This is a genomic window from Arthrobacter sp. SLBN-122 (genome assembly GCF_006715165.1).
Lineage (GTDB): Bacteria > Actinomycetota > Actinomycetes > Actinomycetales > Micrococcaceae > Arthrobacter.
Window position 1 is genome coordinate 4,106,912 of record NZ_VFMS01000001.1, and the last position, 360,033, is coordinate 4,466,944.

At 64.7% G+C, this 360,033-nt stretch carries 330 protein-coding genes, 5 tRNA genes, 3 pseudogenes and 2 riboswitches (1 of these 340 running past the window's edge); of the genes and pseudogenes, 131 read left to right on the forward strand and 207 right to left on the reverse strand.

Going from position 1 to position 360,033, the window contains the following annotated elements; all coding sequences use genetic code 11:
- From FBY36_RS18850 to FBY36_RS18865, 4 genes are all read left to right on the forward strand, one after another.
- Nucleotides 1-1,293, forward strand: the 3' portion of a protein-coding gene (locus tag FBY36_RS18850; protein ID WP_142121890.1) for a bifunctional polysaccharide deacetylase/glycosyltransferase family 2 protein. The gene continues 1,035 nt to the left of window position 1, outside the view; the window shows 1,293 of its 2,328 coding nt (coding positions 1,036-2,328); the start codon falls outside the window, past its left edge; it ends in the stop codon at nt 1,291-1,293.
- Between the two features lie 187 nt (nt 1,294-1,480).
- Nucleotides 1,481-2,074 carry a hypothetical protein gene (locus FBY36_RS18855; protein ID WP_142121892.1) on the forward strand — a complete coding sequence of 198 codons (594 nt, stop codon included), beginning with the start codon at nt 1,481-1,483 and terminating at the stop codon, nt 2,072-2,074.
- 57 nt (nt 2,075-2,131) lie between these two features.
- Nucleotides 2,132-2,533, forward strand: coding sequence for a DUF3054 domain-containing protein (locus FBY36_RS18860; protein WP_142121894.1), 402 nt, complete (start codon nt 2,132-2,134; stop codon nt 2,531-2,533).
- 117 nt (nt 2,534-2,650) lie between these two features.
- On the forward strand, nt 2,651-2,932 hold the full coding sequence (locus FBY36_RS18865) for an Lrp/AsnC family transcriptional regulator (RefSeq protein ID WP_043456257.1): 282 nt from the start codon (nt 2,651-2,653) through the stop codon (nt 2,930-2,932).
- Between the two features lie 14 nt (nt 2,933-2,946).
- Here the strand turns inward: FBY36_RS18865 and trpD are convergent, their stop codons facing one another.
- A complete protein-coding gene (trpD, locus tag FBY36_RS18870; protein ID WP_142121896.1) occupies nt 2,947-4,002 on the reverse strand; it encodes an anthranilate phosphoribosyltransferase in 1,056 nt (351 codons plus the stop codon).
- A 148-nt stretch (nt 4,003-4,150) separates the two neighbouring features.
- Here trpD and ctaE point away from each other — a divergent pair, with 148 nt between their 5' ends.
- The 4 genes from ctaE (at nt 4,151) to qcrB (ending at nt 8,483) form a co-directional block, all read left to right on the forward strand.
- On the forward strand, nt 4,151-4,789 hold the full coding sequence (ctaE, locus tag FBY36_RS18875) for an aa3-type cytochrome oxidase subunit III (protein ID WP_200830533.1): 639 nt from the start codon (nt 4,151-4,153) through the stop codon (nt 4,787-4,789).
- Nucleotides 4,790-4,875: 86 nt separating this feature from the next.
- Nucleotides 4,876-5,664, forward strand: a complete 789-nt coding sequence (gene qcrC, locus FBY36_RS18880; protein ID WP_142121898.1) for a cytochrome bc1 complex diheme cytochrome c subunit — start codon at nt 4,876-4,878, stop codon at nt 5,662-5,664.
- A gap of 100 nt (nt 5,665-5,764) precedes the next feature.
- On the forward strand, nt 5,765-6,835 hold the full coding sequence (gene qcrA / locus FBY36_RS18885) for a cytochrome bc1 complex Rieske iron-sulfur subunit (protein ID WP_142121900.1): 1,071 nt from the start codon (nt 5,765-5,767) through the stop codon (nt 6,833-6,835).
- The gene (gene qcrB, locus FBY36_RS18890) at nt 6,813-8,483 is read left to right on the forward strand and encodes a cytochrome bc1 complex cytochrome b subunit (RefSeq protein ID WP_142121903.1); all 1,671 of its coding nucleotides are present in this window, start codon (nt 6,813-6,815) and stop codon (nt 8,481-8,483) included. Before qcrA ends, qcrB begins: the two co-directional genes overlap by 23 nt.
- 138 nt (nt 8,484-8,621) lie before the next feature.
- Here the strand turns inward: qcrB and FBY36_RS18895 are convergent, their stop codons facing one another.
- Nucleotides 8,622-9,392: a GntR family transcriptional regulator gene (locus FBY36_RS18895; RefSeq protein ID WP_142121905.1), complete on the reverse strand. Its 771-nt coding sequence runs from the start codon at nt 9,390-9,392 to the stop codon at nt 8,622-8,624.
- A gap of 158 nt (nt 9,393-9,550) precedes the next feature.
- Between FBY36_RS18895 and FBY36_RS18900 the strand changes: the two genes are divergently transcribed.
- A complete protein-coding gene (locus FBY36_RS18900) occupies nt 9,551-9,844 on the forward strand; it encodes an HPr family phosphocarrier protein (RefSeq protein WP_142121907.1) in 294 nt (97 codons plus the stop codon).
- A gap of 76 nt (nt 9,845-9,920) precedes the next feature.
- Here the strand turns inward: FBY36_RS18900 and FBY36_RS18905 are convergent, their stop codons facing one another.
- The 5 genes from FBY36_RS18905 to FBY36_RS18925 all read right to left on the reverse strand — a co-directional run bounded on the left by FBY36_RS18905 (nt 9,921) and on the right by FBY36_RS18925 (nt 15,143).
- Nucleotides 9,921-10,322: a cytochrome c oxidase subunit 4 gene (locus tag FBY36_RS18905; protein WP_142031296.1), complete on the reverse strand. Its 402-nt coding sequence runs from the start codon at nt 10,320-10,322 to the stop codon at nt 9,921-9,923.
- Nucleotides 10,319-12,046 carry an aa3-type cytochrome oxidase subunit I gene (gene ctaD, locus FBY36_RS18910; RefSeq protein WP_142121909.1) on the reverse strand — a complete coding sequence of 576 codons (1,728 nt, stop codon included), beginning with the start codon at nt 12,044-12,046 and terminating at the stop codon, nt 10,319-10,321. The genes FBY36_RS18905 and ctaD overlap by 4 nt, the downstream gene beginning before the upstream one ends.
- A gap of 10 nt (nt 12,047-12,056) precedes the next feature.
- On the reverse strand, nt 12,057-12,929 hold the full coding sequence (ctaC, locus tag FBY36_RS18915; RefSeq protein WP_142121911.1) for an aa3-type cytochrome oxidase subunit II: 873 nt from the start codon (nt 12,927-12,929) through the stop codon (nt 12,057-12,059).
- A 185-nt stretch (nt 12,930-13,114) separates the two neighbouring features.
- Nucleotides 13,115-13,504 carry a HesB/IscA family protein gene (locus tag FBY36_RS18920; RefSeq protein ID WP_056336786.1) on the reverse strand — a complete coding sequence of 130 codons (390 nt, stop codon included), beginning with the start codon at nt 13,502-13,504 and terminating at the stop codon, nt 13,115-13,117.
- Nucleotides 13,505-13,688: 184 nt separating this feature from the next.
- Nucleotides 13,689-15,143 carry a dipeptidase gene (locus FBY36_RS18925; RefSeq protein WP_142121913.1) on the reverse strand — a complete coding sequence of 485 codons (1,455 nt, stop codon included), beginning with the start codon at nt 15,141-15,143 and terminating at the stop codon, nt 13,689-13,691.
- Nucleotides 15,144-15,235: 92 nt separating this feature from the next.
- Here FBY36_RS18925 and FBY36_RS18930 point away from each other — a divergent pair, with 92 nt between their 5' ends.
- On the forward strand, nt 15,236-15,838 hold the full coding sequence (locus FBY36_RS18930; protein WP_142121915.1) for a DUF3043 domain-containing protein: 603 nt from the start codon (nt 15,236-15,238) through the stop codon (nt 15,836-15,838).
- 68 nt (nt 15,839-15,906) lie between these two features.
- Here the strand turns inward: FBY36_RS18930 and FBY36_RS18935 are convergent, their stop codons facing one another.
- Nucleotides 15,907-16,977, reverse strand: coding sequence for a quinone-dependent dihydroorotate dehydrogenase (locus tag FBY36_RS18935; protein ID WP_142121917.1), 1,071 nt, complete (start codon nt 16,975-16,977; stop codon nt 15,907-15,909).
- 93 nt (nt 16,978-17,070) lie between these two features.
- On the opposite strand from FBY36_RS18935, the gene FBY36_RS18940 reads away from it, so the two are divergent.
- Nucleotides 17,071-18,030 (forward strand): alpha/beta hydrolase, encoded by a 960-nt coding sequence (locus FBY36_RS18940; RefSeq protein WP_142121919.1) that lies wholly within the window; start codon nt 17,071-17,073, stop codon nt 18,028-18,030.
- Nucleotides 18,031-18,042: 12 nt separating this feature from the next.
- Here FBY36_RS18940 and FBY36_RS18945 read toward each other — a convergent pair whose 3' ends face one another.
- The 3 genes from FBY36_RS18945 to leuA form a co-directional block, all read right to left on the reverse strand.
- Nucleotides 18,043-18,903 carry an isoprenyl transferase gene (locus FBY36_RS18945; RefSeq protein ID WP_142121921.1) on the reverse strand — a complete coding sequence of 287 codons (861 nt, stop codon included), beginning with the start codon at nt 18,901-18,903 and terminating at the stop codon, nt 18,043-18,045.
- Between the two features lie 2 nt (nt 18,904-18,905).
- Nucleotides 18,906-19,658, reverse strand: a complete 753-nt coding sequence (gene recO / locus FBY36_RS18950; RefSeq protein ID WP_142121923.1) for a DNA repair protein RecO — start codon at nt 19,656-19,658, stop codon at nt 18,906-18,908.
- Between the two features lie 85 nt (nt 19,659-19,743).
- Entirely contained in the window at nt 19,744-21,483 is a 1,740-nt protein-coding gene (gene leuA, locus FBY36_RS18955) for a 2-isopropylmalate synthase (protein WP_142121925.1), read from the reverse strand.
- A gap of 253 nt (nt 21,484-21,736) precedes the next feature.
- Between leuA and FBY36_RS18960 the strand changes: the two genes are divergently transcribed.
- A complete protein-coding gene (locus FBY36_RS18960; RefSeq protein ID WP_142121926.1) occupies nt 21,737-23,689 on the forward strand; it encodes a M13 family metallopeptidase in 1,953 nt (650 codons plus the stop codon).
- Between the two features lie 86 nt (nt 23,690-23,775).
- Here the strand turns inward: FBY36_RS18960 and FBY36_RS18965 are convergent, their stop codons facing one another.
- From FBY36_RS18965 to FBY36_RS18985, 5 genes are all read right to left on the reverse strand, one after another.
- A complete protein-coding gene (locus FBY36_RS18965) occupies nt 23,776-25,365 on the reverse strand; it encodes an LCP family protein (protein WP_142121928.1) in 1,590 nt (529 codons plus the stop codon).
- Between the two features lie 97 nt (nt 25,366-25,462).
- Nucleotides 25,463-26,422 (reverse strand): GTPase Era, encoded by a 960-nt coding sequence (gene era / locus FBY36_RS18970; protein WP_142121930.1) that lies wholly within the window; start codon nt 26,420-26,422, stop codon nt 25,463-25,465.
- Entirely contained in the window at nt 26,406-27,737 is a 1,332-nt protein-coding gene (locus FBY36_RS18975) for a hemolysin family protein (RefSeq protein WP_142121932.1), read from the reverse strand. The genes era and FBY36_RS18975 overlap by 17 nt, the downstream gene beginning before the upstream one ends.
- Nucleotides 27,734-28,207 (reverse strand): rRNA maturation RNase YbeY, encoded by a 474-nt coding sequence (ybeY, locus tag FBY36_RS18980; protein ID WP_142121934.1) that lies wholly within the window; start codon nt 28,205-28,207, stop codon nt 27,734-27,736. The genes FBY36_RS18975 and ybeY overlap by 4 nt, the downstream gene beginning before the upstream one ends.
- Nucleotides 28,204-29,292, reverse strand: a complete 1,089-nt coding sequence (locus FBY36_RS18985) for a PhoH family protein (protein ID WP_142121936.1) — start codon at nt 29,290-29,292, stop codon at nt 28,204-28,206. The genes ybeY and FBY36_RS18985 overlap by 4 nt, the downstream gene beginning before the upstream one ends.
- Nucleotides 29,293-29,710: 418 nt before the next feature.
- Here FBY36_RS18985 and FBY36_RS18990 point away from each other — a divergent pair, with 418 nt between their 5' ends.
- Nucleotides 29,711-30,628, forward strand: a complete 918-nt coding sequence (locus tag FBY36_RS18990; RefSeq protein ID WP_142121938.1) for a GerMN domain-containing protein — start codon at nt 29,711-29,713, stop codon at nt 30,626-30,628.
- Here the strand turns inward: FBY36_RS18990 and FBY36_RS18995 are convergent.
- The 3 genes from FBY36_RS18995 to hrcA form a co-directional block, all read right to left on the reverse strand.
- Entirely contained in the window at nt 30,615-31,394 is a 780-nt protein-coding gene (locus FBY36_RS18995; protein WP_142121939.1) for a 16S rRNA (uracil(1498)-N(3))-methyltransferase, read from the reverse strand. The two genes, FBY36_RS18990 and FBY36_RS18995, sit on opposite strands and share 14 nt — an antisense overlap.
- A 2-nt stretch (nt 31,395-31,396) precedes the next feature.
- Nucleotides 31,397-32,524 carry a molecular chaperone DnaJ gene (gene dnaJ / locus FBY36_RS19000; protein ID WP_142121941.1) on the reverse strand — a complete coding sequence of 376 codons (1,128 nt, stop codon included), beginning with the start codon at nt 32,522-32,524 and terminating at the stop codon, nt 31,397-31,399.
- Nucleotides 32,525-32,612: 88 nt separating this feature from the next.
- A complete protein-coding gene (hrcA, locus tag FBY36_RS19005) occupies nt 32,613-33,626 on the reverse strand; it encodes a heat-inducible transcriptional repressor HrcA (RefSeq protein ID WP_142121943.1) in 1,014 nt (337 codons plus the stop codon).
- 173 nt (nt 33,627-33,799) lie between these two features.
- Between hrcA and FBY36_RS19010 the strand changes: the two genes are divergently transcribed.
- Together FBY36_RS19010 and FBY36_RS19015 are read left to right on the forward strand one after the other, a co-directional pair.
- Nucleotides 33,800-34,648, forward strand: coding sequence for a DUF3097 domain-containing protein (locus tag FBY36_RS19010; protein WP_142121945.1), 849 nt, complete (start codon nt 33,800-33,802; stop codon nt 34,646-34,648).
- 152 nt (nt 34,649-34,800) lie between these two features.
- Nucleotides 34,801-35,211, forward strand: coding sequence for a DUF4870 domain-containing protein (locus tag FBY36_RS19015; protein ID WP_142121947.1), 411 nt, complete (start codon nt 34,801-34,803; stop codon nt 35,209-35,211).
- Nucleotides 35,212-35,333: 122 nt separating this feature from the next.
- On the opposite strand, the gene hemW is transcribed toward FBY36_RS19015, so the two are convergent.
- Nucleotides 35,334-36,563, reverse strand: coding sequence for a radical SAM family heme chaperone HemW (hemW, locus tag FBY36_RS19020; protein WP_142121949.1), 1,230 nt, complete (start codon nt 36,561-36,563; stop codon nt 35,334-35,336).
- Nucleotides 36,564-36,588: 25 nt separating this feature from the next.
- Nucleotides 36,589-38,445: a translation elongation factor 4 gene (gene lepA, locus FBY36_RS19025; RefSeq protein ID WP_200830534.1), complete on the reverse strand. Its 1,857-nt coding sequence runs from the start codon at nt 38,443-38,445 to the stop codon at nt 36,589-36,591.
- A gap of 173 nt (nt 38,446-38,618) precedes the next feature.
- Between lepA and FBY36_RS19030 the strand changes: the two genes are divergently transcribed.
- Both FBY36_RS19030 and rpsT read left to right on the forward strand, forming a co-directional pair.
- Complete coding sequence (locus tag FBY36_RS19030; protein WP_142121951.1) at nt 38,619-39,167, forward strand: type II toxin-antitoxin system PemK/MazF family toxin; 549 nt, start codon at nt 38,619-38,621, stop codon at nt 39,165-39,167.
- 169 nt (nt 39,168-39,336) lie between these two features.
- Complete coding sequence (gene rpsT, locus FBY36_RS19035) at nt 39,337-39,597, forward strand: 30S ribosomal protein S20 (RefSeq protein WP_043454339.1); 261 nt, start codon at nt 39,337-39,339, stop codon at nt 39,595-39,597.
- Between the two features lie 88 nt (nt 39,598-39,685).
- Here rpsT and holA read toward each other — a convergent pair whose 3' ends face one another.
- From holA to leuS, 5 genes are all read right to left on the reverse strand, one after another.
- Nucleotides 39,686-40,702 carry a DNA polymerase III subunit delta gene (gene holA / locus FBY36_RS19040; protein ID WP_142121953.1) on the reverse strand — a complete coding sequence of 339 codons (1,017 nt, stop codon included), beginning with the start codon at nt 40,700-40,702 and terminating at the stop codon, nt 39,686-39,688.
- A complete protein-coding gene (locus tag FBY36_RS19045) occupies nt 40,636-42,471 on the reverse strand; it encodes a ComEC/Rec2 family competence protein (protein WP_235008895.1) in 1,836 nt (611 codons plus the stop codon). The genes holA and FBY36_RS19045 overlap by 67 nt, the downstream gene beginning before the upstream one ends.
- Nucleotides 42,472-42,764: 293 nt before the next feature.
- Nucleotides 42,765-43,694 (reverse strand): ComEA family DNA-binding protein, encoded by a 930-nt coding sequence (locus tag FBY36_RS19050; protein WP_200830535.1) that lies wholly within the window; start codon nt 43,692-43,694, stop codon nt 42,765-42,767.
- A 48-nt stretch (nt 43,695-43,742) separates the two neighbouring features.
- Complete coding sequence (locus FBY36_RS19055) at nt 43,743-44,744, reverse strand: DegV family protein (RefSeq protein WP_142121957.1); 1,002 nt, start codon at nt 44,742-44,744, stop codon at nt 43,743-43,745.
- An 86-nt stretch (nt 44,745-44,830) separates the two neighbouring features.
- Nucleotides 44,831-47,356: a leucine--tRNA ligase gene (gene leuS, locus FBY36_RS19060; RefSeq protein ID WP_142121959.1), complete on the reverse strand. Its 2,526-nt coding sequence runs from the start codon at nt 47,354-47,356 to the stop codon at nt 44,831-44,833.
- A gap of 288 nt (nt 47,357-47,644) precedes the next feature.
- Between leuS and FBY36_RS19065 the strand changes: the two genes are divergently transcribed.
- Entirely contained in the window at nt 47,645-49,183 is a 1,539-nt protein-coding gene (locus FBY36_RS19065; RefSeq protein ID WP_142121961.1) for an FAD-dependent oxidoreductase, read from the forward strand.
- Between the two features lie 123 nt (nt 49,184-49,306).
- On the opposite strand, the gene glpK is transcribed toward FBY36_RS19065, so the two are convergent.
- The 3 genes from glpK to FBY36_RS19080 form a co-directional block, all read right to left on the reverse strand.
- Entirely contained in the window at nt 49,307-50,821 is a 1,515-nt protein-coding gene (gene glpK / locus FBY36_RS19070) for a glycerol kinase GlpK (protein WP_142121963.1), read from the reverse strand.
- 41 nt (nt 50,822-50,862) lie between these two features.
- The gene (locus FBY36_RS19075) at nt 50,863-51,612 is read right to left on the reverse strand and encodes an MIP/aquaporin family protein (RefSeq protein ID WP_142031324.1); all 750 of its coding nucleotides are present in this window, start codon (nt 51,610-51,612) and stop codon (nt 50,863-50,865) included.
- A gap of 93 nt (nt 51,613-51,705) precedes the next feature.
- Nucleotides 51,706-53,529 carry a glycerol-3-phosphate dehydrogenase/oxidase gene (locus tag FBY36_RS19080; RefSeq protein WP_142121965.1) on the reverse strand — a complete coding sequence of 608 codons (1,824 nt, stop codon included), beginning with the start codon at nt 53,527-53,529 and terminating at the stop codon, nt 51,706-51,708.
- Nucleotides 53,530-53,654: 125 nt separating this feature from the next.
- Here FBY36_RS19080 and FBY36_RS19085 point away from each other — a divergent pair, with 125 nt between their 5' ends.
- From FBY36_RS19085 to FBY36_RS19100, 4 genes are read left to right on the forward strand one after another with little or no spacing between them, the layout of a single operon-like run.
- Nucleotides 53,655-54,620 carry a sugar-binding transcriptional regulator gene (locus tag FBY36_RS19085; protein ID WP_142121967.1) on the forward strand — a complete coding sequence of 322 codons (966 nt, stop codon included), beginning with the start codon at nt 53,655-53,657 and terminating at the stop codon, nt 54,618-54,620.
- A gap of 19 nt (nt 54,621-54,639) precedes the next feature.
- Nucleotides 54,640-55,509, forward strand: coding sequence for an aldo/keto reductase (locus tag FBY36_RS19090; protein WP_142121969.1), 870 nt, complete (start codon nt 54,640-54,642; stop codon nt 55,507-55,509).
- Between the two features lie 8 nt (nt 55,510-55,517).
- Complete coding sequence (locus tag FBY36_RS19095; RefSeq protein ID WP_142121971.1) at nt 55,518-56,447, forward strand: alpha/beta fold hydrolase; 930 nt, start codon at nt 55,518-55,520, stop codon at nt 56,445-56,447.
- Nucleotides 56,444-57,520, forward strand: coding sequence for a glycosyltransferase family 4 protein (locus tag FBY36_RS19100; protein WP_142121973.1), 1,077 nt, complete (start codon nt 56,444-56,446; stop codon nt 57,518-57,520). The genes FBY36_RS19095 and FBY36_RS19100 overlap by 4 nt, the downstream gene beginning before the upstream one ends.
- Before the next feature lie 29 nt (nt 57,521-57,549).
- Here the strand turns inward: FBY36_RS19100 and FBY36_RS19105 are convergent, their stop codons facing one another.
- The 13 genes from FBY36_RS19105 to pyrR form a co-directional block, all read right to left on the reverse strand.
- Nucleotides 57,550-59,634: a primosomal protein N' gene (locus FBY36_RS19105; protein WP_142121974.1), complete on the reverse strand. Its 2,085-nt coding sequence runs from the start codon at nt 59,632-59,634 to the stop codon at nt 57,550-57,552.
- A gap of 110 nt (nt 59,635-59,744) precedes the next feature.
- Nucleotides 59,745-60,980: a methionine adenosyltransferase gene (metK, locus tag FBY36_RS19110; RefSeq protein WP_142031330.1), complete on the reverse strand. Its 1,236-nt coding sequence runs from the start codon at nt 60,978-60,980 to the stop codon at nt 59,745-59,747.
- A gap of 135 nt (nt 60,981-61,115) precedes the next feature.
- A complete protein-coding gene (gene coaBC, locus FBY36_RS19115; protein WP_142121977.1) occupies nt 61,116-62,348 on the reverse strand; it encodes a bifunctional phosphopantothenoylcysteine decarboxylase/phosphopantothenate--cysteine ligase CoaBC in 1,233 nt (410 codons plus the stop codon).
- A gap of 38 nt (nt 62,349-62,386) precedes the next feature.
- A complete protein-coding gene (rpoZ, locus tag FBY36_RS19120; protein WP_003800778.1) occupies nt 62,387-62,647 on the reverse strand; it encodes a DNA-directed RNA polymerase subunit omega in 261 nt (86 codons plus the stop codon).
- 15 nt (nt 62,648-62,662) lie between these two features.
- The gene (gene gmk / locus FBY36_RS19125; RefSeq protein ID WP_142121979.1) at nt 62,663-63,256 is read right to left on the reverse strand and encodes a guanylate kinase; all 594 of its coding nucleotides are present in this window, start codon (nt 63,254-63,256) and stop codon (nt 62,663-62,665) included.
- A gap of 45 nt (nt 63,257-63,301) precedes the next feature.
- Nucleotides 63,302-63,619, reverse strand: coding sequence for an integration host factor, actinobacterial type (mihF, locus tag FBY36_RS19130; protein ID WP_026265771.1), 318 nt, complete (start codon nt 63,617-63,619; stop codon nt 63,302-63,304).
- Nucleotides 63,620-63,729: 110 nt separating this feature from the next.
- Nucleotides 63,730-64,608, reverse strand: a complete 879-nt coding sequence (gene pyrF, locus FBY36_RS19135) for an orotidine-5'-phosphate decarboxylase (protein ID WP_142121981.1) — start codon at nt 64,606-64,608, stop codon at nt 63,730-63,732.
- Nucleotides 64,601-67,915 carry a carbamoyl-phosphate synthase large subunit gene (gene carB, locus FBY36_RS19140; protein WP_142121983.1) on the reverse strand — a complete coding sequence of 1,105 codons (3,315 nt, stop codon included), beginning with the start codon at nt 67,913-67,915 and terminating at the stop codon, nt 64,601-64,603. The genes pyrF and carB overlap by 8 nt, the downstream gene beginning before the upstream one ends.
- A complete protein-coding gene (carA, locus tag FBY36_RS19145) occupies nt 67,915-69,204 on the reverse strand; it encodes a glutamine-hydrolyzing carbamoyl-phosphate synthase small subunit (RefSeq protein WP_442858253.1) in 1,290 nt (429 codons plus the stop codon). Before carA ends, carB begins: the two co-directional genes overlap by 1 nt.
- Complete coding sequence (locus FBY36_RS19150; RefSeq protein WP_142121987.1) at nt 69,185-69,703, reverse strand: PH-like domain-containing protein; 519 nt, start codon at nt 69,701-69,703, stop codon at nt 69,185-69,187. The genes carA and FBY36_RS19150 overlap by 20 nt, the downstream gene beginning before the upstream one ends.
- Nucleotides 69,703-71,043: a dihydroorotase gene (locus FBY36_RS19155; protein WP_142121990.1), complete on the reverse strand. Its 1,341-nt coding sequence runs from the start codon at nt 71,041-71,043 to the stop codon at nt 69,703-69,705. The genes FBY36_RS19150 and FBY36_RS19155 overlap by 1 nt, the downstream gene beginning before the upstream one ends.
- Nucleotides 71,043-72,071 (reverse strand): aspartate carbamoyltransferase catalytic subunit, encoded by a 1,029-nt coding sequence (locus tag FBY36_RS19160; protein WP_142121992.1) that lies wholly within the window; start codon nt 72,069-72,071, stop codon nt 71,043-71,045. Before FBY36_RS19160 ends, FBY36_RS19155 begins: the two co-directional genes overlap by 1 nt.
- Entirely contained in the window at nt 72,068-72,655 is a 588-nt protein-coding gene (pyrR, locus tag FBY36_RS19165) for a bifunctional pyr operon transcriptional regulator/uracil phosphoribosyltransferase PyrR (RefSeq protein ID WP_056336647.1), read from the reverse strand. Before pyrR ends, FBY36_RS19160 begins: the two co-directional genes overlap by 4 nt.
- 179 nt (nt 72,656-72,834) lie before the next feature.
- Between pyrR and FBY36_RS19170 the strand changes: the two genes are divergently transcribed.
- Nucleotides 72,835-74,112: a PrsW family intramembrane metalloprotease gene (locus tag FBY36_RS19170; RefSeq protein WP_142121994.1), complete on the forward strand. Its 1,278-nt coding sequence runs from the start codon at nt 72,835-72,837 to the stop codon at nt 74,110-74,112.
- A gap of 67 nt (nt 74,113-74,179) precedes the next feature.
- Here the strand turns inward: FBY36_RS19170 and nusB are convergent, their stop codons facing one another.
- The 14 genes from nusB to FBY36_RS19240 form a co-directional block, all read right to left on the reverse strand.
- A complete protein-coding gene (nusB, locus tag FBY36_RS19175) occupies nt 74,180-74,590 on the reverse strand; it encodes a transcription antitermination factor NusB (protein ID WP_018761427.1) in 411 nt (136 codons plus the stop codon).
- Nucleotides 74,590-75,153, reverse strand: coding sequence for an elongation factor P (efp, locus tag FBY36_RS19180; protein ID WP_018769313.1), 564 nt, complete (start codon nt 75,151-75,153; stop codon nt 74,590-74,592). The genes nusB and efp overlap by 1 nt, the downstream gene beginning before the upstream one ends.
- Before the next feature lie 171 nt (nt 75,154-75,324).
- Nucleotides 75,325-75,843 carry a tetratricopeptide repeat protein gene (locus FBY36_RS19185; protein WP_142121995.1) on the reverse strand — a complete coding sequence of 173 codons (519 nt, stop codon included), beginning with the start codon at nt 75,841-75,843 and terminating at the stop codon, nt 75,325-75,327.
- A complete protein-coding gene (gene aroB / locus FBY36_RS19190) occupies nt 75,843-76,934 on the reverse strand; it encodes a 3-dehydroquinate synthase (RefSeq protein WP_142121997.1) in 1,092 nt (363 codons plus the stop codon). Before aroB ends, FBY36_RS19185 begins: the two co-directional genes overlap by 1 nt.
- Complete coding sequence (locus FBY36_RS19195; RefSeq protein ID WP_142121999.1) at nt 76,931-77,500, reverse strand: shikimate kinase; 570 nt, start codon at nt 77,498-77,500, stop codon at nt 76,931-76,933. Before FBY36_RS19195 ends, aroB begins: the two co-directional genes overlap by 4 nt.
- Nucleotides 77,500-78,699: a chorismate synthase gene (gene aroC, locus FBY36_RS19200; RefSeq protein WP_142122717.1), complete on the reverse strand. Its 1,200-nt coding sequence runs from the start codon at nt 78,697-78,699 to the stop codon at nt 77,500-77,502. The genes FBY36_RS19195 and aroC overlap by 1 nt, the downstream gene beginning before the upstream one ends.
- A 23-nt stretch (nt 78,700-78,722) precedes the next feature.
- The gene (locus FBY36_RS19205) at nt 78,723-79,583 is read right to left on the reverse strand and encodes a shikimate dehydrogenase (protein ID WP_142122001.1); all 861 of its coding nucleotides are present in this window, start codon (nt 79,581-79,583) and stop codon (nt 78,723-78,725) included.
- Nucleotides 79,580-81,283 carry an endolytic transglycosylase MltG gene (mltG, locus tag FBY36_RS19210; protein WP_142122002.1) on the reverse strand — a complete coding sequence of 568 codons (1,704 nt, stop codon included), beginning with the start codon at nt 81,281-81,283 and terminating at the stop codon, nt 79,580-79,582. The genes FBY36_RS19205 and mltG overlap by 4 nt, the downstream gene beginning before the upstream one ends.
- Nucleotides 81,280-81,879, reverse strand: a complete 600-nt coding sequence (gene ruvX / locus FBY36_RS19215) for a Holliday junction resolvase RuvX (RefSeq protein ID WP_142122004.1) — start codon at nt 81,877-81,879, stop codon at nt 81,280-81,282. Before ruvX ends, mltG begins: the two co-directional genes overlap by 4 nt.
- 7 nt (nt 81,880-81,886) lie before the next feature.
- Nucleotides 81,887-84,565: an alanine--tRNA ligase gene (alaS, locus tag FBY36_RS19220; RefSeq protein WP_142122006.1), complete on the reverse strand. Its 2,679-nt coding sequence runs from the start codon at nt 84,563-84,565 to the stop codon at nt 81,887-81,889.
- A 126-nt stretch (nt 84,566-84,691) separates the two neighbouring features.
- Nucleotides 84,692-84,922 (reverse strand): DUF6167 family protein, encoded by a 231-nt coding sequence (locus tag FBY36_RS19225; RefSeq protein ID WP_235008897.1) that lies wholly within the window; start codon nt 84,920-84,922, stop codon nt 84,692-84,694.
- Between the two features lie 17 nt (nt 84,923-84,939).
- Nucleotides 84,940-85,314 (reverse strand): DUF948 domain-containing protein, encoded by a 375-nt coding sequence (locus tag FBY36_RS19230; RefSeq protein ID WP_056336614.1) that lies wholly within the window; start codon nt 85,312-85,314, stop codon nt 84,940-84,942.
- Nucleotides 85,315-85,459: 145 nt separating this feature from the next.
- Nucleotides 85,460-86,086, reverse strand: coding sequence for a 30S ribosomal protein S4 (gene rpsD / locus FBY36_RS19235; protein WP_043454433.1), 627 nt, complete (start codon nt 86,084-86,086; stop codon nt 85,460-85,462).
- A 169-nt stretch (nt 86,087-86,255) separates the two neighbouring features.
- Nucleotides 86,256-87,710: a replication-associated recombination protein A gene (locus FBY36_RS19240; protein WP_142122008.1), complete on the reverse strand. Its 1,455-nt coding sequence runs from the start codon at nt 87,708-87,710 to the stop codon at nt 86,256-86,258.
- Between the two features lie 64 nt (nt 87,711-87,774).
- Here FBY36_RS19240 and FBY36_RS19245 point away from each other — a divergent pair, with 64 nt between their 5' ends.
- Entirely contained in the window at nt 87,775-88,443 is a 669-nt protein-coding gene (locus FBY36_RS19245; protein ID WP_142122010.1) for an acVLRF1 family peptidyl-tRNA hydrolase, read from the forward strand.
- Between the two features lie 16 nt (nt 88,444-88,459).
- On the opposite strand, the gene FBY36_RS19250 is transcribed toward FBY36_RS19245, so the two are convergent.
- Together FBY36_RS19250 and aspS are read right to left on the reverse strand one after the other, a co-directional pair.
- Nucleotides 88,460-89,239 carry a GNAT family N-acetyltransferase gene (locus tag FBY36_RS19250; protein WP_142122719.1) on the reverse strand — a complete coding sequence of 260 codons (780 nt, stop codon included), beginning with the start codon at nt 89,237-89,239 and terminating at the stop codon, nt 88,460-88,462.
- Nucleotides 89,240-89,372: 133 nt separating this feature from the next.
- Entirely contained in the window at nt 89,373-91,169 is a 1,797-nt protein-coding gene (gene aspS / locus FBY36_RS19255) for an aspartate--tRNA ligase (protein WP_142122012.1), read from the reverse strand.
- Nucleotides 91,170-91,265: 96 nt separating this feature from the next.
- Here aspS and FBY36_RS19260 point away from each other — a divergent pair, with 96 nt between their 5' ends.
- Nucleotides 91,266-92,519, forward strand: a complete 1,254-nt coding sequence (locus FBY36_RS19260) for an APC family permease (RefSeq protein ID WP_142122014.1) — start codon at nt 91,266-91,268, stop codon at nt 92,517-92,519.
- A gap of 11 nt (nt 92,520-92,530) precedes the next feature.
- Here FBY36_RS19260 and hisS read toward each other — a convergent pair whose 3' ends face one another.
- The gene (gene hisS, locus FBY36_RS19265) at nt 92,531-93,898 is read right to left on the reverse strand and encodes a histidine--tRNA ligase (RefSeq protein ID WP_142122016.1); all 1,368 of its coding nucleotides are present in this window, start codon (nt 93,896-93,898) and stop codon (nt 92,531-92,533) included.
- 230 nt (nt 93,899-94,128) lie between these two features.
- On the opposite strand from hisS, the gene FBY36_RS19270 reads away from it, so the two are divergent.
- The 3 genes from FBY36_RS19270 (at nt 94,129) to FBY36_RS19280 (ending at nt 97,514) form a co-directional block, all read left to right on the forward strand.
- The gene (locus FBY36_RS19270) at nt 94,129-94,947 is read left to right on the forward strand and encodes a peptidylprolyl isomerase (protein WP_142122018.1); all 819 of its coding nucleotides are present in this window, start codon (nt 94,129-94,131) and stop codon (nt 94,945-94,947) included.
- A gap of 67 nt (nt 94,948-95,014) precedes the next feature.
- A complete protein-coding gene (locus FBY36_RS19275) occupies nt 95,015-96,640 on the forward strand; it encodes a DUF349 domain-containing protein (protein WP_142122020.1) in 1,626 nt (541 codons plus the stop codon).
- A 100-nt stretch (nt 96,641-96,740) separates the two neighbouring features.
- On the forward strand, nt 96,741-97,514 hold the full coding sequence (locus FBY36_RS19280; RefSeq protein WP_142122022.1) for a type IV toxin-antitoxin system AbiEi family antitoxin: 774 nt from the start codon (nt 96,741-96,743) through the stop codon (nt 97,512-97,514).
- Here the strand turns inward: FBY36_RS19280 and FBY36_RS19285 are convergent.
- From FBY36_RS19285 to pdxT, 9 genes are all read right to left on the reverse strand, one after another.
- Nucleotides 97,395-99,785, reverse strand: a complete 2,391-nt coding sequence (locus tag FBY36_RS19285) for a RelA/SpoT family protein (protein WP_142122024.1) — start codon at nt 99,783-99,785, stop codon at nt 97,395-97,397. The genes FBY36_RS19280 and FBY36_RS19285 overlap by 120 nt on opposite strands.
- A gap of 150 nt (nt 99,786-99,935) precedes the next feature.
- Nucleotides 99,936-100,952 (reverse strand): protein translocase subunit SecF, encoded by a 1,017-nt coding sequence (secF, locus tag FBY36_RS19290; RefSeq protein WP_142122026.1) that lies wholly within the window; start codon nt 100,950-100,952, stop codon nt 99,936-99,938.
- On the reverse strand, nt 100,952-102,709 hold the full coding sequence (gene secD / locus FBY36_RS19295; RefSeq protein WP_142122028.1) for a protein translocase subunit SecD: 1,758 nt from the start codon (nt 102,707-102,709) through the stop codon (nt 100,952-100,954). The genes secF and secD overlap by 1 nt, the downstream gene beginning before the upstream one ends.
- A 99-nt stretch (nt 102,710-102,808) precedes the next feature.
- Nucleotides 102,809-103,216, reverse strand: coding sequence for a preprotein translocase subunit YajC (yajC, locus tag FBY36_RS19300; RefSeq protein WP_142122030.1), 408 nt, complete (start codon nt 103,214-103,216; stop codon nt 102,809-102,811).
- Between the two features lie 212 nt (nt 103,217-103,428).
- Nucleotides 103,429-104,514, reverse strand: a complete 1,086-nt coding sequence (ruvB, locus tag FBY36_RS19305; protein WP_142122032.1) for a Holliday junction branch migration DNA helicase RuvB — start codon at nt 104,512-104,514, stop codon at nt 103,429-103,431.
- Nucleotides 104,507-105,151 carry a Holliday junction branch migration protein RuvA gene (gene ruvA / locus FBY36_RS19310; RefSeq protein WP_142122034.1) on the reverse strand — a complete coding sequence of 215 codons (645 nt, stop codon included), beginning with the start codon at nt 105,149-105,151 and terminating at the stop codon, nt 104,507-104,509. The genes ruvB and ruvA overlap by 8 nt, the downstream gene beginning before the upstream one ends.
- Before the next feature lie 89 nt (nt 105,152-105,240).
- The gene (ruvC, locus tag FBY36_RS19315) at nt 105,241-105,819 is read right to left on the reverse strand and encodes a crossover junction endodeoxyribonuclease RuvC (protein WP_142122036.1); all 579 of its coding nucleotides are present in this window, start codon (nt 105,817-105,819) and stop codon (nt 105,241-105,243) included.
- Between the two features lie 32 nt (nt 105,820-105,851).
- Entirely contained in the window at nt 105,852-106,607 is a 756-nt protein-coding gene (locus FBY36_RS19320) for a YebC/PmpR family DNA-binding transcriptional regulator (protein ID WP_142122038.1), read from the reverse strand.
- Nucleotides 106,608-106,610: 3 nt separating this feature from the next.
- On the reverse strand, nt 106,611-107,321 hold the full coding sequence (gene pdxT / locus FBY36_RS19325) for a pyridoxal 5'-phosphate synthase glutaminase subunit PdxT (protein ID WP_142122040.1): 711 nt from the start codon (nt 107,319-107,321) through the stop codon (nt 106,611-106,613).
- 91 nt (nt 107,322-107,412) lie between these two features.
- On the opposite strand from pdxT, the gene FBY36_RS19330 reads away from it, so the two are divergent.
- Together FBY36_RS19330 and FBY36_RS19335 are read left to right on the forward strand one after the other, a co-directional pair.
- Nucleotides 107,413-108,705, forward strand: a complete 1,293-nt coding sequence (locus tag FBY36_RS19330) for a Mur ligase family protein (protein ID WP_200830536.1) — start codon at nt 107,413-107,415, stop codon at nt 108,703-108,705.
- Complete coding sequence (locus FBY36_RS19335) at nt 108,702-109,457, forward strand: type 1 glutamine amidotransferase (protein WP_142122045.1); 756 nt, start codon at nt 108,702-108,704, stop codon at nt 109,455-109,457. Before FBY36_RS19330 ends, FBY36_RS19335 begins: the two co-directional genes overlap by 4 nt.
- 64 nt (nt 109,458-109,521) lie before the next feature.
- On the opposite strand, the gene FBY36_RS19340 is transcribed toward FBY36_RS19335, so the two are convergent.
- The gene (locus FBY36_RS19340; RefSeq protein ID WP_142122047.1) at nt 109,522-110,883 is read right to left on the reverse strand and encodes a ferredoxin reductase family protein; all 1,362 of its coding nucleotides are present in this window, start codon (nt 110,881-110,883) and stop codon (nt 109,522-109,524) included.
- A gap of 164 nt (nt 110,884-111,047) precedes the next feature.
- Between FBY36_RS19340 and FBY36_RS19345 the strand changes: the two genes are divergently transcribed.
- The gene (locus FBY36_RS19345) at nt 111,048-113,060 is read left to right on the forward strand and encodes a M3 family metallopeptidase (RefSeq protein ID WP_142122049.1); all 2,013 of its coding nucleotides are present in this window, start codon (nt 111,048-111,050) and stop codon (nt 113,058-113,060) included.
- Between the two features lie 276 nt (nt 113,061-113,336).
- Here the strand turns inward: FBY36_RS19345 and pdxS are convergent, their stop codons facing one another.
- From pdxS to FBY36_RS19375, 6 genes are all read right to left on the reverse strand, one after another.
- Complete coding sequence (gene pdxS / locus FBY36_RS19350) at nt 113,337-114,263, reverse strand: pyridoxal 5'-phosphate synthase lyase subunit PdxS (RefSeq protein WP_142122051.1); 927 nt, start codon at nt 114,261-114,263, stop codon at nt 113,337-113,339.
- Between the two features lie 138 nt (nt 114,264-114,401).
- Nucleotides 114,402-115,025, reverse strand: coding sequence for a phosphatidylinositol phosphate synthase (gene pgsA, locus FBY36_RS19355; protein WP_142122053.1), 624 nt, complete (start codon nt 115,023-115,025; stop codon nt 114,402-114,404).
- Complete coding sequence (locus FBY36_RS19360) at nt 115,015-115,602, reverse strand: HIT family protein (RefSeq protein WP_056336549.1); 588 nt, start codon at nt 115,600-115,602, stop codon at nt 115,015-115,017. The genes pgsA and FBY36_RS19360 overlap by 11 nt, the downstream gene beginning before the upstream one ends.
- A gap of 18 nt (nt 115,603-115,620) precedes the next feature.
- Nucleotides 115,621-117,630 (reverse strand): threonine--tRNA ligase, encoded by a 2,010-nt coding sequence (gene thrS / locus FBY36_RS19365; RefSeq protein ID WP_142122055.1) that lies wholly within the window; start codon nt 117,628-117,630, stop codon nt 115,621-115,623.
- A gap of 116 nt (nt 117,631-117,746) precedes the next feature.
- Nucleotides 117,747-121,238, reverse strand: a complete 3,492-nt coding sequence (locus FBY36_RS19370; protein WP_142122057.1) for a DNA polymerase III subunit alpha — start codon at nt 121,236-121,238, stop codon at nt 117,747-117,749.
- A gap of 12 nt (nt 121,239-121,250) precedes the next feature.
- On the reverse strand, nt 121,251-121,607 hold the full coding sequence (locus tag FBY36_RS19375; protein ID WP_142122059.1) for a DUF6504 family protein: 357 nt from the start codon (nt 121,605-121,607) through the stop codon (nt 121,251-121,253).
- A gap of 130 nt (nt 121,608-121,737) precedes the next feature.
- Between FBY36_RS19375 and FBY36_RS19380 the strand changes: the two genes are divergently transcribed.
- Nucleotides 121,738-122,127: a hypothetical protein gene (locus FBY36_RS19380; RefSeq protein WP_056336538.1), complete on the forward strand. Its 390-nt coding sequence runs from the start codon at nt 121,738-121,740 to the stop codon at nt 122,125-122,127.
- A gap of 24 nt (nt 122,128-122,151) precedes the next feature.
- Here FBY36_RS19380 and FBY36_RS19385 read toward each other — a convergent pair whose 3' ends face one another.
- Complete coding sequence (locus FBY36_RS19385) at nt 122,152-122,475, reverse strand: chorismate mutase (protein WP_082566821.1); 324 nt, start codon at nt 122,473-122,475, stop codon at nt 122,152-122,154.
- A gap of 16 nt (nt 122,476-122,491) precedes the next feature.
- On the opposite strand from FBY36_RS19385, the gene FBY36_RS19390 reads away from it, so the two are divergent.
- Nucleotides 122,492-122,914, forward strand: a complete 423-nt coding sequence (locus tag FBY36_RS19390; RefSeq protein WP_142122060.1) for a VOC family protein — start codon at nt 122,492-122,494, stop codon at nt 122,912-122,914.
- A gap of 27 nt (nt 122,915-122,941) precedes the next feature.
- Here the strand turns inward: FBY36_RS19390 and FBY36_RS19395 are convergent, their stop codons facing one another.
- A complete protein-coding gene (locus FBY36_RS19395) occupies nt 122,942-123,703 on the reverse strand; it encodes an SOS response-associated peptidase (protein ID WP_142122062.1) in 762 nt (253 codons plus the stop codon).
- A gap of 133 nt (nt 123,704-123,836) precedes the next feature.
- Between FBY36_RS19395 and FBY36_RS19400 the strand changes: the two genes are divergently transcribed.
- Nucleotides 123,837-124,094 carry a mycoredoxin gene (locus FBY36_RS19400; RefSeq protein ID WP_056336530.1) on the forward strand — a complete coding sequence of 86 codons (258 nt, stop codon included), beginning with the start codon at nt 123,837-123,839 and terminating at the stop codon, nt 124,092-124,094.
- Between the two features lie 40 nt (nt 124,095-124,134).
- On the opposite strand, the gene FBY36_RS19405 is transcribed toward FBY36_RS19400, so the two are convergent.
- From FBY36_RS19405 to FBY36_RS19420, 4 genes are all read right to left on the reverse strand, one after another.
- Complete coding sequence (locus FBY36_RS19405; protein ID WP_142122064.1) at nt 124,135-124,884, reverse strand: lipoate--protein ligase family protein; 750 nt, start codon at nt 124,882-124,884, stop codon at nt 124,135-124,137.
- A gap of 68 nt (nt 124,885-124,952) precedes the next feature.
- Nucleotides 124,953-126,665, reverse strand: coding sequence for an ABC1 kinase family protein (locus tag FBY36_RS19410; RefSeq protein ID WP_142122066.1), 1,713 nt, complete (start codon nt 126,663-126,665; stop codon nt 124,953-124,955).
- A 4-nt stretch (nt 126,666-126,669) separates the two neighbouring features.
- Entirely contained in the window at nt 126,670-127,212 is a 543-nt protein-coding gene (locus FBY36_RS19415; RefSeq protein WP_142122068.1) for a PadR family transcriptional regulator, read from the reverse strand.
- Between the two features lie 128 nt (nt 127,213-127,340).
- The gene (locus tag FBY36_RS19420; protein WP_142122070.1) at nt 127,341-128,144 is read right to left on the reverse strand and encodes a thioesterase family protein; all 804 of its coding nucleotides are present in this window, start codon (nt 128,142-128,144) and stop codon (nt 127,341-127,343) included.
- Between the two features lie 159 nt (nt 128,145-128,303).
- On the opposite strand from FBY36_RS19420, the gene FBY36_RS19425 reads away from it, so the two are divergent.
- A complete protein-coding gene (locus tag FBY36_RS19425) occupies nt 128,304-128,981 on the forward strand; it encodes an endonuclease/exonuclease/phosphatase family protein (protein WP_056336513.1) in 678 nt (225 codons plus the stop codon).
- A gap of 45 nt (nt 128,982-129,026) precedes the next feature.
- Here FBY36_RS19425 and FBY36_RS19430 read toward each other — a convergent pair whose 3' ends face one another.
- From FBY36_RS19430 to FBY36_RS19440, 3 genes are all read right to left on the reverse strand, one after another.
- Nucleotides 129,027-130,766: a glycosyltransferase gene (locus FBY36_RS19430; protein ID WP_235008899.1), complete on the reverse strand. Its 1,740-nt coding sequence runs from the start codon at nt 130,764-130,766 to the stop codon at nt 129,027-129,029.
- Between the two features lie 494 nt (nt 130,767-131,260).
- Nucleotides 131,261-131,776, reverse strand: a complete 516-nt coding sequence (locus FBY36_RS19435) for an NUDIX domain-containing protein (RefSeq protein WP_142122072.1) — start codon at nt 131,774-131,776, stop codon at nt 131,261-131,263.
- A gap of 66 nt (nt 131,777-131,842) precedes the next feature.
- On the reverse strand, nt 131,843-132,034 hold the full coding sequence (locus tag FBY36_RS19440; protein ID WP_142122074.1) for a DUF1918 domain-containing protein: 192 nt from the start codon (nt 132,032-132,034) through the stop codon (nt 131,843-131,845).
- Nucleotides 132,035-132,107: 73 nt separating this feature from the next.
- On the opposite strand from FBY36_RS19440, the gene FBY36_RS19445 reads away from it, so the two are divergent.
- Nucleotides 132,108-132,614: a metallophosphoesterase family protein gene (locus FBY36_RS19445; protein ID WP_142122076.1), complete on the forward strand. Its 507-nt coding sequence runs from the start codon at nt 132,108-132,110 to the stop codon at nt 132,612-132,614.
- A 153-nt stretch (nt 132,615-132,767) separates the two neighbouring features.
- Nucleotides 132,768-133,661 carry a glucose 1-dehydrogenase gene (locus tag FBY36_RS19450; RefSeq protein WP_142122078.1) on the forward strand — a complete coding sequence of 298 codons (894 nt, stop codon included), beginning with the start codon at nt 132,768-132,770 and terminating at the stop codon, nt 133,659-133,661.
- Nucleotides 133,662-133,688: 27 nt separating this feature from the next.
- Here FBY36_RS19450 and FBY36_RS19455 read toward each other — a convergent pair whose 3' ends face one another.
- The 5 genes from FBY36_RS19455 to FBY36_RS20945 form a co-directional block, all read right to left on the reverse strand.
- Nucleotides 133,689-134,135 carry a DUF1810 domain-containing protein gene (locus tag FBY36_RS19455; RefSeq protein WP_142122080.1) on the reverse strand — a complete coding sequence of 149 codons (447 nt, stop codon included), beginning with the start codon at nt 134,133-134,135 and terminating at the stop codon, nt 133,689-133,691.
- Between the two features lie 31 nt (nt 134,136-134,166).
- Complete coding sequence (locus tag FBY36_RS19460) at nt 134,167-134,694, reverse strand: DNA alkylation repair protein (protein WP_442858254.1); 528 nt, start codon at nt 134,692-134,694, stop codon at nt 134,167-134,169.
- A 5-nt stretch (nt 134,695-134,699) separates the two neighbouring features.
- Nucleotides 134,700-135,059: a TraR/DksA family transcriptional regulator gene (locus tag FBY36_RS19465; protein ID WP_142122084.1), complete on the reverse strand. Its 360-nt coding sequence runs from the start codon at nt 135,057-135,059 to the stop codon at nt 134,700-134,702.
- Nucleotides 135,060-135,080: 21 nt separating this feature from the next.
- Nucleotides 135,081-135,572 carry a hypothetical protein gene (locus FBY36_RS20940; RefSeq protein WP_235008900.1) on the reverse strand — a complete coding sequence of 164 codons (492 nt, stop codon included), beginning with the start codon at nt 135,570-135,572 and terminating at the stop codon, nt 135,081-135,083.
- Nucleotides 135,573-135,950: 378 nt separating this feature from the next.
- Nucleotides 135,951-136,361, reverse strand: a complete 411-nt coding sequence (locus tag FBY36_RS20945) for a hypothetical protein (RefSeq protein ID WP_235008901.1) — start codon at nt 136,359-136,361, stop codon at nt 135,951-135,953.
- A 258-nt stretch (nt 136,362-136,619) separates the two neighbouring features.
- A riboswitch (cyclic di-AMP (ydaO/yuaA leader) is annotated at nt 136,620-136,787 on the forward strand.
- Nucleotides 136,788-136,790: 3 nt separating this feature from the next.
- Here FBY36_RS20945 and FBY36_RS19475 point away from each other — a divergent pair.
- Nucleotides 136,791-137,630, forward strand: coding sequence for a C40 family peptidase (locus tag FBY36_RS19475; RefSeq protein ID WP_142122086.1), 840 nt, complete (start codon nt 136,791-136,793; stop codon nt 137,628-137,630).
- 103 nt (nt 137,631-137,733) lie between these two features.
- Here FBY36_RS19475 and FBY36_RS19480 read toward each other — a convergent pair whose 3' ends face one another.
- The 4 genes from FBY36_RS19480 to FBY36_RS19495 are packed head-to-tail and all read right to left on the reverse strand — an operon-like array spanning nt 137,734 to nt 141,122.
- Nucleotides 137,734-139,200 carry a protein adenylyltransferase SelO gene (locus FBY36_RS19480; RefSeq protein WP_142122088.1) on the reverse strand — a complete coding sequence of 489 codons (1,467 nt, stop codon included), beginning with the start codon at nt 139,198-139,200 and terminating at the stop codon, nt 137,734-137,736.
- The gene (locus FBY36_RS19485) at nt 139,184-140,131 is read right to left on the reverse strand and encodes a ribonuclease Z (RefSeq protein WP_142122090.1); all 948 of its coding nucleotides are present in this window, start codon (nt 140,129-140,131) and stop codon (nt 139,184-139,186) included. The genes FBY36_RS19480 and FBY36_RS19485 overlap by 17 nt, the downstream gene beginning before the upstream one ends.
- Complete coding sequence (locus FBY36_RS19490; RefSeq protein ID WP_142122721.1) at nt 140,124-140,648, reverse strand: mycothiol transferase; 525 nt, start codon at nt 140,646-140,648, stop codon at nt 140,124-140,126. The genes FBY36_RS19485 and FBY36_RS19490 overlap by 8 nt, the downstream gene beginning before the upstream one ends.
- Before the next feature lie 42 nt (nt 140,649-140,690).
- Nucleotides 140,691-141,122 carry a hypothetical protein gene (locus tag FBY36_RS19495; protein WP_142122092.1) on the reverse strand — a complete coding sequence of 144 codons (432 nt, stop codon included), beginning with the start codon at nt 141,120-141,122 and terminating at the stop codon, nt 140,691-140,693.
- Nucleotides 141,123-141,423: 301 nt separating this feature from the next.
- On the opposite strand from FBY36_RS19495, the gene FBY36_RS19500 reads away from it, so the two are divergent.
- The 8 genes from FBY36_RS19500 to FBY36_RS19535 all read left to right on the forward strand — a co-directional run bounded on the left by FBY36_RS19500 (nt 141,424) and on the right by FBY36_RS19535 (nt 149,754).
- On the forward strand, nt 141,424-142,290 hold the full coding sequence (locus tag FBY36_RS19500; RefSeq protein ID WP_142122094.1) for a universal stress protein: 867 nt from the start codon (nt 141,424-141,426) through the stop codon (nt 142,288-142,290).
- Between the two features lie 61 nt (nt 142,291-142,351).
- Nucleotides 142,352-144,040 carry a DUF4389 domain-containing protein gene (locus tag FBY36_RS19505; protein ID WP_142122096.1) on the forward strand — a complete coding sequence of 563 codons (1,689 nt, stop codon included), beginning with the start codon at nt 142,352-142,354 and terminating at the stop codon, nt 144,038-144,040.
- Nucleotides 144,041-144,136: 96 nt separating this feature from the next.
- Complete coding sequence (locus FBY36_RS19510) at nt 144,137-144,604, forward strand: universal stress protein (RefSeq protein WP_142122098.1); 468 nt, start codon at nt 144,137-144,139, stop codon at nt 144,602-144,604.
- 42 nt (nt 144,605-144,646) lie between these two features.
- Nucleotides 144,647-145,669, forward strand: coding sequence for a polysaccharide deacetylase family protein (locus FBY36_RS19515; protein ID WP_142122100.1), 1,023 nt, complete (start codon nt 144,647-144,649; stop codon nt 145,667-145,669).
- Between the two features lie 12 nt (nt 145,670-145,681).
- A complete protein-coding gene (locus FBY36_RS19520) occupies nt 145,682-148,498 on the forward strand; it encodes an HAD-IC family P-type ATPase (protein WP_235008902.1) in 2,817 nt (938 codons plus the stop codon).
- Nucleotides 148,499-148,639: 141 nt separating this feature from the next.
- Nucleotides 148,640-148,876 (forward strand): SHOCT domain-containing protein, encoded by a 237-nt coding sequence (locus FBY36_RS19525; protein WP_235008903.1) that lies wholly within the window; start codon nt 148,640-148,642, stop codon nt 148,874-148,876.
- Between the two features lie 27 nt (nt 148,877-148,903).
- The gene (locus FBY36_RS19530) at nt 148,904-149,233 is read left to right on the forward strand and encodes a DUF3040 domain-containing protein (RefSeq protein ID WP_235008904.1); all 330 of its coding nucleotides are present in this window, start codon (nt 148,904-148,906) and stop codon (nt 149,231-149,233) included.
- Entirely contained in the window at nt 149,230-149,754 is a 525-nt protein-coding gene (locus FBY36_RS19535) for a hemerythrin domain-containing protein (protein ID WP_142122106.1), read from the forward strand. The genes FBY36_RS19530 and FBY36_RS19535 overlap by 4 nt, the downstream gene beginning before the upstream one ends.
- Nucleotides 149,755-149,815: 61 nt before the next feature.
- On the opposite strand, the gene FBY36_RS19540 is transcribed toward FBY36_RS19535, so the two are convergent.
- Complete coding sequence (locus FBY36_RS19540) at nt 149,816-150,295, reverse strand: universal stress protein (protein ID WP_142122108.1); 480 nt, start codon at nt 150,293-150,295, stop codon at nt 149,816-149,818.
- A 277-nt stretch (nt 150,296-150,572) separates the two neighbouring features.
- Between FBY36_RS19540 and FBY36_RS19545 the strand changes: the two genes are divergently transcribed.
- Nucleotides 150,573-151,247, forward strand: coding sequence for a response regulator (locus FBY36_RS19545; RefSeq protein ID WP_142122110.1), 675 nt, complete (start codon nt 150,573-150,575; stop codon nt 151,245-151,247).
- Between the two features lie 26 nt (nt 151,248-151,273).
- Here the strand turns inward: FBY36_RS19545 and FBY36_RS19550 are convergent, their stop codons facing one another.
- Nucleotides 151,274-152,956 (reverse strand): GAF domain-containing sensor histidine kinase, encoded by a 1,683-nt coding sequence (locus FBY36_RS19550; protein ID WP_142122112.1) that lies wholly within the window; start codon nt 152,954-152,956, stop codon nt 151,274-151,276.
- Between the two features lie 207 nt (nt 152,957-153,163).
- On the opposite strand from FBY36_RS19550, the gene FBY36_RS19555 reads away from it, so the two are divergent.
- The 4 genes from FBY36_RS19555 to FBY36_RS19570 all read left to right on the forward strand — a co-directional run bounded on the left by FBY36_RS19555 (nt 153,164) and on the right by FBY36_RS19570 (nt 157,536).
- On the forward strand, nt 153,164-153,622 hold the full coding sequence (locus FBY36_RS19555) for a pyridoxamine 5'-phosphate oxidase family protein (protein WP_142122114.1): 459 nt from the start codon (nt 153,164-153,166) through the stop codon (nt 153,620-153,622).
- Between the two features lie 69 nt (nt 153,623-153,691).
- Nucleotides 153,692-154,558 carry a universal stress protein gene (locus FBY36_RS19560; protein WP_142122116.1) on the forward strand — a complete coding sequence of 289 codons (867 nt, stop codon included), beginning with the start codon at nt 153,692-153,694 and terminating at the stop codon, nt 154,556-154,558.
- A gap of 22 nt (nt 154,559-154,580) precedes the next feature.
- Nucleotides 154,581-157,100 carry an HAD-IC family P-type ATPase gene (locus FBY36_RS19565; RefSeq protein WP_142122118.1) on the forward strand — a complete coding sequence of 840 codons (2,520 nt, stop codon included), beginning with the start codon at nt 154,581-154,583 and terminating at the stop codon, nt 157,098-157,100.
- A 13-nt stretch (nt 157,101-157,113) separates the two neighbouring features.
- Nucleotides 157,114-157,536, forward strand: coding sequence for an Hsp20/alpha crystallin family protein (locus FBY36_RS19570; RefSeq protein WP_142122121.1), 423 nt, complete (start codon nt 157,114-157,116; stop codon nt 157,534-157,536).
- Between the two features lie 50 nt (nt 157,537-157,586).
- Here FBY36_RS19570 and ppsA read toward each other — a convergent pair whose 3' ends face one another.
- The 4 genes from ppsA to FBY36_RS19590 all read right to left on the reverse strand — a co-directional run bounded on the left by ppsA (nt 157,587) and on the right by FBY36_RS19590 (nt 165,113).
- Nucleotides 157,587-160,016 carry a phosphoenolpyruvate synthase gene (gene ppsA / locus FBY36_RS19575; protein WP_142122123.1) on the reverse strand — a complete coding sequence of 810 codons (2,430 nt, stop codon included), beginning with the start codon at nt 160,014-160,016 and terminating at the stop codon, nt 157,587-157,589.
- A 47-nt stretch (nt 160,017-160,063) separates the two neighbouring features.
- Nucleotides 160,064-162,619 carry a cation-translocating P-type ATPase gene (locus FBY36_RS19580; RefSeq protein WP_142122125.1) on the reverse strand — a complete coding sequence of 852 codons (2,556 nt, stop codon included), beginning with the start codon at nt 162,617-162,619 and terminating at the stop codon, nt 160,064-160,066.
- The gene (locus tag FBY36_RS19585) at nt 162,616-163,077 is read right to left on the reverse strand and encodes a universal stress protein (RefSeq protein ID WP_142122127.1); all 462 of its coding nucleotides are present in this window, start codon (nt 163,075-163,077) and stop codon (nt 162,616-162,618) included. Before FBY36_RS19585 ends, FBY36_RS19580 begins: the two co-directional genes overlap by 4 nt.
- Before the next feature lie 62 nt (nt 163,078-163,139).
- Entirely contained in the window at nt 163,140-165,113 is a 1,974-nt protein-coding gene (locus FBY36_RS19590; protein WP_142122129.1) for a heavy metal translocating P-type ATPase, read from the reverse strand.
- Between the two features lie 214 nt (nt 165,114-165,327).
- Here FBY36_RS19590 and FBY36_RS19595 point away from each other — a divergent pair, with 214 nt between their 5' ends.
- From FBY36_RS19595 to FBY36_RS19605, 3 genes are all read left to right on the forward strand, one after another.
- Nucleotides 165,328-165,780, forward strand: a complete 453-nt coding sequence (locus FBY36_RS19595) for a flavodoxin family protein (RefSeq protein ID WP_142122131.1) — start codon at nt 165,328-165,330, stop codon at nt 165,778-165,780.
- Between the two features lie 15 nt (nt 165,781-165,795).
- The gene (locus FBY36_RS19600) at nt 165,796-166,158 is read left to right on the forward strand and encodes a DUF5655 domain-containing protein (protein ID WP_142122133.1); all 363 of its coding nucleotides are present in this window, start codon (nt 165,796-165,798) and stop codon (nt 166,156-166,158) included.
- A gap of 65 nt (nt 166,159-166,223) precedes the next feature.
- Complete coding sequence (locus FBY36_RS19605; RefSeq protein ID WP_142122135.1) at nt 166,224-166,694, forward strand: GyrI-like domain-containing protein; 471 nt, start codon at nt 166,224-166,226, stop codon at nt 166,692-166,694.
- Between the two features lie 36 nt (nt 166,695-166,730).
- Here FBY36_RS19605 and FBY36_RS19610 read toward each other — a convergent pair whose 3' ends face one another.
- Nucleotides 166,731-167,117: a hypothetical protein gene (locus FBY36_RS19610; protein ID WP_142122138.1), complete on the reverse strand. Its 387-nt coding sequence runs from the start codon at nt 167,115-167,117 to the stop codon at nt 166,731-166,733.
- 107 nt (nt 167,118-167,224) lie between these two features.
- On the opposite strand from FBY36_RS19610, the gene FBY36_RS19615 reads away from it, so the two are divergent.
- From FBY36_RS19615 to FBY36_RS19635, 5 genes are all read left to right on the forward strand, one after another.
- Entirely contained in the window at nt 167,225-168,049 is an 825-nt protein-coding gene (locus FBY36_RS19615) for a DUF4386 family protein (RefSeq protein WP_142122139.1), read from the forward strand.
- A gap of 172 nt (nt 168,050-168,221) precedes the next feature.
- Complete coding sequence (locus tag FBY36_RS19620; protein WP_142122141.1) at nt 168,222-168,494, forward strand: YegP family protein; 273 nt, start codon at nt 168,222-168,224, stop codon at nt 168,492-168,494.
- 11 nt (nt 168,495-168,505) lie between these two features.
- A complete protein-coding gene (locus FBY36_RS19625; protein WP_142122143.1) occupies nt 168,506-169,468 on the forward strand; it encodes an ABC transporter ATP-binding protein in 963 nt (320 codons plus the stop codon).
- Between the two features lies 1 nt (nt 169,469).
- Nucleotides 169,470-170,642 (forward strand): ABC transporter permease, encoded by a 1,173-nt coding sequence (locus FBY36_RS19630; protein ID WP_235008905.1) that lies wholly within the window; start codon nt 169,470-169,472, stop codon nt 170,640-170,642.
- A complete protein-coding gene (locus tag FBY36_RS19635; protein WP_142122145.1) occupies nt 170,639-171,805 on the forward strand; it encodes an ABC transporter permease in 1,167 nt (388 codons plus the stop codon). Before FBY36_RS19630 ends, FBY36_RS19635 begins: the two co-directional genes overlap by 4 nt.
- A gap of 70 nt (nt 171,806-171,875) precedes the next feature.
- On the opposite strand, the gene FBY36_RS19640 is transcribed toward FBY36_RS19635, so the two are convergent.
- The gene (locus tag FBY36_RS19640; protein ID WP_142122147.1) at nt 171,876-173,333 is read right to left on the reverse strand and encodes a DUF5129 domain-containing protein; all 1,458 of its coding nucleotides are present in this window, start codon (nt 173,331-173,333) and stop codon (nt 171,876-171,878) included.
- A 121-nt stretch (nt 173,334-173,454) separates the two neighbouring features.
- Here FBY36_RS19640 and FBY36_RS19645 point away from each other — a divergent pair, with 121 nt between their 5' ends.
- From FBY36_RS19645 to FBY36_RS19695, 13 genes are all read left to right on the forward strand, one after another.
- Nucleotides 173,455-174,306 carry a universal stress protein gene (locus FBY36_RS19645; RefSeq protein WP_142122149.1) on the forward strand — a complete coding sequence of 284 codons (852 nt, stop codon included), beginning with the start codon at nt 173,455-173,457 and terminating at the stop codon, nt 174,304-174,306.
- A 59-nt stretch (nt 174,307-174,365) separates the two neighbouring features.
- Nucleotides 174,366-174,659: a hypothetical protein gene (locus tag FBY36_RS20950; RefSeq protein ID WP_235008906.1), complete on the forward strand. Its 294-nt coding sequence runs from the start codon at nt 174,366-174,368 to the stop codon at nt 174,657-174,659.
- Complete coding sequence (locus FBY36_RS20955) at nt 174,646-174,897, forward strand: hypothetical protein (protein WP_235008907.1); 252 nt, start codon at nt 174,646-174,648, stop codon at nt 174,895-174,897. Before FBY36_RS20950 ends, FBY36_RS20955 begins: the two co-directional genes overlap by 14 nt.
- Nucleotides 174,894-175,088, forward strand: coding sequence for a hypothetical protein (locus tag FBY36_RS19655; RefSeq protein ID WP_142031419.1), 195 nt, complete (start codon nt 174,894-174,896; stop codon nt 175,086-175,088). The genes FBY36_RS20955 and FBY36_RS19655 overlap by 4 nt, the downstream gene beginning before the upstream one ends.
- A gap of 53 nt (nt 175,089-175,141) precedes the next feature.
- Nucleotides 175,142-176,008 carry an HNH endonuclease gene (locus tag FBY36_RS19660; RefSeq protein WP_142122151.1) on the forward strand — a complete coding sequence of 289 codons (867 nt, stop codon included), beginning with the start codon at nt 175,142-175,144 and terminating at the stop codon, nt 176,006-176,008.
- 24 nt (nt 176,009-176,032) lie between these two features.
- Nucleotides 176,033-176,980: an alpha/beta fold hydrolase gene (locus FBY36_RS19665; protein WP_142122153.1), complete on the forward strand. Its 948-nt coding sequence runs from the start codon at nt 176,033-176,035 to the stop codon at nt 176,978-176,980.
- A 107-nt stretch (nt 176,981-177,087) separates the two neighbouring features.
- Nucleotides 177,088-178,110: a LacI family DNA-binding transcriptional regulator gene (locus FBY36_RS19670; RefSeq protein WP_142122155.1), complete on the forward strand. Its 1,023-nt coding sequence runs from the start codon at nt 177,088-177,090 to the stop codon at nt 178,108-178,110.
- Between the two features lie 142 nt (nt 178,111-178,252).
- The gene (locus tag FBY36_RS21190) at nt 178,253-178,705 is read left to right on the forward strand and encodes an extracellular solute-binding protein (protein ID WP_268815567.1); all 453 of its coding nucleotides are present in this window, start codon (nt 178,253-178,255) and stop codon (nt 178,703-178,705) included.
- Nucleotides 178,702-179,496, forward strand: coding sequence for an extracellular solute-binding protein (locus FBY36_RS21195; RefSeq protein WP_268815568.1), 795 nt, complete (start codon nt 178,702-178,704; stop codon nt 179,494-179,496). The genes FBY36_RS21190 and FBY36_RS21195 overlap by 4 nt, the downstream gene beginning before the upstream one ends.
- Before the next feature lie 112 nt (nt 179,497-179,608).
- A complete protein-coding gene (locus FBY36_RS19680; RefSeq protein WP_142122157.1) occupies nt 179,609-180,580 on the forward strand; it encodes a carbohydrate ABC transporter permease in 972 nt (323 codons plus the stop codon).
- A 1-nt stretch (nt 180,581) separates the two neighbouring features.
- Nucleotides 180,582-181,460, forward strand: a complete 879-nt coding sequence (locus tag FBY36_RS19685) for a carbohydrate ABC transporter permease (protein ID WP_142122159.1) — start codon at nt 180,582-180,584, stop codon at nt 181,458-181,460.
- Between the two features lie 2 nt (nt 181,461-181,462).
- Complete coding sequence (locus tag FBY36_RS19690) at nt 181,463-182,980, forward strand: glycoside hydrolase family 32 protein (RefSeq protein ID WP_142122161.1); 1,518 nt, start codon at nt 181,463-181,465, stop codon at nt 182,978-182,980.
- Nucleotides 182,981-183,213: 233 nt separating this feature from the next.
- A complete protein-coding gene (locus tag FBY36_RS19695) occupies nt 183,214-185,073 on the forward strand; it encodes a vWA domain-containing protein (RefSeq protein WP_142122163.1) in 1,860 nt (619 codons plus the stop codon).
- Between the two features lie 232 nt (nt 185,074-185,305).
- On the opposite strand, the gene FBY36_RS19700 is transcribed toward FBY36_RS19695, so the two are convergent.
- A complete protein-coding gene (locus FBY36_RS19700; protein ID WP_142122165.1) occupies nt 185,306-186,118 on the reverse strand; it encodes a nuclease-related domain-containing protein in 813 nt (270 codons plus the stop codon).
- A 307-nt stretch (nt 186,119-186,425) separates the two neighbouring features.
- Between FBY36_RS19700 and FBY36_RS19705 the strand changes: the two genes are divergently transcribed.
- A complete protein-coding gene (locus FBY36_RS19705) occupies nt 186,426-186,926 on the forward strand; it encodes a DUF2087 domain-containing protein (RefSeq protein ID WP_142122167.1) in 501 nt (166 codons plus the stop codon).
- 61 nt (nt 186,927-186,987) lie between these two features.
- On the opposite strand, the gene FBY36_RS19710 is transcribed toward FBY36_RS19705, so the two are convergent.
- From FBY36_RS19710 to FBY36_RS19720, 3 genes are all read right to left on the reverse strand, one after another.
- Nucleotides 186,988-187,839, reverse strand: coding sequence for a phosphotransferase (locus tag FBY36_RS19710; RefSeq protein WP_142122169.1), 852 nt, complete (start codon nt 187,837-187,839; stop codon nt 186,988-186,990).
- Between the two features lie 70 nt (nt 187,840-187,909).
- Complete coding sequence (locus tag FBY36_RS19715) at nt 187,910-188,782, reverse strand: hypothetical protein (protein WP_142122171.1); 873 nt, start codon at nt 188,780-188,782, stop codon at nt 187,910-187,912.
- On the reverse strand, nt 188,782-190,530 hold the full coding sequence (locus tag FBY36_RS19720; protein ID WP_142122173.1) for an FAD-dependent oxidoreductase: 1,749 nt from the start codon (nt 190,528-190,530) through the stop codon (nt 188,782-188,784). Before FBY36_RS19720 ends, FBY36_RS19715 begins: the two co-directional genes overlap by 1 nt.
- Nucleotides 190,531-190,782: 252 nt before the next feature.
- On the opposite strand from FBY36_RS19720, the gene FBY36_RS19725 reads away from it, so the two are divergent.
- The 6 genes from FBY36_RS19725 to FBY36_RS20605 all read left to right on the forward strand — a co-directional run bounded on the left by FBY36_RS19725 (nt 190,783) and on the right by FBY36_RS20605 (nt 195,537).
- Nucleotides 190,783-191,145: a UBP-type zinc finger domain-containing protein gene (locus tag FBY36_RS19725; RefSeq protein ID WP_142122724.1), complete on the forward strand. Its 363-nt coding sequence runs from the start codon at nt 190,783-190,785 to the stop codon at nt 191,143-191,145.
- Between the two features lie 64 nt (nt 191,146-191,209).
- Complete coding sequence (locus tag FBY36_RS19730; protein WP_142122175.1) at nt 191,210-191,917, forward strand: MSMEG_4193 family putative phosphomutase; 708 nt, start codon at nt 191,210-191,212, stop codon at nt 191,915-191,917.
- A gap of 9 nt (nt 191,918-191,926) precedes the next feature.
- Nucleotides 191,927-192,481 (forward strand): DUF3090 domain-containing protein, encoded by a 555-nt coding sequence (locus FBY36_RS19735; RefSeq protein WP_142122177.1) that lies wholly within the window; start codon nt 191,927-191,929, stop codon nt 192,479-192,481.
- Nucleotides 192,481-193,248, forward strand: coding sequence for an SCO1664 family protein (locus FBY36_RS19740; protein ID WP_142122179.1), 768 nt, complete (start codon nt 192,481-192,483; stop codon nt 193,246-193,248). The genes FBY36_RS19735 and FBY36_RS19740 overlap by 1 nt, the downstream gene beginning before the upstream one ends.
- Before the next feature lie 743 nt (nt 193,249-193,991).
- Entirely contained in the window at nt 193,992-195,167 is a 1,176-nt protein-coding gene (locus tag FBY36_RS19750; protein ID WP_200830537.1) for a serine hydrolase domain-containing protein, read from the forward strand.
- Between the two features lie 115 nt (nt 195,168-195,282).
- Nucleotides 195,283-195,537, forward strand: coding sequence for a hypothetical protein (locus FBY36_RS20605; protein WP_160141911.1), 255 nt, complete (start codon nt 195,283-195,285; stop codon nt 195,535-195,537).
- Between the two features lie 31 nt (nt 195,538-195,568).
- Here FBY36_RS20605 and FBY36_RS19755 read toward each other — a convergent pair whose 3' ends face one another.
- Nucleotides 195,569-195,751 carry a DUF4259 domain-containing protein gene (locus tag FBY36_RS19755; protein ID WP_235008908.1) on the reverse strand — a complete coding sequence of 61 codons (183 nt, stop codon included), beginning with the start codon at nt 195,749-195,751 and terminating at the stop codon, nt 195,569-195,571.
- 263 nt (nt 195,752-196,014) lie between these two features.
- Here FBY36_RS19755 and FBY36_RS21200 point away from each other — a divergent pair, with 263 nt between their 5' ends.
- Nucleotides 196,015-196,356 carry an EthD family reductase gene (locus FBY36_RS21200; protein ID WP_142122183.1) on the forward strand — a complete coding sequence of 114 codons (342 nt, stop codon included), beginning with the start codon at nt 196,015-196,017 and terminating at the stop codon, nt 196,354-196,356.
- Between the two features lie 630 nt (nt 196,357-196,986).
- On the opposite strand, the gene FBY36_RS19765 is transcribed toward FBY36_RS21200, so the two are convergent.
- Complete coding sequence (locus FBY36_RS19765; RefSeq protein WP_235008909.1) at nt 196,987-197,592, reverse strand: hypothetical protein; 606 nt, start codon at nt 197,590-197,592, stop codon at nt 196,987-196,989.
- Between the two features lie 1,238 nt (nt 197,593-198,830).
- Complete coding sequence (locus FBY36_RS19770; protein ID WP_142122187.1) at nt 198,831-199,175, reverse strand: helix-turn-helix transcriptional regulator; 345 nt, start codon at nt 199,173-199,175, stop codon at nt 198,831-198,833.
- 198 nt (nt 199,176-199,373) lie between these two features.
- On the opposite strand from FBY36_RS19770, the gene FBY36_RS19775 reads away from it, so the two are divergent.
- Together FBY36_RS19775 and FBY36_RS19780 are read left to right on the forward strand one after the other, a co-directional pair.
- The gene (locus tag FBY36_RS19775; protein ID WP_142122189.1) at nt 199,374-200,093 is read left to right on the forward strand and encodes a DUF4389 domain-containing protein; all 720 of its coding nucleotides are present in this window, start codon (nt 199,374-199,376) and stop codon (nt 200,091-200,093) included.
- A 105-nt stretch (nt 200,094-200,198) separates the two neighbouring features.
- Complete coding sequence (locus FBY36_RS19780; protein ID WP_142122191.1) at nt 200,199-200,948, forward strand: DUF4386 domain-containing protein; 750 nt, start codon at nt 200,199-200,201, stop codon at nt 200,946-200,948.
- 67 nt (nt 200,949-201,015) lie between these two features.
- Here FBY36_RS19780 and FBY36_RS19785 read toward each other — a convergent pair whose 3' ends face one another.
- On the reverse strand, nt 201,016-201,300 hold the full coding sequence (locus FBY36_RS19785) for a hypothetical protein (protein ID WP_142122726.1): 285 nt from the start codon (nt 201,298-201,300) through the stop codon (nt 201,016-201,018).
- A 91-nt stretch (nt 201,301-201,391) separates the two neighbouring features.
- On the opposite strand from FBY36_RS19785, the gene FBY36_RS19790 reads away from it, so the two are divergent.
- From FBY36_RS19790 to FBY36_RS19800, 4 genes are all read left to right on the forward strand, one after another.
- The gene (locus tag FBY36_RS19790; protein ID WP_235008910.1) at nt 201,392-201,964 is read left to right on the forward strand and encodes a hypothetical protein; all 573 of its coding nucleotides are present in this window, start codon (nt 201,392-201,394) and stop codon (nt 201,962-201,964) included.
- A 159-nt stretch (nt 201,965-202,123) separates the two neighbouring features.
- Nucleotides 202,124-202,681: a hypothetical protein gene (locus FBY36_RS19795; protein ID WP_235008911.1), complete on the forward strand. Its 558-nt coding sequence runs from the start codon at nt 202,124-202,126 to the stop codon at nt 202,679-202,681.
- Complete coding sequence (locus FBY36_RS20610; protein WP_160141912.1) at nt 202,678-202,851, forward strand: hypothetical protein; 174 nt, start codon at nt 202,678-202,680, stop codon at nt 202,849-202,851. The genes FBY36_RS19795 and FBY36_RS20610 overlap by 4 nt, the downstream gene beginning before the upstream one ends.
- A 298-nt stretch (nt 202,852-203,149) precedes the next feature.
- Nucleotides 203,150-203,350 (forward strand): hypothetical protein, encoded by a 201-nt coding sequence (locus FBY36_RS19800; protein WP_142122197.1) that lies wholly within the window; start codon nt 203,150-203,152, stop codon nt 203,348-203,350.
- A 1,393-nt stretch (nt 203,351-204,743) separates the two neighbouring features.
- Here the strand turns inward: FBY36_RS19800 and FBY36_RS19805 are convergent.
- The 12 genes from FBY36_RS19805 to FBY36_RS19860 all read right to left on the reverse strand — a co-directional run bounded on the left by FBY36_RS19805 (nt 204,744) and on the right by FBY36_RS19860 (nt 222,415).
- Entirely contained in the window at nt 204,744-205,070 is a 327-nt protein-coding gene (locus FBY36_RS19805; protein ID WP_142122199.1) for a hypothetical protein, read from the reverse strand.
- A 63-nt stretch (nt 205,071-205,133) separates the two neighbouring features.
- Nucleotides 205,134-205,376, reverse strand: a complete 243-nt coding sequence (locus tag FBY36_RS19810) for a DUF2188 domain-containing protein (RefSeq protein WP_235008912.1) — start codon at nt 205,374-205,376, stop codon at nt 205,134-205,136.
- A 216-nt stretch (nt 205,377-205,592) separates the two neighbouring features.
- Complete coding sequence (locus FBY36_RS19815) at nt 205,593-207,431, reverse strand: choice-of-anchor L domain-containing protein (protein ID WP_142122203.1); 1,839 nt, start codon at nt 207,429-207,431, stop codon at nt 205,593-205,595.
- Between the two features lie 825 nt (nt 207,432-208,256).
- Nucleotides 208,257-213,071 carry a sacsin N-terminal ATP-binding-like domain-containing protein gene (locus FBY36_RS19820; protein WP_160141913.1) on the reverse strand — a complete coding sequence of 1,605 codons (4,815 nt, stop codon included), beginning with the start codon at nt 213,069-213,071 and terminating at the stop codon, nt 208,257-208,259.
- A 355-nt stretch (nt 213,072-213,426) separates the two neighbouring features.
- On the reverse strand, nt 213,427-213,738 hold the full coding sequence (locus FBY36_RS19825; protein WP_142122207.1) for a hypothetical protein: 312 nt from the start codon (nt 213,736-213,738) through the stop codon (nt 213,427-213,429).
- Nucleotides 213,735-215,009: a hypothetical protein gene (locus FBY36_RS19830; RefSeq protein ID WP_142122209.1), complete on the reverse strand. Its 1,275-nt coding sequence runs from the start codon at nt 215,007-215,009 to the stop codon at nt 213,735-213,737. The genes FBY36_RS19825 and FBY36_RS19830 overlap by 4 nt, the downstream gene beginning before the upstream one ends.
- Nucleotides 215,010-215,210: 201 nt before the next feature.
- Complete coding sequence (locus tag FBY36_RS19835) at nt 215,211-216,554, reverse strand: hypothetical protein (protein ID WP_142122211.1); 1,344 nt, start codon at nt 216,552-216,554, stop codon at nt 215,211-215,213.
- 1 nt (nt 216,555) lies between these two features.
- Nucleotides 216,556-218,322: an Hsp70 family protein gene (locus FBY36_RS19840; RefSeq protein WP_142122213.1), complete on the reverse strand. Its 1,767-nt coding sequence runs from the start codon at nt 218,320-218,322 to the stop codon at nt 216,556-216,558.
- Complete coding sequence (locus FBY36_RS19845; protein ID WP_142122215.1) at nt 218,319-219,464, reverse strand: hypothetical protein; 1,146 nt, start codon at nt 219,462-219,464, stop codon at nt 218,319-218,321. The genes FBY36_RS19840 and FBY36_RS19845 overlap by 4 nt, the downstream gene beginning before the upstream one ends.
- Nucleotides 219,461-220,327, reverse strand: coding sequence for a hypothetical protein (locus FBY36_RS19850; protein ID WP_142122216.1), 867 nt, complete (start codon nt 220,325-220,327; stop codon nt 219,461-219,463). The genes FBY36_RS19845 and FBY36_RS19850 overlap by 4 nt, the downstream gene beginning before the upstream one ends.
- 717 nt (nt 220,328-221,044) lie before the next feature.
- Nucleotides 221,045-221,701, reverse strand: a complete 657-nt coding sequence (locus FBY36_RS19855; RefSeq protein WP_142122218.1) for a DUF4352 domain-containing protein — start codon at nt 221,699-221,701, stop codon at nt 221,045-221,047.
- A 51-nt stretch (nt 221,702-221,752) separates the two neighbouring features.
- Complete coding sequence (locus FBY36_RS19860) at nt 221,753-222,415, reverse strand: hypothetical protein (RefSeq protein ID WP_142122727.1); 663 nt, start codon at nt 222,413-222,415, stop codon at nt 221,753-221,755.
- Between the two features lie 259 nt (nt 222,416-222,674).
- On the opposite strand from FBY36_RS19860, the gene FBY36_RS19865 reads away from it, so the two are divergent.
- The 6 genes from FBY36_RS19865 (at nt 222,675) to FBY36_RS19890 (ending at nt 231,936) form a co-directional block, all read left to right on the forward strand.
- Nucleotides 222,675-224,705, forward strand: coding sequence for a hypothetical protein (locus tag FBY36_RS19865; RefSeq protein ID WP_142122220.1), 2,031 nt, complete (start codon nt 222,675-222,677; stop codon nt 224,703-224,705).
- On the forward strand, nt 224,705-226,333 hold the full coding sequence (locus FBY36_RS19870) for a class I SAM-dependent DNA methyltransferase (RefSeq protein ID WP_142122222.1): 1,629 nt from the start codon (nt 224,705-224,707) through the stop codon (nt 226,331-226,333). Before FBY36_RS19865 ends, FBY36_RS19870 begins: the two co-directional genes overlap by 1 nt.
- The gene (locus FBY36_RS19875; RefSeq protein ID WP_160141914.1) at nt 226,330-227,487 is read left to right on the forward strand and encodes a restriction endonuclease subunit S; all 1,158 of its coding nucleotides are present in this window, start codon (nt 226,330-226,332) and stop codon (nt 227,485-227,487) included. Before FBY36_RS19870 ends, FBY36_RS19875 begins: the two co-directional genes overlap by 4 nt.
- Before the next feature lie 67 nt (nt 227,488-227,554).
- Nucleotides 227,555-230,764 (forward strand): type I restriction endonuclease subunit R, encoded by a 3,210-nt coding sequence (locus FBY36_RS19880; protein WP_142122226.1) that lies wholly within the window; start codon nt 227,555-227,557, stop codon nt 230,762-230,764.
- A 207-nt stretch (nt 230,765-230,971) separates the two neighbouring features.
- On the forward strand, nt 230,972-231,337 hold the full coding sequence (locus tag FBY36_RS19885) for a hypothetical protein (RefSeq protein ID WP_142122228.1): 366 nt from the start codon (nt 230,972-230,974) through the stop codon (nt 231,335-231,337).
- Entirely contained in the window at nt 231,334-231,936 is a 603-nt protein-coding gene (locus FBY36_RS19890; protein ID WP_142122230.1) for a DUF4230 domain-containing protein, read from the forward strand. Before FBY36_RS19885 ends, FBY36_RS19890 begins: the two co-directional genes overlap by 4 nt.
- A 107-nt stretch (nt 231,937-232,043) precedes the next feature.
- Here FBY36_RS19890 and FBY36_RS21205 read toward each other — a convergent pair whose 3' ends face one another.
- The 4 genes from FBY36_RS21205 to FBY36_RS19910 form a co-directional block, all read right to left on the reverse strand.
- Complete coding sequence (locus FBY36_RS21205; RefSeq protein ID WP_442858266.1) at nt 232,044-233,981, reverse strand: zinc-ribbon domain-containing protein; 1,938 nt, start codon at nt 233,979-233,981, stop codon at nt 232,044-232,046.
- A gap of 25 nt (nt 233,982-234,006) precedes the next feature.
- Nucleotides 234,007-234,957 carry a TniB family NTP-binding protein gene (locus FBY36_RS19900; protein ID WP_160141916.1) on the reverse strand — a complete coding sequence of 317 codons (951 nt, stop codon included), beginning with the start codon at nt 234,955-234,957 and terminating at the stop codon, nt 234,007-234,009.
- Nucleotides 234,958-235,052: 95 nt separating this feature from the next.
- Complete coding sequence (locus FBY36_RS19905; protein ID WP_142122237.1) at nt 235,053-237,143, reverse strand: Mu transposase C-terminal domain-containing protein; 2,091 nt, start codon at nt 237,141-237,143, stop codon at nt 235,053-235,055.
- A complete protein-coding gene (locus tag FBY36_RS19910; RefSeq protein ID WP_142122239.1) occupies nt 237,140-237,913 on the reverse strand; it encodes a hypothetical protein in 774 nt (257 codons plus the stop codon). The genes FBY36_RS19905 and FBY36_RS19910 overlap by 4 nt, the downstream gene beginning before the upstream one ends.
- A gap of 397 nt (nt 237,914-238,310) precedes the next feature.
- Between FBY36_RS19910 and FBY36_RS19915 the strand changes: the two genes are divergently transcribed.
- The 8 genes from FBY36_RS19915 to FBY36_RS19940 all read left to right on the forward strand — a co-directional run bounded on the left by FBY36_RS19915 (nt 238,311) and on the right by FBY36_RS19940 (nt 246,450).
- On the forward strand, nt 238,311-239,105 hold the full coding sequence (locus FBY36_RS19915; protein ID WP_142122241.1) for a metallophosphoesterase family protein: 795 nt from the start codon (nt 238,311-238,313) through the stop codon (nt 239,103-239,105).
- 1,204 nt (nt 239,106-240,309) lie between these two features.
- Nucleotides 240,310-240,447, forward strand: coding sequence for a hypothetical protein (locus FBY36_RS20620; RefSeq protein WP_160141917.1), 138 nt, complete (start codon nt 240,310-240,312; stop codon nt 240,445-240,447).
- Between the two features lie 1,239 nt (nt 240,448-241,686).
- Nucleotides 241,687-242,850 carry a cutinase family protein gene (locus FBY36_RS19920; RefSeq protein WP_160141918.1) on the forward strand — a complete coding sequence of 388 codons (1,164 nt, stop codon included), beginning with the start codon at nt 241,687-241,689 and terminating at the stop codon, nt 242,848-242,850.
- A gap of 126 nt (nt 242,851-242,976) precedes the next feature.
- The gene (locus FBY36_RS19925) at nt 242,977-243,279 is read left to right on the forward strand and encodes a hypothetical protein (protein ID WP_142122245.1); all 303 of its coding nucleotides are present in this window, start codon (nt 242,977-242,979) and stop codon (nt 243,277-243,279) included.
- Between the two features lie 174 nt (nt 243,280-243,453).
- Nucleotides 243,454-243,618 (forward strand): hypothetical protein, encoded by a 165-nt coding sequence (locus tag FBY36_RS20750; protein ID WP_200830538.1) that lies wholly within the window; start codon nt 243,454-243,456, stop codon nt 243,616-243,618.
- Nucleotides 243,619-243,634: 16 nt separating this feature from the next.
- Nucleotides 243,635-244,294: a helicase associated domain-containing protein gene (locus tag FBY36_RS19930; RefSeq protein ID WP_142122247.1), complete on the forward strand. Its 660-nt coding sequence runs from the start codon at nt 243,635-243,637 to the stop codon at nt 244,292-244,294.
- A 367-nt stretch (nt 244,295-244,661) separates the two neighbouring features.
- Complete coding sequence (locus FBY36_RS19935) at nt 244,662-244,862, forward strand: hypothetical protein (RefSeq protein WP_142122249.1); 201 nt, start codon at nt 244,662-244,664, stop codon at nt 244,860-244,862.
- 844 nt (nt 244,863-245,706) lie between these two features.
- Nucleotides 245,707-246,450, forward strand: a complete 744-nt coding sequence (locus FBY36_RS19940) for a hypothetical protein (RefSeq protein ID WP_142122251.1) — start codon at nt 245,707-245,709, stop codon at nt 246,448-246,450.
- Nucleotides 246,451-246,486: 36 nt separating this feature from the next.
- Here the strand turns inward: FBY36_RS19940 and FBY36_RS19945 are convergent, their stop codons facing one another.
- The 3 genes from FBY36_RS19945 to FBY36_RS20625 all read right to left on the reverse strand — a co-directional run bounded on the left by FBY36_RS19945 (nt 246,487) and on the right by FBY36_RS20625 (nt 247,435).
- Complete coding sequence (locus FBY36_RS19945) at nt 246,487-246,651, reverse strand: hypothetical protein (protein ID WP_200830539.1); 165 nt, start codon at nt 246,649-246,651, stop codon at nt 246,487-246,489.
- Between the two features lie 344 nt (nt 246,652-246,995).
- Nucleotides 246,996-247,268, reverse strand: coding sequence for a hypothetical protein (locus tag FBY36_RS19950; protein ID WP_142122253.1), 273 nt, complete (start codon nt 247,266-247,268; stop codon nt 246,996-246,998).
- Nucleotides 247,269-247,294: 26 nt separating this feature from the next.
- A complete protein-coding gene (locus FBY36_RS20625) occupies nt 247,295-247,435 on the reverse strand; it encodes a hypothetical protein (protein WP_160141919.1) in 141 nt (46 codons plus the stop codon).
- A 681-nt stretch (nt 247,436-248,116) separates the two neighbouring features.
- On the opposite strand from FBY36_RS20625, the gene FBY36_RS19955 reads away from it, so the two are divergent.
- The 4 genes from FBY36_RS19955 to FBY36_RS19970 all read left to right on the forward strand — a co-directional run bounded on the left by FBY36_RS19955 (nt 248,117) and on the right by FBY36_RS19970 (nt 250,184).
- Nucleotides 248,117-248,584 carry a DUF2199 domain-containing protein gene (locus FBY36_RS19955; RefSeq protein ID WP_160141920.1) on the forward strand — a complete coding sequence of 156 codons (468 nt, stop codon included), beginning with the start codon at nt 248,117-248,119 and terminating at the stop codon, nt 248,582-248,584.
- A gap of 22 nt (nt 248,585-248,606) precedes the next feature.
- Nucleotides 248,607-249,086, forward strand: coding sequence for a hypothetical protein (locus FBY36_RS19960; RefSeq protein ID WP_142122257.1), 480 nt, complete (start codon nt 248,607-248,609; stop codon nt 249,084-249,086).
- A gap of 259 nt (nt 249,087-249,345) precedes the next feature.
- A complete protein-coding gene (locus FBY36_RS19965; RefSeq protein WP_142122259.1) occupies nt 249,346-249,756 on the forward strand; it encodes a hypothetical protein in 411 nt (136 codons plus the stop codon).
- 212 nt (nt 249,757-249,968) lie between these two features.
- Nucleotides 249,969-250,184, forward strand: a complete 216-nt coding sequence (locus tag FBY36_RS19970) for a hypothetical protein (RefSeq protein WP_235008913.1) — start codon at nt 249,969-249,971, stop codon at nt 250,182-250,184.
- A gap of 9 nt (nt 250,185-250,193) precedes the next feature.
- Here the strand turns inward: FBY36_RS19970 and FBY36_RS19975 are convergent, their stop codons facing one another.
- Nucleotides 250,194-251,132 carry an endonuclease/exonuclease/phosphatase family protein gene (locus FBY36_RS19975; RefSeq protein ID WP_142122261.1) on the reverse strand — a complete coding sequence of 313 codons (939 nt, stop codon included), beginning with the start codon at nt 251,130-251,132 and terminating at the stop codon, nt 250,194-250,196.
- Nucleotides 251,133-251,398: 266 nt separating this feature from the next.
- On the opposite strand from FBY36_RS19975, the gene FBY36_RS20630 reads away from it, so the two are divergent.
- From FBY36_RS20630 to FBY36_RS20010, 8 genes are all read left to right on the forward strand, one after another.
- The gene (locus tag FBY36_RS20630) at nt 251,399-251,542 is read left to right on the forward strand and encodes a hypothetical protein (RefSeq protein ID WP_160141921.1); all 144 of its coding nucleotides are present in this window, start codon (nt 251,399-251,401) and stop codon (nt 251,540-251,542) included.
- 142 nt (nt 251,543-251,684) lie between these two features.
- Entirely contained in the window at nt 251,685-251,855 is a 171-nt protein-coding gene (locus FBY36_RS20755; protein WP_200830540.1) for a hypothetical protein, read from the forward strand.
- Nucleotides 251,856-251,871: 16 nt separating this feature from the next.
- Nucleotides 251,872-252,573, forward strand: coding sequence for a helicase associated domain-containing protein (locus FBY36_RS19980; protein WP_142122263.1), 702 nt, complete (start codon nt 251,872-251,874; stop codon nt 252,571-252,573).
- A gap of 31 nt (nt 252,574-252,604) precedes the next feature.
- On the forward strand, nt 252,605-252,838 hold the full coding sequence (locus FBY36_RS19985) for a hypothetical protein (RefSeq protein ID WP_142122265.1): 234 nt from the start codon (nt 252,605-252,607) through the stop codon (nt 252,836-252,838).
- A 94-nt stretch (nt 252,839-252,932) separates the two neighbouring features.
- Nucleotides 252,933-253,508, forward strand: a complete 576-nt coding sequence (locus FBY36_RS19990) for a hypothetical protein (RefSeq protein ID WP_142122267.1) — start codon at nt 252,933-252,935, stop codon at nt 253,506-253,508.
- Nucleotides 253,505-253,705: a hypothetical protein gene (locus FBY36_RS19995; RefSeq protein ID WP_142122269.1), complete on the forward strand. Its 201-nt coding sequence runs from the start codon at nt 253,505-253,507 to the stop codon at nt 253,703-253,705. The genes FBY36_RS19990 and FBY36_RS19995 overlap by 4 nt, the downstream gene beginning before the upstream one ends.
- A gap of 438 nt (nt 253,706-254,143) precedes the next feature.
- The gene (locus FBY36_RS20000; RefSeq protein WP_142122271.1) at nt 254,144-255,319 is read left to right on the forward strand and encodes a serine hydrolase domain-containing protein; all 1,176 of its coding nucleotides are present in this window, start codon (nt 254,144-254,146) and stop codon (nt 255,317-255,319) included.
- 926 nt (nt 255,320-256,245) lie between these two features.
- Nucleotides 256,246-256,503: a hypothetical protein gene (locus FBY36_RS20010; protein WP_142122273.1), complete on the forward strand. Its 258-nt coding sequence runs from the start codon at nt 256,246-256,248 to the stop codon at nt 256,501-256,503.
- Nucleotides 256,504-256,914: 411 nt separating this feature from the next.
- On the opposite strand, the gene FBY36_RS20015 is transcribed toward FBY36_RS20010, so the two are convergent.
- A complete protein-coding gene (locus FBY36_RS20015; RefSeq protein ID WP_142122275.1) occupies nt 256,915-257,316 on the reverse strand; it encodes a DUF4259 domain-containing protein in 402 nt (133 codons plus the stop codon).
- A gap of 79 nt (nt 257,317-257,395) precedes the next feature.
- Entirely contained in the window at nt 257,396-257,680 is a 285-nt protein-coding gene (locus FBY36_RS20020; protein ID WP_142122277.1) for a hypothetical protein, read from the reverse strand.
- A gap of 673 nt (nt 257,681-258,353) precedes the next feature.
- Between FBY36_RS20020 and FBY36_RS20025 the strand changes: the two genes are divergently transcribed.
- Entirely contained in the window at nt 258,354-258,806 is a 453-nt protein-coding gene (locus FBY36_RS20025) for a hypothetical protein (protein ID WP_142122279.1), read from the forward strand.
- Between the two features lie 761 nt (nt 258,807-259,567).
- Here FBY36_RS20025 and FBY36_RS20035 read toward each other — a convergent pair.
- From FBY36_RS20035 to FBY36_RS20055, 5 genes are all read right to left on the reverse strand, one after another.
- The gene (locus FBY36_RS20035) at nt 259,568-259,903 is read right to left on the reverse strand and encodes a hypothetical protein (RefSeq protein WP_142122281.1); all 336 of its coding nucleotides are present in this window, start codon (nt 259,901-259,903) and stop codon (nt 259,568-259,570) included.
- A 695-nt stretch (nt 259,904-260,598) separates the two neighbouring features.
- Nucleotides 260,599-260,850: a helix-turn-helix domain-containing protein gene (locus tag FBY36_RS20040; RefSeq protein ID WP_142122283.1), complete on the reverse strand. Its 252-nt coding sequence runs from the start codon at nt 260,848-260,850 to the stop codon at nt 260,599-260,601.
- 128 nt (nt 260,851-260,978) lie between these two features.
- Nucleotides 260,979-261,131, reverse strand: a complete 153-nt coding sequence (locus tag FBY36_RS20045) for a helix-turn-helix domain-containing protein (RefSeq protein ID WP_235008914.1) — start codon at nt 261,129-261,131, stop codon at nt 260,979-260,981.
- 9 nt (nt 261,132-261,140) lie between these two features.
- A complete protein-coding gene (locus FBY36_RS20050) occupies nt 261,141-261,713 on the reverse strand; it encodes a suppressor of fused domain protein (RefSeq protein ID WP_142122285.1) in 573 nt (190 codons plus the stop codon).
- A gap of 21 nt (nt 261,714-261,734) precedes the next feature.
- Entirely contained in the window at nt 261,735-262,463 is a 729-nt protein-coding gene (locus FBY36_RS20055) for a PspA/IM30 family protein (protein WP_142122287.1), read from the reverse strand.
- Between the two features lie 115 nt (nt 262,464-262,578).
- Between FBY36_RS20055 and FBY36_RS20060 the strand changes: the two genes are divergently transcribed.
- On the forward strand, nt 262,579-263,328 hold the full coding sequence (locus tag FBY36_RS20060; protein ID WP_142122289.1) for a DUF4241 domain-containing protein: 750 nt from the start codon (nt 262,579-262,581) through the stop codon (nt 263,326-263,328).
- 39 nt (nt 263,329-263,367) lie between these two features.
- Here FBY36_RS20060 and FBY36_RS20065 read toward each other — a convergent pair whose 3' ends face one another.
- The 17 genes from FBY36_RS20065 to FBY36_RS20145 form a co-directional block, all read right to left on the reverse strand.
- Nucleotides 263,368-263,796, reverse strand: coding sequence for a hypothetical protein (locus FBY36_RS20065; RefSeq protein ID WP_235008915.1), 429 nt, complete (start codon nt 263,794-263,796; stop codon nt 263,368-263,370).
- Complete coding sequence (locus FBY36_RS20070; protein ID WP_235008916.1) at nt 263,793-264,443, reverse strand: hypothetical protein; 651 nt, start codon at nt 264,441-264,443, stop codon at nt 263,793-263,795. The genes FBY36_RS20065 and FBY36_RS20070 overlap by 4 nt, the downstream gene beginning before the upstream one ends.
- The gene (locus FBY36_RS20075) at nt 264,440-265,672 is read right to left on the reverse strand and encodes an ABC transporter permease (protein ID WP_142122291.1); all 1,233 of its coding nucleotides are present in this window, start codon (nt 265,670-265,672) and stop codon (nt 264,440-264,442) included. Before FBY36_RS20075 ends, FBY36_RS20070 begins: the two co-directional genes overlap by 4 nt.
- A gap of 2 nt (nt 265,673-265,674) precedes the next feature.
- Nucleotides 265,675-266,598, reverse strand: coding sequence for an ABC transporter ATP-binding protein (locus FBY36_RS20080; RefSeq protein ID WP_142122293.1), 924 nt, complete (start codon nt 266,596-266,598; stop codon nt 265,675-265,677).
- 405 nt (nt 266,599-267,003) lie between these two features.
- Nucleotides 267,004-267,384 carry a hypothetical protein gene (locus FBY36_RS20635; RefSeq protein ID WP_160141922.1) on the reverse strand — a complete coding sequence of 127 codons (381 nt, stop codon included), beginning with the start codon at nt 267,382-267,384 and terminating at the stop codon, nt 267,004-267,006.
- A 293-nt stretch (nt 267,385-267,677) separates the two neighbouring features.
- Nucleotides 267,678-268,610 (reverse strand): endonuclease NucS domain-containing protein, encoded by a 933-nt coding sequence (locus tag FBY36_RS20085; protein WP_142122295.1) that lies wholly within the window; start codon nt 268,608-268,610, stop codon nt 267,678-267,680.
- Between the two features lie 123 nt (nt 268,611-268,733).
- Nucleotides 268,734-269,060 carry a histone-like nucleoid-structuring protein Lsr2 gene (locus FBY36_RS20090; RefSeq protein ID WP_142122297.1) on the reverse strand — a complete coding sequence of 109 codons (327 nt, stop codon included), beginning with the start codon at nt 269,058-269,060 and terminating at the stop codon, nt 268,734-268,736.
- A 722-nt stretch (nt 269,061-269,782) separates the two neighbouring features.
- Nucleotides 269,783-270,778 (reverse strand): hypothetical protein, encoded by a 996-nt coding sequence (locus FBY36_RS20095; RefSeq protein WP_142122299.1) that lies wholly within the window; start codon nt 270,776-270,778, stop codon nt 269,783-269,785.
- A gap of 1,162 nt (nt 270,779-271,940) precedes the next feature.
- Entirely contained in the window at nt 271,941-275,585 is a 3,645-nt protein-coding gene (locus tag FBY36_RS20100) for a YobI family P-loop NTPase (RefSeq protein WP_142122301.1), read from the reverse strand.
- Between the two features lie 984 nt (nt 275,586-276,569).
- Nucleotides 276,570-277,544 carry a class 1b ribonucleoside-diphosphate reductase subunit beta gene (gene nrdF / locus FBY36_RS20110; protein ID WP_142122302.1) on the reverse strand — a complete coding sequence of 325 codons (975 nt, stop codon included), beginning with the start codon at nt 277,542-277,544 and terminating at the stop codon, nt 276,570-276,572.
- Nucleotides 277,545-277,642: 98 nt separating this feature from the next.
- Complete coding sequence (gene nrdE, locus FBY36_RS20115) at nt 277,643-279,763, reverse strand: class 1b ribonucleoside-diphosphate reductase subunit alpha (protein ID WP_142122733.1); 2,121 nt, start codon at nt 279,761-279,763, stop codon at nt 277,643-277,645.
- Between the two features lie 20 nt (nt 279,764-279,783).
- Entirely contained in the window at nt 279,784-280,254 is a 471-nt protein-coding gene (nrdI, locus tag FBY36_RS20120) for a class Ib ribonucleoside-diphosphate reductase assembly flavoprotein NrdI (protein ID WP_142122734.1), read from the reverse strand.
- A gap of 127 nt (nt 280,255-280,381) precedes the next feature.
- On the reverse strand, nt 280,382-280,627 hold the full coding sequence (nrdH, locus tag FBY36_RS20125; protein ID WP_013601222.1) for a glutaredoxin-like protein NrdH: 246 nt from the start codon (nt 280,625-280,627) through the stop codon (nt 280,382-280,384).
- A gap of 368 nt (nt 280,628-280,995) precedes the next feature.
- The gene (locus FBY36_RS20130; protein ID WP_142122304.1) at nt 280,996-281,517 is read right to left on the reverse strand and encodes a TspO/MBR family protein; all 522 of its coding nucleotides are present in this window, start codon (nt 281,515-281,517) and stop codon (nt 280,996-280,998) included.
- 32 nt (nt 281,518-281,549) lie between these two features.
- A complete protein-coding gene (locus tag FBY36_RS20135) occupies nt 281,550-282,926 on the reverse strand; it encodes a class I SAM-dependent methyltransferase (protein WP_200830541.1) in 1,377 nt (458 codons plus the stop codon).
- Complete coding sequence (locus tag FBY36_RS20140) at nt 282,923-283,654, reverse strand: DUF1365 domain-containing protein (protein WP_142122306.1); 732 nt, start codon at nt 283,652-283,654, stop codon at nt 282,923-282,925. The genes FBY36_RS20135 and FBY36_RS20140 overlap by 4 nt, the downstream gene beginning before the upstream one ends.
- Complete coding sequence (locus FBY36_RS20145; RefSeq protein ID WP_142122308.1) at nt 283,651-285,048, reverse strand: NAD(P)/FAD-dependent oxidoreductase; 1,398 nt, start codon at nt 285,046-285,048, stop codon at nt 283,651-283,653. The genes FBY36_RS20140 and FBY36_RS20145 overlap by 4 nt, the downstream gene beginning before the upstream one ends.
- A gap of 96 nt (nt 285,049-285,144) precedes the next feature.
- On the opposite strand from FBY36_RS20145, the gene FBY36_RS20150 reads away from it, so the two are divergent.
- Genes FBY36_RS20150 through FBY36_RS20160 form a run of 3 tightly spaced genes read left to right on the forward strand, consistent with a single transcriptional unit; the run spans nt 285,145 to nt 287,422 of the window.
- On the forward strand, nt 285,145-286,062 hold the full coding sequence (locus tag FBY36_RS20150; protein WP_056336315.1) for a LysR family transcriptional regulator: 918 nt from the start codon (nt 285,145-285,147) through the stop codon (nt 286,060-286,062).
- Nucleotides 286,063-286,107: 45 nt separating this feature from the next.
- The gene (locus tag FBY36_RS20155; RefSeq protein WP_142122310.1) at nt 286,108-286,614 is read left to right on the forward strand and encodes a DUF2004 domain-containing protein; all 507 of its coding nucleotides are present in this window, start codon (nt 286,108-286,110) and stop codon (nt 286,612-286,614) included.
- A 52-nt stretch (nt 286,615-286,666) separates the two neighbouring features.
- Nucleotides 286,667-287,422, forward strand: coding sequence for a hypothetical protein (locus FBY36_RS20160; RefSeq protein WP_142122312.1), 756 nt, complete (start codon nt 286,667-286,669; stop codon nt 287,420-287,422).
- 118 nt (nt 287,423-287,540) lie between these two features.
- On the opposite strand, the gene metE is transcribed toward FBY36_RS20160, so the two are convergent.
- From metE to FBY36_RS20195, 7 genes are all read right to left on the reverse strand, one after another.
- A complete protein-coding gene (gene metE / locus FBY36_RS20165; RefSeq protein ID WP_142122314.1) occupies nt 287,541-289,880 on the reverse strand; it encodes a 5-methyltetrahydropteroyltriglutamate--homocysteine S-methyltransferase in 2,340 nt (779 codons plus the stop codon).
- 148 nt (nt 289,881-290,028) lie between these two features.
- Nucleotides 290,029-290,994: a methylenetetrahydrofolate reductase gene (locus FBY36_RS20170; protein WP_142122316.1), complete on the reverse strand. Its 966-nt coding sequence runs from the start codon at nt 290,992-290,994 to the stop codon at nt 290,029-290,031.
- 331 nt (nt 290,995-291,325) lie between these two features.
- Nucleotides 291,326-292,039, reverse strand: a complete 714-nt coding sequence (locus FBY36_RS20175) for a hypothetical protein (protein ID WP_142122318.1) — start codon at nt 292,037-292,039, stop codon at nt 291,326-291,328.
- Complete coding sequence (locus tag FBY36_RS20180; protein ID WP_142122736.1) at nt 292,036-294,009, reverse strand: vWA domain-containing protein; 1,974 nt, start codon at nt 294,007-294,009, stop codon at nt 292,036-292,038. Before FBY36_RS20180 ends, FBY36_RS20175 begins: the two co-directional genes overlap by 4 nt.
- Nucleotides 294,009-294,425 carry a hypothetical protein gene (locus tag FBY36_RS20185; protein ID WP_235008917.1) on the reverse strand — a complete coding sequence of 139 codons (417 nt, stop codon included), beginning with the start codon at nt 294,423-294,425 and terminating at the stop codon, nt 294,009-294,011. The genes FBY36_RS20180 and FBY36_RS20185 overlap by 1 nt, the downstream gene beginning before the upstream one ends.
- A 52-nt stretch (nt 294,426-294,477) precedes the next feature.
- Nucleotides 294,478-295,398 carry a DUF58 domain-containing protein gene (locus tag FBY36_RS20190; protein WP_142122322.1) on the reverse strand — a complete coding sequence of 307 codons (921 nt, stop codon included), beginning with the start codon at nt 295,396-295,398 and terminating at the stop codon, nt 294,478-294,480.
- A gap of 6 nt (nt 295,399-295,404) precedes the next feature.
- Complete coding sequence (locus FBY36_RS20195) at nt 295,405-296,412, reverse strand: AAA family ATPase (RefSeq protein WP_142122324.1); 1,008 nt, start codon at nt 296,410-296,412, stop codon at nt 295,405-295,407.
- A 139-nt stretch (nt 296,413-296,551) separates the two neighbouring features.
- Here FBY36_RS20195 and FBY36_RS20200 point away from each other — a divergent pair, with 139 nt between their 5' ends.
- A complete protein-coding gene (locus FBY36_RS20200) occupies nt 296,552-296,749 on the forward strand; it encodes a hypothetical protein (RefSeq protein ID WP_307089705.1) in 198 nt (65 codons plus the stop codon).
- On the opposite strand, the gene FBY36_RS20205 is transcribed toward FBY36_RS20200, so the two are convergent.
- The 6 genes from FBY36_RS20205 to FBY36_RS20230 all read right to left on the reverse strand — a co-directional run bounded on the left by FBY36_RS20205 (nt 296,746) and on the right by FBY36_RS20230 (nt 303,546).
- Nucleotides 296,746-297,528 carry a carbohydrate ABC transporter permease gene (locus FBY36_RS20205; protein WP_142122737.1) on the reverse strand — a complete coding sequence of 261 codons (783 nt, stop codon included), beginning with the start codon at nt 297,526-297,528 and terminating at the stop codon, nt 296,746-296,748. The genes FBY36_RS20200 and FBY36_RS20205 overlap by 4 nt on opposite strands.
- A 98-nt stretch (nt 297,529-297,626) precedes the next feature.
- Nucleotides 297,627-298,508 carry a carbohydrate ABC transporter permease gene (locus tag FBY36_RS20210; protein WP_142122328.1) on the reverse strand — a complete coding sequence of 294 codons (882 nt, stop codon included), beginning with the start codon at nt 298,506-298,508 and terminating at the stop codon, nt 297,627-297,629.
- 2 nt (nt 298,509-298,510) lie between these two features.
- Entirely contained in the window at nt 298,511-299,863 is a 1,353-nt protein-coding gene (locus FBY36_RS20215; protein ID WP_142122330.1) for an extracellular solute-binding protein, read from the reverse strand.
- A 6-nt stretch (nt 299,864-299,869) separates the two neighbouring features.
- Nucleotides 299,870-301,072 (reverse strand): ROK family transcriptional regulator, encoded by a 1,203-nt coding sequence (locus tag FBY36_RS20220; RefSeq protein WP_142122332.1) that lies wholly within the window; start codon nt 301,070-301,072, stop codon nt 299,870-299,872.
- Between the two features lie 204 nt (nt 301,073-301,276).
- Nucleotides 301,277-302,413, reverse strand: a complete 1,137-nt coding sequence (locus tag FBY36_RS20225; protein WP_142122334.1) for a class I SAM-dependent methyltransferase — start codon at nt 302,411-302,413, stop codon at nt 301,277-301,279.
- A gap of 50 nt (nt 302,414-302,463) precedes the next feature.
- Nucleotides 302,464-303,546, reverse strand: a complete 1,083-nt coding sequence (locus FBY36_RS20230; RefSeq protein ID WP_142122336.1) for an FAD-dependent oxidoreductase — start codon at nt 303,544-303,546, stop codon at nt 302,464-302,466.
- Nucleotides 303,547-303,592: 46 nt separating this feature from the next.
- On the opposite strand from FBY36_RS20230, the gene FBY36_RS20235 reads away from it, so the two are divergent.
- Nucleotides 303,593-304,954 carry a class I SAM-dependent methyltransferase gene (locus FBY36_RS20235; protein ID WP_142122338.1) on the forward strand — a complete coding sequence of 454 codons (1,362 nt, stop codon included), beginning with the start codon at nt 303,593-303,595 and terminating at the stop codon, nt 304,952-304,954.
- Between the two features lie 13 nt (nt 304,955-304,967).
- Here the strand turns inward: FBY36_RS20235 and mctP are convergent, their stop codons facing one another.
- From mctP to FBY36_RS20310, 15 genes are all read right to left on the reverse strand, one after another.
- Nucleotides 304,968-306,644: a monocarboxylate uptake permease MctP gene (mctP, locus tag FBY36_RS20240; protein ID WP_142122339.1), complete on the reverse strand. Its 1,677-nt coding sequence runs from the start codon at nt 306,642-306,644 to the stop codon at nt 304,968-304,970.
- Nucleotides 306,641-307,018 (reverse strand): DUF3311 domain-containing protein, encoded by a 378-nt coding sequence (locus FBY36_RS20245; protein ID WP_142122341.1) that lies wholly within the window; start codon nt 307,016-307,018, stop codon nt 306,641-306,643. Before FBY36_RS20245 ends, mctP begins: the two co-directional genes overlap by 4 nt.
- Nucleotides 307,019-307,246: 228 nt before the next feature.
- Nucleotides 307,247-307,319, reverse strand: a tRNA-Ala gene (locus FBY36_RS20250).
- A 210-nt stretch (nt 307,320-307,529) separates the two neighbouring features.
- Nucleotides 307,530-307,602 (reverse strand) — tRNA-Ala (locus tag FBY36_RS20255).
- Between the two features lie 128 nt (nt 307,603-307,730).
- Nucleotides 307,731-308,132 carry a ribosome silencing factor gene (gene rsfS / locus FBY36_RS20260; RefSeq protein ID WP_056336274.1) on the reverse strand — a complete coding sequence of 134 codons (402 nt, stop codon included), beginning with the start codon at nt 308,130-308,132 and terminating at the stop codon, nt 307,731-307,733.
- A 38-nt stretch (nt 308,133-308,170) separates the two neighbouring features.
- On the reverse strand, nt 308,171-309,556 hold the full coding sequence (locus FBY36_RS20265; RefSeq protein WP_142122343.1) for a hypothetical protein: 1,386 nt from the start codon (nt 309,554-309,556) through the stop codon (nt 308,171-308,173).
- A gap of 7 nt (nt 309,557-309,563) precedes the next feature.
- The gene (nadD, locus tag FBY36_RS20270) at nt 309,564-310,178 is read right to left on the reverse strand and encodes a nicotinate-nucleotide adenylyltransferase (protein WP_200830595.1); all 615 of its coding nucleotides are present in this window, start codon (nt 310,176-310,178) and stop codon (nt 309,564-309,566) included.
- A gap of 55 nt (nt 310,179-310,233) precedes the next feature.
- Nucleotides 310,234-310,473, reverse strand: coding sequence for a hypothetical protein (locus FBY36_RS20275; RefSeq protein WP_142031474.1), 240 nt, complete (start codon nt 310,471-310,473; stop codon nt 310,234-310,236).
- Between the two features lie 79 nt (nt 310,474-310,552).
- Nucleotides 310,553-311,917 carry a glutamate-5-semialdehyde dehydrogenase gene (locus tag FBY36_RS20280; protein ID WP_142122345.1) on the reverse strand — a complete coding sequence of 455 codons (1,365 nt, stop codon included), beginning with the start codon at nt 311,915-311,917 and terminating at the stop codon, nt 310,553-310,555.
- Nucleotides 311,918-311,943: 26 nt separating this feature from the next.
- Complete coding sequence (gene proB / locus FBY36_RS20285; protein WP_142122347.1) at nt 311,944-313,095, reverse strand: glutamate 5-kinase; 1,152 nt, start codon at nt 313,093-313,095, stop codon at nt 311,944-311,946.
- Nucleotides 313,085-314,674, reverse strand: coding sequence for a GTPase ObgE (gene obgE, locus FBY36_RS20290; RefSeq protein ID WP_142122349.1), 1,590 nt, complete (start codon nt 314,672-314,674; stop codon nt 313,085-313,087). Before obgE ends, proB begins: the two co-directional genes overlap by 11 nt.
- Nucleotides 314,675-314,791: 117 nt before the next feature.
- Nucleotides 314,792-315,055, reverse strand: coding sequence for a 50S ribosomal protein L27 (gene rpmA / locus FBY36_RS20295; RefSeq protein WP_009372867.1), 264 nt, complete (start codon nt 315,053-315,055; stop codon nt 314,792-314,794).
- 61 nt (nt 315,056-315,116) lie between these two features.
- Entirely contained in the window at nt 315,117-315,425 is a 309-nt protein-coding gene (gene rplU / locus FBY36_RS20300; RefSeq protein ID WP_056336264.1) for a 50S ribosomal protein L21, read from the reverse strand.
- Between the two features lie 263 nt (nt 315,426-315,688).
- Nucleotides 315,689-317,209 carry a bifunctional hydroxymethylpyrimidine kinase/phosphomethylpyrimidine kinase gene (thiD, locus tag FBY36_RS20305; RefSeq protein ID WP_142122351.1) on the reverse strand — a complete coding sequence of 507 codons (1,521 nt, stop codon included), beginning with the start codon at nt 317,207-317,209 and terminating at the stop codon, nt 315,689-315,691.
- A gap of 7 nt (nt 317,210-317,216) precedes the next feature.
- A riboswitch (TPP riboswitch) is annotated at nt 317,217-317,314 on the reverse strand.
- A 151-nt stretch (nt 317,315-317,465) separates the two neighbouring features.
- On the reverse strand, nt 317,466-320,903 hold the full coding sequence (locus FBY36_RS20310; RefSeq protein WP_142122353.1) for an Rne/Rng family ribonuclease: 3,438 nt from the start codon (nt 320,901-320,903) through the stop codon (nt 317,466-317,468).
- 438 nt (nt 320,904-321,341) lie between these two features.
- On the opposite strand from FBY36_RS20310, the gene FBY36_RS20315 reads away from it, so the two are divergent.
- Complete coding sequence (locus tag FBY36_RS20315) at nt 321,342-322,010, forward strand: vitamin K epoxide reductase family protein (protein WP_142122354.1); 669 nt, start codon at nt 321,342-321,344, stop codon at nt 322,008-322,010.
- 72 nt (nt 322,011-322,082) lie between these two features.
- On the opposite strand, the gene ndk is transcribed toward FBY36_RS20315, so the two are convergent.
- The 4 genes from ndk to ileS are packed head-to-tail and all read right to left on the reverse strand — an operon-like array spanning nt 322,083 to nt 327,703.
- A complete protein-coding gene (gene ndk, locus FBY36_RS20320; protein WP_142122356.1) occupies nt 322,083-322,502 on the reverse strand; it encodes a nucleoside-diphosphate kinase in 420 nt (139 codons plus the stop codon).
- A gap of 51 nt (nt 322,503-322,553) precedes the next feature.
- Nucleotides 322,554-323,018: a DUF4233 domain-containing protein gene (locus tag FBY36_RS20325; RefSeq protein ID WP_142122738.1), complete on the reverse strand. Its 465-nt coding sequence runs from the start codon at nt 323,016-323,018 to the stop codon at nt 322,554-322,556.
- A 2-nt stretch (nt 323,019-323,020) separates the two neighbouring features.
- Nucleotides 323,021-324,379, reverse strand: coding sequence for a bifunctional folylpolyglutamate synthase/dihydrofolate synthase (locus FBY36_RS20330; RefSeq protein WP_142122358.1), 1,359 nt, complete (start codon nt 324,377-324,379; stop codon nt 323,021-323,023).
- 3 nt (nt 324,380-324,382) lie between these two features.
- On the reverse strand, nt 324,383-327,703 hold the full coding sequence (gene ileS, locus FBY36_RS20335; protein WP_142122360.1) for an isoleucine--tRNA ligase: 3,321 nt from the start codon (nt 327,701-327,703) through the stop codon (nt 324,383-324,385).
- Nucleotides 327,704-328,099: 396 nt separating this feature from the next.
- Here ileS and FBY36_RS20340 point away from each other — a divergent pair, with 396 nt between their 5' ends.
- Nucleotides 328,100-329,107, forward strand: coding sequence for an endonuclease/exonuclease/phosphatase family protein (locus tag FBY36_RS20340; RefSeq protein ID WP_142122362.1), 1,008 nt, complete (start codon nt 328,100-328,102; stop codon nt 329,105-329,107).
- Between the two features lie 15 nt (nt 329,108-329,122).
- Here the strand turns inward: FBY36_RS20340 and FBY36_RS20345 are convergent, their stop codons facing one another.
- Together FBY36_RS20345 and FBY36_RS20350 are read right to left on the reverse strand one after the other, a co-directional pair.
- Complete coding sequence (locus FBY36_RS20345) at nt 329,123-329,881, reverse strand: SDR family oxidoreductase (RefSeq protein ID WP_142122364.1); 759 nt, start codon at nt 329,879-329,881, stop codon at nt 329,123-329,125.
- A gap of 18 nt (nt 329,882-329,899) precedes the next feature.
- Complete coding sequence (locus tag FBY36_RS20350; protein ID WP_142122366.1) at nt 329,900-330,280, reverse strand: DUF488 domain-containing protein; 381 nt, start codon at nt 330,278-330,280, stop codon at nt 329,900-329,902.
- Nucleotides 330,281-330,352: 72 nt separating this feature from the next.
- Between FBY36_RS20350 and valS the strand changes: the two genes are divergently transcribed.
- Nucleotides 330,353-332,974 carry a valine--tRNA ligase gene (gene valS / locus FBY36_RS20355; protein WP_142122368.1) on the forward strand — a complete coding sequence of 874 codons (2,622 nt, stop codon included), beginning with the start codon at nt 330,353-330,355 and terminating at the stop codon, nt 332,972-332,974.
- A 358-nt stretch (nt 332,975-333,332) separates the two neighbouring features.
- Here valS and FBY36_RS20360 read toward each other — a convergent pair whose 3' ends face one another.
- The 6 genes from FBY36_RS20360 to FBY36_RS20385 all read right to left on the reverse strand — a co-directional run bounded on the left by FBY36_RS20360 (nt 333,333) and on the right by FBY36_RS20385 (nt 338,523).
- Complete coding sequence (locus FBY36_RS20360) at nt 333,333-333,947, reverse strand: mycothiol-dependent nitroreductase Rv2466c family protein (RefSeq protein WP_142122370.1); 615 nt, start codon at nt 333,945-333,947, stop codon at nt 333,333-333,335.
- 14 nt (nt 333,948-333,961) lie between these two features.
- Nucleotides 333,962-335,242, reverse strand: a complete 1,281-nt coding sequence (gene clpX / locus FBY36_RS20365) for an ATP-dependent Clp protease ATP-binding subunit ClpX (RefSeq protein ID WP_142122372.1) — start codon at nt 335,240-335,242, stop codon at nt 333,962-333,964.
- Nucleotides 335,243-335,419: 177 nt separating this feature from the next.
- A complete protein-coding gene (locus FBY36_RS20370) occupies nt 335,420-336,079 on the reverse strand; it encodes an ATP-dependent Clp protease proteolytic subunit (protein WP_018769476.1) in 660 nt (219 codons plus the stop codon).
- Between the two features lie 36 nt (nt 336,080-336,115).
- Nucleotides 336,116-336,739, reverse strand: coding sequence for an ATP-dependent Clp protease proteolytic subunit (locus tag FBY36_RS20375; RefSeq protein WP_142122739.1), 624 nt, complete (start codon nt 336,737-336,739; stop codon nt 336,116-336,118).
- Between the two features lie 233 nt (nt 336,740-336,972).
- On the reverse strand, nt 336,973-338,367 hold the full coding sequence (gene tig / locus FBY36_RS20380) for a trigger factor (protein WP_142122374.1): 1,395 nt from the start codon (nt 338,365-338,367) through the stop codon (nt 336,973-336,975).
- An 81-nt stretch (nt 338,368-338,448) separates the two neighbouring features.
- Nucleotides 338,449-338,523, reverse strand: a tRNA-Pro gene (locus tag FBY36_RS20385).
- A 130-nt stretch (nt 338,524-338,653) separates the two neighbouring features.
- Between FBY36_RS20385 and FBY36_RS20390 the strand changes: the two genes are divergently transcribed.
- A tRNA-Gly gene (locus FBY36_RS20390) sits at nt 338,654-338,727 on the forward strand.
- Nucleotides 338,728-338,887: 160 nt separating this feature from the next.
- Here the strand turns inward: FBY36_RS20390 and FBY36_RS20395 are convergent.
- The 4 genes from FBY36_RS20395 to FBY36_RS20410 form a co-directional block, all read right to left on the reverse strand.
- Complete coding sequence (locus FBY36_RS20395; RefSeq protein ID WP_160141923.1) at nt 338,888-340,018, reverse strand: IS1249 family transposase; 1,131 nt, start codon at nt 340,016-340,018, stop codon at nt 338,888-338,890.
- A 169-nt stretch (nt 340,019-340,187) separates the two neighbouring features.
- Nucleotides 340,188-341,147: an Fpg/Nei family DNA glycosylase gene (locus tag FBY36_RS20400; RefSeq protein ID WP_142122379.1), complete on the reverse strand. Its 960-nt coding sequence runs from the start codon at nt 341,145-341,147 to the stop codon at nt 340,188-340,190.
- Complete coding sequence (locus tag FBY36_RS20405) at nt 341,147-341,641, reverse strand: ribose-5-phosphate isomerase (RefSeq protein ID WP_142122381.1); 495 nt, start codon at nt 341,639-341,641, stop codon at nt 341,147-341,149. Before FBY36_RS20405 ends, FBY36_RS20400 begins: the two co-directional genes overlap by 1 nt.
- A gap of 87 nt (nt 341,642-341,728) precedes the next feature.
- Entirely contained in the window at nt 341,729-342,748 is a 1,020-nt protein-coding gene (locus tag FBY36_RS20410) for a hypothetical protein (RefSeq protein WP_142122383.1), read from the reverse strand.
- Between the two features lie 172 nt (nt 342,749-342,920).
- On the opposite strand from FBY36_RS20410, the gene pepN reads away from it, so the two are divergent.
- Nucleotides 342,921-345,494 (forward strand): aminopeptidase N, encoded by a 2,574-nt coding sequence (gene pepN, locus FBY36_RS20415; RefSeq protein ID WP_142122385.1) that lies wholly within the window; start codon nt 342,921-342,923, stop codon nt 345,492-345,494.
- Nucleotides 345,491-345,964 carry an OsmC family protein gene (locus FBY36_RS20420; RefSeq protein WP_142122387.1) on the forward strand — a complete coding sequence of 158 codons (474 nt, stop codon included), beginning with the start codon at nt 345,491-345,493 and terminating at the stop codon, nt 345,962-345,964. Before pepN ends, FBY36_RS20420 begins: the two co-directional genes overlap by 4 nt.
- Here FBY36_RS20420 and FBY36_RS20425 read toward each other — a convergent pair.
- Nucleotides 345,961-346,960, reverse strand: a pseudogene (locus FBY36_RS20425) (NAD-dependent epimerase/dehydratase family protein). The gene FBY36_RS20420 and the pseudogene FBY36_RS20425 overlap by 4 nt on opposite strands.
- Nucleotides 346,961-347,027: 67 nt before the next feature.
- Here FBY36_RS20425 and FBY36_RS20430 point away from each other — a divergent pair.
- Nucleotides 347,028-347,711, forward strand: a complete 684-nt coding sequence (locus FBY36_RS20430) for a mechanosensitive ion channel family protein (RefSeq protein ID WP_142122389.1) — start codon at nt 347,028-347,030, stop codon at nt 347,709-347,711.
- Between the two features lies 1 nt (nt 347,712).
- Nucleotides 347,713-348,171, forward strand: coding sequence for a globin (locus FBY36_RS20435; RefSeq protein ID WP_142122391.1), 459 nt, complete (start codon nt 347,713-347,715; stop codon nt 348,169-348,171).
- A 44-nt stretch (nt 348,172-348,215) separates the two neighbouring features.
- On the opposite strand, the gene FBY36_RS20440 is transcribed toward FBY36_RS20435, so the two are convergent.
- The gene (locus FBY36_RS20440; RefSeq protein ID WP_142122393.1) at nt 348,216-348,875 is read right to left on the reverse strand and encodes a hypothetical protein; all 660 of its coding nucleotides are present in this window, start codon (nt 348,873-348,875) and stop codon (nt 348,216-348,218) included.
- Nucleotides 348,876-348,938: 63 nt separating this feature from the next.
- Between FBY36_RS20440 and FBY36_RS20445 the strand changes: the two genes are divergently transcribed.
- The gene (locus FBY36_RS20445) at nt 348,939-349,859 is read left to right on the forward strand and encodes an acyl-CoA thioesterase (RefSeq protein WP_142122395.1); all 921 of its coding nucleotides are present in this window, start codon (nt 348,939-348,941) and stop codon (nt 349,857-349,859) included.
- Nucleotides 349,860-349,982: 123 nt separating this feature from the next.
- On the opposite strand, the gene ettA is transcribed toward FBY36_RS20445, so the two are convergent.
- From ettA to FBY36_RS20460, 3 genes are all read right to left on the reverse strand, one after another.
- A complete protein-coding gene (gene ettA / locus FBY36_RS20450) occupies nt 349,983-351,665 on the reverse strand; it encodes an energy-dependent translational throttle protein EttA (protein WP_142122397.1) in 1,683 nt (560 codons plus the stop codon).
- Nucleotides 351,666-351,726: 61 nt separating this feature from the next.
- A complete protein-coding gene (locus FBY36_RS20455; protein WP_142122399.1) occupies nt 351,727-352,293 on the reverse strand; it encodes a DUF6993 domain-containing protein in 567 nt (188 codons plus the stop codon).
- Nucleotides 352,294-352,543: 250 nt separating this feature from the next.
- Nucleotides 352,544-353,095, reverse strand: a complete 552-nt coding sequence (locus FBY36_RS20460; RefSeq protein WP_142122401.1) for a single-stranded DNA-binding protein — start codon at nt 353,093-353,095, stop codon at nt 352,544-352,546.
- A gap of 206 nt (nt 353,096-353,301) precedes the next feature.
- Between FBY36_RS20460 and FBY36_RS20465 the strand changes: the two genes are divergently transcribed.
- Nucleotides 353,302-353,374: transfer RNA gene (locus FBY36_RS20465), tRNA-Arg, on the forward strand.
- 280 nt (nt 353,375-353,654) lie between these two features.
- Here the strand turns inward: FBY36_RS20465 and FBY36_RS20965 are convergent.
- The 4 genes and pseudogenes from FBY36_RS20965 to FBY36_RS20480 form a co-directional block, all read right to left on the reverse strand.
- Nucleotides 353,655-353,823: pseudogene (locus FBY36_RS20965) on the reverse strand (IS481 family transposase); the annotation flags it as partial.
- 85 nt (nt 353,824-353,908) lie between these two features.
- On the reverse strand, nt 353,909-354,109 hold the full coding sequence (locus FBY36_RS21210; protein WP_235008918.1) for a helix-turn-helix domain-containing protein: 201 nt from the start codon (nt 354,107-354,109) through the stop codon (nt 353,909-353,911).
- A gap of 110 nt (nt 354,110-354,219) precedes the next feature.
- Entirely contained in the window at nt 354,220-355,311 is a 1,092-nt protein-coding gene (locus FBY36_RS20475; protein WP_142122403.1) for an acyltransferase family protein, read from the reverse strand.
- Between the two features lie 503 nt (nt 355,312-355,814).
- On the reverse strand, nt 355,815-357,041 hold the full coding sequence (locus tag FBY36_RS20480) for an ROK family protein (protein WP_142122405.1): 1,227 nt from the start codon (nt 357,039-357,041) through the stop codon (nt 355,815-355,817).
- Between the two features lie 147 nt (nt 357,042-357,188).
- Here FBY36_RS20480 and xylA point away from each other — a divergent pair, with 147 nt between their 5' ends.
- Both xylA and xylB read left to right on the forward strand, forming a co-directional pair.
- Nucleotides 357,189-358,376, forward strand: a complete 1,188-nt coding sequence (gene xylA / locus FBY36_RS20485) for a xylose isomerase (RefSeq protein WP_142122407.1) — start codon at nt 357,189-357,191, stop codon at nt 358,374-358,376.
- 3 nt (nt 358,377-358,379) lie between these two features.
- Nucleotides 358,380-359,813 (forward strand): xylulokinase, encoded by a 1,434-nt coding sequence (xylB, locus tag FBY36_RS20490; RefSeq protein WP_142122409.1) that lies wholly within the window; start codon nt 358,380-358,382, stop codon nt 359,811-359,813.
- A gap of 115 nt (nt 359,814-359,928) precedes the next feature.
- Here the strand turns inward: xylB and FBY36_RS20495 are convergent.
- Nucleotides 359,929-360,033 (reverse strand): annotated as a pseudogene (locus FBY36_RS20495) (sugar phosphate isomerase/epimerase); the annotation flags it as partial.

Genomic DNA, 360,033 nt, shown 5'->3' on the forward strand with positions numbered 1-360,033 from the left:
TTCGGAGCCCTGACCGCCTATTTGGTAACCCCCAGTGTGGTGATGAACTGGCTGTTCTGGTTTGGCATCGGGTCACTCACCATCCTGACTTTCCTGTTCGTTGTCCTCGCCCTGGTCAACAACGCCCGGCAGAGGAAAAGGAAATGGGACCCGCCTGGCAGCAGGGGCTGGCCCTTTGTCAGCGTGGTACTCCCGGTCTACAACGAGGAACCGGTGGTTACCAAGACACTGGATGCCCTTAAAGCCAGCGAGTACCCGCACTTTGAGGTGGTGGCGGTCAATGACGGCTCCACGGACGCCACCCTTGATGTCCTTAGAAACTATGCCGCCGGCTGGCCGCAGCTTAGAGTCCACACCCAGCCCAACAGCGGCAAGCCAGCGGCAAGCAACAACGGCATTGCGCAGTCGCGTGGGGAGATTGTCGTGACTTTGGACGGCGACACCTTGTTCGAACCCCAGACCATCCGCATGCTTGCCCGCCATTTTGTGGCTCCCTCCGGTGCCAAGGAAGTCGGCGCCGTCGCGGGACACGTGAAGGTAGGCAATCGGCGCAATCTCGTTGCCCGTTGGCAAAGCCTGGAGTATCTGTCCGGCATCTGCGTCACCCGGATGGCAGAAGGCCTCATGGGAGCGATCTCGATAGTTCCGGGCGCCTGCGCGGCGTGGCGCAGGGATGCACTGGTGAAAGCCGGCGGATACTCCGATGCCACACTTGCCGAGGACGCTGATCTGACCCTGTCCCTGCAGCAGTTGGGGTACAGCATCGTGCAGGAAAACCGGGCGGTGGCATGGACCGAGGCGCCGCTCACGCTGTCAGGGTTGTTCAAGCAGCGGCTGAGATGGACTTACGGCAACATCCAGACCCTCTACAAACACCGGTCCATGTTGTTCAATCCGAAGTTCGGCGCATTGGGCATGCTCACCATGCCCTACGCGCTGGTCTCCGTGGTGGTCCCGCTGATCTTCATGCCCTTGGCAGTGGCGGTGGCCGTGCTTAGCCTCACCCGCGGTGAATGGCAGGCCATCGCGTTGTTCTCCGCCTTCGTCACGGCGACCCACACAGTGGTCTCCCTCGTGGCCGTGGTCATGGTGCGCGAGAGTCCATGGCATCTGCTGATCGTGCCGATCTACCGGCTCATCTACGAACCGCTTCGTGCGTACGTCGTATTTGGCGCGGCCATTCGGGCGTTGAGAGGATCTGCCGTCGGCTGGTACAAACCCCAGCGAACCAACAGCGCCGAACTGCCGCCTTCCGCCGCAGACCACCGTCCACTCTCCCCCACCGTCCCGTGACCCGCCGGTCGTGACAACCTTGCTGCCCTTCAAGTGCCGGCCTCCCGAGCGCCATCACAACGGACGGCAGGACGCGGGGACTTTGCCAGCGAACTCACCCGTGGCCTCAGGACAGCAGTTGACCATCGTGCAATCCGGGACTTTTAATCTTGCCAGTGAGATTGCCGGCAAAACCGGGAGGCGGCGAATGGGCGGACGTGCCCTGACTGCGGCAGCTACTTTCTGCGTTGCGCTGGCAGCCAGCGCATGCACCGGGATTGCGCCCAGCGGCCCGGAGGAGTCGATAAAGACGGACGTGTATGTCACGGCCTATACCTGGTTCGACAACACGCCTCCCGGGTCGACCATGATCAGCCATCCCGTCCTGCACGAAGCAGCCGGCGGCGCGGGGACCTATGCTGATCCGGTGACCATCGCCGTCGGGCATTCCCGCGCAACCGGGCAGGACGTCCTTGACATTCCTGCGGGGACACGCATCTACCTCCCGCACGTCCGCCGCTACTTTATCGTGGAGGATACCTGCGGGGACGGGCCGGAACCCGAGGAAGGCCCCTGCCATACAGGGGCGGAGAAATACGGCAAGGCAACACAATGGATCGATATCTGGATTGATGGCAGGGATGAGTCCCGGTCCTTCGTGCGCAGGTGCGCGCGCAAAGCGACAGGCATCAGTACAGCCATCTTCAACCCCAAGGACCACTACCCGGTAGCTCCAGGCCAAGGCGTCATCCACGACGGCAAATGCGATGCCAGCTACGGTAACAGCGTGCCTGGGCAATGAAAGGTCGCGGCGAACAGGGACCGTGGACACACAGAATGGACGGCTAAGCTCGAAACCATGAGTTCCTTGAAAACGAAGGTGGCGGCAACGTCGTCCGGAAAGACGGTACAGGCAGCGGCTGTGGCCGATGTCGTGCTGATTCTTGCCTTCGCCGCCATAGGCCGCGATGCGCACCACCGGGAGGAGCCGATCCTGGGTGTGCTGCTGACTGCCTGGCCCTTCCTCGCCGGTGCCGCCGCCGGATGGGTCGCTTCCCGGGCCTGGCGCAGACCTTTATCTGTCCTCCATGCCGGGGTTCCCGTATGGCTTGGCAGCCTGGTCGTCGGCATGCTCCTGCGGGCGCTGACCGCCCAGACGGTAGTGCTTCCCTTCGTCATCGTGGCCACACTGGCCCTGGCCGTGTTCCTTGTGGGGTACCGGCTCCTGCTGGCCGCCGCCGTCCGGCTCCGCAGCCGGTAACGAAGGGCCAGCCGGCACCAGGTGGCTGCCGGGAAAGGAACCCCAGTGTAATAGGCTGGCAGGAGAGACAAACCTGCCGTGCCTTGCTGCGGCGGAATTGATTGAAGGGGTACAAACGTGGTTACCGCATTTGTTCTGATCAAGACTGACGCCGCCCGCATTCCCGAGACCGCGGAGGAAATCTCCGCCATCGAGGGCATCAGTGAGGTCTACTCCGTCACCGGGGAATGGGATCTGATTGCGGTAGCGCGGGTACACCGGCACGAGGACCTGGCGGACGTCATCGCCGACCGGCTCTCCAAAGTTCCCGCCGTGGTCCACACCACCACCCACATCGCATTCCGTGCGTACTCACAGCACGACCTGGACGCTGCCTTTTCCCTGGGTTTCGAGCAGTAACGCGGCGCCCGACCCTAGGCGCGGGACAGGGAAACCCAACGGTCCAGGACGGCAGCAGCAGCGCCGGAGTCGATTGATTGCGCCGCCCGTGCGAAAGCCCTTTGCATCCGCGCCAGGAACGGTCCCTCGGCTTCACGGTCAAACGCCACCAGACCGGCCGCTGCATTGACCAGGACCGCGTCGCGCGCAGGGCCCTCTTTGCCGGCCAGCACGTCGCGGACTACGCCTGCGTTCGCCGCTGCATCACCGCCGCGAAGCTGTTCGACCGTGGCCAGGCTGATGCCAAGGTCCTGCGGGGAGAACAGCAACTCATTAACGGCACCGTCACGGACCTCCCAAACGGTGGAAGGACCAGTGGTGGTCAGTTCATCCAGGCCGTCATTGCCACGGAAGACCAATCCCCTGCTCCCCCGCCGCGCCAGGACTCCTGCAACGAGCGGCGCCATCCGCGCATTGGCGACGCCCACAGCAGAAGCCTGCACGTTGGCAGGGTTGGTGAGCGGACCCAGGAAATTGAATGCCGTGGGTATGGCAAGTTCGCGGCGGGGCACGGCGGTGTGGCGGAATGACGGGTGGAACACCTGGGCAAAACAGAAGGTGATGCCCGCCTGCTCGGCGTTACGGGCCACCTGCCCGATGGACAGGTCAAGACGGACTCCCAGCGCTTCGAGCACGTCCGCGGACCCGGACGACGACGACGCGGCCCGGTTGCCATGCTTCACCACCTTGGCACCGGCGCCGGCAGCGACAAGGGCGGCCATGGTGGAGATGTTGACAGTGTTAAGTTGGTCACCTCCGGTGCCAACGATGTCCAGTTTCTCCCCGGAAATTTCCACTGGATTGGCATGGGCAAGCATTGCTTCGACCAGGCCGGAAAGCTCATCCACGGTTTCACCCTTGGCGCTGAGCGCCACCAGGAATCCTGCGATCTGGGCGGGCGTGGCTTCGCCGGACATGATGGTGTCCATGGCCCAGGACGTGTTCTCCGCCGTGAGGTCATTGCCTTTAATCAGTGCCGAAATCAGCCGGGGCCAGGTGTTGCCGGACGCTGCAGTTGCCTGTGAAGTCACCTGCTGATGCTATCGAGCGATGGCGGGCACTGACCAATGTGAACGGCGGCGGGAACTTTTCCGGGCAATTTCGCGTCTTTGTAGAAAAAGTCCTTCGAAAAGGCGGTTTGCGTTGGGCAGCACGGACTTTTACAGACATAATGTCTATGTGACATCTGCGACCCATGCCCCCAGTACCCCGGCGCACCCCACGCTGAACCGCCCCAACATGGTTTCTGTCGGAACCGTTGTGTGGCTGTCCAGCGAGTTGATGTTCTTCGCCGGTCTTTTCGCCATGTACTTCACGCTCCGCTCCACGAGTGGTGAAATGTGGGCTGAAGAGACAGCCAAGCTCAACTTCCCCTTTGCGCTCGTCAACACGATTGTCCTTGTGGCCAGTTCCTTTACTTGCCAGATGGGCGTCTTCGCTGCTGAGCGCCTGCAGCCCCGGCGTACCGGAGGTGCCCTTCAGTTCGCCCGTTGGGGAATGAATGAATGGTTCACCCTGACGTTCATCATGGGTGCGTTCTTCGTTGCCGGCCAGACCACCGAATACGCGATGCTGGTTTCCGAGCACGTCTCGCTCTCCTCCAACGCCTACGGCTCTGCCTTCTACATGACCACCGGCTTCCACGGCCTCCACGTCATCGGCGGCCTGATCGCCTTCCTGCTCATCATGGGGCGGTCCTTCGCGGCGAAGAAGTTTGGACACTTCGAAGCAACGTCCGCGATCGTCACCTCTTACTACTGGCACTTCGTTGACGTCGTTTGGATCGGCCTCTTCCTGGTCATCTACGTACTCAAGTAGCCAGCTTTGATTCTTTTTCTACAAGAGGCAGAATTTCAGGTAGCGGCTCCCGGAGCCGGCGCAGGATCGAATAAAGGAACCACCACGTGAAGGCACTCTCACAAAAGCGGCGTCACCCACTTGCAGCAATAGCGCTGCTTCTGATGGGGCTCCTCATCACTGGTGGGCTGTACGCCGTGGCAACCACCGTCAACGAGGCCAAGGCTTCCACCACCACTTTCAGTGCGAATGACGCGGAAGAGGGCGGCAAGCTCTTCGCGGCCAACTGCGCCACCTGCCACGGCATGGGTGCCAGTGGGTCCAAGGATGGCCCCTCGCTGGTGGGTGTCGGTGCCGCAGCTGTCGACTTCCAGGTGGGCACCGGCCGCATGCCGATGCAGATGAACGGACCCCAGGCCCTCAAGAAGCCGGTCCAGTTTAACGATGAACAGACCCACCAGCTTGCAGCCTACGTCGCTTCCCTTGGAGCCGGCCCGGCTATTCCTGAAGAGGACCTGACAAACGGTGGCGGCGACGCCGCTGCCGGTGGCGAACTCTTCCGCACCAACTGCGCCATGTGCCACAACGCCGCTGCTGCCGGTGGCGCGCTGACCAGGGGCAAGTTTGCACCGGCGCTGGCGGATGTATCCGGCAAGCACATCTACGAAGCCATGGCCACGGGCCCGCAGAACATGCCGGTGTTCAATGACGCCAACATCACCCCCGAGGGCAAGAAAGACATCATCACCTTCCTGAAGCAGATCGAAACCACCGGCTCTCCGGGCGGCGCCGATCTCGGCTCCCTCGGCCCCGTTGCTGAAGGCCTGTTCGTATGGGTTGCCGGCCTCGGCGTCATCATCGCCTTCACCATCTGGCTGACCTCCAGGACGTCCTGACTTTCCCTGGGGACACACACAACTTCTGCTGCCCAGTCAGCAGCTTGAAATTAGAAACTAACCCGGCACAGGCCGGGACGAGAGAAGGATGAGGCGAATTATGGGCAACCATAGTGACGGCAGTCCGAACCACTCGGGCACCGTAGCTACGGCTGGTCAGAATGAGGTGGAGAAGTTCCAGGATCCTGGAATTCCCCCGCATCGTTTGCGCCTGGCTGACACGGACCCGAAGGCCGCAAAGCGGGCAGAACGGCAGGTCGCCTTACTATTTGGCATTTCTGTTGTTGGAACCCTGATCTTCCTGGTGGCGTACTTCGCCATTGATCTGGGTGATGACTCCAGCATCGCCACCATCCGGCTCCAGAACGCCCTGCTCGGCGTAGGCACTGCCTTCGCCATGCTGGGTATCGGTATCGGCATCGTGCACTGGGCCAAGGCCCTGATGCCCGATCACGAAGTCTCCGAAGAACGCCACGCGATCCGCTACGAAGAAGACCGCCAGGCCGCTGTCCGCATCGTCGACGACATCGTGGAAGAGACCGGCATCAAGCGCCGCCCGCTGATCCGCAACACCCTGCTCGGTGCTGTGGCGCTTGCCCCGCTCCCCGCCGTCGCCATCTTCGGTGACCTCGGACCCCGTCCGGACGACAAGCTCGCACACACCATGTGGGCTCCCCAGGACGGAAAGCGCAAGCGCCTGACCCGTGACCCTGACGGAACTCCCATCAAGGCGTCGGACGTCACCATCGGTTCTGCCTTCCACGTCATCCCGGAAGGCCTGAACGAACTCGAAGAAGGCAAGCTCAACGAAAAGGCAAAGGCCGTTGTGCTGCTCATGCGCCTTGATCCCGCATCGCTGAACCCGTCCGCGGGCCGCGAAGAGTGGGGCTACAACGGCATCGTTGCCTACTCGAAGATCTGCACCCACGTTGGTTGCCCCGTTGCTCTGTACGAGCAGCAGACGCACCACCTGCTGTGCCCGTGCCACCAGTCCACCTTTGACCTCACTCAAGAGTGCAAGGTGATCTTCGGCCCCGCCAGCCGTCCTCTCCCCCAGCTGCCCATCGCAGTTGACGACGAGGGCTACCTGGTCGCTACCAGCGACTTCCATGAACCCGTTGGACCTAGCTACTGGGAGCGTGCTGAGCATGAGCGCAACATCAACAGCTGAGCCGGCTTTCGTCGCCAAAACCACGACAGGCCGGATCACCGACTTCGTCGACTCACGTGTTGGCGGCTCCGGAATCCTTCGCGAGTTCGGCCGCAAAGTCTTCCCCGACCACTGGTCATTCATGTTCGGCGAAGTTGCGCTCTACTCGTTCGTTATCCTGCTGCTGTCCGGAACGTTCCTGACGTTCTTCTTTGATCCCTCCATGGCGGAAACCCACTACGACGGTGGCTACATTCCGCTCAAGGGAGTGGAAATGTCGGTGGCGTACAGCTCCTCGCTGAACATCTCCTTCGACATCCGCGGCGGACTCTTCATGCGCCAGGTGCACCACTGGGCGGCGCTGCTGTTCGTGGCATCGATCGCAGTCCACATGCTGAGGGTGTTCTTCACCGGTGCATTCCGCCGCCCGCGTGAAATGAACTGGGTCGTGGGCAGCGTCCTGCTGATCCTGGCCATGGCTGCCGGCTTCACCGGCTACTCGCTCCCCGATGACCTCCTGTCGGGCAACGGCCTGCGCATCATCGACGGTGTCATCAAGTCCATCCCGGTCATCGGAACGTACATCTCGTTCTTCCTGTTCGGCGGGGAGTTCCCCGGCACCGCCATCATCAGCCGCCTCTACATGCTGCACATCCTGCTGGTGCCGGCGCTGATCCTGCTGATGATCGTGGTTCACCTGTTCATGGTTGTCGTCCACAAGCACACGCAGTACCCCGGGCCGGGCCGCAACGACAACAACGTTGTTGGCTACCCCCTTGGTCCTGTCTACGCTGCCAAGGCCGGTGGGTTCTTCTTCATCGTCTTCGGCGTGATTGCGTTGATGGCGGCATTCTTCACCATCAACCCGATCTGGAACTACGGTCCGTATGACCCCTCCCCCGTTTCCGCAGGTACCCAGCCTGACTGGTACATCGGCTTTGTTGACGGCGCCCTGCGATTGATGCCGGGAACCCTTGGCGACTGGCACGTGGAGCAGGTCTTCTTCGGACACGTATTCACGTTCAACGTCCTGCTGCCGGCCCTGGTACCGGCCGGCATCCTGTTCACCATCATGTTCATGTACCCGTGGATCGAGCGCTGGGTGACCAAGGACGACCGTGAACACCACGTCCTGGACCGTCCCAGGAACGCCCCCACCCGTACCGCCATCGGCATGGCAGGCTTCGTCTGGTACTGCGTCATGTGGGCCGCTGCCGGTTCCGACCTCATCGCCACCCACTTCGGCGTCTCACTGAACGACGTCACCTACTGGCTGCGGGCCCTGTTCTTCATCGGACCGGTCATCGCATTCATCGTTACCAAGCGCGTGGCCCTTGCCCTGCAGCGCAAGGACCGGGAGATCGCACTGCACGGCCGCGAAACCGGCCGCATCGTCCGGCTCCCGCATGGCGAGTTCATCGAGGTGCACGCTCCGCTGGACGAGTACAAGCGCTACAAGCTGGTTGGTTTTGAGTCGCCTCAGGTCCTCCCGGCGGTCCCCAACGAGCACGGTGTCGTCACCCGCAAGGAAAAGCGTCGCGCGTTCCTCTCCCGCTGGTTCTTTGAGGACCGCGTAGCTCCCGCTACGCCTGCTGAGCTTGAGGCTGCACACGGCCACGGCCACGAGGCTGTCGAAGCGGCAGAAGGCAGCAGGAGCCTGACGCACTAGGCTCCAGCTCGCAACAGGAAAGGCCCGATCCACTGTGGATCGGGCCTTTCCTGCGTTTCCGCCAAGGACGCCTGGAAGCATCCAGCGCGGCTGCACCCGCTGCTGGCCAGTGGAGGCGCAGCCAGCGGACAGACCGGCTTAGTGGTTGCGCGCCCGCCTGGCTCCCGGGCGCTGCAATGGCACCCACAGCTTGTACCGGTCGGCCCTGTAGTAGGACACCGAGTAGTCGACCATTGCCCTGGCGACAAACGCGTGCCGCTGGATCTTCAGCAACGGCGCCCCCACTTCGACGTTGAGCAGGCGGGCCGTGGAGGGCGAGGCCGCGGTCGCCTCGATCATGTCCTCGCCCCACTCCATAACCAGCCCGTACTGCTCGCTGAGGACGTTGTAGAGCGACGTGGGCGGTTCGCCGTCGAGCAGGCCCGGGACGCGATGCGCCGGGATGAAGTTCTCGTCCACGCTCATGGGCTCCCCGTCGGCAAGGAGCAGACGGCGGAAGCGGACCAGGGGTGTACCCTCATCCAGCTGCAGCTCGCGGGCCAGGAAGGCGCTGGCGCCAATCTGTTCGAAACTGAGCACCTTTGCGGCCGGAACCATGCCGCGCCGCTGCATCTCTTCACTGTAGGACGTGAGCTTGACCTGCAGGTCGAGTTTTGGCCGGCGGACGAATGTCCCCAGGCCCACCACCCGTTCGATGACCTCCTCCCCCACCAGGGCATCGATCGCCTGCCGTACGGTCATTCGTGCAAGCCCAAAGCGCTCCGCCAGGTCCCGTTCCGATGGCAGGGCAGAGCCCGGCGGACATGACTGTGCGATGTAGGCACGAAGGATTTCGCGAAGCTGGACGTAAATGGCCGTTCCGCTGGTGCGGTCTATGTCCCCCGTGATTGCGGCGGCGCCGGCTGCCATGATCGTTCTCCTGCCGTTGGGTGTCCTCCCAATTTTAGTTCGGTCTAGACCAGTTGCCGGACCGCTTGGCGTTTTCGCCCCTGAGCCGTTGGGACAGCTATATTTGGTCTGGAAATTTGCCAATGACGGAGGGGGCCGTCTTTTGAAAAGGAGTCCCTTTGCCAACAATGAAAGCCGTGGTGGCAGCGCCGGTGGGCCTGCATGCACGACCTGCCGCGGTATTCGTCCGGGCCGTCACCGACACGGGCCTCCCGGTCACCATCAGCAAGGCCGGCGCCTGCAGGGTGGATGCCCGTTCGCTGCTTCAGGTGATGACCGCTGACTTCCCACAGGGATGCGAAGTGGAGTTGTCCATCATTGAGAGCGGGCTGGAAGGCGCCCTGGGGCGGGAGAAGGCTGAGGAGGCCCTCCTGCAGCTTCGTGAACTCCTGGAGTCACAGGGCGCCGCTTAGAAGGCCTGGGACGGCATACAACGACGTCGGGCCCCACCAATCTGGTGGGGCCCGACGTCGTTATTCTTTTGCTTGCCTAGTGTGCGTGGTCGCCGCGGCTGTACTCGTACACCCAGCCCACGAGGGCCACGAGGGCGAGGCCGCCTGCGATGAAGATGATCCAGGCACCTACTGCCAGGCCCAGGAAGCCGGTGGCGCAGGCGATGCCCAGAACCAGCGGCCACCAGCTCCAGGGGCTGAAGTGCCCCTGTTCGCCGGCGCCCTCGTGGATTTCTGCGTCACTGCGGTCCTCGGGACGGAGGCCTACGCGCTTGCCGGTGAAACCGAGGTATGCCCCGATCATGCCGGCGAGGCCGCCGACGAGCAGGATGCCCAGGATGCCCACCCACTCACCCCAGTTGGTCAGGAAACCGTAGACCAGAGCGACGGGGACGAAGAAGAAGACTCCAGAGCCAAAGATCCAGGATTCGATTTTCACTGTGCGGTGTCCTTCTGGTCGGCGTTGCCGAGAACCGATGCTGCGGGTGCCGGCGACTCAACGGTGTGGACCTGGCGCAGTTCCGGGTGGTGCAGGTCCAGGGCGGGACGCTCCGAACGGATCCGGGGCAGGGACGTGAAGTTGTGGCGCGGCGGCGGGCAGGACGTGGCCCACTCGAGCGAGGCACCAAAGCCCCACGGATCATCAACCTGGACCTTCTCAGCATTGCGCCAGGTGATGTAGACGTTCCAGAAGAACGGGATCAGGGACGCACCGAGGACGAATGAGGCCACGGTGGAGAACTGGTTCATCCAGGTGAAGTTGTCCTCCACCAGGTAGTCGGCGTAGCGGCGGGGCATGCCCTCGACGCCGAGCCAGTGCTGGATCAGGAAGGTGCCGTGGAAGCCAAGGAACAGAAGCCAGAAGTGGATTTTGCCCAGGCGCTCATTGAGCATCTTGCCGGTCCATTTGGGCCACCAGAAGTAGAACCCGGCGAACATGGCGAACACCACAGTGCCGAACACCACATAGTGGAAGTGGGCCACCACGAAGTAGGAGTCCGAGACGTGGAAGTCCAGCGGCGGGGAGGCCAGGATGATGCCGGTCAGGCCGCCGAAGAGGAAGGTGATCATGAAGCCGATGCTCCACAGCATGGGTGTCTCGAAGGTCAGCGAGCCACGCCACATGGTGCCGATCCAGTTGAAGAACTTCACGCCGGTGGGCACTGCGATGAGCATGGTCATGAACGAGAAGAACGGCAGCAGGACGGCGCCCGTGACGTACATGTGGTGTGCCCACACCGTCACAGAGAGGGCCGCAATGGCGATGGTGGCGTAGACCAGGCCCTTGTAGCCGAAGATCGGCTTGCGGCTGAAGACCGGGAAGATCTCGGACACGATGCCGAAGAACGGCAGCGCAATGATGTACACCTCCGGGTGGCCGAAGAACCAGAACAGGTGCTGCCAGAGGACGGCGCCGCCGTTCTCCGGATCGAAGATGTGGGCACCGAACTTGCGGTCCGCGCCCAGCGCGAACAGGGCGGCGGCCAGCGGCGGGAACGCCATGAGCACCAGGATGGCGGTGATTAGCGTGTTCCACGTGAAGATCGGCATCCGCCACATGGTCATGCCCGGAGCGCGCATGCAGATGATGGTGGTGATGAAGTTGACCGCACCGAGGATGGTGCCGAAGCCGGACAGCGCCAGGCCGAAGACCCACAGGTCACCGCCGATGCCCGGGGTGAAGGTGGTGTTGGACAGCGGTGCGTAGGCGAACCAACCGAACGAGGCAGCACCCTGCGGCGTGATGAACCCGGACACCGCAATGGTGGAACCGAACAGGAAGAACCAGAACGCCAGCGCGTTCAGGCGGGGAAACGCCACGTCAGGGGCGCCGATCTGCAGCGGCATGATGACGTTGGCGAACCCGGCGAACAGCGGGGTGGCGAACATCAGCAGCATAACGGTGCCGTGCATGGTGAACAGCTGGTTGTACTGTTCCTTGGTCTGCAGGATCTGCATGCCGGGTTCGAACAGCTCGGCGCGGATCAGCAGCGCCATCACGCCGCCCAGGCAGAAGAACACGAAGGACGCGATCAGGTACATGTACCCGATGGTCTTGTGGTCGGTGGAGGTGATCCAGTTGACGACGATGCGCCCCTTGGACTTGGGTACCACGGGAGCCGACAGGACTCCCGTGGGTGCGGATTGGGTGTACGTAGCCACGTCGCTCCCCTTACTTATTTTCGTTCAGGTTCGGGTTGCGGTCGTACTCCACGCCGAGCAGGCCGGTGTTGCCTTCAGCCTTGAGCTGGTCCATGTGGGTTTGGAATTCGGATTCCGACACCACCTTGACGCGGAACAGCATTTCGGAGTGGTACTCGCCGCAGAGTTCGGCACACTTGCCGTCGTAGGTGCCCTCTTTAGTGGGGGTGAACCGGATGTAGTTGGTCTTGCCGGGAATCATGTCGCGCTTCTGCAGGAAGGCGGGAACCCAGAAGGAGTGGATGACATCGCGGGCGTTGAGCTCGAGGTCAACAGACTTGTTGACCGGCAGGTACAGGGTGGGGAGCTGTTCCTTGTCGATGGTGTTGCCGGTGAGGTGGGCCTGGACCCCGGCCTCGTGCACGTCTTCCTGGATCACGTCGCCGGACTTGTAGTTGAAGTCCCACGCCCACTGCTTGCCGCGGACGTCCACTACGACGTCGGCCGGCTGCGATCGGTCATCGATCGCCTGCTGGTCGCGGTCGGTGAAGTAGAAGAACACCAGGACCATAAAGATCGGGATGGTGAGGTAGAAGACTTCCAGCGGAAGGTTGAAGCTGGTCTGGCGGGGGAAGCCAACCGTGCCCTTGCGGCGGCGGTAGGCGATCAGGCACCAGATGATCAGACCCCACGTAATGGTGCCCACCACGAGCGCAGCAATCCATGAGTTGACCCAGAGGTCCATGATGCGGTCGGTGTTGCTGGTGGTGCCACGTTCAGTGGGCATCCACCCCTTCTCTACCTCTGGCGAACATCCGGTCAAAACCAACGCGCCGGCAATAGCCAAGCTTGAGATCGTGGTGATCGTTTTGCGTCGGCTGCCGGTTCGGTTCTGCGAACTCACAGACGGCCCTTCCTACTTGTTGCTGTTGTCCGGGCAACCATCGGCGCTCCGGGCACAAAAAAGTTTTACTACTCGGTGTAGAGCTTACCGCTCCCCCGGGCGTTTCGCCCACATGTCGGCGCCGAGCCCCCGTGCCGTTTTGGACGGCAGGAAGCCCGGCGCGGACATCAGGCGAAATAACCGGCTTAGTGGAATGAATCGCCGCAGGCGCAGGACCCGCCGGCGTTCGGATTGTCGATGGTGAAGCCCTGCTTCGAGATGGTGTCTTCGAAGTCGATGCTGGCGCCGCTCAGGTACGGCACGCTCATCTTGTCGACGACAACCTCGACGCCGTCGTAGTCGCGGACAGCGTCACCATCAAGGAGCCGTTCGTCGAAGTAGAGCTGGTAAATCAGCCCCGAGCATCCGCCGGGCTGCACAGCCACGCGCAGGCGCAGGTCGGTGCGGCCTTCCTGCTCCAGGAGGCTGCGGACCTTGCCTGCAGCGACGTCGGTCAGGTTGACCTCGTGAACGGGCAGTTCGTCGCTGGCCACACTGGTGGCGGCGGTGCTGTTTTCGTTGGTTGCGGTGCTCATTGGCCTACCTTCTTAGGACGGTCTGGCGGCGTCGCCGTAACGGCGCCTGCCCCTACAAATACGGTATGGGCTATAGCTACATGCTACGCGCGGCAGTCCTGTAGCTCTAACTCCTGGCGTAACCGTCAAAGCACGCCGGTTGTTCCCTGGCTTTCCGCTGCGCGGACTTCACCATGCAGGACCCCTACCCGCCGGCCGTAAGGCCTTCACTGTTCAGCCGCGTGAGCATGAGGGCCTCGGCCAGGATGGCGTTGCGGAAGTCACCGATGTGCAGGGATTCGTTGGCGCTGTGCGCCCGCGAATCGGGGTCCTCCACGCCGGTCACCAGGATCTGCGCACCTGGGTACACGTCCGTCAGGTCGGCAATGAAGGGAATGGAACCCCCGATCCCCGTTTCAACGGCAGGAACTCCCCACGCCTCGCCCAGGGCCCACATGGCAACCGTTGCCGCCGTGGAGGAGGTGTCGGTCCGGAAGGGGTTCCCCGCCTCCCCTGGCGTGAAGAGGACCTTTGCGCCGAATGGGGCGTTGGCCTCCACGTGCCGGCGGACCGCCTCCATGGCCTCGGCGGGGACCTGCCCCGGGGCCAGCCGCAGACTGAACTTTGCCCGCGCGCGCGGGATGAGGGTGTTGGAGGCGACGTCCACGGCGGGTGCGTCGAAGCCGATGATCGACAAGGCCGGCTTGGTCCACAGCCGCGATGCGATGCTTCCCGTTCCTGCCAGCCGGACGCCGTCGAGCACGGATGCATCCGCACGGTAATCCGCCTCCGGCATGTCGACCGTTACCGTGTCACTGGCCACCAGGCCCTCGATCGCCACGTTGCCGTCGGCATCGTGGAGGGTGGCAATCAGGCGGGACAAGAGGGTGGGTGCATCCAGGACCGGGCCCCCGTACATCCCGGAATGCACCGCATGGTCAAGGACCTGCACCTCAATCGTTCCGTCCACCAGCCCGCGCAGGCTTGTGGTCAGGGCAGGCACGCCGACTTTCCAGTTGCTGGAATCGGCCACCACAATAACGTCCGCCCGCAGGAGCTCGCGGTTGGCCTCCAGGAATGTCCGGAACGTGGGCGACCCCGCTTCTTCCTCCCCTTCGATGAAGAAGGTGATTCCCAGTCCCAGTGAGTCGGCAAGGACCTCCGAAAGAGCCGTGTAGGCGGCAACGTGGGCCATGATGCCGGCTTTGTCGTCAGCGGCGCCGCGCCCGTAGAGGCGTCCGTCTTTCTCGACGGCGGTAAAGGGCTCTGTTTCCCACAGCGCCTCGTCGCCCACCGGCTGGACGTCATGGTGCGCATACAGGAGGACGGTGGGTTGTCCTTCAGCGGCAGGACGGCGGGCGACGACGGCTGGGCCGCCGGGCGTACCGTCAGCCTTGTTGACGGACAGCACCTGCACTTCTTCGATCCCGGCGTTCCGGAGGAGCTCCGCGACCGCCTGGGCGCTGCGCTCCAGGGGCGTGCGGTCGAAGCTGGGCCATGCGATGCCCGGAATGGCGACGAGTTCTTTGAGCCGTGCCAGTGTCTGGTCGAAGGAGCGGTCTACTGCCGAACGGAGATCTTCCGTCCTGCCGGTAACCTCAGGGGCCGGTCCTGTTGTGCCGGCGGTGCTGTGCGGGGTGCCCGCGGGTGATGAAGTCATGGCCAAAACATTACCCCCGTCACATTCCGCTGCCCGTCAGGGCAGACGCGGAAGCAGGCATCGCTCCGGCTGCTGCAAGGTATTCTGTTCAGGTGTTCGGACGTAGAAAAGAAGCGCCCACGGCGCAGGAAACAGTAGACCAGCAGGCAGCGGAAGCGGCAGCGCGGCAGAACAGTGCGATGGGCAAGGGTGCGCCTACCCCCACCCGGAAGGCCCAGGAAGCTGCCCGCAAGCGCCCGCTGGTGCCTGAGGACCGCAAGGCGTCCAAGGCGGCCGAGCGCCAGGCCGTCCAGGAACAGCGGCTGAAGATGCGGCGTGCCCTGGATACCGGCGACGAGAAATTCCTGCCGCTGCGCGACAAGGGCCCGCAGAAGCGGTTTGCCCGCGACTTTGTGGATGCCCGTTTCAACCTTGGCGAGTACCTGATGTTCGGTGCCCTGGTCTTCGTGCTGGTCTCCTTGGTGGTTCCGGCCTCCAGCGACATGATGATCTACGTCCTGGGAGCTTTCTGGGTCATGTTCCTCGCAGTCTTCGTCGACGTCTTCATCCTTTCCCGCAAGCTCCGCAAGCGTCTGGCGGAGAAGTTCGGTGAGGTGGAGCGGGGCACCGTTTGGTACGGCTCCATGCGCTCCCTGCAGTTCCGGAAACTGCGGCTGCCGAAGCCCCAGGTCCAGCGCGGACAGTACCCTGGCTGAACCTGGCAACGACTTCAAGCAGGCAAGCCCCGGCGGTATCCGCCGGGGCTTGCGTACTTAACAGGTTTTCAGGGGCGGCGGTTCTTTGCCAACTGCTTGTTGATCCGCGCCGCCCAGAACGGTCCTTCATAGAGGAACGCGGTATACCCCTGTACCAGGGTCGCACCGGCGTCGAGCCTCGCCTGGACGTCCTGTGCCGACTCCACGCCACCAACCGAGACCAGGGCCAGGGCGCCGTCGGTGGCGCTCCTCAGCCTCTCCAGCACCTCAAGGGAACGCTCCTTCAGAGGAGCGCCGGAGAGCCCGCCGGCCCCGCATTTCGCCACCTCTTCCGCCGGCGAGGACAGTCCCGTACGGGCAATGGTGGTGTTGGTGGCGATGATGCCGTCAAGTTTCAGGTCCAGGGCAAGGCGCGCGACGTCGTCGATATCCTCATCGCTGAGGTCCGGGGCAATTTTGACCAGCAGCGGCACATGCCGTCCGGCGGCCCGGTCGGCTTCCTGCCCCACCGCGGTCAGGAGCGGGCGGAGCGTTTCCACGTCCTGCAGCAGCCGCAGCCCCGGAGTGTTGGGGGAACTGACGTTGACCACCAGATAATCGGCGGCGGGCGCCAGGCTGCGGGCGCTCACCAGGTAGTCATCCACGGCGTCGGCCAGCTCCACTACTTTGGTCTTGCCGATGTTGACCCCGATGACAGGCCTGACGGCCGGGTACCGGCGCTGAAGCGCGGCCCGCGCTGCCTTGAGCCGGGGCGCAACGGCCGATGCGCCGTCGTTGTTGAATCCCATCCGGTTGATGACGGCACGGTCCTGGACCAGGCGGAACAGCCGCGGCTTTTCGTTGCCGGGCTGGGCCTGGCCGGTGATGGTGCCCACTTCAATGTGCCCGAAGCCAAGCTCGGTGAGGGCCTCGATGCCGTGCCCTTCCTTGTCGAATCCGGCGGCAAGCCCGAACGGCGACGGAAAGGTGACGCCGAAGGCGGTGGTCTGGAGCGACGGCGCCGGCGCCGTCAGTTTCCGCAGGACCTTCCCCGCGCCGGAAGCATGCGCGAGCCTGATCCCTTTGAATCCGATCTTGTGGGCGCGCTCGGCGTCCATCCATGAAAAGGCCAGCCTGAAGAAAGTGGGATAAACGCGCATGCCTCCAGTTTCCCGTCTCATGGCGCGCCTTACCAAAACGAAGAAGGCCGCACCGGAACGGCGTGTGCTCCCGTGCCGGTTTAGCATGAGCACATGCAGTGGCAACAGGACATCCTGGGCGGCGACTTCGAGTCGCACTCCTTCGCGGCCGCGGGACCTGACGGGGTTGACCGGACGGCAACCCTGGTGCGGCTCCGGCCATCCCCGGGCAGGGACGCTGCCGGCGGCGGCCGGCGGGCCGTTCTCTTCCTGCACGGCTGGAGCGATTACTTCTTCAACGTTGACCTGGCGCTGTTCTGGGCTTCGGCAGGCTACGACTTCTACGCGCTGGACATGCACAACCATGGACGGAGCCTGCGGCCGGAATCGCCGGGCGGCTATGTGGCCGACCTGGCCGCCTATGATGCTGAAATCGAAGAAGCGTTCCGCATTATCCGGGAGGCCGGCGCCCCGGGGCCCCTGGCCCTGATGGGCCATTCCACCGGCGGGCTGGTGGCGGCACTGTGGACCACCCGCCATCCGGAGGCGGTTTCGCTGCTGGTCCTCAACAGTCCGTGGCTGGAAATGCACGGCAGTTCGCTGGTGCGGCGGGCCGCATCCAGCATGGTGCGCCCGGTGGCCCGATTCCGCCCCCAGGCAGTCCTCCGGCTGCCGGAGCGCGGCCATTATTGGCGGACCATCAGCAGTGCGGCCGACGGCGAGTGGCCGCTTGATGAGCGCTACCGCCCCCGCCTGGCCTTTCCGGTACGCGCCGGATGGCTGAAGGCGGTCCTGGCTGGGCAGGCCAAGGTGGCCCGTGGCCTGGAGATTGAGGCGCCGGTTCTGGTCCTGCTCTCCAAGGGCAGCGCGAACGGGCTCCTCTGGTCAGAGGAAATGCGGCGCACCGACGCGGTCCTGGACGTCAATACCATCAGTGCCCGGGCACTGACCCTGGGCCGCACCGTCACCGTCGAACGGATCGACGGGGCCCTGCACGACGTCTTCCTCTCGCCCCAACCCATCCGGGCCGATGCATACCGGCGCCTGGGGCGCTGGTTGCGCGCTTACGGATGAGGCCGAGGCAGCCTACGGATGAGGCTGAGCCGCCTGGGCAGTTGCCGAAGGGGCCGGAGCAGCGGCGGCATCCACCGCGCCACCGTACCGGCGGTCCCGCCTGGCATATTCCTCGACGGCGGCCCAAAGGGTCCGCCTGTCCACATCCGGCCACAGCGTGTCCATGAAAACGAACTCCGCGTAGGCCGACTGCCAGAGCAGGAAGTTGGACAGCCGCTGCTCCCCTGAGCTGCGGAGGAAGAGGTCAACATCAGGCAGGTCGGGCTCGTCAAGGTACTTCTGTATGGTCCGCTCGGTAATGGCGCCGGGCTTCAACTTGCCGGCGGCCACATCGGCCGCAATCGCGGAGACCGCGTCCGTGATCTCGGCCCGGCCGCCGTAATTAACACACATGGTCAAATTACAGGTGGTGTTGGCTGCCGTGAACTCTTCGGCCTCCTCCAGTTCCCTAATGACCGAACCCCACAGCCGTGGCCGGCGCCCAGCCCAGCGCACCCGGACTCCCCAGTCATCCAGCTGGTTCCGCTGCCTTCGCAGCACATCCTTGTTAAATCCCATCAGGAAGCGGACTTCCTCAGGCGACCTGCGCCAGTTCTCGGTGGAGAACGCGTAGACGCTGACGTACTCGATGCCCAGTTCGATGGCGCCGGCCATGACATCGAGCAGGGCAGGCTCCCCCGCCTTGTGCCCCTCGATCCTCGGCAGGCCCCGCTGGTTGGCCCACCGGCCGTTGCCGTCCATGACGATGGCCACGTGCCGCGGAATGAATTCAGCCGGAATGGATGGCGCCACCGCGCCGGAGGGATGGGGGTACGGCACCAGCACGGGATGCGTGCGCCGTCGCGGTGCATTGTTCTTTTTTCCCAGGGCCACAGTCAGCTACGCTCCACATGTTTGAGGGATTTCAGTACTCGTTCCAGATGCCATTGCAGGTACGCGGCCACCAGTCCCGCTGCTTCCTTGCGGTGCTGGGGCAAGGAAGCGTCCGCCGTCAACCAGTCCCCGGTCAGCAGTGCTGCCAGCAGCGTAACGGTCTCCGCGGCAGGGGCGGGCGACCCGGGCGGGCGGCACTGTGCACAGACCATGCCGCCAAGGGGCGCGGAGAAGGCCGTATGCGGGCCCGGCATGCCGCAGCGGGAGCAGTCAGTGAAACTGGGCGCCCACCCGCCCGTGGCAAGGGCGCGCAGAAGATAGGAATCCAGGATGAGGCCCGCAGAATGTTCGTCACGGCTCAGTGCGGCGAGGGCCCCCACCAGCAGGTTGTACTGTGCAGTGCCGGCCTCGCCATCGACGTCCGTGAGTTTCTCCGCCGTTTCGGTCATCGCGGCGGCCACCGTGTACCTGCCGTAGTCCGCGGCGATGCTGCCGCCGTATGCCCCTTTTGCGACGGCCTGCGTGACGATGTCCAGCGTCCGGCCGGACACCAACTGGAGGTCGGCCACCATGAAAGGTTCGAGTCTGGCACCGAAACGGCTACTGGTGCGGCGCACCCCCTTGGCCACGGCGCGGACCTGCCCGTGGTGTTTGGTCAGGAGGGTGATGATGCGGTCCGCCTCGCCCAGCTTGTGGGTACGGAGCACCACGGCGTCGTCCCGGTACGCCCGGGAGGCAAAAGACTGTTGGACCACGCTCTATCTTCCCATCCTGCCCGGCACTGCGCTGCCAGGCGGCGGTGTTGCCGCCGGCTGCAACCGGCGGCACCACCGGCAGGTATCAGGCCTGGGCGTCCCGAATGGCGCGGTTGACTGCTGAAATCACGGCCTTGAGGGACGACATGCTGGTGTTGGCGTCGATGCCCACACCCCACAGCACCCGCTCCCCCACTGCGCATTCAACGTAGGCCGCAGCCATGGCGTTGCCGCCTTCGGACAGCGCGTGCTCGCTGTAGTCCAGGACGCGGACGTCCACGCCGTCCTCATGCAGGATATTCAGCAGCGCCGCGATGGGACCGTTGCCGGTGCCTGTCCGGCTGACCTGGGCGCCGTCGATGGTGAGCGACGCGTGCAGCGTCATGCCGCCGTCGTCATCCGTTTCAGTCTTGACCCCGCCCAGGGAGTAGCGCCCCCACTGCCCGTCAGACTTGCCCGAGGGCAGGTATTCGTCCTGGAAGATCTGCCAGAGCTGCGCGCCGCTGACTTCCCCGCCTACGGTGTCGGTGCGGCGCTGGATGACGCCCGAGAATTCGATCTGGGCGCGGCGCGGCAGGTCAAGGCTGTGCTCGTTCTTCAGCAGGTAGGCCACGCCGCCCTTGCCGGACTGGGAGTTGACCCGGATCACGGCCTCGTAGCTGCGGCCCAGGTCCTTGGGGTCGACGGGGAGGTACGGAACCTGCCAGGTGAAGTCGTCCACAGGCTTGCCGGCTGCGGCGGCGTCGCGCTCCAGCGCCTCGAAGCCCTTCTTGATGGCATCCTGGTGGGAGCCCGAGAAGGCGGTGAACACCAGGTCGCCACCGTACGGCGAACGTTCCGGGACCGGCAGCTGGTTGCAGTATTCAACAGTGCGGCGGACGTCGTCGATGTTGGAGAAGTCGATCATGGGGTCGATGCCCTGGACGAACAGGTTCAGACCCAGGGTCACCAGGTCCACGTTGCCGGTGCGTTCACCGTTGCCGAAGAGGCAGCCCTCAATACGGTCCGCGCCGGCCATGTAGCCCAGCTCGGCGGCTGCGACGCCCGTTCCCCGGTCATTGTGGGGGTGCAGGGACAGGATGATGCCCTCGCGCGGGTGCAGGTGCCGGCTCATCCACTCGATGGAATCGGCGTAGACGTTGGGGGTGGCCATTTCCACGGTTGCGGGCAGGTTGATGATGACCTGGCGGTCGGCGGAAGCCTCAAATACATCGGCGACCGCATTGCAGACCCGGACCGCGTACTCGAGCTCGGTGCCTGTGAAGGACTCCGGGGAGTACTCGTAGGTCACGTGCGTGTCGGCGAGGGTTTCCTCGTACTTCCTGCACAGCCGGGCACCCTGGAGGGCGATGTCCAGGATGCCGTCCTCGTCCTGGTTGAAGACCACGCGCCGCTGCAGCACGGACGTGGAGTTGTAGAGGTGCACGATGGCCTGCTTGGCACCCACCAGGGACTCGTAGGTCCGTTCGATCAGGTGTTCCCGGGCCTGAGTCAGGACCTGGATGGTGACGTCGTCCGGGATGTGGTTGCCTTCGATGAGCTGGCGGACGAAGTCGAAGTCCGTCTGCGAAGCGGACGGGAAACCGACCTCGATCTCCTTGTAACCCATGCGGACCAGCAGGTCGAACATCTTCATCTTGCGGGCCGGGCTCATGGGGTCGATGAGGGCCTGGTTGCCGTCGCGCAGGTCAACGGCGCACCAGCGCGGGGCCTTGGTGATGACCTTGTCAGGCCAGGTGCGGTCCGGCAGCTCGACCTTGATCTGGTCTTGGAACGGCGTATAACGGTGGGCAGGCATTCCTGAGGGCTTTTGTGCGTTTCGCATGATGTTCGTGGCCTTTTCTATGGATCTTCAGTGAAAGGGTGGCCGGGCAACACAAACTCCGCAGCGAGGGTGGGCCGTGCGCTAGATAGCGTCTGTGGCCTCGCCGCGGCAGCTAAGGAGAAGGAGTTCTGCACGCACTCTTTGAGGGTAACACGGGTGCGTAAGATGAAAGGGCACTACCGTCCGTGAAGTCCAGCATGCAGACGCCTCCGGTGTACAGCCGGACGCAGGCGTCCCAGCAAAAGGAGTTGCAGTGCCCATATCGGGGATCGATTTGTCCACCATTGATCACACAGTCCGGCCGCAGGATGACCTCTACCAGCACGTCAACGGCGCCTGGTTGAAAGCCACGGAGATTCCCGACGACCGGCCACTGGAGGGAACCTTTACCGCGCTTCGCGACGGGTCTGAGATCGCTGTCCGGGACATTATCGAGGAAGCGGCGGCCAAGGAGGCCGACGCCAGCGGGATCGAACGGAAGATCGGCGGCCTCTACAACAGCTTCATGGACGAAGCGACCGTCGAAGGCAAGGGCATGGAGCCAATCCGCGGGCGGCTCGGCGACGTGTTCGCCACCGGCTCGGTTTCGGAGCTCATCGCACTGGTGGGCCGGCTGTTCCGGGCGGACGTAGGCGGCCTCTTCTACATCTACCCCGCCCCCGATGCGGGAAACCCAGACCGGGTCCTGTTGTACACCGGGCAGGGCGGCCTGGGCCTTCCCGACGAGTCCTACTACCGGGAAGAGAAGTTTGCCTCCATCGTGTCCGCCTACACAGCACACGTGGAGAAGATGTTCGAATTGGCAGGGGTAGCCGATCCCCATGGTGCAGCCGGGCGGGTTGTTGGACTGGAGACGAAGCTCGCGTCCCACCACTGGGACAACGTCACCCTCAGGGATCCACAGAAGACCTACAACCTTAAGACGGCGGATGAAGCCGCCACCCTGTTCCCCCTCCTGCCCACGTGGTTCGAGGCTGCGGGAATCGACGGGGACAAGCGTACGGAAATCGTGGTGAGCACCCCTGACTTCTTCACGGGCGCAGCCCGGCTCCTGGACGAAGTTCCGGTGGCAACCTGGCAGGAGTGGCTGGCCATGCGTGTCATCAGCGCCGCGGCGCCCTACCTGTCATCTGCGTTCGTGGACGCCAATTTTGCCTTCTACGGCACCACCATCAGCGGCACGCCCCGCAACAAGGACCGGTGGAAGCGCGGTGTGGCCGTCGTCGAATCCGCACTGGGTGAAGCCGTCGGCCAGATCTACGTGGCACGCCATTTCCCCGAATCCCACAAGGCACGGATGCAGACCCTGGTGGACAACCTCATTGAGGCCTACCGCCGCAGCATCAACGACGTGGGCTGGATGGGCGGGGACACCAAAGCCGAAGCCCTCCGGAAGCTGGAGGCCTTCCGGGCCAAGATCGGCTACCCGGACGAGTGGATCGATTATTCAGCCGTGGAGATCGATCCCGAGGATCTCCTGGGGAACGTGGAACGTGCACACAATGCCGACGTCGACCGGCACCTGGACGAGGTGGGCAAGCCGGTGGACCGGAACAAGTGGCTGATGACTCCACAGACGGTCAACGCGTACTACCACCCGATGATGAACGAAATTGTCTTCCCTGCCGCCATTTTGCAGCCCCCGTTCTTTACCGCCGACGCCGACGACGCCGTCAACTACGGCGGCATCGGTGCCGTGATTGGCCACGAGATCGGCCACGGCTTTGATGACCAGGGCTCACAGTTCGACGGCGGCGGGACCCTCCGCAACTGGTGGACGGACCAGGACCGCCAGGCCTTTGAGGCGCTGACGGCGCAGCTCGTGGCCCAGTTCGATGCGCTCTCCCCCACCGCCGCCCCCGGTCACCATGTCAATGGCCGACTGACGCTTGGCGAGAACATCGGCGACCTGGCAGGCCTGACCATCGCCTACAAGGCCTACCGGATCAGCCTGGACGGCAAGGAACCGGAGGTCCTGGACGGGCTGACCGGTGAGCAGCGCTTCTTTGCTTCCTGGGCGGCAGGCTGGCGGCAGGTCATCCGCCAGGAAGAGGCCATCCGGCGCCTTGCCACCGATCCCCACTCCCCCAACGAGTTCCGCACCAATGCCATCGCCCGGAACCTGGACCCGTTCCACGAAGCGTTCGAGGTTACCGCCGAGGACGGCATGTGGATGCCGCCGGCCGAGCGGGTCAGCATCTGGTAACACCACAACAGAAATGGGGCCCCGCCATTGCTGGCGGGGCCCCGTTTGCGTTGCCTGCGGTTGCGCCTGGTGCAGCGCTGGACGCGCTACTTCCGAACGATCAGTTCGGGGTTGGCCTGCTGGCAGACCTTGTCCCCCGCGGTCTGGTTGACAATGTCCTGGGGCAAGGCGGCTGCAGGACTGCCGCCTGCTTCGTAGGCGGTGCCGGAAGGGAAGTCGCTGCCAACATATACCTGCACGCCCGACACAGCCGGAGCCGGAATCATGAGGGTGGCAGGAATTCCCAGCAAGGCGGCGACATCGGCTGCCACGTCCTCGAAGCCATTGCCGTAATACACCGCTGTCTTGGCCACGGGCTGCGCAAGGAACTGGCCTGTCTGGGTGAAGCCGCCTGCCACCAACGCCTGCACGATTTCCTGGGACCGGCCGTTCACGCCGCTTCCGTTGGCAACGGTTACAGGCTGGATGGCCTTGTTGTAGGGCGGCACCGGCGGGGCTGTTTCGGTGGGGGCGGGAGAGGGTGTTGCCGTCTCCGTGGGTGACGGCGTGGTGGGGGCCGTGGGGTCGGTCAGGTCCACGTTCTTCCGCATTGCCGAGAACAGCTGTGCGCCCGCAGGCTCGGCGATGACCAACCGGTTGGGATCGATGGGCGCCGGCGTGGTGGGTACGGCCACGAACGCCACCTTGCCGATATCGATGTCCTTGAGGCGGTTGCCGATCGTCAGCAGCGTGGGGACTGAGGCCAGCCCGTCATCCACTGTCAGGTTCTGGGTGACGACGTCCGCGATCTTCAGCATCTTTGCGGGGTCGGACAGTGTTCCATCGTCCTTGATCTTGCGGGTCAGCGATGAGAGGAAACCCTGCTGCGCCTTGATGCGGCCGAGGTCGCCGCCGTCGGCAAAAGCATGGCGGGTGCGGAGGAAGGCAAGCGCCATCTCACCCTGGACGGATGATGTTCCGGCGGGCAGGCGCAGCCGGGAATCAGGGTCGTAGACGGCGTCGCTGATGCAGACTTCCACTCCACCCACCGCATTGGAGAGCTCCTTCACGGCGTTGAAGTCGGCCATCATGAAGTGGTCCACCTGCATGCCGGTGAGCTTGTTGACGGTGTCCACGGCACACCCGATGCCGGCCTCACTCATGGCCTCATTGATCATCACGCCGGTGCGTGCGGGGTAGTCCTTGCCGGTCTTCTTGTCCTTGCAATCGGGAAGGTCCACCAGCAGGTCACGGGGAAAGCTGATGACGTTGACGCGCTTGTTGTCCTCGGAGATGTCCATCAGCATCATCACATCGGACTTGCCGTAGCCGGTGGAATCATCGGCGGAGCCGTATCCGGAGTTCTTCCCGTCCCGAGTGTCCGAGCCAAGAATCAGGATCTGCAGTCTGCCCGTGGCATCGTTCCCCGGAGACTCCGTGCTCTCGCCGCCGGCATTCAGCGGCGCCCTGGAGATGTTGCTCTGGAGCCGGAAGAACCAGAACCCGGCAAAGACGATCCCGGCCACGAGGACCAGCGCCACCACGCCTGTCACGGCTTTCAGCCAGAGCGGCATTCCGCGCAGCGGGCCAAGGTGCCGCGCGGCACCCACATCATGGCTGTCCGCGTGGCGGGACAGCGGTCCCGGTCCGGCTGACAGGTCAGCCTCGTTGTCGCGTCTGTCGCGGCCTCGACCCACGTGGTGAACCTTCCTCTAAATACGAAATCCGGTCCATTTTAGTGGTCCAGTCTGGAAATCTTGCCTGCCGCGCTCCTGTGAACGTTCTTTTCGTGGGTCAGAAGCCCAGTTTGACCAGCTGTTTCGGGTCGCGTTGCCAGTCCTTGGCCACCTTGACGTGGAGGTCCAAGTAGATTCGCGTGCCCAGGAGTGCTTCGATGCCTTTCCGGGCGTTGGTCCCCACTTCACGCAACCGGCTGCCGCCCTTGCCGATGATGATGGCCTTCTGCGACGGCCGCTCGACGTAGAGGTTGACGCGGACATCCAGCAGGGGGCTGTCGTCCGGCCGGTCCTCCCGGGGGACGATTTCCTCCACCACCACGGCCAGGGAGTGCGGAAGCTCGTCCCGGACGCCCTCAAGGGCTGCTTCGCGGATCAGTTCCGCCACCATGACTGCCTCGGGCTCATCCGTCAATTCGCCGTCGGGGTACAGGGGAGGCGACGGCGGCATGTGGCTGATCAGCACGTCGGCAACAGTTTCCACCTGGAAGCCATCCGTGGCGGACACCGGAACAATGTCCTTCCAGCCGTCCTCTCCCAGCACCTCACGCCCCAGTGCCGCCACGGCGAGGAGCTGTTCCGTCAACGCCTGCTTGTCCACGAGGTCAGCCTTGGTGACAATGGCGATCACCGGTTTGCGGCCGACGGCGGCAAGCTGCGCGGCGATGAACTTGTCGCCGGGGCCGATCTTCTCATTGGCCGGCAGGCAAAACCCGATGGCATCCACCTCCGCCAGGGTATCCGCGACGAGGTCATTCAGGCGCTTGCCGAGCAGGGTGCGGGGACGGTGCAGGCCCGGCGTGTCCACCAGGATCAGCTGGGCGTCCTCCCGGTGGACGATGCCGCGGATGGTGTGCCGTGTGGTCTGCGGTTTGGCGGAGGTGATGGCCACCTTCCTGCCCACCAGCGCGTTGGTCAGGGTGGACTTGCCCGCGTTGGGCCTGCCGACAAGGACTGAGAACCCGGCGCGGAATCCGCCGAAGTCGTCCGGAGCCGCAGCCTTACTTTTCTTGCTCACGTGGAACTCCCTGCTGGGTTGCTTCGGCCTCTTCCAGGAGGCCTTCAAGGTCAGTCTCTACTCTTGGTACCGGCGCCGCAATGATATGGCTGACCCGGTTCCGCCGGCCTTCAAGCCGGTCCGCGCGCAGCGATACGCCCTGCACCTCCACGCTGCTGCCAACAATGGGGACGCGGCCAAGAGCCTTGGCCAGGAGGCCGCCTACGGTGTCCACCTCGTCGTCGTCGATTTCCAGGTTGAAGAGTTCACCGAGATCATCGATGCCCATCCGGGCACTGACCCGGTAGGACCCGTCCCCCAGCGCAACAGCTTCCGCGCTCTCGGTGTCGTACTCGTCCACGATCTCGCCGACAATTTCCTCGATCAGGTCCTCGAGGGTTACCAGTCCGGCGGTGCCGCCGTATTCGTCGATCACGATGGCCACGTGGGTGGACTCCTTCTGCAGTTCACGCAGGAGGTCGCTGACGGGTTTGGACTCCGGCACGTAGCGCACCTCGCGGGCCAGCGACTCCACCAGCGGTGGTTCCTGGTCCGTGCCCAGCTGGTGGATGACCGCGGCGACATCCTTGAGGTAGATGATCCCAATGATGTGGTCCGTGTTTTCGTTGATGACCGGGATCCGCGAGTATCCGGACCGCAGGAACAGGGACATCGCCTGGTGCAGGCTGGAGCCGGCGTCGATGCTGACAATGTCCGTCCTGGGAACCATGACGGCCCGCACCAGGGTGTCGCCGAAGTCGAAGACGGACTGGATCATCTCCGCTTCGGTGTCCTCGATCATGTCGGATTCGCTGGCCCGGTCCACGAGTTCGCGGAACTCCTGCTCACTGAAGAACGCGTCATCACCGCCGGGAGCCCCGGGGGCCGCCGAACTTCCCAAGGCCACAAGCCAGCCCGGAACCGGCCCCAGCACGCTGGTGAGGAACCGGACCATCGGGGCGGTGAAGCGGACCACGGCAGTGGAGTGCAGCCTGCCGAGCTGGCGGGGTGAAACACCCACGATCACGAAGCCCAGGAGGGCCATGATGCCCGTGGCCACGAGGCCGGCGAGCCAGACGTTGTCCAGCAGGCTGGCGATCAGGACGGCCACAGCCACCGCGGAAGCCATTTCGAACCACACACGCCAGAACCGCAGCGCCCTGGTGTGGGCTACCGGCTCGGCCAGGATCCGCCGCATGGCGGTCCCGCGGCTCTTGTGCAGCGCTTCTTCGGCGTCGTGACGGGGAAGAAAACTGAAGGCGGCTTCGGCCGCCGTCAGCAGGGCCGCGACGGCAAGGAAGACCAATGCCACCGCCACCAGGAGCAGTTGCGTCACTGGGTGGTCTCGGCAGGTGCTTCTTTGCCGGTGAAGCCGGACAGTAGTTCCCGCTGGAGCCCGAACATCTCGGCCTTTTCCTCCGGTTCGGCATGGTCGTATCCGAGCAGGTGCAGGATGCCGTGCGTGGTCAGCAGCAGCATCTCGTCCTGCAGGGAGTGGCCGGCGTTCCGGGCCTGGACCTTCGCCACCTGCGGGCAAATGGCGATATCGCCGAGCATGCCCTGGGGCGTGGGCCGGTCGGGCGTCCCAGGAGTCAGTTCGTCCATGGGTACCGAGAGCACGTCCGTGGCGCCCGGTTCATCCATCAGTTCAATGTGCAGCTTCTCCATGGCCGGCTCGTCCACCAGGAGGATGGACAGTTCGGCCTGCGGATGGATGTAGAGCTGCTCAAAAATGTACCGCGACAGGGCCACGAGCCCGGACTCTTCCACCTGGACGCCGGACTCGTTGTTCACCTCGATACTCACGCGTGTTCCCCCCGTTTTTCCCGGCCGGCTGAATGCTTGACCCGGTTCCGCTGGGTTTCATCCCAGATGCTGTAAGCGTTGACAATGTCCCCGACAAGACGGTGCCGAACGACGTCGGCGGCGTCCAGGACAGAGAAGCTCACGCCCTCAATGCCCTGCAGGATCTCCTCGACGATCCGCAACCCGGAACGCGTCCCAAACGGCAGGTCCACCTGGGTGACGTCACCGGTAACCACCATCCTGGATCCGAAGCCGAGCCGGGTGAGGAACATCTTCATTTGTTCCGGCGTGGTGTTCTGCGCCTCGTCGAGGATGATGAAGGCGTCGTTAAGGGTCCGGCCGCGCATGTAGGCCAGGGGCGCCACTTCGATGGTGCCGGCTGCCATCAGGCGCGGGATGGACTCGGGGTCCATCATGTCGTGCAGGGCGTCGTACAGCGGCCGGAGGTAGGGATCGATCTTGTCGCTCAGCGTGCCGGGGAGGAAGCCAAGCCGCTCCCCCGCTTCCACGGCGGGTCGGGTAAGGATGATCCGGCTGACCTCTTTTTGCTGCAGCGCCTGGACCGCTTTGGCCATGGCCAGGTAGGTCTTGCCGGTGCCGGCGGGGCCGATGCCGAAGATCACCGTGTTGGCGTCAATGGCGTCAACGTAGTTCTTCTGGTTCAGCGTCTTGGGCCGGATGGTCCTGCCGCGGCTGGAGAGAATGTCATGGGTGAGCACGTCCACAGGATTCTGCAGCGACTGGGTGCGCAGGAGGGACACCAGCTGCTGCAGCACCGCAGGCGTGATGACTGTGCCGCGGGCCACCAGGCCGCGGACTTCCTGGAGGAGCCGCATGATGCGGGGCACATCGCCTGAAGGGCCGCTGATGGACAGTTCGTTGCCGCGGGCATGGAAGTTGACGTCCGGGAACTGCTCTTCGATAAACCTCAGGGCCTCATCATGGCTGCCAAGTGATTGAACCATCTGGTCGGAGTTCTCAAAGAGGACCACTTCCGTCCGGGTGCCGGGCAGGGAGTGCGGGAATTCCCCCGGACCGCCGTCGCCCGTGTTGAGCCGGCGCTTACCATTTGCTGATTCAGTCATGGTGCTGGCCCGCAGGCCTGTGGTCCCCTCGAAGATCGACATCACTTGTTTGCTTTGGCTGATGCCGGCGCCCGTTGCCCGGTGCTCCTTGCCCCAGCGATCCCTCCATCTTACGCCAGCACCGGACCAGGCCGGATATCCGGCCGCAGTGGAACCTCGAACATGGAACATGGGCAAGGAGCCTCACGGGGGCTCTGGGGCGGCCTTAGGTATCAACTTCATATCGGCCTCATATCGTTCCCGTTGCAGTTGCGGTGGAGAAGGCAAAGAGCGCCGGAGCGGCAGCGCCATTGTGTAATGCTGGAAATCCAGCATCTGCTGGAACACCAGGCCGCCAGGGGGATCGGCCCGCCACCCAGGAAAGGACAAGGGCAGGACAGTGCCGGAAACCTCTGCGCCCGAAAGGGCTGGACGACCCATGGGCCGCCTGCGCCCCGCCGTCCTGGCAGGAGTCCTGGTTCTGGTTCCGGTCCTGGCGGCATGCACGGCCGAGGGCGGTCCCACCCCCACCGGCACCATCGCCTCGGTTCCGGCCACGGGCGGCACCATGCCAAATACGCTTTCCACCAGCGCCCCGCTGGAAACCACGCAGTCCTCCAACAAGGCCCCGGTCTACTGGATCGGCCGCAGCGGCGGGAACATCTTCCTTTACCGCGAATTCCGCGATGTCCCGGAGCAGGAGAACCCTGTCACCCGCGCCCTCCGGGCCATGATGTCGGAGAAGCCGCTGGACCCTGACTTCTTCACGCCCTGGCAGAACCCGGACAAACTGGCCACCTCGATTTCCGGCAAGGACGTCATCACGGTGGATGTTTCAGCCGACGCTTTCAACAGCAATCTCGACGCGGACATGGCTGCCCGCGCCATCCAGCAACTGATCTACACGGCAACCGCCGCGGCCGCCAGTTCCGGCCTGATCGACACGGGCCAGCAGATCCGGGTCCGGATACTTGTGGACGGCCACACCGACTACGTGGCGTTTGGCAGCGTCCAGCTGGGCGCGCTGATGACCCGCGCCGCCGGCCTGGTGGCCCCGGTCTGGATCATTGACCCGCAGGAGAGCGCCGAGGTTGCGGGGGGCAGCGTCAAGATCACTGGCCGCAGCACGTCCCCGGGGGCCAAGCTCCGCTGGCAGATCCTGCAGTCACCGGATGGAGGCAGCAAGGCACCTTTCCTCACCGGAGAAACCACGGCGGGGGCGGAACAGGGGCAGGCCGGGGTCTTCACGCTGGCCCTGAACCTTCCGCCCGGCGACTACGTGCTGCGGGTGGCCCAGGCCGGTTCCGGCGGGGAACCGGACCGGAACGAGGACACCAGGTCCTTTAGGGTCCGGTAGCCGTCCAGCGGCCAAGGACGTCACTGGCAAGCACGACGGCGGCGGGCCCGGCGGTGGAGGACCGCAGGACATGGTGCCCCAAGAGGGCGGTCACGGCGCCTTTATCGCAGAGTTTGGTTACTTCGCGCGGGCTGATGCCGCCCTCCGGGCCGACGACCAGCAGAATTTCACGGGGTCCCGCGCCAGCAGTCGACTGCCATCCCTCAAGGACCGTGCGCAGCGGCCGTACGGCGTCTTCGTGCAGGATGACGGCAAGGTCCGCCGCTTCCACGGCAGCTGAAAGCCCTGCAGTGTCGACGGCAGGCCGCACCTCGGGAATCCGGGCACGTCTGGCCTGTTTGGCGGCCGCGGATACGGTGGACTCCCATTTGGCGTGCGCCCGGGCGGCACGGTCACCCTTCCAGCGGACGATGGAACGTTCGGACTGCCAGGGTACGACCGCGTCGATGCCCAGTTCGGTGGCCGTCTCGATGGCAAGTTCGTCGCGGTCGCCCTTGGCCAGGGCCTGTACCAGCACCAGCCGGATGTCCGGCCTGTCTTCCACGGTAAGGGTCCCGCACTCCACCTCGAGACCGGAGGGGGCGGCAGAGACGACTTTCCCGGTCATCCGGGTGCCGGCCCCGTCGACAATGTCCACCGCTTCGCCCGGGGACAGCCGTTTGACGGTGACGGCATGGCGCGCCTCCGTCCCCTCGAGGACGAAGAGTTGACCGGCAGCCATGCCGTCCAGCGAACCGGCGGCTGTGAAGAAGACGGGGTTGCTCACCGCTACAGGTTACCGAGCCGGTCCCGGAGCTTGGCGAACATGCCGCCGCTGGCGGCAAGCTTGCCCTCGGTGATCTGTTCGCCACGGACCTTGGCCAGCTGGCGCAGCAGGTCCTCCTGTGCGGGGTCGAGCCTGCCCGGAGTGTCCACCTGGAGGTGGACCTTCAGGTCGCCGCGGCCGTATCCCCTGAGGTGTGTGACACCGAGGCCGCGCAGGGTGATGATTTCCCCCGACTGGGTTCCTGGCTTGACGTCGATCTCCTGGGTGCCGTCAAAGGTTTCCAGGCTGACGTCCGTGCCCAGGGCAGCCGCCGTCATGGGGATGTGCAGAGTGGCGTGCAGGTCGTCGCCTTCCCGCACGTAGGTGGCATCGTTGTTGACGCGGATCTCCACGTAGAGGTCACCGGCCGGACCGCCCGCGGGGCCGGCTTCGCCCTGTCCGGAGAGCTGGATCCGGGTTCCAGTGGCCACGCCGGCGGGAACCTTGATGGTCAGTGAGCGGCGGCTGCGGATACGGCCCTGGCCGCTGCACTCGTTGCAGGGGTCCTTGATGACCGTGCCGAAACCTTCACAGGTGCCGCAGGGGGCGGCCGTCATGACCTGGCCGAGGATGGAGCGGACGGCCCGCTGGACCTGGCCGCTGCCGCCGCAGATGTCGCAGCGTTCAGGATGGGTGCCGGGGCGGCAGCAGGACCCGTCGCAGGTGGGGCAGACCACGGCGGTGTCCACTTCGAGTTTCTTGTTGACGCCGAACACGGCGTCCCGGAGGTCGATCCGAACGCTGATGAGGGCGTCCTGGCCGCGCCGGACACGCGAGGCCGGACCGGACGTGCCGCCGGCGCCGAAGAAGGTGTCGAAGATGTCCTGGAACGCGAACCCCTGGCCCGCATAGCCTGCTCCGCCGAAGCCGTTGTCGGTGCCGTTCTCGTTGCCCGTGGTGTCATAGATCCGGCGCTTCTGGGGATCCGAAAGCACCTCGTAGGCGTGGGTTACGGCCTTGAACCGCTCTGACGCGTCTGCGCCGGGGTTTACGTCAGGGTGAAGGGTGCGGGCCAGCTTGCGGTAGGCCTTTTTGATTTCTTCGCCCGTAGCTTCGGGTGAGACTCCAAGGACGTCATAGTGGCTGCTCAAAATACGTATCTCTTCCTTGTTGTACTGCAATTCAATTCGGCGGCCCGGCTCTTGCTTCCCGGCCGGAGCAGGCTCCGGCGGCTAAGAGTCAGGGCCCCAAAATCCTGGAAAGGTAGCGCGCCACTGCCCTGACGGCGGCCATGGTGGTGGGATAGTCCATCCGGGTGGGCCCCAGGATCCCTACTTTCGCGGCACTGTCCGGACCGTAACCGGTGGCAACGACGGAGGCTTCGGCAAGGCCGTCGTACGGGTTCTCCCTTCCGATGCTGACAGCGACGCCGCGGTGGTCCTGGGCCATTTCGCTCAACAACCGCAGCATCACCACCTGCTCCTCAAGCGCCTCGAGCACAGGGCCGATACTGAGGGGGAAGTCCACGTTGGATCTGGCAAGGTTGGCGGTGCCTGCCATGACCATCCGCTCTTCCCGGCTGTTTTGTGCCAGGCCCTCCAGCCCGAGCGCCAGTGCGTGTGCCGCCTGCCGCTGCTGGTGCGGGGCTGCGGCCACGACGGCGGGCAGCGCCTGGGCCAGTTGGCTCAGCGGTGTTCCCCCCAGCGCACCAAGGAACCGGGTACGCAGTTCAGCCAGCGCGTCGTCGCCGAGGTCCTGCCCGACGTCGATCACCCGCTGCTCCACCTTGCCGCTGTTGGCAATCAGGACCACAAGGACCTTGCGGGGGGCGAGCAGGACGAATTCGATATGGCGGACAAGTGCCCTGCTCAGGTGCGGATACTGCACCACGGCAACCTGGTTGGTCAGCTGGGACAGCAGCCGGACCGTACGCTCCAGCACGTCGTCGAGATCGTCCGCGCCTTCGAGCAGGGACTGGATGGCGCGGCGTTCAGCGGCGGAGAGCGGCTTGACAGCGGAGATCTGGTCGACGAAAAGCCGGTAGCCCTTGTCGGTGGGAATCCGGCCGGCGCTGGTATGCGGGGCGGTGATCAGCCCCTCATCCTCCAGGGCAGCCATGTCGTTGCGGATGGTGGCGCTGGAAACACCAAGATGATGCCGCTCCACCAGGGCCTTTGACCCAACCGGCTCGCGGGAGTGGACGTAGTCCTCCACGATGGCCCGCAGTACTTCCAGCTTGCGTGGCTCGCTCACTCTCCACCTCCATCCCATGGTTCGGGGCGCATGCCCCTCCCGATGCAACCCACTGTTAGCACTCGACATGCCCAAGTGCTAACAGTCTATTATGCCTCGGCCCGTTGTTAGCATTGGTACCGCTCCGGGCGAAATTCCGGGGCTGAGGACCTAGCGCTAGGCGGATCGAATCCATGGATTACCAGAACTGGGGCCCACGGGGCATATCGGCTCCCGCGCGGACGGAACTGCCCGAGGTTCCCGTGGAGCGCGGAATGGTGCTCGAGGAAGTGCAGTCCGGCTGGGTGGGTGCCGTGACCCGTGTGGAGAAATCCGGCGGGATGCATGTGGTGGCGCTGGAGGACAGGCGGGGAAAGTCCCGTTCCTTCCGTCTTGGGTTCGGTTTCCTCCTTGAAGGCCAGCCCATCCGGCTGATGCCGCCGGCGCCGCGGACCGCGGCGGGTCCGGCAGCGGGCAGGACGGCGTCGGGATCGGTACGGGTGGCCGGACAGCGGGCCCAGGTAGCCAAAGCCAGCCGGATCTGGGTGGAAGGCAAGCACGACGCCGAACTGGTCGAAAAAGTCTGGGGAGACGACCTCCGGGTGGAAGGCATCGTCGTCGAGCCCCTGCACGGCATTGACGACCTCGCCGCAGCCGTGGCGGACTTCAGCCCCGGGCCCGGCCGGCGGCTCGGCGTCCTGGTGGACCACCTGGTTCCCGATTCCAAGGAGTCCCGCATCGCGGAAGCCGTCATGGCCTCCCCGGGTGCCGCCGGGAACGTCCTGATTGTTGGACACCCGTACGTGGACGTATGGCAGGCGATCCGGCCCGCTGTCCTTGGGATCGACAAATGGCCTGCCGTCCCCCGCGGGCAGGACTGGAAAACCGGGATCCTGAAGGCGTTCGGCTGGCCCCACGCGACCAAGGAAGATATCGGCCTTGGGTGGCAGAAACTGCTGGGCGCCGTGCGCACGTATGCAGACCTCGAAGCATCCCTGCTGGGCAGGGTTGAAGAAGTGATCGATTTCCTGACCGTGCCCTGAAGGGCGGCGGGCCGCCCGCGACCCAGTATTCTTGGTAGTGCGGTTCCTTATTTGAGGCACTGCAGCATTTTTCCGGCACTGCACGCGTTTTCACGCTCTGCATGCGCCGGAATCCGTACCCAGCACCACTTGCACCTTCGAAGGAACAGACTGTGGCAGAAAACGCACGTGATCACAGGGATGGCCAGGGCCGTTCCGAGTACCATGGCGTCCCCGCCAATGCCCTGCCGCTTACGGCCAGCGAAGACCGCCAGTGGGCAACACTCGCGCACTTCGGCGGGATCCTGGGCTGCATCCCCGCGCTGCTGATCTATTTGATCTTCCGGGACCGCGGCCCGTTCACCGCCCAGGAGTCCAAGGAAGCGCTGAACTTCAGCCTGCCGCCCACCATTGCCGCCGTGCTGGCCAACATCCTGGTGTTCATCCCTTACGTCGGGAACATTTTCGCGGTCATTGCCACACTGATCTGGGTGGCGCTCACGTGCTTCTCCGTCGCCGCCGGGATCCACGTCAACCGGGGCCAGCCGCACCGCTACCAGTACAACCTGCGCTGGATCAAGTAATCCCCACCGGCTCCCAGCCCTCGCAAGCTCGGGCCCTCGCCGCAGTGGGCCCACCCAGCGGCATCCTAGCCTCGCTTCGCTTCGGCCAGGGAACCCTGCCGGCGTGGGCCCGGCCCTTGGGGTCAGTCCGGCAGGACCCGGCGGACTACTGCGTCTGCCAGCAGCCTGCCCTTCAAGGTCAGGACCAGTCGGCCGCGGAACGCAGCGGCAGGATCCACGAGGCCGTCGGCGATAAGCCCGGCCACCTCGTGCCGTCCACCGGCGCTAAGCGTAGAGAGGTCAAGGCCGGACTGCAGGCGCGCTTCCAGCATGACCCGCTCCAGGTTCCTGGTTTCCGCGTCCAGGGTTTCCCGGCCGGCGGCGGGCGAGAGCCCCTGGGACAGCCTGTTCGCATAGGCCGACGGGTGCTTGACGTTCCACCAGCGGACCCCGCCCACGTGCGAGTGCGCGCCGGGCCCGATTCCCCACCAGTCGTCACCCCGCCAGTAGGCCAGGTTGTGGCGGCAGGCCTGTTCCGGAGTCCGGGCCCAGTTGCTGACCTCGTACCAACCAAGTCCGGCCTCGGTGATCAGCTGGTCGGCGAGCTCGTACTTATCGGCGTGGTCGTCGTCGTCAATTCCGGGAACCTCGCCCCGGCGCATCTGCGCGGCCAGCTTGGTGCCCTCCTCGACGATCAGCGCGTACGCGCTGATGTGGTCCGGCCCGTAGGAGAGCGCGGTCTCCAGGGAGTGGCGCCAGTCGGCCAGCGACTCCCCCGGCGTCCCGTAGATCAGGTCCAGGCTGACAGCCAGTCCTGCCTCGCGCGCCCACTGCACCACCTGCGGCACCCGGCTCGGGGTGTGGGTGCGGTCCAGGACCTTCAGGACATGTGGAACTGCGGACTGCATGCCGAAGGAGACCCTAGTGAAGCCGGCTTCCTTCAGGACGGCAAGGGATTCGGGTGTGACGGAATCCGGATTCGCCTCCGTGGTGACCTCGGCGCCGTCCTCAATGCCCCACTGGTCGATGGCAGCCCGAAGGATCATGGCCAAATCGTCCGCGGGCAGCAGCGTGGGTGTGCCGCCGCCAAAAAAGACGGTGCCCAGCTTCCGGGCAGGAACGCCCGACGCCGAGAGGACCTTCGCTGCCATCGCCACCTCTGCCGCTGCCGTGCCGGCATACGCATCCTGGGAGGCCCCGCCGCCGAGTTCCGTGGCGGTGTAGGTGTTGAAGTCGCAGTAGCCGCAGCGCACAGCGCAAAACGGGATGTGGACGTACAAGCCGAACGCCCGGTCCGCCGCACCCTCCGCTGCCTGGGGAGGCAGCAGACCGTCCGACGGCGCCGGGTCACCGAGGGGAAGAACGCTGGGCATCAGCGGGCCCCCCGCTGCGCGGTGATCACTTCTTCTTGGCCTTGTCCTTTGATTCGTCGGTGGTCAGGGCGGCGATGAACGCCTCCTGCGGCACCTCCACCGTCCCCACCATCTTCATGCGCTTCTTGCCTTCTTTTTGCTTCTCCAGCAGCTTGCGCTTACGCGAGATGTCACCGCCGTAGCATTTCGCCAACACATCCTTGCGGATGGCACGGATGCTTTCGCGGGCGATGATCCTGGAGCCGATGGCTGCCTGGATGGGCACCTCGAACTGCTGCCGCGGGATGAGTTCACGGAGCTTGCCGGTCATCATCACGCCGTAGGCGTACGCCTTGTCCCGGTGGGTGATGGCGCTGAAGGCATCCACCTGTTCGCCCTGGAGCATGATGTCGACCTTCACCAGATCGGCAACCTGCTCGCCGTCGGCTTTCCAGTCCAGGGAGCCGTAGCCCCGGGTCTTCGACTTCAGGATGTCGAAGAAGTCGAACACAATCTCAGCCAGCGGCAGGCGGTAACGGATTTCCACCCGGTCCTCCGAGAGGTAGTCCATGCCGCCCAGGACGCCGCGGCGGGCCTGGCAGAGTTCCATGATGGCACCGACGAATTCGCTGGGCGCCAGGATGGTGGCGGACACCATGGGCTCGCGGACCTCGGCAATCTTACCGGAGGGGTACTCGCTGGGGTTGGTCACCCGGACTACCTTCTTGTCCTCAAGGGTTACCTCGTACTCCACGTTCGGCGCCGTGGAGATGAGGTCGAGGTTGTATTCGCGCTCCAGGCGTTCGCGGGTGATCTCAAGGTGCAGGAGGCCCAGGAAGCCCACGCGGAAGCCGAAGCCGAGCGCAGCGGAGGTCTCCGGTTCGTACACCAGCGCGGCATCGTTGAGCATGAGCTTTTCGAGGGCGTCACGGAGCACAGGGTAATCGGCCCCGTCCAGCGGGTACAGGCCGGAGAACACCATCGGCTTGGCATCGGCGTAACCGGGGAGCGACTGGGCTGCCGGCTTGGCCAGGTTGGTGACGGTGTCGCCCACCTTGGACTGCCGGACGTCCTTCACGCCGGTGATGAGGTAGCCCACTTCACCGACGCCCAGGCCCTTGGAGGGTGTGGGTTCCGGCGAGCTCACGCCGATTTCCAGCAACTCGTGGGAGGCCCTGGTGGACATCATCTGGATGCGCTCGCGGGGGTGGAGCATGCCGTCCATGACGCGGACATAGGTCACCACGCCGCGGTAGGTGTCGTAGACCGAGTCGAAGATCATGGCACGAGCCGGCGCATCGGGGTCGCCCTTCGGCGCAGGCAGGTCGCGGACAATCTTGTCCAGGAGGGCTTCCACACCGACGCCGGTCTTACCGGAGACGCGCAGGACGTCCTCCGGATCCCCGCCGATCAGGCTTGCCAGCTCGGCTGCGTACTTTTCGGGCTGCGCCGCAGGCAGGTCGATCTTGTTCAGCACCGGGATGATGGTGAGGTTGTTTTCCATGGCCAGGTACAGGTTTGCGAGCGTTTGGGCCTCGATGCCCTGCGCTGCGTCCACCAGCAGGATTGCGCCCTCGCAGGCCGCCAGGGACCTGGACACCTCGTAGGTGAAGTCCACGTGGCCGGGAGTGTCGATCATGTTCAGCGCATAGCTGACGCCGTCCACCTCCCACGGCATGCGGACGGCCTGGGACTTGATGGTGATGCCGCGTTCACGCTCGATGTCCATCCGGTCCAGGTACTGGGCCTTCATGTCCCGGGCCTGGACCACTCCGGTGGACTGCAGCATCCGGTCAGCCAGTGTGGACTTGCCGTGGTCAATATGCGCGATGATGCAAAAGTTCCGAATAATGGCCGGATCTGTCGCGGCGGGCACCGGTGCGGTGCGGGCCATGGGAGACACGCAGGGTCCTTACTGTTGGCATTTCTGCAGCCACCGGCAGGCACGCGAAAAGGCGCCAGCGGTCCAGCCACACATCTTGAACATCCAGTGTCCCACGTCCCGGACCCCCGCACCGCATCCTGACAGGGCCGTACAGCGTATGTCGGCGGAGCCCCCGCCGATAGGCTTACGCGATGGCCATCGATCTCCGCTCCCTTGGAAACGCCGTCCGCCGCGGCCTGCGCATACTGCAGAAACGGCGCTCCACTCCGCCGGTACCCGGCCGGGACCAAGGTCCGGGCGGCAGGCGCCCCGCATCCGGCGGCGCTCCCGCAATTAGTGCCCGCTATCCCGGTGACTACCGCGGCCGTGCCGCCGTCCGCTACGCACCCCAACCGGACGGCGACCCGGATCCGGGCGAAGTGGTGTGGGCCTGGATCCCCTACGAAGAGGACCATGGCAAGGGGAAGGACCGGCCCGTGCTCCTGGTGGGGCATAACGGCCCGTTTCTCCTGGGGCTGATGCTGACCAGCCGGGACAGGGTTCCCGCCGGCTCGGCGTCCACCGAGTACATTGACCTTGGTGCCGGGGGTTGGGACAAGCAGGGCAGAGCCAGTGAAGTGCGGCTGGACCGCATCCTGCAGATCCGCCCGGACAGCATCCGGCGGGAGGGCGCAGTGCTGGACAGGGCGCTGTTTGAAAAAGTGGCGTCTGGGCTGCGCCGGCGACACGGCTGGACCTGAACGCCCCAAATGGCCAGTGCCGCCGCTGACCTGCTATTCTTTATTGCTGTGTGTCCGTGCAGGTCGACGGTCACTGATGGCTGGCCGCCATAGGTATCCCCACGCCGCTCAGTCAAGGCCAGCCTGAAAGCCCTCTAGACCATTTCCGCATTACAAAGAGAGTTCACACGTGGCGAATATCAAGTCCCAGAAGAAGCGCATCCTGACCAACGAGAAGGCACGCCTGCGCAACAACGCAGTCAAGTCTGAGCTGAAGACGGCCATCCGCGCCGTCAACACCGCCGTTGAGTCCGCTGACAAGGAAGCTGCTACTACTGCGCTCGTTACTGCCAGCCGTAAGCTGGACAAGGCTGTCAGCAAGGGTGTTCTGCACAAGAACAACGCAGCGAACCGCAAGTCGGCGATCTCCAAGAAGGTCAACGCACTCTAAGGTTTCCAGTTCCCACGAACTGATGGTGTGGCCGGTACCGGAAGGTACCGGCCACACGCTTTTAAGCCTGGACCTGCCTGCGCGTGTGCTATCTGCCCTGTACTGACATGGCGATGACGGTCACGGCGTGCTCGACGGCGTAGACAGGGTCCCGGGACAGGCCCTTGACCTGCGCGTCGGCCTCCGCCGTGGCCTGGATGGAGCGCACCAGGCCTTCGGGGGTCCAGCGCCGGACGTCGCGCTGTGCCTGTTCCACCAGCCAGGGCTGCATGCCCAGTTCGGCCGCGATCTGGGCGGAGGATCCCGAGGCGCCGGCCACCCGCGCAACTGTCCTCAGCTTGGACGCGAGGGCTGCCACCAGGGGCACAGGGTCGGCACCGGTGGCAAGGGCATGGCGCAGCGTCGACAGGGCCACGGGGGCGTTCCCTGCCATTGCGGCGTCGGCAACCTTGAATGCTGTGGCCTCGATCCGTCCGCCGTAGTACTTGTCCACAGTGTCAGTGGTGACAGTGCTCCCGGCGTCGGCGATCAGTTGCGAGCAGGCGGCGGCGAGTTCTGAGAGGTCCGCGCCCACGGCATTGACCAGCGCCTGGACGGCGTCCTGGTTGATGCGGCGTCCGGCCGCCTTGAACTCCGCCATGACGAACGCGACCTTGTCGGCGTCCTTCTTCAACGGCTGGCAGTCAACAACCGGCCAGCCGCCTTTCCTGACGGCATCGAGGAGCTTCTTGCCGCGCGCCCCGCCGGCGTGCCGAAGCACCACGACGGCGTCCTCTTCCGGGTGCTTCAGGTACGCCAAGGCATCGGCAAGGAAGGCGTCGTTCATCCCTTCCACGGCTTCCACTTCAATCAGCTTGCTTTCACCGAACAGGGAAGGGCTCACCTGCATGGTCAGTGTGCCGGCCTCATACCCTGCGGCGTTGATGCGGCTCAGCTCGACGTCCGGCGCAGCCGCCCGGACCTGGGACCGGATCCTGTCCATGGCCCTGATTCCAAGGTAATCTTCCGGCCCGCTCACTAGTACGATGGCGGCCGGGGCTACGTCCCGCCAGGAGGCTGTGTTCGACGCCGGGGAGCGGCTTGCCCGCTTTTGCGCAACGGCCATCGAAGGTCCCTTCCGGAGGTGATATTGCAGTATCCCAGCCTGCCACGTCTGCGGCCGGGGTCCAAGCTGCGACGACGGGGGAAGCGCTGCGGCCCCGTCTCCATCAGCCCGATCAACGCCATGGTAACGCCGTGCGCTTCCCGGATTTTCCGGAGAAGCCTAAGCGGCCGAACCACTGCCCATACGGCGGCAAGGGTCACGGCTGACAACAGCACCATGGACAGCAGCCCGGGCAGGCCCTCCGGCCAGGGAAGGGCGGAGCCGGGCAGCTGAGCCGCGAACCTGGCAACGGCGGCGACGCCGGCACAGAACATTCCGGCCATGGCTATCAAGACCGTCCCAGCCCACGGCAGCACGACCACCAGGGGTACCGCGGCCGTTCCCAGCAGGGTCACCGGAGCCACCAGGGGCGATGCGAGGACGTTCGCCACCAGTGAGTAGGTTGCAAACTGCGGCTGCAGGAGGACGATGACGGGCCCGCATAACAGCTGTGCGGACAGCGGAACCGCGACGGCCGCGGCGGCCCATCGGGGCACCGCCACGGGGATCCAGCCGATGATCGGCCGGCCCAGCAGAATGATTCCCAGCGTGGCCAGCACCGACAGTAGGAAGCCGAAGCTGGTTCCCAGTACAGGGTCGGTCAGCAGGAGCCCGATGACGGCCAGGCAAAGGAAGCTCAGTCCCCGCCCTGACCGTCCGCCGGCCAGGGAAGCCACGCCGATGGCACCCATGAGCGCTGCGCGCAGGACGCTGGCGTCCGGGCCCACCAGGACCACGAAGAGGGCCAGGCCGGAAAGGGCGGCGGCTGCGGCAGGAGCACGGGACAACCTGAACCGCCGGCACAGCAGCAGCAAAGACCCCAACACGAGGCTGCAGTTTGCCCCGCTGACCGCTGTCAGGTGAGTCATCCCCACAGCCTTCATGGCGTTGTCCAGTCCCTCGTCCAGCGCGCTGGTGTCACCGGTGACCATCCCGGGCAGGAGTCCGCGTGCATCGGGGTCCAGGAAAGCGGAGGCGGAAACAAAGCGTCCGCGAAGTTCCCTGGCTGATCCCTCCAATGCCGAGCCGCCCGTGGCCTTGAGGGGAGCCGTTGAAGCGGCCAGCGTTCCTGCCTCCTGCTCCCCTGGCTCCACGGGACGCAGCTTGCCCGATGCACGCAGCGTTTGCCCCGGCAACACCCCGCCCCATCCATGCCCGCCCATGACAGTGAGGCGCGCCCGTGTCCGCACCAGCACGCCGCCGGTAGTCAGTTCCTGCGTCCACACCGGCACGGACCACCGTCCCGACGACCCGCCCTGGCCCGCCATGGCCCGCGGGTTTCCCGCCACCTCAACGACGACGACCGCTGACTTGCCGGCGTTGACCGCCTCGGCCAACGGCCCGTCAAACCGTTGGCTGGAGGACGTAGCGGAGTGCGCTGCGGCGGCAGCGGCCAGCATCAGGGCGACGCCCAGCGCGGCGGGGAAGCTCCGTCCCCTGGCTTTGCGGCGCCAGGTCCCTTCCTCGCGGCCGACGGCGGGACAGAGCTTGCGAGCCCGTCCGCCTTTGGCTGCATGGACAAGGAGGAAGCCGCCCAGTGCCACCAGTGCGGAGCACAGGACAGCCAGCCCCACGGGCGGCAGCCAGAGCCCGGCCACTGATGCGCTCCATACCAACACTGCCGGAAGGGCGAGGCGGAGGTCTGTGCGGCGGCGTCGTCCCGCAAGGCTGGAATCATCTTCTTCCCCGGCCTTGCCATCGTTGGCCAGCCGCTTGCGGACATGGACCACAGCACGCGCCCAATACCCGCGGAGCGGGGGTTGCTCTTGCAGGCACCCGCGCTGTTTTGCCGGCACCCCCGGTGTAAACGGGACTGCCCCAGGGGATAGTGGAGAGGGTGTTTCCGAACGCTCCGTTGCACCCGGGGGCGGCAGGGCCCGCGGATCCATTCCCGCACCCTGCACGGCAGACTCAATAAACCGGTTCCAGGGACTGGGCCGCGGACTTGTGCCGCTGGAGGCGGGGCCACCCCTCCCCTGCCCTGCACCCGTGCGGCGCGCGTCCGGTTTCGCTCCCATGGCGGTCAGACCGTCACCAGTGGCAGCAGGGCTTCAAGCATTTTGGGCCCGACTCCATCCACGGCATCCAGCTCTTCGACACTCTTGAAGGAGCCATGTTCCTTCCGCCAGTCGACGATCCGCTGGGCCAGCACCGGCCCTACCTTTGGCAGTGTGTCCAGCGTGGCAGCGTCCGCCGTATTGAGGTTGACCTTTCCACCAACAGATCCAGTGCCGGAGGCCCCCGTTCCAGCTCCGTCCGTGCTGTCCGGCCCTGCAGCGTCCGGTGCGGCGGACAGCGGCTCCCCGTGTTGCGGAACGTAGATCTTCTGCCCGTCCTCCACGACGAGTGCAAGGTTAAGCCTGTTCACGTCGGCCTCCTGTGCCGCACCGCCCGCGGCAGCGATGGCGTCGTCAACGCGGCTGCCCTGTTGGAGCCGGATGACACCGGGTTTAGCCACGGCGCCGGCAACATGAACCACTACTGCCCCGGCCGACGCAGCGCCGCCCTGCCCGCTGCCGGCCTCGGGTGAGGTTGCCGTCCCGCCCGGGGCGGCCCCACTGTCCCCATCAGCCAAGCCGGCACGGGGAGGCCCACTGGAACTGGCAGCGCTCAAGGGAAGTACCTCCGGAGCGGCCGCCCCGGCCTGCCACCAAAACCAGGCCGCCGCCGCCACGGCCAGGGCAGCAAGCAGCACGGCGACACGGAGCCCCACCCGCCATCGAAGCGAAGGCGCCCCGCTGGAACCGGCCCCGGAGCCACGGCTGGGTTCAGTTCCGCCCGCGCCGCCTGTTTCTCCAGTTCCGCCCTGGTCGCCGGAGCCGCGGTACACAAAACCGTCAAGGCCCGGTCCGTCCTCCAGGAGCCCGGGAGCGCCGGCCCCCAGGGTTGCCCGGAGCCGGGCTCTCACATGGCGCGCCTGCTGACCTGCTGCTCCAGCATCCCGGCGTGACATAGCTCCACCCTAGGAACACGGGCGGTTGCCCGGCAGCAGCCAAAGGCGCTATGTGGAAAGATGCACTCCGGCCCCCGGCCCATCCGCCGTCCTGCCCACGATGACCGCAAGCACACCCAGCCCCGCATGGGCAGCCAAAACCGCCGGAAGGGAGCTGATCTGGGCAGGAGGACAGTCGGGAAGCGCCGCTTCCAGCCTCGCGGCCAGGCTCTCCGCCTCTTCCGGGTTACCGAAATGATGGACGGCCAGGCGCACGGACCCGGCCGGATGCGCTGCCGCCTCGGCCACCACGATTTCCTCCAGGCGCGCCACTGCCCTGGCGCCAGAGCGCACCTTCTCCAACGGGACGATCCTGCCGCCGTCGACCGCCAGGATGGGTTTGATGGCAAACACGGTGCCCAGAAGCGAGGCCGCCGCGCCGATGCGTCCGCCGCGCCGCAGCTGTTCCAGACTGGGGACGTAGAAGAAAACCTTGGTCCGGGCTGCCTGCGCCCCTGCCGCCGCAGCCACCCCGGCACAGTCGGAACCCGCTGCGGCTGTCTCCACCGCGGCCTGCACTGCCATCCCCTGCGCCATGCCGACGGTTCGGGTGTCCACCACTTCCACCGGGATCCCCACCCTGGCCGCAGCCAGCCGGGCAGCATCCGCGGTGCCGGAAAGTTCCCCCGAGATATGGACGGAAACGACTGCCTCGAATCCCCGGCGTTCGGCAGCGCGGTACGCCTGTTCAAATTGCCCTGGTGATGGCCTGGAGGTCTTGACCTGGGTTCCGGCGGCCAGCGCCACGGCGATGGTCTCCAGGATGTCGTCTTCACCCTCGCCATAGATTTCCGGGCCCACCATGACGGGCATGGGTGTCACGGTCAGGATGCCGTCCTGCGGAAGGCTGCCTGAATAGTCCGCAGGCAGGGCTGCTGCGGAGTCGGTGACGACGGCGGTGCGCACCCCGGCGCGGGCGCCGTCATGTCTGGTCCCCGGCCTGGCTCCGGGACGGAGGCCGGACAGCCGTGAACGGACCCATGGCCAGGCGGCGGCATTACTGTCAGGCAAGGGGCCTCCTGGAGACAGTGTCCGGCTCAGTTGGCACCGGCCGCCGGAAAAGCTCCGACGGCCGGTGGGTGCTGCGGGTGCAGCAGTTATGCCGGAACGATGTTGACCAGCTTAGGGGCACGGACAATGACTGTCCTGATGCCCCGGCCGTCCAAGGCACGCTGGACGTTTTCCGAGGCCAGGGCCAGCTCGCGGAGCTGATCCTCGGAGACGTCCGGAGACACCTCAAGCCGGTCGCGGACCTTGCCCTGTACCTGCACCACGGCGGTGACCGCGTCCTGGACCAGGAGCGCAGGGTCGTGCGCGGGCCAGCCTGCGTTGGCTACCGATGCCGGGTGGCCCAGCAGGTTCCACATGTCCTCCGCGGTGTACGGCGCGAAGAGGCTGAGGATCACGGCGACCGCCTCGGCAGCTTCGCGGACTGCCGGGTCCGCTGCGCCCGCGCCGGAGTCGATCGCTTTGCGGGTGGCGTTAACCAGTTCCATCAGCTTTGCCACCACGACGTTGAACTTGTTGGCGTCCAGGAGCTCGGCGGCGTCGGCGATGGTGCGGTGCGTTACCGAACGCAGGGCGCGGTCTCCGCTGGTGGCGTCCACGCCGGGCCCGCTGGTTACGTCCTGGGCCAGGCGCCAGGCGCGGGCCAGGAACTTCGCAGAGCCCGACGGCGAAACGTCGGCCCAGTCGACGTCGTCCTCCGGCGGAGAGGCGAAGACCATGGTCAGCCGGACCGCGTCCACGCCGAACTTGTCCAGCTGCTCACCGAGGTCAACACCGTTGCCGAGCGACTTACTCATGGCCTTGCCGCCGTTGAGCACCTGGCCCTGGTTCAGGAGGGCACTGAACGGTTCGTCGGCCTCAATCATGCCCAGGTCGTGGATGACCTTGGTGAAGAAACGGGCGTACAGCAGGTGCAGGATGGCGTGCTCCACACCGCCGACGTACTGGCCCACAGGCATCCAGTCGTTGATCTTCTCCGGATCGAAGGGGCCTTCGGTGTAGTGCGGGGAGACGAACCGCAGGAAGTACCAGGAGGAGTCGACGAAGGTGTCCATGGTGTCAGTGTCCCGTTTGGCCGGGCCGTGGCAGGACGGGCATTCCACGTTGACCCATGCTTCGGCAGCCGCCAGGGGCGAGGTGCCCTTGGGGGCGAGGTCCTCGCCACGCAGGTCTGAAGGCAGCGTGACCGGCAGCTGCTCGTCCGGTACCGGAACCTCGCCGCAGGACGGGCAGTGGATGATCGGGATGGGAGTGCCCCAGAACCGCTGCCGGCTCAGCAGCCAGTCGCGGAGCCGGAAGTTCACGAACTTCTCGCCGGTGCCCTGCCGCTCCAGCATGGCGATGGCGGCCGGGATGGCCTCGGCCTTGGGCAGGCCGTCGAGCCCACCGGAGTTGATCAGGGTTCCCTCCCCCGCGGTGGCCGTGCCGGTGACGGCGGGATCCTCCTCGCCGGTGTCCAGGACAGCGCGGACCGGCAGGCCGAAGGCGCGGGCGAAGTCCAGGTCACGCTGGTCGTGAGCGGGCACGGCCATGATGGCGCCGGTGCCGTAGTCCGCCAGGACATAGTCCGCAGCCCAGACCGGCAGCTTTTCCCCGTTCAGCGGATTGATGGCGTAGCGGCCGGTGAAGACGCCGGTCTTTTCGCGCTCGGTGGACTGGCGTTCAATCTCCGAAAGCGCCTTGACCCGTTCGCGGTATTCGTCCAGGGCGGCCGCGTGCTCGTCCGTGACAAGGTCGACGGCGATCGGCGCGTCGGCGGCCACCACGAAGAAGGTTGCACCGTACAGGGTGTCCGGGCGGGTGGTGAAGACCGTGACCTCCTTGGCGGGCTTGCCGCCGTCGGCCTCGATCACGAAGTTGACGTGCGCGCCTTCAGAACGGCCGATCCAGTTCTTCTGCATGGCCAGCACGCGCTCCGGCCAGTGGCCGCGCAGTTCATCCATGTCGTCCAGCAGGCGGTCGGCGTAGTCGGTGATCTTGAAGTACCACTGGTTGAGCGACTTCTTGGTCACGGTGGTGCCGCAGCGCTCGCAAGCGCCATTGACCACCTGCTCGTTGGCCAGCACGGTCTGGTCCTTGGGGCACCAGTTGACCGGGGAGTTCTTCCGGTAGGCCAGGCCGCGCTCGTAGAAGCGTTTGAACAGCCACTGGGTCCAGCGGTAGTACTCGGGGTCTGAGGTGTGCAGGCGGCGCGACCAGTCAGCGGAAATGGCATACCGCTTGAAGGACGCGGCCTGGGTGTCGATGTTGGCGTAGGTCCACTCGCTGGGGTGGGCGTTGCGCTTGATGGCGGCGTTCTCCGCGGGCAGGCCAAAGGAGTCCCAGCCGATTGGGTGCAGGACGTCGTACCCCTTCTGGCGCAGGTAGCGGGCCACCACGTCACCCATGGCGAACGCTTCGGCGTGGCCCATGTGCAGGTCACCGGAGGGGTACGGGAACATGTCAAGCACGTAGCGGCGCTCCCGGGACCCGTCGTCCACCGGGGTGAAGACCTTGAGGTCTTCCCACACCTGGGGCCATTTGGCCTCCATGGCGGTGAAACTGTAGGTGCCCTCTTCAGGCTCCGCCGATACTGTTGTTGCTGTTCCGGTCTCTGTCTCCGGCTGAACGCCCACTGCTGCCCTCTTCTGTTCTGTTACGGCATCTGTGCTGCCATAACGGCCTGATCCTCCTGCTGCCGGTCCGGTGCAATGCCCCGGACACACAAAAGCCCCTCGCCAAGGGAGGGGCTGCCGCTCAGCTGTCCTATATTCGGAGCCGGCGGCTAACTAAGCAGAAGGATCGCACGCATGGATCTACTTTAGCGCACCGGCACGCGGCCCGCCGCAGCCAGGGGGCGTCCCCGTTGCATTACCCGGGGGAAGCGCGCATGATCATCCCACAATGCAGGGAGGCGGCACACGATGTCAGAGGCAAGCACCGCCGGCTTCGCGGAAGGGGTACCCCTCTCCTTGTGGCTGGCGACCGCCGGCGGCACCGACTTTCCCAAGCTGCGCGGTACGGTCGAAGTAGACGTGGCAGTCATCGGGGGCGGCATTGCCGGCCTGACGGCAGCGCTGGCCCTGAAGCGCTCGGGACGCTCGGTGGCAGTTCTCGAAGCGGGCCGGATCGGCACCGGCGTCACAGGCCACACCACCGGCAAGGTGACCTCCCTGCACCGCCTGGCGTACACGGAGCTGGACCGGACCCATGGAAGGAGCGCCGCCCGAATCTACGGACTCGCCAACCAGGCCGCCGTGGAGCACGTCGCCGGGGTGGTGGCGACGGAAGGCATCTCCTGTGGTTTCCGCCGGGTTGCCAACTACACCTTCGCCGCCGGTGGGGACGCCCTGCCGGCGGTCCGCGCGGAAGCCGGCCTCGCCGCCGGCCTCGGCCTTCCAGCTGCGTTCACAGCCGAGGTGCCCCTCCCGTTCCCTGTGGCGGGCGCCGTCCGGTTTGACGGGCAGGCTCAGATCCACTCCGTGCAGTACCTCCAGGGGCTCGCCGCCAGGGTGGACGGGGAGGGCAGCTTCGTCTTTGAGGGGACCCGCGCGAACGACCTTCAGGAGGGAACCCGGGTGAGGATCGCTGCCGAAGGCGGCACGGTGCTGGCGGCTGATGCAATCGTTGCCACCAATGTCCCCTTCGGGGACCATGGCCGATTCGAAGCGCTCTGCCCGCCGCACCGCTCCTATATCGTTGCCGCGCCACTGGACACCCCCGCCCTGGACGCCACCTTCATCAGCGCCGATGAACCCATGCGCTCGTTGCTGACCGTCCACCTGAACGGGATGACCTATCTGTTGACCGGCGGCGAGGGCCACCCCGCCGCCGAACCGGTCGATCCGGCGTCGCGCCATGCCAGCCTGGCAGCCTTCGCGCGCAGCCAATTCGGCGCCGGACCCGTTGCCTACCGCTGGTCCACCCAAGACGCGATGCCCCTGGATGGACTGCCCTATGCCGGTCCCCTGAATCCCGACAGCCGCCATGCCTTCGTCATTACGGGCCTGCGCAAATGGGGACTGACGAACGGTACCGCCGCCGCCCTGATGCTCGCAGACCTGCTCAACGGCACACCCAACGACTGGGCGCCTTTGTTTGACAGCAGCCGCGCGCCGTCACCGACCGTGACACGGCCGGAAGTGTCAACGGCACCAACGCCGGCCGGTACCGGGAACATTGACGGGACCCGCCCGGACGACGCCGCACGGCAGATAGCGGACCTGGCTCCGAACGACGGCACGGTCATTGAAACCGCCGGGGCAAGCAGCGCGTATTTCCGGGACGAAGCGGGACGCATCCACGCCGTATCCGCCATCTGCACCCATCTGGGCTGCACCGTGGGGTTCAACCGGGGAGAACGCACCTGGGATTGCCCCTGCCACGGTTCCAGGTTCGACGTGGACGGGAAGGTCATCCAGGGACCCGCCACCGAGGACCTGCCGCAGCAGCCTGCGCCGTGACACGCTGCACGTGCGACGCCTTGCGACGCCTTGCACTGGGACACCCTGCACCTGGCCGGGCCTGGCGGAAAACGCCAGGGCCGCCCTGCCGGATCGGCAGGGCGGCCCCGTGAAGGGTCGAGGCTAGCGCACGTCCTCGTCGACCCACTCCATGGACTTGGTGACGGCCTTCTTCCAAAGCCGCATCTGGCGGTCCTGTTCAGCCTTGTCCATCTGCGGTTCCCAGCGCTTGTCCTCGGACCAGTTGGCGGAGCATTCCCCGAGGTCCTTCCAGAAACCCACGGCCAGTCCTGCCGCGTAGGCAGCCCCCAGTGCCGTGGTTTCAATGACCTTGGGGCGGATGACCGGGACGCCCAGGATGTCGGCCTGGAACTGCATGAGCGCGTCATTGGCCACCATGCCGCCGTCGACCTTCAACTCACTCAGCGGCACGCCTGAGTCGGCGTTGACCGCGTCCAGCACCTCGCGGGTCTGGAACGCGGTGGCCTCCAGAGCGGCCCGGGCGATGTGGTTCTTGTTGACGAACCGGGTGAGGCCCACGATCGCGCCGCGGGCGTCGGAGCGCCAGTACGGGGCGAACAGGCCGGAGAACGCGGGGACGATGTACACGCCGCCGTTGTCCTTGACCGACGCGGCAAGGGTTTCCACCTCCGGTGCGCTGCTGATCATGCCCAGGTTGTCGCGGAGCCACTGGATCAGCGAGCCGGTGACGGCGATGGATCCTTCGAGGGCGTAGTGCGGCTTGGCGTCGCCCAGCTTGTACCCCACCGTGGTGAGGAGCCCGTTCTTCGAGTGGACGATTTCCTCGCCCGTGTTGAAGATCAGGAAGCAGCCCGTACCGTAGGTGTTCTTCGCTTCGCCGGCGTCGAAGGCGGCCTGCCCGAAGGTTGCGGCCTGCTGGTCGCCAAGGATGCCGGCCACCGGCGTCTCGCGGAGCAGCTGGGAGCTGTGGACGGTGCCGTACACCTCGGAGGAGGACTTGATCTCCGGCATCATGCTGCGGGGCACGCCGAAAATGCGCAGGATTTCGTCGTCCCACTGCAGCGTCTCGAGGTCCATGAACAGGGTCCGGGAGGCGTTGGTGACGTCGGTGACATGGACGCCGCCGTCCACTCCGCCGGTCAGGTTCCACAGGACCCAGGCGTCGGTGTTGCCAAAGACCAGGTCCCCGGCCTCTGCCTTTTTCCGCGCGCCGTCAACGTTGTCCAGGATCCATTTGATCTTGGTGCCGGAGAAGTAGGTGGCCAGCGGCAGGCCCACTTTCTGTTTGAAGCGGTCCGCACCGCCGTCCCTGCCCAGTTCGTCCACGATGTCCTGGGTACGGGTGTCCTGCCACACGATGGCGTTGTACACCGGTTTGCCGGTGGTCTTGTCCCAGACCACCGCGGTTTCGCGCTGGTTGGTGATGCCCACGGCGGCAATGTCGTGCCGCGTCAGGTTCGCCTTTGAGAGGGCTGAGCCGATGACCTCACGGGTGTTGTTCCAGATTTCCGTGGCGTCGTGCTCCACCCACCCTGCCTGCGGGAAGATCTGCTCGTGTTCCATCTGGCCGGAGGAGACAATGGCGCCGCTGTGGTCGAAGATGATGGCGCGGGTGCTGGTGGTGCCCTGGTCGATGGCGATTACGTACTGGTTCATGATGACGTCCTTGTCTTGTTAATGGCTGAGGTGAGTACGGGTCAGGAAGCGGCCGTGATGATGATCGGGACAATCCGGGCGACGAGTCCGCCCAGGGCTCCGCCTACAAGCGGGCCAACCACAGGAATCCATGAATAACTCCAGTCACTGGAGCCTTTGCCCCTGATGGGAAGCACTGCGTGGGCGATGCGGGGTCCCAGGTCGCGGGCGGGGTTAATGGCGTAGCCGGTGGGGCCGCCGAGGGAAACACCGATACCGACGACGAGCAGCGCCACTGCCAGCGGGCCGAGCCCCGAGGGGGTACCGCCGAGGGTGAGGATGACGAAGACCAGCACAAAAGTACCGATGATTTCGGTGATCAGGTTCCATGGGGTGGACCGGATGGCAGGGCCGGTGGAAAAGGTCCCGAGCTTGCCTGCAGGCTCCGGCTCGTCGTCGAAGTGCTGCTTGTAGGCCAGCCAGCAGACCACGGCGCCAAGGAATGCACCCACCATCTCGCCCCCGAAGTAGGTGAGGGTGGAAGCGAAGTCTACGGTGACTCCCGGCGCATACTCAGCCTTGCCGTTGAGCAGCAGGCCGAGCGTGACGGCAGGGTTCAGGTGCGCGCCCGACTTGGCGGCGACGAAGACACCACAGAAGACGGCAATGCCCCATCCCCAAGTGACCATCAGGAAGCCGCCACTGTTGCCTTTTGTCCCCCGCAAAGCCACATTGGCAACGACGCCGCAACCCAACAGGGTCAGCATGCCCGTGCCAAAGACTTCGGAGAGGAAGACTATTCCTAGAGACATCTTTGACTCCATTTCTTTGTTTAGTTGTCGGTCCTCCGCGGGTGAAGGACCGTGTGGCCGGGACGCTGTAACGCCCCGGCCGGAAACCTGGCCTTAGGCGACCAGGCTGTGCGTTTCCACACGGTGGAAACGCTGCAGCACGTCCTGTGCGTGCTTGATCTCCGCAGCGCGCGCCGCCGCGTCCCACTTGAGCGGGACGGACAGAACTTCCGCCACTTCGTTGAGGAGTTCACCGGTAACCAGCCCGCGGAAGGCCAGGGAGGTACGCCGGATAAGGACATCCACCAGGTGCCCCACCTGCTCGTTGGCCGCCATGAATTCCAGTTCGCGGACACTGAGTTCGCGGGTGGAGCGCAGCGCGTGGTCAGGCTCGGCATCGAGGTAGGCGATCACCTCTTCGGCCCGGGTCCCATAACGGGTCAGCAGCCCGGCCGTGCGGTCTGCATCGCGCCCGGACGCCATGTGCGCCTTGATCCACTTCTGCACGCCGGCTTCGTCGGCAGGGAAGCCGGCGCCACCGCCGATGGGCAGTTGGGCGGTGGACACTTTGCGCTGCACGCCCAGTTCGCTGAGGACATCGTTGGTGAGGTGCTCCGCGAGGGCACGGAAGGTGGTCCACTTGCCGCCCACCAGGCTCAGCACGACGGCGCCGCTTCCGTCGGGTGCGGAGGTGCGGCGTTCGATGCGGTAGTCACGGGAGACGAAGCCGGGCTGGGTGGCGTCATGGCTGGGCAGGGGGCGGACGCCCGAGAACGTGTAGACGATGTCGTCAGGGGTGACGTCGATTGAGGGGAAGACGTGGCCGATCAGGTCGAAGAAGTACTGGATCTCCTCGTCGGTGCACACAGCGTCCTCCGACATGTCCGCGTCAACGTCCGTGGTGCCTACAAGCACGCGGTCCCCCATCGGGTAGATGAGGACGATCCGGCCGTCGGTGTGCTCAAAGAAGATTTCCCGGCCGCGGCAGGCGGCGAGGAGGCCGGGGTGGTCCAGTACGATGTGGGAGCCCTTGGTGCCTCCCATGAAGGATGAGGCCGCGCCCATTGCACCGTTGGTGAGGTCAACCCACGCCCCGGTGGTGTTGATGATGATGTCCGCCGTGAAGTCGAATTCCTCGCCGGTGAGTTCGTCGCGAAGGCGGACAGTACTTCCCCGCCCGGTCCCCGGATTGGGAACCGGCGACATGGACTGCAGCGAGAGGTAGTTGCTGGCGCGGGCCGTATCGCCCTGGGCACTGGTGCTCTCCGGGGTCCCCGGACGGCCGGCCTTTTCGCCATCCTGCAGGACGTCCAGGGTCAGCCGCTCGGGATTGTGGACCGAAGCATCGAAATAGGTGGCGGTGTACTTGACGTCCGGCCGCAGGGCAGGCAGTTCCTGCAGGGCCGCCTTATGGGTCCGGAACTGGTGCCGCGGCACCGTCCCGCCGTCCCTGGAGAAAGAATCATAGAGGCTGAGGCCGAGCTTGATGAGGAACGCCCCGCGCTCCTTCGGCTTGCCCTGCTGCTTGTGGGTCAGGAAGCGCAGCGGCGCCGAGAGGACGCCGGAGAATGTGCTGAAGATCGGGATGGTTGTTTGCAGGGGCTTGACGTAGTGCGGGGCAATCCTGAGCAGGCGGTTGCGTTCCACCACCGACTCGCGGACCAGGCGGAACTCGCCGTTTTCGAGGTACCGGATGCCGCCATGGATCATGTGCGAGGAAGCGCCGCTTGCTCCCTGGCAGTAGTCACCGCGCTCCACCAGGGCTACATCCACGCCCTGCAGCGCCAGGTCACGGAATGTCCCCACTCCGTTGATGCCACCACCTACCACCAGCACTTTCGCATGGGGGCGCCGCCGCAGGTTGTGGACCGACGCGCGTTCGGCTCCGGGGCGGGGCGCTGAAACAGGGGGTTGAACAGTTGAATCCTTGGGTCCCAAAACGACTCCCTTGGGGCTTTGTGTGATGCGGTCACCGCTGGATGGCGCCGCCGTTCTGCTCTATTGTTCGGAGAAATGGAAAATGGAGTCAAGGACTATGCACGAATGTGCAGTTGGGAACTGAGATGGGACTTTCACGCGACGCAGATGCCCTCCGAGCTGCACAAATGTATTACCTGCAGGACCTGACCATGGACGCGATTGCCCGGGAACTGCACACCTCCCGCTCCACGGTTTCCCGCCTGTTGTCCTCGGCAAGGGAATCGGGTTTGGTGCAAATCCAGATCCGCAACCCGCTGGACACGGGTCCCGAGCTGGAGGGGATGATCCGGCGCCGGTACAACCTGGACGTCCACGTGGTCCCCATCCTTGGGACGCTCAACGAAGCCGAAACCCTGGACCGCGTAGCCATGCAGGCGGCACGCACCATTGGACCCCTGGTGGACTCGAACGCCATCATTGGCGTGGCCTGGGGATCGACGCTCAGTGCCGTCAGCCGGCATCTCACCAGGAAGATCACGCACGACAGCGTCATCGTCCAGCTCAATGGTGCCGGAAACATGCACACCACGGGCATCACCTACGCAAGCGACATCATGCGCAGGTTCGGCAGCGCCTACGGGGCACGGGTGGAGCAGTTCCCCGTTCCGGCCTTCTTCGACCATGCGGCCACCAAGACGGCCATGTGGAATGAACGCAGCGTGCAGCGGGTCCTGGAACTGCAGGCCAAAATGAGCATCGCCATTTTCGGCGTGGGTTCGGTCCACGCCGACTATCCGAGCCACGTCTACGCGGGCGGGTACCTGGATGAGGACGACCTGAACGCACTGGCCAAATCGGACGTGGTGGGCGACGTTGCCACCGTCTTTTTCCGGGCCGACGGTTCCTCCGACGGCATTGTCCTGAACGAAAGGTCCACCGGGCCGGCACTTGCCCAACTCCGCCAGGTCCGCCGCAGGATCTGCGTGGTGTCCGGGGTTTCCAAGATCAACGGGCTCCGAGGAGCCCTGGCAGCCAGGCTGGCCACCGACCTGATCCTGGACGAAGCCACCGCACGGCGCCTGATCGATTACGAGGGACTGACCAGCTGAAGTGGGTAGAGTCGTTGCCATGAGAACCTCACCCCGGCTCAGCCTGAACAACGGCGTGCTGATAGACCAGCTCGGCTTTGGGCTCTACAAGGTGCCGGCAGCAGACGCTGAAGGGCTGGTGGCCACCGCGCTCGCCGCCGGTTACCGCCATTTCGACACCGCCGCCATGTACGGGAACGAAACCGGCGTTGCCCGCGGCATCAGTTCCCAGCTGGGCGACGGGACCGGGAGCGGCGGGTCCGGGGAGCTGTCCCCGTCCCTGGCCCGGGAGGACATCTTCATCACCACGAAAGTGTGGAACGACCACCACGGCTACGACGCGGCGCTGCGCGCCTTCGATGATTCCATGGTCAACCTGGGCCTGGACTATGTGGATATGTACCTGATCCACTGGCCCTGCCCCCGGCGGGGACTGTTCCCCGAAACTTACCGGGCCCTGGAAACGCTGTACCGGGAAGGCCGGGTCCGTGCCATCGGCGTTAGCAACTTCCAGCCGGCGCATCTTGACCGCCTGCTCCAAAGCGCCGAAGTGGTCCCGGCCGTCAACCAGGTCGAACTGCACCCGTGGCTGCAGCAGGAGGAACTGCGCAGCAGGCACGCGGAACTCGGCATCCGCACGGAAGCGTGGAGCCCGCTGGGCCGCGGCCAGGTGCTGGCCGACCCCGTCATCCAAGCCTGCGCGGCCGAGCACCGGCGGACGCCTGCGCAGGTGATCCTTCGCTGGCACATGCAACTGGGAAACATCGCCATTCCCAAGGCCAGCTCCGAAGCAAGGATCCGGGAGAACCTCAACGTTTTCAATTTCGAGCTCTCCGAACGTGATCTGTTGGCCATCAAAGCGCTGGACCGCGGGCAGCGGACCGGGTCGCACCCGGACAACGTCAACTAGGCCCGCGCATGGACACCGTAAACCCGGGGGCCTCCCCCGCGCCTGCCTACCTGAGCCCGGAACTTTCCGCCCGCACCTCCACGTCCACCGTGACCATCGACGGCGCCACGGTGGCCTCCTGGACGTATGAGCCACTGCAGGAGACACCGGAGACCCGCACGATTTTGGTGGTCCATGGGTTCCGCGGCGACCACCACGGGCTCCTGCGCGTCGCGGACCAGCTGCCGGAGATGCGCCTCATCATGCCTGACCTGCCCGGCTTTGGCAGGTCCGACGCCTTTGCCCGTGGCCCGCACTCGGTGGAGCGCTACGGGGCATTTCTCAGTGACTTCATGGCTTCCCAGGGCCTGGGGCCGGACACCGTGCTGCTGGGGCACTCGTTCGGATCCATCGTGGCGGCGCACTTCGTAGCGAACAACCCCACGGCCGTGCGTCCCTTGATCCTCATCAACCCCATCGCCGCTCCGGCGCTGGAAGGGCCAAAGGGCGTCATGACGCGGCTGGCGGTGCTGTACTACCGGCTGGCGGCACGGCTCCCGCAAGGGCCGGGGCTGGCCCTGCTGCGCAACCGGCTGATTGTGCGGGTGATGAGCGAGGCCATGGCCAAGACCCGTGACAGCGACCTGAGGGCCTTCATCCATGGCCAGCACCACGCGTACTTCAGTTCCTTCGCGGACCGGGACAGCCTGCTGGAGTCGTTCACTGCCTCCGTCAGCCACCATGTGGCAGAGGTGGCCGGAGAACTTGAACTGCCCGTACTGCTGATCGCGGGTGAAAAGGATGAGATCGCCACCCTTCCCAGCCAGCACAGCCTCCTGTCACGGCTGCCGGACGGGGAGCTGAAGGTGATTCCCGGCGTCGGGCACCTGATCCACTACGAAACGCCGGAGCCGGCCGCCCGCTACATCCGCAGCTTCCTGAAGGACCATCCCGCGTGAAGATCGTCATTGATGCACGTTTCACCCGTACCGACCATCACGACGGCATCAGCCGCTACGGAGCCAGCCTGATCGCTGCCACGGCGAAGATCGCTGACGTCTCCATGCTGGTTTCCGACGTCCGGCAGCTTGCACTCCTCCCGGACGTGCCGTACACGCTCATCAGCAGCCCGCTGTCACCGCTGGAACTCTTCGTTGCCCGGAAGGTCAACGCCATCGGGGCGGACGTGGTGGTGTGCCCCATGCAGACCATGGGCACCTGGGGGCGGAAGTACGGGCTGATCCTGACCCTGCACGACCTCATCTACTATGAGCACCCTGCTCCCCCGGGGTTCCTGCCGGCCCCCGTCAGGGTGCTCTGGCGCCTCTACCACAAGGCGTTCTGGCCGCAGCGGCTCCTGCTCAACCGGGCCGATACCGTGGCCACCATCAGCCGGACCACAGAGGCCCTGATGGCCAAGTACCGTTTGACGAAAAGGCCCGTGCGCATTATCGCCAACGCACCCCAGCCGGCGCAGGAACCACGCAAGCCGGACCACGGCGCGGACAAAACGGTCATTTACATGGGTTCATTCATGCCCTACAAGAACGTGGAAACCATGGTGGCAGGCATGGCAGGGCTGCCCGGTTACACGCTCCACCTGCTCAGCCGGATCACGCCCCAGCGGAGGGTGGAACTGGAACGCATCGTCCCGCCGGGCGCCTCCGTGGTGTTCCACAACGGCGTGACCGACGCGGAGTATGACGGGCTGCTGCGGCGGGCAACGGCACTGGTGAGCCTGTCCCGGGCCGAGGGATACGGCCTTCCCCTCGTGGAGGCCATGGCGGTGGGGACCCCGGTGATCGCCAGCGACATTCCGATCTTCCGCGAAGTGGGATCCGACGCTGCCATCTACGTGGATCCGGAGTCTCCCGGGCAGTTCGCGGACGCTGTGCGGCAGCTGCAGGATGAGCGGCACTGGCAGGAGATGTCGCGCCGCTCCCTGGCCCGGGCAGCGGAGTTCAGCTGGGATGAATCGGCACGCCAACTGGTGGACGCGGCGCACGAGGTAGTGGCGAAGAGGCATCACTAAGGACGTCACCACTTAGAGGACGTCAACAGTTACAGGACGTCAACACCGTCCAGGCGCAGCTGCACGGGGTCCGTGGCCCGTTTGGCGGCCACGGCTGCGCGGGTCACCCGCAGGACACGGACGACGGCGGTGGCCTGGCCGTAAGGAAAGAACAGCAGTGTCCGCACGTCCTCGGCCGAGCGCCTGCCGGAGGGGGGTGCGGTCAGCAGGAGCGGCGCCGGGCCCGCGGCGCGGACTGTTATGCCCGTGCGGGCAAGGTCCGCTTCCACGGCTCCAGTGTAGTGTTCGACGGCGGCGCGCGGCCCGGTGACAGAGGCAATCCGGACCGCCGGGGGAAGCTGCAGTTCCACGCGGAGGGACAGCTCCCGCTGCGCATAGCCGGCCGGGTCCCATCGCAGCAGGGCGCCGGTGCCGGCGGTCTCCGTTGCGGTGACCACCACCAGCCCGCCGTCCGGGGCGGGGCGCACCAGGGCAGCGGCGTTGAACCAGCGGCGCACGGTGTCTTCGCCCGCGCGGAGGGTTTCCCGGCGCAGCAGGGAATCCCCGTCCAGCAGCAGGGCGGCGGCATATCCGGCCTCCGCGACCGGTTCGGCCCCCACCGTTGCCACCACCAGCGCCTTGCCCGTGCCTACTGTGGTCTTTACCTGGTCCCCTGACGAGGTGATGACCGTTGTGCCGGGAAACGCCCGGCCAAGCTCCTCGGCGGTGCGCAGGACTCCGGTGGCCCCTTTCCGGAGCTGCCGGCCGCCGCAGTGGGAGCACTTCCAGTCCGGGGCCGGGGTGGAACACCACCGGCACTGCGGCAGGGCGGAGGTGCCGGCCAGCGCCAAGGGTCCCTGGCAGTTACCGCAGCGGGCCGGTTCCCGGCATGCTTCGCACACCAGCGAGGGCGCGTACCCTGCCCTGGCAACCTGGACCAGGACGGGACCGCGCTCGAGTCCCTCCTTGGCGGCCTGCCATGCTGCGTGCGGCAGCCGCGCGATGGTTGCCAGCGGGTCCCGTTCCTGCTCGAAGCTGTCGGCAGTGCTGAGGACGCGTGGAACAGTCCTGCGGACGGTGGCACGCTCGGTTGCTACCGGGACGGCCCACCCGGCTTCCACCAGCCGCTGGACCTCGGTGCTGCGTGCATGCCCTGCAAGGAGGCAGGCAGTATTTTCCTGCTCGGCCCGAAGGAGCAGGACTTCCCGGGCATGGGCGTACGGTGCGCGCTGCTCGATGTGGAGGTCGTCGCCGTCGTCCCAGCACGCGACGAGCCCCAGGTGCCGCACCGGCGCGAAGGCCGCTGAGCGCGTACCGATGGCGATGGTGGCCGTGCCTGCGAGCAGGCGCAGGAAGCTCCGGTACCGGGGTGTGGGGCCGTCGTCGGCCGTGAGCCTGGCCACGGCCGTCCCAGGTACCAGGTCCTTGAGTGCCTGCTCCAGCCGGTCGAGGTCCCGGTAGTCGGGAACCACCAGCAGCGCGCCCCTGCCGGAGGCATAAGCTGCGGCAGCGGCCTGGGCAAGCATGGCCGGCCAACCGGCGGTACCATAGCCCTGCAGCGGGTTGACGGCGGCGCGCGGGGATCCCCCGCTGGCCAGGTGCCGGAGGAACGCGGCACCGGTGCGGTAGGCGGTCCAGGCTGAAGAGCCGACGGTGCCGGGCGGGGGTTGGGTGCCCTCTCCCTCCGCGGGGTCCAGGGAGCCGGGGTAATCCTTTTCCAGCCTGGCGACCCGGGGTGGTACGGCGAGGCGCAGGACATCGCTGACCGTCCCTGCGTAGCGGGCAGCGACGGCGTGGGCGAGGTCCCTGACGGCGGGCGTGAGGACCGGAACCGGGGACACGACTTTTGCCAGGGGCACCAGGGTGTGCCCGGCGTCGGACTGCGCCACACGTTCAAGGAGGAATCCGCTGAGGTCCTGGCCGTTGAACTTGACCTTGACCCGGACTCCCGGCTGGGCCGCCTGGTCAAGTGCAACCGGGATTGCGTAGTCGAAGGGGCGGTCCAGATGCGGCAGCGGGGACTCAATGAGGACCCGCGCCACCGGAAGTTGCTCCGCCAGGTCAAGGCCGCCCGGCGTCTGCCGTGTGGGGAAACCCTGCAGCAGTGAGGGCTGGACGGAACTGTCAGGAGCCATGGCAGTTACCTCCGTTCAGCGGCCGGGTTGGACAGGAACAGCCAAGCACCGGGCACTGACATTGGACTTCCGGCCTGGGTGATTGTGCTTCCGCCCTGGGCGGGAGTGGACTAGGCGTTGAAGAATGCCTTGAGCTCGTCCACCCGGTCCAGGCGTTCCCAGGTGAAGTCGGGCTCATCCCGGCCGAAGTGTCCATGCGCAGCAGTTTTGGCGTAAATGGGCCGCTTCAGGTCGAGGGCGTCGATGATGGCGCGGGGCCGAAGGTCGAAGATCTCCGCGATCGCGGCGCTGATGCGCGCAGGATCCACGGTTTCGGTGCCGAAGGTTTCAACGTAGGTTCCCACGGGGCGGGCCTGGCCGATGGCGTAGGCGATCTGGATCTCGGCGCGCTTGGCCAGTCCGGCAGCCACAACATTCTTGGCAACCCAGCGCATGGCGTAGGCGGCCGAGCGGTCCACCTTGGAGGGGTCCTTGCCGGAGAAGGCTCCGCCGCCGTGGCGGGCCATGCCGCCGTACGTGTCAACGATGATCTTCCGGCCGGTGAGGCCGGCGTCGCCCACCGGGCCGCCGATCACGAATTCACCGGCCGGGTTAAGGATGTTGGCCGCCCGGGAGATGTCCAGGTTGGCGCCGGCGAGGACGGGTTCAATGACGACGGCGGCGAGGTCAGCGCGCAGCTGCTCGAGGCTTGCGCCCTCGGCGTGCTGGCTGGAAATCACCACCGTTTCCACGGACACGGGCACGTCCTTGTCGTAGCCCACCGTCACCTGGGTCTTGCCGTCGGGGCGGAGGTACGGCAGCTGGCCGGTCTTGCGGACCTCGGTGAGCCGTTCGGAGAGCCGGTGGGCCAGCCAGATGGGCGTTGGCATGTAGGAGGGGGTTTCGTCGCTGGCATAGCCGAACATCAGGCCCTGGTCGCCGGCACCCTGGAGGTCATAGTCGTCCTCCTGCCGGCCTTCGCGTGCCTCAAGAGAGTTGAACACGCCGCCGGCGATGTCGTTGGACTGCTGGCCGATGGAGACTGATACGCCGCAGCGGGCACCGTCGAAGCCGTTGGCCGAGGAGTCGTACCCGATGCCCAGGATGGTCTCGCGGACGATCTGCGGGATTTCGACGTAGGCGTCGGTGGTGACTTCGCCTGCCACGTGCACCAGGCCCGTGGTGGCCATGGTCTCCACGGCCACGCGGGACTCGGGGTCCGCGGCCAGCAGCGCATCCAGGATGGCGTCACTGATCTGGTCGCAGATCTTGTCCGGATGGCCTTCAGTGACCGATTCGGACGTGAACAGCCGGAGCGCGGAGGGCGTGGCCCCATGGGTCTGGGGAAGGTGCAGCGGTAAAGTCACTCAACTACCTTACTGGTTGGTGTCGGCACTCCCGTCAGGGAGCAGTCTGTAGATGTCCCCGTGCTAAGCAAAGGTGGCCGGAAACACTTCAGGCGGGCGCTGAAACAGGTTCAGTTGAAGGAAACCCGGTTCAGGTCACAAGGAAACATGGTTCAGTTCAAAACTGATGCGGCGGATGATGGCTTCCGAAACCTCTGTCTTGGTTCCTGACGCTTCCTGTGGTTCGGAACCGGAGCGCGAGAGGATGACCACCGAGTTGGAGTCCTGCCCGAAGACCTTGTCCGTGCCCACGTGGTTCACCACCAGCAGGTCGCAGCCCTTCCGCTGCAGTTTTGCTTCCGCATACGCCAGGACGTCGCCGTCGCTGTCCCCCGTTTCGGCCGCGAAACCGACGATGAGTTGCCCGGCCCCGGCGGCACCGACGGTGCGCTGCTCCACGAGCTCCTGCAAAATATCGGGGTTTCGGACCAGGGTGATGACGGGATCGGCGGTGTCGTCCCGCTTCTTGATCTTGGTGTCCGATACTTCGGCCGGGCGGAAATCGGCCACGGCTGCGGACATGATGACGACGTCGGACACGGCAGCGGCGTGCAGTGCGGCTTCCCGGAGTTGCAGGGCCGTCTCCACGCGCACCACTTCCACGCCCGCCGGCGGTGGAACGTCCATGTGGGCTGCCAGCAACCGTACGGAAGCGCCCGCGTTGCGTGCTGCGACGGCAAGTGCCACCCCCTGTTTGCCGGAGGAGCGGTTGCCGAGGAAGCGCACGGGGTCCAGGGGTTCGCGGGTTCCGCCGGCGCTGATGGTGACGGTGCGGCCGGCAAGGGGCAGCTGGTAATCGCCCTGTCCCTGCAGCAGGGCCATGGCTGCGTCGAAGATCACCTGGGGTTCCGGAAGCCTGCCGGGGCCCGAGTCGGCGCCGGTCAGCCTTCCCGAGGCCGGCTCCAGGACAGCGGCTCCGCGGCTGCGGAGCGTTTCCACGTTGGCCCGGGTGGCTGCATGCTGCCACATTTCGGTGTGCATCGCGGGGGCGAACAGCACCGGGCCGTGGGCCATCAGCAGGGTGTTGGTGAGCAGGTCCCCAGCCTGGCCGGTGGCAGCCTTCGCCAGGAGGTCCGCCGTGGCGGGTGCCACCACCACCAGGTCTGCCTCATGGCCGAGGCGCACGTGGTTGACCAGGTGCACGTCATCGAAAACACTGTTGCTCACCGGGTTTCCGGACAGCGCCTCCCAGGTGGCGGTTCCGATGAAGCGGGTGGACGCCTCAGTGGGAATCACCGTGACGTCATGGCCGGCTTCAGTAAAAAGCCGGAGGAGCGATGCCACCTTGTAGGCGGCGATCCCTCCCCCGACTCCGAGGACTATGCGCACGTGACCTCCGTCAACAGCAAGTCAGTTCAGCGGCAGGATTACTCTGCAGCTTCGATCGGCGTGGAAACCAGCTTGCCTTCGTTGATCTCGCGCAGCGCGATGGACAGCGACTTTTCGTTCAGCTTGGTGTCAACCAGGGGTCCGACGTATTCGAACAGGCCCTCGTGCAGCTGGGCGTAGTAGGCGTTGATCTGACGAGCACGCTTGGCACCGAAGATCACCAGGCCGTACTTGGAGTCGGCTGCCTCAAGCAGCGAGTCGATCGGCGGGTTGATGATGCCTTCAAGGTTCGTGGACACGAATTCTCCAAATTCCTAGCGGGCTGACGGTTCCGGCAGCTGTGGATGCGGTGTCAGCCCCATGAGTGAAACAAGCTCGTCCGCTGCCCGGCGGACGTCGTCATTGATGACGGTGTGGTCGAACTCCGGTTCAGCAGCAAGTTCCAGTTTAGCGGTTTCCAGGCGCCGCTGCTGTTCTTCGGGTGTTTCGGTGCCGCGGCCCACCAGCCGGCGGACCATCTCGTCCCAGGTGGGCGGGGCCAGGAAGACGAACTGGGCGTCCGGGACGGCTTCCTTTACCTGGCGCGCACCCTGCAGGTCGATCTCGAGCAGCACGGAGCGGCCCTCTGCAATGGCCTGGTTCACGGTGCTCTTCAGGGTGCCGTAGGTGTTCTGCCCGTGGACGACGGCCCACTCAAGAAGTTCGCCGTCGGCGATGAGCTGTTCGAACTCGTCCTTAGTCTTGAAGAAGTAGTGGACGCCATCCACCTCCCCTGGCCGGGGCGCCCGCGTGGTGGCCGAAACGGAAAGCCAGACCTCGGGGTAGTTGTCACGGATGTAAGTGGACACGGTGCCTTTGCCAACAGCCGTCGGACCTGCGAGGACTGTCAGTCCAGGTTTCTTGCTCACGTATTCCTTTTGCCGCAGTTGGGGAAAGACAGGACGCCGCCTGCCTCAATGCTCATCTATAAAATCTACCAGCGCCCGGCGTTGGTGGACGCCCAGGCCCCGGACCCTGCGGGACGCCGCGATGCCAAGCTGCTGCATGATGGCGGCAGCCCGCACCTTCCCGATGCCGGGAAGGGCCTCGAGCAGTTCCGAGACCTTCATGCGTGCCAGCGCGTCGTCCTCCAGGGCGGAGCTGATGATGTCCGCTGCGGACCTGTCGCCGTTCCGAAGGCTTTCCTTTGCTGCGGCACGGGTGGCCCTGGCCGCTGCTGCCTTGCCCAGGGCGTCGGCCCGTTCAGATGCGGAAAGAGGTCGCAGGACCATCACGGACACCCCCGGATTCGGCGGATTTCATCCAAGGGCGGCCGCCCTTGGACCTGTCCTGAAACTACCCTCTGGTGCAGCCCGAATCAATGCATCCCAGCAATTGCAGCCTATTGTCCGCGCAGCCCGTCCAGCGTGCGCAGGGCGGCCTCCCGCAGGCCGCGGACCTGCGGACCTGCCGAAAGGATGTCGCGGCTGGAGGTTCCCAGGACCAGCGGGTAGGCGTCGCCGAAGGTGGCCCGAAGGTCCGCCGGCGTGGCCCCCTGCGCTCCCAGGCCGGGCGCCAGGATGGGACCGCGGACGGCAGCGAGATCCATATCCAGATCCGTCAAAGCTGACCCCACGGTGGCGCCGACCACCAGGCCCACGGAGCCCAGGTTGCCCCCGTACCGGGAGTTTTCCGCCGCTGCCGCAGATGTGATCCTGCGCGCCACGGAATCCCTTCCGCCAACATGCTGGACCGAAGCTCCTTCAGGGTTGGAAGTCAGTGCCAGCACGAAGACACCGCGTCCGGTTTCGGCCGCGAGGTCCAGCGCGGGGCGCAGCGACTCGAAGCCAAGGTAGGGGCTCAGCGTGACGGAGTCCGCCGCCAGCGGGGACTCGTCCCGCAGCCAGGCGTCGGCATAGGCGGCCATGGTGGATCCGATGTCGCCGCGTTTGGCGTCGGCGATGCTCAGGACAGACTCGTCCCGGGCGGTGGCCAGGATTTCCTCCAGTACCGCCATGCCGGCTGACCCGTGGCGTTCGTAAAGTGCCACCTGCGGCTTTACCGCGGCAGCGAGCGGAGCCACCGCCTCCAGGACCGTCAGGGAAAAGCGCCGAAGCCCGGCGGCGTCGTCGTCCAGTCCCCAGCTCTTCAGCAGTGCCGGGTGCGGGTCGATGCCCACGCAGAGCGGGCCGCGGGCGGCCATGGCCGCGCCGAGCCGGGAGCCGAAGGACTCCCGGCCGGCGGTGGATACCGGGCTGTTGCCTGATGCCTGCTCAGGCATGCTGCAGGGCGGCTTTCTGTGATTCCGCCAGTGCGGCGGCGTGCTCCTGCAGGCTGGTGACGGACCATTCATAGGTGCGCATGGCTTCGATGGCCTGGACGGCGGCGTTGAACTCGGCCACCGTGGTGATGCACGGAATGCCGATGGACGTTGCTGCGGCGCGCAGTTCGTAGCCGTCGCTGCGGGCTTCGCCGCCGGAGGGGGTGTTGAAGACCATGTCGATCTCGCCGGCCACGATGAGGTCCGCGATGGTGCCTTCGCCCTCGGCGCTGCTGCCCTCGGCAACCTTGCGCACCGGGGTGGCCTGGATGCCGTTGCGGCGCAGGACGTCGGCGGTGCCGCCGGTGGAGACGATCTCGAACCCGAGGTCCGAGAGCCGCTTGACGCCCATGATGACCGAGCGCTTGTCCCGGTTGGCCACGGAGACGAACACCTTGCCCTCGGTAGGCAGGGCATTGTTGGCCCCGGCCTGGCTCTTGGCGAAGGCGGTGTCGAAGTGTTTGTCGATGCCCATGACCTCGCCGGTGGAGCGCATCTCGGGGCCGAGCAGGGAGTCCACCACCTTGCCTTCAAGGGTCCGGAACCGGCTGAACGGCAGGACGGCTTCCTTGACGGCGACGGGCGCGTCCAGCGGCAGCGTGGAGCCGTCGCCGGTTTCCGGCAGCATCTTGTAGGCGCTGCGGAGCTGTCCGATGGTCACGCCGGTGCCGATGAGGGCCGCGGCTTTGGCCATCTGCACACCGGTGGCCTTGGACACGAAGGGCACGGTCCGGGAGGCGCGGGGGTTGGCTTCCAGGACGTACAGGACGTCCGAGGCCAGCGCGAACTGGATGTTGATCAGGCCGCGCACGCCCACACCTTCAGCAATGGCGCGGGTTGCGGTGCGGACGCGTTCGACGACGTTGCTCCCCAGGGTGATCGGCGGCAGGACGCAGGCGGAGTCACCGGAGTGGATGCCGGCTTCCTCGATGTGTTCCATGATGCCGCCCAGGTACATGTCGGTGCCGTCGTAGAGGGCGTCGACGTCGATTTCGACGGCGTCCTCCAGGAAGCGGTCGATCAGTACCGGGTGGTCCGGGGTGATCTCGGTGGCGTTGGCGATGTAGCGGGAGAGGTTGGGCTCGTCGTAGACGATTTCCATGCCGCGGCCGCCGAGCACGTAGGACGGGCGGACCAGGACGGGATAGCCGATCTCGTCAGCGATCTTCTTGGCGTCCTCGAAGGAGACGGCGGTGCCGTTCTTGGGCGCCACCAGGCCGGCCTTGTCCAGCACCCGCGAAAAGGCGCCGCGGTGCTCGGCGAGGTCGATGGCCTCCGGTGAGGTGCCCAGGATCGGGACGCCGGCGTCGGCCAGCTGCTGGGCGAGCTTCAGCGGGGTCTGGCCGCCGAGCTGGACGAACACGCCCATGACGCCGCCGGTGCGTTCCTCGGCCGCAATGACCTCCAGCACGTCCTCAAGCGTGAGCGGCTCGAAGTACAGGCGCGTGGAGACGTCGTAGTCGGTGGAGACGGTTTCCGGGTTGCAGTTGACCATGACGGTCTCGTAGCCGGCCTTGCGCAGCGCCATAGAGGCGTGGACGCAGGAGTAGTCGAACTCGATGCCCTGGCCGATGCGGTTGGGGCCGGACCCGAGGATCAGGATGGACGGCTTGGAGTGCAGCGCAACCTCGTCCTCCTCGTCGTAGGCCGAGTAGTGGTACGGGGTGTAGGCGGCGAATTCGGCGGCGCAGGTGTCCACGGTCTTGTAGACCGGGCGGATGCCCAGTGCCTGGCGGACACCGCGGACCACTGCCTCGGAGTTGTGCGTCAGGGCGCCGATCTGTTCGTCGGAGAAGCCGTGGCGCTTGGCCCGCTTGAGCATCTCAGCGGTCAGGGCGCCGGCCTGGCGGACCTCGTGGGAGATCTCGTTGAGCAGCTGGAGCTGGTCAAGGAACCACGGATCGATCTTGGTGGCTTCGAAGAGCTGTTCCACGGTGGCGCCGCCCAGGAGGGCACGCTGGACCTGGTGCAGGCGCCCGGTGGTGGGGCGCTTGGCCTTCTCGATCAGCTCGGCGACTTCCCATTCGGGAACGCTGCTGAAGTCCAGCTGCGAGCCCTTCTGCTCGAGGGAGCGCAGCGCCTTCTGGAGTGCCTCGGTGAAGTTGCGGCCCATGGCCATGGCCTCGCCCACCGACTTCATGGTGGTGGTGAGGGTATCGTCCGCTGCCGGGAACTTCTCGAAAGCGAACCGCGGGACCTTGACCACCACGTAGTCCAGGGTGGGCTCGAAGGACGCGGGGGTCTTCTGGGTGATGTCGTTGGGGATCTCGTCCAGGGTGTAGCCAAGCGAGAGCTTGGTGGCGATCTTGGCGATGGCGAAGCCGGTGGCCTTGGATGCCAGTGCCGAGGAGCGGGAAACGCGGGGGTTCATCTCGATGACCACCACGCGGCCGGTCTTGGGATCGATGGCGAACTGGATGTTGCAGCCGCCGGTGTCCACGCCCACTTCACGGATCACGGCGATGGCAACGTCGCGGAGCTTCTGGTATTCGCGGTCGGTAAGGGTCAGCGCCGGAGCCACCGTGATGGAGTCGCCGGTGTGCACGCCCACGGGATCGAAGTTCTCGATGGAGCAGACCACAACGACGTTGTCGTTCTTGTCCCGCATCATCTCGAGCTCGTATTCCTTCCAGCCCAGGATGCTCTCTTCGAGCAATACCTCGCTGGTGGGGCTGTACTGCAGGCCCTGTCCGACGATACGGCGCAGGTCCTCCTCGTTGTAGGACAGGCCGGAGCCCAGGCCGCCCATGGTGAAGGAGGGGCGGACCACCATGGGGTAGCCCAGGTCGGTGGCTGCCGTGAGGGCCTCATCCATGGTGTGGATGATGTGGCTGCGGGCGGATTCAGCGCCGCAGCGTTCCACCACGCCCTTGAACTTTTCGCGGTCCTCGCCAAGTTCAATGGCCGCGATGTTGGCACCAATGAGCTCCACGTTGTACTTCTCGAGCACACCGTTCTTGTCCAGGGCAATGGCGGTGTTCAGCGCAGTCTGGCCACCGAGGGTGGGCAGGACGGCGTCGGGGCGTTCCTTCGCGATGATTTTCTCCACCACCTCAGGGGTGATGGGCTCGACATAAGTGGCGTCGGCGAACTCGGGGTCGGTCATGATGGTGGCCGGGTTGGAGTTCACGAGGATGACGCGCAGGCCTTCCTCCTTGAGGACGCGCAGCGCCTGGGTGCCGGAGTAGTCGAACTCTGCGGCCTGGCCGATGACGATCGGGCCGGAACCAATGACGAGGACGCTCTTGAGATCTGTACGTTTCGGCATTACTTCTTGTCCTCAGTCTTGTTGTCGTTTTTGTGGTCAGCGCCTGCAGGGTGGGCGGCGTCCACGGGCTCCTTGGAAAGGTTGGCGTTCCTGCCGTCCCGCGTGCCGTCCATGAGCTCGATGAAGCGGTCGAACAGGTAGGCGGCGTCGTGCGGGCCGGCCGCGGCTTCCGGGTGGTACTGCACGGAGAACGCCGGGATGTCCAGGCAGGCGAGGCCTTCTACGACGTCGTCGTTCAGGCTGATGTGGCTCACTTCCACACGTCCGTAGCGTGCCTCCGGGGCCTGTGTGGCGCCGTCGAGCGGGGCGTCCACGGCAAAGCCGTGGTTCTGGGAGGTGATCTCCACCTTGCCGGTGCGGCGGTCCATCACGGGCTGGTTGATGCCGCGGTGGCCGTAGCGGAGCTTGTAGGTGCCAAAGCCCAGTGCGCGGCCCAGGATCTGGTTGCCGAAGCAGATGCCGAAGTAAGGCAGCTTCTCGTCCAGGACCGAGCGCAGCAGCTTGACCTGGGCATCGGCCGTGGCGGGGTCACCGGGGCCGTTGGACATGAAGAAGCCGTCCGGGTTGACGGCCTTCACGTCCTCAAGAGTGGCGGTGGCGGGAAGCACGTGGACGCGGACACCGCGCTCGGCGAACCGGACCGGGGTCATGGCCTTGATGCCGAGGTCGATCGCCGCGATGGTGAAGCGGGGTTCACCGTCCCAGCCGTGGTCCTTCGGCTCCACAACGTAGGCTTCGTCCACGCTGACTTCCTCGGCCAGGCGCGAACCTTCCATGGGCGCGCTGGCCAGGACGGCGTCGACCAGTTCCTTGTCCGTGGCCTGGGCTGCCTCGCCGGAGAAGATGCCGGCGCGCATGGTCTTGTGCTCGCGCAGGTGCCGGGTGATGGCGCGGGTGTCCACGCCCTGGATGCCCACGATGCCCTGGGCCACAAGTTCTTCGTCCAGCGACCGTTCGGAGCGCCAGTTGGAGGGCCGGCGGGCTGCGTCGCGGACAATGTAGCCGGCCACCCAGATGCGCCGGGACTCGGCGTCGTCATCGTTCACGCCGGTGTTGCCGATGTGCGGGGCCGTCTGGACCACCAGCTGGCGGGCGTAGGACGGATCGGTGATGGTTTCCTGGTAGCCGGTCATTCCGGTGGCGAAGACGGCCTCGCCCAGGGCGGTACCGGTGGCGCCGTAGCTGGTGCCGCGGAAAATGCGCCCGTCTTCGAGAACCAGTGTTGCCGGAGCGGAGGTGGTTGCTGTCAATGTATTCGCTTTCACTGTCTTACTTTCCACTGGTGGCACCAGCCGCTGGGGCTGACGAAATCAAATCCTGAAGGGCCTGGTAGAGCACGTCCTTGTCGGCGCCGCGGCGGGTCCGGAAGCCGGTGTCCAGTCCGTGCGCGCCGAGCGTCCATCCGAGAACCAGCAGGCCGTCCTTTTCCACGAACTTCCCGGCCATGCCGCTGTCCTGCCGGACACCCGTGAGGGACGATGCGGGGATATAGATGGCAGGCGCGCCCGACCGTTCGTAGAGGACGCCGTGCGGGAACACCGCGAGGGTGGCGTTGGTGCGGATGCCCAGCCCGTGCACGGCGATCCGGTCCAGCCAGTCGCCGGCCGTGGTGGTGGCCACGTACTGTCCTTCGGCAACGGCGGTGGGCGCGCCGGGCGCGGCGGGCACCTGGGGCAACTGTTCGACGTCGGACTGGCGCTTCAGGCGGTTGCGCCAGCCTATGGCGAGGAGGACGAATACGACGGCGACCACCGCCAGCATGGCAAGTCCGGGAAGGATCTTGTCCATCAGGCAGCGCCTGCGGGGGTTGCGGCGGAGTCCGGGTGGGGCGTGTTGAGTTCGCCGTTGAGGACGGTGGGGTGCCCCTTGAAGAAGGTGGCCATCACCTTGCCGGGGAGCTCCCTGCCCTTGAACGGCGAGTTGCGGCCCATGGTGGCCATCTGGAAGGGGTCAACGGTCCAGCGTGCCGCCGGGTCCACGAGGATGATGTTGGCGGGTTCCCCGGCTTCGATGGGCCGGCCCTGGTCGCCCAGCCGGCCGATCTTCGCGGCCGCGGTGGAGGTGACCCTGGCAAAGTCCGCCCAGGTCATGAGGCCGGTGTCGATCATGGCGTGCTGGACCACGGACAGGGCGGTTTCAAGCCCGGTCATGCCCATTGCTGCCTGAGCCCATTCGCATTCCTTGTGTTCACTGGGGTGCGGTGCATGGTCGGTACCCACAACGTCGATCGTCCCGTCTGCCAGTCCAGCACGCAATGCCTGGACGTCGGCATCAGTGCGCAGCGGCGGGTTGACCTTGAACACGGGGTCGTAGCTTCGCACCAGGTCATCGGTCAGCAGCAGGTGGTGCGGGGTAACCTCGGCCGTGACGTCAATGCCCCGTTCCTTGGCCCAGCGGATGATTTCCACCGAGCCGGCGGTGGACACATGGCACACGTGGAGGCGGGAGCCGACGTGCTGGGCCAGCAGGACGTCGCGGGCGATGATGCTTTCCTCGGCCACCGCCGGCCAGCCGGTGAGGCCCAGGACCGCGGAGACGTCGCCCTCGTTCATCTGGGCGCCGGCGGTGAGGCGCGGTTCCTGCGCGTGCTGGGCCACGACGCCGTCGAACGCCTTGACGTATTCCAGCGCGCGGCGCATCAGCACGGGATCGTGGACGCAGATGCCGTCGTCGGAGAACATCCGCACCCTGGCGCGGGAATCTGCCATGGCGCCCAGTTCGGCCAGCTGCTCTCCTGCCAGGCCGACGGTGACGGCGCCGACGGGGCGGACATCCACCCAGCCGGCGGCCCGGCCCAGCGTGTAGACCTGCTCCACGACGCCGGCGGTGTCCGCGACCGGGGTGCTGTTGGCCATGGCGTGCACGGCCGTGTAGCCGCCAAGGGCCGCTGCCCGCGTTCCGGTCTCCACGGTCTCGGCGTCTTCGCGGCCCGGTTCGCGGAGGTGCGTGTGCACATCCACCATGCCGGGCAGGGCCACCAGGCCGGCGGCGTCGATGACGGTGGCCCCGTCTGCGCTCAGGCCGGTGCCGATCTCGGCGATGATGCCGTCGCGGACCAGGAGGTCGGCGGGCTCACCGCCCAGGATGGCGGCGCCTTGGATGAGGTAGGTTCCGGTGTTGCCTGCCATCAGTTGCTCTCCTTGGTGGACGGGGCGGCGGCGGCATAAGCCGGGACGCGGTGGGCGGCTGGTTCCCGGGTGTCCCCGGAGAGCAGCAGGTACAGTGCGGCCATCCGCACGGACACGCCGTTGCGGACCTGGGCCAGGACGGTGGAACGGGGTGAGTCGGCGGCGGCGGCGCTGATTTCCAGGCCCCTGTTCATGGGGCCGGGGTGCATGATGATGGTGTCCGTCATGCCCAGGTCGTCCAGGGCGCGGAGCCGGTTGTCATCGAAGCCCCACCGGCGCGAGTATTCACGGGTGCTGGGGAAGAACGACGCGTTCATGCGTTCGCCCTGGACGCGGAGCATCATCATGGCGTCCACGCCGTTTGCCAGGGTTTGGTCCAGGTCGTAGCTGACGCTGCAGGGCCATTTTTCGACGCCGACCGGCAGCAGGGTGGGGGGCGCCACCAGGGTGACTTCCGCCCCGAGGGTCCGGAGCAGCCACACGTTGGACCGCGCCACGCGGGAGTGCAGGACATCACCGGCGATGGCTACCCGCATGCCTTTGAGGTCGGTCCCTTCAGAACCAGTGCCGGCGAGGCGGGCCCAGTGCCGACGCATGGTGAAAGCGTCGAGCAGGGCCTGGGTGGGGTGTTCGTGGGTGCCGTCGCCGGCGTTGATGACGGCGGCGTCGATCCAGTCGGTTGCGGCGAGGCGGTGTGGAGCGCCCGACGCCCAATGCCGGATGACCACGGCATCGGCGCCCATGGCTGACAGGGTCTGGGCGGTGTCCTTGAGGGATTCACCCTTGGATACCGAGGATCCCTTGGCGGCGAAGTTGATGACGTCCGCAGACAAGCGCTTGGCGGCGGCTTCGAAGGAGATGCGGGTGCGGGTGGAGTCCTCGAAGAAGAGGTTGACCACGGTGCGTCCGCGCAGGGCCGGAAGCTTCTTGACTTCCCGCTCCCCCACGGCCGACATTTCCTCGGCCGTGTCCAGGATGCGGATGGCGTTCGAAAGGCTGAGGTCCTCGGTGGACAGGAGGTGCTTCATGCGCCGCCCTCGATCACGACTTCGTTGACCGGGGTTCCGGCATCGGAGGTGTCTGTCTCTTCGAGCCGGACCCGGACCTTTTCGGCGGAGGAGGTGGGCAGGTTCTTGCCCACGTGGTCAGCCCGGATGGGAAGTTCGCGATGGCCCCTGTCGATCAGGACTGCCAGCCGGACGATGCGGGGACGGCCAAGATCCACCAGCGCGTCCAGGGCAGCACGGATGGTGCGGCCGGAGTACAGGACATCGTCGATCAGCACCACAACCTTGTTGTCGATGCCCGTACGGGGCAGCCTGGTGGGGTACGGCGGCCGGGTCCCCTGGTGGGAGAGGTCGTCGCGGAACATGGTGACGTCGAGCTGGCCCACTATGGCAGCGGCATCAACGGTGGAGTCTGCGGCGGCAATTTTTTCGGCCAACCGGACAGCCAGCGGATAGCCGCGGCGGGGAATTCCCAACAGGACCAGGTCGCGGGATCCCTTGTTGGCTTCGAGGATCTCGTGGGCGATACGAGTGAGGGCCCGGTCAATGTCCGCCTGGCTGAGGACAACCCTGGCTGGAACCGGTGCGCTGGTGACAGAAGTCAACGCTCGTCTCCCCTTTCCCCGCCTCACAGGACGGAATTAAAAAAGGAATGTTTGCTGTTCAAAATTACCACACGGTCCCTGCCTGGCCGGTCCCCGGGGAAGCGGTGATGGTCACACCCCGAACGGCGCGGACGGCTGGATCCTTTGTGCTGCGGTGGCCCCCGCTTAGGCTTTCGGGTATGCCGATGTATCCGCAGCAGCCTTCCTCCGGACTCCCAGACGATCCCTACCGTGGTGCCACCGGTCCCCTGCCGCAGCAGGCCAACCCCAGCTGGATGGGGCACGTGCAGCCCGAACACTACCGCGCGGCGCCGGGTCACCAGGGCAGCCCGATGGCGGTTTTGGTGCCGCCGGGCGCCCAGGGCGCGGCCCTGCAGGCGTCGCGGACCCGCAGCGGGCTGGTGGGGCTGACGGTTGCCGGCGGCATCCTGGCTTTCATGAGCCTCTTCCTGGTGGTGCCGTTCCTGCTCTCCAACACCGGCGCCGGCGGTTTCCTGATTGGTTTCGTGGCGTCGCTGGTCCCGCTGTCGGTGGTCCTGGCCGCGGTCCACATCATCGACAGGTGGGAACCTGAACCTAAACGGCTGCTGTTCTTTGCCTTCACCTGGGGTGCTGCGGTGTCCGTTGCCGTGACCCTGCTCATCCAGCCGTTCTTTGTGATCGCCTTCCAATTCACTGACGAGCCCGACCTGCAGACCTACATGGCCACCGTGCAGGCACCCATCGTCGAGGAATTCGCCAAGTCACTTGGCCTGCTCATCCTCCTCCTCGCGGCGCGCCGGCAATTCGACGGGCCCGTGGACGGCGTGGTGTTCGCCTTCACCATCGCCGGCGGGTTCGCCTTCACCGAAAACATCCTCTATTTCGGCAGGGCCATTGCGGAATCGGCATCCCCGGCAAGCGACTTTGCGCAGGTCTTCTTCCTCCGCGGCGTTATGTCCCCGTTCGCCCATGCGATTTTCACCGGGACCACCGGCCTGATTATGGGCTTCGCTGCCAGGCGCTGGCATACCGGTGCTTCGATCGGCGCCTTTTTCGTGGGTCTGCTGCCGGCCATGTTCCTGCACAACAGGTGGAACAGCATGGGCCAGGGATTTCTGCTGGACTACATCCTGGTCCAGGTGCCCATCTTCCTCCTGGCCGTGGGCGGCATCATCTTCCTGCGGGTGGCCGAGAACCGCCTGACCCGCCAGCGGCTGCTGGAGTACTCCGCGGCCGGCTGGTTCACACCGGCCGAAGTCCAGTTGCTGGCCACCCGCGGCGGCAGGCGGACGGTCCTGGCATGGGCTGCGGGTTCGGGCAGGAAGCGCCAGATGAAACAGTTCGTGAAGGCGGCCACCCAGCTCGCCAACACCCGCCAGCGGATCCTGAGCGGACGCGACGTTGCGCTGCACCAGGCCGAGGAAAGGCAGCAGCTCCAGCGCATCGTATCCCTGAGGGCGGCCGTAGCGGGCTGAGCTGGACCGGCCGGGACGCAAACAGGGCCCCGCCGAAATGGCGGGGCCCTGTTGCTTGGTGGAAAGGCTACGCGAGCAGCGAAGGCTTCAGCTGCTGCAGCCGGCCCAGCAGGCCGTTGATGAACTGCGGGGACTCGTCCGTCGACAACGTCTTGGCCAGCGCTACGGCCTCGCTGACCGCCACACCGTCCGGGACGTCGTCGTTGTAAAGAAGCTCCCAGGTGCCGATGCGCAGGATGATGCGGTCCACTGAGGGCATCCGCTCCAGGCTCCAGCCCTGCGAGTACGTCTCCAGGAACTCGTCGATGGCTGCCTGCTGGGACACCACGCCTTCGACGATCTCCAAGGTGTAGGGGTTGACCACCTGGTCGGTCTTTTCCCGGCGTGCGCGAAGCACGTCGAACGCCGAAACAGAGCGCTGCTCCGCCTCGAACAGAACATCCAGTGCCCTGTTGCGGGCTTTACCGCGGGCGCTCACTACTCGGTGACCCGGCCCAGGTAGCTGCCGTCGCGGGTGTCCACCTTGACCTTGGTGTTGTTCTCGATGAACAGCGGAACCTGGATCTCGTAGCCGGTTTCCAGCGTGGCAGGCTTGGTGCCTGCGGAGGAGCGGTCGCCCTGCAGGCCCGGCTCGGTGTAGGTGATTTCGAGGACGACGCTCGGCGGCAGTTCGATGTAGAGCGGGTTGCCGTCGTGGATGGCGATGTTGACCATCTGGTTTTCGAGCATGAAGTTGGTGGCGTCGCCAACCGTGGCACCGGAGACGGTTATCTGGTCGTAGTCTGAGGTGTCCATGAACACGAAGTCCGCGCCGTCCTGGTACAGGTACTGGTAGTCGCGGCGGTCAACGGTGGCGGTCTCGATCTTGAGGCCGGCGTTGAAGGTCTTGTCAACAACCTTGCCGGACATCACGTTGCGCATCTTGGTCCGCACAAAGGCGCCGCCCTTGCCGGGCTTGACGTGCTGGAATTCGATGACGTTCCAGAGCTGGCCCTCGAGCTTCAGGACCGTTCCGTTCTTAATGTCGTTAGTGGTTGCCACTGGTTTCCTCTGGTTTCTTTGTCTGGCCGCGTGGTCAGATGCTGTATGCCGGGCGGGCACGCCTTAACGGCCCGCCTGCACGTGTTTGTCAAAAATCGCGTGGATGCAAAAATTCCACAACCATTCTACCGGTAAATCGGGGCCGGCCTTTCCGCGGCCGCTGCCTGCGGCCTAGCAGGCCAGGTCCAGGACGTCCCTGGCCCGCTGGAGGGCCACGGTGGAGGAGTAAATCTGGGCGGCATCGGCCGATTGCGCAACCCGCAGATCGAGCGCGCGGGTGAAGGATTCGACCGCAGCGGAGGTTTGGCCGGCGGCGTACTGTGTCCGGCCCAGGTATTGGAGGGCGAGAGCTTCACGCGGTGTGCCGTGCGCTTCAGCCAGGAGTTGGCGGAACAGCTCAATGGCGCGGTCCATGCGGTGGGTGACGCTCAGCACTTCGGCTTCGAACACGCGAAGCAGGAACGACTCCGGGTCCTTGAAGCGTGCCTCGGCCAGCAGTTCGGCGGCCTCGGACGCGTGGCCCTGGACCAGGAGCACGAAGATATGGTCGGCGGGGTCCGTTGAGGTGCCCAATGTCTCTCGCACAACATCCTCATTGACGATCTGGGGCAGCAGGGTATCGGGGTTGATTCGGATTCCCGGGAACCCCGCCTCGGGCCAGTCGGACGTGCCGCTCATGTCGCCCTGCATCAGGATGCGATTTCCTGGTAGGCCGCAAACAGCAGCGAGGTGTCCGGGACATCGAGGATGCCCGGTTTGGCGATGCCGTCAAGCACCACGAACCGCAGCAGGTCCCCGCGGGACTTCTTGTCCCGGCGCATGCCGTCGAGCAGGCCCTGCCAGCGGTCCCGGCGGTAGGTGACCGGGAGCCCAAGCCCTTCGAGGATGCTCCGGTGCCGGTCGGCGTCGACGTCGCTGAGCCGCCCCACGCTGCGGGCAAGTTCCGCTGCGAACATCATGCCCACGGACACTGCGGCGCCGTGCCGCCAAGAGTACCGCTCCACCAGTTCGATGGCGTGCCCCAGGGTGTGTCCGTAGTTCAGGATTTCCCGCAGTCCGGACTCTTTGAGGTCCTCGGAAACCACTTTCGCCTTCACCGCAACGGCCCGCTCGATGAGTTCCCTGAGCTCGTCGGAGCGGGGGTCCACCACAGCTTCCGGGTCCTTTTCCACCAGGTCCAGGATGGCCGGATCGGCAATGAAGCCGCACTTGATGACCTCCGCCAGGCCGGAAATGATCTCATTCTTCGGCAGCGTGTCCAGGGTATCCAGGTCCGCCAGGACGGCGGCGGGCGGGTGGAAGGCCCCCACGAGGTTCTTGCCCTCTGCGGTGTTGATGCCGGTCTTGCCGCCCACGGAGGCGTCCACCATGGCCAGCAGGCTGGTGGGCATGTGGATGACTTTGACCCCGCGCAGCCAGGTGGCGGCGACGAAGCCTGCAAGGTCGGTCACTGCCCCGCCGCCAACGGCGACGATGGCGTCCGAGCGGGTGAAGTCGTTCTGGCCCAGGACCTGCCAGCAGAATGCCGCCACCTGGATGTGCTTGCCTTCTTCGGCGTCGGGGATTTCGGCGGTGAGGGAGGTGAAGCCGGCGGCGTCGAGTTCATCGCGGACGGTGTCACCGGTGAGGCGCAGGGCGCGGGGGTGGATCACCAGGACCCGGCGGACGCGCTCCCCGAGCAGCGCGGGAAGGTCACCCAGCAGGCCGCGCCCGACGACCACGCCGTAGTTGTTGCCGGCACCTTCGCCGGTGACGTTGATGACTGTTGATTGGGTGTTCACTTTTCAACTTCCTGTTTGGCAGCTGCGTGGTTCCGCAGTGCTGCTTCCAGCCGGCCGCCGAGCTCGGGTATCGAGCCGTGGCGGACGTCGAGGGTGATGTCGGCCAGCCGCTCGTAGACCGGCCTGCGGGTGGCGAACATTGCTGTCCAGCGGCCCATGGCGTCGCCTGCAAGGAGGGGCCTGCCGGAGTTCCGGGCAATCCTGTCCGCCACCGTTTCGGCATCGCATTCCAGGTACACCACCGTGCAGCGGCTGATCAGCTGCTGGGTCCCGGAGTCCAGTACCGCTCCCCCGCCCAGTGAGATAACCGTGGGTGTCCCTTCGGCTTCCTCGACGGCGTGGGCAACGGTCCGCGCCTCAATTTCCCTGAAGGCGTGTTCACCGCGGCCGGCGAAGATTTCGGCGATGGATCCATGACCGGCGACGATCACGGCATCCGTGTCAACGAACCGGGCGCCCAGCTGCTGCGCCAGTTGCTGGCCGATCGCTGATTTGCCAACGGCCATGGGGCCGATGAGCACGATCGGCCGGTCGCCGACAGGTCCGGTGTTGCTGCGGTGGAGCACTACTGGCCGATCGAGTCCAGGGATGCCGGGATGTTGTCCAGGTAACCCTTGATGTTGCGCGCGGTTTCCGCCACTGAGTCACCGCCGAACTTTTCGATGACGGCTTCGGCGAGGACCAGGGCCACCATGGCCTCGGCCACCACGCCGGCGGCCGGGACTGCGCAAACGTCGGAACGCTGGTGGTGGGCCTTGGCCGGTTCGCCGGTGCTGACATCAATGGTCCGCAGGGCACGCGGTACGGTGGCGATGGGCTTCATGGCCGCGCGGACGCGCAGGACGTCCCCGATGCTCATTCCGCCTTCGATGCCGCCGGCGCGGTTGCTGGCGCGGACAATCGTGCCCTCGCCGTCGCGGACGATTTCATCATGGGCGGCAGAACCGCGACGGGCGGCGGTAAGGAAGCCGTCGCCCACCTCCACGCCCTTGATGGCCTGGATGCCCATGAGAGCGGCCGCGAGCCTGGCGTCCAGCCGGCGGTCCCAGTGCACGTAGCTGCCAAGTCCGGGCGGAAGGCCGTAGGCCAGGACCTCCACCACGCCGCCCAGCGTCTCGCCTTCCTTGTGCGCGGCGTCCACCTCGGCCACCATGGCGTTGGAGGTTTCGCGGTCGAAGCAGCGCAGGGGGTCGGCATCCAGGGCGATGACGTCGCCCGGCGCCGGCAGCGGGCGGCCTTCCGGGACCGTCACGCTGGCGATGGACACGGTGTGGCTGACCAGTTCAATGCCGAGGTGCCTCAGGAACTGTGCCGCCACGGTGCCCAGCGCCACGCGGGTGGCTGTTTCCCGTGCACTGGCGCGCTCAAGCACCGGACGGGCTTCGTCGAAGCCGTACTTCTGCATGCCCGTGAAGTCGGCGTGTCCCGGGCGGGGGCGCGTGAGAGGCGCGTTACGGGCCTGGTCGGCGAGGAGTTCGGCGGCCACGGGGTCGGCGGACATGATCTGCTCCCACTTGGGCCATTCGGTGTTTCCCACCTGGATGGCCACGGGACCGCCTTGGGTGATGCCGTGCCGGACACCGCCGAGGATGGTCACGACGTCCTGCTCGAATTTCATCCGCGCACCGCGGCCGTAGCCAAGGCGGCGGCGGGCCAGGGAGTCTGCGATGTGCCCGCTGGTGATTTCCACACCGGCGGGGACGCCCTCAATAATTCCCATCAGAGCCGGGCCATGGGATTCACCGGCAGTCAACCAACGCATAATTTCCATCCTGCCACGTAGGGCGGTCAGAACGCCCGCCGGGCAAGGCCGACTGCGTCACACATCACATCTATGACAGCTGCATTAACGTCTTCCCCGCGCCGGGTGAAGAGCCGCACCTGCTCAACGGCCTGGTACAGCAGCATTTCCAGGCCGGGCACTACCCGGCCGCCGCCGGCCTGCCATACCGAGGCAATCAGGCTGGGCCAGGGATCGTAGGCAACATCGAGCAGCACACCCGGCGTCGGCGTCTTCAGCGCAGCAAGTTCCGCGGCGAGTCCGTCTGCCGCACGCGGCGGCAGGGTGGAAACCACGACGTCGGCTTCCGACGTGGGGCGGGCGGCTTCCGTTAGGGAATGGACCTCGAGGGCAACGCCCAGGCTGTCGGCGGCCGCCCGGACGTCCGCTGTCCGTGACGTATCGCGGACGAACAGCTGTACCGTTCCGGTTCCGAGTTCCTTCAGGGCAGCGACCGCCGAAGCAGCCGTCCCTCCCCCACCCAGGATGACTGCCGAAGGTGCTGCCGGGGTCCCGGCGTGGCAAAGGGCGTTGACGATGCCGGTGACGTCCGTATTGGAGCCCACCACCCTGGTACCGCCGGCTGATTCCTCGAACGTAACGGTGTTCACCACACCCAGGGTCTGTGCCACTCCCCGGACCTCGTCCACCTCGTCGAGCATCGCCGTCTTCAGGGGCATCGTGACCGAGAGTCCGCGCCAGCCGGGCTGGTGGCGGATCTGGCGCATGAAGGACGGCAGCAACTCCTCCGTGACGTCGATGGCCGTATAGCTAATCCCTGCACCGAGCTGCCCGTACGCCGACAGATGCAGCGCCGGGGATTTCGAGTGGCTGATCGGGTGGCCCAGGACGGCAGCCCGCAGGCTCATGTGCAGCGGCCAGCGTTGGCCTGGCACCAGGCGTTGTACTGCTCCACGTAGGCGTTGTGCTCGGCCAGGGTCTTGGCGAACTTGGTTTCCTTGGTGTCCAGGTTGATGGTCACCCAGTACAGGTAATCATTGGCCTTGGGCCGGGCGGCTGCATCGATGGCGGTCTTGCCCGGGGAACCGATGGGCCCCGGCGGCAGGCCGGGATTGGCGTAGGTGTTGTAGGGGTTGGACTTGTCCTGGCGCTGTTCATCGGTGAAGTTGAAGCTGCGGGTGCCAAGGCCGTACGTGACGGCGGAGTCAACCTGGAGGAAGCCGCCGGTCTGGTCGTTCGGCTTGAGGCGGTTGTAAATGGCGCCCGCTACGTCGCCGTAGTCGGCCTGGCCGCCCTCGGCCTGGACGATGCTGGCCACGATGACGGCCTCATACTGCTTGGCCGGATCCGTGATGCCCTGCGACACGAGCTCATCGGTGGTGGCCTTCACCAGCGCCTGCAGGATGTCCTTGGCTGGCGTTTCCAGCGGGAAACGGTATTCCCCGGGTGCCAGGTAGCCCTCGAGGTTCTTGGCGCTGGCGGGCAGGCCAAACTGCGCCGGCTGGTTGCTGAGGGCCTGCAGCTGCTGGACGGAGATCCCGGATCCCTCCGAAATCGACTGCAGGGATTCACCGATCCTCAAGCCTGCGCTGAGGGCGAAGTAGATGACTTTCGTCTTGTCCTTGCCCACCAGGATGTTCACCGCGTCGGCGTTCTTCATCTCGGTTTTGAAGATGTAGTCGCCCGGCGCAAGCGTGGCGCCGGACGCATGGAACGCCTGCATGAAGGTATCCGCGTTGGCAACGACACGCTTGTTTTCCAGGTCGGTGGCTACTGAACGGGTTCCCTCGCCGCTCTCCACCGTTATTTGGACCTCACCCGTTCCGGGACCGGGGAAGTCCGACGGCTTGCCGTTACCGAGAAGGGGCTTGAGGAACTGGGCTCCCACGGCTACGGCGATCACGAAGACAGCGAGCGTCAGGAACAGGGCCAGCAGCCTGCGGCGGCGCCGGACCTTCTTCGATGGGCGCGGCACTACCTGGGCTGCCGATGAGCCGGGAAGCAGTCCGTGATCCGCACCGTAGTGGTGTTCGTCGTGGTGCTGGACATCGTGGTGCGGCGCATCCACGTGGCCGTCGTCGTGGTACCCGGCGGCGTGGTGGCCATGGTCGTGGTGCACTTCCTGGTAGTCGTGCGCGCCGGCTCCGTGGTGCAGGTCCGCTTCGTGGTGCACGCCGGCGTACTGGACCTCGTCCGCCCGGTACGCCACGCTGTCCCCGTAGGCAACGTCGTCGTGGTGCTCGACGGCGGCGTGGTGCTCGACGTCGTCGTGGGATTCAAGAGGGTGGGGGGCATCCGCGGCGGCATCGTTCGCGTGGGAAGTGTCCGGGTGCTGCTCATCCTGGATCGACGGCGGTGCTTCCGGCGCTGCCGGTACGTCCCGGGCGCCGGGCAACGGGGCAAACGAGGGCTCCGCTGCGGGAGGCGCAACGGCCGGCGGCGCGGCGGGGGCTGGCGGGACGTCGCCGGTTTCGTAGGCGTGCTCGGGCACGGTGTCCTGCCCACCGGTATGGGTCTTCTCCCGTGCCCGCAGTTCCTTGCGGGTCAACGGCCTCCCGGCCCCGGTATCCAGCGGGCCGGAGGCGTCGTCAATGTTGGCAGGGCTCACTGTTGCCTTCCATTATCTGAAGATTGTGCCGTGTCTGCGGGGGCGGCGCGGACCGATTCGTCCACCCCACCGGTCCCCTGGTCCACGGACGGGGATGGCGCTGTCACGCGTGAGCCGACATCGGCTCCCCTGGCTTTTTGCATGTCGATGGCGTGCTGAAGAATACCCGCTGCCGCGACCTGATCAACTACTTTACGGTGGTCCCTGCTGCTCATGCCAGCTTCATGCAGGTTCCGGTGGGCCGTGACACTGCTGAGGCGCTCGTCCACGAGGTTCACCGGGACAGCAAGCCCGCGCCGTGAAAACTCGGCCGCGAGGAGCAGGGCGTAGTCCATGGCCATCCTTGCGGAGGCATGTTCCTCGCCCTTCATCGTCCTGGGCAGTCCGACGATGACCTGCACCGCCCCAAGTTCCTCCGCCAGGCCGGCGATGACGCGCACGTCCGAATTCTTTTTGGCGTTCCGGTCAAGGGTCTTGTACGGCGTGGCCAGGATGGAGTCTCGGTCGCAGACCGCCACCCCCACCCGTACGGTGCCGACGTCCACCCCCAGTTTGACGCCCTGGGGGTATCCGCCGGCAGCAACAGGATTGGTCATGACTGGATTAGCGCCTGGAAATGGCGTCGACGACGGCTGCCAGGGCAGCGCCGACCTTTCCGGCATCGGTTCCGCCACCCTGGGCGACGTCGTCCTTGCCGCCGCCGCCACCGCCGAGCACTCCGGCTGCGACCCGGACCAGGGCACCGGCCTTGACACCGGCTTCCCTGGCTGCCTCATTGGTGGCCACCAGGATCAGCGGGCGGTCGTTGGCGACGCCGGCCACGGCCACGGCGGCAGCCGCCGAGCCGAGCCGGTTGCGCAGGTCAAGGGCCAGGCCGCGGAGGTCGTCGGCGCCGCTGACAGTGCCGGCGTCGTGGGCCAGCACCTTGATGCCGCCGGCATCCTGTGCGCTGTTGACCAGCTGCGCGGCGGAAGCGGCCAGCTGTTCCTTGCGGAGCCGGTCCAGTTCCTTCTCGGTGGCCTTCAACTTGGCCAGTGTGGCGGAAATCCTGTCGGCGAGCTGGCCGGACGGCACCTTCAACAGGTCCGTCAGCTCCGTCACCAGGGCGCGCTCGGCAGCAAGGTGGCGGAAAGCCTCCATGCCGACGAATGCTTCCACACGGCGGTTTCCTGAGCCCACGGACTGCTCACCCAGGAGGGAGAGGCTGCCAATGAGCGAGGTGTTGGCAACGTGGGTGCCGCCGCACAGCTCGCGCGACCAGGCGCCGTCGATCTCCACGACGCGCACCTCGCTGCCGTAGTTCTCGCCGAAGAGGGCCATGGCGCCCATGGCCTTGGCTTCGGCCAGACCCATGATCTTTGTTTCCACCGCGTAGTTGTTGCGGATGGCAAGGTTGGAGACTTCCTCGATTTCGGACCGGGTGGCGGTGCTCAGGCCCCCACCCCAGGCGAAGTCGAAGCGCAGGTACCCTGCCTTGTTGAAGGATCCGCGCTGCGTGGCTTCCGGGCCAAGGATCTGGTGCAAGGCGGCGTGCACGATGTGCGTGCCCGTGTGGGCCTGTTCGGCGGCGTGGCGGCGTTCACGGTCGACGGCGGCGCGCACCAGCGAGTCAGCGCCGATTTCGCCTTCACGGACAATCGCCTTGTGGACGCTCAGACCCTTGATGGGGCGCTGGACGTCAAGGACCTCGACGACGAACCCGTCACCGGTGATCAGGCCCGTGTCGGCGGCCTGGCCGCCAGCTTCTGCGTAGAAGGGGGTTTCGGCCAGCACGAGTTCGATCTCGTCGCCGGTGGCTGCCTGCTGGACCTGTCGGCCGGCGCTGAGCAGGCCGCGCACGCGCGATTCCCCTTCGAGCTCGGTGTAGCCGGTGAAGACCGTCTCGCCCTCGGCCAGGATGTCCTGGAAGACGCTGACGTCCGCGTGGCCGCCCTTCTTGCCCTTGGCGTCGGCCTGCGCGCGCTGGCGCTGCTCCTGCATGAGGCTGCGGAACGCCGCCTCATCAACTTTGAGCCCGGCTTCCTCTGCCATTTCCAGCGTGAGGTCGATGGGGAAACCGTAAGTGTCGTGCAGGGTGAAGGCATCTTCGCCGGACAGCGGCTTGTTGGCTGCCTTGGATTCCCTGACGGCATCCTCGAGGCGTGCCGTGCCTGATGCGATGGTGCGCAGGAAGGCCTTCTCTTCGGCGTAGGCGATCCGGCTGATGCGGGCGAAGTCGGTCTCCACCACCGGGTAGACGCCCTTCATGGCATCCCGGGAGGCGGGCAGCAGTTCCGGCAGGCAGGCCTGTTCAACACCGAGGAGGCGCATGGAACGCACGGCCCGGCGGATCAGCCGGCGCAGGACATAGCCGCGGCCTTCATTGGAGGGGGTCACGCCGTCGGAAATCAGCATCAGGGCCGACCGGATGTGGTCGGCCACCACGCGCATGCGGACGTCGTCGGTGTGGTGGGGGTCGTCCGGGGTTTCGGCGGAGGTGTATTCCCTGCCGGACAGTTCCGCGGCCTTGTCGATGACCGGCCGCACCTGGTCGGTCTCGTACATGTTCTCGACGCCCTGCAGGATCATGGCGAGGCGTTCCATGCCGAGGCCCGTGTCGATGTTCTTCTTGGGCAGCTCGCCCACCACATCGAAATCCACCTTGGAGCGCACATTTTCGATCTGGTACTGCATGAACACCAGGTTCCAGATCTCGATGTAGCGGGTCTCGTCGGCGAGGGGACCGCCCTCAACCCCGTAGGCAGGGCCGCGGTCGTAGTAGATCTCGGAGCAGGGACCCGCGGGGCCGGGCTGGCCGGTGTGCCAGTAGTTGTCCGACTTGCCCATCCGCTGGATGCGTTCAGCCGGGACGCCGGTGTTCTTCAGCCACAGTTCCTCGGCCTCGTCGTCCTCTTCGTAGACCGTTACCCAGAGGCGTTCCGGCGCAAGGCCGTAGCCGCCGTCGTCAACGCCCGTGGTGAGCAGCTCCCAGGCGAACTTGATGGCGTCTTCCTTGAAGTAGTCGCCGAATGAGAAGTTGCCGCACATCTGGAAAAAGGTGCCGTGGCGGGCGGTTTTGCCCACTTCCTCGATGTCGCCGGTGCGGATGCATTTCTGCACGCTGGTGGCTCTGGAGTAGGGCGCTTCCTCGCGGGCAGTGAGGTATGGAATGAACGGGACCATGCCGGCCACCGTGAACAGCAGGGAGGGGTCGCTGGAGACCAGCGATGCGGAGGGAACCGCGGTGTGGCCCTTGCTGACAAAAAAGTCCACCCAGCGCTTTGTGATCTCCTGCGACTTCATGAGCTGTTTTCTTACCCTTCTTGGTCCGCGCCGCCAGGCGGCACGGATATTTCGTTCAGGTGGCACGGTTCCCGGAACGGGTTCCTGCCGGTTGTTGGCTTATGCCGGTGTGGTGCCTCGCGGGGGTCAGCGGCGGACCAATTCCGCGGACTCCACGCCCAGGGCGGTCCGCAGGTCGGTTTCCCGTTCACGCATTCCTGCGCGGACGGCGTCGGCGAAGTCGTACACCCCGTCGGCGAGCTGCCCCACAGCACGGTTGAGGCCTGCCGGCCCCAGCGCGGACTGGGTCTGGCTCACTTTGCGAAAGGCAATGACTCCAATGGCCACGCCGATTCCCATCCAAACAATTCTTTTCATGTTCGTTCTCTTCGAATCTAGCGGCTGCGGCGGCCGGCAGCGGGCTTCCGGCGGTTGGCGAAGGCGCTGCGCACGCCGTAGCTGAACGCCGCGACCTTGATCAGCGGCGAACCGACGGTGGCGGCCACAAGCGAGGACAGGGCGGAAATGTTCGCGGACGCATCGGAGACGTTGGACGAGATACCGTCCACCTTCTTCAACTGCTGGTTGGTGGTGGAGACGGTAGCCGTCACCTCGTCCATCAGGGGCGTGGCGCCGTCGCTGATGGACCTGATGGCGGTCCGCACCTCGTCGAAGACTTTACCCAGCTTCAGGATCGGGACCGCGAGCAGCAGCACCAGGAGCGCAAACACCCCGGCAGCGATCAGGCCGGCAATATCGCCACCAGACATAGACGTTCATCTCCTCGAAATTCTGTGGTTGAGCCACATCCGCGGCATGCACGGAAAGCCCGTTGCGCAGATGTCCCCCAAGTACCTTACATACAAAGAAGCCCGCGGCGCTTGCCACGGGCTTCTTTGGATACGCTGCTGGGATTTAGCGTGCGTAGAATTCGACGACGAGCTGCTCTTCGCAGGTCACCGGGATTTCCGAGCGCTTGGGGCGGCGGACCAGGCGTGCCTGCAGGGCTTCCAGCTTGACGTCCAGGTAGGCCGGAACGGCAGGCAGGACATCGCGGTGTGCACCGGCTGCGGCAACCTGGAGCGGAACCATGGTCTCGCTGCGGCTGTGGACGTGGACCAGCTGGCCCTCGCCGACGCGGAACGACGGGCGGTCAACGCGGATGCCGTCAACCATGATGTGACGGTGCACAACCAGCTGGCGGGCCTGGGCGATGGTGCGGGCGAAACCGGCACGCAGGACCAGGGCGTCGAGGCGCATTTCGAGCAGTTCGATGAGGTTTTCACCGGTCAGGCCCTTGGTGCGGCGGGCTTCCTCGAAGGCACGGGTCATCTGTGCTTCGCGGATGCCGTACTGGGCGCGCAGGCGCTGCTTTTCGCGCAGACGTACGGCGTAGTCGGAGTCCTGCTTCTTGCGGGCACGGCCATGCTCACCGGGGCCGTACGGGCGGCGCTCCATGTACTTGGCGGCCTTGGGGGTCAGAGCGATGCCGAGGGACCGCGAGAGGCGGGCCTGACGGCGAGCACGAGTGTTGTTAGCCACTGGTGTCCTTCCAATATCTACGGTTGTCAGTGTTACTGGCCTCCAGGATGGAGAGCATCGGCCAACCGCCGCCTTTTGCTACTGGGCCCAGGGCATAGCCTTCCCAACGTGAATTGGGGAGATTTTGCGTCCGTGCCTTGCCAGACAAACATCCAGCCTACCACGGCAGCTACTTGCCCCGCACAATCTTCCGCAGGCGCTCCAGCCGCTGGGCGATGTCCCTTTCCGCGCCGTTGCCGGTGGGCTGGTAGTAGTCCCGGCCCACCAGGTCGTCCGGCGGGTACTGCTGGGTGGCCACTGCGTGTGGGGCGTCATGGGCGTACTTGTAGCCCACGCCGTGTCCCAGCTGCTTGGACCCGGGGTAGTGCGCGTCCCGCAGGTGCGCCGGAATCCCGACTCCGAGGCCTGCCCGCACGTCGGCGATGGCCTTGTTGATGCCCATGTAGGCCGCGTTCGATTTTGGTGCGGTGGCCAGGTGGACCACGGCTTCAGCCAGGATGATCCGCCCCTCCGGCATCCCGATCAGCTGCACCGCCTGCGCCGCGGCCACGGCGGTCTGCAGCGCGGTGGGGTCAGCCATGCCCACGTCCTCTGCGGCGGAAATGACGATCCGCCGGGCCACGAACCGCGGATCCTCCCCCGCTTCCAGCATCCGGGCGAGGTAATGCAGGGCGGCGTCAACGTCCGAGCCCCTGATGGACTTGATGAAGGCGCTGATGACGTCGTAGTGCTGGTCGCCGGCGCGGTCATAGCGGACAGCGGCGGCGTCCAGGGCGCGTTCGGTGTGGCGCAGTTCAACGATGACCGGCTCCGCGGTGGCCGGCACGTCAGCTGCGCTGTCCTCCCCCACGGAACGTTCGACGTCGTCCGCGTCACCGAAAGCCACGCCCGCCGCGGCCTCCAGCGCGGTGAGCGCCCTGCGCGCGTCCCCGCCGGACAGCCGGACCAGGTGGTCCAGTGCGTCGTCGCTGAGCCGGACCTTGCCGCCCAGCCCGCGCGGGTCCTCCACGGCGCGCACCAGGAGGCCCTCGATATCGGCGTCGGTGAGGGGCTTGAGCGTGAGGTGCAGGGAGCGGGACAGCAGGGGCGAGACCACCGAAAAGGAGGGATTTTCCGTGGTGGCCGCCACCAGGACCACCCATCGGTTTTCGACGCCCGGCAGGAGCGCGTCCTGCTGGGCTTTGTTGAAGCGGTGGATCTCGTCAAGGAACAGCACTGTGGTGGTCTTGTACAGGTCCCTGGCGGTCAGGGCGTCGTCCATCACGCGGCGTACATCTTTGACGCCTGCGGTGATGGCGGACAGCTCCACGAATTTCCGCCCGGGTCCGCGGGCTATGACGTGGGCCAGCGTGGTTTTGCCCGTGCCGGGCGGTCCCCACAGGATGAGGGAGGTGGGACCCGCCGGGCCGGTGGTGTCCGCTCCGGCGCCTGCGGCCAGCTGCCGCAGCGGGGACCCTTGGCCCAGCAGGTGCTGCTGGCCCACTACCTCATCCAGGGTGCGCGGACGCATCCGGACGGCCAGCGGGCTGCGCGGTGAACCCTTGCCCCGGGAACCGGTGCTTACCCCGGCGACCGGACCGTCGTCGTCGTCGTTTTCCGGCCCGTGCCCGAAGAGATCATCCACATAGATAGGCTACTTCCAGTTGACCCCTCCTTTTCGTCGGGGCCCTGACACCGAAGGAACCCCCATGCCTGCCCCCGCCGCCGCCAACGGTCCGCCCTCCGTCCGGACCGCGTTCGTGCCCGGTGCCCGGCTGGCCGGCTGGGCGGACCGGTTCGGCGCCTCACACGGCGGGTACACGCTGCAGGATAACGACGACGGCCTCCGCCTTGTGGCGGCTGACGGCACCGGGGCGCTGCTGCAGGCGCCGTGGCCGGCTGACGGGCGGCCGGGACGCGGCAGCGGGCCACTGGAGCGGCTGGCCGCGCTTGCGTCCCAGCCGCGCCCGCTGGGACTGCTGCTGGTGCGGCGGGGCGGCTACGGCATCGGGGTTGCCAGCGAGGGTGTGCTGCTGGCGTCCAAGGCAGGCACCAGGTACGTCCAGTCGCGCACAGCTGCGGGTGGCCAGTCCCAGCAGCGGTTCGCGCGCCGCCGCTCCAACCAGGCGGACGCGTTGGTGTCGGCAGTGGCACAGCAGGCGGCCGAAGTCTTTTGCGCAGCTACCTTCGAGTACGTGGTGCCGGGCGGCGACCGGACCCTGGCCGACCTGGTCCTGGAGGAACCGGCCCTGCGTGATTACGCCCGCCTGCCGCGCCTCGCCTACCTGGACGTGGCGGAGCCCCGGGCCGCTGTCCTGAAGAAGGCCGCGGCGGACGCCTGCTCGGTCCGGATCACGGTGACCGACCCGCCAGGCTGAGCCTGCCGGGGAAGGCTCAACAGCCAGCCGGCGCGCGGCGGGGGCGTTCCTGGCGGTAAAGGTACCGGCCCGCCTCCCGGAATCCTGCTTGTGCATACAACGCCTGTGCCCCTTGGTTGGCGGCGGTGACCAGGAGCCAGAAGTCCGCGACGCCCTGTTCCACACCGGCCTGCAGCAGGGCACGCATGATGGCTGTGCCGAAGCCACGGCGGCGGGCGTCCGGCAGGGTGGCCATGCAGTACAGGCCGCCATGCCTGGTGCCGTTGGGAAGGGCCAGCCGGCCGACGGCGGCGGCCTTGCCGTTCGCGTCCCGCACCAGGGCATACAGCGACGGGCACCCTTCGAGAATCGCCCGTGCGGTTGCCAGGGCATCCTCCCCTCCACGGCCGTCCACGTCCCACCAGACCCGCAGCCAGTCCGGGGACGGTACCGATGACAGCTCGACCGGCGACAGCCCGGTTGCCGCGGTGGCTGGGGCGGCGTCCGGGAACGGATCCGTCGTTGCACTGCGCGTCATGACCAGTGTCTCGGACTGGCGGGTGAAGCCTTCAGCATCGAGCAGGTCGTGGAGTGCCGACGCGGCAGGGTTGTCGAACAGCTGGAAGATGACAGGCAGGCGTCGCCTGCGGTACCAGGCCCGGGCTTTGCGGAGCAGGCCGGGAAGGTCGTCACCGGACTGGCCGGCAGTGAGGGAACGCGGCCAGATGGAGTTGGCACGCTGGGTCACGCCGCCGGCTGCGCGCAGGGTCCAGCCGCCGGCGTCGTGCCGTTCCAGGGCAGGCCAGGCGGCATCCATGGCGGCTTCGAGGTCCACGGGTGAGGGTTCGATGGTGCCCAAGGCGGACAACGGACAGCTCCTTTGTTAACAGCGGAGGCTCCCCGGTGATCCGGGGAGCCTCCCTGGCCGCCTTATGGCAGCGTCCGTGCTGCTACTGCTTCTCTTCGGGCTTCTTCTCTTCCGGCTTCTTCGCCTCAGGCTTGAAGTCCACGCCTGCCTCCTTGCGCTGCTGCGGCGTGATGGGGGCCGGAGCATCCGTCAGGGGGTCGTGGCCGCCGCCGGACTTCGGGAAAGCGATGACGTCGCGGATGGACTCAACGCCCGCCAGCAGCGACACCACCCGGTCCCAGCCGAAGGCAATGCCGCCGTGCGGCGGGGCGCCGTACTTGAACCCCTCCAGCAGGAAGCCGAACTTCGTCTGGGCATCATCCTTGTCCAGGCCCATCAGCTCAAACACGCGCTCCTGCACGTCACGCTGGTGGATACGGATGGACCCGCCGCCGATTTCGTTGCCGTTGCAGACGATGTCGTAGGCATAGGAAAGTGCCGACTCGGGATCCTTGTCAAAAGTGTCAAGGAACTCCGGCTTGGGCGAGGTGAAGGCGTGGTGGACAGCGGTCCACTGCCCTCCGCCGACGGCGACATCGCCCGAGGCAACAGCGGCTGCGGCCGGCTCGAACATCGGCGCGTCCACGACCCAGCAGAAGGCCCAGGCGGTGGGGTCGATCAGGCCCGTGCGGTGGCCGATCTCGACGCGTGCAGCGCCCAGCAGGGCACGCGACGGCGTCTTCTCACCCGCTGCGAAGAAGATGCAGTCGCCGGGCTTGGCGCCAACGGCGTCAGCCAGGCCCGCGCGCTCGATCTCGGTGAGGTTCTTGGCCACCGGGCCGGCAAGCTCGCCGTCTTCCTTGTACAGGACATAAGCCAGGCCCTTGGCGCCGCGCTGCTTGGCCCATTCCTGCCAGGCGTCAAGGGCGCGGCGCGCCTGTGAGGCGCCACCGGGCATGACGACGGCGCCGACGTAGGGTGCCTTGAATACGCCGAAGTTGGTGTCCTTGAAGAAGTCGGTGAGCTCGGTCAGTTCCTGGCCGAAACGCAGGTCCGGCTTGTCCGAGCCGTAGCGCGCCATCGCATCGGCATACGTGATGCGCTGGATGGGCGTGGGGATGTCGACGCCGATGAGCTGCCATACCGCTTTGACGATGTTTTCGCCCAGCCGGATGATGTCGTCCTGGTCCACGAAGCTCGCCTCGATGTCCAGCTGGGTGAACTCCGGCTGCCGGTCCGCGCGGAAGTCCTCGTCACGGTAGCAGCGGGCAATCTGGTAGTACTTTTCGAAGCCGCCCACCTGCAGCAGCTGCTTGAACAGCTGCGGGGACTGCGGCAGCGCGTACCAGGAACCCGGGGCCAGGCGTGCCGGAACCAGGAAGTCACGGGCGCCTTCCGGCGTCGAACGGGTCAGTGTGGGTGTCTCGATCTCCACGTAGCCCTCATGGTGGAGCAGCTCGCGCGCCACCCGGTTCGCCTCGGAACGGAGGCGCAGGTTGCGGCTGGGGCCGGGACGGCGAAGGTCCAGGTAGCGGTGCTTGAGCCGGGCTTCCTCGCCGACTTCCACGTGCTCGTCGATCTGGAACGGCAGCGGGTCCGAGGTGTTGAGGATGGTGACGTCCTCGGCGATGACCTCGATGTCGCCCGTGGCCAGCGCCGGGTTCTCGTTGCCTTCCGGGCGCCTGGATACCGTGCCCTTGACCTGCAGGACGTACTCGTTACGCAGTCCGTGGAACACTTCTTCCTCGCGGACCACCACCTGGGCCACGCCGGAAGCATCGCGCAGGTCCACGAATGCCACACCACCGTGATCACGGCGGCGGCCCACCCAGCCGGCCAGGGTTACGGTTTGTCCAATGTGCTCGGAACGAAGGGATCCGAGGTCATGTGTGCGCAGCACAGCACGCCTTTCTGCGGGAAAACAGTGGGAAGTCAATATGATCGTTGCGGGAACGATCCCGTCCGAGTTTACCCGTTGGAAAGGGACTGCCGCCGCATGAGCGAACCGCAGCAGCTGCAACGCAGGCTGGGAACCTTTGACGCCACCGCCATCGGCCTGGGTTCCATGCTGGGCGCCGGTGTGTTTGTGGTGTTCTCCCCGGCCGCGGCGCTTGCGGGCAATCTCCTGGTCCTGGCCGTGGCCGTTGCCGGAATTGTTGCGTACTGCAACGCCGTGGCCTCCGCAGCCCTGGCGGCCAAGTACCCCACCAGCGGCGGAACCTACGTCTACGGCCGGAAACAGCTCGGCGAATGGCCGGGATTCCTGGCCGGCTGGGGTTTCGTGACCGGTAAGACGGCGTCCTGCGCAGCCATGGCGTTGACATTCGGCAGCTATGTGGCGCATGACTACGCGGTCCCGGTCGCCGTGGGCGCCGTCGTGGCCCTGACCGGCGTCAACCTGTTGGGCATCACCCGGACAGCCCTGCTGACGCGGATCCTGCTGTGCATGGTCCTGGCAACCCTGGTGTTCGTTGGCATCGCGGCCGTGCTGGGTCCGCACCCGGCCGCGCAGCCGGCAGGTGTGCCTTCCGGGGGTGCGGCCGGTGTCCTCCCTGCCGCCGGCCTGATGTTCTTCGCGTTTGCGGGATATGCCCGGATCGCCACGCTGGGCGAAGAGGTTAGGAATCCCGAACGTGCCATCCCCCGTGCCATCCTCGCAGCCCTGGCGGCCGCCTTCGCCATCTACCTGCTGCTGGCCCTGCTCCTGCAGGCACACCTCGGGGCGCAGCTTGGGTCCGCCAGGACTCCCCTGCTGGACGCCGTCCTGGACAGCCGGCTGGCAGCGGCGGCCCCGCTGGTGCAGGCAGGAGCTGCCGCGGCGTGCCTGGGCGCCCTACTGGCGCTGATAACGGGCGTAGGGAGGACAACGCTGGCCATGGCGAGGGAGCGCGATCTCCCGGGACCGCTGGCCAGGGTGGGCGGCGCCCACACGGTTCCGTTCGTCGCCGAACTGGCCGTGGCCGCCGTCGTCATCCTGCTGCTCCTGACCACCGACGTGATGACCGTGGTGGGCTTTTCAAGCTTCGGCGTGCTGGTCTACTACGCAGTCGCCAACGCGTCCGCCTTTACCCTTGCCGCCCACCCCGGTTACGCTCCGCGCTGGCTGAACATGCTGGGCTTCCTGGGGTGCGTGGTGCTTGCCTTCACTTTGCCGCCCGCGTCGGTCCTGACCATGGCGGCGGTCCTTGCCGCCGGGGTGGCTGGACGCTGGCTGGTGCTGCGGTTCCGGCAGCACGAGCCAGCGTCGTAAACGCCCGCCTCCTAGACGGAGGCTGCGGCCGCGGTGGTCTCCACCTGCACCGCCAGGTCCTCCAGGGGCGGCATCCAGGTCTCAGGGGCCGCCAGCACCTGCTCGCCGGTGCGGATGTCCTTCACCTGGTGGGTGCCGTCCTCATCCGTGAACCACACAAATGGGATTCCCCTGCGGTCTGCGAACTTGATCTGCTTGCCGAACTTCTCCGCCTTGGCCGCAACTTCCGTGGGGATGCCCCGGCTGCGCAGCAGTGCGGCAACGTCCTGGGCTGTACCCCAGCTGTTGTCATGGTTCAGGGCCACCAGCACTGCGGTGGGAACGGAGCGGGAAGCTCTGGCGAGGTCCTGGCTCAGGATCCGGGACACCAGGCGGGTGACGCCGATGGAAAGCCCAACCCCCGGAAACTTCCGGTTGCCCTTCGACGCCAGGGCGTCGTACCGGCCGCCGGAACAAATGGATCCCAGCTGTTCGTGGCCCACCAATACGGTTTCCACCACTGTGCCGGTGTAGTAGTCCAGGCCGCGGGCGATGCTGAGGTCAGCCAGCACTTTTCCCGGAGCGCGCTGCACGGCCGCGTCGATGACCTGCTCCAGCTCGTCCAGGCCTTCATCAAGGAGTTCGTTGGTGACGCCCAGGGCGCGGACCTGGGCCACAAACGACGTGTCTTCGGTGCGGATGGCAGCCAGCTGCAGGGCTTTCTGCGCCTGTTCGTCGGTGGCGCCGAGTTCCGCCTTCAGCAGCTCGGCCACCTTTGCGGGACCGATTTTTTCGAGCTTGTCGATACTGCGCAGCACGCCAGCGGTGTCATCGAGGCCGATGCCCCGGTAGAAACCTTCAGCGAGCTTGCGGTTGTTGATCCTGAGGCGGAAATCAGGGATGGGCAGGGCACTGAGTGCCTCGGCGATGACCAACGCGATCTCGACGTCGTAACGGAACGGAAGCTCGCCGTCGCCCACCACGTCGATGTCCGCCTGGGTGAACTCGCGCGCCCGGCCTTCCTGGGGCCGTTCGCCGCGCCACACCTTTTGGATCTGGTAGCGGCGGAAGGGAAAGGCCAGGTAGCCGGCGTTCTCCACCACGTAGCGGGCGAAGGGCACCGTCAGGTCGAAATGCAGCGCAAGCGCGTGGGGGTCGGCTTTGCCGCCCTTGACGGGGTTATCGCTCTCGTCCTCCTGGAGCCGGCTCAGTCCGTACACTTCCTTGTCGATCTCGCCTTTGCGCAGCAGCTGCCCCACCGTTTCCACGGCGCGGGTTTCGATCGACGAGAACCCGTGCAGTTCAAAGACCCGGCGCAGGGTATCGAGCACATGCAGCTCCACCAGCCGCTCCTCGGGAAGCCACTCGGGGAATCCGGACAGGGAGGCGGTGCGTGCCATGGGGAAGGTTCTCCTTAGGAATGGAAGGTGCGCCGGAGCTGCCGGCCCCGCCCGCGCAACGGCGGGCATACGGCGGCAGAACAGCCAGCCATGCATAAACTATGTGCGGCAGCCAGTTTATGCGTCATCCGTGTGCATCTCTAATGCGGCGGACCCGCAAAGCCTGGCCCTAATCCCTGCGCCCAGCGGCCACCCGCCGGGCACCAGCAGCCCGACGACGAGGAGGACCCTTGGCGGCCAGTTCACGCAGTGCACGCGAAACAAAGCGGCGCATCCAGCAGATGGAGGCCAAGCGTGAGCTCCGGCGCACGCAGGAGAAGCGCCGGAAGCGCGACAACCTCGTGGCCGCCGGCGCCGGAACCGCCGTCGTGCTGCTCGCCGTCGTCCTCCAACTCACGGCGTTCGCCGGAAATCCCACCGAGGACGAATATGCCGCCGCGCAGGCAGGGCTGACGGATCCGTCCGCCTCTGCAAGCGCACCGGCCACACCCTCGGCACCGCCAACCAACGCACCCAACATTCCGGCAGCGGACACCGCAGCGGGAAAGACGTTCACGGGCGAGCTGCTGCTGAACGGCAGCCCGCTGGGCGTGGAAGTGGACGGGACCAAGGCTCCGCAGGCGGCGGCAGTGTTCAAGTCGCTCAGCGACGAAGGCTACTTCAACGGCAAGTCATGCCACCGACTCACCACGGCGGACCAGTTCGGCGTGCTGCAGTGCGGCTCCCCCAACGGCGACGGGCAGGGGGACCCGAACTACACGTGGGGTCCGCTGGAGAACACCCCCGCCGACAACACCTATCCTGCAGGCACCATCGCCGTGGCCCGCACGGGAAACAATGCCTACGGCAATGGAACACAGTTCTTCATTGTGTACAAGGACACCGTCATTCCTGCGGACACGGCAGGCGGCTATACCGTGGTGGGAAAGGTGACGTCCGGGCTTGATGTCGTGTCCAATATCGCCGCCGCAGGCATCACCCCCGCCGCCGGCGACACGGACGGCGCGCCAAAACAACCAGTCACGATAGACTCGTTCTCTCTGAAGTAGGAAGCCGGGCCGGACAGGCCGCGGTGCAGCACGTGAGTATTTCCCTCCAAGCGAAAGACTTTTAGCGGTGACAGACAGTCAGAAATCCGACGAAACAGCAACAGACGTGACCGAAACAGCGGCTCCGGCCGAGGTCGGCGGTACTGATGCCGATGCCGATGCCGGGCAGTCCCCCGTAACCCCTGAAGCCGCGGCTTCTAACGAGGGTGCAGGGCAGGCCGCCGAAAACCAAAGCGCTGAGAACCAGGGCGCGGACCAGAGCGCTGGGGACCAGGACAGCGGGACCGCCGCTGAAGAGTCCGCGCCTGCCGCGGCGGCTTCCAACGCCCCGGCTCCCGGACCGCGGCCCTCCGCTCCGTCTCCCGCAGCTTTCGCATCGCGTCCCAAGCCTGCTGCCGCCGCTCCCGCCGCAGCCGCGGCTCCTGCTGCGCCCGGCACATCTGTTGCCGAGGCTTCCAAATGGGGCAGGGTGGAGGGGGACGGCCACGTCTACCTGACCATCGATGGCGAGGAACACCCCGTGGGCCAGTACCCGGGCGTCAGCGACGACGAAGCGCTGCTGTACTTCGCGCGGAAATACGACGACGTTGTGGCCCAGATCGTGCTCCTGGAGCAGCGGGTCAGCTCCAAGGCCCCCAGCACCGACATGCAGAAGACCGTAACGCACCTGCGTGAACAGCTTGCCGAACGGAACATGGTGGGTGACCTCCGCTCAGCCGAGGCGCGCCTGGACAAGCTGGCAGGCCAGATCACCGAACTGGAAAAGGCCGAAAAGGCCGAGCACGACGCCGTGCGCGCTTCCGAGCTCGCAGCCCGCGAAGCCATCGTGGCGGAAGCAGAGGAAATCTCCGGCCAGGATCCCGCGCAGACGCAATGGAAGACCTCCAGTGCGCGGATGAACGAGCTCTTCGAGAACTGGAAGGCAGCCCAGAAGAGCGGTGTCCGCCTGGGCCGCAGCAACGAAGACGCCCTGTGGAAGCGCTTCCGTGCCGCCCGCACCGTCTTCGACCGGCACCGTCGGGCCTACTTCTCGCAGTTGGACAGCAACAACTCCGCCGCAAAGGCCGCCAAGGAGAAATTGATTGCCGAGGCCGAGGCGCTCTCCACGTCCACCGATTGGGGCTATGCTGCCGGTGAATACCGCCGGTTGATGGACCAGTGGAAGGCCTCTCCTCGGGCAAGCCGCAAGGACGACGACGCCCTCTGGGCGAGGTTCCGCGCCGCCCAGGACGTCTTCTTCACCTCCCGCCAGGCCGCCAACGAGGAGATCGACCAGGAGTATGCCGCCAACCTGACCGTGAAGGAGGCGCTGCTGGACGAGGCCAACGCCATCCTGCCCGTGAAGGACCTGGCAGCAGCCAAGAAGGCACTCCAGTCCGTCCGTGACCGGTGGGAGGAAGCCGGCAAGGTTCCCCGCGCAGACATGGGCCGGATCGAGGCCGGGCTGCGGAAGGTCGAAGACGCCGTGCGCTATGCGGAGGAAGAGCAGTGGCAGCGGTCCAACCCCGAGCGCAAGGCACGCACCAACAGCGCGCTCTCGCAGCTGGAATCCGCTATCGCCGGGCTCCAGGACGACCTTGCCAAGGCTGAGAAGAGCGGCGACCAGCGCAAGATCAAGGCTGCCCAGGAAGCACTCGAGGCACGCCAGGCCTGGCTGGACCAGATCCAACGTTCTGCCAGCGAGCTTGCCTGACGTTCCAGTCCTGAACTGATGGGCACAGGCCCGGTCCCGGTTATCCACATAACCCGGACCGGGCCTGTGCCTGTTAATGGTGTCCGGGCAGGATGGGGGTATGGCCACACCTCCAGCTTCCCCAGCCGCCCGATCGGGCAGGGAAGCGTCCACTGCCGCTTTCCGGGCGGGCTGCCAGGCGAACGGCGCGGAGCCCCCGGCACCGCCGCGCTTTCCCGACCTGTACGCACCCGGCGTGCCGTTCGCCGGCCCTGAATTGCAGTCCCTGGCCGCCGACGGGCTGCTGGCCCGCTTCCACCAGCACGGCTACACCCTCCCCGGAATTCCGGCATCGCCGCAAATGCGGGCCAGGGCTGCGGCTGGAGCAGTCCCACCAGCCATCCGGCAGCGTGTCGTGGCCGGAAGGCTGACTGCCGCCTGGATCTACGGCTGCGCCGGGGAACCGGACAGGCTGGCGCTGCTGGTTGATGCCAAGCGGAGGGTGTCCAGCCTCCGGAATACGCGCGGCTGCACGCTGCACGAGGTGAAGCTCGGACCGTTCGATGTGGTCAGCCTGGGCGGACTGATGGTCTCCAGCCCGCTGCGCACCGCCCTCGATATCGCCCTGCACGTGGAGGCCGAACGCGCCGTCCCGGCACTGGCCGGGTTGCTCGCCCGGCCGCAGCACGACGTCAGGCTCCGCCTCCTGGTGCGCGCCATCGAGGCTACCCCGCGGGTCCCGCACAAACGGGCTGCTTTGGAAAAGCTCGCGCTGCTAGCTCCGGCGCTTGTTCCCGGTGGTGCGGTAGACGTCGAACACGCCGTCGATCCGCCGGACGGCACTGAGCACGTGGCTGAGGTACTTGGGGTCCCCCATCTCGAAAGCGAACTTTGAGATGGCCACCCGGTCCGTGGACGTGTGGACGCTGGCGGCGAGGATGTTGACGTGGTTGTCCGACAGGACCCGGGTCACGTCGGAGAGCAGGGATTTCCGGTCTAGGGCCTCAACCTGGATTTCCACCAGGAACACACTGGATTGCGTGGGCGCCCAGTCAACGTCCACGATCCGGTCCGGCTGGTCCTTCAGGTCCGAGATGTTGGTGCAGTCCGTCCGGTGCACGGACACGCCGGATCCACGGGTCACGAAGCCGAGGATCGGGTCCGGTGGTACGGGCGTGCAGCAGCGCGCCAGCTTCACCCAGACATCACCAACGCCGCGGACCACAACGCCGGAGTCGGAGAAGCGGGCCTTGCTGACCTGCGTGGGGATGCTGACTTCTTCGACGTCGTCATCGGCGCTCTCGTTGCCGCCAAGGCTCTCAATGAGCTTCTCCATGACCGACTGGGCGGAAGTGTGCCCGTCGCCCACGCCGGCATAGAGGCCTGAGATGTCCGCGTACTTGAATTCCTCGGCCACGGCGGCCAGCGCCTCGTGCGTCATCAGCCGCTGCAGCGGAAGGTTCTGTTTCCGCATGGCGCGGGTCAGCAGCTCCTTGCCGCGGTCAATCGCCTCTTCGCGCCGTTCCTTGCTGAACCACTGGCGGATCTTGTTGCGCGCCCTGGCGCTCTTGACGAAATGCTGCCAGTCCTGGCTGGGCCCCGCCCCCTCGGCTTTGGAGGTAAAGATCTCCACCCAGTCACCGTGGTTCAGCTCGCTGTTGAGCGGGACCAGTTTGCCGTTGACCCTGGCACCGATGGTGCGGTGGCCCACCTCGGTGTGCACGGCGTAGGCAAAGTCCACCGGCGTGGATCCCGCGGGAAGCGCCATGACTTCGCCCTTGGGCGTAAACACAAACACTTCACGGGCATTGATTTCAAAGCGCAGCGAATCCAGGAACTCACCGGGATCAGAGGTTTCCTGCTGCCAGTCCACCAGGGAACGCAGCCACCCCATGTCGCCATCGCGCGGGCTTCCGGGACCGACGGCGGTGCGGTTGGGCTGGTCCTTGTACTTCCAGTGCGCCGCAACGCCATATTCGGCGCGCCGGTGCATTTCGTGGGTCCGGATCTGGATTTCCACGGGCTTTCCACCGGGGCCGATCACCGTGGTGTGCAGGGACTGGTACATGTTGAACTTGGGCATCGCGATGTAGTCCTTGAACCTGCCGGGCAGCGGGTTCCAGCGCGAGTGCATGGTGCCCAGGGCAGCGTAGCAGTCCCGGACGGAGTCCACCAGGACGCGGACGCCCATGAGGTCGTTGATGTCGTCGAAGTCCTTGTCGCGGACGATCATCTTCTGGTAGATGGAGTAGTAATGCTTGGGCCGGCCTGTGATGGTGGCCTTAATCCGGGCGGCACGCAGGTCCTCGGTGATCTGGTCACGGATGACGCCCAGGCTCTTTTCCCGCTCAGGTGTCCTGTCCCCCACCATCCGGACGATCTCTTCGTACACCTTGGGGTACAGCGCAGCGAAGGACAGGTCCTCAAGTTCCCACTTGATGGTGTTCATGCCCAGGCGGTGGGCCAGCGGTGCGAAGATCTCCAGGGTTTCCCGGGCTTTGCGGGCGGAGGACTCAGCCGATACGAAGCGCCAGGTGCGGGCGTTGTGCAGACGGTCCGCCAGCTTGATCATCAGGACGCGGATGTCCTTGGCCATGGCAACGACCATTTTGCGGACCGTCTCGGACTGCGCGGCCTCACCAAAGCTGACCTTGTCCAGTTTGGTGACGCCGTCCACCAGCATGGCCACTTCAGGGCCGAAATCCCGCTTCAAGTCAGCGAGGGTGTAGGAGGTGTCCTCGACCGTGTCATGCAGCAGGGCGGCAGCCAGGGTAGTGCCGCTGAGTCCCAGTTCCGCGAGGATGGTGGCCACTGCCACCGGGTGGGTGATGTACGGATCCCCGCTCTTGCGCTTTTGCCCGCGGTGGCAGCGCTCGGCGACATCGAACGCACGCTGGATAAGGTCGAAATCCTCTTTTGGATTGTTGGCGCGTACGGTCCGCAGCAGCGGCTCGAGGATGGGCGAGTAGGTGGCAGGTCCCCGCCCGGTCAGGCGGGCAAGCCGGGAGCGGGTGCGCTCCCTGCGGCCGGGAAACGTGGGGCGTGATCCTGAGTTATCGACAGGAACCAACGAGCCCGGGCGCGCGGAAGGTGCCGCACCGGTTTGCAAACCGGCAGGATTTTTTTCCTCCTGCGCCGTTGGCGCTGACGCCGAACGTTCTTCCAATGAAGTACCCCTCACCACCGACTTAATTACCCCAGTCTATTCCTCCGGGCAGCGACTTTTATAACCGGGCCTGCACAGGCAAAAGGCCGGGCGGCGCACAGTGTGCGCCGCCCGGCCTTTGGCTGTATCAGGACTGGTGGTGGTTGCCGGTCAGGCCTTGGCCGGCGATGCCGGAACTGCCCGTTCCGCTGCTCCTGCGCGGCGCTGCTCAACCCGCCTTGCCTGCTTCACGAGGTCCGGTTCGCCCTGGCGGAGCCAGGCGTACATGGGCGCAGCCACGAAGATGGTGGCTGCCGTACCGATGAGGATTCCAACGAACAGGGCCAGGGACAGGTCACGGAGGGTGCCCGCGCCCAGGAGGCCGGCGCCGATGAACAGGATGGCACCCACGGGGAGGATGGCCACCATCATGGTATTGATGGACCGCACCAGGGTCTGGTTGACGGCGAGGTTGACCTCCTCGCCGAAGGTCCGGCGGGTGGAGGCGTCGATTCCACTCGTGTTTTCCCGGATCTTGTCGAAGACCACCACCGTGTCATACAGCGAGTAGCTGAGTACGGTGAGGAACCCGATGATGGCCGAAGGGGTGACTTCGAAATCGCTGAGGGCGTACACCCCGGCCGTGATGAACATGGTCACGGCCATGCCGGCAAGCGCCGAGAGGGACATCTTCCAAGTGCGGAAGTACAAGGCCATCAGCAGGGCCGCGAGCAGCACGAACACCACCAGGCCGATCAGCGCCTGCTTGGTCACGTCTGCGCCCCAGGTGGGTCCAACGAACGTGGAGGTCACCTCATTGTCGGTAACGCCGTAGGCGCTGGTGAGGCCCTGTTTGATCCGGAGGGTCTCGTCATCGGTCAACTTGTCGGTCTGGATCCGCATGGTGTTGCCGGCTACGTTGGCCACGCGCGGCACACTGCCGGACACAACGTCCGTGACTGCCTTCTCACCGATGGCGGCATCAGTGGTCTTGACGTTGGACACCGTAAATTCGGAGCCGCCGCGGAACTCGATGCCGAGGTTGAAGCCCCCCTTGGCCGCCGGGATGATGATGGACAGGGCCACGCCCACCGCTGCGATGATGAACCAGATTTTCTTGGCGCCCACGAAGTCGTAGGAGCGCTTTCCAGTGTAGAGCTCGTTGCCGAAAGTGGCGAAGCCTGACATTACTTGTTCTCCTTCGCGGAGGTCTTGGACGAGCCGGCCAACTGTTCCTGCTTCTCTGCCAGGCGCCGTTCAGCGATGGTCATGCGGCGTTCGGCTTCGGCTGCAGCACCGGCGTTCTTGCTGCGGACGGCCACGGGCCGGTCCTCCGGGGTGCGGATGCGGCCGGCACCGCGGTACAGCGGCACGGCGCCAAGCCGCTCGGGGTCAAGTCCGGAGAACTTGTGGCCTTCACCGAAGAACCGGGTGCGTGCCAGGAGCTGGAGCGTGGGGTGGGTGAACATGAACACCACGATCAAGTCGGCGACGGCGGTCAGGCCCAGGGTGAAGGCGAACCCGCGGACGTTGCCCACTGCCACGAAGTACAGGACCAGTGCGGCCAGGAGGTTGACTGCCTTGGAGGCCAGGACGGTGCGCTTGGCCCGTTTCCAGCCGTTTTCGACGGCGGATACCAGGCCGCGTCCTTCGCGCAGTTCGTCCCTGATGCGCTCGAAGTAGACAATGAAGGAGTCGGCAGTCTGGCCGATGGCCACGATGATGCCGGCGACACCTGCCAGGGACAGCCGGTAGTTCTCCGTCCAGCCGAGGATTGCGATGGCCAGGTACGTCAGGGCACCGGCCACCACCAGCGATGCGATGGTAACGAAGCCCAGGGCCCGGTACTGGAACAGCGAGTAGACCACCACGAGCAGCAGCCCGATCAGGCCGGCCAGCAGGCCCATGCGCAGCTGTTCGCCACCGAGCGTGGCGGAAATCTGCTGTTCGCTCTGGATATCGAAGCTGATGGGAAGGGCGCCGAACTTCAACTGGTCCGACAACGCCTTGGCGGTCTGTTCGGTGAAACCACCTGTGATCTGCGGACGGCCGTCGGTGATGACGGCCAGCGAACGAGGCGCGGAGATGACCTGGTCGTCCAGCACGATGGCGAACTGGGACTTGGGGTCGGTGCCCGACTCGCCGCCGGCAGCCACGTAGAACTGGTTCAGCCGTTCGGTGACCTCTTTGAACTTTGCCGTGCCTTCGCCGTCGAACTGGATGTTGACCGCCCAGTCATTGGTGACCGCGCCCTGGGCGCCCTGCTGCAGCTGGAAGGACGAGGTGACGATGTTGCTGCCCTTCACCTCCACGGGACCCAGGATGTACTTGATGGCAGGCGACTTGTCCGTGGCCGGTTCGCAGGTCACCAGCGGCTTGGTGGGGTCCGACCGCTCGGATTTCTCGGCAGCAGGACTGTTGCAGTCCAGCGCCTCGAACTGCTTGTAGATTTCCGGGGTGATCCAGTTGGTGTCACTGCTGTTGGCCGGCTCGGCGGTCGGCTTGGGCAGCTGGTCCTCGGGGGTCTGCGACTCGGGAGGAACTGCTGCGCCGTCGCCATTGAGGAGGACGGGGCGGAAATTCATGTCCGCTGAGGCCTGGATCAGGTTGCGGGTTTCGGCAGAGGGTGTGCCGGGAAGGCTGACCACCACGTTGCGCCCTGACTGGGTGCTGATTTCCGCTTCGGAGACGCCGGAGCCGTCAACGCGCTGGCGGATGATCGCCACGGCCTGGTTGAGCTGCTGTTCGTTGATGTCCGAACCGCCCTCCACCTTCGGCGCCAGGATCATCTGGGTGCCGCCCTCAAGGTCAAGCGCCAGTTTGGGTGCCCAGCTGGCCTGTCCGGCGATGGTGCCGCCAGCCAGGACGGCGGTCAGCGCTGCCAGGATTACACCGAGCCAGACCAGGACGCGGAGCCCTGGTGTCTTGCGGCCAGTTCGTGCCATTGTCGATCTTTCTCTTATTCGCGGAGAAACCGCCGGAGCAGGCTGTTGCCTGCGCCGGCGGCGATCCGCAGCGGTAGAGGGAGGAAGGGGCCAGCGGGCCTAGCTGTCCTTTTTGCCCTCATCGTTGAGTCGCTTCAGGGTTTCCTCGGGAGTCTCGGAGCCAACTGCGGTGCTGCCGGTCTCCGTGGTGGTGAGGGATGACGCATCGTCCGGAACCACGGGGGATGCCTCGGCCGGCTCCGCGACGGTTTCCGCGGCAGGCTCGACGACCTTGGTGACGGCCTGGCGGTGTACCGTGGCCAGGTTGCCGGGGGAAAGTTCAAGGGTGACCTTGTTCTCGGCCTCGTCGATGTCCACGATCCGGCCGAAAAGGCCAAAGCTGGTCATGACCTCCACGCCCGGGGCAAACTTCGACTGGAGCTCTGCCTGCTGCTGCTGCGTCTTCTTGTTGCGGCGGAACATCATGAAGATGAAGACGCCGAGCATGACGAACAGGAGAATTGACATTGGATCCAAGGGGAATTCCGTTCTTTAGCGTGGTGTAGCTGGGTTCTCCAGCGACGTCGGCTTCGCTTCGGCCGGGGTGGACGTGCGGTGCAGGCAGAACGCCTGACATTTTTCTTCCCCAAGCGACGGGGGCGTCAGGGCCACCCGCGAAACAAAGACCCGAACGTGCCGGGCGTCATACCAGTCTAAAGGGAAAAGCTGGAGGGAGCCTGCTATTGGCTCTCCGGGGCCCAGTCCCCCGCGGTCGAAGCGGCGTCTTCGGGCTCGAAAAGGTCAAGCTGCTCCTGTGCGAAGACACCGGACGGGATGGCGTAGCCCAGGTGCGTCCAGGCGGGTGCCATGGCGATCCTGCCGCGGGGCGTTCGGCCCAGCAGGCCCTCCCGGACCAGGAAGGGCTCGGCAACAGTCTCAACCGTTTCGGTTTCTTCCCCGACGGCGATGGCGAGGGTGGACAGACCGACGGGCCCGCCGCCGAACTTGGTGATCAGCGCATCGAGGACTGCGCGGTCCAGCCGGTCCAGGCCCTTTTTGTCCACTTCATACATGTCCAGGGCAGCGGACGCGGTCCTGGCGTCGATTTGGTCGACGCCGTGCACCAGGGCCCAGTCCCGGACGCGCCGCAGCAGCCGGTTGGCGATTCGGGGCGTGCCGCGGGAACGGCCGGCGATTTCAGCGAATCCGGCCGAGTTGACTTTCAGGTCCAGCAGGCCCGCAGAACGGCGCAGCACGAGTTCCAACTCCGGGACGGAGTAGAACTCCAGGTGCCCGGTGAAGCCGAAACGGTCGCGCAGGGGTCCCGGGAGCAGCCCGGCGCGGGTGGTGGCGCCCACCAGCGTGAACGGCGGCAGCTCCAGAGGAATGGCTGTGGCACCTGCGCCTTTGCCCACCACGATGTCAACGCGGAAGTCTTCCATGGCCATGTACAGCATTTCCTCGGCCGGGCGGGACATGCGGTGGATCTCGTCGAGGAAAAGGACCTCGCCTTCAGAGAGCGAGGACAGGATTGCTGCGAGGTCGCCGGCGTGCTGGATGGCGGGTCCGCTGCTGAGCCGCAGCGGCGCATTCATCTCCGCGGCCACGATCATCGCCAGGGTGGTTTTGCCCAGGCCGGGCGGGCCGGAGAACAGCACGTGGTCAGCGGTCCGTCCGCGCATCCGGGAGGCCTGGAGCACCAGTGACAGCTGCTTGCGCACCCGGTGCTGGCCAACGAAGTCGTCCAGGTTCTTCGGCCTAAGGGCTGCCTCAATGGCCCGCTCCTCGGGCTCCTCCCCCGCTGCGACCAGGGACGGTTCAGCCACGGCTGCCTACGCGGTTGCCTGCCCGTGCGCCGTCCTGGCCCAGCCAGCGGAGCGTGGTCCGCAGGATTTCAGGCACGTTGCCGCGGAAGGATACTTCGGGATCCTCCGCCAGGGCTTTATCGATGCTGGTGGAGGCGTCCTTCTCGGACCAGCCCAGGCTGGTCATGGCGGCCACCACTTGGGGCTTCCAGGCGGCTTCTGCAGGGGTAGCGGCCCCAGGGGCCGCAGCGGTTCCCTGCGGGACGAGCTTTCCGGCCAGCTCCAGCACGATCCGGCCGGCCACCTTGGGACCGATCCCCGGCACCTTCGTGAAGGTCTTGCTGTCCCCCGTGTGCGCTGCCACCCTGATGGCTTCGGGATCGTGGACGGCCAGGACTGCAAGGGCAAGCCTGGGGCCAACCCCGCTGACACTGAGCAGGACGTCAAAAACCTCCCGTTCGTCGTCGGAGGCGAAGCCAAAGAGCGTCAGCGAATCTTCCCGGACAATAAGGGACGTGAACAGCTGGCCCTGTTCGCCCACGTGCAGCCGGCTGAGCGTCTGGGGTGTGGCATTGACGCTCATCCCGGCACCATTGAGGTCTATCACGGCCGTGGACAGGCCAACATGCGCTACGGTTCCGCGGAGGAAACTGATCAAAGCCGGGCTCCCGTTGTACCGCCGGCCTCACAGCGAGGACCCGGCTATCCGAACATATCTACGAATACCCTAGCAAGCGGCAGGGACAATCACCGTGCGCGGCGCGCCTTGGCCTCCGCATCGGCCCATGCCCGCTGGGCAGCCGTCAGCGATGAACTGCCGGGACCCGTGGTTGCCACGGCCGCGCCGCTTCCCGCGCGCCAGGCATGCGTAATGGCAAGTGCCAGCGCGTCCGCTGCATCGGCCGGGCGCGGCGGCGCATCAAGACGCAGGATCTTGGTGACGAGCTTGGTCACGGCGTCCTTGTTGGAGGATCCGCTGCCGGTCACCGCGGCTTTGACTTCCGACGGCGTATGCAGCGCTACGGGGATCCCGCGGCGCGCGGCGGCGGCAATCACCACGCCGGACGCTTGGGCCACACCCATGACCGTGCTGACGTTGAGCTGGGAAAAGACGCGTTCGACGGCGAGCACCTGGGGTTCGTAGCGGTCCAGCCACTCGTCGATGGCCAGGGCGATCACCAGGAGCCGCTGGTCCAGCGTCTCCTCGGGTGAGGTGCCCACCACGCCAACAGCCACCATGGTGGCCCGCCTGTTCCGCTCGACGTCCACCACGCCAATGCCGCAACGGGTCAGTCCCGGGTCAACCCCGAGTACGCGCAGCGTCACGGGCGTGCAGTTTCAGCCGGCACTGCCGGGCGTCACTCGGATTCCAGGGCAGCCTGGACTTCATCACTGAGGTCGGCGTTGCTGTACACGTTCTGGACGTCGTCGAGGTCTTCGAGGGCATCGGCAAGCTTCATGAACTTGCGGGCGCCGTCCACATCCAGTTCAACCTGCATGGAAGGCACGAATTCAACTTCGTCGGTGTCGTACTCGATGCCGGCTTCCTTGAGGGCCTCGCGGATGGCGGGAAGATCGGCCGGTTCCGAGTGGATCTCGAACGTCTCGCCGTTGTCCTTGACTTCCTCCGCGCCTGCGTCGAGGACGGCCATCAGGACATCGTCCTCGCTCAGGCCGTTCTTGGGCAGGTTTACAACGCCCTTGCGGGTAAAGAGGTAGCTGACGGAGCCGGGGTCGGCGATGGTGCCGCCGTTGCGGGAAATGGCCAGGCGCACCTCGGAGGCTGCCCGGTTCTTGTTGTCGGTAAGGCACTCGATCAGCAGCGCGGAGCCCTGGGGGCCGCGGGCTTCGTACATGATCTCGGTGTAGTCCACCACTTCACCGGTGAGGCCGGCGCCGCGCTTGATGGCACGGTCGATGTTGTCGTTGGGGACCGAGGTCTTCTTCGCCTTGGTTACGGCCAGTTCCAGGCCAGGGTTGCCGGCGAGGTCGGGGCCGCCCATCCTGGCGGCAACTTCGATGTTCTTGATCAGCTTGGCGAACGACTTTGCGCGGCGGCTGTCAATGATCGCCTTTTTGTGCTTGGTCGTTGCCCATTTGGAGTGGCCTGACATGCTTTACGCTTCTCCTCTGATCATGCGGATAAAAAGTTCGTGTACGCGTTTCTCGCCGGTCACTTCCGGATGGAAGGAGGTGGCCAGCAGCTGGCCGGAACGCACTGCGACAATTCTAGCCGTCCCCGGGAGCGATGCCGCGTGGGACGCCTGGCCGGGGTCCGCCGGTTCCACCTGGGCCAGGACCTCCACGTCCGCACCCACCCGCTCCACCCAGGGGCCGCGGATGAATACGGCGTGCACCGGTTCAACGCCGGATTCGGTGGCGCTGAAGTCCAACCCCTTGAAGTCCAGGTCGGTTTCAAAGGACTCGCGCTGCCGGCCGAAGGCATTGCGGCGGACAGTGATGTCCAGGCCGCCGAACGTCTGCTGGGGAGCGCCTGAAAGATCGGTGGCGGGATCGGCGATATCAGAGGCCAGCAGGATCATCCCTGCGCAGGAGCCATAGACGGGCAGGCCTTCGGCGATGTACTTCCGCAACGGGTCGGCAAGGTCAAAGGCCCGGGCCAGTTTGTCGATGGTGGTGGACTCGCCACCGGGGATGACGAGGCCGTCCAGGCCGTCCAGCTCCCCGGGGCGGCGGACAGCCACGCCCTGGGCACCGGTGGCTTCGGCGGCGCGCAGGTGCTCGCGGAAGTCTCCCTGGAGGGCCAGGACACCAATCCGCAGGCCCGAGCCCACGCGCGCAGGATCAGCAGAAGGGGGGTTTGTCATCCCTCCAGCATACGGGGCACAACCCCTTCGCTGCTGCCGTGCGGACGCGGCTGGCAAAGGTTGCATGCCGCTGCTGGGATATATTCAAAACATGGTCTTCTTCAGTGTTCCGCTCGGCAAGCTGGTCCGCAGGGTATCCCGGCTGCGCGGCGGCGGGTCCGCCCTTCCAGGACTGGTGGTTGAGAAAATCGACCCCGGCTTTATGCGGCGGACACTCACCACACTGCCCCACGGTGTGGCGGTGGTCAGCGGCACCAACGGCAAGACCACCACCACCAAAATGGTGGTTGAACTGCTGGAAAGCCAGGGCCTTAAAGTCTTCACCAACCGCACCGGCAGCAACTTCACCCGCGGTGTGGCCGCGGCGCTCCTGGGCGAGGTGGACTGGCGCGGCCGGCTGGACGCGGACATCGCCGTGCTGGAACTGGACGAAGCCCATGCTGTCCATTTCGTGAACAGCGTCCCGCCGCGCTACTGCCTGCTGCTCAACGTGCTGCGCGACCAGCTGGACCGCTTTGGCGAGATCGACAAGACAGCGCAGCTCCTGCAGCACATCGCTGCCAAAACCACAGGAACGGTTGTCCTGAACCGCGAGGACCCACGTGTTGCCAGGATCGCGGATACGCTCACGGGACAGGAGGTCAAGTACTTCGGCCTTGACGACTCCCTGCTCGGCACCTTTCCCAACGACGATGACATGCGCGCCGCCCCAGGCTCCCCCGCCCCGGCGGGCCTGCCGGAAAAGCCCGCGGCCGACGTCGTACTCCGCAAAGTGGGCGCGGACAGCGCCGAGTTTGAGTACGACGGCGGTACGGTCACCACGGCGATGAAGCTGCGCGGTGTGTACAACATCTTCAACGCCGCCGCGGCGATGACGCTGGCCCGCAGCATCTGCGGCGGAGGCGCCGCAGCCGCAGACCATGCCACCTTGCTCGAAGCCCTGTCCAGGGTGGCGCCGGCCTTTGGCCGCGGTGAAAGCCTTACCGTCGACGGCCAGCCGCTGGACCTGGTGCTGGTGAAGAACCCCAGCGGTTTCCGGCTGGGACTCAAATCCTTCCCCGCCGAGGGCTACGCCACCATGATCGCCATCAACGACAATTACGCGGACGGACGGGACATGTCCTGGCTCTGGGACGTGGAATTCGATTCCCTCCGCGGCGGTGGCGTGGATGTGCTCACCGGATCACGCGCCTACGACATGGCGCTGCGGCTCCAATACGACGACGTCCGCGTCGGAGCGGTGCAGACCGACATTTCCGCCGCCCTGGCAGCCTTCATTCGCGAAGGCCGGGACAGGCCCAAACGGATCTTCTGCACCTACACCGCCATGCTGGCCATTCGCCGCGAGCTGGCCAAAATTACCACCGTGGAGGTTGTCTCGTGAATCCGGCAGAAGCAACGGCGGCCGATGGCCCGTCCAAGGGAACCATCCGCGTGGTCCAGCTGTACCCGCGCGACATGAACATTTACGGCGACTGGGGCAACGCCCTGGTCCTGAAGCGCCGGATCGACTGGCACGGGTACACGCCTGAACTACTGGAATACAACGTGGGCGATCCCTTCCCCGAGGACGTGGACATCATTGTCGGCGGCGGGGGCCAGGACAGCGGGCAACTGGTGATCCAGGACGACCTGCAGGCCAGGGCCGGCCAGCTCAAGGAATTGGCCGAGGATGGTGCACCGATGCTGGTCATTTGCGGCCTCTACCAGCTGTTTGGCCGGTACTTCAAAACCCGCACCGGCGCCGTCATTCCGGGCATCGGCATCCTGGACGTGGAAACCCACGGCACGGATGAGCGCCTGATCGGCAACGTCAAGGTCTCAACCACGGAGTTCGGCGAAGTCCTGGGCTACGAAAACCACAGCGGCCAGACCACGCTCGGCAGCGGTGTGCAGCCACTGGGCACCGTAGCGAAGGGAACTGGAAACAACAGCAATGACGGCCATGAAGGGGCCCGGTACCGCAACATCGTTGCCAGCTACCTGCACGGATCGCTGCTGCCCAAGAACCCTGCCATTGCCGACTTCCTGATCCGTACCGCGGCGGAGCGGAAGTTCGGCAGCTTCTCCCCTGGCAACCCGGACGACACCTACGCCGTCCTGGCCCGGGAGCACGCTGCCCGCCGGCCCCGCTGACCCGGGACCTTCCTTGCCTTAGCCACCGCTGAAGGGCAACCCTGCTGTAATGGCTCATCGCAGGTCACCGCCACTGGAAATACTCCCGGTGGATGTTGGCCCTGCGAACACCTGCGCCCCGGAAGGCCTTACGGAACTGCCGCAGCATGGCGTCCGGTCCGCCCATGAATACCGAGAGCTCGCGGGGTTCGGTGCCTACGGCGGCCAGGACCGCCTCCGGGGTCAGCCGTCCGTCTGCTTCGGTGTCCACGGCATGGACCGTGAGCCGTGGCTGGTTCCGGGCGATGGCAGAGACCTCATCGGCAAAGGGGGACGGGCCCGCCGAGGTGACGAAGAAGTGGACATCGTCGTGGAGTTCGCCGTCCAGGGACCGCAGCCAGCTGAGGAAGGGCGTGATTCCCACGCCGCCCGCGATCCAGACCTGATGCGCTGTTCCGCGGTGCCGGTCAAAGCGTCCGTAGGGCCCGCCAACCACCGCCGGCATCCCGGGCTGCACCACGTCCGGAAGCCTGGCCGTATGGTCGCCCAGCGCCTTGACCGTGATGCTGATCCCGCCTTCCAGCGCCAGCCCCGAGATGGAAAACGGGTGCCGCTGCCAGCCGTCCGCTGTTTCCAGGTAGACCATGGCGAACTGCCCGGGTTTGAAGACCAGCGGCCGGCCCAAGGGACGCAGTGCCACTTCCACCAGGTCCGGTGCCACCGGCTGGACCGCAGCCACCTGGTAATCGTGGTGGGGCAGGAAATGCCGTGCCAGCAGTTCGCGGTAGGCATAGAACCCCAACCCGGTTCCACCGATGGCCACGTAGCTCCAGCGAAGCGCGGGCACAGCCTCAAACGCACTGGCGTCGAGCAAGCCGTGAAGGAACCCGGCGGCCAGGAACAGGCCGGTCAGCCGGTGGAAGCCGCGCCACCGCTCGTAGCCGCCCAGCAGGCGGGCGGCCAGCCGCACCGGCCTGGTCCTCAACAAGGTGCGGACCAGCCCGCGGACAGGCGCGGGAAGTATGGTCCGCCAGCGTGGCAGGACTGCCCATACAACCAACGCGGCGAGCCCGCTGATGGCAACCACCGCCAGTGTCTTGCCAAGGCTGGTTGCCTCCGGATTAGCGGCAAGTTCCATGTGCGGCAGCAACAGGATTGTTGCCGTCATCGCCGCCCTGCGGTGCCAGATGGCGGCGTGGTCAATGCCACCGAAAACCGGCTCAACGTGAGGCAGGGTGCTGACCAGGACCAGCGCGATTGAATACAGCAGGACGGATTCGCCGCCGAAGAGTTGCCCTACGTGCCCCAGGACGGGTTCGCCCGCAGGCCGAGCGAGGGACCAGAAAATGCCGTAGGCCCCGGCCAGCACCATGATTGCGCCTGGACCAAGCCACCGGAACGGCATTCCCAGGAAGACGGTCCCCTGTCCGGCGCCACCCTTGGTCATAGCCACGGTCCTTTCATCATTGACAAACCGTTGCGCGTTCCCTGCAGGAGACGGTAAATGCGGTCCGGGGCGGACCGTATAGCGGCCATTGTAGGGTTACCGGCTGGGAGGACGTGCCCCGCCCCACAATTGAGAAGCCTGTCCCGCTGTGAAAGGTTTAGCCCATGACGAACCCGCTCCTTGCCGCCAGTCCCCTGCCCTACGGCCTCCCGCCCTTCGAAGTCCTCACTGTAGAGGAGTACCGGGAAGCCATCGAGGCAGGATTGTCTGCCCACCTGGATGAGATCCGGGCAATCACCGGCAACGCCCAGCCGGCCACCTTCGAAAACACGGCCGTGGCCATGGAACGTTCGGGGCAGCTGCTGAACCGCGCGGCCGCGGCGTTCTTCACCCTGGTGTCCGCCGACGCAACAGAGCAGATCCGGGAGCTCGAAACGGAGTTGTCCCCGCGGTTCTCGGCCCACCAGGATGAGGTGTTCCTCGACAGGGCGCTCTTCGACCGCTTTGCCGCCATCGATACGGACAATTTCGATCCCGAGTCCTCCCGTTTGGTGGAGGAGTACCTCAAGGAGTTCCGCCAGTCCGGCATCCAGCTTGACCCGCCGGGCCAGGAGCGGCTGCGCGCCATCAACGCCGAACTGGCACGCCTGGGTACCGAGTTCGGCCAGCGGGTCAAGGAAGGCATGAAGTCCGCCGCACTGCTGCTGGACAATGCGGGTGACCTGGCCGGCCTGCCGGCCGACGACGTCGCCAGCGCTGCGGAAGCAGCCCGCGCCGCCGGTCACGACGGCAAATACCTGCTCACCCTGATCCAGCCCGGGAACCAGCCTGCCCTCGCCGCCCTCGAGAACCGGAACGTCCGCCGTCGCCTGTTCGAAGCATCCGTGGCGAGGGGCAGCGACGGCGGCAGCCTGGATGTCCTTGACATGGCCAGGGAAATGGCCGGGCTGCGGGCGGAGAAAGCAAGGCTGCTGGGATTCGACAATTACGCAGAGCTGGTGGCGGACCGCCAGACGGCCCCCGACTTTGAGGCAGTCCGGACCATGCTGAGCAGGATGGCGCCGGCCGCCATCCGCAACGCCGACGCCGAGGCGGCAGAGCTGGCCGAAGTTGCCGGCCACCCATTGGAGGCATGGGACTGGGCCTACTATTCGGCGAAGGTTCGGCGGGAAAAATACGACGTCGACGAACAGGCGCTCCGGCCCTACTTTGAACTCAACCGCACTATCACCGACGGCGTGTTCTTTGCAGCAACGTCGCTGTACGGGATCACTTTCCACGAGCGGACCGATCTCCACGGCTACCACCCGGACGTGCGTATCTGGGAAGTACGCAACGAGGACGGCACGGCACTGGGGCTGTTCCTGGGCGACTACTACGCGCGCGAATCAAAGCGGGGCGGCGCCTGGATGAACTCGCTTGTTGACCAGTCGGACCTGCTGGGCACGCGGCCCGTGGTGACCAACACACTCAACATTTCCAAGCCACCCGCCGGCGAACCCACTCTCCTCAGCCTGGACGGGCTGCGCACCCTGTTCCACGAGTTCGGCCACGCGCTGCACGGCCTGTTTTCAAACGTCACCTATCCGCGCTTCTCGGGGACGGCGGTGCCGAGGGACTTCGTGGAGTATCCCTCGCAGGTGAACGAAATGTGGATCATGTGGCCGGAGGTGTTGTCCAACTACGCACGCCACTATCTCACGGGCGAGCCCCTTCCGCAGGACATCGTGGCCAGGCTGGAGGAGTCCAGGCTCTGGGGTGAGGGTTTTGCCACCACGGAGTACCTGGGAGCTGCCCTGCTCGACCTGGCGTGGCACACGCTGGAGCCGGATGGCGTTCCCGAAGACGCGCTGGAGTTCGAGGCCAAGGCCCTGGCTTCGGCCGGAATTGCGCACCGCCTGATTCCGCCGCGGTACCGGACCGGGTACTTCCAGCACATCTTCGCCGGGGCGGGATACGCGGCGGGCTACTACTCCTATATCTGGAGCGAGGTGCTGGACGCCGACACCGTGGACTGGTTCAGCGAGAACGGCGGCCTGACCCGCGCCAACGGCGAAAGCTTCCGCCAGGAGCTGCTCTCCCGCGGCAACAGCCGCGACCCCCTGGAGTCATTCCGCATCCTGAGGGGCCGCGACGCCAGGCTGGAGCCGCTGCTGAAGCGCCGCGGCCTCGAGTAACCCCCATCGAGTGCTCCGTACTTGTCGGTTTCGGGCCCGATAAAGACAAGTACGGAGCAATCGATATTAAAGAACGACGCCGGTCCCCCAACCGAAAAAAGGTGAGGAACCGGCATCGTAATGAAACACAAAGGCAACCACTAGCGACGGGCGGTGCGGTCCCGCAGCGTGCGTAAAAGGGGCCCCGCCCCAAGCCACCGCCAATATGGCGGCAGCGTGAGGCGGGGAATAGCACGCAGAGGATCACGCCGTCCGGCGCGTCGCGGAAGGCGGAAGTTACCAGCCGCGCTCGGCGAGGCGGTGGGGCTGGGGGATCTCGTCGACGTTGATGCCCACCATGGCTTCACCCAGGCCGCGGGAGGCCTTGGCGATGACGTCGGGGTCGTCGAAGAAGGTGGTGGCCTTGACGACGGCGGCGGCGCGCTGGGCAGGGTTGCCGGACTTGAAGATGCCGGATCCGACGAAGACGCCGTCGGCGCCGAGCTGCATCATCATGGCCGCGTCAGCGGGGGTGGCGATGCCGCCGGCCGTGAACAGCACCACGGGAAGCTTGCCGGCAGCGGCAACTTCCTTGACCAGTTCGTAGGGTGCCTGCAGTTCCTTGGCCGCGACGTACAGCTCGTCCTCGGGAAGGGAGGACAGCCGGGCGATCTCGGAGCGGATCTTGCGCATGTGACCGGTGGCGTTGGAGACGTCGCCGGTGCCTGCTTCACCCTTGGACCGGATCATGGCCGCGCCCTCGTTGATGCGGCGCAGGGCCTCACCGAGGTTGGTGGCGCCACAGACGAAGGGAACCTTGAAGTTCCACTTGTCGATGTGGTTGATGTAGTCGGCCGGGGTGAGGACCTCGGACTCGTCGATGTAGTCGACGCCGAGGGACTGCAGGATCTGGGCTTCGACGAAGTGGCCGATGCGGGCCTTTGCCATGACCGGGATGGAGACGGCATCAATGATCTGGTCGATCATGTCGGGATCGGACATGCGGGACACGCCGCCCTGGGCACGGATATCAGCCGGAACACGTTCCAGCGCCATGACTGCCACGGCACCGGCGTCTTCGGCGATGCGGGCCTGTTCGACGTTGACGACGTCCATGATGACGCCGCCCTTGAGCATCTCGGCCATGCCGCGCTTCACGCGGCTGCTGCCCGTGACGCTGTTCGCGGACGAACCGGCCTCGTTGCTTACATCAGGTGTAGACACAAAAACCCCTATGGGTAGCTAGATGATCTTCGCCGGGCATGCGGCGGCAGCTGCCGGACGTGCACGCACGGATTGCCGGGTCCATTGACCGGGCAGTCTTTATACTAGTCCCCCGCCGCCCGGCCGGCTTAATCATGTCTAATCAGCCGGCGTCGGTTCCGCCAAGGCCTGCCGCCGCACCGAGATGACGCGCTGGACCACGGTAATGAGGCTGGCTGCCGCCAGGAGGACCAGGGTGACGAGGAGCACTGCCGGCGGGAGCCCGAGGCCGGTGAGACCGGTGATGACCAGGACGGAGACCAGGCGTTCGGCCCGCTCTGCGATCCCGACGTTCGCCGTGAAGCCCAGGGACTCCGCTTTGGCCCGGGCGTAGGAGACTACCATGCCCAGGACAAGGCAGAGCAGGGCTGATACGGCAATGGCCATGTTGTTGCCACCGGTAAAGAACCAGATGGACACCCCAGCGAACAGGGCACCGTCGGCAATCCGGTCCAGGGTGGAGTCGAGGAAGTTCCCCCAGCGGCTCTTCACGCCCTGCATCCGCGCCATGATGCCGTCCAGCACGTCGGAAAAGATGAAGGCCGTGATGAAAAGGGTGCCCCAAAAGAGCTGGCCCAGCGGGTAGAAAACCAGGGCCCCGGCCGCAACCCCTGCGGTGCCGAGGATGGTTACCGCGTCCGGGGAGACACCGATCTTCAGGAGCCAGCGGGCGAGCGGGGTAAACAGCGCGGTGAAGAATCCGCGGGCGTGCCTATTCAGCATCCGACTCCCCGGGCCAGGCTTCAGCCACCTGCCGCCGGACCTCATCAAGGGTCTGGGTGATGGCCTTGGTCTGGGCGATGATGGGGAAGAAGTTGCCGTCGCCGCCCCACCGCGGAACGATGTGCTGGTGCAGGTGCGCGGAGATGCCGGCTCCCCCCACCACCCCCTGGTTCATCCCCAGGTTGAATCCGCCGGGGTTGGAGACCTTGCGCAGCACCCGCATGGCCGTCTGGGTCAGGTCAGCGAACTCTGCTGTCTCTTCAACCGTGAGGTCGGTGTAATCCGGAATGTGCCGGTACGGGCAGACCAGAAGATGCCCCGGGTTGTAGGGAAACAGGTTCAGCACCACGTAGCAGGTCCGGCCGCGGTAGACGATGAGTGCCTCTTCGTCAGTCCTGTTCGGGCCTACGCAGAATGGGCAGTCGTTCTCATTCTTGAACTGGTGCTGCCCGCCCTTGATGTAGGCCATGCGGTGCGGAGTCCACAGGCGCTGGAAGGCGTCCGGGACACCGGCGAGGGCAAAGTCGTCGGTAACGCCGGCATCGCCTGGATATCCTGCGCCTGTGTTCTCCTGCACTGTGCTGCTTCCGTTCGGCTAGCTGGTCCGGTTGCGGACGGCGTCGGTGATCCGCTTGACTGCTTCCGCAACGGGCACGCCGTTGTCCTGGCTGCCGTCGCGGAAACGGAATGAAACTGCGCCCGCCTCCGCGTCGTCGCCGCCGGCGATCAGCACGAACGGGATCTTGTCCTTGCTGGCGGTGCGGATCTTCTTGGGGAACCGGTCCGTGGAAGTGTCCACCTCGGCACGGATGCCCTCGGCCTTAAGCTGGTCGACGACGTCGAACATGTACTCGTTGAACGCCTCCGCCACGGGGATGCCCACCACCTGGACCGGAGCCAGCCACGCAGGGAACGCTCCGGCATAATGCTCGGTGAGGACGCCCATGAACCGCTCCACTGAGCCGAAGAGCGCACGGTGGATCATCACCGGACGCTGCCGGCTGCCGTCGGCGGCCTGGAATTCGAGTTCGAAGCGCTCGGGCAGGTTGAAGTCCAGCTGGATGGTGGACATCTGCCAGGTACGGCCCAGCGCGTCCTTGGCCTGCACGGAAATCTTGGGACCGTAGAACGCAGCCCCGCCCGGATCCGGCACCAGTTCCAGCCCGGACTCCTGCGCCACCTCGGAAAGTGTCCTGGTGGCTTCCTCCCAGGTGGCGTCGTCGCCAACATACTTCTCCGGGTCCTTGGTGGACAGCTCCAGGTAGAAGTCGTTCAGCCCGTAGTCCTTGAGCAGGTCCAGGACGAAGGTCAGGGTTTTGGTGAGCTCGTCCTTCATCTGCTCGCGGGTGCAGTAGATGTGGGCGTCGTCCTGTGTCATGCCGCGGACGCGGGTGAGGCCGTGCACCACGCCGGACTTCTCGTAGCGGTAGACCGAACCGAACTCGAACAACCGCAGCGGGAGCTCGCGGTAGGATCGGCCGCGGGAGCGGAAGATGAGGTTGTGCATGGGGCAGTTCATCGGCTTCAGGTAGTAATCCTGGCCGGGCTTGCGCACCGTGCCGTCCTCATTGAGTTCGGCGTCCACGTGCATGGCGGGGAACATGCCGTCCTTGTACCAGTCCAGGTGCCCGGAGACCTCGTAGAGGTGGCCCTTGGTAATGTGCGGGGTGTAGACGAACTCGTAGCCGGCCTCGACGTGCCGCTGGCGTGAGTAGTCCTCCATCTCCTTGCGGATGATGCCGCCCTTGGGGTGGAAGACGGGCAGGCCGGAGCCCAGTTCGTCCGGGAAGGAGAAGAGGTCAAGTTCCGAACCGAGCTTGCGGTGGTCGCGGCGCTCGGCCTCGGCAATGCGCTCCTGGTAGGCCTTCAGGGCGTCCTTGGTGGGCCAGGCAGTGCCGTAGATGCGCTGCAGCTGCTGGTTCTTCTGGTTGCCCAGCCAGTAGGCCGACGACGACCGGGTGAGGGCGAAGGCGTTGGAGATCATCTTGGTGTTGGGCAGATGGGGGCCGCGGCAGAGGTCGCACCAGACAGTGGTGCCTTCCTTGCGCTCCACGTTGTCGTAGATGGTGATGTCGCCGGCGCCGACCTCCACGTTAACGCCCTCGCCGGCCTCGGCGGCGTCGTTCTTCCTGCCCAGCAATTCGAGCTTGTAGGGCTCGTTCTTCATGGCGTCGCGGGCCTCGTCCTCTGAGACGACGCGGCGGACGAATTTCTGGTTCTGGTTGACGATCTTGAGCATCATCTTTTCGAGGGTCTTGAGGTCCTCGGGGGTGAAGGGCTCGGCAACGTCGAAGTCGAAGTAGAAGCCGTCGGTGATGTAGGGACCGATGCCCAGCTTGGCGTCGGGACGCAGCTGCTGCACGGCCTGGGCCATGACGTGGGCAGTGGAGTGGCGCAGGACGTTCAGGCCATCAGGGGAATCGATGGTGACGCCTACCACCTCGGCGCCCTCGGGAAGTTCCTGGTCAAGGTCCTTCAGTTCGCCATTAACGCGGGCCACAACAACGTCACGGCGCTCAAAGAAGAGTTCCGCACCGGTTGTCCCGGTAGTCACCTTGGTCTCTTCGCCATCGACGAGAAGGGTGATCTGCTGGGCATCTGACACGGGTGTCTCCTATTCAAAGTTAAGGCTTCATAGCTTGTGGCATACGGGGACCACAGCCAGCCACCGTCAATGCTATCGGTTCACGTAAGGGCCGACCAACGCGGCACACAGCACCGTTACCCGTTAAAACCGGTGATGGCCAGTGTCCTGCTGATGCCGTCCAGGGGATGCGGGCCGTCCTGGGCAGCCGCCGGGAAGGTCTCCGGGAAGGGCAATGTCTCCGTCCGGCTCAGGTCCCAGGCCATGCTTGCACTCAGGCTGATCCCCCGGGGGCCGGTCCTTCGGGTGGTGCCGCGGATCAACAACAGGCGGGTTCCGAACAGGAGCGGACCTGCACTTTCCTGGGCCTCGTGGAAGAAGACTGAATCGACGCAGCCTGTGCCGTCGTCGATGCTGATGAACACCACCCTCCTGCCGCCACGCATGGGTGGGGTCTGGGTGGCCACCCGCACTCCTGCCACCAGCACTTCTGTCCCGTTGCGCAGGCTGAGGAGTTTATCGGCAGTGGTAACGCCCAGCCTTTTAAGCAGGGGACGGTGGCTGTCCATCAGGTGCGTGCTGACATCCACGGCCATGAGGTCAAGTTCTGCCCGGACGTTTTCCACCAGCGTGGGGGCAGGGAGCCCGGGCTTGATGTTGCGCAGTTCAATGTCGCCCAAGGGAAGGGACAGTTGCCCTTCCAGCACGTCCACCCCTTTCCGTGCGCTGTTGGCCGACTGGAGCTGCTGCAGATGGTGCACCAGGTCAGCCCTGTTTGCTGCTCCCCCGGCTTCCTTGTGCAGGGCGTCAAAGGCTCCGAGCTGCGCGAGCCGCCGGATGCTTGGCTTGCTGAGCCGCGAGCGCGCCCGGAGATCTGCCAGTGAGTCATATGGCTGGCCGGCAACTGTCCGCTTCAATTCGGCAGCGGACAGCCCATAGATGCCGTTCAGGCTGAGCCGTATCCCAAGCCTGCCGGCGTCCCGGCCGGAATCAATCCGTTCCACCCGGTATTCTGCTTTGCTCCGGTTGATGTCCAGGGGAAGGATGGGGATGCCCAGCCGGCGGGCTTCGGCCACCAGCAGTCTTTTGGGATACATCCCGGGATCGTGCTCCCACAAGCCGGCAAGGAACGCTTCAGGGTGGTGTGTTTTCAGCCAGGCGGACTGGTAGGTGGGGACGGCGAAGGCAGCACCGTGGGCCTTGCAGAAGCCGAAACTGGCAAAGGACTTCAAAGTCCCCCATACTTTGTCCACCACCCCTGGGGTGTACCCCCTGGCCTTGGCGTTCCGCCGGAAGTACTCCTCCACCTGTGCTTCACCGGTCTCGTTGCTCAACGCCCTGCGGAACTCGTCGGCCTTGGCCAGCCCGCAGCCGGTCATGATGTCGAGGGTCTTCAGAATCTGTTCGTGGAACACCGTGACCCCATGGGTTTCCTGCAGCACCGGTTTGAGGTCCGGGTGGGGATAGACCTCAGGGGCGAAACCGTGCCGGTGTTCCAGGAAGGGCCGAACCATGTCGGATTTCATGGGTCCGGGACGGAACAGGGAAATATCGATGATGAGGTCGTTGAACTCGCGGGGCGCCATCTTTCCAATCAGTTCCCGCTGCCCCGGGGATTCGATCTGGAAGCAGCCAAGGGTGTGCGTGCTTCTGATCAGTTCATAAGTGGGTTCGTCGTCGAGGGGGACTGCGTTGAGGTCGATCCGGCCGTCCCCGGCGATGTAGTCAGGCCCTGTGCCGTCAGGCCCTGCCGGATGCTTTCCCGCTGCCACCACCTCTTCCTTGCTGGGGTGGATGCGGATGATCTCCCGGACCGCGAAGGCCATGGCGCTTTGCATGCGCACGCCCAGGACATCGAGTTTGAGCATGCCCATGGGGTCCATGTCATGTTTATCGAACTGGCTCATGGGAAGCCCAAGGCCGCTTGGCTGGACCGGGGTGCGGTCCAGGAGCGTGGCATCGCCAAGAATCACTCCGCACGGGTGCATGGAGATGTGGCGGGGCAGCCTGTCCAGCCGTTCGGTCAGGTCCACCAACAGGTCAAGTTGCTGGTTCCCGTCAGTGTCGCGCTGCTCCACCCTTCCGGCGAACTCACGGAGTTCGGGTTTCTCCTGCAGGGCTTCACGGAACTTCCGGGCGGAAAAGCGCCACAACTGCTTGGCGATCTCCCCCACCTCGCCGTCGTCCATCCCCAGCGCCAGCCCGGCGTCGCGGACCGCACCCCGCGCCCTGTACCCGTTTTGCATGCTCATCAGGGTGACCCGCTCGGAACCGAACCGGTCGAAGATCCTGCGGTACACATTGTGGCGTTCGGCGCTCTCGACATCGATGTCTATGTCCGGCAGCGTGGCGCGGTCGTTGGAGAGGAAACGTTCGAAAATCAGGTCGTGCTGGAGGGGATTCACATGGCTGACCTCGATCAGGTAATTGACCAGGCTGGAGGCACCGGATCCCCTGGCGGCCGCCCTGACCCCCATGTCCTGGATCATCCGGGACACCTCCGCCACCGTGAGGAAATAGGAGGAGAAACCGAGGTTGTTGATGATGCCGAGCTCATGCTCCAGCCGGGACAGCATCTCCTGCTCCTGTTTACCGGTGATCCCCGGGAACCGCCTGCCGATCCCTGCATGGCAGCGCTGGATCAGTTCAGAGTGCGGGTCCTGGCTGATGCCAATCACTGAGGCTTCAGGAACCACCGGCTGCTTCCACCCCATATCGGTGCCTGGATTTATCCGGCAGAGGTCGGCGAGCGCCTCTGTCTGAGCCATCAGCTGCTTAAGGTCAGCGGCGCCATACCCGGCAGCGGAAATGATTTCCTTTCCCAGCCCCAGCATCTGTTCCGGGGTTTTCAGCCAGCCCTGCCCGGTGGGTTGCAGGAGGGGTTCCCCTGCCAGTTCCGGAAGGGACTTCAGGGTCCTGGCAGAGTCCAGGACATCGGCGGTTGGTGCGCCGTCTGCGGCGCAGTACCTGACGGCATTGGTGAGGATTGCGGGTACGCGGTGTTCCTCGGCGAGCCTGAGCATGCGGACTGCATGGGCGGTGCTGAACGGAGTCCCCGGAGCGCTGAGCTGGGAGACGATTTCCGCCACGACAGTTCCTGCGGGCATGGCATCCAGCCACTGCCTGAACAGGGTCCGGGGGCGCAGGTAACGGCGGCCTCCCATGGCCCGTCCGACGTCGGAATCCGGTCCTACCAGGACAGTCAGCACCGGCTTGAGGGTTTGGGGATCAAGGGTTCGGGAGGCGAGTTCAGCGCGGATGACGGCGGCCGGCACGGCGCCACCGGCTTTACCTGAGGTCCTGGCGTGGGCATCGGATACCAGCCGGCACAGCGCACGGTACCCGGCACCGTGGTTGTTGCCGCGTGCAAGCACCACCACCCTGCCGGCTACCTGCGTGCGGTGATCGCCGTCGTCGTCAAAAACTGCAAGGTCCACCCCCACGATGGGGTCGATGCCCGCAGCCATGCATGCCTTGAGGTGCTTGATGGTGCCGTACAGTCCGTCCCGGTCGGTGCAGGCCAGGGCGGTTGCGCCGTCGGCCGCGGCCGCCATTGCCAGCTCTTCAGGCCAGGAGACGCCGTAGTGGGCACTGAATGCCGTGGAAACGTGGAGGTGGGTAAAGCTCATGCTGTTCAGGGTTCAGGCTGTTCTGTGGTCATGCTGTTTTGGGCGAAGGGCGTCATGGATCCGCAGCAGCCGCCAACGGCCACTGCGGATATGGCGGGTCAGGTCAAGGGTGAGCGGTTCTGCGCCTTCCCCTGAACCCAACGGAAAGGACGCCGGCGCAGGCTGCACCTGGACCCGCCAGATTTCGTGGTCCACGACGCCTGGCCCGCTTCCCAGCGGAGCCCGGGTATCCTCCGCCCACCACTGCCGGCGTTCATACCACCGGACGGGTTCGGCGCAGACGAGATACGGCTTTCCTGACCAGGTCAAGGATTCAGGCTGCCCGGCAGCGGAACACACCACGTCAACGGACTCGCTGAACATGCCCACGCGCGCCTCCCGGACCGTACTTCCTCACAAGGATTCGAATATGTATTCGAATAAATCCAGTCTACGCCGGGAGGCCGGCAAAACATAGGCGGGGGTGGACGGAGCGTGCGGCAGGTAGCAGGATGATGGCATGAGTACCGATGACGCACTCCTGAAGCAGGCAAGCATCAAGACGCAGGACTCCACCCTCGTCGCACGGTTCGATATCGACGGCGCCATCCCGGATTCCGGCGCTTACGTGGTTGGCCTGATGGGAGCCTCGCCGGACTATTCAATGCAACGCCGGCTGTGCATTGAATTCATGAACGGGGAGGCAATTGCCTGCTACTCGTTCAACCGGGACCAGGGAATCGAGGAAGACTACGACCTGTCCGGAGTGTCCCACTCGGAGAACAGCATCACTGGAAGCTTTCCCCTCACTGCCTTGAACGGGCTTGGGCAGGGGCATGTCCTGTCGGCCTTCAGCGAGGCGGACGGACGGGAGTTCCAGCACGGGGTGCCGGTGGAGGAAACCCTTTAGGGCTCCTCCACCCCATCCTGCATGTCAGCTGTTCTTGTTGTGGATCCGCAGTTCAAGTTCAATGAACGCGGAGATCATTGCCCGGTAGGTTGATTCCACGATGTCCGGATCGATGTCCTTTTTCTCCGCGGCGGACCGGACATGCTCAATGATCCGCTCCACCCGGCCCGGGGCACGCACTTCGGCGTCGTCGCCCTTGAGCGTCCCGGCGATCCTGATCAGCCGTTCGCGGCGGGCGATGAGGGTGACAATCTGTTCATCCACCTCGTCAACGGCAACCCGAACGGCAGCGAGCTGTTCCTTGTCGGCCCGGGCATCCCTATCGTTTCCTTGAATTGTCGCCATCATCTGACAGTATCGAAGCATGGAGCCCAGAGTCGACTTTATCTCCCTCGGAGTCCGCAATGTTCCGCAATCGCGCGCCTTCTACGTTGACGGGCTCGGCTGGCCGGTCCACCGGGAGGTTGCCGGGGAGGTGGTGTTCATCCAGGTAAACCACGGCCTGGTGCTCTCCCTTTGGGACGTACGCCAGATGCAGGCCGAAGCAGTCACCGGCCCGCCCGCAGGCGTCCCCTCCATCACCCTCAGCCACAACGTGGGAAGCCCCGGGGAGGTGGACAGGGTCATGGCGGAAGCCGCGAAGGCAGGCGCTGCAATCATTGCGGAACCGGTCACCAAGCCGTGGGGCGGCTACACGGGCTACTTCGCCGACCCCGACGGATTCCGCTGGGAGGTGGCGTACAACCCCACCTGGGGAGTGGACGACGCCGGCCGGGTCACCGTCTGAGGCCCGCCGCGCCATCGGCGGCGGCTGCTAGAACAGGGCTTCGACCGGGCGGATCAGTTCCGGGCCGTTGTTCCGGACGTTCCCCACTTCCTTGCCGACGGAATCCACGGTCCAGTCGGCGGTGGCATTCTTGACCCCGGACCGCACCAGGTCCACGAGCCCGGCGGCGTCATCCGCCTGCGGGTCCAGCCAGGCTTCCATGGTGTCCCTGTCCATGGGCAGGGGGACGCGGTCGTGCAGCTCCGTCAGCTTCCCGAAGATGGTGGACTCCGAGCCCGGCGGTGGCGTGTCTGCCGTGAGGATGGATGTTGAGAGCAGCCAGCGGCCCGGATCCCCTTCGGGAACGGACGGGTCCTTCCACCACTCATAAAGTCCTGCAAAAACCACCCCCTGGTCCTGGCCCGGGTGCACGTAGTAGGGCTGCTTCGACTTTCCCGGGCCCTGCTTCCATTCGTAGTAGCCGTCGGCCGGGACGGCGCAGCGCCGGGACTGGACCGCCTTCCGGAACGCCGGCTTTTCCAGCACCGATTCGCTGCGGGCGTTGATCATGCGGGAGCCGATGCCGGGATCCTTGGCCCAGGACGGGACCAGGCCCCAGCGTGCAACGTGGAGCTGGCGTACCTGCCGGGGCGCGGCACTGTCATCAACCAGGCGCTCCAGCACGATGGGTACTGCATCGGTGGGGGCCACATTCCACGACGGCGGAATGTTGACCTCGTTCTCCAGCTCGGCATCGAATTCGGCCAGGAGGTCCCCCACAGCACGTGCCATTACGTAGCGTCCACACATGGCACCAGCTTGCCACCGCCCGCCACAAACTGTCATCCAACGCCACCGCCGGGCCTTTAACGCCGGGGAATACCGCCGGCCGCGCTACGGTTGACGGTAAGGAAACCTTTCAAGCGACGTTTAGGAGCTCCCTGTGGACTTCACTCCCGAATCCGGCACCATCACCATGTTCTCCACCACCTGGTGCGGCTACTGCAACCGGCTCAAGAAGCAGCTGGATGCGCAGGGCATCGGCTACACGGAAATCAACATCGAAGAGGTGGAAGGCACGGCCGACCTCGTGGAGCAGCTGAACGGCGGCAACCGCACGGTCCCCACGGTGCTGTTCCCGGACGGTTCCGCGGCCACCAACCCGTCGGCCGCCGAGGTCAAGAGCCGCCTGGCTGCCTGACCGTTCCGCGACACGCGGCATCGCCGCAACCCACTGCGGGTCATGCCCCCAGGCTGCTGAATGAGGCAGTTTCCAGGGCGGCATGGCCCGCATAGGTTTCCAGCAGGGCCTGCTCAACGGCTGCCACGTCCAGGCCAGGGACCAGATCGTTGGCGGCGCCGGCGGTGGCAGGATCCCAGTCCAGGCCCAGCGCAGCATAGGTGTCGGTAAGGACCTTGCGGATGGGGGCGGAATCCTCCACCACAATGACGGAGCTGAAGAGCCAGCCGCCGGAGACCACCCGCTGCGCTGTACCCACCAGTTTCACCCGCCGGGAGTTCTCCGCCGGGTCCGTTCCATGCACGCTGAATTCGCCGGGACAGTACTCCCCCGGGATTTCCCCCACAGCCGCCTGCACCCCGACGCTCCGCAGCGCCTGCGCAAACAGTTCACCAAAGTAGCCGAACCGGGCTTTGGAACCGGCGACGGCGTCGGCGTCCGGTTCGATATGGTCAACCACCAGGGTGCCCTGATGGTATGCGGCAGCGCGGCCGCCTGCCCGCCGGACCAGGGGTTCGAAGCCGTTGTCCCTGCAGGCCTGCGCTGCCGCGTCGAAGCCTGGCAGGCGGGTGTCCCGCTGCCCGAACGCAACGGTGGGAGCGGGGCGGTACAGCCGCAGGGTGGGGCCAATGCCGCCGCCCCTGGCCCGGGCCAACAGCTCCAGGCCGAATTCGAGGTCGCGGCCCGCGCCAAGGGACACGTCCTGCCGCACCACGGTGAGCGTGCGGAGTCCAGTACCGGTGTGGTGCATTGTGGCGAAGCTCCTGGGTTGAGGGCGGACGGACCATCCTTAGGTTACGCCCGACGACGGCAGTGGCCTTAAAGGCCCCGGCGCCCCGCCCACAGGGCGTGCAGCAGGGGAAGGGATGATGTGGCCATCAGCACGTTGCCGAATGCCAGGTCGTCGGCGCGGACGATGGCGCCGGCCACCAGCAGGCCAACGAAAACCACGGCGGAGCCGATCCGCCTTCCCGCCCGTTCCAGCCGTGCTGCCTGCCGCTCCAGGCGCGGAACGGCCACCTGCAGCGATCCCTCTTCAAGCCGGCCGGCCAGGGCATCCAGCCGGCCTGGCAGGCGGAGAGCCACACCGGCGGCGTCCACCGCCTGCCGGGCCACGTCCTGGACAAGGTTGCCGCGCTCATTGCGCAGCAGCTGCGCCGCATAGGGCTCCACCGAGTCCCAGAGGTTGAAGCGTTCATCCAGTGCACTGCACACCCCGGATGTCAGGGACATGGCACGGATGATCAGGAGGAAATTCTCCGGCAGCTGGAACGGCAGCGAGCGGACCACATCCCCGAACTCCACGGCGAAATCGCGGAACTCCCGGGGGTCGACTTCGCGGAGCTCGGCAAAGCCCATGCCGCCGAAGCGGGCAAAAAGCTGAGTCATGGCGCGTTCCAGGCCGATGCTGTCCGCTGAGGGCATCAGGACGCCCACGTCATTGATCGCCGCCACCAGTCCCTTGCCGTCGCGGGCGGCTGCGGCGATCAGCAGCTTCCGGAGTCCGCTGCGCGTGGAGGCAGTAACCTCGCCCATCATGCCGAAGTCGATGAACGTCAGTTTCCAGGGAAGTCCGCCTGTGCCCGCAGGGGCCGGGGTGACGAAAATGTTCCCCGGGTGCGGGTCGGCGTGGAAGAAGCCGTTGGTGAACAGCTGGTCGAACATGATCGCGGCGAAGACCGGGGCAACCGCGGCGGGGTCGATGCCGGCAGCCCGGAGTGCGCGGACATCGGTGATCTTGATCGCCGTAACGTCCTCGAGTGTCAGCACACGGCGGGTTGTCCGCTCCCAGACAACTTCCGGTACAGCCACCCGGTCATCACCGGCAAAATCGGCCGCGAAGCGCTCGGCGTTGACGGCCTCGTGCAGGTAGTCAATCTCCTGCAGGCTGATCTGTGCGAATTCCTCCACCAGGGCGCGCATGTCGGCGCGGCGGGAGACAAGCCGGATGTGGCTGAGCCAGCCGGCCACCTTCCGCAGCGCGGCCAGGTCGACGTCGACAATGGCACCGATGCCGGGACGTTGCACCTTCAGGACCACGGCATCCAGGCCCGTGTCCCCGGCGTCCAGGGGGCTCAGTCGCGCCCGGTGGGCCTGGCCCAGCGAAGCGGCTGCAATCGGCGACTCGTCCACCGAGGCGAATACCCGGTCCGGGGGCGCGCCCAGTTCCCTTCCCGCCAGGGCAGCGATTCCCGGGAAGGCTACCGGCGGCACTTCATCCTGCAGCCCTTCGAGCTCCTTCGTGATCTCCGGAGGCAGGACGTCAAGCCTGGAGGACAGGAACTGGCCCACCTTGATCATCAGGCCGCCGAGCTCCACGGCCAGGTCATGGAACCGCCGGGCAAAGCGCTGCATCCGCCGGGAACGCGTCCGGGCGGCGACCCCGCCAAGACCGATCCGCGGCAGGAACAGCTCGAACCACCACGTGGCTGCAAGGTTCGCGGCGGCGAAGCGCAGGATCCGCCGGTAGCGCCCGCGGTGCTCCCGTACCGCCGGTGGCGGGTCCGCCCTGGCATGGACGATCGAGGACACCCCTTCAGTCCTGGGCGAGGATGGAGTAGAGCCGCCGGCGGGCCTCGTCCAATACCGCCACTGCCTGCTGCACCTGTTCGGGTGAGCCTGTCCGGCCTACCTGCGCAGCCGCCTGCGCCAGTTCAATCCCGGCCTTGGGGAGGGACCCGATCCCGCCGCCGCCCATGGCAGCCGCGGGGTCCCAAGGCGCAGATCCATGCTGGGCCGCCACCTCCTCGCGGCCGGCCTCGGTCAACGAGTAGATCTTCCGCCCGTTGGATTCCTCGGCGCTGATGGATCCTTCATCGGCCAGCAGCTGCAGGGTGGGATAGACGGAACCTGCGCTCGGCTTCCAGCTGCCGCCGCTGCGCTCCTCGATCTCCCGGATGATCTGGTAGCCGTGCATCGGCCGTTCCGCGAGGAGGGCCAGCACCGCTGCCCGCACCTCGCCTTTCCCGGCACGGGTTCCAACCCGCTTTTCAAACCGGGAGCGCAGCTCCTCCACGGCCTGCCACATGCCGTCCAGGTTGTTCCCGCCGAATCCCCCCACAGGGTGTGAAGCACGCATGATGAACTCCTTTGCCGATCGCGAACGATATACAACGATACTCAGCGATATATGCCGTGCGCCATAGCCGGGGACAAAGGCACAGACGGCGGCAGTGGCAGGATCTGCGAATCAGGATTCAGCCAGCGTCAGGACTTGCGCAGCGTCAGGATCTGTTCAGCCCGCCCGAATGGGCCCTGCCGGTCGTGCAGGACGGTGGACGTGAGACCGATTCCGTCGCGGCCAAACGACACCGCGTTGTCCAGTCCCAGCCATTCGCCCTCCGGCCGGCGGTACATGTGGATCTGCAGGTCCAGGTTGGGGAACGAGTAGCTGTCCTTGCCCGGCGGCACGCGGGCGGCGATGCCGTTCGCGGTGTCCACGAGGCCCATGAGCCGCGCGAAGTCCCCGCTGTCGGCACGGTCGGTGAGGGGGTGGTCGGTGCGGAGCCACACTTTTCCGGCCCCCGGACGGTGCCCCTCGGCCACCCGCATCTCAAGGGACCGGATGTAGCCTCCCGGCCATACGGCGGCGCCATCGTAAGGCTTGCATTCGTCAGGGCCGGGTATTGCAGCATCCTCGATGGCGGCCACCTCCGCGGTGTCACTGGTCTGCAGCCGCCACCCCGTGGCGCGGATCGCGGTGCGGCCCCCCGCCACCAGCTCCGCCTGCACCAGCTCGATGGTCCTGCCGGGGCGCAGCGTGGTGGTGTCGATACGGAACTCGCCGCCCGGGATCAGCCCAAGGATTTCATAGCTGATCCGGCCCATCCGCATTTCCTCACGCGGCTGGTGCCGTTCCAGCACATCTGCCATGAGCCCCGAAGCGGGAGCCATGTGCTGTTCGTGGACGTTCCAGGCACCCTGGGCATGGATGGTGGACCGGAACCGGCCATCGCCGAGTTCCTGGTAGTAGAAATTGCCTTCGGCGAGCTCGGGCAGGTCTGCAGTCAAGGCTGGCCCCTTACGGAAAGTCAGTGAATTGCCAGTAACTCTATCCCGAGCCGGCCGTGGAGGACGCGCTGCAGCAGGCAACGAAATGTTGGAGGGTGCGGCGGGCAATCGGACTAGAGTAAGGAACTGGTCCTGTCAGCAACCCTCAAAAGAGGTTCCATGCGCGTCATCAGCTACAACCTCCGCAAGCACAAGGCCAGCGGCGAGCTTCTCGCCCTGGCCAGGAACCATGACATCGATGCTCTCTGTCTCCAGGAAGTGGATTCCAGCGACCTTCCGGAGACCCTTGGCCCCCTGCATTTGGCAGATGTCACCAAGGGCAACCGGCTGGGGCTTGCCATCTATTACCGGACCAGCCGCTTCACCGCACTGGACACGCAATCCTTTGCCTTGAAGAAATCCATGCATGACCGGGTCCTGGCCCCGGCCCATGAGCGCCTCATTGGAACGCGGGTCATGGACAACGAAACCCAGCATGAACTGGTGATCGGCTCATTCCACGCAGCCCCGCTGACGGCCTCAAACTCGCTGCGCAGGAAGCAGATCCATGCAGCGCATGCCGAACTGCTGAGCATGGGCAAGGGCCTGATGACGCTGATGGTGGGCGACTTCAACTACCCGTTCTTCACCAAGAACCTGGACATGCACATGAAGAACTCGGGGTATGCCCTCTCGCTGAGCAACAGGCGGACCTACACCCGGTACAAGGTGTTCAAGGGCCATTTCGACTTCGCCACGTCACTTGGCCTGGATATCGCCAGCGTGGAAACCCTGCCGCGCGGCAACTCCGACCACCTGCCCATCCTCGTGACCGCGGAGTACGGCGAGGGCTACTAGCCCGGAACGCAGTCTCCGGAGGACGCACAGGCTTGGCGCGGGTACTCACGGCGTCGGTAACCGGTAAATGCGTGCGTCGGTGTTGGTAAACACGAGCTCCACGCCGTCCTGGGCCTTCAGCCAGTCTTCCAGTTCTGCATAGTTGCCCGGTGTGCTCTGGCCTTGGAGCTCAAGGCTTGCCTCCGTTGACCGCATGAGCAGCACGAAGCCACCCGCAGGGTTGTGGCGGGCGTAGTTGTAGAAGATTGGGCCGCACGTCGCCGCTGACAGGTCCCGCCGGCACAACTCGTCCATGGTGCGGTACCGGTGTTCCAGGTAGGCGTCGCTTCGCCACGGCGTGGGGTGGGCCGCGGAAATGATCGCCGCACCATGAGGCGCGAGCCGCTCGACTTCGGCGACGGCGGCCGTCTCGCTGTCAGTGAATATGTCGAACTTTGTGTTCCCGAACCTGCTGGTCTCGATCAGGACGGACAGCAGCAGGAAGGCGGGAATGAGGCCCATCACGGCCAGGAACGGAATGCGTATGGCGCCGTCCTTTGGCAGCAGGACCGAAGAGGCCTGCAGGGCGATGAAGGGCAGCGCGAACAACGAGACGCGGATGAGCATTTCTCCGCCGTATGACTGCATCGGGAAGAGCAGCAGCGGCGTGAGGGCAAGGAGGACCACCCGGATGTCGAGCCGCTTTCTGCGCCAGTCGCGTACCGCCCCTGCCGCGGCAAGGGCCCACAGGACGACGGTCAGGATCATCCGGACCTTCACCACGAGCGAGTGGCCCGGCGTCCCGGTCACGCGGTCGACCACGTTCGCCGCAATCGCACCCTGGAATCCTGCGTCCTCAAGGGGCGGATGTCCGATGAGATAGGCACTGGCGGGGTAAACCAGCCAGAGCGCAAGCACCACGGCCGTGATCAGGGGCAGCCGGGTGGTCCAGACACGTCCGCTGAGGCTGAGCGCGGTCATGGCAATGAGCATCATGAAGGGCGTCAGCTGGTGGCTTGCACAGATGACCGTGACAAGCAGGAGGGCGACGACGAATGCGCACACCCGGTGCTGTGGCCGGTGTTCCCGGGGCGACCTCCCCCGCCACCAAAGCGCCAGATCAGCGGGCCGGAAGCCGCGGAACGTACCGGGGTGTGCCGCCAACGGGCCCACGAGCAGGGCGATCACGACGAGGTACAGGAAGAAGGCGAAGGCCTGGGGAGACAGGTAGTCCTGGTCCTGCCAGTTACCGAGGCAGAAAAGCCAGAGCACAAGCCAGAGCCGCCGCGGATCAGCCGTCAGGGACCGTGTCAGAACTCCCAGGGCGGCGAGCCACAAACCTACGTCAAGCACCGGAGCCCACAGGGCTATGCTCACCGGTTCGAGCCCTGTTGCCTTGATGACCGTGGCCAGGAGGGCAAAGAATCCAGGCCAGTTGAAATACGCGTCGATGTCCGGATCGATCACCTTTGTGCTCGAAAGCGCGTCGGCAATCCCAAGATGCCGGAAGGCTACTTCGCCCCGGGGTATATCTGTGACAAACGCTGCGGTCCCAAACAGCTCCACCACAAGAACCGCGAGGAGCCACAGCATGACCGGCCGGCTCGCCGGGCCCCGGGCATCCCCCCGCAACGCCATGACGAAGGTGATGTTAAGAAGTGCAAGCCCTGCCCAGTACGGGTAGGGCAGTACGGCGACGAGGCCGAGATCGCTTTCGACGGGCACGGACACGGTGGAAGCCGTCCCCGCGGTGAGCACCAACGACACGGCGCCTGCCAGTGCGAACCCCAGGTCGCGGGGCCTCACGACTCCGTCGTTGCGGTCGCGTTCATCAACTGCGCCGGCTATTGTGTCTTCTGCCTGCGGCACCGGAACACGCCCGCCATCCTGGGCCCGGCTCCCCCGGAACCGGGCGAAGGCACTACCGGCAGAGCGAGGCACCATGGTCCTCACGCCGCCCGCGTACCGGGGCTCCTGGTCTTGAAGTTGCACTGCGTGACAGGGGAGGAACAGACAACTGGCTCACCAACCTTGCTTCATTGCACGGATCCATGTTCAGCCAAAGGGACATGGCCCTAAAATGCGAAACGTCAAGCTGCTGCGGTGGGATTGTGGAGTCACCTGCCCGGCAATTCAGCAGCCTCGACCCCGCCGTTGCATGGAGCATACGGCCTGGGCATACCGGAAGCACCCGTAATGTGTACCTAATTTCGCCCCCAACCTAACCTGGATCAAGGGGGTACCGGCGGAGGAAAGCGGACGCTGCCCGGGAAGACGCTGCCTGGGACGACGCTGCCGGCCTACCAGGACGCGTCGGTATCCAGCCTCGCCAGCAGGTCCGGCCAGGAAGCCGCAAATCCGGGGTGCAGCTCCAGGGAGTCCACCTCGGCCACCGGGATCCACAGCAGGGCGATGCTTTCAGGATCGCTGATGACGGGTTCGAAGGATTCCCGCACCCGCACTACCACCGTGGTGTAGGACCAGTAGCCGTGGTCCAGCACCGAGGTGAACAGCACCTCCACGCTTTCGGACGGGACGGCAGCCTCCTCGTAGGCTTCGCGGAGGGCGCCGTCCACCGGCTCCTCGCCCTCGTGCAGTGCCCCGCCCGGCAGTCCCCAGGTTCCACCGTTGTGGCTCCAGACGGCACGGTGCTGCAGCAGCACGCCTTTTGCGGGGTCGTAGGCCAGGACGCCGGCTGCGCCGAACCTGCCCCAGTACCTGCCGCGCTCCCCTTCCACCCAGGCATCGCCCGGGTCGCGGGGACCCGTGCGGGGCGGCGGAGTGGAGGACGTGCTGGCGGACGGGAAGAAATCCATTGCTCCAGTCTGACAGGTGAGGCAAGGACAGGTGAAGAGAAGCACCGGCAGGTGTACGCCGGACCGTCAGGTCTTGTGCCCGTGGTCGACGGCGAAATCGCCGCCGGGGTACATGACCGTTTCGTGCCCGTCGTCGAAGCGGACAACGTAGGGTGGGCTGCCCCCCTCGCCACGGACTTCCAGGATCACCCCGTGCCGGTCCGAGGACCCCACGGTCCTTCCATGCACCACGATGCGGTCGCCTTGGGCTGCCTCCATGGCCATCACCTCCAAGCCCCCAGATTACGACTCATGACCGCACGCGAACAGGGTCCCATGGCAGGATTCCGGTATGGCGTTGAACCTGGTCCTGCTTGCCGATACCCACGTGCCCAAACGCGCCCGGAACCTGCCCGGGCAAGTGTGGGACGCCGTGGACAATGCCGACGTGGTGTTCCACGCCGGCGACTGGGTGGAGGCGGCGCTGCTGGACGAATTCGAGCGCCGCAGCAAGCGGTGCCTGGGTGTTTATGGCAACAATGACGGCCCGGAACTGCGCCGCCGCCTGCCCGAAACCGCCACCGCCACCCTCGGCGGGGTCCGCTTTGCGATGGTCCACGAGACGGGCCCGGCCAAGGGCCGGGAACTGCGGTGCCAGGCGCTCTACCCGGCTGCCGATGTCCTGGTGTTCGGCCACAGCCATATTCCCTGGGACACGGTGTCGCCGAAAGGGCTGCGGCTGCTGAACCCCGGCTCACCCACGGACCGCCGCCGCCAGCCTGCGTGCACCTTCATGCAGGCCACGGTTGACGCCGGGCAGTTGGCGGAGGTGCGGCTGGTGGAAGTTGAGCGCGGCTGAGCAGCCCAGCCGCTTGGCAGGAAACAGAGTCTTGCCTAGGCTAGGAACCGTAAGCATGCTTAGCTTTTTGCCCCCGTCACGGCGCAAACCGCAACCTGCTTCAGTTTCCGGGGCGACGAAACCGCCCGCGTCCGCACGAACAGGAGGACCACCATGACTGACCAGTACACCTTCCGTAATCCCGTGACTGCCTACGAAACAATCTCCCCGCCCAAGCAGCACCAGCCCGAGCCGGGCCTTGATGCCGAACTGGAGCCCAAGGCCGACCTTGGCGAGGAAACCTACCGCGGCACCGGCCGGCTGGAAGGCCGCCGGGCCATCGTGACCGGGGCGGACTCCGGCATCGGGGCTGCGACGGCGATCGCCTTTGCGCGGGAAGGCGCCGACGTCGTCCTTTCCTACCTGCCGCAGGAAGAAGAGGATGCCTCGCGCATCGCCGGAATCATCGAAGCGGCCGGCCGCAAGGCCGTCAAGGTGCCCGGTGACCTCAAGGACTCCGCCGCGTGCCGCGACCTGGTGGACACGGCGCTGGCCGTCCTGGGCGGAGTGGACATCCTGGTCAACAACGCCGGGAAGCAGGTGGCCCAGGAGGACCTGCAGGACATTACCGACGAGCAGTTCGACCACACCCTGAAGACCAACGTCTACGCGATGTTCTGGGTGACCAAGGCCGCCGTGCCGCACATGCCCGCAGGTTCCACGATCATCAACACCACGTCCATCCAGGCCTACAACCCATCCCCCACCCTGGTGGACTACGCCACCACCAAGGCGAGCATCAACAACTTCACCAAGGGCGTGGCCCAGCAGCTGGCACCCAAGGGCATCCGGGTAAACGCTGTGGCTCCCGGTCCGATTTGGACTCCCCTGCAGGTCAGCAGCGGCCAGCCCAAGGAGCAGCTGCCGGAGTTCGGCCAGTCCACGCCGCTGGGCCGTGCCGGCCAGCCTGCCGAGCTGGCCCCCGCCTACGTCTTCCTGGCGTCCCCGGAGTCCAGCTTCGTGGTGGGCGAAACGCTGAACGTCAACGGAGGCAGCCCCACTCCTTAACAGCTCCCCCGGCGGCCCCGGGCGCGGTCAGCCGGCCGCGTCCCGGTCCGCCAGGAGCTCGTCGGTGGCGGGGTCGGGCTCGCCGTTGAAGAACTGGGCAAGGACCGTCTTGAACACTGTTTCTCCGGGTGCCGCCCGGAGAAACAGTGTCATGGAGGAGCGGAGTTTCTTCGCGTCGATGCCGCCAAAAATGTCCTCGGCTGACTGGTCGGCGTGGTTGGCCAGGACCACAGAGCACTCCAGCAGCCGAGGTCCCAGCACCTCGTGGTCAAGGTAGGCCCGGGCTTCAGCCAGTGACGAAATGGCATATTTGCGCGACATGGCGCTCTGCCCCAGCCCGGCAATCTGCGGGAATATGAACCACATCCAGTGCCCGGACTTCCTGCCGACCTGCAGCTCCCCCAACGCCTGCTCATAGGCTCCGCCGGTGTTCTGCGCGGCAACAAAGCGCTCAAGGTCAAACGGCTCATTCATGTGGATCTCCTTGTTTGGCCTGTTGAGAGGTTCAATTTACAGGGTCAATTTCCTTTGACAGGGCACCGGCCGCCGCCCGCAGTTCGGGGTCCGCGTCCTCCCGCCACCGCGCCAGCACCACGCCGGCCCGCTGCCGGTCACGCTCCCCCAGCCCTGCCAGCAGCGGCACGAGGACATCGGAGAGCAGAGGCTCCGTGAGGTCCGCTGCCCGGGCTGAGCGAAGGAAGCCTTCCAGGCGGGTCAGGTCCGAATGCCTGAGCAGGCGCACCTTTGACTGCAGCAGCACGACGGCGGCAAGGCGGCGCTCGAAAACGGGGCGGGATCCAGGCCTTGGCTGCCCCCACAGGGCGGAGGCAAGCATCACGGTTCCATCGTGGTCCAGGTCCTTGAACTTGCGGAGGGCGTCGCGGACCGTGCCGCGGACGGCCCCTATGGAGGAACCGTAGGAGTCCAGCACGCCGCCCAGCCGGTGTCCGACGTCGTCTGCGCGGTACCAGGCGCCCTCGTTCTGCAGGGTCCGGTCAACGAAATCCGCCGCAGCGGACACAACGTCCGCCATGCCCGTCACCGTCCGCGCCCAAAGGAGGCGTGCAGGATGCAAAACGGGGTCCAGGGGCGTGCCTCCAGCCTTCCTTCAGCGATGGGTTCCCCGCAGACGGCGCAGGTTCCGTAGGTTCCCCCGGCCAGCCTTGCCAGGGCCGCTTCGATCTGGTCCAGGCCGGCCGAGCTTTGCTTCAGGAGCGCCGATGCCTGCGAAAGTTCGAAGGCGATCGTGGCGCCCTCCGGATCATGTTCATCGTCGACGTTCGAATCCTGGCGGGCCGAATTCGCCGCGGCGATGTCTGCGCGCAGCGCCGGCAGCAGCGCCACTCGCCGCGCCCGCTCCTCTTCGAGCAGCAGACGGAACCGTTCGAAATCTGGCATGGGGAAAGCCTAGCGCGTCAGTCAGTACCAGTTCAGGGCGATGGAATGGTTCCACGCCCCGCAGGGCGAACCGTAGCGGTCACGGATATAGCCAAGGCCCCATTCGACCTGCGTCCGGTAGCTTGTCAGCCAGTCGCTGCCGGCGCTGGCATACTTGCCCGGCGGCAGCGACTGGGCAATCCCGTAAGCTCCGGACCAGGCGTTGGTGGCGGTGGTCAGCCAGTTGGATTCCTTGGTCCACAGCCGGGCCAGGCACAGGAATTGGTCCTGGCCCCATCCGAAGGCAGCAAGGCGTCCGGACGCGTAGCTTTTCGCCCCGGCCGGATCGTTGACAGCTCCACCGGGAACGGAAGGAACGACGACGGCGGGCGGGCTTGGCAGGGCCGGCGCCGGTGGCGGTGGCGGTGGCGGTGGCGGCGGCGGCGTCCGGAACGGCAGGAGCTGGATTGTTGGCGGGTGCGACCGGTCCCGGATTTGCCGGTGTTGGATCCACCTGGACGGGATTAGCGCCAATGGCAGCTGGGGCGGCGGGCTGCTGGGCGGCAGCGGCTGCCTGGCGGCGGGCCTGCTCCTCCCCGGCGGCGCGCTTGGCCGCCTGGGCCGCCTCGTAGGCCGCCAGCGCTGCCTGGCCTTGGCGATACTCCCCCTCAAGGGCCGCCGTCGTACCCTTCAGGGTGGCAAGCTGGGCAGTCAGCTCGCCACTGTGCTGCTGTTCCCCGGCCACCTGGCGGTTCAATGCGTCCCGGGCGGAACGGGCGGCCTCGGATTTAACCTTCGTCTCCCCGGCCAGGAGTTCCCCCTCGCTCCTGGCAAGCTGTTCCTGTTCCCTGAGCGCAGCGGCAACCTTTCCTGCCGCTGCCGCCTTATTCACCAGCGCAGCAGTCTTATCCCCTACAAGCTTGACCACGTTGAGCCCCTGGGTGCTGTTGGTCCCCAGGGCATCGAGCGCCACCGGGCCAGCTGGTCGTCTGCGCGGGCTGCCTGCGCAGACACCGTCTCCAACTTCGAGGCAGCCACCTGAAGCTCCGCATCCGCCGCAGCGTGGTCGGCGGCAGCCCGAACCGCCGCATCCCCGGCCGCCTCCGACTGCTCCTGGAGACCGCTGAGCAGCCCGTTGATCGCGGTGATCTCCGCGGCCTTTGCCGCTTCGGACGATTGTGCCTGCTGCACCTCTGCCCAGGAGGGGTATCCGCCGGGCGGCCCCACCTCTGCTGCGGCCGGCAGTGCGGTGGCGCCGGCAAGGGCGACAGCCATCAGGCCCGCGAACAGCGGGAACGGCCGTTTTGTAACGAACAGGGGCATAGTTCCGCAGCCTACAGCCGGGTGCGGCGGTGAAGCAGTGGCCTGTAGCCGCATTGTTACCCTTTCGGCGCCATTTGCCGGTTTCCCTGTCTTGTGGGGTCAGCCCTGAGATTCGAGGTACATCAAGACGTTTGCGGAATTGAGAGGAAAACCTCGTATGTTATCCAAATGTGACAATGACCCTGAGAGCGGGTTATGGTCTTTGAGTGTCCCTCTCAGACGGGACATTCCCATCAGTATGCCGAGCCCTGCCGCTGATCATGGGATTCACCGTTTCCAGATGGCAGGGACGGGGGAACCAAGTTTCCACGGCCACTTGTGGCCTTGGGGTTAAGTCGGTAGAGCTCCGCTTGCGGAGCCGCTACCGGCCGGGCATCTCCAGCCCGAACCCGACAGCTCACCCCGCAGGCATGGGAGAGGCGATCAAACGTGTCAAAAAATTCCATTACTGCCCGTCACCGCGCGACTCCGGCCCGCTCCATTGTGCTCGAGGGCCTCGCCGTAACCGCCAAGTCCCAGGCCCGCTCGCTGGGCCGCCCGGCGCTCGCAGTTGCTGCAGCGTCAGGCATTGCATTCGGCGTCGGAGCCCCGGCCCATGCAGGTGTCACCGGTCCGGATACCACTGAGAACACCAGCGTCCAGGCGTACTCGGCACCTGCAGCCCCGGCAGCAGCACCCGCCGCAGCAGGCAACGTCCACACCGTCGTAGCCGGCGACACCATCGGGGCCATCGCGGCCGCCTACGGCGTCAGCCTCAACGACGTCCTGTCCGCCAACGGACTGGGCCTGTCCTCAATCATCTACCCCGGTGACCAGATCCGGATCCCCGGCGCAGGCTACACCGCAGCACCGGCTCCGGCCCCTGCCGCAGCTCCGGTCCAGGCTGCGGCCGCAACCGCACCGGCGAACACCGGCATGAACATGTCCTACGCCTCCGCCACCCCGCTGGCCTCCACCGGCACGGGAACCGGCGCTGCGATCCTGGCATCGGCTTACAGCCAGGTTGGCGTGGGCCAGGACTGCACCGCAATGGTTGAAAAGGCCCTGCGCTCCGTCGGCAAGTCCGTCGGAGACCTGGCCCCCACCCAGTTCTTCCAGTACGGAACCGTTGTCAGCGCCCCCGCCCCCGGTGACCTGATCATCACCTCCGGCCACGTTGGCGTTTACGCCGGCGACGGCCAGGTTGTCAGTGGCGGCGTCAACGGCTACAGCACTGAAGTCCACTCCATCAGCTGGCTCGGCGGCTACTCCGCAGTCCGCGTAGCCTAGTCTCCGCGGCGCTTCGCGGCAGCGAAGCCAGTCACAACAGGAGGGTGGCAGCCGGGTATTCCCGGCCGCCGCCCTCCTGTCGTTTTCCCACTGGCACGAGCCGTCAGGTCCCGCAGAAGGTCATGTAGTTGCCGAATTCTTCAGGGGCACCCTCGGCGTAGCGTTCCAGCCCGGGACGTTCGGTAAAGGGGGCACCGATGGCCTCGAGCAGCTGCTGCAGGGGCGCGAGGTTTCCTTCGGTGGCAGCTGAGAGGGCTTCCTCAACCAGGTGGTTCCGGGGAATGTAGACCGGGTTCACGCTGTCCATCAGTTCCGCATCGGGTTCCATGGCCTGCCACCGCTCCGCCCAGGCGTCGAACGCGGCCAGGTCAAGGACCATGCCGCGGACGGGACGGAGGTCGCCCCGGGCGGCCTTGCCCAGGTTACGGAAGAACAAGGTGTAGTCCACCGGGCCGTCCTTCAGGATGGCGATGGCATCGTCCACCAGGGCTGAGGAGTCCTCGCCGCTTTCCGCGCCGCTTCCCAGGCCCAGCTTGCGTTTCATACCGCCGGACCACGCCTTGCTGTACTGTCCGCGGAACCCGCCGAGCACTTCCACGGCCGGGGCAACCGCCTTTTCCTGGTCCTCGTCGATGAGCGGCAGCATCGCCTCGGCGAGCCGGGCAAGGTTCCATTCGGCAAGCACTGGCTGGTTGGCATAGGCGTAGCGTCCGCTGACGTCGATGGAACTGTAGACGGCGGCGGGATTGAACGCGTCCATGAACGCGCACGGGCCGTAATCGATGGTTTCCCCTGAGATGGTCATGTTGTCCGTATTCATCACACCGTGCACGAATCCCACCAGCATCCACCGGGCCACCAGTTCTGCCTGGGCGGAGACGACGGAGCTGAACAACGCAAGGTAGGGGTTTTCGGCTTCGGCAGCGTGCGGATAGTGCCTGCTGATGGCATGGTCCGCCAGCCGCTTCAGGAGGTCCAGGTTTTCCGTGGCGCGCGCGTACTGGAAGCTGCCAACGCGCAGGTGGCTGCTTGCCACCCGTGCCAGGACGGCACCGGGCAGCATGCCGTCGCGCCGGACCTGCCGGCCGGTTGCCACCACGGCGAGCGAGCGGGTGGTGGGAATGTCCAGGGCGTGCATGGCCTCACTGACCACATATTCACGGAGCATGGGCCCGACGACGGCACGGCCGTCCCCGGCGCGGGCGAAAGGCGTGCGTCCCGAGCCTTTGAGATGGACGTCCAGGAGGCGGCCGCTTTGGTCCGTGACCTCCCCCAGCAGCAGCGCACGTCCGTCACCGAGCAGGGGTGAGTAACCGCCGAACTGGTGCCCTGCATATGCCTGGGCCACCGGAGTGGCGCCAGCGGGTATGTAATTGCCCACCAGGAGCCGTAGCCCTTCGCTGCTGCGGAGGTACTGCGGATCGAGGCCCAGGTCCCGTGCGAGCTTGTCGTTCAGGACCAGAAGCTCGGGACTGGGTGCTTCCTCGGCATGCCAGGGAACGGCGAGTTCGGCCAGTTCCCGTGCGAAACGGCCGTCAAAAGTGACCGTGGATTCAGCTGATGCCGTCATGGTTTAACCCTATCGCCGTAGTTTCGCCTGCCGCTTCCCGGATCTGTTGCCGCCGATGGGGAACGGCAATGCGCTGCAGGTCCTCAGCGGCAATGACCGTGGTTTCCGGAGCCCGGGCCCTTGCCTGCTCCGCGAGGTGGGAGACGTTGTTGCCGTACCGTGCTGAAAAATGCGTGAGCACCAGCGTCCGGGCCTTCCCAGACGCCGCCAGTTCGCCGGCCTGCCCGGCGGTCAGGTGCAGGTATTGCCGGGCCAGGCCGGCGTCGTCGTCACTAAACGTGGACTCCGTGACCAGCAGGTCCGTGCCCGCTGCCAATTCTTCTGCACCGGGACACGGTGCGGTGTCCATGATGAAGGCAAACCGCTGGCCCGGCCTGGGAATGCTCACGTCCTCCATCCGGGCTGTCCCCAGGACCCCCTGCCGCTGGAGCCGGCGGACGTCGGGCCCTTCGATGCCCGCCGCCCGGAGCCGTTCCGGCAGAAAGGTGCGGCCTTCGGGCTCGGTGAGCAGATAACCGTACGTCTCGATGCGGTGCTTCAGGGGCCGGACCTCAAGGCCTTCCGCCACGGGTCCGGCGCCGGAGTGCGGGTGCAGCCGCAGGTCGATGCCGGGAGAGCTGACGGCCACCAGGGCCTGGACCACATCGCCGCCGGACGCCGGATAATGCAGGTGGACCGGGTGCCGCACCCCGTCCAGGGCCATCCTGGAGAGGACTCCGGGCAGGCCGAAGCAATGGTCCCCGTGCACGTGGGTGAGGCAAATCCTGGTGATGCTGCTTGCCGCTGCTCCGGCATGAATCATTTGGCGCTGGGTGCCCTCGCCGGGATCGAAAAGCAGTCCTTCGCCGTCCCAGCGCAGCAGGTAGCCGTTGTGGTTCCTGGTCCGGGTGGGGACCTGTGATGCGGTGCCCAGCACCACGAGTTCACGCACCGCCGTTGTCCGCCGATGGGCCGTGCAGCCCTTTGGCGTAAGCGGCCTGGCCGGCGTGCTGGAGGCAGTCGCCCAGGATACTGACCAGCCGCACCCCGAGGGTGACGGGCGGATCCCAATGCCGGTCAACCACGCGGTCCAGGTCGGAATCATTGATTCCTTCCACCACCTTTGCCGTCTGCCGGTGGACGGCTTCGTAGTACTCCTGCAGCAGTTCCCGGGATGCGCGAACGGCGTCCACCTGTCTGCTGGAATGGCCGTAGCCCGTGTCGCTGTCCGCCAGCGGGAGGCCAAAGCGGGCAACGAATCCCTCTGCCGTCCAAACCTGCTCCAGTCCCGAAGCGGCGGCAACCTGTGCATCTTCCACCCGGCCGATGTGCCAAACCAGCCAAGCGATGGAATTGCCGTGACCTTCGGGGCGGCGCTGCAGCTGCCCCTCATCCAGCCCGTCAAGTACCTGGCCCACGAGGCCGGGGAGACGGCCGAAGGCTTCCAGCAGCAGTTCCTTGGATTGCATCATTCTCCTCCCCGTGGGCCCGGGCCGGCAGGTCCGGCCTTGCTAGCGTTCCAGGTCGTCGGGCTCAAACTGGCTCAGGGGTGAGCCGCCGAAGTTTTCCTCATCGTCGCTGGCGTCTGCTTCCAGGCCTGTGGGGTTTTCGCCGAAATCGACGTCGGCCGCTGCTTCACCCAGGGTGGGAGTGTCCGGCGGCACCTGCTCATCGCCCGAGCGGTACCGCGCCTGGGCACTTTCGTCGCGCAGCGTCTGGTCGCTCAGGAAGTCCTGCTCTTCGCCCGAGACTGCCTCGTCCTGCAGCAACGGGTCTTCCTGCCAGCGGTCCGGGTTGTTTTCGGCTGCCCCGGGGTAGCTGTCCGGTTCCCCCATGACAGGGTCGAGCTCCAGTGACGACGCCGCGCCCGGGGTTTCGTCGAGAAGTATGTCGTCTTCCTGCACAACTTCCAGCTCGTCGTCGGGGAGGTTCTGTTCAGTCATTATGGTGCCTTTCTCTTCAAGTCCGGCGGACAATAGTAAGCATACTGAGGAACTGTGCCGCCTGTGAACCTTCGACGCTCCAGGGCACCTCACCCCAGCCCCCTAAATCATCCATCGATTGCTCCGTAGATGTCGTTTTCAGGCCCCAAAACGACACGTACGGAGCAATCGATGGGGTGCCCGGGGCAAGCAGGGGGCGCTGAACAGCGCTTCCGTGACTTTTGGCCCTAGAGTGCCGGTGGCGGCGGGGCCAGTCTGGAACGGCAGGAAGACCAGTTCACGATGAGCAGGAAGTGCCGCCATGACATCCCGGAAACCCATCGCTGTGGGCACCAACGATTCAGCGCAAAGCCAGGCTGCGATCCTCTGGGCAGCGCGCCGCGCCCACCACGCAGGCCTGCCGCTGGTGATCGTCCACGTGGTCGACGACCGGTGGGTTGCCGAACCTTACCCTTGGTTTGGAACACTCCAGCAGGCCGGTGAGGAACTGCTCAAAACCGCCGCGGGCCGGCTCGAAGGAAGCGTGCCGGTTACCCCGGCCACGCTACTGCTCACCGGAAGTGTGGGCGGGCAGCTGGCCAAGTATTCGAAGAAGACCTCGATGATGGTCATCGGCTCAGGCAGCGGCCACCTCGGCGGCGCCCTCGCGGACCGTGCACTCCAGGTGGCCACCGCAGCCAAGGTCCCCGTCGCCGTTATCGGGACCCAGGACCTGGAAGGCCGGTCCGGTGTGGTGGTAGGCGTGGACGGATCCGCCGAAGCCACGCAGGCTGTCGCCTTTGCCGCCGCCGAAGCAGACCGCGATGGCGACGAACTTACTGTCGTCTATGCCGTCAATGCGCCCGATCCCGTCATCGACGCCGGCCTGACGCCGGCTGTGCTCGCGGACCTCATCGTGGACGAGGAACGGGTTGTGCTTTCTGAAACCGTTGCCGGGCTCAAGGAAGACTACCCGGACCTGACCGTGCACCAGCGGCTCGAAAGCGACAAGGGCGCGGTGGACGCCCTTGTAGAGGCCGCGGCCGGAGCACGGCTGCTGGTGGTGGGCAGCCGCGGCAGGGGCGCCTTCAAGCGGCTGCTGCTCGGTTCCACCGCACATGGCGTGCTCAAGCACCTTCCCTGCCCCACGATCATCACGCGGACTGACGCCGTCCAGGGCACCATCTAGGCCTGGACCGCCTGCCGGTCGTTCTCCCCGTTCCACATATCCGCCAGGAAAGGTCCACATTATGAAGAAGCCCGCCGCCATCATCATGCTGGTCCTCGGGATCCTGATCACCATTCCGGGGCTGGCTGCGCTGGCGGGAGGAGCCGTGGCGTCGGCGGTGGGATCCATCCAGGGGGACGGCTTCCTGACCTCCGGCACATCGCGTTTTTCCGTCAATTCCTTTGCCCTTACCTCTCCACGGGCCGATGCCATTGGCGAGGATGTTCCCGGCAGGCTTCCCTTCGACATCGGCACCCTGCGCCTGCGGGTTAATTCAGTGAGCCCCGACAAACCGGTGTTCATCGGCATCGGCCCGCAGGCCGACGTCGAACAGTACCTGTCAGGTGTGCACCACTCGGAGCTGCTCAACATCCGCCAGCGGCCCTTCCGCGCCGAATACCGCGACGTTCCGGGTGGAAACCCCGCATCACCACCAGCTGACCAGCGCTTTTGGACCGCATCCGTGTCAGGCCCCGGGGAGCAGGAGCTCACCTGGAACATCACCCCGGGCACATGGGAAGTAGTAGTGATGAATGCCGATGCCTCCTCCGGCATCGACGTCCAGGCGCAGGCCGGCTTCCGTTCGGACCTGATCCGGCCGGCAGCCACCGGCCTGCTGGTGGGCGGGCTCATCGCCCTGGTGATCGGTATTCCCCTCATCATCTTCGGCGCTATGGGACTGGGCAGGCATGCCGCGCGGCCGACCGGCGGGCCATCAGCCGGAGGACCAGGGATGGCAGGGCCCGGAATGGCAGGGCCGGGGATGCCGGCGCCGGCGATGTCAGGACCGGGGGTGGCCGGGCCAGGCCAAGTGCCGGGGGCCCAGGTGCCGGCTGGGCAAGTATCAGGAGGGCAAGTATCAGGAGGACAGGGACCAGCACCGGCGCCGTGGGGCCAACCAGGGGCGCAGGCCGCACCGGCAGCACCGGGGGCGCTCCCGCCGCAACCGTTCACCCCGGCCGAAGACCGCCGCAGCTACCCAGCACGGCTGTTCGGCGCCATCGATCCCGGCCTGTCCCGGTGGATGTGGCTGGTCAAGTGGTTCCTGGCTATCCCGCATTTCATCCTTCTCTTCTTCCTCTGGTTCGCGTTTGTCATCACCACCATCGTGGCGGGCTTCGCCATCCTGTTCACCGGCCGGTATCCGAGAGCCCTGTTCGACTTCAATGTCGGCGTCATGCGGTGGAACTGGCGGGTGGCCTTCTACGCCTACGCCGCCGTTGGCACTGACCTCTACCCGCCGTTCACCCTCAAGCGCACCAATTACCCGGCTGACTTCGAGGTGGACTACCCGGAGCGGTTGTCCCGGGGCCTGGTCCTGGTGAAATGGTGGCTCCTGGCGATCCCGCACCTGCTCGTAGTGGCCGCGTTCACCAACACTGCCTGGCGGTGGCGCGCAGACAACAACTACTTTGGAACAACCTATGAACAGAGTGCGGGCCCGTCCCTGCTGGGGCTGCTGGTCCTGATCGCGGCAGTGATCCTGCTGTTCACCGGCCGCTACCAGCGCCCGCTGTTTGATTTCATCCTTGGCGTTGACCGCTGGATCTACCGGGTCCTGGTGTACACCGCGCTGATGCGGGACGAATATCCACCGTTCCGGCTTGACCAGGGGCCCCTCGAACCTGAGTGGCCCGAAGCGGTGGCTCCCGCCGCGGCAGCACCCCAGGCCCCGCCGTCCGCCGGTGAACCGCCCGCCGGCGCGCGGTGAACCGCCCGCCGGCGCGCCATGACCTTCGGCCCTAGCCCCGCCGCGGGGCTGCGGGCATGATGGGCGTGACAGCGAGGGCCGGACGAGGGAGCAGACATGAGCATTGCCGGGGCACCAATTGCCAGGATCGTGGTAGGCGTCGACGGATCGGAGCCTTCCCTGGAGGCGCTCCGCCAGGCCCAGCGGTTTGCCACTCCCCTCGGCGCCAAGGTCCAGGCCATCGCCTGCTGGGAGTACCCGCAGGTGTACTCCGGCTACGTCATGATGGGCATTGAAGGCTTCGAGGAGGGCGCGAAGAAGATCCTGGACGAGGCAATGGAACAGGCCTTCGGTGCCGAACTGCCGGCCAATGCCACCGCAAGCCTTGTCAGGGGCCATCCCCGCGAGGTGCTGATCGACGCAAGCCGCGATGCCGACATGATCGTGGTGGGGCGCCGCGGGCACGGCGGATTCGGCGGACTGCTCCTGGGCTCCGTCAGCTCAGCCGTCGTGGCCCACGCCCACTGCCCCGTGCTGGTGGTCCACACTCCCGAGGGCGGGGCCCACGCCGCCGAGGGTTCCTGACCAGCCGGCGGCGGGGAAAGCTACTGACGTCCAGGGCGGGTGATGGCATTGCCGCTCAGTGAAGCACGACGGCGGACGCTCGCCATAGCGCTCGCCGCCGCCCTGGTGGTCCTTGCCATCGCCCTGGCCCTGTTGCTGCCGGCCCTCACGGCCGGTCCGCCGTCGGCTGCGCCGTCCGCCTCACCGGCGCCGTCTTCCGGACTTCCCAGCCAGTCCGCACTTCCCAGCCCGTCCAGCCCCACGGTCCCGGCCGTTTCGCCTTCCGGCCAGCAGGGCCCACAGGAAACGGAGACGCCTGAAGCCGGCCAGATACCGGTGGAGCCGCCCATCACGGTCCCTCCCGTTCCCGGACCGCAGCCCACGCAGGCTCCGGCCGAACCCACGCCGCCGGAGGAGCCCGCCGCTCCCCCGCAGCCGGCGCCGTTTCCGGACTCCCTCCGCGGCCAGGACCTGACCGTCATCCCCGGGGCGGGGCGTGTGGTTGCCCTCACGTTCGATGCCGGTGCCAACGCTGCGGGACTGCCCAGTATCCTGTCCACGCTCTCCGCCAAAGGCGTTGCCGGCACCTTTTTCCTGACCGGCAACTGGGCTGCCAACAATCCGCAGTCCGTGGCACGCATCGTGGCCGCCGGGCACCGGGTGGCGAACCATTCCATGACCCATCCCGGCTTTACCGGACTGGGCAACGAGCAGATCACCCAACAGGTGCGGGGCGCCGAGCAGACAATCCTCGCAGCAGGGGCTGATCCGAGGCCGCTGTTCCGCTTCCCCTACGGCGAACGGGACGCCCGAACCATCGCGGCGGTGAACTCGCTGGGCTACGTGGCAGTCAGGTGGACCGTTGACACTTTGGGCTGGAAAGGCACCAGTGGAGGTGCCAGCCTCCAGTCAGTGGCCGACCGCGTCCAAGCGGGGCTGCAGCCGGGCGAGATCATCCTCATGCACATCGGGTCCAACCCGGATGACGGCACCACCCTCGACGCCGACGCCCTCCCCCAGGTCATCGACCGCATTGCGGCCGCCGGGTACGGCTTCGCCACCCTCGACGCCCTGCTGGGGCACTGAAAACCCGGCACCATGGCGAAGACCAGGCCCTCCCGGGGCGGGGAAGTGCGTCCCCGGCGGCCGGAACCCGCCACGCGGCGCCGGCCGGAGAATGCCCCTGATCCGGCACACCATGGACTCCCCGTCCATGAAGTGGTCCTGCTGCTGGAAACGGATGCAGCACGGGGCCTGGGCCAGGAAGAGGTAGCGCGCCGGCGCGCCCAGTTCGGCCCGAACGAGCTTCCCCGGTCCAAGGGCGGGGGCATTGCCCGCAAGCTGGGACGGCAATTCAACAACCCGCTGGTCTATGTCCTGCTGGCCGCGGCCGCCGTGACCGTGTTCCTTGGCGAATTCCTGGACGCGGGCGTCATCCTCGCGGTGGTCCTGGTCAACACGGCGATCGGCTTCATCCAGGAAGTCCGGGCAGACGCGGCCCTGGACGCACTGCATTCGCTGGTCCGCACACATGCCGCGGTCACGCGCAGCGGCGAACGGCGGCAGGTTCCCTCCGAGGACCTGGTCCCCGGGGACCTTGTGCTGCTGGAGGCAGGCGACAAGGTGCCGGCTGACCTGCGCCTGGTGCGGCTGTCCGCCTTGCGCGTGGACGAATCCGCGCTCACGGGGGAATCGGACCCCGTGTCCAAGGACGAGGTAATACTGCCGCAGGTCACGCCGGTGGCAGACCGGAGGAACATGCTGTACAGCGGTACCCTGGTGACCGCAGGCACCGGAGCGGGCATCGTCGTCGCCATCGGCGGCGAAACCGAACTTGGCGAAATCCACCGCCTTATGGGGGCGGTCCGGCCGGTGGCCACGCCGCTGACCCTGAAACTGGCACGCTTCAGCTCGACCCTCACCATAGCCATCCTTGCCCTCGCCGCCGTGGCCTTCCTCGCCGGCCTCGCACATGGTGAGCCGCCGGGGCAAATGTTTACTGCCGCCGTCGCGCTGGCCGTCGGAGCCATTCCGGAAGGCCTCCCCGCCGCCGTCACGGTGACGCTTGCCATTGGCGTCCGCCGCATGGCGCGCCGCCGGGCCGTGGTCCGCCGGCTGCCGGTGGTGGAAACGCTGGGCAGCACCACGGTGATCTGTTCTGACAAGACGGGCACCTTCACTGAGAACCAGATGACAGTCCGGGCACTCTGGACGCCCTCGGGCACCTATGACGTGACTGGTTCAGGCTACGGACCTGCGGGAGGCATCACCCCGTCGGCATCCCGGCATCCCGGCGGCACCGACCAGCATGTGACGGCCGCGCCGGAGCATCCGGCGGACGGGGATGCAGCGCTGCAGTGGTCCCTTCTGGGCGGTGCAGCATGCAACGACGCCAAGGTGCACAGGGAGGGATCCACCTGGCAGGTGCGGGGTGACCCCACCGAGGCCGCGATGCTGGTGGCGGCAGGGAAAGGCGGGATGGACGTTGCCGGCTTCCTGGCCGCCAATCCGCGGCAGCAGGAACTGCCGTTCACGTCGGAGCGGCAGTTCATGGCCACCCTGCATGGTTCCACGCTCCCGGAAGGGGGCGGCCTGGTGTTGGTCAAAGGTGCTGTGGAACGGATCCTTGACCTCTGCTCCCATGAAATGGACACGCACGGCGCCAACAGACCCGTCCGCAGGCATGCCGCGCTCAATGCCGCGCACGCGCTCGCAGACAGCGGACTGCGGGTCCTGGCCACCGCCATGATGCGCCTTCCCGCCGAGAGCCGGCCTCTTGCCGGGATCGAATTGCGGGGCCGGATGACCTTGACGGGGCTCCAGGCCATGCACGATCCACCGCGGGAAGCGGCCGCAGCTTCCGTGAAGGCTTGCCAGCGCGCGGGCGTGGCGGTGAAGATGATCACCGGAGACCATGTGCGGACCGCGGTGACGGTGGCGGCAGCGGTGGGCCTGGCCGCCGACCGTGACACCGGGACGGCCCTGACAGGCATGGAGCTGGACGCCATTCCGGCAGATCAGTTTGCCGGCGCGGTGGAGCGGGCAACAGTTTTCGCCCGGGTTTCGCCGGAACAGAAACTCCGCCTTATCGGGGCCCTCCAGTCCCGTGGACACGTGGCCGCCATGACGGGGGACGGCGTCAACGACGCCCCTGCCCTTCGGCAGGCGAATGTGGGCATCGCCATGGGGCGGACCGGAACGGAAGTGGCCAAGGAGGCATCGGACATCGTCCTGACCGATGATGACTTTGCCACCATTGAGGCCGCGGTTGAAGAGGGCCGGAACGTCTTCGACAACCTGACCAAATTCATCGTGTGGACGCTGCCCACCAACATGGCCGAGGGGCTGGTAATCCTCGTGGCCATCCTGCTGGGGGCAACGCTGCCCATCCTGCCCACCCAGATCCTGTGGATCAACATGACCACCGCCGTGGCCCTTGGACTGATGCTCGCCTTTGAGCCGAAGGAACCGGGGTTGATGTCCCGTCCGCCCCGGCCGCCGGGCCGGCCCCTCCTGACGTGGGCCCTGACCGTGCGGATCCTCCTCGTTTCGGCGCTGCTGGTCGCAGGAGCCTGGTGGCTGTTCGAACACGAACTGGCCGTTGGCGCATCCGTTGCCCAGGCCCGCACGTCCGCCGTCAACCTTTTCGTGGCCGTGGAAGTCGCTTACCTCTTCAGCTGCCGGTCCCTGACCCGGCCGGCCTGGCGGATCAGCCCGTTCAGCAACCGCTGGCTCCTTGTCGGCGTCGCGGTCCAGGCCGCCGGCCAAGCAGCCCTGACCTACGCACCGCTGATGAACGGTCTCTTCCACACCGCCCCTATCAGCGGGGAGGCCTGGCTGCGGATCCTTGGCCTCGCCCTGCTTGCCTCCCTGGCCGTCGCCGTGGACAAACGTCTGAGGCGCCGTGGTTTCTAGTGCCTGACACCCGTCCCGGGACGGGACTAATGGCTCTGCCCCCGGCCACCGGGAGCATCCCATACTGAAAGTGGAAGGCGGACGGTTGGCGTCCGCCTCCATTTGACCGGAGGTCGTGAAGTGTACGGCTGGAATGGCGGAATGGGCCTTTGGGGCTATGTCCTGATGAGCATCAGCATGGTGGTGGTCTGGGGAGCAATCATCACCGGCATTGTCCTGCTGGCCCGTTCCCTGCGGGCGCCCTCCCTGAATGCACCCCAGCCCCCGTCGCCCCGAAAGGCAGAGGACGTACTGGCCGAGCGCTTCGCGCGCGGCGAGATCGACGTCGCGGAATACCAGAACAGGCTGGCTGTCCTGCGCGGCCACCCGGGTAGCTGACGTCCGGCTCCCCGCAGGCAATGGACAGTGGGTGCAGCTGTGCCGCTCTCTGAATTTGAAAAACGCGAACTCGAACAGATCGGCCATGGACTGGCTGAGGAGGACCCCGGCTTCGCCGCCCTGCTTGGCCGGGATGCCTTTGCGCTGTCCCAGCGGGCCCGGTTCTGGCGCGGGTTGCTCCTTGTCGCGGCAGGAATCTGCGTCCTGCTGCTTGGCCTGGTGGTCCGTGTTCCCTGGCTGGGCATTGCGGGGTTCGCCATCATGAACGGTGCAGGGTACTGGGCCGTCAAGGACCTGCGCTGGTCGCCCCGGACCACGAAGCGGCAGGTCACCCAAATGGAAGGCAACAACGAATGAACGCTGGACCAGGTAAGGACGCCACGGCCGAGGCTCACGCGCTGCAGGCCGTTGAAGCCCACCATGCGGACATGCTGCGGCAGTTGAACGCGCTGGCGGGACTGCTGACCGAGGCCGTGGAGGCACGGGACCCCGCCGCCGGGCAGGAAACGCGGGCCGCGCTGCTGGACTGGTGCGACAGGCAGCTGGTGCCGCACGCCCTGGCAGAGGAAGGTCCCCTCTACAGCGGTCCGCACGCCATGCCGGAGGCCAGGCTGCTGGTGGACGGAATGCTGGCCGAGCACCAGGTGATAGTGGGCCTGGTCGAGGAGCTCAGGACGGCCGACGGCGTTGCTGCCGCAGTGGCCGCCGGTGCTATCCAGCGGATTTTCGCCCTGCACCTGGACAAGGAAAACCGGCTCTTGATGCCCTTCGTCATCGATTCTACGGAGCTGTCGCTTGCCCGGGCGGTTGAAGGACTCCACGAACTGGTGGGAGAGGGCGCCGCCCACCATCTTGGGCAGGGTCACCACAGCCACTGATTCCCAGGTACTGGTACGACGGCGGCGTGCCGGGTTGATCTGCCAGCGCGCCTGGTGCCGGTCAAGGCGCTGTAGATGCCTGTGACTGCCTCCCGTCGGGATGGCCTGCGTCCGTCTCCTCGGGGGCGTGCACCACCAGCACGGGACAGTGGGCATGGCTTACGCACGCAGAGCTCACCGAGCCAAGAATGAAGCTCCCGTGTCCCCTCCTGCCCACGATCAGCAGGGACGCGTTACGGCTCGCGTCAATCAGCAGCGGGCCTGGTTTACCCCGCACCAGCCGGGCGTGCACAAAGGGCGGCAGCTCCTCGAAGGCGTCCGCCAACGCCTGCTGGAGTACCTCATGGGCGGCAAATTTGAACCCCTCGATACCTACCGCGAGGTACACCCCATAGCCGGCAGGCACGTCCCAGCAGGCCCATGCCTCCACCGTCGCAGACAGGGGCTCCGCCATGGCCCGGGCTACCCGGAGCGCGGCGATGGAGGCGTCGGATCCATCCACCGCAACGATGATCCGGGGATGCGGTCCAGGGGCACTCATGCCTGCTCCATTCACTGTTGTTTGCCACGTTCCCGTGCAGGGGTTCCCTCCTGCGGGCGTCGTCCCAGAATCGCGCAGAACCGGGGGCCGGGGGTAGGGCCAAAAGTCATGACGGGAACAGCACAGGGACTCCGCCTGCCACAGTGCCACCCACCGGCGGACTTAGGTCCCTTCCCGGCATGACGGCCGCTGGGGAACAATGGGGTCAGGCCCTCGGGGGCCGCCCCGCACTGATGCGGGTTTTGAGTCCTGGAGATTTGGGGAGCGTTCTGTGCACATGCATGAAGCTGGGTCTGATGAAGCAGCAGGATCGTCCGGTCAGGTCCGCGTGTTCATCCTCGATGACCACGAACTGGTCCGGCAGGGACTGAAGGACCTGCTGGAGGGCGAAGGGTTCCTGGTTGTGGGCGAAAGCGGATCCGCGGCCGAGGCCACCCGCCGGATTCCGGCCCTGCACCCGGACATCGCCATCCTGGACGGAAGGCTTCCCGACGGCACGGGCATTGAGGTGTGCCGGGATGTGCGTTCCCTCGATCCCCGCCTGCGCTGCCTGATCCTTACCAGTTACGACGACGAACAGGCCCTCCGCGGCGCAGTCCTGGCCGGCGCCTCCGGATACATCCTGAAACAGATCAGGAGCGATGACCTCCTGGCGGGGATCCGCAAAGCGGCTGCGGGCGAATCCCTGTTTGAGCCGGGAGTCGAGCAGCAGATCATCACCGGGCTTTCCACGGTACCCACCGATCCCCGGTTGGAGGGCCTGAGCGCGCAGGAGAAGAAGGTGCTGGCGCTGATCGGCCAGGGGCTGACCAACCGGCAGATCGGCGATGAGCTGTTCCTGGCCGAAAAGACGGTCAAGAACTATGTGTCGTCCATCCTGGCCAAACTGGGCTTCGAGCGCCGGACGCAGGCCGCCGTCTATGTCACCAAAAGCGCAACGGACACTGCCTGACAACCCGGCACCGCCTGGCCTACCCATCAAGCGAGCCGTGCGGACCACGTTACGGACGTGCCGGCACCCGGCACGCTCTCGATGATGCAGCTGCCCTTCAACAATTCCGCGCGGTGGCGCATGTTCGCCAGACCGCTGAGGCGGGAAGGCTCGGCAAAGCCGCGGCCATTGTCGCTGATGAGGAGCTGGACCTGGTCGCCGCCCACGTCAACCAGGACCTCAATGTCCTCAGCGCCGGAATGCCGCAGCGCATTGCTGAGGCCCTCCGAAAGCACGGACAACAGATGGACCGCGACGTCCTCCCGGATCGAGTCCACCGCTCCGTTCAGGGAAACCTTGGGAGTTGTGGCGTAACTGCGGGAATTCTCCCGGACTGCGCGCAGGATCTGGCCCGTCAGCGGTTCCCGTTCCTCGTCGGCGGTACGAAGGGAGTAGATGGTATCCCGCAGCTTGCGGATGGTGTCGTCGAGCTCTGTGGTCACAGCGGCAATGCGTTCATGCGCCACAGGGTCCATTGTGTAGCGGCGCAGGCTCTGGATGCTCAGGCCGGCAGCGAACAGGCGTTGGATCACCAGGTCGTGCAGGTCCCGGGCAATCCTTTCCCGGTCACTGATGAGGAGATTCTGTTCCCGCAGGGCGTTCACGTGCGCCAGGTCCAGGGCCAGGCCGATCCGGCTCCCAAAGATGGCACCGGACTCTGCCTCAGACTGGGTGAAGACCGCCGCTCCCTGCGCACGTGCCAGCAGGAGGACGCCGTTCCCGCTGCCGGCGTGCCCCAGCGAACAGACGAGGACAGAGCCCAGCTTCCCTGCCACCTCGTCGTCGAACACCTGCCGCGGGTCCCTGGCAACGAAAGACCCGCCGTCGGCAATAACGCCGGACACCGCACCTGAGGCCATCAACTCCTGGCCTGCCTGAAGACCTTGCACACCAAGGCATGAACGGCAGCGAAGCGTACCGTCAGCGGCCGGCACAGCCACCACTGCAAGCGCCGAGTCCGATACCTTCAAGGCGGTGTCGGCAACAAGGTCGAGAATGTCCGGGTTCCCCGGATGCGGCGCCATGATCAACCGGCTGCTCAGCTCCATGCCTGCCTCCAGCCATTTCTGCCTGCGGTTGCTGTCTTCAAAAAGGCGGGCGTTCTGGATGGCGACACCGGCCGCGGCTGCCAGGGCAACGGCAAGTTCCTCATCGTCGGTGGTGAAATCCTCGCCACCCTGCTTTTCCGTCAGGTAGAGGTTGCCGAACACCTCGTCGCGGACACGGACGGGGACGCCCAGGAAGGTCCTCATGGGCGGGTGGTTCGCGGGGAAGCCGGAGGCAATGGGGTGCCGCCCGAGGTCGTGGAGCCGCAGGGGCCTTGGCTCGCGGATGAGCAGGCCCAGGACGCCGTGCCCCGTGGGCAGGTCGCCGATGGAATGGATCCCTTCGTCGTCGATGCCAACCGTGATGAAGTGGCTCAGGGTCCGGTCCTCACCGATTACGCCCAAAGCGCCGTACCGTGCGCCAACCAGGGTGCAGGCAGACCGGACAAGGCGGTCCAGCACGGCCTCCAGGCTCAGGTCCTCGGCGAGGGCCACCACTGCGGCCAGCAGGCCATTAATGCGCTCCTGGGTATCCAGCAGCTCATCGCCCCGGGCGGTGAAGTCCCGCAGCGGATCTTCGGCGCTGTCCCGCTTCGGCGGCCGCCAGGGATCCTCAGTGCTCACGTTCCACCTCCTGCGGCAGGGAACCTGCGGCGCTGCAGGTCCGTGTCGCTATCCAAGTGTCCGGAACGGAAGTGCCTGCCCCCGCCCACAAGTCCGTCTTCACCTGAGCATGAAGACATGTCCTGGGATCATTGTAAAAGGGCTCGTCAACAGCCGGCGGGACCTTCTTCCCTATCGGCGGACAATTCCCGGCCCTAGGCTACGGCCATGAATACAGCAGCGGCAGAACCGGAAATCAAAGAACTCGGCGTCCACGATTGCTGGAAATACCTTCGCTCCACGTCCATCTGCAGGATCGCCTTCACTGACGGGGAGGCCTTGGAAAACTACCCCGTGAATTTCGTTCCCAGCAACGGCACCCTGCTCATCCGTACCGGCGAAGGCACAAAGCTTGCCTCCCTGACGGACCGGAAAGCCGTCACGGTTGAGGCTGACGGAATGAACCAGTACGGCACTATCGCCTGGAGCGTCATCCTCAAAGGGCACGCGCTGGTGGTGTCCGACGAAGAGGAAACACGGGACGCGATGGAGGCGGGCCTGTCCCCCTGGCAGCCGGGCCGGAAGAACGTCCTGCTGCGGTTTACGCCGGAGGACATCAGCGGCCGGAAGTTCGTGATTGCGGCGCCCACCCATTGGTGGCCGCCCCGGGAACCCGCCGCCGGTTAGGCCAACGCTGGAAACCGCCGCATGGCACCGCCCACAACCCTTTCCACGTACCCCAAAGGATGGACTCCCATGGCACCTGCCAAGCCAATCGCCGTCGGCATCACTGATACCTCGGCGTCAAACGCCGCCCTGTTGTGGGCGGCAGCCCGGGCCAACAGGCTGAAGTGTCCCCTCGCCGTCGTGAATGTTGTGGACGACCGTTGGATGGCAGCCGAAGTCCTGCCCTACCTCGAGATCCTTCGTGAGTCGGGACTGGCCCTGTTGAAGGAGGCCGGCGAAAAGGCCACCGCTGCCGAACCGGGCCTGCAGGTTACCCTCCAACTGCTCGAAGGAGGTGTGGGTGCGGCGCTGGGTGACTATTCCAGGAATGCTTCCATGCTTGTCCTTGGCACCAGCGGCCACACGCGTGGTGCCCTGACTGACCGTGCCCTCCAGGCAGCAGCCACGGCCGAGTGTCCGGTGGCGGTTGTTGGGGACGGCCAGGAACCTGGCCGCGGCATTGTGGTGGGCGTGGATGGATCACGGGAATCCACCCAGGCGGTGGCCTTTGCCGCCGCCGAAGCTGACGCGCTCGGGGAGGAACTCACCGTCCTTTACGCCTTCACCGGCCCCAGCCGATGGATCGCGGCAGGCCTCCCGCAGAGCAGCTTTGCCACCCATGTAGTGGAGGAAGAGCAGATCGTGCTGTCCGAAACCGAGGCGGGCCTCCGGCAGGACTACCCGGATCTTGTGGTCAACACCGTGATGGAAACCGTCCTGGAGCCGGCGGACGCCCTGATCCGTGCCGCCGCGGGGTCGCGGCTGCTGGTCCTGGGCAGCCGTGGAAAGGGTGGATTTGAAAGGTTCGTCCTGGGATCCACGGCACATGCGGTCCTGACCCAGCCCCCGTGCCCCACCGTCATCACCCGCCTGCACAAGCAGCAGCACCAGGACTGACCGGGGCGGGCTGCCTGGCCGGATGTCAATAACCGGGGAAAACGACGCATCAGTCCCGGGCATGGACTTCGGCCATGCCCGGGAGGGGCTCTCCAGCGCCGAAGTGCGCGGGCGGATGGCGGCGGGCCGCATCAACAGCGTGCCCACGGCAACCAGCCGGAGCGTGGGCGAAATTGTCCAGGCGAACGTGTTCACGCTGTTCAATGGCGTGGTGGGAGGGTGTTTCATCCTGCTGCTGGTCCTTGGCCAGTGGCGTGACGCGCTTTTCGGCCTGTCCGCTGTCAGCAATTCGCTGATCGGCATCGTCCAGGAGTACCGGGCCAAGCTTTCCCTTGACCGGCTGGCCATCCTGCAGGCGGCCAGGAACACCGTGATCAGGAACGGGGCCAGGGAGCTCATCTCCTCGGAGGACCTGGTTCCGGACGACCTCGTGGTGCTCAATGCCGGAGACCAGGTCATGGCGGATCTGGTGCTTCTCGACGGAGGCGGGCTTGAGGTGGATGAGTCCCTGCTGACGGGCGAATCCGAGCCCGTGCCCAAACAGGGCGGCGCGGTGCTGCTGTCCGGATCGCTGATCCTCGCAGGCAACGGCCGGGCCGCCGTGCTCCGGGTGGGGCCGGAGACCTTCGCGTACCGGCTGGCAGCCGAGGCGCGGCGCTTCTCCTTGGTCACATCCGAAATCCGCAGGGGCCTGGAGAAGGTGTTCACCGTGATCACCTGGCTGCTCCTGCCAACCGCCCTGCTGCTCACGAATGCCCAGATGCAGGACCAGGGCGGATGGGCCGGCGCCATGGGATCGGGACGGTGGATACCGGCCGTCGTGGGAGCCGTGGCGGGAATCATGGCGATGATTCCGCTTGGCCTGCTGCTGATGACCAGCGTGGCTTTTGCCGTGGGCGGCCTCCGCCTTGCCCGCCGGAAGGTCCTGATCCAGGAACTCGCTGCCGTGGAAGTACTGGCGCGGGTGGATGTCCTCTGCCTGGATAAGACCGGCACCCTGTCCTCCGGCGCCATCGTATTCGATGCCATCCACGACGTCGGAACCGCGCGCACGGCCGGGTGGCGGCAGGCGCTGGAATGGTTCGGTGCCCACGCGGATGCCAGCAGTACCGCCGCGGCGATCGGGGCGGCCTTCCCCGTGCAGGAACCCCTCCGGGAGGATGGGTCAGTTCCTTTTTCCTCTGCACGGAAGTGGAGTTCGGTGACGTTCGCGCCGGAATCCGCTGCTTCCGGCGCCTGGATCCTCGGAGCTCCCGATTCCGTACTCGCCTCCCCCGGCTGTGCCGATGCACACGGAAAGGCGGCAGCCCTCGCCTCCAGCGGCCTCCGGACGCTGGTCCTGGCGCACCTGCCGGCACCAATGCCGCCGGATGCCGCAGAGGCAGGCCTGCCTCCCGGGCTGGTGCCGGTCCTGCTGCTGACCTTCCGCGAGAGCATTCGGGGTGACGCCGCCGCGACGCTCGACTACTTCCGCCGGCAAGGGGTCACCGTCAAGATCATTTCCGGTGACGATCCCCGGACCGTAACAGCCCTTGCCCGGGAAGTGGGCTTTGGAGGCGGAGTTGCCTATGACAGCAGGGTGCTTCCCGAAGATCCGGTCCTGCTGGAGGAAACGGTGGAGTCCCACAGCCTCTTTGGAAGTGTGACGCCGTCCCAGAAGCGGGACCTGATCCAGGCGCTGAAACGGCGGGGTCACACCGTGGCCATGACGGGGGACGGAGTGAACGATGTCCTGGCGCTCAAGGAGGCGGACCTGGGCATCGCCATGGATTCGGCATCACCCGCAACCAAGGCCGTGGCCCGCCTGGTCCTCCTGGACGGGCGCTTCGAAAGGCTGCCGACCGTGGTTGACGAGGGCCGCCGGGCCATCAGCAACATCGAACGCGTCTCCCTGGTCTTCCTGAGCAAGACTGTCTATGCCACGGTCATCTCGGTGGTCACCGGCATTCTGTTGCTGGCCTTTCCGTTCCTGCCGCGCCAGCTCTCCGCACTGGATGGACTGACCATCGGCCTGCCGGCGTTTTTCCTGGCCCTGCAGCCCGGTGGCCAGCGTTATGCCCCCGGGTTCCTGCGGCGTTCCCTCGCCTTCGCGGTCCCGTCCGGCATCATCACCGCCCTGTGTGTCCTGGCGGTCAGCGCGTATGGGCAGTTGTGGGGCGGGCACACCCTTCAGTCCGCGCAGTCTGCGGCCACCATGACCCTGGGACTGGTGGCCGCATGGATCCTGGTGATGGCGTCACGGCCCCTCAACCGGGTAAAGGCGTTGATCCTTGCCGGGATGTACGCGGGACTGGTCCTGTTGTTCACCGTTCCTTTGACGCAGGATTTTTTCCGGGTGGAGTGGCCTCCCGCCGGCCTGCTGGGTGTGTCCGTTGCAGCAGCCGCGGCCGGGTGCGGGGCCATCGAACTGGTGGGCCGCTTGACCCACCGGCCGCCGGCCTCATCGGGCGAACCCGGACTGGGACCTTTGACTCTGGAACCGGATCCAGGGGAAGGCGATGGTGGAATTGCCGGGCAAAGCGATGGTCCGGCATCCAGATGAGCAGGAGGCAACAATGACTGACCTGATGAAATGGTTTGAGAACCGCCGCTCCCCCATGGATGTCATCGAACGGCTTTTCGAAGGTGACGTGGGGTCTTCCGCCATCCGGGTTGAAGAGATGGTGGACGGCAACACCCTCGTGGTGCGGGCTGAGCTGCCCGGCGTGGACCCGGAAAAGGACGTGGACGTGACGGTCACGGACGGCGTCCTGACCATCAAGGGCGAGCGGCAGGAAAAGAAGGAGCACAAGGACAAGGACAGCTACCGGTCCGAGTTCCGCTACGGTTCCTTCGTCCGGCGGATTCCCCTGCCCAGCGGAGTGCAGCAGGACGACGTCACGGCTTCATACAAGGACGGCGTCCTTGAAGTGCGGGCCCCGATTCCGGAGCAGGGGCAGGGCACCGGGCCGTCCAAAATCCCCGTCACCAGGGGCTGAGAACATTTAACGTACGACGCCGGCGCCTGGCCCTGCGAGGGCCAGTCGCTTTATTGCCCCGTGGCCAGGGCTGCAGCCAAGGCTGCTTCCGCTGCCGCGATAACCGGAAGTGTCCGCACGTAGGTATCCGGATTCAGGGACACCGAATCGATCCCCTGGCCCACCAGGAACTCTGCGAGGTCGGGGTGGTTGCTGGGCCCCTGTCCGCAGATTCCGATTTTAATGCCGGCAGCATGGGCCTTGGTGATGGCCTCGGCAATCATGGACTTCACCGCCGGGTCCCGCTCGTCGAACAGACCGGCAAGTTCCTCCGAGTCGCGGTCCACCCCCAGCACCAGCTGGGTGAGGTCGTTGGAACCGATGGAGAACCCGTCAAAGTGTTTGGCAAACTCGCCGGCCAGGACCACGTTGGAAGGGATCTCGCACATCATGTAGAGCTGCAGCCCTTCATGGCCCCTGACCAGTCCGTGCTCTGCCATCGCCTGGATGACCTGGTCCGCTTCCCGCACAGTGCGGCAGAAGGGGACCATGACGATCACGTTGGCGAATCCAACCTTTTCCCGCACGCGTTTGAGGGCTTTGCACTCCAGCGCGAATCCTTCACGGTAGTGGCTGCTGTAGTAGCGTGAAGCGCCGCGGAAACCCAGCATGGGGTTTTCCTCGGGACGCTCGAAGGCGCTGCCGCCGACCAGGTGGCTGTATTCGTTGCTCTTGAAGTCGCTGAGCCGGACAATCACCGGTTTGGGATGGAACGGGGCGGCGATCTTGGCGATCCCCGTGGCCAGCACGTCGATAAAGTACTCCTGCGGGTCCTGGTAGCCGCTGGTGAGCTGTCGGATGACCGCCGCCTCCTCCGGATCCGCCACCTTCTCAGGATGGACCAGGGCCATGGGGTGGATGCGGATCAGGTTGTTGATGATGAACTCCATGCGTGCCAGGCCAACACCCGCCGCGGGCAGCCGCCACCACTTGAACGCGGCTGCCGGGCTGGCGATGTTGATCATCACATCGGTGCGGGTGGCCGGCAGGGCGTGCATGTCCACGTCTTCCACCGTGAACTCCAGCAGCCCCTCATAGACGCGGCCCTCCTCACCTTCCGCGCAGGACAAGGTGACCTGGCCGCCGTCGAACAGGACCTCCGTGGCGTTGCGCGTGCCCACGACGGCGGGTACGCCCAGTTCCCGGCTCACAATGGCTGCGTGGCTGGTAGGGCCGCCGTGGTCGGTGATGATGCCTGCGGCCCGCTTCATGATGGGCACCCAGTCCGGATCCGTCATCCGGGTGACCAGCACGGAGCCATCAACGAAGGACTCGATGTCCTTGGCATCCCGGACCACGCACGCCCGGCCCCGGGCTATGGAATCACCGATGGCGGCACCAGTGACCAGGACCCGCCCGGGCTGTGCCAGGTGGTAGGTGCGGAACGTGGAGGCGCTCCGGCGGGCCTGCACCGTTTCCGGCCTCGCCTGCACCATGAACAGTTCCCCCGTGACGCCGTCCTTGGCCCACTCCATATCCATTGGCCGCCCGTAGTGCTCCTCCACGGCCACCGCCCAGCGGGCCAGCAGGACCACCTCGGGGTCCTCCAGCACCAGCGAGCGCTGCTCACGGTCCGTAGTCTCAACGGTCCTGGTCCTGGCATCCCCGCCGTGGCTGTACACCATTTTGCGTTCCTTGGCCCCGAGCTGGCGTTCGATGACGGGGCTGAAACGCTGGTCTGCCAGGAGCGGCTTGAACACCTGGTATTTGTCCGGGTTGATGGTTCCCTGGACCACGGTTTCGCCCAGCCCCCATGCAGCGCTGATGACCACCACGCCGGGAAAGCCGGACTCGGTGTCAATCGAGAACATCACCCCTGACGCGCCCAGATCCGAGCGGACCATCCGCTGAACGCCGACGGACAGGGCAACGTCCAGGTGGTCGTAGCCTTTTATCTCGCGGTAGCTGATGGCTCGGTCCGTGAACAGGGAGGCGTAACAGCGCCGGCACGCTTCAAGGACCGCGCGGGCGCCGGCCACATTCAGGAAGGTTTCCTGCTGCCCCGCGAAACTGGCGTCGGGCAGGTCTTCGGCCGTTGCGCTGCTGCGCACCGCAACGGCAACCTCTGCCTGTCCGGCCCGGTGGCACAGTGCCCGGTAGTGTTCCTGGATGTCAGCGGCGATGCTTTCCGGGAACGTGGCCTGCAGGAACAGTTCCCGGATCGCCGCCCCTGCCTGGCGCAGCGTCAGGGTCCCGGCGCGCTGTTCCCCGATGTGCTTTCTGATCCGCGGCTCAAGGTCATTGGCGGCAACAAATGCGCGGTAGGCAGCGGCCGTCGTGGCAAATCCTTCGGGAACCCTGACTCCTGCCGATTGCAGGGCACGGCTCAGCTCCCCCAGGGAAGCGTTCTTTCCTCCCACCGAGGGGATGTCCGCGATCCCCGTGTCCTGGATCCACTTGACGTTGATGTCAGTAAGGGAGGTTTCTGCGGCGGCACTCATGGCTCGATTCTTTCCTCCGGCCGGCGGGGCAGGCAGAGTCTTTGGTCCTAGCCGCGGCGCAGCCGGCCGCGGACCGCTTTGTGGATCCAGTCCGCAAGCAGGACGGCGGGAGCAGCGAGCAGCGCAAGAACCAGGCCCATTGGGGTCGGCGGTGCCTGGCCCAGCAATGCGGCGAGGTATGGCACGAACAGGCACACTGCCAGGACGGCCAGTTCAGCCGGCACAGCCCACAACAGCAGCTTGTTCGTGCCCCAGCCCAGCGACCAGGGCGGCAGGGTGGCGCTCCGGCACGCGAACGCGTTCGCAAGCTGTCCCAGAACAACGGCGGTGAATGCGGCACCGGAGGCAGCCATCAGGAGCCCTGCTTCGGGAACCTGACCACGCGTCCAGCCCCCATCGGCCAGGACCGCCGAGAACACGGTCATCTCCATGGCTGCCTCCACGGGCCCCAGGATGCAGAAGACCCGGATGATCAGCCGCCGGTCCATCAGGTGCCGGCGTTCGGGCGGACGGGCCAGGACGTGCCTGCCCGGCGGCTCGGCGCCAAGGGCCAGCGCCGGCAGCAGGTCGGTGCCGATGTCCAGGGCGAGGATTTGCAGGACGCCCAGGGCGAGCGGAAAGTGGCCGCCGGAAAGCGCCCAGATCACGAACGGCGTCAGTTCCGCCACGTTGTCGGTGAGGTGGTACGTGAGGAACCGGTGGATGTTGGCGTAGGTGGCCCTGCCTTGTTCAATGGCCGCCACGATGGTGCCGAAGTGGTCATCGAGGAGGACCAGGTCCGCGGCTTCCCGGGCCACGTCGGTTCCGCTTAACCCCATGGCCACGCCGATGTCCGCTTCGCGAAGGGCCGGGCCGTCGTTGACGCCGTCGCCGGTCATGGCCACCACGTGCCCGCGGGCCTGCAGGGCCTTGGCGACGCGAAGCTTCTGTTCCGGCGATACCCTGCTGACCACGATCCCGTCGCGGTCCAGGAGCGCTCCGAGCATCTGTTCGTCATCCGGAAGGTCTGTGCCCTCCACCACGTGTTCAGGGAATCCGATCAGGCCGATCTGCCGGGCAATCGCAGCGGCGGTGGCCGGGTGGTCGCCGGTGATCATGGCGACTTTCAGGCCTGCCTGCCGGGCAGCCCGGATCACCTCGCTGACATCCGGCCGGGGAGGATCCTGCAATCCGATCAGGCCCAGGAGTTCCATGCCCGTTTCGAGTTCGGCTGCCGGGCTGGTGTCCCTGGCTTCGGGTGTTCCTTCAAGGCTCCGCCGTGCCACGGCAATGACGCGCAGGCCCCGTGTCGCCATGAGCTCCACCTGCTCCTTGACCGCTCCCGGCACGGACTCACACAGCGGAAGGACCGTTTCGGGGGCACCTTTGCAGAACAGCTCAGGACCTGCGAGGGCGGATTCCCTGCGCCGGACGGGGTCGAAGGGCAGCCGGCGCGACGGGGCAGGCCCTGGTCCGGTCCCCGTCAGGCGGCGGGCCAGGGCGTCCAGCGCAGCTTCCATTGGGTCCCCCTGGGCGTGCCACTGACCGTCGTGCAGCTCGGCCCTGCCCTGTGACGCGGTACGGGCTGCGAGCGCTGCCTGGGCCGCCCTTTCCACGCCCCGGCCCTTGATGAGAGCTTCCGGGTCATATCCCTGGCCCGTCACCTGGACTGTCCCGTCCGTGCTGAAGACCTCGACGGCGTTCATCCGGTTCTGCGTCAGGGTCCCTGTTTTGTCGGTGCAGATGAAGGTGGTTGAGCCCAGCGTTTCCACTGCCTCAAGGTTGCGGACCAGCCCATTGCGCGATGCCATGCGTTGGGCGCCCATCGCCAGGGACAGCGTGACCGTGGGCAGGAGCCCTTCCGGAACCAGCGCCACGGCAACGCCAATGGAGAACAGGAAGGAGTCCCGCCATTGAAAGCCCACCAGCAGCGATGCCAGGAAGAAGACCGCCGCTATGCCCAAGGCCATGCCTGCCGTGACGCGGACAATCCGCCGCAGTTCCAGGGACAGCGGTGTGGGGGGTGGAACCGCTCCGCTGGTGAGGACGGCGATCCCGGCCAGTCTCGTGCCCCCGCCGGTGGCGGACACGACGGCCTCCCCATAGCCGTTGACCAGGAAGGTCCCGCCCCACACAGGATCGCCTGCGGCTTTGGGAACGGGCTCGCTTTCGCCCGTCAGCATGGATTCGTCCACGTCGCATGCCGACGCCGACAGCAGATCCATGTCAGCGGGCACACGGTCGCCGGAAGCGAGCAGCACCATGTCCCCGACCACCAGCTCGCTGGCGTGAACCTTGCGCACCTTCCCGTCCCGCCGCACCACCACATCGGCGGGCAGCAGGCTGCGCAGCCTTGCGGCGGCATGCTGGGCGCGTTCCTGCTGGATGTGGGCGAACACCCCGTTGACAATGACGACGACGATGATCGCCACCGCCAGTTGAGGCATGTCCGCGATGAACGCCAGAGCGGCGGCGCACCACAGCATGAGGGCGAAGAAGTGCGTCATCTCCCCCCAGAGCTTCCGCCATTGCGGGACGGTTTTTTCCGCCGGAAGCTGGTTGGGGCCTGCCTGCTTCAGGAGCTGCGCGGCCCGCTCAGAGCTCAGGCCGTCCGCGGTCCTCACACAGCGTCCGCCTCCTGCCCCACCAGGAGCACCGGGCATTTCGAGTGGGCCGCGCATGCCTTGCTGACCGAGCCCATCGACGACTTGAGCAGTCCACCTTCTCCATGCCGTCCGACCACCAGCATCTGGGCCCGTCCGCTCTCCCCCACCAGCACTTTCGCCGGCGGCCCGAACTTGACGGTCACGTCAATGTTTTCCGGCCGTTCTCCGGAGAATGCCCGGCCCAGCGCGTCCTCCACCAGGCGGCCGGCGGCGTCTTCAAGCCTCGCGGTGAACTGCCGGTCCGCCCCTTCGAGGCGGGACATGACCAGGTAGTCCGGCATCCCGATGCAGGAGATGACTTCAAGCCGGGTGCCGAGGCGGGCTGCCAGGGTGCCGGCGTAGCGGAGGGCTGCGGAGGAGTATTCTGAACCATCCACGCCCACGATGACTGGTTTGGCCCCTGTTTCTGCGTTCATGGACACCACGATCCCGGCTGGCGGCTGGGCCGGAAGGGCCAAAAGTCATGCCGGCCGCTGGCTTAGCCCGCGCGTTTCGGATCGGGACGGCCTTGCAGGTCGGCAGCGCTTTTAAGGTCGGCACCCCGCAGCGCCCTCAGGCCGTTGAGGATGGTGGCCAGGTCCACCAGTTCCTGCAACAGGGCCCCGGCGACGGCTGGGATGTAGCCCGTCATGGCGATGGCCATCAGCACCACGCTGAGTCCTATTCCGGTCCAGATACTCACCAGGGCCACCGCCACGGTCCGCTTTCCAATGGCCACGGCCTGGGCCACTTTGGAAAGGTCGTCAAGCATGACCACCACGTCCGCCGATTCGCTGGCCGCGGTGGCCCCCTTGGCGCCCATGGCGATTCCCACATCCGCCGCGGCCAGGACGGGTGCGTCATTCACGCCGTCACCCACCATCAGGACCGGCCGTTCCCGGATGGCGGCCACCGTATCGACCTTGTCTTCAGGAAGGCAGTCAGCCTGGACGTGCCCGATCCCCGCTTCCTCGGCGATGTGTGCCGCCGTAGCGCGGGCATCCCCGGTGAGCAGCATGGTGTTCCGCACGCCGAGGCCGCGCAGCAGGTCAAGGGTATCCACAGCATTGCGGCGCAGTGGATCCTTCATGATCAGCGCCCCGGCGTACTCGCCGTTCACCGCCACATAAACAGCCAATTGGCCGCTCCGGACTGCTGCTTCGCGGAACCCGGTGGACGAACTGCGGACCAGGCCGGCCTTTCCCACCACCACCCGCTGGCCGTCGCAGACAGCTTCCACCCCGTGCGTTGCGCTCTCCGTCGCTTGCTGTACCGGGAGGAGTCCCAGGCCGGCCGACTCTGCCGCTTCGATCACGGAGGCCGCCAGCACGTGGGAAGAGTACTGCTCCGCCGAGGCAGCCAACTGCAGGATTCGTTCGCTGCCCAAGGCCTCACCCGGGCCTGGCGCCACTTGGATGCCATCCAGGACGGGCCGCCCTGACGTGAGCGTTCCGGTCTTGTCAAAGACGGCGGTCCGGGCCTTCGCAAGCTGCTCAAGCGTCCCGGTGTTCTTGATGATGATCCCCTTGTGGGCTGCCTGGCTGGTGCCGGCCAGGAACGCTACGGGGGCAGCGATCAGGAGCGGGCAGGGCGTGGCTACCACCAGGACCTGGGCAAAGCGGAGCGGCTCACCCGAGAGGAACCAGGCGGTCCCGGCCATGGCCAGGGCCAGGAGGGTGAAGGGAACTGCGTAACGGTCAGCGAGCCGGACAACGGGAGCCCGGCTGTTGGATGCCTCCTCCACCAGGGCGATGATGCGGCTGTACTGGGAATCGACTGCGGCGGCCGCGGCCCGCATGCGGATAGCGGCCTCGCCGTTGACCGCACCGCTGAGCAACTGTTCCCCCTTGCTGCGCTCAACGGGCAGGCTCTCACCCGTCAGCGATGACTCATCCAGGGTGGCTGAGCCGGACAGCAGTTCGCCGTCCACAGGTACCAGCTCGGAGGGGCGGACCACCAGGATGTCCCCCGGTGCTACCTCCCCAATGGGAATATCTTCGAGTAACGCAGCCGCTCCCTCCCGGTGGGCGAAGCGGGGTGCCCTGTCCAGCAGCGACCGCAATTCGCGTGCCGCGCGTCCCTGGGCAAAGTTCTCCAGCGCCTCACCCCCGGTCAGCATCAGGATTACCACCAGTGCGGCGAGATATTCACCCACGGCCACCGTGCTGGCAATCGCCGTCAGCGCCAGGAGGTCGATACCCCAGCGTCCCTCCCGCAGGGGCCGGACCATGCCAGGCGCACGCGCCACTACGATGACCGCGGCGTAGGCGGAGGCGAGGACGCGGACCTGCAAGTCCAGGCCGGCCTGGAGCATCACCAGCGTGGCGAGGAGGACGAGGCAGGTCAGTGCGACGACGGGATAACGCCTGAGAAAGCCCCATGCCTTTCCTGCCGGCGACGTGGGGGATGCCCCGTCGTCGAGGTTGCCGGGACTCCCCTTGGTTGCCGCGGGCAGCGCGGCCTGGTTTCTCACTTAGGCCCCCCGGGAAGTAGTCGGCGGTGATCGCACATAAAGCCGAACCTACCCGGCCGCCCGCAGCCGGGCTAGGGCATTAGGCCCCAACCCCCTCCAGGCAAAGCCCTCCAGCAGGCCTTGGGCCCTGCCGTGACTTTTGGCCCTGACACGGCAGCCGGACCAGGAGCATGGTTGAGGGCAACATGCCGCCGACACAGACCGGGAGTTCCACATGAAAGCCGTTGTCCTCTACGACACCGCGTATGGGAACACCAGGACCATTGCGGAGTCGGTGGCATCCGGACTGGGGCAGGGTGCGGCCGCCGTTCCGGTTGAAGGGTTCGATACGGAGACCCTGCGCCCTGGTGACCTGCTCGTCGTCGGCAGTCCCATCAATGGCTGGAAGCCCACCGCCCGGATCACTGAAATGCTGGCAGACCTCGGCCGTCGTAGGCTGACCGGGGTGAAGGCGGCTGCTTTCGATACCAGGGTGAAGCTGTTCATCCACGGTGATGCCGCCGGGAAGATCACCAGGGCTCTTGAGGCGGCAGGTGCCGGCATCATGGGCGAACCCATGGCCTTTTACGTCAAAGGCAGTGAAGGGCCCCTCATGGACGGCGAGGCAGAGCGGGCAGCAGCATGGGCCGCCGGTCTTGCGGCCTCGCTGGGCAACGGCACTGTGTAGGCAGGGCCTTCCACCTTGCAGCAGTTGACGGTGGAGCGGTTCTTCGACGGCGCACCGACGGCCCTAAGGCTTTACCAGGCGGCGGAGCAGATGGCCGCGGAACTGGGTCCGCACGACGTGCGGGTCAGCAAGAGCCAGATCTCCTTTCGCCGGCGCCGCGGCTACGCCTACCTCTGGCGGCCCGGGATGTACGTGAAATCAGCGGTTCCGCTGGTCCTGTCCCTCGCGCTGCCCCGGAACCTGGAGTCGCCGCGGTTCAAGGAAACCGTCCATCCAGCGGCCGGAACCTGGATGCATCACCTGGAGCTCACGGACAGCTCCCAGCTCGATGCCGAGGTCCGCCGCTGGATGCAGGAAGCGTACGACGCCGCGGGCTGACCGCCATTTTCCCGTAGAGTCCTATGGCCCTGTCACGCTGCTGCCCGAAGGGCAAAGCTGATCCAATGAACGAACAGGGCCAGCAGCCGCGGAGAATCCACATCACCGAGCAACCAATCGCCGTGGTCCGCGAACGCGTCCCCATGAACGAACTGACAAACTTCTTCGGCCGTGCCTTTGGCACAGTCATGGCCGCGGTCCAGCAGCAGGGCGCCAGCCCGGCAGGCCCGCCGTTCGCGCTGTACCACGGAATGCCGGATGAGACAGTGGACGTTGAAGCAGGATTTCCCGTGGCCGGGAACTTCCAGGGAACCGCGGAAGTGGCCAGCGGGATGCTTCCTGATGCCGACGCCGTCAAAGCCATCCATACCGGCCCCTATGACAGCCTGGGCACCACCTACGATGCCATTCTTGAGCACATGAAGGCTGGCGGCGCCGCCCCCTCGGAGACCATGTGGGAGTACTACCTGACGGATCCGGAAGCGCAACCCGATCCGGCGACATGGCAAACCAGGGTGGTCTGGCCGGTCGCCTGAGGATGGCCCAAACCTGAGGGAGCGGGCGCCGGAGGGCTATGAGCCCCTGCGCCGGCTGAAGGTCAGGTCCCAGGGCTGGGTGCCATGGCTCGTTTCAGACCATCCATCCCGTGCAATCTCCTGGCGGAGCTGGCCCAGGCTGGCTTCCAGGCCAGGAGCCCACGCCTCTCCTGGTGGTGTCTTGTTCAGGGGTGGTCCGGGAAACGTATCGCTGGCATAGAGGCGGCGTCCATCCTCCGTCCTGCCCACGAAGCGCAACTGCGTGCGTCCGTACTGCGAGCCGAGCGTCGAGAGGATGCGCACCCACCACTTCCGGGACGCGGCGTCCTCCAGCTCTATCCGGAGCCGCTCTTCAGGCCCGGGTTGTGCCGGGTTCGAAGCAGGACCGTCCGGGTGGGCTGGCTGCGGGGCATCTGCGGTCATGTCTTCCTCCGGGGAAACGCGATCATGGGCTAGGTCCCGCAGTCTTCCAAGGATTGGCTCGACGGAACAGGGCCCTTGGTCACTGGGTGCACTGGAGGAGTGGGCCTGTGCTTCGCCCTGGGTCCAAAGGCACTACCCCGCCCGGCAGGCGGATGGAAGAGTCCAGCCATGACAAGGCATTCCCCGTGACCGGCCGGCATCCGCGGGCCGGTCACCCGGCCGGCGGTCCTGCGGTAAGCACCGGGGACCGGCACGGCTGGCAGCTCCTGTATCTGGCCGCGGGTGCGTCCTCGATCGTGTTTGTGCTCCTGCTGATAACTGCCCTGGTACTTGACTTCATGGCTCCGCCGCCCGTGCACGGCGGAGCCGCCACCCTGGAGTTCATCGCCGCCAACAAGCAGGTCTACGTGGCCGAGCAGGTCCTGTGGATCCTGCCGAACATCCTCCCTGTCCTTGTTTTTGCTGCACTTTTCTTGGCTCTCTCGGCCGGTCAGAAGAGCCTTCCCCTGATTGCGCTTGTTTTCGGTGCCCTGCCGTGGGCACTCCTGCTTGCCGTACCGGTAAGCAGCCGGGGTTCACTCAACCTGGTGTACCTCAGCGACCGCTTCACGGCGGCCGGGTCGGATGAAGAACGCAGAGCCTACGCCACGGCCGCCGAAGCCATCATTGCGGAGAACAACACTCCTGCCATCGTTGGTGCCCTCTCTGCCCTCGGCATCCTCCTGATGGGACTGGCGATGCTGAGGGGAAGCACGGGGCTCTTCCCGCGGTACCTGGGATGGCTTGGTGCGGGCACGGGAGCCTTGGGTGTTGTCAGCGAGGTCCTCCGGCACGCTGCACCCGGGTTTTATTGGGGCTACGGCATCCTGCTGTGGGTGTGGTTCATCGCCACAGGAACCGCACTCATCCGGCTGTCCCGCGTGCCAACCTGAAGCCCGGTGCCGGCGTTCAAGGTCTTTGGTCCCTAAAAAGCCCGCTCGTCATTTGAGATGGTGGTTCAGGCCGGATTCACCACGCTGGGGTTGTGCGTCCGGGTTGCGGGGCCGATGTTGGCCGGTATGCAGCCTCATCAACGGGGGCGGGAGCTAGAGGAGAGCAAGGCTTATGGCAGGTAGGTTCGAGTTGTTTGTCGATGAAGATTCACAGATCCGGTTCCGGCTTGTAATGCCGGATGGACACGTACTGGCGGTTTCCGGACAATTCACTGATAAACGCGCGGCGGCCGCGGCCATCGAAGAGGTGCGCGAATGCGCCGGAACCGGGTTGATCCGGGACGTGGTTTCGCCATCGCCCAGCCGGGCCATAGTCCCTGTTCCGCACCCCCGCGACACCGTACGGCGCGGGGTTCGCAGGCTGAACTCCCTCGGCGCCGCTTAGGCACGGACGCCGTGACAACGGGCCTGCAGATCCAGCGGACGGAGGTCCTTGGCGCCGAAGGGCTCGTAAAGAAGTACGGCAACCGCACCGTCGTGGAGGGCGTCTCCTTCCACATCCGTGCCGGTGAAACTTATGGGCTGCTGGGTCCGAACGGTGCCGGCAAAACCACGATCATCTCCATGGTTGCAGGTTTGATTCGTGCTGATGCCGGGTCTATCCGCATCGCCGGCGAAGTGATGGCGCCCTCGAGTATCCGCGCCAGGCGGCACTTCGGCCTGGTCCCCCAGGAGCTGGCGATCTACCCCGATCTCACGGCGAAAGAGAACCTCCGGTTCTTCGGCAGGCTGCAGGGCATGGGCGGGCAGGAGCTCAAGCTGCGCACCGCGGAGGTCCTGGAGCTCATCGGGCTGGCGGACCGGGCGGGTGAGCAAACCAGGAAGTTCTCCGGCGGGATGAAACGCCGGCTGAACATCGGCATCGGCCTCCTTCACCGTCCCACCCTTCTGATCCTGGATGAACCCACTGTCGGCGTGGACCCCCAGTCACGCAATTCCATCCTCGAATCGGTGGAGGTCCTCGCCACCGAAGGAATGGCCGTTCTCTACACCACCCACTACATGGAAGAAGCCGAACGCCTTTGCAACCGGATCGCGATCATCGATGAGGGCCGGATCCAGGCAGAGGGCACCAGGAACGAGCTGGTGGAGCTGACCGGAGGGGTGGACCGCATAGACCTGCGGGGCAGCGGTGACGTTGCCGCTGCGTCCGCAGCGCTCCGCCTCCTCCCCGGTGTGCAGAATGTAGACGCCGGGTCATCCGGCATAATCCTGACCGTCCACAATGGACCCGGCCTGCTCGCCCCCATCGTCGAACGGGCCGGTTCGGCGGGAATGGCCCTGACCGCCGTCGAAATTGTGCGCCCCGACCTCGAATCGGTGTTCCTGCACCTGACCGGCAAAGCGCTCCGGGACTGACATGCGCGGCCTCTGGACCATGGTTGCCAACGACCTGCGGCTGCGGATCCGGGACAAGTCGGTGTTCATCTTTTCCCTCATCGTCCCGTTGGCCCTGATGGGGGTGCTGAATCTTTCCTTCGGCAGCTTCGGAACTGACAGCGTGGAGCTGAAGCCGGCTGTCGTCGTCGCAAATTCCGGCGACGGCGGACAGCTGGGCTCGGCCTTGCTGGAAACCCTCGACACGCTCTCCGTCATGGAGGTGACCATCAGGACGGTTCCTGCCGGCGACGTCAGCCGGGAGACGAAGGATTCCGGCGCGGATCTGGGCATCGTGCTGCCGGCGGATTTTACGACGGCGGTGACCGCCGGCCGTCCAGTTGCCGTGCAGGTGGTGCAAGGCGATGCTGCCCGCATGGAGACGAACGTGCTTGTTTCGGTCGTCGACGGCCTCCTGGAACAGTTTTCGGCCGGAACCGTCACGGCGACGGCAGGCGAGCGTGCCGGGCTCCCCCACCAGGTGCTCGGCGACCTTGCCCGTCAAACCGCTGCCGGCACCCCTGCCCTCAGCCTTTCTGAAGGGCAGGCAGCGTCAGGGCAGCTCTCGCTGAAGGGCAGCCTGGTAGCCGGCCAGGCCGGGCTTTTCCTGCTGTTCACTGTCGGTTTCGGAGTTTTGGGACTGCTGGCCGAGCGCGAAGGTGGAACACTTGCGAGGCTGGAATCTGCCCCGGTGACGCGTGGGAGCATCGTCACGGCGAAAGCGCTGGTGGGATTCATCCTGGGCGTGGCGGCAACAGCGGTGCTGCTGGGTGTCGGCAGCCTGCTGTTCGGGGTCTCCTTCGGCTCCCCTGCCGTTGTGGCACTCCTCGTCCTTGCCGTCGCCGCGGCAGCCACCAGCCTTACCTTCATTGTGGCGCGGCTGGTCCGGACCGCGGAGCAGGCCAACATTGCCCAGTCCATCCTGGGCATGATCCTCGGCATCGCCGGCGGGGCCTTTTTTCCCATCCAAACCTCGGGTTTCCTGGCCAGCCTCATGGATCTGAATCCCGTGGCCGCGTTCATCCGGGGCCTGGGGATATCCGCCGGTGGCGGCGGCGCGGCTGACGTCGCCGTCCCCCTGGTAATAATGCTGGGTTTCGCCGCCGTGGCAACACTCGCCTCACGCCTGGTACCGGACCGGGGTTCCCGCGGATGAAAAGCCTGGCGGGAATTGCGCTGGTGGAAGTCCGCCGCTTCCTGCGGGACCGGTCGAACATCTTTTTCGTGTTCATCTTCCCTCTGCTGCTGATCCTGTTGCTCGGCTCACAGTTCGGGGCCAACAGCGGCCAGGCACGGGTGGGACTGGCCGGTGACGGCGGCAGCGGGCTGGCGAAGGCCCTGGTCCAGCAGCTGCAGGCAGACGGCCTGGACGTGGCAACGGCAGGCGAGGCAACGGTACGGGACCAGTTGAGCCGCGGAAGGATCGACGTCGGGATCTTCCTGGCGGATGCTGACGCTGCCGATTTCTCAGCGGTGAGTCCGGTCCGGATCGAGGCTGTGGCGGCATCACAGTCCTCCGCGCAGGCAGTCCTGCAGGAAGTGCGCGGTTCTGTCCAGGCTGTCAGCACAGAGCAGCGGCAGCGCAAGCTTCTGGAAGGAGCGGGCATCGGTGCCGCGGAAGCGGCCGCAGCATTGGAGCAGGCAAGGGAATCGGTGAAACCGCCCACCATGGAACTGGTTGACACGAATGATGTCACGCAGGAATTCCGGGGGTTAGGAAAATTCGATCTCGGCGCGGTCCAGCAGCTCCTGCTGTTCGTCTTCCTGAGCTCGCTCACCGGGGCTGCCACCCTCATCAAGGCCAGGCGCCTGGGCGTCGTTGCCCGGGTCATGGCCGCCCCCGTAGCCAGCTGGCAGGCAGTGGGCGGCCAGGCACTGGGACGGTTCGGGATCGCGGCCGTGCAAGGCGTCTACATTATGGCCGGGACAGCGCTGTTGTTCGGCGTGGAGTGGGGAAACCCCCTACTCGCCGGCGTCATCCTCGCTGTGTTCTGCGCGGTTTCCGCTGCGGCGGCAATGGTCATCGGCGCCGTCCTGGACAATGACGCGGCAGCCTCCGGGGTGGGGGTAGGACTCGGTTTGGTGCTGGCCGGCCTGGGCGGGTCCATGGTGCCTCCGGAGTTCTTTTCCGGAGCGCTTCAACAGGTATCCCTCCTGACGCCGCACCGCTGGGCCTATGACGCTTTCGCCGGAGTGCAGCGGCACGGCGGCACGCTGACGGACATCCTGCCGCAGTTGGGCGTTCTGGCAGCGATGGCCGCGGCTTTGCTGGTTCTGGGGTCATTCGTGTTGCGGCGCAGTCTTGGACGCGCGCTTTGAAGCGGCGCTAACGAAACCCGCAGGGCCGCAGGCGGCCAGCGCTGTGCCTGCACCGGTGGTGGAATTGCGGCTAGAAGCTGGACGAACTGCCGGATCCCGAGAAACTGCCGCCACTGCTTCCGTACCCCGTGGTGCTGCCGCCGCCCCTGGCGGAGTTGACGCTGCTGACCCCGGTATTGAAGCCGGAGCTGAATGTGGCCACGGAGAAAAAGTTGTATGACGGATACACCGTGCCCAGGATGCTGGGTTCGTAGGTCCGCTGCCTGTGGTGGTCCAGGCCCCCGTGTGCCGTCTCCATCTGCTCGCGCATCAGGCGGGCCTCGCGCTCATTTTTTGCGAAGCCCTGGATGACGGTTTCTGCATGGTTCTCCAACAGCTCCGAGAGCCGTGAGCGTGCCTCATAGAGCCGGTCCAGGGCCTTTTCCGGGCTGATGCGCCGGTCGGCCAGTTCCGCCGTCCACCGTTCGATGTCCCGGAGGCTCTCGTCGCGGAAGGAACGAAGCGCCGTGGCGGTGGCAGAATCCCCCTGCCCGTGGCGTTTGGCCAGGAGTTGCTCAAGCCCGGCCAGGTCCTTGCGGAACGGGGCGAGCTGCCGGTCCCAGGCGGTAGGCCAGGTGTCGGCGCGGTTGAGCAGGGCGTTGCTGTCGGCGATGACGTCATCCAGGGCATCCAGTTCTGCTGCGGCATCCGCAAACTGGCGGGCGAGCTTGAGGTTCTTCCGCCGGCTGAGCGCCCGTTTGCCCAGCGCGTGCACCTGGTTGGAGAGCTCCGTAGCGGCTGCATAACGGCTCAGGAAGGTGCGGTGTTTCTCCAGGACGCGGCTGCCGTATCGGGATGATTCGGGGATGGTGCCGGCATTCAGTTCCGTGACGTCCAGGTCCATGCTGACGTTGGAGTAGCTCCGGTCACCGCGTTCGATCTGCTTGCGGCAGGATGTCCTGGTCACGGCCCGGACAATCAGCCACGCCGCCGCGCCCAGGACCGCAAGGCCCCCGGTGATCCAGGCCGTGATCAGGAAGGCGGCAGACCTGTACCAGGGCTGGTTGATGAGCTCGGCGGCACGGCGGATTCCGGCCACCGTGCCGTCGGTCCATTGTGCGTCGCGGAACAGGTCCTTCGAGGCGTCCTGGATGTCGCTGCGCTGTTCAAGCGACACTTTCCGGTCCTCGCCCATGTAGGTGCCCACGTGGCGGCCCACCGGGTCGAGCGCGAAAATGAACAAGCCATCTGCCCATTTCTGTCCATCCGCGCTGATCCACTCAGGGTGCCTGTTACGGGCGAACTTCAGGACCTCTTCATTGAGGTTGTCCTCAGGCTTTCCGTTGTATGTAAAGACGGCAACGCGGGTGGGCTCGTAGAACTGGATCTTCTCGATCGCGGGAACCAGCGTGTTCCGGTCCAGGACACCGGCTGTGTCTTCCACGACGACGGCTGCCGGGACCACGGCAGCGCTTGGGGCCGCCGCACCCAGCAGGGTAGCAGCCAGGGCAAGCATGATCACGGCTATCCGGCCCACCATGGTGCCCATATCCCTCCCCGCTTCCTAGAATCAGAAGGATTGCTGGATTCAGCATGGAACCAACGGCCCGGCGCGCCAAAGGGGCGAAGGTCCCGCCAGCGAAGATCGGCCTGATGAGGAGCGCTGCCACATGACACACGGTTCGGGGCACATTGTGGCCGGTTACGACGGCTCGAACGAGGCGGCGGCCGCCGTCCGGTGGGCGGCGCGCCATGCCCGGGCGATCAGTTGCCCGCTCCATGTGGTGCATTGTTCAATGTGGCCGTTGCTGACAAGGCACCTGGGTCCTGTTCCGGGGGTGTCCGGCAGTGGCCTGGAACAGTCCGCCCAGTCCGTCCTGGAGGAGGGCGTCTCGCATGCGGCAGCGGAAGTACCTGGCCTTGAAATCCGCAGCACCCTGCTCCATGGACTGCCCGCACAGCTCCTGGCTGAATTTTCCGCCGGTCAGAAGATGCTGGTTGTGGGCAGCCGCGGGCTGGGCGGTTTCCTGGGCCTCCTGGTGGGGTCCGTGAGCCTGGAACTGGCGGCCACTGCGGCCTGCCCTGTGGCTGTGGTCCGGGAGGACGCCCATCCCGGCGGACCCGTCGTCGCCGCCGTCGATGCATCGGGTTCGCCGGCAGCCCTGGAAGACGCCTGCGGCCTTGCTTCCGCATGGCAGGCACCCCTTACGGTGGTCCACGTCCGGTACGAGCCCGCCGGCTACCTGCGGCCGCACGGGCAGGACGGCTCGGCTGAGGCCCGGGAAGTCCTTGAATCCGCCCTGACCCAGGTGCGGACCCTGGCCCCGGATGTTGCCGTTGACGGCAGGTTGCCCGCGGACAGTTCTGTCCCGCACGCCATCCTCGAGGCCGCACGGGAAGCGCGGATAGTGGTGGTGGGTTCCCAGGGCCGCGGGGTCCTGCGGGAGACCATCGGGTCAACCGCGCACGCTGTACTGCACCACGCCCACGGGCCGGTCCTCGTTTCCCGGCGCGGCGCTTGAGCAACGCTGCGGCAGGAGTGTCGGCCCGGCTGCAGCGGGACTGCGCCTAAGCTGGTTTGGTGACCCCTGTCCCCTCCCCCGGCCCGCTGGACGTCGTCGTCCATTCGGGACCGGCGGACTGGTGGGTCATCCTTGCGGGGCTTGGACCCCTGGCCGTTCTTATCGCAGCCCTGCTTGCCTTCTACATCAACTGGCGGACGCTTAAGCAGCGCACCGCTGCGGACCAGACCGCGTTGGACCAAAAGCGAGTAGCGGACGCCGACGCCCTGCGGCAGAAGACCGAAGCAGACAGCCCGTGCGGAATGGTGGCGCCGTACCCAGTGGGCGCTGGACCGGGCGTTGGATCCCGATGAAGGGACAAAGGCGCTGGGCCTGGCCACGCTGGAAGTCCTTGCCAGGAGCGAACTCGCCCGCACCGAGGAACTCGAGTTGTTCGACATCGCCTGGAAGAGTGTGTCCGGCGACGAGAACGGGGACGATGAAGAAGCCGGCACACCCCCGGGGCAGGAGACAGCCTTCGTGGACGACGGTGGGAACTTAGGCGAGAATGGAACAACGGATGAAGACATTGCCAGGGAGGTTGAACCATGAGTGCAGCATCGCCTGAACACCGCCTTGTCCACCCTCCCCGGAACAGCGCTGCCAAGCCTGCCGGGAAAAAAGCCACCCCCGCCGAACATCGGGTCCAGGTTGCTGCAGCCAGGCTGCGCGTCACGCTTGATGAACGCCTGGGCCGGGAAACGCCCGCCAAGACCAAGGCCTTGGCCAAGGAACCGATCTAAGTTCCGTTGCAAGTGCTTGGGGTTCGACGACGCATGGCCGGGTTCGGTGGGCAGTGGCAGTAATCCTTGGCTGCGGCCTGGAGCGGCTGCGCCGCTGGGACTATGAGGCCGTCGTCGGGCAGGTGGCGCAGTCCGGCAGGTACCTGGACCGTTGGCGTATCGGCTCCCGCCCTGACATCCTCCCGGGAAGCGAAGCCTGGCTCCTGCTGCAAGGCCGCAATGATGCGGGCAGCGGACTGATCGGCCACGGTTGGGTGGCGTCGGAGCCGTACCAGGCTGCAACGGGCGAGGTTCCCGGTGCCAGGGATTGGTTCATCGCGGTGGCCTTCGATTCCCTGTTGCCGCTGGGTGAACAGATACGTCCCGGGACCCTTCGGGAAGCCTTCCCCGGCGGCCCCTGGGATATGGCCAATCCGCCCTCCCTGGTGAGCCTGCCGCCGTCGTCCGGGCCTGTTCTGCAAAACTTGTGGCGGCAATGCGGGCCAACGACGGCGGATCCCACCGAGGTGGTGGCCGGAGCCTGGCCGCCGGGCGCCGTCAGCAATGTCCAGGTGAACCGCTTTGAGCGGGACCCTGACGCACGGCGCGCCTGCCTGGCCTTCCATGGCACGTCGTGCGCCGCCTGCGGCTTCTCCTTCGAGTCCGCCTACGGCGAGGCCGGCGCAGGAGCAATTGCCGTGCACCACGTGGTGCCGCCGACGATGCTTGGCGGCGGATACCAGCTTGACCCCATCGCCGACCTCATTCCGCTCTGCCGTAACTGCCACTCGGTGGCGCATGGCGCCAACCCGGCGCTGACGGTGTCCGAACTCCGGAGCATCACCTCGGCCGCCGGGCATCTGAGGGGTGAAGTGGTCAGCGATCCGGCCCTTCAGGCGCAGGAGGATGCGCGGCGGATCCTCGGGAGCGGCCAGCCGTAGGGTTTGCGGGGTTATCTTGGGACCATGGCGGAGCCGGACCGGAAAGAGTACGGGGTTGACCCTGAGGAGTTTGGTTCTGCCCGGGTGGATGCGGCCGCCCTCCTGGATGCGGAGTTGGGGGACGTCGATTGGTCAGTTCCGCCGCCGGGCTCGGTGCATGTCCCCATCGACGTTCCCAGTGGCAAGCTGGCAGCCATGGCACTGGGCGATCCGGACAATCCCTGCGTACTCCTGGTACCCGGGGCCACCGGTTCGAAAGAGGATTTCTCGCTCATGATGCCCGACCTGGCTGACGCCGGCTACTTCGCGCTGGCTTACGACCTGGCCGGCCAGTACCAGTCAGCAGGCGCAGGCCCGGAGAACCTGGTGCCGCCCCGGAAGCACTACGACTACCGGCTTTTCGTGGATGACTTCCTGGCGGTCATGATGTCCACTGCCACCCCTGTCCACGTCGTGGCTTATTCCTTCGCCGGCGTTATCGCGCAAATGGCCTACGTGGAGCACCCGGAGCTTTTCAGGTCCCTCACCCTGCTGGGCTGCCCGCCGGAGCCCGGCCCGGGCTTCAGGGGCGTGAGCCACCTCGGCCGCTTGAGCACGTGGGTGAACGGACGGGCAGGCGCTGCCCTCCTGATTTGGGGCATCCGCAGCGGCCGCATGGTCCACGTGCCGCCTGGGCGGCAACGGTTCGTCAATTACCGTTTCCGCTTCACGCGACGCGCCGCCGTCCGGGACATCTACATACTCATGCAGAATGTTCCGGACCTTCGGCAGCCCCTGGCGGAGGCGCCGATTCCCAAGTTTGTAGCGGTAGGCGAACACGACCTGTGGCCGCTTCAGCTGCACCGGGTGTTCGCGCAGGCCATTCGTGCCAGGATCGGGGTGTACAGGGGCGGGCACAGTCCCTGCGAAACTTCCCCGCATGAGTTCAGCCGCGATCTTTTGGCCCTTTATGCCAAAGCGGACGAGGGGTAATCCAGGCATTTAAGCCGCCAAGGACCCGGAAGGCCTTGACCGCAGCAAAACGTTTTGCATATAGTGATGCAGGCAACATACAAAACGTTTTGCAAAGGAAGAAGTCAATGGCGACAAAGGTAAACATCCGGGACGTGGCGAAAGCTGCCGGCGTTTCCGTGACCACCGTGTCCCATGCCCTGAGCGAGGCGCACAGCTCTCGGGTCAACGCCCGGACTGTGGAGCACATCAAGGCGGTGGCCGGAGAACTCGGCTACGCCCCCAACCGGCTGGCCAGCGGACTGCGCAACCAGCGCTCCCGGATCCTCGGCCTGGTCAGCGATGAGATCACCACCACCCCCTTTGCCGGTGCCATGATCCAGGGTGCACAGGACGCAGCCTCCGAGCACGGACACCTGCTGATGGTGGTCAACTCCGGCCTGGACAATGAACTCGAACGACAGGAAATCCGGGCCCTGCAACAGCACCAGGTGGACGGGGTCATCTACGCCCGGATGTTCCACCAACTGGTATCCGCGCCAGGCGAGCTGAACGGTCTGCCGACGGTCGTGCTGGATGCGGCCACGGACGATCCCAGGATGTCCTCCGTGGTACCGGATGAATTTGGCGCCGGCCAATCGGCTGCCGAACTCCTCGTGGCAGCAGGCCACCGCAGGATCGCCATGATCAACAACGAGGACGACATTCCGGCGGCCCACGGGCGGCTTGCAGGCTTCCGCGAACGCCTGGTCCGTTCCGGACTGGAACTGGCGGAAGAGAACCTGGTGGCCGCACATCCAAGCACGGCCGGAGGGCGGGAAGCTGCGCTGCAGCTGCTGTCCGGAACGGAGCGGCCCACAGCGCTGTTCTGCTTCAACGACCAAATGGCCATGGGCGCCTACCAGGCCGCCGGACACCTCGGCATCAAGGTGCCGCAGGAGCTCTCGATTGTGGGGGTGGACAACCTCGAACTGATCGCGGATGCCCTGTGGCCAGGGCTGTCCACCGTGGCCCTCCCGCACTACGAAATGGGCCGGTGGGCCGTCCTCAAACTCCTCGCCGAACTTGATGACCCGGACGCCGCCCGCATCCAGGAAAAGATCACCTGCCCGCTCGTTGAGCGGGCGTCTGTGGCTCCACCCCAAGACTGAACCATCCAACGCCTGAGCCGGATCCGCACAGCGGACCCGGCCCTCAGTAACCCGCAAAAAGGGAACGCAGCCGTTGCAGCGGCCGCGTTCCCGGCAGGACCCCGTCAATCCCTCCACCGTGTCCAAGCAGAAAGACCGACCCATGAACAAGACGCTCACCAAGGTCCTCGCGACCAGCATAGCCGCCGCCGCACTCACTGCCACCCTCGCCGGCTGCGGCAAGGGCAGCGCCTCCTCCTCCACGGAAGGATCCGGCGAAATTGCCCTGTGGACCCACAATGCAGGCAACCCCGACGAACTGGCCGCCGTCCAGAAGATCGTCGACTCCTACAACGGCAGCCAGGACAAGGTGAAGATCAAGGTCCAGGCTTTCCCCCAGGACTCATACAACGACTCCGTGGTCTCCGCAGCTGCGGCCGGGAAGCTGCCATGCATTGTGGACATCGACGGCCCCAACGTCCCCAACTGGGCCTGGGCCGGCTACCTGAAGCCGCTCGAACTCGGCGCCGACCTTTCCAAGCAGCTGCCCAGCACAGTGGCGGAATGGGACGGAAAACCCTATGCGGTTGGCTACTACGAGTCGCGTTGGCCATGATGGCCCGGGCCTCGGACCTGAAGGCCGCCGGCGTCCGTGTTGCCACCATCGAACAGCCGTGGACCAAGGCAGAGTTCCAGGACGCCCTTACCAAGCTCAAGGCGTTGGGCAAATGGGATTACCCGCTGGACATCGGCACTGCCGGGACCGGCGAATGGCTGCCTTATGCCTACTCCCCTTTCCTGCAGTCCTTCGGCGGCGACCTGGTCAACAGGGACGGCTTCCAGAGTGCCGATGGCGTTCTGAACGGAGACAAGGCAGTGGAGTGGGCCGGCTGGTTTCGCGGCCTGGCCGACCAGGGCTTCATGGCCAAGAAGAGCGGCAAGGACTCCACCCAGGACTTCCTGAACAACAAAAGCGCCATCGTGTATACCGGGTCCTGGGCTGCGGACAAGGCCAAGGCAGCGCTCGGCGATGACCTGGTGGTCATGCCGCCGGTGGACCTGGGCAAGGGCCCGAAGATCGGCGGCGCCTCCTGGCAGTGGGGCGTCACCAGCGGCTGCAGCAACTCCGAAGCGGCCATGGACTACCTCTCCTACTCGCTGAAACCGGAGAACATCGCGGCAGTGGCCAAGGCAACCGGCGCCATTCCCGCCAGCAACGAGGCTGCCGCCCAGATCCCGGCCTTCGCTGAAGGCGGGGCCAACCGGATCTTCATGGACTTCTCCCGCCAGTACGCCGTGATGCGGCCGGAGACCCCGGCCTCCCCTTCATCGCCACTGAATTTGGGAAAGCCACGCAGGACATCCTCAACGGGGCAGACGCCCAGTCCACCCTGGACAAGGCCGTGAAGGCGATCGACGCCAACATCAAGTCCAACGGCGGCTACAAGAAATAGCCGGACCCGCGGGAGGCCTGCACCCAACGGTGCAGGCCTCCCAGGCCCGCCGATCGGAGATTCCCATGGCAACTGTTCCCCTCCCCACCCGTCCCCGCGTTCCGGACGCACCCAAACCCGCCCTGCCGCCGTCGAACGCCAAAACCAACGCACGGCGACGCCCCGGCTTCCGCCGCGACCAGGTCAGCGGCTGGGGCATGATCGCCCCGGCAGCGTTGCTGCTGCTGGCCTTCGTGTTCATCCCGGCCATCCTCGGCTTCGGCCTGGCCTTCACCAACGCCAGGCTCATTTCGCCCCGTCCCGTCGAATTCGTTGGAATGGACAACTTCGCACGGCTCTTTACGGACCCCACGTTCTACCGGGCACTGCTCAACGTGGCCTACTTCACCGTGGTCATCGTGCCGGTGCAGTCCGGCCTGGCCCTGGTGCTGGCGCTCCTGATCAACAAGAAGTTCCGCGGTGTGAACTTCTTCCGCACCGTGTACTTCCTGCCGGTGGTCACCTCCATGGTGGTGGTTTCGCTGCTGTGGCTGTTCATGTACCGCAAGGACGGCCTGATCAACGAGATCCTCTCCACCGTCAGCTTCGGCCTGATCAACGGACCTGACTGGCTGGGAGATCCCAATACCGCCATGCCGGCCATCATCATCCTCTCCATCTGGCAGGCCGCGGGCTTCCACATGATCATCTGGCTGGCGGGGCTGCAGGGCATATCCGGTGAGCTGTACGAGGCGGCGCAGCTGGACGGCACCAGCCGGTGGCAGCAATTCCGCTACGTCACCTGGCCCGGGCTGTTCCATACCCGCAGCCTGGTCCTGGTCACCATCACCATCCAGGCCCTGGGCCTGTTCGACCAGATCAGCGTGATGACGCAGGGCGGGCCGATGGATTCAACCACCACCATCGTTTACGAGGCCGTCCGGTCCGGCTACCGGCAGCAGGAAACCTCCTATGCATCCGCCATCTCGCTGGTGTTCTTCGTCCTTGTACTGATCGTCTCCGCGGTGCAGCGCTACCTCACGCGGGAGAAAGACTGACATGAAAAACCAACTGCTTCTCAGGAGCGCCGGCACCATGCTGGTGCGCGTCCTCTTCGCCGTCGTCGCTGCCTTCCCCATCGTCTTCATGCTCGTGTCCTCCTTGAAGCCGGACCAGCAGATCTTCGGCGACATGTCCTCGCTTGCGGCGTTCCTGCCGGTGGGCAACATCTCCTTCGACAATTACGCCGCCGTGTTCGACCGTGTCCCGGCGGCACGCTTCCTGCTCAACTCCGTGGGCGTCTCCGCCGTCACCGTGGTGCTGGGGATCTTCGTCAACAGCCTCTGTGCCTTCGCCCTGTCCCGCATGCAGGTAAAGGGCAAGAAGATCGTCTTCACCGCGATCCTGGCCACCCTGATCGTGCCGTTCCAGACCCTGGCCCTGCCTCTGGTGTGGTGGGTCAACCAGCTCCCCTACTTTGAGCTGAACGGCTTCAGCCTCGAGTTCTCCAAGGGCTGGCTGGACACCTACCAGGTCCAGATCATTCCGTTCATCGCCAACGCGTTCTCCATCTACCTGTATCACCAGTATTTTGAGTCCATCCCCAAGGAACTGGATGAAGCAGCCCGGATCGACGGTGCCGGCTGGTTCAAGATTTACCGCCAGGTGGTCATGCCCCTGGCAGGCCCGGCCACGGCGACGGTGGCGATCCTGACCTTCCTGCCGGCCTGGAACTCCTACCTCTGGCCGCTCAGGGTGGTCCAGTCCGAGGAACTGCGGCCTGTGATGATCGGCATTCAGTACTTCTTCCAGCTGAACGTCTCGTGGGGCGAGGTGATGGCCTACGCCTCCCTGATCACGGTCCCGGTGGTGGTGCTCTTCATCGCCTTCCAGCGTTCGTTCGTCAACAGCATCGCTTCCAGCGGCGTGAAGGGCTGAGCATGAAGACATTGACGACGGCGGCAGGAACCTCGCCCGCTGCCATCAGCGATCCTTACCGGCCCGCCTTCCACTACACGGCGGAACGGAACTGGCTCAACGATCCCAACGGGCTGGTGTACCTCAACGGCACCTACCACCTCTTCTACCAGCACAATCCTTTCGGCCCTGACTGGGGCAACATGTCCTGGGGGCACGCCACCTCGGAGGACCTGCTGAACTGGGACGAGCAGCCGGTGGCGATTCCGTGCGACGAGCACGAGGCGATCTTTTCCGGATCGGCTGTCTTCGATGAGTTCAATACCAGCGGCTTCGGCACAGCCGCCAATCCCCCGCTCGTGGCGATTTACACCAGCGCCTATACCGGTGCCTCCCCGCTGGCCGGCCGGCAGGCACAGTCGCTGGCGTACAGCCTGGACGAGGGGCTGACCTGGACCAAGTACCACGGCAACCCCGTCCTGGACCGCGCATCAGCGGAGTTCCGGGACCCCAAGGTCTTTTGGTACGACGGCGGCGCAGGCAGTTACTGGGTGATGGTGGCCGTGGAGGCTGTGCAGCGGCAGGTGGTGCTGTACAAGTCCGATGATTTGAAAGCGTGGGAACACCTGAGCACTTTCGGACCCGCCAATGCCACCGGCGGAGTGTGGGAGTGCCCGGACCTTTTCGAGCTGCCCGTCGACGGGGACCCGCAGGACACCCGGTGGGTCCTTATCGTGAACCTCAACCCGGGCGGCATCGCCGGCGGCTCGGCGGGGCAGTACTTCCTGGGAACGTTCGACGGCGTCGCCTTCCGGTCCGAATCGACCGTCACCGAGGGTCTCCAGACCGACGGCTCGCGCATGCGCGAGTACGGCTGGCTGGACTGGGGACGGGACTATTACGCCGCCGTCTCGTTCAGCAACGCGCCCGATGGGCGCCGCGTCATGATCGGCTGGATGAACAACTGGGACTATGCCCGGGAAACGCCCACCGGGGACTGGCGAAGCGCCATGTCCCTGCCACGTGAAGTTTCGCTCATCCGCGTGGACGGGAAGCCGGCGCTGCGGCAGCAGGCCATCGACCCGTTTTCCGGGCTTGAACCCGCACAGTTGCAGCTTGGACCGCAGGCCTTGGCACCTGGTCTTTTGGCACTGCCTGCTGCGGCAGAGGTGGCACGGATCGATGTTGAGTTCCGGCCGGGCACTGCAGACAGCGTGGGGCTGCTGGTAGGTACTGCGGATACCGAACGCACCGTCGTCAGCTATGACGTGGCGGAGGGAATACTCAGGCTTGACCGCCGGGAGTCGGGGAACATCAGTTTCCATGCAGCTTTCCCGTCTATTGAAGCCGTGGCGGTTCCCCTCCGCGACGGCCGCCTCCGGCTGCGCGTCTACCTCGACCGCTGCTCCGTGGAGGTGTTTGCCCAGGACGGCCTGGCCACGGTAACGGATCTGGTGTTCCCCTCACTGGCGGGCACGGCGCTGGCGGTTTTCGCGCAGGGTGAGGGCGCGCACCTTGTGGCGCTCGACGTCGTCGGCTGACTCCGTGTAAGGCCTGCGCTCTCCCCGGTAATCCTTTGACTGATGCGGAACACCACATGGCTGATCAAATTTCTGAGAGGGCACCCACAGATCGCATACTTCGGGGTTATCCTCAAAGGGCGTATCCAGTTGTTGGGGCAGGGCACGGCGCAACTGCGGTTTGACCGCCGCGGGTCAGTTTCATCATTTGCATTCACACCGGGGGAACCCGGCGGATTTCAAAGGAAACGAGCATGGGCCGCCGACATGCAGCAGCTGACGTCAGCTATCCACGCTGGATCTGGATCGTTGCGGCGGGCACCGTGGCACTCCTCATCCTGGGCGGCGGGTTCGTGTTGCGAATGCTGATCTTCCCCGCCGGTTCGGAGGGAAATGGGAATGCCGGGGGTGCTCCCCCGGCGGCCTCACCCCTGACGCAGGACAGCCCGGCATCAGTTCCCGGAAACCCGCCGTGCATTTCCTTGAACATCCTCACGTCACTTGAAAACGCCGACATGGTGCGGGCTTTGGCGGCCGGGTACACAGCGAAACCCCGAGACGTTGACGGCAAATGCGTGACTCCGGCAGTGACCCAGGAAGAGTCAGGAGTGGCCGCCAACAAGGTTGCCGGGAAGTTTCCCGGCATGGCCGCCGGAGACAAGCCGTCCATCTGGCTGCCGGACTCCTCAGCATGGTTGCGGATCGCGGCTGCAGCTGACGGCGGAAGCCCTGTCCCGCAGGAGGCCACCATCGTGGCCCGCAGCGCCATCGTTGTAGCCATGCCGGAGACCATGACTGCCGCCCTGGGCTGGGACAAACAACCCCCGTCATGGTCCGAAGTCTTCAAAATGGCCGGGGAACAGGATATCTGGGAACGCCTGGGCCATGGCGACTGGGGAAAATTCAAGTTTGGGAAGGCCAGTCCACTCGTCTCAACGGCCGGCCTCTTGGCCCTTGCTGCTTCCTATGGTGCCGCCGGCGGCAGCGCAGGTGGTGTGGACGGCATGGACCTGCACGCGCCGTCGCTGATCGATAGAGTCCGCGCGGTTGAACTGGGCACCAGCCATTACATGGCCACCCCGGAGCACTTCCTGTGGCACACGAGGCAGGCTGACGACGCCGGGAAGGTCTCGGAATTCCTCTCCGCCGTCATCGTTGATGAAAAATCGGTGTGGGACTACAACCGGGGAGTAGTCAGCGAGGACGGCAAAACCAAGCACTCCGGGCCTCCGCCGAAGGAGCCGCTGAGAGCGATTTACCCTCAGGATGGGGTCTACGTCGCGGACAACCCTGCGGTCATTCTCGAGGGCGATTGGGTGGGGAGCCAGTTGCGTTCGGCGGCCCAGGATTTCCTTGCGTTCGCCGCGACCGAGCAGGGCCAGGACGTTGTGAAGGCCTCAGGCTATCGGTCGGCGCAGGGAGCCGTGGATGCCGGGGTGGCGAAAACCGGACAATACGCCCAAACGCTGCAGCCACTGCCGCTGCCCAAAGCGGAGGCGCTTGCAGCCATCAAGGACAGCTTCCCCGAGGTCCGGAAGCGGGCCAGGGCCTTGTTCCTGCTGGACGTCTCGGACTCGATGGTGCAGGAACCCGGGCTGACCAAACTGCAGCGGGCCAAGGATGCCGTTGCCAGGGCGCTGGAACATTTTGTCGGCGATGATGAGATCGGGTTGGCCGCCTTCTCCCATGAAGGCGACGGTCCCCTGCAACCCGGCATCGTGACCCCGGTAGCCCCGCTGAAGTCCAATAAGGAAGACCTCATCAGCAAACTCAACGGGCTGCAGGCTGTGGAAGCAACACCCCTGTTCGAAGCAGTGAGCCGGTTCGCCAGCGACCAAGCCAAGGAATACAAAGAGAGCTTTATCAACTCGATTGTGCTCTTGAGTGACGGCAAGAACGATACCCGCCACCCTGGGGACCTGGGCGGGCTCTCGGAGCAGTTGAGCCACCAGAACCACTCGACGCCGGTGCTCGTCTTTACCCTCGCTTACGGACCGGGCGCCGATGTCGCCACTCTCCGGGAAATCGCCAGGTCCAGCGGGGCTCACTACTATGACGCCACAGATCCAAGCAGGCTCGAAGAGGTGCTCGGCGAACTGGTGACCAGCTTCTAGGCCAGGACATCCGGCTCCGGGAGCCGGACGAGGCCCGGCGTTCCTATATATCCGGGCCGCTTCCGCCCGCTCCCGGATGTTCAACAGCATCCTGCGCATCATCCAGCCGTCGCCGAGCGCGATGGACCGGAATGGAACGACGCCCGGCTGCCGGCGGCGGGGTCCCGTGCCGCCACGGCCTTTGTGGAGGCGGTGGCTGGCCAGCAACAGGGCCACATGTCCCGCCGCAGCCTCAGCGCCCGCCCAGTGCATGGAGGACAGCGGCACCAAGGTTCGTCAACGTCATGAAGACTAGGGCCGGAACTCCGAGCATCCAGGCTACCCGCCGCCGTCGTGCCTGGTTGACAAGGATCCGGAGGCCGTCAAACCTCCGTTGAAGCGCCAACTGGTCGCCTTGGGGAGCCGGCCGCCGGTGCCACGTCCCAGGCTGGACTGCCACCGAGGATATTCGGGCAAGCTCCACCGGGCCGAGCACCGGGTTGAACCCGTGCAACCAGCGCAACAGTTGAGCGGCCGTGACCACGGCCACCTGCTCAGGCCGGGCCTTTATGGTGAGGCTTTTCGGTTCAACAATGACGACGACGGCACTCACTTTCACAGGAAAGCCCGCGCCAGCAGTGAGGAGCTTTGATGCGCGAGCCGCTTCATGCGCTGCGTTGTAGAGGTGCCGGGTCTTCCTCCCTGCAACCATGAGCGTCCGGCCAGCCACCCAGACGGGCTGGCCGGAGTGGTTCTTCGTGTTGATCGTGAAGATACCCGCAGGACCGATCAGCACGTGATCGATGTCCGTGGATCCGGTCCCCACCGGGACGGCGTGGAGTACCAGCCACTCTGGCCCCAGATTTTCCAGGATCCTCCCCACTGCCACCTCACCCAGCGCGCCCCTGTACCAGGTCTGGCTTTCCGAACTCAATGGGCTGACCCCGAAGATCCGCTGAAAGGCGGAGCGTGGGCTCTCCTTACTTTGGAGCGCCAGCAGCTCCTCGATGACGGCCTGCCCAGGGATGCGGGCTCCAAGATGTGTTGGTGCTGTATCAGCGCTCATCGTTCTCCCCCAAGTTTTGGTCCATGCATCCACGAGCGTACGGGCCACCATTATTCTTCGCTCCGCCTTTGGGTCTCCGCTTCCGGATCTTTCCGGAAAACTTGGGCAACGCTGCGGAAAGCATGCAGTTTTCGGCGCTGGCAAGTGATTCAGATACGTGGCCTTGAAGACCTGGTATGCGAGGCCCACGGCACCGCCACCGCTTCCGGCAACAGGAGCTTCAACGCTACGATCTTTGATCACCCACTGACACAAGTGGCTTGGTTGGGCGGCAGAGGAGAAAACTGACGTGGCCGGAAGCAGGAGAATGAGCGGCCCCCATTGGCGCCGGGTCCTGGGAACGCTCGGCAACGGCGATGCCCGGATTGCCTACGCCCAAATTGTGCTCGGGGCTGCGCCTGCCGACATCCTGCCTGAAGTAAAGGAGCAGCGGCGGAACCGGGCAATCGCCGGCCTTCTTGAAGCCGGGCTCGTGGAGCAGCAGGCGTCAGGCAACTTGGTAGCGTCGGACTCGATATTCCGCGACCTGCTGGACCAGCAGCCACGCCGGCAGCCCCGGACGGGGCTCGACAGGTTCCTGCGGCTCGGCCGGATCGAAAGATACCCGGCAAACGTTGCGGATCGGCGGGAGCTTCTTGCCAGGATTGCGGGTGAGGTCATTGCGCCCGGAGAAAAGTTAACAGAGAGGCAAGTCAACGAACGGCTCCTCAGTTATACCGACGACGTTGTGCTGCTGCGCCGCTACCTGGTCGACTTTGGACTACTGGAGCGCACGCCCTCGGGCTCTTCGTACTCCTTGGCGGAGTAACCCCGCTTTATCCAGCCCTGGCGGCGGCTCGATCCGTTCATTCAGCCCGGGAGTTTACTGGCTAGAAGTTCTGCAGGGCCTCACCCAGCATGCGGTGGCCTTGGGCTTCGAAGACCGTGTCGCCCACAAGAAAAGCCCACACGGCCGTGCCGACTGCTTCCCTCAGCAATTCGATCCGCCACGGATCCTGCGCCCGCGGATCCTTTCCGTACCCGTCCAGGAACGCTAATTCGAGGGCCGGGTCCTTCTGCCACTGCCGTACTGCAAGCCGACAGAAGTCGCTCGCGGCCGGCCGGAAGTCGAACCGCCCGAAATCTATCGCCTTGAGCTGCCCTTCATGACTGATCCAGTTTCGCGGGTGCCAGTCACCGTGGGTCGGAACAACCCTGACCGGCGAAGGGCTGTAGTCCAGCAGGTGCCGCCGGGCGTCCCGTTCCAGTCTCGGATCAATCCTGTGGTGGCGGTCAAGCCAGCTCAGGGCTTTCTGCGTGGCCCGGGCTTCATAGTGGTCATCCACCCGGTGTTCCTCTGCATGGAGCATGCCCAGCAGCTGCCCGGCCTGTTGGTGCAATTCCGCTGACAGTTCCCCTGCAGTCCCTTCCACGAGGTTCCCGTCGAGATATTCGAGGACAATAACCCTTGCGGACCGACTTGAGTGCAGCATCAGCGGTGCGCCGCCGGCAGCCAGGAGCGGGCGGGTATAGGGGGCATGAGCCGTGATCTCGCGGTGGATGTGATGATTCTCGCGGCCAGCGGCCTTCACAATTCTCGCCAGGCCACCGGCATGGACCTTGAGGACCTTCGTGTCCGTCAGCCCCCACGACAAGTCCTCAATGAGTTCCGGCGGGCCCAGCCACCGTGCCACCAGTTCGGCTTGCGGCGCAGACAGGCAGCCCCGGTCCCATCCCTTCATGCCCGGAGCCTATCAAGGCTGGCTCGGGGAAGATCCCGGCGCCCTGTGCGCAGCATAGGAACCCTTCCGATCAACCAGGAGCAGCCGGACCCCGGGAAGTCGTCGAAAGCGAAAGCGCGAGTGCCCACCCGCCGGCCACTCCAATGGCAAGTAGAACGGTAAGGAAGGCGATCGCCGGTCCGCTCGGCCATGCCAGGGCGCCGCCGTACCGCAGCAATCCAAGCACCTGAAGAAGAACGAACGCAACGGAGGTCAGGGCCACTGGGCGGACAGTGCTGAGGTCGCGGCTGAACTGACCCTGCCCGGCCGCCCACCCCAGACCGACCAGCCACGCCCCGATGGCCCGCGCTGTCAGTTCGGAAAGGGCCCACGGCCACCACTGCGCGGCCAGCGTGGGCACTGCCAGGAGCGCCACGCCATACAACAGGAGTACCCCGGCGATTACCACCAGGAGCAGCCGGAGCGCAGGAGGCAGCACTGGTGGTCCCGCTGTCACGGACTTCGGATCGGGACGCCGCGACCGGACCTGCATCCGGCTGATGATGAGCATCGCCACGGGCACCAGGGCATAAATTGCCAGCCACGCCCAGGTGGCTATCCGGGCAGTGGGGTCAGCGTCTGAAGACAGGTGGAAGCGATCGATATGAAGCAGGGTGACGCCCAAAGTCAATGCAGTAAAGATGAACACGGGCCAGACTGCCAGCCGCGCTGAATTCCAACCCGCCGACCGGGCGCCCGTCACCTCCAGGCCGGCACTCGACCAGTATGCCGCGCCGAGGAAGACAGCGGTCATGGGCGGATTGACGGTCCACGCGAAGAATTCATCAGTTTGGAGCGGAAAGACGAACAGCACGAGCCCGGCCAGAAACACGAGGAACGCAGCGGCATAGAGCAGCCACCGCATCGGCGGGATTAACGGTACAGCTTCAGTTGAAGCAGACATCACCGGGGCAGTTCCTCGCGCGCGGCCGCCCCACCAGGGGCAGCGGACGCGGCCGGCAGAGGGTGTTCGGCCAGGTAGGCATGAAGCATCGAAACCACGGTGGCACCATCCCCCACTGCGGTAGCCACTCTCTTGATGGAACCCGCCCGCACGTCGCCAATCGCGAAGATGCCGGGCATGCTGGTTTCCAGCGCCAATGGGGAGCTGTCCGGCCTGGCGGAGCCGCCGTAACTAACATCCCTGCCGCCAGTGCGCAGAAACCCGGCTGGATCCCGCTCCACAGTTGTGGGCAGCCAGGAGGTCCGCGGCACCGAACCGATCAACACAAACAAGCCGCCCGCTTCGATTTCCTCGCCCGTGACTACATCGGCCGCTCCGGATGCGGCTACCTTGACGGCGGCAAGGAAACCGTCATGATCGCGGGCCCCTACGATGGCGGTGCCAAAGCGGATTGCCACATTCCGCGTGGCCTCAAGTTGGGAGATAAGGTACTCCGACATACTGGCCGCCAGTGTGGGCCCGCGTACCAGCAGCGTCACCTTCTTTGCATACCTGGCCAGGTGCAGGACTGCCTGTCCGGCCGAGTTACCGCCGCCCACAACACAAACATGCTTCCCGGCCATTGACGGCGCCTCCGAGACTGTCGCCCCGTAGAAAACGCCTCTGCCAACCAGATCCTCCAACTGGGGTATGCCCAGCCGGCGGTAATCCACGCCGGTGGCCACCACAACTGTGCGGGAATGCACCATGCTGCCATCGGAAATCGACACGGCGTACAGTGCTCCGTCCACGCGGAGCCCCTCCACCTTGCGCAGGAACAGGAAATCGGTGCCCAGGGTCCAGGCCTGGTGGAAGGAGCGGTAGGCCAGGTGGGCCCCGCTCACACCGCGGGAAAAGCCAGGGTAGTTCCGGATGAGCGAGCTGGTGCCGGCCTGGCCACCCACTGCCTCTCCCTCGACCACCATGGTGGAGAGGCCCTCGGAGGAAGCGTAAACAGCGGTCGCGAGGCCGGAGGGACCGGCTCCAACCACCACCACGTCGAAGATCTTGTCCGCCGGCGGCGGCCGGGTCACGCCCATCGCTTCGGCGATCTCCAGGTCAGTGGGGTTCTCGAGGACAATTGGTGGAGCGGTGAACTCAAGCACCATGACGGGCAGCACGGGGTCGCGCAGGTCCAGGCTCTCCAGCGTCTGTTGCGCGGTCGCGGACCCTACAGGATGGAAGACGGCGGGGATGTGGTTCCGGCTCAAGGAGTCACGCAAGGTGTGTGTCCGTTCGTCCCCTACCTCCCCGATAAGCCGTACCGCCTCGAACCCGACCCCCTGGGCAAGGTGCCAGTCGTCAAGGGCGTCGGTAATAGCCCCATGGAATTCCTCGTCGCGCAATCGTTCGGGACGTATGATCACCAGTTCTGCGTACCCCTGTGCCACGGCGCGGAAGACAGTTGGGGCGCTTGCGAAGTCACCCCATGTCACCACAACAGCACGTTTGGCCGCAGGGTGAAACCCATAGGCACGCCGCAGGAAATCAAGTCCTCCGCGGTCGGCCGGTCCGTAGCACCCGAGGATGAGGGCCACCTGGCGGTTCCAGCGGCGGAGCCCCTCCAGCACCGCCCGCCCGTGCGCGTGGCTGTCGCAGACCAACACCTCGTAGTCGGCACCGTACCGTCGACGTAACTCATCCCCAAGAATGCGCCGGGAGGTCGCGTCCGTGGTGGCAATCAGCATGATCGGAACCGGGTCATCCATGGGCCGCCGTCTTTCCGGTTCAATGGTTCGGTGGCGCTCACGATACTCGCGCTGCGACACCGGGTACAAGGGTGCTCCTTACCCTCCGGGACGGTCCTTCGCCACCGAAGCAAGTGTCCTATCGGACCCCGTGTTTGACGCCCTGATGCGTCATTCCAAGGCCGCGGAGATAGTGCCAGAATTGCTCCAATCAGTGGCAAGCGGGATGACCTGTACTTGTGAAGAAGCGGAGGAATTGAAATGGAGGACTCCATGGAGGACCGCCCTGTTCGGGGAATCAGCCTCACCGCCACGCCCAGTGGAACAGGATGCCTGGAGTGCCTCAGCGGTGATGGCCCGGGCTGGTGGCTGCATCTTCGCCGCTGCGCCCAATGCGGCCACATCGGCTGCTGCGATTCATCGCCCTCACAGCATGCCAGTACCCATGCCCGCACCGCCGGACACCCCGTCATAAGATCCTTTGAACCCGGCGAGAACTGGTTCTACGAGCACACCACAAAGAAGTTCTTCCGCGGCCCGCGGCTTCCGGACCCCCAGTCCAGACCGCTGGAGCAGCCGTCACCTGCACCGGCAGAGATGGTACCGGCGGACTGGCGGGAGCGCCTGCACCGGTAGCCGCGGATTTCAAACAACCATTCGACGCCGGGATTCAGCGAAGGAGGCTGGTTAGGCTGTAGGGATGGCAACAGTTATCCTCGTGCGGCACGGCCGCACCACAGCCAACGCCGCTGGACTGCTGGCCGGCCGGGCGGCCGGCGTCAGCTTGGACCAGATCGGGCGGGAGCAGGCAGCTTTGACGGGAGACCGGCTCGCTGCCGTGCCCTTGGCCGGGGTGGTATCGAGTCCCCTCGAGCGTTGCCAGCAAACCGCCCAGCTCATCCTCGATCGCCAGGCGGGTAATCCTTCTGCGCCGACCGATCCCGATCTCACGGAGTGCGATTACGGCCAGTGGCAGGGCCGCCTGCTTAGTGATCTCGCGGCCGAAGACCTGTGGGCGGCTGTGCAGTCTCAGCCGTCCGCCGTCGTTTTTCCCGGTGGTGAATCCATGGCGGCGATGCAGGCCAGGTCAGTGGCAGCAATCCGGCGCCACGATGCAGCCTTCGAAGCCGAGTACGGGCCAGGGGCCGTGTGGGCGGCAGTAAGCCACGGTGACATCATCAAATCGATCCTCGCCGATGCGTTCGGTATGCACCTCGACCTATTCCAGCGCATTAACGTGGGCCCTGCCTCCGTATCGATCGTGCATTATGGTGCTGTGCGGCCCAGCGTCTACGCGACAAACACGGACGCCGGGGACCTGTCGTGGCTGTCGAACGGCATCAAGTCCGGGGATGCGTCGGTGGGCGGAGGTGCGGGGCAAACGGCGAAGGGAACCTCGTGTGCCTAAAATACTCACATGCCCACACGCGTTCACGAGTTTGCCTGGCCTGACCGGGTTGTCATCGGCACCGTCGGCCTCCCGGGGGCACGTACGTTCTACTTGCAGGTCCGCACCGGCAAGCAAATCGTGAGCATCGCCCTCGAGAAGCAACAGTCGGCCGAGCTCGCCGGGAAGATTGATGAAATCCTCGATCAGCTCATCGCCCTCGAGGGTAACCCCTTCAGCATTCCCACGGGTACGCCCATCGAACTCGTGGACAATGACCCGCTCGAGGCGGTCGAGGAACAGTTTCGAACCGGCGCCATGACCTTGGGCTGGGACCCGACGACGGCGCAGGTGATCATCGAGGCATACCCGCTCAGCGATGTTGATGCTGACGATGACGACGACCCGGTTGATGGGAACGACGCTGAGGTGGCCGAAATGTTGCTGGTGCGGATGCCGGTTGGTACGGCCCGTGCGTTCGCCAAGCGGACCCGTGAGGTGGTGGGAGCCGGGCGTCCCGCGTGCCCGCTCTGCGGTTCTCCAGTGGACCCCGACGGACACGTCTGCACCCTGCCTGAGGTTTGATGCCGGCACCCGACCTCCTGACTGCCGAGCTGACGCTCACCGGGCGCATCACAACGGCGTCGAATGCCACCTTCCTTGCGACCATCGGCGACACCACGGTGGTTTATAAGCCGATAGCCGGGGAGAAACCGCTGTGGGATTTTCCCGACGGCTTCCTTGCCCACCGGGAGGTGGCCGCCTATCTGGTTTCTGAGGTCCTGGGCTGGAACGTGGTGCCACGCACCTGGCTCCGCGATGGTCCCCTGGGCCAAGGAATGGTGCAGCTGTGGCAGCAGACTGATCCCGACCAGAACGCGGTGGATCTCGTTGCCGCGGACGATATTCCGGAGACCGGGTGGAAACAGGTCCTCGAGGGGCAGGATGAGACGGGGCGGATGGTCGCCCTCATACATGAGGACACGCCGGAGCTAAGACGCATGGCGGTATTCGACGTCGTCGTCAACAACGCTGACCGCAAAGGCGATCACATTCTTGCCATGCCTGACGGACACCGGCACGGCGTGGACCATGGGCTCACCTTTCACCGTGACCACAAGCTGCGCACAGTGCTGTGGGGGTGGTTGGGAGACGCCCTGTCGGCCGAGGAACTTGAGGGCATCGACCGCGTCATCGAAGGTCTGGACGGTGAGCTGGGCCAAAGCCTGGCGGACCTGATCAGTGCCGAAGAAATTGCGTCGCTCGTGGCGCGCTGCGCCCGGTTGCGGATGACACGGCGGTTCCCTGCTCCCAGGGGTGGGATGCCCGCGGTGCCCTGGCCGCTGTTTTAAGGACATCAGGGAGACGGACTTAGCTCTTGCCGCCCAATTCAACGGGCAGTCCACTGCTTCGTCGCCGAGTACTTTTTCTACAGGAGGGCCCGGCTCGAACGGCGTTTACCTGGACAATTCGGGGCGGCTGCTCCTATCGGGCTGCAGCGCCCATCCCTCCCGAGAAGAGCACATCGTCACTGCCGTCACCGTTCTCGTCGCCGGAGCCGCCGGTGACCTCGGCCAGCGCATTGTTAGCGAACTCCTACGCGGCGACTCCCTGGTCCGGGTCTCGCCCTGCAATGGGCCGGTACCACCGGTACCTTGGCAGCCGTGGGCAGGATCGGCCGGCGCCTGTCGAAGGACCCAGACCAGGCTTTCCTCGTGGCAGGGTATGCAGTACTTCGTCAGCATGTTCAGCGGCGAGGCCGAACTCCATCACGTCAACAACGATCGCTACGGCCCGCATGAGTGGACCTGGGTCCGCGATGTCCTCCAAGCGCACCGGAACGTCACAACGGACGATCGCCGACCCGGGCGCAGTATGAAGGCAGTCAAGGATCTGCGGTCTGTGACGTCACCCGCCTCTTTGCCGCATGCTACGGGTCGCCGCCCCGAGGCTGGGCTGCTGCGCGAAGGATTCCCCACCGCGCCGCTCAGTCCTAAGATTGAGGGGCTGGGGCGACGGTGCCGCCACAGGTTTGGCCGGACGTGGTGCCGTGGGCGGCCGCTAACCTGTCATCTCGTCCCGAGCGGATCCGGCAATGAGCACGAAGAATTACGTATTGAGGCGGGCGTCGCTGGCAGCGGTCCTCCTTGTCTCTGGCTGTACCTATTCCAACGATGAGCCCGCACAGCCATCGAGCTCGCCCAGCCCCTTCGCTTCCTTGGAAAATCAGGTCCAGCTGTTCATGGACGAAGGCGCGGTGGCCGCCGTCGTCCAGATTCGCTGGCCCGAGGGCGAGTGGTCCAGGGCCTACGGCGTGCGCGACCTCGAGACCAGGGCTCCGGCTCAGCCCACGGACCGGGCGGAGGTCGCCAGCGTCACCAAGACGATGACGGCCGTGGCCGCGCTGAAGCTCGTGGACGACAACCTCATCGGGCTGGACGATCCCGTCAATGACGTCATTCCCGGGTTTACATCCACGCTTAAGCCTCCGGCTCCGATCACTGTGAGGCAACTGCTCAGCCATACGTCCGGAATGCCTGAGGTCAATGATGCCCTCCCAAAGGATGTTGACTTCCGCCCTGTGCTGAGCCAAACACTCACGATGGAGCGGGGCCTGCAACTGGCAGGGACCCTCCCCTGGACCTCTGCCGATGTCGGGACTTTCAAGTACTCGAACACCAATTACCTCGCACTCGGCCTCCTCATCCAGACGCTGCGGCACAAGCCCTTCGTCCAAGTACTGCAGGAGGAGGTCTTAGGCCCTCTCGGTTTGAAGAACACCAGCCTGGACCGCATTGACCCGCACGAAGCCGGTCTTTTGCGCGGCTACGTGACCCTGCGCGGTGAACGGGTAGACACCACAGACAATACCTTCGCGGTCGGCAACCCGGCCGACGGCGCTGTCTCCACGATGGAGGACCTGAACCTCCTCATGGCCGGAATATTCCAGGGACGGGCGGTCTCAGCGTCGTCCCTGCGGGAGATGAAGACCAGCCCCAGCTTCCGTCCGTACGGGCTGGGCGTATGGGAGCATGCGGACGGATGCTCGAAAAACTCGCGGCACGAGGGCCGGGGCTCGTTCTGGGAATACCAGACCGTCGTAGTCAGCAGCGGAGACGGGCGGTACCAGGCCGCGATGACAGTCACAACACCACCAATGCCTACCGAGTTAGAGGACCCCTCCACGCGCGACAAGCGCGACTACCTGAACGGCCGAATCGAGTCTTCACTCAACGAGGCATTGGACCGCATCTGCAAGCCGGCCGGCTGAGAAAGGCCGTGCTCGCTCAGACGGCACACCAGGAACGGGAGAACCTGCGCAGGCCCGGGTATCGAACCCTGCTTGCCATTCAATGATGGGGACCCGAACAAGAATCAGCAGATCCGTGGCAGTTCTGTTGCCACCCTACGGCCGTTCAGATCCCGCCTCCTCCGACTGGTCCTACCCAGCCGCTGAACTCTCCTCCTCCCCTCTGGCGCTCATCGTCGTCCTTTCCGCAGCGGAGACAGCGCTTATACAAGCTGCCGTCTTCGGCGTGTTCGACATGCCATTTATGGCCGATATTCAACTTGCACAACAGGGCCTTCATGGCCTTCTCCCGTCCGCGTATCTGGCAATTTCAATGATGGCCCTCGCGTGACACGGGCGGTACTGGCAGCTACCTCAACGCCTTAGCATGCTGCAGTGGTGTCGGCAGCCGCGATGGCGACACTGCCCTCTGGAGCTTCGACGTAGCCGTCGTTCGCTTTGGCCAGCGCCCCGCGGATAACGTCAGCACCGCTACCTTCGAGTTCGTCCAGCCAGTCCAGCGCGTCGTCATTTTCAAACGGCAGGAAGCCCCATGCGCCCATCATCGCCCCTCTCGGTGTCCGGTGTGCTGGCACCACCATGACAGTGCCCTGACCCGCCCGGACAGCACCTTTCCGGATGACATCTCAGCGCCTAACTGCTGGACGTGCCGGCTAAGGACGTATGGACCTGTTCATGGTCAGTTGATAATTTGAGGCTCCGCTCTTGTCCGGTGTATGCGAGGCGTTCAGGATCAAGAGGCTGACGAGTTGGCAGGTCCAAAGGGAACTGGACCATGAAGAAGCCGTGCAGCGGTGGCTGACGCGCCATGTCCCCCCTAGTGCTGGCCGTTCCGGGAGTGCAGGCGTACGTTCAGAACCGCTGTATGCCGGCACTCGATGGAGCAGACCCTCCATATGCAGACCTGGGCGAAGTTTGGTTCGAAAGCCGTGAGGCTGCAGCGGCAGCGACGCAGTCCCCGGAATGGTCGGCTGTGATCGCCGATGCCCGCGAATTTATGGACACGTCAACGATCGTCGTGGTCTGGGCGGGAGGAGCATCCGGCATCGGCCCAGCGCCGGAACCCATGTATGCGCAAGTCGAGATCGCTCTGGCTGCGGCGGATTCGGCCACTCCACCTGGCCTTCAGCCGCCTACTCAACGAGGGTGAAGAAGCTGGCGGGGTTGTCCGCTAACCGAATCCGCCGCCTCCTCCGGTCGGCCCCAGCCATCTACTGAAGTCGCCGCGGCGACGCCCGCCGCCGCGGTCATCGTCGCCCTTACCGCAGCGACGGCAGCGGCTGTAGCGGCTGTAGAGGTGCCGTCTTCGGCGTGTTCGACATGCCAGTCGTGTTGAATCTTTAGCTTGCACAGCAGTGCCTTGCGCATAACCCTCTCCAATCGCTGCAGCAGTCACTCCGGCAATGCAATGATGGCCCTCGCCCAGTCGCGGCGAAACCAGCAATTGCTGGTTCTCAATGCTGCTGAGGACCAGCAGGGGGAAGGCTCAGCCCGGGAGGGTGAAGAAGCTGCCGCGTCGTCGGCGCCCAGGATGTCGTGCTGGAAGGCGATGGCGTCCACCACTGGATGTCCACGGAGAGGGCAGTAGCCGTCGGCGGGCGGGCGATGAACAGCGTTGCCTCGGTTTTACCCACCTGACCAAGCGCTAAAGTTGTCGTCTCCCCGCTGGCGCTCATTGTCGTCCTTTCCACAGCGGAGACAGTGCATATACAAGCTGCCGTCTTCGGCGTGCTCGGCATGCCAATCGTGACGAATTTTCGGCTTGTGATCGCCTATCGCATCAGCTGGACACTTCTCGGAGCTTGAACACGATCGAGTCGAAGACGGCGCGAGCCTCCCTTGTCAGCTCCGGACTAGTCGATTCGTGGAATTGGACCACCCAGAACATAGCGCGATGGCCGTCCAGATTGACCACCCGGTAGGTTTCGCGCTCAGCAGTGCTCGAGTACCAGCGTGTGCATAGGTTCGAATATTCTGAGTGGACGCAAAACTGACCGTTGTCGCAGGCTTTGATGTCCACGTGGCCCTCCACGGAGTGGTCGAACTCGACCCCGGAGTAATCGCCCACCATGACCTCGACGGGAGGGGTGCTGGCCGTTGATGTCTGCGCCGTCATCGCGTCGACGAAGGCCTTGGCCGACGGATTGACCTCGACGAGCGAGCCCTGCCACTTGCATGCGTCCCTGGGCACATGGTTGGAGGGCCACCAACCGACGAAGACCCCCAAGTCATCCGGGTGATCCGGGTCGTCCTTTCCCAGGCCATCGCCGTCTTTACTCACCCAGCCGCCTGGGACGGTGATCTCGAAATTCTCTTTGAAGCTGGTGACGAGGTATGTACCGGGGTCGATGTCGCCGCTGTCCGGCAGCGGTGGGACCGTGGGCACCCGTGGGACCGTGCGTACCTCCGTAGTCGGTGCGGGAGATGGCGTTTCCGTGGCAGTGCACGCCGAAAGGCCGAGGCAAACGGACAACACTGATGTCATGGAAATGAAATGGCGTAGCAGCACCCGCATGGAGGCCTCCAAAGGCAACCCTTATGCTGCGGACGTTACGCTCAGCCAACAATGACCACAAGAGATGCCAGGAGCAAATGCTCCCCCTTTTTGGACAACGGGGAACGGATGGTGAATCCCCCGTCGGGCGAATGCGGTCATCCCCGCTGGTTCGCCAAAGCCTCGGCCCCACGTGCCCGAAAAGGCGCACTAGGGGGCTGTTGATGAAGTGCTCAAAGCTACACTTTCCGAATGAATTGGTCTCGTCCCTGCTGAAAGAACACCGTCCCCGGGCCTGGCCATGACAGTCTTCGATTCAAATTGCAGCGCTGTGACCCTTCAATGATGGCCTCTGCATGCCCCCGGTGTACCGGCAAAAGTTGAAGGGAGACGTCGTCGAATCGCTTGCAGGACATCCTAAGCAACCCGGCCTGCTCTGCGTTCCGCTGCAGAGACCTACCACCAGCGCCTTAGGGCCCAGTTGTCTGAGGCACCGTCTCCATCGTCTCCGTCCTTGCCGCAATGAAGGCAGCGTCTGTACAGGTCTCCATCATCGGAGTGTTCTGTGTGCCACTGGTGATGGATGTTGAGCTTGCACATTAAGTCTGCGAACATGACGAACTCCGATTGGACGAGCCGATGATCCCAGGAAATACTGCGATCGCCCGCCTAGTAGTAGTCGCGGCTATGGGGATCTTGGGGGTGGTCGCGGCTGGAGAGCCTCCCCGACCACCGGGCATTGCTGGGATCCTTCTTCCCGCAATTAGATTGACGGCGGTACTCACCGTCATACATTTGGGCCAGCCAGTGATGGCCCCCCATCTGCAAAGCAGTTTCCGGATCGTATGACGTTTTCTTCTGGAATTGCCCAGCCGTCTTCTGGCTGGCCGGCGCATAGGGCCGTATAGCTAATCATGGCCTCCGCGAAGCACCAGAAGAAGAGACAATCAGTAGGGCCTGATCCGGCTTGCCCCTACCCCCGGGGGGGTGAAGAGAATCTTCGGGTCGTCGGCGTCTTGCAGGTCGTGGTGGAAGACAATGGCGCCCCCGGCGGGGTGTAAACGAACAGGACTGCCGCGGAACCACGGCGTTACCGAGTAGATGGCGAAGTCGGCGGGCGCGTCTTGGCCTCAACTGGACTCTGCCACCTTCCCCTCATTGGGATGTATTGTCGGCAGCGCGGGGACACCGACTTCTTCACCTCTTCGAAGGAGGACGTCGAGGATCTCGCCGACCGCGACCTCGTCCAGACCTTCCCGGCGGAGCGGCTGATTCGGATGTAGCTCGTAGAAGTTGCGACTCCCGACCCGGCGGCGGGTCAGGTAACCACCCTCGACCAAATCCGCCACGAGTCGGTGTGCGGCGCGCTCCTGGACGCCCACGCTTTCGGCGATCTCACGGATCCGTATGCCGGGGTGGCGCGCCACGCAGTAAAGCGCATGCAGGTGATTAGTTAGAAAGCCCCATTCAGCCATCCCTCAATAGTAGCTGTCATAGGGGACATGTCCCTATTGACCTGTCGTGTGCAACGGCCTACCGTGGCCGGTATCGGCGCAAGAATGCCCCACCGCCGACAACGTCGCGGACCTGGCCGAACTGGAGAGACCCCGCCCGACCCTGTATGACCGACACACTGTCGGAGCACGTGCCTACAGCTCGAGGAAGGATTTCTCATGGCACAACAAACTTCGTACCCGCTCGCTGTCGACGGAGCGCGATCTCCGCACCTGAGCCGTTGGCTGTGGCTGGTCAAATGGCTGCTGATCATCCCTCACGTTATTGTCTTATTCTTCCTATGGTTCGTTTTCCTGGTGCTGTCGGTGGTGGCGTTCTTCGCGATCTTGTTCACAGGCCGCTACCCACGGGCAATTTTTGACTTTAACGTTGGCGTGCTGCGCTGGACGTGGCGGGTCAGCTTCTACTCCTACAGTGCACTGGCAACCGATCACTATCCGCCGTTCACACTGGCCGACGATCCCGACTACCCGGCACGGCTGTCCGTTGACTATCCACAGTCGCTGTCACGCGGACTCGTACTGGTGAAATGGTGGCTGCTCGCACTCCCTCACTACCTAATCATCGGAGTGTTCACCGGAGCCGCCTTCGGCAGCTACAACCAGGTGCGTGACGGCAACGCCTGGGCCTACGGCAGCGGCCTGATCGGCCTGCTGGTATGCATCGCCGGTCTCGTCCTGCTCTTCGCTGACCGCTACCCCCGCGGGTTGTTCGACCTCCTCATGGGCATGAACCGCTGGGTGTTCCGCGTCACCGCCTACGCAGCGCTGATGACCGACCAATATCCCCCGTTGCGGCTCGACATGGGCGGCAGCGAACCACCACCCAGCGCAGACACCCCCGTCATGATCGGGCCGGAACCACTGCCGACGACATAGAAGGGTCCACCCCCGGGGAAGGGACCGCCCATCATTATTCGGATCCGCTACCGCGTCCGACAGCCCTATTAGCCGGGGAGTAAGTCAGCTTTCAAAGGAGTAGTCATGACGGCCAACATCAATATCAATCCGCCGCTCCGCGGACCCACCGGGCAGCGCGGAATGCATCCAATGAGGCGAATCTCTCTGGCCGCCGGCATCCTGTACGTGCTCACCTTTGTCTCCATCCCAACCCTCGCCCTCTACAAAGGGGTAAAGGATGACGCCGGCGCTTTCGTCTTGGGCGCCGGCAGCACTGCCGCCGTGCAGTGGGGTGCCTTGTCCGAGGTCATCGTCGGACTGGCCGGAATCGGCACCGCCGTTGTGCTCTATCCGGTGGCCAAGCGGGTCAGCCAAACCGCGGCACTCGGATTCGTGGCCGCTCGACTAGTGGAAACCTGCCTCATATTCGTCAGCGTCGTCAGCCTGCTGTCGATCACGACCCTGCGAAACGACGTTGCCGGCACCGCCGGGACGGACTCCGCCTCACTGGTCACAATGAGCCATGGCTTGGTCGCAACCTACAACTGGACGTTCCTTCTATCGCAAAGCTTGATGCCCGTGGCCTGCGACCTTCTGCTCGGCTACGTGCTGTTCCGCTCGGCGCTCGTGCCCCGTATCCTCCCGATGGTCGCATTCGTCGGCGCACCGCTGCTCCTTGCCTCCGACATCGCAGTCTTCTTTGGCGCCTACTCCCAGGTGTCCCCGATCGCCGTTCTGGCCGCACTGCCCGTCGCCGTGTTCGAACTGTCACTGGGCATCTGGTTGATCACCAAGGGTTTCAAGCCGACAGCTCTGACCGCGGGCCACCCATAACCAGTGACGATTTGTTCCGCATCGGAAGGGCAAGAACAGCCAATACGAAGTGAAGCGCCGGCCTTCCTTACCCCGGAATCGTGAAGAAGGCCCTCGGGTCGTCGGCACCCAGGAGGTCGTGGTGGAAGGCGATGGCGTCCACGGGCCGGGTGTCCACGAACAGGACCGCGACCGTCCGGGAATGGACCACCGTGTAGCGGCTAAGGTCTTCCACCCAGGAATGGATCCCGGTGTACTCCTCGACGAACAACCCGTCACCGAGCAGTCCCCGCTCCTCAAGCAGGTCATAGACAAGATTCCAGGCGAGATCCATCAGTTCATGGATCGCTGCCTCCACCGCTGGAGCCGTCATACTTTCATCTTCCTCCCGGGGGCTGACAGTCTTGCGGACGACGGCGGGTGTGTCCTTGGGGCTGTTGCTTTGAGCAGCAGGTGTGGCGACTATGGGAAGCGTGGACATGAAGGGCACCCTCCGCAGGCTGACCTTTCCCCTGTGCCTGCTGGTGCTGGTGCCAGGCGCTGCCGGATGCTCCTATGACTACCCGGATCCAGCGGGCACCCAGACAGGCCAAGACAATCGCCCTGACACAACTGACCGGTCACTGATTACGGAATCAGCCGCACGGCCCACCGATCCCCTGGTCCTTCAGCGCGAGGCGAGAAACTACCAGGACTTGGACGCGCTCCTGAAGGTCGCACCCGGGCCAGTCCTCCTCTTCGAAGAAGGTCCAATGGACGGCCCTGCCAGGGGCTTCGGCGGGCGCGAAAAGGTGCCGGCGGCGAGCCAGTACACGGTCACAGCGGCCTGCGTGGGCGCCGCCAGCGCCACGATCTTCATCCGGCAGGAGCACCCGACGGTCACGCTCTGGCCCGTCGAGCTCACAGTCGACTGCCCAGGAACTATGTCCCAGGTCATCACGCTTCAACAAGGCTACGTTTCCGCACACCTCTCCCTGCCCGACCCCGGAGACACGCCCAGAACGGGGGCCGTGGGCGGAGTACGGGTGACCGGCTGAGGCCCGATCTCCGCTTCTCCACCGCACCGGCGGGATCATGAACTCACTCCCAGGTTTGGTATCCGTGCCATAGCGACGACCGTGACCTTCTTTCAGGACTACTCAATACCCGCGCCACCTCCCCGCCCACGGACCCCTCAGTTCACACCACCTCCCTGGGTGGCACCGCCCCGTTACGAACTGCCGGCAATCGTTCCTGTGGGACGATTCGTCTACCAATCCCCAACCTTCGTCCTGGCCATTGAGGCCGTGAAGGTCTACTCCACCGGATGCAACTTTGACCTGACCTGGATGCTCTGCCGCACAGACCAGGAAGACCGGAAGTGGGCGGAGCTCAACGCAGTGTTTCACCGTCCGGCGCCGCAGGTGCGCGACGGCGGGATGTCTGCCGAGTCTGTGCTTCTGCTCGGAGTGCAGTTGCCCGACGGTACTAAGGCCAGCAGCTCGTCGCTGGCGATGTACGCGCCCAAGTCGATGGACCAGGAACCTGATGGGCCGGTCTTCGACTACCGGCCCAGGGGCGGCAACGGCAGGGAAGACGACATGTCCGCAAACGGCGAAGTGTGGCAGTGGCCTCTGCCGCCGGCCGGGGACCTGCGGCTGGTCGCCCAGTGGACCGACATGGGCATGCCCGAAAGCAGTATCGTCCTCGACGGGGCCCAGCTCCGGAACGCCGCCGCCGGTGCCCGGAAGTACTGGCCGGAGGACACCCAGTGACGATGGCCCTGGACAACCCGGTCCTGCTCGTGGTCTTCGCGGCGGTCTTCTTCTACGTCCTCTACGGCGTCATCCGCGCCGCCGTCCGTGACGGCATCCTCCAGGCCGACGAGGGGCGGAAGCATGCTGGTGAAGACAACAACAAACCCATATCTCAGTTCCGGCGATGAGAACTCGGGAAAAGCCTTCATGGCCCTGGAGCCAGCTTTGGCCTTGGATGACTGGAATTTTGGCCGTCGTAGTTTTCCTCTTGCCCTGGTCCGTCATGCAGGTCGGCCATTGCGTCGACTACGCGCCAGGACAGGGAGAGAGCTACTGCGCAAGCGGGCCAATTATCGGGTCATCGGCTGCAAACGTCGTGGCGGTCATATCGGGCCTACTGATCCTCTACTTCATACTCCGGATCGTGCGCATCCTCATCCGACGCGTCCGGCGGCCAGATATGGGACAGCTCCCAACAGATGAGTCTTGAACACACCCACGCCGACGCAGGCCGCTGCCCTATTCGATGCCGCGCTGATCAGCGTCGAGGAGCTGCCTGGCATCGCTGCCCAGTGGCTGGCGGATGGACATTACTCGGAGAGCCTGCGTCTGCTGGCCGGCGCTGACCACGACGATTCGGACGACATCCGGTCATGGTGGGCTCTAGCGCTGACAGAAGCAACATGAGCAACACTCCATAGGCCAAGGATTTGAACATCCTCTGGGACGAAATGACCAGCTACTACCAACCCAAAAGGCCTGACGAAGAAGTCTGGGCCGACGTGGACGAGTACCTGCGCAGCTGCCTTTAGTCCTTTGTCCCGCCCGTCGGGCCCTTCGGAAACCGCTCCGGGTGCTTCGGATCCCTCCCGCGTTCCCGCCAGTATTCGTCGCGCTGCCAGAGCGAGAACCGGATCGCAGCCGTTCCGAGAACGATGACGAATATGGTCTGGACGCCCATTTTTTACGATCAGCCAAGGCAAGGAGATGTTTGGGATAACATTCCACACCCCGAAGATGATCAAGAACGGCCGTGACCAGAACTCGATGCGTGTGAGCTTTCGTCGGGCTTCCTCTGTGGAAGCCGCAGACTTCCTTGCCCGAGGATCTTTCTGCGCGGCTTGCATGACTGAAATGAACCACCGACTCCCGGCCCAGGCAAGGTGCTTGACCGGATCTTGTGGCGGGCTGGCTACGAGGATACCGGTTCGACGGTGTCCTGGATCTTCTGAAGCGTCGCTGGACTGGCGGCAATCTCGATAACTCCGCCATCGGAGTCCAGCGTGATGATCTGGAAGCCAAATGGGACAGCCTGCTTGTTGTCATTTCGGCTGGCTATTCGCGGCGGGAGTTCGGTTTCAAGGGAATCACAGCCATGGGCGCTGAAGTATCCTCGACGCTGAAACGGCCCCGCACTGGACGTGCGGGGCCGTTAGGAACAGCGTCCTTTGATGATAACGAAAGCCGGTGTGAGACGCAGCCCTTGTTGGAAGAACTTCCATCAACGTCTCGGCGGAATCCCGCAGAAAGCTGGTCCGACCAGCAGCCGGATAGTGGCACGAGGAAATGGAAGTTTGTGGGTACGGTTCAGCAGTTTTGCTGCATCCGCTGCGGCGCCGTTCCGGCGCCTCAGTCTGGCTTCCCGCATTGTGCATATTTTTGTGATCGCTTCAGGAATCCATTGCGGCCCTCGGTTCTATACTTCCGGTCGACGCTGTGGGCGCCGCCCAGGCCCCGATGCGAACCCCATCGCGCTCAAGCACGGTGCCGTTGGGCAGGTGGGAGTTGCGGCCGGAGATCCCGCGTGTGCCATCGGGATTCGTCCTGAGCTCGCTGGCGGACCGGTGGTTATCGTGGTTGCCGATTGCCCAGAGGAATTCGACACCGTTCTCCTGAAGGAGGAGGCGCATTCGTTTCTCCGTCTTCCCACGCAACGCTCCCGGAAAGTCTAACCCCACGCCGCCACTCCGAGCAGCAGATCGATCCCGGCGTCTTTCGAGGTCCGAGTGACAGCCCGCAAATGTTAGATATGGCCGTAAAAATCACCCATGACGGCCGCGCGGAATGTCATCTAGAAATCCTAGGCCGGAGGCGTGGCCTCGGTGTGGGTCGCAAGATCAATCAGGGTGCCATCCGTGTCGGTGATGACCGCGATGCCCTGCTTCAAGGCTGCCTTGGAGCACTTCTTGCAGCCGCTCAGCAGGAACCATGCCCTCGCCACCCGGGCCACATGCTGTCCGCACAGCGTGCCGGAGCTCTGTGAAGACTTAAGGGCAAGGTGTGTGGACGTCCCGCCAGGGGTGTTGACGACCATGACGTCCTGGCTGCCCTGCCAATCGGGCCCGTACGCCTCGTTCGCGAGGATGTTGGGCACGCTGTTGCGGATGGTGACTTCGTGTTCTGGCATGACGTCATCCTATGTATGGCCGACCAGGGCGGTGCCACGCCTCGCCCTGGTCGGCCGAACGGTTTAGCCCGGGATGTTCCGTGGGTCGTGGCCGTAGCTATTCTTTTCGGAGATCGTCCCGTCCTGGTTCTTGATGACGTGCTCGACCGTGACGGACTGTACGGCCTCGCGGCCGGCGACGATCGCCTCGTCCTTAATGCTGTATCCGGCACCGAACGCGCCATTAGTGCCCTCACGGCGGTTCTTCCAGGCGCTGTCTTCCCAGAAAGTCTCGATCTCACCCTGTGCCACTGCGTTCTCCTTCAATCGCGGGTAGCGAAAAGCCCCGCAACACGATTTGAACTGCTCCCCGAAAGTCAGACTGAAAAATTCAGTTTTGACTTCCGGGGAGCAGCTCAGCGGGAAGGGGACTTCCATGAAGAGCCGGATGCTAGCCGCTAGAGTTAACCTCGCACATTTACGAGTCCAACTTTCAGGGACCACTTCATATCCGGCCGGGGCTTTTGCAACACGGTCAAATGCCTAACCGCATGACGTGGTGTCCCCTCCTATCGCCTTACGCACAGCCCGGCAATACGCCTTTTGGCCTGGAGCTTTGGGGTGGAAGCTGAATGGACTGGGCTTTGCGCCGTTTGCGAGGAGGATGCTTACCAAGCTTGAAGATTGGTAGTAGTCAACCTTGGCGCCGATGATCCAATCAGCATCGCTGGATTTAGAGCCTGCTGAGCATACTTCGTGACCGCCGAAGGCATCTACAACCGGTGCGAATGAAATTCGTTGCTGTGTTGGGTCGGCTACGGCTACTTCATCCCTGATCTGTTGGTTCAGTAAATCGCTCATTTTATTCATCCAAGTCATGTCAGCCTTGGTGAACGAGAGTGGTATGCCTTGGCTAAGAAAGGCCGTCGAGCCAACGTAGCATGTCGCGGGAGGTACTTTCGGGAATAGATGAGGGTACCCAGCGACCACGATACGAGCTTGTGGGGCCCTCGCCATGATCTGTGCATAGACTTCATGCAGAGAGGGCACCCCGCATCCCTTCAAAGGGGGAAGATTGCAAACGTTCTGCTTTCCGGAACCGAGCGCAATGATGGCATTCGTTACATCATGGTCGTACTTTTGGCATGCGGGATGAAAGGGATCAATTCGAGCATCAACAGCTTTAATGCATGCGCCGAGCACGTCTGCAAAACCTGCATCATTTCCCCCGATGGTCAGCGTGACAAGCTTCACGCTCGGGTCTGTTTTTCCCTCAAGGGCGATTCTGTCGAGTTGGGCGACTTCGTTCCACTGTCCGTGGTAAAAATTTGGGATCTCTGCGCCGGCACAGGCCCAGTGTTTCCCGACCGGAACACCTAATTTGCCACTCATCAGCACCGGATACGCTGCCGCAGATCGGTGGCATCGGTTCTCCTCTTGACCGGTTTTCGTGTCGGTAGGCTGATCCGTCCCGGAGGCAAAGGGCGGGTTGCCCTCACCGGCCGAGTACGAATCGCCAAGGGCGACATAGCGGGACGGATCCACAGGCTTCGCTCCCGGCTTGCAGTCGGTTGCCACGTTGGCCACTGTCCCGACTCTAAGGTTGTCCAGCATGACGGCCGAATCTAGGTTGTGGTCGCCCTGGTCGAAAATAGAAAGGTACAACGAATGGGCTCCGGGACTGATGGGCGTTGCTGCACTGAGGGCAGGCGTCGCGCCGTCGTAGGTGGTGCCTGCGGCTTCCGTAGCCGACATGGACGTTACCCCCGCGGCATTAATGGTGATCGGGTTTCCTTGCGGGTCAAACGCGAAATTGTCCGGAGCGTTGATCAAAGTACCCAAGGTGGTCCACGTCGACTTGTCCAGCTCAGCGATGAATGCGTCGTTATAGGAGGTGCCAACGTACTCCGGGTACTCGTCTGAAAGGAACCGAAAGTCGATGCCGACGAGGCAATTGGCGTTGCTGGGGACGTTTAAGTCGATTTTGAGGATGGTTACATCGAGGTCGGTGTTGCCACGTACGTTTCCACCGGCGATGTTTTGCCCCGAACCTCCTGAGGTGTTTGGTTGATCGGCCAGGGCTGCATTGCCTGTCGTCAACAGTGTGTAGCTGTTGCCCGACTTCGGGAACCCGGCCAGCGGCGTGGTCATGACGGCATTGGGTGTCCCTTGGGGCGGGACAGTGACATAGCTGGCGCCGGTAATCACGCTCGCGTCGGACGCTAGGGCGTTGGCGAGCTGCAAGGGCGACGCTCCGGTGTCAGTGCTGGCTGCAACTGGTGTTGCCAGACTGACGCACGCCGCTGACATTAAAGAGAGGACTACTCCAAAAATGGAGGCCCGACGGGTCAGCGGACCGGAGGTGGGCGTTGCCTTTTTCATGGATTTCTTCTATCACTCATGTCCACACCCTTTGTATGAGCAACTACATTGGTCATTTGTATCAAGCCTCAAAAGCCTCGAGAAGCCTCTCTCTAAGACGTTCTCGGGCGGGGTTCCTATTGCCTCGTTGGACGGAATTAGTGGGATGAGGATATAGGCCAGGCATCGGGTGGGAGGGGATAACAGCTACCCTCCGTCGCATTAGGGGTATAGGGGCTACACATGATGGGGCTGACGACCCGACTCCTTGCATCGGTGTGGATTGTTACGCACCTCCAAAAAAGGAGTCGGCCGCACCCTCCGTGGGTGCGGCCCACTTTTGGCGCCGTTTAGACGTTCTCGCGGACCAGCAGCTCGATCAGGCCGATCTCGGCCAGGCTCTGCAGGTACCTGGTTTCCCTGTACGGATCCAACAGCACGTTGCCCGTGGGGCGCGGCGTGGAGTTGTACGGGGCTACCCGGAAGCGACGGTGGGGCCCTGGTTCAGGGGGGTCAGCACGAGGCCTGCGACGGTTCGCATAGGGCTCGTCCGCAGGTTCCGGAGCCAACTAGCTCCCGATCTCACACACCAGCTGTTTTTGACGTGAGTTGTAGGCCCCTGCGGACGAGACTTTCAACAAGGAACGGCCTGTTCCTGCCTAAACACGTACTTGTGAACACGCAAACGTGGTCAGTTGATTTGGAAGTTTGCGGTGTAGCCACAGCCTGAAGTTCAAGAGAAATCGGGCACGCAAACTTGAGCGAGGCCCTCCGGGAATGGAACTCGCTGCAGGAATTCGGGGGGGAGGCACAATGCTGACTTTGCCATCCTGCTGACCTGTAGTCCTAGTTTGGGGCACCTTTCTCATGTCGCAACTCCAGGGTGAGTTGATCTGCAGCTGCGAACTCGCGTACTCGGAGTTGAACAGTCCGCTTGCGTATGACGTCTTCCGATTTTGAAGAGGCAAGTGTCCCGAAAGGGTCTTGCACGGCTCTCACGAAGGGTGGGGCGTTTTCGAGATCGGCGCGAAGATTGCCAACGAGATAGAGCCAGAAGCGATTTCTTAATTCGCCCCCGGCCGTCTTCCACTCGTTCCAACTCATGGCTTGAACTTGTGCGTCGACTCCGGACGATTTCAGTTCAATCATTCGATCGATTGAACCACCCTGGATGGTCAGGACGTCGAAGCCGGGGTAGAGCTCGCTGATGCCCTGCTCAGCGAGCTGGTCAAACACTTGGCCGACCACGGTGGACTGTTCGATGGCGGCTACGATCATCTCCGGCGAGCTGACGTCGACGATGAGCACGTCCGCATTCTCAGAGGGCGTCTCCCCTGGGAGTACGACGGTCTTCTGCCCGGCGAATCGTCGCTCCTCGAATGCGAAGGATATACGCATGCCAAGACGGTCAAGTTCGTTCAGGTCGGTGCCGGCGGCTGCCCTTGGCACGCCTTCAGAACCACCCCCTTGGTCGCCATGTCCGTCACTTGCCGCCCCGGGTTGACCGTTCTTTCCTTGGGTCTCGTGTTTGGGTCCTGTTCCCTCGATACGGATGAGTTCTCCCTCTATCAGAAGGTCCTCGTAGCGGTGCAGCGGGATTCGTGGTGCAGCACGGGTCGGAGCGGGAGGGGTTCGGTCTGCTTGCCCGGTGGCCGCTTCTGTTGACTCGCCGTCTGTCGTGTCGAGCTCGTGGCCTTCAACGCGGTTTGCCAGTTGATCGACCTGATAGGCGTCACCTCCGAGATCGGCAAGGTCTTGCTGCACCTCCTCCAGCTTCTCCGCGGCGCCGGCCAGATCGAGCAGTTGCTGTCGCTGCGCGCGGTCTGCGTTGATGAACGATAAAAAGGTCTCGACAGTGTTGACCTCCAAGGTCTCCGCAAGAGCCAAGGCCAAGGTATGAGCGTCCTCTGCTATCGGCGGCCACGCCGGGCCGGACCACACGGCGAAACCTTGAAATCCTGATTCCTCGGAGCGCCGCACGTAGTACGTCCGCTGGGGAATGTAACCGAGGTCCTGCCCTCCGAATGAACAACGGAGATTCAGCGACTCCACGAGTTCCAACTTCTCAGCGAATTCAGTCAAGACCCGCTGGTCGGCTCTACTCCGGTCAGCTCGATCGGCACTTAGACGGGCGAGTAGCGGTGGGATGAGGTCTCGGAGTCCTTGGCGGAAAGTGCCGAGGCCGGATGGTTCAAGAGGAGTCTCGCCCGGCCTCGCCGACCACTCCAACGCGCTCTCAAGGAGTGGGGTCCCGAAGAGCTCGCGGAGCGGACGAAGCGCTCCCGGCTCGGCCTCAAGAACGAACAACGGCACCTTGTTTTGAACACCGCTCCGTTCTCGGCTGCCAGACACCGACGCGTACACCACGTCTCGCGCGCTGAGGAACTCGTACCCAGCCGCAGTGCGAGCGGCAAGCGGGGTGTCAATAAGTGGCGCCCCGTTGTTCACAGTGCTACCGACCAGGAGTTCGAACATCTGTCGGTAGATCGGCCGCAGTTCCGAGCGCAGCGCCTGGTCGGTGATGCCCGCCGGGTAGAGTTGCGAAATGCGTACGCAGAGATCGTGCGCATCCTCGGCATTGAACGCGGCCGGAGTAAGCTCACCGCGGACTTGCAGTTCGTCGAGGCAAGCGCGGAGTGTGGACGCCGGCACCCCAGTCGGTTGTTTGAGGACGGGAAGGTAGACATCGGCGTCGCGCCCGCTGCGGCCCAGACGACGAACAAGCTCCTCGGATCGACGCCAACTCTGGTTTGGACGCCGCGGACCATGACTAGTGGGGCAGATCGCGTGGTGACGAAGGCGGTAGAGCCATAGATCTGGGCCAGCATTAACGAGTTCTTCCGACGTTGCTCGCGGAGGAGCCGTGCGGGACGACGGCCATTTGCCGGCTCCGACGAATGCCAGCTTGGCCTGGGTGTGGCGGGCGTAGGTGTTCCAGTTGCGAACGAGGTGGTCGAGCAGCTTCTCGGCCACGTCGGTGTCCCTACGGAGGGCGACTCTCGCGATCTCGTCGAGCCGATCAAGGTTGTGAACCTGATAGAGGTAGTGATCCGTCTGCTCCCACCGTGGATGGGACGCAAGTGCGCCGACGAGATCCGATTGGTATTCGGACCAGACCTTGTCCAAGCCCGAGAAAGCCCATCCACCAGGGAGACCGAGACCCTTAGTGTTTGTCCACCCGGTCCCGGTGTCGTCAACATCGTGAAAGTGGATCAGTCTCAAACCACGGCTCACTCCGAGCCAAGCGAAAAAGTTGCGCCAGCGATCATCGATGGTGGTTTCAAGTGCTTCGTCGGTGTCGTCATCTAGGTCAACTTCTCCCTCGTCGGGATCGATTGTCGCTGGACTCGCGTCGTCATCCTCGTTGACACCGATGCTGGCAGAGAACTCGGCGAACACGTCGGGCGATGCAAGGAATCGGACCTGCAAGACCTCGCCCGCATCGGCCATTGCTTCAACGATCGGCTCCACAGAGTCATCGCCAACCCAGTCGCTTCCGAAGTAAACCTGATGGGCCGGTGCCCAGGTCAACTCCCCGGTGTCATCGGCACGACACGGAACATCAAGGCGACTGAGATTGAAGAACGCTCGATCCGAACCGAGCCGGCCCATGGGAAGAGGCTGATCGGATTTGGTGGTTTTTCCGGCCAATCGACATATCGTGGCGAGCGTTTCGATGGTGCGGTTTGACTCTCGCAACTCAGCATCGGACCCTGCCGTGCGCGTTAGTCCTGGGAGGACCGCAGCGCGCATTACCTCCTCGAAGCGGAACTCTTTGACGTCAAAGAGTGCATCCCACGCCTTCATCTGGCGCTCCAGAACCGACCTCTGTTCGGTCCTGCCGAGCGTGCCCCAGCAGACCCCATGTGCGAGGAACTGTAACTTACGGAGGGGAAGTTCCTCTGCGGAAGAGCGCGGCGGGTAAAACGCACTTTCACCTCGCAGTGCTATCCGCCTAACGGTTCCATCGTCGTTTTCGCCGACAGGGAAGACCGGTTCCAGCCGGGCGCTCTCCTCCAGGGCTTGGCGATCCGCCGCGTCCGATCGTTCCCAGAGGAGTGCACAAAGATCAAGCACTGGGTCAACCTGATAACGAGCGTCGAGGCTTGGCCTCAACGCTGTCTTCCCCGTGTCGAGATTGTGCGCAAGGGCGCGTAGTGAGTCAATCGGGCTCAGCGCCACTGACCCGTAGGCCGCACACACCCTGGCAAGCGTGCCTTCACACAACTCCGGATCAGGGAATTGTCTTCCTTCAAGGACGCAGTCCGGCTTGAGGGAGGCAGCGAAGGCGGAGCCCTCCGCTCCAAGAACGTGCGATGGAAAAACCGCCTCATTGAGGGCGAGTTCATTCGGTCCTGAGGGCAGGAAACGGACACCCGTCATTGCCCTGGCAATGGCCTCGGCGAGGAGTCCGCCTGCCGACCCGGAATCGCTTTCGCCTCGATCCAGAACTCGCAGGACGTAACGGGGGCCACCCTCGGCAAGGAGGTGAGGCATGAGCATCCGCACAAATGTCTCGGCTGCGCAACGTACGAGATACCCGTTGTAGTTCGACTCGGTGTCCGCGACTTGAATGTGCTGCCGTGAAAGGTCAGTCGTGAAGGCCCCGTTGACCAGCAACGAGCAGGATGAAGCCTCCTGGGTAGGCAGGAAGACGTGAAACCTGCGGTCCTCCGGCCTGACCCGTGGGTCGTCGGCATCCCGGACCGCGACCGACACTTCGCTGACGTCCACGCCCTCCCATGCCGGCCCAGTCAAGCCGTCGCGGTGATCGCCGATTCGCACGTTACCGTCGTGAGCGATCCAGTAACTGTCGCCCTTACCTTCACGGTTAACCAAGTCGACCCTGAAAAGGCCCGACTCCGTCAGGCCAACACACCGCTCGGCGCCAGAGGAAGTCACTCGGTGCCTCTCCAGGAGCCACTGACGGTCTGACTCCTCGCTGGAGGTCGAAACCTCAATGACCACTTCTTCAAGGTGCTTGAGGAAGAGCACACTGGTCATCGGCAGGTTCAATAATTGATGCGCGAGTGCTGCCTTTTGTTCGGAGCTAACCCGTTCGTGGAACGGGAATCGAAACGCGCTGTGATAGCCGGTTGCACGCAGTTGGTCCCAGGTCTCGTGCCCCTCGGCGATCGCCCACGGGAAGCGCATCGCCGGCACCCCGCGGACCTTGCCGCGGTCAAACTCCTTCCAGAGCAGAGACACCTGCGCTTCCGCCTGCTCCCGCCCCAATCGGAAACACACCGTCTCGGAGTAGGCCTCTGGGCTGTCGGTGATTTCAAGGACCGACTTGAAGCCCAACCCCTTGTGACCGATGCTGGCGCGCTTAGGGCCCCCGGACTGCGCCTTGGAACTGGCTCCCAAGCCGCACAATCCGCGAATATCGGCCTCTGTGAAGGGGCGCCCCGTATTGGCAACCCACAGCTCGCTGTCGGTGAGTCGAAACAAAACCCTGTCTTCAGTCCTCGCAACGCCCACCAGCGCGTCATCCGCATTCTGGAGGAGCTCATACACGAGACGCCCGCGATAGTCATGGGCGACCTGCGCCTCTTGGCTGACGTCCTCCAGGAGCCGGCCCTGTGACTCCCGGTACACAGCGAGGTTCTCACGGCAAATGCGCTCGAGGATGTCATCGGGCAGGGGCGTCGTCGCAGTCACGTACGTATTCCACCACATGGTCCCGACAAAATGTGGGTCGACCTCGCGAGGGTTCGGAGTTTTGCGCTTGTGTCAAAACTCCCTACTAGGTATGCCCGTGGATTGGACCAGCCTCCTGGAACGTCTAACTCGCTAGCGATGGACTAGTCGCTCACGTATAACTCCGGCCCTCAGATGCGAGCATGAACGCGAAGGCGGATCGCAATGTGGTTACTGCGGGTGGTTAAGGGAGGGCGCTCATATCTCGATCATTCGAAAGTTGCGGGCCCCGGAGACCGTCCCTGGCTGAGCTCCAACGCAGCGGCCTCTTGGCAGGCTGGATTGTCCGGCTGGGTGATAGTTGGGGCCGTGCGGCCTAATAAAGGAAGTCGTGCTGGCCGACCTCGCCGCGCCTTTGGGCCGCTTTCATGGCAACTCGAACCGCCTTAACACGGATGTAGTTGAACGTCCTCACGACTTCTCCCGGCGACGCGTTGGTATTCAGGGACCATGCAACGAGGTCGTTGTATTCCTTGCGCGCCTCTACGTCCTCAGGTAGGGAACTCTCGGCCAGAGAAGCCATGTATGCGTCGGCAAGGCTGTGGCAGTGCTCACCTGTGTAGTGGTTCTTCAAAAAGCTAGCTTCCATGGCCGCGGCCAGTTCGGCACTACGAGCGTCTGAATTCATTCCTGGGACGCTCTCTCCGGGGTGTCTGCCGTGTCTCGCTTCCGCGACTTAAACAAACCAGCGACTTTTCCACCCGCCGCGCCCGTGGCTCCAGCGAGTGCCCCACCGAGGCCCTTGACCGCGCTGAGGGCCTGCGGCTCATCCGGAATACCGTCGCCGTCCACATCTACGGCACGGAACGGGCGGGACACCGCAGCGGCAGCGCTTGCCACCCCCGAGCTCACGGCGGAGGCACCGGTTGCCACCCCTTCTCCAACTGTGCTGGCCGTCCCAGTGATCCAGCTTCCCGTGGACTTCGCTGCCTCCTCCAAGGCTGCAAGCGCCCGGTTGGGTTCGGATTCCTGGTCGTCGGCGTCGGACAATTCGATCTGCAGGGCAAGGTGGGCCGGGAACTCTGCCGGAGCCTCGGGGAATGCTTTACGGGCGGATTCAACGACGTCCCGGCCAAACACGAAGCGGCTCACGCCGCCAGTCAGCGCACCCACGCCGTATTCGATCGCCGTCTGATGTTTTCCGTTCAAGGTTTCCCGCACGGTGTCCAGCTGACCCGTTTGCATGGTCCGTACGAGGCTTTGCGCGGCGCCGCTGGGCAAGGTATCAGCCAGCGTAGTTGCCCAGTGGGACCAGTCCCCGCCGGCGGCGGCAAATTTCTGGCCAACGCCCACCACACCGTCGGGGGAAGTCTCCGCGACGTCCTTGGCCATGATGGCAATCTGCTCCTGGCTTACCCGCTCATTGGTCAGCCCGTAGACCAGGGCATGTGCCTGGTCCTGGTCAAGGGCCTTCCCATGGATGTCGGCGAGGGCCAGGCCGTAGATCGCTGTGAGCTCAAATTGGAGCTGCTGATCTCCTGCCGGGAGCAGCGCCGCGATCCGGTTCGCACCGCTTTTTGCCGCACCCATGGCCATATTCTTTGCCGCAACTTTCGCCGCTTCCTTGGCGGTTACCTGCACGGTCTTCTTGGCGGCCTGCTTGCCTGCAGTCTTGATACCGGCGGCCGCTACTCCCCCGCCCGGAATGAGGGCAATTCCAACTTCAGCTGCGATCGACCCCGCAGTAATCGCGGCCCCTGCAGCCGTAATTGACGTGCTGTAGTGACGTTCGAGCAGCCTGATTACCTCTGCGGGGGTCGCCTCAGGACGCCGGCGCCGAATCCGCATGACGTATTTGCGCGCGATTGAGTGACGGGCACTGACCGCCTTCGCGATGTCTGCGTTCGCTTCCTCGTCGTCCAGCTGTGTCTCCAGCGTGACAGCTTCGCCTTCGGTCATTTACGTTGTCCCCCTCTAAACCACAGGCTCAACCCTGAGCCTTCCATCAACGCTGCAATTCAATTCGCGGCAGGGGAACCCGGGGTCCCCTGCGCGCCGTCATCAGTGTCCCGCATGAGGCGGCAACATCGTGCCCGCCACGCGGCACCACTCCGGCCACACCTGCTCCCACTGCAAGTCCGCCCGTGGTTGGTACCGCCCTCATAGGGAGCGAAGCTTCTCGATGTGACGGCGCTGTTCCTTGTCGTCTTGCTTGACGTGCACGCTGACAAGCACGCGGTCGCCATCCGGCTTGTAGTAAATGCGACCCATGTCTTCACTACCAGCAACACCGGTGCCAAGCTTCGAAACCTCGCGCCAGCCGCGCATACCTTCCAGATCCTTGCCCACAACTTCGCCCATATCAATCTGCACCAGCGATCGCATCATAGACGCTGATGAATCGAGGTTGGCCAATACTTCAATGCTGTCGAGAACAAAGGTCAGCCGCGAGAAAGCCACATCCAGAAATCCAGAAACACCACGACGAGGTGCCCGGGCCGTCACGTTACGTCTACGCCGCTCTCGCTCGTGTTCCCCTAGTTCTTGGAGCCGTTCTTGTAGGCCGACCACAGTTGCCTCTAGCGTCAAAATCCGTACGTCGCCTTGCTCCGCCTGATCACGATAGTTCGCCAGGCTGCTACGAAGTTCGGAGTTTTCCGCGAACGCCAGTTCAAGAAGTTCTTCGGTCTCGGCCTGACGTTTCAGGAGTTTTTTCGTTTCAGCAGCTTGCCGCGGATCACGGCTCAGCTCTGCAAGCTGATCTTGTAATGCCTTTTGATGATCTAGGGCCCGATCTAAATCGTCGGAAAGTTTTGACTCCCGACTTGAGGCGGAAGTGAGCCGCTGTCTTAGGAGCGAAACTTCAGACTCAGAGGTGCTGAGACGGTCCCTGAGTTCGGCCGTCAGATCGACCAATTGCTCGACCTGTGCTGCGAGATCCTCTAGCGGCGAGACTGAAGGTGCCGGAGCGGGCGCAGCTGTTGGCTCGGCTGAGGCGGGCGAAAAGACGGCGGAGATCTGAGCCACGACCTCTTCGTGGCTCCCTATAAACCGGAGCCGGGCAAACCAGTCGTAGAACTTCCCCTCGGTTGTGGGACGATGGCTGACGTCCCACCGCTGGACCGAAAGACCTCCGGCCTCGAGTGCGTCGACGACATCCGTTGCAAGTCGCTCAGGGGCGTTAAAAACAAGGTAATGACCAAAGCGATTGGTCTCGACCTCCCACTCACCGTGGAAACCTAGGAAGGTTTGCTGCTCACCGAGGTCGTCAATTTGCGGCGCGTATGGGATAGAAGCTCCTGCGAAAAGGAACCTGCTGCAGTCCTCGACTTCCCACGATGCCCCGGAAACGTCGACCACGTCGTGGGCAAACAACGGGTACACCGCGCCCTCGTAGACAATGCCGGCATATCCGTCCGGAGTTAATCGGACCGGTCGACGAACAAATTCCGCAACTACGGACGCACCATCTTGGATACGTACAACGACTTGCTGAGAAGCCATTTCAGGCTACCGAAGCGCACCTACAAGCGGGATCGCCCCATTTGCGCTTACAGACGGCACAGGGCTTGTAGTAGAGGTGTTCGATGAGTTGCTCATCCGTGGCCTGGTCCGGACCAGGGAGCCTCGAAAACGCATGAGGCCGATGCTGATAAAGCACGTCTCCGGGAACCAGCCTCGTATCCTGTTGATCGGCTACGTTGGCACGGGCGATAAGGCCGTCATTGGGTATATAGGCGTCAGTGTCGGCAATATCAATTGGTCCCAGGTCATTGCTGCCAGGGAGTCCGATGCCGAACTCCAGGTCAAAGTAGGACGCATGTGCTTTGTCGCCGCGCTGCTTGGACATAGCGCTAACAGACAAGATGAGGTTGTCGTCGACCTTTACGTCTAGTTCCAGCCGCTCGACCAGAGGTGGTGCTGTCTTGTCAACAGCAATGGCTACCATGCCGAGAGACGTTCTCGGATCGCTGGCTTGGGGTTGATCAGCAAGCTCAGTTGGCGCCACTATGGCGAACTTTGCCGCGCCGTCGGTGGGGTCGGTGCAGTACAAGTGAAAGCGGTCTTGACATACCTCGCCATCATTCGGCATGGCTGTTCCGGCCCTCAACAATGGAAGGCGTGAACCACGCGCCATTTCCAGCTCAATGGGCTTTGCCAGCACCAGCCGCTGTGAGTCGTGAGCTATGCGCGCCGCTCCCTGCGAAACAAGCGTGGCACTGTTCGCAGGGACGAGTACTCGTTCAGGCCCGAAGAGTTCGTGCAGTCGGCTGCGAATGCTTGGCATCGCGGCCATACCACCGGCAACCAGGCAAAGTGAGACTTGAGCGGGTGCCATGCCGACGCTGTCAAGGAGTGATTCAATCTCCTTGATGCCGGATGCCACAAGAGGTCGTGTAATTGCGTCCAGCTCTTGCCGCGTTAGCGGGTACTCAAGTGTGGTCTCGGATTCTGGAAAGTAGCCTGGACGATAGAAAGTGACGCTCGGCCGCTCCGAGAGTGCAATCTTGTTCCGTTCCGCATCCTGCAACAGCCTGAGCCGTGCTTCCTTCGTGGGGTGATCTGATTTAGAGATCCCGTGCTTCGTAGAGAATCGCGCGACGACCTCGTCACGTATCACTTCATCGAATTTGTCGCCCCCGACTGTGTCAGTTCCCCCGTTGCGGAGCTGGAGGATCCGCCCTGGCTCAATTCTGCAAAGTGTGAGGTCGAGGGTACCGCCACCCCAGTCAACGACCAGTACGTTGCGTCGCATCAGGCCCCGTATTTCGCTGTCGGTATCTGCTGCACCGCGGAGGTAGCCGTAGAGGGCTGCAAGTGGTTCGTGAACAAACTGAGCCACAGAGATTCCGGCGTGGGCGAACGCTTCTCGAAGAGCCGCGCGTCTCGGGCCGTTCATGTTCACAGGAATCGTAACCACTGCACGGTCCAGCTCGCCCAGCACTTGTCGCTGACCGCTTCGCCGTGATTCGGAACGGACGTGGCGGATGACATCTGCCACAATCTCGATGGGGCTGCGGTCGACGCCTCCGACAGTCACTGATTCCTCGCCTAGGAGAAACTTCGGGGAGCGCACGGTGTTGCCATACACGCCGAGACCGACTTCTTCAAGCGCATGGCGGGCCTCGCGTCCGACGACGACTTCCTCGCCCTCGTATCGAACGACAGATGGGTGCGGCAGGCCTTCATCGTCCAAAACGTCAATAACACGGTCGCCAACCACCACAGAAACCAGACTGTTAGTCGTTCCGAAATCAAAACCTGCAATCATTGCACTCCCCCATCCAGTTCCTTAAGGCGCGTGACCTCACCACCGATTGCAGTGAGTGCCCTGTCCACAAACTCCTCCGCTACACCTGTGCTTCCATGGCGAAGGGCGTGAAGCCCGTCCCCTAAAAGCTCAGCCTGAGTAGCGAGCCGTCGAATCACCTGCGTTCTGAGAGCCTCATAGTCATCGACGTGGTGGCTCTTATCAACCACGCGGTTGCTTTGCTCTACGGAAAGCCGCAGCTCAAGTTCGTTGGCTCTGGCCGCCAGCTCCGCGGCATCTGCTCGTACCTTCTCTAGATCTGTTGCCAGTCTATTTCCCAAACCCTCGGCCCTTATGGCACGAAGCTCCTGCTCCCGAGCTTGCGAAATGGCCTTCTCTGTTTCCCTCTTCGAATCACGGAGAACACTCTCGAAGTGCCGTGAGACCTGACTCAGTGCCTCTGTATTCCTTGCTGTCGCCAGAACAGCAGCCGTCTTGTATGCACTTGGCAGTGCCGGAGCGTCCCAGACGGTGGCGCTCATGTCCTCGATGAACTGCCGCGAAGTCCACCGATCGCGGAGAACGCGGAAGAGCTCAAGAGCGGTTACCGCGTTGGTGCGTAGCCGCTCCCGGCCTGCGTCGGTAAATTCGGATTCATCTTTCAGCCCCAAGTCGCTGAATCTAACCTGCTTGGCGGCACGGTTAACCTCTTCGGCGGTAAGCCTTTTCAAGGGCTGCTGCTCCGTCAAGTGCTCAATCCGCCCCTCGAAGAGTTTGTGGCTGGCGAAAGCCACGACAACTAGATCGAGAACGCGGCGACGCACAAGCGTTTCTGATCCCAGCTCAGCCAGCGATGACAATAAAGCCGGCGGGACGGCGAATAGCAGATCTCTACCCGCTAATTGCCGAACAGTATCGGTTTCTGCTTGCTCATCCTCTGGCCGTACGGACAGCTCGAATATATCCTTCCGCGACAAATTTAGCTTTCGTCCCGCTTCGCTGTAGGCATATTCCATCAATGCGAGGATCGTTTTGGGCCGCTCCCGCTTGCTGCTGTTTCCCGGGTTGGGCTGCTGTGGGCCGGTGGCCGCTGGTTCCTTGGAAAGGAGCGAGTGCGAGCCGTCAGTCGGATGAACTCCAGTGGGTCCGTCGTCTGTTGTCACTTTCTAAGAACTCCTTGACGTTGAACTCGAGGTCGGAAACTTCTGTACCATTTCTCGCTGAGACGGCTGTGTCGAAGGCTTTCGGCATGTCGCAGCGCCGCAGCGAGGTCTCCTACAGCCAGCGCGTGCTCAGCCAACACCAGGTGGAGCTTGAGCGCGTCGTATGGTCGTTGCGAGCCAATATTCGCAGCCAGCTCAGCCATGTCACCGCCTGCTGTGCCGTCAAGTGGCAATGCGGTCCACCGGAGCACTTGTTCGATTATCGAGTCGCTGAGCGCGACATCTAGGCTCGGGTGTGGCGACTGCGACAGCGCATCGGGCGACCAGCTTTCCCCTTTGAGGAGCGCCTGAAGGCGTAGAGACACTTCCGCAACGCGTTGGCTCTTGGTCTTCGTCATGGCGCGTTCGAACTGGTTGTAGTGAAAGGCGACTATGCCACATATGGCCTCTGCTGGAGGGCGATCGAAACTTCTCAAAATTCCGACAGCCTGATCGTATTTGCCCTCATAGCCACTGCCCTCACCCGATCGCTCGGAACCCTCTGCCCCAGCAGCATCCTCGCGTGCCAGAACGCCATAAAGGTAGTTTGCGAGACCGGACTGATACCGGACTGCAGTGCGGTGTTGCTTACAACGCATGATGAAGTCGTCGATAGACCTGCGGCTTAGCTCGCCCCCGTCGACCAGGCGCGCCAAGGCAGCGTCAACGCCGTCAAGATCGTCCATATCAGCCAGAGCGAACTCGAACTGGAAAGTCTCCACAACATCCAGATTCGAAAGCTTCACGTCCACAACACCGCTCCGTTGAGACGACAGAAATTCTGCAGCGTCTCCAATAGAAATTGTCCTGCCATTGATGCTCACAGCGTCAGCTGTGCGAATCACCCAATCCTTCGGCATGGTTTCGCTGGTGATGATTAGCCGACTCCTGCCGCATTCCCGCCCATTGAAAACGAGAACAGGACGTCGCACGGGGTGACCCTCAAAAGTGTGTACGCGGAGATCCCGGGCCGTTGAAAACTCCACCCCGCAGGTCGTACACGGAAACGTCACCTCTTTGGGCTCCGCGAATGGACTTGAACCTTCACCTGTAGGCTCATGAAATTCCATGTAGCCGGTGTGCCAAAAACCCACTATCTTTCGACCTGCCCAAGAGACAGTTGAGAATCAATGGGCGTAGGGCGGCGAAGTCCATGCACCCAGTGCCTTTTCTCCGTGTGGCGCCCTCGCAGGTCTCCGGACCTACTCATGCCTTTCCTTTCGACGAACCCCCAACGCCGATCAGCCATAGCTGAGCAAGCCGTTTTCATTAGTTCGAGATCATATCCCTGCTGGCAGTGCCGTCGTGTACGGAACGCTTCCATTACGCCTTTAGGTCTCAACTCTTTTCCCCTGTCCGATTCGTGGTCATGGTGCACTGTTCGTGCTTCGCAATTGCTGTTCTTATCCATGAATGGTTGCTCACCCACCACAACGCCCCTTGCGATGAAGAAACACTCCAAATCGGACGCTTCGTGTGAGTGTCCTGCCTCCCAAAGAGAGCCGACCAGTTGCGCATCAGAGGTTCCAGGAACTGGTCAATTACGGAATCTGGATCCGTGCAGCTTCCTGGAGCAGCGGATCAGAAATCATGACGGTGGCAGCTCCTGGTGCAATATCGAAGGCAATGTTGCCCCGTGCCTTATCGCCGGGCAGGACCTCCCCTGAACCCAGTTGGTTATCGGCGAACATGCTCATGTCTGCCTTACGCCCGTTGGCATCCTTTGCCGAGAAGTAGAGCGGGTTGGAGCTCGTCTTGCCGGATTCCGTTTCCCAGAGCACGTCCAGGAGCAGGTAGGTGCCGTTCTTGGGCGGGGTAGCGAACGCGCCGGTGGTGACAGAGTCGGTGCGGACCGCGGACACGACAGTGATCCTGGCGACGTTGCCGTTGCGCATCTTCACGGAGAACGGAACGCCCACAGTAGGCGCCGCGGGAGCGGCAGGAGCGGACGATGGCGGTGCTGCCGCCGTCGGGGCGGCCGTAGCGGCGGCAGCCGGTGCAGTCGCTTCAACGGAGGCCGTGGCGGAGGCGATGGGGCTGGAGTCCGCGGCCTGCTTGCTTCCGCCGGAGCAGGAGCCCATGACGATGGCCACCAGGAGGACGCCTGCGGGGACGACGAAGCGCTTTTTCTTGTAAAACGGCCGGGCTGCCGGCCTCTGGGCAGCCGGCGGGACAGGGGCAAAGTTTTGGTTGGTCATGATGGTGCCTTTCAAGTGATGCGATTGGATGATGCTGCGGAGTAGCAGTGGCTACTGTTTTTCCCATTTGCCGCAGCGGGTTGAGTTGAAGTCCTGCCCTGCCGAGAGGGTGACGACAGGTCGGCCGCCGCCGGGGATGTCGTTTTCGATGATGTCGCTGCCGTTGCTGCCGCTGCGGTAGATCCCCCAGTAGCAGGTGGAGCCGACGGCAGCCGCGGCCCGATAGGTGCCCGGTTCGATGTCGGTTCCCACCGTCCATGTCCCGTCGCCCACGGTGCGAGCCGCTTTCGCCTTTTCGGCCCCGGTCACGGCGTCCTCCCGGGCCTTGACCGCTGCCTCAGCCGTCTTCACGGCAGCATCGGCCTTGCCGACTTCGGCTTCCCTGGCCGCGACCTTGGACTCACGGGACGCGATGCCGTTCTCCAGGGTGTCGTACTTGCCTTTGAGTGACGCGTAGCTGGAAAGCGCAGCGTCCCGCTCGGTCTCGACTGTGGACTTCTCGCCAGCTAGGGACTTATACGCGGTGCTTTCCTTAGGATCCGGCAATGCCGTTCCAAGCGCCGTTCCGCCGGCTAACAGCACGACGGCGGCTGCCGCCAGAAGGGCAGGCTTCTTCCGGCCACGCTTGGCCACCTGGGCAGGAGTCGCATGCCCGGCTTGGTACACCTGATCAGTGCCCTGGATCTCCCCCGGGCCGATGTCGTTGTTAAACACTTCTCCCCATTTCATGAGTGCTGCAGGTCGGCGGCGGGATACCTCCCCCCAATGTGCGGTTTCCCGCCGCCGCCACAGCTTGGAGATCACCTCCTAGCTGCAGGAAAAAGCTATTACCGGTCGATCTCGTCATGGCTGCAAGCAGCTGATAAGGGGGGTTATCAGCGCAAATCTGGAAACTTCGGTCCGCTCGAGTAGGCTTAGGGAAAGCACCGATGGAAAGGGGGTAGCAATGGAGACAGCGCCGACAACAATGCGAATGACATTGTCGGATATAGCGTCCCTCGCACAGGTTCAGCGTCCGGTCGTCTCGATGTGGCGGAAACGCTCCAGCGCAGGGCCCCTGCCATTCCCCGCACCCGCCGAAACCTTGAATGGCATCGAACTCTTCGACGCCGACGAAGTCACCGCGTGGCTGCAGGCCACCGGCCGGGGCAACAATCCTGAGGCAAGGAACGACGTCGCCGTCCACGCGACGCCTGCCGGCAGCGGCTCGCTGAGGGACGGCCGCAAGACCTTCGACGGCCTGACGGCGCTGCTCGCACTGAAAGTAATCTCCGGACAAGTGCTGGGCACCTTAGGTGCTTCTCGTCTCTTGGATGAGGCCGATGAGGCAGATCCGGATGATTTGTTCCTGTATTCGGAACTGGAGGCCCTGGGATCTTCGCTTCCCGGGCTCGCCAACTTCGCCGACAGGCTGGCCGATAGCGCCTACAGCGCTCCAGCCGCGTTTGAGAAACTTCTGACCCACCGCTTCAAGGAGGGCCTGAGGGAGCATGCGGAAACAGCTCTCACAGCGGCCGCCCTCAACCTCGTCAGTAACGCAGCCATAGAGCTTGCGGCCACGCTGGATAGCCGGCCCGTCTTCGTGGATGCCACACCGGGCGGGAGCGATGCCATGCTCAGCATCGCCCAGCAGTTCAGCGAGTCAGAGTCCGTCACCTTTTTGGCAGCGGATTACGTCGGCGGGGCATCGCGTTTGGTGCGCCGGCGCCTGGCTGTGCACGGTACGGACAGTGGGCCCCTCAGGGTAGACGCCAAGGGGGCCTTCGCAGTCACCGGTCCCGCCGTCCACGTGGCGCAATATCCCGCGCCCGGCGAACCCGGCCTCGATACCAAAGGCATCCTGTCCGGCATCGAGAACATCGTGCTGCAAATGGATGATTCCCAACGCGCGGTCGTGATCGCACCCGCCCGGGTGTTGTCTGATGCCCTTGCCGGTGAAGCGGGCAACGTACGCGCCGACCTGCTGCGGTCCGGCCGCGTGCGGGCCATCATCCGGCTCACGGCCGGGCTCCTTCGGGCAAAGCCACGCGAGCCGCAGGCGCTGTGGGTGCTGGGGCCCTCTTTTGCCGACGTACCCATCGCAGACCGCTGGACCATGGTGGCAGATCTCACCACCGCCCCGCTGACCATCGACGTGACCCAGGACCTGATCAGCGACATCGTCGCGTCGATGGGAAACCGCGCCACAGTCCGCGCCCACTCCTTCCGGTTCGCCCGGCTGCTACAGACCAGGATTCTGCTCGCGGGAGCCGGCGTCCTGGTCAGCGGGCCGGCCAAGAGGAGGCCGACGGCGGCGCCGGGCGCAGAGGCCGCGCTCCGCGTCGAGGAACTCGTCCGGGCCCTGGCAACAGGAACGGAGAGCAACGCAAGGTTTCTTGCTGTTCAGCCCGCGGCCGCCTACTCATTCCCGACCCCAGCCTCGGTCGCGGAACTTATGGGCTCGGGGCACCTGAAGTACGTGAAGGGCATCCGGGTCGAGGACCAGCACATCAACAAGACGGCGGGACGCAGGATCTTTGGCCGGGAGGAACTGCTGGACCCGCACGACGCACCTCCCCGCTTCATCACCCTGCTGGACTTCGCCGCCAACTACCCCGCCGGACGGCTCACGGAAGCCGGCGACATTGTCTTCTGTACCAGCCCGCGTCCGGTGGCGATGGTGGATGCAGACGGCGGCGCCGTCGTCGTCTTTCCCGCGCGGATTTTGAGGATTGACCAGGGCGACCCGGGCGGCCTGCTGCCCGCCATCGTCGCCCGGAACATCAACACCCTCAACCCGGCAGACAAGTCCTGGCGGGGCTGGCAGCTTCGCCGCACAGGCGAAGCCCAACGCCAGCCGCTCACCGACGCCCTGCACCGCCTGCAACACGAGCAGGCCCAGGCTCGCGAACGACTCAAACAGCTGGAAGAACTCGTTACCCTGATTACGGACGGCGTAGCGGACGGAAGCCTGACCCTGACAGACCCCCTTTATACCGCCGTACCAGAAAAAGGAACTGCATAATGCCCCCGAAAGTGAAAGTGGACCTCGCCCCGTCCACCATGAAGGAACTCAAAGACACGCTCTGGAAAGCGGCGGACAAACTCCGCGGTTCGATGGACGCCTCACAGTACAAGGACGTGATCCTTGGGTTGGTGTTCCTGAAGTACGTGTCGGACGCGTTCGAGGAACGGCGCGAACAGATCCAGGCCGAGCTGGAAGCTGACGGACTCAACGAAGAGCAGATCGCCCAGCTCATCGATGACGTTGACGAATACACCGGCCGCGGCGTGTTCTGGGTAGCCCCCCGGGCACGCTGGACCTACCTCGCGGAGAACGCCAAGGGCCTGGACGCAGTGGACGGCGCGGCGCCGAAGTCCATCGGGCTGCTGATCGATGAGGCCATGGAACTCATCATGCAGGACAACAAGAGCCTGGCCGCCACCCTTCCCAAGATCTACAACCGGGACAACGTGGACCAACGCCGCCTGGGCGAACTGCTGGACCTCTTTAACTCAGCACGGTTCACCGGCCAGGGCGCCAGCAAGGCGCGCGACCTGCTGGGCGAGGTGTACGAATACTTCCTGGAGAAATTCGCCAAGGCCGAGGGCAAGCGCGGCGGCGAGTTCTACACCCCTGCTGGCGTGGTCCGGGTGCTGGTGGAGGTGCTGGAGCCGCACCGAGGCCGGGTTTACGACCCGTGCTGCGGTTCGGGCGGCATGTTCGTCCAGGCGGAGAAGTTCCTGGCCGCCCACCACCTTGAGGGTTCCGACATCTCCGTTTACGGCCAGGAGCTGAACGAGCGCACGTGGCGGATGGCCAAGATGAACCTCGCCATCCACGGGCTGAACGCCAATCTGGCCTCGCGCTGGGGCGACACGTTCGCCCGCGACCAGCACCCAGAACTGACCGGGAACAACGGCGCGGACTTCATCATGGCCAATCCGCCATTCAACATCAAAGACTGGGCACGCTCGGAGTCGGACCCGCGCTGGAAGTACGGCGTCCCGCCGGCCGGCAACGCCAATTACGCCTGGATCCAGCACATCATCTCCAAGCTTGCTCCCGGCGGCAGCGCAGGCGTGGTCATGGCCAACGGCTCCATGTCCTCCAACTCGGGCGGCGAGGGCGAGATCCGCGCGCAACTGGTGGAGGCCGACCTCGTCTCCTGCATGGTGGCGCTGCCCACGCAGCTTTTCCGCAGCACCGGCATTCCGGTGTGCACTTGGTTCTTCGCGAAGGACAAGACGGCGAGTTCTCGAGGGTCGGTGGACCGGACCGGGCAGGTGCTCTTCATCGACGCCCGGAACCTGGGCTACATGGTGGACCGCGCTGAGCGTGCACTGTCCGACGACGACATCGCCAAGATCGCAAACACCTACCACGCCTGGCGCGGCACAGCTTCGGCTGTTGAAGCAGGGCTGACGTACGACGACGAAGCGGGCTTCTGCTACTCGGCTTCACTTTCGGAGGTGAAGGCAGCGGACTACGCGCTGACGCCCGGACGCTACGTTGGGGCGGCCGATGTTGAGGACGACGGCGAGCCTATCGAGGAGAAGCTCGCGCGGCTTTCGAAGGACCTTTTCGAGAAATTCGAGGAGTCGGAACGGTTGGCTGCCCTGGTGCGCGAGCAGTTGGGGAGGGTCCTGTGAACTCGGTTGTTTCGCTCAAGCAAGTTTGTCAGCGTGTGGATTATGGTCTCACAACGTCAGCTGTCCTCGGCGGTGATGGCCCCAGATTTCTGCGGATCACCGACATAGATGATTCTTTTGTTGACTGGGCTAGCGTTCCCCGCTGTACGGCGTCCGAAGCAGAATCAGCCAAGTATGCGCTGGCAGATGGAGACATCGTCGTTGCCAGAACAGGTGCTTCTACGGGTCGGTCCCAGTGGGTCACGGTAAGCGAACCATCAGTTTTCGCCTCTTATCTAATCCGGTTTCGAGTTGGCCCCGAATTCGACTCCAGGTTTGTGGCTTATGTTCTAAGTTCCGAGCCTTGGTTCGACCACGTTTTGAGCGTGGCTCATGGCAAGTCAGCCCAACCTAACATGAGTGCATCTGAGATGGCACGCTTCAGGTTCGCCTGCCCGCCGCTGCCAGAGCAGAAAGCCATCGCTCAGGTACTCGGTGTACTGGATGACAAAATTGCGGCCAATACCAAGCTCGCAGAGACCGCCGATGAAGTAGGTTCGACACTGACGCGTCGCTGGTTGGATCCCGATGTAACCGTTGTTCTGTCTTCTATCGCCGACATCGTAATGGGTTCGTCTCCTCTTGGCGCAGACTTGAATGAAACAGGTGCAGGGACGGTGTTCTATCAAGGAGTCCGGGATTTCGGGCTTCGCTTCCCGAGCAGCAGAGTATGGACTACCGCGCCCTTGCGGCTGGCAGAACCTGGAGACACACTCTTGAGCGTCCGAGCTCCAGTTGGGCGCGTAAATCTCGCAAGAGAGGAAACGTGCATAGGTCGTGGCTTAGCTTCAGTTCGATCCACTACGGGACAACGCTTCAGCCTCTTTCACCTTCTCAAGGCGTCGAAAGAAGCTTGGGCACCCTTCGACGGCGGGGGAACTATATTCGGGTCGATAAATAAGGGACAGCTTGCCTCGATACAGCTGCCGGGGATTAAGCAAGAACACGCGGGCAGACTTGAGGACTCATTAGCAGCGCTGGAAAAGCTGGTCAGTTCTGCCCTGGGCGAGAACGCCCAGCTCGCCCAAACGCGCGACAGCATCCTCCCCCAGCTCATGTCCGGCAGACTGCGAGTTAAGGATGCGGAAAAGGTCCTGGAGAACGCCGGGGCGTAACTGTGTAGCGCGCTTGTGGTGGGCGGCCGGGGTGGCCGCCCTGAGGCTGAGTATCTTAAACAACGAGATGGATTTTGGGGGAATCACCGTGACAGCACCGGCAGTAGCTTTTTCGGAAGCAGATTGGGAAGGTGCCGCGAAGAAGCGGCTCGGCGAGCTGGACTGGAAGCCATTGGAAGGCCAAGCCATTGCACCGGGCAATGGGGAACGCGAGTCCTGGGCCGAGCTTCTGATCCGGCCCCGCCTGCTTGCCGCCCTCCAGCGGCTCAACCCAGCGGTTCCTGGAGAGTATTTGCAGCAGGCTCTGGGCGAAATCGCGTCACCCAAGTCGAACGACGCGCTGGCCGAGAATCAGCGCATCCACAACTGCCTCGTCGACGGCTACCGACTGACCTACATCGATTCCGACGGTAATGAAGCCAACCCGACCATACGGCTACTAAGCCAGTCACCGGACCAGAACGACTGGCTCGCCGTCAACCAGGTCACGCTCATCCAGGGTGACTACAAACGGCGATTCGACATGGTGCTCTACTGCAACGGCATGCCCGTCAGCATCATCGAACTCAAGAAGGCCGGCAGCGCGCACGCCGACCTCCCCGGCGCCCACGCCCAGCTCCAGACCTACCTCCGCGAGTTTCCCATGGCATTCCGCTTTTGCGTGTTCACGGTCGCCACCGACGGAATCCAGGCCAAGTACGGAACGCCGTTCACCCCCTTCAATCACTTCTCACCGTGGAACGTTGACGACGATGGCGTGCCCGTACCTCAGGGCTACATGGTGGACGGCGACGCGGTCACCGCACTCGACACCGCGCTGGACGGGCTCTACAACCAGGAACGCTTCCTGCAGCTGGTCCGCAACTTCACCGCGTTCGACCAGGGATCCGGCGGCTTGGCCAAGCGGATTGCCAAGCCGCACCAGTACTACGCCGTAACCAAGGCAGTGGCCAGCACCATCCAGGCGGTGGAAAGCAACGGCAAGGCCGGCGTCATCTGGCACACCCAGGGGTCTGGGAAGTCCATGGAGATGGAACTGTACGCGAACATGGTGGCCCGCCAGCCAAAGCTGAAGAACCCCACCGTTGTAGTCATCACCGACCGGAATGAACTGGACGGCCAGTTGTTTGAGGGCTTCGACCGCAGCCTGCTCCTCGCCGAGTCGCCGAAGCAGATCAAGAAGCGATCCGAGCTGCGGGACGAGTTGAGTAACCGGACCACGGGCGGCATCTACTTCACCACGCTGCAAAAGTTCAGCCGCAGCAAGTCCGAGAAGGACGCCGGCGCTGACCACCCGCTGCTGTCTGACCGCCGCAACATTATTGTGGTGGTCGACGAAGCTCACCGCTCGCACTACGACGACCTCGACGGGTACGCCCGGCACCTTCGCGACGCTCTTCCCCACGCCACGCTGATCGCATTCACCGGAACACCAATCTCTTTTGACGACCGGAACACGCAGGAGGTCTTCGGCGATTACGTCGACATCTACGACCTGTCCCGGGCTGTGGAAGACGGCGCAACAGTGCCCGTGTACTTCGAGCCCCGCCTGATCAAAGTGTCGCTTTCGGAAGGTGTCACGGAAGAGGACCTGGACATGTCAGCAGATGAACTGACACTGGGGCTCGACGACACGGAACGCGCACGCATTGAGGCGAGCGTCGCCGTCGTCAATGCTGTATATGGTGCGCCGGAACGCATCGCTGCCCTCGCCGAGGACTTGGTGACCCACTGGGAGAACCGGCGCGAACGGATGCTGAAATTCATTGAGGCGCCCGGCAAGGCAATGATCGTGGGCGGGACACGAGAGATTTGCGCGAACCTCTACTCGGCCATCGTGGCACTGCGACCCGATTGGCATTCGGACGACCTGTCCAAGGGCAGGATAAAGGTGGTCTACTCGGGTGACGCGACCGATGTGCCACCCGTGTCCGCCCATGTGCGTCGCGATTCGCTGAATGCCCAGGTGAAGGAGCGACTCAAGGACGTCGACGACGAGCTGGAGCTGGTGATCGTCAAGGACATGATGCTCACCGGCTACGACTCACCTCCGCTGCACACCCTATACCTGGACCGGCCGCTCAAGGGCGCGCTGCTGATGCAGACGCTTGCCCGCGTCAACCGCACGTTCCGCGGCAAGGAAGACGGCCTGCTGGTGGCGTACGCGCCCCTGGCCGAGAACCTTGCCAAGGCACTGAGCGAGTACACGCAGTCTGACCAGGCGAACAAGCCGGTGGGCAAGAACATCGAGGAGGCTCTGGGACTGACGGTTTCCCTGGTGGAGACCTTGCGCTCCCTGCTGGCGGGCTACGACTGGAAATCCGTGCTGATGAAGGGTGGGCCGAAGGCCTTCCTGAACGCCGTAACCGGAGCTGTCAGTTACCTGCGGAATCCTGCCACTCCCGGTAATCAGCCTCAGGACGGGGAAGAGTCACTTGCCGGGAATTACCGCAAGTTTTCCGGTCAGCTGTCGCGGGCGTGGGCACTGTGCTCTGGCTCGAACACTCTGGCCGAGCTGCGTCCTGAGATCCAGGTGTATGAGGAGATCCGCGTTTGGATGGCGAAGTACGACGCCGCGGACAGGCAGGCAAGCGGGGAACCGGTGCCGGAGGAGATCCAGCGGTTGCTGGGGAATCTAATCGCTTCCGCAACATCGTCCGGCGAAGTACTGGACATCTACGATGCCGCCGGCATGCCTAAGCCGTCGCTGGATGACCTGACGCCCGAGTTCATTGCCAAGACGCAGAGGGCGCGGAACCCGCAGCTGGCCATCGAAGCACTGCGGAAGCTGATTGCCGACGAATCTGCATCATCCACCCGGAACAACGTGATCCGGCAGCGGGCCTTCTCCGAACGGATCACCGAGCTGATGAGGAAGTACACGAACCAGCAGCTGACGTCCGCTGAGGTTATCGCTGAGCTGGTGGAGTTGGCGCGTGAGGTGGCGGCGGAAGGGAAACGCGGGGAGCAGTTCACGCCCCCGCTGAACTCGGACGAACTCGCGTTTTATGATGCCGTAGCCCAGAACGAGTCGGCCGTGGAGGTCCAGGGCGAAGGCGTTCTGGCCGACATTGCGCGGGAATTAGTCTCGGTGATGCGGCGCGATGTTCGTACTGACTGGACCGTGCGCGACGATGTGCGGGCGAAGCTTCGCTCCTCGATCAAGCGGCTTCTTGTGCGATTTGGGTACCCGCCGGATAAGCAGCCGGAGGCAATCAAGCTGGTCATGGAGCAGATGGAGTCTATGGCCCCGCGTTTCGCTGACGCCCGCATCTAGCACCTACATCTTTCTGCCAATGGGCAGCAAGCAACACATCACGAAAATGGGAAAACTATGTCGTCTTACGATCCGCCTACAAGCTACAGCAGCCCCGCCGTTCCTCCGGCCCCGGGGAGCGCTCCCCAAGTGAACGTCGGCAAAGGTAAAGGCCGGATTAGGAGATTTGCAGCGTCCGCAGGGCCGATCCAGCTGACGCGTGTCGTCTTGGGCGCAATCCTCGGATTGTTGTTCATCTTGACCTGGGTCGGCACCGGGCCTGCTGCTGTCGACGCCGGCAGCCCTTCCAAGTGGAAGTCCGACCTCGCCGCTGCAAGCGTCAAGAACGATGTCAATAACGGGGAAACAAAGGGAGCCCCGCAGCAGTCGGTGGTCAACGGTTGGTACGCCAACGATATTGCTGCTATCACAGCCACGCAGAACACCTATATCGCCGCCAGCTCCGCCCGGAACGGCACCCTCCTGACGCTGCTCGGCCTCGGATTTGCCGGCGAGCTGATCCTTCGAGGACTGGACCGTGCACGACTTTCGGCAGCAAATGCCGGGGCGCCACAAAGGACACACGTCCAATGATCAAGCGCATCGTGATCGTGCTGGTTGGCACGATCGTGCTGGGATTAGCCGTCGTGGGCGTATTGAATATGGCAGGGTTCAACCCGTTCCAGTCGCAACGGACCGACCGGAGCCAGCCTGCGTTACTGAAGTCCATCAAAGACATCAGCCAATATCACGCCGCTGTAGGTAACTTTGAAACGGTGCTGGACATCGAGGACAACGTAGCTGGCATCCCAACCCTCATTACCGGACGACGGACCCTGTTCGTTGCCGCCGGCACCGTCGACGCCTATGTCGATCTCTCTGGTTTCGGGGACAACGATCTGACACTGTCAGCCGACGGGAAGTCGGTGACTGTTCGGTTGCCCGAGCCACAGCTGGACAAGCCCAACTTAGACCACGAACGGTCCTATGTGTTCAGCCAGGACCGCGGCGTCTTGGACCGGATCGCCGACGCCGTGGAGGCGCCCAAACAGGCAGAGTTCTTCAAGCTAGCCGAGACGAAACTGGCCTCTGCAGCGGAGGAATCGAAACTGCGCCAACAGGCCGCCGAGAACACAAAGTCTATGTTGACGGGCATGTTCAGCTCCCTGAAAATCGAAGCCACTTTCCTCTGAAAGGAATGGCCCCGCTCGCCTTGGCGTGCGGGGCCATTCAATAGGCGGCAGCAGTTGGGTCCCGCATGTGGCGCTATGCGTCCGAGAGGGGCTGTGCGCCTGCGCCGCTAAGAGCTGGACCAAGCAGAGCGGTGCTGCCGTACATTATTTGGTACTGCTCGATTGTGGGGCGGGCAGCGCGTACATCCTCCTGCCCTGCGCCGGTTTACGACAGAGACGTGTTGCGTGTGGCCCGCTGGGCACGTCCACCAATACCTTCTTGTTCCTGGAACCACTTCCGCAGAAGCAAAGCCATTGCGATCGTGGTCCCAGTCGCGGACTAGTAACGGCTCGCGTGTTGCGAGGTCAGATACCCCAGGCTGCAGGATCTTCCCTGTCTCCACAGGGCACGTGAGTTTCGGGTACCTGCAGCGGTTTGAAATGCGCCGTTCGAATTCATGGCCACTGGGACAGACCCACCACACCTTCATGTCTGACCCGACCACGACCTGATCGGGGGTGAGTGTCCCATTACGGGCGTGGTTCCATTGTGCCGCGACATCCGGCCGCTTTGTAGCCAAGTCGTTAAAGCCGGCCAGCAAGACGCGGCCATCGCAAACGTTGCAACGTCCACCAGAGGCAACAAGGCGAAGGGGCGTCCTCACGAAGGAGTGCCCTCGAGGGCACCGCCAGTGGATACGGTCTTTCGCGTTTCCCGCAGTAATTTCTCGCGGTTCCTTTTTATTGCTGCTGCCGGGATCCCACAAACTTGCTAGCTGGGGGTGTGTCGTGGCGAGATCGTTTGTGCCTGGGAGCACTTTGCCAAATCCACAGTGGGGACAGCCGGTTCCCCGCAAGGCCCTTTGAGCGAACATCGCGTCGTAGTGGTGACCCTGCGGGCAAATCCAGTGGCCGACTTTATTGCTGCCCGTCGACACTGTCCACGGCGTTGCTTCGTGATCTGCTTCAAGATCCCACTCGTCAAGCAGCCAGGGCACTCTGTCAGCGAGCGAGTTATATCCTGGGAACACCTTACGACCGGAGCAAATCGAGCAGGCGGAATCGTAGGGACCATGGAAACTGTTCTTTGGAGGGTGCCGTCGGCTGACGTGTCCTTCCGGGCACAGGTATCGAGTAGTGACTCCCCTCTGCCGGTATCGGTCTTCCCACCATTGATGGTCGTCTCTATGCCGTGTTCGAAGGCAGTCCATGAAGGTGTGGAACGGTTGCAGAGGTGGGCCCGCACTGGCCTGCGCTTCCACAGGGTCAAGAAGGGGGCGGGGGTCTTCTGTGTTCCATTCACCTCCGAATCGACACCGCGCGGCGGCCGCTGTCCATCTGAGTATCAACCAGGCCTGGTCTATTCCAGCATCTGAGGCGGGATTTCCGGCCTCATGCATCCTGTGAGCGACTGCTTTGTACGCGTCACTGTAGGGTCGAGAGAAGTCACAGACTGCGTGAATGACGGCTGAATCAGTGATCGTCTCGAGAATTGCTGCCGCTGTGGGAAGGTCTGCCGGCTTTGGCTCACCATCACCATCGTTCCGCACTGCGGAAGCTGCTCGTCGCAGCACTTCCGTAATGATTGGCGTCAGCGTGATACTGCTTTGAATTCTCCCTGCCGCTTCGACGATGTCTTTGTCCACCGGTAGGGAGTGTTGCTGGGCCGGGGGCGGAACGACCCACGGTGGCGGTGCATTTCGGCCCTTCAACAATGTAGGTCCTGTCCATGTTTCGTGGACGGGACAGACGAGTTGTCCGCGATCTGGGTGGAGTGCGACGCTAGCCCCGTTGCTGCACTTTAGACATGCGTGCCAGACGATCCTCGTGGTGTTCCCGAGAAGTACCAGTCGATCGGCTAGGCTTCCCGCTGCTTTACGGCAGAGAGCTAATGCTTCGCGCTCTGCAATTTCCTGACTAACGCGGCTACGGGCAGGTAGGTTTCGGTTTTGTCTGTAGGTCGAAACGGCAAGGCGCCAGAGGTGCCCAGGGTGGGCGGCAGTGGCGGCATCTAACCGAGCCGCATAGCTTGCGACAGTTTCCCCGGGAAGAGGAACTGGTGTCATGGTCAGAGGCAGGTCGCCGGCTTCTTCAATGTCCAATGTGCGCTCCGCGCCGCATAGCGGATTTGAAGAGACTTTCCTCGGCAATTTCTGCCGCTTTATCCTTCGCAATTCCGAATGTAAGGACCTCGTCTTCGGGGTTTCGAAGATCTATGAGGTCCAGTGCCGCGCGGCTGACGAGCGAGTTGAGGGCACCTATTCGGCCGTTCGTAAGTGTGTGCAAATCAGCGCCTAGGGCCTTTAGCCCAAGTTGGTTTTCACCGAACAGGGGCATCGAGCTGACAAGGCTGCTGACGAGCATTTTCCAGCCCTTGGAACTCCGCTTCTCGTAGGAAACCATTTCCGCCACCCGGTATCGCTCTGCTATCTGTGCTCCTTCCGGTCCGTTAAGCAAGTTGGTGTTCTGCAGCCCGATTCCTATCAGGAGTATGGGGCAATCTATGTCATCGCCGAGTCGTCGGATAGCTGCACTGACCTTACGGGAATGCGCTCCGCCGTACTTGAGATTATGAACGTCATCTATCACGAGCAATTCTGTGCGGCAGTCGTTGATCGCATGCTGAACCATTCCCTCTAACCGTGCCTCGGTTTCGCGATGGCCGATCGGTAGCCCATAGAACTGGGCGATCATTCGATACAGCCCCAATGGTGTTCCGGTTGAGGGAAGGTTCACGTAGGCCACGGGCACCTCACCGCGTTCAACACAGCGAGGATCCTTATTCAGGCGTTGTGTGAGCAGGTCCAGCATCAGGATTCGGGCGACGGTTGTTTTGCCCGTGTATGAGTCTCCGGTCACGAGCACGCCATGACCGCCACCGCTGGCATACTGGTGTTCGCGCATCACCCTAGCGAGCACCCCCTGCACGTTCAGGTATGAGTCGTTTTTGACCATTACCCCACGAGTGATGATTCGCCGGCGCATGTCGTCAAATGCAATCTTTTGGAGCGAAGGCAGGGATAAGTATTCGTTAATGCTCACCGGGGTAGTACGCCTGCCATGATCTAGGAGCTCTTCTGTAAATCCGCGGTGGTTTTTGAGGTCCAGCCCGCTCCGCACACGGAGGGGGTATTCCATCATGTTCCCCACCCGTTCACACCCTCGAAGCCATCCAGGTCGTCGTCGTCGGTTTCGTCATCCTCCTGCTGGAGCTGTTCATTGACCGGGGATTCATAATCCTCCTGACCGCGTAGGCTGGCTATGTTAGGCGAGCTCCCCCGCTGTGCGTCTTGGATTCCACGTTCGAGGTCTCTGGCTGCCTGCTTCTTCCGCTGCCGTCTGAGCTCCTGTAGCGCATCTTCAAGGAAGTTCCTCGTGGTAGAAGCCTCAGTGAGTGCTGGATCCACGCCTCCATCATCGAGAATTTGAAGTGCGAGATCGCGGACCTCTTTTGAAAACGGCTTGTCGAGCCGGTCCTCTTTCCATTCGCAGGCGATGTAGTCCTGGGCGGCTGGGTCATAGACCCAGACAACCCTTGGATCTGCCGGCATGTAGTGAACTTCCCACTTTCCGTTCAGCTCAGTACCGGAGGTGCGTTGCCGGAGGTGGCCGAGGCCCGGAGCGTCGTACATCCGGTATTCAATCTGGACGCCGTCTTTTTGGATTGTTCGGGTAACAACAGGCAGGAGCCCGACGTAGTCTTTCCGGCTCAGCGGTTTGGGTACAAATCCGACATAGGGAAACATGGCCCTGTATTCGGCGTTGGGACTCAAGAGAGCACCACCGCCCAGACGCGGGTCGCGTAGCCCATCCGTGGGTGTGTTCTGCCAGTAATGGACAAGCCACCTGTCCAGTAACCAGGCAAATTCCCCTAGCGTCAACAAGTCTTTCCTGTTTGGTTTCTTGTCACCCCCACTTGAGATGGAACCGCCAGTGAACCCTGGCAAATGCGCCAGGAACATGGTTTTCAGAGTCCCGAACAAGCGCTCTGCAATTCCCTTATCCGTGGGGGAATACGGTGCTGCCCTGACGAGGGTGATGCCTAACTGCCGGCACGTCGCGTCTACGACGTTGGAACGATAGTCGCGTCCGTTATCGGTCATAATGAGCCGCGGCCGGATCAGCGGGAGCATTCCGTCAAACCGGTCGCGCTCTTCGGCGTCGAACATCTGGACCCAGGGCAGGTCCCGGCGCTCCGTTTCCCACCGGTTCTTTAACTCCTCTGGCAAGTCGTAGCGTGGACGCGGCGTCATCGCCTGTGCGATCATGAAGGCAAGATCCGCACCGCATATATCCTTTGCTAGCGCGAAGGCGCTTACTGTTCGGGTTGCCTGGTCACTCATCATGGACAGATCGGGTCTTTGAACCGAGCCGTCCGGAAAGATGAGCATTATGTCAGGGCGTGTGGAATCTACCTGCATGCGGGATCCTGGCATTAGCGCCGGATGGGCCCGATACATCCAGTTCGGGGCGTTGGCTGCTGAGCGGCGGTTTGCGGCATCGCCATCCAAATACATCCCATGGGAGAGTTCGTCCAGGATTTGCTTCAATCGCCGGTCCCCCGGAATGCTGAAGTCTCTCTCATCCAGTTTCTGGACGCGCGCTCGGACCATATCGACGCGCTGCTTCTTACTCACCCTTGGCCGGTGCACAAGTTCCTTATTGACACGTCGACAGACTTCCAGCACTTCCGGGGCGATTCCATCAGTCACTCTGTGATTACCTGTTTTGCGTCCGTCAATAAGGCCAGCCGGACCATCCTGCAAATATGCTGTCGCGCGGCGGAATAGCGTTGAACGAGACACAGCCACCATCTTGGCCAGCTGGGGATCGCGTGACTTCAATTGCTCGCCCAGAGCTTTTAACTCGGCGGCTTTGACACCAGCTCTGGACCAAATCGAAGAACCTAAGCCGTAGCCTTCGCGGTAGCCTTCTGCCCCTGCCGGTTTACCTAGAGCAACTTCCTCGATGTCGGCAAGGCTGCGGTCGATGTCCCTAAGAATCTCGCTTCCGTTGCGGCTAAGTCCCAATGCGGCTGTATTCAGCTTTGTTATCCCTTGGCTTAGGCGGTCGCTGGGCGGGTTTTCGAGGCCCACTCTGCCGATGGACGCGATCAATCTTTCGTCCGCGCCAGCGTCGTAAAGGCCTAGGACACTTCCGGCGATGTCAGTGATTTCCCACTGTCGTTTCAGATACGTCACCACGTCGCCGATACGAAAAATGTTCATTTCTTACCTTCTCCATCTCCTGCAATAACCATGAGACCGGGGTATAAGGGGCCTTGCTCGAGCGGCACAACTCGTCGGTGGAACATCATGTTCGATAGCAGCGCGTAGCCAATGCCCAGCCCCTCACGGGGGTCCAGACGAAACGCCGCTTCCTCCATCGTCCGCGGTACCGCCAAGAAATCAGCAAGCTCAATCGCCAGAGCTGGGTCCGGAATGTACTCCTCGTATCGGAAAGCGCACATCCATTCGAGGTTGTCCCTCTGCCACCCTTGGCAGCCGTGCATAACGCAGTATCGCCAATTCTGACTAGCGCAGGCTTTTTCAGTAAGGACGGCGGCATGGACGAATCTGTCGTGAGTGGCAAATTCCAGAGGCTTGACGTCTACAATCAAGGTCGTTCCATCGCGCAGCCGTGCGGCGAAATCAGGGTAATGAATCGTCCGGTCGCCGAACACAAGGCCGAAGGGTTGCGCAGCGACGCGCACGACCTCTCCCCCGTGATCCAGCTCCATCAAGCAGGCGAGTTCGGTCAGTGACTCGAACATGACCATGTTGCGATCGTCGCCGAAAGGATATAGCCCAGGATAGTTGCGCCTGTGGGGAAACTCGCTACTCCTTCGGCACGGTTCAAAGGTGACCGGATCCAAGTCGCGGGCGGGTTCATTCAGAAACCACCACTTGCGCCTCCCGCCCATTCCCTTAGTGATTAACAAAGGATGGGGCGTGTCGTTGACGACATCAGCGTACGGATTGTTGTGAAGGATCGGCACTTTTTTGATCGTTCTCTTGATCCGTCTTCTTGTCCTAAGCGGAGGACGGAAGACGCAGTGTTTAGATTTAGCCGTTTCACAAAGTCGTAGACCACGAGCTTCGTCTGGCATATGTGAATTGAGCTGACACTTGGCGAAGGCCAAGGGAAGTTAGGCTAATCCCGCGTGAAATAGGGCCATAGCTGCAAACCACTAAGCGAGGACTCTTGACGGTCCAGGCAGCGCAAAAATCAGGTTCTTCAATAAAGCTACGCCTTCCGCACCAATTTGCAAGAGCATTAGAAATATTTTTGCCTGCGAATCAGATGTCTATGCGTAAAGGAAATAGAAGTATTAGAAGAAATAGAAGTATTAAGATTCCGAGCATGGAAACCTGTCAGCTGCGTATGCTGGCTATATGCCTGATACTCATCCCCTAGCGCTCTTCGGGGACTGGCACGGGGCTTCCGGTTGGGCTCTGACAGCCATTCGTTCAGCAGCACGCGAAGGCGTTCGCACGGCTGTGCACGTAGGAGACTTCGGGCTCGACTGGCCGGGCGCAAAGCGGGGGCGTTACGAGGCAAAACTCAACAAGTACCTGATGGACTTGGGGATCACGCTCGTCGTCTCCGGTGGGAACCACGACAACTGGGACACGCTTGAGAAGCTCGTCGTCGAAGATGACGGCTTGGCAACTATTCGATCAAACATCCGGGTACTACCCCGCGGCGGCAGAACCATCATCGACGGCCTTGTCATCGGCGGCTTGGGCGGCGCGTTCAGCGTCGACTACGAGTACAGAGTCGAGGGGAAGGATTGGTGGCCTAACGAGGAACCCACCCGTCAGGAAGCTGAAGCCCTCATCGCCGAGGGCCCCGTCGACATCCTGATAACCCACGATGCACCTGCAGGCGTTCCGCTGAAGGGAGACTTTCAACTCAGCGCAGAACTAACTGAGAAGGCGAACAGAACCCGCGGGCTCCTGAGAGAAGTAGTCGATGCGCTGGCCGTGCCTCATCTGTTTTGCGGTCACTGGCATCAGCGGCGCATTCACGAACTGCGCCATCCCAATGGAACGGTCACGAGGGTCGACGTACTCAATATGGAAAACTCACGTCACGGTAACGGAGTTCTCGTTTGGCCTGGCAAGCCTCCGCTTCGGATTGAACCGCTCGAAATCAGGGACCTGCAGGTACCTGCTTCTTCGCGATAACTGACCTAAAGTAGCTGCATGGACGCGGCCGAGTGGGCGCACGAACTGGCCTATTCATTGCGTGCTGGCCCAGGAACACCTTCCTTACTGACAATCGCTACGTGTGTCGGCCCCGCTGCCAGCAGGGAAGTTATAGCAACGGCCAAACGAGTAGTCGGGGAGGCCGGATGGCCGATCTATGAGCTCGTCGCTCGCGAGGTAGCCCCTGATCCGTCACTTCTGCGCGAAAGCGGCTTCCTAATCCTTCGGGACGTTCGCCAACCGTTAGCCCCAGCCGTGCCGGTTCTCATTGGCGCACACCAACTAAATATCAGTCGTGGCCTGCCAGTCGGTCTCCTAATCGTCGGGTCTCCAGCGGGAATTAAGGGCCTGCGGAGACATCCCGGATTAGGCTTTCTCAGCCGCGCCGAGTGGGTAGTACAGAACTAGCGTAGGACCAGCCTTCGGTAAACTCAGCCGAATTGTCCTCGGTACTACGCAACTCCCAGGCATCATGTCCAGGCACGGCCTTCACGACGTCGCTGGCCCCAAGAGTCATGTCTGAGGCCGCGGCTACACTCTCACCATGGTGCAAGAGCTACGCAATGACGATGCGGGCCGCTACCTTGTGACCACTGCGACGGGCAGCCAGTATCTGCTGGATCTGACCAACAGGACAGTGCAACGGGTTATGGCCGCGACCGCTCCACTCGTCGAGTATTTGGATGTGGGGTTCTCGCAGCTTCGCCGCGATGGAGAGTCCCTGGAGCTGCTCCTGCTTGAGTCTTGCACCGTAGGTTGGCCCGCCCGGTACTGGCTCCAAATCCGCGACGACCACGTTGTTACTCTCAGAACCACCTCCCCCGTAGTGGACATCGTCTGTCTAGACCCACTGGATGCGTGACCTGTGGGGCCTCACCGAGACGTACGCTACACGTCGCATCGCGACTGTTGCTACCTCTGATTTGGGTGGCAAACATTGCCTCGTTTCGCCCGCGTCAGGCTCCTCGCCTCGGTGGTCATATCGCGGCAATCTGTCGGCCTTGCTCCCGAAGCGCGCTTTCCTATGGCAAAAGTCCGACAGATCGCTCAGAGCAGGGCGGCGGAAGCGACCACCGACGATCCGCCGAGACGTCTGATCCAGATTCGAACAACCCGACTACAGCTGCCGCCGGCATTCGTGGCGTTATCGCTACCAATATGAAATGGCTGCCGTCACATCGCTATGACAGCTAATGTCCGGATCAACACGGTGAGCGGGCCGCCAGGAACGGACTGGCCGCGGCACCAGAAAACCGACGACCAGGAGGAACGGGTCCTGGGCGTGTGGCTGCACATCCAACGCGCCGATTACCGGGCCTGAGAGCTCACCGCAGACAAGGAGAAGCAACTCAACAAGTCCTTTCTTGGCTGGCGGCGCGGCCCCGTGCGGCGGGACGCGAACATCGTCTCGATTCATGTCCATTCGATCTAGGTGTTACCGGCCAGTAGTGTTGTGAAAGAAGGCCCGCGAGCCCCCACTGCGGGCTTTCGTCTTTTCTTGGTCGACGTCTCAGCAAGACAGCAGGAAGCTGGAGAGCTGTTTTTGGAAGGAATTGCCCCGGGGCTACTCCGGTTTAGGAGCTTTGGGACACTGTGATTTCCCACCCGCGCCCCCTGGCCAAGGCCGGTGACAGATCCGGCTTCCCTCCCGGGTGTTAGCTGCACCAGGGCACGGGCCAGTGGATTCACCAACGTTTTCTCGACCGCTGACCTAACCCCCGGCCGCCGAAGTCCGGGTCGCCCACCGCGGACTCCGTGACGGTTCGGTCCACGGCAGGCTGTACCGAGAGGCTGACCGAACCGTGATCTCCACACTGCCGACAAACACAGCGCAGTGGTTGCCGTGGAACTCGTGGCCCCCACCGCCGGAGACAGGGTCGAAGTCTTCTCACGCTCGCTAAGCCTGAGGCCCATAAAGCGCGAACTCGACAGCGCGTGTGAACGCCCAACCCCAACCTGGGCGCCCTACACTTCACCGCTGACGGCGCCCCCGGGGGTGGCCAGAGGCTTCTCTCCCCATCCGCTCAGACCGAGGGCGCATCGCGTTCGCCGGTGCGCGCGAGTCTGGGCCTTTTGCAAAACGCGCAATTCCGAGGTTGCCCTAATAGGAGTTCGGCTGCATCTCTCAAGTAAACGGCCACGTGGGAAGGTCAGCAAACCCGTTTATACCGTCAAACAGGGCGACGCTTCAAAGACCCCTAAGGGGGGACGAACTCAAAGCGCGCCTCGTTAGGGGATTGCGGAAGGGGGGCATCTCCATTGACGAAGGTAGGCCGACTAGAGCAATCTCATCCCACGGGAGACTCAGTCCGTGGTCTTAGCCCTCTGTTTGCTGGAGGAGGCGGCGCTAAGCAAACGCGCCTGAAATTTAGCCGCGCCGCTTTTGTAGGGAACTCGCAAGCCAACGAGCGGCTCCGCCGCGCCTAACGCCAAGCGTCTACCGGCAAAGGGACGCTCATAGAAAGCTCTCTCGATGCACGAATCAAAGCGCCCATTTCGCGGGCCTACCCACTTAGAACGTCTCCCTCGGAGCGGTGGTCAAATTCATAAGCGAAGCCGAATGACAGCATGGGCTGCCTGCGTTGCGGCAGTCGCGTTCGTCGGCGCGGTCGTGTCTGCCGTCCCGGCGCAAGCGGTCACCGGCTACCACGTTGTTGTCGGCTCTCTCGGCGTCAACGCTCGCTCCGGCCCAGGAACGGGATACTCGATCGTGGGCAAGCTCTACAACGGCCAAGCCATCGACATTGCTTGTCAGACCAAGGGGAGCTTGGTCGGCGTAGGGCTTCCAGGTACGCCTACAGACGTCTGGGACCAGCTAACCAATGGCTGGTTCATCGCTGACTACTACACGTCCACAACTGGGCTGAATGGAAGCTACACCCCGGGCATTCCGCAATGCGGGGCGGCACCGCCCCCACCACCACCGACGCCTCCTGTATCTCACCAACCATTGGACGGGTGCGCCCAAGTGAGGGTTGTGGGGGTCCGCGGCTCCGGAGAGGCGCTTTTCCAAACGGATGCTTATGGACGCCCCACGAACGTCTTGGCCAACAAAGGGCTAGGACCGGGGGTGGAGAACTTTTACGACAACCTCAACGGCGACCTGCACAGCGGCATTGCAGTAGACGTTCGGTCACACGAAATTCAATACGATGCCATACCAGTTCCGATGGGATGGGGGATCCTGGCTGGAGTATGGAATGGCTACTACGCCTCCTACCTAAGCGGCGTTCAATACGGCGTAAATCTCCTGTCCGCCTATGTGCAAGACCATCTGGACAACTGCAAGTCAGAGCATTTGATCCTGGCGGGCTACTCTCAGGGTGCGGACGTCGTTCACCAGGTCTGGAATACGTTCACAGCTACTGGCAACGCCGGACTGGATCGGACACGCGGCCGACTCGACGGCGTCGTACTTTTCGCCGACCCTAGATTCAATCCCTATCAAAAGAACGCCATACCAGCTCTCAGCTTGGATGAAGGGTCGTTCGCCAGCAACATATCATCCTATGGAATCTACGCCGGAGTGCCCGGGACCGGGCCTGTGAACTGGTTCGCAGGCCAAGAGGTCTATCACTTCATGAAGTCCTATTGCGACTTCAACGACCCCGTGTGCAACGGCGGCTTTTCGGTCGATGTCCACACTAACTACGTGGGCAGGCGCGTTACGGCTGACGCAGGCCATTCGCTGTCCCGTTGGCTGGTTGGGCACTATTTCCACTAACCAACTGCGGCAGATTCCGGTGTGAAGCAGAGACCCCTCCTCTATCGCGAGCAAGGTGTCTAGAGAAGGCCCCTCCTGAGAAAGACCTGGACGGGCCTTCTCCCTGCCCTGACTAACATTGCCCTGATGCCTACCCTCAAATTCAAGCTCGACGGCGTCCCCCGCGAGCTCGAATGGACGCAACCCGGCTTCACCGGGAAGGACGTCCACCGCTGCACCTACGGGCAGGAACCGAAGGTCATAGCAACCTTCACGCTCACCGACGGGAGCACCATCGAGGTCCACGGTATCGCCGAGCACTGGACCAAGGACGAGGTAGTGGTCTGCTGGACCGCTGACGAAGCTCAGCACTGCAAAGTCTGGACGCTGACCGGGAATGTCCGGCGTCCAGACGAAGGCGAGTGGAAGGGGCGCTTTGTCCCCCGCTGACGCGGCTACTTCACGGTAATCAGGATCGCGTAGGCCATGACGTACACCAGTGGCGCCATGACGGCGACGATAGCGGTAGTTGAGTCCTGGCTCTGACGGTTGGAGCGGCGCTTTTTCGCCATATAGGGCACGAACCTCGCGTAGCCTTGGGGCATCGACTATCTGGGGGTAGCAATGACTTTGAGTCCGGCTGTCGGCATTTTGGGCGTCCTGTACGCCGTCTTCACGATCACGTTGGCCATCCTGGCGGTCTACGCCCTGGTGCTGGTCATTATTTTCCTACGGCTGCGGATCGCCGAATTGAAGCGGACCACGAAGGCTGAAAGTTCCGGGTCATGAGCAGGGGCTTCGGCTGATGGCCCTGGCCAAGCGCCCGGCCCCGAACCCGGAGTGGGTGGAGATGTATCGGAGCGGCATCCCGGTCACCAGGATTTCCGTCGTCACCGGAGTCGCGCGGTCGGTGATCCGGTATCACTTGGCAAAGGCCGCCGAACAGGACGGGGGCCTCCGCGTCGCGCACAGTGCCGCCGCAGTACCCCCGTCGACTCGGCCTACCGTCGCTGGCCGCCGCAACCTGGAGGACGTCCTGGCGTTCTACAAGGGGGAAGGCCGGCGCCCTTTCCACCGCCGCTCGGCCCGGGAATCTGCCCTCGCTGCCTGGCTGGTACGACGACGGGAAGAGACAGCGGCCGGCAGCCTCTCCCCCGTTTATGCCGCGGCCTTGGATACCATTCCCGACTGGCGGGACTACCCGACCAAACGGGACGCCGACGCCGCCCGCTGGGCACAACGCCTGGGCGAAGTCGCCGCTCGGCGGGCCGCCGGGAAGGACTGGCCCCGGCACAACAAAACCGAAGACCAGGACGAGCGCACCCTCGGGGTGTGGCTGCACACCCAGCGCATCGACGCCCGGGCCGGGAAACTCACCGCGGCCAAGAAGAAGCAGCTCAACGATGTCATTCCCGGGTGGCGTGAGGGCCGGGTCCGGCGCGGCCGCAACAGCCTCCTGCCCTGAAGCCGGCCGTCCTGTGAATAGCCATAAGGTCACCGGATGGGAGACTGCGGGATGGGGAAACTACAGGCAGATCCGTATCTTCGAAGCATCCGGGCCCAGGTTCTGGGCGTCCTTTTAGGAGTGTGCCTCATCGCGCCGCCCTTGATCCGGCTGGGTGAGGGCCGCTGGACCGGTGTCGACTGGGTCTTCGTCACTGCCGGCACTGCGTTCGTGATGTTCTGGCTGTCCATGGCGGTTCTCGACTGGAGGGCGCGGCGCAGTAGCACCCAAGAAGGGAGCAGCCGTTGATGGGCGGCCGGGGTGGACGACGAGTCCAGGCCGCGGGAATATGAGGGAGACGATCAGCTACCGACCGGAGGAGGACACGATGAGCACAGCCTCCAATCAGAGCCGCAGCGGTGCCCACGCTGCCACTGATGTCGCTTCCGAGGCTCAGGACGAGGACACCCGTGCCATCCAGATCGCCGCCGCGCAGCTCCGACTCGTCACAGATCGGCGCTTGGGCAAGCAAACCCCGGAATGGGTCAAACAACTGGCGGCCGAGAAGCCGGACTCCCCCGCATCCTGACGCCGAGCCGGTCATTTCGCGCCCAACTGAGCCCGTCTGACAAGTTGCAGGCGAGCCTTCAGAACATGGCAGGAAAAGTCTGTGGCTTGGCCACGGGGGCTCGGCATGGCCGGAACATGATGTGGGCCGCCTAAGTGAGCGACCGAACGCTATGCATAAAGCGCGACTCTGCGCATTCAGGGGTCAGGCATTCAAGCTGCGCGAGCTTCCATTTCTCGGCTGATGACCCTAGATCGGATTTGTTGAAGACGCGCTGCCATGTCGGGTAAGCCATCTCACCGCAGACCGGACAAACTGCCGAGTAGGTCCGTCTCTCCGCCGGCGAAAATTCCCGATTGGTCTCCATCTACCCATGCTAGATCCGCGCATCCATTAATAGGCGCCTTAGAGGTAGGCGAAGAAGGCGCCGGATCTGGCACGAGTTGAGCTTGCAAACCCATCTCATCAATGACCGGACCGGGAAACGCACTGCGCCCCGAAGAGAAGCAGCCGAACACATGCTAAAAGGGGCACCCCTATAGCAAAAGGGGGTGTCAGATGCCTTGAAGATAGGCCTCAGCCGGCGTAATTTTTTCCCATCACTCGTCTCCATTGGGGTGGCGCTATGGACAGCGATCTTTATGAGCTGGAGAGAAATCGGGCGGAGCGCCTTCATCAATGCATCGGTCCTAGGCGTCTTCTTGCCGCTTGCGCAGCTTTGATGCTGGCCGTTCAGTTGTGCGCATGCAACGGCGGTGGCGGAAGTGGGGGGCAGCAGCCGCCCCAAGACTACGGCGATAGCGGGTCTCGAGCCAGCGCGCCAGCACCCTATGTCCCCGCGCCGGCCGTAAGCACGCCGGCGGCAATGATTCCCGATACAGGATGTACTTCCGAGTGGCCGCGAAGGGAACAGCCCGTTGCGCAGACCCCGGAGGGGCGCAAATACGTCGAACTTATTGTGGCCTGCGCGAACGATACGACGGGATCAGTCTCGCTGACCAATAAGAGCGACATGGTATGGGTGTTCTATTCAAATCCTCCCGTTTACCCGTCTCAGGTAGCCGCCGAGCCTAAAGTCCAAGAGTTTCACGCCTTGGCATCGGCGGGCATGTACGCCTATAGCTTCATGGCCCCATCCGAAACAATCCGTGTCGACTCGCCACCCGACTCGTTCGAATGGGCCATCCACCCTGATCTCAGCTTGGCTTGGATGACCAACGAATTCGTGCTCAAGCAAGCCGCTGCCGCACTCAAGAAGGGCGCAACGTCCGGCTCCGCCGTTCGCAAAGCTGTATGGGATTGCACGAAAGCTGTCTATGACGCTGCTGTGAAGGTCCCAAGAGTCCTTTCCCCTCAGTACGACCCTGGGGAACTGCTGAAACAAGGACTTGGCGTAGCGACGTCATCGGGGACATGCGGAGCATCTTGGGCAGCCGCTGAAAAGGAAGCCGCCGCGATTGCCGCTCCCCTCCCCACTTTCAAGCAAGTGGGTGAAGACGCACGCAATGCCTTGAAAGGCTCTGGGGAGCTCGCCCAAAAGTCTGAGGGCCTGCTGGAGGGGTTGGCGGCAACCGCTAAATCAATTTGCAAGGCCAGCCCCCGTTGCTAGTCGGGAAAGTCTGACTACTCCTCACTTGAGAAACACCTACTCAGCCTCCGGGCACGCGTCCTCGAGATGGCCGGCAGCAATCCGCTCAGCGGTGCGCCGGTACGCCTGCTCGATGTAGTTCTCGACATCCTGGCGGCCAACGCGCGACATGCCGCGGTTATCTTGCCTCGATTCAACCGTGGGGATTGTTCGTTTTGGCATCCCACTCGCCGCTCCTACACTTTCTGCGACCGATGTGAGGGTAAGGCCTGCCGAAGGGCAAAATGGTCATGAAGACGACTGTTGTCAGTGGTCCAGGAGACCATAATGACCTGCGCTTTCAACCCGGTTCGACAGGCTGAGGAAGGTCTGGTGGACCCGCGGCACCGGCGGCTTCTCCTGCGATAACAATGAGATCAGCGACGAAGGGATGAACCGGGGCGAATAGGTCGCACTATCCGGTCACGGGGTCTTGGGCAGGCGATAAGGGGACTCCCACGTTTCGCTGTTGTGTTCACCCTGCCCGTGGGTACGGGACACCCTAAGCTGTCACAGCGCGCCCGAGGCTATAGCTCTTTAGAGGAGAAGCCGGCTCCCGTCCACTCGATCAGCACTGCCCCATTTCTGCCCTCGTAGCCCTCACCTGTGAGCGCCGCGAGTTCCAGCGCGCAGCGCTGCGCTTCTGCCTGGCTATTGACTGTGGCAACGCTGGCGAACCGCTGCCCGAAGTTGGCCACGAGGCCCCACACCTTCTCTGCCCCGACTACGGAAAAGACCTCTACGTTCGTGAGGTTAATTAACATGAACTGGTCACCGACTGCCTTGACGTAAATCTGCATTCGGATAAAGTACCAGCGGCCGCTGCCTACCCTGCTGACGCCGCTCCGAGCGCCCGGCTTTGTGCAGCTGCGTCGGCCGAAGAAAACGAGATGGTGCCAAGTTCTTCCTCCAGCAGGACCTTCCAGTGGTTGAACATGCTTCCCGCCGGAAGCTGGGGCAGGCGCATCTCATATCGGTATCACTCGCCTTGAAAGAAACCCATGTCAGGGTTTAGAGGGCGCACGGCGTCTTGAAGGGAGCCCTTCCAGCCGCTGCCTCACATACGATCATTTTGGATAATTCACTGCACCCTGGGCGAGGCGCCCTAGGGACGCCTTTCACGAATCGCGATCCAACGGCTCGGCAGGGCGCCAGTAACGCCCTTGCTCCTGGTTAGCATGGTAAACCTTGGGGTTATGGATCGCAGTCGGGCCGGCGGCTAACCTTCTGCCGTCGGCCAGCGCTCAATCCTCCCGCGTCTGCCTTAGACGACCATCCCGGGCCGCTTCCAGCAGCGTTGTCAGATGCTGCACTTGCTCGGAAATTTTTTGGAGCTCTAGCTGGACAGGGGCTTCAGCAGCGTCGAGCTCGGCCTGGGTTTTTCCCTACCAGGCTTCGTCCGCGGTGATGCCCTTGCCTCAGCCCTGCTCACAGCGGCCGCCCCGGACCGCATGGCAGTCTACGATCGGCGGGGCCAGACTGGTCTGGAAAAGCTTGGGCTTTCGCTGTCCGCTGCAAAGGGGCGGTACGGGAGGTACACCGCTGCGAAGACGGCGAGTCAAAATTCACCGGACGGACCTGCACGTAGACTCGGCCGAGAACATCAATTGGGGGAACCATGATTCTTAGTAGGAAGCGCACGTGCGAGATGTGCGGGCAGGCGTCGGCGAAGCATGACAGGGATGTCCGATTCCGGCTCCCGGAACCTGTGTTGAACAGTCCGCAGCAGCACCGGGTTGAAGGTAGCTGGCTGAGCGACCCGGATCCGACCACGGCCGCGCTGATGCAGATCCCGAACATCAGTCCTTTCGTCCGGGCTCTCCTGCCGGTCAAGCTGCAGGGTGGACATGAGTTCCGGTTCGGCGTGTGGATCGCCATTCATCCGGAAGACCTCCAGCACGCGTGCAGGGTCTGGAACGCCCCGGAATACGGCGACCTGAAGCTGACCGGGTACCTTGCGAACAAAATACAGCCGTGGGGCCTCTACAAAGTCCCGGTGAACCTCGCCGTTCTGAACCCGGACCAGACGCCCTACTGTGTGAGCAGCCCGAACGAGGAGCTGAACGAGGTGCTTACCCAGGAGTGGCCACACGACATCCTCGCCTCTCTGCCTTGACACCCGGCCCCGGCCACCGTCCGTGGACGTTCGACTCCGTTTGCGTCAAGGTCCCGGCGCTGCCCCTGCTGGAGTTCAGCTGGCGGATCCCATCATCCAGCTGCTGCCCTGGTACGCGGCCGTCTACCTGCTGATCGGGGCCTGCATCTTCGGGCCTACCGGGAAGGTCCCGCCGGTTCGGCAGGCCGTGGCGTTCCTGCTGCCCGGCACCCTGCTCGTTCCCTTGGCGCTGCTGAACTTGGGTTTCTGGGCCGGCGGGTGGCTGCTGGGGTTGCCCGCGTGGGGCCTGCTGCTGAGCCGGTGCACCCGGGATAACCCGCTCAGGCCCGTTCAGCTGCTGAAGTTCCTGGGCCTGCTGGTGCTGGGCCTGGTGATCTTCACGTTCAACGCCATCACCCATTCCCGAGCCTGGGCCTGTTCCTGCTTCCCGTCATCCCGCTGGTCCGACTGGCCTACCCCGGGTACCGGTTCCAGGCAGCGGCGGAGCTTCTGCTGGCGATAGCCACCGTCTGGATTGCCTTCGCCCTTCCCACCCCTGAGGGCGCGTGGTCGCCACCATGGACATACGCCGGCGGGTCCGTGACCGTGGGTCTGATGATCGCATATTGGGCTCGCGGCCTCTCCTGGCCATCACCAGGGCGGCAGCTCAACGACGGCGCTGTCCTGTAGGACTGTCGCTCTTGCCGCCACGTCTTCGCAGGCGGGGCCGTATGGGGACTTTACCGGTACACAGGCGGGGCCTGTTGTGGAATCATGCGGGCATGGGACTTCCCGAGGACCCGGACAGGACGATGGCGGAGCGTCACCGCGCCACCTCGCACGATCCGGGTGAGGCGGAACGGCAGCAGGCGCTCAGACGGCGCCTGGTTGAATTCGTCCAAACTGCCCAGGCACGCCACATCCATCCGCTGCCGCTGGAGACTTACCGCGGCCACCGAAGATACCAGTCGTCACTCTTCGGCTGGCTCTTGATTCCCGATACCTGCCTTGCCGTCGCCACGGATGCGGAACTGTACCGATTGCACCTGGAGGGCGGAGGGTCCCGCAGCAAGACGCCTGTCCGGGAAGAATGGATCCGCAATGCTTACTGGCATGGCTGGGCGTCCAGGTGGGTCACGTTGGAAGAAATGCTGGTCGACGCAGTGGCGAGGGGCACGAGCCGCCTGCCCTAAGGAGCGGACGACTTCTGGGTGGCCGTTCCGCGAGGAATACGGCAACAGGATTGCATCCACAATGCTAAGCATGCTTATGATGGTTGTAGCCGATGGGGATCGGCTTGGGGAATGGGAAGAGTGAAGGGCGCGCTCAGCGAACGGGGCGCGCCTTTCCCGTGTCCAGAGGCAACTCAGGCTCGGCACGGTAAGCCAACGACGGGACGAGCACGATGAACACCGATGAGATGACCGATACGACCGTGGACGGCACTGCTCTGTGGCAGGGCCAGGAAGTCCGCGTCTATGCCGCCGGCTGCGACCTGGGCACCGGCCTCGTTGATGATCTGACAGTGGACGGGTCCATCGTTTGGATCGTCTTTGGCGGCGCCGAGCCGCGGCGCATGTTCCTTGAGGAGGACGCCGCGCGCTACACGGTACTCGGGTAAACCCATCCATCAGGCCAGCAGGAATTCGCACCAGAGCGGGTAGTGGTCGGAGATCCGCCAGGACACCTCGGTGCGGTTCAGGCCCGGGAAGACGTGCGGGATGAAGTCGAAGGTGCCGGCCCGCTGCCCGTACGCCATGCCCTTCAGCAGGGAGGTGCCGTCGGGCGTGGAGAACCAGGCGAGCTGGTCGTAGAAGTGCTTCGTCTTGTCGTCGTCGAAGATGGTCCGCGGGACGGCATTCAGTTCGGCCGGCGGCCAGAGGCCCGTAGAGATGAACGCCTCGTAGAGCGGGTCGCCGATCCGGTCCAGGTTGAAGTCGCCGAGGACCATCAGGTTGGTGTTCCACTCGTTGGGCCGCACCGCCCAGTCGTGCATCCATTGGGCGAACGCGGTAATCTCCGGCAGCCGTTCGGTCTCGTCCTTGCCCCACAGCACGTGGACGGTGGCGAGGGTGAACTGGACGCCAGCCCGGCTGAAGCTGGCGGTGTAGGGGGTGCGGGCGAACTGGCGGGCTGGCGCGTCCCCGATCGGTGGCAGCACGATTTCCCCGACCAGACCCGAGGGCCGGATCCGTGAGCTGTCGTATAGGAAGGCGAGGCGTTCCCCGTTGCCGGCCGCACCTTCGGTGACATCGGAGACGATGACTTGCCACTGCTCCCCTAGGCTGGCCATGAGTCGCTTGAGGGCTGCCGGGTTGCGGCGGGATTCCTGGACGGCGACGACATCGAACCGGGAGATGACCTCGGCAAGGCAGGCGATGGCGTGCCAGTCCCGCTTCGGTGAGTCCTTGGGCCCGGCCAGCCACTTGTTCGTGAGGTCGCCCAGTGCCCGAATGTTCCAGGTTCCGACCAGAAGATTGGACTCCGTCTTCGCGGGAATCGCAGCGTCCAGGGCGGCCTGCAGACGCCGCAGGTTTCCGGTCACCGCTGCTGGTGGCTGCTCTGTCATCACTCCATGCAACCAGACGGCATGGGGGATGTTTGCAGGCGCACCGGAGCCCGCATCACTTAGACAGTAGGGGCCAGGTTCCAGACGGATCACATATTGGTGGTGGTCCCGCTATGAATGCGCAATCACCTTGACCGCACATTGCTAAGCATGCTTATCATGGTCTCAGTCGGATGGGGATCCGGTGCGAAGGGGAATCGAAAAGGGTGCGCTCAGCGAACGGGGCGCGCCCTTTCCCGTATCTATGCCAACAACAGGAGGACAATGTGAGCGATTCCGGAACCAAGGAACAGCCTGTCGGTGAGCCCGGGGACCCGCAGACCGACACACCGAACACGAAGCCCGAGGAAGACCGTCCTATTACTGAGGACCCGGACGGCACCCCGAAGGAGAACCCTTCGGGAGGCTGATAGCCGTCAACGGGGCCTGCCAAGCGTCGAGTGGTAGGGAGTGAAAGCAGCGGGCCAGTCGGGACTGGGCCCGCTCTTTCTTTGCCCGCATGCTGCCAACCCTCGCGTAGCCTAGGGTCCAACGACTACTTGGGGGGTAGCAATGAACACTCTGACACCGGCTTTCGGCATCATCGGCATCCTGTACGCGGTCTTCACGATCGTGCTGGCCGGCCTGGCGGTGTATGCCCTGGTGCTGGCCATCATCTTCCTGCAGCTGCGGATCGCTGAGTTGAAGCGGGCCGCGCGGCCGAAGGGTGGCAGCCTGGAATGACGGCACCACCCGACTGATGGCCCGCACGAACCGCAGAGCCCCGGACCCTGAGTGGGTGCTGATGTACCGGCGCGGCATCACCATCCCAAAGATTGCCGCGGGCGTCGGCGCGTCCGAATCAACGGTACGGCGCCACATCGCAGCTGCCGTCAAGCAGGAGCCGGGGCTGCGCGCTGAGCATCAGGCGGTTCTTACGCCGGCTGCACCGCGGGTGACGGAGCCCGGCCGCAAAAACCTGGACGAGACCCTGGCCTTCTACAAGAGTGAGGGACGACTCCCGGTGCATCGCCCTTCCGCCCGGGAAAGGGCTCTGGCGGCTTGGCTGGTCCGGCGCCGCCACGACGCAGGAAATGGAACCCTCTCCCCCGCCTACGCTCTGGCCCTGGACACTATCCCGAACTGGCGGGACTACCCCACAAAGCGGGACGCCGACGAGGTTCGCTGGAAGCAGCGACTGGCCGAAGTCGCAGCCTACCTGGCCGCCGGCCACGACTGGCCCAGGCACAACAAGACCGACAACCAGGAGGAACGGACCCTGGGCGTGTGGCTTCACACCCAGCGCATCGACTACCGGGCCGGAAAGCTCACCTCAGCCAAGGAAGCCCAGCTGAACGAGGTCATCCCCGGCTGGCGGCAAGGACGGCGGCGGCGGGGTGCGAACAGCCGGAAAGGCGGGATTGAAGCTGGCGCGGCAGCCAGCCACCCATGCTGTGACTAGCCCCGTGCGGGACCAGGTGGGAAACTGCGGGATGGGGAAAATACAGTCAGACCCGTACCTGAACAGCATCCGGGCGCAGGTCCTGGGCGTCCTCCTAGGGTTGTGTCTCATTGCGCCGCCTCTGATCCGGCTGGTCGAGGGCCGCTGGACGGGGGTCGACTGGGTGTTCGTCATCGGCGGTGCAGCGTTCATGTTCTTCTGGCTCGCGGCCGCGGCCATCGGATGGCGGACCAGGCGAAGCGGCATCCGCCACGACCGCCCTTGACCTGCGCCGGGTCGCGGCTCTGATCGCCCGTGGGCACCAGAACCACCTCATGCCATTCCCGGCCCCGGCCCGGGCCGCCGCTTAGGCTGGGATCATGCCGCCGACACCGAGCCCCATCCCCGTCACCGTGGTGGCCCCTCCACCGGAGTGGTGGCAGATCGTTGCCGCACTCAGCCCCTTTGCGGTGCTCATTGGTGCCGTCGTCGCCGGGATTATCGGATTCAGGCAGATCAAGCAAAAGCGAGAAGCAGACAACCGCGCCGAATGGTGGAAACGGACTCAATGGGCCCTAGACGCCGTCTACTCAGGAGACCCGAAGCGCGGCACCGTCGGCCTCAAGGTCCTCACCGTCTTAGCCGAGAGCGGTCTGGCCGGCGAAGGCGAACTGGATGTCTTGGAGGCCGCCTGGGAGAACCCGCTCAGTGAGGCAGAGAAGCAGCAAACTGAAAACACCGCTAAAAGCCCCCTTCAGAGCGCCACCCCAGGGACCTTCGTGCCCGGGAGGCCAGCCCCGAGCGTGCAGCGCAGCCAGGAAGACGACGTGCTGCGCGATGGCCAGCTCGTCATCGACGAGAGGGGTGCTCATGTCTTTGGGGTGGACGATGAGCCTAGGCCACGGGACAATGAGGAAGACGACAAGCCACAACCTGCTGGAGGAGGACCGCGATGAGTACAGCTACCCATCCGAGCCGCCGCGGTGCCCACGCGGCTGGGGAAGCTGCTCCCGAAGCCCAGAATGAGGACACCCGGGCCATGCAGATCGCCGCAGCCCAGCTCCGGCTCGTCACGGATCGTCGCTTGGGCAAGCAGACCCCGGAGTGGGTCAAGCAACTGGCGGCCGAGAAGCCGCACTCCCGCGCGTCCTGAGGACGAGCCACTCCCTTAGCTCCCGAGCGACACCCGGCCGACCCTGCGGCGATGAGCGGACCCTGGGCGTCTGGCTGCACACCCAGCGCATCGATTACCGGGCCGGGAAGCTCACCGTGGCCAAGGAAACACAACTGAACGAGGTCATCCCAGGCTGGCGGCAGGGACGTCCGCGGCGCGGTGGGAACAGTCGGCCGCGCGGCGCTTAGTAGGTGGACCTGCGTGTGGCGATGAATGAATGAGAGACGATCTGACAGATTCTTCTAAGACCAGATCTTGAGGATCGGCCCAGCAGTTGGGCCAAGGGCTAAAGCTTCCTTGCCACGAGGGCCAGCCGTAAGATTGAGCTGCTGGGACGGCGGTGCCGCCGCAGGTCTGGCCGGACGTGGTGCCGCAGGCGGCCATGCACCTGTCACTTCGTCCCGAGCGGAAGCGGCAATGAGCACGAAAAATCACGCTTGGAGGCGGGGCGCCCTCGCAGTCGTCCTCCTCGTCTCTGGCTGTACCTATTCCACCGATGAACCCGCACCGTCATCAAGCTCACCGAGTCCCTTCGCTTCCCTGGAAAATCAGGTCCAGCTGTTCCTGGACGAGGGCGCGGTGTCCGCCGTCGTACAGATCCGTTGGCCCGAGAGCGAGTGGTCCAGGGCCTACGGCGTGCGCGATCTTGAGACCAGAACGCCAGCGCAGCCCACGGACCGGACAGAGGTCGCCAGCGTCACGAAGACGATGACGGCTGTGGCGGTGCTGAAACTCGTGGACGACCACCTGATAGGCCTCGACGATCCCGTCAATGACGTCATCCCCGGATTCACCTCCGCACTGAAGCCCCCGAGCCCTATCACTGTGAGGCAGCTGCTCAGCCACACATCCGGGATGCCCGAGGTCAATGATGCCCTGCCGAAAGATATTGACTTCCGCCCCGTCCTCACCCAGACACTCACTATGGAAAGGGGCCTGCAACTGGCAGGAGCCCTCCCTTGGGCCTCTGCCGACGTCGGGTCTTTCAAGTACTCGAATACGAACTACCTCGCGCTCGGCCTCCTGCTCCAGACGCTGCGGCGCAAACCCTTCATCCAGATCATGCAGGAGGAGGTCTTTGAACCCCTCGGTCTGAAGAACACCAGTCTGGACCGCGTTGATCCGCACGAGACGGGTCTATTACACGGCTACGTGACCCTGCGCGGTGAACGGGTAGACACCACAGACAACACCTTCTCGGTCGGCAACCCGGCAGGCGGAGCGGTATCGACGATGGAGGACTTGAACCTCCTCATGGCCGGAATCTTCCAGGGACGGGCGGTTTCGGCCTCGTCCCTGCGGGAAATGAAGACCAGTCCCGGCTTTCGCCTGTACGGGCTCGGCGTGTGGGAGCACGGGGACGGATGCTCGAAAGACTCTCGGCATGAGGGCCGGGGTTCGTTCTGGCAATACCAGACCGTAGCGGTCAGCAGCGGAGACGGGCGGTACCAGGCCGCGATGACAGTCACAACGCCACCGATGCCCACGGACTTAGAGGACCCCTCCACCCAGGAGAAGCGCGACTACCTGAACGGCCGGATTGAGTCGACCCTCAACGAGACCCTCGACCGACTCTGCAAGCCGGCCAACTGAGAAACACGTATCCGGTCGGATGATGCGCCCAAGAACGGGAGGATGCGTTCCCTGGCCCCCCCGATAGTTGGGTTAGCGGCGGCTGGATGGGTTGAGGGCATCCTTATCCGACGGGATGCCCGTGCGAGCAGTGGTCCTGCCCCGGCTGGATCTCGTGCCCTTGGATGCAAGTCCTCTCAGGCGGGAGCGGCCGGTCGTGATAACTGAGGAAGACGCTGCTGTACCCGCGCTCTATGCCCTCGTCCTCGCGCCGCAGCCACTCCGCCAGATGCAGCCTGTGATGCTCGTTGCCCTTCTCTGGCTTTGTCGATTCATCCGTCCGATGCCTGAGAGGTTTCTTCACCATGGCACTCGCGACCTTCAATACCGTCCCTGTTCGGCGCAGAGAGGAACCGGTGCAACCATGATAGAAGCCCGGCACTGCGGCAGCAATCGGCTGCGCTCGGGCCTTTGGACCCCAGCGTTACGCCATCAGGCGACCACGGCCCTCTGCTACTGGCAGGTGCGCACCACCCGTCGATGGATGAGCGTGAACGTGCCGCTGCTCTGCCCGCTCTTCGGCTGGAACCATCGCAAAGTCATGGACAAGGGCGGAACAAGATTGCCGCCTGTCTGGGCGCGCGGCTGGTTGCCAACTCATCGCGCGAGGAGTCACGTCCCTGAACCGACTGCGCCTCGGTGAGCCAATGCATGCCGGGGCCTTGCATCAGGCCAGACGGGACTTGGCTACTGTTTACTGGCCCTTCATGCGGGGAGCGTCCCTTTGGGAACGACAAGCCTGGCATGCCGGCGTTGGTCTACCACCAGCGTTTCAGCGCCCACCCGTTGGCTGCACCATCCCCGGCATCGGCGGCCTCCCCGTCTTTGCCGCAGCGCAGACATCGCTTATAGATCGCTCCATCTTCAGTATGTTCAATGTGCCATTCATGGCGGACGTTGAATTTGCACAGCAAGGCAAGGGCTTCAACATAGCCTTCTCCTATCTGCGCATCTGGCAGTTCGGCAGCGGACTTAAGGATCGTCGGCTATTCGAAGAGCTCCACGCGTGGTTCGCCCTGAACGCCGCTGCGTTGCATCGCGTCCCTCAAGTCCTCCCGTCCGAAGAACGCCGTCGCGGTTTGCACGTTGTCGAAATGATGGATGACGAGGACGTTGTTAGGGTCATCGACCATCTGGTGTACTGACTCCTCGGTCACCCCTCAGTCTTTCTGCATGTCGCCCACAGAGTCGCAGACCTTGCGCCAGGTGTCGTAGTCGGCGACGCGGTGAAGGATGGTTGCAACGGTCATGGTGCTTCTCCTTTGAAGCGTGCAGCGCCGTTCGTTGCGGCACATTTTCTGCATCGACCCCGAATAGAGCCGCTACTGGCTGTGTTACTCCGGCACCGGAGGGGTGTCAATGAGCATCCTGCTGGAAGGCTGCATCGATCGATCAAAAGGGCAGCGCACTCAGCCGTGAGAGTCAGGAGCATAGCATGCCTAAGCCAGCCCTTCGGCCGCCGCCAGGCGCGGCGAGGCCGGGTGGGAAGAGCAAGCGGCCCCTGGGCAGATTACGCCCCGAGTCACCACGGCGGCCGCATAAACCGCCGTGTACGTCTACCGCAGCGCGGTCCTTAGCCGCTCCGTGAAGTCGCCGAGGGATTCCCGCCATTCCGGTTCGTCGGCGTCATCCCACAGCTCGGCAAGCTCGGACTTCTCCCCTGCCACGCGTTCGACGGACTCAAGGGCCATCTCCACGTCCTCTGCGGTGATTTCTGCTCCATGGGCGGTCACCCAGTCGGTGATATTCTCTGCCAGGTCCCCGAGCGGGTTTCCTTGGGTGGCAGCGGTGACCTCTGCAGCGGCAAGGGCAATTGCGCCGGCCGGAGCCTCAACGTACCTGTCGCCGCCCTTCGCCAATGCTGACCGAACGACGTCCGCGCCGCCGGCTTCGAGCTCCTCCAGCCAGTCCAGCGCGTCGTCATTCTCGAACGGCAAGTAGCCCCATGCGCCCATCATTGCCCCTCTCGGTGTCAGGTTGCTGGCACCACTATGGCAGGCGCGGGCAAACCGGAACAGCGTAGGACGGACATCTCTCTCAGTCAGGAAGGTCAAAGAGGCTCTTCGGGTCGTCGGCGCCGAGCAGGTCGTGATGGAAGACGATGGCGTCCACGGGTCGGGTGTCGACGAAGAGCACGGCCACCTGCCGGGAGTGGACGACCGTGTACCGGGTGGGTCCGTCCACCCAGGAGTGGATGCCGGTGTACTCCTCGACGAACAATCCGTCACCGAGCAGACCCCGCTGATCAAGCAGGTCGTAGACAAGATTCCAGGCCAGATCCATGAGTTCATGGATGGCCGCCTCCACCGTCGGAGCCGTCATAGCTCCATGGTGCTTCTGGGCACTGACAGGATGACGGACCTGGTTGTCTTCCATGCGTGGGTATGCCGTGATTAGGCTGGAATAACAGGACCGAATTGAGGGACGAAAAGAAGAAGGTTTCGAGGCTCATGGGAGCAGCAACGGATGGTCTTGCGGGCGGTCTCACAGTGGCATTCCTGCTGTTTACAGCAATCCTGGTGATCGACTAAGCAGGATCGACTGCCCTTGTACGGTCGAAGGTTAGGCGCAGGCCTCGGTATACCAGCCAAACAGCCCCCTGCAACTACCTAATCGACCTTCCCCGCCTTCCCCGCCAGTCTCAGGCAGCGTAACGTTGTGCCGGGGAGGAGAACCGAACGGTCTTCGCGACACATGCCGGAATAGGCGTGCATATGCTCGGTCCTGGGGCCCCGCGGATTTTATATCTCATACCTTGCATTGCGAGAAGAAAGCACGCTCCACAAAGTTTGAACCTGTTGGTATGCGTTCTCGTAAAGCTGATAACTCTTCGCCGTCGTAGGCGGCCGCATAACAGTCCCGGCTGCAAGATGAAGGATCTGGTTACGATCTTGCTGCGCCGCGCTGATGTCTCGAAAGTGCCCCTTGGGCATAGGCGCCCAATCCACCTGCTGAGCCTATAGGCCTGCAGTCTTTTTCCTAGCGGGAGAGTTCCATGCACACCCTTAGAAAGTTCTTGCTTATTCCTGCCCTTATTTTTGCATTTCTCGGCTCAGCCGCTGCAATTCCTGCTGCCAACGCCGCGAGTACCGGCGGTGCTTCTGTCACAAATGACTCTGATTGTGTCCCTTACGGGACGTCGATAATTTGCTTCAAATATCTTAACGTCGTGAGCAGTGTTGAGACCCCTAACGGTGGCACGGCCTACACGCAAAAGACGTATGCGACCCAAACCGTCACGTCCCCTGAGGGAGATTTCAAGTACGAGGTCAAGTTCACCTTCCGCAACGAGTACGTGTACCAAAAAGGCGAGTTCCGTGTAATCGTTGCCTCCTTCACATCCACGGCAAAAGTTCCAGGCTACGGCACCTGCACTTCCCGGTCTGAATCCGTTTTCTCGAACGGAGAGGTTCACGTCTATACGACTTCCTATACCTGCCACCCATAGCTCGGCTGGAACGCTCGGTTTCTGGCTTCCGCAGCAATTACCCGGGAGGGCTTTGTCCTCCCGGGTACTCAAACAGTTGCGGGGCAGGCCCCGCGTGTCCTCATTCAGTACAGCTAGGCCGGCGGAACAAGGACGCACTTGGGCGAGCCAGTGAAGCATAAAACTGGGATAGTCCTGGCAGAGATCCCGGTTCTTGGTGGCACCGCATTCTTCCCGGTCCTGCCGCCGAGGACAATTGGAAATCGTCCGGGTCCACCACTTCCTATGCATGAGGACGAATCCGTGCCCCGCCTCTACCGACGACGGAGCGCCTGTAAAGAGCTAAGCGCCGGGAAGACCGCCGCGGTTGTCTTCGACGTTGGTTTTGAGATGAAGACGAGCCAGAGCCCTCAGCGCTGGTCGAAGACATCGGCGGCACTCCCGTCTGTAACTCCGAGGAAACCGACGGCGAGTACGACGACTTACTGAACGCCACCAGCCCGGATCCACAGCTCGTTACCCTGGTCGTCGGATCACACACGTGAACTGCTACTCCCCCTCGTCAGCGACGCCATCGTCAGTGATCTCTCCGGCGGCGATACGTTCACCGGTGCGCCGGTACGCCTCGGCGATGTAGTCTTCAAGGTCTTGCCGGCCGATGCGCCAAAGGCCCCTCTTATCTTGCCTCGATCCAGCTGTAGGGAGCGCTTGTTTTGGCATCCCACTCGCCGCTCCTTACACTTTCCGCCGCCGGCGTGAGGGTAGGGCTTACCGGACTGGAGTCACTGGGGCAAATGGGTCAGTACCACCGCACCGATGGCAGCTCCCAACACGACAAAGCCCACCCCAACGATTCTGTAAACGCCACTGTCTGGAGCCGAACCGTTGAAGAACAGTGAAGCGTTGTCCTTTGCGTACTGGCCAAGCCAACGCGCGGATCCGCGGAAGTCCGCGACCACAGAGAGGCCAAGCAACACGGCCACCGAAGCCGCACCTATGGCCGCCGCGCCAAGGAGGGTCCTGTCCACTTGGCCGAGCAAGATCAAAGCCAGGACCGCGACAACGAATAGGATGCCCAGAACTTTCAGCGGCCATGGCAGTGGTGCATCCGACTTCACGAGCTCCCCCTAGTTCCGAGTTCCGACACCCCATCCCGACACTCCGTCGGCACTGCGGGCATGGCTGAACTAAATCACTGACACGGCATGCCCAGCAAGACGCTTGCGCGGATCTTGCGGCCGAGGGCTACGAGGATGCCGGCTCGACAGCCTCCAGGATCTTCTGCAGCGTCGCGGGACTGGCTGCGAGCTCAATGCCACCGCCAGCTGACTCCAGGGCGACGATCTGGAAGCCGAACGGCACGGCCTGCTTGTTGTCCTGGCGGGTAGAGACCCGGTGGTCCGGAGTGCGGTGAGGGCGCGGCTGCGGCCGCTGGCGATCAACTCGTCGTAGACGGCCGGCTGGAAGTCGATTCGGCCCGGAGCCGGGGTGGCAATAGCTATCTGCCAGACGCCGCTCAACGAGCCCGGCAGCGAGTTCGGGTACCGCAGGAACATCAGCGACTGACCTCTCTCATCGAGCCTTGCCGCGGTTCCGCGGAAGCGTTTCTGGGTGAAATAGGTACCTCCGGCAAGAATAAGCGCGTAGAACAGCCCGCTTACAAGGGCGCTGTCGAATGCTTCTCCAAAGATCAGGCCGCCACCCATGTAGAACGAAAAGGCGAAGACACCGATCACCGCCACCCGCAGGCTCGGAGGCAGCGCACGCCACCACTTCCTCATGGCGGGAGTCTAAAGGAGGCCTTTTCCTGTCGCTACGCCTCCTCAGCCTCCGTGCCATCTTCGAGCTCGCCAGCGGCAATCCGCTCAGCTGTGCGCCGGTAGGCCTGGTCGATGTAGTCCTCGACGTCCCGGCGGCCGATGCGCCACATGCCGCGGCCACCGACCTGAAAAGCACGCAACTCCCCCGTCCTGATGAGACCTTGAACGAGGCTTTGCTTCACGTTCAATTCGTCGGCGACCTGCGCCATGGTCAGGAAACGGGGCTGGTTTGGTTCAGCAGTCACCGGCCTATCCTATTCCGGTGTTGTTTGCCGGTTCGGGAACCACCCATCCTCACGAACATCGCAAAAACCATACGCGGCCTGTGAGGCTCCTCCCCCGTCATCCAGGGAACAAACCGGAGCAGCCCCGATTAGCGGGCAAGATAACCCCTGCCCCCAACTTGAATAGCCCGAAGCTCCCCCGCCTTGATCATGGCGTGGATCTGGTTCGGCTTCACATTCAGCTCTTCGGCAGCCTGGGTGGGGGTCATGAAGCGGGGCTTCGTTTCGGGTACGTCAATCACCGGTTCATCCTATGGGCTGTGCACCGGCAGCGGAGGTCGACGCCAGTCAGTAACATCCGGATCATTTTGGATGAGGAGGTCCTCCAGGGCCGGCCAGCCACGCGTCGCGACAAAGGAAGCTTCAGCAGGAAAGAGCGGCACGAGCCAGGAGATGACGATCGGACCCTCAGAATCCTCGCATGTCGCGAACGCTTCTGGCTGGTAAACCGGAACACCGAAGTAGAAGGCTTCAAGGCCGGTGTCAGGATCCAGCGCTCCCCTGGGGCCCATGACTTCTCCTCGAAGGGGAGCCCGGCCCTCGTGGATCACTTCCTGCACGAGCTGCTGCATGATCGACGGAACGTACCGTTCAAAATGGCCGCGGCGGACCAAGATCAAGAGTTCCATCCGGACTGGCGCCTTGCCTGGCAAGGCCAGTTCATGCCGGCTCAAACCCAGGGTGGAGTAGGCGGTCACACCGTCAAGGGGGCCGTCAGCAAATTTGACGACCTGCGCGTGCTGGGGGTTTCCGTCGGCATCTTTGGACCAACCTTCGGAGATGGTGCCCAAATAGCGTTCAAAATGCTCCACGAGGTGTGCCATACGCCAACCCTACCGACGGTCCTAGTAGTCGATGGCTTTCCGGTCCATGGACTTCAGCGCGGCGAGCCGGGCTTCCACTTCGGTCTGCTCTCCGAGGTCTTCCAGGGAGGCGAACTGGGCGTCCAGGGGTGAGGCGGCGAGTTCCTGCTGGCCACGGACGGTGGCCTCCTTCCGGCGGATGTTCTCCTCGTACCGGCCGATGGCCGAGGTGGGGTCTCCGGCGTCCAATGCCTTGAGGGCGTCGTTGACCTGAGTCTGGGTGGCAGCGACACGGGCCCGGTTGACGAGCTCGTTGCGCTTGGCCGTCAGCTCGCCAAGCTTGCCCCGCATCTGGTCCAGGCCCTGCTTGAGCTTGTCCACGACCTCGTTCTGGGCCGTCAGGGAAGGTTCCTGGGCCTTGGCGGTGGTTTCGGCGGTCATTTGCCGTCTGATGGCGACTTTGGCCAGGTTGTCGAACTTGTCGGCGTCCACGGGATTCCCGGCGGCACGGAACTCATCAGCCTTCTTCGAGGCGGCGATGGCCTTGCTGCCCCAGGTGTTGGCGTCGTTCATGGCACGGTTGTAGTCATCTTCAGCCATCCGCAAGTTGCCGATCGTGGTGGCCACGGCCGCTTCGGCTTCACGGATGTTCTCGGAGTAGTCGCGGACCATCTGGTCCAGCATCTTTTGCGGGTCTTCCGCGTTGTCCAGGAGGGCGTTCAGGTTGGCCTTGGCGAGCTGGGCAACGCGGGCGAAAATACTCTGCTTCACGGGGGTCTTTCTACGGGTAGGGCAATTCGGATTCTATGTGTACGGCAATGAAGGTGCCAGACGCTCCCTGCGCGTCACAGCCCCCGAGTGGACTATTACCGGAGAGGATAGCCAGATGGATATGGCCGACTTCTACGCCCTTCAGCAACTGACGGCGCCTCTCAGTACCGGAAGGCAAGGCAAACTGACCGTTCACGACCTAGGCCACCTGCGGCTGCCGTCGGGGAAGCTCGGTGCCTGCGATCCCTTCACGAGCCTCGAATACCCCCTGGTCGTCCGCCTCACTCCCGGAGACTACCCAGTTCGCGTCACGGTGGCTGATGTTTCACCCGAACAGGACGGGTCACACCTGCGGGAGGCGTACCTCTCGCTCGTGCTCTCAGACGCAGAGTCAGTAACCGTCGAGGCTGCCCCCGGCCCGGAAGGTCCGCCTCCTCCCGGCCACTACTTCACGGTGGGAGTTGATGCCGGCACCGTGGCCTTCGTTGACGCCGAAGCCGTACTGCGCTGCATGCCCGACCCAACAACGTGGTACGAGGAGTTGTTCGACTCGGATGATCCCGACTCCTGGTTCAGCCTGATGGACGCTGACGGACTATACCCCGCCGGGACCGCAAACATTGTCATGCCGTTGGCGCCGAACGGCGAAAATGTCGTGCTCTCGCACTCCGGCTGGGGCGACGGCGAGTACTGGCTGCTCCAAACGAAAGACGCCCAAGGCAATCTGACTGGTGTCCACATCGACCTCGCGGTCGCTGGGAAGTTTGACGAGGAACCAGGCAGGAAGGAGCCTTTCCCATCAGCTGGTGTGACCGATCCTAAGCCACAGAGAAAGAGCTGGCTGGCCAAGCTATTGGGGCGATAGGCTCGTTCCGGTGGCCGGAGGTTTGCACCCGCAGATGATTCATCGCCCGGGCCCATCCCAGCCCCGCTGCCGGCGGCCGCGGTCACGGATGACCTCGGCGACACCTGCGAGGGCCAGCGGGAACGAGACCACCGCGGCGAGGTGCCGCTTCAGGTCGTAGGGATCATCCATCATTGCCCACCCCACGAGCACCCCTGGCAGCCCGACGCAGATGGTCACCCAGACCCTGTTCTCCCGCGCTCCCGACCAGACGGCGGCGGCGATGGACAGGACGGAACCGGCCAGGATGTAGCGGTTGCCGATCCAGACAATTTCCTGCTCCCTCACGGGTGGCAGCCAGATGTGCCAGCCGGCGTGCCATATCCCGTAGCCGATCAGGACCATCGAGGCGAGGACGAGCAGGGTCCAGGCGATGGTCTTCGCCCATCGGCGGCCGGCTGCAGACCAGGCCCCTGCCTGAGTTTTCACAGCGGGCCGTAACTGGCGTTGCCGTAGGGATCCCGCCACGTCGCCAGGTCCGCCTCCACTGCCTGCCGGAGGACCGGGTCCGTGTGGAGACGACGGCGGAACGCCTGCCGGGATCGGCCCATGACGGTAGAGGGGACCAGGATGCAGGCAGTCAGGATGGCTGTGAAGAGCAGGAACGATCCGATCACCGCACCGATTGTCCCGTTGGCGACCGCGGATGGGACAGTCGTGGCAAGAATGGCACCCGAGATGGCATCGAGCACGCACACCATCATGATGCCTCCCCTGGCATTCCCCGGCCCCCGCGTGGCAAGGGTGCGACTGGTGTCCGGCAGCGTTCGGCGGACGCGCTTCCAGGACAGGAGGCCTGCTGCCGTCAACCCCGTGCCGGCCAGGACAAGGACGATGACCCAGGCGATGCTGCCCGGCAGCGCTGCGATGAGTGCAGCGGCCCCGACCAGGACCGGGCCTCCGGCAATGGCGCCGCTCCAGGCAGCTGCCAGCGTCCCCTGGGCGTCGGCCAGCTCCCGCAGACGGGACGGTGCCTCCGGCGGGCTGACCCGTGCCAGTTCCGGTGAGAGCCAGTAGTCGAGTGGGTGCTTGGGCTGGTCCGCCGGCCAGCGCACTTCTGGAAGCGGCCCTGTCACTTGCCAGCCAGTTCGCTGCGGCGGAACGTGGCGGCGATGTTGAGCTTCCGCCCGTACTCGATGGAGCCGTAGCGGAACAGGTGGACGGCCAGGCGCAGGATGGCGATGCCGACGACGAAGAGCTCGACGATGACGATGCCGGCCTCGTAGGGGCTGAGGGTACCGAAGCCGTTCCGGAGCAGTGCGGTGACCGGTGCGGTCAGCGGAAAGTAGGTGAAGATCTGCACGATGAGGGCTTCGGGGTTGGAGATGACCAGGCTGAATGTGTAGAAGGGGATGAACATCATGGCCATGAGCGGCCCGAAGATGGTCCCCGCTTCCTTGGCGGTGGGCATGATCGCGCCGATGGCCACGAGGGTGCCGGTGAAAACCGTGAACCCGCCCAACAGGAGCAGGGCCCCGGTGAGCATAGGCCCGGGTTCGAAGACCAGGGAGGACAGACTCATGGCCGGCAGGGCCAGGGAGTCGCGGAAGAACAGGTAGGCCAGCCCGACCGGCGCCAGGAACACCATGATCTGCACCAGCCCGACCATAAACAGGGAGATGATCTTGCCGGTGATCAGGGTGGTTGGGTTCAGGGTCGTCAGGATCATCTCGGTGACACGGTTCTCCTTCTCCTCCAGGGTGGAGTTCAGCATCTGGTTCGAGAGCAGGATCATCGAGATATAAAAGACGACCAGGAACAGCAGGGGCGGGATCACTCCCCCGATCCCTGCGGCGGTGTGGCCGTCCTTGAACGTCTCGGAGTCGAACTTCACCTTGCCGGTCAGGGCTGCCGTCAGCTGGGGTGAGCCGACCGCGTACTGGGCCGATGCCTCCAGCAGCTGCTTGGCCACCGCCTCGTACTTGCCGTTCTCGAACATGCCCTTGTCCGCCCCGTAGACCTTCACCGCCTCCCTGGTGGGGTCGGCCGGGAACTGGAAGTAGGCCTCGCTGGAGCCATTCTTCACCGCTTCGATGGCGGCGGCCGGGTTGTCGGTGTAGGTCCCGCCGGCGGCCTTGGCGCCGGGGGCCATGATGATCCCGGAGGCGTCGCTGTACGTGAAGGCGAAGCGGGCGCTCTTCTGGGCCTCGGCGCTGTCCTTACTGCTGGCATTGGATGCGAACACGAGGGCGAAGACGACGATGAGCAGGATTGGGATCGCCAGGGTGGCGATGGCGAAGCCGCGCTTCTTGATGGTGCGGACGAATTCGAAGGCGACGACGGTGCCGAGGTTGTGCTGTGCCATGTCTAGTCCTCTGCCTGGTGTTCGCCGTAGACCTTGATGAATATTTCATCCAGTGAGATTCGTGCCGGGGTGAAGGACCGGATCGCGGCCCCGGCCTGCACGAGCTCGCGCAGGACTTTCTCCTCGGACGCCCCCTGCCGCGGGGCCAGCTCGGCCCGGCCATCATCATCGGAGACGACGTCGAACAGGTGCGAGGCCGGCAGGACACCGTCATAGGTGACCCGGTAGACAGTGCCGCCAAACTCCTCCTGGACCTCCTCAACCGTGCCGTAGGCGCGGGCGACACCGTCCTTGAGCAGGATCACCCGGTCACAGAGCCGCTCGACTTCCTCCATCTGGTGGGTGACCATGATGACGGTCGCCCCGCCCCGCCGGTGCTCGTCGATGATGTCCATCAGCAGCCGCCGGTTCACCGGGTCAAAGCCCTTCGTCGGCTCGTCCAGGATCAGCAGCTCCGGGTTGTTCATGATGGTCACGCCGAACTGGACTTTCTGCTGCTGGCCGCCGGAGAGCTTGTCCAGCCGGGTCTTGGCCTTCTCCGGGATGCCGACCCGCTCCAAATAGGACTCCGACCAACTCTTGGCCGCGGCCTTGGACAGGCCCTTGAGCCGGCCGAAGTAGACCATCACGTCCAGGACGGCTTCCTTCTTGTACAGGCCGCGTTCCTCGGGGAGGTATCCAAGGCGTGCGCCGTCGCGGGGTTCGAAGGTTTTCCCGCCGATGTGCAGGGTCCCGGCGGTGGGCCGGTAAATGCCCAGCAGGGCCCGCAGCGTCGTGGTCTTCCCCGACCCGTTGCTGCCCAGGAACCCGAACGTCTCCCCCGCCCGGACATCGAAGGACAGATCCCGGATGACTGTGGTGTCCCCGAAGACCATCCGGAAATCCTGAATGTGTACAAGCGGCTCAGCCGCGTCCCCCAACGTCATGGCCTCAGCCTATCTCCGGCAAGTGGGTCCGTCGCCGGAACGCATGCGTAGGGGGCCTGCCAAACGCGGTACACCCGGGGCCAACAACCGGTCCGCGCGCTTCCACATACAAATGGACGCGATGCGCATCCTCGCGTCCCTGCCCAGACCGGTCTCAACCACCAGGCCCACGGCTTTTGAACAGATCCAGTAAGAACAAAGGCCCAGTGATGCTGACGCTGGTGGAAACCTCAGTCGTGGAAATCTCAGCAGAAGTCGCCTGGAGCGGGAACACGTTCCGCTACGCGGTCACCATCTGCCGGTCCGTCCCGAGTTGCATCCAACGGAAATCGACCTCCCCGGTGAAGGACCAGCCGTGGGGCTATTGCGCTGGCGATCGAAGGCTGTGCCGTTTGACTCCGGGAGTCAGTCCGTCGTCTCTTCGACTCTGACTTCGTTGATTCGGCGGCTGTACCCTTCCAGCATTGCTTCGGTGTCGGGATCGTAGTTTAGGTACTCATCGGCCAGTGCTTCGTCGTTGGGGCGGCGGGTCCGGGTAGGTTTTTGCTGTGTCCCCGCCTTCAGCCGCGGCAGCTGCCGTAGTCGCCGTTTGACGTCCAGCAGCGCGTCCACAAACTCTTCGGCCCAGCTCTTGGCTTCTTCCAGGCTTACGGTTTGGAAGATATGCCGTTCACCGCGGGCGAGGACATTGACACCCTGCTCATCGTCGAAATGGATGCAATACCTTCCCGCACTGCAGTTCGCGAAAAGACTGCCATCATTGCGTGAGAACCATACGAGCTTCATAACGTCCCCCTATTCGGGCCGTGCGGCATTGCCTGTGATCCATCAACGCTCGCACTCCGCGGTGGGCCCGCGCCACACTTGTCTGTACTCGTTTTTGCGCCGTGAGGGCGGCCATGGGTACCCGCGCGTGGATCGCTTCCGCCTCCGAGAATATCTACGATTCTGAGTGACGGACTCCGATACGTCCCCTGCCAGAACTGGACCCGCAGGACGTGCAGCTATCTGGACCGGTAACCTGAAGTGGAATGCGCTCGGCCCAGGCCGCTTCTTGCCGGACCGTCAAACCGGGGCCATCACTCCGCTTCGTCTAGGTGGAATTCCACGCGGTACTTCATGAACCGGATGTTGCTGGTCATCGACAGGGCCCGCTGGATCCGCAGGTCGTCTTCCTGGGCGATGATGACGCCTTCCACGCTCTGGCCGGGTTCGAGCAGCTCGGTGTGGACGAAGCCCATGTAGCGCTGGATCTGGCCGACAACGGCATCGCTGGCCCTTCCCCTCTTCAACTCCACGACGAGGAGCCGGGTCCGGTCCTTGCTGATGGCCAGGATGTCCATGGGGCCGGTGTCGGAGGGGTACTGCCGGCCGACGGGCTGCCCGTCCTCTTCGTAAATGTCGTACTCGCGGCCCAGGGAGGTGTTGGCCCAATTGTGCACCAGGAAGTCTTCGAGCTGCTTTTCCATCTGAAAGGCCAGCTGCTCCTGCACCTCGGACGCGATCGCCTGCACTACCGGCTGCCCAGGTTCGGCAAGCTGTGTGAGGGTGGCCAGCTCGGCGGCGTGGGCCTCGAGCTGGAACACTGTCATCGGGACCGCGGCCGTGGAGGCCAAGGTCGGGCTCATGTCGTCCCGGTTGATCGAGCCTTTCCAGTCCACGGGCCGCCGGTGCGGAAGGTCGGTGCCGGGGTGGTATTCGTACCCGCCGGCCACCGTCCCGTACTGGTAGGTCCGGTCCGGCTTGGGTGCCAGGACCAGGTCGCCGACAGCGATGCCCTCGGAGGCGGCCCACAGGTTGCCCATGGCCAAGCCGACCGATACCCGGGTCTTCTCCGGGTACATCTCCTGGTAGATGTCATTCATGGCTCCGCGGAATACCTCCGCTCCCCCGCCCAGGTGCGGCCGGATGTCATAGTCCCCGATGAAGTCCACGCCGATGTACCCGTTACGGATCATCTCGTCGGCAAACTGTCCGCCGCGGCCCTGCCGGACCACCCATGCTGCTGTCATTGCTCTCCTGCGTCTCCTGTCCCGTCTATGGGGACGCTGTTGAAGGTATCAGGGTCAGACGCCGGGTAGTGCAAGTTTCAGGCCAAACGAGTCCTTGCACGATCAAGGCTGCCGATAAGGCGCTCAGCTCAACCTGGTCTGGTAGCGCTGTACGACGTCACCCTTGATGCGTCCGCGTGCGTTCACCTCGATGCCGTTCTCTGCTGCCCAAGCACTGACGGCCTTTGTGTTGGCCGCCGGCGGGAGGAGACGGACAGAAGGGGCATGCTTCGTGGCGCCCGTCTTGCGGCCCGCGTCCACGAAGTGGGCCAACAGTCCGCGTAGCTCGTCAGCGTTTGGTCCTGCAAGGTCGATTACGTAGTCAGTGCCGTCTAACCCAAAGTGGATAATTTCAGTCGCCGCTGATCCGTCGAGGTCATCAATGAGTTCAATCACTGTGCGTGTAGCCATCCGATGATCCTAACCAGCCAGCAGCCTTACCAGCTGGAGCGACGCTGGAGCGGACACATGGGATCGACCAGAAGAGCCCACCCGGTCGGCAGCGCCGATGCGGTACTCCATGAGCGCGAAGCCGTTGACGGCACGGCTCGGTAGCGGGGCCTTCAGCTCCAGAGCTTCAGCTTGCCGTCCCGCACCTCAAGCGCCCGCTCCAGCTTGTCTAGGCTGCACTTGTGGTCATCGCTGCTCATCCTGCTGCCGGGAGAGAGCGCGGGCCGTCCTCCTAGACCAGATACGGATCGGCTGTGCCGATCAGCGAAGTATCGGCGAGGAAAAGAAGGAGCCGGCTGAGGCGCCGTCTTTGTGCTCCCCGCGGCCAGCTTCACGCCCCGGCGGCTGAGTTCCGGTACCGGGCAGCCGTTGACTTGCTGGACCACGTCACAATCAGACAGAGAGGGCGCAGCTACACGAAAGAGATATTGTCACCCTTCGGCGGACGAACGTTTGCCAGCCAGAACCTTCTCGCGCATACGACCCTCAGTGCGACTTGGCTCAGCAGGGGTTTGCGACGCGTCAGACTCCCTCGGGTCCTTGAGCCCAAAACTCTTCACCAAAGAACCGCCACCTGAGATGACCACGTAATCGACGCCTCGCAGCAGTTGGCCTCTGGTTGTTATGTCGTTGCTTCGCTTGGACCGTTTGATCCTTGGATGAACCAATTTCAACCTCCTGGGCTAGGTATATTCTACGACGAGTTCCGGTTGATGCCCTCTGATTCGCCAATCAAAGCGGAAATACATGAACCATACGCTTACTGCGGCAACTAGAGCCACAACGACCCACCATGCGCCCTCCCACACCGTTGGCTGGAGCCGGACTGCGGCAAGACCGGCAACAATGGTCAAGGCGAGAGCGCTCAGGATGAGCATCCCTCGTAGCGGGCCCACCATTCGGGCTACAAGGCGATGCTCAGGCAGACGACTCATCCATGAAATCAGCAATGCTGGCCCAACCAGCAGGATGGAGGCAGCTGGGGAGGGAATCGTGTCAGGCTCCATCTTCAAGAAAAACTGATCAAAGAGCCGGACCAAGCTTGCGAAAACCACGAGGGCAACAACGCTGATCAGCGTCCATTGAGTGAAGAAGAAAAGTCCTTGCCTCGCGACAGAGATCTCTGCTCTCAGGACCCCAACCGCCTGCGGAGTCGACGGCTCGATGTTGACGTGACCGACGCGTCCCTCAGGAAATGACTCTGCAAATTGGTCACCACTTCCGTCCTCCGCCTCACCAATCTCTGCCAGGGTGAGAGAATCCACAACGAGCCCGGCCGGGACTTCGACTTCCATGTGGTGACTCGCAGCGAACCCTAGGTCGGGGACAGGCTGCAAAATAACGAGCCGCTTCGTCCCAGAACCGCGGCTATTGGGTGCAGCTTGATCTAGAGCGTATTTGAGAATCAGCCGCTGACCAACGAGTTCTTCCTTGACCTCGACTAAAAAAACAAAGTTGGTCAGCATCTGCCCTACAAGGGCGTCAAAATCTTCTATCTGCTGCCGGGCTGCTTCATCGAGGACCTTATTCCCCAGAGCATCGTCCCGCCACACCTCATACCTGTCCCCCGTCTCATCAATAGAGTCTGTTTGGCACGACGCAATGGCGAGAAAGAGTTCTCTACGAGAGGACCTAGACCAGACGGCCTTTAACGTGGGCGGAAGTTTTTCCTCGAGCATCTCAGCAACTAGTTTGGCATGTTCCTGACGGCCTAAAACAGGGACAGGTTTTCCTTCGTGCGAAGTGTTTAGGCGTTGCTTGGGCCCCTTCTCAAGAACTCCTAGAGGGATCAACACGTGGCCTTTTGAGCCAGGTATAACGCGGTCTTTTGGGAGGGTTAGATCCACGGACACGAATCGCCTGGTAGTCCCGTCTACGTCCAAGCGCAAAGCATCAACGCGTCTATGAACCCAGTTTTGGGATTGCGTAAGAAGTAGATTCAGCGTTTCTCCGACAGCTACACCACCCCGCCGCCTGGCTGTCAATATGCTCACAATCGAATGGTGCCACACTTCTCCAAAATGAAGACAGAGCTGCACCCGCGATTCGAAAATTTGCTGGTCGATGAGGAATACGCTGGCACAGCTTGTTCGTAACCTGCCATCAAGCTCCGAACTCATCGTTAGCGTCTGATGTTACGAATTGGCACTGGGTGCTGGGCACATCATCACGCTGTGGGTCGTGCAGTGTCGTGGACATGATTTACAACGACCGCTAGGGGATCAGCTTGCAGGACGCTCAGGTGGGAGAGCTGCAGAATTAGTGCAGAGGGCGTCCTTGCGAACCCCCAGCGGCCGATGCTGCCGCTGCACCAACGGTGATCCACGGGAGTAGCATCACGGGCTGCCAGCCATAAGCTAAGACGCTGCCCAACACCCAGAACATAAGAGCCGGTACAACTGCATCTTAACAATTGTTAAGGTCAGGAAAATGTTGTCCCATAATTGTTAAATTTCTGCCGTTCTGGACACAGCAACCGTGATTACGAAACACACGAGCGGGACCACCAGCAGGACCGCAAGGAACTTGAACTCGACTAGGGCGCTTCCCTGTTAATGCGGGCGGCCCGTCTGCCGAACCGAGTGGGCGCGGATGGATAGTCTGGATTCGGCGTCAGGTGCGGCCAGTTAGATGTGGCAAGAAGGTTGAGTTCCTGAGCCTAAGTCCAGGGACTCGCATACCTTGGGCTCATGCTCGAAGGGAGGTCCGCGCAAAAGGGTCAAGGGAATTGTTGGGTTGGAATTTGAGTGACCTCCCACTGCTTCATACCGAGACCCACAGGGTCCGCAGCTGCACGGCACACAGCTATCCAGATTGTGACGGGCAAATCCCCTGCCCATCCTATGGTCGCCTCAGGGTCACCTTGATCCTGGAGTCTGCACCTACGGGGAACTTAGAAACGATTCCACCGCCATGAAGGGCTTGCAGGATTTTTCGGTGCTCCGGCGTATCGGAGAGCCGGGTCACGGAGTGGCCCCTATCGGCAATACGGGAGTAAGGATCGCCCAGCTTGCGGAGTGATTCCTGCAGTTGATCGACCGTGAGTCGGTCGATTGCATCTGCCAGCAGTCTTACCACGATGGATGCGCGTACGCCGCCGGTGAGCACGAGTTCGATTCCTGATGCATTTAATCTAAGACGTCCGTGAAGGGCCTCCTGAGCGACGGCTTCGTAGGCGTCCCTCGGCACCTTTGGAAAGGTTCGCAGCCCATTAACAACTAACCGCCGAAGGTCTTCGCCGATGTTCTCGCTGAGCAAGAGCGGAGCTATATGTTCGGGGGCCAAAGTCTCTGGTGACAGTAATTCGGGGTACTGGCTCGACTTACTTATCGCGTGTTCCAGGGTAGGCCAATCCGTCATCAGCCTGTGCTGAAATGCCTCTGCATCGTCAGCGATGAGACCTGCTTCGATCAGGTTTCCAATGAAGTTGCCGGGGTCGGGCTCAATGGATGCAGTCGGCAGCTCATCAGTTTCCAATGATCTTGCCAATTCGAGGCGGTGGTCAGGATTCGGCAGAGCTTTTGACGCGTTCAATATAGAGAGCGCCAGCTCTGTTCTTTCCTGAAGTTCGGCACCGTCGGTCTCCAAAATCTCTGATACAGCTTCCAGGGACTTGGCGAGATGGGCGTCGACGTCCCCTTGCCACTGAACATAGGCCGCGACGTTCCGATATGTCATCGTGGTCCGTCGGCCTCCGACGAGCGCGGGCCAAGCTCCGTTCGGCACATCCTCAAGGTCAACGACTCGACAATCCGGGTGTGCTTTGGAGACGATGAAGGCGTAGTCGGCTTCCCGCCATTCCACGTGTTCGTTCAGTATGGCTACGAAGCTTTCCGGGTCCTCCACGACGTAGGTAGTCGTAGGCGAGTCGGCATGGGCAGACTTGTAGTCGTCAATGTTCGCTAAGGCATGGAGGTAAATGGTCTTGCCAAGTTTCCTGAGCCGGTCCAAGGCGATGTTGTTCGTCTTGCTAATGCGTTCCAGATTTTCCGCTGACACTTTGTAAGCGGTTGTCTCGGCCAGTTCTGCGCAGGCGGCGTCAGAAAGGGCACTTACACTGCCCAGCTGAGCACCGACTGCAACTACGAAGGCCACCAACTCTTTGGGAGTTGTAGTGCTTACGCCGTCGACGAGGGCCGGGAACTGCATGTAAGCGGATTCCACGAACGTCTGTAGTTGCTGGGAGTTGTCGTACTGGGTGTTGGCCCGACGCGCTCCGGCAGCGGCGTCAATCGTTGTCGCCTTTTCAGCTGCATCGAGGGCGGGGTGTGCAGCAAGGAGGGTGAAGATCGTGAGCAGGAAGGGGGCCAATTGCCCAGCGAACGCTGCTTTGTACGTCCCTGCGCTCAGATAGTGGTCGATGAACTTGCTCTCAGTCTCACCTCCAGAGGCCAAGTTTTTAGCCAAGGTGGCTGCGTCCCCTGGGCGCTGGACAAGTAGATGGTCGAGTACCGAGATGTTGAACATGCTCCGCTCATTAAGGACCGATGGGCCTTGGTCCCGGATGATCGCTTCGACGTCTTCACTGTCCAGAGGGTAGTCGGCGTCTGCCACTCCGCGGTCTACGCATCGCAGGATGTAGGTCATGGCATCGGGCCGGATCAGCTGCCCGTAGAACGAGGAAACGTGGAGGGTGAAGTACGGGGTGATGTAACCTCCGATCACAAGGTCAACTGCGAGTCGCGAGGGCATCAGGACTTCGGCTATGCCACGGAAACTAAGCGAGGCGTCCCCTTCGAATGCCGAGTGTCTGAACTCGGGCCGTTCGATGAGCTGCTTCCATGTGTGACGGCGGAGGAACCCAGCATTCAGCTGTCCCTGTTCAATTGTTCTCTGATCACTAGCGACAGCTGAGGCGGAGAAGGGTTCTACGTCAATGTCCTGACCGATGAGCGTCTTCACCGCGTCGGAGGAAAGGATCATCTGGGCGGCGTGATTGTAGTAATCCCTAACGGTGAGCGAGAGTGTGGATTCGCCGGCCGCGAGCTTCTTCCAGAATGCAGGCTTCGAAGCACCCGCCTTGTCGAGAGTCTGGTTATCGACCGTAATTGTCCCGTTTACCAGACTGGAACCCCTGGCTTTGGCCAGACTGTCGATGACGTCCTGTAGTCGTGTTGCTAAGAACGACGCCCTTTCCTCTGCTCCTTGTTGGGTTTGGACACGAACGCGCAGCTTCTCATTGTTGTTTCGAATGCTCTGCAGGTTATGGGTCACGAGCGCACGCCACGAGTCATACAGCTTGTCGAGGGAAGATGTGCCGAGCCGTATGGCTTCGAAATCAGCCATGTGGGCGTTCTTGAAGAGGATCATGGCGAACAATCGATCCTCGTCAAGCTCTGGCACGGGGTTCTCAACTTTGAGGAGCCGGTGTTCGAAGACTTCGTATTCATTGACGATATTGTGAATGAGCCGCATGTCTGCGACGTGGCGGGCGGCAAGATCGATCACGTCTTTTGAGATGCTGTGACCCCGAGTTGTCAGGAGGTCATGCATGAGATCTCGGGCGTTCTTGTGGGTGATGAAGGGGACGACCGGGACGACGAGCTCGAAGAATTTTGTTCGGTTAGCTCTCTTCAGTTCTGCGCGCGCTTCGTCCGTGACATCACGGGCTTCGCGGCCAAGACTTTCAAAGACGCTGTCCTTGACGGCGTAGATAAAGCGTATGTTCCTTCCGCCCAACTGCTTCGCCGAGTTCAGCAGGCTGTTGAGGGCACGGAGGGCCTCGAAAATTCTGGGGTCGTTGAACCGGTCAAGATCTTCGATAATCAGGATGTCGCACGCTTTATTAGTTTCGAAGAAGTAGATGATCTCGTCGAGATACTCGTCAAAGTAGCTCGAGGAGCGTGGCGGCAACGTAATCGTCGCTGGGCCAGCGCTTACCTTCTCAACGCCTAACCTGCCGTGAATGAACAACCTCGCGACGAGCACGGCTATTGCAACAAGCAGCGGAATGGCCATATATATTCCTAGGGTCCGCAGCCAGCCTGGGAGCGGTTCCACGGCCCGACCAACATCAGGTAGGGCTGAAATATCGAGGCCAACGGCAATCAAAGCAACAAGACCGAGGAGACCCGCCAGAAGGGCCCATGCCATCTCGCGCCACCACCGGAACCGCGTAATGCGTCGAAAGCGAGACTCCGGTGCAGCTGCTGGGCGCTGTTGATACAGAAGCTGCTTGACGATTTCTTTCTGAATACGGTTTGTGGTGGTATTTGCAGCGGGATTGGTGTCGATGCCGGTCTGCGGCGGGTTATCCGGCTCTATGCCAAGTGTCAGCAGAGACACCTCCAGAACTCGATTGCCGAGTTGGCGGCTGAACTCTCCTAGAATGCTGCTCTTTCCGGTGCCATACGTTCCAGAGAGGGCGATGTTTCGCACAGTGGGTTGCTTTTCAATGGCATGGCGAAGAACCGAGACGTATGCACCGTGCTGCCGTTCGTTGTATTCCGGAGCCAGAGGGTGCAACTCAGGAACTTCAGCGTTCATAACACCCTCTGGCTCCATCTTTCCCGCGCCGATGCGTAATCGATACCGCTGCGAAAGTCTTACTAGACTGTGAAGAAACATGAACTTTCTCTGCTTTCCTGCGCCTGGTCCGACGCCTCAGAACGGGGACACGGAGTCGCGTAGCAGCCCCCAAGCATGAGCCGGAGGGGATTGCTTCTGGCTCGCTCGCTCACTTTGGTTGGCGCTTGATGAAGGCGGCCATTCCGGGAACGGTAAAGGCAATGACGCCATGTTCTGGCGCATAGACGAGCCCCTTGGCGATCAGGTTTGCCCGGATCGGTCCGAAGCTGGCAGGTCCTCGTCCTAGCCGCGATGCTACTTCTCCCGAAGAGCTCCCTTTGTCGCCGTCTTCTGCCATAGCTCGGAGGTAGTTTTGCTCGGCCCTGGTTGCACGGCCCCAGCGGGCCCGGAAGAAGCCAGTGTCCAATGCCGCCCGGCCGTTTGCAGCACCCACCCGTGCACCGTCATACGTAATGGACTCTCCAATGGCGGCGTTCTAGGTGTCCTGCCCGAACTGCTGCAAGAAGTAGGGATAGCCTGCACTCTCATCGACGATAAGGTCGATCGCAGATTTGTCCCATTCAACACCCATCTTCAGCTGCGGGTTTACTGAGGGCTTCGGAGGCTACTGCTCCCCGGAGTTGCTCGATCTTTTCGTTCAAGTAGCGCGGAATAGGGTCAACTAGATCGGAAGGAGGGTCACATAACGTGGAATCTCACAGGTTGTCTGGCGTTTCCGCATCCGGGCCCAGTTACGTCGGAGTCTCACACCTACTTGGCCAACTGTATGAACAGCTGGCCAAGTACTGTGAAGTATGGACACCTAACTTGGAAAATGGCCAAGTACCGTGGAACCTCACACCATCTACAGCAACACTTGGAAGACTTCCAACTAGCCTGGCAGCTTCTTCCATCTAGGCGCGGTTCTTCCACTTAGGTCTGCGTCTCACAGCCGGGCCGGGCCTAGAAGTCCCAGTCCTCATCCTCCGTGTTGACTGCCTTGCCGATTACGTACGAGGAACCGGATCCGGAGAAGAAGTCGTGGTTCTCGTCGGCGTTCGGGGACAGGGCCGACAGGATGGCCGGGTTCACGTCGGTGACGGACGCCGGGAACATCGCCTCGTAGCCCAGGTTCATCAGCGCCTTATTGGCGTTGTAGTGCAGGAACTTCTTGACGTCCTCAGCCAGGCCTACGCCGTCGTACAGGTCGTGCGTGTACTGGACCTCGTTCTCGTACAGCTCGAAGAGCAGCTCGAAGGTGTAGTCCTTGATCTCCTGGCGGCGCTCCGCGGAAACAGCCTCCAGACCACGCTGGAACTTGTAGCCGATGTAGTAGCCGTGCACGGCCTCGTCGCGGATGATCAGGCGGATCAGGTCAGCCGTGTTCGTCAGCTTGGCCCTGGAGGACCAATACATGGGCAGGTAGAAGCCCGAGTAGAACAGGAAGCTCTCCAGCAGCGTGGAAGCAACCTTCCGCTTCAGGGGATCGTCACCCTGGTAGTAGTCCATGACGATCTGGGCCTTCTTCTGAAGGTTCTCGTTCTCGGTGGACCAGCGGAAGGCCTCGTCGATCTCCTTGGTGGAGGCCAGCGTGGAGAAGATCGAGGAGTAGCTCTTGGCGTGCACGGACTCCATGAACGCGATGTTCGTGTACACGGCTTCCTCGTGAGGAGTCAGGGCATCAGGGATGAGGCTGACAGCGCCAACCGTTGCCTGCACAGTGTCCAGCAGGGTCAGCCCGGTGAAAACGCGCATGGTGAGCTGCTGCTCAGCGGGCGTCAGCGTGTTCCATGACTGGACGTCGTTGGACAGCGGCACCTTCTCCGGCAGCCAGAAGTTGTTGACCAGGCGGTTCCAGACGTCCACGTCCTTGTCGTCCTGGATACGGTTCCAGTTGATGGCCTCGACGTGGCTCAGCAGCTTGACCTTCTCGGTCATGTCATCCCCTATGCGTTGGGTGGTTTTTCTCTAAGTTAAAGCGTACGACGGCGGGCGGGCACCCGCCGTCGTACTTCACTAGTTAGTTGAAGAACCAACTAGAGCATGCAGCTGACGCAGCCCTCAACCTCGGTCCCTTCCAGCGCGAGCTGGCGGAGACGGATGTAGTAGATGGTCTTGATGCCCTTCTTCCAGGCGTAGATCTGGGCCTTGTTGATGTCACGCGTGGTGGCGGTGTCCTTGAAGAACAGCGTCAGGGAGAGGCCCTGGTCCACGTGCTGGGTGGCGGCGGCGTAGGTGTCGATGACCTTCTCGTAGCCGATCTCGTACGCGTCCTGGTAGTACTCCAGGTTGTCGTTGGTCAGGTAGGGCGCCGGGTAGTACACGCGGCCCAACTTGCCTTCCTTGCGGATCTCGATCTTGGACGCCACCGGATGGATCGAGGAGGTGGAGTTGTTGATGTAGGAGATCGAGCCGGTGGGCGGCACGGCCTGCAGGTTCTGGTTGTAGATGCCGTGCTCCATGACGGAAGCCTTCAGCGCCAGCCAGTCAGCCTGCGTGGGGATGTGGACGTTCTTGAACAGCTCGCGGACCTTCTCGGTCTGCGGCACCCACTCCTGCTCCGTGTACTTGTCGAAGAACTCGCCCGACGCGTACTTGGACTTCTCAAAGCCGCCGAACGTTTGGCCGGTCTCGATGGCCAGCATGTTGGAGGCACGGACCGCGTGGTACACCACCGAGTAGAAGTAGATGTTGGTGAAGTCCAGGCCCTCTTCGGAGCCGTAGTGGACGCGCTCACGCGCCAGGTAGCCATGCAGGTTCATCTGGCCCAGGCCGATGGCATGGCTCTGGTCGTTACCCTTGGCGATGGACGGCACCGAGGTGATGTTGGACATGTCCGAGACAGCCGAGAGCGAGCGGATGGCCGTCTCGATGGTCAGGCCGAAGTCCGGCGAGTCCATGGTCTTGGCAATGTTCAGCGAACCCAGGTTGCAGGAGATGTCCTTGCCGGTGTCGGCGTAGGAGAGGTCATCGTTGTACGTGGTGGGCTGCGAGACCTGGAGGATTTCGGAGCACAGGTTGGACATGATGATCTTGCCGTCGATCGGGTTGGCCCGGTTCACGGTGTCCTCGAACATGATGTACGGGTAACCGGATTCGAACTGGATCTCGGCGAGGGTCTGGAAGAACTCGCGGGCCTTGATCTTGGTCTTCTTGATCCGGGAATCGTCCACCATCTCGTAGTACTTCTCGGTGACCGAGACGTCGGAGAAGGGCATGCCGTAGACGCGTTCGACGTCATAGGGCGAGAACAGGTACATGTCCTCGTCCTTCTTGGCCAGCTCGAAGGTGATGTCCGGGATGACAACGCCCAGGGAGAGGGTCTTGATGCGGATCTTCTCGTCCGCGTTCTCCCGCTTGGTGTCCAGGAACCGGTAGATGTCCGGGTGGTGCGCGTGCAGGTACACCGCGCCGGCACCCTGGCGGGCACCGAGCTGGTTGGCGTAGGAGAAGCTGTCTTCGAGGAGCTTCATCACGGGGATGACGCCGGAGGACTGGTTCTCGATCTGCTTGATGGGCGCGCCCACTTCTCGGATGTTGGTCAGCGCGAAGGCCACGCCGCCGCCGCGCTTGGACAGCTGCAGGGCGGAGTTGATGGAGCGGCCGATCGACTCCATGTTGTCCTCGATACGGAGCAGGAAGCAGGAGACCAGCTCGCCGCGCTGCTTCTTGCCCGCGTTCAGGAACGTGGGGGTGGCCGGCTGAAAGCGGCCCTCGATGATCTCGTCCACCATCTGCAGGGCAAGCTGCTCGTTGCCGCGGGCCAGATGCAGGGCAACCATGCAGACGCGGTCCTCGTAGCGCTCCAGGAAGCGCTTGCCGTCGAACGTCTTCAGGGTGTACGAGGTGTAGAACTTGAAGGCGCCCAGGAAGGTCTCGAAGCGGAACTTCTTCTTGTAGGCGCGGTTGAACAGGTCACGGATGAAGTTCATCGTGTACTGGTCCAGCGTCTCGCGCTCGTAGTAGTCATTCTTGACCAGGTATTCGAGCTTCTCTTCCAGGTCATGGAAGAACACGGTGTTGTTGTTCACGTGCTGCAGGAAGTACTGGTGGGCGGCCTCGCGGTCGGCGCCGAACTGGATTTCGCCGTTGGGACCATAGAGGTTCAGCATGGCGTTCAGCTCGTGGTAACCCAGCCCCTTGTAGGCGGCGGGCATCTCAGGCTTCTGGGACCTGGTTACTTCTGTGTCTGCGACAGTCGTGTCCAAAACGTGTCCAATCCTTGGTTGACCCGGGTAACGTCTTCCGGCGTTCCCATAAGTTCGAATCGATAGAGGTGGGGTACCTGGCATTTGGCGGCGATGATGTCCGCGGCCATGCAGTAGTTGTCCCCGAAGTTTGTGTTGCCGGCACCAATCACGCCGCGGAGCAGTTTCCTGTTCTGCGGGTTGTTGAGGAACCGGATGACCTGCTTGGGAACCGAACCCTCTCCCCCGGTGCCACCATATGTGGGCACCACCAGCACGAACGGCCGGGTGGCGAGGAGGGGTGCGTCCTTCGGATAGAGCGGGATCCGGGCCACCTCGCGGCCAAGCTTCGCGACGAAGCGGCTGGTGTTCTCGGATGAGGAGGAAAAGTAGATGAGCTGGCTGCCGGTGGAAACCGGTGCAGCCTCATTCCGGGGTCCGGCCGGCGGGGACACCTCCACGCGCTGAGCCGCGTGGATCGGAACAACCTGGTGAATTGGTAAGGCCTCGTGGTCATGCTGTGCTGCTGGTGCTGCCACGTGAGTCACCTCAGCTGGTTGATGGTTGCCGGCAGGAAAAGCAGAACTCCTAGGCCACGGAGGAAACGGCGGAAAGTGCCAGTTCCTCGATCTTGTCGGGGCGGAAGCCTGACCAGTGGTCCTGGTCGGTGACAACAACGGGCGCCTGCATGTAGCCCAGTGCCTTCAGGCGCTCGAGTGCCTCGGCGTCCTGGGAGATGTCAACGCTCTGGTAGGTGATGCCCTTCTTGTCGAGCGCGCGGTAGGTGGCGTTGCACTGAACACAAGCAGGCTTCGTGTAAACCGTTACGGTCATTGTCCCTGTCCCCTTAGTTGAAATCTTTGCTGGTTCGGTGTCCCCGTCCAGCTGTATGTAGATACTACATGTAGTGCAGACGCCTCTTTGGAACCCCAAGATGATGTATTACAAGTATGTCATTTAATGCACCTTTAATCCACAGGCAGGAGCCGTAAAAATGCCCGTGATCGCGGGTTTTTTGCGGTCTGGGTCCACACCCTGTGGAGTACTTAGCCACATTTAAAGATCAGCGTGTCGCCAGGCAGCGGCGTGTCGCACTCCGTTTCCCGGCATCAGGAAAGGGTCCCCGACCACTACATGTAGTGGTCAGGGACCCTCAGGTTCCGCACGCTGCGCGGAGGCTTTGCCGGCCGCCCGGAGCCGGCTTACCGTTTGGCCCGGTTAAGCCTGGCGATTGCCGTGGACAAGGCAGTGGCGAAGCCGCACCACGCTGCATAGGGGGCCAGCGAGACGCCCGCCGTTCGGTTCAGCCGGTACGTCCGGCGTACCAGGTCGGCACTGCTGGCTGCGAGGAGAGCGGCCTCGGCTGCTGCCAGCCAGGGCCTGCGGGAGCGCCAGAAGAGCCAGCTCCACGATGCATTGAGGACAAGGTTTGCGGTCAGTGCACCTTGGTAGGCACGCACCTCCCGGCGGTGGTCCTTCCTGACGGGGCCGGGACTGTCGTCAGCCCTATCCAGTTCAGCAGCCCGGTCCAGCGCCACCGCGGACGTCACCGCAAGGTCCGCATACAAGGCTGTCCACACCACCGGGAAGGCGATGGCGGGCGGCTGCCACTCCGGCTTGCGCAGCCCCAGGTACCAGCTGCTCTGCGGATCCGTGGCAACTCCGCCGGCCGCGGCAGTGGCCACCGTCGCCGCCGTCGTCCATGCCAGTGTCTTCAGTTTCATGCCCGAATCCTCCCTCTTGCTCCTCCCGAATGCTAGAGCTGCGCCTCCCGGCGGTCCAGCACGATCTGCTGCACGTCCAGGTAGCCGGACTGGAAGCCGGCGCGTGAGTAGCAGAGGTAGAACAGCCACATCCGCTGGAAGACGGCGTCGAAGCCGAGCTCCCCTACTTCCCGTGACCGGGACAGGAACCTTTCCTCCCAGAGCCGCAGGGTGGCGGCATAGTGGTCGCCCATTCCCATGCGCTCCCGCACCCGCAGGGTGGTGTGCTGCTGGGTCACGCCCTCGATGGCGCGGACGGACGGCAGGAATCCGCCGGGGAAGATGTACTTGTGCACCCAGGTGTAGGCGTTGCGGGTGGCCAGCATGCGCCCGTGCGGCATGGTGATGGCCTGGATGGCAACCTTGCCGCCGGGTGCCAGGGCCCGGTCGATGGTCTGGAAGTAGATGGGCCAGTACTCATAGCCCACGGCCTCGATCATTTCCACCGACACCACGGCGTCGTACTCGCCTTCCACGGCGCGGTAGTCCTGCAGGGCCACCGTTACCCGGTCCGCGTATCCGGCATCCTCGATGCGTTCCTGCGCCAGCGCCTGCTGTTCGCTGGACAGCGTGACGCTGTAGACGGTGGCGCCTCGCACAGCGGCACGGAGCGCAAGTTCGCCCCAGCCGGTGCCGATCTCCAGCAGCCGCGTCCCCTCACCGACCCCGGCCTTGTCCAGCAACCGGTCGATCTTGGCCTGCTGGGCCTCGGCCAGGAAGTCCCAGGACACGGTGGAGAGCTGCCCCGCCCTGTCCGGGAACAGTGCCGAGGAGTAGCTCATGGTGGCATCCAGGAAGTTCAGAAACAGATCGTTGGACAGGTCGTAGTGCCGGGAGATGTTGCTGCGAGTGTTTTGTTCGGCGTTGCGTTCCTGGCGGGGGGTCCGGGGCAGGTACAGCGAGCGCAGTTTCTGCAGCGGCATGGGGATCAGCGTGTCCACGGAGGCGGCGAAGACTTCCAGCAGCGCGGCGAGGTCCGAAGCTTCCCAGTCGCCGGCCATGAAGGATTCGCCCAGGCCGATCAGGCCGTTGTCGCCGATCCGCGCCTCGAAGGCGTCGGGGCGCAGCATGGTCATCCTAGGGGCGTCCGGTCCGCCGGTTCCCAGGACGGAGCCGTCCGGGTATTCAACGCGCAGCGGCAGCCGCTTGACCGCGCCCTTGAACAGCAGCCCAGCAGCCTTTCCGGCGAGCTCGGCCTTCAGGCCCGACGGCGGCTGGGCCACACCGGGCCACAGGTCAGGATCGATGGTGGCCGGCGCCGCCGGTACCCCGGTTGCGGTCCAGGCTTCGGGCACGCGTCGGGTCGGATCGCCGCCGGCCTTCTCTTCCAGACGGCCTGCGGTGGTGCCGTTATCGTCCGTCATGGTCATTGAACTGCCTCCTGTGAGGTGTGGTGTGGTCTGGCGACGACGGGCAGGCGTCTTGCCCAGAGTTTAATGCCCTGTACCCGGATCAGGGCGGATACCAGCAGCGGCGCGGCAGGCGCCGCGAAAGCCGCTGCCAGGATGTTGCGGCTGGTGGCAGCCCGGCGCCGGCCGTCCATGGTGGCGACGAAGGGCCGGTGCCCCTCCCGCTCCAGGATGATGGAAACGGCCAGCCGGTCCCCCGGCGCCGGGAGCTTCATCCGGTACTCGCCGTCGACGTCGTTGAAGGGTGAAACGTAGAACGCCTTCGGCACCGAGGCGCGCGCGGAGGGATCGGTCCGCAGCAGGTAGCAGTGCCGCTCACCGTAGGTATTGTGGACCTCGGCCACCACGCACTGCAGTTCCCCGCTGGAGCGGTAGCACCAGAACAGGGTGAGCGGGTTGAAGACGTAGCCAAAGACCCTGGCACTGGTGAGCATGTGGATGGGACCGCCGTCGGGCTCCATTCGTTGCGTCCGCAGGTACCGCTCCACGTTGGCCCGGATGCCGGCGTCGGGATCTCCCAGGTGGTCCGCGGCGCGGAACACCGCCAGCGGCCGGAGCAGGAACGGCAGGCGCGGAAGCTGGTCCACGTCCACAAACCAGCTGTAGCTCCGGTAGGTGAACGCATTCTTTAAGGGACTGCGCCGCACATGGGATATGGATGTGCGGTAGATCGAGGCGTCCATGGTCATGCGGGTTCCGGGGCGAGCAGTTCCCGCTCCCCCTCGCCGAAGGACTCCGCGGAGTCCTCCGCGCGGACCACAGGCCAGCTGCGGCCAAGTTTCTCGGCGGCGCGCAGGCCGGAAAGGGCGCCGTCCTCGTGGAATCCCCAGCCAAGGTATGCCCCTGCATAGGCGATCCTGCTGTTGCTCAGCTCCGTGATGGCCTGCTGGGCCTGTAGAGATTCCGGCGTGTACTGCGGGTGTTCGTAGACCATGCGCTCCAGCACTGCAGTGTCGCCAATCAGCTCCGACTCCCCCAGGCTCACCAGGTAGGGCTTGCCGTCCGCGGGGCTCAGCCGCTGCAGCCGGGTCAGGTCGTAGCTCACCAGGACCTTGTCCGGGCGGGCGTCGCAGGTTGGGAGCCGGTAGTTCCAGGACGCCTTGGCGTTGTCCGCGGCCGGCAGGACTGCAGGGTCCCGGTGGAACACCGTGTGGTTAACCGAGTACGGCATCCCGCCCAGCGCCTCCTTCTCCTCGGGGGTTGCGTCGGCCAGGAACCCGAGCGCCTGCGCAGGATGGGTGGCAATGACGACGGCGTCAAAGTCTTCCAGCCCGCTGTCCGTTGCGAGCTCCACGCCGTCCGGCAGGCGCCGGATGGCGGTGACGGGTGTGTTGAGCCGGACGTCGGCCAGCGTCGCAGCGAGCTTTTCGACGTACCGGGCTGAGCCGCCGGTGACGGTGCGCCACCGCGGCGAGTCCTTAATGCCCAGCATGCCGTGGTGACCCAGGAACGTGAAGAGGTACCGCGCGGGATAGGCCAGGGCGGTGGTGGAATCGCAGGACCAGACTGCGCTGACCACGGGGGTCATGAAGTGGGAGATGAAGTAGGGGCTGAACTTCTCCCGTTCCAGGAATGCGCCAAGCGTCAGTTCCGGCGTCTCCGCTTCGTCGCTGACAGCCGACGGCGGCGCGGTCATGAGCAGTTCCCGCGCCTTCCGGTAAAAGCGGGTGACCTCCAGCAGCATCAGCAGATAGCGTCCGCGCAACAGGCTGGAGGGCCTGGCGATGATGCCGCGGGCGCCGTCCCGCGCCCCCGCGTATTCCAGCCCGCAGCCGTCGCAGCGGATGGACATGCTCATCTCCGAGTCCTGGGTTTCGACGCCAAGCTCGGCGAACAACCGCAGCAGCGTGGGATAGGTCCGTTCGTTGTGCACGATGAACCCGGTGTCCACCCCCATGGTGCTGCCATCGGGCTGGGGCATGTCGTGGGTGTGGGCATGGCCGCCCAGTCTCGAATCCGCCTCAAACAGGGTGACGTCGTCCTGCCGGTTCAAGACGTAGGCCGCCGTCAATCCGGCCACGCCACTGCCGATCACGGCGATGCGGCGCCGGCCGCCTGGACTTCCTGCTGGGTCAAGTGACAATTCATGCTCCTCTGCTGAACATTTGCCGCTGGGCTGGGTATACAGACGGTTGTTCGGTGCGGTACCGCCGGCGGATGGGTGCAGTACTGTGGGCTGGTGGTAAATCCAGTGCACCTGAAGACCCTCCTTGAAGTCACGCGGCTGGGCTCGTTCGCTGCAGCAGCGGCAACCCTCGGCTACACGGCCTCGGCCGTGTCCCAGCAGATGTCGGCTTTGGAGCGGGAAACGGGCGTAACCCTCTTCCAGCGTTCGGCGCGCGCCGTGATTCCCACGGAAGCCGCCGTCGTCATGACCCGGCACGCTGCCAAGGTGCTCACGGACATCGAGGCACTGATGGCCGCCGCCTCAAGGACGCAGGATTCGGAAAGCCAGGAACTGCGGCTGGGGATCTTTCCCAGCCTGGCCACGTACGTCCTGCCGCGGATCCTGAAGAACCCGGCGTGGAAGAAACTTGGAATCGACCTGCGGGTGTCCGTGGCTGAACCCGGCCAAACCATTCAAGGACTCCGCACCGGCGGCGACCTGGACCTCGCCGTCGTGTTCCAGGTGGGCCAGACCGGTTTCGCCTGGCCCAACACCATCAACCGGCAATGGATTGGTGACGACGACTTCCGGGTGGTGCTGCCTGCCGGCTGGGGTTTCCGGGCCGACGCGAAGGTGGCCGCTGACCATCTCTCGGAGATGCCGTGGATAATGCACCACCCCGGCACCAGCGACGCCATGGTGATCGAGCGGCTGTTCGCGGGCTGCAACCTGCACCCAAGGGTGGTGGCGCACAGCGATGATTTCCATGCCAGCCTGGAGATGGCCGCAGCAGGCCTGGGGGCCGCCCTGGTTCCGGAGCTCGCGTTACGGAACAAACCGGCCGGCGTGGTGGTGCTGGACGTCCCTGAGATCCGGTTGGCGCGGAACGTGTTCGCACTGCTGATCAATGACCGGAAGACGGCGCGGGTGCAGCTTTTCGTTGACCTCCTGGCCGAAACCCTCGCCGGGATGCGCACCGCGGTCAATTAGGGCATAACGCTGGAATGGTCTGCCCTTGGGGTCTATGTTGAGAATATGAACAAGGTAGCGAGCCAGCACTTTGGGGAGATCGAGCTCAACCACGGCATGGATCATCTCTTTGCCGCCAAGCATGAGCTGCGAGGCCACCCGCTGGAACTCGACCTGAACATCACCGGCCACGACAACTTCGACGAAGCCGCGCTGCGCAAGGTCGAGTACCGGCTGCGCTTCCTGCCGGAACTGGTGGACGAGGTCCGCGAAATGATCGCCGAGGAACTTGAGCAGGAAGGCACCAGCCCCCAGGAGTACCTGCACTTCCACTGCAACGCGCTCAAGGACGAGCACCTGCACAAGGTGTTCGGCGTCCAGGACCGCAAACAGCTCACCAACGAGGTGTTCCTCAAGGCCCTCAAACTCGGCCACGTGGCCATCTACCCCGGCCAGCCCGAACGCTACTTCGTCATGGATTTCACCCTGGGCGAGCACTTCACGGATGAGGTCCTGGTGGCCTCCGCCGACCAGGACGGCGTGGTGGACGACGAGATCGTCTGGGAGTCCTGAGCCCGCCGGCACCTTTAAAATAGCGCCCCGGTACTAAGGATGGTGGGCGGTCATGGCTGTGGTTGATGACAGGCGTGGAACCTGGCGCCTGGCTTCGTCGCTGCTGCTCGCCGGCGTCGTGGTCTCAATACTTGCGGGCCTGCTGCATGCGGAGTCCCACGACGCGAACGACCATCTGGAGTCCTTCACCGCCTATGCCAACAGCGGCATCTGGACCCCGGTGCACCTGGGCCAGTTCGTTGGCATGGCGTTGGTTGGCGCCGGGCTGGTTTCCTTGGCCACCGGGCTTGCTTCCCGAGGCACCGCACCCGGCGTCCAGCTGCGCCCACTGGGGTGGACCGCACGGTTTGGTGCGGTTTCCGCCGCTGCCGCAGTTGCCCTTCATGCGGCCCTGCAGGCGGTGGATGGGGTGGCCTTGAAACAGGCGGTGGACGCCTGGGCTGCCGCTCCGGATCCGGAGAAAGCCGCACGCTTTGCCACGGCTGAGGGCATCCGCTGGCTGGAATGGGGAATGCGCAGCTACCAAAGCATCCTGCTGGGCGCCGCCCTGGTGCTCGTGGGGGTTGCTGTGGCCGCGACGCACCACGTGCCCCGCATGATCGGCTACCTCATGGCGCTGTCCGGACTGGGCTACCTGGCGCAGGGGTGGATCATCGGGGAATCCGGATTTTCCGCCGGCAATGCCCTACCCACGCTGGTCAGCATCCTGGCAATCGTCATTTCTGCCATTTGGCTGGCCATCAGCACCTGGCGGATGAAGGAACAGACGCCGAGACCGTCCGGGAGCCCTGAATCGATTGCTCCGTAAACGTCCTTTTGGGCGCTCAAAAGGGCAGTTACGGAGCAATGGATGGTTAAAGCACGACGGCGGGTGGTCACCCGGGTTTCCCCGGTGACCACCCGCCGTCGTACTTTTCTGTTTAGTGCTACTTCGCTGCTTCCAGCAGTTCCGCCCGGACCGTCTGCGTGGCCTTGACCAGGTTGCGCAGGGACTCTTCGGTCTCGGCGTAGCCGCGGGTCTTCAGGCCGCAGTCCGGGTTGACCCAGAGCTGGCGGGACGGGACGTGCTTGACGGCGGTTGCCAGCAGCTCGGTGACTTCCTGCTCGCCGGGAACACGCGGTGAGTGGATGTCGTAGACACCCGGGCCCACGCCGCGGCCGAAACCGTGGGACTCGAGGTCGTGGACAACCTCCATCCGGGAGCGGGCAGCCTCAATGGAGGTGACGTCCGCGTCCAGGCCGTCGATCGCGTCGATGATCACGCCGAACTCCGAGTAGCAGAGGTGGGTGTGGATCTGCGTGGAGTCGGCGGCACCTGCGGTGGCCAGGCGGAAGGAGTCAACGGACCACTTCAGGTAGTCCGCCTGGTCAGCCTTGCGCAGCGGGAGCAGTTCGCGCAGGGCGGGCTCGTCCACCTGGATGACCTTGATGCCGGCGGCCTCGAGGTCCGCGATCTCGTCGCGGAGGGCCAGTCCCACCTGGTTCGCGGTTTCGCCCAGCGGCTGGTCATCGCGGACGAAGGACCAGGCCAGGATGGTGACCGGACCGGTGAGCATGCCCTTCATCGGCTTGTTCGTGAGGGACTGTGCGTACTTGGCCCATTCCACGGTGATGGGCGCACTGCGGGTGACGTCGCCCCAGAGAATGGACGGCCGGGTGCAGCGTGAGCCGTAGGACTGAACCCAGCCGTGCACGGTGACGTCGAAGCCTTCAAGGTTTTCGGCGAAGTACTGCACCATGTCGTTGCGCTCCGGCTCGCCGTGTACCAGGACGTCATAGCCAAGCTCTTCCTGCAGCTCCACCACACGCTTGATCTCGTCCTTCATGAGCTGTGCGTACTGTTCGTCGGTCAGCTCACCCTTGTTGTTCCGGGCGCGCGCTGACCTGATTTCGGCGGTCTGCGGGAAGGAGCCGATGGTGGTGGTGGGCAGTGGCGGCAGGTGCAGCGCTTCCTCCTGGGCGGCTTCACGGACCGAATATTCGGAGCGTGAGAAGTCTGCCGCGGTGAGGGCCTCTGTGCGGGCACGGACGTCTGCGCGGCGGACGCCCTCGGCGGTGGCGCGGGAAGCGATGACGGCGGTTGCCTCGTCGATCGCAGCCTTGGCGGAAGCGGGATCGGCCAAGTAAGCGGCCAGGGCCTTGACTTCCACGGCCTTCTGGTCCGAGAACGCCAGCCAGCCGCGGAGCTGTTCTGGGAGCTGGGTTTCCTCGGCAACGTCGTGCGGGACGTGCAGGGTGGAGGTGGACGTGGAAACGGCCACCTTTCCGGCGGCGGCCTTCAGTTCGTCCAGCTTGGCGGCGGAGGCAGCGAGGTCGTTTCGCCAGATGTTGTGGCCGTCCACGACGCCGGCAACCAGGGTCTTGTTGCCAAGTCCCGCCAGCGCGGCGGCGGACGGAACGGCGCCCTTGAAGACATCGATGTGCAGGGCGTCGATGTTGGTGGCGGTGAGGGTGCCCAGCTGCCCGTCCAGCGAGCCGTAGGGGGTGGAGACGAGGATCTGCGGGCGGTTGGCTGCAGCGGTCAGTACCTCGTAGGCGCGGGCCACGGCCGCCTCGACTTCGGCGGCCCGGGTGTCCTGGTCCACCACCAGCGCGGGCTCATCGAGCTGGACCCAGCTGGCACCGGCAGCGGCGAGCTTTTCCAGCAGCTGCACGTAGACCGGCAGGATGTCCTCCAGGCGGGACAGCGGGGCAAAGCCGGCGGGGGCGTCGTCTGAAGCCTTGGACAGCAGCAGGTAGGTGACCGGGCCCACGATGTAGGGGCGGGTCTCGATGCCGTTGGCCAGGGCGAACGCGAACTCGTCAACCTTGGCCGTGGAGGCCAGGGTGAACCCGGTCTCCGGGCCGATCTCCGGCACCAGGTAGTGGTAATTGGTGTCGAACCACTTGGTCATTTCCAGTGGCTGCTGTTCCTTGTTGCCGCGGGCCAGGGTGAAGTAACCGTCAATGTCCAGCTGGCCTTCACCGTTGAGGAGTTTGCCGAACCGGGCGGGCACGGCACCGAGGTGGGCGGTGGTGTCCAGGACCTGGTCGTAGTAGGAGAAGGTGCCAGGGACAGCGGCAGCTTCGGTCAGGCCCAGTTCCTGCAGGCGCTTGGCGATGGCCAGCTGGATGTCCTTGGCAGCGGCGTCCAGGGCGACGGCGTCGATCTTCCCGGCCCAGTAGGCCTCGACGGCCTTCTTGAGCTCGCGGCGGCGGCCGATGCGGGGGTAGCCGAGGAGTGAGGCTGCCGGGAAGGGGGTGCGGGCGGTGTTCTGTTCAGTCATGGGGTACTCCTAAAGGTTGAGTAACTGTGGAGGTGGGTATCGAGGGCGTGCCTGAATCAACGCAGCACGGATGGACGCGGCATGTACTAACGCTGCGCGGTTGAATGGAAACTATTGGGCGGCGCGGGCGGCCCAGGGGCCCAGCGGGTCAGCTGGCCAGCTGGCCGCGGACGCTGGATTCGCGGCGGCTGCCGGGACGGCTGCGCCGCGGAAGGGCCAGCTTGTCCAGCACCTCCAGCGCACTCTGGTGCTCATTGAAGGTGTAGATGTGGATGCCGGGAGCACCCGCATCAAGGGCCGCATTCGCCAGGTCAACCGTGGCGTCGACTCCAATGCGGAGGCGTTCGGCGTCGGTATCGGCCGCAGCAAGCCGTGCCATCAGCTGCGGGGCCGGCTCCACCCCGGTCAGTTCGCCCAGCCGGTTGAGCCGGCGGAGGCTGGTGAGCGGCATGACGCCGGGGATGATCGGGATGGTCACGCCGGCACGGCGGGCCCGGGTGAGGAGGTCGGCATACTGCCTGGTCTCGAAGAACACCTGGGTGATGGCGAAATCGGCGCCGGAGCGCTGCTTCGCAAGCAGCACCTCGACGTCGTGCTCTTCACTGGGTGACTCCGGATGCCGCGTTGGGTACGCCGCCACGCCCACTGCGATCTTTCCGGCGCAGAGCAGGGCCGAACGGCGCTGCTCCACACGGCGGATGAGTTCGATCAGGTCCTGGGCGTACCGGAGGGACCCGCTGGCAGGGGCGCTGGCGTCCTTGGGAAGGTCGCCTCGCAGGGCAAGGATGCCCCGCACCCCGGTGTCCAGCAGTTCGCCGACTATGCCGGCGAGTTCCTGCGGGGTGTTGCCCACGCAGGTGAGGTGGGCCAGCGGCCGCAGCGTGGTTTCGAGCAGGAGCCGGTTGATGAGTTCGACGGCGGTGTCCCGGTTGGATCCGCTGGCGCCGTACGTGACGGAGACGTAGTCCGGTTCAGTTGCTTCCAGCTCGCGGATGGTGGTCCAGAGCGTCTCCGCTGCCGCAGGCGAACGCGGCGGGAACAGCTCATAGGAGAGCGCCACCGGAGCGGTGTCGGAAAGGTTGGGGTGTGCGTCGATCAGGCTTGGTGGTGACATTTGCGTCCTTGGCTTTGGGCCATTGGGCTCTCCGCCCGAGAGAACAGGTCAGGGAGCCGGCAATGAATTTGAGTTTGGGGAACACGGAGGGACTCCACGAGGACGCAGCCGCGACTGTTACGCCTTGAATGAAGTAGTCCGTGAGCAAATGTCAGGCCCACATGGGGGCACCCACACCCTCCGCAACGGAGGATCGCTGACACGTTACCGCGGTAACTTGTCTACGACTCTAGGGGGCCGTGCGGGGTCGGTACAAGTCGGCGCCGAATTAAGACGCACTTTTACGGGCTGTTTCGGATGGCAACAGAATTTCCTTCGCCGGGAGGGCCTCCTACCAAGGCCGGTCCGGGGCCGTCCCATCTTCGTTGTCCAGGTATTCTTCCCGTTCGCGCCCGCTGTTCCGCTCCCGCTGGGCCTGCCGCGAACTGTCCTGGAGCTGGTCCAGTTGGCCCTGCCGGGTCTCGGCCGGCCCGTCCTCGGGGGATTCCTCCCCCGCTCCGCCCTCTGGGCCGGCGGGCTGGCCGGCTGCGATCTTTCCCTCCAGCCGTTCCCGGGCTTCCGCCAACCGCCCGGCCGCTCCCGCTTCCGCATCCGGAGACAGGCAACCTTCCGGCGCCTGGCCTGCGGTTGCCAGGGCTTCCCTGAAGAGCGGAAGGGCCGACGACGGGTCGCCGGCCTGGAGCCGCAGGTCGCCCAGGCGTTCGATCACCAAGACAAGGTTCACCCTGACCAGGCATTCGTCACCTGAGCCGGCGGGGACCATGCCCAGCGCCTGGTCGAACAGCTGCCGTGCGCTGCCGTAGTCCCCTGCCAGCACCGCGGCGTCGCCGGCGGCAAACGGCATATTATGCGGCTCTACCAGGTTGGCCACGCCCAGGCCATGGGCCGCAGCATCTACGGCGGACTCGTTTCCTGCTGCAAAGCCGGACGCGGCACGATCAGCCAGCACCCCAAGGCTGAGGAGTTTGGCGGCGAGAAGCAGCACCAGGAGAACCGGAACCGCCGACCAGAGCAGCAGGCGGCGCCTGTGGGCCTTGGCGTTCACCGGACCCCTTCCTTTCCCGGCCGGCCAGGCAACCCTCGGAGCTGCCGGATGATGCCCACCGCTTCCGGCAAGGCCAACAGGAAGGCGCCGGCGGCGAAAATCCAGTACAGCTCGGCTCCAACCGCCAGCGGGTCCTTTCCATCCGCCCGTTCCACCTTGCCCGGGCGTGCCTGCTGCATCATGTCCGCCACCGGTGCGCCGGCGGCGCGGTGCACGTAGGGCAGGCCGAGCTGTCCGGCAAGGTTCCGCAGCCGCTCCTCGTCGATAACCGACACTGCATCACCGCTGCTGCCGGCCCTGTTGTCCTGCAGGTACGCGCCGCCGTCGTTCTCCTGCGCGGCGTTTTCCTTCGATGCGGTGCCCTGCAGTCCGGTGTTCTCTTTCATCCGGCCGCCCGCGGCCGTGCCGTAGCCCAGCACAGCTCCCCCGGCCACCAGCCCGCCGTCCACCGTCATGGCCTCGGAGTCCCCGGCGCTGGTTTGTTCACCGTCTCCCAGGTAGTACACCAGCCGGGGCCTGCCGGGGTTGCTGTCACGGGCAGCGCTCAACCGCTCGGACAGCACCTGCCTGGCTGCCGTGATGCTGCTGCCTTTGGCATAGTCAGTCACCTGGGGTTCCAGGACATCCGTAATGGTTTCCAGGGCCAGCGTATCCGTGCTGAGCGGCATGCGGACGTGCGCCGTGGTGTCGAAGGTGATGACCGAAAAGCGCGCGCCCGGCAGTTGTTCGGCGATGGCCATGATGTCTTTCCGGACGCCCTCCAGCCGCGGGCTGCCGTTGCCAAAGTCCTCGGCCACCATGCTCGTGGTGGTGTCCACCACGAAGAACACGTTGAGGTCCGTGGTGGCAGCCCGCACCGATCCACCGGGCAGACCAGGCCGCAGGGCCGCCACCAGGACCAGCAGGACCACCGCTCCCCGTCGCAGCCACGCCCTGCCCAGGCGCCCGGATCCCTGCAGCCGCCACAAGACCGCATACAGGGCCAGGGCTGACAACAGCCCAAGAGCAAGCGGCAGGCCGGGTACGTCCGAGAACACTGCGCGCGCCGCCCCCTGGATCGCCGCCGTTTCGGTCTGCTCCACGGCGTTGACGATTCCCGCCACTGCATCAGCGTTGTCCAGGGCGTAGTACAGGCCCCCGGTTGATTCCGCGGCAGCACGGAGTTGGGCCCCCGGCTGGTCAGGACCACTGCCGTAGTCCAGGTCGCCCGGGTTCAGTGCGTGAACGTGGACGGACCGTTCCCGGGCCACCTGCGCAGCCTGCTCAAGAGACATGATCGGCTCGCCCGAGAGGAAATTGTCAGTTGCCAGCACCACTGACCGCGAGCGCTGCGGTACGCCTTCCTGCCCGGTACCTCCGCCGGCTTCGCTGGGGGTTTTGCCGCCGTGGCCGGGGAAGCTGTTGAGGCAGGATGCCAGGCCGTCGCCAATCAGCGAGGACCCCCTGCCGCTCCAGGTGCCGTCGAGGAATCCGGAGCTGCCCGGCTTGCCGTCGAACGCGTCCTTCGCGAGATGGAGCTGCTCCTGGGCGTAGGCGTAGTCGTCGGTCAACGGAAAGACCTGGATGGCGGTGCTGTCGAAGATGGTCAGGCCGATCCGCTCGCCGTCGAAGGTCCGGGCAAGGCCGGCAAAGACATCCACCACTGCCGCGTCGGCGCTGCTCATGGAACCGGAGGTGTCCAGGCAGAGCATGATGTCGCGGTTGTGCTGCTCAGGCCGGATGGTGGACACGTCAACCGGCCGTGCCGCCGCAACCGCCGTGGAGGCCAGCAGCAGGGCGCAGGCTGCGCCGGCCAGGAGCAGCCGCCGCCGGTGCCGGCGCAGGGCTGCTTGGTACTCCGGCAGCGCGGTGAGCCTCTCCACATGGGCCACCGGCCGCCGTCGTATGTTGGACATCCGGTTGCTGCGCAGCGCAACCCATGCCGCCACTCCTGCCGCAGCGGCTGCAACCGGCAGCAGCCACCAGAACATCAGTTCCACGCGCGCACCGCCGCCGAGGCTTGTGCTGCCGACACGGTGACGGACGGCAACGGGCCGGGACCGAATTCGGCCGGGTACAGGGCTTCAACGACGCTGGCCGCCGCCGGAAGCGGGTGACGCGCCAGGTCCTGGTGCGTCATCCTGGTGGCGTCCACACCGGTGGCATCGCGGACGAATCCGCGCAGCAGCAGGCTGATGTGCTGGTGCGCCGTGCGTTCCTCAAGTTGCCCGGCAGCCACCGCATCCTCCACATCCTTGATGCGCTGCAGGCAGGCGGCTTTCAGGGCCGGCAGGTCTGTCAGGGCGGACCGGACCGGCGCAGAGCTGCCCTGCGTGGACCGTTTGGGGACGTGGGTGGAGGCAAGCACGAACACGAACCAGCCGGCCACCAGGGCGAGCAGTGCCATACCGCACCAGAGCCAGGCGGAACTGTATTGCAGCGGGCCATAGAATCCGGGATCAGCCTGCACGCCGGTGCCTCTCCAGGAGGGCGAAGAGACCCGTGATGACATCCGCGCTGCCCGCCACTTCCCCCTCAGTGATCCCCGCGCCCTGCAACATTGCCCTCCGCGCCGCGTCACGCTCTTCCATGGCCGTCATATAGGCGGCGTTCACCTCCGCCGACATGGCCGGCTGCCAGGCCAGCAGCGCGGAATCAGCCACACTGTAGGAGTCCGCGGCAGCGTGGGAATTCGTGTCGGCGCCGGGAGTACGTTCGGCCCCCGGCGGTGGTGCCAGCCCTGCGTCCCGAATGGTCAGCCATAGGATCTCGTGCTGGGCGCGGAGCCTGCGCAGGAGTTGGCCGGTGGCAGCGTCTGCGGCAATTTCGTCCGCAACAACGAACAGCAGATGGCGGCCCTTGACGTTGCGCGCCGTGTACTCGAGTTGGTCCTGGATCCTGCTGGGTGCCGCCTTGAGGTTCGTGTGGGAGTCCACATGCCCCAGCAGCCGTTCCAGGTGGGCCTCGCCTCCCTTGGCCGGCAGGGAACGGGTGACCGCCGTATCACCGTATACAAGGCCCACCAGGTCGCCGTGCCGGTGGGCCAGGTAGCCCAGGACCCCCAGCGCCAGCACGGCGATGTCCTTCTTCACTTCCCCTGATAGCGCCTCGGCTGCCATGTTGCGCCCTGTATCGGTGACCAGCAGGACAGTCTGCCGGCGGACGGCGACGTACCGCCTGATCAGGGGTGAGCCGTGGCGCGCAGAAGCCTTCCAGTCGATATCGCGGACTTCATCTCCGGGGACGTAGGCGCGCAGGTCATCGAAGTCCAGGCTGCGGCCCCTGAAGACGGAACCGTATTCGCCGTCGAGCATGCCGCGGGCTTTGCGGTGCGCGAAGATGGCCATCTTCGACTTCACCCGCTGGAGGAGACCGGCCATGGGGCGTCAGGGGGTCTGGACGGCGGCGACGACGGCGTCAATCACCGATTCCACCGGCACCTGCTCGGCCACCGCGTCAAAGTTCAGGATCAGCCGGTGCCGCAGCACCCGGTGGGCCAGCACCTTGACGTCCTCCGGGATGACGTGGTCGCGGCCGTTCAGCAGTGCCACGGCGCGGGCTGCCTGGCTGAAGGCGATGCTGGCACGGGGGCTGGCGCCAAACTCGATGAACCCGGCAAGCCTGGCATCAATGTAACGGGAGGCGTTCCGTGTCACATACACCAAACCCACGATGTAGTTGATCACCGCCGGATCGATGTAGATGCGCCTGGCCAGGTCCTGGATCTCCCGGATGGCATCAAGGGAAGCGGCCGCCGGCGGCTTCTGTTCGGGGGTGAAGACGCCGGCGTCGATCCGGGCGATGATCCGGGCTTCTTCCGCGGGACTGGGGTAGTCCAGGACGTCCTTGAGCATGAAGCGGTCCATTTGCGCCTCCGGCAGCTGGTACGTGCCCTCCTGCTCGATGGGGTTCTGCGTGGCCAGGACCAGGAACGGCGACGGGAGGCGGTAGTCCTGGCCGCCGATGGACGTCTGGCGTTCCTGCATCGCCTCCAGCATGGCGCTCTGGGTTTTGGCGCTGGAGCGGTTAATTTCATCGAGCAGCACAATGTTGGCGTGGACCGGGCCCAGCTGCGTGTGGAAAGTTCCCTTGGCGGCGTCGTAGATCTGGGTTCCCACGATGTCGCTGGGCAGCAGGTCGGGCGTGCACTGGATCCGGCGGAATTCGGCGCTGACGGCGTCAGCCAGCGTTTGAGCCGCGGTGGTTTTGGCCAGTCCCGGGACGCTCTCGAGCAGGATGTGGCCGCCGGTCAGCAGGCCCACCAGCAACGATTCCCGCAGCCGGGACTGCCCCACCACCTTGGCCTCGAAAGTGCGTGAAATGTTGGCGGCCACCTGCTGCGCCCTGGCCAGCTCCGCAGGCTGGATTCTTGCGGGCACGCTGGTCGAAAGCACTGGTTCTCCCCCTGAAGACGGTGACGGGCGTGCGGTCCGGAAGGCCGTGTCCCGTCCGCCATCCTATCCAAGCCCGGGAGCCCGAACCCGGCAATGGGCACCCCTCCCCATGCAGGCCCCGCGGGTCTATCCTTTTGCCATGATCGAGCTTCCAGCCAGTTACAAGGAATATCTCGCCGGCAAGAGCCAGATGTTCGTCGACACCGTTAGGCCGGTCCTGATGCAGTCGGCGGCGGAAAAGCTGCACGGCGTGCGGGTGGTCAACAATCCCACCGGCCACCAGGCCCATCTCGACGACACCCTGCCGTTCGGCGTGGTGTTTGAGGATATCGACTAACCCCTGACTGCACCCGCAAGGGCCAGCGAATTTCCGGCACCCCGCGCCACGATGACGTAAAGAGCCAGGACCGGGATCGAATAGAGAATTGAGAATGCGGCCAGCTGGCCGTAGGCAACTGCTCCATGCTGGCCGAAGAAGCTGAAGATCGATACCGCTGCGGGCTGCCTTGCCTCGGACAGCAGGAGTACGAACGGAACGAAGAAGTTCCCCCACGCCTGGATGAACACGAAGATGAACACCACGGCAAGGCCCGGGCGCATCAGCGGCAGCACGATCGAACGCAGTGCGGCCAGCCGGGAGGCGCCGTCCACCCACGCCGCCTCCTCCAGCGCCAGCGGCACGGCGTCCATGAAGTTCCTGGTCATCCAGATGGCCATCGGCAGGCTGGTGGCCGCCAGGAAAAGCACCGTTGCGGGCAGCGAATCCAGCAGCCGGAGCTGCACGAAAAGCCCGTACACCGGCACCATGATGGCCGTGGCGGGAAGGCACGTGCCAAAGAGGATGCCGTACATGAACGGGGTGTTGAAGCGGGACCGGTAGCGGGACAGGGGGTAGGCCGCGAGCACGGCCGCCGCCAGGGTGACCACCCCTGTCCCCGCGGACAGCAACAGGCTGTTCCACAGCGGACGAAACAGCAGTTCAGGGGTGAGCACGGCGGCGAAGTTGTCCAGGCCGGGCCGCTGCGGAACCTTGGTGCCGTGCCCGGCGGCCGGATCCACCGAACCCAGCACCAGCCACAACAGCGGCAGCAGGAAGCAGGCACCAATCAGCAGCAGGGCCCCGTCTGCCCACGCATTGCCCCGCGTGTGGCGCGGAGCGGGCCGGCGGCGGGGCTGCTGGCCGGGGCGTTGCCGTGCCGCCTGTTGCGGAACCGTCACGGCTTCCGCTCCCTGAGAAGGCGGAGATAGGCCGCCCCGAACACGGCGCCAATCAGGATGAGGACCGACGCCACGGCGGTGCCATAGCCGATGTCGCCGAACTTGAAGGCTTCCTGGTAGGCCAGGACGGGCAGGGTGGTGCTGCCATTGGCCGGTCCGCCCGCGGTCATGACCCAAATCAGGGTGAAGACCGCCAGGGTCTGCAGCGTGACCAGCATCAGGTTGGTGGCGATGCTGCCCCGGATCACTGGCAGCGTAATGAAGGCCAGCCGCTGCCAGGGCCCGGCACCGTCCATGTGCGCGGCCTCGGTCAGCTCCGCCGGGACTCCGTTGAGCGCGGCCCGGTACACCAGCATGGAAAAAGCCGTTCCGCGCCAAATGTTGGCCAGGATCACGGCGGCCATGGGCACCGTATAAAGCCAGTCCGTTTCCGAGGCCCCGAAATTGCCCAGCAGTTGGTTGAGCGTGCCGTCACGGCTGAAGAATGCATAGGCGGCGAACGCGGCCACGATTTCCGGCAGCACCCAGGCGGCCACGACGGCGGTGCCAACAGTTGCCGAGACAACGGGACGTGCGCGGCGCATGAGGACGGCAAGGGCCAGTCCCAGCACGTTCTGGCCCACGATGGCCGAGCCCGCGACGAACAGGACCGTCAGCGCCAGTGAGAGCGGGAAGACAGGGTCCTGCAGGAGCCGCTGGTAGTTCTCCAATCCCACCCACTCGGGGTTCCTGGCGGAGCGGCCGGTGAGCCCGGCGTCGGTCAGCGAGGAATGGAACGCCCACAGCACAGGGCCGGCAAGGAACACCAGCAGCAGCAGGACGGCAGGCAGGACGGGGAGGTAGCGGAGCAACTGCCGGGTCCGGTGGTTGGCCGCCACCGCTACTTCCGGATGGTTTTGTCGCCACCCACAATGCCGGCCACGGCTGTGTCATAGTCGGCCGCGGCCTGCTCGGGGGTCCTGCTGCCGGTGATCACAGCCTCGGTGGCTTCCTGGACTGCGGCGGAAATCCGTGGATAGTCGGAAGTGGCGGGCCGGTATTTGGTGACGCTGACCAAACCGGATACGTCCTTCACAAACGGGTTGGCGGACTGGTAGGCCGGGTCAGCGGCCACGTCGGACCGGACGGCGATCTGTGAGCTGGCCACCGTGAACGCCAGCGAGTTCTTCGCGTTGAGCGCCGTGGTGAGGAAATTGAAGGCAAGATCGGGCTGCTTGGTTTCCGCACCCACGGCCAGGGTCCAGCCGCCGGACATGCTGACTGCGCCGGGGGCGCCGCCGTTCTGCGTGGGGAACGGTGCCACGCCCATCTCCTGCTCGTACCCCGGCCAGGCATAGCTGCCGCCGTCCTGCCAGAACGACGGCGCGTAGGAGCCTTCCACGGTTGCCCCCAGTTTTGCTTTCGGGAACCATTCGCCGAATACCTTTTTCCAGACGTTCGGGTCCAGCGCCTCGGCTGGCGCCACCGCGAGGTTCTCGCTGTAGAGCGTCTTGAGGAAAGTCAGGGAGTCCTTGAAGCCGGCGGAGCCGACAACCCACTTTTTCGAGTCAGGGTCATAGAGGCCGGCGCCGGTTCCGTACAGGAGTTCGTAAAACCCCTGCATGACAGTCCCTTCACCGGTGCCCTTGCCGGCATACATGTTGAAGGGGATCACGCCAGGGCTGGCGGCCTTGATCTTCCTGGCCGTGTCCAGGATGTCCTGCCAGCTGGACGGCCGCCATGGAAGCGCCACGCCTGCGGCCTCAAAAATTTTCATGTTGTACCAGATGGCCCTCGTGTCGGTGCCCAGCGGCACGGCGTACGTGCCGCCGTCGTCCGCTTTCCCCGCCTCCTTGGCGGCGTCGTCGAACTTGTCCCACTCCCCCCATCCTGCCAGTCGGCTGTCCAGGTTCAGGAGGTAGCCGGCGTCCACGTCGGAGCGGACCTTGAAGGTGTCCTCGTAGAAGACATCCGGCGCCGTGGAGGGTGACCGCAGGGCGAGGGCCAGCTTTGTACCGTAGTCGTCGTCGTTGCCCTGGATGGGCTGCAGCTCCACGGTGACGCCCTGGTTCGCCGCTTCGAACTCCTTCTTCGCGTCCTGGAACATGGTGTCCAGGGCCGTGAACGAGTCCGTCTTCTGGTAAGCCACTTTGATGGTCTTGTTTCCCTCGGCCGGATTTCCGGGGGTGCAGGCCGCGAGCGTCAGTACTGCGGCGGCGAACAGGGAGACTGTTTTCGATGCCCGGCGAAGCATGTCCGGTCAGCTTTCCAGCAGGAGCCGCTGGGCACGGGGCGCCAGGGTATGTTCAAGGACCAGGGACGCGGCGCCGATGGCTCCGACGTCCTCCCCCACGCCCGTGCCCACAACCTCGATGGGGTGAATCAGCCGGACGTCGCTGTTGGCATCCAGCAGTGGCGGAATCCGCTCCAGGTAACGCTCCGCCAGCCCGCTCCAGAAGGGGCCGCCGAAAACGACGCGTTCCACGTCCAGGGTGTTGGTGACAACGGAGACGGCCCGGGCCACCAGGACGGCGGACTTGTCCAGGATGGCCGCGGCACGTCCGTCCCCGCCGTCGGCCAGTGAGCACAACCGGGAGAAGCTTTGCTGGACTTCGGCACCGCTGTTTCCTGCGCGGGAGCCGTCCAGGATCCCCACTGCTTCCGCCTCCGCCACCAGGACCTGCGGGATGCAGGAGGACTTCACGCAGCCGCGCAGGCCGCAGTCGCAGGGTGGCCCGTCCGGATCCACGATGATGTGGCCTATCTCCCCCGCGTTGCCGGACGTGCCGCGGACCACTTCGTCGTTCAGGACGATGCCGCAGCCGATGCCTGTGCCCATGTACATGAAGATGAAGCTGCCGGCGCCGCTTGGCCCGCCCGCCCACGTTTCCGCCACCGCGGCGCTGGTGACGTCCTTGTCAACGAGTACGGAGTAGCCGGTGGCCGCGGCCAGCGCTTCGCGCAGTTCCACCCTGTCCCAGCCAGGCAGCAGCGGCGGATCCACCACGGTGCCGTTGTCCAGGTCGATGGGCCCGGGGGCCGCCACGCCCAGGCCGGCGATACGGCTGCGGTCCACACCCGAATCCGCGACGAGCTGGTCGATTTCCGCGGCGATGGTGGTGATCACGGCGGACGGGTCATTTCCACCAGGGGTCTTGATCCGCGAGTGACGGACCACCGAGCCCACCAGGTCCAGCACCACGAACGTGGTCACTGCCGGGTCCAGGTGGACACCCAGGGCGTACATGCCGCCGGGATTCAGGCGGAGAATGGTGCGCGGCTTGCCCGGGCCGCTGCCCTCCTTGCCTGCCTCGACAATCAGGTTCTGGTCCAGCAACCGGCGCGAAATATTGGAAATGGTCTGCGGGGACAGGCCAACAATCTGGGCCAGCTCCACCCGGCTCAGGCCGCCGGACGTCCGGCGGATCGCATCAAGGATGACGGTGAGGTTGAAATCCCCCATCCTGGGCAAGTTGGTTCCGCGTCTCGGAGAAGATTGGCGCATCTCAGACACTGTGTCCCCTAAACGTCTTCGGCTACCTCGTGATGGTGATGCTTTGAATCGTACGTTACCGGCGCGTCGCCGCCCATATGCTGGTCAGCGGCGCGGCGGAGCATTGTCTTCCCGCCAGGGCGCAGTCCCTGGTGGCCGGGCGGCCCGTTCCGGTCAGCGGGTGCTGCGGGTGCTGCGGGTGACGGTGAATTTGGCGTTCCTGCCCTCCACCACTGTGGGTCCCACATGCCGTTCCAGGGCGGACAGATAGGCCAGGTGCCGGTTGTACACCGTCCACAGCTCACCCCCGGAAGCCAGCACCCGCCCCGCCGCTTCGATCATCTTGAGGCCGGCGCCGGCGTGGACGCCTGCACCAACATGGAAGGGCGGGTTGAGCAGCACCGCGTCCACGGAGCCATCAGGGAAGGTGCCCAGCGCATCATCCTGCAGGACACTGATCCGGTCGGCCAGGCCGTTGGCGCGGGCGGTGGCAAGGGCGGACAGCACCGCGGCCGCCGACTGGTCCGTCGCCGTCACGGCCGCTGCCGGGAACTGCCGTGCGTACATCGCGGCGAGGATTCCGGTGCCGCAGCCCAGGTCGACGGCGTGCCGCGCCGGTTTCATCGCCGGCAGGAACGTCAGCAGGAAACGGGTGCCGATATCCAGCCTGGGGCCGGCAAAGACAGCGCCGTGCGCGGCCACGTCCAGGTCCAGCTCCGCGAGGTGCTCCACTACCGGGAAACGTGGCGCCGTGGTTGGGGGTTTGGGGCCGGTGGCGAGGAGGATCCGCGATTTTTGCCGTGCGAGCTGCGGCTGCACGGACAGGAAGTACCGTTCAAGGACCGCGTTCATGCCCAGGGACATATGTTTCACCCGGCCTCCTGCCAGCAGCCGGACATCCGGCGCGGCATGCAGGGCCACGGCGGCAGCAATTTCCTCCAGTTCCGCCAGGGTCTTGGGAAGCTGCAGCAGGATGGTGTCTGCTCCCGCCAGCAGCTCCTCCCCCAGGGGCAGCTGGACGAATGATGTGCCGGCGCCCAGTTCTTCCGCGTTGAGCTGCAGCGCCCTTTCCCCTGTGATCAGGTCCTGATGCACCCGCAGCGACGCCGGGGCAAGCACCGCCGAAGCGCCGAGCGTCAGGGCCCCGTAGCGGTCACCGATGACCGCCACGGTACTGCCCGCCCGCCCAAGCTGCACGGCAGTCTCCAGCAACAGCCGGTCGGTGGCGTCCCAGGCCTGCAGATTCGGGGCCTCGACATCGGGCCGGCGGCGCAGGACCTGGAAAATGTCCGCCAACGTATCTGCTGCCACCGGTGTCCTGCCGCCTTCTGTTGCCCTTGCCCGCCCCGGGTCCCGGAGCGTCACCCCCACGTTACCGTTTCCGCCGCCGTCGCCATTCCAGGCAGTTTCAGGATGGCCGCCACCGCTGCCCGGCCTGCACGGTTGGCACCAATAGTGGACGACGACGGCCCATAACCCACGAGGTGGACGCGCGGATCGGCAGCCACCTGGGTTCCGTCCATGGCTATTCCGCCTCCCGGCCCCCGCAGGTGCAGCGGGGCGAGGTGTTCCAGTTCCGCCCTGAAGCCAGTGGCCCAGAGGATCACGTCCGCCTTGAGCAGGCTGCCGTCCGCGCGGCGGACCCCGTCCGGTTCGATGGCCGTGAACATGGGCTGCCGGTCAAGGGCACCCCGTTCCCTGGCCGCGCGCAGGACAGGTGTCCAGATGAGGCCCGTCACTGAGACGACGCTTTGCGGTGGAAGTCCCTTGCGGACGCGGTCCTCCACGAGCGCGACGGCATCGTGGCCGGCTCTGGCATCGAATGGAGCGTCGCGCCACACCGGTTCCCTGCGGGTGAACCAGCTGGTGGTGGTGAGCCGGGAAATCTCCTCCAGCAGGCCGACGGCGGAAATGCCACCGCCCACCACGATCACGTGCTTGCCGCGGAACTCTTCCGCCGAGACGTAGTCGGCAACGTGGAGCTGCCTGCCCCGGAAGGAGGACTGGCCCGGGTAGATGGGCCAGAACGGGCGGGTCCACGTACCTGTGGCGTTGATGACTGCCCTGGCGCTCCAGTCCCCGTCGGTGGTTTCAACGCGCAAGCGCCCGGCCGGGTTGTCATCTTCACGCCTGACAGCCCGCACCTTCACGGGCCGGTGAACGGACAACCCCAGCTCAGCCTCGTAGCCGCCAAAGTAGCGGGTGAGGAACTCCGAGCTCGGTTCCGCCGGGTCAACCTCAGGCTTGGCGATGCCCGGCAAATCGCTGATCCCGTTGACCGTGGACATGCGCAGGCTCCGCCAGCGGTGCCGCCACGCCCCGCCCGGACCTTCCTCGGCGTCGAGCACGGCAAAGCCAAGGCCCCGGCGCTGGAGGTGGTACGCGGCGGACAGGCCCGCCTGGCCTGCCCCGATGACAACCACGTCGGTTGGGTGAGGAATCACCTGCCCATGATAGTCGCGGAGGGCGGCGCGGCCTTAGGGTGGGCGCATGGACACTGGAGCAGCCGCACGGACCGGAACCGGAAGCACTGGGCATGCCGCCCGGCTGGAAAAGGCCCTGGGGGTGGTGCTTGGAACCGGGCAGATACCGCTGCGCCTGCGTGCGTGGGATGGTTCGGAAGCGGGACCGCCTGACGCACCGGTCCTGGAGTTCAAGTCCCGACGGGCCCTGCGGCGCATCCTCTGGTCACCGGGGCAGCTGGGTCTGAGCCGTGCCTACGTGGCAGGTGAAATCGACACCCCGGGGGACATCTTCGCGGCGTTCACGGCGTTGAGCTCGGCAGGCAAGTTCGCCGAGCCCGGACCGTTCCGCCCGCTGTCCGCCGGCGAGCTCTGGCTGCTGCTGCGCACCGCTGTCCGGCTCGGCGCCATCGGGCCCAACCCTGCCCCGCCGCCGGAAGAAGCACGCATCGCCAAAAAAGGAAGGATGCACTCCCGGCGCCGCGATTCGGCCGCCATCTCGCACCATTACGACGTCGGCAACGACTTCTACGACCTGGTGCTGGGACCGTCGATGGTTTATTCGTGCGCAGTGTGGCCGGACGACGGCGGCGGCGCTGCGGCAGCGACGGCAGGGGGCGGCACGAATGCGCGGCCGGGCACCGGCCTGGATGCTGCCCAGGAAGCCAAGCTGGACCTGGTCTGCCGCAAACTGGGCCTTCAACCGGGGATGCGGGTCCTGGATGTGGGATGCGGCTGGGGCAGCTTCGCCCTGCACGCGGCAGCCCGGTACGGCGCCAGCGTGGTGGGGGTAACGCTCTCCCGCGAGCAGGCCGGCCTGGCCCGGAAGCGTGCAGCCGAGGCCGGCCTGACGGACAGGGTGGAAATCCGGGTGCAGGATTACCGGGACGTACCGGACGGGCCGTTCGACGCCATCAGTTCCATCGGAATGTCTGAACACGTTGGGCGGGCGCAGACGCCTGCCTACACCGCGGCGCTGTACGGGCTGCTCCGGCCCGGCGGGCGGCTGCTGAACCATGCCATTTCCTGGAATGCGGGCCCCACCAGCCCGGACCCGGACTCCTTCATCCCCCGGTACGTCTTCCCTGATGGCGAGATGATCAGCCTGGGCGAGATGGTGGCCGCCCTGGAATCCGCACGCTTCGAAATCCTGGATGTGGAGGCACTGCGCCGCCATTACGCCCTGACGCTCCGGGCGTGGGTAAGCCGGCTTGAGGAGAACTGGGACGAGGCGGTAAAACTGGCCGGTGCGGGACGCGCGCGCGTATGGCGGCTCTACATGGCCAGCAGTGCCATTGGGTTCGAAAACGGGCTCACCGGAGTCAACCAGGTCCTGGTGCGCCGCCCCGGCGGGGAGGAACCGCCGCTGCGGCGCACCGCCTGGATGTGAGGCGCCCCTGCCGTCACGCCACCGGGGAAGGACCGCCGGGCTGGGTGAAGTGCTGGGTCTTTTCGATCTGCACCACCTTCGGGTCCGTTTCGTCGGCTTCGTAGTCCGTGGGCCGCGTGAGGTCCTTGCCCGTGCTGACCTTCAGGGCCCTCAACACCAGGGTCAGGACGGCGGCGACAATCAGGTTCAGGGCGAATGCCGAGACCGCGATGTAGACGCTGAAATCCGTCCCGGGAATGGGGGCCACGGAGCCGCCGAAGTGGGCCTTCGTGACCGGGTTGATCACGTTGTAGGCGGAGACTGTTCCGAAGATGATGCCCGCAGCCCAGCCGATCAGCAGCGCCCAGCGGTCGAACCACCGGGTGTAAAGGCCTGCCACCACGGCAGGGAAGGTCTGCAGGATCCAGATGCCGCCCAGCAGCTGCATGTTGATGGCCGCCGACTGGTCCATGGCGATCACGAAGACCAGTGCGCCCACCTTCACGACCAGCGAGACGATCTTTGACACCTTCGCCTCCGTCTTGGGATCGACGTCGGGCCGGATGAAGTCGCGGTAGATGTTGCGGGTGAACATGTTTGCCGCCGCAATGGACATGATGGCCGCGGGTACCAGCGCCCCGATGGCGATGGCAGCCAGCGCTATTCCCGCGAACCAGGCGGGGAAGTGGTCAAGGAACAGCTGCGGAACCACCAGCTGCGGGTTGACCGATCCGTCCAGGTCGATGGGCTTGGTGCCCGCCTTGATGGCCACGAAGCCCAGCAGCGCAAGGAAACCAAGCATCAGCGAGTACAGCGGCAGGATGGCGGCGTTGCGGCGGATGGTATTGCGGGCCTTTGACGCCAGCACTGCAGTCACTGAGTGCGGGTACATGAACAATGCCATGGCCGAGCCCAACGCCAGCGACCAGTAGGCGGAGTAGTTGGCAGCCCCCGGGATGAACACCCCGGCGGGCTTTCCCGTGGCCTGGTTCACCGTGCCCAGCTTGGTCTGCGCCGAGCTGAAGATGCTGTCCCAGCCGCCGAACTTGATGGGCAGGTAGATGACCGCCACGATCACGGCAAGGTAGATCAGGAGGTCCTTGACGACGGCGATCATCGCCGGCGCCCGCAGCCCCGACGTGTAGGTGTACGCGGCGAGGACCACGAAGGCCAGGATCAGCGGCAGGTCGGTCAGGAACACGTTCCCGGAGCTGCCCAGCCCCAGGACCGTCAGTACGGCCTTGATGCCCACCAGCTGCAGCGCGATGTAGGGCATGGTGGCCACGATGCCCGTGACGGCAACCGCCAGGGAGAGCCAGCGGCTGCCGTAGCGTCCGCCCACGAAATCCGCCGAGGTGACGTAACCGTGGCGGTGGGACACCGACCACAAACGGCTCATGATGATGAAGATGATCGGATACAGGACGATGGTGTAGGGCACGGCAAAGAAGCCGGTGACCGCACCCGTAGCCCACATGGCCGCCGGCACCGCCACGAAGGTGTACGCGGTGTAAAGGTCCCCGCCGAGCAGGAACCAGGTGATCCAGGTACCGAAGCCGCGGCCGCCCAGGCCCCATTCGTCCAGGCTGTGCAGACCTTCCACCTCTGGGCTTCGGCGCCACTTGGCGGCCAGGAAGCCCATGACAGCCACGACGACGAAGAGCAGCACGACAATCACCAAGGCAGTCCAGTTGATCTCGCGTGCGTTCATGGCCGGTCCCCTCCCAACCCTGTGTCGGCTGAGGCGGTGCCTGCCCGGGGTGGGCCACCGGCACGTACCTCGGCCCGCCGTCGTCGGTCTTCCCTGGTCACCAGCCAGTAGGCTGTGCCGGTCAAGATCGCCGAAATCGGCACCCAGAGCAATTGGTACCAGTAGAAGAAGGGCATCCCGGCCAGCCTGGGCGCATCAAAGGAATACAGCTGCGGCATGAGCGGGAAGAGGATGGCGGCGCCCAGCAGGACGGCGGCGCCGATATAGGGAGCGGGCCTTGCCGGGCCCCGGATGGCGGTATCGCGGGTCAGGCGCGATTCCTCCGGAAATGCATCGCCGTTCGGGCTGTAGCCGGAACCATCTGCATGGGACATCTGTGACCTCCTCGTCAGCCTGTCCCGCGTCCGGCCGCTTCTTGGGTGAAAACGGCCAATCGACGGGACGATGTGCCCTCCACCTCCAGTTGTACCCCGCTTTGACCTGCGCGGGAAGGGTTTTTCACAGTCACCGGGGGCTGATCCCGCCGGGAGAAAAGGAGGGCACTGCAGACGAATAAAAAAGGGAACCATCACAATGTGATGGTTCCCTTTTCGGTGTACCGGTGGAGCTGAGGGGACTCGAACCCCTGACCCCCTGCATGCCATGCAGGTGCGCTACCAGCTGCGCCACAGCCCCGTACTTTTGTTCCTTCCGGTCTGATTGGCCGGAGCAACCTGACCAGAGTAATGCACTTTTCCGTTGGACGCCAATCGGCCGCCATCAGCATCCGAACCGACTTCTCCGTCGCCCCGCCCGGCCATTCAACCCAGCCAATGGAAGGTGTACAAAACCAACCGGAAACAAAAAAGTCCGCCGGAACCATCACGGTTCCGGCGGACTTGCCGGTGGAGCTGAGGGGACTCGAACCCCTGACCCCCTGCATGCCATGCAGGTGCGCTACCAGCTGCGCCACAGCCCCGGATTGTTGCTGCTCCGAGAAGCTTTCTTCAGGGTCTCCCCCGAAGCAACTCAAATATCTTAGAACAGCAATTCCGAAAATTCCAAATCGGGAATATTCACTTTCTGCACACCGTCAGGTTGCGGCGCCTACTCGGTGTCGGCGATTGCGCCGGCTTTGGCGGATGCGTCGTCCCCAAGCTGCAGGTCCACCACGGGGCAGTCCTTCCAGAGCCGCTCCAGGGCGTAGAACACGCGATCCTCCTCATGCTGGACGTGGATGACAACGTCAGCATAATCCAGCAGGACCCACCGGCCGCCGGAGCGGCCCTCGCGGCGCACCGGGCGCAGGTCCTGTTTGGCGAGTTCTTCCTCGATACCGTCAACGATCGCGTTGACCTGGCGTTCGCTGGGCGCGGAAGCGATGAGGAAGACGTCGGCCAGGGCCAGTCGTTCGCTCACGTCCATGGCGACGATGTCCTGCGCAATCTTGTCGGCAGCGGCCTTGGCGGCCGTACGGGCTATGGCGATGGACGATTCTGTTGCAGTCACGGGACTCCTTGTTTGGTTAAGTGTTGATGCCGGTGCGGTCAGCGGGACATGCCGCTGACGATCAGGATGATGCCGGCAACGAGGGCCAGGATCCCGAACGCGAGGATGCAGAACTGCAGGATGCGGTTCCGCCGCGCCCTAGTGAGGCCTGCAGTCGCGGCATCCAGGGGGTCGAGGCCATAGGCGGAGCGGGCAGGAACGCGGGGCAGGTCCTCAAAGAGATCCTCCGGGTGGTTCTCGGCTTGGTTCTCGGGAACCGATACCCGTTTGGGACGGCTGGCTGCCTTGGCCGCCGCCTCAGCACGGGCAATCACCTGGGACCGCCCTGCGGCGGTATCCGGCGCGGGCGCCTTGGGACGGGAAGCCGGTTTCCGTTTTCCCGGAACCTTGGTGCCGGGCCGCGTGGTGACCGGGACATGCGAGGTTGCCGGCGGCTTCATCACCGGACGTTCGACGCCGGGCACCTGGACGAACTCAAGGGGTGTCACCATCGCCAGGTTGTTGGCGGTGGAGGGGCCGGGTTTGTCCTTGGGTGCGACGTCCTTGGAAGCGGCATCCCTGGGAGCCGCATCCCTGGGAGCCGCATCCCTGGCGGGTCCTGCAGGATTGCCGGCCTGTTCGGCAAGTTTCTGCCGGGCCATGGCCCTACGGTTGAGCACCGCGGCCCGTTCGGCCAGGGCAATCTGCTCAGCGAGGATCTCCGGATCCACGGCTTCCGGATCCATGGAGGCAATGTGCTCCATTTTGGCGATCTGGTTCCTGGCCTGCGCAGCAATCAGCGCCCGCGCTTCCAGGGCCTGTTCCACCGTCATCCCTTCCGGGACGTTTCCGGAAGCCGGCGCCGGACTTTCAGCGGTGGCTGGGGCTTCCGACGCCGCGGGCGCGTCAGTCCCGGCAGGGCCGGCCGTCTTTGCTGTGCCGTCCGTCTTTGCCGTGCCGTCCGACTTTGCCGGGCTGCCTGTCTTTGCCAGTGCAGCGGCATTCCGCGCGGGTGCCACCGAAGGTGCGGGGGCCGCAGCGGGCGGCACTATGGGGTTGGCGGCGGTCAGCGCCTGCTCTTTGAGCTGCTGCAGCCGCAGCTGCCGCCGGGTGGGCGGACCGCCTGCAGCAAGCTGGCCTTCCTTTTCCTCGAGCTCCTTGATGGTGCGGAGCGCGGCCCGGTCGCGGGCCCGGATCTGGGAGGACCGCTGGGTGGCAGTCTGCTCTGCCGCCGCTTGGCCTGCAGCAATGGGCCGCGCGGGCGATGCGGTGCCTGCGGAGCGGGAGTTGGCCGTCGCATCCTGCCCTGCCGGCGCTGATGCGGGACCGGCCGGCCGGTCCGCGGCAGGCGGGCGCTGCCCAGCTGCAGGCAGGGTGGCCTGCTGGGCATCCCTGGCCTTCCGGAGTTCCCGGCGGCTGCGGATTGGGGGCTGTTCCTGACTCATTGTGAACTCATTCAGTACTGGCTGGTTCGCGTGCTTTGGAAGCTGGTTCATCCGTGGTTGCGGGCGGGTCCGAATACAGGCCGTACTTGGCGATGTACTGGACCACCCCGTCCGGGACCAGGTACCAGACCGGGTTGTTCGCCGCCACGCGGGCACGGCAGTCGCTGGACGAAATGGCCATGGCCGGAACTTCCAGGAGGCTGACGTCGTCGCGTCCCATGCCGTCAAGGACGTGTCCGGGTCGCGTCACGCCCACGAAGTGGGCCAGCGACCACAGTTCGTCAATGTCCTTCCAGGACAAAATCTGGGCCAGGGCGTCCGCGCCGGTGATGAAGAAAAGGTCGGCGTCGGGGCGCTGGGCCCGGAGGTCGCGGAGCGTGTCGATGGTGTAGGTGGGACCCGGACGGTCAACGTCCACGCGGCTGACGGTGAAGCGCGGATTGGACGCCGTGGCGATGACGGTCATCAGGTAGCGGTGCTCGGGCTCACTGACCTGTTTATGGGACTTTTGCCATGGCTGCCCGGTGGGGACGAAGACCACCTCGTCGAGGTCGAACTCCGCCGCGACTTCGCTGGCTGCGACAAGGTGGCCGTGGTGGATGGGATCGAATGTTCCGCCCATCACGCCCAGCCGCAGCCTCCCCCGGGCACCATTGCGGCGCAGGTTGTGGGAAATCTTAGTGGCCCTGCCCGCGATCGTGCTTATTGGGGTGCTGGCGGTGCGGGTCCGCGTGCTCGTCCGTGGCAGCGTGCCGGTTGCCCAGGTTGTTGTAGGACCAGGCGATGAACATCAGCACCAGCAGGATGGCGAACATGGATACGCCAAAGACCCAGGGCTCGGCCCACAGCGGGGCAAGCTCCTCATGGCCTTCTTCGCCTGCGGCGGCGACGGACGTGGCAATCTGCTGGAGCAGCATTTTCTCCCCTATGTTCAAGGATTTACGGGCAGCGGAACCTTCCGCTGCATTCCGGGTTCTGGTCTATGTTACCGCGTTGCTACCCGCGGACCTGGCCTTCGCCCTGGACGATCCACTTGGTGGTGGTGAGCTCGGTCAGGCCCATGGGGCCGCGGGCGTGCAGCTTCTGGGTGGAAATGCCCACCTCGGCACCAAGGCCGAGTTCCCCGCCGTCGGTAAACCGCGTGGAAGCGTTGACGATCACCGCCGCGGAATCCACCTCCGCGATGAACCGTTCGGCATTGGCAAGGCTGTTGGTGAGGATGGCTTCGGTGTGGCCGGTGGACCAGGCACGGATGTGCTGGACGGCTTCGTCGAGGCTGTCCACCATGGCCACGGCGAGGTCCAGGTCCATGTATTCGGTTCCCCAGTCCACATCCGTGGCCGGCTGGGTCTCGATCCCGGGCAGTGCGGCGCTGATGCGTTCGTCGACGTGCAGGCGGACGCCGGCGGCGCGCAGGGCGGCGGCGACGGAGGGCAGGACCGTAGAGCCCGAGTGGACCAGCAGTGTCTCCACCGTGTTGCAGACACTGGGGCGCTGGGTTTTGGCGTTGAGCAGGATCTCCACGGCCATGTTTTCGTCAGCGGACTCGTCGATGAAGATGTGGACGTTCCCCTCCCCCGTCTCGATGACGGGCACCGCGGAGTTGGTGACCACGGTCTGGATCAGGTCCCGGCCGCCGCGGGGAATCAGCACGTCCACCCGGCCCCGGGCCTTCATCAGCACGTTGGCTCCGGCGCGGCCGAACTGGTCCACGGTCTGGACAGCATCAGCGGGCAGGCCAACGGACTCGAGCGCTTCGCGCAGCACCCGCACCAGGACCTGGTTGGTGGCCTCGGCGGCACTGCCGCCGCGCAGGATGACGGCGTTGCCGCTCTTGAGCGCCAGCCCCGCGATGTCAACCGTGACGTTGGGCCTTGCCTCGTAGATGGCTGCCACGACGCCCATGGGCACGTTGACCTGGCGGAGGCGGAGCCCGTTGGGAAGGGTCTGGCCGCGGACTACGTTGCCCACAGGATCCGGGAGGTTGGCCAGGTTTTCAAGGGCGGCCACCAGCCCGGAAATGCGTGTTTCGGTAAGCGTGAGGCGGTCCAGGAGCGCCTTGGATGTGCCGTTGGACTTGCCCTTGTCCACGTCCATGGCGTTGGCCGTGAGGATGGCCTGGGCACTCTCCTGCAGAGCGGCTCCGACGGCGCGGAGGGCACGGTCCTTCCAGGCCCGGTTGGCGGTGGCCATCCGGCGGGCGGCGTGGCGGGACCGGTCAGCGATGGCGTGGACAGCCGCTTCAACTTCTGCAGCGGAAAGCGGCGCCCCAGCTGATCCCGGTTCTGCCGCGGGACCCGGCTGCGCCTGCGCAGCAGTGGTTCCGGTGGTTTCAGCAGCATGGATCAGGGCTTCAGTCATGATCCAAGTTTAGGCGAGCCCTGGACTCAGACCAGCACCAGGTCGTCAACATGAACAACTTCGCGGTCATAGCCGCTTCCCATTTCCTCGCCCAGCTCCCGCGTGGAACGCCCCAGCATGCGGGGCAGCTCCTCCGACGAGTAGTTCACCAGGCCGCGGGCCACGACGGTGCCGTCGGCCCCTGCCAGCTCCACGGCGTCGCCCGCTTCAAAGTCCCCATGGACGGCGGAAATGCCCGCCGGCAGCAGGGAGGTGCGGTGGTGCCGTACGGCGCGCACCGCCCCTTCGTCCAGGACAAGGCGGCCCTGCACGGAGGCAACGTGGGCAAGCCACAGGAGGCGGACGGGCTTGCGGGAACCGTTGACCGAGAACCACGTGCCCACGTCCTCGCCGTTCAAGGCCGCGGCGGCGTTGGCCGTGGAGGTCACCAGCGCATGGATGCCCGAACCGGCCGCCATGCTGGCAGCTTCCACTTTGGTCATCATTCCCCCGGTGCCCACACCGGCCTTGCCGGCTTTGCCGATGGAAACCCCTTCGAGGTCGTGCGCGCCGGTGACCAGGGGGATGCGCCGGGCACCCTGGGCGGGCGGCCCGTCATACAGGGAGTCGACGTCGGACAGCAGCACCAGTGCATCGGCGCGCACCAGGTGCGCCACCAGTGCCGCAAGCCGGTCGTTGTCACCAAAGCGGATTTCGTGGGTGGCCACGGTGTCGTTCTCGTTGACGACGGGGACCACGCCCAGGTTCAGCAGCCGGTCCATGGCGCGGAGGGCGTTGGTGTGCTGGCTGCGGCGCATCAGGTCCTCGGCCGTGAGCAGGACCTGGCTGACGGTGACGCCGTGAGCACCGAAGGCCTGCGTGTACCGGGCCATCAGCAGTCCCTGGCCTACGCTGGCTGCCGCCTGCTGGGTGGCAAGGTCGCGGGGCCTCTTGGCCAGCCCCAGCGGGGCCAGTCCGGCGGCGATGGCGCCGGAGGACACCAGGATGATTTCGGCACCGGCGTTGCGTTTGGCCGCCAGCGCGTCGGCCAGGGCGGTCAGGGATTCCTCCGAAATGCCGCCCTTGATACTGGTGAGCGAGGAGGACCCCACCTTCACGACGATCCGGCGGGCACCCGCCAGGGCGCTCCTGTCGGAGGCGCGTTCAGCGGGTTCCGCGGCCATGCCCCTAGAGGTCATCGTCCGCTTCCAGTCCGCTCTCCTTCACGGGGTGGGCGGCGCGGCGGCCGCTGACGGATTCGGTCCAGATGCCGGCTTTCCGTTCCGCCTCGAGCTCGGCACGGGCGGCTGCCTTGGCATCCCGGCGCTCCTGCTGCTCTTCACGCTTCTGGCTGCGGGTGGGGCGGTCACCGATATCAGCGAACCGGACATCCGTGCCGCGCGGCGACGCCAGGAGTTCAGCGCCTGCCATCATGGTGGGCTCCCAGTCGAAGACCACGCCGTCGTCCTCACCGATGACCACGGTATCGCCGGGCTTGGCGCCCTGCTTGAACAGTTCTGTTTCCACGCCGAGCTTGGCGAGCCGGTCTGCCAGGTAGCCGATGGCTTCCTCGTTGGTGAAGTCGGTCTGCTTGACCCAGCGCTCCGGCTTTTCGCCCAGGACGCGGAACAGCGGCTCCAGGTTCTTTTCCTCGCGGCGGATCTTGAAGCCGGTTTCGTTGACGGCGCGCGGACGCAGTACCGCGGGCTGGACCTTGGGCGGGGCGGCGGCCACGGCGTCGCGGGCGGCCTTGACGATTTCCGCCATGGCGAAGCCCAGCTGGCGCAGGCCCTCATGGCTGGTGGCGGACACCTCGAAGACGCGGTAGCCGCGTGATTCGAGTTCCGGGCGCACGAATTCGGCCATGTCCTTGCCGTCGGGAAGGTCCACCTTGTTCAGTGCGACCAGCCGGGGCCGGTGGTTCAGGGGCACCACTTCGCCGTCCTGGCCCGCGTAGCTCATGTCCACGGCGTACTTTTCCAGTTCGCCCTCGATGATGGCGAGGTCCGACAGCGGGTCGCGCTCGGACTCCAGGGTGCCGCAGTCGAGCACGTGGACCAGCGCTGCACAACGTTCCACGTGCCGCAGGAAATGGTGGCCCAGGCCGCGTCCCTCGCTGGCGCCTTCGATGAGGCCGGGAACGTCGGCGATGGTGAACCGCACGTCGCCGGCCTGAACCACGCCGAGGTTGGGAATCAGGGTGGTGAAGGGGTAGTCGGCGATCTTGGGCCGGGCCGCGGACATCGCGGCGATGAGGCTGGACTTGCCGGCGGACGGGAAGCCCACCAGGGCGATGTCGGCGATGGACTTCAGCTCGAGGATGACGTCCCGGGATTCGCCTTCGATGCCCAGCAGCGCGAAGCCGGGCGCGCGGCGCTTCTGCGAGGAGAGGGCGGCGTTGCCCAGGCCGCCAATGCCACCGGCGGCTGCCACAAACTCCGCACCCTCGCCCACGAGGTCGGCCAGTACGGTGCCGTCCTTGGACTTGACCACTGTGCCGTCCGGTACGGGCAGGATGAGGGTTTCGCCGTTCTTGCCGCCGCGCCAGTCGCCCATGCCGGGCCCGCCGTTGCTGGCGTGCCGGTGCGGTGCGTGGTGGTAGTCGAGGAGGGTGGTGGTCTGGTGGTCCACGCGAAGGATGACGTCGCCGCCGTTGCCGCCGTCGCCGCCGTCGGGACCGCCCAGGGGCTTGAACTTCTCCCGGTGGACGGAGACGCACCCGTTGCCGCCGTTACCGCCGGATACGTGCAGTACTACCCGGTCTACAAAGCTGGCCACGTGGATCTCCTCAGAAGCTGTTTACCTGGCGCCCCGGGGCGCCACATCGATTGTAATGCGGTTAAAAGAACAGTGGAGCGGGCCCTCAGGCCCGCTCCACCGCTTCAGAACTTGTTGTTACTCTGCAGCTGCAGCAGCAACGATGTTGACCACGCGACGACCGCGGCGGGTACCGAATTCAACGGCGCCCGGGGTCAGTGCGAACAGGGTGTCGTCCCCGCCACGGCCAACGCCGGCGCCCGGGTGGAAGTGGGTGCCGCGCTGGCGGACGATGATTTCGCCTGCGGAAACAACCTGGCCGCCGAAGCGCTTGACGCCGAGGTACTGAGCGTTGGAATCGCGACCGTTGCGAGTGGAGCTCGCGCCCTTTTTATGTGCCATCTGAAATGCCTGCCTCTAAATTCTGGGGAATCTGTTGAAATGCCTGAACACTAACCGGAGGTTAGCTGATGCCGGTGATCTTGACCTTGGTCAGTTCCTGGCGGTGACCCTGGCGCTTCTTGTAGCCGGTCTTGTTCTTGAACTTCTGGATGACAATCTTAGGACCACGCAGGTCCTGGAGGATTTCAGCCGTAACAGTTACCTTGGCCAGGTCGGCGGCGGCGGAGGTGACCTTGTCACCATCAACCAGGAGCAGTGCGGGCAGCTCAATGGTGCTGCCGGCTCCACCGGCGACGCGGTTCAGGGTAACGAAGTCTCCAACGGAAACCTTCTCTTGGCGGCCGCCTGCGCGGACAATCGCGTACACCACTTGGGAACTCACTTCTCTCGACGTTTATAACTAAATTTGCGTGCGGAACCGACTATCAAAAGCCTGGTTTCTCGCTGTGCCTCAACGCCGTGGGGTCATAACCCAAGTGTTGGCGTAAGCACCGAAGATCTAGATTACGCTAATTTTGTCTTCGGCCGCAAATGAGGCTGGTTCCCGGCGGGTTGCTGTGATAGGCACCACAGCTCAGGTCCGGCGTCCGCACCATGCCCCACCATAGTACCGGCACACCCGCAGGCCGCGGTTCAGGAGTGCAGGCGCGGCGCGTCGAAGAACTCCACTTCGAGCCGGCAGGACTGCTTGAACGCGGTCAGCATCGCAGCCTTCTCATGGTCGGAAGCCTGCCGCCCGGCCGCATCCACGATGGCGATGGCCTGGCGTGTGGCTTCGGCAAAGCCCTCATCTGCGTAGGTGCGGAGCCAGTCCGCGTACGCGTGCCCGTCCGGTTCCCCGGAGGCCAGGAACCGGGCGTGCAGCGTGGCGCCGACCTCGGCGTAGAGCCAGAAGCAGGGCAGGACGGCGGCGGCGAGGACCGCATAGCTGCCCGACGACGACGCTGCGGTCAGGTGGTCCACGTAGGACTTGGTGACCGGGCCCAGGCCGTTCGGGGCCGGGCGGGTGCTGAGCCACGAGCGGTGAAGCTCCGTTTCCACTTCAAGGCACTGCTGCGCGGACCGTGCCCAGAACAGCTGCTCGGCCTCCGAGGGGGCCAGGGCGCTGGCCCGTGCCAGCACGCGGGAGTAGCCGTTCAGGTAGAGGGCATCCTGCGCCAGGTAATAGGCAAAGTCCTTTTCGGAAAGATCGCCCGAGGCCAGTCCGTCGATGAAGTCCAGCGCGTAGATGTCGTCGAGGTCCTGGCGGGCTTCGGTCCACAGCCGGGCCGCGAAGCTGCCTTCCGCCGGGACGGGCCGCACGTGGTGGAAGTGGTGCACGGGTCCGTTCCCCTGGCCCACCTCCAGCTGGGCGGAGTTCTCGAGTGCGCCGGCCAGCCAGGGCTTGACGGTCCGCAGCGAGGCCTCCCAGTCACCCAGGCGGGCCTGGACGGTTGCCATGGCGGAGGACAGGGAACATCCGGTGCCGTGGCTGTTGCGCGTGGAAATGCGCTTCCCCTGCACTTCCACCACCTCCTGGACGAGGAGGCCTGCAGTGTTCACAAGTGCGTCCGGGCAGTCCAGGCCTGCCAGGTGGCCGCCTTTAACCAGTACGGTGGCTCCGGTGGCCTCGGCCAGGCGCCTGCCTTGGTCCAGTGCGGCCTCCCAGTTTTGGGCTGGCTCCGTCCCGAGCAGCAGCGCGAGCTCGGGCAGGTTGGGGGTGATGAGGTGGGCAAGCGGCAGCAGTTCCCGGAGCGCGGCTTCGGCGGATTCCTGCAGCAGCCGGTCCCCGCTGGTGGCCACCATCACGGGGTCAAGGACAACGACGGCGGGACGGACCTTTCCGAGCCACTCGCGGACAGTGCGGATCACCGATTCGTCACCCAGCATGCCGATCTTGACGGCGTCGATGCTGATGTCATCGCTGACGGCATCCAGCTGCTGGGCCAGGAACGCGGCCGGAGGGACGTGGACGGCCTGCACGCCGCGGGTGTTTTGCGCTGTGAGGGCGGTAATCGCCGCCATGCCGTATCCGCCGTGGGCGGCGATGCTTTTGAGGTCCGCCTGGATCCCGGCTCCCCCGGACGGATCGGAACCGGCGATGGAGAGGACGCGCGGGACGTCGCGGCCCGTGGGAAGGCCGGAGGGAACGCCGGGCGCGGTTGGCAGGGGCATGGAAAGGGTCGGAGACAAGAGACATCCCTTCGCCGGTACTAGCCGGACAGGTTCAACGGGTCTGGATCTCAGCCGGCCTTCTGCGCGGCACCCCGTGTCGCTGTCCAGCGTAGCTGCTGGTGCCGACGCGGCGGAAAGGTGACAGCACCTGCCTATGCAGGAAGTCCCCGCCTTGTGGTCCATTCCCCCCGAGACTCTGAGGGGAAAGGTCCACATGGCGGGGACTTCCTTGGTGGTGCGTTGGTTCTGACCTGGCTTAGAGCTCCGAGGCAGGGACTCCGACGCCGAGGATGATGGGTTCCGCTGCCGGCTTGGCAGCTTCAGCCTTGGCGGCGTCTTGTGCCTTAGCGGTGTCGGGGGCCTTGGCTGCGTGTGAATGTCCGGCACCCGTGGACTGGACGTTCTCGTGGTGCTGGACAGCTGTCTCGTTGGCTGCGCCCTGGGCACGGCTGGCAGCGCGGTGGCGCCGCGGCCTGCGTTGCCGGGTCTGCTCCAGGGTGTGGTCGGAGTAGTCCTTTTCCGCGGGCGCTTCCACGGTGGCGTGGGTTGCCGCTCCCCCGCCGGCCTGCTGTTGCGGCGCTGCCGGTTCGGCTGCCTTCACCGATTCTGCGGCTTTGGCCGGCGCATCCTCCATGGGTGACGCCGGCTGGCCGAGGTGGGCGAACGCTTCCGCCAGCCGGTCCAAGGTGAGGGCGGGCTTGGGGTGCTGCTCCTCGGCGTGCTCCACGAACGGAAGCGGGACTTCCTCGCTGCCGAAGGTCAGGACAGCTGCGGGGCGTGCGGGGGAATCGGCGTCGTGCTTCTCCTCCGCGGGAACCGGCGCAGGCTCGGCCTGCGGCGCCTGGCGGGTTGCTGCCACCTCATCGTCATGCAGGTGCGCCGCGTGGGCGGCAGCCGCAATGTTCGCCAGGGCAAGCCGGGTGGCCTCTGCTTTGGCGTGCCGCTCAGCATCCGCCGTATCCGGCACGACGGTGTGGACGTGCACTGCAGGCGCCGGGACAGCCTCGGGCTGCTGGCCGCCGCGTCCGCGCCGCCGTTTGCGCTCGGGACGGACTCCGGGCTGGCCGGCATCGGGCCGCTGTGCCTCGGCGCGGTGGGCTTCCCCGCGGGCTTCGGGGCGGTTGTCCGCGCGCTGGACGTGGTGCTCGGCCGCCACGATGTTGGCACGGCGGTGCTCCACGGGATCGTCATGGGTTACTACCCCGCGGCCCGCGCAGGCCTCGCACTGCTCGCCGAAGACTTCCAGCAGGCCCGTACCCATCCGCTTGCGGGTCATCTGGACCAGGCCCAGCGACGTGACCTCGGCAACCTGGTGCTTGGTCCGGTCACGGCCCAGGCATTCCACCAGGCGGCGCAGGACCAGGTCCCGGTTGGATTCGAGCACCATGTCGATGAAGTCGATCACGATGATGCCGCCGATGTCGCGCAGCCGCAGCTGGCGCACCACTTCCTCGGCAGCTTCCAGGTTGTTCTTGGTGACGGTTTCCTCGAGGTTGCCGCCGCTGCCGGTGAACTTGCCGGTGTTGACGTCCACCACGGTCATGGCCTCGGTGCGGTCGATCACCAGGGAGCCGCCGGAGGGCAGGAAGACCTTGCGCTCAAGCGCCTTGTGGATCTGCTCGTCGATGCGCCAGGCGGAGAAGATGTCCTGGTCCTTGGTCCACTTCTCGAGGCGTCCCACCAGGTCCGGCGCCACGTAGGTGACGTAGGCCTCGATGGTGTCCCAGGCTTCCTCACCGGACACGATGAGTTTGGAGAAGTCCTCGTTGAAGACGTCGCGGACCACCTTGATGGTCAGGTCGGGTTCGCCGTAGAGCAGTTCGGGCGCCAGGATCTTGGTGGACGCGGACTGGCTTTCGATGCCTTCCCACTGGGCGCGCAGCCGGTTGATGTCGTGCGTCAGCTCTTCCTCGGACGCGCCTTCCGCAGCGGTGCGGACAATGACGCCGGCATGCTCGGGCAGGCGGTCCTTGAGGATGCGCTTGAGGCGGTTGCGTTCGACGTCGGGCAGCTTGCGGGAGATGCCGGTCATAGAGCCGCCGGGCACGTACACCAGGTAGCGGCCGGGAAGGGAGATCTGGCTGGTGAGCCGGGCGCCCTTGTGGCCCACGGGGTCCTTGGTCACCTGGACCAGGACGGTGTCGCCGGACTTCAGCGCGTTCTCAATCCGGCGCTGCTTGCCCTCGAGGTTCACCGCTTCCCAGTTCACTTCACCGGCATACAGCACGGCGTTGCGGCCGCGGCCGATGTCAACGAACGCCGCTTCCATGGACGGCAGCACGTTCTGGACCTTGCCCAGGTACACGTTGCCAATCAGCGAGTCCTGCTGGGTCTTGGACACGAAGTGCTCGGCCAGGACGCCGTCCTCGAGGACGGCGATCTGGATCCTGTCGTCGCGCTGGCGGACGATCATTTGCCGGTCAACGGATTCGCGGCGGGCCAGGAACTCGGCCTCGGTGATCACCGTGCGGCGGCGGCCCGTGTCGCGGGACTCGCGGCGGCGCTGCTTCTTGGCCTCGAGGCGGGTGGAGCCCTTCACGCTGGTGACGCGGTTGTTGACGGGCGCTTCAGTGACGGCACGGGGCGCACGGACCCTCGTCACCGTGTTGGGCGGGTCATCATCCCCGCCGCCGGTGAGTTCAAGGTCCTGGTCTCCGCGGCGGCGGCGGCGACGGCGGCGGGACGTCACACCGTCCTCCAGCTGCGTGGCGTTGTCCTCGTCGGCGTCGTCCTCGGCGTCAACCTCGGCGCTGCCGCCCTCGCTGTCCTGGTCGGCAGCGTCGCCGATGCGGCTGCGGCCCCTGCGGCCCCTGCTGCGGCGCCGGCGGCGGCCGGAGGCATCGTCGCCGTCTTCGGCTTCTTCCTCTTCAGGCTCCTCGACGGCGGGCGCTGCGGGACGGACCACGGTGCTGAGGTCCGGTGCCTGGAAGAGCACGGACGTGGGCGATGCAGGTTCCAGGAAGAGGGAACCAAAGGGGCTGGCAGCCGCGGCGGGCGCAGACTCTCCCGTGTCCCCGGCCGGGGTTTCCTGTGCAGGCTCCTGAATGACGGAAGCCTCCGGGGCCGGCACCGCAGCGGGCTCCTGGGTCTGCCCGGCGGCGGCAACGGGTTCCTGCCCGGCGACCTGTCCCTGCACCGCAACGTCTTCCTGTGCAGCCTCTTCCGGCGCAGCAACCTGGGCGGCGGCTTCCGGAGCCACGGATTCTGCACCCGCGGCGTCCGCTGCCCCTGATTCCGCTGCAGTGGCGGCGGCCGGGGACGCAGCCTTTCGGGTGGCTACCCGACGGCGGCGAACGGGCCTGGTTTCGGCGTCTGCCGTGGCGGCAGTGGCAGGGACTGCGGCAGGGCTTTCACCCGTTGCGGCCGGTTCCGCTGCCATGGTGTCGGGGGCGGCAGCATCGGCGGGTGCCGCCGCTGCCGGTTCATCAGCGAAGGCGGGCAGGGGTTCGGCGGTGTCCGGCTTCCTGCGGGCACGTGTGCGGCGCACCGGCGCAGTGGGCGCTGCGACTTCCTCCACCGGCGAGTCGTCGCTTGCTTCGGGGACAGCGGGCTCCGGCACCGTGGCCACCGCATCCGTCACGGCGTCATCGGTCTTGGGAGCCGCTTTGCGGCGGGTGCGTACGGCCCTCTTGGGTGCAGCAGCCCCGGCAGCCGCTGCATCTTCGTTAACGGCCAGTTCCTGATCATTGTCCATATGTGGCAACACTCCTGCCCCTGACGTACCGCCACATCCGGCACCCATTGGGGCACATATTGTCAAAACCCGCAGGCGTTGACAGAAGTCAAGTGGATACTCCCAGGTTCGCACCGTCAGTGGGGTGCGGCAGCCCGTGGGAGCCGGCGGATGTTCTGAAAACCCGTTGTTCTGCGTGCCACAACCAGGTGCCGCCCAATGGAGTGGCGGGAGTGCCGGAAGAATCCGAAGCCTGCCCTGCCCATCATTGGCGGTCTTGGGAACATACCACCGGACCGGAGTCCGAATGTGGATCGGCTTCCAGCCACGTTCATTCTCTCACATCCGGGCCGGATCGCCGCGGAAGCAGGGGGCGGTGATCCCGTAGCTGTGTGGCGGCTCCAGCCTGCGGCGTTACAATCAGGCACAGGAGCACCGGACGAAAAGGACGCCACACCCATGCCCAGCATCTCCCCCGTCAGCGCCCATGAGCAGGAAAGGGCCACGGATCCGCAGACTACTGCTGCCGCAGGCGTTCCACCGATGGCCCGGAACCGGCCCTTCGGCTGGCTCCTGGTCATCACCGGAATCGTGGGCTGGCTGGCCTCCGGAACCCTGGTCCTGGAAAAGCTCGAGGTACTCAAGGACCCCAACCACACCACAGTGTGCGACGTAAACCCCTGGATCTCCTGTGGCCAGGTCATGCAGACGTGGCAGAGTTCCCTGTTCGGTTTCCCCAACATGTTCATCGGCATCGTGGCCTTCGCCATCACCATCACCGTTGGCATGGCCTTGCTGTCTGGCGCCACCTTCGCCCGGTGGTACTGGGTGGGGCTGCAGGTGGGTGTCACGCTCGGCTTCGCGTTCGTGGTCTGGCTGTGGTCGCAGGCGCTGTATTCCATCCACATCCTGTGCCCGTTCTGCATGATCGTCTGGGCCGCCATGATTCCGCTCTTCGTGTGGACCACCATCAGGAACATCACCGCCGGGGTGATTCCCATGCCCGCGGGAGCAGCCCGGGTCCTGGGTGATTCCGGCTGGATCATCACGGCGCTGCTGTACGTGGCCGTCGTCGCCACCATCTTCTTCGCGTTCATCCAGGTCTTTGCGGGAACCTCCGGCTTCTAGACCGCACCGCCAAATGACAGATAAGGCCAATGTTCGCGAAGAACATTGGCCTTATCTGTAATACCGGTGGGGTCAGCCCTGGAACCAGATCTTGATCTCGCGCTCGGCGGAGTCGGTCGAATCGGAGCCGTGCACCAGGTTCTGCTGAACCTTCAGGCCCCAGTCCCGGCCGAAGTCGCCGCGGATCGTGCCCGGGGCCGCCGTCGTGGGATCCGTGGTACCGGCCAGTGACCGGAAGCCCTCAATCACGCGGTGGCCTTCGAAGATGGCCGCCACCACGGGACCGCTGAGCATGAACTCCACCAGCGGCTCGTAGAACGGCTTGCCCACGTGCTCCTCGTAGTGCTGCTCCAGCAGCTCACGGGTGGCGTCAACCTTCTTCAGTTCAATAAGGCTGTAGCCTTTGGCTTCGATCCGGGCCAGGATGGCGCCGGTCAGGTTACGGGCGACGCCGTCGGGCTTGATCAGGACGAGGGTGCGCTCTGTAGTCACAACTGCTCCAATGCGTTGGTGGGGTTTCGGGATAAGTCTAAGGGGATGGGGTTACGGTGACTGCGGCTGGGCGGGACCAGCGGCACCATCCGGATGGGCGGCTTCCCATTCTGCCTGTTCGCGGGCGCGCTGCGCGGCCTCCCGGTCCAGCCGGATGCCGGTCCGGATTCCGTACCACCACGCCACCGCGAAGAGCGCCCCCACCAGGAACATAGCGGGCTCGAAGATGCCGGTGAGGACCAGGACCAGTTGCAGGATCCATCCCAGGCCCATCCCCCAGGGCCTGTTGAGGACTGCACAGGCGAAGATCATGACCACGCTGAGGGCAATCCCCACACCCAGGATCAGGGCCGGCGGGAACTCTCCGCGGCGCAGGCCAAAAACCACCAGGGTGGCAAAGAACATGACGAACGCTTCCAGGAGCAGCACGGTGGAGGCGAACATCACCTTGGTGGACCGGCGCTTTTTGGGCATGCCGGGGCGCCAGTCGCGCTGGGCTTTGGTCAGTCTGGCCACGGTCACGCCTCCGTTTTTCCGAGCAGGATCCGCGCCTCTGCCACCAGGGTGATGGAGCCGGTGACCAGGACGCCGCTGGGAAGGTCGTCATTGGCTTCGGCACGTTCCACGGCCCATTCGAGCGCATCATCCAGCTTTTCGGCGACGTGCACGTTGTCCTCACCGAATCCCAGGTCGATCGCCAGTTCGGCAAGCTCTGCAGCTGGAACCGCCCGCGGAGAGTTGGACTGGGTGAAGCAGTACTCCACCGCCATGTCCCCCAGCGATTCCCTGATTTCGCGCAGGATCTCCTCGGCGTCCTTCTCCTTGAGGACGCCAACCACCGGAACCAGCCTGGTGAAGGTGAATGCTTCCTGCAGTGCCGCGGCGGAGGCCTTGATGCCGTCGGGGTTATGGGCGGCGTCCACGATGATGGTGGGTGCGGTCCGGACCACCTCCAGGCGGCCGGGCGACGTTACGTCCGCGAAGCCTTCCTGCAGCACTTCGAGGTCGAGTTCCTTTTCACCGCCGAAGAACGCCTCCAAAGCGGCCACCGCCACGGCAGCGTTTTGCGCCTGGTGCGCGCCGTGCAGCGGCACCAGGAGGTCCGGATAGCGGCCGGCGATGCCCTGGATGCTCACCACCTGCCCGCCAACAGCCACCGTCCGCGACTCGACGCCGAACTCCACGCCCTCGAAGCGGAACGGAACGCCCACTTCCTTGGCCTTCTCCAGCAGCACCTGGGCTGCGTCGAGGGGCTGGGCAGCGCTGATGAGGTAGCCGCCGGGCTTGATGATGCCGGCCTTTTCGTGGGCGATGTCCTCGGTGGTGTCGCCCAGGAGGTCGGTGTGGTCAAGCGAGATCGGCGTGACTACCGATACCTGTCCGTCGCCAACGTTGGTGGCGTCGGTGATGCCGCCCAGGCCCACCTCGATGATGGCCACGTTGACGGGCTGGTCAGCGAAGATGGCGAAGCCCAGGATGGTGAGGCACTCGAAGTAGGTCAGGCGCGGCTGCCCCTCGGCTTCGAGCTCGGAATCCACGATCTGCAGGTAAGGCCTGATCTCGTCCCAGATCCTGACAAATGTCTCGTCGGATACCGGATGGCCGTCAATGCTGATCCGCTCGGTGACCTTGGACAGGTGCGGGCTGGTGTAGCGTCCGGTGCTCAGGCCGTGGGCGCGGAGGACCGATTCGATCATTCGGGACGTGGACGTCTTGCCGTTGGTTCCGGTCACGTGGATGATCGGGAACGCCTTGTTGGGCTCACCCAGCACGTCCATGGCGCGGAACAGCGGCGCCAGGCGGGGCTCCATCTTGTTTTCCGGCGCCCGTCCCAGCAGTTCGGCGTAGACGCTCTCCACGGAAAATTCGTCACTCATGTCCTAGGCCTCCACTTTTTCAACCGCGACTGCGGGTTCAGACACTGTGCCCGGTTCTGCCCTGAGGTCAACGGTGAGGGTCTCGCCCTTGACCAGTTCGGCGTTGGCCAGCAGCGCATCCACCACGTTCTGCGGCGCGGTGACCGTGGTGCGGATCCGGTCGCTGACGTTGAGCCCGGCGTCCTTGCGGGCCTGCTGGATGGCGCGGACCATGTCGCGGGCCAGCCCTTCGGCCTCAAGTTCGGGGGTGACTTCCGTGTTCAGGACGACGAACCCGCCACCGGGCAGCACGGCAACAGCTGCCGAAGCGCCCTCGGACTCGGCCACCACTGTCTCCAGCGTGTACTCCTGGGGTTCCAGCTGAAGGCCGCCGGAGGTTACCACGCCGTCGTCGTTCACGGACCAATCCCCTGACTTGGCGCCCTTGATGGCCACCTGGACGTTTTTGCCCAGGCGCGGACCGGCGGCGCGTGCGTTGACCACCAGCTTCTGCTGGATCCCGAACTCCTCGGGGGAGGCGGTGGCGGCGTCCAGCAGGCGGACGGAACGGAGGTTCAGTTCATCGGCGACGACGGCGGCGAACCCCTGCAGGGCGTCCGCGCCGGGTGCCACGACGGTCAGCTCCTCCAGCGGCAGCCGGACCCGCAGGTTGGCTGCCTTGCGGAGCGAGGAACCGGTGGAGCAGATCTGCTGGACCCGGTCCATGGCTTCCACCAGGGACGGGTTCGCGGGGAAGAGGTCTGCGTCCGGCCAGTCGGCAAGGTGCACGGACCGGCCGCCGGTCAGGCCGCGCCAGATTTCCTCGGACACCAGCGGCAGCAGCGATGCCGCCGCACGGGTGACGGTCTCCAGCGCGGTGAACAGCGCGTCGAAGGCATCCTGGTCCTCGTCGAAGAACCGCTGCCGGCTGCGGCGGACGTACCAGTTGGTGAGCATATCCAGGTAGCTGCGCAGGGAGTCGCAGGCGCCGGAAATGTCATACGTGTCCAGTTGCGCCGTCATGTTGCGGACCAGGTCGCCGGTGTTGGCCAGCAGGTACTGGTCAAGGGTGTCCCGGTAGCCCTCGTAGCGGAGCTTGGCGTCGTAGCCGGCGCCACCGTCCGCGGCGTTCGTGTACAGGGTGAAGAAGCTGTACACGTTCCAGAGCGGCAGGATGACCTGGCGCACGCCGTCGCGGATGCCCTGCTCGGTGACGATCAGGTTGCCGCCCCGGAGGATGGGGCTGGACATGAGGAACCACCGCATGGCGTCGGAGCCGTCGCGGTCCAGGACCTCGGAGACGTCCGGGTAGTTGCGCAGGCTCTTGGACATCTTCTGCCCGTCGGAGCCCAGCACGATGCCATGGCTGATGACGTTCCGGAATGCGGGCCGGTCAAACAGGGCGGTGGACAGGATGTGCAGCATGTAAAACCAGCCGCGGGTCTGGCCGATGTACTCCACGATGAAGTCCGCCGGGTTGTGCGTGTTGAACCAGGCCTCGTTTTCGAACGGGTAATGCACCTGGCCATAGGGCATGGAGCCGGAGTCGAACCAGACGTCCAGGACATCCTCCACGCGGCGCATGACGGACTGGCCCTCTTCGGGGGTGCGGGGGTCATCCGGGTTGGGCCTGGTGAGTTCGTCGATGAAGGGCCGGTGCAGGTCCACTTCGCCGTCTTTGTTCAGCGGCAGACGGCCAAAGTCCGCCTCGATTTCGGCCAGGGAGCCGTAAACGTCGGTGCGCGGGTATTCGGGATCCGTGGACTGCCATACCGGGATGGGGCTGCCCCAGAAACGGTTGCGGCTGATGGACCAGTCGCGGGCGTTTTCCAGCCATTTGCCGAACTGGCCGTCCTTGACGTTGCCGGGGATCCAGTTGATCTCCTGGTTCAGTTCGGACATCCGGTCCTTGAACTTGGTGACCTCCACGTACCAGGAGGACACCGCACGGTAGATCAGCGGGTTGCGGCAGCGCCAGCAGTGCGGGTAGCTGTGCTCGTAGCTGGCCTGCCGGACCAGCCGTCCCTGGGCGCGGAGCACCTGGGTGATGGGCTTGTTGGCCTCGAAGACCTGCAAACCCACGATGTCGTGGAGGTCGCCGTGCTTGAACAACGGCAGGAATTTGGCGCCTTCGTCCACGGAGAGCACCACCGGGATGCCTGCCTCCTCGCAGATTTTCTGGTCGTCTTCGCCGTAGGCCGGCGCCTGGTGCACGATGCCGGTGCCATCGGTGGTGGTGACGTAGTCGGCCACCACGAAGCGCCAGGCGTTCTCCATGCCGTATTTTTCGTTGTCGGCAAAGTCGTCCCAGAGCCGCTGGTATTCAAGCCCTTCCAGTTCGGCGCCGGTGTGGGTGGAGACCACCGCGGCTTCCGCGTCTTCGAAGCTCCCGTATCCGAGGTCCTTGGCATAGGCGCCCAGGAGGTCGGCTGCGAGCAGGAAACTGCCCGTGACCGGGGCGTCCGCAGAGGCGGCCTTGATGCCGTTGGGGCCGGCGGGCAGCACGGCATAGGTGATGGAAGGCCCGACGGCGAGCGCGGCGTTGGTGGGCAACGTCCAGGGGGTGGTGGTCCAGGCGAGCGCCTGCACGCCGGCAAGCTGCCTGGACAGTTCCGAGTCCCCGGCAAGGATGGGGAACGTGACGGTGACGGTCTGGTCCTGGCGGTTCTTGTAGACGTCGTCGTCCATGCGCAGCTCATGGTTGGACAGCGGGGTCTCGTCCTTCCAGCAGTACGGAAGCACCCGGTAGCCGTTGTACGTCAGGCCCTTGTCATGCAGCTGCTTGAATGCCCAGAGGACCGACTCCATGTACTCGACGTTGAGAGTCTTGTAGTCGTTGTCGAAGTCCACCCAGCGGGCCTGCCGGGTGACGTAGCTGCGCCACTCATCGGCGTACTTCATCACCGAGGCGCGGCAGGCGTCATTGAACTTGTCGATGCCCATGGCCTCGATCTGGGTCTTGTCCGTCATGCCCAGCTGCTTCATGGCCTCCAGTTCGGCAGGCAGGCCGTGGGTGTCCCAGCCGAAGCGGCGTTCCACCCGCTTGCCGCGCTGCGTCTGGTAGCGGCCCACCAGGTCCTTGGCGTAGCCGGTGAGCAGGTGGCCGTAGTGCGGCAGGCCGTTGGCGAAGGGAGGTCCGTCGTAAAAGACGAATTCGTTGCTGCCGGGCTCCCCGCCGGGGACGTCGGCACTGCGCTGGTCGATGCTGGCCTGGAAGGTGCCGTCCTGGTCCCAGTACTTCAGGATGCGCTCTTCGATCTCCGGAAACTTCACGGAGGCGGAAACACCGGCGCTGCTGCCGTTCGAAGAGGTGCTGGAGGCTGAGGCCTTGGGGTAAAACGTCATTTTCGACATCCTGGGTTGAGCGTGGGTGAACTCCCGGCAGGGCCGGACGTTCCGTTCAGGATGCGAGGACGGCTGCCGTGCCGTCCGAAGACTGCACTTTGACCGCGGTACCACCTCACTTACCGGCGCTGCGGGTTCCCTGGGGAACGGCCGCTGGCCCCGGCCTCTCATTACTGCTGTGACGGGCTTACCCGTCCGGTTCTACTGGCGCCCACCGCCCTGCATGGCGCGGCCGCGCGTTCTTCCGGAAGCTCACCGGTGATTGCCGGGTCATAGCCACTCCAGAGTCTACTATCGCCGCAGCGTCCAGTGCCATTCCTGAGATGCTGGGCGTCCCCAGCGATCCGGGCTGATCCGGGGCTGACGCCGCGAGGCCGCATTGCCTAGACTCGCGTCATGACAGCTTCCGGACGTCGCCGCGGCCGACGGCGTGCGGCGACAGTGTGCAGGTGGCTGTTCATTCCTGTTGCCCTGCCGGTGGCGGCGGTGTCAACGGTCCGGGCGGTCCCTGCCGACTGGCCTGTGCTGGGGGTCCAGCTGGTCGCCTTCACGCCGTGGCTCGCGGTGCCCGCCGCCGCTGCCCTGCTCCTGGCCTTCGCGGGGCGGAGCCACTGGCAGCAGGCCCTGGCCGCAGTCCTGGCGGGCTGCCAGGCATTCTGGCTTTTCCCGTTGGACATCCGCGAACCTGCGGCCGAGGCCACCGGCACGTCCGCCTCCCTGGTTGCCATGAGCATCAATGCGGAGCTGGGCGGCGCGGACGCAGGCGACATCGTGGCGCTGGTCCGTGAACTGCAGGTGGACCTGCTGGCGGTTGAGGAGTACACGCCTGGCCTGGCGCGAAAACTCACGGCGGCGGGACTGGACGGACTGCTCCCCCACCGTGTTGCCCATGCCAGGGAGCGGGCCGGCGGCTCCGCCATCTACTCCTCATACAAGCTGACAGCCAGCGGCGTACTCCCTGATACCCGGTTCGCCATGCCGGTGGCGCGCCTTGATCTCGGCGACGGCGGCGGCAGCAGCCTGCGGGTGGTGGCCGTCCATGCCCTGGCCCCGGTGGAGGACGGCCTCGATCAATGGCGCAGCGACCTGGCCGCAGTGGCCAGGGCTGACAACGGTTCCGGTCCCCTCTTGCTGGCGGGCGACTTCAACGCCACCTATGACCATCGGGAATTCCGCGGGATGTTGTCCGGACAGGGCGGCAAACGTCCCCTGGTGGACGTGGCGGCTGCCGCGGGCCGCAGGCTGGTGCCTACCTGGCCGATGCGCGGCTACCGGCTGCCGGGCATAGCGCTGGACCACTTGGTCACCAGCCCGGACCTCAGCGCTTCCGGCTACTCCGTCCACCGGATTGGCGGGACAGACCATGCCGCAGTGGCGGCCACGCTGAACGTCCGGGTCCCCTAGCACGTCCTTGGCGGCTCAGCCTTTCCGGATCAGCTTGTGATTGGCGGCCTGCGCCACCGGCCGGATGACGATCTGGTCCAGGTTGACGTGGTGCGGAACCGTGACGGCGTAGCGGACCACGTCGGCAACGTCCTCTGCGGTCAGCGGCTTCTCAACGCCCTGGTAGACCTTGTCCGCCGCCTGCGCATCCCCCAGGCGGTTCAGGGCGAATTCCTCCGTCTGCACCAGGCCCGGCGCCACCTCGATGACGCGGACGTTGTTCTCCACCTCTTCAAGCCGGAGCGCGTTGGTCATGGCGTGCTGGGCGAACTTCGCGGCGTTGTAGCCGCCGCCACCTTCGTATGCGTCCAGCCCGGCGGTGGAGGTGAGGTTCAGCACCGTTCCTTCGCCGGCGGCCCGCAGCATGGGCAGGAAGGCGCGGGTGAGCTTCATGGTGCCCAGGACGTTGACCTGGTACATCCATTCCCAATCGGCGGTACTGGCGTTACCAATCCTGTCGGCGCCGCGGGCACCGCCGGCGATGTTGATGAGCGTATCGATGCCGCCGGCGCCGGTGACCTGCGCCAAAAGCCGGGACACGTCGTCGTCCTCTGAAATGTCAGCAGGAAGCGCGACGGCGCCCGTTTCGCTTTCGAGGGACGCGAGGCGTTCGGCGCGGCGGGCCACGGCGAAGACCGTCCACCCGTCGGCGCGCAGCGCACGTACTGCCGCTTCACCGATCCCGCTGCTCGCGCCGGTCACGAGTGCTGCCTTTTTCTGCAAGTCCTTCGTCATGGCACCACCCTAACGGGATCAGCCGGCACGGCGTCCCTGGAGGTAATCAAGCAGGACAAGCGCGTGGTTCGCGCCGGTGTTGCGGGCAGCGTAGAGCAGGGTGACCCTGGGGTGTCCGGCGGCCAGTTCCAGCAGCGTCTCCACCGCGGGATTTGAATCCAGTTCCTGCCGGTAGCGTTCGCTGAATTCGGCGAACCGTTCGGGGCGGTGGTTGAAGTCCTTGCGCAGCCCGGCGGACGGGGCAACGTCCTTGAGCCAGAGGTCGATGGCCGCATCCTGCCTGGGCATCCCCCGCGGCCAGAGCCGGTCCACCAGCACCCGGCAGCCGTCGTCGTCCGCCGGTGGATCGTAGATGCGCTTGATGCCAAAAGGGCCGTGACGTTGGACCATACGCCGCATGCTACCCGCCTTCGCATCCGGCCGGGCAGGACGGGTTGGGTGGGATGGAAGCAGGCATGAAAGAATTGCCCAATGGCTGAAGACACGCAGGGTACAGACACGCCCACCATCGCCCCCATCAACGTTCCGGACAAGCCGGCCCTCGAAGGCCTCGAAACGGCGCTCACCCAGCGCTGGCTGGCCGAGGGAACCTACAAGTTCAACCCCGACACCACGCGGGAGCAGGTCTATTCGATCGACACTCCCCCGCCCACCGCCTCGGGATCCCTGCATGTGGGCCACATGTTCTCCTTCACCCAGACTGACGTCCAGGCGCGCTACATGCGCATGACCGGCAAAAACGTCTTCTACCCCATGGGCTGGGATGACAACGGCCTTCCCACCGAACGCCGCGTCCAGAACTACTACGGCGTCCGCTGCGATCCCGCCATTCCCTACAACACCGACTACCAGCCGCCCGCGCAGCCGGCCAAGAACCAGCGCGATTTCGACGTCGTGTCACGGCAGAACTTCATCGAGCTGTGCGAGGAACTCGCTGTTGAGGACGAGAAGGTCTTCGAAAACCTGTTCCAGACCCTGGGACTCTCCGTCGACTGGGACCTGACCTACCGCACCATCGACGACACCTCCCGGGCTGTGTCCCAGCGCGCCTTCCTGGCCAACCTGGCCGCCGGCGACGCCTACATGGCCGAAGCGCCCACGCTGTGGGACGTCACGTTCCGCACGGCGGTGGCCCAGGCTGAGCTTGAGGACCGCGAGGTTCCCGGCGCCTACTACCGGTACCCCTTCTTCACGCAGGACGGGGACAAGGTCTTCATCGAGACCACCCGCCCCGAACTGCTGGCTGCCTGCGCCGCACTGGTGGCAAACCCCGACGACGAGCGGTACCAGCCGTTGTTCGGCAAGACCGTGAAGTCCCCGCTGTTCGACGTTGAACTTGAGGTCAAGGCCCACCCGCTGGCCAAGGCGGACAAGGGCTCCGGCATCGCCATGGTCTGCACCTTCGGCGACCTGACGGACGTCACCTGGTGGCGTGAACTCCAGCTTCCCACCCGCGCCATCATGGGCCGGGATGGCCGCATCATTGCCGAGACCCCCGAGTGGATCACCAGCGAGGCGGGCAAGGAAGCGTACGCCGCGATCGCCGGCAAGACCGCCTTCTCCGCCAAAGAAGCCGTGGTGGAACTGCTCAAGGAAGCCGACCTGCTGGACGGGGAGCCCAAGAAGATCACCCACCCGGTGAACTTCTTCGAGAAGGGCGACAAGCCCCTGGAAGTGGTCACCTCCCGCCAGTGGTACATCCGCAACGGCGGCCGCGACGAGGACCGCCGCGAACGCCTGATCGGCCGGGGCAAGGAAATCGACTTCCACCCGTCCTTCATGCGCTCCCGCTACGAGAACTGGATTGCCGGCCTGAACGGCGACTGGCTGGTCTCCCGCCAGCGGTTCTTCGGCGTGCCCATCCCCGTCTGGTACCCGCTCGACGCACAGGGCAACCCGGACTACGACAATCCCATCCTGCCCTCGGACGCGATGCTTCCCGTGGACCCGGCTGCGGACGCCGCCCCCGGCTTCGAGGAGGCACAGCGCGACCAGCCCAACGGCTTCACGGGCGACGCCGATGTCCTGGACACGTGGGCCACGTCCTCGCTGACCCCGCAGATCGTGGGCGGCTGGAGCCGTGACGAGGACCTGTTCGCCAAGGTCTACCCGTTCGACCTCCGCCCCCAGGGCCACGACATCATCCGGACCTGGCTCTTCTCCTCGGTGGTGCGCGCCGATGCCCTGCAGGACTGCGCACCGTGGAAGCACGCGGCCATCTCCGGCTGGATCCTGGACCCGGACCGCAAAAAGATGTCCAAGTCCAAGGGCAACGTGGTGGTCCCCACCGATGTGCTCAACGAGTATGGCTCGGACGCGGTCCGCTACTGGGCTGCCTCGGCACGGCTTGGCGCCGACACCGCCTACGAGATCGCGCAGATGAAGATCGGCCGCCGCCTGGCCATCAAGCTGCTCAATGCTTCCAAGTTCGTGCTGAACCTGGGCGCCACCGAGAACTCGGTGCTCAGCGGTGACCTCTCCGCCTTGACCAATCCCTTGGACCGGGCGCTGCTGGCCCAGCTGGCCGACGTCGTGGCCCAATCCACCAAGGCGTTCGACAACTACGACTACGCCCGCGCCCTGCAGCTCACCGAGACGTTCTTCTGGCAGTTCACGGACGACTACGTGGAGCTGATCAAGGACCGGGCCTACGGAGCGGCCGGCGAAGCCGAACAGGCATCCGTGCTGGCTGCCCTGGCCACCACCCTGGACACCCTGCTGCGGCTCTTCGCGCCGTTCCTGCCCTTCGCCACCGAAGAGGTCTGGAGCTGGTGGCGCAACGGGTCGGTGCACCGGGCCGCCTGGCCGGCTGCGCTGGAGATCCCCGGCGGGGACACCACCATGCTGGCCACCGTGGGCGTGGCCCTCAGCGGTGTCCGCAAGGCCAAGTCCGAGGCGAAGGTCAAACAGCGCACGGAGGTCCTGTCTGCAACCATCACCGCCCCGGAGGCCCTGGCTGCGCAGCTGCAGGCGGGACTGGCTGATTTGAAGGCAGCGTCCAACGCTCGGGAGATCACGTTGGTGGTGGGTGACGGCGACCTCGCAGTGACCGACGTGGACCTCGCTCCCAGCGACGAACCTGCCAAGGCCTGACGGCCGTCCGGATCCAGCCAAGGCCCATTTCCGGGCAAAGGGGAAGCCCCATCAGCGTTTTGCCGTTGGTGGGGCTTCGACTTTCGGCCATCTTGTGACGTTATCTCGATGGTCTGGCAAGATCCTCTGAACTCCAGGTCTTGCTACACCGTCACTGGTAGCTTGCATTCAACTTTGCCGATGGCTGCGTCAAATTACATATCACTGGATCTTTGGTTCCTGCGTCCCGCTTCTTTCGAAGTGGGTAAGGACCATTGTTCTCCTGCCCCATGGCATGCACAAGGGCCCCGGAAGAACTACACTCTGGTAGTTCTTCCGGGGCCCTTCGCGGGTCACCCGCCGGCTGGCGGGTGGGCGCTCAGTCGAATTCAGGGCTCTCCGTGCGGCTGCGCTTCAGCTCGAAGAAATGCGGGTAGGCGGCGATGGTGGTGGTGGCGTCCCAGATCCTGCCGGCTTCCTCACCACGGGGAATCCGGGTCAGCACCGGACCGAAGAACGCGGTCCCGTTGAACGCGACCACCGGCGTTCCCACATCCTGGCCCACCAGCGAGATGCCTTCCTCGTGGCTGGCCCGTAGCTGCCCGTCATATGCATCGGTGGTGGCGGCGTCGGCCAGGGAGGCGGGCAGGCCACACTCAGCCAGGGCCTTGGTGATGACCTGTGCCCGGTCCTTTTCGCCCTGGTTGTGGATCAGCGTGCCCATGGCGTCGTAAAGCGGCTTGATGACCTGCGGGCCATGCTCTTCCCGGGCGGCGATGATCACGCGGACCATGCCCCAGGCGTTGTCCATGGACTCCCGGTAGGCGGGGTCCAGGTCGCGGCCCTCGTTCAGGACGGCGAGGCTCATAACATGCCACTCTGTCTCGATGTCCCGGACGGCTTCCACCTCGCCGATCCAGCGGGAGGTGACCCAGGCAAACGGGCAGAGAGGGTCGAACCAGAAGTCGGCTTTGCTCTTTACAGGTGCAGTCACGAAGGTCCTCTCGGTCAGGCAGACTTACGGCGCTTGGCCACGTGCGGAATCATGGTGGGTTCGGCGCCCCGCAGGACCACGTCCTCAGTGATCACCACGCTGGCCACGTCCTCGCGGCTGGGGAGATCGAACATTACGGGAAGCAGGACTTCCTCCAGGATGGCGCGGAGGCCTCGGGCGCCGGTGCCGCGCTCCAGGGCCTGGTCGGCGATGGCTTCCAGGGCGGTGTCGTCGAACACCAGCTCCACGCCGTCGATCTGGAACATCTTCTGGTACTGCTTCACCAGCGCGTTCCGGGGCGTGGAGAGGATCTGGATCAGGGCGTCCCGGTCCAGGTTGGACACCGTGGTGATCACCGGAAGGCGGCCGATGAATTCCGGGATCAGACCGAACTTCAGCAAATCCTCCGGCATGACTTCGCCGTAGGAGTCAATCTTCTTGCTGGCCTCGTTCAGCGGCGCGCCGAAGCCGATGCCCTTGCGGCCGGAGCGGGAGCCGATGATCTCTTCGAGGCCTGCGAAAGCCCCGGCCACGATGAACAGGACATTCGTGGTGTCGATCTGGATGAATTCCTGGTGCGGGTGCTTCCGTCCGCCCTGGGGCGGGACGGAGGCGACGGTGCCCTCCAGGATCTTCAGGAGGGCCTGCTGCACACCCTCGCCGGACACGTCACGGGTGATGGAGGGGTTCTCGCTCTTGCGGGAGATCTTGTCGATCTCATCGATGTAGATGATGCCCTGTTCGGCCTTCTTGACGTCATAGTCAGCGGCCTGGATGAGTTTGAGGAGGATGTTCTCAACGTCCTCGCCCACATAGCCGGCCTCGGTCAGGGCAGTGGCGTCCGCGACGGCGAACGGCACGTTCAAGCGCCGGGCAAGCGTCTGGGCCAGGTAGGTCTTGCCGCAGCCGGTGGGGCCGATAAGGAGGATGTTCGACTTGGCGATTTCGACGTCGTCGTGGTGCGCGCTGTCCCCCAGGCTCCCGGACTTGGGCGCGTGGCCCGCCTGGATGCGCTTGTAGTGGTTGTAGACGGCGACGGCGAGGGAACGCTTTGCGGGCTCCTGGCCGATGACGTATTCCTGCAGGAAGTCGAAGATCTCGCGCGGCTTGGGCAGTTCGAAGCTGCCGAGGTCTGCGACCTCCGCGAGCTCCTCTTCGATGATTTCGTTGCACAACTCGATGCATTCATCACAGATGTAGACACCGGGCCCGGCAATGAGCTTGCGCACCTGCTTCTGGCTCTTTCCACAGAAAGAGCACTTCAGCAGATCCGTGCTCTCGCCAATCCGAGCCATATGTGAACCCCTTAGTATCCTGCTGCCAGGCAGCCCTGCACCGTTGCTGAAATCGTTGGCCGGCCCCCAAGGGGCCGGTTTGTTGACAACATCCACTCTAGGTCACATTCGCCCTCAAGGGTGGAAAGAAAAGGCCGGTGCGGCCAAATGAACTGGCCGCACCGGCTTCGCGTACTGCTACCTCGTGATTGCCTGGGGCTTGATCTTGCGTGAATCAAGCACCTGGTCGATCAGGCCGTAAGCCTGTGCCTCTTCGGCGGTGAGGATCTTGTCGCGCTCGATGTCGTTGTTGACCTGTTCCGACGTGCGGCCGGAGTGGTGGGCCAGCGTGTCTTCGAGCCAGGACCGCATGCGCATGACCTCGGCCGCCTGGATCTCCAGGTCGGAGGCCTGGCCGCCCTGGCCGCCGGACAGGGCCGGCTGGTGGATCAGGACGCGGGCGTTGGGCAGTGCCAGGCGCTTGCCCGGGGTACCGGCGGCCAGCAGGACGGCAGCGGCGCTGGCGGCCTGGCCCAGGCAGACGGTCTGGATTTCGGGGCGGATGTACTGCATGGTGTCGTAGATCGCCGTCATGGCCGTGAACGACCCGCCCGGGGAGTTGATGTAGAGGGTGATGTCGCGGTCCGGGTCGGTGGACTCAAGGACCAGCAGCTGGGCCATGATGTCATCGGCGGAGGCGTCGTCGACCTGCACCCCCAGGAAGATGATGCGGTCCTCGAACAGCTTGGTGTACGGGTCCTGGCGCTTGAAGCCGTAGGGCGTGCGCTCCTCGAACTGCGGCAGGACGTAGCGGCTGGACGGAAGATTGCCGGCGGACCACCCGAAGTTGTAGTTCATTGTCTTTGCTCCTGATCGAAGTGTTCTGGTTGCCGGTTAGTTCTGGGAGGCTGAGTCGCCGGAGGACCCGTTGGACGTTCCGCCGCCGCCGGACACCGAACCCGCGTGCGCGGCGATCTTGTCGAAGAAGCCGTATTCGAGGGCCTCGGTGGCGGTGAACCACTTGTCGCGGTCGTTGTCCTTAAGGATGGTCTCAACGGTCTGGCCGGTCTGGTCCGCCGTCAGTTCCGCCATGACCTTCTTCATGTGCAGGATGAGCTCGGCCTGGATCTTGATGTCCGAGGCCGTGCCGCCGATGCCGCCGGAGGGCTGGTGCATCAGGACGCGGGCGTTGGGCGTGGCGTACCGCTTGCCCTTGGTGCCCGAGGAGAGCAGGAACTGGCCCATGGACGCGGCCAGGCCGGTGGCGACGGTCACGACGTCATTGGGAATGAACTGCATGGTGTCGTAGATGGCCATGCCTGCGGTGACGGAGCCGCCCGGCGAGTTGATGTAGAGGTAGATGTCCTTTTCCGGGTTCTCGGCCGAAAGCAGGAGCAGCTGCGAGCAGATTGCGTTGGCGTTGTCGTCACGCACCTCCGAGCCCAGCCAGATGATCCGCTCCTTGAGAAGGCGGTTGTAAATGTAGTTGTCCTGGGCTGCAGGATCGACGGTCGCCATCCGGGGGGCCTCTGAGTGCTGTGACATGTTTACTTACCTCTCACTGGTGACGGTGACATCACTGAAAATCACTACTTGGACACTAACCGGTTTCCCCGGCGTTTTGTTCGTGCACCGACGGCTGTTCGCTGACGGCGCACGATGGCCGAATCACCGCCGTGCCGTTTCCGGTCCAACGCGAACGGCCCCCGGATCGGAAGGATCCAGGGGCCGCTGCTGCGGGTGGTTAGGGACTAGGCCTTGGCCTCTGCGGTGGCGTCCTCAGCCTCGACAACCGCAGCCTCGGGGGCTTCGGCTGCGTCAGCGTCGGCTGCCTCTGCAGCGGGGGCTTCCTCGCCGCCGGGGCGGACGAAGTCGCTGAGGTCAACGGTGTTGCCCTCGGTGTCAGTCACCGTGGCCTGGCCCAGGACGACAGCCAGTGCCTTGCGGCGGCGGACCTCGGAGACCATCATGGGGACCTGGCCGCTCTGGTCGATGATCTGGGCGAACTGGTTGGGGTCCATGCCGTACTGGCTGGCGGTGGTGACGATGTAGTCGATCAGCTCGTTCTGGCTGACGTTGACTTCTTCCTTTTCGGCGATGGCGTCAAGGATGATCTCGTTCTGGAAGGCGCGGGCCGTGTTGGCGCGGACTTCTTCGCGGTGTTCCTCGGTGTCGTGCTCGCCGTCTCCGTGGCCGTTGCCCTCCTGGAAGTGGGCTTCGAGCTGCTCTTCGACCACCGAGTCCGGAACGGGAACCTCAACCATTTCAACCAGCTTGTCCAGGACCTTGTCGCGGGCCTCAACGCCCTGCTCCACGATCTTGGAGTCGGCGGCCTGCTTGGCCAGGTCCTCGCGGAGTTCGGCGAGGGTGTCGAATTCGGAGGCGAGCTGGGCGAAGTCATCATCCGCCTCGGGCAGTTCGCGTTCCTTGACGGCCTTCACCACAACCTTGACCTGGGCGGCTTCGCCGGCGTGGTCGCCGCCAACCAGGGTGGTGTCGAAGATGGCGTCCTCGTCGGCGCTGAGGCCGGTCACGGCCTCGTCCATGCCTTCAAGCATGGTGCCGGCGCCAACCTGGTAGGACAGGCCGGCAGCGGAGTCCACTTCCTCGCCGTCGATCGTGGCGGTGATGTCGATGGTGAGGAAGTCACCGTCGGCGGCGGGACGGTCCACGGACTTCAGCGTGCCGAAGCGGCCGCGCAGTTCGTCCAAGGCCTTGTCCACGTCGGCTTCGGAGGATTCCGCAGCCGCAACCTGGACCTCGATGCCGGAGTAGTCCGGGAGTTCGATCTCGGGACGGACGTCAACCTCGGCGGCGAACTTCAGGCCGCCGTCGGTAGCGGAGGGATCGGGAACCTCGGTGATCTCCACCTCGGGACGGCTCAGGGGACGGATGCCGGATTCCTGCACGGCAGCCTGGTACCAGCCGTTGAGGCCGTCATTGATGGCCGTCTCCAGGACGTAGCCGCGGCCGACCCGCTGGTCGATAAGCTTGGCAGGAACCTTGCCCTTGCGGAACCCGGGAACCTGGATCTGCGACGCAACAGTCTTGTAGGCCGAGTCGATGCTGGGCTTCAGTTCCTCAAAGGGGACCTCAACATTGAGCTTGACCCGCGTGGGGGTGAGGTTCTCGACAGCGCTCTTCACGGTCTAAGTACTCCTGGGTTGTGGGATTGGTTTCTGCTAACGCAATGGATGTCCAGGCCCACCGGACCTGGTCACGCAGAGTCGGGGTGACAGGATTTGAACCTGCGACTTCCTGCTCCCAAAGCAGGTGCTCTAGCCAAGCTGAGCTACACCCCGTAAGTGCACAGGCAAGTCTACGGTGATACGCGTCGCGAATGCACATTTGACACGTAGGCCATGGATTAGGTTTAGTTGTATCCGGCTTGAACAGCCAGCCCGGAGTTTCCGCGAAAACGGATCTTCCTTCGGGGACGTAGCTTAATGGTAAAGCCTCAGTCTTCCAAACTGATTACGCGGGTTCGATTCCCGTCGTCCCCTCCATAGACACGAAAAGGCCCCTCCACGGAGGGGCCTTTCGTGTTTAAGCCGGAGCCGGCAAGAACCGTCGTGGGGCGCTTTGGCGGCGTCACGGCAACAAAGTACGACGGCGGGCGGCGTGTCCGTGGGTTATAGGACAAAGCGTGTGTAAATCCCGGGCGCGTCACGAGCGTCCTGCCCAGCCTTTGCGGTGCGAGAGCCCTTCGTCGGCGCTAAGGCCGGTGCTGTAAAGCTCGGGGCCAGGGTCCTGTTCCTTCTGGGCCTTGGACTTTGTTTTGGGTGGGGTGTGATGGTGGGTTTCGATGAGTTTTGCCGGTTGCAGGGACTGTTCGCTGTGCAGGTAGAGGTACCACTCGATCGCTCGTTTGCGGTGGTCTTCGCTCATGCCCCGATGTGCCCGCAGCAGTAACCGGAGTTGGGCGTTGGTGCCGCCTTCAATTCGGTTGGTGGTCGAGGCGATCTGGAGGCCTGCGAACTCGGTGCGCAGGTAGGTGAACAGTGTTCCGGCCTGACTGAGTCGTTCCAGGAGCCGGTAGGCCTTACGGAGCCTGTCGTGGGTGTACCACCAGGTCTGGTTGGCCCTGACCCAGCCCGGCACGACGGCGCTGCCGTTTCTGTAGGTCCGGGCTTTAACCAGGTGCCCGTAGGTCTGGTGCCAGTCGTTCAGCCCACCCAGCCATGCCGCCGCTTCGGCCGCGGTGGTGATCCTCGTCAGCGCCCGCCCGAGCCGCAGCAATGCCTTGCCCGCGTCAGTCCTGGGCCTGCCAGTCAGATGGGTGCGGACGTTGCGCTGGACGTGGACCAGGCAGCGCTGTACCGCGGTCTCACTCCAGCACTCGGACAGGGCCGCCGCGATGCCGGAGCCGCCATCGGTGATCACGACGATAGGGGCGGGAAACCGGGCGAGCAGGGCAGTCCACGCCGCCTTCTTCTCGGTGTCGCACCACTGCCAGCCAAGCACGTGATCCCCGGCCACAGCGATCAAACAACACCACGAGCCCACATAGATGCCATCAACCTGAATCTGGTCATGGATCTCGCCCGTGATCGGGATCTGCGGGGCTATGGTCCAGCACCATGAGGTGCGGCGCCGGAAGGACCGGGCCGTCCCTAACGACGTTGACGCTGACTGGCTCGAGGTGCCCAGCAGCCAGCCCAGGAACGCCTCCAGTTCCGCCCGCCGGCTCACATCGGGACGTTCACCTGAACGGCTCGCCCCGCACTCCAGACACCGATACCGCTGCTTACCGGCAGCCGTTTTCCCGTTCCGAACCAGCGCACGACCACAAATCAAACACTCCAGAGATATGCAAGCACCCCAGCCACCCTAAGCTTCAAAAGCTTAGCTACCACTGATTTCCCCCGCCGCCACTGGGAAGCAAGCCCCTCCCATACACACGTTTTGTCCTATAACCCGTGTCCGTGTCGAAGTGCCCCGTTTCTGCGTGTCTGGAGCGGAACGGCTAGTCCTGCGGCTGTTGGCAGTAGGGGCACCAGTAGAGGTTCCGTCCGGCCAGGTCGGCGATGAGCACGACGGTGCGGCACACCCTGCAGGGCAGGCCGTGCCGTTTGTAGACGAAGTGGGCATCATCCCCGCCGGGGAAGTGGGCGCTTTTGGGCGGGACGGGCGCACCGGCTGCGGCAGCCTTGGCCGCGGTGGTGCCATCGAGGGTCCAGTATTTCGGCGGCGTGGTGATGATGCGGCCGTCCGCCACGCCGTCGCCCATGACGGCAACAATGTCACGCCAAAGCTTCCGGGCGTCGCTGTCCGGGAGTGACGTTCCGGGCAGCCAGGGGTCCAGCCGACGGCGGAACAGGACTTCCGCGCGGTAGACGTTCCCGACGCCGGCAATCACCTTCTGGTCCATCAGCAGGGCGGCCAGCGGCGCCTTCCGCGCCTGGACGTTGGCAGCAAAACGGCCTGCGTCGCCGCGGAGGTTCCGCAGGGGATCAGGTCCCAGCCGCGCTAGTACGGCGCGGGCTTCTGCTGCGGTGATGGTTTCGCAGGTGGTGGCCCCCCGAAGATCGGCCCAGCCGTGGCTCCCGGCGAGCCGGACCCGCACCGCCCCGACGGGCGCCGGCGGGCCCGCGTATGGCGCGCCGCCGCCGTCGTCCCCGTCAGCGAAGGCCTCCTGCTCGCCGACGCGCCGCGGCGCACCAATGCTGGAGGCTCCGGTGAAGGTGCTGTCACCGCCGAAGCTCCAGGCACCGTACAGGCCCAGGTGGACGTGCAGCACCAACGCGTTGTCGAAATGCAGGAACAGGTGCTTTCCGTGCGCCTCGGCCGCGAGCAGGCTATGCCCATCCAGCAGCGCCGCTCCCCCGCTGAACCTGCCCTGGGGGCTGGAAACGGCGAGCGTGTCACCCGCGAAGACGTCGCCGAACTGGCGGGCGAGCCTGCGGACGGAATGGCCCTCAGGCACTACTCGATGACCTCGCCGGTTGCCTCGTAGGCCGCAATCTTGCCGATCCTGCGCACATGGCGTTCGTCATTGCTGAACGGCTCGGACAGGAACGCCTCGATCAGTTCCGTGGCCTCCTCCACCGTGTGCTGGCGTCCGCCGACAGCCACCACGTTGGCGTCGTTGTGCTCCCGGGCCAGGGTGGCGGTGGAAAGGTTCCACGCGAGGGCCGCGCGGACGCCCTTGACCTTGTTGGCGGCGATCTGCTCACCGTTGCCCGAACCGCCCAGTACGATGCCGAGGGCGTGGACGCCTGCCTGCTGGTCTGCAACCACGGCCAGCGCAGCGTTGATGCAGAAGGAAGGGTAGTCGTCCTGGGCGTCGTAGACCTTGGGCCCGTGGTCCACCACCTCGTATCCCCTGCCGGTCAGGTGGGACACCAGGTGGGCGCTGAGCTCCATGCCTGCATGGTCGGTGGCGATGTGGACCCGCGGGAAGGCAGGGGAAGAAGTCACGTGCAAAGTCCGTTCGGTTGTGGGAGCTGGCGGCCCGCCGTATGGAGGCCGGAACAACACCGATAAGGATACTAGGAGCGGCCCTGATCAGGACTCCGGACGCCCTTCGGCGGGTGGAGCGCTTCCGCCGCCGCGGGCCCTGGCGGCTACCCGGGTGAGGACTTCGGCCAGCCGCGCGGCGGAGTCCTGGCTGCCTCCGCTGACGGCCAGGCGCTGGCCGTCCGTCTTGCTCACGACGACGGCGGGGCCGCTGCTGACCAGCATGGCGGCGGTCCCGCGGTGGTGCCGGTAGCCCCATCCGCCATAGTCCGCGGCCCGCACTTCCGCGGCGCTGGCATCCGAAATGGCACCGGCGGGCACATCCATGACGGGGACTACCCCGGCCAGCAGGACCTTCAGCCCGCGCCGGTCCGCCCGGATGCGGGCGAAGAGGAACGCCGCCCCGACGAGGGCCAGAACCACCAGCAGGAGTCCCAGCCACGGCACCGCCAGGGCGATGAGGGCCGCCGGGAACAGGGAGGCGATGGCGATCATGACAAAGACCGAACTCCTGGCGTGGACCCAGAGCCGGATGCTGTCCCGGGCAAGGTCGGGGTCCAGTTCCCTGGTGATGGCGGCCTGCAGCGCGCGGTCGTCGTCCGGCGACCATTGCCGGTCGGCCTTGTAGACCATGGCCATGGCGACGCCCAGCGACACGGCCGCGCCGCTGCCGAGCGCGAGGACTGTCATGTCCACATGCGACTGCCGGGCATCGGCCAGCCCGGTCTGGCCGATGAGGCCGGCGGCAAGGGCAGAGGTAATGAACAGGCTGAGGAACAGCCCCGCCCCCATCATGATCCTGCGCATCATCACCGGCCTGCCCAGCGGCACGGCCTGGAGGAGTACCAGCCAGCCTGCTACCACAATGATTACGGCGCCCACCCCTACATAGGCGCCGAAAGGCGCGAAGTTGGCACCGCCGTCGTCCGTCCACTGGATTGCGAGTGGATCCGGAAGGTCCGGACGCAGCAGGAACGCGCAGTAGACGAAGGCGGCGGCCAGGACGAGGGGGAACCCGACAGCAAAGCGCATCGCCTTGGTGTCCACCGAATCCAGCAGCTTTCCCATGTATTTAACGCTACCCCTGCGGCCGCCTGGCCAACCGCGATGAGGGCAACGGAGGCGGCTGTGAGCTGCACAACTTGCCAAGGATCCCAAGGATGAAAGAATGCATCACAGTGCCGGAACCGGGACCACCGGCCGGCAGCCGAACTTTTCTGGAGGCCCTCCTTTGCCAGGTATGAACCTGACGCGCGCCGAAGCCCGTGAGCGCGCCGAACTGATCACCGTCGAGTCCTACGATGTCAGCCTGGACCTGACCCGCGGCGGAGAGGTCTTTGGCAGTACCACCACCGTGCGATTCACGGCATCACCGGGTGCAGCGAGCTTCATCGATGCAGTGACCCGGACCGTGCACAGCGTGACCCTGAACGGCACCAGCCTCGATCCGGCCGCCGTATCGGATGGTGTCCGGATCCAGCTTCCCGGCCTGGCCGAGCACAACGAGCTGACCGTGGTGGCCGATCTGCCCTACATGAACACCGGGGAAGGCCTGCACCGGTTCGTGGACCCGGTGGACAACGAGGTCTACCTGTACACCCAGTTCGAGGTCCCCGACTCGCGCCGAATGTTCGCCGTCTTCGAGCAGCCGGACCTGAAGGCGACCTTCGCCTTCACCGTCACGGCGCCGTCGCACTGGGACGTCATCTCAAACTCCCCCACACCATCTCCGGAGGAAGCTGCCCCGGCAGAAGACGGCTCGGCCCGCTCCGTGTGGACGTTCGCGCCGACGCCCCGCCTGTCCTCCTACGTCACGGCCCTGATCGCCGGCCCGTACCAGTCCGTCCGCAGCGAGGTCACCAGCTCGGACGGCCGCGTCATCCCGCTCGGTGTCTTTGCGCGGAAGTCGCTGATGCAGTACTTGGATGCAGAGAACATCTTCGAACTCACGCGGCAGGGCTTCGGGTTCTTCGAGGAACAGTTCGGCTGCCCCTACCCCTTCGAGAAGTACGACCAGCTGTTCGTGCCGGAGTTCAATGCCGGCGCCATGGAGAACGCCGGGGCCGTGACCATCCTGGAGGGCTACGTTTTCCGCAGCAAGGTTACCGGCGCCCAGATCGAGCGCCGCGCCATCACCGTGCTCCACGAGCTGGCGCACATGTGGTTCGGCGACCTGGTGACCATGCGGTGGTGGAACGACCTGTGGCTCAACGAGTCCTTCGCCGAATACATGTCCCACCTGGCAGCGGTGGAAGCCACGTCCTTCACCAGCGCCTGGACCACCTTTGCGTCAGTGGAGAAGTCCTGGGCCTACCGCCAGGACCAGCTGCCCACCACTCACCCGATCTTCGCCGAGATAAACGACCTGCAGGACGTGGAGGTCAACTTCGACGGCATCACCTACGCCAAGGGCGCCTCGGTGCTCCGGCAGCTGGTGGCCTGGGTTGGCCCCGAACAGTTCATGGCAGGTGTCCGCGAGTACTTCGCCAAGCACTCCTGGCAGAACACCGAACTCCGCGACCTGCTGGTGGAGCTGGAAAAAGCCAGCGGCCGGGACCTGGACGACTGGGGCCGGCAGTGGCTGGAAACGGCGGGCGTGAACACGCTGAGCCCGGAACTGGACGTGGATCCCGAGGGTAAGCTGCGGTCCTTCGCAATCCTGCAGTCCGCAGTGCCCGAGTGGCCCACCATCCGTCCCCACCGCCTTGCCGTGGGCTTCTACAATCTGGACAGCGACGGCAAGCTCACCCGGGTGCACCGTGAGGAGTTGGACGTCGACGGCGAACGCACCGAAGTGCCGGCACTGGCCGGCCTGGCCCAGCCGGACCTGATCCTCATCAATGACGACGACCTGGCGTACGCCAAAGTGCGGCTGGATGCCAAGTCCCTGGCCACCGCCACCGCCCACCTCAAGGATTTCGGTGACAGCCTGCCCCGGACCCTGGTCTGGAACTCCGCATGGGATGCAGCCCGTGACGGCGAGACTCCTGCCCGGAAGTACGTGGAGCTGATCCTGTCCAACGTCGCCGCGGAGACGGACTCCTCCGTGATCCTGGTCCAGCTGCGCCAGCTGGCCACCACCCTCAACTTCTATGTGGCCGAGGAACACCGCGAAGCCACTGCGGTTGCCGCCGTTGACCGGCTCTGGGATTTGGCTTCTGAAGTTCCCGGCGGATCCGACGCACAGCTGCAGTTCATCAAGTCCTTCGCGCTGCTGGCCCGAAGCGCCTCCCAGCTGGACCGGGTGGCCGGCCTCCTGGACGGTTCGGTAGTCCTGGACGGGCTGGCCGTGGACCAGGACCTGCGGTGGGAACTCGTGGCATCCCTGGTGGCCGGCGGCCGGATGGGACAGGACGGGATCGACGCCGAACTGGCGCGGGACAACACCTCCAGCGGTCAGAATGCGGCGGCCCTGGCCAAGGCGGCCATCCCCACCCCCGAGGCGAAGGCCGCGGCCTGGGAATCCATCGTGGTCAAGGGCGAGCTGTCCAACGCGCTGCAGGGATCGGCGGTAGCGGGCTTCATGCGCGTGCTGGACCGCACGCTGCTGGAACCGTACGCGGAAAAGTACTTCGCGGCCGTGCCGGGCATCGTGGCAACCCGGACGCACGCGCTCGCCCAGCAGATCGTCGTCGGCCTCTACCCGGCGCTGCTGACCACGCAGGGCACCATCGACCGCACGGACGGATTCCTGGCGTCGCTGCCGGCGGAAAGCGCCGCGCTGCGGCGGATGATGCTGGAGAACCGCGACGGCGTTGCGCGCGCCCTGCGTGCCCGGGCCGCCGATGTTGTCCAGGACGGCAGTCCGCAGTGAGCCTTGATGAGCACTGGTATGCGCTGACAGTCCAGTGGACCGGCAACCGGGGTGACGGCACGTCGTCCTACCGGGCCTATTCCCGGGACCACGACGTGCTCATTCCGGGCCTGCCGGTCCTTAAGGGCTCGGCGGACCCGACATTCCACGGGGACCGGGAACGCTACAACCCGGAACAGCTGCTCCTGGCTGCGCTGGCGCAGTGCCACATGCTGTCCTATTTGCACGTGGCCGTGAAGCACGGCGTGGTAGTCACCGATTACCGGGACGAGGCAACCGGGCTGATGCGGCTGAACCGGGACGGCAGCGGCCAGTTCGAGCGGGTGGTGCTGCATCCGCACGTGACGGTGGCCGATCCCGGGCAGGCCGGCCTGGCGGCGTCCCTGCACCACGAGGCGAACCAGGTCTGCTTCATCGCGCGCAGCGTGAATTTCCCCGTGGAGCATCAGCCCGTGACGGTGGCGGCTTAGGCTCCGCCTCCGTTGTGGAGCATCTCCACGAGGCGCCGTTCCGTGGCGGGCGACAGGCCGGCCTTCCGGGGCCGGTCCAGCCCGCGGATGCGTTCATCGTCGAAGGTGGCAGCCAGGGTATCCCGCCAGGGCCGAAGCACCATTCCTGCCGCCTTGGCGTTCCGGTTGCTGCGGGCCATGAAGCCATCGTGGCCGGGCGGGAGCCAGAGCGGCAGGGACTCCGGCCCGGACCAGTAGTTGGCGCCCGGTTCCACCAGCCACTCTTCACCGGCGGTGCTGATGATGCCGTTGAAGCCGGACGCTTCGCGGCAGGCGCTGATGAGTTCGGCAAAGGGCACCTGGTCCCCCATGGCGTTGAGTGGACCGGTGATCCCTTCCTCCGCAGCGAGCAGGATCCAGGCCGCCAGGTCACGGACGTCGATCACCTGCGTGGGGTGGTGGCCGACGTCCGGGACCAGCACCGGCCCGCCATTACGGGCAAAGCGGGCGGGCCAGTAGCCGTAGCGGTCGGTGGGGTCACCGGGGCCGCTGATCAGCCCCGCCCGGCACAGGTGGGCCCTGCCGTTTGTTGCGTTGAGGGTGGCCTCTTCAATGGCAACCTTGGACTCGCCGTAGTTTTCCGGCATAGACGTCTCCCCCGGGGCGAGCGCCGGCAGCAGCTCCGCGTCTTCCACCGCTCCCGGGACGGAGTGGTCCGCGTACGCCGAGCAACTGGAGACAAAAGTCCAATGCCCTGCTTTGTCCGCAAGGCCGGCCAACACCTGCCGGGCAGGCTCGGGATCCCTGGCAACCTCGACCACCGCATCCCATTCGCCGGCGACTTCCGAGTAGGCGGCCGGACCCGTTGAGCGGTCGGCCCTGACCCAGTGGGTGCCCTGCGGCGGTTCGGCCGATGTTTCCCCGCGCCAGGCACGTCACGTCATGCCCTGCGGCAACTGCTTGGCTGGCGATTTCCCTGGAGAGGAAGGCAGTTCCGCCGAGAATGAGAATGCGCATTGCCCCACGCTACGGCGGCTAGGGTTGAATGAGAACAGAGCAATATCCCTAGGAGCTATTTCCACCCATGGTCAGCATGTTGTCCATCCTTCCCCCTGCCACAACCCAGCCCGATGGCGTCAGCATCCCAGGCATCGTGATCAGCTTGGGCATCGGCGTCGCCGTCTGGCTGGTGGCCACGTTCATCATCTCCCGCATCACCAGGCGCATTGCCTCCGGAAGCAATTTCTTCAAGAAGCCGATGTTTAAATGGGTGGCGCCGGCCATCCGCGCCCTGGACCATGAGCGGCGGGTACAGCGCGCAGAAACCATCGGTTCACTCCTGAACAGCGTGGTGGGCGTGCTGGTGGTGGTCATCACCGGCATGTACGTCCTGCAGAACCTGGACATCAACATCGCACCGCTGCTGACCAGCGTGGGTATCCTGGGTGTGGCCATCGGCTTCGGCGCCCAACAGCTGATCCGCGACTTCCTGGCCGGCATCTTCATTACCATTGAAGACCAGTACGGGATTGGCGATGTCATCGAGACCAGCGAAGTGGTGGGCGTGGTGGAGTCCATGGGTTTGCGGATCACCCGCGTCCGCTCCGACGACGGCGCCATCTGGTACCTGCGCAACGGTGAGATCCTCCGCGTGGGCAACCGCTCGCAGGGCCGGTACGTTCCGCTGCACGAGTCCGACGACGGGACCACCGACCAGGGCTCGGCCCATGTTGAGACCAAGAAGACAGACCAGAAAGCCGGGGAATAGCATGTCGCTTCCCATTGAACCGCGCCCAGCGCAGCGGCCCCAGTTGATGCAGAACGATCCGTTCAGCAAGCCGGGCTACACCGACAGCTTCTATGACGCGGTGGGCGGCCACGAGACGTTCGTGAAGCTCATCGATGTTTTTTACGACGGCGTGGCCACCGATCCGCTGCTCCGCCCGATGTATCCGGAAGAGGACCTGGCGCCTGCAAAGCGCCGATTCCTGATGTTCCTCGAGCAGTACTGGGGCGGGCCCACGACCTATGGCGAGGAGCGCGGCCACCCGCGCCTGCGCATGCGGCACACGCCGTTCAAGGTGACGCCCGAGGCCAAGGACCGCTGGCTGTTCCACATGCGCACCGCCGTGGACGCCCTGGAGCTGCCACCGCTGTACGAGGGCACATTGTGGGAGTACATGGAGCGGGCGGCGCTGTCCATGGTGAACAGCGCTTCCGAGGCCTGAACCCCTCCCGGACCGCGGCCTGGAATGGTCCTGGCCGCCTTGAGCTACAGCAGGCCGCTGCCGGTCCGTGCCAGGACGTGGCCGCGTGGACCGGTCAGCCGGAACCAGCGGCCGGCGCGGTACAGCTTCTGGTCGCCGTCAGCAAGGAACCCCAGCGCGAAAGCCGCAAAGGCCGCTCCCGCTGGCAGGCCTGTGCTGTCCAGTTCCCGGCCCCACACAGCCGCCCGGGCGTTGTTCACGATGAGGGCGCCCGGCTTGTCCGGCACAATCCCTGCCACTTCCGCGATGCCGCCTTCAGCTGCCGCCTTCAAGCCTGCGTCACTGACAGCCCCCAGCAACTCCCATCCACCCCGTGGGGCGCCCACTCCCGTCCATGATTCGGTGACGGTGGTTGGCGGAACCGGCAATTCGACGTCGTTCTCCCCCGCACGTGCCAGCCGGTCCAGGACGGCGGACAGGGCAACGGTGACATCCGTTCCGGATGGTTCCGCAAGCGCCATGGTGCGTAGGCCCAGGATGGTGGGGGTCGATTCACCCAGGAGCCTGGGCCGGAGGACACACACGTAGGCGGCCAGCACCGAACCGGCGGCCTGCAGCCGGATGGCGCCGTCGTCGATGGCCTTGGCCCTGGTGGCGAACGTCCTCAGGTCGGCGAGATCCCGGGGATCGGCGAAACGGAAGGACGAGGTGAGAAGTTCAGACACACCTAAACACTACCGGCTGCGCTCCGGTTGAGTGGCTCCCCGGGCGCCGTCTAGAGTCGGACCATGACTGAAGCCGAAGCCGGACTCCTGGCCCCGCCAAGCGGAGACCCCACCTCATCGCTGATCGAACTGCTGGACCTTGGTGAGCTTGAGGGCGCCCGGACGGACGAGGATATTTTCCTGGGCCCCTCACAGCAGCAGCCGCACCACAGGGTGTTCGGCGGGCAGGTCCTGGCACAGTCACTCGTGGCGTCCATCCGGACAGTGGATCCTGAACGATTCGTCCACTCAATGCATGGCTACTTCCTGCGGCCCGGTGATGCCAACAAGCCCATTACCTTCGGTGTGCAGCGGCTGCGCGACGGCCGGTCGTTTTCCGCCCGGCGTGTCCACGCCTACCAGGACGGGGTGCCCATCCTGTCCATGATTGCCTCTTTCCAGGGCGAGGACGAAGGGATCGAGCATTCGCTGGCGATGCCGGAAGGGATCCCGGACCCCGAATCATTGCCCAGCACCGCAGACCTGCTGGGACGGTTCGACCATCCGGTGGCCCGGCACTGGGCGTATGAGCGGCCCTTCGACATCCGCCATGTCGATACGCCGTTGTACGTTTCGGCAGAGGGGCCGCGGGAGGCCCGCAATGCCGTCTGGATGAAGACGTTCGGGCCGATGCCGGACAACTCCAATCTGCACCGCGCCGCCCTGGCCTACGCCAGCGACTACACACTGCTCGAATCCATCCTTCGGCGGCATGGGCTTAGCTGGATCACCCCCGGCATGAATGTTGCCAGCCTGGACCACGCGATGTGGTGGCACCGCCCGGCGCGGGTGGATGAATGGCTGCTCTACGTCCAGGAGTCGCCCAGCGCGCAGGGCGCACGCGGCCTGGCCACCGGCAGGATCTTCAGCCGCGACGGCCAGCACGTGGCCACGGTGGCGCAGGAGGGAATGGTGCGCGTTCCCGCCGACCCCGCGGACACGTAGGACCAGCACCCCGGCACCGGCCCAAGCCGTGGCGCCGGCGGATCCTTGCATGGGAAAGGCCGGCACCTGATCAGTCCAGATCAGATGCCGGCCTTCCTTTTATGCTTTACGAGTCGCCGGGCGCTAGTCGCGGGTCAGGCGGCGGTGGGTAACACGGTGCGGCTTGGCGGCATCGGGCCCCAGGCGCTCCACTTTGTTCTCCTCGTAGGATTCAAAGTTGCCCTCGAACCAGTACCACTTGGAGGGGTTCTCCTCGTCACCTTCATAGGCCAGGATGTGGGTGGCTACACGGTCCAGGAACCACCGGTCGTGGGAGACCACCACGGCGCAGCCGGGGAACTCGAGCAGCGCGTTTTCCAGGCTGCTGAGGGTTTCGACGTCGAGGTCGTTGGTGGGCTCATCGAGGAGCAGCAGGTTTCCGCCCTGCTTCAGGGTCAGGGCCAGGTTCAGGCGGTTCCGCTCACCACCGGACAGGACACCTGCTTTCTTCTGCTGGTCCGGGCCTTTGAAGCCGAAAGCGGCCACATACGCGCGGGACGGCATCTCCACGTTACCCACCTGGATGAAGTCGAGTCCGTCGGAGACAACCTCCCACAGGGTCTTGTTGGGGTCGATGCCGCCACGGCTCTGGTCGGCGTAGGAGATCTTGACGGAATCGCCGATCTTGAGATCGCCGCCGTCCAGCGGTTCCAGGCCCACAATCGTCTTGAACAGCGTGGTCTTGCCCACGCCGTTGGGGCCGATGACGCCCACGATGCCGTTGCGGGGCAGGGTGAAGGACAACCCGTCGATCAGCGTCCGGTCTTCAAAGCCCTTCTGGAGGTTCTTCGCCTCCAGCACCAGGCCGCCCAGGCGGGGTCCCGGCGGGATCTGGATTTCCTCGAAGTCAAGCTTGCGGGTCCGGTCCGCTTCGGCGGCCATCTCCTCGTACCGTGCAAGGCGGGCCTTGGACTTGGTCTGGCGGCCCTTGGCGTTGGACCGGACCCACTCAAGTTCCTCGGCGAGGCGCTTGGCCTGCTTGGCATCCTTTTTGCCCTGGATCTCCAGCCGGGCGCGCTTCTTCTCCAGGTAGGTGGAGTAGTTGCCTTCGTACGGGTAGAGGTGGCCGCGGTCCACTTCGGCGATCCATTCCGCCACGTGGTCCAGGAAGTACCGGTCGTGGGTGACGGCGAGGACGGCGCCGGGGTAGCTGGAAAGGTGCTGTTCAAGCCACAGCACGCTCTCGGCATCCAGGTGGTTGGTGGGTTCGTCGAGGAGCAGCAGGTCGGGCTTCTGAAGGAGAAGCTTGCAGAGCGCCACACGCCGGCGCTCACCGCCGGACAGGTTGGTGACGTCGGCATCGGCCGGCGGGCACCGGAGGGCATCCATGGCCTGCTCCAGCTGGGAATCAAGATCCCAGGCGTCGGCGGCGTCGATTGCCTCCTGCAGCTTGCCCATCTCGTCGAGGAGGGTGTCATAGTCAGCGTCGGGGCTGGCCATTTCCTCGGAGATTTCGTTGAAGCGCTGGATCTTGCCGTAAATCTCGCCCACGCCTTCCTGGACGTTGCCCAGGACGGTCTTTTCCTCGTTCAGGGGCGGTTCCTGGAGCAGGATGCCCACGCTGTAGCCAGGGCTGAGCCGGGCCTCACCGTTGGAGGGCTGGTCCAGCCCGGCCATGATCTTGAGGATGGTGGACTTACCGGCACCGTTCGGGCCCACAACACCAATCTTGGCGCCCGGGAAGAAGGACATGCTTACGTCATCAAGAATGAGTTTTTCGCCAACAGCCTTGCGGGCCTTGGTCATTGTGTAGATAAATTCCGCCATGGTCTCAAATCTAGTGGGTTGGCGGGCAGATCTCACATTTGCAGCCGACGGGTTATCCGGATCAGGAACCCACGAAGCACTTGCCGCTGGCCAGTACCGGAAGGACCGTAACGGTCACGGCGCCTTCACGTACCTGCCCAATGACGCAGTCCTTGCCCTCCAGCACGGCCGCTTCGATGGCGTCCGCCTCCAGTCCGGTGGGAGTCCGGCTTTGCGAGACCTGGAGAGCCGACGCTGCGATGCCCGCTCCGGTCAGGGCGTCGCTGACCTGGGCAGTAGCCGGTTTCGGCATCCCAGTGGCCAGTTTGGTCAGGGTATCCGTTACGGTCCGTTTCACCGTGTCGGTTGCGGCAGCTGCGGCCGCTGACGCACCGCCGGATGTATCGGCCAGCGGTTCGCTACTGGCGCCGGCGCCTTGCCCCGCAGGGCCGGTGGCCTGCGTGGTCGGCTGCTTGGCATCAGGGCCGGCAGCCGCTGCCGGAGACGATGCCCCTCCGCTGCTGTCCTCGGTTGCCGCTCCGTTCCCGGAGGGCCCGGCAACACAGCCTGACAGGAGACTGGCCAGGACGGCGCATGCAAGTGCTGCACCCGCCCGATTGTTCTGCCGGCGGTAAGGGGTGGGACGCATGGTGTCATTGTGCCATGGCTGCCGGCATGAACCGGCTGGGCGGCTGAGATCTGCAGGAGCCAGGGATACACGGGCCTCGAGGGCCATTCGCGCACCGGGCAACGCCACATTGGGCTTTTTCGTCGGCCAGCAAGTCGGCAACCGGCTTGATGTCGTCCTGGTTTGGCCGGGCGGGCGGAGGACGGCCGGGGGTGCCGCCATTCAGCCCGCCCGGGACTGGAGGGGAACGCTGATACCTGATGCTTCTTTCCTAGACTTCGGCCAGTTCCCCCGTTTCAAGGTCAAGGGAGGCGAGGCCTCCGTCGTTGTCCTCAACGACAATGGCGGCAGGGCCGTGGTCTTCGGGATTTTCGTCTTCGCGGTCTTCCGGCTCGTCCGGCATCTGGTCCATTCCGGGGACGTCCTCCGGGGCGGGCGGCTGCTCCACCAGGGAGAGTGCCGGCCTGGAAGCGGTCCGGATGAAGTTTGCCGATCCAAACGTGAGGTCGTGCCCCACGGCGTCGGCGTCGATGATGGTGGAGTGGTACACCCGCCCGTCCTTTTCCCAGGTGCGGATCTTCAGCTTGCCCACGACGATGACCGGCTGGCCCTTCCTGATGCTGCAGCCCAGGGTTCCGGCAAGCTGGCGGTAGCCCTGCACCGTGAACCAGTTGGTGTGCCCGTCGCCCCAGGTCCTGGATTCGCGGTCAAAACGGCGTGTGGTGGAGCCGATGCGGAAGGAAGCTGTTGCCACTCCCCCCGGCGTGGTGGAACTGGTTATCTCCGTGGCCACGAAGCCCCGGATGGTGATCGATTCGCTCATGTCTATGTCCTGTCTGGATGGTGGCGCCTGTAGCAGGCAAGACCAGCATCGCGCCGGACAACAGCGGGCAGGAGGTACATGTTGTTCTATGTGGACAACGTTCCTGCGGACAGCGGATGTGGAGGAGGAGTGGCCGCGTGATGACACGGCCGGCAGCCGGGCAATGTAAACTTTTTGAGGCGCCGGCCTGATGGCCGGAAGTCAACGCCTCAGTAGCTCAGGGGATAGAGCAGCGGCCTTCTAATCCGCCGGTCGGGGGTTCGATTCCCTCCTGGGGCACCGCGTGGTGAGTTGGGACTTCCTTCGCGGATGTTTCGAGTTATCCGTAACACCCCGGTCTTCGGACCGGGGTGTTCTTTGCCCCGATTTTCGTGGTTGGTAGTTTCCGGTGGGTTCGATGGTGATTTCTCCGGTGGCCGCGTCGCTGATGATGACACCTGCCTGGTGGATGAGCACCGGGAGGTCATTCCGCGTGTGGGCTGGGCCGATGGCGATGCATATGTGGCGGAATTGGCCTGCGTGGTGGAGCGTGAGTTTGCCGAACTTGTCGATCCTGTCCATGGAACCGCTCGATTTTGCCTTGCGTTTGCGGATGGTTCGGAGCGCCGTTCTTCTGCTGCCCAAGGCGTGGAGTGGGTGTTCGAAGGTGTTCTGGCCGCACCTCCCGCCGGCCAGGCGGGGGTGAAGACCAAACCGTTATCGGGCAGGATTCAGGCAGGAAGCCCGAGATCGGCAAAGCACCCCGAAACGTGGTGACAACGGCGGTGACGATCAGGGGTTGAACTGGTGCAGGCGAACAAGTAGCGGGAGTGGTCACCGAGGAAGTTCAGGATCCCTGTGCCGGTTGCTTTGGGGGCGTTGGGTCCGGGTTTCCACCCTTGCGATGCCTCCTTCTGTTTCGCGCTGGAGCAGTTCTCGGACCAAGCGGCGGCTGACTCCATAGTGAAGGGCAGCGTCGGTAACCGTCAGACCTTGGTTACGGGCAGCGAAAACGATGACTCTTTGTTCCGGCATACATCATGGTCAGCCGCTCCAGGTGTGACTCAGCGGTGACGCTTAAATCGGCTCCCACAGCATGCCCGTCGACTGACCGCCCAGGAACTAACTAACACCGGCCTTTGGCCTTACCGGGCATGCCGGGCAATTAGACGGTCCTGTCCACCTCTAAGCCCCCCGCTCGCGACCTGCTGCGCCTTCAATCGGAGAGCGGGTTGTTCAATAAATTTGCAGCTTGCCCAAGCGAAGGGGATCACAAGGATGGTTGTGGCAGCAACGAAAGCCCAGTACGGCAATGCTTGGTCAGGAAATGCCAGGGCCAGGCATTGCTGCACGGGCCACGCGTAGATGTACACACCGTATGAGATGTCATATTTGGACCCGACGCTCTGCCAAGGGAGTTTTTGACCGAGCCACAGCATGAGGTAGGCGAACGGTAGGTGAGCGAGTGGCGTCGCAGCTCCCGCCCATATCAAGGCCAAGAGCATTCCGAATGAGATGGCTGCCGTGACATTGCTTAGCCGAACCCGTTGAGCGTAGATGAATAGGAGTGCCCCTGCTGAGAACGAGATGCCCAATGGGATGACACCTGCCAGCATCTGCGGGAGGGCGATAATCTGCACGGCGGCAAGCAGGCGAACCGCGGTCAAGGAGGCGAAGCACGCGATGAGGATCGGACCCAAATGCCTTCTCTTCGCAACAGAAACGAGAATCCCGATCGCGAGGTAACAGAAGAATTCGTATCCGATGGTCCAAAGAGCGCCGTTCCAGGTGTTCGGGAACGGGACGCCGCCTGCAAGGGTATCGGATATCCCAGGCTGGTTGATGAACGGCAGGTAGAGCGGCAAGTTACGAATGGACCAGCTGACCGCGTCGAGAAGTTCATAGCGGCCAGTGGAGCCGAACAGATGAGACAGGGGAGCTATCGCGAAGGCGACTACGAGCAGGCAGACGACGTAGCCGGGAAAGATCCTCAACGTTCGTGCCCGGTAGTAGTCACTGACTCGTTTAGCCCCCACGCGGCTGCGCGTGATGAGGTACCCCGAGATCCCGAAGAATCCAAATACGGCCCACCCTCCCAAGGTTTCACCCCCGACGCGCAATTCGTCGCCGTATCCACCGAGCGCTGTTGAGTGCGAGACAATCACAAGCCACGCGAGTAGTAGTCGTAGTGCGTTCAGAGAATTGTGGCGCGGCTGAAATGTCGTCTGCAAGGACATGAGACCCCCCGAAAAAAGCGCCACCCAGAAGGCGCATTGTTTCCTATCCTAGCGGCGCATAAGGCCGATTACGTTCATTATTGGAACGTGCCTCGATATAGAAAGAGGTGGGTCGCGTTCGACATGACGGGCAGCTTACGGCGTCCGTGCCTCACTTTTGACAGTGGGAAGAAACTGTTCCCAAAATCGACCGAAATCTCGGCCGGAAGCTTGTCTGAGAATGTCAATTAGCGCTTAAGCGTCAGCCCGTACAGGCCCGTTGTTATCACCTCACTGGAAATGTCTTTGAATGACGACAGTGAACGCTGCCCACCACGAAATGAGCGACCATGGTTATCAATTCGAGTTAGGGCACTTTCCGGGCGATGACGGAAGCTTTCAGCTCTATTCAGGAGGTGACCAGAAGCGGCCTTCTAATCCGCCGGTCGGGGGTTCGATTCCCTCCTGGGGCACCGCGGTGCCCGGCGCCTCGGTCTTCGGACCGGGGCGCTGTGCATTGGCTGCTACGCGTGCAGCCGGTGCGGTGCTTCCACGAGGGAGCGGGTCACGCTGCCGGCTGCCCCCAGCAGGGCGCCCGACTCGCCCACCAGGGACACCGTCACACGGCTGGAGGCATATTTGCCCGGCGCGTACTTCTCCAGCCCCGCCAGCAACGGGGCGCGCAGCCACGGTTCGAGGACAGCGAAGTGGCCGCCAAGGACCACGGATTCGATGTTGACCACCCGCGCGGCCGAGGCAAGTGCTATGCCCAGGCAGCGGCCGGCCCGTTCGACGGCGGACACTGCCCGGGGCTCCCCGGCCTGCAGCGCCTGCATGAGGGCGGACATATGGGCCGACCGTGAAGCCCCATCCGGGGCCAGTCCGGCTGCCGTGAAGATGGCATTCTGGCCGGCAACCGTTTCCAGGCAGCCGGTTCCCCCACACGAACAATGACCTCCGTCAGGGTCCACCACTATGTGCCCCACCTCGCCGGCGTGGCCGTGCGGCCCGGTGAACAGCTCGGATCCGATGACAATCCCGCCGCCGACGCCCACTTCACCGGAGACGAAAAGGAAGTTGGACGCGCCGTCCGGCCGGTGCCGCAGTTCGGCAAGGGCTGCGGCATTGGCCTCGTTGAACAGCTCCACGCCCAGGGGGGCCTCGGGCAGCAGGGCGTCAAGGTCGAGGTCCACGTTGACCCAGCCCAGGTTGGGGGCGGTGAGCACCCGCGCCAGGGCAGGGTCAACCAGTCCGGGCACAGCCAGTCCGCCGCCCAGGACCTCGACGCCCTGCTCCCCCGCCGCGCTCCGGACCCGGGCCGCCAGGGCTGCGAGCGCGGCCAGTACGGACCCGTCCGGGCTGTTGCGGTTGTCTCGTTCCTGCTCCTCCCGGACCAGGACGGTCCCGGCGAGATTGACCACGGCTGCGGAGATGTAGTCCACGTTGATTTCCATCCCCATGACGGCCCGGCTGGGGCTAAGCTCCAGCCCTACACCCGGCCGGCCGCGCCCCTGCGGGTTGAGGCCTATCTCCCGGATGATCCCTGCGTCCAGGAGATCCAGCACCAGGCTGGACACCGACGCCTTGGTCAGGCCGGTGGCGGCGGCCACCTGGGCGCGGCTGGGGTGGGCGCCGGGCGGGAACTCGGCGATGGCGCCCAGGACCAGTGCCAGGTTGCTGCGCCGGACATCGCCCACGCTTCCGGGGGCTGAGCCTCCCGGCCCCGCCACTGCAGGCGCCGGCATCACCATCACAAACCTCCACGGGTCAGGCTTCTCGCAAATTTTCCAGCTGTTTCCAGCCCGGACTCTTGACCCCACCCTACGTCCGCTCATATAGTTCAGGCAATGAACTAAAGCTTCGCAACCCCGCGGAGCGCACGATCGCAAGGACGCATCATGACTCTCTCGCCCACCCCCGCCGACAAATTCACTTTTGGCCTCTGGACCGTCGGCTGGACCGGCGCCGATCCGTTCGGCGTCGCCACCCGCTCCCCCCTTGACCCGGTGGAAGCCGTCCACCACCTGGCGGAACTCGGTGCCTACGGCATCACCTTCCACGACAACGACCTGGTGCCGTTCGATGCCTCTGCTTCAGAGCGGGACCTGATCCTCAAGAACTTCCGGGCAGCGCTGGCAGAAACCGGGCTCAAAGTTCCGATGGTCACCACCAACCTCTTCAGCCACCCGGTCTTCAAGGACGGCGGCTTCACCTCCAACGACCGGTCAATCCGCCGCTTCGCCCTGTCCAAGGTCCTGCGCAATATCGACCTGGCCGCCGAACTCGGCGCCGAAACCTTTGTGATGTGGGGCGGCCGGGAAGGCAGCGAATACGACGGCTCCAAGGACCTCGCCGCCGCCCTGGACCGCATGAAGGAAGGCGTGGACACCGCCGCCGGCTACATCAAGGACAAGGGCTACAACCTGCGGATTGCCCTCGAGCCCAAGCCGAACGAGCCCCGCGGCGACATCTTCCTGCCCACCGTGGGCCACGGCCTGGCCTTCATTGCCCAGCTGGAGCACGGCGACATCGTGGGCCTGAACCCCGAAACCGGGCACGAGCAGATGGCCGGACTGAACTTCACCCACGGCATCGCCCAGGCCCTGTGGGCAGGCAAGCTCTTCCACATCGACCTCAACGGTCAGCGCGGAATCAAGTACGACCAGGACCTCGTCTTCGGCCACGGCGACCTGACCAGCGCCTTCTTCACCGTCGACCTCCTCGAGAACGGCTTCCCCGGCGGCGGCCCCAAGTACGACGGCCCCCGTCACTTCGACTACAAGCCCTCGCGCACCGACGGCTACGACGGCGTCTGGGAATCCGCGAAGTCCAACATGGCCATGTACCTGCTGCTGAAGGAACGGGCGCTGGCCTTCCGCGCCGACCCCCAGGTGCAGGAAGCCCTCACGGCCTCCGGCGTTTTCGAACTCGGCGAGCCCACACTCAGCGCCGGCGAAACCACCGCCGACCTGCTGGGCGACACCACGGCATTTGAGGACTTCGACGCCGACAAGGCCGCCGAACGCTCCTTCGCGTTCGTCCGCCTCAACCAGCTCGCCATCGAACACCTCCTGGGCGCCCGCTAGGCCATGGTGCTCGTCGCAGGCATCGACAGCTCAACCCAGTCCTGCAAGGTGGTGGTCCGCGATGCGGACACCGGAGCACTGGTCCGCCAGGGCCGCGCCACGCACCCTGCCGGGAGCGAGGTTCATCCGGACCACTGGTGGACGGCCCTCCAGAAGGCGGTGGCCGACGCCGGCGGGCTGGATGACGTCAGCGCCGTTTCGGTGGGCGGGCAGCAGCATGGCATGGTCTGCCTGGACAGCGACGGTGCCATCATCCGCCCGGCGCTGCTGTGGAATGACACCCGCAGCGCCGGGGCGGCCGCGGAGCTCATCAGGAGTGCCGGCGGCGGTGATCCCGCCGCCGGTGCGGAGTATTGGGCGCGCGCCACCGGCACTGTTCCCGTTGCCTCATTGACCGTGACCAAGCTGCGCTGGCTGGCAGAAAACGAACCGGAGAACGCGGCGAAGGTGGCCGCCGTCTGCCTTCCGCATGACTGGCTGACCTGGCGGCTTGCGGGCTTCGGCCCAGGCAGTGGGGCCGAAGGGCTCGCCGCCCTGGCCACGGACCGCTCCGATGCCTCCGGCACCGGGTACTACTCGACGACGGAGGGCCGGTACCTTCCTGACGTCCTGTCCGCGGCGCTCGGGCACGTTCCGGCCGTCCCCAGGGTCCTTGGCCCGCTGGAGGCGGCCGGACGCACCCCGGAGGGCAGCCTTCTGGCTGCGGGTGCCGGGGACAACGCGGCCGCCGCGCTCGGTGCCGGTGCGGGCCTGGGCGACGTCGTGATGTCCCTGGGCACGTCGGGCACGGTCTTTGCCGTCTCGGATACCCCGGCGGCAGATCCCGCGGGGCTTGTGGCGGGGTTTGCCGACGCTGCCGGGCATTACCTGCCGCTGGTCTGCACCTTGAACGCCACCCGCGTTTTCGATGCCACGGCTGCCCTGCTGGGCGTGGACCTGCCGGAGTTCAACCGGCTGGCCCTGTCTGCCGGGCCTGGCGCCGGAGGACTTACCCTGGTCCCCTACCTTGACGGGGAGAGGACGCCCAACCTGCCCGACGCCACGGGTTCCCTGCATGGCATTACCCGGGCCAACTACACCCCTGCCAACCTGGCGCGCGCCGCCGTCGAAGGCGTGGTCTGCTCCCTGGCCGACGGCCTGGCAGCACTGCAGGCCCAGGGCGTCTCTGCCCGCCGCATCATCCTGGTGGGCGGCGGCGCACAGTCCACCGCCGTGCAGGAAGCCGCGGCGGCCCTCCTGGGAACCGTCATCACGGTGCCGCAGCCGGGTGAGTATGTGGCCGACGGAGCTGCACGGCAGGCAGCGGCGGCGCTTACCGGACATTTCCCCGCCTGGGCGGCTGACGCCGTCGACCTTCCGCAGGGGACGGACGACGGCGGCGTGCTGGCCAGGTACCGGCGCTTCGCCTCGCTCTACACCCAGGACAGCAATAAGTAGCAGTATGAAAAAAGGACCCGGACCGGCGGTGGTGAATCCACCGCGGGTCCGGGTCCTTCCATGTGGGGCGCGAGCTCCTGCCGTGACGTAGCAGGAGCCCGCGGTCTGTATCAGGTCAGGCGTACGGGAGGACAAGCTCCGCGTAGCGCTCCTTCACTGTGGCCAGGACGGTGCTGCCGTCCGTGTCCCAGATCTCCTGATTGAAAATTTCCACTTCGAT

Coding starts and splice junctions, on each gene's coding strand:
- FBY36_RS19385 (WP_082566821.1), bottom strand. CDS start 122,475: ATGATGGCGACAATTCAAGGAAACGATAGGGATGCCCGGGCCGACAAG.
- FBY36_RS19825 (WP_142122207.1), bottom strand. CDS start 213,738: ATGAATTCAGACGCTCGTAGTGCCGAACTGGCCGCGGCCATGGAAGCT.
- FBY36_RS19965 (WP_142122259.1), top strand. CDS start 249,346: ATGGGACTTCCCGAGGACCCGGACAGGACGATGGCGGAGCGTCACCGC.
- FBY36_RS19460 (WP_442858254.1), bottom strand. CDS start 134,694: ATGGCGGACGTTGTGTCCGCTGCGGCGGATTTCGTTGACCGGACCCTG.
- qcrA (WP_142121900.1), top strand. CDS start 5,765: ATGGGCAACCATAGTGACGGCAGTCCGAACCACTCGGGCACCGTAGCT.
- FBY36_RS19320 (WP_142122038.1), bottom strand. CDS start 106,607: ATGTCAGGCCACTCCAAATGGGCAACGACCAAGCACAAAAAGGCGATC.
- FBY36_RS19630 (WP_235008905.1), top strand. CDS start 169,470: ATGCGCGGCCTCTGGACCATGGTTGCCAACGACCTGCGGCTGCGGATC.
- FBY36_RS20340 (WP_142122362.1), top strand. CDS start 328,100: ATGACAGCTTCCGGACGTCGCCGCGGCCGACGGCGTGCGGCGACAGTG.
- qcrB (WP_142121903.1), top strand. CDS start 6,813: ATGAGCGCAACATCAACAGCTGAGCCGGCTTTCGTCGCCAAAACCACG.
- FBY36_RS19920 (WP_160141918.1), top strand. CDS start 241,687: ATGACAGCATGGGCTGCCTGCGTTGCGGCAGTCGCGTTCGTCGGCGCG.
- FBY36_RS19605 (WP_142122135.1), top strand. CDS start 166,224: ATGAACGAACAGGGCCAGCAGCCGCGGAGAATCCACATCACCGAGCAA.
- FBY36_RS20010 (WP_142122273.1), top strand. CDS start 256,246: ATGGCGGACGTTGAATTTGCACAGCAAGGCAAGGGCTTCAACATAGCC.
- FBY36_RS20635 (WP_160141922.1), bottom strand. CDS start 267,384: ATGAAGCTCGTATGGTTCTCACGCAATGATGGCAGTCTTTTCGCGAAC.
- FBY36_RS20155 (WP_142122310.1), top strand. CDS start 286,108: ATGAACAAGGTAGCGAGCCAGCACTTTGGGGAGATCGAGCTCAACCAC.
- FBY36_RS19725 (WP_142122724.1), top strand. CDS start 190,783: ATGGAGGACCGCCCTGTTCGGGGAATCAGCCTCACCGCCACGCCCAGT.
- glpK (WP_142121963.1), bottom strand. CDS start 50,821: ATGAACCAGTACGTAATCGCCATCGACCAGGGCACCACCAGCACCCGC.
- alaS (WP_142122006.1), bottom strand. CDS start 84,565: ATGAAGTCGCAGGAGATCACAAAGCGCTGGGTGGACTTTTTTGTCAGC.
- secD (WP_142122028.1), bottom strand. CDS start 102,709: ATGGCACGAACTGGCCGCAAGACACCAGGGCTCCGCGTCCTGGTCTGG.
- FBY36_RS20445 (WP_142122395.1), top strand. CDS start 348,939: ATGACTGAAGCCGAAGCCGGACTCCTGGCCCCGCCAAGCGGAGACCCC.
- FBY36_RS19465 (WP_142122084.1), bottom strand. CDS start 135,059: ATGCCAGATTTCGAACGGTTCCGTCTGCTGCTCGAAGAGGAGCGGGCG.
- FBY36_RS19805 (WP_142122199.1), bottom strand. CDS start 205,070: ATGCCAGAACACGAAGTCACCATCCGCAACAGCGTGCCCAACATCCTC.
- FBY36_RS20345 (WP_142122364.1), bottom strand. CDS start 329,881: ATGACGAAGGACTTGCAGAAAAAGGCAGCACTCGTGACCGGCGCGAGC.
- nrdH (WP_013601222.1), bottom strand. CDS start 280,627: ATGACCGTAACGGTTTACACGAAGCCTGCTTGTGTTCAGTGCAACGCC.
- FBY36_RS19445 (WP_142122076.1), top strand. CDS start 132,108: ATGGCGTTGAACCTGGTCCTGCTTGCCGATACCCACGTGCCCAAACGC.
- FBY36_RS20095 (WP_142122299.1), bottom strand. CDS start 270,778: ATGCTCGAGGAAAAACTTCCGCCCACGTTAAAGGCCGTCTGGTCTAGG.
- FBY36_RS19815 (WP_142122203.1), bottom strand. CDS start 207,431: ATGAAAAAGGCAACGCCCACCTCCGGTCCGCTGACCCGTCGGGCCTCC.
- thiD (WP_142122351.1), bottom strand. CDS start 317,209: ATGCCCCTGCCAACCGCGCCCGGCGTTCCCTCCGGCCTTCCCACGGGC.
- FBY36_RS19870 (WP_142122222.1), top strand. CDS start 224,705: ATGCCCCCGAAAGTGAAAGTGGACCTCGCCCCGTCCACCATGAAGGAA.
- FBY36_RS18990 (WP_142121938.1), top strand. CDS start 29,711: ATGGGCCGCCTGCGCCCCGCCGTCCTGGCAGGAGTCCTGGTTCTGGTT.
- FBY36_RS20275 (WP_142031474.1), bottom strand. CDS start 310,473: ATGCTGCTCCAGCAGATTGCCACGTCCGTCGCCGCCGCAGGCGAAGAA.
- FBY36_RS20460 (WP_142122401.1), bottom strand. CDS start 353,095: ATGAGCGAATCGATCACCATCCGGGGCTTCGTGGCCACGGAGATAACC.
- FBY36_RS19500 (WP_142122094.1), top strand. CDS start 141,424: ATGACATCCCGGAAACCCATCGCTGTGGGCACCAACGATTCAGCGCAA.
- FBY36_RS19075 (WP_142031324.1), bottom strand. CDS start 51,612: ATGTCTCTAGGAATAGTCTTCCTCTCCGAAGTCTTTGGCACGGGCATG.
- FBY36_RS19670 (WP_142122155.1), top strand. CDS start 177,088: ATGGCGACAAAGGTAAACATCCGGGACGTGGCGAAAGCTGCCGGCGTT.
- FBY36_RS19915 (WP_142122241.1), top strand. CDS start 238,311: ATGCCTGATACTCATCCCCTAGCGCTCTTCGGGGACTGGCACGGGGCT.
- FBY36_RS21190 (WP_268815567.1), top strand. CDS start 178,253: ATGAACAAGACGCTCACCAAGGTCCTCGCGACCAGCATAGCCGCCGCC.
- FBY36_RS20020 (WP_142122277.1), bottom strand. CDS start 257,680: ATGACGGCTCCGACGGTGGAGGCGGCCATCCATGAACTCATGGATCTG.
- FBY36_RS20135 (WP_200830541.1), bottom strand. CDS start 282,926: ATGACCATGACGGACGATAACGGCACCACCGCAGGCCGTCTGGAAGAG.
- FBY36_RS20480 (WP_142122405.1), bottom strand. CDS start 357,041: ATGGTGATGCCGGCGCCTGCAGTGGCGGGGCCGGGAGGCTCAGCCCCC.
- nrdE (WP_142122733.1), bottom strand. CDS start 279,763: ATGCCCGCCGCCTACAAGGGGCTGGGTTACCACGAGCTGAACGCCATG.
- FBY36_RS20625 (WP_160141919.1), bottom strand. CDS start 247,435: ATGCGCCTGCCCCAGCTTCCGGCGGGAAGCATGTTCAACCACTGGAAG.
- FBY36_RS19405 (WP_142122064.1), bottom strand. CDS start 124,884: ATGCACCACACCGGTACTGGACTCCGCACGCTCACCGTGGTGCGGCAG.
- FBY36_RS18920 (WP_056336786.1), bottom strand. CDS start 13,504: ATGAGCACCGCAACCAACGAAAACAGCACCGCCGCCACCAGTGTGGCC.
- FBY36_RS19775 (WP_142122189.1), top strand. CDS start 199,374: ATGGCACAACAAACTTCGTACCCGCTCGCTGTCGACGGAGCGCGATCT.
- FBY36_RS19855 (WP_142122218.1), bottom strand. CDS start 221,701: ATGACCAACCAAAACTTTGCCCCTGTCCCGCCGGCTGCCCAGAGGCCG.
- FBY36_RS19840 (WP_142122213.1), bottom strand. CDS start 218,322: ATGATTGCAGGTTTTGATTTCGGAACGACTAACAGTCTGGTTTCTGTG.
- FBY36_RS19370 (WP_142122057.1), bottom strand. CDS start 121,238: ATGAGCTTTACCCACCTCCACGTTTCCACGGCATTCAGTGCCCACTAC.
- FBY36_RS19610 (WP_142122138.1), bottom strand. CDS start 167,117: ATGACCGCAGATGCCCCGCAGCCAGCCCACCCGGACGGTCCTGCTTCG.
- FBY36_RS19560 (WP_142122116.1), top strand. CDS start 153,692: ATGGCACCTGCCAAGCCAATCGCCGTCGGCATCACTGATACCTCGGCG.
- nrdF (WP_142122302.1), bottom strand. CDS start 277,544: ATGACCGAGAAGGTCAAGCTGCTGAGCCACGTCGAGGCCATCAACTGG.
- FBY36_RS20755 (WP_200830540.1), top strand. CDS start 251,685: ATGAACACTCTGACACCGGCTTTCGGCATCATCGGCATCCTGTACGCG.
- FBY36_RS21195 (WP_268815568.1), top strand. CDS start 178,702: ATGATGGCCCGGGCCTCGGACCTGAAGGCCGCCGGCGTCCGTGTTGCC.
- FBY36_RS19790 (WP_235008910.1), top strand. CDS start 201,392: ATGGGAAGCGTGGACATGAAGGGCACCCTCCGCAGGCTGACCTTTCCC.
- FBY36_RS20050 (WP_142122285.1), bottom strand. CDS start 261,713: ATGGCACACCTCGTGGAGCATTTTGAACGCTATTTGGGCACCATCTCC.
- FBY36_RS19740 (WP_142122179.1), top strand. CDS start 192,481: ATGCCGGCACCCGACCTCCTGACTGCCGAGCTGACGCTCACCGGGCGC.
- FBY36_RS19990 (WP_142122267.1), top strand. CDS start 252,933: ATGCCGCCGACACCGAGCCCCATCCCCGTCACCGTGGTGGCCCCTCCA.
- FBY36_RS20160 (WP_142122312.1), top strand. CDS start 286,667: ATGGCTGTGGTTGATGACAGGCGTGGAACCTGGCGCCTGGCTTCGTCG.
- FBY36_RS19495 (WP_142122092.1), bottom strand. CDS start 141,122: ATGACTGAACAGAACCTCCCCGACGACGAGCTGGAAGTTGTGCAGGAA.
- FBY36_RS20025 (WP_142122279.1), top strand. CDS start 258,354: ATGCACACCCTTAGAAAGTTCTTGCTTATTCCTGCCCTTATTTTTGCA.
- FBY36_RS19715 (WP_142122171.1), bottom strand. CDS start 188,782: ATGTCTGCTTCAACTGAAGCTGTACCGTTAATCCCGCCGATGCGGTGG.
- FBY36_RS19050 (WP_200830535.1), bottom strand. CDS start 43,694: ATGTCACGCCGGGATGCTGGAGCAGCAGGTCAGCAGGCGCGCCATGTG.
- FBY36_RS21205 (WP_442858266.1), bottom strand. CDS start 233,981: ATGACACCAGTTCCTCTTCCCGGGGAAACTGTCGCAAGCTATGCGGCT.
- FBY36_RS20060 (WP_142122289.1), top strand. CDS start 262,579: ATGGATATGGCCGACTTCTACGCCCTTCAGCAACTGACGGCGCCTCTC.
- FBY36_RS20245 (WP_142122341.1), bottom strand. CDS start 307,018: ATGTCCCATGCAGATGGTTCCGGCTACAGCCCGAACGGCGATGCATTT.
- FBY36_RS19085 (WP_142121967.1), top strand. CDS start 53,655: ATGGGACTTTCACGCGACGCAGATGCCCTCCGAGCTGCACAAATGTAT.
- FBY36_RS19755 (WP_235008908.1), bottom strand. CDS start 195,751: ATGATGGGCGCATGGGGCTTCCTGCCGTTTGAAAATGACGACGCGCTG.
- FBY36_RS19705 (WP_142122167.1), top strand. CDS start 186,426: ATGAGCGGCCCCCATTGGCGCCGGGTCCTGGGAACGCTCGGCAACGGC.
- FBY36_RS20015 (WP_142122275.1), bottom strand. CDS start 257,316: ATGATGGGCGCATGGGGCTACTTGCCGTTCGAGAATGACGACGCGCTG.
- FBY36_RS19455 (WP_142122080.1), bottom strand. CDS start 134,135: ATGAATGAGCCGTTTGACCTTGAGCGCTTTGTTGCCGCGCAGAACACC.
- FBY36_RS19505 (WP_142122096.1), top strand. CDS start 142,352: ATGAAGAAGCCCGCCGCCATCATCATGCTGGTCCTCGGGATCCTGATC.
- FBY36_RS19710 (WP_142122169.1), bottom strand. CDS start 187,839: ATGAAGGGATGGGACCGGGGCTGCCTGTCTGCGCCGCAAGCCGAACTG.
- FBY36_RS19780 (WP_142122191.1), top strand. CDS start 200,199: ATGACGGCCAACATCAATATCAATCCGCCGCTCCGCGGACCCACCGGG.
- FBY36_RS20330 (WP_142122358.1), bottom strand. CDS start 324,379: ATGAGTGACGAATTTTCCGTGGAGAGCGTCTACGCCGAACTGCTGGGA.
- FBY36_RS19730 (WP_142122175.1), top strand. CDS start 191,210: ATGGCAACAGTTATCCTCGTGCGGCACGGCCGCACCACAGCCAACGCC.
- mctP (WP_142122339.1), bottom strand. CDS start 306,644: ATGAACGCACGCGAGATCAACTGGACTGCCTTGGTGATTGTCGTGCTG.
- FBY36_RS19330 (WP_200830536.1), top strand. CDS start 107,413: ATGGTCTTCTTCAGTGTTCCGCTCGGCAAGCTGGTCCGCAGGGTATCC.
- FBY36_RS19510 (WP_142122098.1), top strand. CDS start 144,137: ATGAGCATTGCCGGGGCACCAATTGCCAGGATCGTGGTAGGCGTCGAC.
- FBY36_RS19785 (WP_142122726.1), bottom strand. CDS start 201,300: ATGACGGCTCCAGCGGTGGAGGCAGCGATCCATGAACTGATGGATCTC.
- holA (WP_142121953.1), bottom strand. CDS start 40,702: ATGGCCGTTGCGCAAAAGCGGGCAAGCCGCTCCCCGGCGTCGAACACA.
- FBY36_RS18860 (WP_142121894.1), top strand. CDS start 2,132: ATGAGTTCCTTGAAAACGAAGGTGGCGGCAACGTCGTCCGGAAAGACG.
- FBY36_RS19440 (WP_142122074.1), bottom strand. CDS start 132,034: ATGGAGGCAGCCCAAGGCGACCGCATCGTGGTGCATGGAAGGACCGTG.
- xylB (WP_142122409.1), top strand. CDS start 358,380: ATGGTGCTCGTCGCAGGCATCGACAGCTCAACCCAGTCCTGCAAGGTG.
- valS (WP_142122368.1), top strand. CDS start 330,353: ATGGCTGAAGACACGCAGGGTACAGACACGCCCACCATCGCCCCCATC.
- FBY36_RS20220 (WP_142122332.1), bottom strand. CDS start 301,072: ATGGGGGATTTCAACCTCACCGTCATCCTTGATGCGATCCGCCGGACG.
- FBY36_RS20075 (WP_142122291.1), bottom strand. CDS start 265,672: ATGGCACAGCACAACCTCGGCACCGTCGTCGCCTTCGAATTCGTCCGC.
- FBY36_RS20410 (WP_142122383.1), bottom strand. CDS start 342,748: ATGGGAAAGCTGCTGGATTCGGTGGACACCAAGGCGATGCGCTTTGCT.
- proB (WP_142122347.1), bottom strand. CDS start 313,095: ATGACCTCTAGGGGCATGGCCGCGGAACCCGCTGAACGCGCCTCCGAC.
- FBY36_RS19700 (WP_142122165.1), bottom strand. CDS start 186,118: ATGAGCGCTGATACAGCACCAACACATCTTGGAGCCCGCATCCCTGGG.
- pepN (WP_142122385.1), top strand. CDS start 342,921: ATGAACCTGACGCGCGCCGAAGCCCGTGAGCGCGCCGAACTGATCACC.
- pgsA (WP_142122053.1), bottom strand. CDS start 115,025: ATGCTGAATAGGCACGCCCGCGGATTCTTCACCGCGCTGTTTACCCCG.
- FBY36_RS19940 (WP_142122251.1), top strand. CDS start 245,707: ATGATTCCCGATACAGGATGTACTTCCGAGTGGCCGCGAAGGGAACAG.
- leuA (WP_142121925.1), bottom strand. CDS start 21,483: ATGCGAAACGCACAAAAGCCCTCAGGAATGCCTGCCCACCGTTATACG.
- FBY36_RS19490 (WP_142122721.1), bottom strand. CDS start 140,648: ATGCAATCCAAGGAACTGCTGCTGGAAGCCTTCGGCCGTCTCCCCGGC.
- FBY36_RS19545 (WP_142122110.1), top strand. CDS start 150,573: ATGCATGAAGCTGGGTCTGATGAAGCAGCAGGATCGTCCGGTCAGGTC.
- FBY36_RS19250 (WP_142122719.1), bottom strand. CDS start 89,239: ATGGATGCCGCCTGGCCTGCCCTGGAACGGCACGACGCCGGCGGCTGG.
- FBY36_RS19010 (WP_142121945.1), top strand. CDS start 33,800: ATGGATTACCAGAACTGGGGCCCACGGGGCATATCGGCTCCCGCGCGG.
- FBY36_RS19150 (WP_142121987.1), bottom strand. CDS start 69,703: ATGGACAAGATCCTTCCCGGACTTGCCATGCTGGCGGTGGTCGCCGTC.
- FBY36_RS20310 (WP_142122353.1), bottom strand. CDS start 320,903: ATGGACAATGATCAGGAACTGGCCGTTAACGAAGATGCAGCGGCTGCC.
- FBY36_RS19245 (WP_142122010.1), top strand. CDS start 87,775: ATGCCTGCCCCCGCCGCCGCCAACGGTCCGCCCTCCGTCCGGACCGCG.
- FBY36_RS18940 (WP_142121919.1), top strand. CDS start 17,071: ATGCAGTGGCAACAGGACATCCTGGGCGGCGACTTCGAGTCGCACTCC.
- FBY36_RS19565 (WP_142122118.1), top strand. CDS start 154,581: ATGTCAATAACCGGGGAAAACGACGCATCAGTCCCGGGCATGGACTTC.
- FBY36_RS19170 (WP_142121994.1), top strand. CDS start 72,835: ATGCCGATGTATCCGCAGCAGCCTTCCTCCGGACTCCCAGACGATCCC.
- hemW (WP_142121949.1), bottom strand. CDS start 36,563: ATGCCCAGCGTTCTTCCCCTCGGTGACCCGGCGCCGTCGGACGGTCTG.
- ruvX (WP_142122004.1), bottom strand. CDS start 81,879: ATGACCAATCCTGTTGCTGCCGGCGGATACCCCCAGGGCGTCAAACTG.
- FBY36_RS20080 (WP_142122293.1), bottom strand. CDS start 266,598: ATGACGTTGGGGGACGCGGCTGAGCCGCTTGTACACATTCAGGATTTC.
- FBY36_RS19865 (WP_142122220.1), top strand. CDS start 222,675: ATGACATTGTCGGATATAGCGTCCCTCGCACAGGTTCAGCGTCCGGTC.
- FBY36_RS20620 (WP_160141917.1), top strand. CDS start 240,310: ATGACAGCTAATGTCCGGATCAACACGGTGAGCGGGCCGCCAGGAACG.
- FBY36_RS18925 (WP_142121913.1), bottom strand. CDS start 15,143: ATGACTTCATCACCCGCGGGCACCCCGCACAGCACCGCCGGCACAACA.
- pdxT (WP_142122040.1), bottom strand. CDS start 107,321: ATGACAAACCCCCCTTCTGCTGATCCTGCGCGCGTGGGCTCGGGCCTG.
- FBY36_RS19280 (WP_142122022.1), top strand. CDS start 96,741: ATGGCCACACCTCCAGCTTCCCCAGCCGCCCGATCGGGCAGGGAAGCG.
- FBY36_RS18895 (WP_142121905.1), bottom strand. CDS start 9,392: ATGGCAGCCGGCGCCGCCGCAATCACGGGGGACATAGACCGCACCAGC.
- FBY36_RS19970 (WP_235008913.1), top strand. CDS start 249,969: ATGAACACCGATGAGATGACCGATACGACCGTGGACGGCACTGCTCTG.
- FBY36_RS19880 (WP_142122226.1), top strand. CDS start 227,555: ATGGATTTTGGGGGAATCACCGTGACAGCACCGGCAGTAGCTTTTTCG.
- rpmA (WP_009372867.1), bottom strand. CDS start 315,055: ATGGCACATAAAAAGGGCGCGAGCTCCACTCGCAACGGTCGCGATTCC.
- FBY36_RS19930 (WP_142122247.1), top strand. CDS start 243,635: ATGGCCCTGGCCAAGCGCCCGGCCCCGAACCCGGAGTGGGTGGAGATG.
- FBY36_RS19665 (WP_142122153.1), top strand. CDS start 176,033: ATGGCGGAGCCGGACCGGAAAGAGTACGGGGTTGACCCTGAGGAGTTT.
- FBY36_RS19925 (WP_142122245.1), top strand. CDS start 242,977: ATGCCTACCCTCAAATTCAAGCTCGACGGCGTCCCCCGCGAGCTCGAA.
- FBY36_RS19905 (WP_142122237.1), bottom strand. CDS start 237,143: ATGAACATTTTTCGTATCGGCGACGTGGTGACGTATCTGAAACGACAG.
- FBY36_RS20090 (WP_142122297.1), bottom strand. CDS start 269,060: ATGGCTACACGCACAGTGATTGAACTCATTGATGACCTCGACGGATCA.
- FBY36_RS19655 (WP_142031419.1), top strand. CDS start 174,894: ATGAGTGCAGCATCGCCTGAACACCGCCTTGTCCACCCTCCCCGGAAC.
- FBY36_RS21200 (WP_142122183.1), top strand. CDS start 196,015: ATGTCCCCCCTAGTGCTGGCCGTTCCGGGAGTGCAGGCGTACGTTCAG.
- FBY36_RS19160 (WP_142121992.1), bottom strand. CDS start 72,071: ATGAAGCACCTCCTGTCCACCGAGGACCTCAGCCTTTCGAACGCCATC.
- FBY36_RS19030 (WP_142121951.1), top strand. CDS start 38,619: ATGGCCATCGATCTCCGCTCCCTTGGAAACGCCGTCCGCCGCGGCCTG.
- FBY36_RS19975 (WP_142122261.1), bottom strand. CDS start 251,132: ATGACAGAGCAGCCACCAGCAGCGGTGACCGGAAACCTGCGGCGTCTG.
- mihF (WP_026265771.1), bottom strand. CDS start 63,619: ATGGTCCTGCGACCTCTTTCCGCATCTGAACGGGCCGACGCCCTGGGC.
- ileS (WP_142122360.1), bottom strand. CDS start 327,703: ATGACGTTTTACCCCAAGGCCTCAGCCTCCAGCACCTCTTCGAACGGC.
- clpX (WP_142122372.1), bottom strand. CDS start 335,242: ATGGCTCGGATTGGCGAGAGCACGGATCTGCTGAAGTGCTCTTTCTGT.
- FBY36_RS19690 (WP_142122161.1), top strand. CDS start 181,463: ATGAAGACATTGACGACGGCGGCAGGAACCTCGCCCGCTGCCATCAGC.
- FBY36_RS19380 (WP_056336538.1), top strand. CDS start 121,738: ATGAGTACCGATGACGCACTCCTGAAGCAGGCAAGCATCAAGACGCAG.
- metE (WP_142122314.1), bottom strand. CDS start 289,880: ATGACTGAACAGAACACCGCCCGCACCCCCTTCCCGGCAGCCTCACTC.
- FBY36_RS19415 (WP_142122068.1), bottom strand. CDS start 127,212: ATGCGTGCTTCACACCCTGTGGGGGGATTCGGCGGGAACAACCTGGAC.
- FBY36_RS20350 (WP_142122366.1), bottom strand. CDS start 330,280: ATGCGGCGTATGGTCCAACGTCACGGCCCTTTTGGCATCAAGCGCATC.
- FBY36_RS20280 (WP_142122345.1), bottom strand. CDS start 311,917: ATGACTGAAGCCCTGATCCATGCTGCTGAAACCACCGGAACCACTGCT.
- FBY36_RS19480 (WP_142122088.1), bottom strand. CDS start 139,200: ATGACGGCATCAGCTGAATCCACGGTCACTTTTGACGGCCGTTTCGCA.
- FBY36_RS19095 (WP_142121971.1), top strand. CDS start 55,518: ATGGACACCGTAAACCCGGGGGCCTCCCCCGCGCCTGCCTACCTGAGC.
- FBY36_RS19340 (WP_142122047.1), bottom strand. CDS start 110,883: ATGACCAAGGGTGGCGCCGGACAGGGGACCGTCTTCCTGGGAATGCCG.
- FBY36_RS19830 (WP_142122209.1), bottom strand. CDS start 215,009: ATGACCGAAGGCGAAGCTGTCACGCTGGAGACACAGCTGGACGACGAG.
- FBY36_RS19720 (WP_142122173.1), bottom strand. CDS start 190,530: ATGGATGACCCGGTTCCGATCATGCTGATTGCCACCACGGACGCGACC.
- FBY36_RS19995 (WP_142122269.1), top strand. CDS start 253,505: ATGAGTACAGCTACCCATCCGAGCCGCCGCGGTGCCCACGCGGCTGGG.
- FBY36_RS19155 (WP_142121990.1), bottom strand. CDS start 71,043: ATGGCAGGCAACACCGGAACCTACCTCATCCAAGGCGCCGCCATCCTG.
- FBY36_RS19645 (WP_142122149.1), top strand. CDS start 173,455: ATGACACACGGTTCGGGGCACATTGTGGCCGGTTACGACGGCTCGAAC.
- FBY36_RS19950 (WP_142122253.1), bottom strand. CDS start 247,268: ATGCAGATTTACGTCAAGGCAGTCGGTGACCAGTTCATGTTAATTAAC.
- FBY36_RS19225 (WP_235008897.1), bottom strand. CDS start 84,922: ATGAAAAGAATTGTTTGGATGGGAATCGGCGTGGCCATTGGAGTCATT.
- FBY36_RS19640 (WP_142122147.1), bottom strand. CDS start 173,333: ATGGGCACCATGGTGGGCCGGATAGCCGTGATCATGCTTGCCCTGGCT.
- FBY36_RS19680 (WP_142122157.1), top strand. CDS start 179,609: ATGGCAACTGTTCCCCTCCCCACCCGTCCCCGCGTTCCGGACGCACCC.
- ettA (WP_142122397.1), bottom strand. CDS start 351,665: ATGGCGGAATTTATCTACACAATGACCAAGGCCCGCAAGGCTGTTGGC.
- secF (WP_142122026.1), bottom strand. CDS start 100,952: ATGTCAGGCTTCGCCACTTTCGGCAACGAGCTCTACACTGGAAAGCGC.
- FBY36_RS19620 (WP_142122141.1), top strand. CDS start 168,222: ATGGCAGGTAGGTTCGAGTTGTTTGTCGATGAAGATTCACAGATCCGG.
- FBY36_RS19735 (WP_142122177.1), top strand. CDS start 191,927: ATGCCCACACGCGTTCACGAGTTTGCCTGGCCTGACCGGGTTGTCATC.
- FBY36_RS19955 (WP_160141920.1), top strand. CDS start 248,117: ATGTGCGGGCAGGCGTCGGCGAAGCATGACAGGGATGTCCGATTCCGG.
- pyrF (WP_142121981.1), bottom strand. CDS start 64,608: ATGCCTGAGCAGGCATCAGGCAACAGCCCGGTATCCACCGCCGGCCGG.
- FBY36_RS19945 (WP_200830539.1), bottom strand. CDS start 246,651: ATGCCAAAACGAACAATCCCCACGGTTGAATCGAGGCAAGATAACCGC.
- FBY36_RS20140 (WP_142122306.1), bottom strand. CDS start 283,654: ATGACCATGGACGCCTCGATCTACCGCACATCCATATCCCATGTGCGG.
- FBY36_RS19595 (WP_142122131.1), top strand. CDS start 165,328: ATGAAAGCCGTTGTCCTCTACGACACCGCGTATGGGAACACCAGGACC.
- FBY36_RS18935 (WP_142121917.1), bottom strand. CDS start 16,977: ATGCGCGTTTATCCCACTTTCTTCAGGCTGGCCTTTTCATGGATGGAC.
- FBY36_RS19835 (WP_142122211.1), bottom strand. CDS start 216,554: ATGGCTTCTCAGCAAGTCGTTGTACGTATCCAAGATGGTGCGTCCGTA.
- FBY36_RS19685 (WP_142122159.1), top strand. CDS start 180,582: ATGAAAAACCAACTGCTTCTCAGGAGCGCCGGCACCATGCTGGTGCGC.
- FBY36_RS19105 (WP_142121974.1), bottom strand. CDS start 59,634: ATGGCTCCTGACAGTTCCGTCCAGCCCTCACTGCTGCAGGGTTTCCCC.
- FBY36_RS19935 (WP_142122249.1), top strand. CDS start 244,662: ATGAGCACAGCCTCCAATCAGAGCCGCAGCGGTGCCCACGCTGCCACT.
- FBY36_RS19395 (WP_142122062.1), bottom strand. CDS start 123,703: ATGTGTGGACGCTACGTAATGGCACGTGCTGTGGGGGACCTCCTGGCC.
- FBY36_RS19065 (WP_142121961.1), top strand. CDS start 47,645: ATGTCAGAGGCAAGCACCGCCGGCTTCGCGGAAGGGGTACCCCTCTCC.
- FBY36_RS20190 (WP_142122322.1), bottom strand. CDS start 295,398: ATGGCCGGTCTCCTCCAGCGGGTGAAGTCGAAGATGGCCATCTTCGCG.
- FBY36_RS19555 (WP_142122114.1), top strand. CDS start 153,164: ATGAATACAGCAGCGGCAGAACCGGAAATCAAAGAACTCGGCGTCCAC.
- FBY36_RS20370 (WP_018769476.1), bottom strand. CDS start 336,079: ATGAACTACAACTTCGGGTGGTCCGCCGGCAATCTTCCGTCCAGCCGC.
- FBY36_RS19525 (WP_235008903.1), top strand. CDS start 148,640: ATGGGCCTTTGGGGCTATGTCCTGATGAGCATCAGCATGGTGGTGGTC.
- FBY36_RS18985 (WP_142121936.1), bottom strand. CDS start 29,292: ATGACTGAATCAGCAAATGGTAAGCGCCGGCTCAACACGGGCGACGGC.
- FBY36_RS20200 (WP_307089705.1), top strand. CDS start 296,552: ATGATCGAGCTTCCAGCCAGTTACAAGGAATATCTCGCCGGCAAGAGC.
- FBY36_RS20180 (WP_142122736.1), bottom strand. CDS start 294,009: ATGTTCTGGTGGCTGCTGCCGGTTGCAGCCGCTGCGGCAGGAGTGGCG.
- FBY36_RS19635 (WP_142122145.1), top strand. CDS start 170,639: ATGAAAAGCCTGGCGGGAATTGCGCTGGTGGAAGTCCGCCGCTTCCTG.
- FBY36_RS21210 (WP_235008918.1), bottom strand. CDS start 354,109: ATGCCGGAACAAAGAGTCATCGTTTTCGCTGCCCGTAACCAAGGTCTG.
- FBY36_RS19535 (WP_142122106.1), top strand. CDS start 149,230: ATGAACGCTGGACCAGGTAAGGACGCCACGGCCGAGGCTCACGCGCTG.
- FBY36_RS19450 (WP_142122078.1), top strand. CDS start 132,768: ATGACTGACCAGTACACCTTCCGTAATCCCGTGACTGCCTACGAAACA.
- nadD (WP_200830595.1), bottom strand. CDS start 310,178: ATGGGCGGAACATTCGATCCCATCCACCACGGCCACCTTGTCGCAGCC.
- ppsA (WP_142122123.1), bottom strand. CDS start 160,016: ATGAGTGCCGCCGCAGAAACCTCCCTTACTGACATCAACGTCAAGTGG.
- xylA (WP_142122407.1), top strand. CDS start 357,189: ATGACTCTCTCGCCCACCCCCGCCGACAAATTCACTTTTGGCCTCTGG.
- FBY36_RS19425 (WP_056336513.1), top strand. CDS start 128,304: ATGCGCGTCATCAGCTACAACCTCCGCAAGCACAAGGCCAGCGGCGAG.
- FBY36_RS20375 (WP_142122739.1), bottom strand. CDS start 336,739: ATGGCGACCGTCGATCCTGCAGCCCAGGACAACTACATTTACAACCGC.
- FBY36_RS19985 (WP_142122265.1), top strand. CDS start 252,605: ATGGGGAAAATACAGTCAGACCCGTACCTGAACAGCATCCGGGCGCAG.
- FBY36_RS20215 (WP_142122330.1), bottom strand. CDS start 299,863: ATGCTTCGCCGGGCATCGAAAACAGTCTCCCTGTTCGCCGCCGCAGTA.
- FBY36_RS20945 (WP_235008901.1), bottom strand. CDS start 136,361: ATGCCCCTGTTCGTTACAAAACGGCCGTTCCCGCTGTTCGCGGGCCTG.
- FBY36_RS19570 (WP_142122121.1), top strand. CDS start 157,114: ATGACTGACCTGATGAAATGGTTTGAGAACCGCCGCTCCCCCATGGAT.
- FBY36_RS19390 (WP_142122060.1), top strand. CDS start 122,492: ATGGAGCCCAGAGTCGACTTTATCTCCCTCGGAGTCCGCAATGTTCCG.
- FBY36_RS18855 (WP_142121892.1), top strand. CDS start 1,481: ATGGGCGGACGTGCCCTGACTGCGGCAGCTACTTTCTGCGTTGCGCTG.
- FBY36_RS20085 (WP_142122295.1), bottom strand. CDS start 268,610: ATGACAGCAGCATGGGTGGTCCGGCAGGGCCGCGGCGGACAGTTTGCC.
- yajC (WP_142122030.1), bottom strand. CDS start 103,216: ATGTCAATTCTCCTGTTCGTCATGCTCGGCGTCTTCATCTTCATGATG.
- FBY36_RS20000 (WP_142122271.1), top strand. CDS start 254,144: ATGAGCACGAAAAATCACGCTTGGAGGCGGGGCGCCCTCGCAGTCGTC.
- FBY36_RS19345 (WP_142122049.1), top strand. CDS start 111,048: ATGACGAACCCGCTCCTTGCCGCCAGTCCCCTGCCCTACGGCCTCCCG.
- FBY36_RS19585 (WP_142122127.1), bottom strand. CDS start 163,077: ATGAACGCAGAAACAGGGGCCAAACCAGTCATCGTGGGCGTGGATGGT.
- FBY36_RS20750 (WP_200830538.1), top strand. CDS start 243,454: ATGACTTTGAGTCCGGCTGTCGGCATTTTGGGCGTCCTGTACGCCGTC.
- FBY36_RS19695 (WP_142122163.1), top strand. CDS start 183,214: ATGGGCCGCCGACATGCAGCAGCTGACGTCAGCTATCCACGCTGGATC.
- FBY36_RS19540 (WP_142122108.1), bottom strand. CDS start 150,295: ATGAGTGCCCCTGGACCGCATCCCCGGATCATCGTTGCGGTGGATGGA.
- FBY36_RS20430 (WP_142122389.1), top strand. CDS start 347,028: ATGGTCAGCATGTTGTCCATCCTTCCCCCTGCCACAACCCAGCCCGAT.
- FBY36_RS20265 (WP_142122343.1), bottom strand. CDS start 309,556: ATGAGTCAGGAACAGCCCCCAATCCGCAGCCGCCGGGAACTCCGGAAG.
- FBY36_RS20435 (WP_142122391.1), top strand. CDS start 347,713: ATGTCGCTTCCCATTGAACCGCGCCCAGCGCAGCGGCCCCAGTTGATG.
- FBY36_RS20100 (WP_142122301.1), bottom strand. CDS start 275,585: ATGAACGCTGAAGTTCCTGAGTTGCACCCTCTGGCTCCGGAATACAAC.
- FBY36_RS20130 (WP_142122304.1), bottom strand. CDS start 281,517: ATGAAACTGAAGACACTGGCATGGACGACGGCGGCGACGGTGGCCACT.
- FBY36_RS20185 (WP_235008917.1), bottom strand. CDS start 294,425: ATGGCACTGCTCGCCCTGGTGGCCGGCTGGTTCGTGTTCGTGCTTGCC.
- FBY36_RS19435 (WP_142122072.1), bottom strand. CDS start 131,776: ATGGATTTCTTCCCGTCCGCCAGCACGTCCTCCACTCCGCCGCCCCGC.
- hisS (WP_142122016.1), bottom strand. CDS start 93,898: ATGGCACGCACCGCCTCCCTGTCCGGATTCCCCGAGTGGCTTCCCGAG.
- FBY36_RS19750 (WP_200830537.1), top strand. CDS start 193,992: ATGAGCACGAAGAATTACGTATTGAGGCGGGCGTCGCTGGCAGCGGTC.
- FBY36_RS20235 (WP_142122338.1), top strand. CDS start 303,593: ATGGACACTGGAGCAGCCGCACGGACCGGAACCGGAAGCACTGGGCAT.
- carB (WP_142121983.1), bottom strand. CDS start 67,915: ATGCCGAAACGTACAGATCTCAAGAGCGTCCTCGTCATTGGTTCCGGC.
- FBY36_RS19890 (WP_142122230.1), top strand. CDS start 231,334: ATGATCAAGCGCATCGTGATCGTGCTGGTTGGCACGATCGTGCTGGGA.
- FBY36_RS20315 (WP_142122354.1), top strand. CDS start 321,342: ATGCCCAGCATCTCCCCCGTCAGCGCCCATGAGCAGGAAAGGGCCACG.
- FBY36_RS19230 (WP_056336614.1), bottom strand. CDS start 85,314: ATGTCTGGTGGCGATATTGCCGGCCTGATCGCTGCCGGGGTGTTTGCG.
- FBY36_RS19205 (WP_142122001.1), bottom strand. CDS start 79,583: ATGAGCCTGCGGGCTGCCGTCCTGGGCCACCCGATCAGCCACTCGAAA.
- FBY36_RS19185 (WP_142121995.1), bottom strand. CDS start 75,843: ATGCAGGGCGACATGAGCGGCACGTCCGACTGGCCCGAGGCGGGGTTC.
- FBY36_RS19090 (WP_142121969.1), top strand. CDS start 54,640: ATGAGAACCTCACCCCGGCTCAGCCTGAACAACGGCGTGCTGATAGAC.
- FBY36_RS19515 (WP_142122100.1), top strand. CDS start 144,647: ATGGCATTGCCGCTCAGTGAAGCACGACGGCGGACGCTCGCCATAGCG.
- FBY36_RS19770 (WP_142122187.1), bottom strand. CDS start 199,175: ATGGCTGAATGGGGCTTTCTAACTAATCACCTGCATGCGCTTTACTGC.
- FBY36_RS20455 (WP_142122399.1), bottom strand. CDS start 352,293: ATGCGTCCCACCCCTTACCGCCGGCAGAACAATCGGGCGGGTGCAGCA.
- FBY36_RS20170 (WP_142122316.1), bottom strand. CDS start 290,994: ATGTCACCACCAAGCCTGATCGACGCACACCCCAACCTTTCCGACACC.
- FBY36_RS19980 (WP_142122263.1), top strand. CDS start 251,872: ATGGCCCGCACGAACCGCAGAGCCCCGGACCCTGAGTGGGTGCTGATG.
- FBY36_RS19260 (WP_142122014.1), top strand. CDS start 91,266: ATGAGCGAACCGCAGCAGCTGCAACGCAGGCTGGGAACCTTTGACGCC.
- FBY36_RS20475 (WP_142122403.1), bottom strand. CDS start 355,311: ATGTCCTTGCAGACGACATTTCAGCCGCGCCACAATTCTCTGAACGCA.
- FBY36_RS19520 (WP_235008902.1), top strand. CDS start 145,682: ATGGCGAAGACCAGGCCCTCCCGGGGCGGGGAAGTGCGTCCCCGGCGG.